The following is a 457,688-nucleotide window of genomic DNA, read 5'->3' as shown; positions in this document are numbered from 1 at the left end:
CGGCATCATCTGTCTGATTTTGCAGATCACGCTGATCGGCTGGATTCCGGCCGCGATCTGGTCGGTGTACGCGCTGAGCCAGTACAACACCGACAGGAAAATCGCCCGGGCAATGGGTAACGGGCGTTAAGGCTTGCGCTGAGCCGCGTGCGTGCGCCGTAAGTGCGCCCCTGAGCCACGAAGGCGCCGCACTTCACATGGTCGGCGGCAGTTCGAGCGCATCTGGTACCGCGATCACCACGTCGGATTCCGCGATCGCCACGCACGGCAGAATATAGCCCTCCTGTTTTTCTTCGCGGCTGAGACCCGGCCACTCGATCGAGTAGCGCACGCGTCCCGCAGTCATCCTGCAGATACACGTACGGCACGTTCCATTACGGCACGAGCGCGGCAAGCGCAGATTCGCGAAGTCGGCGGCTTCGAGAATGGTGAGCGAATCGGGCGCCTCGAAGCTCCGGCCAAGTGGTTCGACGCGAACGAGAGGCGGGCGGATAGAGTCGGACATCGTGCAGGTCTGTGACGGGATTGCGCCACACTTTACACGGTGCCGCCTCAATGCGTCGTGCCGCCGCGTCGCAAATAGCGGTACACCGTATTGCGCGCCAATCCCAGCTCGCGCGCCGCCGCCGACACATTGCCGTCGAGTCGCTCGAGCGTCTGCGCAATCAGCGAGGCCTGCCACGCTTCCATCTTGCCGGACGGCGGTTGTTGACCTTGCCCCTGGGTTTGCGCAGCGGCGCGGGCCTCGTCGTCCACGCCTGAACCCGCACGCGCCAGCGGTGATTGCACGCTTTGCTCCGCCGCCGCGTCGACGCAATCCTGCAGAAAGTCGTCGGGCAGATCGTCGAGTTCGATCTGCTGCGCACCTTCGGCCATGATGCTCGCGGTGCGCAACACGTTGGCCAGTTGCCGCAGATTGCCCGGCCAGCGGCATTGCGCAAATCGTTCGAGCACCTCGGCCGACACGCGGCGCGGCAGCCGCTCGCCGTCGGGCTGCAAGGCCAGCATGCGCGTGACGAGCGCATGCAGATCGGTACGCTCGCGCAGCGCAGGCAGCGTCACCACGAGTCCATTGATCCGGTAATAGAGGTCTTCGCGGAAGGTGCCGTCTTCGATCATCGCGCGCAGGTTGCGGTGGGTCGCGCAGACAATGCGCAGATCCACCGGAATCGCCCGGGTTGCGCCGAGCGGCACGACGGTGCGCTCCTGCAGAACGCGCATCAAACGCACCTGCTGGGCGAGTGGCATGTCGCCGATTTCGTCGAGGAACAGCGTGCCGCCGTCGGCCTGCACGATCTTGCCGACGCTGCCGCGCTTTTTCGCGCCGGTGAACGCGCCGTCTTCGTAACCGAACAACTCCGCTTCGATCAGCGTATCGGGCAACGACGCGCAATTCAGCGCGACGAAAGGCGCGGCCCGTCGCGGCGAATCGTGATGGATGGCGCGCGCGAGCCACTCCTTGCCGGTGCCCGTCTTGCCGAGCACGAGAATCGGAATATCGCGGCCGCGCAGTTTGGCGACACGCCGCAGGATCGCGGCGACCTGCGCGTCGCCGGTGTCGAGCGTTTCAAGCGTGGCGAGCGGCGCAGGCTCGGCGGGGCGCGGCGTTTGACGCGCCCCGCCCGGGAGCGGTGCGCGCGAGGTGTCGAGGCTTTCGGCCGGTCCGACATATCGGGGCGCGGTGTGTTCGCCGCGCGCCACCACGCGCACGCCGCTTGGCAGCGTCAGCAGAATGGTTTCGCCGGGCGCGCGCGTGATCTGCTGCAACACCCTGGAGAAGGCGATCCCGAACAGTGCATCGAAGGGTTGCCGTTGCAGTTCGGCCAGCGGCTGCCCGAATTGAAACAGCGCGCTGCGGTTGGCCGACAGAAACGTGCCGTCCGGCGCGAATGCCGCGAGCCCTTCGAACAGCGTGCCGATGAACTCCGCGCGCGCGTGAAAGTGAACGCGAATCGCATCGACGAATTGATTGGAGAACAGATGATTTTCGATCATCTGCGCTGACATTCTGACGAGCGCGAGCGTGTGCTTGTGAAAGCCGCGCGTATCGCCGCTCACGTCGAGCGCGCCGATGGTGCGCCCGAACGGATCCGCAATCGGCGCGCACGAGCAGGTGAGAATACGGTTGGCGTGCAGGAAGTGTTCACCCGCGTGCACGACGGTCGGCTGCCCGTCCACGAGCGCGGTGCCGATCGCGTTGGTGCCGCGATCCGCCTCGGCCCACGAAACGCCCGGACACAGCGCGACGCGATTGGCTTTTTCGACGAAGTCGCTGTCGCCGAGACTGTGCAGGATCACGCCGTGATTGTCGGTGAGCAGCACCATGCTTTGCGTATCGACGATCTGCGCATGCAGCGTTTCCATGACCGGAAGCGCGTGCGTATAAAGCGACTGATTGCGATCGACGAGCTCACGCAGCGCGGGCCGGCGCAGCGGATGAAAGTCCGGCATTTCCGACGCGCGCAGACCGAGCTCGAGCGAGCGGGCGTGAGCCTGCGCGATGACATCGGGCCGACCGACGGCGGGCGGGTTGGCAGAACGTTGGGTCAAGGCATGTCTCCGGTGAAACGGACACGGCGGGTACGTTGCCCTCCGCTCGATGCCGCGGCGCAACATGCGCGCGCACGGTCGAACACCGATATTACAGGACGAAACGCCCGGCGCGCGGCAGGGAAAAAACGGAGACGGCGCATGCGCAGTGCCTCAAAAAACCGCGCGGGGCACCAAAATCAGGCAAACCGGAAGGAAAACTTGCGCCGCGCCCGAACTCGTCTAAAGTGAATCAAATCACCTCCGCGGGCTGCGAACCAAAGCGTTGCCGCCGCGAGGTGACGAGCCCGCGTCGTCAGCATTGGACAAGGAGGTTGGCGCCAGAGACGCGACCAGACGCAACCGGCGTGCGCATTACCAGGCAGCACCATGCGCCGCACCTACCTTCCAGGTGAACTCCCATGCAGATCCTTTTCCCGAATGAAACCCCTGAATATTCAGGTCGCGAACTTACCTTGGCGTTCCCGGCGATGGTCGATGGGCAAAGGGTGGAGTGCATGATCACGGCGGAGGCGCTGGAAGACCACTTCGGCGCCGCGTCGCCGCGTCTGGAGGACATGGTGGGCGCATTCGATACGCATCGCGCCCGGATCGAAGCCGCCACGCGGCGTTTGCTATCGGAGACGCGGGCGCAATGTCTCGTGCTCAGAAGCGGCTATGTGCGCTTCTACGAGGCGAACTGGCGCAATTGACCGTGGGCGGGTCCGGCGTTAGCCAACGCCGGAGCAGGAAGCAGCAGGACCGCCGCGCAAGAATCAGAAACTGAGGAAGCCCACGCGCGGCATCAATCGATCATTCAGACTGTCCGCGGCCATGCGTGCCGCCGTGCAGAAACGCAAAACGCAGAAACGCAGAAACGCAGAAACGCAAAGCGCGCGTATGCAGGCGCGCTCAAATCATCCGCTGCAGCGTCCGGTCCTTGAAGACCACGTGATGCGCGAGCGCCGCCAGCGCGTGCAGGCCGATCACCCAATAGAACGCATTGCCGAGCCATTCATGCGCGCTCTTGAGCAATGGCCGCGCCACAGGATCGGCGCCGACCAGCGTGTACTGGATGTTGGCCCACGCGAGCGTGACCGGATGGCCGCCGGTGTTGATCGTCAGGATGCCGAGCAACGGCTGCGCGAAGATGAAAACGTATAGGGCGAGATGCGCGGCGCGCGCGAGGAAGGCGAGCAGCCGGTTGCCTTCGACTTCGGCGGGCGCGCCCGCCCACAATCGCCACAGCAGACGCAAACAGGCCAGCCCCAGCACCAGCGTGCCGCACCAGAAATGCACGCTGCTCCACAACGCGCGGCTGTCGCTGCCTTTGGGCCCGCGAATTTCGATCGCCAGATAAGCGAGCGCGACCAGCAGAAAAATGGCCCAGTGGAAGAAAATGGCGGGCGGCGTGTAGCGCTCCGAGGCGCGGCTGTAAGACATAGAGTGGGTTCCCGTGACCTGGTCGATCGTTTTTATCAATCATCAGATGATAAACGGTGCTCGACCCGAATGGGCACCCTCGATAAAATCGGGATTGATCCAGGGCCAGGCGCGTCCCATGAGCACCCGGCGCGGTGCCTCGCTGTGCCCTATTCGCTGCCGAGATAGAAATAGCGGAAGAGGAAAATCGCCGCGATGATCCACACCACCAGCTTCACCTTGCGTGCCTGGCCGGTGAGCAGTTTCAGCCCCGCATACGAGATGAAGCCGAACGCGACGCCATTGGCAATCGAATAGGTGAAGGGCATCAGCAGCGCCGTGAGCGCGGCCGGCACGACTTCGGTGGCGTCGTCCCACGGCAGGTCGAGCATTTCGCGCAGCATCAGGCACGACACATACAGCAGCGCCGGTGCCGTCGCGTAGCCGGGCACCACGCCCGCGAGCGGCGCGAAAAAGAGCGCCGCGAGGAACAGCACGGCCACGGTGATGGCGGTCACGCCCGTGCGACCGCCTGCCTGCACGCCCGACGCGCTCTCGATATACGCGGTGGTCGACGAGGTCCCCAGCATCGAGCCGGCCAGAATGGCCGTGCTGTCGGCGAGCAGCGCGCGGTTCAGCCGGTGCATCTTGCCTTCCACCAGCAGTCCGGCGCGATTGGCCACGCCCATCAGCGTGCCGGTCGCGTCGAACAGTTCGACGAGGAAGAAAACGAGGATCACGTTCAGCACGCCACCCGACAGCGCGCCGCGAATGTCGAGCTGGAACAGTGTCGGCGCGATGGAGGGCGGCGCCGAGACGATGCCGTGAAACTGATTGCCGCCGAAGAAAAAGCTCAGCACCGTCACGCCGACAATGCCGATCAGGATCGCCCCTCGCACCCGCAAATGGTCCAGCGTGACGATCGCGAAGAAGCCGATCACCGCGAGAACCACATGCGGGTTGTGCAGGTCGCCGAGCGTCACGAGCGTGGCCGGATTGCCGACCACCACGCCGGCCGACTTCAGCGAAATGATTGCGAGAAAAAGGCCGATACCGCCGGTGATGGCAATGCGTATCGAATGCGGAATGCCGTTGACGATCACTTCGCGCACGCGGAACAGCGTGACGATCAGAAACAGGCAGCCGGAGATGAACACGGCGCCGAGCGCGGCCTGCCAGGTGAAGCCCATGCCCTTGACGACGGTGTACGCGAAGTACGCGTTCAGGCCCATGCCCGGCGCGAGCGCGATCGGATAGTTCGCGTACAGGCCCATGATCAGCGAGGCCAGCGCGGCCACGATGCAGGTCGCGACGAACACCGCGTCCTTCGGCATGCCGGCGTCGCCCAGAATCGCCGGGTTGACGAAGATGATGTAAGCCATCGTCAGGAAGGTGGTCACCCCGGCGAGCACTTCGGTGCGCAGGTTGGTGCCGGCGGCTTCGAAGCCGAAGTAGCGTTTTATGGAGTCCATGAGGCGGGTCTCTCGTCGTTCAGAAAGCGTTTTTTGTGGTTGGAGCGGTGCATGCGCCGCGTCGCCGGCGCTACGGGCGGATTGTAGTCAGGATTGGCGGCGGCGTGCCGCATTGTGTGGGCGAGCCGCTGCATCAACCTCATGCGACGGGCGATTCGCCGGGAGACTGTGGCGCCGGCGCATCAGACGGCGGCCGTTGCCGCGCAGAAACGGATTGGCGACCAGCAGCGCCGGCGTCATGCCGGTGCGGCGCGCGGCACGGTACGGCATGTCCTCGATCACGACCGGACAGGCATTGGCGTCGACCCGGATTGGCATGGTTCGGATTCCGGCGGCGGGTTTATCGAAGGGGCGAGATGATACCTTGCCAGCGCACGCGGTGGCGCGGCAAGCGAATTACGATGTGGCGGCAAAGCGGCAAAGCGGCAAAGCGGCAAAGCGGCAAAGCGGGAAAGGCATGCGGGGCCAAGTTCGCCCGCGACCGTTGCAGTCGCGGGCGGCGCCGCATGCCGCGCGGCGGCTCGCGCTTACTGTGTCAGCGTGGCGCCCGGTTGCTGCGCCCGCCGTGCCGCGACGATGCGGCCCGCATGTTGCGCATTGACCGGATAGTTGATCCAGTCGAGCGGATCATAGCCGGCGGCACGCCATTCGGCCAGATCGGCCCTCACTTCGGCACGCGTTTTCGGCGCCGACGAGTCGTAAGGCCGCGCCGAAGTTTGCGCAAACGCGGTGCTCATGCTCACGGCGGCCAACAGCGCGCCGAGTCCAACTCTGGAAATGATTTTCATGACTGGCTCCTATGGAGCGGTTAAAAACGACCCCGGCATTCTAGATTTCATATGCATTTCGAGTAAGGCGATTGAAGGCAATGCACCGTTTCGTCCGGTGAACCAAACTGAACCGGACGCCCTTCGGCTCAGGGCGCCGACGGCTTGCTGAAGCGCTCCAGCACGGCGCTCAGCAGGTCGATCGGTAGTGGGAAGACGATCGTCGAGTTCTTGTCGGCGGCGATCGTCGTGAGAGTCTGCAGGTAGCGCAACTGCATGGCCTGCGGCTGGCGCGACAGCGTCTGCGCCGCTTCCAGCAAATGCTGCGAGGCCTGCAATTCGCCCTCGGCGTGAATCACCTTGGCGCGCCGTTCGCGCTCGGCTTCGGCCTGGCGGGCAATCGCGCGGATCATCGTTTCGTTGATATCCACATGCTTGATTTCCACGATCGACACCTTGATGCCCCACGCGTCGGTTTGCGCGTCCAGCACTTTCTGGATATCGGCGTTCAGCTGCTCGCGATCCGCCAGCAGTTCGTCGAGCTCGTGTTTGCCGAGCACCGCGCGCAAGGTCGTCTGCGAAAGCTGGCTGGTCGCCTCGAAATAGCGCGCCACCTGGATCACCGCTTTCTCCGGATCGACCACGCGGAAATACACCACGGCGTTGACCTTCACCGAGACGTTGTCGCGCGTGATCACGTCCTGCGGCGGCACGTCGAACACGACGGTGCGCAGATCCATGCGCACGGCCTGCTGCACGATCGGAATGATCAGCACGAGGCCGGGACCCTTGACCTTCCAGAAGCGGCCGAGCATGAACACGACGCCGCGTTCGTATTCCCGGAAAATCCGTATCGACGAAGCAATCAGCGCGGCCACCAGCAGAATCAGAATGCTGGTGAAGCCGAATGTGAAACCGATCATGAGCTTTCTCCTTGTTGTCGTGCTTCCGTGGGCACCACGGTCAACGTCAGGCCGCGCCGCGCGGTGACGCGCACCGCATGGCCGGCTGCGACCGGGGCCGTGCTGGACACCCGCCAGCGTTCGCCGTGCACGCGCGCCCAGCCGGCCAGCGCGCCGTCTGCCGTGACGTCAGAGGCGGCGTCAGAGGCGGCGTTCTCAGGCAGCAGGCCGCCGTCGAGCACCACGCCGACACTGCCGATCAGCGCTTCCGAGCCCGTTACCACTGGCTGGCGCCGCGCGCGCAGCGCGAGTCGCGACACGCCCAGCACGAACAGTACGCTGAAGACGGCCACGGCGGCGATCATCGGCAGGGGGATGCCGTAGCCGGGCACGTCGGTGTCGATCAGCATCAGCGCGCCGATCACGAACGCGGCCACGCCGCCGAAGCCGAGCGAGCCGAAGCTCGGCAGAAACGCCTCGCCGATCAGAAACGCAATGCCGAGAAAGATCAGGCCGAGGCCGACGTAGTTGATGGGCATCATCTGCATGGCGAAGAGTCCGAGCAGCAGGCTGATCGCGCCGACCACGCCCGGCAGCACGAAGCCCGGATTGGCGAATTCGAAGAACAGGCCGTACATGCCGATCATCAGCAGGATCAGCGCGACGTTGGGATCGGTGATCACGGCGAGGAAATGGCTGCGCCAGTCGGCTTCGAGTGTGACGACCGGCACGTTTGCCGTCCTGAGGGTGACGTTGCCGGCGCTCGTGACGAGCGTGCGGCCGTCCAGCTGGCGCAGCAGATCGGGCACGTCGCGCGCATTCAGATCGACGACGTGCTGCGCGAGCGCGTCCGCCGCCGGCAGGCTCACGGCTTCGCGCACCGCGCGCTCGGCCCAGTCGGCGTTGCGCCCGCGCATCTGCGCGAGGCCGCGGATATAGGCGGCCGCGTCGTGGACCTGCTTGCGCGTTTCGGTCGATTGGGTGTCGAGCGGCAACGCCCTGGCGGAACCGGAGGGCGCGGAGGCTGTCGAGGCCGCGGGTTTGACCGGGCTATTGCCGTCGCCGTCGCCGCTGCCGCTGCCACCGCTGCCACCGCTGCCACCGCCGCCGCCAATACCCGGCAAGCCCGGCGCGCCGCCGCCCGCCGGCGGTTCGGCGCCGATGCCCATCTGGATCGGCGTTGCCGCGCCGAGATTGGTGCCGGGCGCCATCGCCGCGATGTGGCTTGCATAGACGATATACGTGCCGGCGCTTGCCGCGCGCGCGCCGCTGGGGGCGATGAAAGCGGCGACCGGCACCGGCGAGGCGAGAATCGCCTTGATGATCTGCCGCATCGACGTATCGAGCCCGCCTGGCGTGTCGAGTTGCAGCACGGCGAGTTGCGCGCGCTCGTCGGCGGCACGCTGAAGACTGCGCACGATGAAGTCGGCACTCGCCGGACTGATTGCGCCATTTACCGGAATCACCACCACGCTGTTGGGCGCGACGGCGGCGCGAAGCGGGACATCCACCACAGTGGATTCGCACGACGCGAAGCCGAACGCCAAAAGCACGCCGAGCACGGTGATGCCGCGCATCAACCGGCCCACGACGCCGCCACGGATAAGCGACATGCGCGAGCCAGACTGCCGGAACGGGAGACGCGGATACGTGCTCATCGCTGACGGCTGCCGCGCCCGTCGACGCTTATCGACGCGTATCGACCGGCGCGGGCCGATACCCCACAAGAAGGCTGGCCTGCTCCTTACAGCTTAGTCCGATTCCGTCCGGCGCGTGAAATCCGCGCGCGCCGGCCGGTAGTCGGTCGGCCGCATGCCGGTCCACTTGCGAAACGCGCGATGAAACGCACTCGGCTCGGCAAACCCCACTGAGGTGGCGATGTCGGCAATGGTGCGGTTGGTATCCTGCAGTTCGCCGATCGCGATGTCGCGCCGCAGGTCGTCCTTGATCGACTGGTACGTATAGCCTTCCTGTTTCAAACGCCGCCGCATGGTGGCTTCCGCCACGTGCAGCCGTTCGGCCATCTGATCGGCGGCGGGCCAGCCGGCCATCGGCAGGGCGCGCAGCATCTTGCGCACGCGCGCGGCGAGCGAGCCGGGATTGCGGTACTTGACGATGAAGCTGCCGGGCGCATCGCGCAGGAACGGTTTGACCGATTTCGTGGTCTGGACCACGGGAAGGTCGAGAAACGCCGCTGCGAGATCGACGTACGACTCGGCCTGGCCGAAGCTCATGTGATCGCAGAACATCAGGCGGTATTCGTGCGCGGCGGGCGGCTCGGCGCAGCGAAAGCGCGCTTCGAGCAACGGAATGCGCCGCCCGACCAGCCAGCACAGCAGCCCGTACACGAGGATGAAGTAAGTTGCATACGCAAACATGGCCGGCGGCGGCGCGTTGGGGTTTTCCACGAAGCGCAGCCTCACGTGCTGCGTGTCCGCTCGCGTGTCCGCTCGCGTGTCCGTTTCGATCTGCACGCCGAGATCGTCCAGCACCAGCCGCATGAAGCCGACCGCGCGCGCCAGCGCCTGCGCGCCGTTGCGCGCGGTCAGCGCGGTTTGCGTCATGGCGATGAAGCTGCCGCTTTTCATGCGATGCGAATCCTGGCCGAAGAACTCGTCGTCGAGCGCGCGCGCAATCGCGGCCCACAGCGCGCCGTATTGCGCGGACGACACCCGGCTTTTCGGCGACGCCAGCATGGGCGCCGCGATGCCGGCGGCTTCGGCGAGCGGCAGCGCGTCCAGGCCGCGCGAGCGCGCCAGCGCGAGCGCTTCCTCGACCATGCTGACGGAAATCGTGCCTTTATCGTTCTTCATGTTCTTCATGCGTGTCGGGCAGATTGGCTCAAGCTGGCAAAAGCGCTCAGCATTTTGCCGGTGGTGATTCGCCAAGTCCTTGAAATTGCGGATGGAGTTGGCCTCGCGTCTTACCGGTATGGCAAATGCGCTCAGTCAGAATGATCGGGCTGAGCATCGAACCTGTCCAGTGGCTTGCCTACACTGGGTCCGAACCGATCGCGCGCAGCTTGCGTTGGGAGACCCATCGCGAGGCGGCAAATCAGCCGCGATCAGACGTACAGAACAGGACCGGGCACTATGGACAGCTTCTACACCGACGAACAACGAATGATCCGCGACGCCGCGCGCGACTTTGCCACCGAGCGCCTCGCGCCGTACGCGGGTCAGTGGGACCGCGACGCGCAACTGCCCGCCGAGGTCGTCACGCAAATGGGCGAACTCGGCTTTCTCGGCATGATCGTGCCGGCGGAATGGGGCGGCTCCTATACGGACTACGTGGCCTATGCGCTCGCGCTCGAAGAGATCGCCGCGGGCTGCGCCTCGTGCGCCACGCTGATGAGCGTGCATAACTCGGTCGGCTGCGGGCCGATCCTCAACTTCGGCAGCGCAGCGCAAAAAGACCGCTATCTGCACGACCTCGCGACCGGCCGCCGCATCGGCGCGTTCTGCCTGACTGAGCCGCAGGCCGGCTCCGAGGCGAACAATCTGCGCACCCGCGCCGTGCTGCGCGACGGCAAGTGGATTCTCAACGGCAGCAAGCAGTTCGTGACCAACGGCGCTCGCGCCCATGTCGCAATCGTGTTCGCCGTCACCGATCCCGATCGCGGCAAGCGCGGTCTGTCGGCCTTCATCGTGCCTACCGATACGCCGGGCTTCAACGTCGGCAAGCCGGAACACAAGCTCGGCATTCGCGCGTCCGACACCTGCCCGATCTCGCTCGACGACTGCGCCGTGCCCGAAGCCAATCTGCTCGGCGAGCCGGGCGAGGGCTTGCGCATCGCGCTGTCGAATCTCGAAGGCGGGCGCATCGGCATTGCCGCGCAGGCGCTCGGCATCGCGCGGGCCGCGTTCGATGCCGCGCGTCTCTATGCGAGCGAACGCATCCAGTTCGGCAAGGCGTTGAAGGAGCATCAGACCATCGCCAACATGCTCGCCGACATGGCCACGCGTTTGAATGCTGCGCGCCTGCTCGTGCATCACGCGGCGCGGCTGCGCACGGAAGGCAAGCCGTGTTTGTCGGAGGCTTCGCAGGCGAAGCTGTTCGCCTCGGAGCTGGCCGAGGAAATCTGCTCGAACGCGATTCAGATTCACGGCGGCTATGGTTATCTGGAGGACTACGCGGTGGAGCGCCACTACCGCGATGCACGCATCACGCAGATTTACGAAGGAACCAGCGAAGTGCAACGCATGGTGATAGCGCGCCATGTGTAAATGCAAGCGAGGCTGCATTTGAGCGCAGAATAGCTTGCCGGGCGAGCAGAAAAGCAGTGCCGCAACGGACAAAAGAGCGGAGTACATACCGCGCCATAAGGAGACGACGATGACAGCAGCAAAGGCTTTTTTCGACGCGCGCGACCTGCTATTGCGCCATCGAACCGACTACGACCGCGCGTACCGCGAATTCGCGTGGCCGGCACTGGGCGAGTTCAACTGGGCGCTCGACTACTTCGACGTGATCGCGCGCAATAACGACAATCCCGCGCTGTGGATCGTCGACGACCCCGCCGGCGACGGCCTGCGCCTGTCGTACGCGCAGATGTCGGAGCGTTCGGCGCGCATGGCGAATTTCCTGCGCGGTGTGGGCGTGGGCCGCGGCGACCGTCTGCTGCTGATGCTGCCGAACCGCGTCGAACTCTGGGACGTGATGCTCGCGGCCATGAAGCTCGGCGCGATCGTGCTGCCCGCCACTACCCAGCTTTCCGCCGACGACGTACGCGACCGCGTGCAGATCGGCGGCGCGAAGTTCGTCGTGGTGGATAGCGCGGAGCTGGCCAAATTCGATACGCTGGAGACGCCGCTCACGCGCCTGTCGGTCGGCGCGCCGCGCGAGGGTTGGATCGATCTGTCCGCAGCCTACGACGCATCGCCGCAATTCACGCCGCAAGGCGTCACGCACGCCACCGACCCGATGCTGCTGTACTTCACGTCGGGCACCACCTCGAAGCCCAAACTCGTCGAACACACCCATCAAAGCTACCCGGTCGGCCATCTGTCGACCATGTACTGGATCGGCCTGCAACCGAACGACATCCATTGGAATATCAGCTCGCCGGGTTGGGCCAAGCACGCGTGGAGCTGCTTTTTCGCGCCGTGGAATGCACAGGCCTGCGTGTTCGTCTTCAACTTCCCGCGCTTCGTGGCGAAAGACACGTTGAACGTGCTGGTGCGTTTCAACGTCACCACGCTGTGCGCGCCGCCTACGGTGTGGCGCATGCTCGTGCAGGAGCATCTGACCGACTACCCGGTCAGGCTGCGCGAGATCGTCGGCGCCGGCGAGCCGTTGAATCCGGAGATCATCGAACGGGTGAAGCACGCGTGGGGCATTACGATTCGCGACGGCTTCGGCCAGACCGAAACCACCTGCCAGATCGGCAACTCGCCGGGCCAGCCAGTCGTGCCCGGTTCGATGGGACGTCCGCTGCCCGGCTACAGAATCGAGTTGCTCGATGCCGACGATCAGCCCGTCACCGAAGGCGAAATCGCGCTGCCGCTGGCCGAGCGGCCGCTCGGCCTGATGACCGGCTATGCGAACAATGCCAACGCCACCGCGCAGGCCATGCGCAACGGTTTCTATCGCACGTCCGACGTCGCGCTGCGCCGTGACGATGGCTATTACGTCTACGTCGGCCGCGCGGACGACGTGTTCAAGTCGTCCGACTACCGCCTGAGTCCGTTCGAACTCGAAAGCGTGCTGATCGAACACGAGGCGATCGGCGAAGCCGCCGTGGTGCCGAGCGCCGACGCGCTGCGTCTGTCGGTGCCCAAGGCGTTCGTCACCGTGCGCCAGGGCTACGAAGCCGGGCCCGAACTCGCGCGCGCCGTGTTCGCGTTTTCGCGCGAAAAACTCGCACCGTACAAGCGGATTCGCCGCCTGCAATTCAGCGAACTGCCCAAGACCATCTCCGGCAAGATCCGCCGCGTCGAGTTGCGGCGCCGCGAAATGGAGCGCGCGGCCGAACCCGCGCGCCTGCCCGGCGAGTATTGGGAAGAGGATTTCCCGGATCTGCGTTGATTCTTTTCATTACCCGTCACTGCCCGGCCGCCTCGCGGCCACTGCACAGGAGTTTCAGCATGAGCGCAACTGCGGCCATTGCCACTGTCAAACTGTTGATCAACGGTGAATTCGTCGAATCGAAGACCACCGAATGGCGCGATATCGTCAACCCCGCCACGCAGCAAGTCCTGGCGCGCGTACCGTTCGCCACCACCGACGAGGTGAACGAAGCGATCCGTTCCGCGCACGCCGCCTTCAAAACCTGGAAGGACACACCGATCGGCGCGCGCATGCGCATCATGCTGAAGTACCAAGCGCTGATTCGCGAGCATATGCCGCGGATCGCGAAGACCTTGAGCGCCGAGCAGGGCAAGACGATTCCCGACGCCGAAGGCGATATTTTCCGCGGCCTCGAAGTGGTCGAGCATGCGTGTTCGATCGGCACGCTGCAGCAGGGCGAATTCGCGGAGAACGTGGCGGGCGGCGTGGACACGTACACGTTGCGTCAACCGATCGGCGTGTGCGCCGGCATCACGCCGTTCAACTTCCCGGCGATGATCCCGCTGTGGATGTTCCCGATGGCGATCGTGTGCGGCAATACGTTCGTGCTCAAGCCGTCCGAGCAGGATCCGCTTTCGACCATGCAACTGGTCGAACTCGCGCTCGAAGCCGGCGTGCCCAAGGGCGTGCTGAACGTGGTGCATGGCGGTAAAGAAGTGGTGGACGCGCTGTGCACGCACGAACTCGTCAAGGCCATATCGTTCGTGGGCTCGACGGCGGTCGGCACGCATGTGTACCGCCTCGGCAGCGAACACGGCAAGCGCGTTCAATCGATGATGGGCGCAAAGAATCACGCGGTGGTGTTGCCCGATGCGAACCGCGAGCAGACGTTGAACGCACTGGCCGGCGCGGGTTTTGGTGCGGCGGGCCAACGCTGCATGGCGACTTCGGTGGTCGTGCTGGTGGGCGCCGCGCAGCAATGGTTGCCGGAGTTGGTGGCGAAGGCGAAGACGCTCAAGGTCAACGCGGGCAACGAACCGAACACGGATATCGGCCCGGTCGTGTCGCGCGCGGCGAAGCAGCGCATTCTCGGTTTGATCGAAACAGGCGTGAAAGAAGGCGCCACGCTGGCGCTGGACGGCCGCGACGTGAAGGTGCCGGGCTACGAGCAGGGCAACTTCATCGGCCCCACGCTCTTTACCGACGTCACCACTGAAATGGAAATCTATCGCCAGGAAATTTTCGGGCCCGTGCTGGTGGTGTTGAGCGTCGCCACGCTCGACGACGCGATCGAACTCGTCAACCGCAATCCGTTCGGCAATGGCGTGGGCCTCTTCACGCAGAGCGGCGCGGCGGCGCGCAAGTTCCAGAGCGAGATCGATATCGGCCAGGTCGGCATCAACATTCCGATTCCGGTGCCGGTGCCGTTCTTCAGCTTCACCGGCTCGCGCGGCTCGAAACTCGGCGACCTCGGCCCGTACGGCAAACAGGTCGTGCAGTTCTACACGCAGACCAAGACCGTTACCGCCCGCTGGTTCGACGACGACACCGTGAACGACGGTGTGAACACGACTATCAGCCTGCGCTGAGCGCGTGGCGAGCGAGCGGACACACGGAGACGACATCATGAAAATAGGCTTTATCGGACTCGGCAACATGGGTGCGCCAATGGCGCACAACCTGCTCAAGGCAGGTCACGCGGTCAACGTGTTCGACCTCAACGCGCAAGCCGTGCAGGCGCTCGTCGACGCCGGCGCGAAAGCCGCCGCGTCGCCGAAAGCGGCGGTGACCGACGTGGAATGCGTGATCACCATGCTGCCCGCCGCGGCGCACGTGCGCAGCGTGCTGACGGCGGACGACGGCATCTTCGCCGGCATCGCCAGGGGCGTGACCATCATCGACTCGAGCACGATAGATCCCGTGAGCGTCAAGGCGTTCGCCGAACTCGCGCAGCAGCACGGCAACAGTTTTGTCGATGCGCCCGTGTCGGGCGGAACGGGCGGCGCCGCGGCGGGCACGCTGACCTTCATGGTCGGCGGCAGCGCGAGCGTGTATGAGCAGGTCAAGCCGGTGCTCTCGGCAATGGGCAAGAACATCGTGCACTGCGGCGATACCGGCACGGGCCAGGTCGCGAAGATCTGCAACAACCTCGTGCTCGGTATCACGATGGCGGGCGTGGCGGAGGCCATGTCGCTCGGCGAGGCGCTCGGCATCGACGCGAAAGTGCTGGGTGGGATCATCAATACATCGACCGGACGGTGCTGGAGTTCGGATACCTACAACCCGATGCCCGGCGTGATCGAGACGGCGCCCTCCACGCGCGGTTACACGGGCGGCTTCGGCACGGATCTGATGCTCAAGGACCTCGGCCTCGCCACCGACGCCGCGAAAGCCGCGCGGCAACCAGTGTATCTCGGCGCGCTCGCGCAACAGCTTTATCAGACGATGAGCACGAAAGGCGCGGGACGTCTCGACTTTTCGGCGGTCATCAAGCTTTATCGTCAGGACGGCAAGGACGGAGGAGCGTCATGATCGAACTCGACTATGCGCACGACGGCGCCGTTGCGCAACTCACGCTCAAGCGGCCGCCGGCCAATGCGTTTACGCCGGAGGGCTTGCTGCAATTGCAGCAGTCCGTCGAGCGCCTGAACGGCGAGGCGCGTGTGCGGGCGATCGTGATTGCCGGCGACGGCCCCAGGTTTTTCAGCGCGGGCGCCGACCTGAACACGTTCGCCGACGGCAACCGCGAAGTCGCGCGCACGGCCGCGGCGCGCTTCGGCGCGGCGTTCGAAACCTTGCAGAACGCGCGGCCCGTGGTGATCGCGGCGATCAACGGCTATGCGATGGGCGGCGGACTCGAATGCGCGCTGGCGTGCGATATCCGCATCGCGGAACAGCATGCTTTGCTGGCGTTGCCCGAGACGGCGGTCGGCCTGCTGCCCTGTGGTTGCGGCACACAGACGCTGCCGTGGCTGGTCGGCGAAGGCTGGGCCAAGCGGATGATTCTCACCGGCGAGCGCGTCGACGCAGCGACGGCGCTGCGTATCGGTCTGGTCGAAGAAGTGGTGGAGAAGGGCGCGGCGCGCGAGGCCGCGCTGACGATGGCCGCGCGTGTCGCTACGTTGAGCCCGCAGGCGGTCGGCTTCAGCAAGACGCTGATCCATCAGGCCCGCAACGGCGTGCCGCGCGCGGCGGCATTGGCGCTGGAACGCGAGCGTTTCGTCGATCTGTTCGACGGCGCCGATCAGCGTGAAGGCGTCAACGCGTTCCTCGAGAAACGCGCGCCGCGCTGGCAGGTGACACAGGCCGCGCCCGCGGACGGGGAGACGCATTGATGAGCGCCTTGCAAAGCGCCGTACCCGACACGAGTCTCGAAGCGGAACGCGAGATTCTGTTTCGCATCGTCAACCGTGTGGCGATCATCACGCTGAACCGGCCGGCCGCGCTCAATGCGCTCTCGCACGCTATGGTGCGCGAGCTTGCCGTGCTGGTCGAACATTGCCGCACCGACGACGGCATCGTCGCGCTCGTGCTGAAAGGCGCGGGCACCAAGGGTTTCTGCGCCGGCGGCGATGTGCGCGAAGTGCAGCGGCTCGCAAAGAACGGCGACAGCCGGTGGCTCGCATTCTTCGCCGACGAATACCGGCTCGACTACGCACTGCATACGTTTCCGAAACCGGTGGTCGCGCTGCTGGACGGCATTACGATGGGCGGCGGCATGGGGCTCGGGCAGGCCGCGCGGCTGCGCATCGTCACCGAGCGCAGCAAGATTGCCATGCCAGAGACGCGTATCGGCTTTCTGCCGGATGTCGGCGCGACGCGCTTTCTGAGCGTGATGCCTGCGGAGGTGGCGCTGTACGTCGGGCTGACCGGCGCGACCTTGTCCGGCGCCGATGCGTTGCGCCTGCAACTGGCGGATCTGTGCGTGCCGGCCGAATGGCTCGCCAGTTTCGAGGAGCGTTTGCAGCGCATGTCGTCCGAAGGCGATCTGATGGCTGCGTTGCGCGGCGTGTTCGAGCCGCCGTGCAATATCGTTCCGCACGCGGCGCTGGAGCCGTTTACACAACTGATCTTGCGGCATTTCGACCGGCGCTCCAGTGTCGAGCGGATGGTCGCGACCGTGCGGCAGGAGCTGGAGCGCGAGCCGCCGCGCGAAGTGAAGCAATGGTTGCAGTCCACGTACGACGCGCTGACCGGCCATTCGCCCACCATGCTTTACGTTACGCGCGAGGCGCTTTTGCGCGGCCGGCAGATGAGTCTCGCGGAATGCTTCCGCATGGAGCTGGGCATCGTCAAACGGGTGATCGAAGAGGGCGACTTCTGCGAAGGCGTGCGGGCCCAGTTGATCGACAAGGATCGCAAAGCCAGGTGGGCGCCTGCCAGGCTGGCCGAGGTGCGGCCCGAACGCGTCAGGCATTTCCTTGCTTCGCCGTGGAAGCGGGAGGCACATCCGCTGGCCGCGTTGGGCTCGGGGCAGGAATGATGAGGCGGAGGTGGTGAAGCATCCGCGCTCCGCACGGCACCGCCATGCAAGCCAGCGCCGCGCGCGACACGCAATCAACTTTCGCCGAACGCCTCGCCATGCAGCATGCCCGCCGCAGGCGCACCGCCTTGCGCGCCGCGTACCCGGGACACCCAGAACACGCCGGCCAGCCCGACAGCAACCGAAACCCAGCCGACAGTCCCATACCCCAGAATCTGTCCACCAGGCGACGTGCTGAGCATCAAGCCGCCGATCCACGCGCCGCATCCCGTGCCCAACGCCTGCAGCGCACTATTCGCGCTGAGAAAAGCGCCGCGTCGGGCAGGCTCGGGGACTGTGGTCAGCAACGCCTGCATCGGTACCATGCGCGCCGACATCAGGACCATGAAGAACGGAAAAAACATCACCAGCGCGTAGAACGGCAGATCCGGCAGATGCGTGACGAACAGCACGGGCAGAAACGCGAGCACGGCCGCGATCCGGAACACGCGCCGCGTGCCGAACCGGTCCGCGAGCGCGCCCACGCGGCGCGATGTGAAGAACGTCGCCGCGCCGCCGGCCATATAGAGCCAGGATAGCTGCTCGGGCGCCACGCCGTGATTGGCGACCAGCACGGGCGAAATGAACGGAATCACCACCATGTGCGCGACCATCATCATGAAGGTCAGCGCAAACGCATTCAGATGCCGCGGGTTGCTGAGGAGCCGCCACAAATCCGGCAGCACTTCCGCGAGCGGCGGCTGATGGCGGCTCAAATGTTCGGTCAGCGACGGCACCAGCCGCCAGCCCGCCGACCACACGAGCAGCGAGAGCGCCACCAGCAGGAAGAACGGCGCGGCCCAGCCGAAGTGCGCACCCAGCATCACGCCGGCCGGCACGCCCGCAATCGCCGCGAGGGAAAAGGCGGTCATGATCGTGCCGGTGGCGGCGCCGCGGCGTTGCACGGGGATCACATCGCCGACGATCGCCATGATCACCGAGCCCAACACGCCGCCCGTGATGCCCGCGAACGCACGCGCGGCCAGCAGCAGCGCAAAGCTGCTCGCCAGCGCGCACGCCAGGTTCGAGAGCGCGAACAGCGCATACATGGTCAGCAACAGACGGCGCCGGTCGAAGCGGTCGATATAGGTCGCCGCAAAGAGTCCCGACAGCCCCGAGCACCACGAGTACGCCGACACCGCCGTGGCGAATGCCGCCGGTGTGATGGCGAACGCATGCATGATCTGCGGGCCGAGCGGCATCATCACCATGAAGTCCATGATGAGGGTGAACTGCGTCAGCGCGAGCAGCCACAGCAGGCGGCGTTCGTGCTTTGCGCTTATTGGGTACATCGATCGATTCCTGTTGTGATTGTCGGCACGGTGCACGGGGCACGCGTGGCCGGCGCCGCATGATCCCATGCGCCGGTGTAGCGCGCGATGCCGCCAACGGCGCACGCTCAATCGTCGAGCGATTCGTGCACCGCCTCGGCGCCCTGTTTCCAGTAGCTGGCCGCGCGAATGCGCGATTTGTCGACGCCGCGCTCCGTACACAGGTGATAGCGCACCGCGCGCATGGTCGCCGATTCGCCGGCGGCCCACACGTAGCCTTCGCCGTCTTCCGGCAGGTAGAGATCGCGGACTGCTTGCAGCAAGGCTTCGCCGCGCATCCCACCGTCGTTGCGATAGCGCCAGACGAGATGCAGTTCGGCTTGCGTCGTGAATTCGATCCGCGCCGACGGCTCGGCGACTTCGATCACCGTCGCGACGCGCGTGCCGGCCGGCAATTCTTCCAGGCGGCGGGCGATGGCGGGCAGCGCGGTGTCGTCGCCGATCAGCAGATGCCAGTCGAAACCCTTGGGTATCACGAGCGAACCGCGCGGGCCGCCGATACCGAGGTACTGGCCCACTTTGGCTTGCGCGGCCCATGTCGCCGCGGGGCCTGCTTCGTGCATGGCGAATTCGATGTCGAGCTCGCGCGCTTCGCGATCGAAGCGGCGCGGCGTGAAGTCGCGCGCGACCGGGCGCGGCTGGCCGGCGGGAAACACCGGGCCGTCCGGGCCCGCTTCCGGCAGCACCGGTTTGTCCGCGCCGGGTTCGGGGAAGAACACCTTGATGTGGTCGTCGAACGAAGCGGAGACGAAGTCGTGCAGGTCTTCGCCCGTGAAGGTGACGCGGATCAGATGCGGCGTCAGCGCGCGCACCTGCCTGACCTGCAGCAGACGGAACTTCAGCGGATGCCGTACGCGCTGCACTGCCAGATCGGTTGGTTTGTCTTTCATCAGCATAGGGTGCCACTCCTGTTGGTTCGATGGACGTGCTCACGCGCCGCATGCGCCGGCGTGCAGGCGCATGCGTGGCAACGGCGGCCTGCGCTCAAACAGCCGCTTCGCCGCCGTTGCCGTTCTCGCCGTTGTCCGGTTTGACTTTGCTTTCAATTTCTTTGGCCGCGCGCATCAGGATTTCGGCGATGCGGCGCTGCTCGGCCGCTGGTGCGTTGTCGCGCAGCAGCAGCGCATGCTTCAACGTGCGGCGCGCTTCACTCAACTCGGGCAGCCAGCCGCCCTCGCTGATGTCGGCAGGCTCTTCGCCGGCAAACGCGCGGCGCACCGAATCCATCTTGCGGGCGATGTGGCTCAGCCTGGCGAGCATCAATTCGACGCGCTCGCGGTTGGCGGCCAGATAGTCGCGGCCCGTTTGCGATAGTTCGTAGCGCTTACGGTTGCCTTCGAGTTGCACCGTCACGTAGCCGAGTTCTTCCAGATACGTGAGCGCCGGGTAGACCATGCCGGGGCTCGGGCTGTAGAAGCCGTTCGAGCGCGTTTCCAGGGCCTTGATCAGCTCGTAGCCGTGGCTCGGCTGCGTGCCGATCATGGACAGGAGCAGCAGTTGCAGGTCGTCGGAACTGAATTTGCGGCCGCGCGGAAAACCGTCGCCGTCGCCGCCGAAGCCACCGGGGCCGCCGCCGAAGCGTCCGCCGCGACCACCGCCGCGATGCTCGTGATGGCGGCCAATGGCGTGCCACAGCGCGTGCAGCGGGAAGCGGCCGTAGCCGTGGCCGCCGTGGTCGCCCTGGCCGCGCGCGTCGCCGCGCCCGTCACGTTCGCCGCGATTGTGGTGATTGCCGCGATGGTCGCGATACTCGTGATGGCGTGCGAATGCATGCCATAGCGCATGCAGCGATGTGGGTTCGTGGCCGAGGGAGAAATTGTCGTCCGCCACGTGCGGACGGGAAAAACGGTGATGGTGACGCATCTTGGGTACTCCCGTTTGTGTCTTAAGATGTGTCGTAAGATATATATCTAAAGATATTTTGTCAAACTACTTTTTTGCGGAAACCGGTGGACAACGAAGTCTGCGGGAAGTGGAAGAGGGCCGTTCAGAGACAACAAAAGTCTGCGCCAACACGAATTTTCTTCGTGCGACGCACAATTTTTGGGGAGTGATTGGTTTGTAGTGCCCGCGGCGGCGCAAGCTATACAACTTGGCAGTCAGTTGTCGAAGCGGGCACCATATCTTCGAATCCCTTTGCCCAGGAAGCAGCTTGGACAGCTTGTTATCACGAGGCAGCAGTCGGGGAGGGTCAACGGGTACCCCATACACCATTATCCTGTTCGCCAACGATGAACGTCGTGCCGGACGGCCAACGCGCTCGGGGCAACTGGCAATCCGCTATTGGGTTGGAGTACCGGATGGAACACGCGTCCGACGTGTCACAATTGCCGCTATCGAAAGGTGCCTGCCTGCGACTTCCACATACTCAGTTTGACTAACTGATTGACTATTGTTGCTAGATTCATCGCTGGCTTCAGTCTCAAAGTTCGTAGGCCCGCGCCAGTGCAAGCGTGTCGATGTACTCCCGGATGCTGGTCACTTTGCTCTTTCGAACGGTAATGGCGAAGACCCAATCGTCCTCGAACGTCCTGTTCGTGGATTTGACTCTGCCCGTGGCGAAGCCGACGACCAGAACCCGCTCTCCCTGTGCTACGAATTCCGGGGGCTCCGGGTATGAAATTTCCACCATTTCGGAAGCCTTCTGAAGCAAAGCCGCCAATGCCGCATGCCCACGGTGCGTGCCGGCCAGCGGCCATTCGCCCGGAATGATCCACTCGATATCCTCGGCAGAAACCGCAAGCAGTCCTTTCTTATCGCCGCGGCCCATTGCTGCAAAAAAATCCTTCACAATCTGGACATTCTCTTGCGTGCTCATCGAAAACTCTCCATTTCTGTTGCGTCAGATTGTGTCCGACCTGGTCGGATACGATCGAAATAAATCCGCGACTGGAGCAAGGAAGGGAAGGACCGCGCCCGCGGGGCAGGATCGCATCAAAAATTTGCGATCACGACTCATCAGTCGAACTTGACCAGGTCCTTAAAGATCAGTTGACCCCAGCTATTTCCGCGCGCCTGCACAAGCAGTCCACCTTCCGAGAGCCCGCCAAGTTTGATCGGCGAGAAACCGAGATTTTCCGCAAGCGCACCAATCTCCGCTGCGGCGCCGTCATCGTCGCTCGCCAGGAACACGACTCTTCTGCCACCATGTACGGCCGGATCCTGGTCGAGAACGGCAGCGGCCAGATGATTGAAGCCTTTAACCAGTCTTGCACCCGTGAAGGCCTGCGCGACGACCCTGGAAGAAGCTTGTCCTCCCAGTTCTTCAGGAGGCACGCCGTAGGCGTTGGTCACATCGACGATAGTTTTCCCCTGCCAGGTGGACAGCGCCTTCGCGACATCCTGATGCGACTCGAAACGGACAGCCAGAAAGACGACGTCCGCCTTGACTGCTTCCGCCAGTTTTTTGGGAATGATCGTGGGTCCGATCGCAGCCGCGGCGGATGCAAAGCTTTCAGGTTCGCGAGTGGTTGCAACGGACACTTCGATGCCGCTTCGGGCAAACGCCCTGGCCAGCGCCTGGCCGATCTTGCCGAAGCCGATAATTGCGTAGCTCATATATTTTCCTTCAGTTTGCCGAGCCTTACGGCGCTCCGGATAATCGAATGGAGCGCCGCAGGGCGTAGCGTCAGAGTTGCGCCAGGCCACCGTCGACGGCGACCTCGCTGGCGGTCATGAAGCTGCTGTCCGACGACGCGAGAAAGGCGGCCACGGCCCCGATCTCCGACGGATCGGCCATGCGCTGGAGCGGAGTCATAGCCGCGTAGACCTTCTGGCCTTCTTCGCCGAGCGCTGCCTTCGCGAGTTCGGTCGCCGTCGCCCCGGGCGACAACACGTTCACCCGGATGCCGGTGCCCTTCAGGTCCTCGGCCCAGGTCCGCGCGAGGTTGCGCACTGCCGCCTTGCTCGCGCTGTAGGCGCTCATTCCCGGGGCGCCCGTGGTGCCGGCGCTCGATCCGGTCAGGATTATCGAACCGCCCTGGCCCATTAGCGGCAGCGCCTTCTGGACCGTGAAAATCGTACCCTTCACATTGGTGTCGAAGGTTTCGTCAATGTGCTGGGCGGTGATCTTGCCGAGCGCAAGCGGGCTTCCCGCCCCCGCATTGGCGAAGACGATGTCGAGGGTTCCGCGTTCGGCTTTCACCGCCGCGTAGAGTCGGTCGAGGTCGGCCTCATCCGAGACCGAGCCCTTCACTGCGCGGGCATTGGGGCCGAGCTCGGCCACAGCGGCATCGAGCGCTTCCTGTCGGCGGCCGTAGATGAAGACGAAGGCGCCCTCCTCGATGAAGCGCCTGGCCGCGGCGCGGCCGATGCCGGTAGCGCCACCTGTGATCACAGCGGTCTTTCCATTCAGTCTGGTCATGTCGTGCATCCTTCCTTGAAGTAGTACGGAAGCAGGGAACTGCTTACTTGAGACCAGTATGCGGTTCTGATAACCTGAGGACAAGTATGCACCTTTTGGTAACTGTGAAAATGACCGACTGTTCTCAGAATTGCGGTGGCCGCTACTCCTACGGGCTCGCCGCCACACTCAGCATCATCTCGGGCAAGTGGAAACCGCTGATCCTGTACTTCCTGCTCGACGGCCCGAAGCGCTACGGCGAACTCAAGCGCAATGTCCACGGCGTCAGCGCCAAGGTGCTGATCCAGCAATTGAAGGAGCTGGAGGCCGATCGCGTGCTGGCGCGGACCGACTACAAAGAGGTGCCGCCGCGTGTGGACTACGCGCTGACCCCGCTTGGCCGCAGTCTGGCCGACAGGATTGTCCCGCTGTGCACCTGGGGAACCGAGAACATGGCCGAAATGGTGAGTGTGCTCGCCGAGCGCGACCGTTCGCTTTAGCGGGACGGCCGAAAAGCCGGGTTGGTTGATGAGAACGACGTGACAGACGTGTCGTTCCCAGTGGTGTTGTGGACCCGCCGGTGAGGACGAGGTGTCGGTGATTCAGCCGACATCGACGTTCAAGGCGATGTCGAAGGTGCCGGCGCCGTTTTTGGCCAGGCCGATGAGCATCAGCCCGAGCGACTCGAGCGTCTGGGCCATATGCAGGCCGCCGACATCGAACGGACGCAGCCCGAGACTCTCGATGAAGGTCGAGACGCGCGCCTTGGCCTGCGGATCGTCGGCTGCGATGAACGCGTCGAGGCGTCCACCCCGCGCAAGTACGGGTCCGAAGAGGGTGTTGAACGCCTTCACGACATGCGCGCCGGCGGGGGCGCCCCTGGCGATCTCCTGCGCGGCAGAACTGCCGGCGGGGGTGACGAGGCCCGTGGCGTCGGCAGAGATCGGGTTGGTGATGTCGATGATCACCTTGCCGTCGAGCGCGTTCCCGTACTCGGCCACCACCGCCGCCGCACCGGTGTACGGCACGGCGAGGATGACGATGTCGCCCGCTGGCGCGGCGCCGTACGTCCCTGTCGTCGCTCCGGCTGCGAGCTGGTCGGCCAGCGCCCGCGCCTTGGCCGGGTCGCGGCTGATTACCTCGACGGTGTACCCAGCCCTGGCGGCACGGCCACCGATCGCCGCGGCCATGCCTCCTGAGCCGATGATGCTGATAGTGCGGATAGTGTTCATTTGCAGATTCCTCGTGAGTTGGGGTCTTGCTTCGTAGTCTTTAACCGGGGGCATCCCCGGCTAATATTTCGTGTGTGGCGAGCCGCGTGCGTCATCCCTCATGACATCTCCGGGTCGACAGAGTGGTTGGCCGAACGGATCACGGCATCGCTGTCCGCCGGGTTTGTTGCGACCCGGCTCCCTGCCTCAGCTCGACTCAGCCGGCAGGGAAGTAATGGCCGTTGTCCAGATCGGCGAGCAGCCTGGGCTGGGCGGGTTCCCAGCCGAGGGCCTGGCGGGTTATGAGGTTGGACGCCGGGAGGTCCAGCGTGACCAGATTCGCGAGGAATCCAAAGTATCCCGGCAGCATCAGTACGTCCGCGGGAATGCTCACGGCCGGCAGGCCCAAACGGCTGCCAATGGCCTCGGCGATTTCGCGGAACTGGACGCCCTCGCCCTCAATCCCGTGCCAGCTTTTGCCAGCCGGACCCTTCTCCAGCGCCAGGCGGAACAAGGAGGCGAGGTCGCGGCTGTGCACGGCCGGCCACACGTTCGCGCCATCGCCGGGGTAGGCGACGGTGCCCTTCTCCTTCGCGAGCCCGATCAGCAGCGGCAGGAAGCCGGCATTGTCGGTGGTGCTGTGCGCGATAGTCGGAATCCGCACGATCGAGGACCGCACGCCCCGCTCCGCAAGGCCGACTACGGTGAGCTCCACGACGTTACGAACCCGCAGGGAACCCTTGTACGCATCGCCGCCGGGAAGGGCCGGGTCCTCTTCGGTCGCCGGTCGGTCCAGGAAGCGGGCCCCGGGCGCCGCCCAGCCCAGGTTCGTGGGCGAGCCAATGCTCCCCGAAACGACCAGTGGTTTTCCGGTTCCGGCCAATGCCTCGCCGTACGCGAGCATGATCTGGAGTTCCGCTGCGGCCACGGCGTCGATCCCGCCGACGGGAAGCAGGTCTTGCCTATGCGCGACGTGGATGACGCCATCGGATTCCGCCGCTGCCGCCTTGAGCCCGTCGAGGTCGGAAACATCCCCGCGACGCACCTTGGCCCCGAGCGCGGACACTGCCGCTGCGGATTTATCCGATCTGGCCAGGCCAGTTACCTCGTGGCCGGCGGCGATGAGCTCGGGGATGATGTACGAACCGATATGGCCGGTCCCGCCAGTGACGAGAACGTGCATGTTATTGCTCCTTGTAGGCGATGTGATGCGAGAAGTGGTGGTGGCGGTGCACTCAGCCAAGAAGGCCGACGCCGATTGAGAAGTTGGTGTGCTTGACGGAGCGGGGGCTCACAAAGCTCGTGAGGTCGGAGGCGACGGGATTGGTGATGTCACAAGAACCCGCCAGCTCTTCGCCGTAGCGCCTCACCACGTGAGAATGGCGGAGTAGGGAACCGCCTGGATGACAATGTTCCCGGCCGGGGCGGCGCCGAGCGTTCCTGTCGTCGCGCCGGCTCCGACCTGCCCGGCGAGCGCGCGCGCCTTGGCGGGGTCGCGACTCATCACCTCGACGGTGTGTCCGGCCCCGGCGGCCATGCCACCTGTGCCGATGATGCTGATAGTGCTCATGTGCTGTCTCCGGGTGAGTTGGGTGGCGCTCGTAACCACTAGCAACCATCCTATTCGCATCACTTGCAAAAAACAAGTAAAAACGGAATTTTACTTGCGCCATGCAAGCGATGTTAATATCCAGCCATGAAGACGACATCTAAGAAAGACGTTCGGTCCCATTGCGCAGTGAACTACGGCGTGGAGATCTTCGGCGACCGGTGGTCGCTCCTGATCATTCGCGACATCGTTTTTGCCGGCAAGAAGACGTATGGTGAGTTCCTGAAATCGGAAGAGGGGATCGCGACCAATGTCCTTGCTGCCCGCCTTGCGTTTCTTGAGGAGAACGGAATTCTCTCTAGCGCACCCAGCCCCGACGATAGGCGGAAGGACTTCTACACGCTGACCGAGAAGGGCCTGGACCTCATTCCCGTCGTGCTTAACATAGTCCTTTGGAGCGCGAAGTACGATTCGAAGTCGTACGTGCGGCGCAGCAAAGAGTTCGCTGCTCGATTGCGTGAAAACCCGATGCAGGTGAGCGAAGAGGTGAAGGCGTTGGTCCGCAATGGCGGATGTATGTTTCCTGACAGCAAGGAATGAGCAGGACGGCAAGCGCGCCCTGTCACGTCGCACGAACGATATGCACACACCACCGGCTACGAGGTGCAGCGAATAGCGGGGCCGATGTCCGAAACGGTCATGGAAGCCGCCATTAATGTTTCACCAACCCCAGCGGCTGCTCAGAGCCCAGTGTGTTTTCGTGCTCCCATCTTTATGTCCCGGCCGCTGAAATAACCCTGGTCAGCAAGGCTACCGTTGCGCATTCCGGTGCGAGCAGTCGGCAATGGAAGGATACCGCTCGCGAGGCCCGCCGCACGGCAAACCATATCGAGTCGTTTACGCAGCGGCCGGCAAGCTTTTTACCAGCCGAACTGGAACCATCAGTAGTCGTTCTCGTCGATCCACCGAATGGCCCAGGATTCGCCGCGGCTCGCCGCCTCGCCTTGTGTAGCGTAATGTCCGAGGTCGGAGAAAATGAAGTTTTCGCCCTGGGTCTCGCCTTCGCCCGCTTCGCGCTGAACCCACACGCTAGCCGAAAAGCCTTCGGGCAGTGTATCCGGCGTCATATCGACGATCCAGTCCCGATGTATCGATGTCAACTTGATCAAGCGTGCTCCAGACTTGTTGTGTGATTGGCGCACCGTTAATAAAACGGCGCTTCGCCAGGCGGCCGGGTCTTGAAGCGCTTATGGACCCAGTAATATTGTTCGGGCATCAGGCGGATCTGCTCTTCCAGATAAGCGTTCATCCTGCGCGCGTCGACCGCGTCATCGCCGGTCGGATAGTTCTGCCACGGCCTGAATACCTTCAACCTGTAACCTCGGTAGTTCGGCAACACCTCGCCAATAAACGGCAGCACTTGCGCCTGCCCGGTTTTAGCAAGCCGTCCGACCGCGGTCAGCGTGCAGGTTTCAATGCCGAAGAAAGGGACGAAAGTCGAATTGCGAAGCCCGTAATCCATATCCGCGCCGAGCATGACGGGCTTTTTATCGCGCAGCCATCGCAACACGATACGCGCGCTGTCGGCGCGGCTGGCCATTTCGGAACCGAACCGGCCGCGCTGGGTTCGGGCAACGGCATCCAGCATCTTGTTGGACATGGGCTGATACAACGCGCCGCAAGGCCTGCCCAGCGCATAATTGATGAAGACCGAGCCCGCTTCGATGCCAACAAAGTGTGCGCCGAGCAGCAGTGTGGGCGGCATGTCCGGGTCCGACAAATCGACCTCGCTGTCTACGACCACCAGTTTCTTCAGCTTTTCCGCCGAACCGAACCATTGGACGCTGCGCTCCACGTAGCTGCGGATCACATGGCGGAAATGCTGCTGCGCGACGCTTTCGACGCGTTCGGTGCTCCAGTCGGGAAAGCAGCGCTCCAGATTGATATGGACGATGCGCTTACGCCGGCTAGGCAACTGGTAGAGCAGCCAGCCCAGACCATCGCCGAAACGAGCAGTTATGCCATAGGGAAGGATTGCGAGGAATTTCAGCAATGCCAGGGCGGCCGCGACGCCGATGCGGCCTAGCAACAGACCGCCAGCAGGAGGCGGTTTTCAATGAGAACAGCGGCTGGAGAAATTAAAGTCAAGCGGTCCGAACCTTTATCGAATAGAACGGCACGGTAAAGCGCTTACCGCAAGACGTGGATAGACGACTCGCATGCTATTCGCCAAAAGCGCCAGGAGAGGTGAACGTTGCAACGCCTCATTGCTCTCTGCGAGCACGCGCGACCATCAATTGCGACTGACGATCATCCATGTGCCTATGGTATCCCGCCAGCCGGGTCGAGTCGAGTCCACATTTCAAATGGCCGATGATGACCGGACGTTGCTGGCTGGCCGTCGATGCTTCACGAGCTATTTCGACCGTTGGCGCCGGGTGCGCGTCGTACATCAGCCATCGAAAACGGCAAAGCCAATATCGAACGCCAAGGTTCCGATATCCAACGCCGCCGCAAATTCTTCCATGTATCGTTCCGGCAATAGTCGCGCACCCATGCGGGTCCATCACTTGCCTGAAACACCTCATGAATCAATCAGCAGAATTCGATCCGTCCTCGCTCAAATCGCGTCTTGGTGTCGACATTGGCGGCACCTTCACGGACTTCGTGCTCGAAGCCGGCGCGCGCCGCTATACGCATAAACGCCTCACCACGCCCGACGCACCGGAGCGCGCAGTGTTCGAAGGCATCGCGCATCTGCTGCGCGAGACCGGCATGGCGGCCGGCAAGCTCGACGCGATCATCCACGGCACCACGCTTGCCACCAACGCGGTCATCGAGCGGCGCGGCGCGCGCACTGCGCTGCTTACCACCGAAGGTTTTCGCGATGTCATCGAAACCGGCTTCGAGGCGCGCGCCGATCACTACGATCTGCGCGTGCGGCAACCCGCACCGCTAATCGAGCGCGATTTGCGGTTCACGGTGGCGGGCCGCATGAGCGCGCAAGGCGAAGAATTGCAGCCACTCGATCTGGATGCGCTCGACAACATTGCGCGGTCGCTCGATGCTCGCGAGATAGAAAGCCTTGCGATCGGCTTCATGCATAGTTATCGCAATCCGCGTCACGAGCAGCAGGCCGCGCAGTGGCTCGCCGCGCGGCTGCCGCGCCTGTCGATCAGTCTGTCGTCCGATGTTTCGCCTGAAGTGCGGGAATTCGAGCGCTTCTCGACGACCGCCGTGAACGCCTACGTGCGTCCGCTGATGCACTCCTATCTGACGCGCCTCGCCGCCGCGCTAGCGAGCATGTCCATTCGCGCGCCGTTGCTGCTGATGACTTCCGACGGCAGTCTGTGCGATGTCGACACGGCGTGCCGGCTGCCGGTGCGCCTGCTCGAATCGGGGCCGGCGGGCGGCGCGTTGATGGCCGCGCACGTCAGCGAGTCGCTGGGTCTTTCGCAGGTGTTGTCGCTCGATATTGGCGGCACGACGGCAAAGCTGTGCTTCATCGACGAAGGCCGTCCGCACATGTCGCGCTCGCTCGAGGTGGCGCGGCTCTATCGCTTCAAACCGGGCAGTGGTATCCCGCTGCGTATCCCGGTGGTGGAACTGTGCGAGATAGGCGCGGGCGGCGGCTCGATTGCGCGCGTCGATACGCTGGGGCGCGTGCAGGTCGGCCCCGTTAGCGCCGGCTCGGTGCCGGGACCCGCATGCTATGGCCAGGGCGGCGAACGCGCCACGCTGACCGACGCGCACCTTTTCGCGGGCCGTCTCGATCCCGCCTGGTTCGCCGCGGGCACGCTTGTGCTCGATGCCGACGCCGCGCGCCGTGCACTCGAACTGGACATCGCCACGCCGCTAAAAGTGGACGCCGATGCCGCCGCCTACGCCGTTGCCGAAATCGCCGATGAGGCGATGGCCTGCGCCGCGCGCGAACATGCGATCGAACTGGGTAAATCCGTGGCCGGACGCACGCTGATCGCGTTCGGCGGTTCGGCGCCGCTACATGCGGCGCGGCTCGCCGAAAAGCTCGGCATCGACCGCGTCGTGATTCCCACTGCGGCGGGCGTGGGTTCGGCGTTTGGTTTTCTGCTCGCGCCGGTTGCTTTCGACGCGGTTCGCAGCCGTATCGAACCGCTCATGCAAGTCGATGTCGAGGCAGTGAATGCGCTGCTCGCCGCGCTGGAAGACGAGGCCGCGCTCATCGTCGGTAAGGTCGTGCCGCGGCATTCGTGTCGCGTCGAAGTAACGGTATCCATGCGCTATCGCGGGCAAGGCCACGAATTGCAGGTCGCGCTGCCCGCCGCGCGGCTCGATGGCGACGCGCACGCGATTCTGCGCGAGCGCTTCGAGGCCGCGTATCTGGCGCGTTTCGGACGCCTCGTGCCGCGTGCGCCGATCGAAATGCTCGGCTGGAGCGTGCGTCTGAGCGCGCCGCAGCGTGACGGGCGCGCGGCGTCGATCGACCACATCGCCGCGGCACCCGCTATCGCCGCCGAACCTATCGCGACCGCCGAACGCCTGGTGCTCGACCAGTCGCGACGTGAGCGCGTGACTTCGCGTTTCTATCGTCGCGACCATCTCGCGACCGGCGCGTTCGTGCGCGGCCCGGCTGTCATCGTCGATCGCGAGACAACCGTGATCGTGCCGCCCAATTTCGACGCGCGCGTGGATACGGGCGGCCATTTGCTGCTGGAGCGCCGCGCCACATTGAAGGAGAACGTATGAACGCACCGCACGATATCGGGCACGACACGCTCGATCCGATCCGTTTGCAGGTTGTCTGGAACCGGCTGATCGCCGTCGTGGAAGAACAGGCGCGGCTTCTGATGCGCACCGCGTTCAGTCCGACCGTGCGCGAAGCGGGTGATCTTTCTGCCGGCGTGTTCGACGCGCGCGCGCGTCTTGTCGCGCAGGCCGTGACAGGCACGCCAGGGCACGTCAATTCGATGGCGGCGGCGGTCGGGCATTTTCTGCAGGTGTTTCCGCTCGCCACGATGCGTCCCGGCGACCACTTCATCACCAACGATCCGTGGCTGGCGTCGGGCCATCTGCATGACGTGACGGTCGTCTCGCCGGTGTTTCGCGGCGAGCGCGTGATCGGTTTTTTCGCGTGCACCTGCCACCAGGTCGATATCGGCGGGATCGGGCAGGGGCCGGACGGGCGCTCGGTATTCGAGGAAGGTCTGTGCATTCCGCGTCTGCCGCTCGCGCGCGCGGGGGTGATCAATAGCGATCTCATCGAGATCATTCGCGCCAACGTACGCACGCCCGACGAAGTGGAAGGCGACATCCTGTCCTATGTCAGCGCGAACGAGGCGAGCGGTGCGCGGCTCGTGGCAATGCTCGACGAGTTCGGCGAGTCCGACATGGTGCGCGTGTCCGACGCGATCATCGAATGCTCGCGCGCGGCGATGCAACAGGCCATCGCGAAACTGCCCGAAGGACGCTATCCCTACGCCATGCGGATCGACGGCTTCGATACGCCGATCGATCTCGTCGCAACGCTCGACGTGCGCGGCGGCCGGGTTGGCGTCGACTTCGCGGGGACGTCGCCCGCCAGCCATCGCGGTATCAACGTGGTGCTGAACTACACGCGGGCGTATGCGGCTTTCGGGGTGCGCGCGGCGGTTGCGCCGGAAGTGCCGAACAACGCAGGTTCGCTCGAACCGCTCGACATCAGCGCGCCAGAAGGGTCGATCCTCAATGTGCAGCGGCCGTGGCCGGTGTGCGCGCGGCACATCATCGGCCAGTTCCTGCCGGACGTGGTATTCGGTGCGCTCGCCGGCGTGCTGCCGGACCGTGTGCCGGCCGAAGGCGCGTCGTGCGTCTGGGGCGCGCAACTGCGCGGCGGCGCGGCAGCGTGGATGGCGGCGGGCGAGGCGTTGCCGGATGCCGGCGCGCAAGACCAGCCGCGTGCGTTCGAAACGCTGTTTTTCAACAGCGGCGGGTCGGGTGCGCGGGCTGGCGACGACGGCATGTCGGGCACCGCGTTTCCCAGCGGCGTGCGGGCAATTGCCTGCGAGATCGTCGAATCGCTGTATCCGGTCGTGATCTGGCGCAAGGAGTTGCGCCCGGACAGCGGCGGTCCCGGACGCTGGCGCGGCGGCCTCGGGCAGCGCCTTGAAATCGCAAGCGTCGACGGCGCGCCGTTCCAGTTCTTCGGCATGTACGACCGCATCGTGCACGCGGCGCGCGGCCGGGATGGCGGCGGCGCCGGCGCGCCGGGCGCCGTCACGCTGGACGACGGCACGCCGATGGCCGCGATGGGGCTGCAGACCGTGCCGCGCGGGCGTCGCCTGTGCCTCGATCTGCCGGGCGGCGCAGGCATTGGAGCGGCGCACGAGCGCGAGCGCGAGGATGTCGCGCGCGATGTTCGGCTCGGCTACGTCAGCGAGTTCATCGCCGCCCACGCTTACGGCTTGGGCTGATACCCGGGGCCGATACCGCGCGCTGATACAGCGTGCCGAAAAATGCGCCGACGCGTTCAGTCGCGAGGACGCCTGGCAATCGGATGCTTAACGTAGGAAATCCGCTCTTTGTCGTATCGACGGGTGCGGTATGTCTCGCCCGCGCGTCGGACGAATATTGGCGGCGCGTGGCATGTGACTAGAATCGTCCGTACCTGTACGACGATGGAACCGCGCCGCGCGGCCGCTTTCATGGACCGATTCCCCACGCTTTCTGCGCCTTCGCTATCATCTGCTGTCACGCCCGTGCAAACGTCAGACGCATTAACCGAAGACGCGCGCAATGGACTGTTCCGCACCGCGCTCGCGCATGCGGGTGCGTCATTGAGCGAAGCATACCGCCGCCTGCGCGACGATCCGCGCAGTATCAGTGCGCCGGCAATGGGCCTGTATGGCCGCCGCGTGCCTGTGCCGGGCGACGCCGACGAAGGCGCGTGGAAGATGATCTCCATTCGCGACGAAATCTTCGTGGCGGTTTCCGAGTGCGAATACGCTCGCGCACGCACCGAATGCGTGCCGCCCGAGGGTTTCGTCGAGTTTCACTATCTGGTGGCCGGGCCCGCTCATGTGGGCGTGGATGGCGGTGACGACGCCGATTCCGTGCAGGTCGAGGCGCCTAACTTCATCCTCTGCTATCAGGGCGCGGGATTGCGCTATCAGATCACCTGTCCGCAGGGCCCACGCCGCGCGCTGGGTCTGTACGTGTCGTCGCGCTATTTCGCGCGGCTCATCGAGGCGCTCGGCGCGGAAGGCGAAGCGATTCGCGCGCGCCTTGCCGCCGTGCAGGACGACGAACTCTACAACCTCCAGATGCGCCTGACGATGGACGCGGTGCAGGCCATCGGACAACTGCTCGCGAGCCCGTACGAAGGCGTGCGCGAACTGCTGTTCGTCGAGGCCAAATGCACGGAGATTCTGTATGCGAGCGTGGGTGTGTGGATCGACAGTTTGCGGCATGGCGTGCAGGACGGTATTCTCTCGTCGCGCGATCTGATGCTGATGGAACGCGCGCGCATGATGATCGACGCCGATCTCCAGAAGAGCATGACCATTCCCGATCTCGCGCGTGCGGTCGGCACCAACGCGTCGAAACTCAAGCGCGCGTTCAAGTTCCTGCATGGTGTGACCGTGTTCGAATACAGCTTGCGCCGGCGCATGCAGGAGGCGCTGCGACTGCTGGTGGACGAACGGCAATCAGTGGGGCAGGTGGCGGCGGCAGTGGGTTATCAGCATCAGACGAGTTTCACGACCTCATTTCGCGACTTCTACGGCTTCGCGCCGAAAGACGCGCGGCAGTTACGCGGCGCGGACCGCGCTAACGCAGCCGGATAGTGTGCGACGGCGACTCGCCAAAGCGCTCCTTGTAGCTCTGCGCAAAACGTCCAAAGTGGGTAAAGCCGCAATCGAGCGCGATGGTCGCGATACGCACGCCGGCAGGCGTGGCGAGAATCGTTTCGCGGGCGCGTTCCAGCCGGATCTGCCGCAGATAATGCATCGGGCTGGTCTGACGGAAACGCATGAAGCCGTCGCATAACGTGCGTACCGGCACGCCAACCGCTTCGGCAAGATCGGCTAGCTGCAATGGCGAACCGAGCCGCGCGATCATTACGTCTTCAGCGCGGCGGACGAAACCCGGCGTGACGCCCGGGCGCGGCATGGAGATAGTGGGAGTGTCACGCTCGGCGGAACCCGCCGCGAGCAGATTGACCAGCAGTGATTCGACATGCGCACCCACGCGGGCATTGCCGCACGCGCTGGCGAGCAGATCCGGCGAACTGGCGATCAATTTCAACTGGTCTTGCCATGCGCGCATCGCGCCGCTCGTGAAGCGCACGAGCGCGCCGCCCGGTTCCGCGCCGAGCGTCGTCTTTTCCGGCAACGCGGCGGGATCGATACGCAACACGAGTTGCTCGCAATGGGGCGACAGTTTTGCGCTGAACGATTCGCCGGGCGCGCGAACCACGCCTTGCCGGTCGTTGACTTCAATGGTGCGGCCCGCCGCTTTCACTTCCGCACTGCCGGCAATGCAAAACATCAGCAGGTAATAGCCGTCCACCGCTTCGACATCGACATGCATGCCGCTGCCGAAGCCGATCGTGCCGATGCCGAGCCGGCCAATCTTGACGAAATCCATATGCGAGCGCCCGCTGCCGTCGCCGAACGGCGCGAGCGAATGAGGCTGCATCACGCGCGAAATGAGTTCGCGCGTCTCGTCCAGGTCTTTCGACTCGAACAGACGGTGATCGCGCAGCGCACGTGGACGGAAATCGGAGCGGGTCATGACGGCGAAAGGATAAAGCGCTGCGTTCCCGCCGCAACGGGTTTCGTTCAGAAAGCCGCCTGAATCGGACAGGCGGCGCGTGGACTGCCAGAAACGGATAGCGCCACTATTCTGGTTCTCCAAAAATAAGCCTGCAGCCGTCAAAAAAGCTGTGTGCAAACGACGGTCCCCTCAAACAGGCAGCACCCCAGCAATCTAGCGGAGTCATCAGCATGGAAATGGCCGAAACGCCCGTCCGCATTATCAGGAACATGGAGTCGGATCAGGTTGTGTTTCCGCACGACGATGGTTCGCGTGTCCCCTACAAGGTGTTCAGCTCGCAAGCGGTGTACGAGCGCGAGCAGGAGCGCATTTATCGCGGTCCGACGTGGAATTTCGTTGCGCTCGAAGCGGAAATTCCAAAGCCGGGCGACTTCAAGAGCACTTTCGTGGGCGATACGCCGGTGGTCGTTACACGCGTGGAAGACGGATCGATCGCGGCGTGGGTGAACCGCTGCGCGCATCGTGGCGCTTCCGTATGCCGCAAGGCACGCGGCAACGCCACCTCGCATACCTGCGTGTATCACCAGTGGAGCTTCGACAACAGCGGAAATCTGCTCGGTGTGCCTTTCCGCCGCGGACAGAAAGGCATGAGCGGTATGCCCGCCGACTTCGATCCGAAGAATCACAGCCTGCGCAAACTGCGGGTGGACAGCTATCGTGGGGTGGTGTTCGCGACCTTCAGCGAAGAGGTCGCGCCGTTGCCCGACTATCTCGGCGCGGAAATGCGCCCGTGGATCGACCGTATTTTTCACAAGCCGATCGAATATCTCGGCTGCACGCGGCAGTATTCGAAATCGAACTGGAAGCTGTACTTCGAGAACGTGAAGGACCCGTATCACGCGAGCATGCTGCATCTGTTCCATACGACCTTCAACATTTTCCGCGTCGGCATGAAGGCGCGTTCGATTCCGGACGCCACGCATGGCCTGCATAGCATCATCACGGTCACGAAAACGGACGAAGACACCTCGGCGGCATACAAGCAGCAGAATATCCGGTCGATGGACGAAGGCTTCTCGCTCGAAGACGATACCGTGCTCGGTCATATCCCGGAGTACGAGGAAAACACGACCAATCACATTCAACCGATTTTTCCGCAGCTCGTGATCCAGCAGATTCACAACACACTGGTCGCGCGCCAGTTGTTGCCGAAGGGACCGAACAATTTCGAACTGATCTTCCATTTTTTCGGCTACACGGACGACACGCCGGAGCTGCGCGCGCTACGCATCAAGCAGGCGAATCTCGTGGGACCGGCAGGCTATATCTCGATGGAAGACACAGAGGCGACCGAGCTGGTCCAGCGCGGAACGATTCGCGACGGCGACGCGAGCTCGGTAATTGAAATGTCGCGCGGCAATCCGGACCAGCAGGACACGGTGATTACCGAAAGCCTGATTCGCCGCTTCTGGGTCGGTTATCAGCAATTGATGGGCTATTGATCAGGGGACGCACATGGAAGCGATGAAGCTGTGGTTCGAATTGCACATGCTGCAGAACCAGTACATCGGCAATCTCGACAACGGCCGGCTCGAAGCATGGCCGACCTTGTTCACCGAAGACTGCACGTACGAAATCGTGCCGAAGGAAAACGCCGACATGGGTTTGCCTATCGGCATCATTCACTGCACGAACCAGCGCATGCTGCGCGACCGCGTGGTGTCGCTGCGTAATGCGAATATCTTCGAGGAGCATACGTATCGTCACATGACCTCGGGCCTGACGATCGTGGGCGAGAAAGACGGTGTGATCGAAACGGAAAGCAGCTACGTCGTCGTGCAAACGCGCGCCAATGGCGAGTCCGATGTGTACCAGGCGGGCAAGTATTACGACCGTGTCGTGCGTACGCCGGACGGTCTGCGTTATCGGAGCAAGCGCGTGGTGTACGACACGTTGCGTGTGCAGACGCTGCTCGCCACGCCGATCTGAAAGAGGGCCTATGGAACAGACACTCGATAACTGGCAACCCATCGGCACGCTCGACGATTTCGCCGAGGGCGAACCCGCAGCCATTATCGCCGGCGACCGGAAAATCGCGGTTTTCCGGCTCGGCGACGAAGTATTTGCGCTGAACGATCTATGTTCGCACGGCCATGCGCGACTCTCGGATGGCTACGTGGAAGACGGCTGTGTGGAATGTCCGCTGCATCAGGGGTTGATCGACATTCGCACCGGCGCGCCCCGTTGCGCGCCTGTTACGGAGCCGGTACGTGCTTTCCCGATTCGCATTGTCGATTCGCGGGTTGAGATTCATGTCGACTGACCGGCATGTGATCGTCGGCGCGGGCCACGCCGCGCGGCGCGCCGCCGAAACGCTGCGCGAGCGCGATCCGGGCGCGCGGATCGTGATGATCGGCGCGGAACCCCACGCGCCTTACGATCGTCCGGTGCTTTCGAAAGACGCCCTGCTCGCGGAAGGCGGCGAACAGAAGGCGTTCATTCGCGGGCTTGAATGGTACGCTGCGCACGGCATCGAATTGCGGCTCGGAACTACCGTCGAGTCGATCGACCGTACGCGTAACCAAGTACGTTTGCATGACGGCAGTTCGATCGGCTATGACAGGCTGTTGCTCGCAACCGGGTCGCGCGTGCGTGAGTTTGCCGGTCCGATGGACGAGCGAGTGCGGCTTTACTACGTGCGTACGCTGGCCGATTCGCTGGCGTTGCGCGCCGCGCTCGCGCCCGGCAGAAAGGTCGCGATTCTGGGCGGCGGTTTCATTGGACTGGAAGTGGCCGCGGCGGTCACTCAGGTGGGTTGCGAAGCAACGGTGATCGAGCCCGCGGCCACGTTGCTGCAGCGCTCGCTGCCGCCGGCGGCTTCACGCTTCGTGGCATCGCTTCATGCGCGGCGCGGCGTAACGCTCAGACTCGGCGAAACGCCGTTGCGTATCGGTTACGAGAATCGCCGTGCGCTGATCGAAACGGATCGCGGAACACTCGCCGCGGATCTCGTCGTCGTGGGGATTGGCGTGTTGCCCAATGTCGAACTGGCGCGCGAAGCGGGCTTGCAGGTGGATAACGGCATCGTGGTCGACGCGCAGTGCCGCACATCCGACCCGCGCATTTTCGCGGCAGGTGAAGTGACGATGCATTTCAATCCGCTGCTGGGTCGTCAGGCACGTATCGAATCGTGGCAGGTCGCCGAAAATCAGCCGGTGATCGCGGCAGCCAACATGCTCGGCGATACCCAGGAATACGCCGAGTGGCCGTGGCTTTGGTCCGATCAGTTCGATTGCAATATCCAGTCGCTTGGCATGATCGACGCGTCGCACACGTTGATCGAGCGCGGCGATGCGCATAACGGCCCGTTTTGTGTGCTCGCGCTCGACGCGGGCCGGCGCCTGCGCGCGGTTGTCGCGATCAACGCGGGTCGGGAGATGGGCGCCTGCAAGCGGCTCGTGGCATCTGGCAAGGTACTCGACCCCGCGCTGCTTGCCGATACCGCCGTAGCACTGCGATCGTTGCTCTGATGCAGGCAGTGCGAGTCGCGCTTGCACTGCTTTAACGCCTGTCTACGAGGCGGCCTGGAACCGCCGCGGCCTCAAACCCGATTGAAACCATTCGATCATCGTCACGATATCGAACACCGGCACACCGAACCGTTCGCTGATCAATGCCGAGTAGGGCGCGAAATTGCTGCATTCGCTGACAATGGCGCCCGTTTCCGGATGCGCCCGCAACAGGCGCCCGGCGCATTCGAGGAGATCCTCGGCCTGCTCGTCGAAATCCACCAGTGGCGCATTCTCCAGATTGTTGCGGAAGAAACGGCTGTCTTCGCGTAACCCGGCTATGGGCAGATCAGTCGGCGCGTTCGCGGCCAGCAGATGACGCGGCGTGAGCGAAGCGGCACGCGCCGTGAGGATGCCCACGCGTTGGCGTCGCGGCAGCAGCAACGCAACCGACGCAATCTGTAATAACGCGGAAGTGGCCACCGGCACGGCGCAGCGCTCGGTCAACGCCTGCTGGAATGCCACGAGAAAGCCACAACTCGTCGTGACGCCGTCCACGCCGAGATCGACGAGTTGCTGCGCCGCTTCGACAAAGCGTTCGATGAGCGGCACCGCGGCCTTCGCATCGCCGCTCGTGGCCGCCATGACCTGTGGACCGGTCACGCCTGTCATGAGACCGTATTGCACGGGGAACGGCCACGTTGCACCGTGTCCGATGTCGCCCGGCAAGCGCTGAAAGCCGGTGTCGAGCATCAGGATGCCGATGCTCACGCCGTGGATCGTGCGGCGGCGCGCACGCAACGCCCGTGCTTCGGAGCCGGCCGGTACATCGGGGAGCGAGTGTGCGGTCATGATCAATTGACGAAGCAATTGCACGCGTCGAGCGAGGCGGGAACCGGCAGGCCGAGAGACGCCATCTTGCGGCGATTGATCAGTTCCTTGTAGTCGGCGGGTACGGCGCGATATACGGGCATTGCCGACGGCTTCACGCCCTTGAGCATCTGCAATGCCATGTCGGCGGCGTGCGCGCCCTGCGATTCGTAAGAAGGGGCATACGCGACGGCGATGATGTCGCCTTTGCGGATCAGTTCGTGTTCTGCGCTGAGAATCGGTACATGCATGTGGTCGGTAACCGAGGCGACCGCCGGCAGCGACGACTGGATCAGGCTGGAGCCGATTGCATAGAAGAAATCGATGCCTTGCAGCGTGCCGGCGCGTTGCGGCACATCGACGGTGGAATCGGCGGAGGTCGCGATCATTTCGAGGCCGGACTTCGCGGCGGCTTCTTTCAGGCTCGCGATGGCGGCGACGTCGTTGACTTCGCCCGCGTTATACAGCACGCCGAATTTTCTGGCCTTGGGGAACACCTTCTTTGCGAAGTCGAGCACGGCGTTGTAATCAGTGATGCTCGACGTGCCGTTGATGCGGCTGCTGCCGTGCTGCCAGTCAGGCACGATGCCGGCCTTGACCGGGTCCGTGACCTGCGAGAACACGAGCGGTGTGTCGAGATTGCCGACGTTGCGCACAGCGGCCTGGGCAACCGGTGTCGTGACGGTCAGGATTACCGAAGGATGCTGCGCGACGATCTGCGCAAGCGTCTGCGGGATCAGGCTGGGTGTGAAGTTGGCGTCGCTATAGACGTAGCGCACGTTTTTGTTTTCGACGTAGCCGTTAGCCTGCATTTCGTCCTTGAAGCCCTGGATCGTACGCGAGAGCGCAGGGTGCGGCCCGAAGTTCGCGATGCCCACGACGATCGGCGCGGGGGACGCAGCCTGCGCGTGACTCGTCGCGGGCATGAGGTTGCCAAAGCCGATCGCCGCCGATAGCAACGCGGCCGTCATACTGCGGCGTCCGCTGATCTGTCGAACACACGCGCTGAGCAGTTTCATAACGTATTTGCCTGAGAAAAAGTGGGAGAAGAGAAATGGGCAAGCCAGTGATGCCGTTGCGCCGTCATGACAGGCTCATTCTGGTCGAGCCGTTTTTCGCCGCCCACACCGCCAAAATAAACAGTTCCGAAAGCCTAACAATTCAAGCCTCTGGCGACGTCCAGCCACCCGCAACGCCGTGTGATGATCATAAAGACGCCATGTTGCTGCGGCGCCGCACAAGCGCACAAGCGGGCGCGTTGACAACGTTTTATGAGGCCGCGCTCTAGTGAAGCGATTCAGAATTGAAGGAAAACGGGTCTAACTATTTTGAGGTCATTGTCACTGGTTTGTGCCGTTCCTAGTCTTCGCTCTGGCAACCGCGTTGCCGTACCGACGCGTTCAACATGCTACGAACGGATATTCCCGCAAACCAACGATCCCTCTACGGACCTTCGAGATGAAACGTATCTGCACTACGGCGCTGCTTTTTTCCCTTGCGGCTGCCGCACACGCGCAAAGTTCGCCGGGCTCAGGCGTCACGCTGTATGGCGTGGTGATGTCAGGCCTGATTTACTCCAACAATTCGCTCAAAGGTGCGTCGATCGGCACCGCGAACGGACCCAGCCGCTGGGGCTTCAAGGGCGTCGAGGACCTGGGCGGCGGCACGAAGACGGTCTTCGTGCTCGAAGGCGGCTTCAACCCGAACACCGGCACTGCGGCGCAGGGCAGCCGCGAGTTCGGGCGCCAGGCCTTCGTGGGGCTGACCGACGGCCGTTACGGCACGCTGACCTTCGGCCGCCAGTACGACCTTACGCAGGACTGGCTCGCGCAGTATTCTTCGCCGCTGATGTGGAACGGCTACACGGCGACCGTCGGCGACAACAACAACTTCAACTATCAGTTCCGCACCAATAACGCGGTGAAGTACTTGTCGCCCTCGTATCGCGGCTTGCAGGCCGGGTTGATGTACAGCTTTGGCGGCGTAGCCGGCAGCTTCGGCAACCAGAGTGCAGTGGGCTTCGGCGTGAACTACGCACAAGGCCCGCTCAAGCTTTCGGCCGCATACATGCGTATGAATCACCCGGCTTCGGCCGCCAGCGAAGGCTTGTGGACCACGGCCTCGTTCGCGTCGATCTCGCCCAATTCGCCGGCGGTCTCGTATGCGATCGCGCCTTCGAGCATGGAAATCTACGGCGCGGGTGGCCAGTATGCCTTCACCAAAGACACGTTCGCGGGCATCGTCGTCACGCATAGCCGGTACGACGATCTCGGCGTCGCGCAACTGGGTCTCGCGCACGGCCGCGCCAGTTACACCAACGTCGAAGCGAACGTGAGCCATTATTTCGCGCCCGATTATCAGGCTGCGATCGACTACACCTACACCACCGGCTCGATCCAGCCGACCGACTTCAAGCCGCAATATCACCAGGTCTCGCTGATCAACAACTACTTCCTGTCGAAGCGGACGGCGCTGTACCTGGACGGTATCTTTCAACTGGCGGCCGGCGACGCGCAACACGCCAATATTGAATATGCAAGCGGTTCGGGCGGTGCTTCGTCGACCAAGCGCCAGGTGTCGATTACCGCTGGTATTTATCATCGGTTCTAATGTCGGTGAGTGGCGGCAGCGGGTCATCGTGTCAGGTGATGCCGCTGCGCGCAGGCAGCACGCACGAAAAAAGCAGGCATCACGCGAAGCGGGCGCGCGCTGTGTCACGAAAAAGGAGTTGCATTTCATATGAGTCGCGAGCACACAGCAGGTGCAGTGGATCCATCAGCAGCAACAAGGGCCGGCGCGAGCGCGGACGGTAATGTCGACCGGGTCAGCGGCGCCCGGATCGTTGCGGAAGTGCTTGGCGCCTACGGTGTGCTCGCGGTTACGTTCATTCCGGGTGAAGGCATTCTCGAAATCGTCGATGCACTTGCGGTCCACGCGCCGCAGATCGCGCTCGCCAGTTTTCGACACGAGGCGGGCATGACTTACGCGGCCCAGGCGATCGGCCAGTTGAGCGGCCAACCGGGAGTCTGTCTGGCCGCGCGCGCGCCGGGCGCGCTGAATACGGCGCTGGCGGTCCACACGGCTTTTACGGATAGCGCGCCGATGATCCTGATCGTCGGCCAGGCGAGCCAGGCAATCTCCGGCCGCGAGGCGATGCTCAATGTCGACGACTACCAACGCGTGTTCGGTCCGCTCGCCAAGTGGGTCGGCGTGATCGACGCGCCCGGGCGCATCGGCGAGATGTTCGCGCGCGCATGGCACGTAGCGATGAGCGGGCGGCGCGGACCGGTCGTGCTGGTCATGCCGGAGGACGTTGCACAGGCTCACGCGCGGCTCTCCATTCCCGCGCTGCCGCAGTTGCCCGCGCCGTCCATCGCGCGCACCGACCTCGACCGTTTGCGCGGCATGCTGCAGGCGGCGCGTCGCCCGATGATCATTGCGGGCGGCACCGGTTGGCAGCGTGCTTCGCTGGAAGCGCTCGCCGCGCTTGCTCGCCAGCATGTCGTGCCGGTGGCGACGACCTACCGTCGTCGCGATCTGATCGATCACGACGATGCCGTGTTCGTCGGTGAAATCGGCATTGGGATCGATCCTTCGCTGGGGAAACGCGTGGGCGAAGCCGATCTGCTGATCGTGCTGAACGGCCGGCTCGGCGAACTCAACACGCTGGGTGAAGGATTCAAGGGTTATGCGCTGATCGAACCCGACGCGACGCAGCGCGGCAACGCTCAGCGTCTCGTACACATCCACGCCGACGCGAGCGAACTGAACGCGGTCTATCAGGCAGACCTTGCATTGCTCGCGCAAGCCAATGCGGCGGTCGACGCGTGGCAGGAGGCAAGCGCAACAGGCGCAACGTGGGCTGACGCCGAAGCGCTCGATGCACGTCGCCAGTGGATGAGCGTGCTGCGCGCCGAGCGTCTTGCATTCGTGACGGGCGGACGCTGTGAAGGCCCGCTCGATCTGCGCGCCGTCTACGCCACGCTCGACGCCGCGCTGGAGGACGACGCCGTCGTGACCTCGGGCGCGGGCGCTTATGCGATCTGGCCGCAACGCTATCTGACGCACCGTCGGCCGGGTACGCAACTGGGTCCGAAAAGCGGCGCGATGGGCTATGGGCTTGCTGCCGCGATCGGCGCAGCGTTGGTGCTGGAGCCGGGCCGGCAGATCGTCGCCATTGCCGGCGACGGCTGCCTGATGATGCACGCGGAAGAACTCGAAACGGCGGTGCGGCTGGGCACCTCGCTGCTCGTGCTGGTAGTGAACAACCGCGCGTATGGTGCAATCGATGGAGCGCAGCGCCGGCTTTTCGGGCGTACGGTGGGCACCGAGCTGGGCAACATCGATTTCGCTGCGTTTGCCAGTGCGTTCGGCGTGAAGAGCTGGGTGGTCGATGAAACGGCGGCTTTCGCACCCGCGCTGGATCAGGCGCTTGCGGCGTCCGGGGTCAGGCTGATTGAATTGCGTGTTCCGCGCTCGGTGGGTAAGCCGCTCGCGTGAGGCACCGCCGCGAGCTGAGGTCGATAAGCGCCGTTCGAAACGGCTTTTTAAAGTATTTTCCCTGGCAGTCCCATGAAAGCAATGGAAATATCTGTATCGGACCGCGGTGCGTCTGGCGCTTCGGCGCCGTTGCGCAATCGAGGCGCATGGCAAAGCGCGCGGAACGACACAACGGACTCATCCCGCAGAAAAGAAAGCGTGATCGTCGTTGGCTCCGGCATTGCCGGTTTGACGGCGGCCTACCGCCTGCATCAGGCCGGCATACAGGTGACCGTGCTCGAAGCGAGTGACGTGGTGGGCGGACGCATGGGCGACCGGCGCGTGGGCGATATTGCGTTCAATAGCGGCGCGCGTCTCGTGTATCCGTTCGGCGGCGCATTTAACCGGCTGATCGCGGACCTTTCGCTTCACGACGCGCTGATTCCGCTGCGTCATCTGACGGCTCAGTGCGTTTCGCCTGGCGGCAGCCACACCATCGAACTCATGCCTTCGTTCCGCTCGTTGGCCACGCCCGGTCTGCCGATGCGCGAGCGCTTCGCGCTGGTGGGCCATGCGCTCAGAATGCGAGCGCAGCGCAGCCGTGTCGATCCGGATTGGGCGATGAGTGCCATCGCCGACGACCCTGCCGCCGATCAGCAAACTCTCGCGGAATACGTGCGCGATGCAATCGGACCGCAGGCGCTCTCGAGCATGGTCGAACCGGTGTTCCGCTCGACCCGCAGCTTCAATCCCGAAACCCTGTCCGCCCTGTTCTACCGGTCAACCGTGCCGCATCTGATCGGCGAAGATACCGTATTCACGTTGAAGGGCGGCATGGGCTGCGTGTGTGAGGCGCTGGCCGCGCAGCTCGATGTGCGTACGAATGCGCTCGTGGCATCGATCGAGGCCACGCAGGGTGCCGAGGCTGATGAGCGCCTCGACGCGACGCGCGGCCAGCGATTTGCGGTGACGCTGCGCGACGGCGCGGTGCTGACGGCGGACCACGTCGTGTGTGCGACGGAAGGCTCGCTCGCTGGCACGCTCGTCCGCAATCCGCAGCGCGAGGAGCGTGAGATGCTCCAGGCGGTGCGCTACAACGCGCTCGGTGTCGTCCACTATGGTTTTTCGCGGCCGCTCCCGCCGACGTTGCAGTTTGCGTCGCGTGGCGCGTCCAGCCGGATTTCGACGTTCCAGCAGTTGCCCGCCGCGCCCGCCAGCGGGCGACCGCTTACGCAGATCTACTGTCAACTGACGCCCGAAGCCGCGCAGGAGGCCGAACGGCGCGGGCTGACCGACAACCTCGATGCGCTGCTGCGCGACGAACTGCGCGCGCGGATTCCCGATTTCGACCGCCATGTGAGCGCGGTCGTGAATCAGTGGATTCCCCGCAAGCTGCCGGTGTTCGCGCCGGGCTATGGCGAGCGGCTACAGGCGTTCTGGCGCTGGCAGGAGGGCGCCGTGCGCGACGCGGACCGCCCGGTCGTCTACTGCGGCGACTGGACTTCTCAGGCGCTGCTGACGGGCGCTTGCGCGAGCGGCGAGCGCGCGGCCCGGATCGTACTGTCGCGCATCCGGAATTAGGCAAAACGGACCAACTTTTAGCGAAACGGCATAAGCGGAGCGCGAAATAAATTCGCCCGCGGGTTCAATGCTACAAATTCGCTACCTCATTTACGCTACGGAAATCTGCAATGAAGGGTTCAACCAGTACCGCCCGACGCCAGCCGGTAGCCCAGCGCGCCATTCTTGCCGCGATCGCCGGTATTGCCGGTATTGCCGCGCTGGCCAGCCTTGTCGCCGCACCGGCCGCATTGGCCGCATTGGCCGCGGCGACCTCCACGCTTGCGCAGCCGGGCACGCCGACGACTATCGGCATTGCCAATCTCGGGCCGCACCCGTCGCTTGCCATGACGATTCAGGGCTTCAAGGACGAAATGGCCCACGAAGGCTACGTGGAAGGCAGGAACGTGAATTACGCCTACAGCGATGCCAACTTCACGCAGGCGCTGATGCCGCAAATGTTCTCGCAAATCCTGACGAAGAATCCAGCGCTGATCCTTACCGTGACCACCTCGGTTTCCCAGGTGGCGCGCTCGGCGGTGAGCAACCCGGCCATTCCGCTCGTCTTCACCGAAGTCACCGATCCCGTTGCCGCCGGCCTGACGCCTGACTGGCAGCACGGCAGCGACCGCTTCAACGGCTCGTCGGATTTGCAGGACTTCGACGCCGTGCTGGCTTTCGCGAAGAAACTGCTGCCCGGCGTCAAATCGTTCGGCACGCTATACAACCCCGGCGAAGCGAACGACGTGGTCACGACGCACGCGCTTGCAGCCGCCGCGAAGCGCGCCGGCCTCGAATTCAAGCCGGTCAGCGTGGACAGCGTGAACGACATCACGCAACGCGCGCAGATGCTCAGCGGCGTGGGCTTCGTCTACATCACCGGATCGAATCTCGTGCAGTCGGCGATTCCGGCCGTGGCCGCCAGCATGCAGCGCATGAAGGTGCCCGTGATCAGTTCGGAAACCGAAGCGATCAAGAAGGGTATGGCAACGGCTTCGTACGCGGTCTCGCTGCAATCGGTGGGTGCGAATGCGGCACGCGTGGCCGTGCGCGTGCTGAAGGGCGAAAAGACCAGCGCGATGCCGGTGATGCTGCCCGGCAGGAGCGATTACGTCACGCAGATCAGCCGCAGCCAGTTTGCGAAAATCGGCCTGACGGTGCCCAGATCTTTTGAGGATTGCAAATGCTTCATCGACTGAAAGACCATCCGCCAGCCAAGGTGACGACCATGCGCGAGAAGCACATACCGATGCTGTCGGTGGAACAGATCAGCAAGACCTTTCATCCGGGCACCGTGGACGAGCGAATCGCGTTGACCGATGTTTCGCTCAAGCTCCAGGGCGGCGATTTCGCCGTGGTCGTGGGCGGCAATGGCGCGGGGAAATCCACCTTTCTCAACATGCTTGCCGGTGAAGTGATACCCGACTCCGGCGTGATCGCCATCGACGGCAAGGAGATTACGACGCTGCCCACGCACCAGCGCGCGAAGTACATTTCGCGTGTGTTTCAGGATCCGTCCATTGGCACGGCCACCGCGCTGAGTCTCGAGGAAAATCTGGCGGTCGCCAATCTGCGCGGGCTCAAACGCGGCTTCGGGCGCGGTCTGACGCGAGTTCAGTCCGAAGCATTCCGCGAGCGGATGGCGTCATTCGACCTGGGCCTGGAAAAGCGCATGAAGGCCAAGGCGTCGCTGCTCTCGGGCGGACAGCGCCAGGCGCTCTCGCTGCTGATGGCAGTGCTTCAGCGTCCGCAATTGCTGCTGCTCGACGAGCACACGGCGGCGCTCGATCCGCGCACGGCGGCCATCGTGATGCGCGTTACCGAACAGGTGGTGCGCGAAGCCGGACTCACCACGTTGATGGTGACGCACAACATGCAGCACGCGCTCGACTACGGCAACCGCCTCGTGATGATGCGCGACGGGCGCATTGTCGGCGATCTGACGGGCGACGCGAAACGCGCCATGACTATGGAAAAGCTCATGGCAACCTTCAACGAAGAGCCAGCAATGGCACGCACGGTGAACGCATGAATCTGATCAGTGGTTTTATCGGCCTGGTACCGGTCGGCATGATGCAGGGATTGACGTATGCGTTGATCGCCGTGGCGATCATGATTCCGTTCCGCATTCTCAACTTCTCGGACATGACCGGCGAAGGCGCGTTTCCGTTCGGCGCCTGCGTATGCGCGAAGCTGCTCATGGTCGGCTTCAATCCGGTGATGGCGCTGCTTGGCGGCGCGTTAGCGGGTTTTGTCGCGGGTGTGCTCACGGGCTACATTCACGAGAAGGCCAGGATCAATACGCTGCTGTGCGGCATTCTGGTGTTGTCGATGCTGTATTCGGTCAATATCCGCGTGATGGGTCAACCGAACTCGGCGCTGTTCGCTTATTCCAGCGTGTTTTCATGGCTGCCCGAAGCCGGTGGCGGTTATTTGCCGCGCATTCTCATGCTGACGGTGATCGACGCGGTGATCGGCGTGGGCGTTTTGTGGTTCCTCGGCACGCAGCACGGTCTCGCCATGCGGGCAATCGGATCCAGTCCTTCGATGGCTAAAGCCCAGGGCATCAACGTGAAGGTGTACACGTTGGTTGGTCTGGGTCTCGCCAACCTGTTCGCCGCGCTCGGTGGCGCGATGCTCGCACAAAATCAGGGTTTCGCCGACGTGAATATGGGCTTTGGCGTGCTCGTCAACGGACTCGCCGCGCTGCTGCTCGGCGAAGCAGTGGTCGGCAACCGTTCGATGCTGCGCCAGGTGCTCGCGCCGATTCTCGGCTCGATCATCTACTTTCAGCTCATCTCGATCGTGCTCGCCATCGGCTTCCAGCCGTCGGACCTGAAACTCGTCACGGCGCTTTTCGTGCTCGTCACGCTGCTTTCCATGGCCGCTCGCAAGAAGCGCGGCGGCAACAACAGGAAGGCTTCGACGGTTGCCGCGAGGGCCTAGTTTTATGGGCGGGATTCGTCACGCTTTCACGACGTAATGCAAAAGGCCCGGAACCTGGTTCCGGGCCTTTTGCATAGATGCCCGGCTTGGGCACGAGTGCATGCTTTTACCCCTCACCGTGATTCGAGCGACGCCGCAAGCCCCTGCCAGCGTGCATACGGTTTGTCCGACGCAATGCCCAACTGATCGAGCACCCGCATCACCGTGTACCCGACCATTGCGTCGATGCTGTCGGGCCTCGCGTAGAACGCGGGCATCGGCGGCATGACGAGCGCGCCCATCTCGGTCGCAAGCGTCATGTTGCGTAGATGCGCGAGCGTCAGCGGCGTTTCGCGTGCGAGCAGCACGAGCTTGCGGCGCTCCTTTAACGTGACACTCGCCGCGCGCGCGACGAGGTTGTCGTCGAAGCCATGCGCGACAGCTGCCAGGGTTTTCATCGAACACGGTGCGATCACCATGCCGTCGTGCTGGAACGAACCGCTTGCAATGCTTGCGCCCACTTCGTTCTGATCGTGGTAAACGTCGGCAGCGTCGCGCAGCGCGGCACGGTCGACATGCGTTTCGTCGGCGAGGGTCATCCATCCCGCACGCGATACCACCAGATGCGTGATCACGCCGCCTTCGCGCAGCGCCTGCAGAAGCCGCACGCCGTAGATCGCGCCGGTCGCACCTGTGATCGCGACGACGACGCGGCGCTGCCGTTCGCCCCTATCGCCGTCATGAGCGGCCATGCGCGCGTTCATGGCGCGGTCCGCGAAAAATGCGGCAGATAGTCGTCGAGTACGATCTGCTGCACGCCGGGAATCGACTTGCGCTCGAATTCGGCTTCACGTCCCCACGGCTTGGTTGCGTCGAGTGCGAGGCGGCCCCAATGGTCCTTGTGCGCGTCGCGGTAGAAACCCGGCACGTCGTGCAGCACCATCGTGCGGGTGTCGGCGCGGCCTCGCGTGAGAAAAGCCCAGATGACCTCGTCCATGTTGTAGATATCGACGTCTTTATCCACCACGATGACGAGTTTGTTGTAATCGAGGTGCGAGCCAAGCGCGGCGAGCAACGCATGCTGCGCATGTCCTTCGTATTGCTTGTCGAGCTTGATGACCGTGTTCATCACCGTAGGGCGGCAACTCACGTCGAGCACGCCGCGCACCTGGCCCGAAATCGCCTTGTAGATGCGCGCTGCGGTGGCCGCTTCGAGCGGACGCAGATCTTCGTCGGAGCCGCAAATCAGGCCCTGATAGACGGCGCCTTCGCGCCAGCCGACGTGCGTGACTTCGAACACGTGATTGTCGCCGACCTCGACGTAATAGCCCATGAATTCACCGAACGGTCCTTCCGGACGCTTCACGTCAGGCAGGATGCGGCCTTCGATGACGATCTCCGCCGACACGGGCACATCGATATCGACCGTGAAAGCAGGGCGCACGGCAATGGGGCCGCCGCGCATCGTTGCGGCCAGCGCCAGTTCGTCGGCGTCTGGCGGCAGCGACACGCAGGCGCTCATGAATATCTCGGGATCGGCGCCGAGCAGAATGACGGCTTCCAGTGCCTCGCCGCGTGCTTCCGCGCGCAACTGGAATTGCGCAAGGTCGTGGCTGCTGCCAAGACGGATGCGCAACTCGTCGTCCGAGACCACCATCGAGCGATGGAACGACAGGTTGCTGCGCCCGGTATCGGGATCTTTCGCGAGAAAGACGCCCGCGGTGATGTACGGCGCGCCATCGCGCTCATGATGGGTCAGGATCGGCAGGTCGGAGAGTTTGCCGGTGATCCAGTCCTCACGCGGTGCGACGCGTTCAACGGGCGTATCGATCTGGGCCGCGAGCGAAATCTCGCGCGTGAGACGCGCGCAGAACGTTTCGTCCTCTTCACAGCGAATGATTTCGCGCAGACGGTCGTGATCGGTATAGAGGTTGAGCAGCACGGGCAAGCGGCTGCCGCGGACGTTTTCGAACAGCACAGGCCGCGTTGTCTCCTGTTGCAGGCGGCGCGCAACGGCGGTGACTTCGTGGCGCGGATCGACTTCGCGAGTCACGGTCAGTAGTTCGCCGCGTGCGCGCAGCCGGGAAAGGTAATGTCTCATGGTTGGGCGGATCTCATCGGTGATAGCACGTCGCGGCCAATGCCGCATGTCGGCTGCATGTCGGCTACTTATACCGTCACCAAATGAGGGGCACGTGAGCGATCGGGACGTCGATCTAGGCAAAACGGTTTTTATGTGCGCGTCGTCTCATTGCGCGTCCGACGTGGGGAACGCACCAGGGGCGGGCTTTTTTTTGTGGGGCAATAATAGGGCGGTCTGCGATGCGGTTGATCGCGTAGTCAGTTAGCCAGCTTCCCTGCTTCTGGAGTCCGATATGTCGACGCTTTCAGGAACGCCCGCGGGTGTGCCCCCAGGTCTTTTTCGTACTTCGCTTGCTGGCCCGCAATCGCGACTCACCGAAGCGTTCGACGCGCTACGTATGCGTCCGGACTGCATCAGCGTGCGGGAGTTCGGCCTCTACGGCGCGGTGGTGCCGGTGCCGGGTGACGCGGAAGAGGGCGTTTGGCGCATGGCGAGCATTCGTGACGAGATCTTCATTGTGGTCTCGGATTGCAACTATGCGCATAGCCGCTCGGAAAGCGTGCTGCCCGAGTCGTTTGTCGAGTTTCACTTTTCGCTATCCGGCCCGGCGAGCGTCGATTTCTCCGACACCGGCAATCTCCAGGTGAACTCGCCGAATCTGCTGGTGTGCCGGCAAGGCGCCGACGTGCGCTATCAGGTCACGTGCGGGCCGGGTCCGTGGCAGTCGGTCGGACTTTACGTGACGCAGCGATACTTCGACCGGCTGCTGCGTTCGCTTGGCGGCGAAGCGGATCGCATCCGTGCGGAGCTGGCTGCAATCGGCTTCGATCAGATCTATAACCGCCAGATGCCGTTCAGCGTCGAAGCGCTGCATATTGCCGAGCAGTTGCTTGCGTCGCCGTATCGCGGTGCCCGGCAGATGCTGTATCTCGAAGGCAAGTGCACGGAAATCCTGTGCGCGTGCATCGAAATGTGGCTCGCGCATCTGAACGCCGACAAACCCGGCGAGACGCTTTCGGCGCGCGACCTGCGGCTCATCGAGAAGGCGCGCGAAATGATCGTCGGGGATTTGCGGCACGCGCCCACCATTCCGGAACTGGCTCGCATCGTGGGCACGAATGCGTCGAAGCTCAAGCGCGGTTTCAAGTTTCTCTACGGCATGACGATCTTCGATTATGGGCATCGCTGCCGGATGAATCATGCGCTGCATCTGCTGGTGGACGAGCGCCAGCCGGTAGGGCAGGTGGCGCTGGCGGTGGGTTATCAGCATCAGACGAGTTTTACCGCGGCGTTTCGCGACTACTTCGGTTTTGCACCCAAAGACGCGCGCCGTCTTGCAAGCCCGCTTGCTCATAGTGCGGCCGCCGCGACGAATACCATTGCACAAGGCGGCAGTGAGCGTGTGCGCGAACTGGCGCGGCAAGCCGCTGGCCAACCTGCGGACCAACCCGCCAACGAAATCGCGGACAAAGCGGCGCCCGAGCAACGTTGAGGCGCGATCTGCATTTGCGTGACGCACTTTGATTTAGGAATTCGGCCGGATCGCCAGCCGCATGGTATTCGCTGTGTTTTTGCGTTGCTAGCATCGGTCATCGTCAAACAGGTCGTGTGTTCGAAGCACGGCTTGCGATGCCCGAATGACCCGCTTCTCGCGGGCAATACCACGCAACGAAAGGAAACACGATGACGTCTATCGCAGTTCGCAATCCTCGCACCGGCGAGCTTGACTATCAAATCGACGACATGGACGCAGCGCACATCGGCGCCTTCGTGTCCGCTGCTCGCGAAGCACAACACGCCTGGGCGCAAGGCGGTCTCGCGCATCGCACGAAGGCGCTGCTCGCGTGGGCCGACGAACTGGAAAAGAATGGTGCGGAGGTTGTCGCGGCGCTATCGGTCGATACGGCACGGCACCGCATTTCGGCGGAAGAACTGGGCGCGGTGATTCACTTCATCCACGGTTTCTGCGAGCATGCGCCCACTGTGCTGGCCACGCCGTTCCGGAAGCTGGAAGCGCACCCGGACGTCGTGTTCAAGGTCACGTATGCGGCCTATCCGGTGGTCGGCGTGATCAGCCCGTGGAATTTCCCGCTGGTGCTGTCGTTCATCGACGCCATTCCTGCGCTCGTCGCCGGAGCCGCCGTCATCATCAAGCCCAGCGAAGTGACGCCGCGCTTCATCGAGCCGCTTCGCCGCACCATCGAAGCCGTGCCCGCGCTCGCGAACATCATCACGCTGGTGACGGGCGGAGCGCAGACGGGCGCCGCGATCGTGGCGCAATCGGACGCCGTGGTGTTTACAGGCAGCGTGCCGACCGGCCAGAAAATCGCGACAGCGGCGGCGCAGGCTTTCATTCCGGCATTCCTGGAACTGGGCGGCAAGGACGCGGCGGTCGTGCTCGCGGGTGCCGATGTCGTGCGCGCAGCCACCAGCATCTTGCGCAGCGCGCTTTATAACTCGGGGCAGGTCTGCTATGCGATCGAACGCGTGTATGCGCACGATTCGCTCCATGACGCGCTTGTCGAGGAACTGCGCACCCAGGCGGCCGCATTGAAGCGCAGCAACGCTGCGGGCGACGGCGGCCACTACGGCCCGATGATTTTCGAAAGGCAGGCGGCCATCATAGACGCCCAACTGGACGATGCGGTGAGCAAGGGGGCGTCGATCGTGCTCGGTGGCAAGAGCGAACGAATTAACGGGGCTGTTTGGATCGACCCGACTGTCGTAACGAACGTCGACCACACGATGACGCTCATGACAGAAGAGACATTTGGTCCGATCGTGCCCGTCATGCGCTTTAATGACGACGCTGAAGCCGAACGCTTGATGAACGACTCCATGTTCGGATTGAGCGGCGCGGTGTTTGGTCCTGACACACACACCGCCGGCGACTTCGCGACGAAGATGGAGGCGGGTGGCGTCAGCATCAACGACACGGAATTGCCACGCGTGATGATGTTCGACGGTGAGAAAACCGCGTTCAAGAAGTCGGGCATGGGTGGGTCGCGTTATGGCGCCACCAGCATCATGCGGTATGTTCGCAAGCGTGCATTGCTGGCGAACGAGGGCGCGGTCGCTTCGCTGGAAAAGCTCGCCGAAAGCGAAATCTGAACTTGTGCCCTCTGGTTCCGCGCTTTCTCCAGTGTTTGGGCACTTGCTGCGAAGGCGGGGCGTTGTGTCTCCGGGCAGGCTCTACGCGCTACACCCACCGCAGTCCGGGTGTCCGACTAAACGCAACGCGCACACGCCGCACACGTTCGAAATCAGGCAGTTGCGAAGTACGGCAGAGCGCTTGCGAGCGCCCTGCCGTTGCGCCGCAGGCTAGAAACGGTGCCGCAAACCCAACGCGGCGACGAACTGGTTTGCCCCGGATGCGCGCGAGAAGTTCGAGATCTGCGCGCCCTGAATCCCGGTTCCGCCCAACTGGTTGGCGCGTTGATAGATGGCTTCCGCGTAGACGTCGGTGCGCGGCGACAGGAAGTAGGTGTTGACGATGCCGGCCTGATGCCACTTCGGATAGCGCACGCCAGTCGGCGTGGCGAAGCGGCCGAGCGTAAACGTATAGCCTGCCGAAATATCCCACCGCGGAGTCACGGCGTAGCGCACGTTGACTTCGACGTTGTCGAAGCGCACGTCGTCGCCAGGGAGGCTGATGGCGGTATCGGCCACGTTGTTGATCGACGTAGCCTTGTCCAGCCGCGTTTCGCTCAGTATGAGCCCGACCGCCACCTGGGCGAGGTGATAAAGGCCGCCCGCCGCCCAGGTGCGCTGCCGCGCCGCGTTGAACGGCGCGCCGGCCGGCTCGGCGCCGTTCGTATTGGCCGTCGCGAGGTTCGATGCGTTATTGAACTGGAAGTAGCCCGCGCCGAGGTCCAGATTGTTGTACTGATAGCCGAGACCGAAACTGTAGCCCCGGTTGTCCGCGAAGCCGCCGCCTTCATTCGAGAAGCCGTACAGCGCCCCGAACTTCAGTCCGCCCAGCAGCGTCGGGCTTGTGTATTTGACTGAATTGTTCGTGCGTGTGTAGTTGTCGAGGTTGTCGTTGTCGAAAACGTGCGCGAAGGCTGTCCCGCCGTAGCGTGTTCCGCCCAGTGCGAACGGTTCGACAAACTGAACGACCTCGTCGAACTGGCGACCGAATGTGAGCGTACCTGTCGACTGCGAAGCAAGTCCCATCCACGACTGAAAACCAAACAGGCGGCCTTGCTGCGCGGCGGTGCCGTTCATCACGCTGAAGCCGTTGGTCAGCGTGAAGACCGCGCTGAGATCGTTGGAGATCTGCTCGTTGCCGGACAAGGCCCATCGGCTGATGTTGATGTCGCCGTTCTTCGCCTGCCAGGCACTTTGATGACCACTGGCATTGCCGATGTCGCTGACATAGGCGACGCCCGCGTCGATCGAACCTGACAGGCGCACCGAGCTTTGCGCGTACAGAGCCGGACTGACGAGCGCAAGCAGAACGCCCGTTACCCGAATGTCCATTTTCATCTTCAACTTTTTTTTATTCATGTATTAATACGAGAATTTTCGAGGGGTTGCGATATGTTTCGATGTGACCGCACTAAATGACTATTGCGAACATTCGATTTTATGGATTGCATTTTCTGTTTCCTGAAAATGCTTTCGTATATTTGGCTGCGGGATGAATTTCGTGAGGTCTGGTCGTATAAGTGGCTGGTTGTCGGAATTGGAGACGTCCACGTTCGGGGCAACGCGTGACGTGGGCATATAGTCGACGTAGGCGCCAGGCCCGATAAAGCCTGTTTTCAGGAATAGTCTGTTATGGATTCTTCAACGCTGAGGTACGCGCCCGGCCGTAGGGAAGATCGGTCTATCGCGATAATCGCGATTACCAAATCGATATTTATTGGTTGACTGGTTTTTGCCGGATTGATGTTGGAAGAACCGCGTGCCACGCAGAGTAAGCTGTCGCGGAATAACCGGCGATCCGATCGCGATTGGGACAGGCTTTCGATATCGGCGGACGGCGCCGCATGTCATGCCTCGACCAGCGCAATTGCCGAGGCAAATGCACAGCATCGGTGCGCACGAAAATGGCGCATAAAATTACCAATTTATTGGTCTTTTTGTCCTTAAGAATGCGTTCGGAATGCCGATAATCCGGATTAACTCTCTGAACCGGCATGGGAGCCACGAGCTCCCATGCCACGCATGCAACTGGGATACATAAGATGTCCGTAGAGCAGGCCAAACCACGTCAATCGTCAGAAGGCGCGATCATCGCCGAACTGACCCGCGAAGTGCGCAAGATATCGAGGGATAAGATCGCCGATATCGACATGATCAACCGCGAGGCAACCTATCTGGCCATCAACGCCTTGATCGAAGCTGCTCGCGCCGGAGAAGCCGGGCGCGGCTTTGCGGTCGTCGCCAACCAGGTCAAGAACGTGTCCGGCCGGATCGGACAACTCACCGGCGAACTGGGCAAGGAATTGGCCGGCCTCAGCGAACGCATGGTGACGGAACTCGAGCGACAGCAGGGTCAGCGGCTGACCGACCTTGCGCTGAACATGATCGATGTGATCGACCGCAACCTCTACGAACGCTCATGCGACGTGCGCTGGTGGGCCACTGATGCGGCGGTGGTCGATTGCATGACAAGCGGAGCGGAATCGGCTGCCGCGCATGCGGCAAAGCGGCTGTCGGTCATTCTGGATAGTTATACGGTCTACCTCGACATCTGGGTGCTGGATACCGAGGGGCGTGTTGTTGCGAACGGAAGACCTTCGCTGTTTCCCGTCGTCGACACAGTGAACGCGGCCCAGCATGACTGGTTCGCCGCGGCGCTCGCCACGCGCTCCGGCGATGATTACGCAACAGCCAACGTGGACATCGCCGCGGAATTGAACGGCGCGCAGGTCGCCACTTACGCGACGGCGGTTCGGGAGGGCGGTGCGAGTGACGGAAAGGTCGTCGGCGTTCTGGCGGTGTTCTTCGATTGGGCCAAGCAGGCGTCGACTGTCGTCAATAGTGTCCGGTTGACCGCTGGCGAGCGGGACCGGACGCGCTGCATGATCATCGACGCAAGCGGTCGGGTGATCGCTGCCTCCGCAACAGCGGGCCGCGAAAATATGCGCTTCGACCTGCCGCCGAATACCGCCGATATCGGAACCTACCGTACGGCTGCGGGATCGCTTGTTGGATATGCTCTGACGCCCGGCTATGAGACGTATCGCGGGATGGGCTGGTTCGGGGTAATCGAACAACGGCCGGATCAAACACTGTGAGCGTGTCGCTGGCGTGAACATGGGCGACAGGTCTCGATATCCCTGCCGCTTGAAGAGATTAACCGGCGAAGTCACCCGCATCGGCGGCGGTCAAAAAATGGACTGCCCCGTGCAGGTGGTCAACCACTCCAACGCCAGCACACCCGCCAGCGAATTACCATTGCTGTCCAGCCCCGGCGACCACACGCATACCGCCATCTCGCCGGGCAGCACGGCAACGATCCCGCCGCCCACGCCGCTCTTCGCCGGCAAGCCGACGCGGTAGACGAAATCGCCCGCGGCGTCATACGTGCCGCAGGTCAGCATCAACGCGGAAAGACGCTTGGCCGAACTCGTGTCCAGAATCCGTTCTCCGGTGGCCGGCACCACGCCGTGATTGGTCAGGAACAGCGCCGCTTTCGCCAACTCGACGCAACTCATCGAGATCGCGCATTGACGGCAATAAGCGTCGACCACCACTTCCGGCGGCATCTCCATGTTGCCGAAGCTCGCCATGAAATGCGCCATCGCGCGGTTGCGGTGGGCGTGCTGCAATTCCGATTGCGCGACGCGCGAGTCGTAGTCGATGCCCGCTTCGCCCGTGAGCCGTCGCATGAATTCGACCAGCGCCGTCTCCGCCTGCACGAAACGGCGGCACAGCACGTCGGTGACCACCAGCGCGCCCGCGTTGATGAACGGATTGCGCGGCTTGCCCTGTTCCGCTTCGAGCTGAACCAGCGAGTTGAAGGCATTGCCGGACGGCTCGCGCCCCACGCGCTGCCACAACGCGTCGCCGAGCAGGCGGAACGCCATCGTGCAGGCGAACAGCTTGGAAATGCTCTGAATGGAGAAGCGCGTGTCGGCCTCGCCGGTGCGGAACACTTCGCCCGATGCCGTGACGATCGCCATGCCGAAACTGTCGGCGGGCACTCTGGCGAGCTCGGGAATGTAATCGGCGACCTTGCCGGAGCCCAGATAAGGCTGCAGATCACCGTGGATCTGTTCGAGGATGGATGCGTAGTTCATTGAGAGGCGCGGTCCGTTGAAGCCGGGATTTTAGCGGCAAGCCGAAGCGATTTGTTTATGCGCCACGTCGCAACGCGGCGTGTTCCTGCACGATCCGGCACCCGGCCTGCGCCTCGTTCCGGTTATGCTAATCTTGCTGCCTTTCCGGCAGCAACCGGGCAAAGCGGACACCATGATGGACACTGTCGATCCAGACGGCGTCGAGCAACCAGCCTTCGTGATCGGTGAGCACCACGAGACGCTGGACGAACCTTTGGGCGCCTTTCGTCGCGCACGGCTGATCCACGCGAGCGCCGGCGTGCTGATTGTGCGCACGGAAACCGGGCGCTGGGTCGTGCCGCCGGGGCACGCGCTGTGGATACCCGCGGGCGTGCTGCACCGCTTGTCCGCAACCGGCCCCGTTCGGTTCTGCTCGCTTTATGCCGGCGCGGATGCCGTGCCGCTCCCGTTCCACAGCATCGCCGTCGTGCCGGATCGACTGGTGGCAGCTTTGCTGAGCGCCGCCGCCGATCTGCCGCACGACAAACCGTTCGACGAACCGGCCGCGCGTCTCGTGCAGGTACTGCTGGACCGCCTGCCGGGTCTGCCTGTCGCGCCGCTAGGGCTGAACTGGCCACGCGATCCGCGTGCCCTGCGCATTGCCGATGCACTCAGCTCGAACCCGGCGGACTCCGCGGTACTCGAAGACCTGGCTGCGGCCGCCGGCGTGACGGCTCGCACGGCGGCGCGCCTGTTCGTCAAGGAAACGGGGCAAACCTTCGGGCAGTGGCGTCAGCAGCTTCGCCTGCTGGCCGCGGTGGAGCACCTCGGCGCCGGCGCGAGCGTCACGCAGGTAGCGCCCGAGGTGGGATACAGCGACGTGTCTTCCTTTATCGCGGTGTTTCGGGATGCATTCGGCGACACGCCGGCCCGTTATTTCCGCTAACGCCATGCCGTTGCCGCCGCCGCTGTCAATGCGCGCCCGCTGCGTCCGGGCCGCCGCCGCCTTTGGCCGGCCGCGTGATCCAGATAAGCGGAATGATCAATATGAAGATGACCGCCGAGATAAAGAAAATATCGTTCAGGCCCATCATGGCTGCCTGCGTGTTCACGGTGAAATCGAATAGCGCATGCGCCGATTGCGGATTCAGATGTAGCAGCGACTGGGTCGAATCGATTTGTTGATTGAACGCGGGGTTGTTGATGGAGGCCTGCTCGGTGAGCCGTTCGTGATGCAGCACCGTGCGGTTGTTCCACTCGTTGCCGGCGATCGAGGTGCCCACCGCGCCGCAGAACACGCGGGCAAAATTGGACAGGCCCGCCGCCGCGGGAATCTTGCTCGGCGGCTGGCCGGACAGAATGATCGAAGTCAGCGGCACGAAGAACAGCGCCATCGGAATGCCTTGCAGCAGCGTGGGTAGCACCAGGTGCCACGTATCGATTTCGATCACGTATTTCGAACGCATGTAGAACACGATCGCAAAGCCGATGAACGCGAGCGTGGCGATCACGCGCGCATCCGAGCGCGGCAGCACGCGGCCCATGACCGGTGCGAGCAGCACCGCGAACACGCCGAGCGGCGCGGTCACGAGACCGGCATCGACGGAACGGTAGTTCAGGTACTCCTGCATCCATTGCGGCAGAAGCACGAGATTGCCGAAAAACACGCCATACGCGACCGAAATCGCAATCGTGCCGCCGAGAAAGTTGCGCTGCTGGAAGAGCCGCAAGTCGACGATCGGATGTTCCTCCGTCAATTCCCACACGAGAAAGAACGAGAAGCTCACGAGCGCGGTGATGCCGAGAATCACGATCACCGGCGAGGCGAACCAGTCGAGGTCTTTGCCCTTGTCGAGCATGATCTGCAGCGAGGCGACCCACGTGATCAGCAGGCCGAGCCCGACCACGTCGATGGGCGGTTTGCGGGTCGGCGACTCGCGGGTGCGGTAGATCATCCACGTGACGCCGGCCGCGAAAATGCCGACTGGAATGTTGATGTAGAAGATCCACGACCAGCTGTAACTGTCGGTGATCCAGCCGCCGAGCGCCGGGCCCGCAATCGGGCCGACGGTTGCGGTCATCGCCCATAAGGCGAGCGCGGTGGAGGATTTTTCCTTCGGATACGAGCCGAGCAGAATGGCTTGCGACAGCGGAATCAGCGGACCGGCCACGGCGCCCTGGAAGATCCGCGCAACCAGCAGGATCGGCAGCGTCGGCGCGATGCCGCATAACCAGGATGCCAGCACGAACATCAGAATCGCGCCGACAAAAAGCTTGACCTGGCCGATGCGTTGCGTGAGCCAGCCGGTGAGCGGAATCGACACGGCATTGGCCGCCGCGAATACCGTGATGACCCACGTGCCTTCGTCGACCGAAACGCCGAGGTTGCCCGAAATGGTTGGGATCGCAACGTTCGCGATCGACGTGTCGAGCACGTTCATGAAAGTGGCGAGCGCGACGGCAATCGTGGCCAGAACCAGTTGGCCGCCCTTCAGCGGCGGCGGTGGTGCGGGCGGCGCCGGGGCGGGCGCGGAGGTGGGCTGGCTCAAACGGTTCTCCGGATCGGTGTGCTGCGCACATGCTGCGTGGATGTTTTATTCGCGCCCGCGCGATGCGTGCGGCCGCAGGTCCGATGAATGCTCGCAAAAGCATACCTGTATTCACGTTTGGGCGTCATCGGCACGGCCAGGCCGCGAGGCGAAAACAGATCCGGCAGCGTATGCTCGCGACTGAGGCCGCACGCGGGCGGAAATATCCACTACGAATCAGCAAAGAGAAGGAAACGATATGGGTTGGGAGCAATTCGAACACGGCTGGCGGCGCGCACCGGCGGCTGCGCCTGCCAAAGGTCTGGTAGTGCTGATGCACGGCGTGGGCAGCAATGCGCGCGATCTGATGCCGCTCGCGGACATCTGGAGCGAGAGCCTGCCGGACGTGGCGTTCACCTCGCTCGACGGCACCGATGAGTTCGACGGCGGTTTCGGCGGACGCCAGTGGTTCAGCCTGCGCGACGTCAACGAGGGCAATCGCGAGGCACGCGTGGCCGCGGCCTATCCGGCGTTGCGGCGCATGCTCGAAGCCGAGCTCGCGTACTGGCAGGTGCCTTTCGGGCGCCTTGCGCTGGTCGGTTTCTCACAAGGTTCGATCATGGCGCTGCACCATGTGGCGGCCAGTGCGGAAGGCGCGGCCGGCGTGGTCGCGTACTCAGGGCGGCTTGCCTCGGTGATCGTCGCGCAGAACGGCACGCCGCTCACGCTGATCCACGGCGAGGACGACGAAGTGATTCCGGTGCAGGAACTCGAATACGCCGCCGACGCGTTCAGCAACGCGGGCTATACCGTGGACGCCTACGCATTGCCCGGCATTGGACACACGATCAACGCCGACGGCGTCGCGCTCGGCCAGGAGGCACTGGAACACGCGCTGGGCGCTTTGTCGCGCGGCTGACACGGCCCTGATTGAAAGGCGGCCCTAAAGATTCTGATCCGCTTGCCGTTAACTGCTCATTAGCATGAAAATCACCCCCGCCGCGCGGACCGCGCAATGCCCAGCAGGGCGTCCCCTCCCAAGGGGGCTGCCTGCGGGCGTTCCAGGCGGCTCGGGTGACCGGGGGCGCATTTTCCAGACTGCCCGGTACGGGCGGATAACGACACATCAGAGCCTTCCTATGGCCAGACCGACGCCGTATTACCCGTTTTTCGACCGCCTGTTCCGCCAATCCGTGACGGTGGACCTCGGCACGGCCAATACGCTTATCTATACCGACGACGGCGGCATCGTGCTGAACCAGCCGTCCGTGGTGTGTTTCCAGAAAGAGGCCGCCGACCGGCCGAAGCGCGTCGCGGCCGTGGGCACCCAGGCGCGCCAGCTTCTGGGCCGTGAGCCGGCCAACCTCGAAGCCGTGCGGCCCATGCGCCACGGCGTGATCGCCAACTTCTCCGCCGCCGAGCACATGATCCGGCAATTTGTCGACATGGCGCGCCCGCGGCCGTTCTTCAGCCGCCGCGCGGCGTTCACGTTGTGCGTGCCGGCGGGCGCGACCCAGGTCGAGCGTCGCGCGATCAGGGAAGCGGCCGCGGCGGCCGGCGCGTGGAAGGTGAGCCTGATCGGCGAGTCGCTGGCCTCGGCGGTCGGCGCGGGTCTGCCGGTGTCCGAGGCGACCGGTTCGATGGTGGTGGATATCGGCGGAGGCACGACGGAGGTCGGCGTGATCGCGCTCGGCGGCATGGCGTACAACGGTTCGATCCGCGTGGGCGGCGACAGCTTCGACATGGCGATCGTGAGCTACGTGCGCAATCTGTACGGCGTGCTGCTCGGCGAACAGACCGCCGAACACGTCAAGAAGAATATCGGCTCGGCCGTGCGCGACGTGCCGCGCGAGCATATGAACGCGACCGGCCGCAGCGTGGACGACGGTTTGCCGCGCACGGTTCAACTGAGCAACCACGATATCGCCGATGCGATCGAAGGGCCGCTGCGCCAGGTGATCGGCGCGGTGAAACGCGGGCTCGAGACGGCGCCGGCCGAACTGGTCACCGACATCGCCAATAACGGCATCGTGCTGACGGGCGGCGGTGCGCTGCTCGGCAACCTGAGCCGTCGCCTGACGAGCGAGATCGGCCTCGAAGTGCGCATTGCCGACGAACCGCTTACGTGCGCGGTGCGCGGCGCCGGCATGGCGGCCGCAGCCGGCCTGCTGGACGAACTCGCCTACGAATGATCCCGCGCGGGATCTGTGGCGCCGGTGCCGCGCCGGTGCCTCGGCATGGTGCCCGTCCAGCCGTTGAACCGGGCCGCCACGCGGATCGGGCGGCTGTGTGACAATACGCGTCGCGTCCCAATCTTGGGGACGCTTAAGCACCTGTTTTCCCCATTTCATTTCGAGCCGGCGCCGCTGCATTCACGCGTTGCCGCGCTGCCCGTGAACCATCCGTGAATCGATCCGTTGCCGTTTCGTCGCCGCCTTCATCGTCGCGTTTCATCGAATTGCGAAGCGGTTTGCACATGCCCTACGTGGAAGCCGGCGAGGGCGAGCTGTTGCTGTTCGTGCATGGCTCGCTGTGCGACTACCGCTATTGGCAACCGCAACTCACGGGTTTGTCGAAGCATTACCGTTGTGTCGCCGTGAGTCTCACGCATTACTGGCCGGCGGCCGATACGGACCCCGGCTTGCCGTTCAGCTGGAGCGAGCATGCAGACGAAGTGGCTGAGTTCATCGAGCGATTCGGCGCGGGACCGGCGCATGTAGTGGGGCACTCGCGCGGCGGTTGCGTGGCGTTTCATTTTGCGCGCCGCCATGCGCAGCACGTGCGCACGTTGACGCTCGCCGATCCGGGCGGCCCGTTGCAGATTGCCGGCCGTCCGCCCGCCAGTTTGCCGGAGACGGTCAACGCGTTGCGCTCGAAAGCGGCGCAACTGATTGAAAGCGGCGAGGTGGAGGCCGGCCTGCAACTGTTCGTCGATTCCGTCAGCCGGCCCGGCTTCTGGGCAATGAGCACGCCGGGCTTTCGCAGAATGGCGACCGACAACGCGCACACGCTCGCGCGCCAGTTCCGCGATCCGTTGCCCGCGTATGTTCCCGAGGAAGCCGCTGAGGTGCGTTGCCCAGTTCTGCTGATCGACGGCGAAAAGAGTCCTGACATGTTCCGCCGCACCATAGCCGCGCTGCAAACATGGCTGCCCGATGCGCGCCGCGAAACCGTGCGCGGCGCGTCGCACGGAATGAATCTCGCGCATCCGTCGGCGTTCAATCGCTACGTGGACGAGTTCATCCGCTCCGTGCGGGCGTAATGAGCGCGTAATGATCGTGCAATGACTGCACGATGAGTCCGTGCCCGGCGCCACGCGCTCGCGGCGATCTCCGCACGCTGGCCCGGCACCCGCAACGATTCACAACGATTCAAACGTTCAATCTCACGACTTGCGATGCGCGTCTTTGTCGAGCGCGTGTTCCGCCGCTTCGCCGACGAGGCCGTGGTAATACAGATGCACGCCGATCGCGAGCGAGTCGTTGCGAATTTCGTGGAAGGCTTTCCACGCTTTCACGGGGTCTTTGAACAGCAGATAGTGCGCTTCCTGCGCGATCAGATCCGCAACTTCATGCAGGCCGTGGCCGTGCAGCACGTTCACGAGCGTATCGAGGCTGCGGTGAGTGCGTGCGTCGGTACGCGGGTAGAGCATGTGCAGGACCGCCACGTCCTGTGTTTTCAGCGCCGCCGACAGCGCGACGACGATATCCTGGTGATTCAACGCGGTGACGATGCTTTCGTCACTGTGGACGTGATCCGGAAATAGCGTTTCGAGAGAAGCGTTCATCAGGTCCTTCCGTTCTTCTGACTGATTAAAAAAGCCCGCCGCAGAGCGACGGGCCAAAGACAGCGATGTGTTAGCGGGGAAGCAAAACACGGATTCAGTATCGCAGATGCACCCACGACTTCGCAGCCCGGCTGCCGCAAAACATTGTTGCAGTAAGCGCTCCAGCTTTCATTTGGCTGGCGGGCTGCAAGCGGCATGCGGCACATCGACTCGTACGATGTTTGTGTGTGTTTTGTGGCAACTTCTACCGCGTTCAAAGGGAAATCAGGCAACGAATGTTGCGTTGGTCGAGATGGATTGTTGCGGTCAATCGTCGCAATGGCGGGCCCTCTGGACTTTAAAATGCGGATCGGAGCCTGAGCATGCCACTACGTTCAATGACGATCGAGCATGCCGGCACGTGTGCGATGTGAAAGTAAAAGGAACAGTTAGATGAACTCGAAGACACACGCAACGCTGAGCTTTTCCGACAGCGACCAGACTATTGATCTGCCGATTTATCAGGGCGCGCTCGGACCGGATGTGATCGACATCCGCAAGCTGTACGGCCAGACCGGCAAGTTCACGTACGACCCGGGCTTCATGTCCACGGCGGCATGCAATTCGGCGATCACCTACATTGACGGCGATAAGGGCGAACTGCTGTATCGCGGTTATCCGATCGACAACCTCGCGCAGAACGCCGACTTCCTCGAAACCTGCTATCTGCTGCTCAAGGGTGAACTGCCGAACGCGCAGCAGAAGGAAGAGTTCGTCAAAACGGTCACGCAACACACGATGGTGCACGACCAGATGCACTTCTTCTTCCGCGGTTTCCGTCGCGACGCGCACCCGATGGCGATTCTGGTTGCCGCTGTCGGCGCATTGTCGGCCTTCTATCATGACTCGCTCGACATCAGCAATCCGGAGCACCGCGAAATTTCCGCGATCCGCATGATCGCGAAGCTGCCGACGCTGGTGGCGATGGCGTACAAGTACACCGTGGGTCAGCCGTTCGTTTATCCGAAGAACGACCTGTCGTACAGCGCGAATTTCATGCGCATGATGTTCGCCAATCCGGCGGAAGAGTACAAGGTCAACGACGTGCTGGTGCGCGCGCTCGACCGTATCCTGATCCTGCACGCCGACCACGAACAGAATGCGTCGACCTCGACCGTGCGTCTCGCCGGCTCGTCGGGTGCGAATCCGTTCGCGTGTATCGCAGCCGGTATTGCGTGTCTGTGGGGCCCGGCGCACGGTGGCGCGAACGAAGCCGCGCTGAACATGCTGGAAGAAATCGGTTCGGTCGACAACATTCCCGAGTTCATCGCGCAGGTGAAGGACAAGAATTCGGGCGTGAAGCTGATGGGCTTCGGTCACCGCGTCTACAAGAACTACGATCCGCGTGCGAAGCTGATGCGCGAAACCTGCCACGAAGTGCTGGAAGAACTGGGCCTGCACGACGACCCGCTGTTCAAGCTGGCAATGGCGCTGGAAAAGATCGCACTGGAAGACGATTATTTCGTGTCGCGCAAACTGTACCCGAACGTCGACTTCTACTCGGGTATCGTGCAGCGCGCACTCGGCATTCCGACGGCCATGTTCACGTGTATCTTCGCGATGGCGCGTACGGTCGGCTGGATCGCACAGTGGAACGAAATGATCGCGGATCCGGAACAGAAGATTGGCCGTCCGCGTCAGCTCTTCGTGGGCGAGACGCAACGCGAAGCGAAGCCGCTCGCGAAGCGGTAAAGCGTCGCGGCTGACAGCCGTCTGACGCTCGCGCGGCGCTCTCACGAGGAGCGCCGCGCATTCTCCCTCTGCACGTCCTGTGCCACCGAAATAACTGAAACTCCCATGTGATAAGTTCGTCTGACGCGGACAGACCCTCTACAATCGGAAGCGACCGGGCAGCACCCGTCACGACCGGATGTGACACTGAACGCAGAAGCGAACCCATAGGAGTGACACTGATGCAGCAGCCAGAAGCCCTCGGCGGCCTTTCGGGCGGAATCGACCACCGCGAACCCGAGCCGGACGGCGTATTCATCCCCACGGAAAATCTCAACGTCGCGAGCGCTACCCAGCACGTGCTGAAGTCGGGCGATACTTTTATCGTCAACGATCCGCTCGGCGATATCACCGGCCACGACGACGGCCTGTTCGTCAACGACACCCGTGTTCTCTCGCAACTGCGCCTCACCTTCGGCGGACGCGCGCCGTCGCTCCTGTCGGGCAGCGTCAGCAGCGACAACACCTCGTTCACCGCGCATCTGACCAACCGCCCGTTGCCGCCGCTCGGCGGCGACAGCACGCCCGAAGGCGTGATCCACGTCGAGCGCGTGCGGGTGCTGTCGGGCACCGTGCTCAACGAGGCCATCGAACTCACCAACTACGGCACGAGCGACGCCGTGGTGCCGCTCTCCATCTCGTTCGCGAGCGACTTTCGCGACATGTTCGAAGTGCGCGGCCTGAAGCGCGACAAGCAGGGCCGTATCCAACCGGCGCGCGTCGAAAATCGGGAAGTGCTGCTCGGCTATGTGGGCCTCGACGACGTGTCGCGCAATGTGCAGATCGCCTTCGCGCCGGAACCGGACAAACTCTTCGCCGACCGCGCCGACTACACCGTCAAGCTGCCGGCGCAGGCGTGCGTGTCGATTTATCTGTCGGTGTCCGTAAAAGTGATCGCGCGCGCGGACAATCCCGGCGCCGGTGTCTCGCAGCCCACGCATGCGTTGAGCGAAGCGCACCTGTCGCAGATCGACGCGGAGCGCCCGCGCGTCGGCCGCGCTGCCGTGCGCGCCGCGCTCGTCGACGCCCACCTGGTCATGCGCGAGCGCCGCCGCGCCACCGCGCGCGTGCGTTCGAGCAATCCGCTTTTCAATGCATGGATCGACCGCTCGCTCGCGGATCTGGGCCTGCTGACCACGGACCTCGTGACCGGCCCTTATCCGTACGCCGGCATTCCGTGGTTCTCCACGCCATTCGGCCGCGACGCGGTCATCACATCGCTGCAAACGCTGTGGTTGCAGCCGCAACTGGCGGCGGGCGTGTTGCGTTTTCTCGCCGAACATCAGGCGCGTGAGAACTCGCCGTTTCGCGACGCCGCGCCCGGCAAGATCATGCATGAGATGCGCAAGGGCGAAATGGCCGCCACCGGCGAAGTGCCGTTCGCGCTGTACTACGGCGGCGTCGACACTACGCCGCTGTTCATCGTGCTGGCCGGCGCGTATGCGGCCCGCACGGGCGACAGCGCATTGATCGACGAATTGTGGCCGGCGCTCGAGCGCGCGGCGCAGTGGGTTGCGGGCGTGTGCGACAAGAACCGCTACGGCCTGCTGGACTATCAGCGCGAGTCGGACGGCGGGCTGGCGAATCAAGGCTGGAAGGACAGCCACGATTCCGTATTTCATGCTGATGGCCGTTTCCCCGACGGCCCGATCGCGCTCGTCGAAGTGCAGGCCTATGCGAGCGCCGCTTTCGACACGATGGCTCACTTCGCGAAGATGCGCGGCCTGCACGATCCGGCCGCGAAATACAGCGATCGTGCGAAGAAGATTCGCCAATGCGTCGAAGAAAAATACTGGATGCCCGAGTCCGGCTTCTACGGCATTGCGCTCGATGGCCACGGCGAGCTGTGCCGCGTGATGGCTTCGAATGCCGGCCATCTGCTGGCGTTCGGCTTGCCTGCGCGCGAGCGCGGCGAATCGGTGGTGCGCGCGCTCGACTCCACGCTGTTCCACACCGGCTGGGGCGTGCGCACGCTGGCCGCGAGCCAGGCGCGCTTCAATCCGATGGCGTATCACAACGGCTCGGTCTGGCCGCACGACAACGCGCTGTGCGCGCGCGGCCTGTCGCGCTACGACGGCAAGGCGGCGGCGGTGCGGCTGCTGCAGGCGCTGTTCCAGGCGGCGGTCAACTTCGACATGCGTTTGCCTGAACTCTTCTGCGGGTTCCCGCGGCGGCGCGGCGAGCCGCCTACCGCCTATCCGGTCGCCTGTTTGCCGCAGGCGTGGGCAGCGGGGTCGCCGTTCATGATGCTCGAAGCATGTCTTGGCATCACGATCGACGCCGAGCGGCGCGAAGTGCTGATCGAACAGCCGATGCTGCCCGAAGGCATCGACTGGCTCGAAGTGGGCGATATCCGGGTGGGAGACGCTTCGGTGTCGATCACGTTTCGCCGGATCGGCGAGAAGGTGGTCGCTTCGGCGGAGCAGGGCGACGTGCGGGTGGTCGCGCTGCTTTGAGCATGCGGTAGCGCGGCTGCTTCGCAAACGAAATCTGTCTTGTGAATGGCAATCGCTAGTCTGCTGGGGACCAGACGGAAATAAGTGTTCGATACGCCAGGCCCATTGGCGAGCAAGTCGATGAGCGCCTGGCCATCTTCGAGAATGATGGCGGCTTCGGCCGCCATCCGGACCGTCAACACGCCTTCATCCACCTCTCGCAGCGCGTTGCGAGCACGCTCGAGAAAGGCTTCACCGGTGAGCGTCATTGTCACTTTCCGCGCCCCCCGGTCGAACAGTGGTGTGCCAAGTTCGTCTTCGAGCTGCCGTATCTGATGGGAAAGCGTCGCCTGCATTTTGCCTGTTGCGCCCTGGTGTCAGCGGCCGGCGCGGTTTTGCCGGGCGCATCACACTCATCGTTTGGTCCCGCCATCGCAGGACTGGCGCTGGTCGCCATCGGTTACCTGACGTGCACGGCCATTTTCTGGACGATTCCCGCCACCTTCCTGTCGGGGACCGCATCAGCAGGTTCAATCGCGCTCATATCGAGCATTGGCCAACTCGGTAGCCTTACCGCACCGACCGCAATTGGCTCGCTAATCGCAGTTACCCACTCGATAAGCGCGGGCTCCTATCTGGCTGCGTTTGTTCTGGCATGTGGTGCGACCGTTATCACTCTGGCAATGCGCAATCGCCTTGTCAAATAACAAGACTGTTCGGAGACCAAACCTATGTCGCTCATCGTCATGGCGAAGCGGGCATTGATTGCAGCCGCGGTAGCGGTTTGCACGCATCCGGTCATCGCTCAGTCCATCGATCTAGATAAGCCGCTGATCATCGCGAAGCAGGGGAGTTTTTTTGCAGGCGGTCGGGATATCGAGTCGGATACGCTATCGACCCTACCGCAGGCCGAGCCTAAGGGAACGGTTACGGTCGAGCAGATGTACGTCCAGTACCAGGTGCCTGTGCATGCAAACAGCGCATCCGTTGTCTTTATCCACGGATGCTGTCTGACAGGCGCCGAATGGGAAACGACGCCCGATGGACGGACAGGCTGGGCAGAATACTTCAGATCGTCGAAACGCCCCAGCTCGGGATGCACGGAAATTCGCATATGCTGATGCAGGACCGGAATAATCTGCAAATTGCCGACGTTGTGACCAGCTGGATTGCACAGCGTGTACGGTAGTGACGATTGCAGATGCGGCTTCTCCGCTTCAGGCGCGGTTCCGCGGCGATGCTGGCCTGGGAAGCCGGGAGGCCGCCAATGGCGGCCTCCCTTGCTGCTAAACGTTAGCCACCTGTCCTCATGGTCAGGCCGATGCCGGAAAAGTTTCGCCTACCATCTGTTCGCTCTTGCGCCAAAGCGCCTCTGCGTTCGCCAGGTCGAGTGCATAGCGTCGAACACCTTCGCTGACGGGAGTAATCACGGTATCGTCGGGAACAACTTCGCTTACGTGACAGTTCTCGCAATATCGGCCCCCGATTTCCTCAGCAGACGCGACCGCAGCGGTCCACACAGACGTTGCCGCGCCTTGCGGAACGGTCTTGAACTGGAAAGGCGGTTTTCCTTCAGATGCGAGTTGTTTGTTAATCGTCTCGACCATGGTTGCCAGCTGTTCTTCGCCCATGTGTCGGCCCAACTCGGTCTGGATTCCACCAGGATGCACTGCTGCCGCTCGCACACCTCGGGCTCGATGTCGCTGGTCGAACGCGACCGCGAAGAGAATGTTCGCTGTTTTCGACCGGCCGTAGGCAACGAACGGGTCGTAGGGCGTGCGCTCGAAACCCGGGTCGTCGAGGTCCACATTTGCGAATCGGTGACCTGAGGACGCGAGCATGACCACACGTCCTCCGTCGTGGAGCAGGCGCGCGAGCCGGTTCACCAATACAAAGTGTCCGAGGTGATTGGTCCCAAACTGCGTCTCAAACCCGTCCGCCGTCTTTCCCTGTGGTGTAGCCATGACGCCTGCATTGGCGATGACGATGTCAAACGGCTTGCCTTCGGCAAGTAGTTTGTCGCTACAGGCTCGAACACTTGCGAGGCTCGCGAGGTCCAGTTCAATGAGTTCGATACTGCCGCCGCCCGCGACGGCTTCCTGTCGTGCACTGGTGATTGCCCGTTCCGCTTTCTCCAGGTCTCTTGCCGCACCAACGACGGTTGCACCGTGCGACGCAAGCGCACGCGCTGTTTCCACGCCGAGTCCGGCTGACACGCCTGTTACCAGAATCCGCTTTCCATCGAGCCGTTTGCCCGACAGAACGTCGTCAGTCGTAGATGTCGCCCCAAACTGTTTAGCCATGCCACGTCTCCATCACTGTAAGATTGACGCTGCCTTTATAATCCATTAAAGCGGAGGGAATCTCCGTTTTATAAATACTAAGCGGAGCATCCCTCCGTTTGCAAGCGCAATTTGCTCTATGACTGACTCCACGCTAAAAGAAAAGAAACCGCGAGCCGACGCGCAACGCAACCGGGAGCGCATTCTGGAAGAGGCAAAGAAAGCCTTCACGCTTGGAGGAGCTGACATCAGCCTCGAGGAGGTTGCACGTCAGGCAGGCGTTGGCCCGGGGACGCTCTATCGTCATTTCGCTACGCGTGAAGCTTTGCTCGAGAGCGTCTACCGTGCAGAGGTCGAAAGGCTCGCGGGGGAGGAGCGGCGGCTTACTGAGGAATTGCCGGCGCACGAGGCGCTGAGGAAATGGATGCTCCTGTTCGTCGACTACATTGCGACCAAGAAGATTATTGCGCCGGCGCTGAACTCAATCGTGGGTGGGGCAACGAACGAACTGTTTGAGTGTTCGGGGGCGCAAATCAAGGCAGCTATCAACACGCTCGTGTCCCGAGCGGTCGAGAGCGGCGACATCCGGGCGGACGTGGAGCCGCTGGATTTGTTACGTGCGCTCGTTGGCGTCTCGAATGTCGCTTCCGCTCCTGACTGGCAGCAAAGTGCCCGGCGGCTGGTAGATATTCTGCTGCTTGGGTCGAAGCCAGGTAACTGAAATGCCGCGCCCGAGGCGCACAGGCCTGAGGCCTGACCGAGGTGGGGCGTATTTGCGCCGCAGCGCCTGCTGAACGCCATGTGCCGGGTGGTAACATTTGTTGTCACCTTTCCGACCGTTCGCCCGGTACATCCGCATGCCAGACAGTTTCGACCAGCTCGCCGCCCTGATTCGGGCGCGCTTCTCAGAACTGAGTCCGCAGTTCCAGATGGGGGCGGCCTTCCTGCTCGATCATCCCGACGAGGTCGCGGTCTCATCCATGCGCAAGGTGGCCGAACGGGCGCAGGTGCAACCGGCCTCACTGGTGCGCCTGTCGCAGCAACTCGGTTTCCCTGGCTGGAACGAGTTGCGCAACCTCTTCGTCGCGCGCGTTCGCACGCGGCCCGAACCGCTCGCGAGCCGCGCCCGTTCGCTCGTCAAATCGAAAGACGCGCTGGCGAACGACCTGCTGGTCGCGCAACAGCACAATCTCGAGGTGACCGCCGCGCATAACGGCCGCGTGATCGTGGAGGCGGCGCGTCTGTTGCGGCGCGCGCCGCACGTCCATGTGGCCGGTTTCCGCTCCTGTTACGCGGTGGCGTTCGGTCTCGTCTACGGATACCGGCTGTTCCGTTCCTCTGTGTCCTTGCTCAACGGCGAGGCCGGTACGCTGGAGATGCAGTTGCGCACCGTCGAGCGCGACAGCGCGACCATCGTGATCAGTTTCGCGCCGTATTCGGTGGAAGCCGTACGCGTGGCCGAAGCCGCGCTGGAAAAGGGCAGTAAGCTGATCGCGATCACCGACAGCGCCGTGTCGCCGATCGCCTTGAATGCCGACAAGGTACTGATCTTTTCGCACGAAAGTCCTTCGTTTTTCCCTTCGCTGGTGGCGGCGACGGCAATCACCGAGTCGCTGGTCGCGCATCTGCTGGCGCTCGAGGGAGCGGGCGCGGTCGAGCAGCTCGCCATTGCGGAACAGTCGCTGCATGCAAAAGGCGCGTACGTGCCTTGAATATTTCCTTCTGAATCGGGCCGGGGTCTGGTGTGAAGCAGGACCGCTCCCTTTGAATCGGCGTCGCATTGTTTGACAACAATTGTTGTTGAGAAGTATAAATGCATACCGATTGTTGAATGGGTGCGAATGGTGGCGTCGAAGCAGGGGTTGGATCTGTTCCAGGCGAGCGGTGAGCCATATGAAATCGGCTACCGCCTGGGCGAACTCGCCAGACCGGTGTTCGCCGGCTACATGCGTCAGAGCCGCGCATGGCAGGCGGTTCGGCGCTGGCGAGGTGCCCCGTTCGTGCACAAGTTGCGCGAGGCGGCGCACGCGCATTTCCCGGCACTGCTGGTTGAACTCGACGGCATGGCGGCCGGCTTGGGCTGGACGGCGGAAGACATGTTCCTCTGGAACTGCCGCGGTGAACTGATTCACAACGTGCCGGACGGCTGCACCACGTTGGCGGCGCACGTTGGCGACACGCGCTTCATTGCGCACAACGAAGACGGCGATCCGTTTCTGGGCGAGCGTTGCGCGCTGGTGGAAGTTCGGCCGGCCGGCAAGCCGGGCTTCGTGAGCTTCCATTACCCTGGCTCGCTGCCCGGACACACGTTCGCCGCGAGCCGTGCCGGCGTCGTGCAGGCGATCAACAACCTGCGCATCCGCGCACCCGTTGCCGGCGTGCCGCGAATGATCCTCGCGCGAGCCGTACTCGACGCCGCCTCGCTCGACGAAGCGCTGCATATCCTGCGCGACACGCCGGCCGCGAGCGGCTTTCATCACACGCTCGGCTGCGCGGGCGACGCGCGCCTTGTCAGCGTCGAAGTCAGCGCGCGGCGCTGTTCCGTGCAGACGGTGCCGAATCTATACGGCCACGCGAACCACATGATTCATCCGGGCTGCGAAGCCGAAGCACAAATCGTCACGGATTCTTCGCGTGAGCGGCAGGCGCGCGTGAATGCGCTGTTGCCCGCGCTCAGCCGCCCGTTACAACCGGCCGCCCTGCTCGATGTTTTGCAAGATCGCGCGCCATCCGGCCTGCCGATCTATCGCGACGACCCGCTCGATCCCGATGGAGAAAACACGCTTGCCACCGCGCTCTTCGAGATCGGCGGCGCGGGTGTGTCGATGAAGGTTTATCGGCAAGGACAGCGCGCATTCGACGCTTTCATCGCCCGCGCGGCATGCGGACAGACCGGCGCGTGAACGGCTGTCGCAATCAACAGGAAACCTAAATCATGTCCACAGTGTTCCATCGTTTACCGAAGCAATTGCTGCCGGTCGCCGTCGCGGGCGAGGGTATCGAGATCATCGATTCCACGGGCAAGCGCTATATCGATGCATCCGGCGGTGCCGCCGTTTCGTGTCTCGGGCACAGCAACCAGCGCGTGATCGATGCGATCAAACGGCAGTCGCAGCAGCTGCCGTATGCGCATACGTCGTTCTTCACCACCGAGCCCGCCGAAGCGCTCGCCGACCGCCTGGTGGCGAGCGCGCCGCAAGGGCTCGAACATGTGTATTTCGTCTCGGGCGGCTCGGAGGCGATCGAGGCGGCGCTGAAACTCGCGCGCCAGTATTTCGTGGAGAAGGGCGAACCGCGGCGGCGCCATTTCATCGCGCGTCGTCAGAGTTATCACGGCAACACGCTGGGGGCGCTGGCAATCGGCGGCAATGCGTGGCGCCGTGAGCCGTTCCTGCCGATTCTGATCGAAGCGCATCACGTGAGCCCGTGTTACGCGTATCGCGAGCAGCGCGCGGACGAAACCGAAGAGGCCTTCGCGCAGCGTCTCGCCGACGAACTCGAGCGCAAGATTCTCGAACTCGGCGCGGACACGGTCGCCGCTTTCATCGCCGAAACGGTGGTCGGCGCGACGGCCGGCGCCGTGCCGCCGGTGCGCGAGTACTTCCGCAAGATTCGCGCGGTGTGCGACCGCTACGGCGTGCTGCTGATTCTCGACGAGATCATGTCCGGCATGGGCCGCACCGGCTATCTTTATGCCTGCGAGGAAGACGGCGTGGCGCCCGATATCCTGACCATCGCCAAAGGGCTTGGCGCGGGTTATCAGCCGATCGGCGCGACGCTCGTGAGCGAGCGGATTTATCAGGCGATCGTCGGCGGCTCGGGGTTCTTTCAGCATGGCCATACCTATATCGGCCATGCCACCGCCTGCGCCGCGGCGCTGGAAGTGCAACGCGTGATCGAGGAAGACAATCTGCTGCCCAACGTGCTGGCGCGTGGCGAACAGTTGCGCGTCCGGTTGCGCGAGCACTACGCGCAGCATCCGCATATCGGCGACGTGCGCGGACGCGGGTTGTTCGTCGGTGTGGAACTGGTCAGGGACCGCGCCGGCAAAACGCCGTTCGACGCTGCCCTCAAGCTGCACGCTGCAATCCGGCGCGAAGCGTTTGCGCGCGGTTTGATGGTGTATCCGATGGGCGGCACGGTCGACGGCAAGATCGGCGATCATGTGCTGCTGGCGCCGCCTTTCATCTGTACCGCGCGCGACATCGACGAAATTGTCAGCCGGCTTACCGATGCAATTGACGGCGCGCTGGCCGCCGTCTGAAACCTTCAACGCCACCACGACTTGCGAGAACGATGATGACCGAGCGTTTGCCTCACTTCGACCTGTCCGATGCCACGCCCGAACAGAAAGCGGTGCTGGACGAAATTCTGTCGGGCCCGCGCGGCAATCTGAACGGGCCGTTTCTCGGCTGGATTCACAGTCCGGAACTGGCCCAGCAAGCGCAGCGTCTGGGCGCTTTCTGCCGCTACCGGACCGGTTTGCCGCTGCGCCTCTCGGAACTGGCGATTCTGGTAACCGCGGCTCGCTGGCAGGCGCAGGCGGAATGGTATATCCACCATCCGATCGCGCTGGAAGCCGGTGTGCGCGCCGCGGATGCCGAGGCGATTCGCGATGGCCGGCGGCCGGATTTCGCGCAAGCCGACGACGCGTTGATTCACGATTTCGCGAGCGAACTGTACGACACGAAGCGCGTTTCGGATGCGACTTATGCGAAGGCAGTCGAGCGTTTCGGGCATCGGGTGGTGATCAACCTGGTGGGTCTGCTTGGCTACTACGCATTGGTGGCGATGACGCTGAACGTGTTCGACATGCGTGCGGTCGGGCAGGAGAGTTTGCCGTTCGCTGAGTAGCTGAAAAGTTGAGTAGCTGAGTAGCGGCATAGAGGCTACGGCCAAAGTCACCGCGCAATAGAAACGCCCCGGTTGCGAACTTCGCAACCGGGGCGTTTCTTGACTGCTGCTACACCGTCCCCTTCCATGCACTGGCTACAACGGCAGGAACCGCACCGCGCGACCGCGCGGCTTGCCGCGCTTGCCGATTATTGGCCGCGATACGTCGAGAACAGGCGTTGCTGCACCGAGTTCGGCGCGCCTGCATCCGAGGAGCCTACCTTTGCGCCGCCGACGTCCTGCGAGCCCTGCGCAACGGCGGCCACTGCCGTACCGTTTTGCGGCATCGTCTTCGGATAGTCGATGTCGTTCTGATTCAGGAGGCCCGCTTTTTGCGCGGCAACCAGTTCGGCGCGCACCTGCGCGCGCGTCACCGGACCATTCTCCTGCTGGGCGAACGAGACAGCCGGAACGACGAGCGCGGACGCGATGACCACTGCGGAAATAAGCGATTTCATGATGACCTCCAGTATTCGATTGTTGGTGAGATCGGTTGAATGCTGTGTGCCGATCTGTTGAACGCAGTCTATTTCTTGCGAGGTCGGTGAAAAAGCGGCTTTCCGGGGAAAGATTATTACGGTAATTGATACAGTTGTTGGAGACGCTTCTGTTTCGACCGATTGCCGGCATCGTCACGACGCTGGCACACGGAAGCGCCTATGATGAAGTTCGGTTCCCCGCCCGCGCCTGCAGCGCCGTGCGGCAAGCCCCGAAGGAAATTCCCAGGGGCACTCGCGACCGATGCCGAAACCGCAAAACATCCGGGCGGGACCGTTGCGGCGGGCATCAGATCCGGTCGCGGAGCGCGCGAAGCAGGGCACAAACAGGAGAGAGCAATGAAGCGCAAGGCATCAGCAGTCTGGCAAGGCGGCCTGCAGGACGGCAAGGGCTCGATTTCCACCGACAGCGGCGTCCTCAAGGAGACCCAATACTCGTTTTCGACACGCTTCGCGGACGGCATCGGCACGAATCCGGAAGAGCTGATTGCGGCTGCGCATGCGGGATGTTTCTCGATGGCGCTGTCGGCGGAGCTGGGCAAGGCCGGCATCACGCCCGAGCGTATCGGCACCACGGCAACCGTTACGCTCGACAAGGACGGCGGCGGTTTTGCCATCACCGCGGTCCATCTCGACGTGGCCGTGAAGATTCCCGGCGGCGACAAGGCGGCCTTCGAGAAGGCCACCGCCGACGCCAAAGCCGGTTGCCCGGTGTCGAAAGTTCTGAACGCTACGATCACGATGGATGCGAAGCTCGAAACCTGAGTTCGCGTTTTTCTGCGGTCGTGGCAGTCGTTCAGAAGCGATGAAGAAGCCGGCGCCCGGGCAAAAACCGGCGCCCGTTTTTGTTTGGTCCGGCACCCGCTCCCCACCTCACCCACGGAAACTCGCCTTGATTTCTTGAACGGTTAGTCATAATATCCGTTGCATGAAGCAATCTGCCAATCCGAAACATCCCGCCAAGCCGTCCGCGAAAAAAGCTGGCGAGGTGTGCCTGCGAGGCCGGCCGCGCGAATTCGACACGGACACCGTATTGGCGAGCGCGAGCCAGGTGTTCTGGAATCACGGCTACCACGCCACTTCGATCGACGACCTGTGCAAGGCCACCGGCCTGTTGCGCGGCAGTCTCTACGGCGTATTCGGCGACAAGCACGGCATCATGCTGGCCGCGCTCGATCACTACGCGGAAGGTTCGGTCGCGCGGCTCGCCGAGCGGCTCAACGCGCCGGTCCCGCCGGAAGAAGCGCTGCGCAATGCCTTGCTGCACTACGCGCGGGTCGCGTGCGCGCTAACCGGCGAGCGCAGCTGCTTCATCACCAACACCACGCTGGAAATGCAGCCGGGTGACGAGGAGCTGCGCAGCCGCGTCGCCGCGGTTCAGCGCCGCATGGCAACGCTGCTGGCGGCCTCGGTGATTCGCGGCCAGGCGAGCGGCGCATTCAACTCCACGCTCGACGAAAAAGCCGTCGGCGATTTCCTGCTTTGCGTGATGCAAGGCTTGCGCGTGCTGGGGCGGGTCGCCCACAAGGAAGACGCGCTGACAGGAATAGTGGACGTCGCCATGCGCGCGCTCGTCTAATTTTTTTGCTGAATTTTTGAACGATCAGTCATGAAAAGCGAAGCAATCAAGTCCGCTCCGGCGACATTCGTTGGGCCCAACGCCGCGGGCGGCGCGGCTTGCGCGGTGACCTGTCCGGGCGCCGTGGCCGCGAGCGCGGCGGCATCCATCGACAAGGCCCAGCCGCGTTCTGAACGCCAGGGGCTCGCGCTTGCCGTGCTGTTCGTCGGTGCTTTCCTCGCGCCGCTCGACTATTTCATCGTGAATCTCGCGCTGCCCTCGATCCGCACCGGCTTGAACGCCAGCGACGCGCAATTGCAACTCGTGGTCTCCGCCTATGCGTCGGCGTACGCGGTGCTGCTGATCACGGGCGGTCGGCTCGGCGACCTGTTCGGCCGCCGCCGCATGTTCATGACGGGCATGGCGGCGTTCGTGGTCGCTTCGGCGCTGTGCGGTTTTGCCACCAGTGGACACATGCTGGTGATCTCGCGGATCGTGCAAGGCGTCGCTGCCGCCGTCATGGCGCCGCAAGTGCTGGCGACCATTCGCGCGGTGGTGCCGCTGCATCGGCAGACCAAAGTGATGAGCCTGTACGGTTTCGTGTTCGGACTGTCGTCGATCGTCGGGCAGTTGGGCGGCGGTGCGCTGATCACGTATCACCCGTTCGGACTCGACTGGCGCATCATTTTTCTGATCAACATTCCGATCGGCATTGCGGCGTTTGTCGGCACCTGGAAGTTCGTGCCTGAAAATCAGCCGGCCACCCGCACCGGCATCGACGTGAAGGGCGTGGCGCTGCTCTCCGCGGTGCTGCTGCTGGTCATCTACCCGATGACGCACGGCCGCGAAGCGGGCTGGCCGGCGTGGACCTTCGTGATGTTCGCGCTTGCCGCGCCCGCGTTCGCGCTCTTCGTGGCGGCGGAGCGGCGCGTCGAGCGTGGCGGCGGCCATCCGCTGGTGGATCTGCAACTGTTCCGCAACCGCGCCTTCGCGCTGGGTCTTGTGCTCGCGTTCCTGTTCTACTGCAATAGCGCGTTTTTCCTGACCTACGGGATTTTCCTGCAAACCGGTCTGCACTGGACGCCGCTCGCCTCGGGGGTGGCAATCATGCCGTTCGCGGTTGGTTTCGTGGTCGGGCCGCTGACTTCGCCGGCTGTGGTCAGGCGCATTGGCGGCCATGTGCTGACGCTCGGTTTTTCGATGATGACACTCGGCTTCACGGTGACGGGCTGGTCCGCCACCCAGTCGGCGGCGCCGGATCTGCTGTTCTATGGCGGGCTGGTGTGCGCGGGTGTCGGTCATGGCCTGCTGCTGCCGTCGATCATGCGCATCGTGCTACTGGAGGTCGTGCCGGAGAAAGCCGGGCTCGCTTCCGGCGTGGTCTCGTCGACATTGCAGATCGGCTCCGCGTTCGGCACGGCGGCCATCAGCGGCGCGTTCTTCGGCGCGATTGGTGGCCGCGCGACTGCGGGTGCGTACGCGCACGCATTCCAGATCAGCCTCGCCATCAACGCGCTGCTGATGTTCGTGTGCATTGGCTTGAGCGTGCTGCTGGTGCGGCATCAGCAACTCGTACTGCGCCGCGCGGCGCAGCGGGTTTGAAAATCCCGCAGCCGTAACCGTTTTCAACTGAAAGCTGTCAGGAATTATTAGGCACTTTTTTAAACAATCCTATTTTAAGCATGCTGCATTTACCGGTGACGTGACCGTTCACAGGTAATTGTGTTTTGCGCCAGATCAGAATAAACCCTGAAAGTCCCGCAGTGCTTCATTACATATGACAAAACGGCCCCGCATTTTCTACTGGCTGCGCAAACCCGCTGCAGTAACAGTTGCGATCGTGCAGCGCCGCATGGGCTGGCGGCCCGGCGGCACATGGAAGGCACATTGAAGGGTTTTCCCGGTTTCGCTCAGGCATCGATCGGGACTGGAAGCCATTCCACTCCCGCTGAAAACGGTATCAATAAAAAGCGCTTGCAGCGATTAATTTCGATTGTTAATCTTGGTAAACCTTTTAGAGTTTTCCTTCAGCAGGTCTAATGTCGAAAAATCCGGCGCAACGATTTATTGCCGGTCAACGGTTCCGTAGGGGGTAAATATGCTGACCGCTACCATTGACGCATTCCAGACACCGCCAGCCGCGCAGTTCAATGTCGGCGACGTCGTCACGTTGAAGGAAGGGGGCTCGCGCATGACAGTGACATATGCAGGGCCAGTGGCGCTCAATCCGGGCGACTGGCTGATCTGCGAATGGTTCGACGAGCACGGCGAACTGCGCCGCGAGATGTTTGCACCCGCAAGCGTGCGGGCGGAGCCACGCTCCATTCCAGCCGGTTCCGTTCTGTGGAACCGCGTGGGGCGCGCGGCCTGACCCGCCTTCCTGTTTTCCGACTTACCAGGCCGCACCTGACTCACCTGACTCAATTCTCCGAGCGATCCCGCGTCGTGCGACGTTGCACGCGCACCAGCAACGCGGACGAAAACGCTCGCATCCTTACGAGTTTGCGCGTCTCCATCACCTCGCCCGCGATGTTTTTCGGCGGGTTCGGTTGCAGCGCCCAATAGAGCGCAAGCAGCCAGCCGAACACGGTCCAGCCGAGACAGGCATTGAAGAGCGCCAGCGTCAGCACGTCGTTGCGCTTGCGCCGGTCCGCGAGAACGGCCGGCAGAAAATAGAGCGCCAACGCCAGCACCGCGGCGATGGCCTGAACGACGACATTGCCACCCATGACCCGCCTCCCCATACGCGACGTAAGCCTGATTGTCGCGCGATTGTTTTGTCCGCGTAAGCTCGCTGCAAACGGTTTGCGTTGCTAGCGGAACGGCGGGCACGAGCGGCGGCAGTCGTCACGCAGCCGGCACTGAGCGAGCGCGCTGCGCGACGAGGGGTTCAGCCGGCCCCGCATCAGGACTATCATGATCGTTTCGACTGAACAGACCCGCCACGGACAGCCATCATGATCTCCGACGACACGACCCAGCAGGCTCAACGCATCAACCCCGACACGCTGCGTGAATTCGTGGAGCGCAAGTGGAACGACGAGATCGTGCCCGCGCTCACGGACTACATCGCGGTACCGGCCAAGAGTCCGGCGTTCGATCCCGAGTGGGTCAGGCACGGCTATCTGGAGCGCGTGATCACCGACGCCGCGCAATGGGCCGAACAGCAGCCGGTGCGCGGCCTGAAACTCGAAGTGATCCGCTTGCCGGGCCGCACGCCGGTGATCTTCTTCGAAACGCCGGCGACCCGCTCCGGCAGCGAAGAGACCATCGTGCTGTATGGCCACCTCGACAAGCAGCCCGAGTTCGACGGCTGGCGCAACGACCTCGGACCGTGGACGCCCAAGCTCGAGAACGGCAAGCTGTACGGCCGCGGCGGCGCCGACGACGGCTATGCGATCTACGCGAGCATGACCGCACTCGCGGCGCTGGACGCGCAAGGCGTCGAGCGTCCGCGTTGTGTCGGGCTGATCGAAACCTGCGAGGAATCCGGCAGCTACGATCTGCTGCCGTATGTCGACGCGCTGCGCGAGCGGCTCGGCAAGGTCGGTCTCGTCGTGTGCCTGGATTCGGGCGCGGGCAACTACGACCAGTTGTGGCTCACCACGTCGTTGCGCGGACTGGTGGCGGGCGACCTCGAAGTGCAGGTGCTCGACGAAGGCATTCATTCGGGCGGCTACGGCGGGATCGCGCCGTCGAGCTTCCGCGTGATGCGGCAACTGTTCGACCGTCTCGAAGACTCCGCCAACGGCACGCTGCTGCCAAAGGGTTTCCACGTCGAGATTCCGGCGGACCGTTTGCGTGAAGCGGAAGCCACCGCCCAGATTCTCGGCGACGACGTCTGGAAAAAACTGCCGTGGGCGTGCGGCCAGGACGGCCGCCAGGTGCTGCCCACCACCACTGATCCCAAAGAGGCCCTGCTCAATTCGACGTGGCGTCCGTCGCTGTCCGTGACCGGCGCGGCGGGTCTGCCCGCGCTGGCCGATGCCGGCAACGTGCTGCGTCCGCGCACGGCGTTCAAGTTGTCGCTGCGTCTGCCGCCGCTGATCGAGGCGGAACAGGCGGTCGCCGAACTGAAGGCGCTGCTCGAACTGGATCCGCCGTACAACGCCAGGGTGACGTTCAAGCCGGACGCCGGCGCGGCGAGCGGCTGGAGCGCGCCGGATCTCGCCCCGTGGCTTGCCACGGCGCTCAACCACGCATCGCGTCAACACTACGGCGCCGATGTCGCCTACATGGGGCAGGGCGGCACCATTCCGCTCATGAACGTGCTGAAGGCGGGTTTCCCGAAATCGCAGTTCATGGTGTGCGGCGTGCTCGGACCGAAGTCGAACGCGCACGGACCGAACGAATTCCTGCACGTGCCGTACGGCAAGAAGCTTACGGCAGCGGTCGCGGAGGTGATCGCCGCCGCGCCCTGAACGTTCCGGGGCGCAACGCCCGGTACGAACAACGCGGCCATCCATTGCATGAATGCGCGGCAAGCTTGTCGCCATGCCGCGCAACCGCAATAGGACTCTGATAAAAAATGCGCGGCCTGAGTGGCCGCGCGTTTGAATATGCGAAACGGATAATCCGTCTGTTAGCCCGCACACCAGAAAAAATAAATTCGCCGCTGATATTTTCGATTGCATTTTCTAATCGAAGACTATTTCTTTCTCTTTCCGCTCCGGCAAGAAATTCAATCTCTGGCCGTCAGTAAATCGACAGGCGTTCCGTGCTTATTCGTGGGCCATTTTCGCCCATCTTCGGTGCGCAAGCGTTTGCGTCCGCGCCACGCTTCACCGCACCTCCGTCTTTGCCCGAAACGCCTTCTGGTGCGGCTTTGAGCGCGGCTTGCATTCATCTGTTGGTTACCCCGCTCCCATCCGATTCCGGTCTGCTTTAGGCTCGCATTGCAATACCAGGTGTTTAACCTTAAAAGGACCGTTCAAATGAATCTGCATAACCACCACGCCTGCCGTCCGTTCCTCGAAGCCGGCAATCTTTCGCAAATTTCCGCTTACTACGAAGAAGGCCGCAACGTCATGTGGATGATGTTGCGGGCGCAGCCGCGGCCCTGTTTCAATCTCGATCTGGTGCATGACATTCTGGAACTCGCACAGGCAGCGCGAGAGTCGGGATTACCAATCGATTTCTGGGTCACCGGCTCGTTGATTCCGACCATGTACAACGTGGGCGGCGACCTGGATTTCTTCGCGGACGCGATCCGCAACGGCAAGCGTCAGGCGCTGATGGCGTACGCGCGGGCGTGTGTCGATTGCGTGCATGCGGCGTCGCGCGGGTTCGACACCGGGGCGATCTCGATTGCGATGGTGGAGGGCACGGCGCTCGGCGGAGGCTTCGAGGCCGCGCTTGCACATCATTTCCTGCTCGCGCAGAGCGACGCGCGCATGGGCTTCCCGGAGATCGCGTTCAATCTGTTCCCGGGCATGGGCGGTTATTCACTGGTGGCGCGTAAAGTCGGCATGCGGCTCGCGGAGGAACTGATCGGTGTCGGAGAATCGCATACGGCCGAATGGCATTACGGCAAAGGTCTGGTCGATCAACTGTTCGAGCCGGGCGAAGCCTATATGGCGACCCGCACTTTCATCGACACGCTCAAGCCGAAAATGAACGGCATCCGCGCGATGCTGCGGGCTCGCCAGCGCGTGTTGCAACTTTCGCGCGCCGAGTTGATGGAAATCACGGAGGATTGGGTCGAGGCCGCCTTCACGATCGAAGAAAAGGACCTGGCCTTCATGGAGCGGCTCGTGATGCTGCAGAACCGGCGTACGGCGAACCTGCGTCAGACAGCGGCCAGCGCGGCCAATTTCGCCTGAACCGGCCCGGGTTCGAACACCGGCAGCCGCAAGGGGGAGCGGCCCCCAAGGGGAAATCCCGCGGGGCGCACGGGAGCTCAGGCAATCAGTCTGAGCTTCTGTCTATCCTGCAACCAGCGCTCGAATTCAGCCGCCGGCATGGCCTGGCCGTACAGAAAACCCTGCACGTAATCGACGCCCAGACCCCTCATGAACAATTCTTCCGACTCGGTTTCGATCCCTTCGGCAACCACCTTGAAATTCAGCTCCTGCGCGACGACCACCATTGAGCGCACCAGCGCTTGCGCTTTGGGGTCGGCGTTGATCGAGCGAACGAAGCTGCGATCGAGCTTGATCACGTCGAGCGGAATACGGCCGAGTTGCGACAGCGACGAATAACCCGTGCCGAAGTCATCCAGATGAACCTGAGCGCCGAGCTGGCGGAATTGCTTGATCAGATCGATCGCGGCCGTTTCGTCTTCGATCAGGCAACTCTCGGTCAGTTCGAGATCGATCAGACAGGGGTCGAGGTTCGCATGCTGGAGCGCCTCGCTGAAATGGCGGACCACCGCCGTGTCGACGAGTTGCCGCGCCGACACGTTGATCGCGATGCGCAGGTTGTAGCCGTCCGCTTTCCATTTGGCGGCCTGTTTCGCGGCCGTTTCCATGACCCAGCGGCCCAGCACGCCAATCAGACCCGACTCTTCTGCATAACGGATGAACTTGGTGGGCATGATCTGCCCGCGCTCCGGCGAATTCCAGCGCACCAGCGCCTCGGCGCCCTGGACCACGCCGGTGGCGAGCGACAGTTTCGGCTGGTAATGCAGTGTCAGTTGGCCTTCATCGAGGCCGCGCCGCAGGTTGGTGTCGAGCCACATGTACTCGGCGACCTTGCGGTTCATCTCCGGCGAGAACACGCGGTGCGTACGCTTGCCTTCGTCTTTGGCGACGTACATGGCGGTGTCCGCTGAACGGATCAGCGATTCGAGGCTGTCGCCGTGTTCCGGATACCGCGCGATGCCGATCGAGCAGCCCGTGTAGACCTCCACGAGCCCGAGGCTGAAGGGTGTGCGCATGCGTTCGAGAATGCGCTGCGCGGTGACTTCGAGTTCATGCGCCGTGCCCCTGGCCGCGAGCACGATGAATTCGTCGCCGCCGAGTCGCGCGAGCGTATCGCCTTCGTTCAGACAGAGGCTGATGGCCGACGATACGTCGCGAATCAGGCGGTCGCCGAAGACGTGGCCGTAGTGATCGTTGACCTTCTTGAAGTTGTCGAGGTCGAGGAACAGCACGCCGACCGCTTCGCCCGGCGTGGCGTCTTCAATGGCGGCGCGGATCCTGTCCTGGATCGCGTTGCGGTTCGCGAGGCCGGTGAGCGAGTCGGTGTTCGCGAGTTCGGTGAGGCGTTCCTGCGCGAGCCGTTCTTCGGTGATGTCCGTGCCTGAGCAGATCAGGAACTGTTCTTCGACGCCGCTGCCGCTGTGAACGAACTTGTTGCGAAACAGAAAGAGCCGTTCGCCGTGCACCGTTTTGATGCGCCGCTCGACTTCGTACGACACGCCGCGATTGAAGAAGCCCGCAATGTTCTGACTGGACGCCGCGCCATCTTCAGTAGACATGAACAGCGCCCACACGTTGCGGCCGATGATGTTCTCTTCCTTGACGCCGGTGAGTTCTTCCGCGAGCCGGTTGAAGCGCTGTATCCGGCCGTGCCGGTCGAGGATCACGACGACCGAATTCACTTCGGAGACAACCTGTTCGGCGAACGAAAGACCGTGGACCAGATCGCGCGCGACGGACTCGGTGTCGTCATAGGCCGAGGCGGTGCCGGCCCAGGAGTTGCTGGTGAGCTTTTTACCCACCAGGTGCAGACGCAACGGTTCGCCGAATAGCCGCACGTCGAGCACGAGATGCGAGGTGACGCCGGTGAGGCAGCGGATTTGCGAGGCTTGTTGAGGATTCAGCGGAATGGCGACATTGGCGGGCACGTCGCCGGTCACGGGCGTGAGTTCGAGCGCGTTGCTGTCGTTCGACAGACGCCAGCATGGGCTGCTTGTGCCGAACTGCGCAAAAAGCACCTGGTCGTGTTGGTCGTCGTTCATGAGATCCCCGGGCGGTGTGTGCCGTTGGCCCCCTGAAGGCGGAGTCGGCAAACAGTCTTCATCATACTTAAGACTGTCCCCATTGTAGCGAAGCGGCTGGCGTTCGGGCTTAGAAAGATTAACGGTCAGCGCGACTGTCGCCTTTAGCGCTTTTTTGCATTGAAGTTGCTGCGATTTTCCAACAGTCCGCACGCACTTCGGGCCTCAAAACCGCCGCGCGAGCCAGGCACGTGCCTGTTCTCTCGCGGAAGGAACCGCTTCCAGAGCAGGACCGAACCAGAAAGTCCCCGCTACGAGCGTGGCAACCACGATGCCGTCGCGATAGAGAATGCGGTTGCCGGCCACCGCGGGCACGCGTTCGCCGACCAGCAAAGTACCGGCGAGATTCAACGGATCAGTACCGGCGACACAAACAAAAGCACCATCGTTCGCATGTCGCCGCACTTCTCGCAAGACCGGAATCGCTTCGGGCAGCGCGAACTGTTCACCCGCGAGTCCGTTCACAAAGCGCCCGCCGCGAATCACGCCGCGCGCTTCGAGACGCTGGAACACACGTAGAAGATCTCGCCACGGCGGCAGCCAATCTGCCTCGCGTTCGAGCAGACGCCAGAACACCACGCCATAACGGCGCAGGAGTGTCATCGCGACATGTTCCAGCACGTCGGGCGGCAATTGCCGGCGGCGCTCCGGCGCAACTTCGGCTGCCGCAGTGGCGGGCCGGCTGACGAGTGCCCAGCGTCCCGCGTCGTCCATGCCGCCGATCAACGCACTCGAACGCGCGCGCCGGCTGCCCGAAAACGCATTGCGCTTTGCAACCGGTTTCAGCAACGCACGCAAGCCCGCGAAACTGTCGGAATTCACGAGACCCGCGGCCACCAGTTCGCCTAGCGCGCTCTCCAACTCCATACGCAATACGCGAACCTCGGTCAGCAATTCGTCGAAGAACATCGCGCCGTGCTGTGCCAGCACGTCATACACGCTTTGCGCGCGCGCCGACAACTCCGGTTGTTTCGACGGATCGAGCAATGCGCTCCACACCCGTACCCGTGCGCGCGGCAGCAGCACGATCGGCGTGCTGCGGACCGGCCCCGCGGTGCCGCGTGCTCGCTCGGTCAGACGGGTCCAGACTATCTTGCCGGCCCGGCATAGTTCGTCGAGCGAAGTATTCGCGTACGCCTTCACGCGTGCGGGCAGGATGTCTTCCTCCCACGCGCCCGCCGCGGCCTGGAAGCCTTCGAGTTGTTCGAGCACCGCGGCCAGTGCGTCGCGCCCTTCGCTGCGGGTGTCCGGCGTCAAGTGTTGCCACTCGAACAGAAAGCGCATGAAGTCGTGCCGTTCCACCGGCTCGATTTCGCGTCGCAAGCGTTTCACCGTGTAACGGTGTATGCGGGCGAGCAGGTGGCGTTCGCACCATTCTTCTTCCGCGGCTTGCGGCGTGAAGCGCCCGCGCATCACATAGCCTTCGGCTTCGAGGCGCATGAGACTCTGTTCGACCGATGCCGCCGGTAATTTCAGCGCCGCCGCAATCGCGCTGGCCGGCAGCGGGCCGAAGCCCGTCAGGCGCGCACGGAGCACGTCGAGCAAGGCGTCGTCGGCATTCCAGCTATCCGTGTAGCCTTTTGGCGCGGCGAGCGGGGGTGAGAATCGGGCCTCGGGATAGAGCGACTCGAAGCAGGTGAGGCGCTCGATGGGCAGCCACACGCCGGCGTCATCAGCAATCTGCAAGCGGGTGGCGCGGCCGGATTCGGCCAGCGAAGCGAGCCATGCCGGCCAGCCTTCGTGGTGGCGCGCTTCGGTATCGGTGATGCAGGCGAGGCCCGTCAGCGCTTCGTGCATTTCGTCGGCATTGCGTGCCTGCGGCCATGCGTCGTCGCGCACGCTTTCAATGGCGCCCGCATCCAGCGCGCCGAGATCGTCGGCACTCGACGGGTCCGTCCAGCGGCGATTCAGCACGGCTTGTGTGCGGCGTTCCTCGATGGGCGCGTCGTCGAGATACGCGTATGGCTTTGCATTGAGGATTTCGGCGGCGAGCGGCGAGGGCGCCGGCAAATCGCGCGCGACCAGTTGCACCTCGCCCTGTTCGATACGACGCAGCAGCGCGAGCCAGCGTTCGCTGTCCATCGCCTCGTGCAGACAGTCGTCGACAGTTTGGTCCACTAACGGATGATGCGGCAGCTCGCGTTCGCCGACCACGTTCTCCAGACACGCGGCCTGTTCGGGAAACACGCTCGCCAGCAGATCCTCGCTGCGCATGCGCTGCAATTGCGGCGCGGTCTTGCGCCCGCCGGTGTAACGCGGCAAGCCGAGCGCGGTGGTCGCGTTCCAGCGCCAGCGCACGCCGAACAGCGGCGCGTCGAGCAGCGCCTGAATCAGGAGATGCTCCGCGCTGTTCGAATGCAGATAGCGCCACACCTCGTCGAGCACGAAGGAGTGGCTGCCGGTCAGCGACAGCACGATCGCGTCCTCGGTGGCGGCGGCTTGCAGTTCGAAGTTGAAGGTGCGGCAAAACCGCTTGCGCAGCGCGAGGCCCCAGGCGCGATTCACGCGGCTGCCGAACGGCGCGTGAATCACGAGCTGCGTGCCGCCGGATTCGTCGAAGAAACGCTCCATGACGAGGGTGTTCTGCGTGGGCAGCACGCTGAGCGCGGCACGCGCGCGGGCGAGATAGTCGACGATCTGGCGCGCGGCGGCTTCGTCGAGACCGAGGTTGTCGGTGAGCCACTGGGTCGCGTGGTCGAGGCGGACGGGGAGCGTTGTTATCTCCTCGGCTTGAACCTCGGTTCCGGTTGCGTTCGCAACGGTAGCCGGCATTGCCGGATCCTTGCCGTCGAGAAGGCGCCCGATCTGCTCGCGCAAACGCGCGACGCCGAACGACAGTTCGTCGCTGCGTCCCGGCGCTTCTCCGAGCCAGAAAGGAATATTCGGCGGCTGGCCCTGCGCGTCCTCGACCCGCACGCGCCCGCTTTCGATCCGCAGAATCCGATATGAGGCATTGCCGAGCTGAAACACGTCGCCGGCCAGACTTTCGACGGCGAAATCCTCGTTCACGGTGCCGATATTGATCGCCTGCGGTTCGAGCACCACGGCATAGTCGGCGTTCTCGGGAATGGTGCCGCCCGAGGTGACGGCCACCAGCTTGCCGCCGCGCCGGCCGCGCAGCGTGCCGCTCAACACGTCGCGGTGAAGATAGGCGCCGCGCGGACCGTTGCGGCTCGTATAGCCTTCAACGAGCATGCGCAGCACGGCGTCGTACTGTTCGCGCGTCAGGTCCGCGTATGGCGCGGCGCGCCGCATCATGTCGAACAGCGCGTCTTCGCTCCACTCGGCGCTCGACACCTCCGCGACGATCTGCTGGGCAAGCACGTCGAGCGGCGCGCGCGGAATGCGCAGCGCGTCGAGTTCGCCGCGCCGCACGCAGTCGAGCAGCGCGGCGCATTCGATCAGATCGTCGCGCGAAGCCGGAAAAAGCCGGCCCTTGGGCATGCCCCCGACATGATGCCCCGAGCGTCCGACGCGTTGCAGGAACGGTGCGATCGCGCGCGGCGAACCCATCTGGCAGACCAGATCGACGTCGCCGATATCGATGCCGAGTTCCAGCGAAGCGGTGGCGATCAGCACGCGCAGTTCGCCGCGTTTCAGGCGCTGTTCGGCGTCGAACCGGTGTTCCCTGGCGAGGCTGCCGTGGTGCGCGGCAACCGCCTCCTTGCCCAGCCGCTCGGTCAGATGACGCGCGGCGCGCTCGGCCATGCGGCGCGTGTTGACGAAGATCAGGGTGGTGCGGTGCATGGCCACGAGTTCGGCGAGACGGTCGTAGACGCGTTCCCACACCTCGTTGGGCATCACCGCTTCGAGCGGCACGGGCGGAATTTCCAGCGCGAGATCGCGTTCGCGCACATGACCGACGTCGACAATCGCGCAATCGGCGGGAATGCCGCTGTCGATGCTCGCGCCACCCACCAGAAAGCGCGCGACCGCGCTCACCGGTTTTTGCGTCGCGGACAAGCCGATTCGCGGCAAGCGCCGCTGACACAGCGCGTCCAGCCGCTCCAGGCTGAGCGCGAGATGACTGCCGCGCTTGCTGCCGGCGAGCGCGTGAATTTCGTCGACGATCACGGTGCGCACGGTCGAGAGCATGCGGCGGCCGGAGTCCGAACCGAGCAGCACGTAAAGCGATTCCGGCGTGGTCACGAGAATATGCGGCGCCCGCTTTTTCAACGCGTTGCGCTCCTGCTGCGTGGTGTCGCCGGTGCGCACGGCGGTGCGGATGTCCAGCGCCGGCAAGCCGCGCGCTTCGAGTTCCGCGGCGATGCCTTGCAACGGCAGTTGCAGATTGAGGCGAATGTCGTTGGACAGCGCCTTTAACGGCGAAACGTAGACCACCAGCGTTTCGTCGGGCAGTGCGCCGCCGGCGGCGAGCCCTTGCTGAACCAGATCGTCGAGCGCGGACAGGAACGCGGTGAGCGTTTTGCCCGACCCCGTCGGCGCGGCCACCAGCGTAGAGCGGCCACGGCGAATCTGCGGCCACGCGGCGGCTTGGGCGTCGGTGGGCGCGGGGAACGTCTTCAGGAACCAGCTTGCGACCGCGGGATGGAAATCATCCAGCGCGTGTGCGGTGGATCGCCCCGTCGCGGGCGTCGCGACAGGGCCGGATGCGTTGCCGGAAGCCGCGCCGGGGGCAGCGGCGGGGAGAGCGGGGGCCGAAGTCATGCTTGCATAGATGGGGACGTGACGTGCCATATCCAGAGGGCGACGAAATCGCGCCAGCTGCAAGGATCAGGAGTCAGTCTGGCAGGTTTGCGCGGGCTTTGCCGAACCTGACTTGCCGGCGGTAACGTTGCAATCGAAGCGCCCGTTCCACGGCAATTTTTGCCGTCCTGACGATGCGCTACGGCCAGGCGCGCAGCCGAATGGATCGTAAGGAGTTTGGAATATACATCGACCCGCTGGCCGGCAGGCGCACGCGCGTTTCACGCTCTGCCGGATTTTTCTAATTGCAGTACTCTCTACGCCTCACCCATCCACGAATCCATGATGGAGTCTCGGCAATGCGATACAACCAGTTGGGCCGTACCGGTGTGTTTGTTTCAGAATTATGTCTGGGCACGATGACCTTCGGCGGTGGCGAAGGCATGTGGAAGCAGATCGGCGATCTGCAGCAGGGCGACGCGGAGCGGCTGGTCGGCCGGGCGCTCGACGCGGGCATCAATTTCATCGACACGGCCGACGTCTATGCGGAAGGTCTCTCCGAACAGATCACGGGCCAGGCGCTGAAAAACCTCAAGGTGCCGCGCGACAAAGTGGTGGTGGCCACCAAAGTCTTCGGCCAGACGGGCGAGTTTCCCAATGCGCGCGGCGCCTCGCGCTACCACATCATCGACGGCGTGAAGGCGAGTCTGAAGCGCCTGCAACTCGATCACGTCGACCTGTATCAGATTCACGGCTTCGATGCGGCCACGCCGATCGAAGAAACCCTGCGCGCGCTCGATACGCTGGTGCAGCACGGCCATGTGCGCTACGTCGGCGTGTCGAACTGGGCGGCGTGGCAGATCGCCAAAGCGCTCGGCATCTCGGAGCGCCTGGGGCTCGCGCGCTTCGAAACGCTGCAGGCGTATTACACGCTGGCGGGCCGCGATCTCGAACGCGAACTTGCGCCGATGCTGCGCAGCGAGGGTCTCGGTCTGATGGTGTGGAGTCCGCTCGCGGGCGGCTTGCTGAGCGGCAAATATGGACGCGAGCAGCAGGGCGAAGCGGGCAGCCGCCGCACAACCTTCGATTTTCCGCCGGTCAATCGCGAACGTGCGTACGACTGCATCGACGTGATGCGCGATATCGCCGGGACGAAGAAGGTGTCGGTGGCGCAGATCGCGCTGGCCTGGCTGCTGCATCAGCGCGTGGTGACCTCGGTGATCGTCGGCGCAAAGAAGGTCGAGCAACTGGACGACAACATCGCGGCCACCGCCGTCTCGCTGACTGCGGACGAACTCGCGAAGCTCGATCAGGTCAGCGCGCTGCCGGCGGAGTACCCGGGCTGGATGCTGGACCGTCAGGGCGAGCCGCGCCGCAAGCAGTTGGAGGAGGTGCGGCATCCGGCGTAGTGCCGGACGTAAGAAGCCAGCCGAGCGCAGGGCGGACGCCGCGCGAAGCGTGAGGTGAGCACAGCGTGCGAATGCTGTGCTCATTCTGTCCGCTCAGTCGGCGTACTCATTCAGCGCACTCCGTCAGCGAGCCGGGTCAATGTGCTCAACCAGCGGCCTGGCCTGCGTCCGCCGCTTCAGCCGCATAAGCGGCGGCGGCATCCATCGTGCGAGCCGAATACACCATCGCGGCCCCCGCGTTGATCGCGACCGCCACGCCCAGCGCTTCGGCGATTTCATCACGCGTCGCGCCATGCTTGAGCGCTTCGGCCGTGTGCACGGTGATACAGCCGTCACAGCGCAGGCTGACCGCCACGGCGAGCGCAATCAGCTCGCGTGTTCTGGCGCCGAGCAGGTCTTTCTTCTGGCCGGCGCCCGATATCGCCTGATAGCCCCTGACGGTATCCGGCGACAGTTTGGCGATCTCGCCGATACGGCCGAACAGTTCTTGGCGGTAGTCGATCCAGTTCAACATGGCAGTGCTCCTTGGTCTGTTGCGCGCCGGCAGGTGCCGGCGTCGTGAGACAAGTATTGCGCTGCGCCGGGATATCCTGAATACTCGATTCGCTCAACTTTTAGCGCGTGCGTCTCATGGATACGCTCAGCCGACTGCTCGACCTCGCCCGGCCGCAAGCCAGTCTCGATCTGCGTTGCCTGCTTTCGGGCGCCTTCGACCTCGATCATGACCCGATGGAAGCCGGCATCGCACCGTTCCACCTGGTGCTGGACGGCGCGTGCATCGTCGAAACCGCCAACGGTAAGCAGCACGCTCTCGGCGCGGGTGATTTCATACTGTTTCCTCGCGGCGCGGCGCATCGCGTGCGCGACGTGAAGCGGTTGGCGGCCACCGCGCCGTTGACGCTCGGCCATGACGGCATGCTGCCGTTGCGGCGCAATGACGGCCACGATAACGCGCACGTTTCTGCCGACGTCGATCTTCTGTGCGGCCGTTTCCTCTATGCACCGGGATCATCTGCGCTGCTGCTGAACGCATTGCCCGATCCGTTCCATGTTTCGCTGAGCGGCATGCAAGCGCTGGGCTCGCTGCAAACGGTAATCGCGCTGATGCGGACCGAGGCCGAACGGCGCCAGGCGGGCGCTCTGGCAATCGTCACCGCATTGAGCCAGGCGCTCTTTGCGATGGCGTTGCGCGCGCACGGCGAGCAGAACGCATCGAGGTCGGGCGTGCTCGCGCTACTTGCCGACGCGCGCCTCGGCGCTTCCGTGCAAGGCATGCTGGACGCCCCCGAGCGGGCGTGGTCCATTGCGGAACTCGGCGAGCTCGCCGCCATGTCGCGCGCCACCTATGCACGCCATTTCAACGAGCGTGCGGGCATGACGGTGATGGACTTTCTCACGCAGATCCGTATGACCATAGCGTGCGATCTGCTGCGGCGCACGCAGCGCAGCGCGGCCGAGATCGGCGAAGCGGTGGGTTATCAATCGGAGGCCGCCTTCGGCAAGGCGTTTCAGCAAAGCGTGGGCGTGACGCCGGGACGTTACCGGCGTCTTCCGCAGGAGAGCGATGCGGCGCAAAGCTAGGTCTTGTGCGGCTTGCCGAACCAGCGTTCCTCGATCCACGACATGAGAAAGGCAACCAGCAACGCGCAGACCGTGCCGAGCGTCACTTCGCCGAGGCGCAGCAGGGCTTTGTCCCACGCCGGACCCATGCCCGGCACCAGCAGCATGATCGTCGCGGTAATGCCGCCCAGACGCGCCGCACTGCCGACGTTCAGAATCCAGCACATGATGATCGCCACCCCGACCGTAGCCGCATAGGCCGCGAAATAGCCGGCGCCCAGCGTCGTGCCCACGAGCCCGCACAAGCCGCCGACCATCGCGCCGATGAACTGGTCGCGCGACAGGTTGCGCGTGTCGATATAGCTATGCTGGCTGACCGCGATCGCGGTGATGCAGGCCCAGAACGCCTGCTCGGTATGCAGCGCGCGGCCGATGGCGAAAGCGAGGCTCGCGCCCGCCACCGCCTGCACGGCCATGAAACCGCCTTCGATCAGGCGCTCGCCGGGCGGCAACGACTTGAGAAAGGCAAACAGCGAATTGGCGGCGCTCGCCCGCGCCGTACGTATCGGATCGTCGCGTAAGGTCATTGAATGTGAGAAGCCTTGTTGCAGCAGGAGGGTTCCGTATTCTAGCGACTTCAATTTACGGCGGGCAGAGGCGGGCTCGCCGGCTCGTGCGAATCTGTGCGAACCCGTGCAAATCAAAAAGCGCTGCGTATCCACGCGCCTGACCACTCATGACTAACCTTCACGACTGCGCAGCCGGTGATACCAGTTCATCAACGGCGTCGCCGAGACACCGTGCACCACGACTGACGCCGCAATCACCGCCAGCGTGAGCGGCACGAGCGGGGCGACGTTGGCCGCGCTGCCGTTTTCGAGTGCGAATGCGAGGTAATAAAACGAACCGATGCCGCGTATGCCGAACCAGCTCATGAGGCGCCGTTGCGTCGGCGTCGCGCTGGAGCCGAGCAGCGACAACTCCACCGACACGGGCCGCACCAGGACAAACAGCGTGACGGTGAGTGCGACGGTCTGCCAGGTGAAGAGCGGCGCTTGCATCGTGGCGAGCACGTTGCCGACCATCGCCATGACGGCGACCTCGGCAATGCGTTCGAGCTCGATCGTGAAGCCGAGTACCGACTCCGTCATGAACGCATGTGCCTTGCTCGGGTTTGCCGCGGTCGCTTCCACGTCTTCGGAGTCGACGGTGCCGATTGCCTTGCGAGCCGACATGCCGCCGCTCGCGCGGTGCTCGACGCGGCGCATCGCGACACCGGCCGCGAACACGGCCAGAAAACCGTAGGTCTGCGCGAGCTGCGCGGCGCCGAAACAGAGTTCGATCAGGCCGAGCGCGAAGAAACCTTCGAGCCCGAGCGCCTGCGCGTGGCGCGTACGCAGCCATGCCACCGCGTGCGTCGTGGCCCAGCCGAGGCCGCCGCCGATAGCGAGCGCGCCCGCCACGCCCCATACGATGCTGCCCGCGAGCTTCAGGTTCAGCAGATCGCCCGCCGCGGCGGCGGGCGCGGCGCACAACGTCAAGCCGAGCACCGCGAAGGGCAGTGCGATACCGTCGTTCAGACCGCCTTCGCCGGAGAGCGCGAAGCGCAGCAGGTCGTGGTCCCCCGGGTTGTGCACTTGCACATCGTGGGCGAGCACCGGGTCGGTGGGCGCGAGAATCGCCGCCAGCAGCAATGCCGGCCCCCAGCCGAGATTCAGCGCATAGACGCCAAACAGCGTCAGCAGCGGAATGGTCGCCAGCATGGCAAGGAAGCCGAGCCGCAGCGGCACGGTCCAGAGTTTCTCCAGCATGCCTAACCGCAGGCGCAGGCCGATGGCAAACAGCGAGACGAGTAGCGCGACTTCGGTGATGACGCGCAGCAGGTGCGCGTCGGCGATCATGTCGAGGCGCAGCAGGCCGATGCCGGGCGGCCCGAGGGCATAGCCGATCGCGAGGTAGAACATGGCGGCGCTGACGGGCAGCCGCCGCAGAGTCGTTGCCGCGAGGCCCATGAAAACGAGCACGCCGCCAACGATGAGAAACCACAAAGTTTCGTGCATGAGCATCCGGTGAGGGCTCGCATGCGCGTGCCGCATGCATGGCCGGTTGAAGAATGCGCGGACGCGTCAGTCACTGACGCGCCATTTCAAGGCGCGCGTCCGAATGCTTCGCGCAGCTTGCGCTTGGCCTGTTGCAAGGTATCACGGCGCGCTTTCGGCAGGTTCCTTCCCGCGCGATTGATATAGAAGTTCAGCATCGACATGGCCGACTGGAACGGCGTGCCCTTGCGGCGGCGGCTTTTCGTCGACGACTGCTTGAGCGAGTGCGCGATCGATTCGGCGCTGCCGGTTTTGAAAATGTCGTGCTGGATGTCCATCGCGTCACTGGTTTCCATCACGTGATGCGACCATTTTTTCGGACTCTTCGCGCGATGGGCGGCCTGTGCCTGCGCGTGCCGCTGGCGCGGCGGCCGTCCGGACTTGCCGCGCGCCACAGGGCGTTTCGATCGGGTGGTGGACTTTCGGGTGGGCATGGTGCCGGCTCCTTATCGGAATGTGCCCGCGCGCGCGGGCGCGGTTGTGATGTCTTGCAACGTCTTGCAACTCCCGCTCAAAGTGAAATGCGCCGGCTGCCGCGATGGCGGCATGCCGGCGCATCGGCTCAGGGCGCGGCAACTGGGGTGGCCGCATGTGCCCGCCGTGAGCGCGCTTTACAACTTCAATCCGCCAGCCTCGGGTGCGTCCGACGATCCCGGCGGAATGTCGCCTACGCCGTAGTCGTCGCGTCGATCGTACGGATCGCGGCCCCAGTACGGTTCGCTGCCGTAGTACTGATGCACGGAAGTCGCCCATGTCTGATCCGCCATCGCCGGCCAATGGTCCTTATCGAAGCCCGGTGCATTCTTCACGCGTTCCGCGGTCATGTTCAGCACGAAGCATTTCTGCTCCGTATCGAGCGTCAACGCGTGCCACGGAATCGCAAGCAGCTTGTCGCCGATGCCGAGAAAGCCTCCGCTCGAGAGCACGGCGTACGCGACGCGTCCCGAATTGACGTCGAGCATGATGTCCTTGATCTTGCCGATATCTTCGCCGTCGCTGCTGAGCACCTTGTTGCCGTCCAGCGTGGCGGCCGCCATCACGTCGGGACCGGGACCGTCGGCGGTGGCGCTGCCTTTGCCGACGATACGGGCGCCTTCGCCCTCGCGCATGCCGGCTTGCGTCTGTGTCTGGTTGAGCATGATGTGACTCCTCTACAGGTGGGTATGTGGAAGCTTGAGCAACCGGCGTTCCTTCTGTTCCGGGAGGTAGACACGCGGTGCAGCGGTCGCAAGCGGAGCTCATACGGGCCGTGTTCAGGTGTGTGCGTTGGCGTTGGACACTTGCGGTGGGCCGTACCGCACGCGTAAAGCGTGCTGGCATGTTTGAAATTATTTCGCTCGCGGTCCGCATGGGTGAGTGTGGCCGGCACGAACGCCGTCCTGCGGCATAGCCCTTGCTCGTTGTTTCTGCAACAGCGCATGCAGGAACCCACGCTGCTAACTACCCAGGGAGAGAACTCGATGAAAACTTCACAAGCATGGTTGGTATCGGCACTCGTCGTCGTGTCGGGCGCAGCGTTCGCGCAAGCGGGCGGCGGCAACGGTAATGGCGGCAACGGTGGCACCGGTGGCTCGGGCAACGCGCACGGCGCCGCGACGGCGGCACCGACCACGAACGGACAACCCGCGTCGGGCGCGATGAGTTCGAGCGGCTCGAAGTCGCATCACATGTCGAAGGCGAAGAAGCCGAAGACTGATTCGACCAATATGCCCGGCGCAGATGCGAGCAGCGACACGAAAGGGCAGTGAGAGCGGATTGGCCAGGGCGGGCCGTCCTTTGAGGCGGGCCCGCCTTCTTCCGGCCAACTGCCTGGCAAAGTGCATGGGCGGGAGCCGATTCACCTCGCGATCCGTCTCGGGAGATACAAGTCTGGCGAGTCAGGATTCCTGAATTGCGATCGGGTGACTTAAGCCACGGCAAAGCTAGACATGCGCTGCAGCGCGGGCGGTTTGCGCGCCGGCCTTTATATCAGCCTTCGCAGCCGCCGCCTTACCTACCTTCCGCGATTTTTTCAGCAAGCTCGTGACCGACGTATCGATGCTTTCCGTCACCGCCGACTCACGCGCCTTGCGGCCTTTCGCCCCTGCCTGCCGCGCGAGCCTTGCCGCGCGCTTCTCGGCGTGAGCAAGCAACGCGGCAAACGCCACTTCGTCCACTCGCAGTCCACGGCGCGACTGGCCCGGCGCCAGACTCTGCAATTCGTCCGCTTCGAATGCGCTGATCACCGCTGGGTGAATGTAGCAGCGCTTGCACACGGCCGGGGTATTGCGCAATAGCGCAGCCACGTCCTTGACAGTCGCGACGATGTGGCGGCGCGCTTCCGCCGCGCTGCTGCAAATCAGCCGTCGCAGCGCGGCCAGCGCATAGACGCTGCCGGCCCACGTCCGGTAGTCCTTGGCGGTGAAATCCGCGCCGCTCGCACGGCGCAGGTAGTCGTTGATGTCGGCGGAGCCGACGGTGCGGCGCGTGCCGTCTTCGTCGAGATACTGGAACAGGTCGTGGCCCGGCAGTTCGGCGCAACGCCGCACAATGCGCCTGATGCGCGGATTGTTCACCGTCACGTCGTGTTCAATGCCGCTCTTGCCGCGAAACCTGAAACGCAGCCGGCCCGCTTCGATCTTCACGTGCTTCTTGCGCAGCGTAGTCAATCCGTACGACTGATTATCGCGCGCGTATTCGACGCTGCCGATCCGGATCAACGTCGTGTCAAGCAACTGCACGATCGCGGCGATGACCTTGTCGCGTTGCATGCCCGGCAGATTCAGATCGCGCGCAACACGCGCGCGGATCTTCGGCAATGCGCGGCCGAACTCGGCCATGCGCTCGTATTTGTCGGCGTCGCGTGTCTCGCGCCAGCGCGGGTGATAGCGGTATTGCTTGCGTCCGCGCGCGTCGCGTCCGGTCGCCTGGATATGGCCGCGGGCGTCCGGGCAGATCCATACATTTTCATAGGCGGGCGGAATGGCGAGCGCGTTGATGCGCCTGATTTCGTCTTCGTCGTCGATGCGTTTGCCCGCCACGTCGAAATAGACGAATTCGCCGTTTTCACGCTTGCGCGTGAAGCCCGGTTTCGTGTCGTCGGCATGGCGCAAACCGGGCGGCATGACGGCAGGAGCGGCGGGTTTCGCGCGGTCGTCTTCCGTACGTTCGGGGCGGCGTTGAGTCGGAGTCGTTGTGGCAGCCATCGTCGCAGGTAGAAGTTTCAAGCATGAGGCGCGCTTTGCGCCGATAGCTGGCGTCAAGCAAAGGCAGTGCCCGGCACCGGGCGCGGTTTCCCGCGTGCCGCGCGGCCGCTGCTTTGCGGGCTGCTTTGCGCGTTGTCTTGCGGACCAGCGGAACAGTCCTTGCGGACACTCGTTACGGGTAATCGATGAAACGAACGAACCAAGGAGAGCGTCATGAGCAGCACTCTTAATCCCGACGACGAGCCGCAACAGGTCGTCAAGCAAACCTCCGGCACGACGGGTGCACTCGGTCCGAGCGATTCGTCCGACAGCGGCAGCGATGTGGCCGGTGCGAAGCGCCACGAATTCGACGTGGACTCGGAACTGGACAACCACGCGCTCGAAACCGGCGATTCCGAACTCGGCAGCGACACGGATCGGGCCGGCACGGGCGAGCGTGCCGCCGCGGACGGCGATTCGACGCTCGTACCGGACAGCGATATCGAACCCGACCACGTTATCGACCCGCTAGTCGACGACGACGACGGGCTCGACGATGATCCACAAGGGCTCTAACCAATTTCAGCCGGCACGCAATGGCGGAGTGAAGCGGACTGACGAACGTCGCAAAGAACATCGCAAAGTAAGCGCCACAACGTGGGCGAGGCGGCGCTCGCGCCGCATGGGCACATCTTTTGCTGATTGAGCATTGACGACGACTAGCGACGATTAACGACGGGATCGACCGCGCAGCACGCGCGGCTCGGGCACTTACAGGAAGGAGAGGACGCATGGCAAGCACATTGAATGGTCACAAGGTGGCGATACTCGCAGTGGACGGTTTCGAGCAGGCCGAACTGATCGAGCCGAAACGCGCGCTTACTGAAGCAGGCGCGACAGTGCAGGTCATCTCAGCCAGACCCGGCACGATCCAGGGTTTCAAGCACGTGGACAAAGGCGACACCGTCGAAGTCGATCTGACTTTCGACAAGGCAAGCGCGAACGATTTCGACGCGGTGGTGCTGCCAGGCGGCGTGGTGAACGGCGACGCCATGCGTTTGCTGCCACAGGCGCAAGCTTTCGTGAAGGCGGCCGACAGCGCAAAGAAGCCGATCGCGGTGATCTGTCATGGCGGGTGGCTGCTGGTGTCGGCGGGAATCGTCAACGGCCGCACGTTGACGAGCTGGCCGAGCCTGCAGGACGACATTCGCAACGCGGGCGGCACGTGGGTGGACAAGGAAGTGGTCGAAGACGGCAATCTGATCAGCAGCCGCAAGCCCGACGATCTGCCGGCCTTCAACAAGGCGCTGATCGGCCAATTGTCCAGAGCCAACGCGGCTTGAACGGCATGACGAACGAGGCTCGGAGATTGAATGAGTGCCGCGCCCCGTGCTGCCGCTGCCGTTTCGCTGCATCCATCGAACAGGGAGAAAATGCATGAAATTCCGGTATCCCCTACAAGCGATGACAGTCGCGCTGAGCTTGAGCGCGGCGTCCATCGGCGCGGTGTATGCGCAAGCCAGCGACGCACCCGCCAGTGAGGCGCCCGTCGGCGGCACGAAGCTCTCACCCGCGGACCAGCAATTCGTGCAGGACGCCTCGAAGTCCGACGCGACCGAGATTGCGGCCAGCAAGGTTGCGCTGAAGAATTCGAGCGATCCGCACGTGAAGAAATTCGCGGCGCAGATGATCGCCGATCACACCAGACTCTCGCACGGCATGGCGGCACTCGTGTCGAAGAAGGGCTTCACCGTGACGCCGTCGGCGGATTCCGCGCTGGTCGGCAAGCTGCAAACGCTCAAGGGCAAGGAATTCGATCAGGCCTATGTGGAGCAGGTCGGCGTGGAAGCGCATCAACGCGCGGTGGATCTGTTCCAGCAGGAGAGCACGAGCGGCACCGACGCGCAACTCAAGGCGGCGGCGACGCACGCGTTGCCGACCATCAAACATCATCTGGCGATGGCGCAGCAACTCGCCGGCGCAATGAAGGGTTCGTCATGAACGCGATCCTGCCGCGGCCGGCCTATGAGGATTCCCTTATGCAGATCACTTTTTCCGACGACAAGCCGGACTTCGACGGAGCGAATCTGACCGTGCGTTTCATGGCGCGGGTGGACGGCGAAGCGGTTGTGTGCGCGATTACCGCTGAGGCGCTCGAAGATCATTTCGGCGCCGATTCCGCGCTCGAAGCAACGCTCATGTCGGCCTTCGAGAAAGGCCGTCACCGCATCCGTTCCGTCTGCGCGGAAGCGCTCGACCAGAACAACGGAGAAGGCGTAGTGTTGCATAGCGGACTGTTCAGAGTGGAAGGCATGGAACCGGATCGCGGCGCCGCGGCGTAGTCCCGCGGCGCGCCGCCGCCCGAACGCGCCGAATGGCACGGCGACATGCGGCGGCACAGTCCGCAAGCGCCGTTCAACGATGCAAGGAGGCCTTATGTCACTCATCGTCGCAGCACGTTTTACGACTTTTCCCGCCGCTGAAGAGGCGGCGCAAAAGCTCTTCAATGCAGGGTTCGTCGAAGAAGACGTGACGCTGTTTTTCGTCAACCCGCGCGGGCAGCATGCGCGTTTTCCGATCGGCGGCGATACCAGTACGGACGCCGGCGCAAAGGATGCACCCAAAGGCGCCGGCATGGGCGTCACCATCGGCGCGGTGGCTGGCGCCGTGGTGGGCGTCGCGATCTTTGCGGCGTTCGCGGCGCCGGTTATCGTGTCGCTGATCGCAGCGGGCGTGGGGGCTTATGTCGGCTCGCTGGTCGGCGCGATGTCGCGCACTCGCGAGGGCGGCAAGGCGGGCCACCGAACGCCTTTTCACGAGGAAACGCGTGATTCCGGCGTGCTGGTCGCCGTGCACGTTTCACCGGACAATCAGTTCGACGCCGCGCGTGTGTTGCGTGAAGCAGGCGGCGTGGCGATCGAGCGGGCGAGCGGCCGCTGGCAGCAGGGACGCTGGGCTGACTTCGACCCTTTGAAGAAACCGGTGCCGCTCAACGAGTTCAGCGAAAATCGCGCGTAAGCGCAAGGGCTTTTACGTCCAGTCATTCGATGTGAAAGTTCGAAGCGGTGGCAAGAAGGGAGCGGCCCGACCTATCGTCGGGCCGTTTTTTTCGTGTCCGGCTTGCAGTGTTCGGCGGCCGCGCAGGCGGTCTGAGCCGCCCCAAGGCGCGTCATGCTCAAACCCAGATCTGTGGCGCGCTGCGTTGGCGCGGCATTGCGGGTTCCTGATGATCGTCGCGAGTCGGCTCGCACGCGGCCGGTACCAGTCCGTCGCGCGTCATGCGGCACGCCGGGGACTCGGTTTGCGCGCTCGCGGACGTCGCTTCGTGCGCCGGCATATGCTCGCGAATCTGCAGCACCGTTGCCGAGGTGATGATCGCGACGGCGGCCAGAAATTCCGTGCTCCTGATTTTCATGGTGAATGCTCCCTGTCGTTGTTGCCTGCCCATTGTTTTCAATTCATCGGCACGTCTTGCAGCGTGTTGTTGCGTTGCACGGCATGCGGTGGGGCGAGCATGTAAAGCAACCGGCGTGCCATTCGGCGCAGCCGCGCCAGTCGGTCTTCGCCGCACGCTAGGTGACATCGCGAAGGGAAAAATCTACGTGCATTGGCAAGATTGAAAGCCGCGCTGGAAGCCAGCTGCGACATGCGCGCGGCGCTGCACGGCGGGCACGCATCATGCGGATAGACCGGAGACTCCGCAGCGGGATGTCCAGCGCCGGCAAAGCCGCGACGCACGTAGCTGCGGATTCCATCATTGACGAAACCCCTGGAGGTATTGAATGGCTACGAACGTTGTTTCCGTGCTGAACGATCTGGTCGAGACGTCGAAGGACGGCGAGAAGGGCTTTCGCAAAGCGGCCGAAGATGCCCACGACGCACAACTGAAAACGCTGTTTCTGTCGCGGGCCGAAGACTGCGCGCGCGGCGCGCGCGAGTTGCAGGATGCCGTTACGGCGCTCGGCGGCAAACCCGAAACGGGCGGCAGCATGAGCGGTGCGCTGCATCGCGGCTGGGTCGACGTGAAGTCGGCGGTGACCGATCGCAGCGACCGCGAGATCCTGGCCGAGTGCGAGAAGGGCGAGGACGTCGCCAAGAAGCGCTATCACGACGCGCTGGAAAAGGAGTTGCCGGCCGACGTGCGGGCCATCGTCGAGCGGCAATATCAGGGCGTGTTGCAGAACCATGACCGTGTGCGTGATCTGCGCGATCAATACGCGGCTGCCCGGCATTAAGTGCAGGTGAGTGACCGGCGCTCTCTATTCGGGAGCGCCGGTTTTTTGCGTGTCGGCTGACGGTTCGCTGGCGTGCGTGCGCAAACCGGATTCAGGCCACCCGGCGCTCCCAGCGCTCGCGCACTAAAAAAGCCGTCGCATTCGCGGACGGCTTTCATGTGTCTCCGGGCACAAGCGCCGGGAAGCACCGGCCGCAGCCGGCGCTTCCCGTCAGGATCACCCGCTTATTGGGCGGCGATCTTCAGATGGTTCTTCACGCTCGATACACCCTTCACGGCTTGCACGACTTCTTCAGCCGCCGACTTGTCGTCAGCCGAAGGCACTGTACCCGTGAGCCACACCACGCCCTTGCGCGTCTTCACGTGAATGTGCGTCGACTTGACGTTCTTCGCGGCCAGCAGGTCGGCCTTGGCCTTGGTGGTTATGGTGCCGTCGTCGACGTGCTCGCCGATGGTTTCGGACGAAGCCGACGGAGCCGAGGCACTGGTCTGCGCCGTAGCGTTCAGTGCGAATGCGAGACAGGCAATGCTACCTGCGGTCTTCAGGAATTGGATCGTCTTCATGGTTTCTCCTTCGGGTGTTGATGAAAATTGCGGTCTTGTTGCCTGCGGTCGATCGCGGTCGAAACCGCCGATGACACGCGTGGGGTCGTTGCCGCTACGGTTCCGTCAGGGCCCGTTATCGACACCGGGCGACAGCCTGTGCATGCGATTTCGCTGTTGCGTTGCGCGTGCAAAGACCACCGTCCGTCCACATAGTGCCCAGACGCAAGCGGTGTGCCCGGCGGCGGGAGAAAGGGCGCGGCCGGCAGGAAAGCCGTTGCGGCACATGGCTTAAGGCTGAAGAATGCGGCGCGGCGAGGCGCTGGCGCGCGGCCCGGCCGGGTTTGGCCGCTGCTGCGAGCGGGAACCGGAATTTGCCGGGTACTTGTAAAAATGGCGCCCGCCGGCCTGCGCAAGTGGCGGGCCTGAAAATGCAATACATTGAAAAAACAGGACGTTGCGCGAGCTGGTACGGCAGTTGCTCTAAAGAGGTCACTCACCATTTTCGGCTATTAAAGGGACCTCACTACAATGCCTTCAATTGAACTACGCACAAGGCAGTCTCTCGCACTCACGCCGCGTCTGCAGCAGTCGGTGCGTCTGTTGCAGTTGTCGTCTCTGGAGTTCCAGCAGGAGTTGCGCACGGCGCTCGACACCAATCCGTTCCTCGAGTACGACTCGACGGATACGGAAGACGTCGCACTCGCCACGACCGCGTCCGGTGAAGAGGCTGGCGCGCTGCCGGCCGCCGACACGGTGAGCGCAGCGGAACCCGACGCGATGTCATCCGACATGCAGTCCGAGTCAGGCGGCAACGACACGCTGGAAAGCTCGGGCCAGGATGACATGCCGGGCGACTTCTCGGGCGATTACAGCAGCCGCAGTTCGACGCGCCAGAACGGCGACTCGGACGGTAGCGATCCCGCCGAGTGGGCCCGTTCCCAACCCACGTTGCGCGAGCAACTGCACGACTCGCTGCGCCTCTATCGCCTCGACGACCGGGATCGCGCCGTAGCGCGCTTCATCATCGAGGCGCTCGATGACGACGGCTATCTGCGCCAGGATCTCGCCGACCTCGCGGACAGTGTCGATCTCGAACCCGAATTGACCGAAGACGAGTTGCTGGTGGCGCTGCGTCTCGTGCAATCGCTCGATCGTCCGGGTCTGGGCGCGCGCACGCTGTCCGAGTGCCTGTCGCTGCAGGTCAACGCGTTGCCGGCCGACACGCCGGGGCGCGAGGTGGCGCGGCAGATCGTCGAACATCATCTGGAACGGCTCGCACGCCGCGAACAGGCCGAATTGCAGAAGCAGATCGGCTGCAGCGCGGAAGAACTGCGGGTTGCCTGCGCTCTCGTGCGCAAGCTCGATCCGAAGCCGGGCAACTGCTATGGCCGCACCGAAGACAATTACGTGGTGCCGGACGTGATCGTGCGCCAGGTGCGCAACAAGTGGGTCGTGGCGATCAACCCGGCGGTGCAGCCGCGCGCGCGAATCCATCGCATGTATGCGGAGCTGTTCGCGCAGTCGGCCGGCGCGAGCCGTTCGCCGCTCGCGCAGCAGTTGCAGGAAGCGCGCTGGCTGATCCGCAACGCGCAACAACGCTTCGATACGATCCAGCGCGTGGCCGAGTGCATCGTCGCGCATCAGAAGGCCTTCTTCCAGTACGGCGAAATCGCGCTCAAGCCAATGGTGTTGCGCGATGTCGCCGACGAACTCGGCCTGCACGAATCCACCATCTCGCGCGCCACGGGCAACAAATATATGGCCACGCCGCGCGGCATTTTCGAATTCAAGCATTTCTTCCCGCGCGAGCTCGGCACCGAAAGCGGTGGCACGTGTTCCGCCGCCGCGGTGCGCGCGCTGCTCAAGGAAATGATCGCCGCGGAAAACACGCGCGATCCGCTCTCTGACGTGACGCTCGCGAAGATGCTCGCCGATCAGGGCGTGCTGGTGGCGCGTCGCACGGTAGCGAAGTACCGGCATCTGATGAAGGTGCCGCCGGCGGAATTGCGCCGCCAGGTTTGAAGGAGCTCCGCAGCCCGGCGCAATGGGCTGCCTTGAAGCGCCACGCGAGACTGTCCGCCCGCGTGGCGCTTTTTCGTATCTGGACGTTTCGAGCGTGCCCCTTTACATTGGCGAGTCCATGAGCAACGGGGTGGTTCAATGAAGTACTCGAATCTGGTCGAGCGCCTGCAGGGCCGGCGCACGTCCGCGTGGGAAATCCATCGCGTCGCGCAACAGGCGGCGGCCAACGGTGAAGACGTGATCGTGCTGAGCGTCGGCGATCCCGATTTCGCCACGCCCGCGCCGATCGTCGAACGCGCGGTCGAGGCCTTGCGCGGCGGCGACACGCACTACAGCGCGGTGTCCGGTCGTGAGCCGGTGCGCGCCGCGATTGCCGAAGAGCATGCGCGCACCACAGGCTGTGCCGTGAGCGCCGCCAATGTGATCCTGACCGCGGGCGCGCAGAACGGCGTATTCGCTTCGTCGCTATGCCTGCTGGAGGCGGGCGACGAGGTGATCGTCCCCGAGCCCATGTACCTAACCTACGAGGCCTGCGTGCGCGCGGCGGGCGCCACGCTCGTGGCGGTGCCGGTCGATCGGGCGCGGGCGTTTCACGTCGATTGCGAGGCGCTCGAAGCAGCGGTCACTTCGCGCACGAAGGCCATTTTCTTCGCTACGCCGTGTAATCCGACCGGCGTGGTCATGCCGCGCGCCGATCTCGAACGGATCGCGCGGATCGCGTGCGAGCATGATCTGTGGGTGCTGTCCGACGAGGTCTACGCCGAGCTCACATTCGAGCGCGGACACCTGAGCATTGCAGCATTGCCCGGCATGGCGGAGCGCACCGTGACGCTCGGCAGTCTGTCGAAATCCCATGCTATGGCCGGTTGGCGCGTGGGTTGGGCGATCGGGCCCGCGGAGCTGATCGAACATATGGGGCGGCTCGCCCTTGCGATGCTGTACGGCTTGCCCGGCTTCATCCAGCAGGCCGCATTGACCGCTTTGCAGAACAAGGCACAGATCGCCGCCGGGATGCGCGAGATTTACCGCCGCCGGCGCGACGTGGTGTTCGAGCGTTTGCAGCGCGTGCCGGGGCTGCGGTGCGTGTTGCCCGAAGCCGGCATGTTCATGATGGTCGACGTGAGCGGCACGGGTCTCGATACGGTCGACTTCACCTGGCAGCTATTTCGCGCGCAGGGTGTGTCGCTGCTCGACGCGAGCGCCTTCGGCGAGACGGCGAATGGTTTCGTGCGGCTGGGTTTCGTGGTCGAGGAAGCGCGACTGATCGACGCGTGCGAGCGGATTGCCGCATTTGTCCGCGCATTGCCGGCTCGCTGAGCTTTACTTTAGCGTTTCGCTTGCTTTGCGATTCGCGTAATGAAGCGATGCGTGGCGGGAGGAATGCGTGTTCTCGCCAGTTTTCGATTGACGCAGCCAGGGCTTGCGTCAAAAATCGAGCGCCGAGCCGCGTCTTTAAGCATGGCCATTGCGGACGCCGGCGCATATCGACACTCACGGTCGGGAACTCCATGACCCTTCGCTTCGCCCTCTCGTTGCGCCGATCGCTGATGGCAGGATCGATGGCGGCCGCCCTCGCGGCAATGGCGCTCATCCTTGCCTTGCTTGCCGCGTTCAGCACGGCGTGCGCGGCTGCTGAACCGGACGACTCACCGGAAGCCGCCGCCAACGCGGAAGCGGCGGCTTCCGCACCGGACGCGCCGCGCGTTGCGAGCGGCAAGCCCGGTCAGCGCGCGGAGCCGAATGCCCCACCCGGCGAAGATCCGCACGCGGCTTCAGTTCGCCCGCCGCGCCAGCCTGCCGCGCCGCCGATCGACGCGTCGGGCAGCACGGCGCAGCGCAACGCGAAACCGGAATCGGCGGCTATCCCTGTGCCGCCGGAAACGTCGTCGGTGACGCAGCATTCCATCCGGCTCGACGGCCACAAGATCGACTACACGGCCACTGCCGGCAACCTGCTGCTACGCGACAGGATAGGTCAGGCCAACGCAAGCGTTTTTTATGTCGCCTACACCGTTGCCAGCAAAACGCCGGCAACGCGGCCCGTCACGTTTCTCTTCAACGGTGGCCCGGGCGCCGGCAGCGTATTCCTGATGATCGGCTCGTTCGGGCCGAAGCGGGCGCGCACGGCGAGTCCCGGCATTACGCCGCCCGCGCCATACACGCTCGCCGACAATCCCGACAGCCTGCTCGATACCACCGACCTGGTATTCATCGATGCGGTCGGCGCGGGTTTGTCGAGAGTAGTGGGCCACGGCACGGGCAAGGAGTTCTGGGGCGTCGATCAGGATCTCAATGCTTTCTCGCAGTTTATCGACCGCTACCTGAGCGTGAACCAGCGCTGGAATTCGCCGAAGTATCTGCTCGGCGAATCGTATGGAACCGCGCGCGCCGCGATGCTCGCATACCAGTTGGGGCAGGACAATATCGCGCTCAATGGTGTGATCCTGATGTCGTCGGTGCTCGATTCCGCCGCGTTCTCGGCGGGCTCGGATTTCAAAAGCGAAAGCTATCTGCCGAGCTTCGCGGCCATTGCGTGGTATCACGACAGGATCGTGCCGAGGCCGGCCAGCCTGCCGGCCTTTCTCGACGACGCCCGGGCGTTCGCGCGCGGACCGTATGCACAGGCGCTCGCCCAGGGCGACGCGCTGCCCGACGCCGAACGCGACGCGATCGCCGCGCGGGTCGCGCAGTTCACCGGGCTCGACGTCGGCTATGTGAAGCGCAGCCGCCTGCGTCTTTATCCGTCGCGTTATCGCAGCGAGTTGCTGCGCGATCAGGCGCGCAGCGTCGGCCGTTACGATGCGCGCTTCGAAGGGATCGACTTTGACAGCGTGTCCGAGCGTCCCGATTACGACGCCTCGGTGAGCAGCGTGTCGAGTGCTTTCGACGCGGCCTTGCACCAGCATTTTGCTCAGGACCTGCACTTTACGCCGGCCGACCGCTACCGCGTCTTCAACGACGAAGCGTTGACGCAATGGGACTGGAAGCATCGCGCGTGGTGGGGCGAACGTCTGCCCGTGCCGTATGCGGCGGGCGATCTGGCCGAGGCGATGCGGCAGAATCCGCAGTTGCGCGTGATGTCGTTGAACGGCTATTTCGATCTGGCCACGCCGTTCTACGCAACCGAGTACGCGCTTGCGCATCTGGGCGTGGACGCTCCGCTGCGCGCCAACGTGCGGATCACCTACTATCCGACCGGTCACATGATCTATCTCGACGACGCGGCGTTGCATACGCTCAAGGGCGATCTGGCGAGTTTCTATGCAGCGGGAGCGCGCTAGGGTTCAGATGAGCGCGCCGGGCGGTCCGCAGCCGGGTGCCGCGTCTCGCAACCGGATCGGGCCTGAGCGGTTGAACGGTATAATTCGTTCGGCGTCGCGCGGTGCTTCAAGGTCGCGCCGAACCGCGCTCAGGCGCCTGTCCGCCACCTGAAAACCCGCTTTATCAACCGGCTTTTTTTCCCGCTGCCCATGCCATTTCACCCGATCCAGTCCTTCACGCGCAAACGGCTGTCCGACGTGGTGTCCGACCAGATCAAGCAACTGATTTCGGACGGCACGCTGATGCCCGGCGACCGGCTGCCGGCCGAACGCGACCTGGCTACGCAGCTCGGCGTGTCGCGGCCTTCGCTGCGCGAGGCGCTGATCAGGCTGGAAGCGGACGGCTATATCGAAACCTCGGGGCGGGGCGGTTTTACGGTGGTCGACGTCACGGCGCCGATCATCTCCAAGCCGCTGGCGGAGTTGCTGCTGCAGAATCCGCGCACCAGTGCCGATATTCTGGAGCTGCGCCAAGGGCTCGAATCGATTTCGACGGTCTATGCCGCGCAGCGCGCCACGGCCGCGGACCTGAAGAAGATCAGCGCGGCATTCGAGGCATTGAAAGCCGGCTCGCAGTCGCAGGACCGTGTGAACCTCGCCGAACTGGACGCCGCGTTCCACCTCGCGATCGCGGACTCCACGCACAACATTGCACTCGCGCATGTGATGCACGGCATCCATACGCTGATTCGCGAGGGTATGCGCCAGTACCATCGTTTGATCGATTACGACGACGCGATGGAAAAGCAGTTGATGGGCCAGCACCAGGCCATTTACGACGCCGTGATGTCGCGTGACGCGCAAAAGGCACGCAAGGCCGCCGAGCGTCATTTGACCTATGTGCGCGAGATGTACAAGGAAGACGCGGCCAGGCCTTCGTCGAGTACGGTTTCGTAAATTCCCGCGATTGACACCTTCCCGCAACTTCCTTATATTCTTGGTCAGACCAACCATACCAGTCTTACTGGAGTGCTGGAATTTCTCGCTGCTTCGTGCCAATTGCGTGCCGGCAGCCGCGATAACGCACTGGTTCACCGCCGCCATTCCGCAGTAGAGTAGGTGAATCGCCGACTGCCGCTTTTTCCCCAATGAGCTTATGAAAGTCGCCCTGTTTATCCCGTGCTTCATCGACGCGTTCTATCCCGAAGTGGGGATCGCCACGCTCGAATTGCTCGAACGCTTCGGCATCGAGGTCGACTATCCGCAGGAACAAACCTGCTGCGGCCAGCCTATGGCCAACAGCGGCGCGCATGCCGAGGCCGCCGGCGCCGAGCGGGTGTTCGCGCGCAACTTTGCCGGCTACGACTACATCGTCGGGCCGTCGGCGAGCTGCATTCACCACGTGCGCGAGCATCTCACCGCGCTGGAGCAGACCGACGAAGTGAAGAAGGTCCGCGCGAACGCCTACGAACTCGTCGAGTTTCTGCACGACGTGGTCGGCGCGCGTGAATTTCCGTGGGCCGAGTTTCCGCACCGCGTGGGCTTGCACAACAGTTGCAGCGCATTGCGGCATCTGAAGGAAGCGTCGATTTCGGAAGTGGCCGGCACGCCGTTTTCGAAGCCGCGCACCTTGCTCGAAGGCGTGAAGGGCATCGAATTCGTCAAGCCGGCACGGCCCGACGAATGCTGCGGCTTCGGCGGCACGTTCTCGGTCACTGAAGAGCCGGTGTCGGTTCGCATGGGACAGGACAAGGTGCGCGATCATCTGAACGCGGGCGCCGAGTACATCGTATCGGGCGACATGTCCTGCCTGATGCATCAGCAAGGCTGCGCGGAACGCATGAAAGCCGACGCGCGCTTCATTCATATCGCGCAGGTCCTCAACGGAGCACGCGCATGAGCAACCGCATCGATCACGCGAAAGCCGCGGGCGCTTTCATCAGCAAGACAGAGCACGTCGCGTTTCACGACAGGCGCCTGTGGGATCTGCGCGAGAAGCGCGATGCGCAGGCGCACGGCATTGCCGAGTGGGAGACGATGCGCGAGCTGGCCTCGGGCATCAAGGAACACACGCTGTCGAATCTGTCCACGTATCTGGAACAGTTCGCGGCGGCCGCCGAGGCGAACGGCGTCACGGTGCACTGGGCCGCCACTGCCGAAGAGCACAACGCGCTCGTGCACCAGCTCATGTCGGAGCGCGGCATGACCACGCTCGTCAAAAGCAAGTCGATGCTCACCGACGAATGCAAGATGCGCGAGTATCTCGAACCGCGCGGCATTACGGTGATGGAAACGGATCTGGGCGAACGTATCCAGCAACTCGACCATCAGGACCCGAGCCACATGGTGGTGCCCGCGGTCCACAAGCTGCGTGCCGACGTTGCCGAACTGTTCGGCCGCACCATCGGCACCGATCCGAAGAACAGCGACATTCATTACCTGGCGGAAAGCCAGCGGATGAACACGCGGCCATACTTCGTGCGCGAGAAAACGGCCGGCATGACCGGCTGCAATTTCGCGGTCGCGGAAACGGGCACGGTCGTAGTGTGTACTAACGAAGGCAATGCGGATCTGTCAGCGAATGTGCCGCCGTTGCATATCGCGTCGATCGGTATCGAGAAGCTGATTCCGAAGGTCTCGGATCTCGGTGTGTTTATCCGCATGTTGTCGCGCAGCGCGCTCGGCTCGCCGATCACGCAATACACCTCGCATTTCCGCGCGCCACGCAAAGGCACGGAGATGCATTTCATTCTCGTCGATCACGGCCGCTCGGAGCGGCTCGCAATGGAGGACTTCTGGTATTCGCTCAAGTGCATTCGCTGCGGCGCCTGCATGAATACGTGTCCTGTTTACCGGCGCAGCGGCGGGCTGTCGTATGGCGGCACCTACTCGGGGCCGATCGGCGCGATCATCAATCCGACTTTCGATCTGAAACGCTACAGTGCGCTGCCGTTCGCATCGACGCTCAATGGAAGTTGCACGAACGTGTGTCCGGTGAAGATCAATATTCACGAACAGATCTACAAATGGCGCACGGTAATTGCCGGGCATCACGAGGTGCCGTTCGTGAAACAGGAGGTGTTGAAGATGGCAGGGCGGCTGCTTGCGAGCCCGACCTTGTATCGCGCGACGGTTTCGTCGATGGGCAGCGCGTTGCGGCGGCTGCCGAATTTCGTGCTGTACAACCCGCTCAATATCTGGGGCAAGCAGCGCGAGTTGCCGGAGGCGCCAAAGCTGACCTTCCATGCGTGGTACAAAAAAAATCGTGGAGCCGATCATGACAACGCGTGAAGCTTTTCTGGAGAAGGTGCGGCAGGCGCAGCCGCCGGCGCGGCCACGGCCCGACGTGCCGCTGTTCGCGGCGGCGGGTGGCGATCTGCGTGCGCGTTTTACGGCGGCGCTGCAGGCAATGGGCGGCACGTGCGTCGAAGTTAGGGCTGCGAGCGACGTGGGCGGGCTGATTCGCGAGCGGTTCGGCGCTGAGGCGTCCATCGCTTCGGCAACCGGAGAAGTGCCGGGCACGCGCGTGCTCACCGCCGAAACGGCACCCGCGTCGCTGCAGGATATCGAGGTCGGCGTGGTGCGGGCTCGCTTCGGCGTGGCCGAGACCGGCTCGGTGTGGTTCAGCGAACGTGAGTACGTGGTCAACGCGCTGGGGTACATCGTGCAGCATCTGGTCGTGCTGCTCGATCCGGCGCACTTGCTCGACGGCTTGCAGGACGTGTACCGGCGCGATGATTTCCGTGAAGCCCGTTATGCGGCGCTCGTCACCGGACCGTCGGCGACGGCCGATATCGAGGGTGTGCTGATTCGCGGCGCGCAAGGCGTGCGTTCGTTGACGGTGGTGTGGCTGGCGGCGGATTAGAAACCTCGCGTCGCGCTATTCGGGCGGCCACCACGTCTTGCCGCGCTGGGCCGGCATTGCCACGGACTTTGCTATCATCACTGTATATACATACAGGTTTCGTGAACGTGCCGTGGCAACCCCCGCTTCTCCCTACGCTCTCTACTATCTGCTGAACTTCGAGCGCGCCCTCGCGTGGCTCGCGCAGCGTTACCACGACCTGTTCGACACGCACGAACAGGCGTTTCTGCGCGAATTCGCCGCGTTGCCGCAGGCGTCGCGCGCACTGCTGGTTCGCATGCTGATGCGCAAAGGCACGCTATTTCGCGCAAGCCGCCTGTCTTACGAAGAGATTGGCTGCCCGCTGCAGGCGGCCGCGCCGATCGCGGCGCTCGGCTGGGTCGACACCCAACCCGCGCTGACGTTAGACGATCTGTTCGCGCTCACCACGCGTGCCGACTTGATGGAGATTTTCGCGGATGCTCTCGCGTTGATTCCTGGCGCGAAGAGCTTGCGCAAACCGGAGCTGCTGGAAACTCTGCGTCCGTTTTATGTCGGCGAGCCCGCAGAAGAAGGCGTTGCGCGTCCGCTCCGCGCATGGCACGGTCAATCCACGGACTGCGTGCTGCACGTTGCCATCGCGCCGCTGTGCGAACGTCTGCGTCTGATGTTCTTCGGCAATTTGCAGCAGGCGTGGTCGGAGTTCGTGCTCGCCGACCTCGGTGTGTTCCAGTACGAGAAGGTGGCGTTCGCGCCTTCGTCGCGCGCGTTTCAGGCGCGTGCGGACGTGGACGTTTATCTTGCCTTGCACGCGTGCCGTGAAGCGCTCGAACGGCTACCCGGTGGCGAGGCGGAAGCGGCGGCGATCGATAATCTGGTCGCCACGGTCGGTGAAATCGAAACCTCGAATCCCTGGCTCGAAACGCGGCGCGCGAAACTGCTGTTTCGTATCGGCCATCTGTGCGAGCGTCGGGAGAACTGGCCGGCCGCGCTCGCCGTGTATGAGCGTTGCGCGTGGCCCGGTGCGCGTCATCGGCGCATGCGTGTGCTCGAACGCAGCGAACGTTTCGACGAGGCGTTCGCGCTCGCCTCGCAAGCCGCCGCGGCGCCCGAGAGCGAAGAAGAAGCGCAACGCATCGGCCGCATGCTCGCACGGTTGCAGCGCAAGCGCGGCATGCCGGTCGCACGGGCGAGCGCGGCGCGTTGCGTCGAGCGCGGCACGCTGGTGGTGCTGCGGCCCGAGGAGCCGATGCCGGTCGAGTACGTGGTTCGCGATCATCTGACGTGCGAGACCGCGCCGGTTCATTACGTCGAGAACGCGCTGATCAATTCGCTGTTCGGGCTGCTGTGCTGGGAGCCCGTCTTCGCGGCGTTGCCAGGCGCGTTTTTTCATCCGTTCCAGCGTGGCCCGGCCGATCTGCACGCGCCGGATTTTCATGCGCGCCGCGCCGAGCAGTTTGCCGCGTGCCTTGCGCAACTCGACAGCGGAGCTTATCGCGAGACGATCTGGCGGCATCTGGCTAGCAAGGCGGGGCTGCAATCGCCTTTCGTATTCTGGGGGCAGCTCTCGCCGGAACTCGTCGCATTGGCGCTCGACTGTCTGCCGGCCGCGCATCTGAAACTGTGGTTCGAGCGCTTGCTGCGAGATATTCGCGGCAATCGTTCCGGGCTGCCGGATCTGATCCGCTTCTGGCCGGCCGAACGGCGTTACGAGTTGATCGAAGTTAAAGGTCCCGGCGACCGTTTGCAGGACAACCAGATCCGCTGGCTCGCGTACTGCGCGCAGCACGGCATGCCGGTGCGCGTGCTCGACGTGCGTTGGGCCGACGGGGTGCTCGCCGTGAATGGCGGCGCGGTTGAAGCTGCTGCCGAGGCCGCCACGGCGGTTGGACGCGAGACCGCCACGCAGGCCGGAACCGCGGGTGCGATAGCTGCCACCGCGGAGGCCAAACCGGAACCCGCCACCGAACCCGCCACCGAACCCACCATCGAGGCCGCCGCATGACCTACGTGGTCGCCGTACGGGCGATGTGCGAGTTCACCGCGAGGCGCGGCGATCTCGACCTGCGCTTCACGCCCGCGCCGACCTCGCTCGAAGGCATGGCGGGCCACGTCACGGTCGCCGGCCGGCGCGTGAGCGGGTACGAAACCGAAATCACGCTGACGGGCACGCACCGCGGCCTGACCGTGCGTGGACGCGCCGACGGCTACGACCCGGCGGCCAACCGGCTGGAAGAGGTCAAGACGCATCGCGGCGATCTCGAACGCATGCCCGCGAATCACCGCACGTTGCATTGGGCGCAGGCGCTCGTCTACGGTCATCTGCTGTGCCGCGCGCGGGAGCTGGCCGGGTTGACCGTGGCGTTGGTGTACTTCGATATCGGTACCCAGAAAGAGGTGCTGCTGACGCAAACGCATACCGCGCGCGACCTGGAGATTTTCTTCGTCGAGCAATGCGAGCGCTTTCTCGATTGGGCCGTGCAGGAAGAGGCGCATCGGGCCGCGCGCAACGCGGCGCTCGGCGAGTTGCAGTTTCCGCATGGGCAGTTTCGCAGCGGCCAACGCGAACTGGCGGTGTCGGTTTATCGCTCGGCGCGCGACGGCAAGCCTTTGATGGCCCAGGCGCCGACCGGCATCGGCAAGACGCTGGCGACGATCTTTCCTTTGCTCAAGGCGTGCGCGTCGGATCAGATCGACCGGGTGTTCTTCCTGACCGCCAAGACGCCGGGCCGCGCGCTGGCGCTGGATGCGATCGAAACGCTGCATAGGGTCGACGCGCGCCTGCCGTTGAGAACCCTCGAACTGGTCGCACGCGATAAGGCCTGCGAGCATCCCGACAAAGCCTGCAACGGCGAGTCCTGCCCGCTTGCGCGCGGCTTCTACGACCGCCTCGACGCGGCCCGCAGCGCGGCGCTCGCGGGCCCGCGCCTGGACCGGGCGGCGGTGCGCGAAGCGGCGCTTGCGCACGACATCTGTCCATATTATCTGGCGCAGGAACTGGCGCGCTGGGCCGACGTGGTGGTCGGCGATTACAACTACTACTACGACAGCAGCGCCATGCTGTACGCGCTCACGCAGATCAACCAGTGGCGCGTGGGCGTGCTGGTGGACGAGGCGCACAATCTGCTCGACCGGGCGCGCCGCATGTACACCGCCTCGCTCGATCAGGCGGCGTTCCGGCTCGCGCGCAAAACGGCGCCGGCCACGCTGCGCAAGCCGCTTGAACGCCTGCAACGCGAGTGGAACGCGGTCAAACGTGCGCAGACCGCGAGCTATCAGGTCTACACCGAGGTCCCCGGCAAACTGCTCTGCGCCGCGCAAAATCTGATCAGTGCCGTCACGGATCAACTGGCGGAAGCGCCGCTTTCCATCGACGAGGCATCGCTGCGCTTCTTCTTCGACGCCATGCATTTCGTCGCGCTGGCCGAGCAGTTCGGCGAGCATTCGATTTTCGATATCACGCTCGCCGCGGATCGATACGCGCCACGCGACAAAACCAGTGCCGCGCTCTGCGTGCGCAACGTGATTCCCGCGCCGTTTCTCGCGCCGCGCTACGCGGCCGCGCGCACCACGGTGATGTTCTCCGGCACGCTCAACCCGCATCATTTCTATCGCGACACGCTGGGATTGCCCGAAGCGACCCAATGGCTCGATGTCGAAGGCCCGTTTCGCGCGGAGCAGTTGCAGGTGCGCGTGGCCGGCAACGTGTCGACGCGGTGGCGTGACCGCGAGCGTTCGCTGATTCCGATCGTCGATCTGATCGCCCGGCAATACGCGGCGCAGCCGGGAAATTACCTGGGTTTCCTGAGCAGCTTCGAGTACTTGCAGCGTGTGGTCGCGTTGATGCGCGAGCGGCACCCGGATTTGCCGGTCTGGGCGCAGGAGCCAGGCATGGACGAAGCCGCTCGCGACGCGTTTCTCGCGCGCTTCCGGACCATGAACGAGGGCGTGGGCTTCGCGGTGCTAGGCGGCGCGTTTTCGGAAGGCGTGGACCTGGTCGGTCAGCAGTTGATCGGCGCGTTCATCGCCACGCTCGGCTTGCCGCAGATGAACGAGATCAACGAACAGATGCGCCGCACGATGGAAGTGAAGTTCGGCAACGGATACGACTACATGTATCTGTATCCGGGTCTACAGAAGGTGGTGCAGGCGGCAGGGCGTGTGATCCGCACGGAGCGGGACCAGGGCGTGGTGCATCTGATCGACGACCGGTATCGGCGGCCCGAAGTGCGGCGTTTGCTGCCGCGCTGGTGGCACGTGCAGTAGCGCGTGCCACCAGCCGTCGGGGCCGGCACGAAGGCGCGGGCCACCGCGCTTGCTTCAGTCATTTGCTTCACTCATTTACCTCACTCATTTACCTCACTCATGCGGCGAGGTTGCACCCGGATTTGCCGGCGTTCCTGGACCGCCGGCCGGCTTGGGGTCGACAGGCAACTGGTCTTCCACCGGCGCATCGCCTTGCCGGGCTGCGGCGGAAGGTGGCGCATCGGCGCGCGGCTCCTCGCTGGGCGGCTCTTCAGGCGCCGTGCCCGGCGCTTCATCGGCCTCGATCCGCGCCGGCGCGCTTTGCGGATCCCACGTCAACAGATTGCGCTGCGGGTTCGCGATCTCGATGCCGCGCTCGCGGAACTGGTCGAGAATGCGGCGGTTGAATTCGCGCTGCACGCCCCAGCGCGCGCTGTCGCGGCACTGGATCTGGCCGGTCAGCGTAATGGCCGAGCCGTCCAGCGCATCCACGCCCCAGAAGCTGAAGTCCGACAGGATGCCGTCCTTGAAACTATCGTCCTCGCGCAAGGCGGCGCCGATTTCCTTCAGTGTGCCGATGGCGAGATCGACGTCCTGGCCGAACACGATATTGACCTTCACCGCGGCATTGCCGATACCACGGTTCGTGTTGTTCACCGTCGATACCGAACTGAACGGCACGGTGTAGAGCGAACCGTCGCCGCCGCGCAGCCGCACGGTGCGGATCGACAGATACTCGACGGTGCCGGACACGCCCGCGAGCGTGACCCAGTCGCCCACCTGCATCGCGTTTTCCATCAACAGGAAAATGCCGGTGATGAAATCCTGCACCAGCTTCTGCGAGCCGAAACCGAGCGCCACGCCGAAGATACTCGCTCCCGCCAGTAGCGGCCCGATATTCACGCCGAGCTCGCTCAGGCCGGTGAGCACCACCACCAGCGCGATGGCGCAAAAGAGCGCGCTGCGCAGCATGGGCAGCAGGGTGCGCAAGCGCGCGGCGCGCACCAGATCGCCGCTCGTGGTCCAGCGGTCCAGCCGCTGTTCGACCGATACGTTCACGCTTTCCCACACCAGCAGCGCAATGACGGCCGCCACGCCGATCGTGACGATTGCCGACGCGAGCCGGTGCCCGATCGTGCCGGCGCGAAACAGGTCGGCCACGTGCACGCCCCACACCTGCAACAGCGCGAGCGCGGTCACGATGCCGATGATCCACGCCACCACGCGGCGCACCAGCGGGTAATAGCGGTACGCGTGCTGATGCACGAGCGATTTCGCCACGTCGTCCTGCACGTGGAAGAGCCGGGCCAGCGCGCCGAACAGCACGATCGACACGACCCGCGCGCCCACCAGCACCGCCAGCGAAATACCGCCGAGGTGCAGCAGCGTCTGATAGCCGTTGCGCACGTCGAGCGCCCAGACAAACCACAGCGCCATCACGACGAACACCGCGAACCATGCCCACACTTCGGCGAAGACATTGCCGGCCATCTCCAGCGATTTGCGCGCAGCCACCCGCTTGCGGATCAGTTCGCCGACCGGGTTCGCGCATTGCAACAGCAGGATCGAGATCATGACGTGGCCGGCGAGCGCGACCACCTTCATCAGCGCGAGATGCGCCGCGTCGCTCAGACCGAGCGACTGGGCGATCTCCGCGACCGCCGAACCGGCGCCCACCACGCTGACGATCCGCACCATCCAGCGCTGCACGAAGGCGGCCCACGCGTCGCTCATGCGCAGCAGGCGCAGGCGCGGCGCGGCCGGTTGCAGGAAAAAGCCGCTGACGATCACGATCACCCGGCACAGCACGTAGATGTCGATGAGCGAGTCGAGTGCGCGGTCTTGCGGCGTGCCGTCGTCGGTGAAGATCGACATCAGCGCGCTCGCCGCGCCGACGAATACCACGAGCGGCAGCAGCCGCAGCACGAGGCTCAGGAGCGCGCGCGGCAGGCGCTGCAGGAGCGTCCAGTGATGCCGGGCGTTCTGCTTGCCTTTGGCTTCGATGACCTTGCCGCTGGCCGACGTGGCCGCGCTCGTGCCGGGCGGCACAGCCGCCGCCTTTGCCTGCGCCGCGGTCAGCGGCGAGGCCGGCGACACGGGCAGCGGCGGCGCGGCGTTCGGCGCGTCGGCGGGTTGGGGCGCGACGTCCACCGGCAGATCGGCTTGCGGTGCGCTGTCCTGATCGCCGGCTTCGCGGCGCGCGGCCACCGCCTTGTAGGCACGGCGCAGCAGGCGGCGCGCGAGCCATTCCAACGCGAGAGCGGGGATCAGCGCGGCCAGCAGCGACCACGCGACCTGGCCCAGCACGGCGCGCGCTTGCGGGTTGGTCGATTGCCAATGCCACCAGGCGCGCACCGAGGAGACGTCGAGCAGCGCGCCGACCGAGCCGCGCAGAGACTTGCCGAGGCGCACGGCCCAATGCGCGCCCTGACGGGCCAGCTGCGAGGCGAGACCATTCGACTTGAACGCCGCCGGCACGAGGGCGGCGGCGCCACTCGCCGCGGCGGGCGCCGACGCGGCTGTGGGCGCGGAAGCGGGCGGCGCGCTGAGCGCGCCGGCAGCGGCAATGGCCTGCAAGGTGTCGGCCACTTGCGCCCGGCGCTTGGGGTCATTGAGGACGGCGAGCGCCTGGCGAGCCTGTTCGGGGGTCAGCGTCACCCCAGGACTGGAGGCCGCAGAGGCAGATGCGGCGGGTGCGGCCGCGGCAAAGACCGGCGAGACGCCGAGAGCGAGAAGAACGAAACAGCAGGCCTGGAATAATTTGCGCATAGGTATAAGGCGGGCTACGGAGGCGGACGGCTATGCCGAAACGCGTGGACGGGCTCGGCGGCGTGAACCTGAACCGACACCTATCTGGTCGTACAAGTTCCTCGAACGGCCGTTGCGCGTGACGCGGCGGAGTCGGGCAGCCCGGCGCCACGACACTCTCCAATAGCAAAAAACCGGCCCGTCGGTCAATGTCCGACCGCCGCATGGCGGCTACCGTGCGCAGGAATTGCGGTAGCCGCCGCCTTGCGACCGCTATTGCGCCGCCGCTTCCGTGCGGACTGGCGGCACGCCGAACGTGCCTGCCACGACTTCGGTGAAGGTGCGTTCCTCGCGCAGAATGAAGCGCCTGGCGCGGGCCAGCTCGAAATTGCCGCGCGCTTCGGCATCGGCGCGCAGGCGCGCGCGATACGCTTCGTAAGCCGCGAGGCTGTCGAAAGCGATCAAGCCCCAGGCGATGTCGCTGGTTCCTTCGTGCGGCAGGAAGTAGCCGACCAGATGACCGCCGCAGCGCGGAATAATGCGCCCCCAGTTGCGGGCGTATTCGTCGAAGGCATCGCGCTGGAAAGGGTCGATCTGGTAACGGATGAAGCAGGTTATCGCCATGAGCGGGCTCCCGGTCGGTCGAGGATCATGGTGCTTGAGCAGCCATGCCTGGAGTATGGCGGGCGCCGGCCGGCGATGTTTCAGCGTGGCCTGAAGTGTCGGTGGAGGTTCGTGCGCGATCCGTCAGCGGGCTCGGCACGCCGAAAGCGGAGGGAAAGCGGCGGGAAAGCGGAGCTTGCGCGCGGCGTGACCCCAGCCGGATCAGACACGGCTGACCGGAGCAGAGGCGACGTGGAACTTACCCGCTCACACCAGCGAAGACTTGCCCGCTCACACCAGCGAAGGCGCCTTCCGCTCCGCCTCGCCATCGGCGTCCGCGCCGCCGCCGCTGGCGTTCGAGGCGCGTCCGGCCGCCACGTCCTGATGCAGCCGGTTGGCGTGCATCAGCCGATACAGCGTGGCCCTGGAAATGCCGAGCTCGGCCGCCGCCTCGGACAGCTTGTAGCCGTGCCGCTGCAAAGCCTGCTCGATGGCATTCTTTTCGGCCCGGCTGCGGATCTCCGCCAGCGTCACGGCCGGCCCGTTCTCGGTTTCCGGCAGGCCCAGATCGCCGGCGGTGATGAAACGGCCCTCGCTCATCACCACGGCACGCCGCACGCAGTTGATCAGTTCGCGCACATTGCCCGGCCACGGATAGTTCGACATGGCGACGATCGCGTCGCTCGACAGGCCGCGCAGCTTGCGCGCGCCGTCCTGCTTGTACATGCTGAGCGCATAGTTGGCGAGCAGCTTGATGTCGCCGCCGCGCTCGCGCAACGGCGGCTCGACGAGGCGCAGCACGCACAAGCGGTGATACAGGTCGGAGCGGAAGCGCCCGTCTTCGACGGCTTTGTCCAGATCGACGTGGGTCGCCGAAATGACCCGCACGTCGACGTTGATCGGCCCGTTGCCGCCCAGCCGCTCGATCGTGCCTTCCTGAAGGAAGCGCAACAGGACCGCCTGGCATTCATGCGGCATATCGCCGATTTCGTCGAGAAAGAGGGTGCCCTCGTGAGCGCTCTCGATCCGCCCGATCTTGCGCTGGAGCGCGCCGGTAAAGGCGCCGCGTTCGTGGCCGAACAATTCGGCCTGCAGCAGGCTAGGCGGAATCGCCGCGCAATTGATCGCGACGAAGGTGCGGCCGGCGCGCGGCGAACGTTCGTGAATCGCCTTGGCGGTCAGTTCCTTGCCGGTGCCCGACTCGCCCGCGACGAATACCGGCGCGTTCGTCACGCCGCATTTGTCGATGCGCCGGTACAACTGCTGCATGGCCTCGCATTGCCCGACCATGCCGTGGCGGCCGAGCGACGGCTCCGGCGCGACCTCCACCTGCCGCAGGCTCGACAGGCCATGCGCGTGGCCGAGCGCGAACACGAGCCGCTCGTTCAGCCACGGCCGGGTGACGAAATCGAAGCAATAGTCGAGGATGAAACGGCTGACCAGTTCGTTCGCCGCCTGACCCGGCGCGATCTGGGCGACCCAGTTGGTTTCGACGCGCCGCATGCAGGACGCCAGCGCGGACAGATGTTGGGATGTGCAGTCGCCCGGCAGTTCGACGAGGCCGACCTTGATGTTGCCGCGCTCGATCATGCGTTCGGCGACAGCCGTGCTTTTGGCATGCACCGCTTGCCAGCCAGAAGCCGCCAGAAAAGCGGCGAGTTTCTGATCCGGCGAATTCGACACATAGAGAACGGTGCGTTCCGTGTCGACAGGCGTGCAAGTCGTGTTCATGTTACCCCCGTTGATGCTGCTCTCAGGACTCTTCTGCGACGTACTCGACAGACCGGCAAGGTGCCGGGTTCCGGCCAACTGAGCCAGCCGGTCCGCTTGCGCGGGCCCGGCCGGGGAGTGCGCCACTGCCAGGGGGTTCTGCTGCTCGCAGCCCGGCGGTGACGGATTCACGGTAGCGGCAATCTCGGGGGCATGGAGCAGGCGGCGAGCCGCAGGGTGCTACACATTGGACGGATGATGCAGTGGTGTTCACCGTTGCAACCGCCCGAGGATCCTTTCCCCGAATTACACCGACCGTTTGTTACCTCGTCGGCCTGATACAGGCGCTCTATGTGGCGCATGGCTCAACGATAAGCGAAACCGCTTTGCAGCGCCATACAAACAAGTCTGGATTAAGAAACGTTTTTCGCGTCACACCGTCTGTCATGGCGGTTCAGAAACGCACGGTCAAGTCCCGCTATGCGAGGTATCCCACACAGCATTGCGATCCGCGCCGCGGCAAATGTTAAATCGCACCGTCGTTCGGGATCTGCCTTGTCTCATGCTTGCGACACATCGGGCAATGCGCCCTGGCGTAACCGTAGGGTTCCGAAGCATCGGGATATTTGACCGGCATGTGACGCAACCCTCGGCCCTATGCGGCGGGCGTGGGGCGCCGGCTTGCCCGCCGGCCGGCGCGACTGTTCATGACGTGCGGTTGGCCGCGAGGATCATGTGTCGGATTCGAATCAATGCGCGACACGAAGGGTGCGCGGCCCCGTTGCGCCGCAGCAGGAATCGCGCTGGCACAAGGGTTTGAAGGAGGCTGAAGGCGCCTGGCATAGGCGTTGCAATAAGCACTTCACAGCGATACACAGCGAATGCGTTGCCGCCCGTTTGCAGTATGAAGTCAGGGGAGAAGGAAGGCGGGCGGCAAACACAGAACCTTGGTAGACGCGGCCGGGGAAGCCAATGCGTTTTACGAGGGTGCGGCGGGGCCACCGAAAAAAGATTGTCAAATAAGAACGGAGCGAATGCTCGGTACACCTTACCGGCACTCGCTAGCGGACAAAGTAAAACGTTGCTCTCGCCACTTTTCCGCTGGTCCTTCGGCGGACGTGAAGGAGATGGAAAAAAACAACAGATACCGCCGTCGTGAGTTCGGCGAGCGATACCCATGACAGCAATACATGAGCGACGGGGCAGCGCACGGTCGAGGACCAACCGGGCGCGACGAGGCGGGGAGGAAAGGCCGGAGTCTCCACAGAGAGGCGTATGTTACGAGGTGGACCGGGCGCCGTGTCCGCGAATTGGCGGACACGGCTCACCTGGACAGGGCCTTGAAAAAGGGCACATCTTTCGGGGGTTTTGTCATGACCAGACATTTCAAGCCGGCCGGTGCAGCACAGCCGGAACGTCAAACCACCGTGCGTTCAGTCGGTACCGACTATCAACGGCATGTCGCCGTGCCGCGCGCATTGTTTACCGCGCCACCGCCTGATCTGCTGACGCTGGTGATCGCCGAGGCGATCAAACGTAAAGCGCAGGCGGAGATCCAGCGCGAGGCATTGCGCGAAGCGATGTATGAAATGCCGGTCTCGCCGGAACGAAATCACGATCGCGGGGCGGACATTCGACCTGTCGATTCCTACGAATAACCCGAACATAGACCGCTATCGCGATGGCGCCGGCGCGGCGGAGAGCCGACATGATCGAGATCTTCCTGATTACATCCGGCATGGAGCGTGCGCCGCACATCGTCGCGCGTCTCGATGCAAGCGGCGTGGCTTACCGGCTACGCACGGCTTACGGCACGGCCCGGCAACTGCGTGCGCACAGCCGTGCGATCCGCAGCACGGAGTTGCTGATCGTCGACGACGTCGATCTGAGCGCGCGCGATCTGGATGGCATCGAGGAGGCGCTGGCCTGCACGCCGGCGCTGCATTGCGTGCTGACAACGCCGGCGCCTTCCACTGCCTTGCTGGGCGCGGCGATGCGAGTGGGCGTGCGGCACGTGTTGTCGTGGCCGCTCGACGCCGACGAGATCACCACCATTCTGATCCAGGCCGAAACGCGCAAAAACGCGAGTGGGCGCCGTGCCGGACGCGTTGTCTCGCTGGCTTCGAGCAAGGGCGGCAGCGGCACGACGCTGATCGCCGTGAATCTCGCGTATTCGCTCGCGGCGCTGAGCAACCGGCGTGTGCTCCTGATCGACCTGAGCCAGCAATTCGGCGACGCCAGCCTGCTCATGGCCGACAAACCGCCGCCCACCACGCTTGCCGATCTCTGCTCCCAGGTGGAGCGCCTCGACGCCGCGCTACTCGAATCATGCGTGATGCACGTTCACGCAAATCTCGATGTGCTGGCGGGTGCGGGCGATCCGCTCAAAGCAGCCGAATTGCTGCCGGCCCAGCTGGAGCGCATTCTCGCGCTGGTGCGCGAGCGTTACGACGCGGTGTTGATCGACATTGGCCAGAGCCTCAATCCGCTCACCATCCACGCGCTCGATCGCAGCGACGTGATCTGCATGGTGGTGCGCCAGAACCTGCTTTACCTGCACGGCGGGCGCCGCATGCTCGATATTTTCAGGGAACTGGGTTATCCGGCGAGCAAGGTGCGGGTGGTGGTGAATCAATACGACAAGAACGCGCAGATCAACCTCCCGAAGCTCGAACAGACGCTCGGCGTGAAGGTGGCGCATCAGCTTCCGCGCGACGAAAAGCACGCCAACGACGCGCTCAGCCGCGGCGTGCCGCTGGTGACGTCGGCGCGAGACAGTACGCTTGCGCAAGGCATCAGCCTGCTGGCGGACATGCTGTGGCCGTCCAGCGCCGAGCGCCGCAAAGGCGTGCTCGGCCGGCTGTTCGCGGCGCGGCCGAACGTGCCGCCGGAACTCAAGCCGGGGCATTGAACTCAGCCGTTCGGGCGGGATCTGCGACGTGTTAGTCGGGAATCCGCACGCTCGTGGCATGATCTGGGTGAAAGTCCAACCCGCCCGATCACTTTCGAGAGCGCTCCGTCTGCGCCGCATCGCCCATGCAAAACGAGTCCAACGGTCTCAACGATATCGCGTCGATCCTCTCCAATCCGATTCTCAACACGGATTCGTACAAAGCGTCGCACTATCTGCAATATCCGCCCGAAGCATCGGCGATGTTCTCGTACATCGAATCGCGCGGCGGGCGCTACGATCGCACGCTGTTCTTCGGCTTGCAGATGCTGATCAAGGAGTATCTGTGCCGTCCGGTCACGCCGGCCATGATCGGGCAGGCCAAAGCATTTTTCACGGCGCACGGCGAGCCGTTCAACGAAGCCGGCTGGCGCCACGTCGTCGAGCAGTACGGCGGCTATCTGCCGGTGCGCATTCGCGCGGTGCCGGAAGGCTCGGTCGTGCCGACGCACAACGTGCTGGTCACGGTCGAATGCGACGATCCGCAGGTGTTCTGGCTGGCTTCGTATCTGGAAACCATGTTGCTGCGCGTGTGGTATCCGATTACGGTGGCGACGCAAAGCTGGCATCTACGCAAGACGATCCGCGGCTATCTGCTGAAGAGCAGTGACGACCTCGCGCAATTGCCGTTCAAGCTGCATGACTTCGGCGCGCGCGGAGTGTCGAGCGCGGAGTCGGCGGCGATCGGCGGCGCGGCGCACCTCGTCAGTTTCATGGGCTCGGATACCGTGCTCGGCGTGGTCGCGGCGAACCACTACTACAACGAAACGATGGCGGCGTTTTCCGTGCCGGCAGCGGAGCACAGCACGATCACCTCATGGGGCCGCGAGCGCGAAACCGACGCGTTCCGCAACATGATTGCGCAGTTCGGCAAGCCTGGCGCGATCGTCTCAGTGGTGTCCGATTCCTACGATCTGTTCGCCGCGCTCCGCGTCTGGGGCACGGAGTTGAAACAGGCGGTGCTCGATTCCGGCGGCATGCTCGTGATCCGGCCCGACTCCGGCGATCCGCGGACGATAGTACTGCAAACCATGCGGGCGCTGGAGGCGTCGTTCGGATCGGCGGTGAACGGCAAAGGGCGGCGCGTGCTCAACAACGTGCGCGTGATCCAGGGTGACGGCGTGAATCCCGATTCGATCGAAGCGATCCTCGCCGCTCTGGACCAGGCCGGTTTCGCGGCGGATAACATCGTGTTCGGCATGGGCGGCGCGCTGTTGCAGCAGATCAACCGCGACACGCAGCGCTTCGCGATGAAATGCTCGGCGATCCGTTTAGGCGACGAGTGGCACGACGTGCTCAAAGACCCGATTACGGACACCGCAAAGCGCTCGATGAAAGGGCGGCTGACGTTGCTGGTGAACCGGCACACCGGCGAGTATCGAACCACCACGCTGCCCGTTGCGTGGAACGCACACATGGTCGAGGGTGATTGGGAAGAGGCGCTGGTGACGGTCTTCGATTCCGGCAAGCTGCTGGTGGATGTATCGCTGGCGGAGATCAGGCGCCGCGCTCACGCGCACGAAGCCTGATGAGGCGCGCCCGCTTGCCAGACGGTCACGCCTGAAGCGCGGATATCGACCAGGCACGGCGCGCCTTCACGCAGCCGGGTATCTTCATTGGCAATGTCGAACCGCACTCCGGCAATATTCACCCGGACATAGCGCTCGCCCCGCCGCAATTCGACCGCGTCGACTACGCCGGCATGCATGCCGCCCTCCGACACGACAACCGCATGCGACGAGACGCGCCACATGACCCGCTGGCCGGCGTCGGGAGCGAGCCCGCTGTCGCCCGTGCCGATCACGAGGCCCTGCGCGATCTCCACGTGTCCCGAAGCGCGCATCACACCTTCGCCGACGTTGTGCAAGCCGAGCAGCCCGGCCACGCGCATTGAAGCGGGCCGCTCGAATACGGTGTCGATCAGGCCCGCCTGCAGCATGCGGCCCTGTTCGACGACCAGCACTTCGTCGGCCAGCAAGGCGGCTTCATCCGGATCGTGCGTGACGATGATCGTCACCGCCGCGATCTCGCGCTGCAAGGTCCGCAGCGACTGCTGCAAGCGGCGGCGGCGCGGCGTATCCAATGCGGCGAACGGCTCGTCGAACAGCAGCAGTTCGCTGTGCCGTGTTAGCGCTCGCGCGAGCGCCACCCGTTGGCGCTGGCCGAACGACAATTGATGCGGCAGGCGCGCGACCAGTTGCGCAAGGCCCAGATGGTCGAGCCAGTAGCGCGCGCTGGCGGGATCGGCATCGACGGGGAAGGCCAATTGCTGTGCCACCGTCATATGCGGAAACAGGCCGTAGTCCTGCGGCATATAGCCGATCTGCCTGCGCTCGGGCGGCAGCGTGTCCAAACGCGTCGCACCGAGCGTCACGCTGCTCGACGCGTTGGATTCGAGCCCCGCAATCAGGCGCAGCGCCAGCGACTTGCCCGAACCCGACGGCCCGATGATCGCAAGGCGCCGCGTGGCGGGCGTCCATGCGATGTCGAGATCGAACGCGCCGAGCCGGCGCTGCAAATGGAAGGCGAGGCGAAGCTCCGCGGTTTCGCTGCGGCTCGCCGTCAGGTCCGCGCCGGGCTCAAGCGTGTCGTCGCCGTTTTCGGTCTGTTCGAGCGCGCTCTTTCGCCGAAGGCTGTAGATCGACAGCGCCGCGCAGACGATCGCGATAGCGAGCGTAGGCAGGAGCAACGGCATCATCGCCGGAAGCCCCTGGCCGCCGAATACCACATACGTGTAGACCGGCAACGAATACGGGTGATAGGCCACCATCACGGTCGCGCCGAATTCGCCGAACGCGCGCAGCCAGGCAAGCGCGAGTCCGGCGCGAATTGCCGGCCATGCAACCGGCAACATGACCCGGAAGAAGCGGCTGCCGGCGTGATGGCCGAGCGTTGCGGCTACGTCGTCGAGCACCGGGTCGACGGCGGTGAACGCGGATTTGGCGGCGATGATCAGGAACGGCGCGGCGACGAACACTTCCGCGAGCACGATGCCGGCGAACGAGTCCGTCAGCATGCCGCGAGTCAGCCGACCGACCCAGCTATACGGGCCGAGCAGAAACAGCAGCAGCACGCCGCTCGTGAGCGGCGGCAGCGCCAGCGGCAACTGCACGAAAAAGCCGAGCAGCGCCACTTTGCGCGAGGTCGAACGCGCCAGAAAATAGCCGAGCGGCACGCCGCCCAGCAGAATCGCGAGCGAAGCCACGCTGGCGCTGGCCGCCGAGACGCCGACCGCCGACCACGTCGCGCGCCAATCCACATTCGCCCAGTCCGCGGCGCCGAGCTGCGGCACGCTCGCGACAAACGGCGCGCACAGATAGACGGCCAGCAGCGCCGCCAGCCACAAGAGCGGGCGCGCAGCGGTGCGTTTCACCGCGCTTACTGCGTGGCGGCGTCGATCACGGCTTGCAGCGAAGGCGGCATGGCTTGCACGTTGCCGCTCACGGTCGGCTTGACGACGTCCACGCCGTGCTGCTTGAGCAGTTCGCGGCCTTTCGCGCTCAACAGGAAGTCGGCGAAGCTGCTCGCGCCTTGGCGGTTCGGCGCGTCGCTGAGAATCGTCAGCGTGTAGCTGGCCTTGGCCTGCAACTCGGGCGCCGGACGGATCGCCGGAATCTTCAGGTCGGACGTTTCGGTGGAATAGAAGAAGCCGGCGTCGAGCTGGCCGGATTGCAGGCGGCCAACCAGCGTTTCCTCGGGCAGCACCTGCTCGGGATTGTCCGCCGCGCCAAGCGTCTTCTCGACGAGATCCGGCTGATGGTAGAGCGCCGCCGCCTTGTTCATCATCTCGACGGTGAACGCGCCCTTCGGGTCGAGCTTCGGATCGGTCCGGCCAATCCGGATGCCCGGCTGCTGCAGCACCTGGTCCCAGCGCTTGCTTCTGAACTGCGCGGCGAATCTGCTTTGCGGGTTATAGCCGATCATCAATGGCGATTCGGCGAAATTCACATACCACGTGACGTGGTCGCCGTTCGCCGCGCCCATCAGGCTGTCGTTCACCTTGGGGCTCGCGCTGATGAACACGTCGCCGCGGCGCAGCTTGCCTTTGATCTCGTTGGCGATCTTGTTCGAGCCTGCCGCGTAGCCGCGGAAATGCTCGCCGGTAGCTTTCTCGAATGCCGGGCCGATGCTGCGCTCCATCAGATTGACGAGCGAGCCGGCATAGAGCACGTTGACCGTGTTGTCCTGCGCCAGGGCGGGCGCGGCCGTCACCATGCCGGTCACGGCCACGAGCGGAGCAACGAGAGAAGCGAGCAGCTTGCGAATCATGCGATAACCCCCGATACGTTATTAAGAGCGCTATATTACGACGTCACCGTATTACGGTGTGTGACGGCGTTGCCTGGCGGATCAATTGAGTGGGAATGTCCGCACGTAGCTGGTGCCGCTCGCGCCGGCGGCGCGGTCGATCGCGTACAGCCGGCCGCGTGGTGCGTCGACGGCCACGCCGCGGGCGTCCTGAAAGTCGTTTGCAAGCACGCTGATCGTGCCGTCCGGCGCGATCCGGCACAGGCCGGTGGCATTGCATTTGGTGTACAGCGTGCCGTTTGCGTCGACGGCCATCAGGTCCGGGCTGTTGATCTGCACGAACGTGCCGCTTGGTACCACGGCCTGCGATCCGCCGAGCAGCGCGCTGAGACTCGCCTTGACGATGTCGTTGTTGGCCTGGTCCGAGACATAGAGCGCGTCGCCCGATACGGCGATCCCCACCGGCTTGCCCAAGCCGCTCAGCAGATCGCGTTCGGCCGCCGTATGGGCGGTGGGATCGTAGGTTATGAGGCTGAGGCCGCCTTGCGGAGGATTGCTGCCGTTCTTGATGAACCACGTCGAGAGCAGGCGGTTCGAGCCGATCGAGATCAGACCGAGGCGGCGTCGCGCCGGATCCGGGCCGCTGAGTGCCGCGATCGTATCGGCGCCGGTGATGCTGAACACCGCGCTTGCGGTGCCGAAACCGAAGCGTTCGATCATCAGCGTGGATGCGTCGGCGAAGCTCAACTGGCTCAGGCTGTTCGACTGGCCGGCCACCACCGGCACGCTCGCGTAGTGCGCGAACGTGCGGCCGTCGGGCGAGGAGAGCACGCTGCTGGTCTGGTCGTCGGTGATGAAGACGGCGCCGTCCGCCGCGCGTACCGCAATGCCGTTCGGCGACGCGCCAACGGCGATCTTTTGCGGCACGACAGTGACCTCGTCGCCGCCGCAACCGGCGAGCGCGGCGAGCAGGCCGAGGCTGACGAAAGCGAGGCGCGTGGTGCGTTGCCAGGCAGGTGATAAGCGCATGTGATCTCCTGAGCGGCCCGGCCGCACACTGGCCGCATGCCAGCGCGCTCACGCGTTCCGTAACTGTGATGAATGGGATGAAGCCGGCCGGTCTGCCGATATGTCCGGCGATATAGTGCGTATCGATGCGGTTTTACGCGCAGGCAGCCATCGAAGCGTAATATACACACGGACATAACGTGTGAACAGGCCGCTCAGGCGTCGATGCTGGAGATAACCGCGTATGGATAATGTGAATGTGATTGCCGCGCCCGCCGTTGCAGGCGCGCTCGTCCTGAGCGGACGATTCCAGCGGCCGCTTTCGTTCGGCCTCGATCAGCTCAGGCGCTACGAAAGCGTGGTGGCCTCGCCGTTCGATCTGCGTTGCTATACGACGAATCGCTTTATCCGCAGCGTCGAGCCGTATCGCGGCGTGCGTCTGACCACGCTGATCACCGAAGCGGGTCTGCCGGATAGCGTGCCGGGCGAATTCAAGCGCACGGTGTTCGTCGCGGTGGGACATGACGGTTATGTCGTGACGTTTTCGTGGCATGAACTCTTCAACACGCCCGTCGGCGAGAACGTGATGGTCGCCTACGAATGCGGCGGCCGCGCGCTCGACGCTGAAGACGGCGCGCCGATTCTGTTCTCCGGATCGGACATCCTGCCCGCGCCGCGCCATGTCAAACGGCTCGCGCGAATCGAGGCTCACGTGTTGGCGTCTTTGACGTAGGTGGACGCGCGCCGTGGGTGGTGCCCGTAACGTGGTCCATCGCTTTCCCGGCCTTCGCTGATGGCGGTTCGGCCAGGTGGCAGCGCGAAGCGGTTCGTGTATGCTTTCGCGCATGGCTGACACCCCAAAAACCAAACCCGCACCCGCGGCAAAAAAAGCCGCTAAGGCGCGCCCCGAGGTGCGCTTCAGAATGCGCATCCGTAGCGGAGACGCAGTCGCTTTAGGGCCGGGCAAAGTCGAATTGCTCGAAGCCGTGCGCGAATTCGGTTCCATCTCGGCGGCGGCGCGCAGCCTCGACATGTCGTACCGGCGCGCGTGGCTCCTGATCGACGAACTGAACCGCTCGCTCAAGTCGCCTGCCACGCATTCGGAGCAGGGCGGGCAAAGCGGCGGCGGTTGCACACTTACGCCGATTGGCGAAACCATCATTCGCCTGTATCGCGCTGTCGAAGCCGAAGCGCAGCGAAGTTGCGCCAAACAGATCGCAGAACTCACCAGGCTGATCCGCTCCTGAGCGGATAGTTTCTGGAAAGGGCGGTTCTAGCCGTGCCGCAGGCAAAATGCCGAAGTCGGCGGATTGCCGAGTTGCGCAAGGTTCCCGGGGTGCAGGCGGGCCATCAATTCGACAAAGCTCGCCACGCTCGCCGTGCGCAGCGGGTGATAGTCGATCTGCTGCCGCTCGCACACACGTTTGAGCGTATTCATCGAATCGTGGTCCACGCAGTCGACCGGAAACACCACGAGATCCGCACCCGGCAACGCCGCGGCAAGCAGGCCTTTGCGATCTTCCACGCCGCCGTCGTGCACGACCAGCTCGCCGCCGGCCGCTTCCACGAGGCGCTTGAGCGCGGCGTTGGAGCCCGGCCTGCCGCCCACATACACGATCCGTTTGCCCCGCACACTGTCGAGGCTGGAGCGGCGCGGGCCCGCGCCGCTCGCCGCATCCGCGGCATGCAGCGTCGCGTGTTCGAGGGCATCGCATTCGCTTTGCACCAGCTTGAGCAGCGTCAGCGTCTGGTCGTAGCTCTTGCGTAGCGCAAGTGCCGCGTCCTGTTCCTGAAGCACGCGCTGCTCCGCGGCCTCGCGGCGGCTGGTATGCAGCGCGACGCGCTGATCGGCATCGGCCAGTTTGTCGCGTAGCCGTTGCACCTCGGCTTCGAGACTGGTGGCGTCGGCCGGTGTCTGGCGGGTTGTCTGCGCCGTCAATTGGGCGCTCTGTTGTTCGAGCGCGGCGATCGACGCGTCGCGTTGCAGGCTGAGTTCCTGCAAACGGCTCTGCTGCCTTTCGATTTTCTCTTTCAGTACGGCATTTTCCTCTTCAAGCGCGACCAGCCGGCGAATGTCCGCGCGATTGGCCGCGCCCACCAGATGCGACAGCATGTGCAATTCGCCGAACGCTTTCTGGCGCACGGGCATGGTCGCACAGGGATGCGTCATCAAGGCCCAGTAGGCGGGCGGGATGTCGCCGCTTTTCAGCGCCTCGTCCCAGAGTTTGAGCAGATCGGCGTCGTCGGCGGCTTTGTCGAAGCGGCGGATCGCGCCGGCATAGCGTTCGTCGAGCAGCTTGTTTAGCGCTTTGGCGGCCGCGCCGCCTTCGATCGCGAGTTCGACTGCCGAGTGATGAATCTCCAGGTCGCTCGCGTCGTGCCGATCGAGTCCCGTGAATTTGGGCACCAGCTTGCGCAATTCGTGCGTGCCGAGACACGTGCCGATGATCGAGCAATGCAGATGGCTGTCCAGTTCGGCGAGGCGCGCGCGCCGTCTGGCGTTCGGGAACGACACCCTGGCGGGCGTGCAGCACGGATCGGCGGCACGAATGCCGGTCACGGCAAGCTCGTCGCCGGACAGTTTCAGACGCGTGGGCTGGGCGAGACGGAACGGGGGCGTATGCATGGGAATCTCGAATCCGGTTCGGTGTCAGGCGGAACGAAAGTGCGAGCGGCGCACGCCGCGCACCTCTGCCGCGCGAGCGGGGTCGGCGATATATTCGGAAAGATATAACGGTGGGCGAGAGAAAGCGTTCATTTGCGGCGGTCGTGAATCAGTCGTTGGAGCGGGCGAGGGCGGGCTCGGCGACGCGCGTCTTGCGCCGGGCCGCAGTGGCGTCCGTTCTGCTCGAAGCGTTGGCACGTTTGCCGCCGGCCGGCCGCGTTTCGTCCGCCGCCCGCGCGTGCTGTTCGAGCACGTGGCCGACGCACAGGCCCACAAAGGCCGCATCGAGCCGTTCGAGTTCGGTGACCACCTTGCGCAGCGCCGCCAGATCGTTGCTGAACAGGTCCGAAAAAATCGCGTCGCGCAGCTGTTCGGCTGAGCGTGCTTCCTCGATCGCCGCTTTCAGATCGCGCAGACGCACGAAAGCGGCGCCTCTTGCGTGCTCGGCGAGGATCGACAGCAACTGGTTCAGCGAGTGCGATCCGGACGTGCCCACCGAGGCGAAATTCAACTGGTCGTCGGTCAGCATCAGCACGAAACGCTGCACGCTGCCGTAAAGGCGCCGGTAGGCGTCGACCACATCGCGGATCGATTCGGCGCGGCCGCGCTCGGACGCCGACTTCACCGCGACGATGGTCGACGAAAGCTCGTTCGGCAAGCGCCCGAGGCGTCCTGCCGGACGGGTTGAACTGGATCGGCTGCGCACCGCTAGTGGCTCCTGCTTGCTAGTTGTGCCTCGTCGCGCGCGGCTGACAGACCGGCTGAACGTTCGCCCGAAGACGCACGGCCACGCACCACGAAGGCTACCGTGATATTCGGCAGGATATAACGAAACGCGGCCGGTGTGTTGAACAGAAGCCGTTTGCCGGCGCATTGCGCCGGTTTCAGACCAGCATCACTTGCGCCGGGCGAAGTCGAGAAACGCCTTCACGGCCGGGGCCCGTTCGTACTTCCGGAAGGCGATTGCGATCTCCGACGCGATAGGTTGACCGGCGATACCGCGGTACACCACACCCGGCAACGCGATGCATTCGGCCAGCGTATGCGGCACGACGGCGACGTAGCCGCCCAGCGAAACACAGGCGAGCACCGACGCGAGCGTGCCGGGCCGCGGTCCGAGCCGCGCGGAGAAGCGGCCGCGCCGTGCCACTTCGAACGTGCCGGCTTCCTGTTCCGGCAGCACGAAGCACTGGTCGCGCAGTTGCGCTGGTTTGACGCTTGCCGAGGCCGCCAGCGCGCAGTCGGCCGGCAGCGCGAGGACGAACTGGTCGCGATGCACGGTCGCGGCCTGAATGCCGTCGGCGAGCGGCATGGGCGGGCGCACGTAGGCCGCATCGAGCAGGCCGTCGCGCAGCATGGCGGCGACGTTGTCCATTGGCACCTCGCGGATCGAAATGTCGACGCCCGGATGCGTGCCTCGAAATCCGCCCACGTCCCGCTGCAACACGCCCGCATAAGCCGCGGACGCCACGTAGCCGACTTCGATCTGCCCGAGTTCGCCGCGCTCGGCCAGCACCGCGCGCTCTTCGCCGCGCGCGAGATGATCGAGCGCGACGAGCGCCTCGGCGAGATACGCGCTGCCTGCCGCGCTCAGCGTGACCGAGCGCTTGGTGCGATGAAAGAGCCGCACGCCGAGCAGCCGTTCGGCTTCCTGAATCAGCTTGGTCAGCGACGGCGCGGTGATCCCTAATTCTTCGGCGGCGCGCGAGAAATGAAGCTGTTTCGCGACGCGGACGAAAGCACGGATATGGCGGAGTTCGAGTTGCCGCATGATTTTTATGTATTTCCAATAGACTAATTATTTTGTGATTTTATGCCAATGACAGGAAACAGAGGTCTCGCTACTATCAGGTGACTTTCCACCCGTCATAGTGGTCCGTATGCCGCCTCTCTTCGCACGCCGCGCAGTGCCGCCTTCATCGCCACCATCGGCGCCGGCCACGCGACCCGTCAACCCCGGCTTCGTGCTGGTCACCGCATCGGCCACCTGTGCGCTGATCGTGCTGGACACCAATGTCGTGGCGGTCTCGCTGCCTTCGATCGCGCGCTCGTTCCACGCGAGTTTCGCCGCGGTCGAATGGGTCGTCAGCGCGTATATGGTCGCGTTTGCGTCGTGCCTGCTGCCCGCGGGCGGTCTCGCCGACCGCGTCGGCCGCAAGAAAATGCTGCTGCTCGGGCTCGCGGTGTTTTTTCTGGCGTCGCTCGGTTGCGGCGTGGCGCCGACGGCAGCGGTGCTGAACGTCGCGCGCGCGATCAAAGGCGTCGGCGCCGCGATGCTGCTCACCGCCGCGCTCGCCGTGATCGCGAACACGTTTCACGAGGGCCCGGCTCGCGTGCGCGCGTGGGCCGTGTGGGGCACCTGCATGGGCCTCGCCACCACGGTCGCGCCGCTGGTGGGCGGCGTCATCACGCAATGGCTTGGCTGGCGCTGGATCTTTCTGCTGAATCTGCCCGTGTGCGCAGTGCTCGCATGGTGCGCCTCACGCGCGATCGGCGAGTCGCGCAATCCGAACCCCGGTCCGCTCGATATTGCCGGCAGCCTGCTGTTCGGCATTGCGCTGGCTCTCGGCATCTGGGCGTTGATCGAAGTGCCCGCCGACGGCCTCGCGAGCTGGCCCACCGCCACGCGGTTCGCGGCCTGCGCGCTGCTGTTCGGCGCCTTTGTCCAGGTGCAGCGGCTGCGCGCCCATGCGATGGTCGATCTCACGCTGTTCCGGCAGCCGCGCTTTGTCGCCGCGGTGCTCGCCATGTTCGGCTACGCCGCCTGCGCACAGGTGATGATGACGTTCCTGCCGCTGTATTTGCAGAACGCGTTCGGTCTGTCGGCCGTGGCGGCGGGTGTCGGCATGCTGCCGTTCGCGCTTTCGATGGTGCTCGGACCGTACATCGGCGCCGCGCTCGGCAAGCGTATGTCGAGCATGAGCTTGCTGTCCACGGGACTGCTGCTGATCGCGCTCGGCAATCTGCTGACCGCGCTGACTGCGGGCGGCGAGCGCTATCTGCTGGTCGCGTTCGGCATGATCGTGACGGGGCTCGGCGCGGGGATTCTGAACGGCGACACGCAGAAGGCGATCATGGCTTGTGTGCCGCCGGATCGGACCGGCATGGCCTCCGGTATCAGCACGACGACGCGCTTCACGGCCATCGTCACGTCGGTCGGGGTGCTCGGCGCAGTGCTCGCGGCGCGTACCCACGCGGCGTTCGTCGCGGCCGTGCCGCTTACCGCGGAGGTGAAGGGCGCGCTCGATGCCGGCTTCATGTCGCGCGTGCTGGCCGGCGATGCCGCGCAGGCCACCGCGACGCTGCCGCCCGCGATGCGGACCATGCTGCTGGCGGCGGCGCACGCGAGCTTTGCGAGCGGCTTTGCCGCCGCGTTGGGGCTGGCGGCGGCCGTCGCGGTGTCGATCGCGGGCGGTGTCTGGCTGCTGGCCGGCAGGGGCGAAGCCGCGCGGGCGCGTGGCGTGGCGTCGAACGGATAGGATACCGCATCACCCCGTGAGCGCGGTTTTCCGCTATCGTGTGCTGCGTGTCCGCCGTCTATTGTCTGGCGGGCCGCTTTCCGGATCGCCTTCTTAACCGGGCAACGCACGATATCAAAACAATGAGCCATCCCAACACCGAACTGATCCAGCGTTTCTACACGGCGTTTCAGCAACGCGACGCCGAAAGCATGGTGGCCTGTTATGCCGACGACGTCGTCTTCAGCGACCCGGCGTTCGGCGAGTTGCACGGCGACGAAGCGCGCGACATGTGGCGCATGCTGGTGGCGCGCGCGCAGAATTTTTCGCTGACGTTCGAGGGCGTCGAAGCGGACGACCGCAGCGGCCGCGCCCGCTGGATCGCCAGTTATCTCTTCGGTCAGACGGGGCGCGCGGTGGTCAACCGCATCGACGCGCGCTTCGTGTTCCGCGACGGCCGCATCGTCGAACATCGCGACAGCTTTGACTTATGGAGTTGGACGCGTCAGGCATTGGGCCTCAAAGGAACGCTGCTCGGCTGGTCACCGCTCGTGCAGCGCGCCATCCGCGCGCAGGCGCGAAAGGGCCTCGACGTCTACCGGCGCCGGCAACCGCGCGCCTGAGGCTTGGGCCAAGAGCCAGGAGCCAGGAGCCAGGAGCCAGGAGCCAGGAGCCAAGAGCCAAGAGCCGCGCCCCGCAGCGCACGCTTGCTATCATTCTGCGAAGTGATGCTGTATTTCTTCAAGCGGATGAGCGAGGAAGTTATGCCAGTAGTAGATGCCGCATGGGAAGAGTGGCTGAGCAGCAACGTGGCGCGCGGCTGCAGTCCGGATTCGATGATCGACGCGATGGTGCAGGCCGGTTTCGCCACCGACGCCGCGCGCGTCGCCGTGCATAAAACCTTCGGCCAGAACCCGGCGAATCCCGCCTTTGCCGCGGCCGCCGCGACCGAAGCGGCGCTTGCCAAAGCCGCGCCGCAAACCTATCAGTACGACGATCCGCCGGTTGCGCGCGGCAATCTGATCCGGGCGTACGATCGCGACGTGCGTGTGGTGATGCGCTGCGAGCGGCCGCAAGTGATCGTGTTCGCGGACGTGCTGTCACCCGACGAATGCGCGGAGATGATCGAACGCTCGCGGCATCGGTTGAAACGCTCCACCACGGTGAATCCGGCCACCGGCAAGGAGGACGTGATCCGCAACCGCACCAGCGAGGGAATCTGGTATCAACGCGGCGAAGATCCGTTCATCGAGCGGATGGACCGGCGCATTTCGAGTCTGATGAACTGGCCGGTCGAAAACGGCGAAGGCTTGCAGATTCTGCACTACGGCACGACCGGCGAATACCGCCCGCATTTCGACTACTTCCCGCCCGATCAACCCGGCAGTGCGGTGCATACCGCGCAGGGCGGCCAGCGCGTGGCCACGCTCGTGATCTATCTGAACGACGTGCCCGACGGCGGTGAAACGATTTTCCCGGAAGCGGGCATGTCGGTCGCGGCAAGTCAGGGTGGTGCGGTGTATTTCCGCTATATGAACGACCGGCGTCAACTCGATCCGTTGACCTTGCACGGCGGTGCGCCGGTGCTCGCCGGCGACAAATGGATCATGACGAAGTGGATGCGCGAACGCGCTTACGGCTGACGCGAGTCCGTTCCAGCTTCTATTCAGCCGCCTGGCCGGCGGGCGTGTTGCCCGGCGCGCCGGCGAACAGTTGTTTCAACGCGCTCCGGCCGCTGGTGTAGCCCATGCGCATGATCATCAGACCGATCGCCGCGCCGGCAATGTGATCCAGCATCGGCATGCCGGCCAGACTGCCGGCGAGGCCCAGCGTTGCGACCAACGCCGACACCGCGTCCACACGCGCATGCCACGCGCTTGCCAGCAGAATCGCAGAACCGGTGCGCGCGCCTTCGGCCCGCAGATAGCGAAACAGGGCTTCCTTTGCGAGCATCACGAAACCGCTGATGGCAAGCGCGCCGATATGCAGCGCGGTGCCGCCGCTCAGCGTGGAGGTTTGCGCGATGCTGGTCCAGAGCATATCGACGGCGGTGATCGTCAGCACGGCGGCGATGAACAGCGCGGCCAGTGCCTGCTCGATGCCGCGGTCGCCGCTGTTGCCGGCCATGCGCGGCTTCGCGCGCCGGTGTCTGGTGGTGAGGTACAGCACGATCAGCACCACGCTGTCGGCCGCGAGGTCGCTCAGGGTGTGGACGCCGTCGGCAAAGAGGCCGTCCGAATCCGCCATCAGGCCAATGGCGATCTGCATCGCGGAAAGGAAAGCATTGAGCAGCGCGCTGGCGGAAGCAGCCTTAAACAAGGCAGCCGCCGTTGAGGGAATCGCTGCGGCTGTCGCGCGCGGAATGCTGTGGCATGGGCTGGGGACGGTTCTTCTGCGGTTGCTGTTCTGGCAGCAAATTAACCGTCCAACGTGGCACACCGATGACAGCACAGCGGGTACACCCGCATTACGCTCAGGCCGCCTTGTAGACGTCCGGGTTATGCAACTCCATATAACGCTCCGGATTCGCGAGCCCCGTGAAGCCGTGCGGCTCGTACACGTGATGCGCGTCTGTCGTCACCAGCACGATTCTTCGCAAACCCTGGAGCGACGGACTGGCGAACACGTGCTTCATCAACCTGGACGCGTATCCCTTGCCGCGATAATCCGGCAGCACGAATACATCGCACAGGTACGCGAAGGTCGCGCCGTCCGTGATCAGGCGCGCGAACGCGACCTGCCGGCCTTCGATATAGCCGCCGAAACATAGCGAGCCCGCGACGGCCCGCTCGAACGTCTCGCGCGGCATGCCCTTGGCCCACGCGGTCTCTTGCGACAGGAAGGTGTAGACCGTCTCCATCTCAAGATCGGCCTTGTTGCTCGAAATCGTCAACTCGTGTGTTTGCACCGCGTATCTCCGTCTGCTCTGTCAAAGCGCGCGCCGACGTCAACCCTTCGCCGGATCCTCGCTGCCGCGCGACCCGCCGCCTATGCTCTGTCCGGCATCGCGTGCGAGGCCCATATAACCCGTCACGGATACCAGCGTCACCACGCCCGCGAACAGAAACGCGAGGCGGAAATCGTCGAGCGTGAAAATGCGGCCTGTGGTTTCGCCGTTGAAGAAGGCCGCCGCGCGCAGCGACACCGCGCCAAATGCAATGCCGAGACCGATCGTCATCTGCGCCGCCGCGCTCCACAGCGTGCTGGCCGCGCTCATCTGCGGTTGCGCGACATCGGCGTAGGCCAGCGTGGCGAGCGTGGAGAATTGCATCGAACGCGCCACGCCGTAGACGAATACGACGAACAGCACCAGCACGAGCGGCACGTTCGGCGTGAGCAGTCCGCACGCAATGATGAACACGCCCGCCACCGTCACGTCGACGATCGACACCATGCGGAAACCGTAGCGCTGCAGGATGCGCGTGGTCAGCGCCTTCATGCCGAGGTTGCCGAGCGCGCTCGCGAGCAGCAACAGCCCCGACTTGAACGCCGACAGGCCAAAACCTACCTGAAACAGCAGCGGCATCAGATAAGGCACCGCGCCGATGCCGATGCGCGTAAACGAACCCGTCACCACCGTCACGGAGAAGGTCGGGATCTTCAGCGTCGACACATCGACGAGCGGATGCGGATGACGCTTCGCATGCTGGAAGGCCACCACGCCCATCAGCAAGCCGCCGAGAACGATCGCGCCGGCCACCCACGGATTTTCGCCGGGCTGGCTCGCCAGTTCGGCGCCGTACAGAATCGCCGTCAGGGTCGCGCCGCTCAGCAGCAGGCCGACCACGTCGAGCGGCTTGCGTTCGGTGCCGCGCAGGTTCGGCACCAGCGCGAGCGCAACGGCCATTGCCGCGAGGCCGAACGGCACGTTGAGCAGGAAGATCCAGCGCCACGACGCGTAAGTCGTGATGAAACCGCCGATCGGCGGACCGACCACGGGCGCGGCAATCGCCGGCCACGTAATGGTGGAGATGGCCTGCATCATGCGGCTTTTTTCGGTGCTGCGGACCACGATCAGGCGGCCCACCGGCACCATCATCGCGCCGCCCATGCCTTGCAGCAGACGGGCCGCGGTGAACTCCGCGACGTTCTGCGAGAGACCGCACAACACGGAGGCCACGGTGAACACGCCGATCGCGCTGAAGAACACCGTGCGCGAGCCAAAGCGGTCGGCGACCCAGCCGCTTGCCGGAATGAAGATCGCCAGCGCCAGCATGTAGGCCGTCATGCCGAGACTGAGACTGTTCGGGCCGACGCCGAACGAATGCGCCATCTGCGGCAATGCGGTGGCGATCACGGTGGTGTCGAGGTACTCCATGAAGAAGGTGGCCGCGACGATATACGGCAGCCAGCCGACATGGGCGTTGCGTGTATCGGTGCCGCTCATTGCGCGGTTCCCGCCGCGCTGCGTGCAGCGTCGTGTGATCCCGTGTGAGCGCCGGTGCCGTGGGCGTGCCGGCGCATGGGGCGCGGTGGTTTGGCCTTCATGTTCTTGCGACTACCTTTCGAAAACGTGTTTCCGGCATCCGGACGAGGTGGGCGACACGGACGAGCGACCCGATCGCGCCCGCGGTTGACGCGCTGGCGAAGCCATCGAGCCTGGCACGCGAGCGCTAGCCCTGAATCCTATCGCAATAAATGGCGCCATACCGCTGACGGAGATCATCATCGCCGTCGCTGGCAAGGCGGCGGCCGCGCGGGGCGAGCCTGCAAGCCGGCTTGCCCGTGCGCTCCTTTACCGGAAATACTGTCTTCTATGCGCCGCTCAGTCTTTCGCGGCGTACTCGCGGTCGAGCTTGTCGTACAGCGGCTTGTTGACGAGGCGCTGGCGTTCGCTGAACGGCGCGACGAGCGTGGCGTCTTCGTCGAGGCGGCCATTGCTCTTCAGCGTGCCGAGCGCGCGCTGCATGCCGAGCACCGCGCCTTGCAGCGCCGCGTTCGCGTACAGCACGATGCCGTAGCCGAGTTTGGCGAGCGCTTCGCGCGATTGCACCGGCGTCTTGCCGCCGATCACGATATTGATCAGTTGCGGCTTGTCGAACAGGCCCGGCAGACGTTCGATGTCCGCCAGCGATTCGGTCGCTTCGATAAACAGAATGTCGGCGCCGGCTTCGATAAACCGGTGGCCGCGCTCGATCGCGTCCTCGATGCCGTGGACCGCTGCCGCGTCGGTGCGCGCCATGATCTGCAGATTGCCGTCTTCGCGGGCATCCACGGCCGCGCGGATCTTGCCGACCATTTCGCTCGCGCTCACCACTTCCTTGCCGGAGAAGTGGCCGCATTTCTTCGGCATGATCTGGTCTTCGAACTGGATCACGTCGGCGCCGCTGCGCTCGAGCACGCGCACCGTCTGGCGCACGTTCAGCGCGTTGCCGAAGCCGGTGTCGGCGTCGACGATCAGCGGCAGCGCAACCGCGTCGCGAATCCGCGCCGTGTGCTCAGCCACTTCGGCAAGGCCGATGAACCCGAGGTCGGGCAGGCCGAGCGACATGTTGGTGACGCCGGCGCCGGTGATGTAGATCGCCTCGAAGCCGGCGTCCTCGATCACGCGCGCGCTCATCGCGTTGAAGGCGCCGGGCACGAGCAGGCCCTGGCGTTCGTTGACTTTGGCGCGGAAGGCGGCGCGGCGGGTAGCGGAAGTGCTCATGACGGTGTGTCTCCAGAAGAAAAGGGCGGATATACGCAGGCGTGATTTTGCAGGAAGCGTGCCATTTGGCGGCGTCGGCGATTTGTTTCGATCAATCAACAGGTTAGGCGGGAAGCGGCGGTGCGGCGCTTCGTGGCACAATAGACGCCATGTTCCTTGGAACGTTTCATGGAACGTTCCAATGTAGAGCGGAGGGACGCCGTGTCCACTTTCACGTCATCGTTTACGAATCCCGATTCGGGCCGCCCGGGCGTCGCACTGGTGAGTATCAGCCGGTTGCGGTCGCTTTGCGAGACCGTCGCGCCACGCTACGCCGGGCGCGCGAAATTCTTTTCGGTCCGGGAAGGCTACGGCGCCGCCGTCACCGCCTTGCAGGCGTACGTGGAGGCCGGTTCGGTGGACGTGGTGCTGGCCGCCGGATCGAACGGCGCCTACTTGCGCGACCACCTGAACGTGCCGGTGGTGATGGTCAAGGTGAACGGCTTCGACGTGCTGGGCGCGATCACCCGGGCCACGACCACATGGCCCAATGCGCAGATCGGCCTCGTGCTGCACGAAACGATCTCGCACGAGCTGAGCGACCTGAGCGCCTGGCTGAAAGTCAGCCTGAAACAGCGCGCGTACCGCTCGATCGACGAAGTGCGGCTCGCGGTCGACAACCTCGCCGCCGAAGGCTGCGGCGTCATCATCGGGCCCGGCATGGCCTGCGATTTTGCCCAGCAGGCGGGCCTCGCGAGCGTTTTCCTGTACTCGCTCGGCGCGGTCGAAGAAGCGTTCGAGCGCTCGGTCGAACTGGCGCGCGTGAGCCGCCAGAAGGAATCGAAGCGCGTGCGCCTGAATACGATCGTGGCGCATCTGCGCGACGGCGTCGCCGCCTTCGACGAAGCCGGCCAGGTCGAAGCCGTCAATCCGGCCATGCTCGATCTGCTGGGCCTTGACCGCGAGCGGGACGTGGCCGGGCAGGTGGAGCGTGCCGTCGGGCCGTTGCTGCGCGAGACGCTGGAGCACGATATGCCGATCGAAGAACGGATCGAGCAGATCGGCGGCCGCGCGCTGATCGTCAACTGCCTGCCGATCGTGGAGCAGGGCGTGCGCTCCGGCTCGGTCGTGACACTGCAGGACGCGCTGGTCGCACAGCGGATCGACCGCTCGCTGCGGACCAGCCAGCGGCCGAAGCATCTGGTCGCGCGGCATCGACTGGACGATCTGATCGGCAACTCGGCGGCGCTCGAACGGGTGCGGCGGCTCGCGCGCGCCGGCGCGGCGCACGACGCCACCGTGCTCCTCAGCGGTGAAAGCGGAACCGGCAAGGAACTGGTCGCGCAAGGCATCCACAACGCGAGCTCGCGGCGCGGCAATCCGTTCGTTGCGTTCAATTGCGCGGCGCTGCCCGAGGGGCTGATCGAAAGTGAACTGTTCGGCCACGAAGAAGGCGCGTTCACCGGCGCGCGGCGTGGCGGCAAGCCGGGGCTCTTCGAAATCGCCCACACAGGAACGATTTTCCTCGACGAAATCGGCGAGATGCCGGCGGCGCTGCAAAGCCGTCTGCTACGGGTTCTGCAGGAGCGCGAGGTGATGAAGCTCGGCTCGGGGCGTGCCACGCCGGTCGACGTGCGGGTAATCGCCGCCACCCACCGCGACCTGCATGCACTGGTCGAGCAGGGCGCGTTTCGTGCGGATTTGTATTTTCGTCTGAATCTGCTTCAGATAGAATTGCCGCCGCTACGCGAACGGCGTGAAGATGTTCCGCAACTGGCGCGGCACTTGTTAAGCCGCAGCGCGCTCCAATATGGGCTGTCGGAGGTTGCGATCGAGCGGGTGCTGGCGTTCCTCGCGCCGCTGTTCGCGCACTACGCGTGGCCCGGCAATGTGCGGGAGCTGGAAAATCTGTTGACGCGCGCCGCGATCTATCCCGGCGGCGAAGCCGGCCTGGATTGGCAGGCGGTGTTTCCGGAGTTCGGGCGCATGGAGCAGCGGCCGGCCGGCGGCGCAAGCGGCGCAGGCGGTCCAAGTGGGGCGAACGGGTCGAGCGGCTCACATGCCACCGCCCAAACCACCCCGGCGCGCGTAAGCCCGACCCGTGAGGACGTTCTTCACGCCCTCGAAAAGGCCGGCGGCAACCGCGCCGCGGCAAGCCGGGCGCTGGGAATCGGCCGGACGACCTTGTGGCGGCTCATGAAAGACCCTTCCAGCGAATGACCGCAAGCGGGAATCTCCGGATAGCGTCAGACTATCGCTATGATTAAAACAATCCGCTTTACCTATTAAGCGTCGTCTGACATACTGACTCCACTTTCCAACCACTCCGAAAGAGGACTCAGCAAATGCCGATCATCAATAGTCAAGTCAAACCGTTCAAAGCACAGGCTTATCACAACGGCGAATTCGTGACCGTCACTGAAGAAAGCCTGAAGGGCAAGTGGTCGGTTTTCGTTTTCTATCCGGCCGACTTCACGTTTGTCTGCCCGACCGAACTGGGTGACCTGGCCGATCGCTACGCCGAATTCCAGAAGCTCGGCGTTGAAATCTACAGCGTGTCGACGGATACGCACTTCACCCACAAGGCATGGCACGACACCTCGGACACGATCCAGAAGATCAAGTACCCGATGGTCGCCGACCCGACGCTCGCCATCTCGCGCAACTTCGACGTGCTGATCGAAGAAGAAGGCCTGGCGCTGCGCGGCACGTTCGTGATCAACCCGGAAGGCGAGATCAAGGTGGCCGAAATTCACGACAACGGCATCGGCCGTGACGCGGGCGAACTGCTGCGCAAGGTGCAGGCGGCGCAATACATCGCGGCTCACCCGGGTGAAGTGTGCCCCGCCAAGTGGACGCCGGGCGCTGAAACGCTGACCCCGTCGCTGGACCTGATCGGCAAGATCTAAGGTCTCACGACCCGACGCAACAGGCGCCTCGCGGCGCATCACCGTGCGGACCGCTTCTTACAGTGGTTCGCACGTCCCCGGACCGCACCTGTTCTATCCGGACGCGTGCGGCGCCGGGAACCCAACACCCATCGTCACGGAATCGAATAGCCATGCTTGATGCCAATCTCAAGACTCAGTTGAAAACGTACCTCGAAAAGGTTAGCAGGCCTATCGAGATCGTCGCGTCGGTGGACGACAGCGCAAAATCGCAAGAGCTGCTGGCATTGCTGAACGATATCGCGACGTTGTCGGAGCGCGTCAACGTGATCGAGCGTCGTGGCGACGCCGAGCGCAAGCCGTCGTTTTCGATTGGCGAGCCGGGCAAGGAAACGGGCATCCGTTTCGCCGGTATTCCAATGGGTCATGAATTCACGTCGCTCGTCCTCGCGCTGTTGCAGGTGGGCGGCCATCCGCTCAAACTCGAAGACGCCGTGATCGAACAGATCCGCAATCTCGACGGCGACTATCAATTCGAAACGTATTTTTCGCTGTCATGCCAGAACTGCCCGGAAGTCGTCCAGGCACTGAACGTGATGGCGCTGATCAACCCGCGCATCCGCCACGTGGCGATCGACGGCGCCCTGTTCCAGAATGAAGTCGAAGCGCGCCAGATCATGGCGGTACCGACCATGTTCCTGAACGGCGAAGTGTTCGGCCAGGGCCGCAGCGGCGTGAAGGAAATTCTCGCGAAGCTCGATACGAACGCCGGTGCGCGTGCCGCGAAGGAACTGGAAAAGAAGCCGGTGTTCGATACGCTGATCGTCGGCGGCGGCCCCGCGGGCGCGGCTGCGGCGATTTATTCGGCGCGCAAGGGTATCGCGACGGGCGTCGTGGCCGAGCGCTTCGGCGGTCAGGTGCTCGATACGCTGGCCATCGAGAACTTCGTCTCCGTGACGGAAACCGAAGGGCCGAAGTTCGCCACGGCGCTCGAACAGCACGTGAAGAGCTACGAAGTCGACATCATGGACGTGCAGCGCGCTGAAGCGCTGATTCCGGGCCGCATCAACGAAGTGCGTCTTGCGAACGGCGCCGTGCTGAAGGCGAAGACGATCATTCTGGCAACGGGCGCGCGCTGGCGCGAAATCAACGTGCCGGGCGAGCGCGAGTACCGCAATCACGGCGTGGCGTACTGCCCGCACTGTGATGGTCCGCTGTTCAAAGGCAAGCGCGTGGCGGTGATCGGCGGCGGCAATTCGGGCGTCGAAGCGGCCATCGACCTCGCGGGTATCGTGCGTGAAGTGACGCTGTTCGAGTTCGGCGCTACGCTGCGTGCCGACGAAGTGCTGCAACGCAAGTTGCGCAGTCTGGCTAACGTGACGGTCGTCACGCAGGCGCAGACCACGGAAATCACCGGCGACGGCAAGAAGGTCAACGGTCTGGTCTACAAGGATCTGCGCTCGGGTGAAGTGAAGCAGGTCGAACTGGAAGGCGTATTCGTGCAGATCGGTCTCGTGCCGAACACCGAGTGGCTCAAGGGCACGGTCGAGTTGTCGAAGCACGGCGAGATCGTCGTCGATGCGCGTGGCGCGACGTCGGTGCCGGGTGTATTCGCCGCCGGCGATGTGACCACGGTGCCGTTCAAGCAGATCGTGATCGCCGTGGGCGAGGGGGCGAAGGCATCGCTCTCGGCATTCGATTACCTGATCCGTAATAGCGAAGAAGTGGAAGTAGTCAGCGAAGCCGAGGCTGAAGTAGCGGTTTGATCTAGTGGTGGTGGGAAAAGCGGACGGCGGCCTTTGGGCCGCCGTTTTTGTTTGAGATCGAGATACAGACCTGTTGCGCAACGACCTTTGTTTTTCGCTGCCATGCTGTTCTTTGACAGAGCGATTTGTCCTATACCATTTGGCAGAGTCATTCTGTATAACGAACGAGATTGGTGGACGTAGAATGTGGCTGGTCCAGGTATTGTCGTTCGTCTATGTCGAAATTTGAAATACAAGTACTTGATTCAGTCGAACACACAGCACACCGCTTTCGATCAATCGATTACCACGGCTCCGCCGTGGGACCTGAGCCATCTGGACTGTTTCGCTTTCAAATGTGATCTAGGCGCCAGTTGTCAGGTGACCGTGGTCGTGATGTTCTCCTGACATTGCTTTTCGCGCAGCTTAGCCCGCGACGGAAGAGCGCGTGCGGAAATCCCAGACGCCGAGATATACGATGATGGTCGCGAACGGCGAGTACTTGACCCGGCTCGCTATATGTTGTCAAAGCGTCTGCTGAGGAGTCTGGTCATGACGCTGGCCGATCGTCCTATTGTCGTCGCCGATGAGCGGCAACCCGATTTTATGACCATGCAACAGATGAATGCCGATGGCACGACATCGCTATACGCGGTTTTCTTCGAGGTAGAAAAGGACAAGGCGAGACGGCAGCGTCTCATCTTGAGGATTCAATCCGCCTATCTTCTCGAACGGACACTGACCAGACGCCAGCGCGAGGCCAGGAGGGTGGCCCTGAAGACGTTACTGCGGGCGACGTACGAAGGCCGGAAGGTCCGTCCGTAGAAGCGGGAAGCATCGCAAAAAAACCAACGGCCGCCTTGCGGCAGCCGTTGTATGCGGGATTCTCTATCTGCTTTCAGGGCAAAATTTCCACTCCAGGTGGAACCCGGTTTCCCGGGCGGCGCTACGTTTTTCGCACCCGCTCGTACGTAGTTTTGAAAGCTGATTATATGGATTTGCCCGGGAAGGGTCAAGCGCCTTCCACGAGGTGAGCAGAGCGTCCAATACCCGTTTCATTCACCCTCTCGCCCCCCAACTCCGCGCGCCTTTTCCGCACCTCTTCTGTTTGGAGCCCCGCACCTGGGCCAATTCCCTGGCTATCGCGCTCACCAGGCCATATAAATCTGGGAGTCGGCAAAAATCCCGCCGACCCGTGCGCGGCCCTGTCGCGATACGCGGACACCGGGTCACATAAAACAAGGAGGGAGACAATGGCAACATCGCAAGCGGCGCCCGCGCGGTGGGTCGACGGCAAGCGTTATTGGTGGCTGCTCGGCGCGCTCACGATCACCTTGCCGCTGCACGCCGCGAATCTGGCGCTGCACACCGGCTGGCATATCTTCTGGTGGTTCGGGCCGATTTTCGTGTTCGGCATCATTCCGGTACTCGACTATCTGATCGGCGACGACTCCGGCAATCCGCCGGAAGACATCGTCCCCACACTCGAAAAAGAGCGCTATTACCGCCGCGTCGTTTATCTCGCCACGTTCATCGAGTACGTGTCGTTTTTCGGCGCGTTATGGATCGTGGGCACGCATGCGCTCGCATGGTATGACTACCTCGGCTTTGCGCTCTCGCTCGGTGCGGCAACCGGCGTGTCGATCAACACGGCGCACGAACTCGGTCACAAGACCGATCGCTTCGAGCGATGGCTCGCCAGAATCACGCTGGCACCGGTCGCTTATGGCCACTTCTTCGTCGAACACAATCGCGGGCACCATGTGCGTGTGGCGACACCGCCCGACCCGGCCAGCGCGCGCTACGGCGAATCGTTCTGGGCCTTTCTGCCGCGCACGGTTCTGGGCAGCATCGCATCCGCGTGGCGGCTCGAAAAACATCGCCTCGCGCGCCTCGGCAAGTCGCCGTGGACATGGCGCAACGAAGTCCTGCATTCATGGGCAATGACGGTCGTACTGTGGGGCGCGATGATTGCGCTATTCGGCAAAACGGTGATTCCGTTTCTGCTGATCCAGGCAGTGTACGGTGCGTCGCTGCTCGAAGTGGTCAACTATCTGGAGCACTACGGACTCGGCCGCAAGCAGCTCGCGAGCGGCCGTTACGAGCGTTGCCAGCCGCAGCATTCCTGGAACAGCAATCGTATCGTGACGAATCTGTTTCTGTATCAGTTGCAGCGTCACGCCGATCATCACGCGAATCCGACGCGCTCGTATCAGGCGCTGCGTCATTTCGACGGCGCGCCGCAATTGCCGTCGGGGTACGCCACGATGATCATGCTCGCGTACGTGCCGCCGCTGTGGTTCCGCGTGATGAATCCACGCGTCGTCGCGCATTATCGCGGCGACATGGCGCAGTCGAATATCCGCCCGGCCATTCGCGAGCGCGTCCTCGCGCGGTTTGCGGGCTAGCGCCAACGGTTCGGCGCTAGCAGAAAGCCGCCCGGCTTCGACCGGGCGGCTTTCTTTCCAACATTCCGGACTCCGTATGGCATCAACGCCGGTCGATCGAATATTTCCCGGCGCCGGTCACGCACAACAGCAGCAATCCGCCGATGATGCTGATGTTCTTATAGAAGTGAATCATATTGTCGTACTGCATCGCGCCGGTCATGTTCCAGTAATGGTGGCCGATGATCGCCGTACCGAACGTATAGACCGCCAGCAGCAACGCAAGCGGCCGGGTATAAAAACCGACCAGCAACGCAATGCCAACCGCGAATTCCATCACAACGGCGATCACCGCCGACAACTCGGGCACCGGCGCGCCGCTCGAAGTCATATAAGCGACAGTGCCGGAAAAGCCGGTCAGCTTCGACCAGCCGAACATGATGAACAGCACCATCAACAGAATGCGGGCAGCGAGGATGACCGCGTCTTTCTGATTGTCCAGCAGCGTATAGCGCATGATTTTCTCTCATAGGATAGGAAGAGAGCGGTCCGCCGGAATTGACCGGCGAGTCCCGCCCGGGTTCTGGACCGCCGGCCTTCAGATGGTCAGGCCACTCGGGTCACTTGATTTACCTGATTCACTCAGGCCGCTCAGGCCCACAACTCCGACATCTCGATGTCGCGCAGGTCGAACACCAACACTTCTGCGTCGTGACCTTGCGTGAAGCTCAGCGCTTCTTCACCGCGTACACGTGCACCGTCGCCTTCGTTGAACTGGACGCCGTTCACGCTCACGCTGCCGCGTGCCACGTGTACATAAGCATAGCGATTGCTGGCCAGTTCGAGCCGCGCTGTCTCGTCGCCGTTGAACAGGCCAGCATAGACGCGCGCGTCCTGTTGCAGCACGAGCGAATCGTTCGCGCCGTCCGGCGAGAGCACGAGGCGCAACACGCCGCGCTTCTGCTCCGCGCCGAAGTGGCGCTGCTGATAACGCGGCGCCGTACCCTTTTGCCCCGGCGCGATCCAGATTTGCAGGAAGTGCACCGGTTCGCTCTTCGAATGGTTGTATTCGCTGTGCGCGACGCCGGTTCCCGCGCTCATCAACTGGATGTCGCCGGGCACGATCACCGAGCCCGTGCCCATCGTGTCCTTGTGTTCCAGCGCGCCTTCCAGCACGTACGAAAAGATTTCCATGTCGCGGTGCGGGTGCTTGCCGAAACCCTGGGCCGGCGCGACACGGTCGTCGTTGATGACGAGCAGGTCGGAAAAGCCGTTCTGCTTCGGGTCGTGATAGTTCGCGAAGGAAAACGTATGACGCGAACTGAGCCAGCCGTGCTCCGCGCGGCCGCGTTGATTGGCGAGTCTGATTTCAAGCATCGTGTTTCTCCTTGGGTTGTGCGATCCGGCCAGATGTTTGTCCGCGATCCATGAACGAAAGTGTAGGTCAATCCGGATGGTTATAATCGCTCCATAAACGGAAACACTGTCAATGTGGAGTGGACAATACAATGCAACTCGACGACATGCGGATTTTCGTCGCCACGGTCGACGCGCGTAACTTCACGGCGGCGGCCAACCGGCTGTCGCTGTCCAAGCAGTTCGTCAGCCGGCGGGTCATGGCGCTGGAAGAGACGCTCGGCGTGCAATTGCTGATCCGCAACACGCGCAAGCTGGCGGTGACCGACCTCGGGCAGGAGTTTTACGAGCGCGCCAAACGCATTCTCGGCGAGGTCGAAGACGCCGAGCAGGCCATGTCTCTGCGGCGCGCCGGGCCGCGCGGGTTGTTACGCGTGAGTGCGCCGATGTCGTTCGGCATGGCGCATCTGTCGCCGCTCGTGGCGATGTTCCTGCGCGAGCACGGCGACGTGCGCTTCGAGATGGAATTGAGCGACCGCACCGTGGACGTGGTGGGCGAGGGCTTCGACATGGCGATCCGGATCGGCGCGTTGCCCGATTCCACGCTGATCGCGCAGAAGCTGGTGGACATCAGGGTGGTGGCATGCTGCAGCCCGGGCTACGTGCGGCGCCGTGGCGCGCCCGCGGTGCCGGCGGATCTGGAGCGGCATGCGTGTCTGCTGTATGGTCATGGCGGGGCGGTAAGCTGGGACTTCGTGGTCGACGGCGTGACGAAGGGTGTCGATGTACACGGTCCGTTGCGCGCGAACAATGGCGAGCTGGTGCGCGATGCGGCCGTTGCGGGTTTGGGGATTGTTCGGCTTCCTGATTTTATCGTCGCGGACGCGCTCAGAAGCGGTCAGCTCGTGCCGGTGCTCGAAGACTTCCTGCCCACTGTCACGAGCGTCTACGCGGTTTATCCGCAGCACAGGCAAAGCTCCCTCACGATCCGGGCATTCGTGGAATTCCTGAGGGAGCACTTGAGGAAGCGCATGAAGGCGTGAAGCCCTGTTTGCCGCGCGAGAGTTTTTCAGCGGGGCGGCGATACCACGATTGAAGCGGCGGCCGGCTTGACGGACGCCGGCCGCTGCCTTGTCATTCGTTGCTGCCGCCGGTGCGGCCATTTAGCCGTTGCGGAAAATGAAGCTGTAGCCGTTCAACGCCGGCACGCCGCCGAGGTGCGCATACAGCACGCGCGAACCTTCCGGAAATTCGCCGTTGCGCACCATCTCGATCATGCCGTGCATGGATTTGCCTTCGTAGACGGGATCGGTCAGCACGCCCTCCATGCGGGCGCACAAGCGGATTGCTTCCAGCGTGCCGTCATTCGGCAGGCCGTATTCCGGACCGGCGAAGCGCTCGTCGAGCACCACGTCTTCGCTCGTGATATCGCGGCCCAGGCCGACTTTTTCCGCCGTTTGCCGGGCGATTCGCGTGATCTGCTCGCGCGTCTGCGCGGGCTTTGCCGATGCGTCGATGCCGATCACGCGATCAGCGCGGCCGTCGGCGGCAAAACCCACCACCATGCCGGCTTGCGTGCTGCCGGTTACGGAACACACCACGACGTAGTCGAACTTGAAGCCCAATTCGGCTTCCTGCTGACGCACCTCTTCCGCGAAGCCGACGAAACCGAGGCCGCCGAGCGGATGGTCCGAGCAGCCGGCCGGAATCGCATACGGTTTGCCGCCGGCGGCGCGCACGCTTTCGAGCGCCTCCTCCCAGCTCTTGCGAAAGCCGATGTCGAAGCCGTCGGGCACGAGGCGCACATCGGCGCCGAGAATACGCGACATCTGGATGTTGCCGACCCGGTCGTAGACCGCGTCCGAGTAGTTGACCCAGTTCTCCTGTACCAGCACGCATTTCATGCCCAGATGCGCTGCCACGGCCGCCACCTGGCGCGTCTGGTTCGACTGGATGCCGCCGATCGACACGAGCGTGTCGCAACCCTGCGCAAGCACTTCAGGGATCAGATATTCGAGTTTGCGTGTCTTGTTGCCGCCGAAGGCAAGACCGCTGTTGCAGTCCTCGCGTTTCGCATACAGATGCACTTTGCCGCCGAGATGCTTGCTCAGACGCGCTAGCGGTTGGATCGGCGTCGGCCCGAAAGTCAGCGGGTAACGAGGAAATCGTTGCAGATTCATGGCAGCTCCGTGTTGATAAGTTTGACGCGATCAGTATCCCGTCGCGTTCAACAAATGGTAGGGAAGACAGCCGGAAATGTGCTTGTGAAAAAACCCGGTTTTTCTTACTTTAAGAAATCAACAGGTCACATCGAACTAATAAAAACTATCCAGATGACGCCATTGACGCAATAAAAATTCGTGAGATCTCCGGCGCGGTCGTTGCCGCTTCCACCGTCCGGCAACGCGCTCGCGGGATAGCCGCTGCGCGGCTGAGAGGCGGGCCATGCACAAGCGCGCCGCATTCCGCACGGCGCGCCGGTGCCCGAACGCATTCCGTCCTTGTCGCCGCCGTTCCGAATCCGCTCTCCAGCGACCAGGCCCGCATTTTGCAATGCTGCGTCCATCGGCAAATCTTTCGTATCGGTCTGCTTAGACAAATGTCTGCTTTACGGGCTGTCGATTGCGGGCGAGTGGTGCGGTTTGCCGGGAGTGCGTGTCGTTGGCTGAAAAAATTACGTGCCGCACGTAGCAACGCGGCGGACGCCCGGTGCTTTTATCCATTGCGGACCTTGGGCGAAAACATAACCTTCTTCGCGATACGCGAGATCGGAGATATCTGGTGTTTAACAGCCGTAGAAAGCGGGGCGGCCGGCTCCGCAATAAACAAACAGGCATCGCGGCAGTGTCTTTCGCCGCCGCGACTATCGGTGGTGTCGCCGTGCTACCGGCGCCGGTCTCGGCACAGACGCCTTCACCGCTCGGCGAATGGCAATATTCGGTGGGTATTCCGCTGCAGAAGATGTGGCAGCCGAATATCCCGGACTGGCAGGTGCGCCTCGGCCTCGCGACATCGTTCCAGCCGCGCTACGAAGGCTCCGACCGCTATCACCTGATGGCCGGCCCGAGCATCGACGTGCGCTACAAAGACCTGTTCTTCCTGTCGAGCGGCGAGGGTTTCGGCGTCAACTTCGCTCAAGGCCAGAACTGGCGCGCCAGTCTCGCGGCCGTCTACGACCTCGGGCGGCGCGGCCATGACGATCCGCAGGAACTGAACGGCCTCGGCAACATCAATCCGGCGCCGGGCATCAAACTGGCGGGTGAATACGTAGTATCGAAAGATTTCCCGCTGGTGCTGCGTGCCGACGTCAGGCGCTACTTCGGCGGCTCGAATGGCTGGACCGGCGACTTTGGCGCGTATATGCCGATGCCGGGCAGCACGAAGCAATTCTTCTGGTTCGCCGGTCCGAACGTAACGCTCGCCGATTCCACTTACATGAACAGCTGGTTCGGCGTGAATCAGAGTCAGGCGGCGCATTCGCAGTTTTCGCAGTACCACGCCAGTGCGGGCTTCAAGTCGGTCGGCTTTGGCATCAGCGCGGTGTGGCTGTTCAACAAGCACTGGTTCGCCACCGCGGACGGCGCATTCGAACAGTTGGTCGGCAGCGCGGGCAATAGTCCCGTCACGCACCGTAAAGCCAATGGCGTGGCCGATATTTCCATCAACTACCGCTTCTGATGCAGCGCTCCTGCGAGCGAGTGTCGTGGACAGCGGCGCGCAAATACGGCGCGCCGCATTGCCAGTCATCGGCGAACCCGGCGCACCCGGCGAACGGCAGGTGCGACCGGGCTCCTTGCGGGTACATGGTTTGCTGCTTTCATTCGGTGCGTTAGACCGGATTTCCCCCGCCGGCACGCCCCGAACGCAAGGAGCAGATTCTCATGGCAGGTAAAACGAATACACAGAAGCCCGCGGCGAAGAACGCGCAGGCGAGCGGTCCGCAGTCGGATCCGAAAGCGAAGGATCTCGAACAGTTTCGAGTCAGCCCAGAAGGTGAGGCGCTGAGAACCAATCAGGGCGTCAAGATCTCTGACAATCAGAACACGCTGCGCGCGGGCCCGCGCGGCCCTTCGCTGCTGGAAGATTTCATCATGCGTGAGAAGATCACGCACTTCGACCATGAGCGGATTCCCGAGCGCATCGTGCATGCGCGCGGCTCGGCGGCGCACGGCGTGTTTCAGGTGTACGAATCGATGCAGGAATACACCAAGGCTGCGTTTCTGCAGGACCCCGCCGTGCAGACGCCGGTGTATGTGCGCTTTTCCACGGTACAGGGTCCGCGCGGTTCCGCCGATACGGTGCGCGACGTGCGCGGCTTTGCAGTGAAGTTCTACACGCAGGAAGGCAATTACGATCTGGTCGGCAACAACATGCCGGTGTTCTTCATTCAGGACGCCATCAAATTTCCCGACTTCGTGCACGCGGTCAAACCGGAAGCGCCGAACGAAATGCCGACGGGCGGTTCCGCGCACGACACCTTCTGGGACTTCGTCTCGCTGGTGCCCGAGTCCGCGCATATGGTGCTGTGGACCATGTCGGACCGCGCGATCCCGCGCAGCCTGCGCACGATGGAGGGCTTCGGCATTCACACGTTCCGTTTCGTGAATGCGCAAGGCAAGGGACGCTTCGTCAAGTTTCACTGGCGCCCGGTGCTGGGCTCGTACTCGCTGCTGTGGGACGAAGCGCAGAAGCTGGCTGGCAAAGACCCGGATTTTCATCGGCGCGATCTATGGGAGTCGATCGAACGGGGGGACTTTCCCGAGTTCGAGCTCGGCGTGCAGATCATCGAGGAAGCGGACGAACACAAGTTCGACTTCGACCTGCTCGATCCGACCAAACTGATTCCGGAAGAACAGGTGCCGGTGAAGATCATCGGCAAGATGACGCTCAATCGCAATCCGGACAACTTCTTCGCCGAGACCGAGCAGGTCGCGTTTCATCCGGGCCATGTGGTGCCGGGTATCGACTTCTCCAACGATCCGCTTCTGCAAGGTCGTCTGTTCTCGTACACGGATACGCAGATCAGCCGCCTGGGCGGCCCGAACTTTCACGAGATTCCGATCAACCGGCCCGTGTGCCCGTTCAACAACAACCAGCGCGACGCCATGCACCGGCAGACCATCAACGTCGGCCAGGCCTCGTACGAGCCCAATTCGCTGAGCGGCGGCTGGCCGAAGGAAACTGATCCGGCGCCCTCCGACGGCGGCTTCGAGACCTATCAGGAGCGCGTGGAAGGCACCAAGATTCGCGTACGCAGCGAATCGTTCGCCGATCATTTCTCGCAGGCCGCGCTGTTTTACAACAGCATGTCCCCGCCGGAGAAAGACCATATTGCCGCGGCTTATCAGTTCGAACTCGGTAAGGTGACGAAGCCGGAAATTCGTGCGCGCGTCGTGAACGAGATTCTCGCCAACTTCGATGCGGGGCTCGCGGCACAGGTGGCTGAAGGGCTGGGTTTGCCGGCGCCGAAGAAAGGCACGGCGAAGCTGACCGGTCCCAAGGAATCGCCGGCGCTGAGCCTGCTCAACCGCGTGAAGCCGGGCATCAAGACCCGCAAGATCGCGCTGCTGGCCGCGCCCGGTTCCGATGGCGCCGCGATCAAAAAGCTGCAGCAGGCGCTGCAAGGCGAGGGCGCCACGCCGATGCTGATCGCCCCGACGCTTGCCGCGATCGACGGCATGGCGCCGGACGCCACGATTGCCGGCTTGCCGTCGATCATGTTCGACGCGGTGATCGTGGTGGGCGGTGATCAGGGCGCGAAGGCGCTGGCGCAATCGGGCGACGCACGGCATTTCGTGCTTGAGGCGTTCAAGCATCTGAAGGCGATCGCGGCAATCGGCGCGGGGCGTGACGTGCTCGCCGCCGCGCACTTGCCGCACAATGCCGACGGCGTCGCAACCGGCGACGACAAGCAGGCCGCTGAAGTGCTGAAGGCGTTCATCGAGGCAGCCGGGCAGCACCGCGTGTGGTCGCGCGCGCAGCAGGCTGAGACCGTGCCGGCGTAAGCGTCTGTCGAACCGGTTCGGAAGGAGCCTGGCCGGTGCAAACCCGCCAGGTTTTTTCCTGTTACGGAGCCACCCGCGTGAGATGGTTCGCGCGAGCGCCGGTGCGCTGCAACGGCGCAAGCCGATCACCGCCGGCCAGTGCCACGGCGCCCAGCCGTCAGGCGCATCCCATCGCTGACCGCTCGCCACTGGCGTGAGCCTGCGGCAGCCCCGCCCAGCAAGCCTGAAAGCGCATCCGGGCATCTCAGAATAAGACCCCATCCTGTATGATTACGCCCGTCGCACCGCGACAAAATGCATCACCCGAAACATCCGAAAAATATTCCGAATCGATCCGATTCGCCAAGCCGAAGACAGAAAAAATGACCGCATCGCAGGCCGTCGACCAGAATCGTTTTCGCAGCATCATTCGGCGCAACATCGCGTTGCCTCTGGGTGTCGGCCTCGTGACGATGGCTGTCTTCGTCGGACTGATTGCTTATCTGGTCTCGACCATGAACTGGGCCGAGCACTCCGAGCGCGTGATCGGCCAGGCCAATGAAATGCTGCGTCTCGCGGTCGATCGCGAATCCTCGATGCGAGGCTTCCTGATCACGGGCGACGAGAGTTTCCTCACGCCTTATGAAGAGGGCGGCCCGCGCTTCAAGACCCAGATCGAAGCCTTGCAGGAACTGGTCTCCGACAACCCGCCGCAAGTCGAAAAGCTCAAGCAGATCGAGGCGATCCAGCAGCGCTGGAGTGTCTACGCCGAGCAGATGATCGACGCGCGCCGGCGCAATCAGGACTTCGAAAGCGCCGTGGCGAGCGGTCGCGGCAAGATCGAATTCGACGAAACGCGCCGTGAATTCGGCGATTTTCTCGATGTCGAACTGCGCCTGCGCCAGGAACGCGCGGAGGCCACGCGCCGTGTCACCACCACGCTGGTGAGCGTGTTTCTGCTCTTCAGCCTGAGCGTGAGCGGACTGCTCGCGTGGATGGGGCGGCGTGAACTGATGAGCCTGTCGTCCACTTATGACAACGCGCTGCGGCAGCAGGCCGAACAGACCGAGATGTTGCAGGAGCAGGTGTGGCTTCGCTCGGGGCAACGCCTGCTTGCCGAAAAGGTGGTTGGTCAAGCCACCCCGCCGCTGGTGGGGCGCGCGATGCTCGACTTCCTCGCGCAGTATCTGGATGCCGCCGTGGCCGCGCTCTATGTGCGCGACAAACGGCATGGCACGCTGCGCCGCATCGCGACGTACGGTTTCAGCCGTGAGAGCGAACAGGCCACCGCGCGCAATTTCGAAGAAGGCGAGACGTTGATCGGCCAGGCAGCCGCCGCGCGCCGCACGCTGGTCCTGCGTGATGTGCCGGAAAATTACGTGCAGGTGGTGTCGGCGACCGGCAAGAGCGCGCCGAAGAACCTGCTCATCATGCCGATCGAAAACGACGGCGAGGTCAACGGCGTGGTCGAACTGGGCTTTGTGCGCGAACTGACGCCGCGCGATCAGGAGTTCATGGAACTGATCGCGAGCAGTATGGGCGATTTCGTCGAAGCAGCGCTATATCGCGAGCGGTTGCAGGATGCGCTGGCCGAAACGCAGCAATTGAACGAAGAGTTGCAGGTTCAGCAGGAAGAGTTGCGCGTGTCCAATGAAGGACTCGAAGAGCGCGGCCGCGCGCTGATGGAATCGCAAACGCGGCTGGAGGCGCAACAGGCCGAACTCGAACAGACCAACGTGCAACTGGAAGAGTACGCGCAGCGTCTCGAACGGCAGAAGTCCGATCTGCTGCGCGCGCAGGACGACCTCGCGGCCAACGCGGCGCGCCTCGAACAGTCGAGCCGCTACAAGTCCGAATTCCTCGCCAACATGTCGCACGAACTGCGCACGCCGCTGAACAGTTCGCTGATTCTCGCCAAGCTGCTGCAGCAGAACCGCGCCGGCAACCTGACTGAAGAGCAGGTGCGCTACGCGGAGACGATTCACGCCTCCAACAGCGACCTGCTGGTGCTGATCAACGACATTCTCGATCTGTCGAAAGTCGAAGCCGGCCAGGTGACGGTCGAGCTCGAAACGGTGTCGATCGACGCGACCTTGCAGGCGCTCGAGGAAATGTTCAAGCCGATGGCGGCCGCGCGGCAATTGCGGCTCGCCTTCGAGCGCTTGCCGGGCACGCCGGATACGTTCATCAGCGACGGCCAGCGCGTCACGCAGATTCTGCGTAACCTGCTCTCGAACGCGGTGAAATTCACCGAGCACGGCGAGGTGGCGCTCTCGGTTGCACCGGCCGAAGGCGGCATGCTGCGTATCGACGTGCGCGACTCGGGCATCGGCATCGCGCCCGACAAGCTGGATATGATCTTCGAAGCGTTCCAGCAGGCGGATGGTTCGACCAGTCGTCAATACGGCGGCAGCGGTCTGGGTCTGTCGATTTCGCGCGAGTTTTCGCGTTTGCTGGGCGGCCGGATCACCGTGGCGAGCGAAGTCGGCAAGGGCAGCGTGTTTACGCTGTGGCTGCCGCTCGACGCCGAAGCGGCCTTGAGCGCGAGCGAAGGCGCGGCCGCGCCGACGCCGCCGTCCGCACCGGTGCCGGCGCAGGCAAGTGCGCGCGGCGCGGCGGGATCGATGGCGGAACCGCTGCTGACGCGTCCGTCTTCGAGCGGCGGCGCGGCCACGGTGATTACGCCTGCCAACGGACTGACGAGCGGACCGACCAGCGGCCTCACCACGGGCAACGCGTCCGAAACCCCGATTGGCCCGATTGCCGACGACCGTGACAACCGCACACGTGCCGGCCGTCTGATCGTGGCCGTGGAAGACGATGTGGCCTTCGCCGAAATCCTGCGCGATCTGACGCATGAACTGGACTTCGATTTCGTTCACGCCAGCGACGCCGCGAGTGGTCTCGCGCTGGTGCGCGACATGCGCCCGGCGGCGGTGCTGCTGGACGTCGGCTTGCCGGACCGTTCCGGCCTGACCGTGCTGGAGTGGCTGAAGAACGATCCGCTCACGCGGCATATTCCGATTCATATCGTTTCGGCCACCGATCACGCCGACAAGGCGCTGCACCTCGGCGCGATCGGCTATACGCTCAAGCCGACCGCGCGCAGCACGATGGAAGCCGCGATCCGCCGCCTCGAAGCGCGTTTGCAACAGCGCCTCAAACGCGTGCTGGTGATCGAGGACGACACGCCGATGCGCGAAAGCATCCGCGCGCTGCTGCAAAGCGAGAATACGGAAATCGTTGCGGTCGCAACCTTGGCCGAAGCGCTGGACTATCTGGCGAAGGTCACGTTCGATTGCGTGGTCACCGATCTCGCGCTGCCCGACGGCACCGGCTACGATCTGCTGGAGCGGCTCGCGGCGAATACCGCGCATGTCTCGCTGCCGGTGATCGTCTACACCGGCCGCATGCTCTCCGACGAGGAAGAACACCGCCTGCGCCGCTATTCGAAGTCGATCATCATCAAGGGCGCGAAGTCGCCCGAGCGTCTGCTCGACGAAGTCACGCTGTTCCTGCACAGCGTCGAGTCCTCGCTCGCGCCCGAGCAGCAGCGCATGCTGCGCACCGTGCGTCAGCGCGACAATGCCTTCGAGGGCCGCACGATCCTGCTGGCCGAAGACGACGTGCGCAATATTTTTGCGCTCTCGCACGTGCTGGAGCCGCTCGGTGCGAAACTGCAGATTGCGCGCAACGGCCGCGAAGCGCTCGACGCGCTGGAAAACGGTCCCGAAGTGCATCTGATCCTGATGGATATCATGATGCCGGAAATGGACGGCCTGACCGCAATGGGCGAGATTCGCCGCAATCCGCGTTTTGCGCATCTGCCGATCATCGCGCTGACCGCCAAGGCAATGGCGAACGACCGCACCCGCTGCCTCGAAGCCGGCGCGGACGATTACGTCTCCAAGCCGATCGACGTGGACAAGCTGGTCGCGCTGTGCCGCGTGTGGTTGCGGCAACGCTAGAGGGGAACGGGAACACGTGAGCGGGTACGAATGAGCGAGTACGAATGAGCCAGTCTGATTCTGACGCGCCGCAGCGCATCAGCGATTTCGACATCGAGTTGAAACTGCTGCTGGAGGCGATTTATCTCAAGTATCAGCACGACTTCCGCCACTATGCGATGTCGTCGCTGCGCCGCCGCCTGTCGCAAGCGCTCGACGAGTTCGGGCTCAAGACGCTGTCGCAGTTGCAGGACCGCATCATGCGCCACGGCGACGAGTTCTCGCGGCTGTTCCAGTACCTCACGGTGCAGGTGAGCGACATGTTTCGCGACCCGGCGTATTTCCTTGCGCTGCGCGAACATGTGCTGCCGCGTCTGCGCACCTATCCGTCGATCAAGGTGTGGGTGGCGGGATGCAGCACGGGCGAGGAACTCTGGTCGCTGAAAATCCTTTTCGACGAGGAGGGGCTGACCGAGCGCACGCTGTTCTACGCGACGGACATCAGTCCGGACGCGCTGGCGCGGGCCGAGTCCGGCATCTACGCGCTCGAACGGATTCAGGGCTTCACGCAGAACTATCTGGCCTCGGGCGGCAAGCGTTCGCTGTCCGACTACTATCACGCCGCATACGGCGGCGCACGCTTTGCAGGCTCGCTGAAAGGGCGTGTAGTGTTCGCCGACCACAGCCTCTCCACCGACGAAGTCTTTCTAGAAGCCCATCTGGTATCGTGCCGCAACGTGCTGATCTATTTCGATCGCGGTTTGCAGGATCGCGCGCTGGGTCTGTTTGAAAACGCCCTCGTGCGGCGCGGTTTTCTGGGTTTGGGCAGCAAGGAAAGCTTGCGTTTTTCCCGTCATTACGAAGCGTTCGACGAATTCCGCCCAGGCGAACGCATTTATCAGAAGCGCTAGCACGTCGATCATGCCACGCTCAACTCCCCAGCCGGCCGCCGATCCTCAACCGCGCGCAAAAGCGGCGCGCGGCTACGAGCTCGTCGTGATCGGCGGTTCGGCGGGCGGCATAGAAGTGCTGAACGTGCTGCTCGGCGCGCTGCCCGCGGGCTTTGCGCCGGCCGTGATGATCGTCACACACCTGCCGCCCGATTCGCCGAGCTACCTGGTGGACGCGTTCGCGCACCGCTGCGCGTTGCCGGTGATCGAGCCCGACGCGGGCGAGCGCATCATGCCGGGCCGCGTGCACATTGCGCCGCCGGGGTATCACATGCTGGTGGAGGTGGATCGCACCGTCGCGCTGTCCACTGGTGCCGCCGTGCGCTTTTCGCGGCCCTCGATCGACGTGCTGTTCGACTCGGCGGCCGCCGTGTATGGCGAGCGCCTGCTGGCGATCCTGCTGTCCGGCGCCAACGACGACGGCGTGCAAGGCTTGAAGCGGGTGCGCGCGCTGGGTGGCACCACCTGGGTGCAGGCGCCAGACACCGCCGGTTCCCCCGAAATGCCGCGTTCCGCGATCGAGCGCGGGGCCGCGGATTTTATTTACACTCCCGAAACCTTGGCCCGGCGGCTTGCCGCATTGCCGGCCTCTTTCTGATCCGATGCCATGACGAATTCACCCGTGAACATTCTGATCGTCGACGACATCGTCCACAACATCACGGCGCTCGAGGCCTTGCTGGCGCGGCCGGATCTTGCCGTGCTGGTGGCCGATTCGGGCACCGCGGCGCTCGACCTGCTGCTCAAGCACGAAGTCGCGCTGGCGATTCTCGACGTCAACATGCCGGGCATGAACGGCTTCGAACTGGCCGCGTTGATGCGTGGCAGCCCGCGCACCTCGCACGTGCCGATCATTTTTCTGACCGCGACCGCGCAGGACGCGTCGCGCACGTTTCGCGGCTACGAGGCCGGCGCGGTCGACTTCCTGTACAAGCCGTTCGATCCGCGCATCCTGCAATCCAAGGTGGATGTGTTCGTGCAGCTCGAACAGCAGAAGCGCCAGCTCGCGGCGCAGCTCGTCACCACGCGGCAGATGCTGGAAGCCAACGAGATGCTGATGGCGGTGCTGAGTCATGATCTGCGCACGCCGCTGGGCGCCGTGCTGGCGTCGGCGGAATACCTGATGCGTACGGCGGCCGACGAACAATCGGTCACCGTGGCCGCACGCGTGAAGAACAGTTCGCTGCGCATGGCGCGCATGGTCGATCAGTTGCTCAATCTCGCCCGCTTGCAGGGCGGCCGCCTGCCGTTGCAGCCGCGCTCGATCGAGTTGGCCACGCTGTGCCGTTCGGTGATCGACGAATTTGCGTCGCGGGAGAACGGCAAGCAGATCGTGTTCGCGAGCCGCGGCAATACCACGGGCGCGTGGGACACGGATCTCGTCTGGCAAGCCGTGTCGAACCTGGTGAGCAATGCGCTGCATCATGGCGCACCGGGCGGCGATATCGGCGTCGAAGTGGATGGCGAAGCGGTGGATTCAGTGCGCCTGAAGGTCGCCAATCGCGGGACCATTCCACCGGAGGTGTTTCCGCATCTGTTCAAGGCCTTTGGGCCCAATAACAGCGGCGCCCGCTCGCGTGAAGGGCTGGGGCTCGGCCTGCATATCGTGCAGGAGATCGCGCGCATGCATGGCGGCAGCGTCGGCGTGCATTCCGAGGAAGCCACGGGCACGGTCTTTACGATCGAGCTGCCGAGAATGGTGACGTTTCAGCGCGGGTCGTTTACTCGGAAGTGAGCGCGCCTGTCCTGGGCGCCTGTCTGACGCGCCTAACTGACGCGTTATGCGACGCGCTGAACCGGCGGCAAAAAACCGGCCCCGCGTTCCGCTGTGCTACGCTTGCCCGAACTCACCCCAAGCACGGCGAACCGATTCCCATCATGCGTTCCTGGCGCATTTCTCCACCGCACCGCGGCGAACAGATCAGCACCTTGCGTGCGGCCGAACTCGTCATGTCGATCTCGCATGCGGATGCCGACGCGCTTGCCGCAAGCATGCTGAAAACGGTCGGTGACACGCTGCCGGTTTCGCAATGCACCATCTTCGCCTATGAGTTCGACGCGAGGCCGCGCACGGTTTCCGCCGCCGATCATCGCGGCGGCCGTTTTCTGCGCGACGTCGCCGATCGCTATGCCACGCATTTCTATGCGCTCGACGGCAACCGCGCGATTATCGGCCGCTCGCACGAAAGGCCGGCTCGCGACGCGTTGGTGCTGCACCAGCAGCAAAGCGACGAGATCGAAAACGAAGCCTATCGCGCGGCCTGCTACGCGCAGCCGAACGTGTCCGACCGGTTGTCGCTGCTCGTGCAGCCCGTGGATAGCGTCTGGCTGTCGATCAATCTGTATCGCGACCGCGCCTATGGGGTGTTTCAGCCCGGCGAACTGGAGCGCGTGGAAAGCCTCGCGCACCTGTTCGCGCACGCGGCCAGGGGGCATTACGCGCTCAACGGACAGCATCAGCAAGGTTCGGCCGCCGCGATGCTGGCGCGCGTCAGACGCGCTTGCCCGGCCCTCACGCCGCGCGAACTCGACGTGCTGCGCGGCACGCTGGAAGGCGCGAGCGCCGCTGAGATCGCGCAGCGTATGGGCGTCAAGCCTGCCAGCGTAGTCACCTATCAGAAGCGTGCTTACGCGCGCCTTGGGATATCGAGCCAGCGCCAGTTGTTCGCGTTGTGCATGGCGCCCGAGCGGACCTGAGCCGCCCGTCAGGCACGCCTTGACCGCGCCTCGGCCTGCGTCTCGCGATCCCAGCGTTTCAGCCACGGCATGATGAAATCCGCGAAACCGTCGGCGGGCGGCGACAGCGCGCGCTCGGTGGAGCGATACAAGCACACTTCGCGGATCGTTTCGGGGTCGACAATACGCTTCATGACCAGCCCGAAGCTGCGCGCCAATGGCGCCACGTAAGCGGGCGCGAGCGTGACGGCGAGGCCCTGCGCGGCGAGGCCGAACGCCGTGGTCACGTTGTCCACCACGTCCACCGGAATGATGCGTGCCTCCACCGGCAGGTTGGCCAGCATTTGCCCGACTGCGCGCTCGTGGTCGCGCCCGGTGGCGATGATCGGCACGCCGCGCAAGTGCGGCCATTGCACACGGCGCCGCGCGCTCAACGGATGGCCCGGCGCGCACCACATCACCCAGGGGCTCGCGAATGCCGGGTCGCAACGCACGCGCGTGCCGCTCTGGCGGTCGGGGCCGATGGCGAGGTCCACGTCGCCGCTTTCCACGCGCTCCACCAGTTGCTCGACCACGGTGTCGCAAATGCGGACCACGACCTTGGGCTTGTCGCGCGCATAGTCGGCGATGGCCGCGGGCAGCGCGGTCGCCGCCAGCACCAGCGGCGCGCCGATCCGTACGATGCCGGCGGCGCGGTTGCGGATGTCGTCGGCGGATTGCGCGGCGGCGCGCACGTGGCGCAACACCGATTCCGCCGACGACAGAAAATCCTGGCCCGCGCTCGACAGGTTCACGCGGCGCGTGGTCCGGTCGAACAGGCGAAAGCCGAGTTCCGTTTCGAGGTCGCCCAGCAACTGGCTGACCGCCGACGAAGTCAGCCCGAGCCGTTCCGCCGCCGCGCCGATGCTATGCAAATCGACGATGGCGAGAAACGCTTCGAACTGACGGATGGTAACGCGTGTGAGTGGCATCAGGCGATTCTAAAGAAAAACTTACGAATCGTGAAAAATCGATTGATTGTGCGCCGTAAGCCATTCGGGGAGACTTGTCCCAATCGACGCGCCCGGCCAAACCCGCTTAGACTTCCGTCTCGCCCTGTCGCGAGCAGGCCGGCGCGTCAGCCGGAACACGCGGGGCCACCGTTGCACAACACCAGCGCCAACCGGGGCCGAAGCGAAGCCGCCGCGACGCCGTATTCAAGGATTGACCATGTTCGACCACATTCCCGCTTATCCAGGCGACCCGATTCTGGGCCTGAACGAAGACTTTCAACTCGACCCGCGCACCAACAAGGTCAATCTGAGCATCGGCATCTATTTCGACGACGCCGGCAAGCTGCCGGTCATGAACGCGGTGCGCCGGGCCGAAACCGCGCTGCTCGATTCGATCGGCCCGCGCTCCTATCTGCCGATGGCCGGCCTGCCGCTCTATCGCGATGCGGCGCAGGCGCTCGTATTCGGCGCGGACAGCGAGGCGCGCAAGGCGGGCCGGATCGCGACGTTGCAAACCATCGGCGGATCGGGCGCACTCAAGGTCGGCGCCGATTTCCTGAAGCGCTATTTCCCGGGCTCGCAGGTCTGGATCAGCGACCCGAGCTGGGAAAACCACCGCGTCGTATTCGAAGGCGCGGGGCTCACGGTCAACACCTATCCATATTACGACGCCCAGACCGGCGGCCTGCGTTTCGCCGAGATGCTCGACGCCATTGGCCGCCTGCCGGAACAGAGCGTGGTGCTGCTGCACGCGTGCTGCCACAACCCGACCGGCGTCGATCTGAGCCCTGCGCAATGGGCCGGACTGGTGCCGGTATTGCAGCGCCGCAAGCTGATCGCGTTCGTCGATATGGCTTACCAGGGTTTTGGCGCGGGTCTGGAAGAGGACGCCGCCTGCGTGCGCCTGCTGGCCGACGCGGGCATTCCATTGATCGCCGCGAATTCGTTCTCGAAGAATTTTTCGCTGTACGGCGAGCGTGTCGGCGCATTGAGCGTCGTTTGCAAAAGCGCGGAAGAGGCCGGGCGCGTGCTCGGTCAATTGATGTCGACGGTGCGCGCGAACTACAGCAATCCGCCCACGCACGGCGCGCGGCTCGTCGCCAACGTGCTGGCGGATGCGTCGCTGCGCGCTTCATGGGAAGCGGAACTCGCCACCATGCGCGAACGCATTCTCGCCATGCGCGGCACGATCCACGCCGGACTCGCCGGCCGTGTGGACGAAGTGATGCGCGCACGCTACGTCGCGCAGCGCGGCATGTTCACCTACACCGGCCTGAGCGAAAGCCAGGTGGAGCGGCTGCGCAGCGAACACGCGGTGTACGTGCTGCGCTCCGGGCGCATGTGCGTGGCCGGGCTGAACGCGCGCAACGCGGAGTATGTGGCGGCCTCGATCGCGGCGGTGGTGTCGGGCGCCTGAGCACGTTTTTTTTGGATCGGCAGAACGATAACAGGAGACGCAAATGACCACCCTCGAAGTGCAGGCGCCGAGCGCGCCGAAGGCCCCCGCGATGCATCCGGACGAATGGCATGCGCGCATGCAGCTCGCCGCCTGCTATCGCATTTTCGACATGCTCGGCTGGACCGAGATGATCTATAACCACATCACGCTGCGCGTTCCCGCCAGCGTGAGCGGCGGCGAGCGGCACTTCCTGATCAATCCGTTCGGGCTGCACTATAGCGAGGTGACGGCGAGCAACCTCGTGAAGATCGATGCACGGGGACGCGTGCTCGATCACTCGCCGTATCCGGTGAACCCGGCGGGTTTCGTCGTGCATGCGGCGATTCACGAGGGCTTGCCGGACGCGCACTGCGTGATGCACACGCACACCACGGCGGGCGTCGCCGTGGCCTGTCTGGAAGACGGTTTGCAGCAGACCAACTTCTACAGCGCGCAATTGCACGACCGCATTGCGTATCACGACTTCGAGGGCATCACGGTGCACGCGGAAGAAGGTCCGCGCCTGCTCGCGCATATCGGCGACAAACAGGCGGTGATCCTGCGCAATCATGGCCTGCTTGCGTGGGGCCACACCTTGCCGCAAACTTTCGCGGTCCTGTGGACGCTCAACCGCGCCTGCGAAATCCAGATGGCGACGTTCGCGATGGGCCGCGCGCGGCCGGTGCCGGAAGACGTTGCGATCCGCTGCTCGCGCGACGCGCTGCAGTTCGATCCGCGTCACGGCGCGGGGCAGGACGTGTTCGACGCGCTGGTGCGGCGAGTGGACCGCATCGACGCCAGTTACAGGGATTGAAACGATGAAAGTAGCTATCTACGGCGCGGGCGCAATCGGCGGCTGGGTGGGGGTGAAGCTCGCGCAGGCCGGCCATGACGTGAGCGTGGTGGCGCGCGGCGAAACGCTCGCCGCGCTGCGCGAGCACGGCTTGCGTCTGATCGAAGGCGGCGTGACGCATGGCGTGAAGGTGAACGCGAGCGACAAACCCGCGGATCTCGGCGTGCAGGATCTCGTCGTGGTCGCCGTGAAGGGACCGGCAATGGCGTCCGTGGCCGCGCAGATCGCGCCGCTGCTGAACCCGCAGACCATCGTGCTGACCGCGATGAACGGCGTGCCCTGGTGGTTTTGCGACGGGCTCGGGCGGGACTTTGCCGGCAAGCGCCTGAAGTCGATCGATCCCGACGGCGCAATCGCCGCCGCGATTCCGACGGCGCAAACGGTGGGCTGCGTGGTGCACGCCAGTTGCCTCGTCGAAGCGCCGGGCGTGATCCGGCATCATCAGGGCAATGGGCTGATTATCGGCGAGGCGTCGGGGCAGTCGGGCGAGCGTGCCGCGGCGCTCACGGCCACGCTTGCGGCGGCCGGCTTCAATGCATCGACGTCGGCGCAGATTCAGCGCGACGTCTGGTACAAGCTGTGGGGCAACATGACGATGAATCCGATCAGCGCCATCACCGGCGCGACTACCGACCGGATTCTCAGCGACGAGCTGGCGCGCAACTTCGTGACGAGCATCATGCTGGAGGCCAAGGAGATCGGCGCGCGCTTTGGCATTCCGATCGAACAGGAACCGGCGGACCGCCACGCGGTCACGCTCAAGCTCGGCGCGATGAAAACCTCGATGCTGCAGGACGTGCAGGCGGGCAAGGCGGTCGAACTCGACGCGCTGGTGGGCGCGGTGCGTGAGCTGGGACAACTGACGGGCGTTGCCACGCCGTACACGGATGCGTTGCTCGGCCTCGCGCGGCTGCATGCGAGCACGCTGGGTTTGTATCCGAAGCAGTGATGCCTGTGTCTGAAGGAAAAGCCGCCGCGCCCATGCCAGGCGCGGCGGCTTTTTTGCGCTTTATGCGCTCACCGCGGTCGAAGCCGGCAGCCGCGCTGCTTCGATCAACGACAAGGCCCGCTGCGGGTCGTCGAGTTCGGTGAGGCACAGCATCGCGAGGCGGGCCAGATAGAGCGGCGCCTGTGGTTCGCCCTGGTTCGTGAGGGTCTTGCAGAGGGTCGTGTAGACCAGATCGAGATCGCTGTCGGTCATGATGTGAGTCTCCGTGAATCAGATCGTCAGCGCCGCGCCGATGGCGCGCTGCGTGGCTGCTGCGCTGCCGTTGCGCCAGCGGGCGAGTACGTGGCCGTCCGGCCGGATCAGATAGACCGTGCCGGGCGTGGCGTCGAACCTCTCGTGCAGGCTGCCGGCGTGGTCGATCACCGTCGGGCTGGTGGCATACACGGTCTCATCCGTGACGAGTGTGACGGCTTTGAAGGCAATCCCTTGCCCGGCCAGCGTGCGCTGCAATTCCTGCCATGCGTGCTCTTGCGCCGAATCGCTGCTCGCGCCGAAGCGCAGCGCCGTGAAGCAAGACGCGAGCAGATCGGTGAGATGGATATCGGCGCTCACGCCGCCCTCCATGCGTTTGAGCCGGCATTCGGGCAGCACGCTGCCGGGCGCCGGGCCTCGGCTGAATGCGCCCGGCGTGTTGGCGGCGGCCTCGTTGAGCGGCGACTGCGTATAGGCGATTGCATGCGTCTGCCGCGGATTGATCAGCGGACGCACGGCAGCGTGCCGCTCGGCGAGACCGAGCACGGCCTCGCGCATCAGATTGAACGCGAACGAAGGCGGCGCCATGAATTCCGTGCTCTTCATGCCGTAGCTCAGATTCTCGCGCGCCGCGAACACGCGCTCGTCGCTGTAGGTGTCGAGCAGTCGCGGCGAAGCCGAGCCGTTCACCACGCAAGCCAGTTTCCAGCCGAGGTTGTCTGCGTCGTCGATGCCGGAATTGGCGCCGCGCACGCCGAAGATCGGCACCAGATGCGCGGCGTCGCCCGCGAACAGCACCGGGCCGTGGCGGTAGCGTTCGAGCGTCAGCGCGTTGGCTTTGTAGACGGTGATCCAGATCGGCGACCATGCGCCGGTTTCGCCCATCGAGTCGAGCACGCTCTGTACGCGTGGCAAAACGTTCGCGGGCTTCACGGCGGCTTCCGGGTCTTCGTCGTCGCGCAGCTGGTAGTCGATGCGCCAGACGTTGTCGGGCTGCTTGTGCACCAGGACCGTCGAGCCGGGGTTGGAGGGTGGATCGAAGTAGGCGAGGCGCTCGGTAGCACGCCTGCTGTCCAGTTCGATATCCACGATCACGTAGCGGCCTTCGTACGTGGTGCCGGTGAGCTTGAGGCCGAGCGCCTCGCGAATCGTGCTGCGGCCGCCGTCGCAGGCCACGACCCAGTCGGCGTGCATTTGCCACCCGGTGTCGCCGGTGCGCAGCGTGAGCGTTGCGCCGGACGTGCTGTCCGGCCCGGCGCGGCTGTCTTTCGCCGGCTCCGGTTCGATGCCGGTCACGCGGGTCTGCCAGTGGATCCCGATCAGGTCGGCGTGCCGTTCCACTTCGTCCAGCAGCAACTGTTCGATCTGGTATTGCGCGATGTTGATCATCGGCGGCAGCGATTGTTCGTCGTCGTGATGCATGGCGAAGCGGAACACTTCGGTGTCGCGGTAGAAGCTGCGGCCGCCAGCCCACGGCAGGCCCTTTTGCAGGAAGCCCTGTACGACGCCGAGGCGCTTGAAAATCTCCAGACTGCGGCGCGAAATGCAGATTGCGCGGCTGCCGATGCATACGCTGTCGTCGGCTTCGATCAGCACCGAGCGCACGCCGTGGCGAGCCAGCGCGAGCGCGAGCGTCATGCCGACCGGGCCGCCGCCGACGATCGCCACCGGCCGCCTGAGCGGGTCGCGCCCGTCGACCAGCGGCGGCGCCACGCCCTCATGATGGCGCGGCGAAAACGGATAGGGTTTGAAGGGGCGGTTCATGCGCGTCTCCTGGATCTTCATACCGGATGGATTGCCCGCCGGGGCTGGTTGGCTCTTCACAGGCGGTGCGAATCGGTAATGAAGTATGCAGGAGGGCGCACGCGGCGCTGTCCTCATTTTGGGTACAGAAGCCGGGTTCCGAAGAAGCGCAGGATAGCGCCACGCCAGTGAGCCGTCCACGCCGCCGCATGCGAGGAGGGCAGACCAGGACGCGGCCTGTGTTGCCGCGGGCTTACCGCGTGACAGGCATCGGGGAGGAGGTCAGACGCTCCGCGTTGGCGCGGAACCATTCAACCGAAAAGTCGACGAACGACCGCGTCTTCGCGGAAATGTGGCGGCGATCCGCGTACACCAGCGTCAACTCCTTGTCGGCATTGGTGATGCGGAAGTCCGTCAGAACCTGCATGAGCGTGCCGCCGCGCAAGTCGGTCAGCACATGGTTCTCAGGCAGTACCGCGATCCCCATGCCCGCGAGCGCGGCTTGCCGCAGCATCAACGCGTTGTTCACCATCAGCGCCGCGTCGAGCGTCACGCGTTTCTCGCGCCGGTCCGGCGCAGCGAAGATCCAGTCGCCGTCGTGCGAGGCGGCAGTGAGCGCGAGAAAGGTGTGCGAGGTCAGATCCGCGGGCCGTGACGGGACCCCCTTGATGGCGAGATAGCTCGGGGATGCGACGGCAATGGGACGCACGCTCAGCAGCGAGCGTTTGATCAACGTTGTGCCGCTGATCTGCTTGGGCAACACGATGCCGACGTCGAAGCCTTCCTTGACGAAATCGACGTGCTGGTGCAGCAGCGTGACCGAGAGCCTGACATTCGGATACTGCCGCAGATACTCCTGCAGCAGCGGAGTGAGGCTGGACAGTGAGAACGATGCACCGGCCGCGATTCTCAGCGTGCCGGACGGTTCGGTCGTGCCGCGTATCGCGATGGTTTCGATCTCCTCGATTTCGTCGAGCACGTTGCGGCAGCCCTTTGAGTAGATCTCCCCCTCTTCGGTCAGGGAGAGGCTGCGTGTATTCCGATTGACAAGTCTTGTGTTCAGGTGAGCTTCGAGTTGCTCAAGGTAGCGCGTGGCCATTGCATTCGAAATGCCGAGATTGGCCGCCGCCTGTCCGAATGACATGGTGTCTGCGATGTTGATAAATACTCGCATTGCCTGAAGCTGATTCATGATATCACCAACGCTGTAACAGATATGTGCAGGAAAATTGAGATATTCTTTTTTAACAGATAATCAATGGTCTCCCTGCCTATGATATATAGACGGGTTAAATGTGATTTAATTTTGATTTACGGTATCGGTATTTCTTTCTCAAAAAAAGACGGGGTTTTGTTTTGTTGGACTTCAGCAACGGTCAGGCCGGGCAGCCGATAGCGTGATTATGGTCGAGAATTATACGTATCCGGCGCTGCATCGGGTTTTCCTGTTGTTTTCGAGATTATCTCAAATATAAGTCAAAAATACTTTTGCATTGTTTTGATCGATTGCCTTCGGGGTAGACGTCTAGAATTCAAATTGCACGCAGAGTCTGTCTTCAATGCGCTTTCAAATGAGATTGGAGATGGGTGCATCCTGGTTGCGGCAGGTTTAATCTCATGCCGGCAACCGAGTTTTAAGATAAAACGCCAAGGTATTCGAAATGAAAAAAATCATTACTGCGACCGCCGTCTCCGCCACTTTTGCGTGCGCGGCGCACGCCCAGAGCAGCGTCACGCTATACGGCATTGTCGATGCCGGCCTGACGTACGTGAGCAATGAAGTCAGCAAGGATTCCACCGTAACGTCAGACGGGCGTGTCACCGGCGGCAAGGCCATGTTCGGCATGACCGGCGGCAACATCCAGCCGAGCCGCTGGGGCCTGCGCGGTGTCGAGGATCTGGGTGGCGGACTGAAAACGGTCTTCAACCTGGAAAGCGGGTTCAACATTGCGAACGGCAATCAGGCCGTGTCCAACAAGCTGTTCAACCGCCAGGCGTATGTCGGCCTGTCCAATGAGTACGGTACGGTTTCGTTCGGCCGCCAGTACGACTCCGTGGTCGACTATCTCGCGCCGCTGACAGCGGCCGGCAGCTGGGGCGGCACGTATTTCGCGCATCCGGGCGACAACGACAACGCCAACTCGTCGATCAGCGTCAACAATTCGGTCAAGTTCCAGAGCGCGAACTACGCCGGCTTCTCAATGAGCGGCCTGTATGGCTTCTCGAACAATGCGGGCTTCGCCGACAACCGCGCATACAGCGTCGGCGCGGGTTACCGCAATGGTGGCTTGCAACTGGGTGCGGCCTATCTCCAGTACCAGGGCATGGACCTGAATCAGAGCAATGGCGCGGTCAGCGGCGGCACCTTCGCGGCATCCGCGGTCAGCGGCGTTCAGAATCAGCGCACCTGGGGTCTCGGCGGCAGCTACGCGTTCGGTCCGTTCATTCTCGGCACCGTCTTTACGCAGAGCCGCTTCCAGGACAAGTTCTCGGATATCTCGGTTCGCTACAACAACTACGAGGTCAATGCGCGCTACAACCTGACGCCGGAACTGGGTCTGGGTGCGGCCTACACGTATACGCAGGCACTGCGCGCGGCGCCGGGCACCAGCGACACGAACACCGGCGCGGCCCACTGGAATCAGTTCGGACTGCAGGCTGACTACTCGCTGTCGAGGCGTACCGACATTTACGCAGAAGCGGTCACGCAGCTCGGCGCGAACAATGGTCGCGGGCTGAATGCGGTGCAAATCAACGGTACCTCCGCACCGTCCACGGCGAGCAACCAGTTTCTCGTGACGACGGGCATCCGTCACCGGTTCTGATGTCACTGCTGTTTCCGTTTGCCGGGCTGACGCGGCCGATCCTCCTTTAGAGGGTTGGCCGGTTTCCAGCCAGCGCAATTCATTCGCGAACAACTGCCGGCCGCGCCTTCCGGCGCGGCCGTACGCAATCAATTGCTTTGGCGCGGATGCCCGGCTGTTGAACCATTTTTCACGGAACGTTCATGCCTGTTTTGCTGTTGGGACGCCTGGCGGGAAGCCTGGTGGGAAGCCTGATCCACTCGTTGAATGCACCGGAGCGCCGGCGCGGCGAGGTGTGGAGGCGGCCGGCGCTCGTGTTGAGTCTGCTTGCTTTGCTGACCGCATGCGGCAAGCCCGCCGCTCCCGAATCGTCCCAGCCGGTCGACGTCACCGTCATGACCGTGACGCCGCGCGATACGCCCGTGGACTTCGAGTTTGTCGCCCAGACGCAAAGCTCGCGCGCCGTGGAAATCCGCGCGCGGGTAGACGGCTTTCTGGACAAGCGGACCTACACGGAGGGCCAGATGGTTCGCCAGGGGCAAACGCTCTTTCTGATGGACCCCAAGCCGTTCCAGGCCGCATTGCAATCGGCGCAGGGTGCGCTGGCCCAGCAGCAGGCAAGGCTTGGCGTCGCAAAAGCCAATCTCGCGCGCGTCGTGCCGCTCGCCGCGCAGAACGCGTTGAGCAAGAAGGATCTCGATGATGCAACCGGCAGCGAGCGCGAGGCCGAAGCCGCTGTCATCGCTGCAAAAGGCCAGGTGCAGGCCGCGCAGCTGAACCTCGGCTACACCACGATCAAGTCGCCGCTTGCCGGCTTGTCGAGTTACGCGAGACAACAGGAAGGCAGCTATGTCACGCCGGCCCAGTCCGGCCTGTTGACGTATGTCTACCAGATGGACCCCATGTGGGTCGAGTTCAGCATCTCCGAGAACGAGATGCTGCGGTATCGCGATCAGATCGCAAAAGGCCAGTTGCGCTTTCCCGCCAACAACCAGTTCGAAATCACGCTGCTGCTGGCCGACGGCTCGACATTCCCCGCGCGTGGACATATCGACTTCGCCAATCCCGTATTCAGCGCGGAAACCGGCACCTTCCTCGTGCGCGCCGTATTTGCCAATGAAAAAGGCACGCTGCGTCCTGGTCAGTTCGTGCGCGCGAGGGTGGCCGGCGCCGTGCGGCCGCATGCCGTGCTGCTTCCGCAGCGAGCCGTGCAGCAAGGCGCAAAAAGCCATTTCGTGTGGATCGTCGACAAAGATAACAAGCCCCACCAACGGTTCGTCGAGATGGGCGAATGGCAGGGCGATGACTGCTTCATCAACGACGGCCTGCGCGCCGGCGAAAGAGTTGTTGTGGACGGGGCGGTGAGGCTGTCGCCCAACGCGACGATCAGCATAACGGGGAACGGTTCTTCCGCGGAGCATCGCGCAAAACTCACGGCGCCCGTGCAGTCCGTCGCGCAATCGGAATCCGAACAAAACTCCGCGCATTAATTCTGCGCACCAGGCGGCAAACGGATGAAGCTCTCCCATTTCTGTATCGACAGGCCGATCTTCGCGTCGGTCATCTCCATCGTCATCGCGCTTGGCGGCGTGCTGGCCATGTTCGCGTTGCCGGTCGCCCAGTACCCGGACATCACGCCGCCGCAGATCACGATCACCGCCAGCTACCCGGGCGCGAGCGCCGACGTGGTGGCGAATAACGTCGCGGCGCCCATCGAACAGCAGGTCAACGGCGCGGACAACATGATCTACATGACCTCGTCGAGTTCGTCGACCGGCAGTCTGACGATCAACGTGTTCTTCCGCAACGGCACCAATCCGGATCTGGCCCAGGTGGACGTGCAGAACCGCGTCAACCTCGCATTGCCGCAACTGCCGCAGTCCGTGCAGTCGCAGGGCGTGCAGGTACAGAAAAAGTCGTCTGCGTTCATGATGGTCGTCGCGGTGTACTCACCTGACAACCGGTTCGATTCGACCTACGTCGCCAACTACGCGAACGTGTACGTGCTCGATGCGCTCAAACGGATTCCGGGCGCGAACCAGGCCAGCATCTTCGGCACGCCGGACTATGCGATGCGTATCTGGTTGCGCCCGGACCGCATGGCGCAGCTCGGCATTACGGCTACCGACGTGCAGAACGCGGTGGCGAACCAGAATCAGCAGTTCGCGGTGGGGCGCCTCGGCCAGGCGCCAACCGGCTCGCCGGTTGAGCAGTCGTTCGCGGTGACGACGAGCGGGCGTCTTTCGAATCCCGCCGAATTCGACAACATCATTATTCGCGCCGCCGGCAACGGCGCGGCGATCGTCCGTTTGAAAGACATCGGCCGTGCCGAGCTCGGGCAAAAAGACTATTCGATACGCAGCCGGTTCCAGGGCAAGCCCGCTACGGTGATCGCCATCTACCAGCAGCCCGGCGCCAACGCGCTGGATGTCTCGAAGCAGGTGCGCGCAACGCTGGCGGACATGAAACGCTCGTTCCCGGAGGGTATCGATTACAACATCGCAATGGATACCACCGACTTCACGCGTGCCTCCATTGCGGACGTGGTGAAGACGTTTTTCGAAGCCGTGTTGCTGGTGGTGATTGTCGTATTCATGTTCCTGCAGAGCTTGCGCGCAACGCTGATTCCGGTGCTGGCGGTGCCGGTCTCCATCCTGGGGACATTCATGGGCATGGCCGCTCTGGGTTTTTCGATCAACATGCTGACCATGTTCGGTATGGTGCTGGCAATCGGCATCGTGGTGGACGATGCGATTGTCGTGATCGAGAACGTCGAGCGCAACATGCGTGAGTTCGGCCTCTCGCCGAACGCGGCGGCCAAGCGGGCTATGGATGAAGTGTCGGGCCCGGTCGTCACGATCGTGCTGGTCATGTGCGCGGTGTTCGTGCCGGTTGCATTTCTGGGCGGCATTACAGGGCAGATGTACAAGCAGTTTGCCATCACCATTGCGATTTCGGTGGTCCTGTCGGGTATCGTGGCCTTGACGTTGTCGCCGGCGCTGGCGGCTGTATTGCTGAAACCGCAGGCGCATGCAAAGCATCGTTTTTTCCAGTGGTTCGATAACGCCTTCGCGCGCGTCACGGCGGGGTACGGCCGCGCCGTGACGCTCACAATCAGGCGGTTTGGCATCGCGCTGCTGCTGTTCGCCGGCATGGTCCTGCTGGCAGTCACGATGATGCGGTCCATTCCGCACGCTTTCCTGCCGCCTGAAGATCAGGGTTACCTGCTCGGCGCGATCATCATGCCCGATTCGGCGAGTCTCGATCGTACGGGCCGGGTGTCGTCGCGCGTGACCGAGTACTTCGGCAAGCAGGCCGGCGTAGGCAGCATAACGGTGGTCGACGGTTACAGCCTGCTCGACAATCAGACAATGAACAACGCCGCAACGTTCTTTGTCGGACTGAAGGGATTCGACGAGCGGTATTCATGGGCGAACATTCGCACGCAAAATGCGCATGCATTGCTGCTTGGCGCCTACCGGGCACTGTCGCGGATCAAGGAAGGCATTGTCGTACCGGTCAACCCGCCGTCCATCCCCGGGCTTGGCACGACGGGCGGCACCGAGATGTGGATTCAGAGCAAAGGCGACGGCACCACGGCACAACTTGCGCAGGTCGTGCAGGACTTTATTGCCAAGGCGAAGGCGCGGCCCGAACTGGCGGGCGTCACGTCGACCTTCAATGCTTCTTCACAGCAGTTGCGTGTCGATGTCGATCGCGACAGGGCGGCCACACTCGGCGTGCCGATCGACGAGGTCTACAGCACGATGCAGACCATGTTCGGCTCGCTGTACGTGTCACAGTTCAACCAGTCGAGCCGTCTGTGGCAGGTGATCCTTCAGGCCGAGCCGTCGTACCGGTTAAAGCCCACGGACCTCGAACAGGTATTCGTGCGCAGCGCCACGGGCACGATGGTGCCGCTCAAATCGGTCGTGACCTATCAGTACGTAACCGGCCCGTCCCTGATGACGCGCTTCAACGATTTTCCGGCCGTGCTGATTACCGCGAACGCGGCACCGGGCCATAGTTCGGGCGAAGTCATCGCCGTGCTGGAGGAGCTGGCGCGAACCATGCCCGCGGGATATGGCGCGGGGTGGAGCGGAGAAGCGTACGAAGCCCGTCAGTCAGGTAACACGTCCGGCCTCGTTTTCGTGTTCGGTCTGGTGATGGTGTTCCTGATTCTCGCCGCGCAATACGAACGCTGGAGCCTGCCGGTCGGCGTTCTGATGGCCGTGCCGTTTGCACTGTTCGGCGCTTTGCTGGCGATCCTGTTGAGAGGCCTGAACAACGACGTCTATTTTCAGATCGGTCTCACCATGCTGGTCGCACTCGCGGCGAAAAATGCGATTCTCATTTTCGAGTTTGCGGTGTTGAATCGCGCACAAGGCGCATCCCCGTTCGACGCTGCGTTGACCGCCGCGCGGGACCGGTTGCGGCCAATCGTCATGACGTCGTTCGCCTTTATTCTCGGCTGCGTTCCGCTGGCCATCGCAACCGGCGCGTCGCAGAACAGCCGGCATTCCATCGGCACCGGGGTGATCGGCGGCATGTTGGGGGCAACCGGCGTCGCCGTCTTCTTCATTCCAATGTTCTTCTTCCTGCTCGAATCGGCGAACGAGCGGCGCGCCGGCAAGAAGAACGGAGATGCCGTGCCAAAGGAGCAAGGTGAACCGGCGCTGTCCGGTTCGCGCTCAGTGACTAACAGTTCGACCGGTATGCATCCCGGCACGAAGCGGGATAATTGACATGCGTCCAGTCGGTTCGAGTTTTTTCTGGGTGTCGGCAGTTGGGCTTTGCCTGTGTCTGAGCGGCTGCCTGATGGGTCCAGACTATGTGAGACCGTCTGTCGAAACACCGGCCACGTTTCGCTTTTCAGATAGTACCCAGGCGCAGATCGTCGATACGGCGTGGTGGGCGCAATTCGGCGACCCCGTGCTGAACGAACTCATTTCGACCGCGCTCGCGCAGAACAGGGACCTGAAAATCGCCGCGGCCCGAGTCGACGAGTTTCGCGGACAGTTCGTCACCACGCGTTCGCAACTATTTCCGCAGATCAGTGCGGGTTTCAACGCCGGTCGCCAGCGTGTCTCGCCGCTTGCCCAAAGTTCGTTGCCGGCCGGTATCGGGACGGACTACACCTCGTTCAATGCCACGCTGCCCATCTCATGGGAAATCGACGTGTTCGGCCGCGTGCGGCGTCAGACCGAAGCCGCGCGCGCGAACCTGCTCGCCAGCGAGGAAGGGCAGCGGGCCACGCTGCTTACGCTCGTCGCATCGGTTGCCACGTCCTATATCAATCTGCGCAGTCTCGATCAGCAACTCGAGATTGCCAGGGCAACCGCGGCCAGCCGCGCCAGTTCCGTGAAGGTCTTCGAACTGCGCTTCAAGGGCGGGCAGATCTCACAGGTCGAACTGGCCCAGAGTCAGTCGGAATACGAGGCATCGCTCGCGGATATTCCCGCCATTGAAGCGCAGATCGGGCAGCAGGAAGACGCGTTGTCGGTATTGCTCGGCCGCAACCCCGGTCCCATTCTTCGCGGCCGCACGCTCGACGAACTCCAGGCTCCCGGTGTGCCGGCGGGCTTGCCTTCGGAGTTGCTCGCGCGCCGTCCGGACGTGCTGCAGGCCGAACAGAACCTGGTTGCCGCCAACGCATTGATCGGCGCCGCGCGTGCGCTTTATTTTCCACAGATTTCGCTCACGGGATTGCTCGGCTCGTCGAGCACGCAGTTAAGCCGGCTCTTTAGCGGCCCGGCGAACACCTGGGCGTTTGCCGGAGCACTGACGCAACCCATTTTCTCGGCCGGCAACATTGCCGGACAGGTCGAGCAGGCCAAGGCACGCCAGCAACAAGCGCTCTACGCGTATCAGAAGGCCGTTCAGTCCGCATTCCAGGAAGTCAGCGACGCACTTCTCGGGGTCGGGAAGTCACGCGAACGGCTGGCCGCGCAGGAGCGCCAGGTCGATGCGCTGAGCACCTACGCAAAACTCGCGCGACAACGCTACGAAGGCGGCTACACGAGCTACATGGAAGTTCTCGACGCCGAGCGCAGTCTGTTCAGCGCGCAACTGGCTTATACGCAAACTCGCGGCAATGAATACACGTCTCTCGTCACGCTTTACAAAGCGCTGGGCGGCGGCTGGGGCACGGACGCACTCGCAGGCTTGGAGCAAGGCGGGACCGGCGCGCAAGCCGAAACACGATAGCGCACGAGCGACCCGGTATGCGCGGCCAATCGTGAAACAAAGGTGGTGCGTGGCGCGATGGATAGGGCGGTAGAACGTGAAAAAACAGGGAGAATGAAACGATGTCCAGAATAAGCAAAAGGCTGACCTTGCTGTTTGCTACGACCTGCCTCGCCTGCTGGGGCATGCAGGTGGAGGCAGCGAATCCTCCCCGCGCGGCCGCGCCGTCGGTTTGGCCTCGCAGTTTCGATGCCGACAGGCAGCACGTCGAACTTTATCAGCCGCAGATCGAGACATGGGAAGGCAACCGCATAGCGGGCCGTGCCGCGGTAGCCGTTGGCGCGAGCGACGGTACGCCCACCTACGGCGTGGCGCACTTTTCCGCGATCGTCGAGATCGACAGGGTGTCGGGACTCGCGCAACTCACTCATATCGAGATTGCGAGCGTGGATGTGCCGACCAACCCGGGCGTCGCGGATCAAACCAGGCAGGTGTTGCTGACGCATCTGCCGTCGGCCGGACTGACCACGTCGCTGGACGAACTGCAGACGAGCTACTCCGCCTCGAAGCAACTCGCGGCCACGCAGCGCATGGCCGTCCAGAACGAGGCTCCGCGAATCGTCTTCGCGACGAGGCCGACCGTGCTGGTCCTCGTGGACGGTGCGCCGGTCTGGCGGCCGGTGAACGGGACGGGCTATCAACGGGCGCTCAACAGCCGCGCGTTGCTGCTGCAGGATGGGAGCGGCACGCTGTATCTGCATGCGGCGGGTTACTGGTATTCGGCCGCGTCGGCAGGTGGTCAATGGGGCGTGCGGACGGCGCCGCCGCAGGCCCTGCTGGCGGCGGCGCAACTTGCCGAGGAGAGCGGCAAGGCCGATCCTCTGATGCCGGCCAATGGCCAGCGCCCGGCGCGAGCGCCGGTCGTGCTGTTCGCTACGGAGCCGACGGAACTGATCGTGACCGACGGCCAGATGAAACTGGCGCCGGTCGAAGGCGTCAGTCTGCTGACGGTCGCCAATAGCGACCATGCTGTCTTCGTGGACCCGGCCACGAATCAGTACTACGTCCTGCTCTCCGGCCGATGGTTCCGCGCCGCATCGGAAGGCGGCCCCTGGCAGTATGTGTCGGGCAGCGAACTTCCCGCGGATTTCGCGAAGATTTCGCCGCGCGATCCCAAAGCCAACGTCCTGGTCTCCATTCCGGGCACGCCCCAGGCGAAGGAGGCCGCCATTGCGGCCACCATAGCGCAGACGGCCACGGTCTCGCGCGCGAGCGCCACGCTGACCGTTGCATACGACGGCGCGCCGCGCTTCACACCGATCGCCGGCACGGCGCTGAGTTATGCGGTCAATACCGGCACACCGGTGATCGCGGTGGATTCCACTCACTATTACGCCGTGTCGAACGGCATCTGGTTCACCGCGGCGGCGCCGGATGGCACATGGCGCGTGGCGACCGAAGTGCCTGGCGCGATCTACGCGATTCCGGCCAGTTCCCCCCTGCATTACGTGGTGTACGTACGGATCTACTCCGTGACGCCGGAAACCGTGGTCGTGGGCTATACGCCGGGTTACATGGGCGTCGTGGTGAATGCGGAGGGCACCGTGGTCTACGGCACAGGCTATGTCTATCCGCCGTACGTCGGCGCGGTCTACTACGGTTATCCGCCGACCTACGGCTACGACGCGGGCTTTGCCCTCAATGCGGCAGCAGGGTTCGCGTTCGGCTTCGCGGCGGGGGCGATCTGGGGCGCTGCCGAGCCTTACTGGGGCCCATACTGGGGCGGCGGCGGGTGGAACAACGTCAACGTGAACCAGGCGAATTTCTATGGGCGCTGGGGACAAGGCACGGTGACGCACGCCTCGGGCTGGAACCCGTGGACCGGTACGCAAGGGCGCGGCTCGGCGGTGGCCGGCTACAACCCGGCGACCGGGGCGCACTTCCAGGGTAGCCGGGGCGCCGCGTTCAATCCCTACTCGGGGAATTACGCGGCCGGGCGGCAAGGCTCGTTTGTGAATCCGTCGACCGGGCGGGAAGGCGCGGCGCGCGGCGGCATTGCCGGCAATCAGTACAACGGCAACTTTGCGGGCGGGCGCCAGGTGGCCGGGTATAACGCGCAGACAGGCCGCGCAGGCGCGGCCGAGTTCGGTGTGGCCGGCAACACGCAAACGGGCCAGTACACGAGCGCCGGCAAGGGCATCGTGACCAATCAGTCGAAAGGCAACGCCGTGGCATGGAACAACGGCGACGTCTATGCCGGCCACGACGGCAACGTCTATCAGCACACCCAGGGCGGCGGTTGGCAACAGCACACGGCCAACGGCTGGCAATCAGTCCAGCCGAAAGCGGACGTGGGCGGCGATCTGGAACAGCAGCGCGAGGCGCGCGATGTCGGCCAGCAAAGGTTCGATCACTCGGCGAATCAATGGGGCGACGGCAGAGGGTCGCGAGGAGCAGGACGTTTCGGTGGCGAGGGCGGCTTTGCCGGCGGGGGCATGCGGCGAGGAGGATTTCGCCGCTAATCGTTCTGGCGGCCCGGCTGTCCTCGCCGGTCCGCAAGCAGATTGCGAGAAAGGCTGGGCGGGCACATGTACCGACCTACTCACCTTTCTCGTCGCGCGAGCCGTTACAGCGGCGCGCTCAGTCCGCTCCGCCCGCATGCGAAGGCTGGCGCGCATGCTGCACGCTCGAGGCCGCGAGGCACTCCTCGATCATCGCGCGGAAGGTCGGGGCCGCGTGCGCAGCGCCGGTTGCGCCCATCTCCGGGCCGCCTTCCGGTGCGCCGCCCACGCCGACCACGAGCGTCGCTCGCGGTCGCCATTCCCGCGTTCGGCGCAGCATGTTGCGCAGATACGGCGGCGAATCCGGCGCGTCGAGCGAGACGATGCAGATGATCGACGCGTCCTTGAAACCCGGTTCATCGGCGCGCGCGCTGCGGTAGCCCGAGTGCGTGGCCATCATCGGCGCGAGACCCTGGCGGCCGAGCAGTTGCACGGCGATCGCGGTCGTGACTTCGTCGAACGAACCGCGTCCGGGCACGCAGAGCACCGACGCTTTTTCGGCGGCGTCGCGCAGCCGCGGGCGCGCCGAAATATGGCTGTCGTGTCGCTCGGAAAGATCGGCCGAGGCGGAAGCCAGCAGCGCGCTCGCGGAGTCGGCGGGGTCCATGCGCGACAGGCCGTCCGGCAGGCCGTCCGCGATCTCCAGGTTTTCGACAATGTCCACCAGCGCGTCGTTGATACGCTGCAGCTGATCCGGCATCAGCACGCCGCGCATGGCGTCGTTGCGGGCGAGCTTGAGGCCTTCGAGGGCGACCTTGTCGTAGTAGTCGACCAGCGACATTTCGCGCAGCAGCCGTTCCGCCTGCACGATCGCCTCGTGCGGATCGTCCGCGAGCAGCCGCTGATAGAAAGTCTGCGCGGGCGTGAGCGCAGGCTGATCGCCGAGCAGCACGGTGAGAAAGTTCAGCCGGTCGGCGTAGCGCCCGAGCGTGACCACGCACAGCGTGAGCGGCGTCGACAGAACGAGGCCGATCGGCCCCCACAGCCAGCTCCAGAAAATCGCCGCGACCACCACCGCGAGCGGCGACAGGCCGGAACGGTGACCATATAGCAGCGGCTCGGCGATCTGTCCGGCCACCAGGTCGACCACGATGAACAGGATCAGCGTATAGACCGCCATCGTCCATTGCGGCTGGATCGCGGCGGCAAGAAAGACCGCGAGAATCGCGGCGATCCAGATGCCGATATATGGCACGAAGCGCAGCAGGGCGGCGATCACGCCGAACAGCAGCGCTCCCGGCACGCCGATGATGGCGAGCCCGATCGCGATCACGCCGCCCGCGCTGAGGTTCACGCCCAGTTGCGCGACGAAGTAGCGGCTCAGACGCACGGCGGCGTCGTTGATCGCGGTTGTGGTGCGGTGAAGATCGCGCGAGCCGAACAGGCTGATCAAACGGTCGCGCAAATCCTCGCGCTGTAGCAAGATGAAAATCGTCACGACCAGCACGATAAAGGTCGTTTCGATCGGCGCAATGGCTGGCGACAACGCACGCTGCGCAAGCTGCAACGGCGTGGGCGAGGGCTCGTGCACTTCGACCGGCTGCGGCACGGCGGGCGCGTTGCGCGCCGCGCGTCCGGTGGCGCGCGGCGGGTTCGGCCTGGACGGCGCCACCCGCTGCAAGGCGACGGCGGCGCGGCTCATCAGCGAATCAGCGCGGCCGACGGTCTTTTCCTGAACGGTTTCGATCTTCTGTTCGATCGCCACCTGATACTGCGGCAGGTCGCCCGCGAGCTGCACCAGTTGCGCGCCGATCAGCGCGCCGATCGCAAGCAGGCTTGCCAGCGCGAACAGCACGGCAATGAAAATGGACGGCAATTGCCCCATATGCAAACGCCGCAACATCTGCACGAGCGGCGCGAGCAGGAAGCTGAGCAGCACCGACAGCGTGATCGGTATCAATACCGCGCGGCCGAAGTACAAGCCGCACACCACCACCACGCCGGTAATGACCGACGCGAGGCCGTGCAGACTGGGCGTGCCCGGTGGATAAACGCGGTTCGGCCGCCCATGCGGCGGTAACGATATTTTCATGAGCACACATTCCGAATGAGAAGCGCTGTCGTTCTTATGCTGGCCGCTCGCGAACAGAGAGAGAGTGTCCGGGCAATGCGCTTGAGCAAGTCATATGCCCGGATTGTAGGCGCTTTGATTGAGGGCGGGGCTATCGCTTATCCCATGTATCCCATGTGCAGCCGCAGCAACTCGAACAGTTGCGAGCTCGCATACAGCAGCAGGCCGATAAAGCCGCCCACGATCGTCCCGTTGATGCGGATGTATTGCAGATCCTTGCCGATGTTCAGCTCGATCTGCCGTGACATGTCGCGCGAGTCCCAGTTCTTGACGGTGTCGCTGATATGCCGCGTGAGGAACTGCGCAAAGTCCGGCGCCAGCGCGCGTGCCGCTTCTTCGAGATGGTCGTTGAGCGACTGGCGCAAGGCCGGATCGTTCGCGAGTTCGCGGCCGACCCATTCGCCCATCGCCACCACGCGCGCATGCAGGGCCGAGTCGCTGCTTTGCAGATCGCGCTTGAGCCACGCGCGCAATTCGCCCCACATGTCTTTCACATACGAACTGAGCGCGTCTCCTTCCACCAGATAGCGCTTCAGTTCTTCGCCTTTTTGCAGGAAGGCCGGATCGGTCTTGAGCTTGACGATCAGCTTGTGCGCGGCGTCGTCGAATTTCTGGCGAAGCTGATGCGTGGGGTTTTCGCTGACCTGTTCGAGCATGCGGTTCACCGCGTTGGCGAGCGCTTCGGCGCCTTTCTCGCCGAGCCATACCGAAGGCAGAATTTTTTCCATCTTCGGATATTCGCTCTTTACCCAATCGACAATGCGCTCGGCGATAAACTCGCGCGCCTGCGGTTCGCGCAGCAGCGCGATGACCTGTTCGATACCGGCGTCGAGCAGTTCCTGATGGCGGCCGTCTTTGGTGAGCGTGTCGAGAATCGCGCCCATCGATTGCGACAGATCCACCTTGGCCAGCACGTCGCGCAGCGCTCCCTTGATGAAGCTCTGAATGCGCACGTCGTCGGTCAATTCCAGAATGCCGCTGGTGAGCTTGACGACGTAGTCGCCCAGCCTCGCGGTGTTGGCCGGTTGCGTCAGCCAGCCGGTGATGCTCTGCGCCGGGTTGTGTTTCTGGATCAGGCCGACCAGCGAAGGCACATCCAGAAACTTGTCCTGCACGAAAACCGCCAGGTTGTCGGCGATCTTGTGCTTGTTCCTCGGAATGATCGCAGTGTGCGCGGAAACGAGCGGGATCGGCACGCGGCGAAACAGGGCGGCCACGGCGAACCAGTCGGCCAGCGCGCCCACCATCGCGGCTTCGGCGATCGCCTTGATGCCGTCCACCCAGATGCCGCGCGGCATGAACGCGGTCACCACGAAAACGCCGGCGGCGGCCAGCAACAGCAGTAACGGCGTGCGCTTGGCCTTCTTCAGTTCGATTGCTTTGTTCATTGGCGGCGAGGCAGTGGGTCCAGGTCGATTGAAATGATGCGGCGCGCTCGATGCGCGTGCGGAAAACGCGAGTGTAGCGCCGCCCGCCCGCCATTGTGGCAACCGCCCGGGACTATCTTTGCCGCGCCGGCACGGTAACATCTGCGGTTAGACTGCGCGGGCTTGCCCGCCGAGGCAGATTGCAACTGAACGGAATGGAGGCACAGTGATCAGGTTTCTGCACACCGCGGACTGGCAGATAGGCACGCAATTCGGCCAGTTCGAACCGGACGAGGCGGCGCACCTTGCCGAAGCGCGCTTCGAGACCGTGCGCCGGATCGCCGGAGAAGCCGCCGCACGCAAGGTCGACGCCGTGCTCGTGGCCGGCGACGTATTCGATCTGCAAACCGTCTCGGACACGGTAATCCGCCGTCTGTTCGGTGCGCTGCAAGGCTTCACCGGGCCGTGGATCATGTTGCCGGGCAATCACGACGCCGCGCTCGTCGAGAGCGTCTGGACGCGTGCCCAGCGCCTGAACTGCATCGCGCCGAATGTGCGCGTGGTGCTCGAACCCGGCGTGGTGCTGCTCGACGCCTGCCGTTGCGCGCTGCTGTGCGCGCCGCTTACGCAGCGCATCACGTATGACGACACCACCGGGTTCTTCGATACCACGGAGACGCCGGCCGGCTATCACCGCGTCGGACTCGCGCACGGCAGTGTGAGCGGCATTCTGCAGGAAGGCATCGACTCGTCCAATCCGATCGCGCCCACGCGTGCCGCGAGCGCGCGGCTGGACTATCTGGCGCTCGGCGACTGGCACGGCCATCTGCGCGTCGACGAGCGCACCTGGTACGCCGGCACTCATGAGCAGGACCGTTTCCGCGCCAACGATCCGGGCTTCATGCTCGACGTCACGCTGCGGGAGCCGGGCGCGCCGCCGGAGGTCGAGCCGGTGCGGGTCGGGCAATATCAATGGCATCGCTGGGACGAAACCATTGCCGTGCCGACCGATGTGGATTCGCTCAAGGCGCGTCTTGCCAAGTTGGGTAGCCACGACGTGCTGCGCGTCACCGTCGGCGGTACGGCGGCGCTCGCCGACGCGGAAGCGATCCACGTCGCGGTGGAAGAAGCCCGCGCCCGTGTGCGGGCCTTGCGCGTCGACCTGAGCGGCCTGCAAGTGCTGCCCACCGCCGACGATCTCGCCGAACTCGGCGCGCAAAGCGGTTATCTCGCGAAAGTGGTGGCGCGTCTGCGCGGCTTGCAGGAAGATCCGCAGTCCGACCCGCAGGCGGTCAGGCGCGCGGCGGAGGCGTTGTTGCTGCTGGCGCGTTTTCAACGTGAATTGCCGCGCGAAGCGAGGTCCGCATGAAGCTGCAAAGTATCGCCATCCAGGAGTTCAAACAGTTCACCGGACGGCTCGTCATCGACGATCTGCAGCCCGGTCTCAATCTTTTCGTCGGTCCGAACGAGGCCGGCAAAAGTACCATTGCCGAAGCCGTGCGCGCCGTGTTTCTCGAACGCTACAAGGCCTCGCATCTGAAAGACCTGCTGCCGTGGGGCAAGGCGAGCGGGCAGCCGTCGGTCGAAGTGAGCTTCGATCTGGACGGCACGCCGTGCCGCCTGTCGAAGCAGTTCGTCACGCGCCAGCGCTGCGAGTTGAAGATCGGCCAGAGCGTCTTCGGCGAAGATGAAGCCGAAGACAAGCTCGCGTCATTGCTCGGTTTTTCGCGCGCCGCGCGTGGGCCGTTGAAGGCCGAGAACGCGGGCGTTCCCGGCTTGTTGTGGGTGCAGCAAGGCGGCACGCAGGAAATGCGCGACTCCACCGGCCACGCGGCGCAGTATCTGCGCGATGCGTTGACGCAACTTTCGGGCGGCAGCGAATCGGCTGGTGAAGACGCGCTGATCGCGGCCGTGCAGCGCGAACTGCGGCAACTGCTCACCGCGCGCACGCAGAAGTCTACCGGGCCGCTTGCCGAAGCCGAACAGACACTCGCGCGGCTGATCGAAGAGCGCGATGAACTGGAACAGCAGCGTCGGCAGTTCGAGGAGAACATTGCGCGTCTCGCCGCGCAGCAGGAAGCATTCGACGACACGCAGCGCAAGCGCCCCTGGGAGCTTCACGAGCAGAAGGCCTTGCAGGCGCAATTACGCGCCGATGCCGCAGCGGAGCTCGAACGCAGCCTGCAAGGGCTTGCGCAAGCGCTGAAGGCGAGCGAAGCCGAACTGGCGCTGCCATTGCAGCAGGAGCAGAACGCGCTCGAACTGGAAGCGGCCGTCGCGCGCGAGCGGCAGCAACTCGACGCGCTGCGGGCGAGCGTCGCGGCGGTGCAGGCCGAGCATGCGCAGGCCGCGGCCAGTGTGGCGCAATTCGAGCAGGCTTTCGCCGATGCGAACCGCGCGCTCGAACTGGCCAACGCGGCGGTGACCGCGGCCGATCTGCGCAGCCAGATTGGGCTCTATCGCGCCGAGAGCGAGCGGCTCGAAGCGTCGATCGCGGCGGCCGGCACGGCGAACGACGCCATGCTCGAAGCCGCGCGCGAGGCGGCCACGCTCGAAATCGACGAGGCGAAACTGAAACGGCTTGCCGCGCTCAGCGGCGAATTGAGCGTGCTGCGCGCGCGCACCGAAGCCGCGATGACGCGCATCGAATACCGCCTGAACGGCGCGATGACCGTCGACGATGAAACGGTGAGCGGCGAAGGCGTGCTGCGTCTGGATGGCGAGAAGCGGATCGGCCTCGGCACGCTCGGCGAATTGCGGGTGGTGCCGGGCGTCTCCGATCTGCCGGCGCGACTGTCCGAACTCGCGTCGCTCGAAGCCCGGCATGCGCAGTTGTTGCAGGCGCTCGGCGTGGCGTCGCTCGGCGAGGGCGAGTCGAGGCACGAGCAGTGGAAGGCGCTGGTCGCCCAGCAGAAAAGCCAGGCGAAGATTCTCGAAGTGCATGCGCCGCAGGGCATCGAGGCGTTGCGCGCGGCGTCGGCCACGGCGGCGGCGCGCATGCAGGCGGCCAATGAGCGGCTCGCGGGGCTGCCCGACGTATCCACTGCCGCGCCGCTCGACGACGCGCGCCGCAACGCGGAGATCGCACGCGATGCGTTGGAGGCTGCGCGAAAAGTATTGACGCAGGCGGCCGATAAAAAATCCACCGGCATGGCGAATGAGGAAGCGCTCGCGGCTCAGTTGCAGCGCAAGGAAGCGCAATTGAGCGACGAAGCATTCTGCCGGAACCGCGCGCTGTGGCAGACGAAAATCGTCGAGCAACGCGTGCAGGTCGAGGCGTTGCGCAAACAGCGCGAAGGACGCGAACGCGAACTGGAAGCGGCCCGCCTCGACGATCCGGCGGCCGAGGCGAAGCGCTATCGCGCGTCCGCGGAACTCGCGCGCAGCGAGCAGAACGAACGGCAGGTGCGGATCGCGGGATTGCGCAGTCAACTGGAGACGGTCGGCGCGTCGGGGCTCGGCGAGCGTCTCGCGGCGCTCGAAGCCAGGGTCGAGCAGGCCACGCGGCGCAAGGACGAACTCAGCTTGCGCGCGAGCGCACTGAGCCTGCTCGACGAAGTGCTGGTCGACGAACGCGACGCCGCGGTGGCGCAGTTGCGCGCGCCTTTGACCGAACGGCTCGGCCATTATCTGAAGCGGATTTTCCCGCAGTCGACAATCGCGCTCGGCGACGATTTGAGTCCCGCTACGCTGGATCGCTATGGCCGCGCGGACACGCTCGACGCGCTGAGCTTCGGCACGCGCGAACAACTCGGCATCCTGACGCGGCTTGCGTACGCGGATCTGCTGAAGGCGTCGGGCCGGCCGACCTTGCTCATGCTCGACGACGCGGCCGTGCATACCGATGCCGCGCGGCGCGATGCGATCAAGCGCGCATTGATCGATGCGGCCACGCGGCATCAGATCCTGGTGTTCACCTGCCACCCGGAACTGTGGGACGACCTCGGCGTGAGGCAGCGGGCGATCGAGGATCTGAAGGTGGCCGCTTAGGCGCCGGGCCGCGTGAGCGCACTGTCAGGGATGCATGAGCCAGAGGCCGCATGAATCGAATTCCGACATGCGGCCGATGAATCTACGCAATTTCACGCGAATTTGCGGAAATATCGCATCTCCAACGATCGATATTTCCCCGAGACTAGCGATTCGAGTCTTTGCCGCGGTCATGGCCTTCTATCGAAAGTAGTTCACTCTGCTCGTATCGAATGCCTGTGCATGCCCGCGTGACGACCATCTGAACAGAGTCGCAAACGTCACGGGGATGGTTAATGGTGCAGGACACTTTTATCAAGATTGGCGGTATCGACGGCGAGTCGCAGGACGTTTCGCACCTGAACGAAATCGATGTAATCGGTTGGCGCTGGAAGGTGTCGCAGCAAGCAGCCATGATGTCGGGTTCCGGTGGTGGGGCCGGCAAGGCTACGGTTTCGGATCTGGAATTCACGCATCAGTTGGATCGTGCCAGTCCGAATCTGACCAGATATTGCTTCACGGGCAAGCATATCGACCAGGCGAAGCTGACCGTGCGCAAAGCCGGGGGACTGCCATTCGAATACCTGAAGATCACGATGTACGACGTGGTCATTACTCAGGTCGAACCGATCGGGGGCGGCGAGGTGTGCCACGAAGAGGTGTGTCTTTCTTTTTCGACGATGAAGCAAGAGTACTTCGTGCAGAACGCGCTGGGGGGAAGCGGCGGTGCGGTGACCGCCACGCTGTATATCAAGAACAACACTACAAATTGACAGGGCAGGGGCAGAGGAAATGCCGGTCAAGTGTACTTTTGTTCTTAATAGGGAGGTCACCTCTTTTTTCATTTGCGACGGAACGGTGTCGGTCGCTGCGTTTTCTGGAACCGATCGGGGCCGGGATAATCCCGATGATACGGCTGTCGAAAATGTTGGGCCGATCCCGAAAGGGACCTATTATCTTGTCGATCGTCAGTCAGGCGGTTACATGGGTTTGATATACGACTGGTGGAATGCACAAGGCGTTAGCTCTACCGACCGCCGAAAGTGGTTCATGCTCTGGAATCCTGCAACGGGGGATACGACCAACATCAATGGCATCAAGCGCGGTAACTTCCGGCTGCATCCAGTCGGGCGCATTGGGCTGAGTCACGGATGTATCACGGTTGCGAACCCTAAAGAATTCGAACTACTTGAAAAATACATTCGTTCGCGAGGACAGACCTTACCCGTACCGGGGTCAACTTTGCGAGCCTATGGAACCGTTGACGTGAAATGAACAAGCGCCTCGTCATCAGCATTTCGACCTACACCGCTTTGATAGTGATATCCGTGATTGCTGGTTTGCGGACCACGTATCTTGTCGACATGCTCCCAATGGAAATGCCGGAGAGCGTGGAAGCATTTATCCGATTCTGGCTGTCATGCACCGGCACTGAATATCTGGGAAATCCCGACGATATGGAAGTGCTTGCGTTACTACTCTATTGGGCGGTCGCCACATTGCTGATTGCGGTGGCATTAATTGGATTCAAACGGTGGCTGCCTGGTTATCTCGTTGCCAGAAAAAGTGGTGAAGCGATACCCAGGATGCCTTTGTCCGTAACGCTCGTAGCATCTTTATTTGCGCTTCTCGTCATTAGCAATATCGGTTGGCAACTGGCGAGCCCGCTTACGAGATACCCACTTCATATACCGGGTCCAGTCAAGGCGGTAGTCAGATTCTACCTATCGGCTACAGGTCGAGGCGCCCGTTCAGATCTCGATGAGAATCTGATTTTGTACGTCATGGACCTTTATTGGGCGATCGCTACTCTGTGCATCGGCGTACCTGTCGTTCTTTGCTGTCTGGCGATACGTCGGTTCATGCGCAGAAAAATCAATCAGCCTTGAGAGGCGATGGAACCGTTGACGTGAAATGAACAAGCGCCTGATCATCAGCATCTCGATTTACACCGCTTTGATCGTGGTATCGGCGATTGAAGGTTGGCGCTCGACGTATCTTATCGACATGCTCCCAATGGGAATGCCAGAGAACGTGGAAGCCTTTATCCGATTCTGGCTATCCTGCACCGGTACTGAATATCTGGACAATCCTGACGATATGGCAGTGCTTGCGTTGCTGCTCTACTGGTTGATCGTCACCCTGATTTTTGCGCTCGCACTGCTTGGATTCAAACGGTGGCTGTCTCGCTATCTCAGCGCAAGGACAACCGGTGAACCGAGTCCGAGGTTACCTGTGTTGGTAACGCTTGTTATGTCGTTACTTGCATTTGTCGTCAGTTGTGATCTTGGCTGGTACCTTTCGCTTCTGTTCGCGAGATATACAGTTGATATCCCCATGCCTGTCAAAGCCGTCATTAGATCCTATCGGTCAGTCACAGACCAAGGCGGCGGATCAGGTCTCGATGACGACATGACGTATTTCGCTATCGAACTTTATTGGGTCATAACAACGCTGTTTGTCGCCACGCTTATCTTTTTAGCTTGCGTTGCCGTGCGCAGGTCGCTGCGGAAGAAAACCTCATAGCCCACACTACTCATTCATGCCAGCACGGCGGATAAACCCACTTACCTCGGCGGCGCGGACGAAGTGAAATGATAAGAAAATACGCGCTGACGGCATTTTGCATCGTTGTGCATCTTGTAGGCTCCCTGGTTGGCGGATGGTATATAACGTGTCTCTTCACGCTATTGCCTATGGAAATGCCGCTTTCTGTCGAAAGATCCATTCGGTTTGCACTGTCAACTACGGGCAACAATGATCTGGCAAATCCTGACGATATGGAAATGCTTGCATTGGTGCTCTACTGGGCGATTGCCACGTTGCTGACTGCGGTAGTACTGATTGGGTTCAAACGATGGATCTCCCGCCTCATCATTGCGAGGAAGAGCGCTGAGGCGATTCCCAAACTGCCTTGGCCTGTCACACTTGCTGCGTCTCTGCTTGCGCTTGTCGTTATTAGCTTTCTCGGTTGGCAACTGGCGAGCCCGCTTACGAGATACCCACTTCATATACCGGGTCCAGTCAAGGCGGTAGTCAGATTCTACCTATCGGCTACAGGTCGAGGCGCCCGTTCAGATCTCGATGAGAATCTGATCTTGTACGTCATGGACCTTTATTGGGCGATCGCCACTCTGTGCATCGGCGTACCTGTCGTTCTTTGCTGCCTGGCGATACGTCGGTTTATGCGCAGAAAAACCTCATAGTCCACACCCACTCACTCATACCACCGCGGCGTATAAACCCACTCACCCCCTTCATCCCCATTGCCGAACCGCCGCGTCGTGGACGACCCCACGATCACCATCGTGCGCATATCCACATCGGACGAGCGCAATTCGCCTAGCGTGATCGTCCGCAGCGTGCTGCCGGGTCGACCAATGTCCCGGCCCAGCACCACCTGCGTCTGCGCACCCCGATATTCCCGCACAATGTCCAACGCTTTATCCAGTTGCCAGGGCCGCGCGCGCGAAATCGGGTTATAGAACGCCATCACCAGGTCCGCTTCGGCCGCATGCATAAGGCGCTTTTCGATGATCGCCCAAGGCTTCAGATTGTCGGATAGCGACAGCATGCAAAAATCATGACCCAACGGCGCACCCGCTCGCGCCGCCGTCGCCATCGCCGCCGATACGCCGGGCAAGATTTCCAGTTCAACCGCTGCCCAGTCCGTGTTCTGCGATGCCTCTAACACTTCGAGCACCGCCGACGCCATCGCGAAAACGCCGGGATCGCCTGAGGACACCATCACCACGGCGCGTCCTTCGCTCGCCAGTTCGAACGCGTGCCGCGCGCGCTGCAGTTCCTCGCGATTGTCCGTGCCGTGCACGCGCTGGTCGGCGCGCAACGGGCCGGCCATTTTCACGTAGGTGTCGTAGCCGAGGATATCGGTGGCGAGGTTCAGCGCCGTGCGCGCGGCAGGCACCATCAGATCGGCGCTGCCGGGGCCGAGGCCGATCACGGTCAGACGTCCGCGCGCACGGCCGATCGTGTCCGGATCGACGGCGAGCGGTGCCAATGCCAGCGCGACGCCAGCCGTCGCATCGTTATGCAGCGTCTCGTATGGAATGCGTAGCGCGGCATGCAGCAGATTAGCCGGCGGTTCGCCATCTTCGGGACGCGTCGGCGCGAAGCGTAGCGGCACGTTCAGATTCGCGGCGGCTTCGGCAAGCGCCGGATCGGTCATGTGTTCAGAGGAAGCGAGCAATGCCGCGAGCGAAAGCGGCGCGAGACCATGCGCGTCCAGTGCGTCACGCACGCGGGCCACAATCTGCGCACCGGCACCGGCACCGGCACCGGCACCCGCACCCGCACCCGCACCCGCACCCGCACCCGCACCCGCACCCGCACCCGCACCCGCACCCGCACCCGCACCCGCACCCGCACCCGTCACCGCTGCCACCACGCTGCGTGGATGAATCACCAGCTCATCCTCGCGTCCGTCCCACACACGCGGCGTCACGCGAATCGCCAGACGCGCCGACGCGGAGCGCGGCAGTTGCGCGCCGTCGAGCCACGGCGCTTCGCCTTCGACACGTGTGCTTTCACCAGCCAGCAAATCCGACACGAAGCGTTTGCCTTGCCCGATATCGGCGAGCGTATAACCATCGGGTGGATTGAGCACGCAGGTGCCGAAACGCAATTCGCCGCTCGTGGTGATGGCGGCCGGCACGGCTAGCATTGCGGCAATCTCGCGCGCCATCACGTTGACGCCGGCAAGACCGCCGAGCAGCGGCACGACTGCGCTGCCGTCTTCGGCGACGGCCAGCACCGGCGGCTCGACGCCCTTGTTCGACAACGACGGCGCGACACAGCGAATCACGATGCCCGTCGCGCACAACGCCACGATCGGCGTGCCGCGCGCATACAGCTCCCGCAAATGCGCCCCGAGTTCGCGGTACGGCACATCTGCCTCGACGCGTCCCTGCAACCCATGCACCTGGCTATCCGCATACAGCGCCTGAATGCGACGCGCCGTCGCCAACGCGCCTGCGCCGAGAATCACAATCGCGGGCGCGGTCATCCTTGCCATTTTTGCCCCGGCACGACGAGCAACGAAAAATACGGCGACGCCATCGGATCCACGTCGGCGAGCGGCACGATGCGCTGATTGCCCATCGTCGCGCGTTCGACATAGAGCGCGCGCTCCGCGAGGCCGAGCTCGCCCAGCACGCGCCGCACCTTGTCGAAGTTGCGGCCGAGCTTCATCACCACGGCGGCGTCGGCATCGGCCAGACGCCGGCGCAATTCGTCTTCGGGCAGCACGCCCGAGAGCACCGACAGACTCTGATTGCGATACACGAGCGGCGAACCGAGCACCGCCGCGCCGCCGAGCATCGCGCACACGCCGGGCACGACTTCGCTCTCGTAGCGCGCCGCAAGCCGGTCGTGCAGATACATGTACGAGCCGTAGAAGAACGGATCGCCTTCGCAGATCACGGCGACGTCGCGGCCCGCGTCGAGATGAGCGGCGACGACTTCCGCGGCGGTGTCATAGAAATCGGCGATGATCGCTTCGTATGACAGCGGCGGTTCGAGCGCTTCGGTGGTGACGGGATAGACGAGCGGCAGATGCTGCTGCGCGTCGTGCAAATGCGCCTCGATAATGCTGAACGCGTTGCCTTTCTTGCCCTTCGCGACGAAGTACGCGACTACCGCTGCCGACTTCAGCAAACGCAGCGCTTTCAGCGTGATGAGTTCCGGATCGCCGGGGCCGACGCCGAGTCCGAACAAACGTCCTTGCGCCGTCATTTATTCGACCTCCGTTGCGAGCGCGTTCACGGCGGCCGCCGCCATCGCGCTGCCGCCGCGCCGGCCATGCACCACCACGTAGGGCACGCCGCGACTGTCTTCGGCAAGCATGGCTTTCGATTCGGCGGCGCCGACAAAGCCCACGGGAAAGCCGAGTATGAGCGCCGGTTTGGGCGCGCCGGCGTCGAGCATATCGAGCAGATGAAACAGTGCGGTTGGTGCATTGCCGATCACGACGACGCTGCCCGCCAGATGCGGCCGCCACAATTCGAGCGCGGCCGCGGAGCGCGTATTGCCGAGTTCGCGCGCGAGCGGCGGCACGTCCGGATGCGCGAGCGTGCAGATGACTTCGTTGTTCGCCGGCAGCCGGGTACGCGTGATGCCCTGCGCGACCATGCCGGCATCGCACAGAATCGGCGCGCCTCGCGCGAGCGCCGAGCGGCCGGCCGGGCCGGCGCCTTCGGAGAACCGCAGATCGTCGATCACATCGACCATGCCGCACGCGTGGATCACGCGCACCGCGAGTTTTTCGAGGTCGGCGGGAATGCGCGACAAGTCGGCTTCCGCGCGGATCGTCGCGAAGGATTGGCGATAGATCTCCTGACCGTCGCGAATGTAATCAAGCATTGGTGTTACTCCGGGCCAGGCGGTCGAGCATGTCGGCAGCCTGGTCGATCGTCAGTTGGCGCGCGACGCATTCGCCGAAGCCGGGCCGGCCGTCGTGTCGATCGCGTCGATAAAGGTCGTAGAGGCCGGGCGCCGCGGCCAGCAGCGTGTACGGCGCGCAATGGGCGGCGGCGCACGAACGCGGGCAGCCGCTCAGATGCGCTTCGACGCCGGCCGGCAGGCGCCGGGCGAGGCGCAGCGCGTCGGTCTTGGTGTCGGCGAGGCTTTTCGCGCAGCCGCTCGATCCCGCGCACGCGATCAGACGGGTGATGGCTTGCGCGGGATCGCAGGCGAGATCGAGCGCGTTCAGGCCGGACAGCACAGGCGGGACGGCGTGCGTTGCGATATCGGGCAGCAGCACGCTTTGCCACGGTGTGACGCGCAGCGTGCCGTCGCCGTGCTGTTGCGAAAGCGCGGCGAGGGCGTGCAGGGTGTCGGCGTCGAGGCGGCCTGAAGCGGGTTGGCCGCCTACGTGCCAGGTTCCCGGTTGACGTTGAGCGTGAGCGCCGAGGCGCAGGCCGGCGTCGGCTGGCGTGCTGCGATGCCAGTCGGCTGGCGACACGTTTCGTGTCAGCGGGAAATCGACATACTGTTGAGCGTGATGCAATAGCGCGTGGGCGGAATGCAGGGTTAGCAGATGACGCATGCGTGTGGTGTCGGCTGCGGCGAGGTCGAGGAACGTGAGCAGCAGTGCGCGTACCAGTGCCGACGCTTGCGAGGGGAGTATCGCGGCTAACGGGCCTGTGCCGTTTGCGTGGGACTGTTCCGTCGTGATGTGGTCGCTTTGCGTTGGCGAGCCGGAAAACGCAGCCGCACTCGCATTCGCAGCCGCACTCGCACTCGCACTCGCAGGCGGACAACCTGCCAGGCCGAATACGAAGCGCACGCCGTCCGTCTCTCGCGACGCCGCCAGCCAGACATCGTGCGGATGATCCACTCTCGCGAGCCGTTCGCCTCCGTCCAGCAGCAGCGCGAATTTCGGCGACAGCGCCGCGAAACGCGCTTCGCTTTGCAGCATCGCAAGCAGAGCGGCGCACAGCGGGCGGGTGTCGAGCAGGGCCGATGGATCGCGTCCGGCGGCGGGGCTGATCATCACGTTGCGCACGTCGTCGGCTGCGATCGACGTCGGCCCAAGACCGGCACCGACGAGCGCCGCGATCAACACCGCTTCCTCGCCACGCTTCACCCCGCGCACCTGCACGTTCGCACGATTGGTCAGCTCGATCACCCCGGCCGCATGCCGCGCGCTGGCCTCGGCGATCGCCCGCGCCTGCGCCGCGCTCAACTCACCGCCGGGCAGCTTGATGCGGCAAATCCCGCCGTCGCGCGCGGCGACGATGCGCAGTAGCCCCGGACACGCCGAAGGCCGCGGCGTCGGGGCCGCGTCGGACAAAACGGGGGAAGGCGTTGCTTGATTCAAGACGGACACCGGTTTAGCGTCGCGCGACGGCCCGAGCATGCGGTGAGGCGGGCATGGCTGCGGCATCGGTACACCCCGCCCGATGTAGGCTGGCACGAACAGTCTCGCCGGCAGGTCTCCTGGCTGGCAGGTCATGGTCCGCTGCGGCCTTCCCGGTCGAACCAGTGGCGTGAAGCGCAGGCGGACTCGCTGCATACAGTTGCGGGGGCAGCCACAGTGGCACTGTGTTCCCTCTTCGGCCCCGAAGGGCAACCGGCGGCTGTATTATGCCTTTTTTCGAACAGCACAACGAGGCTGGGCGCTTTGATCGGCGCGGCACAGCGCATTATTTGAAGACACAGAATGAGGATGGATGCATGCCGGCCTGGCTGACGGTGGTGGGCATTGGCGACGACGGCTTCGCCGGTTTGGGGCGTGCCGCGCGGCGTGCTTTGCTGGAAGCGTCGGTGGTCTACGGCGGCGAACGCCATCTGGCCATGTTGCCCGCGCGGCTCGCCGCGCGCCGTGCCGCGTGGCCGCGTCCGTTCGATCTTGCGCCTTTGCTGGCCGAGCGCAGCGGCGCGGTGTGCGTGCTGGCGAGCGGCGACCCGATGCTGTTCGGCGTGGGCGCGACGCTCGCGCGGCAGTTGCCGGCGGGCGAGTTGCGGGTGCTGCCCGCGCCGTCGTCGTTGTCGCTGGCGGCCGCGCGCCTCGGCTGGCCGTTGCAGGACGTCGCGACGGTGTCGCTGGTGGGCCGCCCGTTGCCCACGCTGAACGCGCATCTGCACGACGGCGCGCGCGTCTTCGTGCTGAGCGCGGACGGGCGCACGCCCGCGGCGCTCGCGGAATTGCTGAACGCACGCGGATTCGGGGCGACCCGCATGAGCGTGCTGGAACATCTGGGCGGCGAGTTGGAGCGGCGCATCGACGGCCGCGCGGATCAGTGGTCCGGGGGTGAGGTGGCCGCGCTGAATCTGGTCGCGCTCGATTGCCGCGCCACCGAAGGCGCGCCACGTCTGCCGCTGACCTGCGGTTTGCCCGACGACGCGTTTCGCCACGACGGCCAGCTGACCAAACGCGATGTGCGCGCCATCACGCTCGCGCGCCTCGCGCCGGCGCCCGGCGAACTGCTGTGGGACGTGGGCGCGGGCAGCGGCTCGATCGGCATCGAATGGATGCGCGCGCATCCAACCTGCCGTGCGATCGCTATTGAAGGACATGCCGAGCGTCAGCGTTTCATCGAACACAATCGCGATGCGTTGGGTGTGCCGGGCCTGCAACTCGTCGCGGGCCGCGCGCCGGCTGCGCTGCGGGGGTTGCCGGTGCCGGATGCCGTGTTCATCGGCGGCGGCGCGACGGTGCCGGGCGTGCTGGAGGCGTGCTGGGCGAGTCTGCGCGAAGGCGGGCGACTGGTTGCCAACGCGGTCACGCTGCAGGGCGAAGCGGCGCTGGCCGCATGGCGCGAACGGCACGGCGGTACGTTGACGCGGATCGCGCTCGCCGATGCACAACCGCTCGGCGGTTTCGACACGTGGCGGCAGGCGTTGCCGATCACGCTGCTGGATGTGACGAAGCCGGCCGGCGGGGGTGCCATGAACGCCGCTAACATCATTGACACGATCGACGGCACGAACAGCGTGAGCAGCACGAACCCCGCGAACGCCACGAACGCCACCAACGCCACCAACGCCACCAACGCCACGAGTGTCAGGAATCCCGCGAACGCCGCCAGTGTCACGAACCCCGCCGTTGCCGACTCACAGCACGAACCCTGATGCGCGAAGAAACGCCCGAACAACCCGCGCCGCTGCGTAGCGGTTACACGACCGGCAGTTGCGCCACCGCGACGTCGCTGGCGGCGGCGCGTCTGTTGCTCACGGGCGTGGCCAGCGACGTCGCGGAGATCGTGTTGCCCAAGGGCCAGCACGTGCCGATGCCGCTGGTGTTCTGCCGCCTGATCGACAACGGCAACGACAACGACAATAGCAGCGACGCCGGCGCAGAAGCCGGCACCATCAAGGACGCCGGCGACGATCCCGACGTCACGCACGGCGCGGTGGTATTCGCCCGCGTGCGCCTCGTCGCCGCGCCGGGCGTGACGTTTCGCGCGGGGCCGGGTGTCGGCACGGTGACACGCGCGGGACTGACGCTGGCGGTTGGCGAACCGGCGATCAACCCGGTACCGCGCAAAATGATGACCGACCACCTGGCCGAACTCGCGGCCGAGCAGGCATATGGCGGCGGCTTCGAAGTGACCATCGGCGTGGAAGGCGGCGAAGCGCTCGCGCTGAAAACCATGAACCCGCGCCTGGGCATTCTCGGCGGCCTGTCGATTCTCGGCACCACCGGCATCGTGCGGCCGTTCTCGTGCTCGGCGTATATCGCGTCGATCCATCAGGGTATCGACGTCGCGCGCGCGAACGGCTACACGCATCTGGCGGCCTGCACCGGCAACGCCAGTGAAGATGCGATGCGCGCGCATTACGGCCTGCCGGACATCGCGCTGATCGAAATGGGCGACTTCGTCGGCGCGGTGCTCAAGCATATGAAGCGCGCGCCGGTCGAGCGCCTGAGCATATGCGGCGGTTTCGGCAAACTCAGCAAGCTGGCGGCGGGGCATCTCGACCTGCATAGCCGCAATTCGAGCATCGATCTCGAACAGCTCGCGCAATGGGCGGCTGAATACGGCGCCGACACCGCGCTTCAGGCGGCGATCCGCGCGGCCAATACGAGTCAGCAGGCGGTTGCATTGGCGCGCGCGCAACAGGTGCCGCTCGGCGATATCGTCTGCCGGCATGCGCTGGCGGTGGCGCGCGCTATCGTGCCGCCGCAGGTGAACGTGGAAATGTTCGCGACCGACCGCCAGGGCAATCTGATTGGAGCCGCGCAATGAAAATGAAGCGGATTCTGCTGCTCGGCGGCACTGGCGACGCGTTGCGGATCGCGCGGCAACTCGGTGCCGGGCACGTGTACAGTCTCGCCGGTCTCGGCAAGGTGCCGGACGATCTGCCGTGCACGGTGCGAGTGGGCGGCTTTGGCGGCAGCGAGGGCATGGCGCGTTACATCGAAAGCGAAGGCATTGGCCTCGTGATCGACGCGACGCATCCGTATGCCGCGCAAATCAGCGCGAATGCAGCGCGGGCGAGCCGCGCGGCGCGTGTGCCGTATTGGGCGCTGCGCCGCCCGGCCTGGCAGCCGCAAGCCTGCGACGATTGGCGCAAGGTCGGCGACTGGACCGAGCTCACGGATGCGCTTGCGCCGTTCAGAAAGCCGCTTTTCACGCTCGGCCGCGAACCGCTCGCGCATCTCGACGAGATTCCGCCGCATCAGTTCTGGACCGTGCGTTGTCTCGATGCCCACGAAGACACGCCGCGCGCACGGATACTCGCGGCGCGCGGCCCGTTCACGCTCGAAGGCGAGCGCGCGCTGTTCGCGCTGCAAGCCTTCGACGTGGTGGTCAGTAAAAACAGCGGCGGCAACGCGACCGAAGCAAAACTCGAAGTCGCGCGTGAACGCCGTTTGCCGGTCGTGATGCTGCGCCGTCCTGAGCTGCCAGCGGCGGATCGGGAATTCGAAGGCGTCGCCGACCTGCTCGAGGCGCTGCAAGCGGCAGATTGAGCGTGCGCCCGCGTCGCACATGCGGGCCATGTCGACCCAACGAATCATGGAGTAGTGAATGACGGTGTTTTTTATCGGCGCGGGTCCTGGCGACCCGGAACTGATCACGGTGAAAGGGCAGCGGCTCGTGCGCAGTTGTCCGGTGATCCTGTACGCGGGCTCCCTCGTGCCGGCCGCGGTGCTCGAAGGTCATGCAGCCGTGCAGGTGGTGAACACCGCCGAACTCGACCTCGATCAGATCATCGCGTTGCTCGAAGCCGCGCACCTCAAAGGGCAGGACGTGGCGCGCGTGCATTCGGGCGATCCGTCCTTGTATGGCGCGATCGGCGAGCAGATCCGCAGACTGCGCGAGCTGAAGATTCCCTACGAGATCGTGCCGGGCGTTACCGCCACGGCGGCCTGCGCGGCGGCGCTGGGTTGCGAACTCACGCTGCCCGATATCTCGCAGACGCTGATTCTCACGCGCTTCGCGAGCAAGACCAGCATGCCCGAAGGCGAACAGCTCGCCGACCTCGCGCGTCATCGCGCGACGATGGCGATTCACCTCGGCGTGCGGCATCTTGCGCGTATTGTCGATGAATTGCGGCCGCATTACGGCGGCGCCTGTCCGATCGCGGTGATCTATCGCGCGAGCTGGCCGGACGAGGAGAAGCTCACCGGCACGCTCGATGATATCGTCGGCAAGGTGCAGTCCAGTTCCATCGAGCGGACCGCGCTGATTCTGGTCGGCCAGGTGCTCGCCGCGGAAGGTTTCGCGGATTCGACGCTGTACGCGAAAGATTGAACCCGCCTGCATGAAAAAGCCCCTTCGCGCGGCACGATATGGCGCGTTAAGGGGCTTTCGACGCTGGTTCAATGGCCGATCACATTACGCGGTCAACTCGTCCGCCTGTCTCGCCGCCAGCTTCGCGCGCAATGCCTTGGCAGCCCGCACCATGTTCGCGAGCGCTGCCTCCGTTTCCGGCCAGCCGCGCGTCTTCAACCCGCAATCCGGATTGACCCACAGGCGCTCGGCCGGAATCACTTCGCACGCGCGTTCCAGCAGACGCTGCATCGCGTCCGCGCCCGGCACGCGCGGCGAGTGGATATCGTAGACGCCCGGGCCGATTTCGTTCGGATACGCGAAGGCGCCGAAGCCGTCGAGCAGTTCCATCGCCGAGCGCGAGGTCTCGATGGTGATTACGTCGGCATCCATCGCGGCGATCGACGGCAGAATGTCGTTGAACTCCGAATAACACATGTGCGTATGAATCTGCGTTTGATCGGCGACGCCCGCTGCCGAAATGCGGAACGCGCGCGTGGCCCATTCCAGATACGCGGCCCAGTCCGCGCGACGCAGCGGCAAGCCTTCGCGGAAAGCCGGCTCGTCGATCTGGATGATGCGAATGCCGGCCTTTTCCAGATCCACGACCTCGTCGCGGATCGCGAGCGCGAGTTGCAGCGCGGTGGTCGAGCGCGGCTGGTCGTCGCGCACGAACGACCATTGCAGCATCGTCACCGGGCCGGTCAGCATGCCTTTCATCAGGCGCTGCGTGAGCGATTGCGCGTAACGCGTGGTCTCGACCGTCATCGGTTCGGGCCGGTAGACATCGCCGTAGATGATCGGCGGTTTCACGCAGCGCGAGCCGTAACTCTGCACCCAGCCGTTTTCCGTGAACGCATAGCCCCACAACTGTTCGCCGAAATATTCGACCATGTCGTTGCGCTCGGCTTCGCCATGCACCAGCACGTCGAGCCCGAGCTCTTCCTGTTTGCGCACGGCGATTTCGATCTCGGTGCGCATGCGCTGCAGATAGTCGAGTGCGCGCAGTTCACCACGTTTGTAGGCGGCGCGCGCCTGGCGGATCGCCGCCGTTTGCGGGAACGAGCCGATCGTGGTGGTCGGCAGGAGCGGCAGGCCGAGCGCTTCGCGCTGCAGACGGTTGCGTTCGGCAAACGGGCTTTGCCGTTCCGCCATCGCGCTGCTCACTGCAGCTACGCGTTTTTGCACGAGCGCGTTGACTACCGCGCTGGAGCGGCGGCGTGCTTCGAGCGCGCGGTCGGTGGCGGCGAGCGCCGGTTCGGCCGCGGCGGGATCGCGCAACGCGAGGGCGAGCGTGGCGACTTCAGCGAGTTTTTCGGTGGCGAACGCGAGCCAGGATTTCAGATCGGCGTCGAGTTTTTTCTCGGCGTCGAGCGAGACCGGCACGTGCAGCAGCGAGCACGACGGTGCGATCCACAAGCGCTCGCCGAATTCCGCCTGCAAGCTCTGCAGCGACTCGACGATCTCGCCGAGATCCGCGCGCCAGATATTGCGGCCGTCGATCACACCGGCCGACAGCACCGCGTGCGCAGGCAACGCCGCGCGCCATGCGTCGAGCTGCTGCGGGGCACGCACGAGGTCGAGATGCACACCGGCAACGGGCAGCGCGGCTACACGCGGCGCGTGCTCCGCCGCGCTTTCGAAATACGTGGCGAGCAGCACCTTCACGCCCGACGTGCCGAGCACCTCATACGCGGCGGAAAACGCGTCGAGCCATTCCGCGGGCAAATCCACGCACAAGGCCGGCTCGTCGAGCTGCACCCATTCGATGCCGCTCTGCCTGAGCTTGTCGAGCAGACGGGCGTAGCGGATCACGAGCTTCGGCAGCAGCGACAAACGGTCGAACCCGGCAACATGGCTCTTGGACAGCCACAGATAAGTGATCGGCCCGATCAGCACCGGCTTGACCGGCAGATTCAGCGCGAGCGCTTCGTCGATCTCCTCGAACAACCACTCCACGCCGCCGTCGAAACTCGTCTGCGGTCCCAGTTCGGGGACGAGGTAGTGATAGTTCGTGTCGAACCATTTGGTCATTTCCATGGCCGGCTGCGCCGCGTTGCCGCGCGCAAGCTCGTAGTACTCGGCGAGCGACAGCGTCTTCGGTTCGAAGCCGAAACGCTGCGGCAAGGCGCCGAGCAGCGCGCTCAGATTGAGCATCTGGTCGTAGTAGGCGAAATCGCCGACGGTGACGAAATCCAGTCCGGCGTCCTGTTGCAATTGCCAGTGACGCGCGCGCAATTCGCGCGCGACGCCACGCAGATGCGGCTCGCCGGATTCGCCGCGCCAGAACGATTCCTGCGCGAATTTCAGTTCGCGCTGCGCGCCGATGCGGGGAAAGCCGGGAATGTGCGTGCGGGCCATGTGAAGTCCTGTTGTGCGTTGTATGAATTGGCGCCCAGTGTGAAAGTCGCGCTATGATTCATCAAGCGACATGTTTTCACCAATGTATGAGCCAGATTCATATCTACACTTTTCCGTTCAACGCTAGGCCATTCCATGCTTGAGCTTCGCCACCTGCGTTCGCTGATCGCCATTGCCGATTCGGGCAAGCTGGTGGCCGCCGCAGAGCGCGTGCATCTGAGCCAGTCCGCGCTGTCGCACCAGATCCGCGATATCGAGGCGCACTACGAGGTGTCGCTCTTCGAGCGCACCAGACAGGGTCTGCGTTTCACGGCCGCCGGCGAGCGGCTGCTGGCGCTCGGCCGCGAGACGATCGCGGCGGTGAGCGCGGCGGAGCGCGACCTCGTGCGGCTGAAGGGCGACACGCGCGGCGAGTTGCGCATCGTGCTGGAATGCCATACCTGTTTCGACTGGCTGATGCCGGTCATGGACGAGTTCCGCCGCCGCTGGCCGGAAGTCGAAGTGGATCTCGTCGCCGGTTTCCACGCGGACCCGCTGCGTCTGCTGAGCGACGGCAAGGCGGACGTGGTGATCGGCTCGCAACCGGCCAGGCGGCGCAACCTGCATGTCGCACCGCTGTTCCGCTTCGAGATTCTGGTGGTGATGGCCAACGAGCACCGGCTGCGCAACAAGCGCCGCGTGGTGGCGGACGATCTGCGCGACGAGACGCTGATCACCTATCCGGTGCCCGAGGCGCGCATCGATCTGATCCGCGAAGTGCTGGAGCCGGCCGGCATCAAGCTCGAGCGGCGCACGGCGGAACTGACCATCGCCGTCATGCAACTGGTGGCGAGCCGCCGCGGGATCGCGGCGCTGCCGAACTGGGGCGTGAAGAACTACGTCGATCACGATTACGTGCTGGCCAAACGGGTCGGCACGCAGGGGCTGTGGAGCGAGTTGTACGCGGTGGCCGCCAAGGGTTTTGCGAGCCGGCCTTATTTCGACGATTTCGTCACGATCGTGCGCGATACCTGCGCGGCGCAACTGGATGGCATCGAGTTGCTGACGGCGCAAGGCGAGGCGGGCTGACGACTGCCTGCCCGCTTCGGCGCCGGGTTACCCATCCGATCCGGACGGGAATGCGCTGGAGCCGTGAGCCGCCGCCCGCCGCGCCGTCAGTCCTCGATCGGCGACAGCGTTTCGAGCGGTATTGTCTTTCCGGTCCCGAGGCTGATCGCGGGCACGAGCGCCATGAGCACGACCGTGAAGATGCCGATGACGAAGATCGAGAGAAACGTCAGGTGCAGCGACTGATGCAGCACCATGCGGATCACGTCGCCGTCGCCGGGACTGGTGGCCTGATTCTGCAGCAACGCCCTCAACTGATCCGACGTGACCACGGCGACGCCCTTCGAGTGGCTGAGTCCGAAATTGAGCACCGCGCCGAACAGTGTCGCGCCCAGCGTGCTGCCGAGATTGCGCGAGAAAAGATTCGACGCGGTGGCGCTGCCGCGTTCGTCCATTCTGACGATCTCCTGAATCAGCACCAGCGAACTGACGCTCGACGTGCCCATGCCGAAGCCCATGATGAGCGAACCGAACGCGGCGACGAGCGGCGAGCCGCCGGGCGACAGAAACAGCAACAGCACCGCGCCGATGGGAATGAACGCGCTGCCGCCAATCAGAATGCGCCGCAAGCCGAAGCGGTGGAACGACTTCGCCGCGAACGTGGCGCCGGCCGGCCAGCCCACCATCATCATGGTCAGCGCCAGGCCGGCGATCACCGGCGAGCGATGCAGCACGCCCTGCACGTACATGGGCAGAAACGTGGTGGCGCCCATCAGGATCATGCCGGCAAGCAGGGTCGCGCCATTGCATGCGGCAATCGGCCGGCGGCCCCACAGCGCGAAGGAGATCATCGGCTCGGCCGCGCGGCGCTCCTGCCAGACGAACGCCACCATGCACAACACGAAGGCGCCGCTCGCGAGCGACGCACGCGCGACCTCGTCGTCGCCCGCATAGGTCAGCGCCATCATGAGCGCGGCGATCGCCGCCATGAAGAGCGTTGCGCCGCCGAAATCGATCGACGGGCGCGCATGCCGTTCCGATTCGCGCAGGAACGCGATGAAGCCCGCCGCGGAGGCGAGCCCGATCGGCACGTTCATCCAGAAGATCCATGCCCACGACATGTTGTGAATGATGAAGCCGCCGACCATCGGACCCACCACCGCCGAAATGGCCCATACGCTCGCGAGGTAGCCTTGCACCTTGCCGCGTTCGTGTGCGGGATAGAGATCGGCGACGATGGTCAGCGTGACCGGCTGGATCGCACCCGCGCCGACGCCCTGAATCAGGCGGAACGCGATCATTGCCGGCATCGACCAGGCGAAGCCGGCCAGCACCGAGCCGATCAGAAAGATCGCGATGCCGGCCAGCATGACCGGCTTGCGGCCATACAGATCGGCGAGCTTGCCGAAGACCACGGTCATCGCGGTCTGCGTGAGCAGGAACGACGAGAAGACCCAGCTGTACAGATGCAGGTCGCCGAGTTGCGCGACGATCTGGGGCATGGCGGTGGAAACGATGGTGGCTTCGATGGCGACCATCGCCATAGACGCCATGACGGCGGCAATGACCAGAGGACGCGACGATTGCGGGTTGCGGGACATGAGCGGGGAGTGGGTATCAGGATATAAGGCACGTCGGGCAGCGTGGCCGTTGGCGGCCATGTGCGACGCATCGGCACGGCCGTACGAGGGCGGCCGGTGTCGAGTATGCACCCTGCCGGGAATGTGCGCTGAAGGCCGGCGGCCCGCGCACGCCTCGCCGCCTTGGCACAGCGCTTGCGCGTTCGAAGCTTTCTTTCGACAAATGGAGGGTCATCATGAGGATCGAATTCACCGGACGCCGCGAAGTGGTCGCGGCGGCACGCGTCGCCTTCGAAGCCAATGTCGACGGGGCAGACGTCTGGTGCAGCGTGTCGCTGGACGCGCTGAACGACCATTTCGGCAACGACGGTCCGTCGGCCCACAACCTTGTCAATACCTTCGAGGCGAATCGCGCGCGGATTGAAAACGCTACGCGGCGAGTGCTCGAAAAAAACGGCGGCCAGTCCGTGGAACTCGAAAGCGGCGATTTCAACTGACAACTGCGGTCTTGCAGGTCGGGTTCCTGATCTGATTGACGGCGAGTCCGGCGCAACCGCCGGGCTCGCAAGCCGGATACACGGGCGGCAAAAATCGCTCCCTCGCCATCCACGGGATGGACCGGCGAGCTTCAAATGCCTGTTGTTCACATGCAACCCTTTTATCCGGCGCATTCCCGCCTTGCGCGCGTTTTTACCTTTCCAACACCTCGTCCAGGCGCACCGCATCGCGATTGCTGCGTTTAGATGACGGATTCTTCCGGATTTCGGAAAGGTCTGCTCCAAAGTTCGAATGTCAGGTTTTGGCGTCGGCGTTTCTATACTCGCGTCGCTGTTCAACATGACATTCCAGCTACGCAGGAGCATAGACGTGAAAAAGATTTCCGCCGCAGTCGCGGCATTCGTAGCCCTCGCTGCCGCCTCGGCACATGCGCAAAGTTCGGTCACGCTGTACGGCCTCATCGACGCCGGCCTGATGTACACCAACAACGTGAAGAAGGGCGGCTCGGAAGGCGCGCTGGTTCAGGCCACGAGCGGCAATATCAACGGCAGCCGCTTCGGCTTGCGCGGCGCCGAAGATCTCGGCGGCGGCCTGCAGGCGATCTTCGTGCTCGAGAACGGCTATAACGTGCAGAACGGCAAGCTCGGCCAGAACGGCCGTCTGTTCGGCCGCCAGGCGTTTGTCGGCTTGAGCAACAAGGAGTACGGCGCGGTCACGCTCGGCCGGCAGTACGACTCGCTGGTCGACTTCGTCGCGCCGCTGTCGGGCACGGCGGGCACGTTCGGCGATACCGGTTTTGCGCACCCGTTCGATAACGACAATCTGAACCACTCGGTGCGGATGAGCAATTCGGTGAAGTTCATGAGCTCCAACTATGCCGGCCTGAAGTTCGGCGGCTTGTACGCGTTCTCGAACAACACGGATTTCTCGATCAATCGTGCGTATAGCGCGGGCGTGAGCTATGCCAACGGTCCGTTCAAGGCGGCCGCGGGCTACCTGCAGATCAACGGTTCGAACTCGACCACCAACACGGGCGGCGCGGTCGATCTCGGCGAATCCACGGCCAACGGCACGGGCGGCTTCCAGCTCGGCGCCGATGTGCAGCGTACGGCCGGCGCCGGCTTGAGCTACGCGTTCGGCCCGGTGACGGCAGGCTTCGTCTACACGCACAGCCAGTTCCAGAACACCACTTCGTTCGGCGCCACGCACGGCTCGATGCGCTTCGATAACTACGAACTGAACGGCAAGTACGCCCTCACGCCGGCGGTGACGCTCGGTGCGGCTTACACGTACACGGACGCGCATGTGGGCGGCACGTCGACCTACGGTTCCGATTCGAAATGGAATCAGGTGAACCTGCAGGCCGTCTATGCGCTGTCGCTGCGCACCGACGTCTACGCCGAAGCGATGTACCAGCACGTGACCGGCAAGGGCTACACCGCGTTCATCAACACGGCTGGCGGCGCGTCTTCGACGGGCAATCAGGTGGTGGGCGCCGTGGGTATCCGCACGCGCTTCTGAGCGTGACAATCGTCCGTCCGTGCACTGCGTGATATCGGCTGATATCGCGCGGCGCGCGGCCGGCGACTTCTCCAGATTCAACAACAATCCCTTCGATGAGCGGCCGTTATTCTATGAGGATTCGGCTCCTATATTGAGTTCAGCGCTTGCGCGGAGAGTGATTCGAAGCGCCGCTTATCATCAATTATCGGAGGTAGTTTCATCATGAAGTCCCTGATCAAGGCCGCAGTTATCGTTGCTTCGCTGGCTGCTTCGGCCACGGTTTTTGCCCAATCGAATTCCGGCATCACACGCGCACAGGTGCGCGCCGAACTGGTTCAACTCGAACAGGCCGGCTATCACGTCGGCGACGGCGACCAGGCCCATTACCCGGATGCGATCCAGGCCGCCGAAGCACGCGTTGCCGCCCGCAACGGCGGCACCAGCGGTTACGGCGGCAGCGTGGCGGGTTCGTTGGAAAACGGCCGCCCAGCCGTGTCCCCGAGCGACTGGAACGCGATGTATAGCCGTTAATCCGGCGGGTTCAATGCGGTAAGGTGCAACGAGGCGCGATGCGGCTGGCTGTGTTGCGCTGATGCGTTGTCGAGTGGCGGGATGCGCGCGAGTCTGCCTGTGAGTCCGTGCATCAGCGCAACGCAGCGCGCGTCGCGTGCGGTTGGAAAGGACTCTTCCAGCGTGGCGTATATATCCGCTTCGTCGGCACCGGTAAAGTAGTCATGCACGCACGGTTCCCGGTGTGCGAGCGAGAGAGTTTGCCCCGGCTGGAGACAGCTGGGGCTTTTTTATTTGCGGTGGCAGATGACGACGGCATGAGGATGACGGCGCCGCCTCGGCGTGCGCGCATGTATGGTCGCCGGGTCCGCGGCTGCGGTATAGTCGCGCGAATAGACCGCATGCATGCCCCGGACTCTCGCCGCGGGCGCTGCAGGCTCATTCTTCGAATCTGGAGAACACCGTGCAGGAAATTATCGAAGGTTTTATCCGCTTTCAACGTGAAGTCTTCCCGCAGCAAAGCGGCTTGTTCAAGCGTCTGTCAACGGCGCAGAGCCCCAGCACGCTGTTCGTGACGTGCTCGGACAGCCGCGTCGTGCCGGAGTTGCTCACGCAGACCGAACCCGGTTCGCTGTTCGTGATCCGCAATGCCGGCAACATCGTGCCGTCTTATGGTCCGGAGCCGGGCGGCGTGTCGGCAACCGTCGAGTATGCGGTGGCCGTGTTGCGCGTGCGCGATATCGTGATTTGCGGCCATTCGAATTGCGGCGCAATGACGGCGATCTCCACCTGCATGAACCTGGATCATCTGCCGGCGGTGGCGGGCTGGCTGCGCCACGCGGATGCGGCCAAGGCCATCAACGCATCGCGCACCTATCATTCGGACGCGGAGTGTCTCGAGGCGCTGGTCAAGGACAACGTGATCGCGCAGCTCGCGAACATTCGCACGCATCCTTCGGTGGCAGTCGGGCTCGCGAACAAAACGCTCCAGCTGCACGGCTGGATCTTCGACATTGAAAGCGGCGTGATGCTCGCGCTCGACGGGCGCACGGGCAAGTTCCTGCCCCTGGTGGACAACCCCGACATCTACGCCGTCTAGCTTGATGTTTGAACGTGCGAGGCGCACGATGGGACGCTGCCCTTGCGTGGGCGGGCTCTCTCCGGTTGAGCTGAACCGGATGGCACCGCGGGGAGCATTGCTCATGACATGGGAGGCGAGCCATGTGCGACCGTCATCTGTCTCATCTGTGTTCCCCTGCGCGGCGGAATCTGCTGCTGGCCGGCGCGTCGTCGATCACGCTGGCGGGCTTGTCCCGGCATGATGCAATGGCGGCGGAGCCGGCCGCCGCCAACGCGCCGAATTCGATTCCACCCGCCGAAGCGCTCGGCAGGCTGATGCAAGGCAATGCCCGTTATGCCGCGAACACCTCGTTGAACAAGGACTATTCCGCCGGACGCGCCGCGCGCGTCTCGGCGCAATATCCGATTGCCGCGATTGTCGGCTGCGCGGACTCGCGTGTCGCACCGGAGCTGGCTTTCGATCAGGGGCCGGGCGACCTGTTCGTGGTGCGCGTGGCGGGCAATTTCGTCAACGACGATATTCTCGCGAGCCTCGAATATGGCGTCGAGTTCCTCGGCGTGCCGCTCATCATGGTGCTCGGACATACGCAATGCGGCGCGGTGAGCGCCACGGTCAAGGTGCTTCACGACAGCGTGCGTTTGCCCGGCCATCTTCCCGAACTGGTGCGCGCGATCGAGCCGGCCGTACGCATGGCGAACGCGGAGCACGGCGCCGATCTGGCTGCGCAAGCCACGATCGACAACGTCAGGTTGAACACCAACCGGCTGACGGTGTCCAAACCGCTCATCGGGCAATATGTGAAGAGCGGGAAGGTCAAGGTTGTCGGCGGGATTTACGATCTGGCAACCGGCAGGATCGCACTGATCTGACACGCCTGACACGCCGCGGTCCGTATCCTGCTGTCTCTGCGCACGCTGCCTGTCGATTTGCCTACGTCTGGCAAGCCAATTCCGGCGCCCATTGCACGAAAGCCTTGCAAAGATGCCAGGCTGCCTTGCAATGCTTTGTCTCTTCTTTCAGGGAATGCCATGTCAACTGATTCCGCGCGTATAGATAGTTACCTGTTCGAACCCGTCGAGCTGGGACCGCTGCAATTGCCCAATCGCATCGTGATGGCGCCGCTCACGCGCAGCCGCGCGAAAGAGGGCGATGTGCCGGGCGAGCTGGCCATTGAGTACTACGCGCAGCGTGCGTCGGCGGGTCTCATCATTGCTGAGGCGACGCAGATTTCGCCGCAGGGCAAAGGCTATGTGTTCACGCCCGGCATTTACAACGACGCCCAGGTGCAGGCGTGGAAGCGCATTACCGGCGCCGTGCACGAGAAGGGCGGGCGCATCTTTCTGCAACTGTGGCATGTGGGCCGCATTTCGCACCCGTCGCTGCAGCCGGGCAACGCGCTGCCGGTCGCGCCCTCGGCGATCAAGCCCGAAGGCCAGGCTTATACGAACGAAGGCTTTGTGCCGCTCGTCACACCTCGCGCGCTCGAAACTTCGGAGATAGCTGGCATTGTCGAGCAATACCGCGTTGCTGCGCAAAACGCGAAGGCAGCGGGTTTCGACGGCGTGGAGATTCATGCGGCCAATGGCTACCTGCTCGACCAGTTCCTGCGCGACAAGACCAATCGGCGCACCGATCAATATGGCGGCTCGATCGGGAATCGCGCGCGCCTGCTGCTCGAAGTGGCCGATGCCGTGACCGGCGTATGGGGCAGCGACCGGGTGGGCGTGCGGATTTCGCCGCTCAGCAGTTTTGGCGATATTGCCGATAGCAATCCCGAGCCGCTGTTCACGTATGTCGTGCAGCAACTGAGCGCGCGCAAGCTGGTGTATCTGCATGTGATCGAAGGCGACACGGGCGGCCCGCGCGACGTGCCGGGCGGCTTCGACCTGCAGGTTCTGCGCGAGGCGTTCGACGGCCTGTTCATGGCCAACAACGGCTACGACATGGAACTCGCGCAACGAACGCTCAAGGCGAAGCGGGCTGATCTGATCGCCTTCGGCCGGCCCTTCATTTCCAACCCCGATCTGGTGGCGCGGCTCAGGAGCGGTGCACCGCTGAACGAGCCGGATAAAGACACGATGTACGGCGGCGGCGCCGAAGGGTATATCGATTACCCGACTATGGAGCAGGAGGCGAAGCGCTGAGCTTCGGCGCTCCGCTTGCCCGGCCGCTGATCATTAGCCTTGGCCGCTGAAGCAGCGAAACGCGAGGCTGATGCGCGGCCCGCTCACGTCCCCAAGTTTGGGAATGCCATGCTCATGAGTGAATTGCGACGCATAGCTCATGACAAGGCAACTGCCGGGTTCCAGTTCGATATGCACGATTCGCCCGGAGCCCGCTTTCGGGCGGATCGACATGCGGCGGCTCGCGCCGAGCGAGACGATCGCGATCGGTTGAGCGGGCACGAGCTTGTCCGTCTTGTCGCTGTGAAGCGCAACGCTGTCATTGCCGTCGCGATAGAGATTGAGGCCGACGCGATTGAACGGCGCGCCCGCCAGCGCGCGAGCCGCCTCGAACGCCTCGCCCAATGGCGCGGGCAGGTCGCCGGCTTCGCGCGCGAAGGTGGCGATAAGCCGTGGTACGGCAACCTCGCGGTCGTACATCATGCGCTGCCGACTGAGCCAGCCGGTATTTCTCAGCGACTCCTCGAACCACTGCTGCGCGGTGGCAGCCGGAATCGACTCGGGCAAATAGCGGATTCCGCCTTCTTCGTCGTGGAGAAGGGTGACGGGCTCGGGCGCGAATAGGGCTTGCTGGGACACCATGTTTCCGGCATAGGCTGGTAGCCGCCCAGTAAGCAGAAGGGCGGTTCGGGCAGGTCATTATACTGTGTTTTTATACAGTGCTCCAGCCTGGTGCAACCGCGTCAGCGGACGTTCGTCATCGTCATCAATTCCCGATAGGACCGGCGCCGGGAAGTCGTCAACCGTCGATCCTTTCCGCGCCCGCAGGCATAATTCGCTTTCCATCGAAGCGGGCCGCGCAGCCGGCACGCCAAAGCAGCGATGTGTCGTTGCGCGCTTCCCAGGAAACTTCATGCCGCCCATCACCGCTGTCCGCACCACCGCCGTGCCAATGCGCAGCGTCGCGCTGATCCTCGTGTCGATGTTCTGTTTCGCGCTGGTCGATGCGCTCGCCAAATCCGTGGCGCTCGCGTATCCGGCCAACGAAGTGACATTCTTTCGCATGCTGTTCGGCCTGGTGCCGGCCGTGGCGATGTGCCTGCACGGCAAGCCGATCGTCGAGCGGATCAGGCACATGGACGTGCGCGGCCAGACCCTTCGCGCGCTGACGCTGCTCGGCGCCTCGGGCCTGTTCTTCGCCGGGTTGCCCTACATGCCGCTTGGCGAGGCGGTGGCGATCGTGTACTCGGAAACGTTGCTGGTGATCGTTCTCGCGCCGCTGTTGCTGAAGGAGACCCTCAAGCTGCGCGATGCGCTCGCCGCAGCGGCCGGTTTTGCCGGCGTACTGCTCGTGGTGCGCCCGGACGGCTCGCATTCGAACTGGCTCGGTCCGGTGCTGCTGATCGCGAGCGCCTTTTTCGGCGCGCTATCGATCATTCAGATCAAGCGCATTCGCGCGACCGACGATTCGCGCACCACCGTGCTCTATTTCACGGCGGTCGGCACGATCGTAACCGGGGCTTCGCTGTGCTTCGCGTGGCGCACGCCTTCGCTGCAGGCGCTGGCGGTGATGGCGCTGCTGGGCGGCTTCGGCACGGCCGGCCAATTGCTGATGACTATGGCGTTCCGCCAGGCCGATGCCGGCGCGCTGGCGCCTTACAACTACACGAGCATCGTGTGGGCGGCACTGTTCGGCTATGTGGTGTGGGGCGAGACGATCGGCGGCATGGCGCTGCTCGGCATTGCGTTGATTGTCGGCAGTTCGATTGCCGTTGCGATGCGCGGGAAGCAGCAGGAGGGGCCGCTCGTGTAGCGGCGGCTCGCTGTTCCGGCGAACGTTCGGCAAGCGGCGGTCCGGAAAACGCGTGCGCGGGTGCGCGCGGAGATCGTGCGCGCCGGCAAGATCCGTCGTCTTCCGTCTTCCGTCTTCCGTCTTTCGGCAATCGCGGTGCGGCGAAGCACCGAGCCGCACCGCGGCCACCTCCCGCCGCACTTTGGATTCGTAGGCAGACATCGCAGCAAACTCCGTTCGATCAGCAGGGGGAAGCGTCATTATCCAGCCTGCCGCTAAAGCGGCGGCGCGAGCGCCACCGTCGCGGGACCGGGCCAAAAGCGAACCGCGTACCTTCGAAGTGGATCGCGTACCGCGGTCTGCGGACGCAGCATGACAAAGCCGGATAGCAGCAGCATGCCGATCGCGGGGGCTGGCACCGGTATGTGGAACACGTACGAAACACCTTCGCCGAGGCATTGAAAGGTGAGCAGGGCAGCGAGCGCTCCAGACATGGCAGTCTCCAGGAGGCAAAACAGAAAATGCGCCATTGTGTACCATGCAATTTGCTCTGTGCCTGCTCGCTGACTCAATGGCCCGGTCTGGCGTTTCATTCAATGGCCCGAGTCAATGGCCCGATTCAGCGGCCTCACTGAACGACGCGCTGACGTCGCTGCCGAGCGAGGGCACGCCCGTCAACCATCCGTTACGCCGGACGAGTCGCCATGCAGATAGAACCGTTCCAGATTGCAATCGCCGATCATGACATCGACGATCTTCGCCAGCGTATTCGCGCGACCCGCTGGGCGCCGGCGACGCCGTCGCCAGTCTGGCAGCAGGGCGTCGATGCCGCGTGGCTGCGTGAACTGACCGCGTATTGGGCCGGGCATTTCGACTGGCGCGCGGCCGAGCGCGGCCTGAACCGGCAGCCGCAATTTCTCGCCGATGTCGAGGGGCAGCGCGTGCATTTCGTCCATCGGCGCGGCGTGGGTCCGGCGCCCTATCCGCTGGTGATCACGCATGGCTGGCCCGGATCGTTTTTCGAGTTCCACGCGTTGCTCGACCGATTGTGCGACCCGGCCGCCTTCGGTGGCGATTCCGCCGATGCCTTCCATGTCGTCGTGCCTTCGCTGCCCGGCTTCACGTTTTCGCAGGCGCCCGCGCAAGCCGGCATGTCCGCGTTTCAGGTGGCGGACCTGTGGGCGCCGCTGATGCGCGGCCTCGGTTACGAGCGCTTCGGCGCTCAAGGCGGCGATCTCGGCGCGGGGGTGTCGATCGCGCTCGCGGCACGGCATCCGCAAGCGGTGGGCGGCATTCATCTCAACTTCCTGCCGAGTTCGTATGAGCCTGCCATCGGCGCGGCGCAGAAACCGCTCACGCCCGCAGAGGAAAAATTCCTGCGCGAAAAAAACGAATGGGCCGCGCTCGAAGGCGGCTATGCGCATATGCATGCCACCAAACCGCTGACGCTCGCGGCTTCGCTCAACGATTCGCCGGTGGGACTGGCGGCATGGATCGGCGAGAAGTTTCGCGCATGGAGCGATTGCGAGGGCGACGTCGAGCGTGTGTTTTCGAAAGACGACCTGCTCACCAACATTTCGCTCTACTGGCACACCCAGTGCATCGGACCGGCAATCCAGATGTACTGGGAAAACCGCCTGCAGCCCATGCGTTTCGCGGACGGCCAACGCGTTCTGCCGCCCGTTGGCTTTGCGCACTTTCCGAAGGAGATCAATCATCCGCCGCGCAGTTGGCTCGAAAGAACTTTCAATGTTCTGCAATGGACCGACATGCCGGGCGGCGGACATTTCGCGGCGATGGAAAAACCCGATCTGCTCGCCGCCGACATTCGCCAGTTTTTCCGGCCGCTGCGGCAGCAGTAGCGCCAATTCGACTGCGGCTGCTTTGCGGCCGTCGCTCAGGTGCGCGTCGAACTTCGACACTCGTCGTCGACCGCGTGTGCCGGCCCGCGAGTTGTCCGGACGAGAATTGCCTCGCGAACCATCGACATCCTCATTTATATCGCCGGCAAATCAGGCGCTCGCGTGATCGGAAGGCATAACGGAATCGCTAACAAGTAAGTTATTCACAAGCGCTCAATAAAGCATCCGCAATTATTGCGCGAAGCCGATGAGCCGCCTGAAGTTCGACGCGATCCGCGTCGCGTCTCTCTGCGTTTTGGCGGAAAGGCAATGCAAGGACGTGAAACGATAGACCAAACGTGATACCTGCGCCCCGGTTCATCCGACTCCATCGCCGCAGATCAGCGTACCCCGGTTCGAATGTGACGCCGTGATGGCACGAACTGCGGTTTCCCATGCCGCGCACCTTGCGGGGGCTTCTTTGCCCCCGCCTGGAACATGTGGATCAACCTCCGATAGTAACGACAGCATGCTGAAAGGCGATCTGTCGCGCACGCGTGGAGAGGAGCGATGTGAATCTTTTTCCTTGCACTCTTGTTTATGTGGATGTCGACGCGAAGCCGGGCCCCAACTCGACGAATCGCGATCCGCTCTCGTACGTGAGCCAGGCGGTCTGCCTGAATAACAGCTTGCGGCGCGTGGGCATGCCGACATTGACCATCGTGACGAACGCACCGGCCCTCGTCGCGCGTCGGCTTGAAAGCATGCCGACAGCAAACCGGCCGGCAGTGACGACACTCGCCGCGACGATCGAACTGCCGAAGAACACGCCGTTCTACGCCGCGCATTTCAAGCTCGACCTGATGGACCAGATGGCGGAGACGTTGCCGGCCGACACGATGATGCTGTTGCTCGACGCCGACGTAGTGGCGCTGCTCCCGCTCGACCAGGACCTGATCGAGCGATGCGCGCAAGCGGGTCTCGGCGTATTCGATATTTCGGATCAGGTCTTTCCGGCATACGGCAGCGAACACGTGGTCGCGGATCTGGAAATCGTCGCGGACCGGCGGCTCAGGAATCCTCGCTGGTATGGCGGCGAGTTTCTGCTTGCGACGCCCGCTTCGTTGCGACGGCTCGTGCCGCGCGCGCGGGCCAGTTATGCACGCTATCTCAGCGAAAGCGCGCGTCTGAGGCATCACGGCGACGAAGCGTTCATTTCGGCCGCGCTCAATGCACTCAGCGACGAAGGGCAGGTGCTGATCGAAGTCGGCGCATATCAGGCCATAGGCCGGCATTGGCCCGGCAACAACTATCGCGACCTGCGGTGGTTTCGCTGCTGTTCGTTCGTCCATTTGCCGGGCGGCAAGGCGTTGCTCGAAAAAGAAGCGCGTTTCGACGATTTCGCGCCGGACCGTTTCTGGCGCCACATGCGCACGGCGCATCTGCGTGGCCGCGTGCGGCACGCGGTGAAGCGGATCGCGAGAATGCTGAGCGCGGAGCGGCTCGCCACGCTGTCCGCGTATGCGCTGCGCGGCGTGAAGAGCTAGCCGCGCGCGTCACGCAAGCGGCGCGGCGAACCATTGCGCCGCCCGTCACATTTTCACGTCGATGCGTCCATAGATTCCATCCGCTTCGTCATTTGGCCCGGCGGCGAAAAACAGCGTGTTGGCCGGCAGATTGCTGAGCCCGTTGCCGAACGCGATGCCCCACAAACCGTGCTGGACGAACGGCGTGCCGTCAGGCAAAGTCCGTCGTGCCGTTGAACACGATACCGGTCGGATTCGCGGGACCAATGGTTCCATTCGGAATGCTGACCACTAGCGACTATAGTGTGCCGTTGCCGTCGTAGAGCGACGCAGGCGAAGTGGCGTTGTCCGCCACGCAGACGAAGCCTTTCGGATTGAACGCAACGCCCCACGCATTTTTCAGGTTGAGGTCGGTGGGTGACGCGGCGACGGCGCCCAATGCCTTAAGCACAGATTTCATGGCCGCACCTCTCTGTCATGCACGATGGTCACTGCGCCTATTGAACGCGTGGCGTTGCGGCTTTATTCCTTTGGCGGGAAAGTTTTTTGATCGGCATGTAGCAGTCGCGGCCCGTTGCAGGCAAGCGCGGTTTTGTCGAGGCACAATAGAAAGAGGCGGCCGTTCGGCGTCATCCTGCCATGCGGTTTTCTCCATTCCTGAGGGCTCCTCACGCGAGGTCGACAGCATGACTGCATCCATCACGCTGGTTCTGTTCGACATGGAAGGTGTTCTGTCCCACTACGACCGCGCCATGCGGACCGAGCGTCTGGCCGCGCTCACGGGTTGCGCGCCGGAAGCCGTGCGTCACGCGATCTGGGGATCGGGTCTCGAAGCACGCGCGGACGCCGGGGAGATCGGCGACGACGAATATCTGCATGAGTTGGCCATTCTGCTGAACGCGCCGATCAGCCGCGACGACTGGCTGGCTGCCCGCCACGCGTCGATTACGCCGAACGGGGAAGCGCTCGCGCTTGCCGCGAGAGTCGCCAAGTCCCACCGTATTGCGGTGCTGACGAACAATTGCCGGTTGTTTACCGATCACATCGGTTATCTGAATCCGTCTGTCGCGCGGCTGTTCGGCTCGCATGTCTATTCATCGGCATCGTACGGGGCCGCGAAGCCCGCGGCGCAGACTTATCTGCGTTGCCTGGAACAACTCGGCGTGCCTGCGGCCGAAACGCTTTTCGTCGACGACACGGCCGCCAATGTGAGCGGTGCGATCGATGCAGGGCTGCAAGCGCACAGGTTTGTCAGTGTCGACGCTTTGTCGCACGAATTGCAATCTCGCGGATTGATCTAGTGCGATCCAGTGCGCACGAAATGGGGTACGTCATGGCACTTTCGTCGCAAAACGCCGCAAAGCTTTCCGGCAGACGCCGTTTTCTGCGCACAACGGGCGGTAGCGCCATCGGTCTGTCGGCCGCGCTCGCTTTTCCCCGGCTGGCATCGTCTCAAACGCCGGGTCCGTCACGAACCGAGTCCACCACGCCGCTGCCGCGCATGGCGCAACGCGTGATTCCCGCTACGGGCGAGCGGCTGCCCGTGGTCGGCTGCGGCACGTGGCGCACTTTCGATGTCGGCGACGATCCCGCCGCTCGCGCGCAACTCGCCGAAGTTCTGCGCATCCTGTTCGAAGCCGGCGGTTCGGTTATCGATTCGTCGCCGATGTACGGTTCGTCGGAAGCGGTGGCCGGTGCGTTGCTCACGCAACTCGGCGCGCACGGGAAAGCCTTCGTCGCCACCAAAGTCTGGACCGAAGGACGCGAGGCGGGCATCGCGCAGATGGAAGAGTCGCTGCGCCGCTTTCAGCAACCGCGCATCGACCTGATGCAGGTGCATAACCTGCTCGACTGGCGCACGCAACTCGCCACGCTGCGCGACTGGAAAGCGCGCGGGCGGATCCGCTATATCGGCATTACGCACTACACGTCGAGCGCATTCGACGAAGTCGCGGCCGTTATGCGCAGCGACAAGCCCGACTTCGTGCAGATCAATTACGCAGCGGACGACCGCGCGGCCGAAGCGCGCATCCTGCCGCTCGCGGCGCAATTGGGTATTGGCGTCGTGATCAATCAGCCCTTCGGCGGCGGCGGGCTGCTTGCGCGCGTCGGTAAAACGCCGCTGCCTGGGTGGGCGGCGGAAATCGGCTGCGCGAGTTGGGCGCAGGTTCTTCTGAAGTTCGTGCTCGCGCAGCCAGCCGTGACAGTGGTGATTCCCGGCACGGGGCGCCCGCAGTACATGGCGGACAATGTCCGGGCCGGCTCCGGCCCATTACCCGACAAGGCGATGTGCGCACGGATCGCCGAGGCGGTGAACGGGCGTGCCTGATTTCGCTCGACACAATGCGATCTGACGACCAGTCGGACCGTGGCCAAGCTGAAACAGTCGCCGTTTCCGAACCAGAACTGGTATCCGGACACGCAGTGGACCATTCCGCTGACGCTCGCATACGGTGACGGACTGGTTGCGGGCAAGACAGTCGCGATGAAAGAGACGCAAACCCGGTTGCGTCCGACCGTCCGCCATCAAGACAGGTTCCAGCTGAAACAGCAGGCGCGGCAGGAGCGATACCCGGCAGCGCAGCAGCCCGCATCGTGATGCAGCGGTGCGGGCCGCTGTTGCAATGCACTTCACATGCCGCTGCGAATCAGGCCGCCGCACTCGGCCGCGACGATACCGTGTCGTACCAGCGCTTGAGCGATTCCAGATCGGCCGGCACTTGCAGGTCGATTGCTTTCGCGGCGAAATCGATCGTGACCAGAGCGGTAATGTCGGCGACCGAATAGCGTTCACCCGCCACGAACGCGGAGTCTTTCAGGCGATCGTCGAGATCGGCCAGAAAATTGGCGGCGCGTTGCCGGCTGCGCTCGGCAAGTGCGGGAATCTGTTCGTAGTCGTGCGGCCCGGCAATCGCGCGGCCCTTCAAACCCGGCGCGATGTTGCGGATCGCTTCCATCACCGAGGCAAAGCCCTCCTGTTCCGCGCGCCGTTCCCACATCGTGATCAGCGCCTTGTCTTTCGGTGTGGTGCCGAATAGCGGTGCGTCGGGATGAGTCTCTTCGACGTAGCGCTGGATTGCCGGCACTTCGCCGATCGACGTGCCGTCTTCGAGCACCAGCGTCGGCACGACGCGCCGTGGATTGATCGCGCGATAGGTATCGCCGTGTTGCTCGCCTTTGCCGAGGTCGACTGCGACGAGCGTCACCGGAACGCCCTTTTCAGCCAGAAAGATGCGCACGCGCCGTGAGTTCGGCGACGAAGCGGAGTGGTACAGCTTCAATGTTTCGGTAGTCATGTCCATGTTCCTTTGAATGATGCTGAAGAACGCACGCTATGCGGCGGCGTGTTCCGGGAGAGAGGGAAAGTCGATATAGCCGCGCTCGTCGCCGCCCCAGAATGCTTCGCGGTTGTAGGGCGCAAGCGCGTGGCCGAGCCGGAAACGTTCGGGCAGATCGGGGTTTGACGAGAACCAGCGGCCGAACGCCACCAGATCGGCGTCGCCGCGTTGCAGGATCTGCTCCGCGCCGTCGCGATCGAAGCCGCCCGCCGCGATGATCGGTCCCGTGAAAACTTTGCGCAGGAATGCGGAAGCCACCGGCGCTTCGCCTTCGGTCAACGTTTCGGTGCCCATCACGCGCGGTTCGATGACATGCAGATAGGCGAGGCCATACTCGTTCAGACGTTGCGCGAAATAGCCGAACGTCGCTTCGGGATGGTTGTCCGAAATGGCGCCCCAACGGCCGCTCGGCGAAACCCGTACGCCGACGCGATCCGCGCCCCACACGGAGGCGAACGCCTCCACGGCTTCCAGTGAAAAGCGCGCGCGTTTCTCGACACTGCCGCCGTAGGCATCGGTACGCTTGTTGGTGCCGTCCTGAAGGAAGGTGTCGGCGAGATAACCGTTGGCGTTATGCAGTTCGACGCCATCGAAGCCCGAGTCTTTGGCGCGTGCCGCCGCGTCGCGAAACGAGCGGATGAGTGCCGGGATTTCGTCGAGTTCGAGCGCGCGGTGCGGTGAGTTGGGCACCCAGCCGTTTTGTGTGAACACCGTTGTTTCGTACGGAACGACCGAAGGCGCGACCGGTGCATTGCCCCAGCTCAGATCGACGTGCGACTGCCGGCCGTCGTGGGCGATCTGCATGAAGATGCGCGCGCCGCGTGCATGGACCGCGTCGGTGATCTTGCGCCATGCTTCGACATGCGCGTTCGTGTAGATGCCCGGCGCGCCGATATAGCCGCGGCTGTCGTAGGACGGATGCGCGCTTTCGGTAATCAGCAGGCCGCCCTGGGACGCGCGCTGGCGGTAATACTCCACCATCATCGCGCTGGGGCTGTCGTCGGCGTCCGAGCGCAGTCGTGTCATCGGCGCGAGCACGACGCGATGCGCCAGCGACAACGGTCCCACCCTGGCCGGCGACAACAGTTTCAGTTCAGAAGAAGCGTTCATTTTCTGCAAGACCTCGTTGATGAGTTGTCAGGCTCGGCGCGGGTTGCCATCGAACAACCGGCTAGCGTCCGCGCCGGGCACTGCAAAGCGTCGTGGGATCAGCCCGCGGTCTTGCCGCCGTCGACAGTCACGATCTGCCCCGTGACGAACGACGCGGCATCCGACGCCAGGAACACGATGGCGCGCGCCACGTCGTCCGGCTTGCCGATACGGCCGAGCGGCACCTGCGCGGCGAGCGCGGCCTTGTTCTCCGGTGTGCCGGTAAAGCGGTCGAGCATGCCGGTGTCGGTCGGTCCCGGTGCAACGGCGTTGACCCGCACGCCGGTGGACGCCACTTCGAGCGCGGCCGACCTGGTCATGCCTTCCACCGCATGCTTGCTGCCGGCGTACACGGAAGCGAAGGCCGCGCCTTCATGGCCGTAAGTGGACGAAACGTTGACGACGCTGCCGCTCTTCTGCGCCGACATCACGCGCAGTTCGTGCTTCATGCTGAGCAGCGTGCCGAGCACGTTGGTATCGAACGTCGCGCTGTAGCTCTCGACGGTCTGGCTGGTGATCGCGCCGGGCTGACCTTCGGTGCCGGCGTTGTTCACGGCGGCGTCGATACGGCCGAAGCGGGCAACCGTCTGATCGACGAGGCTCGCGACTTCTTCATCGCGGCGCACGTCGGCCTGGATGAAGTGGGCGTCCGCGCCGAGCTCGCGCAGTTCTTTTTCGAACGCCTTGCCTTCGGCTTCACGACGGCCCGAGACGACGAGGCGGGCGCCGATTTCAGCAAACGCGATAGCGGTGGCGCGACCGATGCCGGTGAGTGCGCCGGTGATCAGAATGACGGGATGGCTCATTTTCAACTCCTGGAAGGTATGTATTTGCGGTATGCCTTGAAGCAGATCGTGTTCGGAGTGACCTGTCATGTTTCGCTTCAAGTCATTGCCTTGAGTGCAATTTAATGGCTTACCGGGCGGAATGAAAAGACTTTATAAGCTGGACGGCATGCCTGCCAGGCATGGCGACGGACCGGGGGTCGAACAATTCGCAAGGCCGGCGTGGCGACTCTGGAATAAAAGCGGTCACTCGCCAGTCATGCCTGACGAACCGATTCGCGAGGGCCGCCGGATGATCCGCGGTCCGTCCGCGACTCTTTATCGTGAGGTCAACATGTCGTCACATCGTCCGTTCGACGCGTCGCGGCGCGGCGCACTGAAATGTCTTGCATTCGGTGGTTTGGGCACCGTGTTCGTTCTGTCGGGAGGCATTCTCACGCCGGTGGAACTGGCGCTCGCCGCCGACGAAAAATCGTCCGCGGCAACGGCGGGCGTGCCGCTTTTCCTGCAGATCAGCGACTCGCACATCGGCTTTAACAAGGAAGCGAACCCGGACGTGGCGGGCACGCTGAAGCAGACCATCGAGTACGTCAACGCAATGCCGGTCAAGCCCGCGCTGACCATTCACACCGGCGACATCACGCACCTTTCCAAACCCGCGGAGTTCGATCTCGCGGCGCAGTTGATGTCCGGCCTGAAGATCACCGAGCTGCACACCGTGCCCGGCGAGCATGACGTGACCGACGGCCCCGGAACGGAATACTTCAGCCGTTTCGGCAAGGCTTCGGACAACAAGGGCTATTACAGCTTCGATCATCAGGGCGTGCATTTCGTCGGCCTTGTCAACGTGATGCACTTCAAGCCGAACGGTCTGGGCGGTCTCGGCGATGAACAGCTCGAATGGCTCGAAAACGATCTGAAAGGGCGCTCGTCCAGCACGCCGATCGTGGTGTTCGCGCATATGCCGATGTGGACGATCTACGAGCCGTGGGGCTGGGGCACCGGCGATGCCGGCCAGGCCATGAGCTATCTGAAACGCTTCGGCTCGGTGACCGTGCTGAACGGCCACATTCATCAGATCGTGTCGAAAGTGGAGGGCAACATTACCTTCCACACGGCGCGCTCCACGGCCTACCCGCAGCCGACCGCCGGCAACGGCACCGGCCCCGGCCCGTTGACGGTGGCCGCCGGTCAACTGCCGAAAATGCTCGGTATCACCAGCGTCAGGATCGCGCGGCATCCGCTCAAGGCGACGCTGGACGACACGACACTGGTTTGACAATTATTTTTTTAACGCAGGAGATCAGTTATGCAAACTAAAAAGATTCGTCGCGTCTTGCTCATGGCGGCCGCAGGTTCGGCATTGATTGCCGCATTGTTCGGGACGTCCGTGGCGCGCGCGGAAGCGCCGAACGCGGTCGTCATCAAGAACTTCATGTTTTCGCCGATGGAACTCACGGTCAAAGCCGGCTCGACCGTGACCTGGAAAAATCTCGACGGCGAACCGCATACCGTCGTCAACGACGCGGGCATGTTTCGCTCTGCCGCGCTCGATCAGAACGATACGTATCAGTTCAGGTTCGACAAGCCGGGTGTCTACAAGGTGTTTTGCGGCATCCATCCGAATATGAAGGAGACCATTACCGTGCAGTGAGCGCGGTAAGCGCGGTGCGAGACGCATCTACGGACTGCGGACGGGGCGCTCACGGCGCATGCAGTTTTGCTGCGTGCCCACACGCACCCTCACGCCGACGGAAGCCGGCAACAGCTTCTATCAGCCTGCGACACGCGCTGTCGAGGAAACCGACGAAGCCGCTCCCGCTTCACGCACTGCTGCCGTGTCGACGTTCGAATCCGCAAGGCCCGCCTGGACCGTCACGACGATCTTGCCGAACTGGCCGTTGGTCTCCAGATAGCGGTGAGCCTCCACCATATCGTCGAACGTGAAGGTGCGGTCGATCACCGGCTTGAGCGCGCCGCTCTCCAAACCTTTGAGCACGTAATCCACGGCGGCTTTCCGGCGCGCGGCATCGCCGCTTGTCAGCCAGATGTTGTGCGCCTTCACGGTCAGCATCCTGGCGATCATCTCCAGTACCGGCAGCGGCGTGGCTTCTTCGCTGAGTGCGCCGTAGATATACGCAATGCCCTGAAACGACAGCGCCGCAAGCAGCTTCGTGAAAGTCGGGCCGCCGACCGGATCGAACGCCACGCGCGCGCCTTTGCCGTCCGTGATGCGCATGACTTCGGCTACCAGATCGGTTTCCGCGGTGGCGATCACATGCGCGGCGCCGGCATCGAGCAGTTGCTGGCGTTTCGCCGACGTGCGCGTAAGCGCAATCGAAGTCGCGCCGGCGTAGTTGGCGATCTGGATGGCCGCAAGCCCCACGCTGCTCGACGCCGCGGGCACGAGGACGAAATCGCCCTCGGTCACCTTTGCGTCTTCGATCAGCGCGCCATAGGCCGTCACGAACATCATCCAGACCGACGCCGCCTCGGCGAACGAAAGTGACTCGGGATGCTTCACGACGGCGTAGTCCGGCGCAAGAATGACTTCCCCATACGTGAAGTACTGATTCATCGAGAACGACGGCATGACGTTGACCTTGTCGCCGGGCGCGATGCCCGTGACTTCGGCGCCGACCGCATCGACGACGCCCGCGGCTTCGTAGCCCAAACCCGCGGGAAAGCTGACCGGCTCGATATAGGCGTCGTTGCGCCACATCGATTCGGCGCGATTCAGACCGATCGCCTCGACCTTGATGCGAACTTCGTGCGGGCCAGGCGCGGCCACCGGCGTCTCGATGAATTCGAGCACTTCGGGGCCACCGGCCTTTGCAAACTTGATGGTGCGTGACATGACAGTCTCCGGGTTCGGTAAGGGCGAAGTGAGCAGAACCGCCGCAGGCGAGGTGAGGGTGAGGGCACCTCGGCTCATGCGGTTTTGCCGGTTTCTTCAGCGGTTTCTACAGTAGGCGAATATGCGGTGAAATCCGAGTAATGGCGAGATGCGCACGCCGACCCGCTCCGCGCCCCACACGGCAATCAGCGCTTCGACCGTTTCGCGTAGAAAGCGTACGCGATTTTCGATCGGGCCACCGTAGGCGTCGGTGCGCCGGGAAGTCGCGCCGCGGTATAGGAATCTTTCCAGGCGGGGATCAATGACTGCGCACTGCTTGTCGAAGAGGAGGACAGAGGCACGTGACGGCATGCGCGGCGCGTGTCGCTGCAAGTAGCTATGCGCCGCCGAAATCGAGCTTCCGGACGCCAGCGTGAATAAGTGGGAATCGGCCAGCGATACGGCGTTCACCGTTCGTGATTGCGGACCTTCGATAGCTGTTGGCCGGGCCGATAAAGACAGGCCATCCGCCGCAATCCAATGCGGCATTCGCCCGGCACGCGCCTGTCATCGAACCGCGGCAGTATCAGCTACAGTCGCCGGCCGGCGAGCGGGAATGACCCTTGCGTTTCACCTTGCGTTTCAGGCACGCGTCGTAAAGCACGGGCAAGCCATTGCGCCTGAGGGTGGCTGCCGCATCACACATAGCCGTCCGCCTGATGCCCGCTGCGCTGCCTGTACGGCTTGCGTGCGCGCCTCGCGAAGTTTCACGACGCAGCGCGTGACTACCCGCGCCGTAGAATTTTTACCTGTTATTTCGACGCAACCCCGCCTCGCCAAGACGCCGTTTAAAGCGCAGCATTGCCGTGTTGTTCTCGTGCAATGAGGGGGTTGAATTCGTCGAGCGGCTTGCCATCGATCTGCAAAATCGTGTGAATAAAGTCCGCCGACACACCAGACGTAAGGATTCCGGAGTGTATTGCGATGTTTAACGATCCCAACTTGCGAAAGTCCGTGGCCGGCGGCCCGGATGCCTGCGCTCAGATGAACGGTTCGTCACGTTCCGGCGCCGCCGCGCCGCCGAGGTTCGGACGTCTGGCCATGTGCGTGGCAGTGGCCGGCGCGCTCGCCATCGGCGTGCTTGGTACGGTAGCGTACGGTGTCTGGTTCAATCAGGATCAACAGGCGTACGCCCAGGCTATGGCGGGCGCGCGGCAAGCGCTCGGCAACGGCGCGCCCGCGAACGCGGCCGTGATCGCGAAGCCCGCGAGCGTGACGTCATCGACGTCGGTGGCATCCGTGGCAACAACAGCGGCGACAACCGGCTCAACCGTGACGGCATCGCCAACCGGCGGCGATCCGGAGGCGGGCGGCCGGCTGGCCTCCTGGTCCGGTGAAGTCACGCGGCATTCGGGATCCGGGCTGCCGGCAACCTTCGTGGCTGAGGCCGATCCGGCTGCCGCACCCGTGCCTCCCGCGACATCCTCCACTCGCCGTTCGGCCGGCGTCGGCAATCCACCGGCGCAGCAACTGGTCTCGACGCGACCCGCCAAAGATAGCCGCGCCACGCCGCAGGAGCGCCGTGCGACTCCCACCAGCGCGAGACACAAAGACAATCCGTTCGCTCGTCTGGAGCTCTTTTTTCGTCGTGTGAGTTATCGGCAGCATGGCAACGCAAATCAGCAAGACATCTATTCCCATCCGTGAGCGACGCCGTGGTGGGCGCGTCGATCCGGCGGGTGCCGCCGTGGTCCGCTTCAGGCGGTTGCCCGCGGTGTTGGCCGGCGCTTCCCTGATCTGCCTGCTGGTCGGCCTCCTCTATCTCGCCTGGCAAATCAGAACGATCTTCTCCGATCAGTTGAAGCAGGAATACGCCGGGCTCGTACTCGAAGCGGCAGGCCGGGCGGACGGCGCGCGCGCAATGGTCGACGTATGGCGGCAACGCCCGGGTGAGCGTGACGCGCAAGCGCAGGCTGACCGGCAGGCACGCACGGAACTCGCCGATCGCCTCGGCGCGCTCGCGGCATTGGTGAACGCCAGTCCGGCGGCCGCGCCGCATGTGCCCGCCTCGGCGCTGATGCCCGATGCCAGTCTGAACGCGACCGACGCGCTGCTTGCCACGGTCTCGGCGTATTGGCGAGCGCAGCGCGACGCCGATGGCGCGGACGTACGCTTGCGGATTGCGCATGTCGCGAATGTATTGATCGCGCTGGCCGCGTTGCTGTTCTCTTTGTTGCTCAGCGCGCTCGGCATGTACGCCAAACGTAATCGGCAACTCGCCGGCGAGTCGTACGAATTCGAGTACGCCGCGTTGCACGATCCGATGACCGGCCTGCCGAACCGGCGCAAGCTGTTCGCCGCGCTCGACGAGGCCGCCGCGAAGCTGCAAGCCGGATCGGCGCACCGGAAAATCGCCGTGCTGTATGTGGATCTGGACGGCTTCAAACAGGTCAACGATTCGCTCGGCCACCATGCCGGCGATGAATTCCTGATCGCGGTATCGCGGCGCTTTCGCGAGTCGGTGCGCAAAGCGGATGTGGTCACGCGCATTGGCGGCGACGAATTCGCGATACTGATTCGCGCATTTTCGACGGCCGACGAACTGGCCGAGATTGCCCGACGGCTCATTGCGTGTGTGGTCGCGACCGACAGACAGATGGGAATCGGACTGGTTCGCGCAAGCATCGGCATTGCCAGCTTTCCCGATCTCGTCGACGATTACCAGCGCCTCGTCGCCGCGGCGGACGACGCGATGTACCGCGTCAAGCGCGGCGGCAAGAACGGCTACGCGTTCGCGGCTCAGGCCAACTGAGCGCACGTTCGGCAGGTTGACTCCACGTATCTTGCGTCGCGTGTATCGCTTCACGCATTCAACTCCGCTTTCCGGTCCGACCTTTCATTGACGGCCACGCGATGAGCGTCGCGCACGCCGGGTTTTGTTTCGTGTTACAAAACCGAAGCTCGCTGGCGCGTGCTGATCCGCGCATCGGCACGAGCGCGGTCAATGTGAGTTCATTCCCAGCGGAAAGGTCCATGTCCAGATATTCGTTGATGCGCGCCGCGCGGCGCCTGAGCCAGCCTGAGTGGGTTGTGGCGGGTCTGGTGGCGGTGCTGGCTGCTTGCGCACCGGTGCCGCGGGTTGCGAGTCAACCCGATGCGCAGACTGCGGTGGTTCAGCCCGCGGTGGTTCAGCCTGCTACTCAGCGCGCCGCTCAGTCCTCTGTTCAAACCGCGGCCCAGACCGGCACACGAGCCGCTGCCCACTCCGCCGACGGACCGCTTCCGGTTCCCCCGAACCTCGTCGCACTGACGCAGCCGTCCGGTCAGAAGCGCTTGACGGGCTCCGCATCCAACCAGTCGTACTGGCCGCTCTCGCAGTACTTCGAGACCCAGCGTAACGAAGCCTATTGCTCCGTTGCGACGTCGGTGATGGCGCTCAACGCGTTGGGCATCCGCCGGCCCGAGTCGACGCAATACCCCGATTTCCCGTTCTTTTCGCAGGATGATTTCTTTCGCGGGATCGACCCGCAAGTGGCGAACGCCGCGCAGGTATCGAGAGAGGGCATGACGCTCGACCAGCTCGGCACGGCCCTCCAGGCATTTCCAATCGACGTAAGGAAATATCACGCCTCGGATCTGTCGCTCCACCAGTTCCGCGATCTCGTGCGCACGACCACGGGACACGACGACCGCTTCGTGCTGCTGAATTTCAGGCGCATTGAAATTGGCGAGACGGGCGGCGGGCATTGGTCGCCGCTCGCCGCTTACGACGCAACCAGCGACAGCGCGTTGCTGCTCGACGTGGCGCGCTACAAGTATCCCGCTGTCTGGGTGCCGGTCGCGCAGTTGTACGCGGCGGCGCTGGCGGTGGACAGCGTGAGCGGACTTTCACGGGGGATTGTGATTGTCGGCAAGCGGGTGAATTAGGAATGTGGTGGCGAGGTGTCGAGACGCCCGGCTAGCACGCCCTGAATCCGAACCCCTCTCCTCGAAGAAGTCAGACCGGCCGCGAGGTCGAGCACCTCAAAACCCTCACGCGCTGCGCGCCATCTTCCCGAGTCCCGCATTGAACTCTTCCCTGCGGCTACCCGCAGCGGCGGCACCACGCGCCCGCACCGGCGTCTTGCGGACCCGCGTATCGCGCTGCGCCGGACGCGCATCCACCAGCTCCGCATACAGCGAGAGATAGTTCGAAGTCGACGTTGCCCAGCCGAAGTCGCGGCTCATCGCATTACGCTGCAACACATGCCACGACGACGGCTCCACGAACGCGTCCAGCGCGCGGCCGAGTGCATGCATCACGTCATCCGGAGTTTCGCCGTCGAACAGAAAGCCGGTCGCCTTTCTGTCGCCGCGCGGGTCGTGCGGCAGATAGTCGACGATCGTATCGGCCAGGCCGCCCACGCGCGAGGCCACCGGAATCGTGCCGTAGCGCATTGCGTAGAGCTGCGTGAGTCCGCAGGGTTCGAAGCGGCTGCCGTGCAGCAGAATGTCCGCACCCGCGTGCAGCATGTGCGCCCGCCGCTCGTCATAACCGATCTGTACGCCGACGCGTCCCGGCCACGCGGCCGCGATGCCCTGCAGCGCCTGTTCGATGCCTTGCTCGCCCTGGCCGAGAATCGCGAACTGCAGGCGCGGATGCCGTTCGAGCAGCGCCGGCAGCGTATGCACGACGACGTCGGCGAGCTTCTGTTCGGTCAGACGGCTGCCGATGGCGACGAGCGGTGCGAACGGATCGCGCGTCAGCCCGAAGGCCTGCTGCAAATCGCGCTTGCAGGCCTGCTTGCCGGCCGTATCGTCGACGGAATAGGGGCGCGCGATATGTTTGTCGGTAGCCGGATTCCATACCGCGCTGTCGATGCCGTTCACGATGCCCGACAGCTTGGCCGCCTGCGCCTGCAACACGCCTTCCATGCCGTGCCCGAAACGCGGCGTCAGGATTTCGCGCGCATAGCGCCGGCTCACGGTCGTGACCCGATCCGCATGGACGATGCCGGCTTTCATCATGCTGAGCGAGCCATAGAACTCGATGCTGCGTTCGTCGGAAAGCGCGGGCGCCAGCAATTCGGGCGGCACGCCGATCCAGCCGCCCATAGCGAGCGGATGGTTGCCCTGGAACGCCAGGTTGTGAATCGTGAAGACGCTTCTGGCGGCAACGCCCGCAAGCCGCAGATACAGCGGCGTGAGTCCTGCATGCCAATCGTGCGCGTGCACGATGTCGGGGCGCTTCACGTTGCGCACGCCGCGCGCCACTCGCGCGGCCGCTGCAGCGAGCGATGCGAAACGCGTGAGGTTGTCCAGATAGTCGCGTCCTTGCGGATCGCGGTAGAGGCCTTCGCGCGCGAACAGGTGATCCATCTGCAGAAGCAGCACCGGCACGCCGGTGTCGGGCATGTGGCCGCGCAGGAGCCGGGCGTCGCCGCCGGGCAGGCCGGTCATGCGCGCGACGGGCGTGACGTCGACGGCGCGTTCGAGCGCGGCCGGATACGCGGGCATCAGGATCGAGACATCGACGCCGGCATCGCGCAGAGCGGCGGCGTATGCGCTGACCATGTCGCCGAGGCCGCCGGATTTGGCGAGCGGCAGGGCTTCGGAAGCGACGAGAAGAACGTTGAGCGGCAAAGCGGCCCCCAAGGACGGGATTTGTGCACTCGCACAGTGCGGTGGGATGGGTAGACGCGTCTGTTCAGCAAGGGGTGTGCCTGATATTCGAATTTTGGTTTGGCTCAGGCAGAGGGTTTCTGTTGCGGTGCGGGTGGACGAATTTCTGGCGTGAACGGCCGATTTATTTGTGTTGACGGCTTGTTGTCTGAAAGGCGTTTTTTCATTCGTATGTAGATTTGACATTCACGCGCAAAGTTAGGACACAACGCCTTGTGCGCGCCAATCGTTGCACATCTTGACAATTCATCCGATGAATATCGGTTAGCCTTGTTTTTCTTTCCCGGGGCACGCGGTGCGGGCTGGAAAGGTGAGCAAGCTAGCCGTACCGAGAGGGCTGCCCGGCGTCGATCCGTGCAGAGACGCTCACGGAATCTGTCGCGGCGAAACGCTGGTGCGCACCTTCTCCCGCACTTAACGAAACGGAGCCAAAGTGGACCCTCGACTGCTGGAGTACTACACGAGTGAGCTGGTCTACATGCGTGAACTGGCGGGTGAGTTCGCGCAGGCCCATCCCAAGATTGCCCGGCGCCTGGGCATGCAGGCGGGCGAGATTGGCGACCCGTACGTCGAGCGTCTGATCGAATCGTTCTGTTTCCTGTCCGCACGCATGCAGTTGCGGCTCGACGCCGAATTTCCCCGCCTGACGGAACGGCTGCTCGAAATCATCTATCCGAACTATGCGGCGCCCACGCCGTCAATCGCGGTTGCGCGGCTGTTTCCCTGCGCCACGGAGGGCAATCTCGCCGAAGGCGCGCACATCGCGCGCGGTGCGGCGTTCATGAGCGGCACGCTCGTCAACGAGAGTACGCGCTGCCAGTTCCGCAGCAGCCAGGACGTCACGCTATACCCGCTGGAGATCAGCAGCGCGAAGCTGACCGGCATCCCGCCCGACATTCCCGCGCTCGACCGCTACGTGCGCTACGGCGCCGAGGTCCGGGGCGCGTTGCGGCTGCGCCTGCGCACCACGAACGGTGTCGCCATCGAGAGCCTCCGGGGACTGCACCGGCTGCCGGTGTATCTGGCCGGCGACGAGCGGACGGCTTCCCACCTGTTCGAATTGCTGCACGCGGCCGGTATCGCGTCGATCATCGGCGAGCCGGGACGGTTCGGCACGCCGGGCGCTCCGTTTCATGCGGTGAGTGAGGAGGCGGTGGTTCATGAGGGGTTGGAACCTGGACAGGGGCTGCTCCCGCTCGTTTCGCAGAAGCTTCACGGGCACAATCTGCTGCACGAGTTCGCGGCATGCCCGTCGCGCTTCTACTTTTTCACGCTGACCGGGCTCGCGGCCGGCCTGCGCCAGGTGTGCAGCCGGGAAGCGGAGATCGTCGTACTGCTCGACCGGCCGCCCGGCGCGCTGGCCGACCGGGTGGATGCGTCGCAGTTCGCGCTGTTCTGTACGCCGGTCATCAATCTGTTCAAAAGCCGGTCCGATCCGGCGGAAGCGTATGGCACGGGCGCCGAGTTCCAACTCGTTCCCGACCCGCTTGCGCCGCGCGATTACGAGGTGTTTTCAGTCCAGGGTTTGTATGGTCAGGTCAGCAAGAATTCGGAGTCACTCGAATTCCGTCCGCTGTACCAGACGCTGACCAACGACGAAGGCAATCACGGGCGGTTTTTCACGCTGCGTCGTGAGCGCAAGCTGGCGTCGGACTCGCTGCGCCGCTACGGCACGCGCACGCCGTACATCGGCACGGAGGCTTTCGTGTCATTGGTCGATCAGGACGAACGGCCCTATGAACAGCACATGCGCTACCTCTCGATCGACGCATGGCTGACCAACCGCGACCTGCCCAACCTGATCCCGTGCAATGGCGTCAGCGATCTCACGCTGCTGCAATCATCACCGGTTCAACAGGTGGGGTTGATCCGCACGCCCAGTGTTCCGCGCGCACCCTATGCGGAGCGCGAGGCGGCATGGCGGCTGATCCGCCAGTTGAACTTCAACTACCTCACGCTGCAGGCGCGAGCTGGCGAGGCGTCGGGCGCGAGCCTGCGTGATCTGCTGCAACTGTTCGTTGCCGCGGACAACACGGCTTACCGTCAGCAGATCGGGAGTCTGGTGAAAGTCGGCAGCCGGACGGTGACACGCAAGCTTCCGCGTTCCGGCGATCTTGCCCTCGGACGTGGTATCGCGTGCACGCTGACCGTTGACGAGTCGGGTCTCGGCGGCGTCAGCACCTATCTGCTCGGCCTGATTCTCGAACACTACCTGGCGCGGCATGTATCGGCTCATTCGTTTACACAGACCGAGCTGCATTCGGTGCAGCGCGGCCGCGTGGTGGTGTGGCCGGTGCGCATGGGCACACGTGGCGTGGCCTGAACAATCGTAGCAGTGCAGGGTTGGGCCAGTGAGAAGTGGTGTGTGAGAAGCGGTGTCTTAGTTTTAATCAGAATAATTAGGATGGCTATAGGAATGGAAGGATTAAAGATAGGGCATTTGGTGATACACGGTAAGCGCGACGCGTCCAGCGACACCTGCGGAAAGCCGGTTGCACGGCATGGGTACGGCATATGCTGAACTTCGTAACGCGACGCACCCTGACGGTCAGCGGCGCGATGCTGCCGACCTTGCCCGACGGCGAGCCGGCATTGCAGCTACGCGCCATCGCAGGGGAGGAAACCCTGTCGACGATCTACGAATACGAGCTGAGCCTCGTCACGCCCGTCGATTCGCTGCTGCCGGACAGCACGGCCGCCAACTTCGACCTGAAGGAGATGATCGGCGGGGAACTGACGGTCACCATCCAGCTCGACGGCATGGGGACGTTCGTGCCGGGTATGGCCGGCGCCAGTGGCGCGGCGAATTTCGGCGCCGGCATGCGTGAGATCAGCGGCATTGTGACCGCGGCGAGTCTGGTGAGCCAGTTGAACCGCCAGTATCTCTACCGGTTGAAGATGCAGCCGTGGATCGTGCTTGCCGAGCGGCGCACCGACTACCGGATCTTCCAGAACAAAACAGTCGTCGAGATCATCGACGAGGTGCTCAAGAGCAATTATCTCTACTCCTACGTCAAGCGTCTGGGCGGCAGGTATTCGAACCTGGTCTATCAGGTTCAGTACGGCGAGTCGGACTTCGCTTTCATCCAGCGCCTGATGGCCGAACACGGCATCTACTGGTTCTTTGAGCACAGCAGGAGTTTTCACCGCATGGTGCTGGTCGACAATCTCGGTGCGCACAAACCCGTGGAGAGTCTCGCGTACCAGACGCTGTGGTACTACCCGCCGGGACACAAGATCGACCGCGAGTACATCGAGGAATTCCAGACGACCGATTGCATCCAGTCGGGCGTCTGGACGACCGACGACTTCGACTTCACGCAACCGGGCGCGGATCTGGCGGTAAAGAACGCGCTGCCGCAGAAGACAGCGCATAACCGGCTGAGCGTCTACGAATGGCCGGGCGACTATACGGACGCGAAAGACGGCGCGCAGTTCGCGCGCGTGCGCATGGAGGAAATCCGCGCGCGGGGCGAGCGTGCCACGGGCAGGGGGCATCTGCGCAACGTGGTGTGCGGCACGACCTTTACGCTCGCGGGCTATCCGCAGGAGGCGGCAAACCGGGAATACCTCGTGATCGGCGCGAAGCTGCTGGCGGAAGAAACCGGCGAGCAAACGGGCGCGGGCCAATACCGCATCGACACGACGTTCGAGTTGCAGCCGGCCACCACGATGTTCCGCGCACCCCGCACGGTGGCGAAGCCGCGCACCACCGGACCGCAAACCGCGATCGTGACGGGGCCGCCCGGCCAGGAAATCTGGACCGACAGATACGGCAGGGTGAAGCTGAAGTTTCACTGGGACCATTCACCCGTGAACGACCAGAACTCATCGTGCTGGGTGCGGGTGTCGTATCCGTGGGCGGGCAGCAACTTCGGCGGCGTGAACATACCGCGCGTGGGTCAGGAGGTGATCGTCGATTTCGAGAATGGCGATCCCGACCGGCCCATCGTGACGGGGCGCGTGTTCAATGCCGCCTCCATGCCGCCGTGGGAGTTGCCGGGCAACGCGACGCAAAGCGGCATGCTGTCCCGTTCGATGAAAGGCCACTATGGCACAGCCAACGCGATCCGCTTTGAAGATAAGGAAGGCGCGGAGGAACTATGGCTGCAGGCCGAGCGCGACATGCGTACCGAGGTCGAGAATGATGCGTTGCATACGGTCGGTAACGACCGCGTCAGAACGGTTGCGCGAAACGAGCTCGTGACGATCGGCGACACGCGCCAGCGGTGTGTCAAGGCCGATGACGGGACACTCGTCGGCAAAGACCGGGTGGTCGAGGTTCTGAACAATCTGCTATGCGCAGCGGGCGACAGCATCACGCTTTCCTGCGGCGACAGCATCATCGAGCTCAAGAGCAACGGGGAGATCAATGTCACCTGCAACAACTTCAACATTACCGCGAAGCAGAGCGGAAAGATCAATGCGCAGGCAGGAAACCTCGACCTGAATATGGGTGGCAAACAGGAAGGCGTGGCGCCTCACGGTTCCGGTGAGAAAGCATCCATCCAGTCGCACGTCGACGCCGTCTTTCCGAAAAAGTAGTTATCCCCCGACTCCATCCACGACCATTCATCTTGATGCAACAAGCCCGTTATTACACCAATGAGGCGGCGTTCACGCTGCCCGACGACAGCTATGTCGATAGCAGTTTCAATGTGATCCGGCTGCCGCAATTGAACGCGAACCTCGTTATCAGCCGCGGTGCGTTGAAAGACGGCGAAACGCTCGAAAGCAGTCTCGACGAGCAGATGCGCCGGCTGGCCGATCAGGTGGCCGAACTGCATTACAGCGCGAAGCAGCCTGTCACGATCGGCCCGCAGCAGGACGTGGCCGGCTTCGAGATGCAGAACCGCTTCATGCGCGGCAAGGAGCCGGTATATCAGTATCAGCTGGCGTGGCTGCTGCCCGGCACGCGCACGATGATGGCGCTGAGCTACACACGCGCCACCGCGCTGACCGACACCGACGCGGCACACTGGAGCGCCATCAAGGCGAGTATCGATTTTCGCAGTGCCACGCGCGGCTGACGGGGGACGTCATGGGAGAGGCGTTCTGGGCCGCCCGCGAGGGCGACGCGCTGCTGCATACGTCGCTGATGGCCGATATCGCGGGCGGCGTGCTCGACGTGGCAATCAATGCGGCCATCATGCTTGCGGTGGATCTCGCCGTGGGAGCCGCCATTGCCGCTGCTCCATTCACGTTCGGTGCCAGCGCATGTCTCGCGGTGGGACTGGTCGTCGGTGTGGGCGTCGGTATCGGCATGTCGGCGTCGGGCCTGAGCGAAGGCATATCTTCGTTCTGTTCCGATGTCGGTAACGCGATATTTCCCCCGACCGTTCAGGGACATATTTCGAGCGGATCGGCTGACACGTACGTCAACGGCAAACGTGCGGCGCGCGCGGCCGGCATTCTGCTGACCCAGGAGGAGATCGATGCGCAGGTGAAGGCCGCCGCGGAAGCACCGCCCAGGCAGCAGTCGATCATCGATATCGCGGGCGAGGCATTGCAGTGGGGACAAGCTTTCATTTCGCAGATGTGGCGCCCGGCAGTGGCCGCGCCGGAGCCCGCGAATCCCTGTCCGGACGACAAGGTGCATTGCGAGAAACACCCCAGTTCCATCACGGCGATGGCCGAGGACGTTGCCAATGCGTCTGCCGGCACGGTGTTTTTCAATGCCGTATCCGGCATGGGTGCGCTGGATGCCGGGCTGAAAGCGGTCAGCGCGATCAACGGCGCATCGGAATACATCGCCGAGGGCGTGAAGCACGTCACCATCAACGGCCAGCCCGCCGCCCGCAGCGGCGCCCGTACCACCTGCGAAGCAAAGGTGGTGGACGAGCCCGCCAGCGGCGCCGATGTTTCACCCGATGTCAGGATCGGCGGACCGCTTGCCGTCGTGCGTGAAATTCGCAGCGGCAAATCGCCCATTGCGCTAATGATTGCGGTGGTTCTTGCTTTCATGGGCAAGGGCAGCGCGACCTCGAAGTTTGGCTGTTTCCTGTTTGGCACCGGTGTAAGCGTCCTCACGCAGAAAGCCGGCGACGCACTGCGCGGTCTGTACCACCGCGCCAGCAATGCCGTATTGCAACCGGTGAATGCCGCAACGGGCGCCAAATATCTCGCCGGCGAGGAGGACCTCGACTTCAGTCTGCCGGGACCCTTTGCGCTGGACTGGCAACGTATTTACAACAGCCGCGACGAGCGTCACGGCGGTATGTTCGGCACCGGCTGGAGCGTGCCGTTCGAAGTGGCGATGGAGGCGACACCGGGCGCGGAAGATACCGACTGCTGGACCTTCATCGACGAAACCGGGCGGCGGGTGAATCTGCAGGCGGTGCGGCCGGGCCAGGGATTCCGCAGCCCGGGTGAAGGCCTGAGCGTTCGCCGCAGTGCTGCGGGCCACTGGCTGGTGGAAAGCGACGAAGGTCTTTACCGCGTGTTCGAGCCCGATCCGCACAATGCCGAACGTCAGCGCCTGTTGCAGTTGAGCGATCGCAATCGCAATGCATTGCGGCTGCACTACAACGATGCCGGCCGGCTCGAGGCGATCGCCGACAGCACGGGTCATCAGTGTGTGCGGCTTCACTATGAGGAGCCGGTACATCCATACCGCGTGAGCCGGTTGGAGCGGCTCTACGGCGAAGATCTGCAACAGCGCGACGTGCTCGTGCGCTATCGCTATGACGCTGACGGCAATCTGGCCGAGGTGCGCAACCGTGACGATACGATTCTGCGTCAGTTTGCGTACGATGCCGGCCATCGCATGGTGATGCACCGGCTGCCGGCGGGCATGGAATGCCACTATGGCTGGGGGCGCTTCGACGGCCCTGATGGCGAAGAGTGGCGCGTCGTCGAACACTGGACCGATACCGGCGAGCACTACTGGCTGGACTATCAGATCGAGGCGCGCACCCTGCGGGTACGCGACAGCCTGGGGCGCAGCACGTTCCGGCAATGGGACGAGCTGTATCAGATCACCTGCTTCGAAGACGAACTCGGGCACGTGTCGCGCTTCGAGTGGAGTCGCGAGCGGCAATTGCTGGCCGTGACGGATGCGAAGGGCGGCGTATGGCGTTGGGATTACGACGAAGCCGGCCGCGTGAGCGCGGTCACCGATCCGCTCGGCCGGGTGGAGCAGACGCAATGGCATCCGGTGTGGGCGCTTCCCACGCTCGAAGCGGACACGGGCGGCAATACGTGGCGGCATTTCTACGACGAGCGCGGCAACCGCATCGTCACGATAGACCCGTTGATGCAACGTACGCTCTATCACCGCGACGCACACGGACAGGTCATGATGATCACCGACGCGCGCGGCGGCGAGCGCCATCTGCGTTGGAATGAAGATGGCCAGTTGAGCAGTCATACCGATTGTTCAGGTTCGGTGACGGCGTTCTATTACGACGCGCGCGGCGCACTCGAATGCGTGACCAATGCCGAAGGCGACTGCACCCGCTATCGGCGCGATGCGTTGGGGCGACTCGTCACGATGGTGCATCCCGATGGCAGGGAAGAGCGTTTCACCGTGGACGCGGCCGGACGGCTGCTGACACATACCGATGCCAGCGGACGCACTACCCGTTATCAGCGTGATCGGCGCGGCCTGGTGCAGGCGCGCATCGACGGTGCGGGGCATCGCGTGGGCTTCGAGTACGACAGCTACGGACGGCTGTTGGCGCTAGTCAACGAGAACGGCGAACGCTACGGCTTTGCCTACGACGCGAAAAACCGCCTGACGCGGCAGACGGATCTGGATGGCCGGCGTCAGGAGACGGATTACGACGCGCTGGATCAGGTGGCGGCGGTGCGATACGCCGCCGGCGGCGACGCACAGATCGAGCATACGTTCGGTCGTGACGCGCTCGGCCGCCTGATTGGCCGGTACACGCCCGATGCGATCACTTTCCACGACTACGATGCCAGCGGCAACCTGCTGACGATCTCACGCAAGCGGCACGACGCGCCGCGTAAGCGGGACGTGGAGGTGATCGCATTCCGTTACGACCGTCTGGGGCGACTGCTGGAGGAAGCGACGTCGCAGGGGAAACTGCGTCACGAATACGATGTGCTGGGCAACCGGATCGCAACGACTCTGCCCGATGGACGCACGATCAATCATCTGTATTACGGCAGCGGCCACCTGCATCAGATCAATGTGGACGGCGAAACGGTCAGCGACTTCCAGCGCGACCGTTTGCATCGTGAAGTGCTACGCAGTCAGGGCAAGCTGGACACGCGCAGCCTGTACGACGTGAACGGGCGGCTGGCGCGCCGGCAGAGTTATCGCGGCATGAATGGCGTGGTGCCGGACAGGGTGATCGACCGCGGCTACCACTACGATGCGCTGGACCGCCTGGTGAGCAAGCGCCACAGCTTGCAGCAGCAAACCGTGTATCGCTATGACGATAGCGGGCGCATCAGCGGATGCCATAACGAGGCGTACTGGGACACGCTGCAGTACGACGCGGCCGCGAATCTCGTGGAAGTGCGGGAGCGTGCACGCGTGAAAGGCGAACCGGCTCCGGTTGAGCGGGAAGGCAACGTGGTGCGTTTCAACCGGGTGCTGCGGTTTCGGGATCGACGCTACGAATACGATGCCCACGGACGCACGGCGAGCCGGCTGACAGCGGCGGGGCTGCAACGCTATCGATATGACGCGGAACACCGGTTGGTGGAAGTGAGTATCGAGCAGACCGGTGGCCCGGTTCGGCGCTACGGTTACGCGTACGACGCGGTGGGGCGGCGTGTTGCGAAGTTTGCGATGGACGGGGATGGACAGCCTTTCGGGCGGACCCGTTTTCTGTGGGACGGTATGCGGATGGTGCAGGAGGTGCGGGCGGACGGCGCCGATAGCTTGTACCTGTACAACGGCGAAGGCAGTTACGAGCCGGTGGCCCGGATTGATGGCCGCAACGGGCTCGGGCATAGCATTTATTACTATCACACGGATATCAATGGCGCACCGGAGGAACTGACCAGCGCGGACGGGCGGATCGTGTGGCAGGCGATGTATCAGCTGTGGGGCAACACCGTGCGCGAGAGCGAGCCGGAGAGCTATGCGGTGCGCCAGAATTTGCGGTACCAGGGGCAGTATCTGGACCGGGAAACGGGGCTGCATTACAACACGCTGCGGTATTATGATCCGGATATTGGGAGGTTTACTACGCCTGATCCGATTGGGTTGGCGGGTGGGGTGAATCTGTATCGGTATGCGCCGAACCCCATGTCGTGGATTGATCCGATGGGATTGAGTTGCACCAGCAACTTAAAAGATATTGAAAACCAACTTTCGCGTGGAAAAGGTGCAACGGTAACAGTTAGCTCTAAAGCAGAGGCGGAAGAGTTGCTCAGGGCTTATACAAGTGGGCCAGCTGGAAGGCGAGGAGCGTTTAGAAATACAACGGGGCAGGAATTTCCGAGGGATCTATTTGATCCAGAAAAAGTGGTGGGGCCGGGCTCAATTCCACATAATGCGTCGGATTGGCTTCCGGCTGGACGTGGTGCTTTCCAGAGAGAGGGAACATACCATTGGGATGCCGCCAATGCGGGAGCCAATCCAGGAGATCATGCCTTGCTTGGAGATCACCTGCAAATTCACAATTTTGATGGGTCAATCATTCGGATATTCTACTGACAGAATTGGAGGTGGATTATGTTTATGAATCGGCATGCGCCTTTCCCTTCGAGTATGCGCGGTGATAAAGATGGCGCTTATTGCGAAGTTATGATTGACGGTGGTGATGCTTCTCGATTTTTAATAATAAGGCCAATTGAATACATGAGGGAGAGGGATCGTGATTTGATAGGGCGCGGCATTTTTGAAATCAAAGATCTCTATCCGGAAGTGGAGCGTCTTGGTCATATTCCTTGCGAAGAAGTGGTCTGGTTGTACAAGTTGGAGGTTTTCGTTGTTGAAAAAATATTTCACGGAAATAGTGAGCTATTTTTTGAAAATACAATGAATTTTGACTATTTTGTATTTGATGATTATGGATGTTTATTAAGATTTTGCGAAGAAAAATACGGGGTAAAAGAATCTGATTTTTCAAAGAGTTGGGAGACTGGCTACCCGCAGTCCTGATTTTTGAGAATATGCGTATGCGCCCAATCCACTGAAGTGAATTGATCCGCTTGGGCTATCGTGTGATGCCACATTTAATCCTCAGAAAAAATTCCAGTACAAAGAAAGGGAAATGTCGGTTATGAAGCTTGTATTGAGTGGACATGCAAAGGATGCTATCTCAAATAGGGACGAGCAAGTTTGGTACGAATAGCCTGAAGATGATAACCAAGTATATGGAAGAGGTTATTGAAAATAGCTCTGTGTCAGCAAATGGCAAGGATTTGATATATCAGTTTTCCAGAAATATTGGGGAAAATGTTGATGGTGTTGCAACCAATACAATAAAATTATTTTTTGATTCGAAAGGACGGGTGAGAACAGCTTTCCCATTGTGAAAAAATTCTGGAAAAAGGATGATGGAACATCATGCATTGGCAGCTTTGAAGGAGTCTATTGCGGGCAGCAATAGAATTGCGAAAATAATTTTCGACAATTTTGAAGCGAGGGAAATGCAAGAAATAAGATTGAATTTGATTTGCCTGACATATGATTTTGCTTTAGGAAAAGTGTTATTGCAATATTATGCGAAGGATGGCGATTATCCAGATGTTGAGGTGAGTTTTAGCGAAATGAATGCTCTTGTTTGCAGTTAAGATTTGCATCTAGGTGTGAAGCCAGCATGCTCGATCCACCCTTCGGCGAGCTCCATCCGTAGATAAAGCGGCGCGATGGTGGAGCTTCGTCGGTTGCGCCAGTCGCTTGTTTCAGCGTCCCGTGATTTGCGCGCGCCATACGCTGCGCAACTGGTCACTCTGGGCCTTGAGTTCAATGGACCGTGCTGCGCGCTCTGGCGGTATCATCGTATTCGGGGGCACCGTGAGGCGGTGGCGGGTACAGTCAATGGAGACATGGAAGCGCTGGCCGGCCTTGAAGAATGACTTCGCGCCTAACCACCTGTCGATGTGTTCCCAAGGCATGAAGGGCTGCCGCGGGCGCGGTGGTGTGTCCAGTATCAATATGCGCCCAATCCGGTTGGGTGGATTGATCCGTGGGGGTTGAGTTGTGAAACGACCGACCCCAAGACAGAATCATTTGAAAGCTGGGTTGCCAGAAGTCGTGGTGAAGCAGACGTATATCTGAGGAACGTAGGGAAGAATGATCCTAACTATGTCGGAATATCGAAAAATCCATGGCAACGATATGCCGACAGCCTTGGTTATAAGCTCGACTTACTTACCAATGAAACCGGACAACTGCTAAGAAACGAAGCGAGATCGGTTGAGCAGGCTATAACTGATGCCAAGCGTGGAATATTTAAGAACGTTGAAAATAGTATCGATCCTGGTCGTGCTTTGTACAAAGATGCGGTTTCGTGGGGTAGAAATTGGTTCATGGATAATGGGTGGGGGCATTTACTCGAATGAAAAAAGTGCAAATGAGAGATGTAATTGGTCTTCTGGAAGGAGGAAAAAAAGAAAAGCCTAAGAAAGGAGACCTCTTTGTCATGTATATGAGGGGAATAGGATTTATTCCTGGATTAGTTGTAAAAGATGATTTCAGGTACGGTAAGGAAAAGCTCTGTGTAATCTATCTTTACAGTGAATTTGGAAATGATGAAAATTTTAATTTCCTTAGAAATAAGGAAAGATTGATCGTACCGCCCGCTCTTGTTACGGAAATGGACTGGAGAGGTGGTGGAGGTTTTCGAAATACAGGTCATCTAAATGACTTTGATATGAATGTATTTTCAAGCCATTGTTTTTATGATCGACTAAAAAATCGTTATATTGATGATAGTGGCGAGGTTTGTGAAAAAAGCGAGCCATGTGGACTTTATGCAATTTCAAATATCGGCGCAGAGGCTATAGGGATTTATGAGAAATTAAATCCCGACGTTGAGGTTGTCGATTAAATGTTCGGGGAGTGCCAAAGGGCCGCAGACGCGGCCCTTTGTTCATCTACTTGGCGGTAACGATGGCGAATCAACACTCAGGGTAAAAAGTTTATCAATTTGCGCCCAACACATTGGAGTGGATTGATCCACTGGGGCTAACTTGCATTTCCACTGAAATTCATGAGGGAGCCCAAGGGAAACATATCCCAGGACATAACAACTATACTCAAGGGAAAAGCATACTGAATTCGGATGCTCAAGCGCTATTGGACCGCTATCATGCTGGAAGCGTGGTGACATCAAGACCAATAAATGACAATAAAGTCAGGGTTAATTTTGGCGATGAAATTGGTACCCATATAGATCCGAGTGGCGTTAGTACCCGACATCTTGGGGCGTAATCCATAGTGGCAAAAATGGTGCCCACATTGTACCTGCGCTGCCTGACACCATACCTTGATGCGGATTAATAAAGATGAGCGAAGCAGATTTGAAGTTAATTATTCTCACATCTTTTTTGGGGGCAATAAAAGAAGGTGTGCGAGCGATTGCATACGATTATTCTGGTGATCTTATATCCATATATGGATATTTTTCTAGAGACCCGAATGATGACGATTATGATGCAATAGATGTGGCTGTTACGGAAATAATGGCATCGTGCCCTCAGTTCCAGCGGTAGCAAATAGAGCTTGTACGAACGAAGGAGCCGATTGGGAGGCTGGACTCATACAAAGGATGGATCTTTGTCCGTTGTGAAGACTGAAGTCTTAGTTTGTGTACCTTCAAGCCGGGCCGCGAACCAGCGCGGACGGGCGGATCGTGTGGCAGGCGAAGTACCAACTGTGGGACAACACCGTGTGCGAGAGCGAGCCGGAGAGCTATGCGGTGCGCCAGAATTGCGGTACCAGGGGCAGTATCTGGACCGGGAAACGGGCTGCATTACAACACGCTGCGGTATTATGATCCGGATATTGGGAGGTTTACTACGCCTGATCCGATTGGGTTGGCGGGCGGGGTGAATCTGTATCAATATGCGCCCAATCCACTCGGCTGGCTTGATCCGTGGGGGCTTCGATGCACGCCAGGCGAAGCCGCAGGGCGTGGGCAGAATGTTACGCAGGGTTGATGGTTACGTGGTACGCATGGGAACGCGGGCGTTTTCCCTCGATCAATAGCGGATCAATAGCGGATCAATAGCGGATCAATAGCGGATCAATAGCGGATCAATTGAGAGGACAGAAGTTTAGGGATTTCGATCATTTCAGATCAGGATTTTGGAAGGCAGTGCCTAAAGATACAGACCTGATCAGTCAGTTTTCGAAGTTAAACGTTTCGAGAATGAGCGATGGGCTGGCACCAAAAAGCTTCAGTGACGCAAGGTGTAGGAAAAAACACGTCTTACGTTTTGCATCATATAGAGCCAATTCAGCATGGAGGTCGAGTCTATGACACGGATAATTTGCTTATCGTGACGCCACGCTATCACGCGGAAATTCTTGATTCTTCTTACCATTATTAGAGGTGGTCATGGAAAGAAATGATTTGATTGCATTGGTGAATAGAATAAAGGAATCAACGTATTCCTCCGAGGAAGAGGCGGATCTCGATATTGATATGCTGACAAAAAATACAATTGATCCATACGCAATGGAATACATCTTTCAGAAGGAATATGAGGATTTATCTTCAGAGGAGATTGTGGATAAGATACTTTCTTATAAATCTATACAATTATAGATTTACATAGAACGAAGGGCCGCGTGAGCGGCCTTCGTTCGTCTACTCGGCAGTAATAGTCAGCCGCCCGTGTTCATCGGTGATTCTCACGTGCTGCCCCCGGTGTGAAGCCAGCATGCTCGATCCACCCTTCGGCGAGTCCCATCCGTAGATAAAGCCGCGGGATGGCGGAGCTTCGCCGGTTGCGCCAGTCGCTTGTTTCAGCGTCCCGTGATTTGAGCGCGCCATACGTTGCGCAACTGGTCACTCTGGGCCTTGAGTTCAACGGTCCGTTCTGCGCGCGTTCGAGCGCTCTGGCGGGGTCACCGTACCGTGACCCCCCCCTCCAACCCGCTCCCCCCTCAATGCACCGGCGCATGCGTCTGCTCGACCGGCCGCGGCTGCGTCACCGCGCTCACCGCCGCGAAGACGATGATATTCACCGCCAGCGCCAGGAACCCGATATTGACGTCCTTCAACGCGTCGGGCAGGAACGGCATCAACTGGCCGATGCTCAGATGCATGGTCGTCGTCACGGCCACTACCGCCACGCCCGCCACAATCCCGCAAAATGCGCCTTGTTTGGTCGCGCGATTATGCGGACGCAGGCTGCAGATCACCGCGGGAAAAAGCTGGGTCACAAAGCTGTAACCCATCAGCAGCAGCGCGACAATGGTTTCGCCGCCTTGCAGCGTGAAGGCGACGGCCACCAGCGCCACCACCGGCACGAGGACACGCGCGAGCATCGCCACCGTGGCGTCCGAAGCGTTGCGGCTCACCATGCCGCGATACACGTCGTTGGCGAGCAGCGTGGAAGCGGACGTGAGGATCATCGAGCCCGGCACCAGCGCGGTCAGAATCCCGGCCGCGCCGATCACGCCGACGAACCACGGGTCGAAGGTCTGCAACGAGAGGCGGAACAGCGACAGGTCGATGTCGCCACCCTTCAGACCCGGCACCTTCAACGTCGCGGCAAAGCCCACAAAGAACACGAACAGCAGGATCAACTGATACAGCGGCAGCACCATCGCGTTACGGCGAAAAATGCGTTCGTCCTTCGCGGTGAAAATCGAACCGAACGTATGCGGCCACATGAAAAAGCCGAGCGCCGTCAGAAGCACCGTCGACTGGAACCAGGTCACGCTCGAACCCTTGGCCGGGAAGGTCAGGAAGCCGGGGCGGGCGGCGTCGATTGCGCGGAACATGTCGCTGAAGCCGCCGTAGTAGTGCAGCGGCAAATAGATGCCGAGGAACAGCACGATCGCCAGAATCAGCAGATCCTTCACCACCGAATTCCACGCCGAACCGCGCACGCCGGAGACGATCACATAAGCCGTCACCACACACGCGCCGATCCACACGGCCGCCGTCGACGAAATCGCGCCGTACGAGGCCGTTGCCACGATAATGCCGAGCCCCTTCAGTTGCAGCACGAGGTACGGAATCAGCGCGGCCACGCCGACCAGTGCGACGAGCGTACCCAGCGCGGGGCTTTCGTATTTGCGCGTGAAGAAGTGCGGCTGCGAGACGAGCCGGTGTTTCTTCGCGTAACGCCAGATGGGCGGCAGCATCCAGTACGAGAGAATGTAGGCAAGCGTGCCGTACGCGAGAATGTAGTAAACCGGCGCGCCCTTGCCGTAAGCAAAGCCGCTGCCGCCGAGGAACGTGAAGGTCGTATAGATTTCACCGGCCATCAGCAGGAACACGAAGGCAGTGCCGAAACTGCGTCCACCCACGGTCCATTGTTCGAGACTCATGTCGTGGCCGCGCCTCGCGCGCACGCCCAGGTAAAGCGCAAACAGCGTAATCGCCGCAATGATGATGAGTGCGCTCATGAACTGGCCTCCTCGCCGTCCACGGCAAGCTGACGGTTGGATGGATCCATACGGTAGATGATCGCCATGATGATCGAACTGAGCACCACCCACATGACGATCCAGGCAAGCACGAACGGCATGCCGAGCACGAGCGGCTCGACACGATTCACAAACGGGACGCCGAGCAGAATGCCGATAAATGGCAGCGCGGCAAGGACACGAAGCAACATGGGGGCAACTCCTCGAACCGGTAAGTACGTCTCGTTGAAAGTGCGGCTTCGCTGGGGACTGTATGCCTGATGCTTTGGTCGCGTAAAGCAGGTCAAAAAAGTGTAGGCTTTCTGAAAGTTGTGGGCGCATCTTTACGGCGCCGGTTGCTGCGCTGCAAGGCGTGGCGCGCTGCGGCAAGCCCGGCGGAATGTGGCTTTTTTACGGTTGCGGCTGGCGCGCCGCGATATCATCTCGCCACGCAACGCGAGCATCACCTGAATCACCTGAATCACCTGAATCACCTGAATCGCCGGAGAGAGTCCGGTCTTATCAACATGGCGCGGCGTGCCGGGTGCGCAGACGAACTACCCGAGCCGCCGCTCGACACGGAAACGCATATGGTCGAAAGTCTGATCCCGGACATTCTGTTTGGCTTCACCGGGCTGATCAGCATCATCAATCCAATCGGCATTGCTTTTGTCTTCCTTGACCGGACGGCTTCGCTGAGCAAGGAAGAACGCACGCAGCTGGCTCGTAAAATCGCCATCAACGTGTTGTGCGTGCTGCTGGTGGCGTTTTTTATCGGCACGCCGATTCTGCATTTCTTCGGCATTTCCATGCAGGCGCTGCGCATCGGCGGTGGTCTCGCCGTCGCGGTGGGTGGCTGGCAGATGCTCAACGCACCGGACACGCAGCCGGGCGAGCAGCCGGCGGTCAAACGGGTGGATGCGGATAATGCGATGTCCAAGGCGTTTTTCCCTTTCACCATTCCGTTGACCACCGGGCCGGGCTCGATCGCCACCGCCATTGCGCTGACCGCGAACCGCACGCACAAGCTCTCGGCGTTCGTGATTTCGAGCATCGCGTCGGTGGTGATCTCGGTGGCGGTGGCCGTCACGGTCTATCTGGTGTACAGCCGCGCGGTGATTTTCGCCAGGTATCTCGGCGTGGAAGGAACCAAGGTCGCCATGCGTGTATCTTCCTTTCTGCTGCTGTGCATCGGCGTGCAGATCATGCTGACCGGCTTCTCCGAATTCCTGATTCCGATTGCGACCATGCAACCGGTGGTCAAATAGACGCATACCCGGCGGCCCATCGCACCATCCGGCGCTGGGGGCGCTCACGCACCCGACAGGAGAACACTTCATGTGCCGTTGGCTCGCATACACGGGCAACCCGCTCCAGCTCGAGACGGTGCTGTTCAACGCCAGACATTCCCTGATCGACCAGAGCCTGCATTCGCGGCTCGGCTACACCACGACCAACGGCGACGGCTTCGGCATCGGCTGGTACGGCGAGCCGACCGATATCCCGTTTCGCTACCGCTGCATCCAGCCGGCGTGGAGCGACCGCAATCTGCGCGAAGCGGCGCGGGCGATTCGCGCGCCGCTGTTCGTCGCGCATGTCCGTTCGGCGACGGATACGCCCTCGCAGGAAACCAACTGTCATCCGTTTCGCCACGGCCGCTGGCTCTTCGCGCATAACGGCCTGATCCGCAACTATCCGGCGGTGCGCCGCGATCTGATGGTGATGATCGACCCCGATCTGTTTCCGTCCATCGAGGGTTCGACGGATTCCGAGGTGATGTTTTTTCTCGCGCTGACCTTCGGCCTGGAACTGGCGCCGGTCACCGCGCTGGAGCGGATGGTGGCATTCGTCGAGGAAACCGGCCGCAAGCACGGCGTGGATGAACCGCTGAACATGACGGTATGCGTGACCGACGGCGAGCAGATCGTAGCAGTGCGCTATTCGAGCGAAGGGCAGTCGCGCTCGCTGTTTCACAGCACCTCGTTTCATCATCTGCACGAGTTGTATCCCGACGATCCGCGCATCGCGGCGGCCGGCGAGAATGCGTTTCTGGTGTTGTCCGAGCCGCTCGCGGACCTGCCGGGCTGGTGGGAAGAGATTCCCGAGAGCACGGTGGTGGTGGCGCGCGGCGGCCAGATCGAACAGTATCCGTTCAGGCCGCAATCGGCGTAAGCGGGGGAGCCGACCATGACGCCTCAGATCGAAGCGTTTTACGATGACACCACCGGTACCTTCACGTACGTCGTCTATGCGGCCCAAGGTTCGCTGTGCGCGGTGATCGATCCGGTGCTCGACTATGATCCGAAGTCGGGCCGCACGTCGACGGAATCGGCGCAGCGGGTCGTCGCGTTCGTCAACGCGCATGGCTTGCGCGTGCAATGGCTGCTGGAGACGCATGCGCACGCCGATCACGTGTCGGCCGCGCAGTACCTGAAGGACACCCTGGGCGGCAAGATCGCGATCGGCGAGAGCATTCGTATCGTGCAGAGCACCTTCAGGCGCATCTTCAATCTCGGCGAGGACATGCGCACCGACGGCCGCCAGTTCGACCATCTGTTCGCGCCCGGCGAGACTTTCAGCATTGGCGAGTTGAGCGGCGAGGCGTGGCATGTGCCCGGCCACACGCCGGCGGACATGGCGTACCGGATCGGCGACGCGGTGTTCGTCGGCGATACGCTGTTCATGCCGGACGTCGGCTCGGCGCGCTGCGATTTTCCCGGCGGCGACGCGCATACCCTGTACGACTCCGTGCGCACGCTGCTCGCGCTGCCGCCCGGCACGCGGCTGTGCATGTGCCACGACTACCCGCCGCCTTCGCGCGGGCCGCAATGGCAAACCACGGTGGCCGAACAGCGGCGCGGCAATATTCATCTGCACGACGGCGTGAGCGCGGCGGAGTTCGTGGCGATGCGCACCGCGCGCGATCGCACGCTCGGCATGCCGACATTGATTCTGCCGGCCATTCAGATCAACATCCGCGCGGGCAGGTTTCCGGAGCCGGAAGACAACGGCGTGCGTTACCTGAAGATTCCGCTGAATGCGTTTTGAGCCGCGCGAGCGGTGGTGTCAGCGTGCGAGCAACATTGCGCTCAATACGGAGAACACCGTCGCCGGCAGTTCGGCGAGGCGGCTCACTACCACGTTGTGCGGATAGAAGTCCTCCACCGCGTCGGTCAGCACGCCGATTCCCACCAGTTCGATACCGCGCTTGCCGATCGCCGCAATGCGCTCGCGCAGATCGCTGCGCAGCACCTGCGGATCGCCGTCGCCGGTGGACGGGTAGCCGTCGGAAAACATCATCAGAATGCGGCGTTCGGCCGGGTGATCGGCGAGCCGCGTCGCGGCCCAGGCCAGCGCCTCGCCGTCCGGATTCTCGTGTCCGCAGTCGATTGCGGCGATCCCGCTCAGATCGGTCGCGCCAAAGCGTTTGTAGACCTTCAGATCGAGTCGTTCGACGAAGCGGTTATAGCGCCGCAAATCCGCACCGGCGGCGAGTTGCCGTGCGTAGAGCTGCTGCATGGGCGGGGATTCGACCGAACAATAGCCGAGCACTTCGCAATCGAACGACAACTGCGTGAGCGCATCGCACAGGGCGGCCGCGCACTGGCGCGCGAGTTCGATCTTGCGGCCGGCCATCGAGCCGCTGCGGTCGATCAGCAGGGTCACGGCCACGTCGCGTCCTTTGGCGGCCCGCTGCGTGCGAAACGGCGTGCGATAGCCGGGCGAAGTCGCGAGTTTGGCCAGCGCGGTGCGATCGATCTCGCCGCGCTCCTGCTCGCGGCGCCAGCGGGTGCGCTCGTCCGCGCTCAGCGCGCGTTCGAGCTTTTCCTTGAGCGGCGCGGTGTCCGCGCGAGCCTGCGCCCGCAGTTCGCGCCACGCGGCGCTGTCGCCCTGGCCCGTGAGATCGCGGATGTCGTCGAACTCGGTGGCGAGCGGAATCGACAGCCGGGCTCGCCATGCATCCGCTGGGAAGCCGGCTGCGTTGCCTTCGGAACGCTCTGACGGCTGTTGCGCGTCCGCCGGCGATCGACCCATGCCGACCGCGTTGTCTGCCTGCGCGCCGCCGCTTCGATCGGACGGCGGCGAGTTCGCGCTGGCCTGATCGGGCAGCACGGTGTCGCCGTCATCGAGCGGCGCGGACGATGACGCGGCCGTTTCGGTATCGATGTCGTCGAGCGCATCCGCGGTGAACGCCATGCTGTTCACTTCGCCCGCCGACAGCGCGCGTACGCGCGCCACGAGCGCCTGCGCCGACGCGATGCTCTGCGCGGTCGAACGGCTCGCGCGGGCGTCGTGCAGCAGGTCCTGCGCGGCATGCAAGGCGGCGAGCAGCGAATGGCTTGCTTCGGTGCTGGTGGGCGTTTCGTCCCACAACGCGCGCTCCACCAGCCAGACCAGCCTGTCGCGCCAATGCAGCTTCGGCCAGCGCTGCCGCACGCGCTCGGCGGCATGCAGGCGCAACCTGCCGATGAACCAGCGCGCGCCCGGATATTCGTCGAGCAATTGCCCGCACACGCGGCGGTCTTCGATCACCTGCGCGAGATTCGCGGCGACGCCCGAGGGCAGCGCGTCGAGTTGCGCGAGCGAAGCATGCCTGGCGCGCGCGACCAGCAGATCCAGATAGCCGATCAGCACATCGCGCTCGACCCCGCCATTCAACTCGTAGTCGGGAATCACAATGCGCCCGGGCTCGACGCGCGGACCGTCCGGACTGAACGCGACCGTCACGCCGTATTGCCCGGTCAGCACGCGGGCGACCTTGCTGAGCGTGGATTCGAACGCGAAGCCGCGCGTGTCACGCATATCGCGCGTGGCGTGCATGGCGTTCACGCGCCGGGAGCCGGCGCGATGTGATGGCGGATGATGCCGCGAATCAACGCAGCGTCTTCCGGGCTCACCTTCGCGTAGATGGCGGGGGCGGCGGCGCGTTCGGGGTCGCCGGTGCGCAGCATCAGTTCGGCCCAGTCGAGCAGGCGCCGGGTGGAGAATGCGCTGGAGAGGTCTTCGCGGGCGAACGCCGCGCGGCAGTCGGCGGCGATCGCGGCGAGCGTGGTGGCGAGCGTGCGCGTCATGTGCGGGGCCAGCGTGGCCATCAGCACGTCGGCTTCTTCAGCGGGTGTCAGATAGTCGAGCAGATACACGCGCCAGCGATCCAGAAACGCCTCGTTCATCAGATTGGCGCCCTGATACAGATGCCGGAACTGACTCATCGCACCGACCGCGTTCGCCGTGGCGAACAGCCGGAAATCCGGATGCGGCGCCACGATCTCGTTGCCTTTCTCTTTCAGCACGAGGCGGCCGTGCGGTTCGAGCACGGCGGTGAGGGCGGCGAGAATCGACGGCTCGGCAAAATCGATCTCGTCGACGATCAGCCACAGACCTTCGCGCATGGCCGTGGGCAGCACGCCGTCCACCCAGATCGTCTCACCGCCCTTGACCGTCCAGAAGCCGACAAAATCGCCGACGGTGGTCTGCCCATTCATGTTCGAGCGCAGCACGCCGTGACGCGAACGTGCCGCGACCTGTTCGATCAGGCTGGTCTTGCCGGCGCCGGTGTGACCGATCAGCATCACGCGCCGGTTTTCGACGATGTCCTCGACAATGTCGTTAAAGCGGTCGGAGAACAGATAGGCGCGGTTCAAACGCGGCACGAGCGGATGGTCGGCGCCGCAGCGCATCTCCACATGACCGATGCGCACGGTTTCGCCCGTGCCTTCCGCCTGCCGGTGTTTCGCCGCCGTAGCCCGCGCCGCGGCGCGCTGCAGTTCCGGCATGAAGGCGACGCGGCCGGCCGCGGACTGCTCGCCGGCGGCGCCGTCCGTGTCGATCGCGAAGCCTTCGCGGCGCCATTTCTTGAGCTTCGCGCGCAGATTTTCCGCGTCCACCACGAGATCGATATCGACCGCGCCGGGTCCGCCGCCGTTGTCTACGCCATGTTCGAGGCGATAGTTTTCCGGGCGGTCGGCCACACTCACGCGCCACCATTCCGCGCCGTTTTCCGTTGCGCGCTGGTAAAGGCCAAGGTTTTCGTCTTCGGTCAGTTCGGGCGCGTTCATGGCAAAGGTCGAATAGTCGATAACGAGTAATGCGTTGCGATTTGGCTGATGCCGGATGACCGACTATCTTATCTTGAGCGGCTTTCGATCGCCCGTTGCGGATCTTTGCCGTGCGTGTCGAGTGCATGGGCCGCAAGAGTTAATTGCGCGAAGCGGATAGGCGGGCACGCGCGTATCGCCTATAGTTCGACGAACCGGCGATGTAGTTTTGCAACATCTCTCTCGCAATTCAGGCTGAATCTCGCATCACGCTTGCCTTGTAGCGGTCCATAGCTCGTGTTTTATCGGAACTCGGGACGGCGCGCTGAAGTAGTTTTGAAACATTCGCAGTCTGCTTTGCCCTGCATCGCCACATAAAAAACTCACGGCAAAACAATGAGACTACGTACAAAATTAATGGCTGCTCTCGCAGTGGCAAGTCCGCTCGCATATAGTCAAACGAGCGTGACGTTATATGGCCGCCTCGACGCCGGCCTGGAATATCTGAATCACGTCAACAACGGCGCGGGCGGCAGTTCAAGCCGTTGGAGCGCCGAGGGCGGCGATTGGGGCACCAGTATGCTGGGCCTCAAAGGCAATGAAGATCTGGGCGGCGGCCTCAATGCCATCTTCAACCTCGAAACCGGTTTGCAGGTCATGAACGGCACGACGAGCGGCGGGCGGCTCTGGTCGCGGCGCGCGTTCGCCGGGTAGAAGAGCGAGCAGTGGGGCACGTTGCAGGCCGGCCGTAATCTGTTTATCGACAGCGACGGCGTGTGGGAATTCGACCCGTTCGTGCAGCAGGCGTTTTCGTCGGCCTCGCTCGTGCGCGGGCGCAACTGGCAGCAGACCAGCAACAACGTCGAGTATCACAGCCCGGTGTTCTGGGGTTTCGACGTGCAGGCGCAATATGCGTTCGGCAATCAGCCCGGTGCCTTCAACAGCGGCGCGGCCGGCGAGTTCGGCCGCTCGGACGGCATCATGCTGACGTATCACTCGCCGCTCTTCGACGTGCGCGGCATCTACGACGAACTGCGCGATGCCAATGGCCGCTTCAGCAATATCTTCCAGGCGTCACGCGAATATTTCGTGGGCGCCAATGTGCGTCTGAACGCGGTGAAGATCCAGGGCGCCTATACGCATTACTCGGCGCCCGATTCGCCGGCCGGCGTGGCCGACACCGCCGATCACTACTGGCTCGGCGCCACCTACAGCTTCCTGCCGAGCTGGGCCGTGACGGCGGGCGGTTACTACGTGAAGGTGGGCGACGGCTCGGGCGATGCCGCGCATGACCCGTCGGGCCACGCGATGATGTACGTGCTCGGCACCACCTACAACCTGTCGAAGCGTACCTTCCTGTACGGCACGGTGGGCTATGTGCACAACGGCAGCAACTCGAACTTCTCGCTCGAAGCATCGCCGCGCGATGCGGCCGGCAACACGAGTCCGCTTGTCGGCGAATCGCAGACCGGTGCTTACGTCGGCATGCTGCATCAGTTCTGACTTGCGCTTTTGCGCATCCTCAGGCGGCAGCCTGCTCGACCGCCGCCGATTTGCGCAGCCGCACCGGAACCGACTTCGAGGCCGGCACCTGACTCGCTTTCGCGTGATGTGAGAGCGGAATCAACCGGTTGCATTCCGGGTAATAGCCCATGATGCAGCCAGGCGGAATGTCGAACGCGTGAACACGCATGCCGTCGACCTCGCGCGGGACGCCGTCGTTCGAATCGGTGGAGACGCATACCGCGTCGCCTTCCGCCAGGCCGAGCCGGGTCATGTCGTCCTGATGCATGAGCAGCACGTCACGTGTGCCGTGCACGCCGCGGAAGCGGTCGTCGAGACCGTAGACGGTGGTGTTGAACTGGCTGTCGCCGCGAGTCGTCATCAGGCGCAACACGTCGGGGCCGCGCGACGGCATGTCCGCATCTTCGTCCAGCGTATCGGGCACGATGAAATTCGCCTTGCCGCTTTCCGTGTTCCATTTACGCCCGCAAGCGGCGAGCGGCCGGTGAAACCCGCCCGGCTGCCTGAAGCGCTGGTTGAAGTCCTTGAACTGATCCGGATAGGTGCGCTCGATCGCCTCGCGCACCAGCGCATAGTCGTTCACCCAAGCATCCCAGTCCACGTCGGGATTGCGCGGCAACAGCGCCTTCGCGATGCCCGCGACAATGGCCGGCTCGGACAGCAGCATATCGCCGGCCGGCTCGGCGAGTCCATGCGAACCGTGCACGCACGCCGTGCTGTCCTCCACGCTGACCCATTGCTCGCCGCTTGCCTGGCGGTCGATCTCGATCCGCCCGAGGCACGGCAGCAGGTAGGCGACTTCGCCGTGCAACAGATGGCTGCGGTTGAGCTTGGTGGCGATCTGCACCGTGAGCCGCAGCCGCCGCCACGCCGGATCCATCACATGATGATCGGGAATCGCCACCTGAAAATTGCCGCCCAGGCCGATGAACGCTTTGACCTTGCCGTCGAGCACGCCGCGGCAGGCTTCGACTGTGGTCATGCCTTTGTCGCGCGGCGGCTCGAAGCCATACAGTTCCTTCAGCTTGTCGAGCGGTGCGAGTTCAGGCTTCTCCGTGATGCCGACCGTGCGCTGTCCCTGCACGTTCGAATGGCCGCGAATCGGGCAGATACCCGCGCCCGGCCGGCCGATATTGCCGCGCAGAAGCAGCAGGTTCGACAGCATCTGCACGTTATGCACGCCGTTGCGATGCTGCGTGATGCCCATGCCGTACAACACCATTGCGGCGTTCGCATTGGCGTAGACGCGCGCCGCGTTTTCCAGCGCGGCGCGGCCGAGTTGCGAGCGTTCCTCGATTTCTTCCCATGAGGTAGCGCGCATGGCGTCGGCGAAGGCTTCGAAGCCGTGCGTATGTTCGGCGATGAACGCTGCATCCAGCACCCGCGGCGTCCCGTTGCGCTGCGCCTCGTCGTCCCATTCGATCAGCAGCTTGCAGAGTCCGGCAATCGCCGCCGCGTCGCCGCCGATCTTCACCTGATGGTATTGCGTGCTGATCTGCGTCTCAGAGGGGGTGAGCATGTCGAGCGGCGATTGCGGGTTCGCAAAGCTGACCAGTCCGCGTTCCTTGAGCGGATTGAAAGTGATGATCTCCACTCCGCGTTTGCGCGCGTCCTGCAACTGATGCAGCATGCGCGGCGCGTTGGTGCCGGTGTTGTGGCCGAAGAACAGCATGCAGTCGGTGTGCGTGAAGTCTTCGAGCTGCACGGTCCCGACCGGCACGCCGATCGATTTTGGTAAGCCAACCGAAGTACTCTCGTGACACATGTTCGAACTGTCGGGCAGGTTGTTGGTGCCATACAGCCGGGCGAGCAGCGCATACATGTACGACGTTTCGAGCGACGCGCGGCCGGACGCATAGAACACCGCCTCGTTTGGGTCGATTGCCTGGAGTTCTTTCGCGATCCCGGCAAACGCATGTTCCCAGGTGGTCTGCACGTAACGGTCGGTCGTGGCATCCCAGCGCATCGGCGCGGTCAGACGGCCGCGCGATTCGAGCTCGAAGCCGCTCCACGAGCGCAATTCGCTCAGGGTGTGCGCGGCGAAAAAGTCGGCATCGATGCGTTTGTTGGTGATTTCCCAGGCGGTCGCCTTCGCGCCGTTTTCGCAGAACTCGAAAAGGTGCGGGTCTGCGGGCTTGGCCCATGAGCAACTCACGCACGCAAAGCCGTCAGCCTTGTTCTGCTGTGACAGGATGCGGCTGCCGTTGAACGTGACGTGTTCCTGCACGAGTATCGACGCGACCGCTTTCACCGACCCCCAACCGCCCGCCGCGTTGCGATATTCCTTGAGCGGCGCGCTGTCGGATGGGGTGTCTGTCGTGCCGCCGGTCGCTGTTCCGGTGATCTGATCCGTGCTCATTGTTCGCTCCTCGCGGGTTGGCCGGTGCCTGAACGAATGCCGGCTCGTACGAAGAGGAGTCCGCAATTACCGGACCACTGGATTAATTTGCGCTTACAACCTTCGCAGCGTTCGACAGCAAGCAGCGCTGACGGGCGGCGGTTTGACAGGAGGATCGCCTTCGGGGACATGTGCCGGATCGCTCGGCGGCACGTCGTCGGGTGGCGGCGACGGGTCGGGATCGGTGGTCGGAGGCGGTGTGTCGGGATCGATCTCCGGCGGGGCCGGGGTATGCAGGCGCAGATCCGGCATGCGGAATGTGCTCGTCCTGGTGCTCGTCTTTCTCATTGTGTTCTCCGTGTGATGCGTGCCTGTCGGCGAGTCGGTTTGTCGATTGCAACCGGCATGCCACTCGTCTTTATTTCGCGCGGGTGCCGGTGGCCGCCGCGTGGAACGGCTATTGCTCGGTCACGGCATGCGTGTGGTGCCGAGCGGCGATAGCCCCGCCATATCACTCTGAACATGACGCACTGACGTGCAGGGATAGGGGAAAGACAAATGGCGCGACATAAGGCCGACGTGGCTGACGACGACTTCGAGATTTACGCCAGCTATCACGGGACAGGCGACGGCCGTTACGTAGGTGGACTGAAGGTTGTCAGAAAGGCGGACAGAAAAATTCTGTTCCCATTCGACGGCGCGCCCGAAATCGGGCCGTACGCAACCGCCGACGAGGCACGCCGCGCCGCAATCGAATATGGCCGGGAAATCGTCGCCGCGGATCGCGCGGCTCCTGAGAAATGACGACGGCGGCGCATGCGCGCCGCCACAGCAACGGATGCCGTTACGGCATGCCGCCGAGCGACGGAGAAATCGTACTGCCGCGGCCCGGGTCGTCCGGATGTTCGTCAGGCACCGTCGGCCGTACCGCCAGCGGCGGATAGGTGCGGTAACAACTATCGATCGAGGTATCGGCCAGGCAACGCTGGAATGCGTCCGCGTCGTTCTTGTGCGCGAACAGGTACAGGGTCCGCTCAACCTGCACTTCGGTATCGGATACGCGAATCGTCGTCATCGTCATGATGTTCTCCTTTTTACAAACGTTGAACCAGACCTCCATCCCCGGCTGCCGCAATGGGCGTGCCCACGTCCCCGCGCGCGCGGCGTTCGCACGATTGACGGAGAGGGACCGGATGTTGCTGCGGTGAAGACATACCCGACACCCGAAGGAGGTCGACATGCCAGATGACCAGCTCAAGCAAAGCCCGGACGAACAGACAGCGGAGGCGGTAAAGCAGCGCAACAGGCCGAGCGGCACGCACTACGTGGAACCCAGCCCGCTTGGTATCGAGCCCGTGGAACAGACCGGCGTGGACCGGCAGACCAATCCGCCGCGTTCGGACGAGCGCCCGGCGCAAACGGCCGAAGTGCCGCTCGGCACCGGCGCGCATGCGGAGCCGCCAGGAGGCGGCGGACGCGAGTCGCAGCGCAAGGACTGAGACGGCTGTGCTGAACGGCACGCACCCAAACCAACGGAGAGACGCATGCAACATGACGACGAACCGCTGAATCCCGGCGACGAAGCTTCGCCCGACGCACCCGGCGTCGGCGAAGATGTATGCCGTGCGTGCCACGGCACCGGCACGGTCGAAGGCGTGCAGTGCACGCTATGCGGCGGCACGGGAAAAGTGCTGCAAGGCATAGGCGGCTAAGCCAACGAGGCTGCGCAGCGATTGCGCCGCGATTACGCGACCTGCGATCGCGCCGGCCGGCGCCGCGCACATGCGGCAGACACGGAGCATTAACTTCATATGTTTGCAAAATTCGTCCAACGACACGGCGCTGCGCGTAAAGCGGCCGATAAGACCATACGCGCACAGGCAGGCGCGCTTTATGCGGCGCTGAAAGACCCCCCTGGCCCGCCGCATGCGCCGGCTTCGGCAGAGCACCGCGAGCATCAGGAGCAGGACGCAAAGGAGCAAACCATGTACAACGATTCGAAGCATGGATTCGACGTCGCTCAGACCGAGTACGAAGCCTTCATGCTGGAGCCGCACGACTGGGTGCCGAATAACCGCAAACTGCCGGTGGTGATTTACCGGCGCGCGCTCATGCCGGCCAGCGGCGATCTGGCGGCGGCGTTCGAGATCCTGTTCGAGCGCAACGCGTGGCCGCCGCAATGGCGCGACGGCATCTTCGACTACCATCATTTCCACGCCACCGCGCACGAAATACTCGGCGTGACGGACGGTTCCGCGCAGGTGATCGTGGGCGGGCCGGGTGGCAGGGTGGTGACGCTGTGCGCCGGCGACGCGCTCCTGCTGCCGGCCGGCACCGGCCATTGTCTGCAATCGTTCGCGCGGCATTTTCAGGTGGTGGCCGGGTATCCGGAGGGCCAGCAGTGGGATATCCGCCGCGAAGCGCTCACGCCGGACGAACTCGCTTCGATGGAGGCGTTGCCTTTCCCATCGCTGGATCCGATCGACGGCAAGCATGGGCCGCTGGTCGAACACTGGCTGCACGCCGCCTGAAGCGCGCCTGCAGCGCTTTTCGCTGAAGCCCGCGCTGAGCGGGTTGGCACCGCAAGCCCTCTGAAAGAAGGTTCGCTTCCAGCAGCGAACCGTCTCGTGCCGCATGACACGCACCGTGCAGGTTTGCGCGCATCGGCGCATCATCGTCGGGCCTCGCAGCGGTTCCTCATGCGTTCTGCCCCGTCAACACGGTTCGCCGGGTGCGCCGAGGCACGCAGCGCGTCCCGGCCGTCTCTTCAACGCCGAACAAGGAGTGTCCCATGCAAAACGATCCCGCCCTCGACCAGCTGTGTATCAACACGATCCGCACGCTGTCGATGGACGCTGTGCAAAAGGCCAATTCCGGTCACCCCGGTACGCCGATGGCACTGGCACCCGTTGCCTATCACCTGTGGCAAAACCATCTGCGCTACGACCCCGACGAGCCGCTCTGGCCTGATCGCGACCGCTTCGTCTTATCCGTGGGACACGCGTCGATGCTGCTGTATTCGCTGTTGCACCTTGCAAACGTGAAAGCCGTGGACGACGACGGCAACCCGACCGACGGACCCGCAGTTTCGCTCGACGATATCGAACATTTCCGCCAGATGGGCAGCAAGACACCGGGCCACCCGGAGTACCGCATGACCACCGGCGTCGAGACCACCACGGGCCCGCTTGGGCAAGGGCTCGGCAATAGCGTTGGCATGGCGATGGCGGCGCGCTGGTACGAGAGCCATTTCAACAAGCCCGATGCGCCGCTGTTCGACTATCGGGTCTACGCGTTGTGCGGCGACGGCGACATGATGGAAGGCATCTCGCACGAGGCGGCTTCGCTCGCCGGCCACCTGAAGCTGTCCAATCTGATCTGGATCTACGACAGCAACCGCGTGACGATTGAAGGCCACACCGACCTCGCTTATAGCGACGACGTGGAAACCCGCTTTCGCGGGTACAACTGGCACACGCTGCATGTGAGCGATGCAAACGACGCCGCCGCGCTGGAAGCGGCATTCGTCGAAGCGAAAAGCATTACCGACAGGCCGACGCTGATCGTGGTGCACAGCATCATCGGCTGGGGGGCGCCGCATAAGCAGGACACCTCGGCGGCGCACGGCGAGCCGCTCGGCGTAGAAGAAGTGGCGCTCGCCAAGAAAGCGTACGGCTGGCCCGAGGATAAATTCTTCTATGTGCCGGACGGTGTGCACGAACGCTTCGCGGCGGGCATCGGCGCGCGCGGCAAGGCGGCGCGCGAGGAATGGCAGGCGAAGTACGACGCCTACAGCAGAAAGTACCCCGAACTCGCGCGTGAATTCGCGCAGATCGAAGCGCACGAATTGCCGGCCGGTTGGGACAGCGACATTCCCACCTTCGACGCGGACCCGAAAGGCGTTGCGTCACGCGAATCGTCGGGCAAGGTGCTCAATGCGATTGCCGCGCGCGTTCCGTGGATGATCGGCGGCGCGGCCGACCTTTCGCCGTCCACCAAAACGAATCTGAAATTCGAGGGCGCGGGCAGCTTCGAATACGACAACTACGGCGGCTGCAATCTGCATTTCGGCATTCGCGAACACGCAATGGGCGCGGCGGTGAATGGCCTCGCGCTGTCGAATCTGCGGCCGTTCGGCTCGACCTTCCTGATTTTCAGCGACTATATGAAGCCGCCGATCCGCCTCTCGGCGATCATGGAAGTGCCGGCCATCTACGTGTTCACGCACGATTCGATCGGCGTCGGCGAAGACGGTCCGACCCATCAGCCAATCGAGCAGCTGGCCTCGCTGCGCGGCGTGCCGGGGCTGACCGTGCTGCGTCCGGGCGACGCCAACGAAGTGGCCGAGGCGTGGCGCGTGGCGCTTGCCGATCCGCGGCGGCCGTCGTGCATCGTGGTGTCGCGCCAGCCGTTGCCCACGCTGGACCGCAGCCGCTATGCGGCCGCGAAGGGCACGCAGAAGGGCGCCTATGTGCTCGCCGATGCAGCCGACGGGCAAAAGCCGCAGGTGATCCTGATAGCCACGGGCAGCGAACTCTCGGTCTGCGTCGACGTGTATGAGAAGCTCACGAGCGAAGGTATTGCGGCGCGCGTGGTGTCGATGCCGTCGTGGGATATCTTCGAGCGCCAGGACGAGGCCTATCAGGACTCGGTGCTGCCACCGGATGTGGACGCGCGCGTGGCGGTCGAGCAGGCGGCCTCGCTTGGCTGGGACCGTTATGTGGGGCGTCTCGGCGCGCAGGTGGTGATGCATACGTTCGGCGCGTCCGCGCCGCTTGCCGAACTGAAGAAGAAGTTCGGCTTCACGCCGGAGCATGTGTACGAAGCGGCAAAGCAGCAGATTGCGCGGGTGCAAGGCAAGCGCAGCCAGGAGTAGGGCGGTAGCGCGCGCATAGCGTGTTTGGCAAAAATCCGGCGGGCGTCATGAAATGGCCCCGCCGGATTTTTATTGGCAGCCTGGATTCGTGCGCCGTCAACGCTGCGGAATTGAATGCGGCCTCACTGAGCCAAAGACTGGCGACCAAGAGCGTGCGACAAAACCGCGATATCAATTCGCCGGAATCGTCACCACTGGCGCCTTGCTGCTGGTATCGGCCTCGGCAAGCGCCATCAGATTCTGCACTACCGTGAATGCGTATTTCGAGTCGAAGTCGTTGCGATCGACCCAATACGTCGACGGACCGTACGCGATCATCACATACGCGTTATCGGGCGGAGTCTTGCCCGAGTGCACGATGATGGTCGGCCGCGTCTCGCCGCCGATCAGCCCGACGGTCGGCTTGGTCGAGCCATCGCTGATACGCTCGACAGGCACCTGCACCTGGGCGCCGAGGTCGGACAGGATGCCGAGCACGGAACGCGTGACCATCGGAATCCTGTCGCCCTTCTGCGAGGCCGACGACGGTCCGTAGACGATTTCATAAGTCCGCGTGCTCGAAGACAGATGCAGCAGCTTGCGCACGCGCGCGAGATCGGCCGCCGTGGTTGCCGACTCGCCGCTCGTGGTGGCGCCCATGACCAGATACACACCCATTGCGCCGTTCTTCCCGTCCGCCTGGCGCGACTCGACGTTCAGCTCGCCCGCCAGTTGCAGGCGTCGCAACGCTTGCAGCAGTTCGAAGAAACCCGGCGCGCCCGCGCTATTTTCGCCGCCGAGCGCATTGCCGTTCTGCAGGCCGCCCACCGATTGCGCGGTGATGCGCAACAGGAGATCGATCGGAATGCCGCCTTCGGCAAGCGGCAACACCAGCGACGGCGCAAGCGGGCGGATATACGCGGAGGCGAATGCTTCGCCGGTGGTCGGCGTGAAGGTGAAGGTCGGATGATTCGAATAGGACACGCTACCTGTCGCGAGCGCATAGCTCGGCTGGCTGCCTGAGCCGGCATTGGCGGTCGCGCCGCCGGTGGCGTCGAACGTATAGGCGGCGATGATGCTGCTGACCGTCAGGAAGGCCGGCGCATCGCCGTAACGCAGGCCGACCACGGCGGCGAGAATCTCGCGTTTCTTTGCATCGCCGAGGGCGCGCGCATAGTCCACCTGGTCGGCTTTCAGGCGGGACGGTCCAATGTGTACGCAGGCGGAAGTGAGGCAGGCCGCGCACAATGCCGCGGCAACAGAAGCGGTTCTGATCATAACGGCGGGAAGAGCGGAAGACTATCCGCTGAAGAATGGGTCCGCAACGGCGGTAGCAGAACCTATTCCCGAATGCGCGCGTAAAGACGTCGGCGCCCTTTCGTCCTATGAATCGGCGCTGTATTCGCCCGGATGTAACGGTGGCGGCAACGCGCAGGAATTGCTATTGCATTGCAATATTTGCAGGAACGCAGGGGTTACGCGTCGATTCTGGACACCTGTCGGCTGAATTACGCTGAAACGGCTTCGTCGAACATGGGCCGCCGTGCCGGTGCAAATGCGTGCGGCAGGGAATGCCGGAGCGATGTGGGTGAGCATCAACGCACGAGTGGCGGATATCGCGTCGGTTCGACACGCCGCGCTCGCTGCTCATACCTGCTGCCGGCACAACACCCGTTGCAACTCGCGTGGATCGACCGGCTTGGTGAAGTGATGATCGAAGCCGGCGGCCACGGCGGTTTGCTTGTCCTGCTGTTGGCCCCAACCGGTGACGGCGATCAGCAGAATGCCCGCGTTCGGGTAATCGTGGCGAATCCGCCGCGCCACTTCGTAGCCGTTCAGGCCCGGCAAGCCGATATCGAGAATCACCGCCTGAGGCGCAAATGTGTCGACCAGCGCGAGGCCGGCAATGCCGTCGCCGGCGGTGCGAACTTCATGGCCCTCGAGTTCGAGCACCATCGCGAGGCTTTCGGCGGCGTCCGCGTTATCGTCGACGACCAGCACGCGCAGGCCGGCCGCGTGCGGCGCCTCGGGCGGCGCGCTGTCGGAGGGCTGCAAGGCGGTGGCGGTCAGCGGCAGCCGGATCATGAACTCGCTGCCTTTGCCCGGACCCTCGCTGAACGCCGCGACCGTGCCGCCATGCAGTTCAGCGAGGCCGCGCACGAGCGCGAGACCAATACCGAGGCCGCCCTGCGAGCGGTCGAGCGCCGGCGCGAGTTGCGAGAACATTTCGAACACGCTGTCCAGATGCTCACCCGGAATGCCGATGCCGGAATCGCGCACCACGATCACCGCTTCGTCGCCTTCGCGCTCAGCCGCCAGCGAGATGCTGCCGCCAGGCGGCGTGTACTTGGCGGCGTTGTTCAGCAGATTCAGGATCATCTGCGACAGGCGCGTGGGGTCTGCAATCAGATACAGCGGCTCGCGCGGCAACGTCACGCTCAGATGGTGCGACGAGGCCTGCACGGTCGGCCGCGCCGCTTCCATTGCCGATTGCATCGCGCGGGCCAGTTCGAGCCGCTGCTTGCGCAACTCCAGTTTGCCCTGGGTGATGCGCGAGACTTCCAGCAGATCGTCGACGAGGTGCGTCATGTGTTGCAGTTGCCGGTCGAACACATCGCGCGACCAGCTCAATTGCGGATCGGCAAACTCCTTCAAACGCAGAATCTCCAGCACGTTGCGCATCGGCGCAAGCGGATTGCGCAGTTCGTGCGCGAGCGTGGCGAGGAATTCGTCCTTGCGGCGGTCGGCTTTGGAGAGTTCGAGGTTCAGCCGCGTGAGCTGCTGTTCGGCGCGCCTGCGCTCGGTAATGTCGCGATTGATGCTGACCGCGCCGTAGATGTCGCCACGCGCGTTCGCAAGCGGCTTGACCACGGTTTCGCAGACCCCGCGCGAACCGTCGTGCCGCACGAACGGCAACTCGCCGCGCCATGTGCCTTCGGCGGCGAGCGCCGCCAGCGCTTCCCGGCGAATGCCCGGCGCCTGTTCCGGCGGCAGGAACATTGCGACCGGCTTGCCGAGAATCTCGCGCATGCGATAACCGAGCATGCGTTCGCCGCCCACGTTGAAGTCGGTGATATTGCCGCGCAGATCGGTGATCACGATCGCGTCGCTCAGGTGCTCGAAGATCGCGGCCTGGCGCAGCAGCACCGTCTGCGCTTCCTTGCGTTCGGTGATGTCGATGCCGAGGCCGTAGATCATCAGCGGCACGCCGTGGTGGTCGTAGGCGGCGCGCCCGCGGCCTTCCATCCAGCACCAGTCGCCGCTCGCATGCAGGAAGCGGAATTCGGCCACATAGTCGTCACCGGTTTCCACCGCGTGGTCCACCGCCTCGTTGAGCGCGATCAGATCGCCCGGATGTATCAGTTCGAAAAAACCGCCGGGCGTGCTCGCAAAGCGTCCTTCGGCGTAGCCCGCGAGCGCTTCCAGTTCGCGGCTCCACCAGAACCTGCCGGACTTCGGTTCGTGCGACCACGCGCCCATGCGCGCGCCGCGCATGGCGAGACTCAGCACGTCGCGGCTTTCCTGCAACTCCTTTTGCGCAAGCTGATGCGCGGCCACGGACGCCTCCGCATTGCGCCGCGCGAGCAGCAGTTCCTGCTCGTACTTATGGCGATCGGCGACGATCAGCACGGCCACTTCGAGGTAGGCGACCTCGCCATGACGGCGGCGCGCGGCATTGAGCAGCATCGGCAGCATGTGGCCGTCGCGATGCAGCATGTTCAGCTTGACCTCGGCCACCGAACCCTGCATTTGCAGAAGCGGCGCCCAATGCGTCTGATAGAACACCTTGCCGCCCGCGCTCAGCAGGTCCTGGATGTGCCGTGCGCCGGCGAGCTCCGCCGCCTCATAGCCGAGCCAGCCGCAGAAGGTCGCGTTCACGCGCAGGATGCGGCCGTTGGTATCGGTGACGAGCAGGCCGCAGGCGGCATGCTCGAACAACGCATCGGCGGAGGGCAGCGGGTAGTCCGTGCTGTGCATCGCGTTACGGGCTCATCGGCCCGAGAAAGGCGCTCATGGCAGCCGCGCTTGCACCGGGCGAACTCAGGTGCGGACAATGGCCGACGTTTTCGATCAGATGCAGCGTGCTGCCGGGCATCATGCGGTGCATGTATTCGCCGACCACGCGCGGCGCGATGATGTCGTCGCTACATTGCAGGATCAGCGTGGGCGTGGTGGCGCGCGACAGAATGGCGCGATGGTCGGAGAGAAACGTGACGCGCGCGAATTGCCGCGCAATCTCGGGATCGGTGCGGCAGAAGCTGTTGGTCAGTTCGACGCCCAGTTCCGGCTGTTCCGGCGCACCCATGATGGCCGGCGCCATCGTGCTCGACCAGCCGAGGTAGTTGCTTTCGAGGGTGCGCAGCAGGTCGTCGATATCTTCGCGCGAGAAGCCGCCGGTGTAGTCGCCGTCATTCACATAGCAAGGTGACGGGCCGACCATGATGTGCGCGCGGAAAAGCGCGGGTTCATCGAGGCTCGCTATGAGACCGATCATTGCGCTCACGGAGTGGCCGACGAATACCACGGGCCCCTCGGCCACTTCGCGGATGATCTCGATCAGGTCGTCGGCGTAGCCTTGCAGCGAGTCGTACTTGTCGGTGTCGTAGGCGCTCAGGTCCGACGAGCCGCTGCCCACGTGATCGAACAGCACCGTGCGGTACTCGCCGTGAAACGACGGCGCGAGGTAGCGCCACATGCTCTGATCGCAACCGAAGCCGTGCGCCAGCACCATAGTGCGCTTGCCGCTGCCGGAAATCCGTATGTTGTTGCGCTGGGTGATGCTCATTGTTGGATCCTGAAGCCTGCCGGGTCGGAGCGGCGATTACGCGAGGCATGCGCGCCGGCCGGTATTCAGCAGAATGTTACCGCAGTCCTGCCGCCAGGCCGAGCAGCCGCGTGTGGCCGCGTGTGGCCTGGGTGTGGCCTGGGTGGCGCGGAGCGAGGGGTTTCGCGTCTGACGGCGCCTGCGCCGTTTGGTTCCGGATCTCATGCGATTCGTAAGCAGCCCGCCTGTGTGATGCAATCGGCATCGACCCTCGGAGTGAGGAGGTTCGTGGACTTTCAGGCACGGGCGGCTCACCGTTCGATTCGCCTCAACCGGTCTCTATCTTCGGCTGCGGCGCCTGACGCGGCTCGGTTCCGAATCGTTCGTATTGCGAAATCACCTGGGCGCCGAATAGCAGCAACGTGGCGAGCCATTCCAGGCTGAACAGGATCACGATCGCCATAGTCAGCGACCCGTACACCACGCTGACTTGCGAGAGGGTCGCGAAATACCACACCAGCACGTGGCGGGTAATCTCCCACAGCACGGCGGCAACCACGCCGCCGAACAGCGCATGTTTGAGCGAAGGGCGCCCGACCGGCATCACCAGATAGATCGAGGTCAGCACGAAGACCTCGCCGGCCAGGCCGAGCAGATACAGCACGGCGCGCGAAAGGCCTTGCAACGAAACGTGCAGGCCGAACAGGTCCATGCCTTCGGCGCCGATCGCCTCCAGGCCGCTCGACACGAAGGTGACGATCAGCAGGCCGACGCCGAGAAAGAGAATGTAGCAATACGGCAGCATGGCCGAGAGCAGGAAGTGGCGCCGCCGCACCACCACGCGGTGAACGAAAATGATCGACATGGCGTTCTCGAGCACGGTGAAGGCGAGCGAGCTGAAGAAGATCATGGTCAGCAACAAGACCCAGCCGATGACAGCGCGATGCGCGAGAAAATTGGCCAGCTCGCGCACCAGCGCATTGGATTGCCCAGGCACCAGCCATTGCAACAGATGCGCGAGCGCCGTCAGCAGGACATGCTGCGGCACGACGCGCGACAGGGCGATCACGATCAGGATCATCAGCGGCACGATGGAGAGCAATGCGTAATACGCCACTGCGCCCGCCAGCAGCAAGCCCTGGTTCGCGCGGAATGCCTTGATGGTTTGCAGCAGGAACGTGCCGGGATGTTTCGCTACATACAACGCGTGATCGTCGATGATGGTTTGCATGGGATCTCACAGCGCGCGTGGCGGAGTCTGCGGGAATGCAGGTTGTGTCGACGCGCTTGCCTTGTCACTTAAGCAAGTATGCAGCCATACTGGATCACCTTGCCGTTTCAGCGCGTCGAACTGTTAAACGCGCGCCGGGAATGCGGTTTGCTCGGCGGCTGTGGCGACGTTGCATCAACCTGATTCAGGACCCTACTTGAATATAGCCTCCGACCAGGCGGATCTCGCGGACCTCGTGGTCGCACGGCCTGAGGGTTTGTATTGCCCACCCGGCGACTTCTTTATCGATCCGTGGCGCCCGGTCGAACGGGCCGTGATTACGCATGCGCATTCCGATCACGCACGCTTCGGGCATCGGCACTATCTTGCGTCGCGAGCGGGGGCGAACGTGCTGCTGTCGCGTCTGCCCGGCATTTCGCTGCAAACTCTGGCGTATGGCGAGCGGCTCGCTCTCGACGGTACGACCGTGTCGCTGCATCCCGCCGGCCACGTGCTGGGCTCGGCGCAATTGCGGATCGAACACCGCGGGCGCGTATGGGTTGCGTCGGGCGACTACAAGCTCGACCCCGACCCGACCTGCGACGCTTTCGAACCGGTGCGCTGCGATACCTTCATTACCGAGTCGACCTTCGGCTTGCCCATCTATCGATGGGACGCGCCGCAAACCGTGTTCGACGGCGTCGATTCCTGGTGGCGTCATAACGCTGCGCAAGGGCGCGCGTCGGTGCTGTTCTGCTATTCGTTCGGCAAGGCGCAGCGCGTGCTGGCCAGTGTCGATGCGGGCATAGGGCCGATCTTCTGTCACGGCGCCGTGGAGCCGCTCAATCGCGCGTATCGGGAAGCCGGCGTGCGCTTGCCGCCGGTGCGTCTCGTGAGCGAGATACCGGCGAAGGACAAGGCGGTGTTCCGGCAGGCCTTGATCGTCGCGCCGCCTTCCGCGCAGGGCAGCGCGTGGCTCAAGCGCTTCGGCGACTATAGCGACGCGTTCGCGTCGGGCTGGATGCGTCTGCGCGGCGCACGCCGCCGACGCGGCGTCGATCGCGGCTTCGTGCTGTCGGACCATGCGGATTGGCCGAGTCTGCAAACGGCCATTCACGCGACAGGCGCCGAGCGCGTGATCGTCACCCACGGATCGGTCGAGCCGATGGTGCGCTGGTTGCGCGAGCAGGGCCTCGAAGCGGGCGCGTTCGAAACGCAATACGGCGACGATACGGTCGAAGCCGACGCCGCCGGTGCGGATGAAACGGCCACCACGGGTAGCGTATCGGCAGAGCTTGAGCAAACAGGCGAGCAGAACCAGTCCGCCGACAGCGACGTCAACCCGGTCAACCCGGCGAGCAGCGCATGAAACGCTTCGCCGCCCTCTACACCGCGCTCGACGCCACCACGTCCACGCACGACAAACTCGAAGCGCTCACCAGCTATTTCGCGGTGGCCGAGCCGGAAGACGCCGCCTGGGCGTCGTATTTTCTTGCCGGCGGCAAGCCGCGCCAATCGGTGCCCACGCGCCTTTTAAGCGAGATCGCCCGCGAGCGCGCCGGTCTGCCGGCGTGGCTGTTCGAGGAGTCGTATCACGCGGTGGGCGATCTGGCCGAGACCATCGCGCATATCCTGCCGCCCGCGCAGCGCAACTCCGAACTGGGTCTCACGCAGTGGATCGAGCACCGCGTATTGACGTTGCGCGGTGCGGCGCCGGAAGAGTTGCGCACGCGTCTCATCAGCTATTGGGACGAACTCGATTGGGGTGGCCGTTTTCTGCTGACGAAACTGATTGGCGGCGGGTTCCGCGTGGGCGTAGCACGGCAACTGGTGGTGCGGGCGCTGGCGGAAGTGGCAGGCGTCGATCATAAGCGGATCGCGCAACGCATGGTCGGCTGGACCGACTCGCAACAGAAGCCCGACGCGGCGCGCTACCTGCGTTTGATCGCACCTGAGGCGACCAGCGACGATGCGCAGTCCGGTGCGCCCCAGCATGACAGCGATCTCGGACTGCCGTATCCGTTCTTTCTCGCGCATCCGTTGCAAGCCGATCCGGCGACGCTCGGCGATCCGTCGCAATGGCAGATCGAATGGAAATGGGACGGCATTCGCGCACAGCTCGTCAAGCGTGGCGGACGGGTGTGGCTGTGGTCGCGCGGCGAGGACCTGATCACGGACCGGTTTCCCGAAGTCGCGGCGCTAGGGGAAGCCTTGCCGGAAGGCTTCGTGATCGACGGCGAGATTCTCGCGTGGGAACCCGGCGCGAGCGCGCCATTGCCGTTCGCACGTTTGCAGCCGCGTATCGCGCGCAAAACGTTGACGAAAAAAATCCTCGCCGATTCGCCCGCCACGCTGCTTGCCTACGATCTGCTCGAAGCGCACGGCAAGGATCTGCGCATGACGCCGCTCGCCGAACGGCGCGCGCAACTGGATGCATTGGCAACTACCGTGGACAGCACGCTCGCACGCGATCTGCTGCGCGTATCGCCGCTGGTGAGTGCGCCCGATTGGCAAGCCCTCGCGGCGCTGCGCGACGAGAGCCGGGCGCGCGGCGTGGAAGGCCTGATGGTCAAGGAGCGCGAGTCGATGTACGGCGTGGGCCGCACCAAGGCCTCCGGCACGTGGTGGAAATGGAAGATCGATCCGTATGCGGTGGATGCGGTGCTGGTTTACGCGCAACGCGGCCACGGCCGCCGTGCGAGTCTCTACACCGATTTCACATTTGCCGTGTGGGACGAAGCAGACGGCGTGCGCACGCTGGTGCCGTTCGCCAAGGCTTATTCCGGTCTCACTGACGAAGAAATGCGCCAGGTGGATGCAATCGTGCGCAAGACCACGATCGAAAAGTTCGGCCCCGTGCGCAGCGTAACGCCCACGCTGGTATTCGAAATCGGTTTCGAAGGCATTCAGGCGAGCCCGCGTCATAAGTCCGGCGTGGCGGTGCGGTTTCCGCGCATGCTGCGTTGGCGCACCGACAAACATATCGACGACGCCGACACACTGCCAATGCTCAAAGGCTTCATCGACGACCGTGCGGGATAACCCGCTGAGTAGAAATCCCTAAAAGCATCGAATGCGGGCTGCCCGATGCACACGGCAAGCGCGATCTGCACAGCAGTTGTGCGTTTCACCGGCGCGCGAACACTCGTCTCCACGCGCGAAAACCACGAGCGATGATTTATGACGTGAGCTATGGTAGCGAGGTAAAGCCGATGCGGTGGCGCGCTGGGCGCGGCCGACGCAATCCGCAACGCAAACCGAAGCCTTCGTCCGGTGCGGGATGAGTTTTGTCCGCACGTCGGGAGCGAATCTTGCGCGCGTGTTCCAAGGTGCCCGTGAGTGGCGCGCGTAAGAAAAGCCAGGGAGAAGAGGGTGACGTTCTACGACCAGATGGATGATAACGACGACGTCGTAGTATGGCGGCCAATCCACTATGCGATGGCGTCGCACCGGCGCGTGCTCGTGGTGGACGATTACCGGGAAGCGGCAGATGCATTGCAGATATTGCTGAGCGCCGACGGCTTCGAGTGCCGCGCGCTCGAAGATCCGCTTGCGGTGTGCGAAATGGCGCGCGAATGGCAACCGTTCGCAGTGGTACTGGACATCAAGATGCCGGGGCTCGACGGCCTCGAACTGGCGCGCCGCCTGCGCTCGCATGCTTCGACTTCCCATATGTTGCTGGTGGCGTGCACAGCGTTCGCCTCGCGTGACGACCGGCTGCGCGCCAGAGCCGCAGGGTTCGACGCGCATTGCGCGAAGCCGCTGACGCCCGAGCGCCTGTTGCGCGTACTCGAATCGGCGGCGGCGCTGAACGTGGCCGGACCGCCGTAAAGGCTGCGTGCGCTTTGAAAAAAATTCCCCATACTGGCGACCCCGATAATCACGGCGGATTGAAGCAGGTGCATCAGATTCATTCAACCTCCGGGTTCTCCTTATACAGCGTGACGAAGTTTTTCGGCCTGCGATAAACGCGGGTCCACGGGTTGCTGAAGACGTTGGCATGCGGTGTGTCTTTCGCACGCCGCGCATGTCTATCGCACTCGGGAGATTCGTCATGAGCGACACGCAGCGTCCCACACCGCCGTTTCCGAAGCAGCAGCAAAATCACACGCCTGGGCACACGGCAGAAATGCAACCTCAACCCGATCACGGCGAGCGCTCCTATCGAGGCTCGGGACGGCTCGCGGGCAAAGCGGCGATCGTCACGGGCGGAGATAGCGGAATTGGCCGCGCCGTTGCCATTGCGTTCGCTCGCGAAGGCGCGGACGTGCTGATTTCGTATCTTGACGAGGACGACGACGCGCGCGAGACCGCGCGCTGGATCGAGGAGGCCGGCCGCAAGGCTGTCCTGCTGCCTGGCGATATCACGAACCCCGCGCACTGCAAGGCGATCGTCGAAAGAGCTATCGAGGCGTTCGGCCGGCTCGACGTGCTGGTCAACAATGCCGCCTATCAGATGAGCTATCCCTCGCTCGACGCGATCAGCGACCAGGAGTGGGACAAGACTTTCGATACGAACATTGGCGCGATGTTCAGGATCACCCGGGCCGCGGTCAAGCATATGAAACCAGGCGCCGCGATCGTGAACACGACGTCGATCAATGCGGATCATCCGAATCCCGGTCTGATTGCCTACGCGGCGACCAAGGGTGCGATTCAGAACTTCACCGGTGGCCTTGCGCAGTTGCTCGCGGAGAAAGGTATCCGTGCGAACTGCGTGGCGCCGGGGCCGATCTGGACGCCGCTGATTCCGTCCACCATGCCGCCGGAGAAAGTCGAGCAATTCGGCGCCCAGGTGCCGATGAAGCGCCCCGGCCAGCCCGCCGAACTGGCGGCTGCCTACGTGATGCTGGCATCCGACGAAGCCAGCTATATTTCCGGCGCGACCATAGCGGTCACGGGCGGCTCGCCGATCATTTAGGTTTGTTGAATATCGGCCGACTCTGCCTGTCCGGCGCCACCCGTTTTTTACCTGCTGTTCGACGCTGTAGCCGCTTGCACGCTATCGCAGCCCCAGCGCGCAGCGGTGTGTGCTGCGGTGGCACGTCGCTTGCGCATTTTCGCTGTATCGCGCCGCGGCCATTGTCAGGCATTGTCAGGCATTGTCAGGAGAAGGAGAACACCCATGAATACCCCCACCATAGAGACTCCGCTCGATCTCGCGCCGGGCGAAGTCGAGCGCGTGTCCGTGACATTCGGAGTCAACGGAAAAACACGGCATTTCGAAGTGGAAGCGTGGACCACGCTGCTCGACCTGCTGCGTGAACACTGTCATCTGAGCGGCACCAAAAAAGGCTGCGATCATGGACAGTGCGGCGCGTGCACGGCAATCGTGGACGGCCAGCGGATCAACACATGCCTCGCACTGGCAGCGGTACACGACGGCGCCTCGATCACGACGATCGAAGGCCTCGCCGACGGCGCCACGCTGCATGCCATGCAGCAGGCGTTTATCGACCACGATGCATTCCAATGCGGTTACTGCACGCCGGGCCAGATCTGCTCCGCTGTCGCCATGCTCGACGAAGGCCACGTGAAGTGCGCCGACGACGTGCGCGAACTGATGAGCGGCAACCTGTGCCGCTGCGGCGCCTACACGAACATCGTGGCCGCGATTCTGGATGCCGCGGATCTGCCCGGCCAGCAGCACGGCAACGAGGGAGCGCGCTGATGAACCGCTTCTCCTATACCCGTGCGACTGCCGTGCCTCAGGCAATCGATCAGCATCGCGCCAATGCGACTGCGGCGTTTATCGCGGGCGGCACGAATCTCGTGGACCTGTTGCGCGAGGACGTAACGCATCCGGCGGTGCTCGTCGATATCAACCGTTTGCCGCTGAGGCGGATCGAGGCGACCGATGCAGGCGGCCTGAAGATCGGAGCGCTGGTGACCAACAGCGCGCTCGCCTATGACGACACGGTGGCCGCGCGCTATCCGTTGCTCGCCAAAGCGATTCTGGCTGGCGCGTCCGCGCAGATTCGCAATGTGGCGACGGTGGGCGGGAATCTGCTGCAACGCACCCGTTGCCATTATTTCTACGACGCCGGTACGCCTTGCAACAAGCGCGAGCCGGGCACGGGCTGCCCGGCGCTGGCAGGGGTCAACCGCATTCACGCGATACTCGGCGCGAGCGAGCAGTGCATCGCCGTGCATCCGTCGGATATGTGCGTGGCGCTGGCTGCGCTCGATGCCACGGTTCATGTCGCCGGCAGCGGGAATGGCACGCGCACGCTGCCGTTTGCGGACTTTCACCGCTTGCCCGGCGATACGCCGCATATCGACTCGAATCTGCGCGACGACGAATTGATCACGGCGATCGAATTGCCGGAAGAGGGTTTTGCCGCGCATCACGCTTACGTGAAAGTGCGCGACAGGGCCTCGTATGCGTTCGCGCTGGTGTCGGCGGCGGTGGGTCTGGAACTGGACGGCGACACGATCGTGAACGCGCATTGCGCGCTCGGCGGCGTCGCGCATAAACCGTGGCGCGATCCTGAAGCCGAAGCCGTGTTGCGCGGCAAGCGCCTCGAAGCGGCCGTTGTTCGTGATTTCGCGGCCATGCTATTGCGCGGCGCTCAGGCTCGTCGCGATAACGCCTTCAAGATCGAACTGGCGGCACGCGTGATCGCGCGCGCGTTCGAACTGGCGGCGCAACGTTCGTTTGAGGAGGCCGCATCATGAACCGCGCCGAAATGTTGCCGGCCGCGCGTGCTACCGGCGTGCCGCATAACCGCGTGGACGGCAGGCAGAAAGTGACGGGCGCCGCGCATTATTCCGCCGATTTCGCGGCCGAGGGGCTCACTTATGGGTTCGTCGTATCGAGCACGATTGCAACCGGCCGTATCGTCTCGATCGATTCGTCCGCCGCGCTCGAACTGCCTGGCGTGCTGCTCGTGCTGACGCATCGGAATCGCCCGGAATTGCCGCTCGATGACAAGCCGTACAAGGACATGGTCGCGCCCGGCGGAAGCCCATTCAGGCCGCTATGGGACGACCGCGTCTGGTATAGCGGACAACCGGTCGCGCTGGTGGTGGCCGAATCGCTGGAATTGGCGCGCCATGCAGCATCGCTCGTAAAGGTCCGCTACGAGGCCACACCGCACCAGACCGATCTGAGCGAAGCGGTAATGAGCGCCGTGCCGCCTTCCACGGAAAAAGGCGGCTTCGAACCGCCGCCGCCCGCGCGTGGCGATGCGGATATGGCGCTGGCGAGCGCGGTTGCGCGCGTCGACACTTTCTACAGCACGCCCGCGGAATATCACAATCCGATGGAAATGCATGGATGCACCGTGGTGCCGGACGCGCAAGGGCGTCTGACCGTGTATGAAAAGACCCAGGGCGTCGGCAATACCAAGTCGTATCTCACCGGCGTATTCGGCTTGCAGGACGACGAGGTGCAGGTGATCGCGCCGTTTGTCGGCGGGGCATTCGGCTCGGGCTTGCGGCCGCACTACCATCTCGCGCTTGCCGTCATGGCCGCGCGCGAGCTGAAACGGCCCGTGCGGCTCACGTTGACACGGCAGCAGATGTTCACGTTTGCCCACCGCCCGCAATCTATCCAGCGCGTTGCACTGGGCGCGGGCGCCGACGGCAGATTGCAGGCGGTGATTCATGAGGCGGTGTCCGAGACCTCGCAATACGAGGATTACTGCGACGTGGTGGTCAATTGGGCGGGCCAGCTGTACCGCTGCGACAACGTCACGATGGGCTACAAGGTCGCGCGAATCGACGTGCCGACGCCTGCGGACACGCGCGCGCCGGGCGCCGCGCAAGGCCTCTTTCCGCTCGAAATGGCGATGGACGAACTTGCCGAAGCCTTGCAGATGGATCCGCTCGATCTGCGCCTGATCAATTACGCCGAGCGCGACGCCAACAAGAACCTGCCTTTCTCGAGCAAGGCTTTACGCGAGTGCTATCGCGAAGGTGCCGCGCGCTTTGGCTGGGAGAAGCGGCCGCTTGCGCCGCGTGCCCGGCGTGAAGGTCATGAGTTGATCGGCTGGGGCATGGCAACGGGCGCGTGGGATGCCATGCAGAACGAAGCCGCTGCGCGTGCGGTGATGACGCGTGACGGGCGGGTGAAAGTGTCGAGCTCTACCGCCGATATCGGCACCGGCACCTACACCGCGATGAGCCAGATCGCTGCCGATGCGCTCGGCGTATCGATTCACGACGTGACTTTCGAGCTCGGCGATACACGCTTGCCGAAGGCGCCGATCGAGGGCGGCTCATGGACCGTATCGTCCGTAGGCAGCGCCGTGGATGTCGTCTGCAAGCGGCTGCACAACCGGCTCGTCGATCTGGCGCTGCAATATGGCGGTGAACGCTTTACAACCGCCGCGCGCGATAGCATCCGACGCTCGGGCGATCGGCTCATTTGCGGCACGAGCGCGGACGACGCGATCAGTATCGACGCGCTGTTCAACCGCGCCGGGATCGATGAACTCGACGAGCAGGCCAGTGTGAAGCCCCATGAAAAACAGCAGGCGTATTCAATGGGCACGCATTCGGCCGTATTCGTTGAGGTTCGCGTGGACGAAACGCTCGGCACCGTGCGGGTGACGCGCGTGGTCAGCGCAATCGCCGCGGGCCGTATCGTCAACCCGAAGACAGCGGCGAACCAGATCGCGGGCGGCGTGGTGTGGGGCATCAGCATGGCGCTGCACGAGCACGGCCAGTTCGATCATGCGCTCGGGCGGCAGATGAATCACAACTTCTCTGAATACCATGTGCCGGTGAATGCTGACATCCATGATATCGACGTGCTGTTCGTCGACGAGCACGACGACATCGTCAATCCGTTGGGTGCCAAAGGCGTGGGCGAGATCGGTGTGGTGGGCGTGGCCGCCGCAGTGAGCAACGCGGTATGGCATGCAACCGGCAAGCGGGTGAGGGCGCTGCCGATCACATTGGACAAGCTGCTCGGCTGAGGCGCGGCACGTCTGGCGTTTTTGTCGCTCGGGAACGCGCCGCGATCCGTATCCTCAATCCGGCGCGTACTTGAACTCGGGCAGCGCTTCGAGCGATTTTTTCGTGGCATCGGGCAGCACCACGCGACGGTTGTTGATCTGCAGGTCGTTGAACGGAACGGCGACAAGGTGTTTGCCCATACCCAGGAAACCGCCCACCGAAAGGATCGCGTATGTACCGCGGTCTGCAGCCGGCGACACGATCAGATCGTCCAGCGTGCCGATCGTGTCCTTGTTCTTGTTGTAGACATCGGCGCCACTCAGCTTGGACGCGCGATAGCCGCTGGCGAGCTGAACCACGTCCGTGCGTTTTTCGGTGATCGCCTGAGGAGCGCCTTGTGCGTAGGCATTGCCATACGAGGCGAGCGTAACGAGCAGCAAGGCGGTGGCGGCCAGCGGTTTGACGGGTATTCTTTTCATGACGACATTCTCCCTGATATGGACATGGCGCTTTTCGCTGCGCGCCACGTCAGCTTTGATTGGGCAGCTTCCCTTCACGGCTGCAAAAGTCGTGCCGCGCTCACCGACAGCCGCGCCAATTCCGTCAGGTCTGGAATTTGCTATGTCTGCGAGCCAGCAATTCACTGCTTCAAACACGCGCGTCAGCGCCTCTTGCTTCCACAGGAACCACTATGTCATCCCAGGTCAATTACTCGACGCGCATCGCGGAAGGCACGCCTTTTCCGCTCGGCGCGACATGGAACGGAAGCGGCGTCAACTTCGCGCTATTCTCGGCGCACGCTACCAAGGTCGAACTGTGTCTGTTCGATGAAACCGGTGAAAACGAAATCGAACGCATCGAACTGCCGGAATACACCGACGAGGTGTGGCACGTGTTCGTGCCGAATCTCAAACCGGGCGCGGTCTACGGGTATCGCGTGCACGGACCTTACGAGCCGGAGAAAGGGCACCGCTTCAATCCGAACAAGCTTCTGCTCGACCCGTATGCAAAAGCGCACATCGGCGAGCTCAAATGGGCGCCGGAGATTTTCGGCTATACGCTGGATTCCGAAGAGGGCGACCTGTCTTTCGATGAACGCGACAGCGCGCCCTTCGTGCCGAAATGCAAGGTGGTCGATGCCAATTTCTCGTGGAGTCACCCCGAGCGCAATGCATTGCCGTGGGAACGCGTGATTTTTTATGAAGCCCATGTGCGCGGATTTACCAAACGGCATCCGGAAGTACCGGAAAATCTGCGCGGCACCTTCGCCGGACTGGGGCAGCAGGTCGTGCTCGACTACATCAAGAACCTTGGCGTGACCTCGGTGGAATTGATGCCGATCCAGACCTTCGTCAACGACAGTTATCTGCTCGATAAAGGACTCACGAACTACTGGGGCTACAACACCATCGGTTTTTTCGCGGCCGATCCGCGTTTCTTCGCGTCGTCGATCGATTCGGTGGGCGAGTTCAAGGAGATGGTGGACCGCTTTCACAACGCCAATCTCGAAGTCATTCTCGACGTGGTCTACAACCATACGGCCGAAGGCAACGAGCGCGGGCCGACCATCTCGTTCAAAGGTATCGACAACGCGTCGTACTACCGGCTGATGCCTGACGAGCCGCGCTACTACATCAACGACACCGGCACCGGCAACACGCTGAACCTGTCGCATCCGCGCGTATTGCAGATGGTGACCGACAGCCTGCGCTACTGGGTGACGGAAATGAAAGTGGACGGTTTCCGTTTCGACCTCGCCACGATTCTCGGCCGCGAACTGCACGGTTTCGACGAAGGAGGCGGTTTTCTCGACAGTTGCCGGCAGGACCCCGTGCTGTCCAGCGTGCGGCTGGTGGCCGAGCCGTGGGATTGCGGTCCCGGCGGTTATCAGGTGGGCGGCTTTCCGCCCGGCTGGGCGGAGTGGAACGACCGCTTTCGCGATACCGTGCGCGAATACTGGAAGGGCGACGAAGGCAAGGTCCCGGATCTCGCCACGCGTCTCACCGGTTCGGGCGACAAGTTCAACCATCGCGGCCGCCGCCCGTGGGCCAGCGTGAACTTCATCGCCGCGCACGACGGCTTCACGCTCAACGATCTGGTTTCGTACAACGACAAACACAACGAAGCCAACGGCGAGGACAACAAGGACGGCCATTCCGACAACAAATCCTGGAACATGGGCGTGGAAGGCCCGACCGACGATCCGGACATTCGTCAGCAACGCGAGCGACAGAAGCGCAATCTGCTCGCCACGCTGCTGTTGTCGCAAGGCACGCCGATGATTCTCGCGGGCGACGAATTCGGCCGCACGCAGAAGGGCAACAACAACGCCTATTGTCAGGACAACGAGATCAGCTGGGTCGATTGGGAAGCGATCGACGACGACGGCCGCGCGCTGATCGAGTTCGTCAGGAATCTGACCACGCTGCGCCACCGTCTGCCGGTGCTGCGGCGCGGCCGCTTTCTGACCGGCGAATACAACGAGGCGCTGGACGTGACCGACGCGCGCTGGATCTCGCCGGACGGCAAGGATCTCTCGCAGGAGCAATGGGACGATGCGTCCATGCGCTGCTTTGGTCTCGTGATCGACGGCCGCGCGCAGGCGAGCGGCATTCGCCGTCCGGCTTCGGACGCGACTTTGCTGCTGGTGCTGAATGCGCATCACGACGTCGTCAATTTCACGCTGCCCGACATTCCCGAAGGCCAGCGCTGGACCTGCCTGCTCGACACCAACATGCCGGTGCGCTCCGAGTTGCCTCACTTCGCGGCCGGCGACGCGTATCAGGTGACCGCCCGCTCGCTGCTGCTGCTTGCGCTGGAAGCGCCGAGCCGCGCCACGCAGCGCGTGTTCGACCGCCTCGAAGAACAGCTGACCACCGAGGATAGCGAACCGCCCGCGCAAGCTTGACGGACCGGCACGAAAACCGTCGTCAAGCAGGCGCTGCCGGGTATAGCGCTTGCTCGACTGCGAATGACTGCGCGCCGGCTGCATCCAGCGGCGGGCGCGCAGTGAGGACGATAGCGGTTTTCGCCAGGTCTAACCAAGGGTGATCAAATGGAACAGGAACAAACCTCGCTAGAGGAACAGATTCGCACGCGCGCTTACTACCTGTGGGAGCAGGCAGGCGAGCAGAAAGGCACGCCTGACGAGTATTGGGAGCAGGCACGCGCCGAGATAGAAAAGGAGGCGCCGCCGACGGAAAGCGGACTGGTGGGTAAAACTCCCGCCGAATAGGTGCGCTGTCCCGGCAAACGCCGGGCTATGGCCGCATCGAATGAAAGTGAACAGAAGGTTGAACACGAAGTGAGTTGCAGCAGCGAGTTGCAACGTCGGCGCCCGCGCTGCACGCAGCCGCGACCCCGCCGACGTGCGCAACCCGTGTGACCTGTCACGCCTGACAGGAACGGGAACCGAACAGAACCGGACAGATCATTCGCCAATGAAGGACATACCCGACCCGCGTGGCGCGAGGCCCGCCGCCCGCATTCAGGCACCGCCCGCGGCGTTCGGTGTCGACGGTCTGATTGCGCTTGCCGTGGGCGTCACGGTGGTCGCGTGTCTGTACTTTGCGAGCGCCGTGCTGATTCCGATGACGCTCGCCATTCTGCTCAGTTTCCTCGTCGCACCGCTCGCCGATGCATTGACCCGCCTGCGGCTCGGCCACGTGGCGTCCGTCTTCGCAGCGGTGGTGATGTCGGTGTCTGTGATCGGCATGCTCGGCGCGGTGATCGCCACCCAGCTGACCGATCTGGCCGCCGGTATGCCGCGTTATCAGGCGACCATCGAGCGCAAGATGGAAACCGCGCACAACCTGACCATCGGCAAGCTGAACCGTTTTGCCGACGCGGCCGGCCAGGCATTGCAGCGCGCGACGATCGAGCCGCCGCAGCCCACGCCGCAACGCGATTCCGCGTCGGCAGGCAGCGCCCATTCAGCGGCCAATCCACCCGCCGCCGTGCCGGTCGAGGTGCGCGAACCGGTGCCGACTCCGTTCGAACTCGCGAGGCGGGTGTTGTCGCCGGCCATCAGTCCGCTCGAAACGGCGTTCATCGTATTCGTCGTCATGGTGGTGATCCTGTTGCAACGCGACGACCTGCGCGATCGCGCGATCCGCCTGTTCGGCTCGCGCGATCTGCACCGCACCACCACGGTGATGGACGAAGCCGCGCGGCGTCTGAGCCGCTATTTCGTTTCGCAACTCGGGCTGAATGCGGGCGTGGGCGTGGTGATCGGCACGGGGCTTTTTCTGATCGGCGTACCGAGTCCGATTCTGTGGGGCATTCTCGCGGCGCTGCTGCGGCTCGTGCCGTACGTCGGCATCTGGATCTCCGCGACGCTGGCCACCGCGCTCGCCGCCGCCGTCAGTCCGGGCTGGAGTATGGCGATCTGGTCGCTGGCGCTGTTCGTCACCGTCGAGTTGCTGGTGGGACAGGTCGTGGAACCGCTGCTGTATGGGCGCAGCACCGGTCTCTCGCCGTTCTCCGTGGTGGTCGCCGCGATTTTCTGGAGCTGGATCTGGGGGCCGATAGGACTGATTCTGTCGACACCGTTGACGCTATGTCTGCTCGTGCTCGGACGGCATGTCCGCCGTCTGGAATTTCTCGACGTGCTGCTGGGCGACCAGCCGGCGTTGACGCCGATCGAGAACTTCTACCAGCGAGCGTTGGCCGGCGACCCCGATGAAGCGATCGAGCAGGCCGAGGCGCTGCTGCGTGACCGTTCATTGTCGACCTACTACGACGAGGTCGCGATCAAAGGCCTGCAACTCGCGGCGACCGACGTGGTGCGCGGCAGCGTGACCGCCGCACAGCTTGCACGAATCGAGGCCACGACCAACGACCTCGTGGATGGCCTCGACGGCTATGAGGATCGCGAACCGCCAACGCCCGCGGCAGAGGAAAACTGGAGCGCGGTAGGGCCGATCGCGCCTTCCGCTTCCGATGATGCGCAAGCCGAATCCGCGACTACGCGGACCGTTTCGCCAGCCTCTTCAGGCCGCGCGGAAGAAAGTACGTTAAACGAACAACAGCCGCCGCGCGCAGCCAGCAACCGGGTGCTGTGCATTTCCGGCCGCGGCCCGCTCGACCCGCTGGCGACGACGATCCTGCTGCAATTGCTGGGCAAGCACGGGTTCACTTCGCGAGCGCTGCCGCATGAGGCCGCGTCGCGCGCATCGATCGACAGTCTCGACGCGGACGATGTCGGCATCGTCTGCATCCTGTACTTGCAGATCGACGGTATTCCGTCGCATTTGCGCTATCTGGTCAGACGCATTCACGCGCGGCTCCCCAAGGTGTCGATCGTGGTCGGACTGTGGGATGCGCAGGATACGGAGAAGTGGAGCACCGATCTGCAAACCGCGCTCGGAGCGGAGTGTTACGCCACGTCTTTGCAGGAGATCGTGGCGGCCTGCAAACGCGTCGAGGCGGGCACCACGGCCCAGCCCGAGGAAGCGGCGCTGCCCGTGGTCGTCAACGGTTAGCACGGCGCCGCTTCGCCTTGGGCGTTATCCTCCCTGACGCGCGCGAGGCGCTGCCGATGCATCCGCGTCACTCTGCCAGCCGCCGCCAAGCGCCTTGTATAAAGACACCAGGTCGGTGCTCACCTGCATGGTTCCCTGCGCATATTGCTGGCGGGCCTGCGCCAATTGCCGCTCTGCATCCAGCACATTGATGAAGCTCGTAATCCCCTTGCGGTAACTGTCGCGTGCGAGATCGAACGCCGCCTGTTCCGCAGCGACGCTCTCGCCGAGCGAGTCGCGCCGCGCCTGATCGGTGCGGTACACCGTGAGCGCGTTATCCACGTCGCGCAGCGCCATCAATACCGTCTTCCGGTAGTCGAGCGCTGCTTCGGCTTCCTGCGCTTTCGACAGGCGCAAATTGGACACCAGCGCGCCGCCCTGAAAAATGGGCAACGAAATGCTCGGTCCGAACGAATAGAACAGATGCGACCAGCGCGACAGATCGCTCGCATTGGTGGCCCGCGTTCCCACCTGGCCAGTCAGGGACACGTCGGGATAGAACTGCGCCACGGCCACGCCGACATTGGCCGTGGCCGAATGCAGGCTCGCCTCCGCGCGGCGAATGTCGGGACGCCGGCGCGCCAGCGTGGACGGCAAACCCACCGGCACGACAGGCGGCACGGGCGGCACGGCGGCCGGCGCGGCGAGTTCGACTTCCAGTGCGCCGGGCGCTTCGCCCACCAGATACGCGAGACCGTTCAACGCCTGGGCAATCTGCTGCTCGTACTGCGGCAACTGTGCCTGGGTTTGCGCCAGTTGCGCCGTCGCGCTCTTCACGTCGAGTTCGCTCGTCAGGCCGACTTTCGCCTGGCTTTGCGTCAACGTGACGATCTCGCGCTGTTCGTCGACGAGACTCGCCGTAATGGCGTGCAATGCCTGTGCGCCGCGCAATTGCATATACGTCTGCGCGACTTCGGCTTCGAGCGAGAGCAGCGCGTCGTTGCGGCTTTCCACGGCGGCTTCGGTTTGCGCATTGGCAGCCTCCACCGAGCGGCGCACGCGGCCGAACAGATCCAGTTCCCACGAGGCGTCGAAGCCGGCCTGCCAGAGATTGACCGGCGCGGTCAATTGATTCAGCAGGTTGTTCGCGCCGTTTTGCAACGTAGCACCCGCACCCGGTGCGATAGCGTTGACCGGCGAGTTCGGCGCGCCGAGCTGATCGACCTTGCCGTATACGCCGTCGGATTCGAGGAAGCCTTTCACGCCGAGCTGTTCGCGCTGGTAACTGCCGGTTGCCCGCACGTTCGGCAGACCTTGGGACGCGGCGCTTTGTACCTGAGTGCGCGCTTCGACAATGCGCAGCACCGCCTCCTGCAAATCCAGGTTGCCGCGCGCGGCACGCCCGATCAGCGCGTCCAGCGTCGGGTCGTTGAAATTGCGCCACCAGCGGGGATCGGGATCGGTATCGAGCGTGGGGACTGAGGCGACGTTCGCGGCGGATGCGCCCGTGGCAATCGCCGCGCTGCGTTGCGGGTCGCGCCATTGGTCAGGCACGTCCGCTTTCGGCGCGTGAAAGTCGGGGCCGACCGCGCACGCGGCGAGCAGCATCGCAACGGACAGCGTGGATAGTGTGGACAGCGGAGAAAAGCGGGCAGTCAACCACGGCGAATTCACAAGCGGGCGTCTCATATCAATGTCCTCCCGCGCCGCCGGCCGCTTTGGCTGGAGAAAAGAACAACGTCATCGGAATGCAGAGTGCGCAAAAGACGGCGAGGATCGCAAAAACGTCGACGTAGGCCAGAATCGTCGACTGGGAAATGAAGGTGGTGTACATGCGCCCCGTGGCGGTTTGCAGCGCCTGCGCAAACGGCACGCCGGTCATCTCGGCGATGGTTTGCGCGCTGCGCTGCACGGCGTCGTTGTAGTTTTGCGAAAGCGTGGACATGTGTTCGGACAGATGAGCCATGCGAGCCTGGGTGCGCTCGCGGATCAGCGCGGTCGAAAGCGAAATGCCGATCGACCCCGCCACGTTGCGGAACATCGTGAAGAGGGCGGACGCGTCGTCGTTCAGGCGCGGCGGCACGGTGAGGTAAGCCAGCGTCGTGATCGGCACGAACAGGAAGCCGATGGCGAGCGATTGCGCGCTGCGCATCTTCACCAGCGTCGCATAATCGATATCCGGTACGAGCAGATGCGAATAGGCGAGCGCGCAGGCCAGCAGCGCAAAGCCGGCCGCCACCAGAAACCGCGTCTGCACATACGGCATCAGCTTGCTGATGATCGGAATCTCCAGGGTGATGAGCACCGCGCCGGGCGACAGCACGAGCCCGGCGAGCATCGCCGTATAACCGAGTTGCTGCTGGGCGAGTTGCGGCACCAGCACCGCGCTGCCGTAGAGCACCGTTGCGAATGCACCGATCGTCAGGCAACCGAGCGCGAAATTGCGGTCTTTCAGGCAGCGCAGATCGACCACCGGCTTTCTGGTGTAAAGCAGCCACATGGTCGCGCCGACTATGCCCGCCACCGCCAGCACCGCGAACAGGCGGATAAAGTTCGACGAGAACCAGTCGTCGTCTTCGCCGCGATCGAGCATCACTTGCAGGCAGCCCAGCCCGATTGCGATCAGCGTGATGCCGATGTAGTCGATCGATACTTTCGTGTCGCCTGTCTTTTTCCACGGCGGATCTTCCACCAGTTGCATCACGGCGAGCGTGGTCAGCACGCCGACCGGCACGTTGAGCAGAAACACCCAGCGCCACGAGAAGTTGTCGGTGATCCAGCCGCCGAGCGTCGGTCCGAGCACCGGCGCGACCACGATCGCTACCGCCGAAATCGAGAACGCGCGGCCGCGCTGTTCGGGCGGGAAGGTGTCGAGAATGATCGACTGCTGGTTCGGCTGCAGCCCGCCGCCGAAAAAGCCCTGCAGAATGCGGAAAATGATCAGCTGCCAGAGATCCGTTGCAATCCCGCACAGGAACGAGCAGACGGTGAACGCGACGATGCACACCAGAAAGTAGCGCTTGCGGCCCAGCAGGCGGCCGAGAAAACCGGAGATCGGCAACACGATACCGTTGGCCACCAGATACGACGTGAGCGTCCAGGTCGCTTCGTCGTAACTGGCCGACATGGTGCCGGCAATGTGGGGCAGCGCGACGTTCACGATGGTCGTGTCGAGCACTTCCATGAACGCCGCGAGGGTCACCACAATGGCGATCAGCCACGGGTTCGCCGCCGGTTTCCAGTCCGACTGACTGCCGTTCGCGGTGTTGGCTGAACTCATGCCCGCACCGCTCAGAAGATGGCGCGCGGCAAGGCGCGGGAAACCGTCGCGGTCATGGTGTGCGCGATCATTTCAGATACACCTTGGGCGTGACGGACAAGCCGAGCCCCAGCGGTTGATCGCGCGGCAAGCCGTCGTCGATGACGATCTTCACCGGCACACGCTGCACGATTTTCACGAAGTTGCCGGTGGCGTTTTCCGCCGGGAAGGCCGAGAAGCGCGAACCGCTGCCCAGTTGAACGCTGTCCACGTGGCCGCGCAAATCGAGCTTGGGATACGCGTCCACTTCGACTTTCACCTTGTCGCCGGGGCGCATGCGTTCGAGTTGCGATTCCTTGAAGTTCGCCGTCACCCACACCTGCGGCGTGACGATCGCAAAGAGCGAGACGCCCGCCTGCAGGAAGGTGCCGAGTTGCACGTTACGCCGCGTGATCCAGCCGTCCGAAGGCGAGCGCACTTCGCAGTAGGAGAGGTTCAGTTGCGCCTGTTCGAGCTGCGCTTCGGCTTGCTGCACCTGTTGGCGGCGCTCCTCGACGGTGGCTTCGGTCTGGCGGATCTGCTGCGGCACGAGGCTCGCGGTCTGCTGCTGCGCGCGCGCCTGTTCGACGCTCGCGCTGGCCGACTGCCGCTGGGCGTCGGCGGTATCGATGTTTTGCTGCGAGGTGGCGCGCTGATCCACAGCATGCTGACGCAGATAGGCGGCTTCGGCCTGGCGGAAGTTCGCCTCGGCCGACGACGTCTGCGCTTTCGCCTGGCGGTATTGCGCCGGGTACTGGATGCGCGCGATGTCGAGTTGAACCAGCGCGGCATTCAACTGCGCCTTGGCGAGACCGACCTGCGCTTCGGCCTGATCGACCTGCGCCTGATAGTCGCGCTTGTCGATCACAACGAGAAGGTCGCCCTTGTGCACGTACACGTTGTCGTTGACCGCCAGTTGCACGACGTAGCCGGAGACCTTCGGCGCCATCGTGATGGCGTTGCCGTCGGTGTAGGCGTCGTCGGTCGTGATTTCGTTGCGCGTGGCAAACCACCAGACGAAAGCGACGATCGCGAGCAGGATCACCACCACCGCGAGAATGATCAGCGGCTTCCTGCCTGGCTTCTTGCGCGGCTTGTCGTCGCCGTTGTTCGCGTTTTTCTGTTTGCCTTCGTCCTTATGGTTCTTTTTATCGTCGGACTGCCCGTCTTTGGTGTCCCTGCGGTCGTCCTGATCTTGCTCGTCGCGAGCGGAGCCGGTCTCGTCTGACATGGCGGTTCGTTCCCGTCGTCCAGAAGGGTTAGCGTTGCGTAGGGAGAGAAAAACCGCCCGAACGTAGTGCGTCCGGGCGATTCACATGCGCTTCAGCGCAGCCTAATGGCCGGCTGGTTTTCTGGTCGCCGGCTTGTCTTGCGAAGCGGCGTCCTTGTCCGGAACGATCTTCGTGGTGCCGCCGGTGGAAGGCGGGTCGCTTGCGGGGAAGCTGTCTTCGACCTCACGGTCGATCTGCTTTTCGCTCTTGTTCGAGTGCGGGTGCTTTTCCTTGTTATCTGTCATAGCGTTTCTCCTTCAGGTCGTTGAGTCGTCATCGAGTCGGCGTGGGGAACCACGCCGGGCGATCCGGGTGTTTCTTGCATGGGTGCCGCAGTTCTGCGCGGTTTCTTGCCACGCGTCTCTTGCGCTCATTTCGATCATTGCGCGAGGCACGACGCGCCGTTGATGATCGCGAGCGCGTCCGCGCGCGACACGCCACGGCTCATCGCATCGATCAGGCGCGCGGTCTGCGCCTCGCGTTCGCAGGCGAGTACGGCGACCACCTTGTCGTCCTTGAGATAAAGCGCGACGAATTGCTGGCGATCCAGTTCGCCGTCCATCACGATCTCGTCCCACTCGCTCGCATGGCCGAGGTATTCGAAGCGTTTGCCGAAGTGATAGGTCCAGAAATAGGGCACGCCGCCGTAGCGATGACGTGCGCCGCACATGTTTTCCGCGGCAACGCGCGCATGTTGTTGCGCGACGCGCCAGTGCTCGATACGCAACGGTTCCTGATCCTCGTGCAAGGTAAATGCCGCGATGTCGCCCGCCGCATAGAGACCCGGCGCGGCCTGCATGCCCGCGTTGACGATCACGCCACCGTCCTTCTGCAGCGGCAGTCCCTCCACAAAGCCGGTGGCCGGCGCGACCCCCGTGCCCAATAGAACGAGGTCGGCCTCGACATGCTCGCCGTTTTCGAGCATCACTTCATGCACGTTGCCTTCGTCGCCTTCGAGCGAGGCGACCTTCGCCTCGAAACGGAACATCACGCCATTGGTTTCGTGGAGTTTGCGGAACATGGTGCCGGCGCGCTCGCCGAACTGCTTCGCGAACGGCACTTTTTCCGGCGATATCACGGTTACCGGCGTGCCGCGTTTGCGCAACGCGGAAGCCGTTTCGAGTCCGATGAAACTGCTGCCGAGAATCGCCACGCGGGTTTGCGCGGCATCGTCGCCGATGGCGTCTACGAGGGCGGCGGCGTCGTCGAGGCTGCGCAGCACGTGCACGCCGCCGAGTTCGACGCCCGGAATCGGCGGCTGCTTCGGTATGCTGCCGGTGGCGAGCAACGCGGTGTCGTAAGTCAGTTGGCCGCCGGTTTCGAAATGAATCGTGCGGGCGGGCACATCGAGTCGCGCGACTTTCGCGACGATCCGCTCGACGTCGTGGCGCGCGAGCCAGTCGGGCGCAAGAAGCGGCGGCACATCGGCGGCGGACATTTCACCCGACGGGACGAATTTACTCAGCGCGGTGCGGTCGTAGGGCGCATGCGGTTCCGCGCCGATCAGCGTGAGGCGGCCGCCAAAACCGCATTCGCGCAAGGTCGCGCAAGCCGCCGCGCCTGCCGCGCCCGCGCCGATCACGACGTAATGCGGTTCTTGCGCACTCGCGTTGCGTACCGGCCGGGGCAGTTTTTCCGGCGTGAGCATCACATCGTCGCCCGCGACGACCACGGGATAGCGGTCGAGCGCGACCAGCGCCGGCGGTTCGAGCACGTCGCCGGTGGCGACGTCGAATGTTCCTTTGTGCCACGGGCAGATGATCCGGCCGTGACACAGCGCGCCTTCTTCCAGCGGCGCGCCGGCATGCGGGCAGTCGGCGGAATAGGCGTGCACGGTGTCGCCGTCGCGTATCAGCAGAATCGGTTCACCGTCCACCATCACGCGCTCGGCGCGGTCCGATCGCAGTTGCGACAGCTGGGCGACGCGTCGGGCAAGCGTGGGCATGGCGGGCTCCTCACGGACAATGAAACGTGACGGCGCAGGCGGCGTATCGTGCGCAACGGAGTGCGCGTTCGCAGAACGCCTTTCAACCTGCTGAATTCCCGTGCTGCAGCAATCCACGTGCCCAAACGCAAGCGCCCGCGACGAGCGCGGATCGTCCTGCCGCAGCCTGCCCGCGACGCTATGGAGAAGCGCTGAAGTGCGGTAAATTCCGGGACATGGAAATAGCGCACGACCGCGAGCGACACCTCTCGTGACGTGCCATCCCTGAGAGATGTTGACCTTTCGTGGAGATCTTGACCGTGCAGCGTGCTGAACGAGTCGCAGTCGACGTCCCCATGCCATCGCGCAATTTCGCGGCGACGCGGCGCATGCTTCAGATCGTGCTCGCGGTTTCGATTGTGTTTCCGCTCATCTGTCTGGCGGGCTATGGCTATTTCGACTACCAGCGCCGGATCGCCGATTCGGACGACATGATCGACAGGCTCGCGCGCGTCGCCGAAGAACAGGCCGTCAAGGTGCTGGACCTCAACCAGCAGATGTCGTCGCGCATCGTGGAGTTGCTCGGCAACGAGAGCGACGCGCAGATTCGCGCACGCGAAGCCGCCTTGCATGAGCGTCTGCGCGAAATCGGCGGTGACTTTCCGCAGGTGTCGTCGATCTATCTGCTCGGTGCAAACGGTGACCTGCTGGTGTCGAGCCGCGCGTTTCCCGCGCCGGCCATCTCGATCGATCAGCGCGAAGACTTCGTTTCGGCGAAGGCGATGCGTCCGCAGCCGTATTTTTCGCTGCCCATGTTCGGGCCGCTGTCGCAGACCAATGTGTTCACCACCGCGACAGGGCGCTCGGACGCCAGCGGTCGGTTTCTCGGCGTAGTCTCGGTGGCGCTGCGTCAGGAGTACTTCTCGCGCTTTTATCGCGAACTGACTAACGGCGATTCATCATTGGCGCTGGGCCTGTATCGCCAGGACGGCAACGTGCTGGTGCGCTATCCGCCGTGGCCGCCGGGTGCGAAGCCCAGTGCGCACAGCAAGTTTACTCAGGCGTTGCGTGACAAACAGCTGTTTGGCCACGTCCGCCTGAATTCGACGGTGGATGGCGTGGAGCGCCTGCTGGCGTTTCGCCGCGTCGGCGATTATCCGCTCTACGTGATGAGCGCCTACGCGACCTCGTCGATTGGCGCGGCCTGGCGGCAGCACTTCATGATGATCGCGGCGCTGACGGCCGTACCCTGTATCGCCATCTGGCTGCTGGTGCTCTACTCGCTGCGTCAGCTGGAAGGCGAGCGCCGCGCGTGGGAGCGCTGGCAGGGCGAAGTGGCCATGCGTCTTTCAGCCGAAGCCGCGAGCCGGCAACTGCAGCGCATGGGCGCGCTCGGCAATCTGGTCGCGAATGTCGCGCACGACTTCAACAATCTGCTGATGGTAGTCTCCGCCAACTCGGAGCTCGCGCGGCTCAAGCACTTCAACAACGTGGAGAAGGAAGTGCTCGCGGTGGAGCGCGCCACCGCCACGGCGGAATCGCTTACGCGGCGCCTGCTGAGCGTGGCGCGCAAACAGCCGCTCAAACAGCAGCCGCTCGATCTCGCCACGTGGCTCCCCGCCGCCGCGCCGCTGATCGACGCGGCGCTCGGCGACAACGTGGAACTGGCGCTGAACCTCGTCGACGACGTCTGGCAGGTGCTGGCCGATCCGACCGACCTCGAATTCGCGCTCATGAACCTGGCCGTCAACGCGCGCGACGCGATGCCGCGCGGCGGACACTTCGTGATTCGCTGTCAGAACAACCGGCTGGTCGGCAGCGATACCTTGCTGCCCGACGGCGAATACGTGCTGATTGCCTGTACCGACGACGGCGAAGGCATGCCCGAAGCGGTCGCGCGGCGCGCCTTCGAGCCGCTCTTCACCACCAAGCTGCGCGGCTCGGGCACGGGCCTCGGCCTCGCGCAGGTGCTCTCCATGTGCGAGCAGGCGGGCGGCACGGCAAAGATAGACAGCGTACCCGGCAGCGGCACGACGGTGCGGCTATATTTGCCGCGATATCGCGAACGGCAGAAGGCGTCCGCCGCCGAAGTCGACATGTCGCAAGCGCCTGCACCTGCGCCGAGCGGCGTGGTGCTGCTCGTGGAGGACAACGAGGAAGTGGCCGCGGGCGTCGCGGCGGTGCTGGAAACCTTCGGTTGCGAAGTGCGTCACAAGCCGACCGCCGATGAGGCGCTCGACGTGCTCGCGGCCGGCGCGCGCTTCGAACTCGTGCTCTCCGATATCCAGATGCCCGGCAAGCTCAACGGTATCGATCTCGCGGAGAAAGTGCGCAGCGCGTGGCCCTCGCAGAAGATCGCGCTGATGACCGGCTACGCCGACGAACTCGAACGCGCGCGGCGGCTCGGCGTGGCGATTCTCGCCAAGCCTTTCAATATCGACGAACTGCACGCACTGGTGGTTTGCGAACCGTAAGGCTCGCAGGCCGCGGCGTGCGGTCTCGCATGTTCGAAGTGTTTCATGACTCGCGGCACAGCGCTTGCTGAAAAGAGAACGAGGTATGCGTGTCTGGCTGTTGTTCAGCCGGCGCAACCCGCTTCTTTTTCGAACTGGAGAGAGTCATGAACATCAGAAACAAAACCCGAAACGCACTGCTCATCTCGACCTTGCTCGCCGCTTCCTCGCTCGCGATGGCCCAAGGCGCCGGGGGCGGCGGTGGCGGCCCGGCCGGCAACGATCCGAACGGCGGCACCACGGCCGGCGCGACCCGTGAAGGCGGCGACATGCAGGCGTCGGGCGCAACGGCGCATTCGAAGCCGATGAGAAGGCATCATGTGAAGTCGAAGGCAACCAGGCCTGCAACCGACACCACCAATATGCCGGGCGCCGATGCCAGCAGCGATACGAAGGGACAGTGACGAGAAGGCCTGACGTCGCGCAATATCGGTCGACGTGAGGTGTTTCCGGTTAAAGGCGGTACCCCATCGAAAATCTGCATGAAGCCTGGAGCGTCGTTCCTCCGGGCATTTCCCCTGTCCCGCAGCGCAATGAATGTGTGATCTCACGGCTGTATGAGCGAGACATCGGTTCGCCATTCACTCGTTGATCTTTCGTGAAAGTTAACCTTCCATAACAGTTTCCATTATTTTCATTCCGCGGATGTGCCCGGCGTACCTGCTTCCTTTATTAATCGAGGATTGTTTCCGGCCAACGCGGATTGAATGCTTTCAAGCGCCAGGTAAGAATGCGGCACTGATCGACCGGACCGACATCAGGATTTACATGCGGACACGCAATCCACGCGACGCACAGGCCGTGTCAAAGAGTCCGCCGCGAGAGCAACGCAAAACCGCCGATGGATTCCCGACTGCCCGACTATTACAACCAGGAGTGGGTCTATATGCGCGAAGCAGCAGGCGGGCTCGCATCAACCATCGATAAGACCGGCTTGTCCAGGCCCCGCCGTTATCTGTCCAGCCGGCTTCCCAAACAGTATCTCGCGCGCTGGCCGGTGCGTATGGGCACGGGCGGAGCGGCATGATGGAGCGCGATTCTTCCGGAGCGGTGACTGCTGGCACGAGTCATTCGCTGTCGCCGGCGTTGGTCGAACGGTTGCAGGACGAGCCGTGGCGCTATGGGTTCCTTGCACTGCTGCGCCGCATCGGCGCGGATAGGCGGATCGATCGCATTGGAACGGCAACGCGCCCTCGGGCGGAACCGTTCCGTCTCGGGCAGCAAGCCAGCCTGTTTTTCGCGCCGAGCGAGATCGCGAACGTACGTGAGGCGGACGGGCGTTTAAAAGTACGCCTGTTCGGCCTCGGCATGCTCGGACCGAACGGCCCGCTGCCGATTCACGTGACCGAAATCGCGCGCGAGCGCGAGCAGAGCCGGCACGACGCCACGCTCGCCGATTTCCTCGACATCTTCCATCACCGCTATCTGACGCTGCTGTATCGGGCCTGGGCATCCGCGCAGGCTGCCGCCGGACTCGACCGGCCGGACGACGAGCGTTTTTCGTTTTACGTGGCGAGCCTTGCCGGCCTCGATATCAGCGAGATCGGCCACGGCCCCTTGCCGCCGCACGCACGGCTATCCGCTTCGGCGCACCTCGTGCGGGAGGCGCGTAATCCCGACGGCTTGCGCATGACGCTCGAGCATTACTTCGGCGTGCCGGTCGCAATCGACGAATACGTCTTCAACTGGATCGACGTCGATGTGGATGAGCACAGTTATCTGGGCAAGCCGGGCGCCGCTTCGACCATGACGGTGGGTGCGCTGCTCGGCGAACAGGTGGCCGACCGCCAGCACACCTTTCGCGTCGTAGTCGGTCCGCTCGATATCGACGCGTACCTGCGCTTCACGCCGCAAGGCGCGGACCTGCCGCGGCTGGTGGAGTGGGTGAGGACGTTCATGGGCCATGAGTTCGAGTGGGAGCTGGAGTTGCGCCTCAAACCACGGAGCGCGCCGCCGGCCGTTCTGGGCGGCGCGCAGCGACTCGGCTGGTCGGGTTGGCTCGGCCGCGCGCCGCACGACGGTCAGATCACCGGCGTGCGTTTCAAGCCGGAGCGCTACGCGGCGCGATTCCCTTGCGATTGGGCAAGCGCGGCGGTATCGCACGCGTAATCCGTAATCCGCCCAGCGCATCCACCTTGATCCGACGTGTTGCCGCTTCGCCCGCTGGCATGCGGCCGTTCGACGGGTATAGCGCTTGCTCGACTCCGACGGCATGCACGGTCGTCGGGCGGGCACTTCAAAAGCTTCGATGGAGCCGTGAATTCTTCCATCAGGAGCTTTGCCATGACACTCGGTGACACTATCAAAGGCATGGTCGGCATGGACCCCACGGGTCACGCCGATCCCGACATGAAAGCCGTGCTCGACGCGCTCAGGAGCCTCGACCCGAAGCCCATCGAGGACTGCACCGTGGCCGAAGCAAGACAGCAGCCGACTCCCGCCGACGCCGTCAGGAAACTGATGAGCGATCCCGCGTTCAGCGCGCGTCCTTCGCTGGAGCTGGAGGCGGTGCGCACCGAAGACATCATGATTCCCGGCGCGACGGGCAGCAATCCTGCGCGCGTGTATACGCCGCAAGGCGAGGGACCCTTTCCGCTGATCCTGTATTTTCACGGCGGCGGCTGGGTGCTCGCCGATCTCGACACCTACGACGCCACACCGCGTTCCATCGCCGCGCAGAGCCGGGCGATCGTGGTCTCCGCGCACTACCGGCAGGCGCCCGAGCACAGGTTGCCGGCAGCGCACGAAGACGCGTTTGCGGCATGGCGCTGGGTGGTCGAGCAGGCGCCGAAACTCTGTGGCGACGCCGGCAAGATCGCGGTGATGGGCGAGAGCGCCGGCGCCAATCTGGCGATCAACGTGGCGATCCACGCGCGGGACACGGGCGTGCGCATGCCGATGCATCAGGCGCTGATCTATCCGGTGGCGAGCAACAACATCGTGTCGATCTCTTATGAAGAGAATCGCAATGCGCGGCCCTTGAACAAGCCGATGATGCTGTGGTTCCTGCATAACGTGATCAACAGCGAGAGCGACCTCACCAGTTCGTTGATCGACGTGGTGAGCGCCGATCTGTCACGCTTGCCGCCGGCTGTCGTGGTGACGGCGGGCATCGATCCGCTACGCTCGGACGGTGAGAAGCTCGCGCAGAAATTGCACAGCGCGGGTGTGCCCGTCGAGCATCGCAACTACCGTGGCGCCACGCACGAGTTCTTCGGCATGGCGGCCGTGGTGCAGGCGGCGCGCGACGCGCAGGCCTTCGTGTCGCTCGCGCAGCGCCAGGCGTTCGGCGGCGCGCCGCTCTGATTCGGTTGACCGGTCCGCTGCGCTCGCTCGGTCTCGAGACGCAACGGACCGTGCCGCACCAGCGCTAGCTCTTTTCCTGCGCCGCCTCGTACTTGCCCAGTGCCGCGGCGCTATTCAGACGCGCCCGCTTGAGCAGCGCCTGCTGGGCCTGCTCGACGTGGCTCCGCTCGCCTTTCCATGCTTGCAGCGGCGGTTCCTGCAACGCGCGTCCATATGAAAAGCTCAGATTCCACGGCAACGCGCCGAGACGGTTCATGGCGTCGAGATTCGCGGTCGCCTCTTCAGGCGATTGGCCGCCGGACAGAAACACGATGCCCGGCACCGCCGAGGGCACCGTGCGCTTGAGCACCCGCACGGTATAAGCGGCAATGTCGGCAGTCGACGACTGCTGCGCGTGTTCGGAGCCGGCGATCACCATGCTCGGCTTCAGCAGAATATGTTCGAGCACGACGCGATGCCGGTGCAGCGCATGGAACACCGCGTGGAGCACGGCCTCGGTGACCTCGGCGCTGCGCTCGATGGTGTGCTCGCCGTCCATCAGCACTTCGGGTTCGACGATCGGCACGATGCCCGCTTCCTGTGAGATCGCGGCGTAGCGCGCGAGTGAATCGGCATTCGCCTCGATCGCGAGACGGCTCGGCAGGCTCGCCGTGATGTTGTAGACCGCGCGCCATTTGGCGAAGCGCGCGCCTTGCCGCTTGTAATCGACGAAACGGCGGGCGAGTCCGTCGAGACCTTCGGTGATCTCGTCGCCCGGCGCGAGCGCGAGCGCAATCTTGCCGAGATCCACCTTGATGCCGGGCACGATGCCGTTTTTCGCGGCGAGCTGCGGGAACGGCGTGCCGTCGTCCGCTTTCTGGCCCAGCGTTTCTTCGTAGAGAATCACGCCGCTCACGAATTCGCCGAGTCCGGGCGTGGTGAGCAGCAGGTTGCGATAGGCGCGGCGGTTTTCCTCGCTCGATTCGAGGCCGATCGTCTTGAAGCGTTTGGCGATGGTCGGGCCGCTTTCGTCGGCGGCGAGAAGACCCTTGCCGGGTTGAACCATTGCCTTGATGGTGGCTTGCAGCTCGCTACGGGTGTCCATGAGGTGTGCTCCCTTTAATCCGGTTTGCGGATGAAATCTTGCAGCGAATTTCTGTCGACAACGTAATTCGAAACGTACCCGGCGGCCGCGCACCGCGCCGTCATTCTCCGAGCAGATGTAGCACGATATCCCGCTGCTGTGTATGACGGCGGTGTTCGAACAGATACAGGCCTTGCCAGGTGCCGAGCACCATTTTTCCGTGTTCGACCGGCACCGACAACTGCACCTGCGTGAGTGCGGTGCGCAAATGGGCCGGCATGTCGTCCGGGCCTTCGGCGTCGTGTTCGTAGCGCTCGGCGTCTTCCGGCGCGAGGCTCGCGAAGTAGCGTTCCAGATCGCGCTGCACGGAAGGATCGGCGTTTTCCTGAATCAGCAACGACGCGGACGTATGGCGGCAGAACAGCGTCAGCAGGCCGGTTTCGATGGCTTGCGCGGCGACGAAGCGGCGCACGTCGTTGGTGAATTCGACCAGCCCGCGGGTGCGGGCCTTGACGCTCAGGTGGTGGAGGGCTTGTCGCATCATGGGTGTCGGGTGGGTCTTGCCTGCTCCGGTGTGGGGGCGGTGCGGCGGTGCGTATGCGGCGCCGCATGCAATTTGAAATCAGCGCGACATCGGCGCGACGTCAAAGCGACGTCAGAGCGATGCGAAAGCCTCCGTGATCTGCGTCGCGTTGGCCGGGCGCACCACGCGCGCGACTTCGGCGCCGTCGCGCATCAGGATCAGCGTTGGCCACAGCTTGACCTTGAACGAGCGGCCGAGCGGCCGGCCCGGGCCGTCTTCGATTTTCAGGTGCCTGAGGTGCGCATGCGGTTCGAGCGCTTTGGCAATCGATGCTTGCGCACCCTGGCAGTAGCCGCACCAGTCCGTGCCGAATTCGACGATGGTGGCGCCCGGCAGGGCGTCGAGCTCGGCTCGCGAGGGGGCGGTGGAAGAATAGGCGGTCTGCGTGGCCATGCGTGCTCCGAAGCGGTTAACCTGTGCGGGCAGGGGTGGCGCTGCGCTCGCGTCCCCTGCGCGCGGATTTGCCAAGAGTATCAGCTATGCCCGCGATCGTCAGGCAGCGCCGCGCCGGCCGATGTGCGGCAAAGCACGCGGCGGCGCGAATTTCACGCGAACGCATACTTCTGACCGGATGGCGTGTTAAACATGGTCGGGTGCCGCGAGGCGGCGAATCATTGTGTTCAGGAAGGGAAATGGGCGAAAGGATTTATCTGCGCTGTCCGGGCAAGGACGAAACCGTCGCAGTGGCCACGGGCTTCAGTTGGGGCGCGCTGCTGCTGGGCTTTGTCTGGGCTTTATCGAAGAAGATGTGGTTTGCCGCGTTCGTCATGCTGGCGGTCAACCTGCTGCTGTTCTGCTCGGGCCTGTGGGGCGAAACCGCCGACGTGATCGGCCTGGTGCTCTCGGTGCTGTTCGGCATGGCCTGCGGCATGTACGGCAATCAGTGGCACCGCTGGACGCTGGAAAAACGCGGCTACGTCGTGGTGTGAGCGATGCGGCCACGTGCGGCACGCGGCGGCCGCGCGGGAGCGAATATTGCTGGCCACAGGCCGCGCTTACGCGCGCCGAAGCGAATCGAACGCAGCGCGCCGTTGAATGCGCCGTCGAAGATCGTCCATAACGCGTCATGGAGGCATGCCATGCCAGATGCAGTCGCCGCACGCAGTCCAGCCACGTTTTTTCAGCATTGTCAGCTTCGCCGCTGTTTGCGCTCTGTGCTTGCCGCGGTGCTGGCCGTGTCGCTCGGCATTGCGCCGCTTGCATATGGTGCGGACCCGAGCGCCAACGCAGGCACTAACTCAGGCACGAGCCCAGGCACGAGCCCGGGCACGAACGCGGCCACTGCGCCGGACCCGGCCACGACCCGCGCGCCAGGTGCAGCGGCGGCCACCGCCGCGACACCGGCCACATCGCCCGACGACACGTTCCTCCTCACCATCTTCCTGCGTCACGACGAATCCAGACCGCTGCCGAAAATCAACGACCAGTTGCGCGCGCAAGGGTTCTTCAAGACCTTTCCGCCACCGGGCATCGAAGTCGTGTCGTGGTACGTGATGATGGGCATCGGCCAGGTGGTCACGCTGCGCGTGCCGGCGAGCCGTCTGCGCGAAGTCAACCGGGCGATCGAAACGACCGCGTGGGGCGGCTATCGCACCGAGTTCTATCCGACCTACGACTACAAGGCGCAAGCGCAGCAAATGCGCGCAACCGACGGCAAGTAGCGCGGTGCGTGCCGGCCGTTGCCAGCCAACGCCGCGCCTCACAATTTTGGGACGCGATGCCGCGGGTTTACGCGCCCGCAAGCTAAGCCGATAATGCCCCGGTCGTTCCGGCCACGAAGTTTGCGGTGCGCATTGCGCGTCACAGGCTGGCTTTTCCTGACCCACCGCCGCCCGTGTTGAAAACCTCACGTTTTTTCGATCTCCTGCGCATTCCCGGCTTCAAGCCGCTCGCCGCCGCAACCCTGATGCTCGGTGTGGCAATGTCGTTCACCGCTCCCTATCTTTCGCTGTTCGGCGTCGAGCGCGCCGGCATGACGCCGTTCAGGCTCGGCGTCTTCATGACGCTGATCGCGGCGAGCGGGGTGCTCGCCAGCACCTTCGCGGGCCGTTGGAGCGACGCGAGCGGACGGCATCGGCCGTTGCTGCTGGCAGCGCTGGTGGCGGCGGCGCTCGGCTATCTGTGTTTATGCGTGGTGCGTGACTACCGGTTGCTGCTGGTGGTCGGGATCGTCTTTATCGGCGCGGGCGGCTCGGCCATTTCAATGGTGTTCTCGTTCAGCCGCGCGGCGTTGCCGGTCGCCGACCCGGCGGAGCGCGTGTTCGCCAGCGCGACTTTGCGCACCATCCTGTCGGCCGCCTGGGTGTTCGGGCCGTCGGTGGGCGCGCTGGTGCTCGCCGCCAGCAGCTTCTACGGACTCTTTCTGTTCGCCGCCGCCAGTTTCGGCGCGTGCGCGACCATTGTCTGGCGCATGCGGGAGCCGCAGGGTCACCTGGGCGATCACACGGTGGAAGACACGGCGGCCGAGCCGTCGGCTTCGATCACCGTGCCGCCGCTGACCACGCCCGGTGAAGACGCGCACGAGGACTTGCCCGGCGTCGCGTCGGCCAACGACATCGGCCGCGCGGTGGCGGCGCTCACCTTGCTCGGCCTCGCCGCGAACGCGACGATGATCGTGTTGCCGCTCTACATCGTGCATGGCCTGAACGGCACGCATCTGGACGTGTCCGTCATGCTCGGCCTGGGGGCCTTGATGGAAATTCCGATGATGCTCGCGCTAGGCGCGAAGTCGTCGGCGCTGCACAAGCCGAACTGGCTCGGCGCGTGCGCGGCGGTGCATGCGGTGTATTTCGCCGGCATGGCGCTGGCGGGCAATGTGCACGTGCTGATTCCAATGCAGATGCTCAACGCGTTCGTGGTCGCCGTGACCTCGTGTCTCGGCATGACCTATGTGCAGGATCTGATGCCGCATGCGCCGGGCCGCGCCACCGCGCTGTTCTTCAACGCGGCGCGGGTCGGCTCGATTCTCTCGGGCGTGTTGTCGGGCTTGCTGGTGCAGGCGTTCGGCTATCGCGGCACGTTCATGTTCTGCGGCTTGCTGGCGTTGTGCGCGCTGGTGCTGTTCGCCGTGCCGGGCGATCGTTATCCATTGATGTGGCAGGCCGTGAAGCGTTTTGCGCGTTCGCGGTACGGCAAGCTCCAGGCAGGTCGGCGCTAGCGGCATAGTCCTGATTGCGAAACCGAAGGCCAAGGGTCGAAGTGTAAGAAGGCCGTCAGCCGAATCGAAGCCTGCGCGAACGCGATGCCGCGCAATCGCAGATGCCAGGAACTTTACGCCGCGCAAAACCTCTGCAAAGAAGCGTATCGTCTTTCCGTGCAGGCGGCGGTGCCGCTTCGCCGTGTGCTGGGTCCGGAATTGCTGCCGCGCGCGGAGTGCATGCAACGAAAGACGCAGAGAAAGACATAACTGCTGTAAAAGCATGGTGACGCGCGATCCACCACGCAGCCACTGAAACACTCAGCGAAAACGCAAAGATTGCCGCAGTACAACGAAGCAAAATCGAGCAGCGCAACAAGGCACTTTCCGGAGCGAGATATGCAGCTAGGCATGATTGGATTGGGACGCATGGGCGCCGACATGGTGCGGCGTCTGACGAAGGGCGGTCAGCAATGTATCGCGTACGACGTGCAGCCGGCGGCGGTGGAGAAGCTGAAGCAGGACGGTGTCGCGGGCGCGGCGTCGCTGGAAGATCTGGTCGCGCAACTCGACAAGCCGCGCGCCGTGTGGCTGATGGTGCCGGCGGCGGTGGTCGATATGACGCTGGAGAAACTCGTGCCCCTGCTGGAGCCCGGCGATATCGTGATCGACGGCGGCAATTCCTACTATCACGACGACATCCGCCGCGGCGCCGAGCTGGCGAAGCGTCAGCTTCACTATGTGGACGTCGGCACGAGCGGCGGCGTGGCGGGCCGCGAGCGCGGCTACTGTCTGATGATCGGCGGCGAGCCGGAGGTCGTGAAGCGGCTCGAACCGGTCTTCTCGACGCTCGCGCCGGGCGCCGGCACCGCGCCGGCCACGCCGGGGCGCGTCAGCGGCAGCAGCACCGCGGATCAGGGCTTCCTGCACTGCGGGCCGCTGGGCGCGGGGCACTTCGTCAAGATGGTTCACAACGGTATCGAGTACGGCATGATGGCCGCGTATGCCGAAGGGCTGAACATTCTGCGCCACGCCAACGCCGGTAAGCACGCGCGCGAGGCCGACGCCGAGACAACGCCGCTGCGCCGCCCCGAGTTGTACCAGTACGAGCTGAATCTCGCCGACGTCACCGAGGTCTGGCGGCGCGGCAGCGTAATCGGATCGTGGCTGCTCGATCTGATTGCCGGTTCGCTCGTCAGCGACGCCGATCTGAAGAACTACGCGGGGCGCGTATCCGATTCGGGCGAGGGGCGCTGGACCGTGGCCGCCGCCATCGACGAAGGCGTGCCCACGCCGGTGCTGAGCGCCGCGCTGTTCGCCCGCTTCAGTTCGCGCGGCGAAGCGGATTTTGCGAACCGGGTGCTCTCGGCCATGCGGCACGATTTCGGCGGCCACGTCGAAAAAGCGGCCACGCCGGCCGATGGACCGAAAGGCTGATTCAGGAGGCAGCGATGCAAGCCACTACCGCCACGCCGCATGACATCGTGTTTCTGTTCGACTGCGACAACACCTTGCTGGACAACGACCATGTACTCGCGGATCTGCGCGCGCACATGATGCGCGAGTTCGGCGCGCAGAACAGCGCGCGGTATTGGGAAATCTTCGAGACCCTGCGCACGGAGCTCGGCTACGCCGATTACCTGGGCGCGTTGCAGCGGTATCGGCTGGAGCAGCCGCGCGATACGCGGCTGCTGCTGATGTCGTCGTTCCTGATCGATTATCCGTTTGCGAGCCGCGTGTATCCGGGCGCGCTGAATGCGTTGCGGCATCTGGGCGCGCGCGGTCCCACGGTCATCCTCTCGGACGGCGACGTGGTGTTCCAGCCGCGCAAGATTGCCCGCTCGGGGCTATGGGATGAAGTCGAAGGGCGGGTGCTGATCTACATCCACAAGGAGCTGATGCTCGATCAGGTGATGGAGTGCTACCCCGCCCGCCATTATGTGATGGTGGACGACAAGCTGCGGATTCTTGCCGCCATGAAAAAAGCCTGGGGCGCCAGACTGACCACGGTGTTTCCCCGCCAGGGCCACTACGCGTTCGATCCGAAGGAGATCTCCAGCCACCCGCCGGCGGATGTGACCGTCGAGCGAATCGGCGATCTGGTGGAGATGGATGCCGAGTGGCTGTTGGCGGAGAAACGCTAGGGTTGCCGGCGGCGCGCCGCGCTCCGGTTCAGGAGCCGAGCTCCTTCAGGCGCGCTTGCGCGTCGCCGGCGCCCATGCGGCCGGCTGCATCCATTGCTGTCACGCCGTTCGCATCGCGGGCCTTCGGGTTCGCGCCGTGCGCGATCAGCAGTTCCATGATCGCCGTGCGATTGAACATGGCGGCGATCATCAACGCGGTGCGCCCGTCCGGCGACGCGCCTTCCACATCCGCACCATGCGCCAGCAAGGTTTCGATCACGCTATCGAAGCCCTTGAAGGCCGCACCTGCAATCGGCGTCTGTCCGTTGTCGTTGCGCAGATCAGGATCGGCGCCGCGTTCGAGCAGTGTGCGCACGGCGTCCACGTGGCCGTGGTAGCTGGCCAGCATGACGAGACTGTCGCCCTTGTCGTTGCGCAGATTCGGCGGCACGCCTTTTTCTATGACCGCCGCGAGCATGGCGGCATCGCCGCGCCGCGCGAGGTCGAAAACCTGCTGCGCGAGTTCGAGCAGCTCCGGATCGATCGGCTGGCCGGAGGGCGGGGAAGTATCAGCGTGGTCCGTCAATGGAATCTCCTTGCAATCAACCCGTGCGCCTCACGTCTCGCAAAGGCGGGAGAATATCCGCGAGGGCGCCGGCAGGATTGCTCAGGATACACAGTTTGCGCCGGGCATGCCCGCCCGGCGGTGCTCAGCCGTGGCCGAACAGCTTGACCAGCAAGCCGAACACGCCGATCAGAACGGCGACACCCGCGAACAGCAGCACGAATGTGATGACAAGGATCAACGGTGCTTTGAAGCGGCTGGGTGTCGGCATGATGGAATGGTCAGGGAAGGAGGCGGGCAGCGCGTGATATGCCGGATGCGGTCCGCCGTCGCGCATGCAGCGTGACGAGCTTAAACGCATTCACTTGATATGCGCATAAGTCTAGCGTATGCGGCGCGAAGTCGAGTGCCCGTGATCCGGCGGACACGGGGTTAGCTCAAGCTCTGGACGATTGCGTCGAACCATGCGGCACGCTTCCTGTCACACTGTGTGACGAGCGCCGGGTAGCGGCGCGAAATCCTGCTGTAACGGGCCTTTTGCCGCTACGCTTTCGTGATGTCATCCGCATGACAGGATGGCCGGCCGCGCTGATTTTTTTCGCGCGAGCGGTATCACGAACCACTGCCGCCGTACCCGCCAACCTTCCTGACAGTCCTTTCCAAGGAGTGACGTCATGGCTGAAGCAAGCTCCCGTCCCACACCGCCGCAAGTCCTGGATGCCGACACGTTGCGCAACATGGATCGCTACTGGCGCGCCTGCAACTACCTCTCGGCCGGGATGATCTATCTGCGCGACAATCCGCTGCTGCGCGAGCCGCTGAAACCCGAGCACATCAAGAACCGTCTGCTGGGCCATTGGGGCTCGGACCCGGGGCAGAGTTTCCTGCTCGTGCATCTGAACCGGCTGATCAGGAAGCTCGATCTGAACGTCATCTACGTGGCCGGTCCGGGTCATGGCGCGCCTGCCACGCTCGCGCATTGCTATCTGGAAGGACATTACTCGGAAATCTATCCCGACCGCAGCGAAGACGAAGCCGGCATGCAGCGCTTCTTCCGGCAGTTCTCGTTTCCGGGCGGCATCGGTTCGCATTGCACGCCCGAGACGCCGGGCTCGATTCATGAAGGCGGCGAACTCGGCTATAGCCTCTCGCATGGTTACGGCGCCGCGTTCGACAACCCGGACCTGATCGTCACCGTGATGATCGGCGACGGCGAAGCGGAAACCGGGCCGCTCGCCACCTCGTGGCACTCGAACAAATTCCTCAATCCGGTTCGCGATGGCGCGGTGTTGCCGGTGCTGCACCTGAACGGCTACAAGATCGCCAATCCGACCATTCTCGCGCGCATTCCCCGCGAGGAGCTCGAAGCGTTGCTGACGGGTTACGGCCACAAGCCGTATTTCGTCGAGGGCGACGACCCCGCCGTCATGCATCAACAGATGGCGGCGACGCTCGAACAATGCATCGGCGAAATCCGCGCGATCCAGCAGCATGCGCGCGCAAACAACGACGCGACGCGCCCACGCTGGCCGATGATCGTGCTGCGTTCGCCGAAAGGCTGGACCGGCCCGAAGGAAGTCGACGGCCACAAGGTGGAGGGCTCATGGCGCGCGCACCAGGTGCCGGTGCTCGACCCGGTGACCAATGGCAAGAGCCTGAAGCTGGTGGAAAACTGGATGCGCAGTTACGAGCCCGAGTCGCTGTTCGACGAAGCCGGGCGTCTCGTCGAAGAACTGCGCGAGCTCGCGCCGAAGGGAGCGCGCCGCATCAGCGCCAATCCGCATGCGAACGGCGGCTTGCTGTGCAAGACGCTCGACATGCCGGCGTTTGGCGACTATGCGGTGGCGGTGAAGAAACCGGGCGGCACGTACACGTCGCCGACCGAGGTGCTCGGCAAATTTCTATGCGACGTGATGCGCAGGAACATGACGAACTTCCGCGTGTTCGGTCCTGACGAAACCGCGAGCAACAAGCTCACCGCGATCTATGAAGCGTCGGAAAAAACCTGGCTCGCGCAAACCGAGCCGAGCGACGCGGACGGCGGCGATCTCGCGGTGGACGGCCGCGTGATGGAAATGCTGAGCGAACATACGCTCGAAGGCTGGTTCGAAGGCTACGTGCTGACCGGCCGCCACGGCCTGTTCGCCACGTACGAAGCGTTCGTCCACGTGATCGATTCCATGTTCAACCAGCACGCCAAGTGGCTGGAGAAAGCCAAACGCGATCTCGGCTGGCGGCAGCCGGTGCCGTCGATCAATCTGCTGATTACCTCGCTCGTGTGGCGCCAGGATCACAACGGTTTCACGCACCAGGACCCCGGCTTTCTCGACGTGGTCACGAATAAAAGCCCGGACGTGGTGCGCATTTATCTGCCGCCCGATGCGAACTGCCTGCTGAGTGTTGCCGATCATTGTTTGCGCTCGCGCGACTACGTCAACGTGATCGTTGCCGACAAGCAGCCGCATCTGCAGTATCTCGACATGGACGCGGCGGTCATCCATTGCACCAAGGGCATCGGCATCTGGGACTGGGCGTCCACGGATCAGGGCGTCGAACCGGACGTGGTGATCGCCAGCGCGGGCGACATCGCCACAATGGAGGCGCTCGCCGCCGTGCAGATTCTGAAGGAGCGGTTCGCCGACCTGAAGATCCGCTTTGTCAACGTGGTCGACCTGTTCCGGCTGATGCCCGAGCATGCGCATCCGCACGGGCTGTCCAACCGCGATTTCGATTCGTTGTTTACCGCGACCAAGCCGGTGATCTTCAATTTCCACTCGTATGCGTCGCTGGTTCACAAGCTCACCTATAACCGCACCAACCACGACAACCTGCACGTGCACGGCTATCACGAGAAGGGCAATATCAACACGCCGCTCGAACTGGCCATCATCAATCAGGTCGACCGCTTCTCGCTGGCGATCGACGTGATTGATCGCGTGCCGAAACTGCGCGGTGTCGGCGACCATGCGAAGGAATGGCTGCGCGGCCAGGTTATCGAGCACCTGGCTTATGCGCACGCCGAGGGCATCGACCGGGAAGAAATTCGCAACTGGACGTGGAAAGGCTGAGCGAGGCATGACCATGCGCACTCAAGACGGTGCAGAGGATCAAACGATCCTGGTGCTGAACAGCGGTTCGTCCTCGCTGAAGTTCGGGCTCTTCAGGCGTACGGGCGGCGACGAATCCCTTCTGCTGGAAGGCAGCGCGGAAGGCATTGGACGCAGCGACGGCAGCTTGCGGATCAAGTCGCCCGATGGCCGCGTGCTGGTGCAGCAGGAGCACGAGCTGGAATCGCAGACCGATGCATTGCAAAAGCTCGCGCGGGTTCTCGCGCAACAGCGTCACGCGCGGCCTTCGGCGGTCGGGCACCGGGTGGTGCATGGCGGACCGCATCTGCGCGCGCATCAGCGGATTACTCCGGAAGTGCGCCGTCAGTTGCAGGACGCCGTGCATTTTGCGCCGCTGCATATTCCTCCGGCGCTTGCGCTGATCGACGAGGCAGAGACCATTTTCGCCGACGCGCCGCATTTTGCCTGCTTCGATACGGCGTTTCATGCCACGCTGCCGCCGCGCGCGGCGCAGCTCGCGTTGCCGCGCCGTTATGTGGAGGCCGGCGTGATGCGCTACGGTTTTCACGGGCTCTCGTATGAATCGCTGGTGACGCGGCTCGGCGCCGGCTTGCCGGCGCGCGCGGTGTTCGCGCACCTCGGCAACGGGTCGAGCGTGTGCGCGTTACGCAACGGCCAATCGGTCGATACGTCGATGGGACTGACACCGACCGGCGGCGTGCCGATGGGCACGCGCAGCGGCGATCTGGACCCCGGTGTGCTGCTGTACCTGATGCGCGTGGAGAAGCTCGACGCGGGCGCGCTGGAGACGCTGCTCAATCGCGAGAGCGGCCTTGCCGGCTACGCGGGTGGCGAGAGCGATATGCAGGCGCTCGAAAAACGCGCCGCGGCGGGCGATACAAATGCGTCGCTCGCGCTCGATGCATTTGCCACTGCGGTGCGCAAGACGATCGGCGGCTATGCGGCGTTGCTGGGCGGAATCGATTTGCTGGTGTTTACCGGTGGCATCGGCGAGCACAGCGAGGAGATCCGGCGGCGCGTGTGCGACGGGCTCGCTTTCATGGGCCTAACGGAAAACGATCCGGCGGGCAAGGTGAGGGCGATTCACACGGAAGAGGAAAAGCAGATCGCGAGGCATTGCCGCACGCTGTTGCGGCAAACGGATGCAGCCTGAGCTCATTTGGGCTTGACGACGGTGTGATCCGAAACGCCGGTTACGCCGAACAGGCGGGTCACGTCTTCGAGTGCGGCGGTGCGTTGCTGATCGCGCTGCAGTTCGCCGCGCAGCGTGATGCGACCGCGCGAGACGTGAACCTTGACGGCGTGTTCAGGGACCGCGGAGTCCCAGGCGAGACGCCGCGTCGCCTCCGCGGCGATTTGTGCATCGCTCAGGCGTGCGCTGTCCGCCTGGTGTTTCGCGGCGCGAGCGTGTGGCATGTGTTCTCCACGGAAGCGAGACGGATGGGAGAACACTAGCAGAAGTGCGGGATTTTGCTCGCGTCGGATGACGGCGGTGATGTCGATCCAATCCGCCGCGCCGTCGGCAAAAAAATCCCGCCGCAAGCCTACTGGATCGCGCCCGCCAGCGCCTGCGCCGTTGCGGCCGACAAGGTCCAGCCCAGATGCCCATGCCCGGTGTTGTAGAACACGCCACGCCGTTTTCCTCGGCCTACCTTGGGCAACATGCTCGGCAGCATCGGCCGCAAGCCCGCCCAGGGAATCACGCGCGAGGTCGATACCTCGGGGAAATAGCGCCGGGTCCAGTCCACCAGCGGCGCGATCCGGTCCGAGCGGATATCGCGGTTGAAGCCGTTGATCTCGGCCGTGCCGGCCACGCGAAAACGATCCGCGCCCAGCCGGCTCGTGACGATCTTCGCGCTATCGTCGAGCAGACTCACCCAGGGGGCGCGCTGCTGGCTGATTTCGTCGTCGAGACAGACGGTGATCGAATAGCCTTTCACCGGGTAGATGTTCACGTGGTCGCCCAGCATGGCCGCAAAATCGCGGCTCTTCACACCGGCGCACACCACGATCCGCTCGAACGCAAACCGCTGCGATTCGCCGTCGAGATTGACCGCCAGCGAAAAGCGGCCCTCGCCAGGCTGCTCGATCGACGTGATCTCCGCGTCGTAATGAAACTCGACGCCATGCCGCACGCACGCCTCGGCGAGACCGCGCGTGAACTTGTGAATATCGCCGGTCGAATCGGACGGCGTGAAAAATCCGCCGTAGAAATCGCCATGCAGCGTGGGTTCGATGCCATGCAACTCGCTTGCCGTGACCGGACTGCGGTCGAGGCCGCCTTCGCGCAGCAGTTGGTTCACCTTGCTCGCGGCGTCGAATTCCTTGCGGGTCTTGTAGATGTGCAGAATGCCGCGCCGCTCCAGATCGAAGTCGATGCCCTCGGTCTCGGCAATCGAAAACAGATGCTCGCGCGCGGCAATCGCGAGCCGCACGGTTTCGACCGTGTTCGCCCGGTAGTGCGGAATCTGCCGCAGGAATTCGCCCATCCATGAGTATTTGTGCCAGGTGGGCGTGGGATTGAGCAGCAGCGGGGCGTCGCGCGTGAGCATCCAGCGCAGGCCCTTCATGACGGTGGCGGCGCTGTTCCAGACTTCGGCATTGCTGGCGGACAACTGGCCGCCGTTGGCGAACGAGGTCTCCATTGCCGCATAGCGATGGCGTTCGAAGACAGTGACGTGGTGGCCGCGCCGGGCGAGGGCGTGAGCGGTCGTGACGCCGGTAATGCCGGCGCCGATAATGGCGATTCGTGACATGACATGGTCCAGAGTAGTTGAGCATCACCGGTGTCGATTTCGTGTCGAAACCGGCGCTGATGCCCCATCTGTCCATGTACCTGAGAGTTTCTTCTCCGCGGCGGCCGGCCCGATGCGAGCCGTGTGCGGGGAATCCCCTTCGGTGGGCGCACAAGCTGTGCCGATGCGCCGCTCTCCAGATGTTCCTGCTGCACGGTCCTTTTGCCTGAGAGTTTCCGGGGCGGTTGCTCCGTCGGCGTCGTCACGAACATCTGACGATCTCTCCCGCGCTGCATTGCAGAACGGCTCGACAATACCGGTCAAAATAATTCGCCGCAAGTGTTTCCTGCCATGCATCGAACAAGTAGCGGTCTGAACGGCGTGTCTGAAGATGCATGCCGCTCATACTGCGATGCGAATCTTTCAGGCCGCCCGCGAGACTGAAACCGCCGGCATCGGCTATATTTGGCGGCACTATCCGACTTTCATTCGCAGAGGAGAATGCCGTGCCCGCCCTCACAACGCTGCTCGCCTTCGGTCTGGTCTCGCTCGGCATGGTGCTCACGCCCGGGCCGAACATGATCTATCTGATCTCGCGCTCGCTCTGCCAGGGGCGCCGCGCTGGCCTCGTTTCGCTCGGCGGCGTCGCGCTCGGCTACGTGTTCTACATGTTCTGCGCCGCATTCGGCATTACCGCGCTGCTGTTGACGGTGCCGTACGCGTACGACGCCTTGCGTTTCTGCGGCGCGCTCTATCTGCTGTATCTGGCATGGCAAGCGGTCAAACCGGGCGGCCGCTCGCCGTTCCAGGTGCGCGACCTGCCGCACGACAGCCGCCGCAAGCTCTTCACGATGGGGCTCGTCACCAATCTCGCGAATCCGAAAATCGCGGTGATGTACCTGTCGCTGTTGCCGCAATTCATTTCACCGGGACACGGCAGCGTGCTTTCGCAATCGATCGCGCTGGGCTGTGTGCAGATCGTTATCAGCGTGACCGTCAATGCGCTGATCGCGAGCATGGCGGGCTCGATTGCCGTGTTTCTCGCCGGGCGGCCGGTGTGGCTGCTGGTGCAGCGCTGGTTGATGGGCACCGTGCTCGCCGGACTCGCGGTGCGCATTGCGCTCGATTCGCGCCGCTGATTTTTTGCGGCGCGTTTATCCGCCGCGCGCCGAGCCCGAGCCCGAGCCCGAGCCCGAGCCTCTGAACACCCAGCCGTTGAACAGCGCCCCGCATAGCATCAACGCGCTGGTGATGAGAAACACCGACTGCATGCCGAAGTGCGCGCCGACAAAGCCGCCCGCGAGCGGCCCCGTGACCTGTCCCGTGTAGTTCGCCGAAGTGGCGTAGCCGAGGATATAGCCGGCGGAACGGTCGGGCACGCTGTGGCGGATCACGCTCGTAATGCATGGCAACAGGCCGGCCAGCGCGAGCCCCATCAGAAAGCGCAGCACCACCAGTTGCAGGCCGCTCGTGACGAACGCCTGCGGCACGAGCAGCACCGCGCACACGCTGAGACACGCCACGATCACTTTGGGCGCGCCGATCCGGTCGGCGAGACGGCCCACGCGCGAAGCCGCCAGCACGCTGCCGAGCGCGGAGGCCGACATCACGAAGCCCGACACGAGCGTGACGTGTCTCGCGTCGTGCACCAGCTGGCCGACGTACACGGTGATGATCGGCTCGATCGACATGTTGGCGAACATCAGCAAGCCGGAGGTGAACAGCATGGCCAGCACGGGGCGCAGGTCCGGCACGGTGGCCCAGCCGGTGGCCGCCCGCTCCTCGTGCGATTTGCCGCGTGTGCGGTCCACCGGTTGTTCCTTGACGAGCAGCGTGGTCGCAATGAAAGCGCAGAAGATCATCGCCCCCGCAATGAAAAACGTATTGCGGATGCCGATCAGCGGCGGCAGCGCGCCGCCCACCAGCGGGCCGACGAGACTGCCCGCCATCACGCCCGAGGCCAGCGTGCCGAGCGCCCAGCCGGTGCGTCCACGCGGCGTCTGCGTGGCGATCATGACGGTCGCGCCCGACGCATAGCCGCCGACGAGTCCCGCCAGAAAGCGCAGTCCCACCAGTTGCCAGACATTCTGCGCGAGCCCGAGCAGGGACATCACGACGGCCATGCCGAGGCTCGCGCGAATCAGGATCAGCTTGCGTCCGTAGCGGTCGGCCATGCGCCCCCACAGCGGCGACACCAGCGCGGCGGCGAGGAACGTCGCGCCGAACGCGACGCCCGACCATTGCACGGCGGCCGCGGCCGGATGCACGCCGAGCTGCTGAACATAGAGCGGCAGGAACGGCAGCAACAGGGTCATCGCGACGATGGTCGTGAACGAGCCGAACAGACAGACATAGAGATTGCGCTGCCAGTGGGGCGCGCCGTCGGCGGGAGGGGCTGAACTCATCGAGGCAGGATGGGAAGCGGAACGCACAGGGTCGGGCCGCAGGCGCGGCGAAGAGACGATTGTGCCTGAGTGCGGGCAATCGGGCTGGGGAAGCGGGCGAAGTATGGCTGGCCGTGCTCATTAGGTGCCGTTCGGTGCCGTTCGGTGTCACTCGGTGTCACTCGGTGTCACTCGGTGTCATTCGGTGAATTGCACGCAACGCGGCCGGGCAGACACGCGGCCAGATGTATGTCCGCGCCGGCGAGGGCAGCGCCCGGCCATGAACGCTAGTATGCTGACTGCTCGTCGTTGGGCGCGCGCCCCGCATCTTTCATTCTGAACATCATGAACACAAAGGCATGCTCATGTCCGACTTTCCGATCGACAACCCGTTTCTCGAATCGCTCGGTGTGCGCCTGACGCAATGGCGCGACGGTTACGCAGAACTGGTCATGCCGATCGATGCGAGCAAGCTCAATCGCCAGGGCGTGCTGCAAGGCGGCGCAATCGCGACGCTGCTCGATGCGTCGGCGGGTTATGCGGGAATCTTTGCGCCGGTCGGTGCTCCAGCGCGGCATGCTTTCACGCTGTCTCTGACTACCAACTATCTGGACAAGGGACTCGGTGAACTCGTCACCGCCAAGGGTTTTCTGGAGCGCGCCGGCCGTTCGATTTTCTTCTCGCGCAGCGAAGCGTGGGTGGACGGCAAGCTGCTGATCGCCAGCGCGCAGGGCACGTTCAAGTATTCGAGGACGGCCTGACGTGCAACGGCACAACGGCACAACGGCGCATCCACACCCCACTCATAGCGCCTTGTACATGATGGTGGTCGCATCGAATTTATCGGAATGCGTGTCACGCGCATATCCGGGAATCATGCCCGCCGCGCGATAACCCAGTGCGGCATAAAGCGGCTCGGCGTGGTCGCCGGTTCGCGTGTCGAGCGTGAGCAGTCTGCGCTGCAAGCCCTGCGCATGGCGTTCGAGTTCCGTCATCAGCGCACGCGCAATGCCCTGGCGGCGTAAAGCCGGATGCACCAGCAGTTTGCGCACTTCGGCGCGATGCCGCTGATTCGGCATCGTGTCGTAATCCAGCTGCACGGTGCCCGCAATGGCTTCGCCGTGACGCGCAACCAGCAGCACCAGGCTGCCGGCACGCAACGAAGCCAGCACTTTGCCGCGCCAGAACGCTTCACATTCGTCGATGCCGCATGGCATCACGAAGCCGACGCTGGCGCCCTCGTGCACACAGGCATGCAGCAGTGCGCCGAGTTCGGGAAGCCGACGCACGAGGTCGTCGGCGGAGAAAGCGGTGATGGTGGTCGCGCTCATGCCGGCTCACACAATGAAGAGAATGTAGCGGGCGCCGCTGTGCGCGGGCGTCACGAAAGCGCTCGCGCCGAACAGCTGATAGCGCAGGCAGTCGCCGGGTTGCAGGTCGTGGCTTTGGCCGTCCACGCTGATCCGCAACTCTCCTTCGAGCAGGATCAGATGATGTTCGAGGCCGGGCCGCGGCGACGCGTCGTAGGTGATGCGCACGCCGGCGTCGAGTTCGCATTCCAGCGCTTCGCCGCTCAACGCGCGTGCGGGCGGCGACACGGAGCGCCGCCGGAAGCCGACGCTGGCGTCGGTCCACAGCGGCTGGGCGGCGCGCGGCACGAGCGGCGCGAAGTCTTCTTCGACCATGTGCATGAGCCGCGACATCGGCAGGCCGTATGCCACGCAGAGCTTGCCGAGCACGCTGGCCGTGGGGCTCACGGCGGCGTTTTCGAGGCGAGAGAGCGTCGCGCGGCTGACGCCGCTGAGTCTCGCGAGATCGTCGAGCGACCAGTTGCGCTCGGCGCGCAGCGCCCGCAACCGCTGCGCGATGCGGCGGTCGATGGCGTTGTCGTCGGGGAGTGGGTTTTCCATATTCGGGAAATTATCTCGAATATGGAAAATGGTCAATCAGAAAAAAACGGGGCCGTGCGGCGGGCACGCAATAGCTGGTCGGCGTCTGGCCAGCAGACGCTGCTCACTCGTGCCTCGTCATGCGCAGCATCGAGGTGTCATAACCCAGTGCGCGAACCCGCTCGATCAGCCCGTCTTTGACGCTTGCAGCAGGTATCGCCTCCCGCGTCAGAATCCACAGATAACGTCCGCTCGGCTCGCCCACGATCGACCAGCTATAGTCGTCCGCATGATCCAGCACCCAGTAGTCGCCGAAGAAGAACGGGCCGAAGAACGACACCTTCAGCTTCGCATTGCCCGAACCGGCGACGACTTTCGCGCGGCCCCTGGCCACGTCCGGCGGCCCGTTCACGGAGCCTTTGCGGCAACTGTTGGTGACGTCGATCAGGCCGTCGCCGCGCGCGGCGTAGTCGGCGGTGACGGCTTCGCAATCGCGCTCGAAGCCGTTTTCATAGCGCGCCAGTTCATACCATCGGCCGAGATAGCGGCCCGGATCCACGGGTTTCGCGGGCTCGGGCACGCGCGCGTTGCCGCTTTTGCCGGCCGGGCTGAACGCGCAGGCGCCGAGCAGGCACACTGCGCCGACCACGAGTGAAATGGCGCTCAGGCGCAGGACCGACTGGCGGCGTAAAGGCATCGAACGACTCCATGAGTGAAGGACATCCGCTGGCAGCACGCCACGTGCCAGATGGCTCCGCGCGCGCCATGCCGCCGCGGAGATTCGTCCACCGCGGCGGCCACGGCCGTTTATCATAGTGCCCACAAACCAGAACGCGCCGCCCGGCTGTGCAGCGGTAACGCGCGTCAGCACGTCATTCACGAGACCCGGCGGCTCATACCGCGACATCATCCATGAACTCCACTCCCGACACTTCCTCCCGTCCTTCGATCCGCGCGCTGACCTTGCTTGAAGGGCGCGTGCTCGGCGTGCTCGTCGAAAAGCAGCATACGGTGCCGGACAGCTATCCGCTTTCGCTCAACGCGCTGACCTTGGGCTGCAACCAGAAAACCGGCCGCGCGCCGGTCATGAACGCCACCGAAGCCGAGGTGCTGACCGCCGTCGACGGCTTGAAACGCCTGAGCCTCGTCATGGAAGGCAGCAGCAGCCGCGTGCCGCGCTTCGAGCACAACATGAACCGGGTGCTGGGTTTGCCGAGCCAGTCGGCGGCGCTGCTCACCACCTTGCTGCTGCGCGGCCCGCAAACCGCCGCCGAATTGCGCCTGAACAGCGCGCGTCTGCATGGCTTTGCCGATATCTCGTCGGTCGAGGCGTTTCTCGACGAACTCGCGGCCAACGACCCGCCTCGGGTCGTGAAACTCGCGCGCACGCCGGGCGAGCGCGAGAACCGCTGGACGCATCTGCTGTGCGGCGAGGTGAGTGCGAGCGAGCTGGCGCAGCCGGGCGCCGAAGACGACGCGGTGCCGTTGTCCGCGTTCGAGGCGGTCAAGGCCGAACAGAAGCGCCTCGCCGACGAAGTGAGCCGGCTGCAGACCGTAGTGCGCCGCATGGCGGCGGAGCTGGGTATCGATGCGGGCGATCTTACGGCCGGTGAGGGCGCCTAGGCGTCGCGGCTGCGCGGCGTATCCGCGGACAGCGTCCGCTGGGTGCGATAGAAAACGCGCGGCGGCACGTTGGGCGAATCTTCGGCCAGCCGGTCGAGCTCGTCGCGAATCGCGGTGAGATAGTGGCCGTCACGCGCATCGGCATCGCCCGCAAAGACTGCTTCGAGCCTGCGGCGCACCGCGCCGTAGCGCGCGCCGGCGGCGCGGTGTTTTTCCGCGCGTTCGGCGTAGCGCAGGAAGGTCTGCAGCGCGGTGGAGACCGCGGCCGCCACGCTCACGAAGCCCACGAAGATCCTGAGCTCGGGCGAGACAGCGGTGGCATGCAGGGAGGCGAACACCGCCGTTCCCACGAAGGCGGTCAACGCGGTGGCGAGCCAGCCGACCTGGCGGTCGCGCGCCGATAGCAGGTCCGCCATGTCGTAATGGCTCATCTGGGATTCGCGCGCGCGGCGGATCCACTTCAGCAGAAGCTGGTTCTCGTCGACCGGAGGCTCGTAGGCAGGCAGATTCTTCATGTCGCTCGTCAGGGCTGTTCGGTTGCGCAAGCTTAGCGCATGCGCCTGACGACACTGTGCCACATCAAGGTGGCGGTGAAGGCGGCGGCCCGCACTGCGCGCTCCGCCGCCGGCCTGGCGTCCTTAAGCCGCTGCCGCTTGCGTTGTCGCTTGTGTTGCCGCTTGCGTTGCCGCGGCCACCTCCGTCTGCCGCGCCACCCCGAAACGCTCGCTGTGCGCGCTGCCATTCAGATAGAAGTCGCCGATCGCGGCCTCGCGAATGATCGCCGGATTGTGCGACGCCAGCACGCGCGCATTGCGCCAGTAGCGATCGAAGCGGTGCGTTTCGCTGGTGGCCGACGCGCCGCCGACTTCGAACAGCAGCGTCGCCGCCTGCAACGTCTGCTCGATGACGATCTGCTGCGCCTGGAAAGTCTGGATGTCCAGGTGAATGTAAGTCTGTTCGCCGGTGCGCCCTTCCTCGCGGGCGACGGACACTTCATCGATCGCGCGCGCGAGCGACGTGCTGATGCTTTGCGTCGAATAAGCGAGGCTCGCAAGGCGCCCGACCACGCGATGCACGAGCGGATTGTCGCGCGGACTCGAAGCACCCGGAACGCCGAAGGTCCGGGTTCTGGCTTGCGTGAACGCAACCGCATCGCGCAACGCCGCGCGGCTGATCCCGGCGAGATTCGCGATATGCAGTGCCTGATAGTAGGCCGTGAGCAGACTGTTGCGACGCGGCTCGGCGGCGTTATAGCGGCGGTAGAGGTTATCGGGCGAGACCGGCACCCGCGTGAAGCGCGCCGTGCCGCTGCCCGTGAGCCGTTGCCCGAATCCGTCCCAATCGTCGATCCGTTCGAGGCCCGGCGTGCCGGTTTCGACCAGCACGCGCACGTCGCTCGTGCCGTCGTGCGCGGTGACGTCGACCCAATCCGCGTACAGCGTGCCCGTGGTGTAGTACTTTTCGCCGTCGAGATACCATGCGCCATCCGTTTGCGTGAGACGCACGCTGTTGTTGGTGACGCCGGTGCGCTCGGACACCGCGCCGCCGACGATCTGACCTTGCACGATCTTCGTGAACCAGCGCTCGCGCAGCGATTCGTCGCCGTTTTCCAGCAGTGCCTCGATAAAGCCGCCATGCGCGCGCAGGATTTGCGGCAGATTCGAGTCCGCCTCGCCGAGACGCGTGACCAGCGCGAAGAATTGCGTGAGCGAGATGCCTTCGCCGCCGTATCGTTTGGGTACGCGCAGCCGGGTGTAGCCCGCCTCACGCAGCCATTCCACTGGCTCGTAAGCGAGTTCGCGCCGTTGCTCGCGTTCGAGCGCACCTTCGGCGATCCGGGCGAAAACGGGCGCGAAGCGGCGCGTCAGCGGATCGTCGCCGAAGAGTTGCGCGGCGTCGGCGATGCGGTGTTCTGGGTGGGTTGGCGATTGAACGGCGGACATGGGTTCTCCGAAACGGGGTGCGCGTGACGCGCAATCAGAGAACGGTAAGGGACAGGAACGGCTGCGAGCAACGAAGTATTTGGCCGATTCTTAGCAGCAGGAGTGAAATGCTTGCGCGGAAAGCGCCGCGGCCGCCGCGGCGCCGCGCAACCCCTATTTCAATCCCGCCACCGCGCGCCGGCGCGCCAGCAATCGCACGGCGAGCAGACACACGCCCATCACCGTCAGCGACAACACCGTCGTCATGGTGCCGAGCGCGTAAATCACCGGCGTAGTCACCGACGTGGTGAGTCCCTGAAGTTCGAGCGGCAACGTATTCTGGTCGCCGATTGCCTGCGAGGTGCGGGCAATCTCGTCCCATGAGAGCGTGAAGCCGAACATGGCGACACCCACCACCGAAGGACCGATGATCGGCAGCACCACGTACCGGAAGCTCTGCCACGGCGTTGCGCCCAGATCGCGCGACGCTTCCTCGTAAGCCGGGTTGAAGCGATTGAACACCGCGAACATGACCAGCAAACCGAACGGCAGCGTCCACGTGAGATGCGCGCCGAGCGCGGACGTGAAGAGGCCCATCGAGGTGGTGTAGGTATCGGCGAAAGACTGATGGCCCCACGCGGAGGCGAGGTACTTCACGCCGTTATCCAGCAGGCGGAACGTCAGGCCGATGCCGAGCGAAACGATAATGGACGGCATGATCAGACTCGCAACGCAGACGTAGAACACCGCCGTATCGCCGCGAAACTTTCTGCGAAACGCGAGGCCCGCCGCGACGGAAAACAGCACCGTCAGCACCGTCACGGCCACGGCGAGCCGCACGGAGCGGCCGAACGCGGCCCAGATATCGACGTCGCCCACACCGTCGCGCAGTACCGAGAACCAGTGCAGCGACACGCCGCGCATCGGAAACGTGAGGCCGCCTTCGGGGCCCTGAAACGACAGAATGAAAATGGTGATCACCGGTCCGTACAGAAACAGCACGAACAGGCCGAACAGCAGCGCGAGCCAGTAGAAACTCGCTGGCCGATGCTCGCGATGTTTGACGCGAATGGCCTGCATCTTCATAGCTCCTTGCGAATGTCCACGACGCGCGTCAAACCCCACACGATCATCAGCACCACGGCGAGCAGAATGATCGCATTGGCCGCCGCGGCGGGAAATTGCAGGTAACCGGTTTGCACCTGAATGATCTTGCCCACCGACGCGATCTGCTGGCCGCCCATCACGCCGACCGTCAGGAAGTCGCCCATCACGATCGTGATGACGAAGATCGAGCCGATCACGATGCCGGTTTTCGACAGCGGCAGCACCACGTCGCGCACTACCTGCCAGCCGCTCGCGCCGGCGTCGCGCGCGGCTTCGAGCAGCGACCGGTCGATGCGCATCATCGCGTTGAAGATCGGTACGATCATGAAGAACGTGTAAAGGTGAACGAACGCGAGCACCACCGAAAAGTTCGAGTACAGCAGCCATTCCAGCGGCTGGTCGATCAGGTGCGCGCCGAGCAGCGCCTGATTGACGAGACCGTTGCGCCCGAGCAGCGGCATCCACGAAATCATGCGGATCACGTTCGAAGTCCAGAACGGAATCGTGCAGACGAGGAACAGCACGGTCTGCATGCTCGTGGTGCGCACATGGAACGCGAGGAAATAGGCGATCGAAAAACCCAGCAGCAAAGTCACCGCCCACACGATCGCGCATAACTTGAGCGTCGACCAGTAGGTCTCGAAGGTGACGCAGATGTCTGTCATGGACGAACAGCCGTTGAAGATCGCCGCGTAGTTTTTCAACGTGAACGCGGGGATGATCTGGTATTCGTTGAAATCCCAGAAACTGACGATCAGCGTAATGACCAGCGGCACGATGAAAAACAGCAGGAAGGTCAGCGAGAGCGGCGTCGCCTGCAACCATGCCGGCGCGCGGCGGTGCTTGACGGGCTCGTCCTGCGCGTGCGAGGGAAGGTCGATCGTTGCCATAGGCGGATTTCTAAGGAATGACTTTGCGTTCAGACAGAGGGTGACAGCCGGCGCGCCGGGCGCCGGCTGTCACGTCGAACCGTGGCTTCGACCGCGGCGTTGACCACCGTATCCATCAGGCCGCGATGAACTCGTTCCACTTCTGGACCATGTAGATGTTCTCGTCCATCACCGCGTTCCAGCAGGCAATCGCGCCCATGCGCTGGTTGTACGAGCCGCCGTCGCGCACGGTGCCGGCTTTTTCGAGCAACTGGCCGTCCGGCGCCTTGATGTCCTGCGCGGCCGGCTTGCCTTCGATCCAGTAGTCCCATTCGTAGGGCTGCATGTGCGTCTTCGCGGTGTCGAGCACGCCCGGGTAATAGCCCTGACGCATCAGATACGCGCCCGCCCAGCCGTCCTGGAACCAGTTGACGAACTCATACGCCGCGTCGAGCTTCCTGCCTTGCAGCGAACGCGGGAAACCGAAACCCGATGCCCACGAACGATAGCCTTCCTTGAGCGGCTGGAATTTGCAGGCGATCCCCATTGTGCGGACTTTCGTGACGGCGGGCGACCACATGGACTGGATCACCACTTCGCCCGAGGCCATCAGGTTCACGCTTTCGTTGAAGTCTTTCCAGAACGCGCGGAACTGGCCGGCGCGTTTCGCTTCGATCAGGATCTTGATGGTCTGATCGATCTCGGCCTTGGTCATGTTGCCTTTGTCGCCGTATTTCACGTGGCCCATTGCCTCGATCGCCATCGCCGAATCCATGATGCCGATCGCGGGAATGTTCAGCAGCGCCGCCTTGCCCTTGAACTGCGGATTGAGCAGTTCCGCCCAACTGTCGATGGGCCGCTTGATCAGATCGGGCCGGATGCCGAGCGTATCCGCGTTGTACGTGGTGGGAATCAGCGTCATCCACTCGGTCGGCGTGGCGGAGAATTGCGTGGAGCGCGCACCGGTCAGGAACATCACTTTCTTCGGCGCGGTGCCTTGATCGCCGATCTTCTTGCCGTTGACTTCGCCGCGCGTGAGCACCGGCGTGATCCTGTCGGCGAGCTTGATGCGCTTCACGTCCATGCCTGCCAGCGTGCCGGCCGGAATCAGCTTCTTGAGCGCGAAGTATTCGGTGTCGACAATGTCGAACGAGTTGGGCTGGGTGATGATGCGTTTGGCGACGTCGTCAGTCGTCACCGGCACGTATTGAATCTCGATGCCGGTGTCTTCCTTGAATTTCTTCGCGATGTCGGCGCTCTGATTGACCGCCGTGCCGAGGTAGCGCAACGTGATTTTTTCCTGCGCGTGCACGTACGGAAAACCGGCGATACCGGCTGCCGCGACCGCGCCCTTGATGAACGTGCGGCGCGACAGGCCTTTTTCCTTCCCATCCGCTGCGGCCGGTGCCGGGCTCTCGTTCGCTTCACTCATTGCTTTCTCCTCAGTTGACGTTCGATTGACGTTCGGTTTTTGCTTGCTGGAAGTTTCGTGCGCGGCGATGCGGTGCTGCTTCAATGCGCAAACTTCATCGCAACTCAGGCCGCGAGCGGATGCGCGTCCTGTTCGTTCCACCAGACCACCACGCGAGCTTCGGGGCCGAGCCGTGCGGGGTCGTAGTCACCGTCGCTCACGAGCGAGATCAACTCGGGCGAGCCGTCGAGCGGATCGAGCGTCATGCGCAGATGGGTGCCCTGGTATTCGGCCTCGCGCACCGTGCAAGGCACGCCGCCAATGCGCGTCATACCGTTGTCGCCGCCGGCGTTCTGTACCGGCGTGACGCCATGCGGCACGATGCGCAGATGATCGGCGCGCACGGTAAACAAGCGGCCATTGGTTCTGAATACGTTATGCCCACCGAGAAAGCGCGCCACGAATTCGGTGCGCGGACGGTTGAAGACCTCGTGCGGCGTGCCGCTCTGCTCGATGCGGCCGTGGCTCATCACCACGACGAGATCCGCCAGCGCCATTGCTTCTTCCTGCGAATGCGTGACGTGCACGAAGGTAATGCCGAGTTCCTTCTGCCAGCGCTTGAGTTCGGCGCGCATCTGCACGCGCAGGAACGGGTCGAGCGCGGACAGCGGTTCGTCGAGCAGCAGGCAGCCTGGCTGATTCAGCAACGCGCGCGCGAGCGCGACACGTTGCTGCTGGCCGCCGGAAAGCTGCGCCGGCTTGCGTTCGGCATACGCCGACATGGCGACCAGTTCCAGCAACCCGGCGGCGCGCTTGCGCCGCACATCTTTGGCGATGCCGCGCATCTTCAGGCTGAACGCGACGTTGTCGAGCGCGCTCAGATGCGGGAACAGCGCATAGTTCTGGAACACCATAGCCGTGCCGCGCGCGGCGGGCTCCGCGCGCGTCACGTTGCGGCCGGCGATCAGAATGTCGCCTTCGGTGACGGATTCATGCCCGGCGATCATGCGCAAGGTCGAAGTCTTGCCGCATCCCGACGGCCCGAGCAGACAGCAGTACTGGCCGCCGGCAATGCGCAGATCGATTGCGTCGACGGCAAGCGAGTCGCCATATTGCTTCGACACGTGCACCAGTTCGATGTCGGCGGCTTGGGTTTCGAGCACCGTTGAAACAGGCTGAATCATCAGGAGGCGTCCTCGTGAACGGCGAAGAGCGGGGCGCGCGAAAACTGACGCTGCGTCCGAACGAAACCAAGCAAATGCAAGACATGTGCCATCCGTTGCACCGAACGGTGCGCCGATTGCCGACATACCGTTGTGCTTAACGTCTACGAGTTGGCTCATATTTTGCAAACGATCCGCAGCATCGATCGTTAGCGATTCAGGCGTTTGTTCTTGCGCGATCACGGTGCGTCTTCGGTCCGTCCCGGGGCATGATCCGGCCAATCCGGTTCATCCATGAGGCACTGCGTCGCGTTTCATCACCCACGGCTTTATCAAATGAACGACACACGGAACATGCCCGCAGCAGCGAACCGCGCGCGCCAGTTGCTCGCCACGCACGGCCGCTTTGCGTACCGGCCGATCACCGACAGCGACGCATTCCGCTGGCCGGGCGACGCCGGGCTCGCGGTCTATCTGGGCTTCAACATCGAACACTTTGCTTTCGGCGAAGGGCTGGGCGCCGCGCTCGGCCCGATTTCGCCGCAGCCGGATGTGCTCAACCACAGCTGGCGGGAGTACGGCAATCGGGTCGGCGCGTGGCGCTGCATCGAACTGTTCGATCAACTCGATCTGCCGGCCGGCACGCTGATCAACACCGCGCTCTACGATCACTGTCCCGAACTGATCGAGGCCTGCGTGGCGCGCGGCGACGAACTGATCGGTCACGGCCACACGAATGCGCACCGGCAAAGCGATCTGGACGAAAACGGCGAACGCGAGCTGCTTCTGCACTGCCGCGAGCGGATTGTCGAAGTGTCCGGCACGACACCGCAAGGCTGGCTTTCGCCGTGGATTTCGGAGTCCCATCTGACGCCGGATCTGCTCGCCGAGACCGGCTATCGCTACACGCTGAACTGGTGTCACGACGATCGCCCTGTGCGGATGGCCACGCGCGGCGCGCCGCTGTGGTCGATACCGTATCCCCAAGAACTCAACGATCTGCCGATGATGGTGGGCCGACATATGGATGGCCGCGCCTTCGCCGATATGATCATCGACCAGTTCGACGAGATGCTCGAACAGGCCAATCGCGGCACGCGGCCTCAGGCGCTCGTCATGGGCATCGCGTTGCATCCGTATCTGGTGGGACAGCCGTATCGCCTGCGGCATTTGCGCCGCGCGCTTCAGCATATCGCCGCGGCACGCGCCCGAGGCGACGTGTGGATCACCACGCCGGGCGCTATAGCGAATCATATGGACGAACTGGAGCGGGACGGCATTGTGCGCCCGGCCGTTGCATGAACGCGAAAGCCGGCGCGGCTACCGCAAAAAAAGCCCGCAAAGACGATGCGGATCTCGACGCGCGCATCTATCAGTCCATTTTCGACGGCGTGCTGAATCATCGTCTGACGCCGGGCACGAAGCTGCCGGAGCCTGAGTTATGCCAGCTGTTCGGCGTGGGCCGCGCGGTGGTGCGGCGCGTGCTGGAAAAGCTCGCGTATGACGGCATTGTCGTATTGCGGCCTAACAAGGGTGCGGTGATCGCCGAACCCACGCCCGAGGAAACGCGCGAGATCTTCGAAGCGCGCCGCTCCGTCGAAAGGATGCTGGTGGAGTTGGCCGTGCAGCGCGCGAACGCCACGGATATCAAGGCGTTGCGTCAGCAGCTCGCGAGCGAACATGAAGCGATGCACCGCTTCGACCAGCCTTCGTGGGCGACGCTCGCGAGTGGCTTTCACATGCGCATCGCCGCGCTGGCGGGTAATTCGATTCTGCAAAACTATCTGAAGGAACTGGTCTCGCGTTGTTCGCTGATCGTGGGCGTGTACGAACCGCCGGGGCATGCACCGTGCGAACACGCGGAGCATGCGGCGATTGTCGATTGCATCGAGGCGCGTGACGCGGCCGGCGCGATGGCGCATATGGAAGCGCATTTGCGCGACCTCGAAGAACGGATCGAAACCTCGCGGATGCGCGGCGAAAAGAGTCTGGGCCAATTGCTCGGCATTACCGCATCCGCCACTCCTAACTAGGCAGCCAACATGGAAATCGATTTCGCAGCGATCACCGAATACCAGCGCTACAAGCTGATGGCGAGCCTGATCGTGCCGCGTCCTATCGCGCTCGTCACCACGCTCGGCGCCGACGGCACCATCAACGCGGCACCATTCTCGATGTTCAACATGCTCGGCGAGGAACCGCCGATCGTGATGATCAGCGTCAACCGCGTGGCCGACGGCACGCTGAAGGATACGGCGGTGAATATCATGCGGACCGGCGAATTCGTGGTGCATCTCGCGGACGAAGCTATCGCGGACAAAATGCACCGCTGTGGAGAACGGCTGCCGCCGAACGTGAGCGAACTCGCCGAAGTCGGCTTGACGCCCGTGCCGAGTTCGCACGTTGCGCCACCACGCATTGCGGAAGCGCCGGTCGCGTTCGAGTGCACGACGTGGGAGACGCTGGAGACGACGAGCCGGCAGATTTTCATTGGACGTGTGCACCGGTTGCACGCGCGCGACGAGTTGATCGATACGGAAACGTGGCGCGTGCGCCTGCAACATTATTTTCCGGTGGGGCGCTTCGGCGCGAGCGACTACATAACGACGCGCGACCGGTTCACGCTTGGGTGACGTGGCGGCTCGGATAACCCGGCATCACCGCCCATCAAGCCACAAGCGCACGCCCATCGCTGCGCGGATCGTGCGCGCCCGAAGCCGACCCGTCCGGCTCGATGCGAATCACGCCAGGATGTCCCGCCAACGGACTCTGCGCCGCAATCGCGCTCACTTCATGGCCGCGCGCGGCGAGTGCCGCGAACACGTCGGCGCCGGCGTCCGCTTCGAGCTTCAACGCATCGCGCGTGTCGGAGAAGGTCTTGCCGAGCAGAAAACGCGGGCGGGCGAGGGCGCTCAACGGATCCATGCCGTAGTCGATCAGCCGCGTGAGAATCGCGGCCAGCGTTTGCGGCTGACCGTCCGCGCCTTGCGTGCCGAACAGCAGTTGCGGGTACCCGTTCTTCACATACATGCCGGGGTTCAGCGTATGGAAAGGCCGCTTGCCGGGCTGCACGGCATTGTGATGCGCGGTGCCCGCTCGCCATCTGTCCTCGCCGGTTTGCCGGCAGAGGCTGCCAGTAATCGCTATTGCGCATTCCGGCCAGGCGCAGCACGAGCGAGTGCGGTCGATGCGGCAGCGTGGCGCGCGAAAACGGCGCCGCGCGGCCCCGAATTGGTGAATGCTGCACCATCAGGTTCGCAAACCCTGGCTATTCCAAATGACCGCCGAGACAGGTCGAATACGCCGCTTGGCCTTCTCCAGCATAGACCGGACAAGCTTTTTCGACCACGATGGCGCGTTGGCATAGCTCCTGCTAATTTGAGTCCAAACTTGTATTCAAGATTGCACTCAAGGAAAAACAGGTGCCTATTTCTTCACCCATGACGGTCAAAGGTCTGCTCGCGGCCTATGCTGCGGGCCGCCTCACGCCGACTGAAGCCGTGACGGCGGCGTTGGCGCGGATCGACGCCATCGACCGGCCCGAAGTCTGGATTCTGCGCGTGCCGGCAGCCGACCTGCGTGCCCGCGCAAAAGCGCTCGAAGCGCTATACGAAGCCCAGGGCAGTGCCGTGTTCGAGCAGATGCCGCTGTTCGGCGTGCCGTTCGCCGTCAAGGACAATATCGACGTCGCCGGCTTGCCGACCACGGCCGCTTGCGAGCCGTTCGCCTATACGCCGGACGCGTCTGCGTTCGCCGTGCAGCGGCTTGTCGATGCCGGCGCGATTCTGCTCGGCAAGACCAATCTCGACCAGTTCGCCACCGGCCTCGTCGGCACGCGCTCGCCGTATGGCGCGGTGCGGCATGCCGGGTCGCCGCTGTACGTCTCGGGCGGTTCGAGTTCAGGCTCGGCCGTGGCGGTCGCGGCGGGTTGCGTGGCGTTTTCGCTCGGCACCGACACGGCCGGTTCGGGCCGCGTGCCGGCGGGGTTCAACGGGCTCGTCGGATTGAAGCCGTCGCTGGGACTGGTCAGCAAACGTGGTGTGGTGCCCGCGTGCCGAAGCCTCGACACGATCTCCGTTTTCGCGCACGACGTGGACGACGCATGGCGTGTGCTCAGTGAAATCGCCTGCTTCGATTCGCTGGACGGTTACTCGCGCAAGGTGCCGGCGCTGGGTCTGCTGCGTGCGGCGCCCCGCGTCGGCGTGCCGGAGCAACTGGAGTTTTACGGCGACACGGCGGCGAGCCAGGCGTTTTCATCGGCACTCGACACGCTCACCACGCACCTGCATCTGAGCACACAACCAATCGACTTCGAGCCGCTCCAAGCCGTCTCGGCTCTGCTCTACGACGGCCCGTGGGTCGCTGAACGGCGCGCGGCGCTCGGCACGTTTTTCGAAACCCATCACGAAGCCATCGATCCGGTCGTGGCCAAAGTGATCGGCAAAGCCGAGCAGTTCAACGCCGCCGATGCCTTCAACGGCCAGTACGCGCTGGCCGATCTGAAGCGCCACGCCGAAGCGCTGTTCGAAACGATCGACATCCTGATCGTGCCCACCACGCCAACGCATCCGTTGATCGCCGACGTGAAGGCCAATCCGGTCGAGTTGAACAGTCAGCTCGGCTACTACACCAACTTCGTCAACCTGCTCGACCTGTGCGCGCTGGCCGTGCCGTGTCAGCGGCGCAGCGACGGCTTGCCCGCAGGCGTCACGCTGATCGCGCCGAGCGGCGCGGACCGGCGCCTCGCTGAACTCGGCGCGCGGATTCAGGCGCTGTTCGCGAACGCGACGGAGGCCGCGCGTGCCGGCAATACCAGCGAAGCAGCGAACGCCAGCGCCGCAGCCGCATCGGCCGCCGCACTCATCCAGCCGCTGCCGTTCCAGGAACCGACCCTCACCCTCGCGGTAGTCGGCGCGCATCTGCGCGGACAGCCGTTGAACTGGCAACTCCAGGAAGCGGGCGCGCGTTTCGTCGAAGCCACGCACACCGCGCCCGGCTACAAGCTCTACGCGCTCGCCAACACCCAGCCGCCGAAACCCGGCCTCGTGCGCGCCACGCAGCAGCAAGGCCGGCCGATCGCGATCGAACTGTGGGAAGTGCCGCTGCGCAGCTTCGGCAAATTCGTCGCCGACGTGCCCGCGCCGCTCGGCATCGGCACGTTGGAACTCGCCTCCGGCCACAGCGTGAAGGGCTTCATCTGCGAGCCGTCGGCCGTCAGCGACGACAGCGGCGCGCTCGATATCACGTCGTTCGGCGGCTGGCTCGCGTATCTCGCCAGCCTGAAGGCAAACCCCCAAGCCAACCCGCAGGCCAACGCTCTTTAACCCTCCATCAGGAATTGGACACCATGACAAGCCGCCGCAATTTCATCAAGAGCGCCAGTCTGCTGACGCTCGGCAATATTCTGCCCATCCAGTCGGTGTTCGCCGCGCCGAAGACCACCGTCGGCGTGATCTACGTCGGCGCGCGTGGCGACTACGGCTACAACCAGGCGCAGGCGCAAGCCGCCGCGGTGATCAGGAAGATGCCCGACGTGAAGGTGGTAGAAGAAGAGAACGTGCCCGAGACCATCGCCGTGCAGAAGACGATGGAAGCGATGATCGAACAGGACGGCGCCACGCTCATCTTCGCGACCTCGTTTGGCTACTTCGATCCGCACGTGCTGAAGATGGCGGCGAAGTATCCGAAGGTGCGCTTCGCGCATTGCGGCGGTTTGTGGAAGCAGGGCAACCCGTCGAACATCACCAGCTACTTCGGTTATATCGACGAATGCCAGTACCTGAACGGCGTGGTGGCCGGCCATATGACGAAGAGCAAGAAGCTCGGCTTCGTCGCGGCCAAGCCGATTCCGCAGGTGCTGCGCAATATCAATTCGTTCACGCTCGGCGCGCAGTCGGTCGATCCGTCGATCACCACCCAGGTGATTTTCACAGGCGACTGGTCGATGCCGGTGAAGGAAGCCGAAGCCACCAACAGCCTCGTCGATCAGGGTTGCGACGTGCTGACCTGTCACGTCGACGGTCCGAAGGTCGTGGTCGAGACCGCGGAAAAACGCGGCGCGATGAGCTGTGGCTACCACGCGAGCCAGGCCGCGCTCGCGCCCAAGGGTTATCTGACCGGCGCCGAGTGGGACTGGGCCACGCCGTACAAGCAGTTGGTGACGGGCGCGCAAGCCGGCACGCCGCAGCCCAATGTTTTGCGCGGCGGTCTGAAAGAGGGCTTCGTGAAGATGTCGCCGTACGGCGCGAAAGTCACGGCCGCGGCGAAACAGAACGCCGACTCGATCAAGACCAGCATGGTGGCCGGCAACTTCGTGATCTTCAAAGGCCCGATGAAGGACAACAAGGGCGGCATGGCGATCGCCTCGGGCGCGAGTCACGCTCAGACCGACTACACGCTCGAAAGCATGAACTATCTGGTCGCGGGCGTCGTCGGCCAGATCTGACGACGGCGGTGTTTGCGTGACGATGTTGGTCGTCGATCGAGGAGCCGTGATGCGCCCCAATGCCTCTGTTGCGAGAGTGATGCTCTCGTTCCTGCCCGCGCTGCCGACCGTGCTGGCGGTGCTCGGCACCTTGCTGCTGTTCTCGCTTTTCCTGCTGGTGCAGGGACAGCCCGCGCTCGACGCGATCGTGCTGATTTTCCAAGGCGCGTTCGGCTCCTCGTTCGCGTGGCAAAGCACGCTGCTGCGCGCCGCGCCGTTGATGCTGACCGCGTTGTGCGTGGCGTTGCCCGCGCAGGTCGGGCTGATCGTGATCGGCGGCGAGGGCGCGCTCGCGCTGGGCGGCATGTGCGCCGCCATCGTTCCGCAGATGCTGCCGCATAACACGCCCTGGCTCATCGCCACGCCGCTGATGGCGCTCGCCGGCATGCTGGCGGGCGGCGTCTGGATCGGCGCGGTCGGTGCGTTGCGGCAGTGGCGCGGCGTCAACGAGACCATCAGCAGCCTGTTGATGTCGTATATCGCGATTGCCGTGTTCAAGCATCTGGTGGAAGGGCCGCTGCGCGACCCCGCGAGCCTGAACAAACCGTCGACGCTGCCCGTGCCCGACGCGATGATGATCGGCTCGATCCCCGGACTCGATACGCATTGGGGCCTGTTCTGGGGCGTCGTCGCCTGCGTCGCGGCGTGGGTGTTCGTGAAGTTCAGCACCAAGGGCTTCGCGATGCGCGTGGTGGGCGGCAGTAATCGCGCGGCGCGACTGGTCGGCTTGCCGGTCAATGTGCTTGCGCTCACGGCCTGTGTGCTGGGCGGCGCGGCGGCGGGTCTGGGCGGCATGTTCGAAGTCGCGGCGGTGCAGGGCAGCGCGAATGCGTCGCTGCTCGCGGGCTACGGTTACGCGGGCATTCTCGTCGCGTTCGCGGCGCGCCAGAATCCGCTCGCGATCATTGCGTGCGCGCTGATGATCGGCGGCATCGAGGCGAGCGGCAGTCTGCTGCAACGCCGCCTCGATCTGCCCGACGCCACCACGCTCGTTCTGCAAGGGCTGCTGTTCGCCAACCTGCTCGCGTGGGAAGCGCTCGGCGGCCGCATCGCCGCGTGGCGCGTGAAGCTGCAGGCCGCCGCGCAGACCGATCTTCCCGTGCAACTGGAGCAGACCCATGCCTGATATGCACTCGCCCATCGTGATCCTGTTGCTGTCGCTGTTCGCCGGGGCGATTCGCGTCAGCACGCCTTATCTGTTCGTGAGTCTCGGCGAGTGTCTGACCGAGAAGGGCGGCCGCGTCAATCTCGGGCTGGAGGGCATTCTCGTGTCCGGCGCGATGAGCGGCTATGCCGGCGCCTTTCTGAGCGGCTCGCCGTGGATCGGCGTGCTGGCCGCCGGCGCGGTCGGCCTGCTGCTCGGCTGTCTGCACGGTCTGGTGTGCTCGTTGCCGCGCGTGTCGGATATCGCTTTCGGCATCGCGTTGATGCTGCTCGGCACCGGCCTCGCGTTCTATCTCGGCAAACCCTTTATCGAACCGCAGGCGCCGATGCTGCCGTTCATCGACCTCGGCGGGTGGAGTTCATCGCCGCAACTGCATAACGCGCTGCATCTGAACCTGCTGTTCGTGATCGGCGTGGTGCTCGCCTTCGTTCTGCAATGGGGCTTGCGCAATACGCGCTGGGGCATGGTGCTGCGGCTCGTCGGCGACCACGCGGAAACGGCGCGCGCGATGGGCTATCCGCTGACCCGCGTGCGGATTGCCGCGACGGCGGTGGGCGGCGTGTTCGCGGGCGTCGGCGGTGCGTATCTGTCGCTGGTTTATCCCGGTAGCTGGAACGAAGGGCTCTCCAGCGGCCAGGGGCTGATGGCGGTCGCGCTGGTGATCTTCGCGCGCTGGCAGCCATTGCGCTGTTTGTGGGCCGCGCTGCTGTTCGGCGCGGCGGGCGCGCTCGGGCCGGCGTTGCAGGCAATCGGCGTGACGAGCGGCTATTACCTGTACAACGCCGCGCCGTATGTGCTGACGCTCGTGATCATGATCATCAATTGCCGTCCGGATCGCACGCTGGCGGGCGCGCCCGGCGAGCTGAGCCTGACGCGCTGACATGCTGACGCGCTCGCGCATTCGCGGAGCTTGCCGACTCCGACGCACCCGACGAACCTAACCCAGGATACCCAGACCATGACCCGATTCATCGAAGCCAAACCGTACCCGTGGCCCTACGACGGCAACCTGCGCCCGGAAAACACCGCGCTCGTGATCATCGACATGCAGACGGATTTTTGCGGCCACGGCGGCTACGTCGACAAGATGGGCTACGACCTTTCGCTCACGCGTGCGCCGATCGAGCCGATCAAACGCGTGCTGAAGGCCATGCGCGAGCAGGGCTTCACGATCATCCACACGCGTGAAGGCCACCGGCCCGATCTCTCCGATCTGCCCGCCAACAAGCGCTGGCGCAGCCGCCGTGCCGGCACCGACGGCGTGGGCATCGGCGACGACGGCCCGTGCGGCAGGATCCTCGTGCGCGGCGAGGCGGGCTGGGAGATCATCGACGAACTGAAGCCGCTCGCGGGCGAGATCGTGATCGACAAGCCCGGCAAAGGCTCGTTCTGCGCGACGGATCTCGAACTGATCCTGCGCACGCGCGGCATCGAGAATCTGATTCTGACCGGCATCACGACCGATGTCTGCGTGCACACCACCATGCGCGAAGCCAACGACCGCGGTTTCGAATGCACGGTGCTCGCCGACTGCTGCGGCGCGACCGACAAAGGCAATCACGACGCCGCATTGCACATGATCACGATGCAAGGCGGCGTGTTCGGCACGGTGTCGGACTCCGGCGCCTTGCTGCACACGCTGGGGGGATGATCATGTCGACGACGGTACGGCAGGCGCTCGGTGTGGAAGTGCTGAACGCGAGCAAATCGTTCGGCGCATTTCGCGCGCTGGACGGCGTTTCGATCAAGGTCAAGGCCGGCACGATCCACGCGCTGCTCGGCGAGAACGGCGCGGGCAAGAGCACGCTCGTGAAGGGACTGGTCGGCTACGGCGTGCTCGACGACGGCCAGATCGCCGCCGACGGCCGCGAAGTGCACATCCATTCGCCGCGTGACGCGCAGGCGCTCGGCATCGGCATGGTGTATCAGCATTTCACGCTGGCCGCGGGCCTGTCCGTCGAAGAGAACCTGCTGCTCGCGCGTGGACAAATGCCGTGGAAAATCGACTGGAAAGCGGAGCGCGCCGCGCTCGCCGCGTTCATGCAGCGCATGCCGTTTCGCTTGCCGCTCGACGCGCCGGTCGCGGGACTTGCCGCCGGTGAAAAGCAGAAGCTCGAAATCCTCAAGCAGCTCTATCTACAGCAGCGCTTCCTGATCCTCGACGAACCGACTTCCGTGCTGACACCGCAGGAAGCCGACGAAGTGCTCGGCCTGATGCGCGATCTGACCACGCGCGGCGAGCTGACCGTGCTGATGATCACGCACAAGTTCCGCGAAGTGATGGCCTACGCGGACGACGTCACGGTATTGCGCAAGGGGCGCCAGGTCGGCACGAGCGCGGTTGCGAACACCACGCGCGACGAACTCGCCGCCTGGATGATGGGCACCGTGGCCACCGGCGACGCGCCTGTCATGGCGGCAGTGACCGAAGCGCGCGTGCAGCGCAAGCCGGTCGACGAATCCGCCCAGGTGCGCCTCGCGCTGCGCGATGTGTCCGTGGAAGACGATCGCGGCCACACGGCCGTGAAGCACGCAACGCTGTCCGTGCGCGCGGGCGAAATTCTCGGACTCGCGGGCGTCTCCGGCAACGGTCAGAAGGAACTGGTGGAAGCGCTGGTCGGCCAGCGCCGTGTGAAGACCGGCGACATGCAGGTGGCCGGCAAGCCGTACCATGCAACGCGCGAACAGATGACGCAGCGGCGCGTCTTCGCGATCCCCGAAGAGCCGCTGAAGAACGCCTGCGTCGGCGCCATGAGCGTCGCGCAGAATCTCGCGCTGCGCGACTTCGATCGCGAGCCGTTGCGGCGCGGCGGCTGGTGGCTCGATCGCCGCGCCATGCGCGAGCGCGCCGCGCAGTTGATCGGCGAATTCAACGTGCGCCCGCCCGTGCCGGAACGTGCGATCGGCACGCTCTCGGGCGGCAACGTGCAACGCGCGGTGCTGGCGCGCGAACTCGGGCAGCCGGTGGATGTGCTGATCGTCGCGAATCCGGTGTTCGGGCTCGACTTCGCGTCGGTGGCCGATATCCATGCGCGTCTGATGGCCGCGCGCGATGCCGGCGCGGCCGTGCTGCTGGTGAGCGAAGACCTCGACGAACTGCTCGAACTGGCGGACCGTATCATGGTGATCGCCGAGGGCGAGCTGGTGTTCGAAACACCGGCGGCGCGCGCGGATCGCACCGTGCTCGGCCAGCATATGGCCGGACACGGCGACACCGCCGCGCCACACGCCGCACCGGCCGAAAAACTGAGGGAAACCATCGGATGACATCGACCCATTTGCTGACCATCGACGCCCAACCCGGACCGTTCAGCTTCGACCCCGCAAAAACCGCGCTGGTCGTGATCGACATGCAGCGCGACTTCATCGAACCGGGCGGCTTCGGCGAGTCGCTCGGCAACGACGTCTCGCTGCTCGCCGAGATCGTGCCGACCGTGGCCGCGCTGCTTGCGTTCGCGCGCCAACACCAATGGCTCGTCGTGCATACGCGTGAATCGCATGCGGCGGATCTGTCCGACTGCCCGCCGGCCAAACGTCTGCGCGGCGCGCCGAACGCGCGGATCGGCGACGCGGGGCCGATGGGCCGCATTCTCGTTCGCGGCGAACCCGGCAATGCGATCATCGAGCCGCTTGCGCCGCTGGCCGGCGAACTGGTAATCGACAAACCCGGCAAGGGCGCGTTCTACGCGACCCGGCTCGGCGAGGAACTGGCGATGCGCGGCATCACGCATCTGGTGTTTGCCGGCGTGACCACCGAGGTGTGCGTGCAAACGTCGATGCGCGAGGCCAACGACCGTGGTTATGACAGCCTGCTGATCGAAGACGCCACGGCGAGCTATTTCCCCGCGTTCAAACAGGCAACGCTCGACATGGTGCGCTCGCAAGGCGGCATTGTCGGCTGGACCGCACCTTTGTCTTCACTATTGAAAATCGACGGGACGATCCCAGCATGGAAGTGAATCAACCCGACATCGTGGCACAGGTGCAGGCGGCGTTCGTCGAATACGAACGGGCGCTGGTGGAGAACGACATCGAGGCGATGAACGCGCTTTTCTGGCACACGCCGGAAACGGTGCGCTACGGTATCGCTGAAGTGCAGCACGGCGGCGAAGCGATCCGTGCATGGCGCGAGCGCTGCGAGCCGGTGCCGAAGTCGCGCAAGCTGCATCGAACCGTGGTGACGACCTTCGGCACGGACTTCGCCACGGTCAGCACCGAATTCACGAGCGACGCCACGCCCTTGCTCGGCCGTCAGATGCAAACATGGGCGAGGCTCAGTCCCGCCGATGGCTGGAAAATCGTCGCCGCGCATGTCAGTCTCATCGCCATGCCGTGAAACGCCGATAATAAGAACAAAGGACCAGGCAACATGAACGACGACCCGACCAACCTGCTGGAGACGCCCGCTGCTTCAGGCGTGCAGGATGCGCCCGCGCAGCCTGCCGCGGCCAACCCGCTTGCCGAGCAGGTCTATCAGCAGCTCAAGAACGATATCTTCAGCTTTCGCCTCTTTCCCGGCGACCGTTTTTCGGAGAACGGCATTGCGCAGCACTACGGCGTGTCGCGCACGCCAATGCGCGACGGCCTGTTCCGGCTGCAACGCGAGGGCTATCTGGAAGTCGGCTTCCGGCGCGGCTGGAAAGTCTCGCCGATCAACTTCGATCAACTCGATCAGCTCTACGATTTGCGCATCGTGCTGGAAGTCGCGGCGGTGGAGCGGATAGGCACGGGCGGCGATAGCGCTCACGCCGCCGTGGAGGCATTGAAGGCGGTCTGGTGCGTCGAGCCCGAATTGCGCGAGAGCGACCCGGTGAAAATGTTCGGCATGGACGAAAATTTTCACCGCCAACTGGTTGCCGCCACCGGCAACGCGGAAATGCTGCGCGTGCATAACGAAGTGGCCGAGCGCATCCGCATTGTGCGGCGGCTCGATTTTCTGAAACCGCACCGCACCAGCGCCACGTACGACGAGCATGCCACCATGCTCAATCTGATCGAACGCAACCGTTTGACCGAAGCGATCATCCTGCTGCGCGCGCATGTCACGCAGAGCAAGCTGGAAGTGCGCAAGATCACACTGTCCATGCTTGCCGCGGCGCGCGACAGCAAGCTGCCGTTCGTGTCCTGAGCGGGTTGAGTGGCTTGGGCGGCTTGAGCAGCTTGAGTGGTTCGAGCGTCCGCAGGCGCGCGAGGCTCATTCGTAAGAGAACGCGCCGCCGAATTTGTCGATCCGTTCGAGCGCCATGCCCGAGCCGCGCACCACGCAAGTCAGCGGCGCTTCGGCGACGAACACCGGCAAGCCCGTTTCTTCGGCGAGCAGGCGGTCCAGATCGCGCAGCAGCGCGCCGCCGCCCGCCAGCATGATGCCGCGCTCGGCAATGTCCGCGCCCAGTTCCGGCGGCGTTTGCTCCAGCGCGATCTTCACGGCGGAGACGATCTGATTGAGCGGATCGGTCAGCGCTTCGAGAATCTCGTTGCTGGACACCGTGAAGCTGCGCGGAATCCCTTCGGACATATTGCGGCCCTTGACTTCCATCTCCTTGACCTCGGAGCCCGGAAACGCGGAGCCGATTTCCTTCTTGATGGCTTCGGCCGTTTGCTCGCCGATCAGCATGCCGTAATTGCGGCGAATGTAGTTGACGATCGCGTCGTCGAACTTGTCGCCGCCCACGCGCACCGAGCCTTTATAAACGATGCCGCCGAGCGAGATCACGCCCACTTCGGTGGTGCCGCCGCCAATGTCGACCACCATCGAGCCGGTCGCTTCCGACACCGGCAAGCCCGCGCCGGTGGCCGCGGCCATCGGCTCCTCGATCAGATAGACCTGCGAAGCGCCCGCGCTGTGCGCGGCCTCCTTGATCGCGCGGCGCTCCACCTGGGTGGAGCCGCACGGCACGCAGATGATGATGCGCGGCGACGGCGCGAACATACGCGACTCGTGCGCCATCTGGATGAAGCGCTTGATCATCTGCTGGGTAATGTTGAAGTCGGCGATCACGCCGTCTTTCATCGGGCGGATCGCCTCGATATTGCCCGGCACCTTGCCGAGCATCTGTTTTGCTTCCTTGCCGACGGCCAGAATGATCTTCTTGCCGTTCGGACCGCCTTCCTGGCGAATCGAGACCACCGAAGGTTCGTCCAGCACGATACCCTTGCCACGCATGTAGATGAGCGTGTTCGACGTGCCGAGGTCGATTGCCAGGTCGTTGGAAAAATAGCCGCGCAGAAAACCGAACATGCAAATTCCTGTCTCTCGGAAGTCGGGCGCAGAAGCGCCGCCTGGGAGTTGCCGCCCGGAGGCGGCAGGCGACCTGTTGATGGTCGGGAGAGACGCAAGAATAACAGTTTCGGGTCCGCGGGCTATTTCGGCGTGAGTGCCGGCAGTGCTTCGCGCTGCGCTTACTGCGCGTTGGCGAGCGAGGGGTCGATATAGGCGTTCACGTTTTGCGACTGCTTGTACACGCCGTTGCGCACGTTGAACCTGTCGGCGTTCGCGCTCGAACCGTAGACGGAGTCCAGTCCGTCGCCCTTGGTGAAGGCCTTCTTCGCCGCTGTGGAGTCGAGCAGGTGCGTGCCTTTGAGCAAGGGCAGGTACTGCGCCGGCGTGAGGCCGACCCGCGCGGACATGATCTTGACCGCGTCCGGTTGCGTTTTCGGGTCGTTGATATAGGCCACGCAGCGATACCAGACCTTGATCACCTTGGCCCAGTCGGCCCTGCGCGATTGCAGGCTGACGGGGTTCACCGTGATCGCGTCGTAGATCAGGCCGGGGGCGTCGGCGGACGTGAAGATCGGCCGCGAGCCCGGTACGCGCTTGAGCGCTTCACCCGCGTTCGGCTGCCAGGCGCCGACCGCTGCGACGTCTTTGGAGGAGGCCAGCACTTGCGGCAGTTCGTTGGTTTTTGCGTTGACGAGCGTGATATCCGATTCCTTCAGCGCATGTTTTTCCAGCGCCGTATCGAGCAGCAGGTGATCGACGAGGCCGATTTCAACGCCGACCTTCTTGCCCTTCAATCCTTCCACCGTGCGCACCGGCGGTTTGGCGACGATCATGTCGTTGCCGCTCGAATAGTCGGTCAGCAGGATCATCACGTTCTTGGCGCCGCTTGCGCCTGTCACCAGCGCGTCGCCGTTGGTTGCGCCGACCGCATCGAGTTTGCCGGCGGAAAACGCATCGAGCGAGGCCGAGTAGTCGAACCACTGGAAATTGACGTCCACGCCGGCTTCCTTGAACCAGCCTTTTTCGATCGCGATCTGGAAGGCGACGAAGCCGGGCCAGTCGCTATAGCCGATGGCGAGCGGCGTGGCCGCGTGGGCCGGGGTCGCGGTAAAGCCCGCAGTCAGTCCGATAGTGAGCGCGGCGGCAGCCACGGCGAGCACGCCACGCACGCGAAGGGCCGACGCGAAGCGCGCGGGCGAAGTAAGGGAAAGACGGGAAAGACGGGAAAGACGGGAAAGACGGGAAAGACGGGACGTGCGCAAGGATTCGAAGCGTTTCATCGTTTTCTCCAGGAGACCGGTCAATTGCGATTGTTGAGTTGGATCGCGCGGCGACTGCGCGATGAAACAACATGACCGGCTCCCGCGCGAAAGCGAACGACAAAGCGCGGAAACTGCACGGGACAAATGTGCACGGGATCGATGTGCACAAGACAAACGCCGGCCACGGAGAGGCACGATAGACATTGCTATCGCCAATCTCCCGGGCTTTTGTCCCGCCGTGTAGTGCCACCGGCCGTTCGTGTCCGCAGTGGAACCTGCAAGCGAAGCAATCGAACCTGTCGGCGCACCGGGCTGCTCTCGGACCAGACGTTCTCTCGAACCGGAACCCTAGCATCCCTAAGATGCGACGCTGCCGCACCTCTCGGCCAGTTATCTAGCGAGAAATATGCCAGTGGATTTCGCGCCAGGGTTTATGCGGACGCGGACGCACTGTCAATCCAGCGCCGCGAACCGTTGATGCACGTAAGCCAGAAACTGCTCCAGCCGCTCTCCGATCGGCGCCGTGAGGCTCACCTGCCTGATGCGGCGATCTTCGGCGGAACTCGTCTCGAGCAGCCAGCCGCGGTCGATCAACTCCTGAACGTAGCGCACGGCGGTACGGCGGCTCACGCCCGGCATGAACTCGTAGAGCGCCGTCTTGGCGAAGTAGTCTTCCGGGTCCACCCACATGCGGCAGAACAGATCGCTGTAGTTCAGGTCGTTCAGGCCGAGATCGCCGAAATGCGCCGACCACTGCCAGTCCATGTCGAGAATGGCGCGCGCGACAGCCTGACCTTTGGCGCGGGCAATTTTCTTCTTCATCGATTCACCACGAGGAGGAGGGCTGCACAGTTTAAGTGCTAATCGAGCCGCAAATCGGGCGTGCCCGGATTTTTGCACGGCCATGCAAGGATAGTTTATTGACGCGCGAATTTAATAGGTACTATTACATGCAATTTTGCATGTAAATGGAGAGGCGATGAAATTCGAATTGTTCAAGACGTTCTGGGGATTCGACGGCGGTCCGCGCGATGCCGCGCCGCTGGTGCGGGCCGCGGGCTTCGACGGTATCGAAGCGCCGGTGCCGCCCGGCGGCGCGGCGCGCGACGCTTTTGCGCAGGCCATCGCGGACGAAGGCCTCGGGTTCATCGCGGAGATCACGACGGCGGGCAGCTATGTGCCGGAGCGTTCGGCCACGCCCGCCGATCATCTGCGGGACCTGGAGCAGAAGATCGTCTGGGGCAAGCCGCTCGAACCGCGCTTCTTCAATGTGATGGCCGGTTGCGACGCATGGCCTGCCGCGACGCAAGTGGACTTCTTCACCCGCGCGGTGGAAATCGCCGCGAAGCACGACGTGATCTGCAGTTTCGAAACGCACCGCGGGCGTTCGTTCTTCAACCCGTGGATTACGCGGGATGTCGCGCGCGCCGTGCCCCCGCTCAAGCTGACCTGCGACTTCAGCCATTGGGTGTCCGTCTGCGAGCGGCTGCTCGACAGCGAGTGGGACACGATCCTCGAACTTGCGCCGCATGCGCATCATCTGCATGGCCGTGTCGGCTATCCGCAAGGTCCGCAGGTGCCGCATCCGGCGGCGCCGGAGTACGCGGATTGCCTCGCCTCGCATCAGCGGATCTGGGAAGCGCTGTGGAGCGCGCAGATCGGGCAGGGCTACACGGTCACGACGATGACACCGGAGTTCGGCCCTGACGGTTATCTGCACACGCTGCCGTTTACGAATGCGCCGGTGGCCGATCTATGGGAGATCAATACATGGATGGGCCGCGAGGAACGGCGCCATCTGGCCGCGTTTCTTGCCGGGCGCGGCGCGCAGCAATCGCAATCGCATTTCAACCCGCAGGCCGCCCAGGCGTCACTTCTCTCATGAGCTCAACCCATACCGGTTTTAAGCACTTGCCTATCGTCGATGTCAGCGGCCTCTTCAGCGACGACATAGACCGCCGACTCGCCACCGCCCGCGAACTGGATCGCGCCGCACGCGAGGCCGGGTTCTTTTACGTCACCGGCCATCAGGTGTCGCGCGGACAGCAGGGCGCGCTGATCGAGCAGGCCAAACGCTTCTTTGCCGCCGGGCACGACTGGAAGATGCGCTATTACATCGGCAACTCGAGCGCGCATCGCGGCTATGTGCCCGAAGGCGAGGAAGTCTTCGCGGGCGGCAAGCGCGACAGGAAGGAAGCGTTCGACACAGGCCGCGAACTGCCCGCCGACGACCCCGACGTGATTGCCGGCACACCGATGCTCGGCTCGAATAGCTGGCCCGAACAACCGGGTTTTCGCGAGGCGGTGGGCGGCTACTATGAAGCGTCGTTCGAACTCGGCCGCGCGTTGTTTCGTGGCTTTTCGCTCGCGCTCGGCTTGCCCGAGCAGCACTTCGAGCGCTATCTACGCAAGCCGCCGAGCCAGTTGCGCCTGATCCACTATCCGCTCGATCCGTCAGCCGAAGACCGGCCGGGCATCGGCGCGCATACCGACTACGAGTGCTTCACGATCCTGCTGCCGACCGCGCCCGGTCTCGAAGTGATGAACGGCAGGGGCGAGTGGATCGATGCGCCGCCGGTCGGAAACGCGTTCGTCGTGAACATCGGCGACATGCTGGAAGTGTGGACGGGCGGCACCTATGTCGCGACTTCGCATCGTGTGCGCAAAGTGCGGGAGGAGCGCTATTCGTTCCCGCTCTTTTTCGCCTGCGACTATCACACGGTGGTCGCACCGCTGCCGCAGTTCGCGACACCCGAGGCGGTGGCGAAGTATCCGCCCGTGTCGGCGGGCGACCATCTGTACGCGCAGACGGCACAGAGCTTTACCTATCTGAAGGCGCGTCTCGAACGGGGAGAACTCGTGTTGCCCGACGGATCGAAGGCGCTGGCGAGCTTCGGCCAGCAGGCGCGTTATGCAAGCGCGGAGCAGGATGCTGAAGGCTGAGACAAGACGCGCGCGGAGCGGATGGCAGAGCCTGAATGCGCAGCGTCACGACAACAGCGCCGCTTGGGCTACGAGCGGCGCTGCTGTTTCTGCAATTCGATGAAACGTGCCGACATGAGGGCGTAAAGTGCGCGGCGAATAGCGGCAAGCGTCGGCATGGTCGGGTCGGGAAGGGAGTGGACGTGGCGCGTTGATACGCACACACCATGCCATCGCCCGAAGCCGGCCCGAGCGTGCCGCACGAGAAGATCGAGCCCAATCATGGTGCTCCGCGCATTCAAGTGGTGCGCGTTCACCAGCGGCGCTGGTGCGTGAGCGATCCACCCGCGCTCGGAGCGACGAGGCCGCCTTCATATCCAATCCCTTGCCACGCCGCACTTGCCGCAATCGCGACGGGACACTGGCACACAACTCGCTTAGCGATACACCGAGAGGTGCGAAGTAATTTGCATCATCTTCAGGATCGCTAGGGTTCCGGTCGGACGCTTTCATGCGCACGATGCCTGGTCCGAGAGCAATCCGGTCTTGCCGTTCACCTTCTTTCAAGGCGCCGGCGAGGCTCCACGGAGGGATAAAAGCCCGGGAGGTCGCGATGTCGGTCAATCGCCCTCTCACGCTTATTCCCAACCGATACCTGGAGCCTCCATGTCGACGCAAATCCCAGTCGATCTCGCACCGATCCCGCATGTGGCATGGGAAACGGTGATTCCCGCCGGCACGCACTGGTCCGGCGTGCTGCGCCGTGGCATGGCGTTGCGCGCCGTCGATAGCGAAGGCGGCGCGAATCTGGCCGCCGTGTTCCACCGGCACGACGAACCGCTCGAACGCTACAACATGGCCGATACGCTGAAGGCGCAGCACACCGCGCATCTGACGCGCGGCCACGTGCTCTACTCGGACATGGGGCGCGTGCTGGCGTCGATCACGGCCGATACGCTCGGCTGGCACGATCCGCTCGGCGGCGTCGGCGACGCGCAACTGTTCGCGAGCAAATACGGCGTGGCCCGCTATCAGCAGCATCGCAACGCGATGATCCGCAACGGCCGCGACAGCCTGCTGCTCGAACTGGCGAAGCATGGCCTCGGCGCACGCGATCTCGTCGCCAACATCAACTTCTTCAGCAAACTCGCGATCGGCGAGGACGGCGCGCTCAGCTTCGTAGCAGGCCATTCGCCGGCCGGCGCGGCGTTCGATCTGCGCTTCGAAATGGATACGTTGGTCGCGTTCTCCACCGCGCCGCATCCGCTGAACCCTTCATCCGAATACGAACCGAAGCCCGTCAAGCTGATCGCGTACCGCGCGTATGCAACCGACGCCTGCGTACCGGCCGACGATTTCTGCCGCTCGGCGTGTCCCGAGAACGAGCGCGGCTTCGTCAACACCGACCGTCTGTTCGTTTAAGGAGACCCGCTATGCCTATTATCGAAAGCAAGCTCGAACTCCGTCATGCGGTCTACGACCTGACGCTGCCTTCGGGCGAACCGTGGCTGCATGAAGTCAAGCGCGGACAGGTGTTCCGCATTCTCGACCTGGAAGGCAATCAGGCGGTCGACACGCTGTTCTACAACAGCGCCGATCCGCTCGAACGCTATAGCGCGCAGGACACGATCCGCGCGCAGCGCAATCTTTATCTCTCGGCCGGCAGCGTGCTGATGTCGAACCTCGGCAAGCCGATGCTGACGATCGTGGCCGACACATGCGGCAGGCACGATACGCTCGGCGGCGCGTGCGCGGCCGAAAGCAATACGGTGCGCTATGCACTCGACAAGCGTTACATGCACAACTGCCGCGACAGCTTCCTGCATGCGATCACGCATTGCACCTGCGGCGTGGGCACGCAGCTCGGCAAGCGCGACATTGTGAGCAACATCAACTTCTTCATGAACGTGCCGGTCACGCCGCCCGGCAAACTGACGTTCGAGGACGGTATCTCCGCGCCGGGCAAGTACGTTGAAATGCGCGCCGACGTGGACGTGACAGTGCTGATTTCGAACTGCCCGCAGTTGAACAATCCGTGCAACGGCTACAACCCGACGCCCGTGCGACTGACGATATGGGATGCGCAATGAGATTCCGCAAAGTCCTGATTGCCAATCGCGGCGAGATTGCCTGCCGCGTGATTCGTACGCTCAAGCGTCTGGGCATTGCGTCGGTCGCGGTGTATTCAGAGGCCGATCGCCACGCCATGCATGTGATGCTCGCCGATGACGCGGTGTGCATCGGCCCCGCGCTCGCGGCGCAGAGCTATCTGAACAGCGCGGCGATTCTCGATGCCGCGCGCGCGTGCGGCGCCGACGCCGTGCATCCCGGCTACGGCTTTCTGTCCGAGAACGCCGCTTTCGCGCAGGCTTGCGACGACGCGGGAATCCGTTTCATCGGCCCGACCCCGACGCAGATGCGCGAGTTCGGCCTCAAGCATACGGCGCGTGAACTGGCGCGAGCCAACCACGTTGCGCTGCTGCCGGGCACCGGCTTGCTGCCCGACGTGAGCGCGGCGTTGCGCGAGGCGGAGTCGATCGGCTATCCCGTGATGCTGAAAAGCACCGCGGGCGGCGGCGGTATCGGCATGTCGCTGTGTCGCGACGCGGCGCAACTGGAGAGCGTGTTCGCTTCGGTCGCGCGGCTCGGCGAAGCCAATTTTGCCAACGCCGGCGTCTACCTCGAAAAGTTCGTCGAGAACGCGCGCCATATCGAAGTGCAGATTTTCGGCGACGGCCACGGAGGCGTGATCGCCCTCGGTGAGCGCGACTGCTCGGTGCAGCGGCGCAATCAGAAGGTGATCGAGGAAACGCCCGCGCCCGGTTTGACGCCCGCGGAACGCAGCGCGCTGCATGCGAGCGCGGTGCGCCTCGCGCAAGCCGTGAAGTACAAGTCGGCGGGCACGGTCGAGTTCGTCTTCGATGCCGATACGCGGCAGTTTTATTTCCTCGAAGTGAACACGCGGCTGCAAGTCGAGCATTGCGTGACGGAAGAGGTCACGGGTATCGATCTGGTGGAGTGGATGATTCGCGAGGCCGAGGGCGAACTCGCGCCGCTCGATACGCTCGCGCCCGTGCCGCGTGGTGCAAGCATCCAGGTGCGTCTGTACGCGGAAGACCCGCACAAGCAGTTTCAACCGAGCGCGGGCGTGCTGACGCATGTCGCGTTCGCCGCCGCCGCGCGAGCCGACACCTGGGTCGATGCGGGCACGGAAGTCAGCGCTTTCTACGATCCGTTGCTGGCCAAGCTGATCGTCAAAGGCGGGACGCGCGAGGCCGCGCTTGCGGCACTGCGCGCCGCGCTGGAAGAAACGCAGCTCTACGGCATAGAGACCAATCTCGACTATCTGCGCGCGATTGCCGGCTCGGCGACGTTTGCACGCGGCGAGCAGACCACCGCGTTCCTGTCGCGCTTCATGTTCGCGCCGCACACCATCGACGTGCTCGACGGCGGCGTGCAGACAACCGTGCAGCAGACGCCTGGACGCACCGGCTATTGGGACATCGGCGTGCCGCCATCGGGTCCGATGGACGATCTGTCGTTTCGCCTCGCCAACGAACTGCTCGGCAATCCCGCCGATGCCGCAGGGCTCGAATGCGCGATGGTCGGCGCCACGTTGCGCTTCAATACCGCGACGCTGTTCGTGCTGGGCGGCGCGCCGCTCGCCGCCACGCTGGACGGCGCGCCGGTCGCGCTCTGGCAGGTCACGCGCGCGCCGGCCGGTTCCGTGCTCAAGCTTGGCGGCGTGACGGGCGCCGGCATGCGCGCGTGTCTTGCGTTGAAGGGCGGCCTGCAAGTGCCGGATTATCTGGGCAGTAAGGCGACTTTCACGCTCGGCCAGTTCGGCGGCCATGCGGGGCGTGCGCTGCGCAAAGGCGACGTGCTGCATCTCGCGGACGGTGCGGGCCGCGGCGAAGCGGGCGCGCAACTGGACGCGGCGCGCGTGCCGGAGATGACGCACGACTGGACGCTCGGCGTGCTGGACGGCCCGCACGGCGCGCCCGATTTCTTCACACCCGACGACATCGCGATGCTCTACGGCACGCGCTGGACCGTGCACTACAACTCCAGCCGCACGGGTGTGCGCCTGATCGGCCCGAAGCCGCAATGGGCCCGCACGGACGGCGGCGAGGCTGGACTGCATCCGTCGAACATTCACGACAACGCGTATGCGGTCGGCGCGGTGGATTTCACCGGCGACATGCCGGTGATTCTCGGCCCTGACGGTCCGAGCCTCGGTGGTTTCGTGTGTCCGGTCACCGTAGTGGGCGAAGAGTTGTGGAAGCTCGGGCAATTGCGGCCCGGCGATACGGTGCGCTTCGAACGCATGCCGGTCAAGGCGGCGCTCGCCGCGCCAAAGCATGTGGCTCAGGCCGGCGACAAGGGCCACGATTGCATCCTCTATCGCGATCCCACGGCAGGCGAGGGCACCGGCGTGGTGTATCGCCGCTCCGGCGACCAGAACGTACTGATCGAATACGGCCCGCTCGTGCTCGACCTGAACCTGCGCTTTCGCGTGCATGCGTTGATGAACTGGCTCGACGCACACCGGCTGCCGGGCATCATCGATCTGACGCCCGGCATCCGCTCGCTGCAGGTGCATTTCGACCACCGCGTGCTCTCGCACGACACCTTGCTCGCGCATCTGCGGCAAGCCGAGCGCGAACTGCCCGCCATCGACGAGATGCGCGTGCCGAACCGCATCGTGCATCTGCCGCTCTCGTGGGACGACCCGTCGACGCGCATCGCGATCGAGCGCTACATGCAATCGGTGCGGCCCGACGCGCCGTGGTGTCCGAGCAATATCGAGTTCATTCGCCGCATCAACGGGCTGAACAGCATCGACGACGTGAAGCGTATCGTGTTCGACGCGCGCTACCTCGTCATGGGCCTCGGCGACGTCTATCTCGGCGCGCCGGTCGCGACGCCGCTCGACCCGCGCCACCGGCTCGTCACCACCAAATACAACCCGGCGCGCACGTGGACGCCGGAGAACGCGGTGGGCATTGGCGGCGCGTATCTGTGCGTGTATGGAATGGAAGGGCCGGGCGGCTATCAGTTCGTCGGCCGCACCGTGCAGATGTGGAACCGCTATCGCACCACGCGCGAGTTCGAAGCGGGCAAGCCCTGGCTGCTGCGCTTCTTCGATGAAATCCGCTTCTACGAAGTCAGCGAAGCCGAACTGGCCGAACTGCGCACGGATTTCATCGCGGGCCGCGCGAGCCTGAAGATCGAGGAGTCCGTGTTCGACCTCGGCGCGTACAACCGCTTCCTGAAGGACGAAGCCGGATCCATCTCCGCATTCAAGAGCGCGCAGCAAGCCGCGTTCGACGCGGAGCGCGAGCGCTGGAACGCCGCCGGTCATGCGGAATACGTCGGCGAAACGGGTGGCGAAGCGGATGGCGATGCAGCCGCCGGTGCGGCGGCGAACGACGCGCTCGCAGCCGGTCAGCAAGGCATCGTCGCCGACGTGTCGGGCAGCGTGTGGAAGCTGCTCGTGAGCGAAGGCGAGCGCGTGAGCGACGGCCAGGTGGTTGCGATCGTCGAGTCGATGAAGATGGAAATCTCTGTCACCGCGACTGGCGACGGCGTGATCGAAGCGATCGATTGCGCTCAGGGCGCGGCGGTCGTCGCGGGGCAACGTTTGATGGTGATGCGCGCCGGCATTGCAGCCGACGCCACCGAGGAGGCCACATGCAAATGAAATCACACGACGATCTGTTCCAGTCCATGTCGATCGCCGGACTACACGCGCGCTACCGCGCCGGCAGCCTGACGCCCGCGCAACTGATCGACGCGATCGCCGCGCGCACCTCGGGCGACGACCCGCATCATGCGTGGATCCGTCCTTTGAGCCGCGACGAGATGATGCGTTACGTCGACGCACTGGAAGGCCGCGACATGGGCACGTTGCCGCTGTACGGCATACCGTTCGCCATCAAGGACAACATCGATCTCGCCGGCATTCCGACCACGGCCGCGTGCCCCGCCTATGCGTACACGCCCACGGTCAGCGCGCCGGTAGTCGCGCGCCTGATCGCCGCCGGTGCGATTCCGATTGGCAAGACCAACCTCGATCAGTTCGCCACGGGTCTGTCCGGGCAGCGTTCGCCGCACGGCGCGTGCCGCAACGCGCTCGATCCGCGCTATGCGTCGGGCGGTTCGAGTTCCGGCTCGGCGGTTTCGGTCGCGCTCGGGCTGGCGGCGTTTTCGCTGGGCACCGACACCGCGGGTTCGGGGCGCGTGCCCGCGGCCTTTCACGGCCTGATCGGGTTGAAGCCGACCAAGGGTTTGTTGAGCACGGCAGGCGTGGTGCCCGCGTGTAAATCGCTCGATTGCGTGTCGATCTTCGCGCGCTCGGCGGACGACGCGCAGCGCGTGTTCGACGCCGCGCGGGGCGTCACGGAAGGCGACCCGTATGCGCGGGAATTCCAGCCGCCGCAAGCCGTGACTCAAGCAGTGACACAAGCCGTGACGCAAGCCGTGACGCAAGCCGTGGCGCAACCCGGTGCGCAACGGTCGCTGCGCGGTGTGCGCTTCGGCGTGCCGCGCGCGAACCAGCTCGAATTCTTCGGCGACACATCGTACGCGCACGCTTTCGACGCCGCGCTAACGCGCTTGCGCGCAGCCGGTGCCGAACTGGTCGAGATCGATTTCGAGCCGTTCCTCGCCACCGCGCGGCTGCTCTACGAAGGACCGTGGGTCGCGGAGCGGCTCGCCGCGATCCGCCAGTTCGTCGACACGCAGCCTGACGCGCTGCATCCGGTGATCCGCGAGATCATCGGCGGGGCGGCGCGCTGGAGTGCGGCCGATGCGTTCGCCGCGTTCGACCGCCTCGCGTTCCTGCGCATGCAGGCCGCCGAAGTCTGGCAGCGCATCGACGCGATCGTCACGCCGACCTCGGCGACCACCGCCACCGTCGACGAACTGGAAGCCGACCCGATCCGCGTGAATTCGCGCTTCGGCTACTACACGAACTTCGTGAACCTGCTCGACCTGTCCGCGCTGGCGGTGCCGGCCGGCCTCTGTGCGATCGGCAGACACGCGGGCCTGCCGTTCGGCGTGACGTTCGTCGCGCGCGCGCATGAAGACGCGATGCTGCTCGATCTGGCGCGCGCGTGGCACGGCGAAACGGCCACCGCCTCACCGTCCGCGGATGACGCAACCGAAGTCTGCTCCGGAGAATCACATGGCCGTCATTGACAGAACCGAATGGTTCGCGGTGCGCCGCGAACTTTCCGTGCGCGGCAAATGGCTGTTGGGCGCGGGCTCGTTCCTGTTGCCGCTCCTCGTGTGGTGTCTGGTCAGCTACGTGCCGTTCATCTGGCATCCGCAAATGCTGATCGCGAGTCCCGGCAGCGTCGACTATTTCCAGCCGGGCATGCGCGTCGACAAGGACGTATTCGCCGACGAACTCAGCCACGCGCGCGAAGCCCATACGGCCCTGCCGGTGGGCGAGCCGGTCAACCCGGTGTATCTGCCGGCGCCCCATGAAGTGCTGCGCGCGTTCTACACCGCGTTCACCACGCCGCCCGCGTCGCGCGACGGTGTATGGCTGCATCAAAGCCTATGGCACAGCATTCAGGTGATTTTCTGGGGCTTCGTGCTGTCGTCCGTGATCGGCGTGCCGATCGGCATTGTGTGCGGCACGTATAGCGCGATTGCGCGTTTGCAGGAGCCGTTCTTCGAGTTCTTCCGCTATTTGCCGGCGCCCGCGTTCGGCGCGCTGATGGTGGCGATCCTCGGCATCTACGACGGCCCGAAGATCGCGATCATCGTGATCGGCACGTTGTTCCAGCAGGTGCTGATCGTGGCGAACACCACGCGCAAGCTCGAATACGGCCTGTTCGAAGCCGCCATGACGCTCGGCACGAAAAAGCTCAAGCTGCTCACGCACGTGGTGATTCCCGGCATTCTGCCGGATCTGTATCGCGATCAGCGCATTCTGCTCGGCTGGGCTTGGACCTATCTGATCGTCGCGGAACTGGTCGGCACCAGTTCGGGCATCACCTGGTACATCACGCAACAGGCGCGCTACACGCATTTCGAGAACGTCTACGCGGCGATCATGATGATCGGCATCATCGGTCTGGGCACCGATCTCGTGCTGGCCTGGCTCGGCCGCAAGCTGTTTCCGTGGGACCGCACGCTCAAGGCGTAGCGGACGGTTTCATGACACGGTTTATCGCCTGTACAGCACAGCATTCAAGGGATTCCATCATGTTAAATCCGCAACCGATTCCGTCGTACCTGATCCAGTCCGAAGCGGTGCGCGAACGTTTCGACCGCCTGAAGTCGCGTGAGGTGATTCTGGAGGTGCGCGAACTCGGCAAGCGCTTCGAGACGGCGCAAGGCGAGTGCACCGCGCTCGACGGCATCAGCTTCAAGACGCACCGGCGCGAGTTCGTCTGCGTGATCGGACCGTCGGGCTGCGGCAAGTCCACGTTGATCCGCATTCTCGCCGGACTGGAGCGGCAAACCAGCGGCAGCGTGCTGCTCGACGGCAAACCCGTGCAGGGGCCGGGCGCCGACCGCGGCATGGTGTTCCAGGGCTACACGCTGTTTCCGTGGCTGACGGTCAAGAAGAATGTCATGTTCGGTCTGAAGATGAACGGCCACGCCACCCTGCATGCGGAACGCGAGGCGCTGCAATGGCTGGATCTGGTCGGCCTGACGAAATTCGCCAATGCCTATCCGCATCAATTGTCGGGCGGCATGAAGCAGCGTGTGGCGATTGCCCGCGCGCTCGCCAACCGCCCGCGCATTCTGCTGATGGACGAGCCGTTCGGCGCACTCGACGCGCAAACGCGCGCGAAGATGCAGACGCATCTGCTCGATATCTGGCGCAACATCGACGTGACCGTGCTGTTCATCACGCACGATCTGGACGAGGCGATCTTTCTGGCCGACCGTATTCTGGTGCTGAAGGCGAATCCGGGCGAAGTGCAGGAGTTGATCGAAGTGCCGGTGCCCCGGCCGCGCGATTACTCGCAGGTCACGTCGCCGGAGTTCGTGGCCACCAAGGCACGGCTCGAAGCGTTGATCCATCCGCCCACGGAAAGCCACGACGACGAGGACGACGTGGTCAAGCCGCACATGATCCGTATGACGGATATCGCGGACAACGTCGAGTAGAGCACCACTCACGCCCGCGCACCCGCCGGCGGCGCCGCCACGTGCGCCTTCCGGCGCTGCAATAGCGGAACCGCCGTCACGCCGCATTGCAGCGTACGCCGCCGCACACACCTTAACCATGCGTCGGAGCATGCTCATGTCACCCGCTCCAGTCGGCGCCGGCGGGGTCCGGCGTCCGCGCTTTCCCCACTGACCGGCTCGGGAACAAAAAACACGACACGCTACGGTGTGAGGCGACATGGACGAGACAACCCGGATCACTCGGCGCTACGACGTCATCGGCGACGAAGCTGAATTTCGCGCGCTGCAGCCCGAATGGGACGCGCTATGGTCAAAAGCGCAAGGCTATTGCTATCAGTCGTTCGCGTTTTGCTGGCTGGCATGGAAGCACGTGTCGAAGCCGCATGGCCGCAAGCTGAAATGCATTGTGTGCCGCGAAGACGGAAAGCTGGTGATGATCTGGCCGCTCGAAGCGGTCAAACGCTCGCTGTGGACCTATCTCGTGCCGCTCGGCCCGCAAGGCGGCGACTTCACGAGCGTGCTGGTCGAGGCCGGCGCAGCCGCCGCGGCGCGCGTGGCGGGCGCGTGGGAGACGGCGCGCCGGCGGTGCGGCGCCGACTTCATCCACCTGCCGTACGTGCGTGAGCGGCTCGAACTGCACGCGCTGGTGATGCGGGAACGCAGGATCCTGTTCAGCGAGGCGCACAACGCGTCCGCCGCCCGGTTGCGCGGGCAGGGCAGTTGGGACGCGTACTGCGGGACGCTCGGCACGCTGTTCGGCAAGCGGCCCGGCGGCTTCGCGAAGAAGTTGTCGAAAGAAGGCACGGTCGCCGTGCGCACGCTCGACCCGGCGGAAGAAAGCGAAACGGCATCCATCATCGAGTGGATGTTCAAATGCAAACGGGCGTGGAGCGATCGCGTCGGCAAACGCAGCGTATGGCTCGATTTGCCCGAGTTCGAGCGCTTCCTGGGCAAGCTGATCTATTCGGGCGAGGTGCCCTCGATGGCCCGCCTGATCGTGGTCACACTGGACGAAACACCGGTGGCCGCGATCATCGCGAGCGTGGGCAATCCGTGGGCGAGCGCGATCTTTGCCGGCTTCGACCCGCACTACGGCAAGTTCTGCCCGGGTCTGATCGCTGTGGAGCAATGCGTGAAATGGGCGTTCGACAGCGGCTACGACCTCGATTTCGGCGTCGGCACCGAAGACTTCAAGGCGTACTGGTCGCGCGGCGAAGCGACCACCGCGTGGACCGTGCAGACCATCAATTCGAACTGGGGCCTCGCGGCGATTCGCGCGCGGCGCCTGACCCGTGAACTGATCGGCCGGGCGAAGAAGCTGCGGCACGCCGGTGCCGCGGCGCCGCATGCGGGGGAAGACGGGGCGCCGCTCGCGCCTGCCATGCAGGCCTCTGCGGAAGCGGGCGGCGCGCACCCTGAGTAAGCGCGTGAACATTACCGGATCGTAATCACGCGCCCAAGTGCTTGACGGTATGATTTCACCGTCAACGCAAAGCGGAGCAACCGATGCGAATCCTGGTGATCGAGGACGAGCTGAAAACAGCGGCCTATCTGAAGAAAGGCCTGGAAGAATCCGGCTACGCGGTCGACGTGGCGAACGACGGCCCTCAGGGGCTGATCCTCGCCCTCGAAGAAGAGTACGACGTGATCGTGCTCGACGTGATGCTGCCCGGCATGGACGGCTGGGGCGTCGTCAAGACCTTGCGCACCACGCGCACCACGCCCGTGCTGTTCCTCACCGCGCGCGACGACGTGGACGACCGCGTACGCGGCCTCGAACTCGGCGCGGACGATTACCTCGTCAAACCCTTTGCGTTCGTCGAATTGCTGGCCCGCGTGCGCACGCTGGCGCGCCGCGGGCCGCCGCGCGAAAGCGAACTCATCAAGGTAGGCGACCTGGAAATGGACGTGAACCGCCGGCGCGTGAAGCGCGGCGGTACGCGTATCGACCTCACGCCGCGTGAATTCTCGCTGCTGCAACTGCTCGCGCGGCGTCAGGGCGAGGTGCTGAGCCGCACGCAGATCGCGTCGTACGTGTGGGATATGAATTTCGACAGCGATACCAATGTGGTCGAAGTCGCGATCCGCCGCTTGCGCACCAAGATCGACGACAACTTTTCCGTCAAGCTGATTCACACCGTGCGCGGCGTGGGCTATGTGCTCGAACTGAAGGACACGGCCTGATGCGCGGCCGCTCGCTCGCCGCGACGCTGGCGCTGGCGTTCGGCGCTACGACGCTGGCGGTTTTCGTGCTGGTCGGCAGTTTTCTGTATCTCGCGCTCGAAAAGCAGATCAAGGCGCAGGACAATCTCGACATCGTGCTCGCCGCGCGCCATGCGCGGCGGCTCGCCGAGGAACTGGACACGGCGCAGGGCATTCGCGACCACAGCGAGCGCTTGACCAGTATCGTGCTGGGCAACGAAGCCATGTCGATGGAAGTGTTCGATCCCGACGGCACGCGGGCGATCGAACACAACATCGCCGGCGTGCTCGCGGCGCCGGATGCGGCGAGCGGCGCCGCAACGCTGGCGGCGTTGCCGCCGCTCACGCGAGTGGCCGCGACCGAGCGCATTGCGGAGGCCGATATCGGCGACTGGACCGGCCGCAACGGCGCGCCGATCCGCGGCATTCTCACCGACGCGCGGCTGCGCGACGGCGACACGGCGAGCGTGCTGGTGGCGCGCAACATGAGCGACCGCTGGCTGTTGCTGGACCGTTACCGCGACAAGCTCAACCTGGCGGGCGTGGCCGGCGTGCTGCTGGCCGTGCTGCTCGGCTACCTGCTGATTCGTGCCGCGCTGCGGCCGTTGCGCGATATCGCGGCGAGCGCGAGCCTCGTCACGGTGAATCGCCTGCATACGCGAATCGCGGTGGCGCGCGTGCCGAGCGAACTCGACACGCTGGTGGCGGCGTTGAACGCGATGCTCGAGCGCGTCGAGCACGGTTTTCAGCGTCTGTCGCGTTTCACCGCCGACCTCGCACACGACATGCGCACGCCGCTCAGCAACATGCGCGGCGCCGCTGAAGTCGCGCTGGCGCGGCCGCGTTCCGTCGACGAATACGAATCGGTGCTCGCGTCGAATCTGGAAGAGTGCGACCGGCTCTCGAAGATGATCGAGAACGTGCTGTTTCTGGCGCGTGCCGAGCATCCGCAGTTCGTCAAACATATGCGTGCGTTCGACGCGGGCGAGGAGTTGGCGCATATCGCCGACTACTTCGAAGGGATTGCCGAAGAAGCGAATGTGCGTGTGCGCGTCAGCGGCGCGGCCAGTCTGACGGCGGATCTCGAACTGTTCCGCCGCGCCGTGAGCAATCTGCTCGCCAATGCCATTCGCTATACGCCGCCGGGGGGCGAGATCGCGCTGGACGCTAGCGAGTCGGCCGACGCAGTGCGCGTGAGCGTGGAGAACCAGGGGCAGCCGATTCCCGCCGAGCACATCGAACGGATTTTCGACCGCTTTTACCGGGTCGATCCGTCGCGCAGCGCGCTGCCGTCGGCGGGGTTGTCGCAAGGGTCTTCCGGGTCCACGGGGCTCGGGCTCGCTATCGTGCGCACGATCATGGAACTGCACGGCGGGTCCGTGCACGCCGAGAGCGATGCACGGAGCACACGGTTCGTGTTGACGTTCCCGCGCAGCGCGTGAACGCGCCGGGGCGGCCTTGAGTTGACCTTGAGTTGACCCTGAGTTGACCCTGAGTTGTCACTAAGCCGCACCCGCCGCGCCGCTGCTGCCATTGCCCCACGTCCCGCCCAACGCCTCCAGCAACAGCACACTCGACTCCAGCTGCCGCGCGGCGATCTGATCCGCGATCCGCTGGTTCGAGAGCGCGATCGTCTGCGCCGTGACCACGTCGAGATAGCTGACCGCGCCCGCGTTGAAACGGTTCGTGGTGAGCCGCAACGACAGATCCGCGGCGGTGGTGGCGCGCTGCTGGCTGACGGCTTCGTCGGCGAGGGAATGCAGCGCGGAGAGGTTGTCTTCGACCTGCTGGAACGCCACCAGCACCGACTGACGATAATCCGCCACGGCGCCGTCGTATTGCGCGGTGGCGCCGTGCAGGCTGGCCTTGCGTTTGCCGCCGTCGAACAGCGTGCCGGCCAGTTGCGGACCGAGCGACCAGAACAGGCTCGGCGCGCTCAGCCACGGCGCGAAAAACGAGCTTTCGAGCCCCGCGCTCGCGGACAGCACCAGGTCCGGGAAAAACGCCGCATGCGCGACGCCGATCTGTGCGTTCGCCGACGCCACGCGCCGTTCGGCGGCGGCGATATCGGGGCGCCGTTCCAGCAGTTGCGACGGCAAGCCGGGCGGAATCGCGGGCGGCGTCACGGCCGAGCCGTTCGGCGGCAGCGTGAAGCTCGAAGCAGGCTCGCCGATCAGCGTGGCGATGGCGTGCTGCATCTGCGAGCGTGTCACGTCGATGTCGGTGTCCTGGGTGCGCGTCGCTTCGAGTTGCGTCGTGGCCTGCGCGACGGCGGAGGCGTCGATCGCGCCGTTTTTCAGCTGCTGCTGGAGGAGCTTCAACGCGGCGGCGTAGGCGCTCACGCTGTCGTCGAGCAGCTTCTTTTGCGTGTCGAGCGAGCGCAGCGAGAAATAGTCGATGGCCAGATCCGCGCTCATCGCGAGGCGCACGCCTTCGAGGTCCGCTTCGCTCGCCTGCGCGTCGGCCTGCGCACCGTTCACACTGTCGCGCACCCGACCGAACAGATCCGGCTCCCAGCTCGCCGCCACGCCCGCCGAATAGTCCGGCACGGTCTTGCCCGCGAGCGACTTTCCTGCGACGTTCTGCGAGGTCCGGTAGCGATCCTGCGCGACACCGGCGGTGATCGTCGGGAAGAAGCCGGCGCGCTGATAGTCCACCATCGAGCGCGCCTGCTGAACCTGCGCGACCGCTTTGCGCACGGTCTGGTTCGATACGTCGATGCGCGCTTCGAGCTGGTCGAGCACCGGATCGTTGAAGATCGTCCACCAGGGGCCGCGCGGTGCGGCGTCGCCTGGCGCGGCTTGCGCCCAGCCGGGCGCGGCGCCCGCATAGTGCGCGGGAATCCCGGCGCTCGGGCGCTGATAGGGCGGCAGGGTCGAGCACGCGCTCAGCAGCGCGCCGATCAGCGTGGCCGCCAGCGCGCGGCGCGGCAGCGGTCGTGACAGAGACAGGGAGAACATCGGCGGATCCTTTCTGGAGGCGGTGGAGGCACTCAGCCGTGCATGGCCGGCATGATCTGAACCATCTGGCCGGTGCTCAGCGAATCGCTCGGGTTGTCGATCACGCGGTCGGTGGCGGCGAGTCCCGTCGTGATCTCCACGTGCGTGCCGAAATCGCGGCCGATATGCACGGTCTTCAGCACCGCGCGGCCATTGCTGTCGACCACCGCGACCATCACGCCGTCCGGCCGGAACAGCAGGGCGCTGACGGGCACATCGAGTGCCGGCGTGGCCGATTGCAGTTGCAGATGCACCTGCGTGTAAGCGCCGGGCATCAGCGCGCTGTCCTTGTTGTCGACGTCCACCTCGACGCGCAGCGTGCGGCTCGACGGATCGATCGAGCCGGTGCTGCGCGCCACCTTCGCGGGGATGCGGCGGCCCGGATACTGCTGGGCGCTCAGATAGACGCCGGTGGCCGGCGTGACGTAAGGCGCGTCGTTCTGCGGCACGTCGACGAACACTCGCAGCACGCCGTTCTGCTGGATATGGAATAGCTCGCCCGACATGCCCGCGGCGCCGGGCGTGCCGCCCGCCGTCACCAGTGCGCCGACGTCCACGTTGCGCGCGGTGATCACACCGTCGAACGGCGCGGTGATTTTCTCGTACGAGACCAGTTCGGCGAGATGCGCGACATTGGCCTGCGCCGACGCCAGCATGGCGCGGCGCGCTTCCATGTCGCTGACCTTGGTGTCGGCGTCCTGCTGCGCGACCGACTGGGTCTTCAGCATGTCCTCCCAGCGCTGCGCGGTGGTCTTCGCGTAGTCGAAATTGGCCTGCGCGGTGGCTTCGTCGGCGCGGGCCTGGCGCAGTTGCGCGTCCAGATCGGGCGCTTCGATCGTCGCGAGAACCTGGCCGCTTTTCACCTGCGCGCCGATGTCGGTGTTCCAATGCGCGAGATAGCCGCTCGTGCGCGCGTAGATCGAGGCTTCGGCGAACGGCATCACGGAGCCGGGCAGCAGCAGTTCATTCATGCTCGGCGCGGGGCGCGGCTTGACCACCGAAACGACGAGCATGCTTTGCGCTTGTGTTTGCTCGGTGAGCGCGGCGCTGGCATGAAGGCGCGGCACGATGCCGACGATCAGCAGCGCCACGGCGAGGCCGCCCAGTGCGAACGGCCACAGACGGCGGCGCGGTTTCGCGTGTGGGTCGGGTTCGGGCGCGGGGTGAGCGGCGCTGGCGTGAGCGGTGTGGGTGGTTTTCACGGCCTTGGGTGGCTGCTCACCAAGCCCCGGCTGAAGTGATGAATCGTTCATGGCATAGGTCTCGTCGAAATCAAAGGGTGCGGGCGGGGACGGCGGATCCGGCTTTTTCGCTGCGTGCCGCGCGGCGTTGGTCGAGCCACGCATGCACCATCCCGTAGACGACCGGGACGAACAGCAAGGTCGACATCGTGCCGAGCGCGAGGCCGCCGATCACGGCGCGGCCGAGCGGCGCGTTCTGTTCGCCGCCGTCGCCGAGGCCGAGCGCCATCGGCAGCATGCCGATCAGCATGGCGAGGGCGGTCATCAGCACCGGACGGAAGCGGCTGAAGCCGGCTTCGAGCGCGGCCGCGAGCGGCGGCTGGCCGGCCTGGTGGGCTTCGCGTGCAGTGTTGATGACGAGAATGCTGTTGGCCGTGGCAATGCCGATACACAGAATCGTGCCGGTGAGCGCCGGCACGCTCAGGCGGGTGCCGGTGCTGAACAGCATCCACGCAATCCCCGCGAGCGAGCCCGGCAAGCCGCTGATGATGATGAACGGGTCCAGCCACGACTGGAAATTGACCACCATCAGCAGATAGACGAGGCCGATGGCGAACACGAGGCCGCTTGCGAGGCCGCTGAACGAATCGTGCATGGCCTGCACCTGGCCGCGTACCACGATGGACGCACCCGGCGGCAGTTGCGGCCGGATCTGCTCGACGAGCCGGTTCACGTCCGCCGCCACGCCGCCGAGATCGCGCCCTTGCACCGACGCGAAAATATCGAGCACCGGCTGCACGTTGTAGTGCGAGACGACGGCTTGCTGCGTGCCGCGTGTCAGCGTGCTCAAGGCGCCGAGCAGGTTCTGCGGCGCGGGGCCTGCGCCGCTCGCCGGGAACGAGGCTGCCACCGCGGACGCCGTCGCGCCGCCTTTCTGCTCGACCGGAATATTGGCGAGCGCCTGCAGTGAGTTGATGTCGTACTGCGGCATCATCGCCATGAGCGGATAGCTCACGCCGTTGTGCGGGTCGAGCCAGAAGTTCGGCGAGGTCTGCGAGCTGCCGGATAGCGCGATCAGCAGGTTCTGCGACACGTCGCGTTGCAGCAGGCCGGCCTGAATCGCGCGGGTGCGATCCACGTTGACGTTGATCGCGGGCGCGTCGCCGGGCTGCTGGATGCGCGCGTCGACGAGGCCGCGCACGCCGCGCAGTTGCGCGAGCAGGCGGTTCGCCACCGAGCGGTTGGCGTCGAGCTGGTTGCCGACAATCTGGATGTCGATCGGCGCGGGCAGGCCGAAGTTGAGAATCTGGCTGACGATATCGGCGGGCAGGAAGGCGAACGTCACGCCGGGGAAATCTTTGGTGAGCGTGGTGCGCAGCGTCGCCACGTATAGCGCGGTCGGCTTGTGTTTCGGCGCGAGCGTGATCATCACGTCGGCATCTTCCGGGCCGATCGGGTCCGACGAGTCGTAGGTCAGATTGATGCCGCTCACCGGCACGCCGATGTTGTCCAGAATCGCCGCGAGCTGCTGCTTCGGAATCACGTCGCGCACACGCGCTTCGACCTGGTCGGTGATGCTCGCGGTGTCCTCGATCCGCGTGCCGGTCGGCGCACGCAGATGCAGGCGGATCTCGCCGGTATCCACGGCCGGGAAAAAGTCGCGCCCGGCAAACGGCACTAGCGCGAGCGAGCCGAGGCACAGCAGCAGAAAGATCGCGATAAAGCGCCGCGGACTCGCTATTGCCGCGGCGAGCACGCCGCGATAGCGTTCGCGCAGCAGCTCGAAGCGGTGTTCGAAACCGGCCTGAAAGCGGATCAGGCGCGCAATCGGGCCGTTGCCGGTGACGGGCGCGTTGCCGCGCGCGCGCATCAGGTACATGGCGAGCGTCGGCACCAGCGTGCGCGAGAAGAAGTATGACGCGATCATCGCGAACACCACCGCTTCCGCGAGCGGCACGAACAGATAGCGCGCCACGCCCGAGAGCAGGAACATCGGCACGAACACGATACAGATCGACAGAGTCGAGACGAACGTCGGCACGGCGATCTCGCCCGAGCCGTTCAGGATCGCGTCGTATAGCGGCTCGCCGTTCTCCAGATGGTGCGTGATGTTCTCGATCGCGACCGTGGCGTCGTCGACGAGAATCCCCACCGCGAGCGCGAGGCCGCCGAGCGTCATGATGTTGATGGTCTGGCCGAGCGCGGACAGCGCGATCAGCGAGGTCAGCACGGCGAGCGGAATCGACACCGCGATGATCAGCGTGGCGCGCCAGCTGCCGAGAAAGAGCAGGATCATCACGGCGGTGAGCGCGGCGGCGATCAACGCCTCGCGCGCCACGCCCACCACCGCCGACTTCACGAACACGGACTGGTCCGAGAGCGCGGTGATGTGCAGCGCGCCCGGCAGGCCGGCGGCGATATGCGGCAGCATCGACTTGACCTGCTGGATGATGGTGAGCGTCGACGTGCTACCGGATTTTTCGATGGTCAGGAGCGCGGCCCGTTTGCCGTCGCTGCGCACGATGTTGGTCTGCGGCGCATAGCCGTCGCGCACGTGGGCCACGTCGCGCACATAGACCACGCCGCCGGCCACGGTCTTGATCGGCAGATCGTTGAGCGCCGCCACGGTCTCGGTGCTGCCGTTCATCTGCACGTTGTATTCCTTCGTGCCGATCTTCGCCGTGCCGCCCGGCAGGATCAGATTCTGCGCGTTCACCGCGTTGACCACGTCGAGCGGCGCGAGGCCTTTGGCCTGCAATGCGCGCGGATCGATATCCACCATGATCTGGCGGACCTTGCCGCCGAACGGCAGCGGCACCGACGCGCCTTGCACCGTCGCCAGTTGCGTGCGGATCTGGCTGTTGCCGAGGTCGTAGAGCTGCTGTTCCGAGAGCGTGTTGCTGGACAGGCCCAGTTGCAGGATCGGCACCGTCGACGCGTTATACGTAATGATGTTCGGCGGCAACGTGCCGGGCGGCAGCACGCGCAGGATCGACGCCGAATTGGACGCCGCTTCGGCAATCGCGCGATTGATGTCCGCGCCGGGATGGAAAAAGATCTTCACCACGGAAACGCCGTTCAGCGATTGCGACTCGATATGCTCGATATCGTCCACGTCCGAGGTCAGCGCGCGCTCGTAGTTGGACGTGATGCGATTGGCCATGTCCTGGGCGGAGAAGCCGTTATAGGTCCAGACGATGCTGACCACCGGGATATCGATGTTCGGAAAAATATCGGTCGGTGTACGCAGTATCGCGAGCGGGCCGGCGATAAAAATCAGCACGGCGAGGACCACGAAGGTATAAGGGCGGCGCAGCGCGAGCCTGACGATCCACATGACGGGTTCCTGAGAAGAGGCCGATGGAGGTTCGCGTCGTTGCCATGCGGCGGGACTGCGTGACGCGGGCTTCATGGGTCAGGAGTGTGGCGCGGGGGCGCTGACGGGCTGCCGTCGCCCGGATTACGGTTCTGTTATCCGCGTGGCGAGTCGAAGGGGCGGCGATATGCGCGGCGTCTTGCGGCGTTTCTTCAGGAAGCGATAGATAACAGAACGGTAATCTGAAGGTCAGTGCCCGGACAGGCGAAATGACGACAATGCGAAGCGTGGTCCATGCCACTCATTCATCGCAGCTAACCGGAGAGACATCATGAAATTGCCAGGCGCTATTGCCGTTGCCGCCCTCAGCCTGACGTTCGGCGCCCATGCTTTTGCGCAAACCAGCACGTCAGGGCTGACGCGCGCGCAGGTCATGGCCCAGTTGCAACAGGCGCAGGCCGAAGGCACCGTGCCGACGCACGACGACGACTATCCGCCGACGGCCGCCGAAGTGGCGCGCAATCGCGAACTCTATGCGCTGGAGCACGGCACGCAGGATGCCGGCGCGGTTCGCACGGCGGGGACGCCGGCGCCGGCACCGGCGCTATGAACGGTCGCGGCTGCGAGCCCGTGTCGCGCCGGTGATCACGGCCACGCCGAGCAGAATGACCGCCACGATGGCAATCGTATGTTGAGCGACGTGCATGGCCATCAAGCCCCAGGACACGCCGCCGATCAGAATGATCCAGCCAACCAGATAAATGACCAGGGTCATCGTTTTCTCCTTTTCGAGTCGACTCGGCAGGTCTATCGAGTAGCAGATTTCGCGCCCGATGCCGGCTCGTGCCGCCGGCGTCGGGATGCTGAACGAGAAGAGCGCGATGACGCGGCGCGGCTCGTCGCTGTCAACCGCAAGCCGGCCTGGCTTTCTTGCAGGCATCGGCAAGCTGCGGCGGCGGGTCTTTCTTGAACACCGTCTTATAAGATTCGAGCACGTTCGACTGAACCACCGGCAACGACTGCACGCCGATCCACGCCGGCGGCGTCTGGCCGATCAGCGCTTTCATCATCGCCAGCGCTTCGGCGACGCCCTGGTCGTACGGACGTTGCGAGCCGGTGGCCTTCAGCGGCCCGCCCTTGGCGATCTCGATCGCGGATTGCAGGCCGAGGTCGACCGTCGTCACGGGAATCGTCACGCCTTGCGCGCGCATCGAAGTGAGCGTGTCCAGCGCCGGTTGATCCCATACGGCGAACAGACCCTTCACGTCCGGATTGCCGGTGAGGAAGTCTCCCGCGATCTGCCCGACTTTCGACGGGTCCGTGAAGGCAACCTGCTTGATCTTGATGTCCGGGCGATTCTTCTTCAGCCAGTCGTTGACGGCCTTGGTGCGCTCCGTCGTGCTGAAGTAATCCACGCCGAAGTTCACGAGCCCGACGGTCGCGCCTTGCGGCACGCACGAGGCCAGCACTTTCGCGGCGATCTGGCCGTTGCCTTCGCTGTCCGCCGAGATCATCGCGGCGTATTGTTCGGGATGCTTCAGGCCGGTCGGCACGTTGTCCATGAACACGAGCTTGATGCCGGCCGCGGACACTTTCTTGTAGGTGGCGGCCGTTGCCGTGCCGTCGACCGGAATCGAGATGATGCCGTCCGGATGGCGCTGGATCGTGTTCTCGATGTCGGCGATCTGCTTGTCGACCTGGTATTCAGCCGATGCCGTGCCGATCACTTCCACACCGTACTTCTTCAGCGTGTCGGTAATGCCTTGCACCTGCAGTTGCGACCAGTCGAGGTTCATGGTCTGCATGGAAATGCCGACCTTGAATTTGCCGGCCTTGATTTTGGCGATGTCGGCGTCGCTCAGCTTCACGGCATCCACCGAGGCGGCTTTTTCGCCGTTCGGCCCTTGCCCGACAATCGTCTTCGGACCGATCGATCCCGCCGGCAGGCTGGTCACGCATTGCGCGTAAGCACCCGAAGAAGCCAGGCACGCGGCGGCGGCCGCCGCCATGACACCGGCTAACGCTATTCTCGAACCACGATGCTGTTTCATGTCTCTCCTCCGTTGGTCTTCATCTCTGTGCTTCACGTCTTCAAGTCTTTGCCTCTTCACATCTTCACGTCCACTGCCTTGCTATTTCCTCGTAAAAGCCACCGCCGCGACGATGATCACGCCTTTGATCACCAACTGAAGCGACGAACTGACGCCGAGCAGCACCAGCCCGTTATTGAGCGTGCCGATGATCAGACTGCCGAGCAGCGTCCCCAGCACGAAGCCGCGGCCGCCGAACAGACTGCAGCCGCCGAGCGTGACGGAGGCGATCACGTCCAGCTCCATGCCCTGCACGACGTCGGGCCGCGCCGCATGCGAGCGAGCCGACAGCACGAGCGCGGCGAGCCCGGCCAGCATGCCGGTGAGAATGAAGGCGAGGGTAGTCACGCGCCGCGTGTTGATGCCCGAGTACAGCGCCGCGGTCGGGTTGCCGCCCGCCGCATAGATCTGCCGGCCGAATACGCTGTAGTGCAGCAGCAGAATGCCGGCGATCACGGCGAGCACCGTCCAGATGATCGGCACGGGCACGCCGAAAATATCGCCCTCGCCGAAGATCGCGATGAACGAGTCGTTGTCGATGATCACGGGCTTGGTGGTCGTGACCATCAGCGCGAGTCCGCGCGCGGCGCTCAGTGTGCCGAGCGTGACGAGAAACGAAGGAATGTTCACGCGCGTGGTCACGATCCCGTTGATCGCGCCGACTATCGCGCCGGTGCCGATACCCGCAAGCGCGCCGATGACCCAGTTGTTGCCCAGATACGTCATGGCCAGCGCCGCGGACATGCCCGAGAGCGCCAACGTCGAGCCCACCGAAAGATCGATCTGCCGCGCAATGATCACGAAGGTCATGCCGATCGCGATGATCGAGACGAGCGCGGTTTGCCGGCCGATATTCAGGAAGTTGTCGATGGATAGAAACCACGGCGACGCGAAGCTGAACACCACTAGCAGAATCGCGAACGCGGCATAAAGCGCATAGGGGCGGTCGCCTTGCAGCAAAGCGCGCGCGATGCGCCGCAACCGGCTTTTCTGCGGCGGCGATGCCTGCCGTTCGGACGTCAGCGGCGAGACGGATTCGTTCATATTGCTTGCGCCTCGATGGAAGAGCGGGAAAGCTGGATCAGGTGATGCAGCGCTTCGGCGTTGGCGAGTTCGGCGCGCTCGACGGTCTTGACGATCGAGCCGTCCGCGACAATCGAAATCCGGTCGCACAGGCGCAGGAGTTCATCCAGGTCCGAAGACACGACGAGCACGCCGGTGCCCGCGCGGGCGGCGTCATTGACCACGCCGTAGATTTCCTCGCGCGCGCCGACGTCCACGCCTACAGTCGGTTCGTCGAGCAGAAGAACCCGCGGGCGCGGGTGATTCCACTTCGCGAAGACTACTTTCTGCTGATTGCCGCCGGATAAAAATTTGACCACCGTGGAAGGGCCGGGCGCCTTCACCGACAGTTCCTTCATGGAGCGCCGCGCCTGCTGAACGGCGGCCTGACTGCGCAGCCATCCCCAGCGGGAAAAATGCGGCAGGCGCGGCAGCGTCAGATTGCGTTCGATCGAATGATCGAGCACGAGCCCTTCGAGATGACGGTCCTCAGGCACCAGCGCGACGCCGAGCTGAATGGCCTCGGCGGGCGTGATGCGCGCACGCGCTCGCCCGTCAATCTCCATTGCGCCGGCGTCGACCGAACGAAGGCCAAAGATGGTTTGCAGAATCTCGGTGCGCCCGCTGCCGATCAATCCCGCGAGTCCGTGAATTTCGCCGCGGCGAAGCAGGAGATCGACGTGACGCAGCCGGTCGTTGCTGACGTTCGATAACTTGAGCACGGGCGCAGCCGTGGCATCGGCGGCTGCTTCGGCTATCGCCGACGCGCTTGCCGTTGCTCGGGAAATCGCGCCGTCGCCCACGGCCGTTTTCTGCCGCGCCTGCAGCGCGGCATGACCGGAGCCGACGATCGCCGCCACCAGTTGCTTCATATCCGTTTTTGCTGTGTCGAACGTGCCGGCATTGGCGCCGTCGCGGAATACCGTGACGCGCTGCGAAATGCGGAACACCTCGTTCAACCGGTGCGTCACATAGATCACGCCCACGCCGCGAGCCGTGACCGCGCGAATCGCGTCGAACAGAATCTGCTCTTCGCCGCCGGTCAATGCGGAGGTGGGTTCATCGAGTATCAGCACCCGCACGTCGCCCATCAGGGCCTTGCAGATCTCGGTCATTTGGCGGTACGCGAAGGGCAGCGCGCCGACCGGTGTCTTCGGATCGAGCGGGATGCCATGCGAGCGCAAAAATTCGCCGACCGTGGCCATGAGCAGGCGGTTCTTCACGAAGCCCAGACGCGTGCGCGGCTCGCGTCCCAACATGAGATTGGCGCCGACCGAGAGCGATTCGACAAGGCTCAGGTCCTGGTAGACCACGGCGACACCCGCGTCGCGCGACTGCGCCGGCGAGTCGAACGCGACTTTGTGGCCGGCGATTTCGATCACGCCGTCGTCATATGCATGCACGCCGCTGAGGATCTTGATCAGCGTGGACTTGCCCGCGCCGTTTTCACCGAGCAGCGCATGCACTTCACCGGGAAACACTTCGAGGTCGACGCCGCGCAGCGCCTGCACGCCGCCAAATCGCTTGGTGACGCCCGCAACACGGATCAATGGAACCTGAGGCGATGACGCGGCCGCGACCGCAACCGGCTCACTCATCTGGCATGTCTCCTTCGTCCACGCGACGACATTCTTTTCTTTGTATGACGCTGTCCGGCCGAAACCGTGTTGTGATCTTCGCATCATGAATATGGTGCGTCAATAACATTCACAGGCGTTCAACGGGCTTCTGTACCTGTTGATGTAACGATTGTTCGCAAAGCTTGTTATGATTCTATCAATCGTTGTAGCATAAGTGCGAACAAATCGTCGGCGGCTGTTGTGCGTCGCGTCATATTTCCGGATGTCTTATGCCAGAAGCCCCATTGCAGTCTTCATCGGTCGTCGCGCTGCGCGGCACACCGCTCGTTCATCCGGTGCGCAATCCCGGCATGCCGTTCGAGGCCTCGTGGCTCGATGGCTTGCGCGTCAATCAGTCGGCGGTGGAGCGGCGCACCGCCACGCTCGGCACGCGCCGCAGCGTCAAGAAAGATGCGCAGGCCGCCTGGCTGCTGAAAGCCATTACCTGCATCGACCTCACCACGCTCAATGGCGACGACACGGAAGGCCGCGTGCGCCGCCTTTGCGCAAAGGCGCGTCAACCCGTGCGCACCGATCTGCTCGAAGCGCTCGGCATCGCGCCGCAAGGCATCACGACGGGAGCGGTGTGCGTCTATCACCGCTTCGTCGCGGCGGCGGTCGATGCACTGCACGGCAGCGGCATACCGGTCGCGGCGGTATCCACGGGTTTTCCCGCAGGGCTGATTCCCCATCCGCTGAAGCTGAAAGAGATCGAAGCGTCGGTCGCGGACGGCGCGCAGGAAATCGACATTGTCGTTACGCGTGAATATGTGCTGACCGGCAACTGGCAGGCGCTCTACGACGAAGTGCGCGACTTCCGCGCGGCCTGCGGTCCGGCGCATCTGAAGACCATTCTCGCCACCGGCGATATTCGCACGCTCTCGAACGTGGCGCGCGCCTCGATGGTCTGCATGATGGCCGGCGCCGACTTCATCAAGACATCCACCGGCAAGGAAGGCGTCAACGCGACGCTGGACGTGTCGCTCGTGATGGTGCGCATGATCCGCGAATACCAGGAGCGCACCGGCGTGCTTATCGGCTTCAAGCCGGCGGGCGGCGTGTCGAGTGCGAAGTCGGTGCTGTCGTACCAGATCCTGATGAAGGAAGAACTCGGCCGTGCGTGGCTGGAACCCGAGCTCTTCCGGATCGGCGCGTCGAGCCTGCTGGCCGATATCGAACGCCAGCTCGAACACTACGTGAGCGGCCGTTACTCCGCTTTCAACCGTCACCCCGTAGCCTGAACAGAAGACCGATCCCATGAGCGTAGCCGAGTATTTTTCATCGATGGAGTACGGTCCCGCACCCGAGGACGATCAACCCGCGCGCGCCTGGCTGGCGCAGCACGAGGAGCGTTTCGGGCATTTCATCGGCGGTGCGTGGCATGCGCCCGCGGCCGGCGAGCGCTTTGCCTCGCACGCGCCCGCAACGGGCGAGCGGCTCGCGGATATCGCCCAGGGCGATGCTGCCGATATCGACGCCGCGGTGGCCGCCGCGCGTGCCGCGCAGCCGGGCTGGTTCGCGTTGGGCGGCGCGGGCCGGGCGCGGCATCTGTATGCGCTCGCGCGCATGGTTCAGCGCCATAGCCGGCTCTTCGCCGTGCTCGAAGCGCTCGACAACGGCAAGCCGATCCGCGAGACGCGCGATATCGACGTGCCGCTGGTGGCGCGGCACTTCCTGCATCACGCGGGTTGGGCGCAGTTGCAGGAGAGTGAGTTTGCCGATTACGCGCCGCTCGGCGTGGTCGGTCAGATCGTGCCGTGGAATTTTCCGCTGTTGATGCTCGCGTGGAAGATCGCGCCGGCTATTGCCACGGGCAACTGCGTCGTGCTGAAGCCGGCCGAATATACGCCGCTCACCGCGTTGCTGTTCGCCGAACTCGCGCATCGCGCGGGTCTGCCGGCCGGCGTGCTGAACGTGGTCACAGGCGACGGACGCACCGGCGCCGCTTTGGTCGAGCATCCGCAGGTCGACAAGATCGCCTTCACCGGCTCGACGGAAGTCGGCCGGCTGATCCGCTCGGCCACGGCCGGCTCCGGCAAATCGCTGACGCTCGAACTCGGCGGCAAGTCACCCTTCATCGTGTTCGACGACGCGGATCTGGACGGCGCGGTGGAAGGCGTGGTCGACGCGATCTGGTTCAACCAGGGGCAGGTGTGCTGCGCGGGCTCGCGGCTGCTCGTGCAGGAAGGTGTCGAGGCGCGGTTCATCGCGAAGCTGAAACGGCGCATGGCGACGCTGCGCGTGGGTACGTCGCTCGACAAGAGCATCGACCTCGGCGCGATCGTCGATCCGGTGCAACTCGAACGCATCCAGTCGCTGGTGGAAACCGGCCGGCGCGAAGGCTGCTCGGTCTGGCAATCGCCTGAGACGACCATGCCCAGCGGCGGCTGCTTCTATCCGCCGACACTCGTGACCGGCGTGGCGCCGGCTTCCACGCTGGCGCAGGAAGAAATCTTCGGCCCGGTGCTGGTGACGATGAGCTTTCGTACCCCTGATGAAGCGATCGCGCTCGCCAACAACTCGCGTTACGGACTCGCTGCGAGCGTGTGGAGCGAGACCATCGGCCGCGCGCTCGACGTCGCGCCGCGTCTTGCATGCGGCGTCGTCTGGATCAATGCGACCAATCTGTTCGACGCGGCGGTCGGCTTCGGCGGCTATCGCGAATCGGGTTACGGCCGCGAGGGCGGGCGTGAGGGCATCTACGAATATCTGAAACCGCGGGCGTGGCTCAATCTTGCGGAGCGCCGCACGGCGCGCAGCGCGGGCGGCAGCGCGGCCACGGTCGATGCGTTGTCCAACGTCACGTCGATCGACCGCACCGCGAAGCTCTTTATCGGCGGCAAGCAGGCGCGGCCGGACAGCGGCTATTCGCTGCCGGTTCATGCGCCGGACGGCACGCCCGTCGGCGAGGTGGCCGCGGGCAATCGCAAGGACATCCGCAACGCGGTCGAAGCGGCCCGCGCGGCGCAGAAGTGGTCGCAGGCAAGCACGCATAACCGCGCGCAGGTGCTGTTCTATCTGGCCGAAAACCTGGCCGTGCGCGGGGACGAATTCGTGCGCCAGCTGATGGTGCGAAACGGTGCGGCGCAAGCCGCGGCGCGCGCCGAAGTGGACGCCTCGGTGCAGCGTCTTTTCACGTACGCAGCGTGGGCCGACAAGTTCGACGGCGCCGTGCATACGCCGCCGCTGCGCGGTGTGGCGCTGGCCATGCATGAGCCGCTCGGCGTGATCGGCATTGCCTGTCCGGACGAAGCGCCGCTGCTCGGCTTCATTTCGCTGGCCGCGCCGGCGCTGGCTATGGGCAACCGCGTGGTGGTGCTGCCGAGCGAGGCGTCGCCGCTCACGGTCACCGACTTTTACCAGGTGGCCGAGACCTCGGATGTGCCCGGCGGCGTGCTGAACATCGTCACCGGCGAACGCGGCGCGCTGCTGCCGGCGCTCGCAAAGCACGACGACGTGGACGCAGTCTGGTGCTTTGGCGGCGCGGCGGATTGGACGCTGGTCGAACGCGAATCGGTCGGCAATCTGAAGCGGACGTTCGTCGATCACGGCCGCCAGTTCGACTGGTTCGACCGTTCGAGCGAAGGCCGGCCGTTCCTGCGCCAGGCGGTGCAGGTCAAGAACATCTGGATACCGTACGGCGATTGATCGGCCACTGTACGGAACGTCTGAAAGACACGCACGCCAACCAGAAAATGGAGGAGACAACGTGCTGAAAAATCTGGATCTGCAGTTCAATGCCGAGGTGCCGTGCGCACTTCGGGTTGCGAACGACTTTCCCTTGAACCCGGCTGTTCAGGATCAGGGGGAACGCGCATGAACACGTCTACGCAAGCACGCGCAAAGGGACGCGTCGTCATTCTCGGCATCTACGTCACCGATCTGACGTTTCGCGCCGGTCGCATGCCGCAGATCGGCGAGACCATCGCGGGCTCGGCGTTCGCGATGGGGCCGGGCGGCAAGGGCTCGAATCAGGCGGTGGCGGCCGCGCGCGCCGGCGCCGACGTGGTGTTCTGCACCCGCATCGGCAACGACGCGTTCGGCGCGATTGCGCGCGCCACGTGGGCCGCTGAAGGCATCACGGCGCGCGCGTCGGTGATCGAAGGCGTCTCGACGGGCGCGGCGCATATTTTCGTCGACGACAACACCGGCATGAACGCGATCATCGTCGCCTCCGGCGCGGCCGGGACGATGGAGCCCGCCGATGTCGACGCAATCGAAGCCGACATCGCCGCCGCGCGGGTTTTCGTCACGCAGCTCGAACAGCCGCTCGAGGCCGCGCGCCGCGGGCTCGAAGTGGCGCGCCGGCACGGCGTCATCACAGTGTTCAATCCGGCGCCGGCGTTGCCGCTCGACGACGGCATCTTCCCGCTGTGCGACTACATCACCCCGAATGAAACCGAAGCGACCGCGCTCACCGGCGTGCCGATCGCGAACGCCGACGACGCCCGCCGTGCCGCCGACGTGCTGCTCGCCAAAGGCGTCGGCACGGTCATCGTCACGCTGGGCGAGGGCGGCGCGCTGCTGCATTCGGCGGCGCAATCGATCCTCGTGCCCGCCTATCACTGCGGCCGCGTGGTGGAAACCGCGGGCGCCGGCGACGGCTTCACGGGCGGCTTCGCGGCCGCGCTCGCACGCGGCGACGACGCCATGACCGCATTGCGTTTCGGCTGCGCACTCGCGGGCATTTCCGTGACACGTCCGGGCACGGCGCCTTCCATGCCGACGCTCGACGAAGTGAACCAGGTTCTGAAACAGCCGAACCAGCCGGCGGGCGTGTCCCAGCCGTGCTGACCGATTGCGAAGCTTGAAGGAGCGTGTCCTCACCATGAAGTCTTCGTTCACCGCTGGAAAACTGTTCGGCGACCGGCAACTGAATTTTCTGCTGATCGTCAACGTGCTCGTCGTGCTGGTCGCGACGTGGCTCTCGCATGGCCAGTTCGTCGATATCGACAATCTGCAGTCGATGGGCGGCCAGTTGCCCGAACTCGGCCTGCTCGCGCTCGGCATCATGCTTTCGATGGTGTCGGGCAACGGCGGGATCGATCTGTCCGGCGTCGGGCTCGCCAATCTGTCGGGTATGGTCGCGGCACTGGTCGTGCCGCGCTTCGTCAACGGCGACGATTCGCCCGCGCTCTACACGTCGCTCTTCTGCGTGATTGTGGTGGCGATGGGCTTGCTCGGCGGCCTGCTGAACGGCGTGGTGATCGCGCGCCTCAGACTCACGCCGATTCTCTGCACGCTCGGCACGCAGTTGCTGTTCACCGGCTTCGCGGTGGTGCTCAGCAATGGCGCTTCCGTGCATGTCGATTACGTGGACCCGTTGTCGAATATCGGTAACGGTACGGTGTTTCAGGTGCCGATCGCCTTCTGCATCTTTATCGCAGCCGTGATCGTGCTGGGGTGGCTGCTCAAACGCAGTCCATTCGGCCTGCGCCTCTATCTGATGGGCACCAATCCGAAGGCGGCGTTCTACGCCGGCATTCCGCGCGCGCGCATGCTGATCACGACGTATGCGATGTGCGGCGTACTCGCTTCGCTGGCCGGCTTGATCAGCGCGACGCATACGTCCAGCGCGAAATGGGACTACGGCAACTCCTATCTGCTGATCGCGATCCTGATCGCGGTGATGGGCGGCGTGAATCCCGCGGGCGGGCATGGCCGCATCATCTGCGTGTTTTTCGCCGCGACGGTGCTGCAGTTTCTCTCCAGCCTGTTCAATCTGATGGGCGTGTCGCAGTTTTTCGGCGATTGCGCGTGGGGTTTTCTGTTGCTGCTGTCGCTCGCGTTTGCGGGCGGTGAACGGGTGCGCGCGATTTTCGGCTTCGGCGGCGGGGCAGGCGGCAGTCGTTCGGGCGCGGCGCCTGGAAGTTAGCCGGCACGCGACAAGGTTTTAGTACACGGCGTTTTAGTACACGGCGGACAACGAGCCCTGGCTGTCCGTGACGGTGAAATGGGCGACATCGAACCAAAAAGGAGACATCGCATGAAATTGACTCGACTGGGTGCCGCGCTCGCAGCAGGCGCGCTGACGATTGGCGTGATCGCCGCCGCGCAGGCCGCCACGAACGAAACGATCGTCACGGTCGTGAAGGTGACCGGCATCAACTGGTTCAACCGGATGGACGACGGCGTCAAGCAGTTCGCGAAAGACAATCCCGGCGTCACCGCGTATCAGACCGGCCCCGGCCGCGCGGATGCGGCTCAGCAACTGAAGATCATCGAAGACCTGATCGCCAAAAAGGTCACCGCGATTGCCGTGGTGCCCTACGATCCGCCGACGCTCGAACCGGCGCTAAAAAAGGCGATGGATCGCGGCATCAAGGTCGTCACGCATGAGGCCGACAACGAGAAGAACACGATGGTCGACATCGAAGCGTTCGACAACACCGCCTACGGCGCCGGCCTGAACGAACGGCTCGCCTCGTGCATGCACGACGACGGCAAGTGGGCCGTGCTGGTCGGCTCGCTCGGCAGCCGCTCGCAGGTGCAATGGGCGGACGGCGGCATCGGCAACGCCAAGGCCAAATATCCGAAGATGAACCTGGTCGAGCCGAAGCTCGAAACCAACAACGACGGCGAACGCGCCTATGAAGTCGCGAAAGAAGTGCTGCGCAAGCATCCGGATCTGAAGGGCTTCCAGGGCTCGTCTTCGCTCGACGTGATCGGCATTGGCCGCGCGGTCGAAGAGGCCGGCATGCAGGGCAAGATCTGCGTGTACGGCACGGGTCTGCCGACCGAAGCCGGCAAGTTCCTCGAAAGCGGCGCCATCAACGGCATTGCGTTCTGGGATCCGAAACTCGCGGGCATTGCGATGAACAAGATCGCGCAAATGCTGATCGACGGCAAGACGGTGGAGAACGGCGCCGACCTCGGCATTCCCGGTTACACGAAGGTCACGGTTGCGAAAGGGCCGGGCAAGGGCATCATCGTGCGCGGGCAGGGCTGGGTGAACGTCGACAAGACGAACTACAAGCAGTATCCGTTCTGATTGCCCGCCGCTTGCGGTTTTGGTTTCATGTTGTTTCATGTTGTTTCATGCATCACGGCGTCCCCACGGGGACGCCTCAACTTGCGACTCGCCACCATGAATCAGGACGCAATTTCACCGGCTTTGCCGAATTCACCGCAGTCCGAAGCGTCTCTGCCGTTCCTGCAGGTTGTCGGCGTGCACAAGCGCTTCACCGGCGTGCATGCGCTGCGCGGCGTGAGTCTGTCATTCGAACGCGGCCAGATCTATCACCTGCTCGGCGAAAACGGTTGCGGCAAGAGCACGCTCATCAAGATCATCTCCGGCGCGCAGCCGCCCGACGAAGGCGAACTCGTGATCGAAGGCGTGCGGCATGCGCGGCTCTCCGCGCTCGAATCGCTCGCCGCGGGCATTGAAACCGTTTATCAGGATCTCTCGCTGCTGCCCAACATGAACGTGGCCGAAAACGTCGCGCTCACGTCCGAGCTGGCCACGCACGCGGGCAAGCTGGTCCGCACCTTCGACCGGCGCGAGCTGGCGCGCACGGCCGCGCGCGCGCTCGAAGCGGTCGGCCTGCCCGGCACTGCGGAGTTTCAGGCGACGCTGATCGAGCAATTGCCGCTCGCCACGCGGCAACTCGTGGCGATTGCCCGCGCGATTGCCAGCGAGGCGAAGTTCGTCATCATGGATGAGCCCACCACGTCGCTCACGCAGAAGGAAGTCGACAATCTGATTGCCGTGCTCGCCAATCTGCGCGCTCAGGGTGTCACCGTGCTGTTCGTGAGCCACAAGCTCGACGAGTGCTACGCGATCGGCGGCGAGGTGATCGTGCTGCGCGACGGACAGAAAATGGCGCAAGGACCGATCGCGCAATTCACCAAAGCGCAGATCAGCGAACTGATGACGGGCAGGCATCTGTCGAACGAGCGCTATCGCGAGGGCGCATGCGAGCAGAACGTCGTGCTCGATGTGCGGGGTTATACGCGCGCCGGCCAGTTCAGCGATGTGTCGTTCGCGCTGCACGGCGGGGAGATTCTGGGCATTACAGGGCTGCTCGATTCGGGGCGCAACGAACTCGCGCGTGCGCTTGCCGGTGTCGCGCCCGCGCAATCCGGGCAGGTGCTGCTCGACGGCAAGGCCGTTTCTCTGCGCACACCTTCGGACGCGAAGGAGCACCGCATCGGCTATGTCCCGGAAGACCGCCTGAACGAAGGGCTTTTTCTCGACAAGTCGATTCGCGACAACGTGATCACCGCGATGATCTCCAGTTTGCGCGACCGCTTCGGCCAGGTGGATCGCAGCCGTGCACAGGCGCTCGCGGAGCAGACGGTGAAGGATCTGCAGATCGCCACGCCGGGTGTGGACAAACCCGTGCAATCGCTTTCGGGCGGCAACCAGCAGCGCGTGCTGATTGGACGCTGGCTCGCGATCGACCCGCGCGTGCTGATTCTGCATGGACCGACGGTGGGCGTGGACGTGGGCTCGAAGGACATCATTTACCGCATCATGCAGCGCCTGTCGCAACGCGGCATCGGCATCATTCTGATCAGCGACGACTTGCCCGAACTGCTGCAGAACTGCGACCGCATCCTGATGATGAAGAAAGGGCGCGTGGCCGGAGAATACCAGGCCGCCACGTTGAGCGAAGCCGATCTGTATCACGCGCTGCTTTCGGAAGCCGCATAAAGGACGTATCCACTCATGAACTCGCGCATCGATTCGCGCCTGAACCAGACCATGACCACCCCGACCATCGTCGAAGTCGCTCCCGAGGTCAAGCCGCCGGGCTTGCGGGCCAGGCTCGCGCGCAATCCCGAATGGTTTACCGTCGCGTTGATCGCGGTGACGTGCCTGATTGTCGGCGCGATCAATCCGCGGTTTTTCCAGCTCGCGACGCTATTCGACCTGTTGCACTCGGCCACCACGATGTCGCTTTTTGCGCTGGGCACGCTCGTGGTGCTGGCGTCCGGCGGGATCGACGTATCATTCACCGCGATTGCCGCGCTGACGATGTACGGCATCACCAAGGCCGTGTTCGCCTGGTGGCCGGATGCGCCGTTTGCGTTGATCCTGCTCACGGGTGCGCTCGGCGGCGTCGTGCTCGGTGTTGTCAACGGGCTGCTGGTGCATCGGCTGAAGGCGCCTTCGCTGATCGTGACGATCGGCACGCAGTATCTGTATCGCGGGTTGCTGCTGACGTTTATCGGCACGACGTTCTTCATGAACATTCCGCGCAGCATGGATCATTTCGGCCGCATTCCGCTGTTTTTCTATCACACCGCCGACGGCCTGCGCGCCGTTCTGCCGGTGTCGGTGGTGGCGCTGGTGGCGGCCGCGGTGCTCACCTGGTGGCTGTTGAACCGCACGATGATGGGCCGCGGCGTCTATGCAATGGGCGGCAGCCTCGCAATCGCCGAGCGGCTCGGCTACAACCTGCGCGCGATCCATCTGTTCGTGTTCGGCTATACCGGCATGCTCGCCGGCATTGCGGGCATTCTGCACGTCTCGAACAACCGGCTCGCGAATCCGTTCGATCTGGTGGGCTCGGAGCTCGATGTGATCGCCGCGGTGATTCTGGGCGGAGCGCGCATTACGGGCGGCACGGGCACGGTGGCCGGCACATTGCTCGGCGTGGCGCTGGTCACGCTGATCAATAGCGTGCTGATTCTGGTGGATGTGCCGAGCACCTGGCAGAAAGTGATTATCGGCGCGTTCATTCTGATTGCGGGTACGCTGTTCGCGTTGCAGCGCAAGAGTTGAAGATGCGACGCGCGGCTTCTACAATGCAGGCCGCGCGCGATGCAGAAGGCGGCAAGCAAGGCCGCAAGCACGCTTACCGGCGCTTGCGGAGCTGCTGGCCTTTCTCGGTGATGATGGAGTCGAAGTCGTCGACTTGCGAGAAACGCACCGCTTTGACTACGCCGAACTTGCTCTGGTCCACAACCAGATGCCGTTCTACCGCGCTCGCCATCGCCGCCTGCTTCAGTGCGACTTCATGAAAATTCCAGCACGTCACGCCGCGCGCGGTATCCACGCCGCCCGCTGAAATGAACGCCTTGTTGATCCCCATGCGGCGCAACATCTCCAGACTTTCTTCGCCGGCGAACGAATCCGACGAGGGCACGTAGACGCCGCCGAGCAGAATCATTCGCACATTCGGTTTGCGCCGCAGAATTTCGGCGACGTTCAACGAATAGCACACCACCGTGACATGCCGCTCGAGCGGAATCAGCCGGGCCAGCGTGGTGAGCGTGGTGCCGCAATCGATGAACAGCGTTTCGTTGTTGCCGATGAGTCCCGCCGCGACCGCCGACGCTTCGGCCTTGGCCTGCGCGAAGTGGTCTTTTTCTTCTTCGAGTGAATAGCCGGCGTTATTGGGTACGTCGGTGGCGCTGACGATATAGCCGCCGAGATACGTGAACCGTTCGGGGCTGCCCGCAATGTCGCGCCGGACAGTCATTTCCGAAACGCCGAGCAGGCCGGCGGCGTCGCGCAGGCGCATCACGTTTTGCCTTGTCAATGCTTCGGCAAGGGCGCGGAGGCGGTCGGGTTTCAGCATGGAGGTCCTGGCGCGCAGTGTGTGGATGGGCGTTATGTTTTGTTCGATTTGATGAAAGAATTATAACAAGAGGTGGTGCGCGCGGCGAGCGCGATATGAGTCGTCTGGTCGGGCGGGTGACACAGGTCTGCTGGTTCTGGCGCCGACTAGAACCGGTAGCCGATGCCGCCGAGAATCACGTCGGTGTCGCGGCTGTAGCGTGTGACCACGCGGTTCCACGTTACGCGCGCCGCCCAGTGCCGCGTGACCCGATACGAAGCCGACACCGAAACGAGGCCGGACAGTATGCCGTCGCCCGTGTCGCGATTGTCGTTCGAATCGCCGTGATGAATGGCGGCATACGCGCCCGCGCCGATACCGAGTGTCAGGCGGTCGTCGAAAAAGGCGCGCGTGAGCCAGAGTTGTGCGGTCGCGCCGTCGCGCCGCGCGGTCAAGCCATTGCCTTCGTGCAGGTAGCCCAGCGTCGCGTCGAGATAGTGGGTCAGCCCGCGCCGGTATTCGATTGCCTCCGCCGCCGATGATTGCGACTCGAGGCTGTTCAGAATGGTCGTGCCGGCCATGAAGGTCACTTCGTTGTTCGTGACTTTTTGCGTGCGCGGCAGGGCAAAATCACGCGGGCCGGGCGTCTCGGGCGCATCCAGTTGATAGCCGATGCCGAGCATGACCGCCGTGGTCGACGGCCCGTTCGTCACCTGTACGTGATTGAGTTGCAGATTGGCTGTCCAGCGCCGGGACGAATACCACGTGGCGCGCGCACTGTAGACAACGCCCCAGCCATGCGTATTCGAATAGCCTTTGCCTTCTTCCGCCGCTTCGGTGTCGAAGTAACGGTACGGGCCAACGCCGAGCGCGACGACGAAACGCCGCTGTGCAAGCGGCAGCCGGCCCCACACCTGGACGAGCTGGCCGTCGCGGTGATGATCGGGAATATGTCCTTCATTGAGCCACGTAATGCTGCCCGCAAGGTACTGCCCGAATCCTTCCGTATAGTCCATCGACCAAGCGTAGGAATGCGCATGCTCGCCCGTCAACGGTCCCGTGTATAGCGCGAATTCCTGAGCGGATGCGGGGCAGGCCCATAGACATATCGCCCCTGAGGCAACGGCAAGAGTCCAGTTAACTTTCATCGTTCATGAAGTATCCGGTCGTGACGGAAAGCACGCCAGCCTGCCGATTCTGCATTCCGGCGATGGTTCGCAGGTATTGTGGCAGCATTTCGCGGAAAACCACCTTCCACGAACGAGCGGGTTTATTTCGACAGGTTACGACGGCTGGCTAACCAGAAGCGCGATTTAACGATTTGCCGCGTGGCCATGCTGGATGCGCCAAGGTTCACCCGGTGCGTATGCCGGCGGCCGGATATGACCGCCTCACGCAATTGGACACATTTTCTGGACAATCCATCCAGCGCACGGCGGCTTATTCCGTGCCGGATGCTGCGTAGACTTGAATTCCCCGAACATTGAGGACATTCGCATGGCAGACCATTCCATCAAGGGCAAGGTTGCGCTCATAGCCGGTGGCGCGAAAAACCTGGGCGGCCTGATCGCCCGCGATCTCGCCGCCCAGGGCGCGAGAGCCATTGCAATTCACTACAACAGTGCCGGCAGCCGGGCGCAAGCCGATGCCACGGTCGAAGCAATCCGCGCCGCGGGCGCCGAAGCGGTGGCGTTTCAGGCGGACCTGACCCGCGCGGGCGCGGTCGAGAAACTGTTCGCCGATGCGGCGGCCGCGATCGGCAAGCCTGACATTGCCATCAACACAGTCGGCAAGGTGCTGAAAAAACCGTTTGTCGAGATCAGCGAGGCCGAGTATGACGAGATGACCGCGGTCAATTCGAAGACCGCTTTCTTCTTTCTCAAGGAAGCGGGCAAGCACGTCAACGACAACGGCAAGATCGTCACGCTCGTCACGTCTCTGCTCGGTGCATTCACGCCGTTCTACGCCGCGTACGCCGGCACCAAGGCGCCTGTCGAGCACTACACGCGCGCGGCCGCAAGGGAATATGGCACGCGCGGCATTTCGGTCACCGCCGTAGGCCCGGGACCGATGGACACGCCGTTTTTTTATCCTGCCGAAGGCGAAGACGCGGTCGCTTACCATAAGACCGCCGCGGCGCTATCATCGTTTTCCAGAACGGGCCTGACCGACATTCAGGACGTGGTACCGTTTATCCGCCATCTGGTCAGCGACGGATGGTGGATCACCGGCCAGACCATCCTCGTCAATGGCGGCTATACGACGAAGTGATGGTGCTTGCGTGGCCGGCGGCATGCCGCCGGCCGGCCCTGCAATCACCGCCATGCAGTGCCTGCAATGAAGCACGAAAATCGAAAGCGGCACATCAAGGTCATAACGTTCAATGGATAAACTTGATCAATACCGTGTGTTCATCCAGGTGGCCGATATGGGCAGCTTCATCAAAGCCGCGCACGCGCTGGAATTGCCGCGTGCGTCGGTGTCGGCGGCCGTCCAGCAACTGGAGGCGAGCGTCGGCGTGCGGCTATTGCATCGCACTACCCGCCGCGTGCAACTCACGGCCGATGGTGCGCAATTGCGGGAACGGGTCCGCGCGCTGCTGACCGATGTAGAGGAGATCGATCAGTTATTTCAGATCAGGCAACGGCAGGTCTCCGGACAGTTGAAAGTCGACATGCCGAGCCGTATTGCTCGCCGTCTCGTCGTGCCGGCGTTGCCGGGTTTGCTGCGCAACCACCCCGCGTTGCGGCTGGCGTTGAACTCGACCGATCGCGCGGTCGATCTCGTGCAGGAGGGCGTGGACTGCGCCGTTCGCGTGGGCACGCTGTACGACAGCAATCTGGTTGCGCAATCGCTCGGCAACATCGCCATGATCAACTGCGCGAGTCCGGGCTATCTGCGCGAATATGGCGTGCCCGAACGCCCCGACGATCTGCTCGACGGGCATCTGTGCGTCGGCTATGCATCGCCGACGACAGGCCGCGAACTGCCGTGGGATTACCTCGCCGCTGGTCGCGAGGCGCAGATTCCGGTGGTCAGCCGGGTGATCGTCAATAACGCGGAGAATTACATTTCCTGCTGCTGCGAAGGAATTGGACTGATCCAGATTCCGCGTTTCGACGTGCAGCATCTGTTGAACGCCGGCACGCTGGTGGAAGTGATGCCTGAATTCAGGGCGGCGCCAATGGCGGTCTCGGCGCTCTATCCGCACAGGAGGCAACGCTCGCGCCGGCTCGTCGCTTTCATCGAATGGTTCAAAGCGTTGATGCAGCCGCACTTCGAGCCGTGACAGAGCCGTTCATCACGAACGACTGCAATACGTCCGCACCCGCCACCGGTTTGCCGAAGAAGTACCCTTGCATGACGGTACAGCCCAGTCCCCGCAGAACGCTAACCTGCGATGCGGTTTCGACGCCCTCTACAACACAGGTGAGGCCGAGGTTCCTGCACAGGTCCACGATGCTCTTGACGACGGCACGGGCGGCCGCATCGTCCACGATATCCGCAATGAAACTGCGGTCGACCTTCAGCTTGTCGATAGGAAGCCGGTGAACATAGCTCAGGCTGGAGTATCCAGTACCGAAGTCGTCGAGAGAAATTTCCGCTCCGAGTTTTTTCAGGGCGCCAAGTGTTTCGCACGCACTCGAAACATTCTTGATGAGCGCCGTTTCAGTCACTTCGAAATTGATCCGTTCAGGGGCCACGCCGCTAGCTAGCGCGGTACGGATCACGCCGTCGATTGCCTCGGGGGAACTGACGTCGCGAGCCGAAAGATTAAACGCTATGCGCATCTGCGGCGGCCACGTCGCCGCGGCCTCCAGGGCTTTGCGCAGCAAAACATGCGTCATTGAATGGATCATGTCGGTTTTCTCTGCCGCTGCGAGAAAGTCCACGGGCGGTATCGTGCCGAGTGAAGGACTTGTCCATCGCGCGAGTGCTTCAAAAGCCACTATTCCTTTGGAGGAGATGTCGAAAATGGGTTGGAAGAATACGGAGATCTCGCGCTCGAAGTCCGCCAGTTTCAGGGCCTGTTCGATTTCATTGCACCGCCTGATCTGCGTTTCGTGTTCACGGGAAAATATCGCCGTTGCGCCACGGCGATGATTTTTCGCAAAAGACAGCGCATAGTCCGCCCGCTCAGACAACTCTACCGCTGTGGTGCCCGCCTCGGGGAAAACCGCGATGCCGAGCGATGCAGTCAAACGCGCGGTGACGTCCGTCAGTTCATAGGGCCGCTGCAGCGTAGCGCAGATTGCGGCGCCCAGTTCGCGCAGCCTCGCCTGACTGACGTCGCCGCCAAACAGGAGCCCAAATTCGTCGCCGCCTACGCGGGCGGCAATCAGGCCAGGCGACGAAAGCGATGCAAGACGGCGCCCGACTTCTTCGAGCAACCGGTCGCCGAAATGGTGGCCGTAGAGATCGTTTATCGGTTTGAACCCGTCGAGGTCGAGCACACCGACGGCCATGCCCGTGCGGGTCGCGCTGGCGGTCACAAGCAGTTTGTCGAGGTCGGAGAAGAAACGGCGGCGATTGGGTAGTCCCGTCAGCCCGTCGAGATTGGCGAGCCGGAGGTTCTCCATGCTGAGACGCTCGGTCTCCGCCTGCTTGATCAGAAGCTTGCGCTGCGATTCCACAAGATTCGCGAAATCGCGGTAGTAAATCAGCAGGATGACGATCATCACGGCGGAAACGAGCACCATGTTGATCGAGATGGCGATCAGCACGGCATGCTGGCTCATCAGGAAAAACACCGCAAAAGGCGCGACCACGATGCATGTCATCAGTAGCGCGGCGGCGCGCATATGCATCAGGCAGAAGATGCAGCCGATCACCGTGATCGACATATAGAACACCACATGGCATTGAGCGTAGGCGTCGCCGTACGGAAACAGCAAAAGACCCCAGACGGTGAACGCGGCGCCGAATAAAGCCGTAAGCCGCAAGGTATTGCGCAGGCGCTGGGCGATCACCTCGTCGGGCGGTTCAGCTTTGCGGGCCCGCAGCCACAGCACGATCCGTCCGGCGCAGGCCGCGCACAGGGCAAGCGGTAAATAAACCGCGAGCCAGCGCGGCGCTACCCGGAAATGGGTGAAGACCACCGCTGCCGTATTGACGACAAGAAGCACATATAAAAGCGGAACCTGGCGCGAAAATGCTTTGTATTGGGACCGCCTTAACTTCGCACTGGCAGGGGTGGCGATGATCGACCGGATCGTCTGAACGACTGCCCACGGCTTATCTTCCAGTAATTTTTTCATCTGCGTTCCCGTATCAACCGGCGATACAGCTAGCTCGACACCCGATGTGAAGCTCCTGGCAGCATGAGGCTCGTCGACATCGCCCGACCGGGTCGCGTGAAGATTCGACGCGGGACGGACCGGATTGCATTTGACGCTGCGATCTTCCGATCTTCGCACTCCGGTGCCGTCATCGACACAGCGCAGGAAGCATGCCTACAGTTTCTTGACGAACTGTGTGTTTGATCGGGCGGCCCTGTTTCGGCAACGCGGCCGGCCTGACTCCGCGAAAATGCTTGACCAATTATATTGGATCCAAGATATTGTCTGCGAATTCGGACCGTGCCGTTTCCCGTTGACGGCCGGGGAGGATCTGTGAATCGGCAAACGAAACATGCAGGCGCTGGCTCGACGCTGCCTCGTGCGCGGATCGTTGCCGTTGGTCACAACCGGAGCGTTGCGTGATTGGGGCAGGGCGCCCATCGCGATTCGTGACGCTACCCGCGCGCGCCCGCCGACAACCGGTCCGATTGATTCCCCATCCATAAACTCAGTATGACGAATTAATTAAAAAGGAGATTCACGATGAAGAAGCAGCTTCTTGGTATGACCGCATTGATGGCGGCGACGCTATCGTGCCATGCACAAAGTTCGGTCACGCTTTATGGCGCGCTGGACGACGGCCTGACCTTCACCAACAATCAGGGTGGCCATCACAACTACCAGGCGTCGAACGGCGCGCTGGGCAGCAGCAAGTGGGGCTTCCTGATCAACGAGGATCTGGGCGGCGGCTACAGTGCGATTGCACGCCTCGAAAACGGGTTCGACATCAATACCGGCAAATTCAATAACGGCGGACGCCTGTTCGGCCGGCAATCCTACGTGGGTTTGGGCTCGCCGTACGGGACGCTGCTGATGGGGCGCCAATACGATCTCGTCCTCGATTCGCTGCTGCCGCTCTCGGCGTCGAGCCGCTTTGGCGGCATTCTGGCCGCGCACGCCGCGGACGTGGACAACGTCTGGGGCGATTACTCGCTGAGCAACTCCATCAAATACCTCTCGCCGACTTATGCCGGTTTCAAACTGTCCGCACTGTTCAGCTTCGGTGGCGTGGCCGGCGACTTTTCCAACAGCAAGAAGGAGTCGGTCAGCCTCGTCTATACGAACAGTGCGTTGAGCGCGAGCGCGGTGTTCTCGCGAATCAATAACCCGGCAACATCGATCTACGACGCGACCGCCAATCCCGTTGCGGGAACGGCGTTCGCCAATCCGATCACGAATCCGACCTTTAGCGGCTACACGTCGGCGCACACGTTGCAGGTGGCCGGCGCGGGCGTCAATTACCGCATCGGTGCCGCATTGCTGGGTTTCACTTACACCAACACCCGTTTCGAGGACGTGGTCCGGACTTCGTCGACGCCATTTTCCGGAACGGCGACGTTCAACAATTTCGAAGCACTGGCCACGTATAACGTTACGCCGGCGTTGCTCCTCGGCGCGTCGTACGACTACACCAAGGCGGAATCCGCTAAATATGGGCAGCTCAATCTGGGCACTCAGTATTCGCTCTCCAAACGAACGCTCGTATATGCGACCACCTCGTGGGAGCACGCAACGGGGACCGACTCCACAGGCAAACAGGCCGTGGCCGCGCTTTCTTTCCTGACGCCTTCTTCGACCGGAAATCAGGTCGCCGTACGGGTGGGTGTACGCCACAGTTTCTGACTCGCCTCGCCGCCACCGTTCCTTCCGATCTCCGTCGACCGGCCTTCGCTACAGTCGGCTAGCACGCATTAAAAAAGGGTAAACCCTGTTCAAGAATCGGCCGTCAGGGAAATTCTTCGTTGACACCGTATTTTGGATACAGGATATTGGTATCATAGATGCGGGATGTGGTCGAACGCCGCTTCCGCGTCACTTCTCTCCCAATGGAGGCTTACATGTCACCGATCGCAGCACGGCTCGAGCGCTTGCCGTTCAGCCGCTTCCATTTCAAGCTGCTCATCATGGGCGGACTCGGCTTCATGTTCGAAGCCATCGATGCGGCAATCATCGCCTTCATCCTGCCGGTGGTCCGTACGAAATGGCATCTGACCAGCTTCGAGACCGGCCTGCTCGGCAGCAGTACTTATGTGGGCTTCCTGGTCGGCGCACTTTTTGCCGGGTTGCTCGGCGACCGGTTCGGCCGCCGCGTCGTGATGATGTGGGCACTGACGTTCTTCTGCGTGCTCACATTCGTGAACGCGTTTGTGAATGACTGGCACACGTTCGCATTGTTGCGTGCGATTGCCGGCATCGGCATGGGTGCGGAAGGGGCGATCATTGCGCCGTTCCTCGTCGAGTTCGTCAGCAATCGCTATCGCGGTGCTTTTACCGGTGCGCTCGCCGGCTTCTTCTCGTTCGGCTTCGTCGCGGCCGCGCTGATCGGCTACTTTGTCATTCCGCTGAACCCGGAAGGCTGGCGTATCGCGCTGGTGATCGTGTCGCTGCCGGTGATCGTTCTGCTCTGGTGGCGGCGCTCGCTTCACGAGTCGCCCCGCTGGCTCGAAACACGTGGGCGTCACGAAGAGGCTGCCGCGGTAGTAACGGACATCGAGCGGCAGATCGAGCGCTCGGGGGTGACGCTTCCGCCCGTGGTGCCCGTCGCGGGCGACGCGACCCTTCACGAATATTCGGGTTCGTTCTTCGGCAATCTGAAGCTTCTTTGGAAGCCGCCTCTTGCGAAAACGACGCTGATGACGTGGTGCCTTTGGCTCTCGGTGACTTTCTGTTCATACGCGTTCTTCGTCTGGATTCCAGGCCTGCTCGTGCAGCACGGCATGACGATTACGAAGAGCTTCTCCGTTTCGATCGCGATTTATCTCGCGCAGATTCCGGGTTACTACTCGTCGGCTTACTTCTGCGAAAAGCTCGGGCGCAAAACGACGATCGTCACCTACATGGGACTCGCCTGCGCTTCGGGAATCTGGCTTGCGTTTGCCGGTAGTGACCTGACAATCGTGCTCGCTTCGATTGCCATGTCGTTCTCGATGAACGGTGTCAACGCCGGCGAATACGCTTACACGCCCGAAGTATTTCCCACGCATCTGCGTGCGACGGGTATGGGCACGGCGTCGGCGTTTGGCCGTATAGGCGCGATCTGTTCGCCAATGCTCGTGGGCTACGTTTATCCGATCTGGGGCTTTGCCGGCGTATTCGGCATGACGACGGTCATCCTGCTTGTTGGCGCGCTTGCGGTGCTCATACTCGGCGTGTCCACCAGCGGAAAAACGCTGGAGCAAATCACGGCGGACGAGTACAGCCTCGCCGATGATCTGCCGGGCGCTTCCCTGAAAACAGCCAAATAGTTCACGGAACCACCATGTCGAATAGTAATCCGAACGTTATCCTGCCCGCGCTGGCGAGCGTCGCCAGTGCATTGCAGGAAGGACAGCCGGCGGAGGTCGTTTGGGAAACGATCGAGCAGGCGCTGACCCAGGTTTATGGCCAGCGCCTGTTCACGGTACTCGCATATGACGAACAGTCCAGCCGGCTTGGGCGCCTGCATAGCAACCGGCCTGACATCAATCCGGTCGGCGGCTTCAAGCGCGTAACCCGGAGCATGTGGGCGGATCACGTGCTGCACCGGGGCGACATGTTCATTGGTTCGACCCGTGAAGATATCAAGGCAGTGTTCTCCGAGTACGAAGTGTTGTGGTCGATCGGTTGCGAGAGCGTCCTCAACATACCGGTGCGCAAGAACGGTGTGACGATCGGCACCATGAACCTGCTGGCCGGCGCGGGCCAGTACGACCACGCGGACGTGCGTCTGGCACTCGTATTTGCCCAGCTTGCCGTCGTGCCGCTCGAAGCCAGCCTTGACCGGTTGCGCGAGCTCGGCGAGCCGGATCATATGGAGCAGGTGTAAGACCCGAGGGTGGGGCGGGTAGATGTTTCCGCCTCGTGTCATTGTTTGAAAGTTATCTGGCAGGCCGGCCTGGCGGCGGTAAGTGTGACGGACACTACGCCGCCGGGTCAAAGACTGACGACTTCATCAAGATCGTCTGCACATGTAAGAAGGGGCAGTGGAAGCCATTCGCGGTGCCTGGGTCGAAGTCATTCCCGGCCTGCCGCGGGCCTCTGACGGATAGCCCGCGACGATTCAATCTTGAAGAACTGGAAATGCAAATTAACACTCATGCCTCACGAGCGACACCTGACGTTGTGGTTATCGGCGGTGGCATCGTGGGTCTTGCCTGCGCGTGGTCGATACTGAAAGACGGCGCCACCGTGGCGATAGTCGATCCGGATTTCGAAGGGGATCGCACGTCGCATGGAAATGCGGGCGGAATTGCGGTAACTGAAAGCACGCCGATTTCAGTGCATGGGCTGTTTTTCAAGGCGGCAAAGTGGCTGGTCGATCCGCTCGGTCCGCTTTCGTTGGACTGGAAGCATGTTCCGGCCGCATTGCCCTGGTTCATCGAGTTCCAGAAAACGGGCAACCAGGATCGGTTCCGTTCCATTTCCCATGCCCTCGCGAAACTCAATAACCGCGTATATGACGACCTCGTGCCGATGTTCGAGGACATCGGGGCGATGGATACGTTCTATCGCCGCGGTGCACTGACTGTCTACGAAACCGATGAAGCGTTCAAGGCCGACGCCGCTGAATGGGCGTTCAAGCGGGAACTGGGCGTGCGCTGGAAGACGATGAGCGCCGCCGAAGTTCGCGATTGCGAGCCTTCGCTCGCGCCGGTTTTCAAACACGGCGTGTTTCTCGAAGACTGGTCGCATATTGGCGATCCGAAGCAACTCGTCACTCAATTGCGCAATCGTGTTCGCGAGCTGGGTGCGCAGTTCATCGCCGGGCGCGTGACTGCGCTCGACCCTTCCAATGCTTTATTGCCCGCAGCGGTACTGGAGAACGGTGAACGGGTGAGTGGCCGGCGCCTCGTCGTTGCCACGGGCGCATGGTCTGCCGGTCTGGCGAATTCCATTGGTGATCGCGTGCTGCTCGATAGCGAGCGTGGCTACAACACTACGTTGCCCGAGCATGGAATCAGCCTTTCGCGCGAAGTGATCTTTGCCGAGCGCAAGTTCGTGGCCACGCCACTCGACATCGGTTTGCGTATTGGCGGCGCGGCCGAGTTTGCCGGACTGAAAGCACCGCCGAACTATCGGCGCAGCGACGCGCTTCTCACGCTCGGCAAGCGATTCCTGCCCGGCATCGACGATCAGGGCGCGGTGAGGTGGATGGGGCACCGTCCGGCCACGCCCGATTCGCTGCCGGTTATCGGCCGGTCGCCCCGCGTGCCTTCCATTATTTACGCGTTTGGTCACGGGCATCTCGGCCTGACGCAATGTGCGACCACCGGCGCGCTCGTTGCCGATCTGCTCGCCAATCGTACGCCCGGAATCTCTCTCGACGCTTACTCGATAGGACGGTTCAGGAAATAGCGAGGCCCCCGCGACCTCGATTTAAACCGCGGGACTGCCCGCTTGTGTTTCAATTTTCTTTTAAAGGTGTAGCCATGCAAGTCAACTGGAAAGGTGTTTTCCCCGCTGTCACGACCAAACTGAAGGATGACGGTTCGCTCGATCACGAAGCGATCAAAAGCGGTTTGAACCGCCTGATCGAGAACGGTGTCGGCGGTGTGGTGATGATGGGCATGGTCGGTGAAAATGCCCAACTCACCGCGGACGAGAAGCGTACGGTGCTGAAACTGGCCGTTGAGACCGTTGCTGGCCGCGTGCCCGTGATCTCGGGTCTCGCAGAAACGAGCACCGCGCTGGCTGTCCAGTTTGTTCAGGACGCCGAGGCAATCGGCGTGCAGGGTCTCATGGTGTTTCCCGGCTTGACGTACCGCTCGGATGACCGCGAAACCGTCGAGTTCTATCGCACGATCGCACGGTCCACCAGGCTTGGCCTGATGATCTACAACAATCCGCGCGGCTACGGTGTGGACATGCGCCCCGATCTGATGGACCAGCTCAAAGACGAAGCGAACGTGGTCGCGATCAAGGAAGAAACGTACGACACCACCCGCGTGACGGACCTGTTGAAGCGTTTCGGCGATCGCTTCGCGGTGTTCTGCGGCGTTGACGACCTCGTGCTGGAATCGGCGGCACTGGGTGTAACGGGCTGGGTCTCGGGCATGGCGAACGCCATGCCGAAGGAATCGGTCGAGTTGCTGAACCTGGCCGTGGCGGGTGATTTCGTCAAGGCGCGCGAGCTTTATCGCGCGCTGATCGACCTGTTCCACCTGGATGTGCATGTGAAGCTGGTTCAGTACATCAAGCTGGCGGAAAACATGACGGCCGGCTACCCGGAAAACGTCAAGGCGCCCCGCCTGAAGCTCGAAGGCGAGGAGCGTCAGAAAGTCGTGGCGATCGTCGAACAGGCCATCGCCAACGTACGCGCGCTGTCCAACTGATCTGAGGTACCCGCTAATCGTGCCGTGAGGCGCGGTTGCGGTGGGAACCTCAGCAGAGACGGTCAATCCATTCTGCTGGCAGCGCGAATCCGCGGATTCGCGCTGCCAGCATCACTTGCAAACTCAGCGACGGGGGCATTGCGTGCCGGTCCATCGGAAAGCCGCTTCTCGCTGAGGGAAACCAGTATGTCGCAATATCGCAGCTTCATTAACGGAGAATGGCTTGGTACGACGAGCACATTGCCGAACCTCAACCCGTCGGATCTGTCCGACGTCGTGGGCGAGGCCCTGCTCGCCGATGATGCGCTGGTCGCCGACGCGATCGCCGCGGCGCGTCACGCATTCCGCTCGTGGTCGCTGACGACTCCACAACAGCGAGCCGACATTCTCGACGCCGCGGGAACCCGAATCCTTCAGCGCAAAGAAGAGTTAGGGACGTTGCTCGCGCGCGAGGAGGGCAAGCGTCTTCCCGAGGCGATCGGGGAAGTGGGCCGCGCGGGCAACATCTTCAAGTTTTTTGCCGGCGAAGCGCTGCGCATTGGTGGCGAGGTGGTGTCGTCGGTGCGGCCGGGTATGACGGTCGAAGTGACACGGGAACCGCTCGGTGTGATCGGCATGATTACACCGTGGAATTTCCCGATCGCCATTCCCGCATGGAAGATCGCGCCCGCGCTTGCTTATGGAAATACCGTTGTTATCAAGCCGGCCGAGGCAGTGCCTGCGTGCGCCACCGAACTGGTGAAGATTCTCGAAGAATCGGGTTTGCCGGCCGGCGTGGTCAATCTTTTGCTCGGACCGGGGCGCGTGGTCGGCGAAGCGTTGGTCGCGTCACCGGACATCGACGCAATCAGCTTCACAGGGTCCGAGAGCACGGGGCGGGCGATCGCGGTGAAGTGCGTGACGAGCGGCAAGAAAGTGCAGCTTGAAATGGGCGGCAAGAATCCACTGGTGGTCATCGATGACGCGGACCTCGACGTTGCGGTAGAGGCGGCCCTTGACGGCTCGTTCTTCTCGACAGGCCAGCGATGCACGGCGTCGTCGCGTCTGATCGTCACGTCGGCCATTCACGGGCAATTTGTCGCCGCGCTGCAGCGCAAGGCGTCCGAACTGGTGGTGGGACATGCGCTGGACAAGGCGACGCAGATCGGACCGGTGCTGGATGATCGTCAACTGCAACAGAACCTGAAGTATCTGAAGATTGCCGCAGAAGAGGGCGGCCAGGTGCTGGGCGGTGAACGGGTCGAGCGTCCGACGCGGGGCTACTTCATGCGCCCGGCGCTCGTCATCGGGACCGACAATACGATGCGTATCAACCGGGAAGAAGTATTCGGCCCGGTCGCATCGGTCATCAAGGTCGCAGACTACGAAGAAGCGCTCGCAGTGTCCAACGATACGCCGTACGGGCTTGCCGCCGGCATCTGCACGACGTCGCTCAAATACGCGAGCCATTTCAGGCGGCATGCGGAAGCGGGAATGGTGATGGTCAATGCGCCGACCGCGGGTGTCGATTATCACGTGCCGTTCGGCGGTCGCAAGCGATCGAGCTACGGTCCGCGAGAGCAGGGCACGTATGCGCGGGAGTTCTACACCGTCGTCAAAACCGCGTACGTGAAGGCGTGATGAGCCCCACCCGATGTGTGCAACAGACCAGGTGGCGGGCTCGTCCACCGGAAGCCGGAAAACATCATTCTGGAGCAACACCATGAAATCGACTTTCTTCTGTATCGACGGCCACACATGCGGCAATCCGGTGCGTGTCGTCGCGGGCGGCGCGCCCCTGCTCGAAGGCGCGAACATGATCGAGAAGCGCGCTCACTTCGAGAGAGAGTTCGACTGGATCCGCACTTCCCTGATGTTCGAGCCGCGCGGGCACGAGGTGATGTCCGGCAGCATCCTTTATCCGCCGACCCGGCCCGACTGCGACGTGGCGATCCTGTTCATCGAGGTGAGCGGGTGTTTGCCAATGTGCGGCCACGGAACCATCGGCACGGTGACGACGGCGATAGAAAACGGTCTGGTACGTCCCAGGGAACCCGGCGTTCTGCGACTGGACACACCGGCAGGTCTGGTGCTTGCCAGATACAGGCTGGAGGGTGAGCACGTCGATTCGGTCCAACTCGTCAATGTGCCGTCATTCCTTCATTCAACTGATCTGTCCGTCGAAGTCGAAGGACTGGGTGAGATTCGTTTTGACGTCGCTTATGGTGGAAATTTCTACGCCATCATCGAGCCGCAAGCCAACTACTCGGGCATGCATGCGCTGAGGCCGTCGGACATACAGCGGCTGAGTCCAATACTGCGGCAGAAGGCCAATCAGAAATACGATTTCACGCATCCGGAAAAAGCGGAGATTTGCGGCCTCAGCCATGTCATGTGGACCGGTGAACCGACCGTTGCGGGCGCAACCGCCCGCAACGCAGTGTTCTACGGAGACAAGGCGATCGACCGGTCGCCTTGCGGCACCGGAACCTCCGCTCGCATGGCGCAGCTTGTGGCCAGGGGCAAGCTTGCGATCGGCGAACGCTTCGTCCACGAAAGCATTATCGGCACGCTGTTCGTGGGCATGCCGGAAGAGGCGACTCGCGTCGGCAAGCTGGACGCGATCATTCCGAGTATCGAAGGCTGGGCTCGCGTCACCGGCCATAACACTATTTTTGTCGACGACCGGGATCCGCTTGCGAAGGGCTTCCTGTTGAAATGAAGTTGCGAGCGAGGTCTCACGCAGCGAATGACTTCAATCTGAAGAGGGAATCATGCTTATTCTGAAGAACGCCCGTGTTCTGGATGTCAATCATGAGCACGACGACGCACGCTATTCGATCGTGATCGAGAACGACACGATCCGCGAGGTGTCGCGCGAACCCGTCTCGATCAACGGTGCCGACGTGATCGATGTCGACGGTAAAACGGTGATGCCCGGTATGGTCGACTGCCACGCGCATGTGATCGCGTCGGTTGCGCATCTGGGTAACAACGGGCGCTTGCCCAACACTTTCGCGGTGCTGCGCGCCGTACCGATTCTCGCCGGCATGCTGCATCGCGGCTTCACGACCGTGCGCGATGCAGGCGGCGCCGACTATGCGTTGTCGCGAGCTATCGAAGAAGGCGTGATTGCGGGCCCGCGCCTCTTCGTTGCCGGCAAGGCGCTGTCGCAAACCGGCGGTCATGGCGATTTTCGCGAGCGCTTCGACAACTCGGATCCTGATCCGTGCGGCTGTCACCGGAACCTCGGTGCAATCGGCCGCATTGTCGACGGCGTGGACGAGATCCGCAAGGCAGTCCGCGAAGAGATGCGTTCCGGCGCGCACCACATCAAGATCATGGCGTCGGGCGGCGTTGCATCGCCGACCGATCCGATCGGCAATCTGCAGTTTTCAGTCGACGAGATTAAAGCCGTCGTGGAAGAAGCCGCGTCGCATCAAACCTATGTGATGGCCCACGCCTATACCGGCAAGGCGATCGCCCGAGTGGTCGAACTCGGCGTGCGCACGATCGAGCACGGCAACCTGATCGACGATGAAGCCGCCGCCGTCATGGCAAAACACGGCGCGTTTGCCGTGCCTACGCTGGTGACCTACGACGCGATGAGCAAGGTGGGCACCAGGTCCGGGGTCGGAGAGAGCGCGCTCGCCAAGAACGAATCGGTCCGTATTCAGGGGCTGAAGGCACTGGAAATCCTGAAGCGTCACGGCGTGAAGATGGGTTTGGGAACCGATCTGCTCGGCGACATGCATCAGTATCAAAGCGATGAACTGTCGATTCGTGCGGACATTCTGGGCGCATTCGAGACGATCTGTCAGGCCACTGCGATCGGTGCTGAAATCGTCGGCATGCAGGGGCGCCTCGGGGTGATTGCGGCAGACGCTTTCGCGGATCTTCTCGTGGTCGACGGCGATCCTTCGAGAGACATCCGCCTGCTGGGCGGCCAGGGCGAGCGGATTTCCGCGGTCATGAAAAATGGCGCCTGGGTTCGTCAAGCCCTGTCGTAGACGGCGCGCGGATTATTGGATTTTGGATCCTAAAGCCGACATCGTGCTACGATGTCGGTAACGTCCTCACCGTATAGATCCGTTGCCATGCCCCCGGTTGCCGCCAAACAACGTCGCTCCGAAACATCCACGCCAGGCGAGGCTTCTGCCGCCGCGAACGTGACGAGGAAAATCGTTCGTCCCACCACGGTGGATCTCGTGTTGACCGCGATCCGCCAACGGATTCTGAGCGGCGAACTCGCGCCAGGCGAGGTGCTGCGACAGGAAGCGCTGGCCGAGGAACTGGGCGTGAGCCGCGTGCCGATTCGAGAAGCCATCACGCGCTTGACCGGCGAGGGTTTGCTGACGAGTGTGCCGCACAAGGGCGCTTATGTGGCGGAACTCTCGGTGGAAGAAGTGCAGGAAACGTTCGATATCCGCCTGCGTCTGGAACCGTGGCTTTTCTCCGAAGCGATCGTGCGCATTACGGATGCCGAGATCAACAAGGCGGAGCGCCTCGTCAAGGAAATGGACAAGGCTTCAGAGGGGCAGTGGGGACAACTGAACTGGCGATTTCACGAAACGCTTTATCTGCCGGCGCAGCGGGATATCACGCTGCAGATGCTGAGGGTGCTGCACGACCGGAGTGACCGGTATTTCCGCTTTCAGGTCGTACAGGTGCCGATTCGCGAGCAGTCGCACGAAGAGCATATGGGCCTCGTCGAAGCATGCCGCCAGCGTGATCCGAAACTCGGAGCGAAGCTTCTGGAGCAGCACGTCAAGACGGCGGCCAAGCAGATCGTCAGCGTGGTCGAGGCGGTGATTTCTCGGTGAATCGCGCAATGGCGCTATTGGCCCTCTTCATTTGATTCGTTATTCATTGCGTTGAGAAACTGTTCCGCCGATCCGGTGTAGAACCTGATCGAACGCGTCATCGAAAGCATTGAACACTCGATGAGCGCCGAGCGCGTCCAGTACCTGTTCGTTCAAACCGCCCGCCGTCGTGAACTCCTTGGAAAGCTCGTCGAAGCGGGTCTGCGTTTTTCGCGCGACGCTGGCAAGACCGAAGTGCAGGCTTGCAAGATAGTCGCGCGCTTCGCTGTAGGTGGAGCCATGCTGCTCGAGCCAGCGAGCCTGGTTGTGCAACAGCGCGAAGTAGCTGCCCATCGTTGCTGTTGCTGAGAACAGGACGTCGAACGCTTCCTCGCTGCCGACCTCGATTGCACCACCCAGCTGTGTAAAAAGACTTCGGGCGATATCGTCTGCGGGAAACACGAGTGTGTTGCACAGGTGTTCCGCGACGGTTGGAAGCGGCGCTGCGCGGACCAGGGTTTTTGCCGGCGCAATGAGCGTTCTCAGTTTGTCGAGCCCATATGTCGCTATGAAGCTGATTACGTGGTGCCGACCGGAAAACCGCAGGGCTTGCAATACACTTTCGGCGACCTGTGGTCGCACGGCGAGGCATACCACGTCGCAGCGATCCACCACTTCCTGGTTTTCGCCGGCCACTTGCACCATTGGATATGCCTGCGCGAGCCTGTCCGCAATCTGCGCGTTGCGCGGCGATAGCCACACCTCCGTCGGTACGTCAGCGCATGTCGCCAGCCCGGTGACGATGGCCTCGGTGATGCTCCCCGTGCCGATAAATCCGATTCTCCCGACGCTCATAGCGTGGTTCCAGAGACGATCTCGATGCGGGCCTCGCCGCCTTCATGCGGCGCATCGATCTGAATGGGCTGTGTGCAACGGTATAGCGTGTCGAAGACGTCGTCATCCACCACCACGAGCGGAACACTCACGCCGTAAAGCTCGTTCGCGACAATGACGCCGATGGAGATGATCAGATCCCGCTCGCGAAGCACAATACCGCTCGGGCCCGTGCCATTGCGGATGGCCTCGGCGAGCACGCTGCTGCTTGAACTGGAGCCCTTGGCGCGCGGCATTACCATGATCTTGCCGGCAAGGCTCTGCCCATGAGCCGGGTGAGATTTCTCGATGATCTTTCCGAGTGCGGCGTCGTAGCCGCCCCAGAAACTCAATGGTTCGAGCGCGAGTATGGCGCCGCGTGCGTGCCCGGCGGCCAGCGTGCTGGCGGGTGGCCAGCCGCGCTGATCGATTCCATGATTCGCGTCACCGTGGCTGGTTTCGTTAGCCGACCTATTCATCGAAATGCACCTTGCCTTCGAATGCGGAGCGCACGCATTCCTGCATGCTTCCATACGCCACCGAAACGCCGATATTCGCCGGCGCATAGTGTGCCCATTTGCCGGAGTTCGTCATGACGAGTCCGCTCAGTTTTTTCATCACCGGGGTGATATACGTGCAGGTGTCCACCACGATCTGTACACCGCGTTTGGCGAGCATCTGAGCTATCCCGGTCGCTTCAAGTTGCCAGAGTACGAATCGGCTTGTGTTCACGTAAAAGTCGCATTTCAGAGGTCCGTCATGCAGCGCGAACAGTTCGACGAGTTGCTCGAATTCTTCGACTGAAAAGTGCGGTGTACCGAGGCTAACCGCGATCAGCGGATCGCCGGGGCGGCCCTGGTTCAGCCGCCTCCGGACGGCGGCAAGCTGATCCATTGAAATGGAAATGGTCCGGGCTGGCGCTTGGCTCTGCAATGCGGCGTCGAGCGTTGGCGCCTCCGGCGTGATGCCGACCGCGTGAAAGAGCGCTACCGCGCCACTCGACGCGGCCGCGGCTCCCAGTGCCTTCAATTCGTCTTCGCTGCTATCGGGCGGCAAACCGACGATAGCGGCTACTGTCGCGCCGGCTTGCTCACCCAGCAGAAAACCCAGCACGGCGAAGAATACATCCCGGCCAGGCAGCTTCGCAAAGTCAGGTGCTTCGACGACAATACGCGCGGCCCGATTTTCGGTGATATGAAGCCCGGCATGCGGCGCGCGGCCGGTAATGGCGGCGGCCAGATCGAGGAAGTCGCCATACCGGCTGGTCCGCGCACCCAGTACGGAATTGGCAAAGACAATGGCGTTCGATTCGGCCCAGGCAATCTGATCGCCCGCCTTCGGGCGATGTTTGAGCTGATACGGCGCGCAAGTGAAGCTCGATTCGCAGCCAAGCGCGAGGTGCGCTTTCATCAGGCGTTCCGCCGCGTGCTGTGTGGTCCTGTCGCCGTGATAAAGCTGGGGATGGATCAGGTCGAGCGAGCCGACGTTCAGCGTGGTCGGAACAGCGACCCTCGTGTCGCCCTGAACGAAACGTTCGACGAAATCGAGGCTGGCGGGGCCGTGATAAAGACACCCGTCGATATGCGCCGAGCTGATATCGATAAGCTCGCGCGCGCCCATGACGTTCGCGGTGCGGGTGACGATGCGCATCGCAAGCGCGACGCCGCTTCCGAACGCGCCGTCCAGCATGGCCTGATCCTGTGCGCTCAATACCAGCATGACTGTGATGTTCCTTTGCAGTGTTTCCTTTTATGTATGCAGGATATGGGATCCAAAAGCTCAATGCAAGTCGCGCGTGGTGGAGAATCGTTGAACGCACCCGGTGGTTGATTTCTTCGAGAGTGGGGCGCGCGGTCTCGTACCGCGAGATCATGGATCTCCTGCGCGCCAGCGGCTGCGCTCATTGGCTGTCGAACGTGACGAGCTGTTTGTCTTTCGAATCAGCCACGAAGATGGCCAGCAACTTCGCGGGTTCCGTCGCGCTCGCGTTTTCACTCTCGGTGTGATGAACGCCGGGATTTTCGGTCCAATGTTCACCCGCATGGAAGACCTTTTCCTCGCCGTTGTTCACCTGGCTGCGGATTGCGCCGGACAACACATAACCGACCACGAAAGCCTGGCCGTGCCGATGCGCGGGCGATTTGCCGCCGGGTGCGTATTCGACGATCAAGGCCGTCATCTTCTTGCCCGGAACGTTGGCGATTGCTTCGGCGAAAGCCGGCGTAATCGTTTCGCGCGTGGCAGCCGGTTCTTCGGCGAACAGGTTGTGCGAGACCGCAGTGAGAGAAAGACCGGCGAGTGCGACGGCCGCGATAAGTTTCCTCGTATACATTTCAATACTCTTCAGTTTGGTGAAAATTAGTATGCCGAATTTAAGCCGGCATTGATCGGCTTCTGATCTGGTGGCAATCAGAACGTCATGGCTTCCCGCTGCATGTCCACGGACGTTGCCCATTTTGCCCACGCCGCAGCGACCGTGGACAACTCCGCGCGTGCCCGTTCGAGCGCTTCGGCCCGCGCTTCCTGGTTGGAGAACTGCAGCGGCTGCGCATCGACGAAGGCAGGATCGGCAACGCCGAGGAAGCCGAAGGCCGCTTTTAGCGCAGGCGTCAGCGCGTCCATCGAAGAAAAGGGTGTGCCGGGCCGCAGGTCCGCGCCGCGGCTCGTGATGAACAGAACCTTTTGCCGCCCGAGCTGGCCTTCGATGCGACCGTCGGCGGTGTTCACATAGGTCACGCCGGTTCGCGTGACGCTGTCCACAAACGCCTTGAACGCGGAGGGCATCGACCAGTTGTACATCGGCATGGCGAAGACGAGTGCGTCGGCTTCGAGCAGGCGTCGGCACAACACGTCGGAGTCTGCCAGCGCGGCGCGCATTGCAGCGGTGCGCTCGTGCTCCGGCGTGTAGGTGGCAATGGCGAACGCTTCGCTCACGTGGGGCGGCGTATCCACCGTCACATCCAGATAATCGACGTCGAGCTCCACCCCTTCTTCACGCAGACGCTCGATAAAGAACCGGCTCAACGCGCGGGAATTGGATCGCTCACGCTTGGCGCTCGCATCGACATGCATAATTTTCATCATTACTCTCCGTGCCAGGATGATTCGAAATGGGTTGCGGCTTGCGCCGGCTGGCATCGCTTACGCCGGCAGCTTGCGGAACGCGATCGCGAAGCGGTTCCATGCGTTGATCGCCGAAATCAGCAGGGTCAGGTCGACCAGTTCCGCCTCGCTGAAGTGAGGGCGCACGGCGGTCCACACGGCGTCGGGCACATGGTCGAGCGAGACCAGCGTCAACGCTTCCGTCCATTCGAGCGCCGCGCGTTCGCGGTCGGTAAAGAACGGCGTTTCGCGCCATACCACCACGGTCGCGAGGCGCCGCTCGGTTTCGCCGCCATTGCGAGCGTCGGTGGTGTGCATATCGACGCAGTACGCGCAGCCGTTGATCTGCGAGGCACGCAGGCGGACCAGTTCGGCCAGCGATTTTTCGAGCGCCGACTTGCCGATGCGCTCTTCGACGCCGAGCAGCGCCTTGATGGCGGCGGGGTTGGCTTTATAGAAATCGAGACGTTGTTCCATGATTCACTCCTGAGTTGGATGGGACGCATCCGGTGATGCGTTGAGTGAAGATTAGTCTCAGGATTGGACTCTGGAAATGACCAGTTTTGACCAAATCAAGGTAACCACTTCGAATTCGTGCGGGTGTTCGCGGGCGCGGGCGGACACTGAAGCGTAGCCTCCGGCTGACGAAGCGCTATGGGTCGTGAGCGAGCGACGCCGGAGGCGTGGTGAGAGAGCGTTTTCCGTCCGGACCGGCATGCGGCCGTCGCAGTCAGAGGGTCATGTGCCGACTGCTAACTATCGAAGAATTTGTTCGTTTCGCGCGCTCCACGCTTGCCGTATTGTTCAGATGGGCGCACGGGGAGCAGGCATCTCGTGACGCAAACCGGATCCGGCAGCAACGGAGTGCCTGATGCGCGAAACGCCTTCGCCGAGGCCGAGCCCAACAACCCGCAAGGAATGGTCACGGCAACCGCCGTCACGTGCAGGCCTTGAGTGTCCCTGGCCATCATCGTGCTCCGGAGTCGTGGCCGCGCGGCAATTCATGTCCCCTGCCATTGACATAGGCACTGACGGCGCAAAGCAGTGATCCATCGTTTGCACCCGAAATTTCCCTGTGGATGCAAGCCAGAATGACCGCGACCAGCAGCACGCTGCCCACCCGCTTGAGGGCCTCGTAACGCGAGGCCAACGGCACGGCGGCGTGTTTCGTGGCTTCATCGGAATTGCGATGAGCGAGATATCCGAATTCCTTCATGGTGGCCGGCAGATCGATTGCAACATATCGAGTGTCTGCAATCACGCGGGCGCGTCGAACCAATTTTTTCGCATATCGATAGCAGCGCGGAAACTTGGCGATATTCCGCCACAGTGGAAATTTGCCTGCCGCGAAGCGCGATATGTAATCTTGTGCTTGATCTGGCTTTGCCGCTTAACTTTCCACAATTCGTTATTTCTAAGGTTGGCGACGCTCGCCTACGCTCATGAAATGGATGTAATGGAGAATCCAATGGCCGATGCTGTCCAGAACGACAACGCAACGAACACACGGAATACACGTCTTGCGTGGATTGCCGGGGTAGGCGCGAGCGCGGGACTGGGCGCGGCACTCGCGCGCCGTTTTGCGCGCGAGGGTTTAAACGTCACCGTGACAGGGCGCTCGCGCGAGCGGCTCGATACGGTGGTCGCCGAAATTCAGCACGCCGGCGGGCAGGCCCTGGCTTTACCCGGCGACGTCACGAGCGAGAGCGACCTTGCGGCCATTGCGCGGCAACTCGCGGAACGAGGCACGCTCGAAGTCGCGATCTTCAACGCCGCGGGCGCGACGCGTGCCCCGACGCTCGATCTGAGCGCCGAGCAGTTCGAGGCGGCATGGCGCGTCACGACGCTCGGCGGCTTCCTGTTCGCCCGGGCGGCGTTGCCGCCGTTGCTGGCGGCCGGCCGCGGCTCGCTGCTGTTCACGGGCGCAACGGCTTCGCTGCGCGGCCGCCCGCCGTTTGCCGCGTTCGCTTCCGCGAAGGCCGGCCTGCGCTCGCTCACGCAGAGCCTCGCGCGCGAGTTCGGGCCACAGAATATCCATGTTGCGCATGTGGTGGTGGATGGCGGCATCGACGGTGAGCGCCTGCGCACCTCCGCGCCGCAGCGGGCGGCCGAACGCGGCCCGGACGGACTGCTCAATCCCGACGAGATCGCCGACTCGTACTGGCGTCTCCATCAGCAGGGGCGCAGCGCATGGTCGCAGGAAATCGACCTGCGGCCGTTCAACGAATCGTTTTAACGTGATGAGGACGCGACCATGAGCGATATCGTCATCGACACACCGGCCTCTGCCGCATCGGTTCAGGCAGAGCTGAATTATCTCGAGTTCACCGGCGAAAAGCCGGTCGCGTATCAATACGAGCCGCCGCCCGGCGTGCCGAAGCGCAGCGGCGTGTACCGCCTGCATCGGGTGACGGTCTCGAACGCGCGCGTTGCGCCGCCGCCGGGTGCGTTGTCGCTCGACCGGAACGGTTTCGAACTGCATCGGCATGCCAGTGCATTGACCGACTTCTCCGACCCGGCCAAGATCGAATCCGTTTACTACCGGGAAAGCGAACAGCTATTGAAGCAGGCCACGGGCGCCCGCCGCGTCGTCGTGTTCGATCACACGCTGCGCGACGGCAACGCCGGGCGTGCCGAAGGTGTGAGGGAACCGGTCAAGTACATTCATAACGACCAGACCTTCGTGTCGGGGCCGCGGCGCGTGCGCGACCATCTGCCGGCGGGGGAAGCCGAGCAGTTGCTGCTAGGGCGGGTGGCGATCGTCAACCTGTGGCGACCGATCGGCGAAACGGTGCGGTCATCGCCGCTCGCGCTGTGCGATTCGCGCAGTATCGCGCTCAACGATGTGGTGGCTTCGGACCTCGTCTATCCCGACAAGGTGGGCGAGACGTATGCGCTGGTCTTCAATCCGCGTCACCGTTGGTACTATTTCCCCAATATGACGCCCGATGAATTCCTGTTGCTCAAGATCTACGATTCGGCGGGCGACGGCATTGCGCGGCTCACCGCGCACACGGCATTCGACGATCCCACGTCACCGGCCGACGCGCCGCCGCGACGCAGTATCGAATTGCGCACACTGCTGTTTTTCTGAGCGGCCCGGTCTCGCTGCGCGGAGTCGCTTCGCGTGACTGCGTGCCGCCGTTTACCTTACGACTGAAAGTCACGAAGGTGGAACACCGCAGCGGCAAGCAGGCTCGCGAAGATCCCATTAGACTGACGACTCGCGCGACGACCTGGCTTCGCCATTCTCCGTCGAGGGGCCCGCATCGCGCGACTTCATGGGAGTCGTTCGATGAAAGTGTATCGCTTCGATCAAGCCGGCAGTCTCGACCATCTCACGCTTCACGACGAACCTACGCCCGAGCCGCAGCGCGGTGAAGTGCTGATCCGGGTGCGCGCCTCGTCTCTGAACTATCGCGACATCGCGATGGTTCACGGCACCTACCTGCGCGCGCAGCAGGCCGGCCTGATTCCGCTCAGCGACGCGGCCGGCGAGATTGCGGCCGTGGGCGAGGACGTGGTCGACTTCAAGGTCGGCGACCGGGTCATCAATACGTTTCATGCGCGCTGGTATGGCGGCAATCCGCCGGTCACGCTCGGCTCGCAGAGCTATGGCTCGCATCGCGACGGCTGGCTGGCCGAGTACAAGGTTGTCAGCGAGGAGGCGATCGTCGCGGCGCCGCCCCACCTTACCTTCGAAGAGGCGGCCACGCTGCCTTGCGCGGCGCTGACCGCATGGACCTCGCTATCCGGATTGCGCCCGCTGCGTCCCGGACAAACGGTGTTGACCCAAGGCAGCGGCGGCGTCTCCGTATTCGCGGTCCAGCTTGCCAGACTGCTCGGCGCGCGCGTGATCGCCACGACTTCGTCGCCGGAAAAAGCGGCGCGCCTGAAGGCGCTCGGCGCCGACGAGGTCATCAATTACGTCGAGACGCCCGCATGGGGCGACCGCGTGCGCGAGCTGACCGATGGACGTGGTGTCGATCGGGTGCTCGAAGTGGGCGGCGCGGGCACGCTCGAACAGTCGATCAAGGCCGTGGCGAACCGTGGTGAAGTCGCGCTGATCGGCTTTCTCGCGTCCAGCCAGTCCAACCTCGATTTCAACGACCTGTTTCGCAGCGGCGGCGTGTTCTACCGGATCTCGGTCGGCGACCGCTCGGGGCTGCTGGATCTGGTGCGTGCGGTCACGTTATCCGGCCTGAAGCCGGTGATCGACAGCGTGTTCCCGTTCGAGCGCGCCCTCGATGCCTGGCACCACTTCGACGACCGTGCCTTCTTCGGCAAGGTCGTCATCTCTCATTGACGACAGGAGTCGCCTACATGTCACATTCCGCTGTCGCGAGCATTGCGGTGCTCGACGACTATCAGCAGACGGCCCGCTCTTTCGCCGACTGGGCCAGTCTCGCGCCGCGCGCGCAGGCGGTCTTCTTTCACGATCACGTCGCCGATCCCGATTCGCTCGCCGCGCGCCTCGCGCCGTTCGACGTGGTGGTGCTGATGCGCGAGCGCACCCGTCTCGACGCTGCGCTGCTCGCGCGTCTGCCGCGGCTCAAGCTGATCGTCACGGTCGGTATGTGGAACGCGGCGATCGATCTGCTCGCCGCGCGCGAACGGCGGATCGTCGTATCGGGCACGACCGGCGGCGAAGCCGCGGCCACTCCGGCGCTCACCTGGGCATTGATTCTCGCGATCACGCGCAACCTGCATGCGGAGGCGACCTCGCTGCGCGCCGGCGGATGGCAGGTGGGCCTGGGCGTGGATGTGAACGGCAAGACGCTGGGTTTGCTGGGACTTGGCCGTATCGGGCAGGCGGTGGCCCGCCTGGGGCAGGCATTCGGAATGCGCACGATCGCCTGGAGCCAGAACCTGACGGCCGAGCGGGCCGCCGAACACGCTGTGGAACGCGTCGACAAGGATCAGCTGTTTCGCGACGCGGACGTGCTCTCGGTTCATCTGAAGCTGGGCGAGCGCACCTGTGGGATCGTCGGCGAGCGCGAACTGGCGCTGATGAAGCCGAGCGCCTATCTGGTCAACACGTCGCGTGGGCCGATCGTCTCCGAAGCGGCGCTGATCGCGGCACTGCAGGCACGGCGCATTGCCGGCGCGGCACTCGACGTATTCGACGAAGAACCGCTCGCGCCTCATCATCCGTACCGGTTTCTGCCCAACGTGCTGGCAACGCCGCATATCGGCTACGTTACCGAAAATACTTACCGTACCGCCTATCCGCAGATTGTCGAAGGGATTCAGGCCTGGCTCGACGGGACGCCGGTGAGGGAATTGCCGCTCTGAAGTGTCGGGAGGTTAGCGGCGGCTAGTGGCGGAGTTCCCGCCGCCTGCGCAGGAGCCGCGCGGATGCTGCGGCGGCCGGTTCTGGGTGCAGACAAACACATGCCGTTCGGGTCTGGCCATGACGTGTCCCTCAACCGAATTTGAACAGGATGCCGTGACCGCCGCGCGGGTAGTCCCACTCGATGTTCTGGTGGTCGGTACAGAGAATGCGGCAGCTGCCGCATTCGAGGCAACCGTCGGTGATCAGCGTTACCGCGCCGTTGCCTTCGGCCTTGTAGCAGGACGCCGGGCAGACGAAGGTGCAACTCTTCGCGCTGCACTCGCTCAGGCACACGTCGGCGTCCTTGATGCGGATGTGCGGCCGCCCCGCATCCACGCGGTAACGGTTCTGGAACAGCTTTTCCTCTACGTTGACGGGTACGGTGCTCATCGGAAGGCCCTCAGGAGTTTGTAGGCGTCACCCACCATGCCGGCAAGCGAACGGGCTTTGCGGAAGCTCGAAAAAATTTCGCGCTCCTTGCTTTTCTTGTCCTTGCCGTCGACCGTGAGCATCGTGCGCGCGGCGCGTGCCACGAGATCGGGGTAGGTCGTGAAGAACTGCGGATTCTGGTGCAGCACGGCCGGCATGTCGCGGTACTTGTGCAGGTCTTTCATCACGAAGCTCTGGTCGAGCGCGGCCTTGTAGGCCTTGAGCGTGGCCGCGCGATAGCCGAGGCCCGCGGCTTTCGCGTGAATCACCGTTTCGGCGGCGAGGCGCCCGGTGGTCATCGCGAGATTCGAGCCTTCGCGGTGCGCGGCGTTCACGAAACCACCCGAGTCGCCGACGATCATCCAGCCGTTGCCGTAGACGCGCGGGATGGCGTGAAAGCCGCCTTCCGGAATCAGATGCGCGCAATATTCCTTCATCTCGCCGCCCGCGATCAGCGGTGCGATCGACGGGTGCTGCTTCATCTTTTCGAGCAGCACGTAGGGGCTCGTGCGGTTGGGGTTCTTCTTGAAGTCGCCCAGCATGCAGCCCACGCCGATGGTGAGCGATTCCTTGTTGGTATAAAGAAAGCCGGTGCCCGTCATGCCGTCGGTGATCCTGCCGACCATCTCGATCACGACACCGTCGTCCTCGCCGATGTTAAAGCGCTGGCGGATCGTCTCCTCGGGCATGAAGAGAATCTCCTTGACCGCGAGCGCGACGTTGCCGGCTTCGATCTCTCCATGAAAGCCCGCCTTGCGCGCGAGCGTCGAATTCACGCCGTCGGCGAGCACCACCACGTCCGCGTACACGTCGCCATGCTCGCGATCGCACTGCACGCCCACCACCTGATCGCCGTCCATGATGAGTTGCTTGACCGTGGTCTCGCAGATCAGCAAGGCGCCGGCTTCGCGCACTTTCGATGAAAACCACTTGTCGAACTGCGCGCGGATGATCGTGTAGCGGTTATAGGGCGGCTTGTTGTATTCCTCGCTGCGCATGTGCGTGCCGACGAACGAGGTGTCGTCGAGCATCCATATCCGCTGTTCGATGATGTGGCGCTCCAGCGGCGCGTCGTCGCGGAAGTCCGGGATGATTTCTTCGAGCGCCTTCGCGTACAGGATCGCGCCCTGCACGTTCTTGCTGCCGGGATATTCGCCGCGCTCGATCTGCAGCACTTTCAGGCCGGCCCTGGCCATCGTATAGGCGGCGGCGTTGCCGGACGGACCGGCGCCGACCACGATCGCATCGAACTGTGAAGGCTTCTTCATGGTGATTCTCCTCAGGCGGCCTGTTTGCGGCGCCGCGACAGATGCTCCGCAAAAGCCTGCGTCAGCGCGGGCAACACCTGCAGCGCGTTGCCGACAATGCCGTAGTGCGCGAAGTCGAAGATCGGCGCGTTCGGGTCGGTGTTGATCGCCACGATCACGTCCGCGCTTTCCATGCCCACGCGGTGCTGGATCGCGCCGGAAATACCGGCGGCAATGTAGAGCTTGGGCCGTACTGTCTTGCCGGTCTGTCCCACCTGGCGCTCGGCTTCCACCCAGCCGGCCTGCACGCATGGCCGGGTCGCGCCGACTTCGCCGCCGAGCACGTTCGCCAGTTCGAACACCAGCCGGAAGTTCTCCGGATTCTTCATGCCCTTGCCGCCGCTCACGATCACGTCGGCGTATGGCAGGTTGATGCGGTTGCTGCTCGCGTCCGGGATGAAGTCGAGCAGCCTCGTGACGATATCCGTCTCGATCATCCCCAGCGTTCCCTGGACGATGTTGCCGGTGCGCGCGGCGTCGCGCGGCGGCATCTGCATCACGCGCGGGCGCACCGTCGCCATTTGCGGGCGGTACGCGAGCGTCATGATCGTGCACAGCAGCGAGCCGCCGAAGGTGGGGCGCGTCGCCGCCAGCGCGCGCGAGACGGGATCGATATTGAGTTCGGTGCAGTCGGCGGTCAGTCCGGTCAGCAGCGTGGTGGCGACGGAGCCGGCGAGGTCGCGGCCCATCGACGTCGCGCCGAGCAGAAGGATCTCGGGCTGATGCCGGTTGACGAGATCGGTCAGCCCCCTGGTGAACGGCTCGTTGCGATAGCCGTGCAGCACCGGGTCGTGGACGATATAAGCGTCGTCCGCGCCGTAAGTGAAGGCTTCCGCGGCGAACTGTTCGAGCGGCTCGTCCGCGCCGCCGAGCACGGCGACACCCACGCGGCTGCCGAGCGTATCGGCCAGCTTGCGGGCTTCGCCGAGCAGCTCCCACGAGACGCTGTGCACCTGTCCGCGGTCGTGCTCGATGAAGACCCAGACGCCTTTATAGGCCTTCAGATGCTCCGGCAGTTCTAGGTTGCGGCCTGCGCGGCCGGCAGGTTTCTTCACGGGAGCGGCGGGTGTGTTCATGATCCCTCCTTCATCAGCAGGTCGGCTTCCAGGGTGGGATGGCGCGTGAAAATCTTCTGCAGCAGGTTCATCGACACATCGCGCAGACTGGAGGCGTCGAGATCGAGCAGTTCCGCTTTCTCGCTGCGCGGGGTCGGGCCGAACACCTTGCTGACCACCGTCGGCGAACCCTTCAGGCCGATCTTGCTGACGTCTTCGATGCCGGCCTGTTCACGGTTCCATTTGCGCACCGGATAGCCGGCCGCGTGAATCATCGCGGGCAGCGTCGCGAAGCGCAGTTCGTTGGTGTTCTCCAGCATCGTGATCAGGCACGGCAGCGCGGTTCTGAGCACCTGCACGCCGCCCTCGGCGCGCCGCTCGACGGTGATCGTGCGCGCGTCGAGATCCGTCTCGACAATGCGCGACACGTAGGTCAGCAGTTGCAGCCCGAGGCGTTTGGCGATGCCGGGACCGACCTGCGCGGTGTCGCCGTCGATCGTCTGCTTGCCGGTGAAGACGATGTCGACTGCCTGCTCCTTCGCAATCTGCTGGACGCCCGCGGCCAGCGCGTACGAGGTGGCCAGCGTGTCCGCGCCCGCGAACGCGCGGTCGGTGACCAGCACGGCGTCGTCGGCGCCGAAGCTGATGCATTTGCGCAGCGCTTCCTCGGCCTGCGGCGGCCCCATGCACAGCATCGTGACCTTGCCGCCGAAGCGGTCCTTCAGCCGCAGCGCTTCTTCGAGTGAAAACAGGTCGTACGGGTTGACGATCGCCGGGACGCCCTGGCGCATGATCGTGTTGGTCACCGGATGAACGCGGATCTGCGCCGAATCCGGAACCTGTTTGATGCAGACGACGATGTGCATGGTCTTGCTCCACCTGTCAGGCAACGGTGCGCGCGGGCAGCGACGCGCGCAGACTGTCGAGGGAAACGTGCTGCCGCCCGGCGGTGTCCTGGAACACCTTGAAGACTTTTTCCTGGGCTGGCGTCGAGATCACGAAGTCGCCGTAAGCCTTGAGAAGCAGCGCGTGGTACGACGCGAACAGCGCGGCCTCGTCGCCTTCGGGCAGCACGTCCTGTTGCCGGATGTACTGGAAAAAGCGCTTCAGGATATGCAGCCGGCTCACGTTGACGACTTTCTGGTCGAACGGAATGCCGAAGAACTGCAGAAAGTCCTCGGCCGAGGACAGTGCCTTGAGTTGCTGGACAAAGCTTTGCATCGCGTTGACTCCTCGCGGGCGGATGGGGTTGGGCGGAACGCAGGCGGCGCGGTCTGCGCGGTTGGCGCCGCTCACGACAACTCTCCCACGGTGTCGCGCGCTTCGATCAGGAAGCGATACAGGTCGGCGGCGCTGGGCGCCTGCTTGTGATGGGTCGCATGGTGGCGGATGCGCGTGAGCAGCAACGCGACAAGCGTGTCGCTGACCGGCAGGCCGAGCGCGTCATAAGCCTGGCGCACGCTTTGCGAACCCGAATGCTTGCCGAGCACGACCGAGCGCTCGCGGCCGAGTTCGGCGGGGTCGAAGCTCTCGTAAGTCGAGGCATTCTTGGCGAGCCCGTCTGTGTGGATGCCCGACTCGTGCGTGAATACGCCGCCGCCGACAATGCTCTTGTTCAACGCGACCGGGCGTCCCGAAGCCCGTTCGACGAGACGCGAGATGCCCAGCAACGCGGTCGTGTCGACGGCGGTATCGCGGCCCATGATATGGCGCACGCCCATCACGATTTCTTCCAGTGCCGCATTGCCGGCCCGTTCGCCCAGACCGTTGACGGTCGTATTGGCGTGGGTCGCGCCGGCGCGCAGCGCGGCAAGCGTGTTCGCGGTCGCGAGTCCGAGATCGTTGTGCGCGTGGATTTCGATTTCCAGATCCACCGCGTCGCGCAATCGCGCTATCGCTTCATAGGTCGAAAACGGATCGAGAACGCCGAGCGTGTCCGCAAAGCGGATGCGCTGCGCGCCGCACTGTTGCGCGCGCCGCGCCACGTCGGCGAGGAAAGCCGGGTCCGCGCGGGAGGCATCCTCCGCGCCCAGCGAAACCTTGCGCCCGCTCCTGACAGCGGCGCCGATCACGCGATTGATCTGCGCCAATACCCATGAGCGCGGCTGGCGCAGCTTGTGTTGCAGGTGGATATCGGAAACGGGAATCGACAGGTGGACGATGTCGGGATTGCAGCGCAGCGCCGAGGCCAGGTCCGCATCGGTGAGGCGGCCCCAGACCATCAGATCGGCGTCGAGATTCAGCGCGACGATGGTCTGGATGCAATCGATTTCCTCGTCACCCATCGCGGGGATACCGATTTCCAATTCGGGTACGCCGGCGCGTGCGAGCGCCTCGGCAATCGCGCATTTTTCGGCAATCGTGAAGGCGACGCCGGCCGTCTGCTCGCCGTCGCGCAGCGTGGTGTCGTTGATGATCGGATTCGACATGAGAAGTTGTCCTTTTGACCTTTGGTCTCACTGTTTGCAAGTGCTGTGCCATGCAAGGTTGCGTTGCATCGACGCCTGTAGCGGGCGCTTTCCGGCATTCGCGGGTGTCCGGATGAAGCGGTCTCAACGAAAGCCTGTCGCGAATGTCCTGTTTCGGACAGCCAGGTGTAGCGATGGATGCAGCGTTGAGGAAGCAGGTGCGATCTACGATGCGATGCGACGTGCGTGGTCAGCCGCGCGCGAAGTTGCGTGTGTGTGCCGGCAGTTCGATTGTCAGGTCGGCGTCGCGCAGCTTCACGCAGCATGCGAGACGCGATTGCGGGTCAAGACCCCACGCATGGTCGAGCTGGTCGCTCTCCTCGTCGTCGGGAGGTGCCAGCGACGCACCGCCCTCGCGCACGTACACGTGACAGGTGGCGCATGCGGCGACCATCTCGCAAGCGTGCTCGATCGCGACACCGGACGCGAGCAGACTCTCGCACAGCGAAGTGCCGCGCCGCACGTCGAGGTCCTGTCCGTGCGGACAGAGCGCGGGGTGGGGAAGAATACGGATGCGCGGCATGAGGTTGGGCTCCCGGCTCGGGCGAGGTCAAACGAGGTAAGGTCAGGCAAGTTCAGACCAGCGTATCGAGGTTGCGTCCGGCGAGCGCATTGCGGATCGACGCGTTCATGCGCCGCGCGGCGAAGGTTTCGGTCGCGCCCGCGAGATCCGTCGCCGCAGCCTTGAGCAGATCGACGCACGCATCGGTCTCCAGCGCCTCGCCGACCTGGAACATTGCGCGCCGCACGGCCGCCAGCTCGTCGGCGGACAGGAGCGCGGCGTCGCTGTCCAGTGCCGCTTCGGTTGCATCGAGCAGACGGCGTGCGTCGATCTGCGCCTCGCGCAACGTGCGCAACTGCATATCGGGCAGCGACGCGTCGATGGCCTGTTGCAGCATCGCGGCGATCTCGACATCGGTCAGTCCGTAGGACGGCTTGACCTCGACGTGCGTTTCGACGCCGGTGGTCTGCTCGCGCGCGGTGACCGCGAGCAGGCCGTCCGTGTCGATCTGAAAACTCACGCGCACGCGCGCCGCGCCGGCAACCGCCGGCGGGATACCGCGCAACTCCAGGCGGGCGAGCGAACGGCAGTCCGCCACGCTCTCGCGTTCGCCCTGCACGACATGCAGCGACATGGCCGTCTGGCCGTCCTTGAAGGTGGTGAATTCCTGGGCGCGCGCGGTCGGCAGCGTGGAATTGCGCGGGATGATTTTCTCGACCAGCCCGCCCATCGTTTCGATGCCGAGCGACAAAGGGCAGACGTCCAGCAGCAGCCAGCCGTCGCCATTGCGGTTGCCGGCCAGCACATCGGCCTGGATCGCCGCGCCGAGCGCGACCACCTGATCCGGATCGATATCGGCAAGCGGTTCGCGACCGAAAAATTCCTGCACGGCGTGCCGTACCAGCGGCATCCTGGTGGAACCGCCGACCAGTACCACGCCGTCGATATCGCCCGTGCCGAGTTTCGCGTCGCGCAACGCACGCCGCGTGGCCGCGAGAGTTCGTGCGACGAGCGCGGCGCCCAATTCCGCGAACTGCGCACGCGACAGCGCCGCCTGCCAGATGCTGCGGTCGGCGTGCGCAAGCGCGATCACCGCGGACCCGGCGTGCGATAACGTCTCTTTCGCCGCGCGGGCCGCCATCATCAGACTGCGCTGCGCGGAGGGCGCCAGCATGGCGAGGCCTTCGACACCGTGCCCGTTGCAGAACCACTGCGCAATGGCGCGATCGAAGTCGTCGCCGCCCAGGGCCGAGTCGCCGCCGGTGGCCAGCACTTCGAACACGCCTTTAGACAGCCGCAGGATCGAGATATCAAAAGTGCCGCCGCCCAGGTCGTAGATCGCGAAGACGCCTTCGGCAGCGCGGTCGAGGCCGTACGCGATCGCGGCGGCCGTCGGTTCATTGAGCAGCCGCAGCACCGTCAGCCCGGCGAGGTGCGCCGCGTCTCTCGTCGCCTGACGCTGCGCGTCGTCGAAATAGGCGGGCACCGTGATGATAACCCCCGCCAGTTCGCCGCCGAGGGATGCCTCGGCGCGCACGCGCAAGGTCCGCAGAATGTCGGCCGACACCTGCACGGGCGAGCGCTCGCCAGCGGCGGTAGCGAGTCCGACCATGCCTGTCTGGTCGATGAAGCGGTAGGGCAGCGAGGCGGCTTCCGGCAGATCGGCGAGGCGCCGTCCCATGAAGCGCTTGACCGACGCGATCGTGTTGACCGGGTCCTCGGCCTGGCGCGCCTGGGCCGGGCGGCCGACCTCGGGTTCGGCGGCGCGCGTGTAGCGCACCACCGACGGCAGCAGGCAGGCACCGTCCTCGTCGGGTAATGCCCGGGCCACTGCGCTCTGCACCGTGGCAACCAGTGAATTCGTGGTGCCGAGGTCGATTCCCGCCGCCAGCCGGTGCTGGTGCGGAGCGGCGCTCTGGCCGGGTTCGGCGATCTGCAGGAGGGCCATGTGCGCGTCCTTGAGTGGGTGTGTCAGACCGCGAAGCTTTCGCCGCAACCGCAGTTCGCCCTGGCATTCGGATTGTGAAATCTGAAGCCTTCGTTCAGCCCTTCACGCACGAAGTCGAGCTCCGTGCCGTCGAGCATGGTCAGGCTGCGCGGATCGACGACCACGGTCACGCCGTGCGCTTCGAAGCGCTGATCCTCGTCGTTGGCGGTATCGACGAATTCCAGCGCGTACGCGAAGCCCGAGCAGCCGCTCGTCCTGACCGCGACGCGCAGTCCCATGCCGCTGCCGCGTTTGCGCAGCGATTTCTCGACATGCCTCGCGGCGGCGGGCGTCAGTGAGATTGCCATGATTGCCTCACACGGAAAACGAACTGCCGCAACCGCAGGTGCTCTGCGCATTGGGGTTGTGAATGACGAAGCGCGAACCTTCGAGGCCGTCTTCATAATCGACGCGCGCGCCTGGCAGGTATTGCAGGCTCATCGAATCGACCAGCAAGGTGACGCCGTCGGTGACGGTCTGCATGTCGTCGTCCGCCACCTGGTCGTCGAACGCGAAGCCGTACTGGAAACCCGAGCAGCCGCCGCCGGACACGTACAGCCGCAGCTTCAGGTTGGGGTTGCCTTCTTCCTCGATCAGCGAGGCCACTTTCGCGGCGGCTTGACGTGTGAATTCGAGCAGGGCGGGCAGGGCGCCGGAAGTGGCGGCGGCCGGTTGGGCGAGCGTTTGCATGGTGGTTCCTCTCAGGCTTGAATGGACTCAGTTCGGATTGGACGAGCAGACCGGTTGGTCGGCGAGTTGCAGGCTGTCGGCGGCAGTGCCCTGAATCGCCTGGCGTGAACGGAAGTCGGCCACGGCGGCCTTGATCGCGTCTTCGGCGAGAATCGAGCAGTGGATCTTGACCGGCGGCAGCGCCAGTTCCTCGGCGATCTGCGTGTTCCTGATCGCGAGCGCTTCGTCGAGCGTGCGGCCGCGCACCCATTCGGTGACGAGCGAACTGGAGGCGATCGCCGAGCCGCAGCCGTAGGTCTTGAACTTCGCATCTTCGATCACGCCTTCGCGGTTGACGCGAATCTGCAACCGCATCACGTCGCCGCATGCCGGCGCGCCGACCATGCCGGTGCCGACGTTCGCGGCGTCCGGATCGAACGCGCCGACGTTGCGGGGGTTCTCGTAGTGATCGATGACCTTGTCGCTGTATGCCATGAGGTGCTCCGCACAGGTGGTTGAATGCTCGCGTATCCGGGGGTTCGGGGGTTCGGCTGGAACGGGTATGTCAATGCTCTGCCCACTGGATCGTCCGCAGATCGACGCCGGCCTGCACCATGTCCCAGAGCGGGCTCATCGCGCGCAGCCGGGCGACGACCTGGGTGATCAGATCGATCGTGAAGTCGATCTCGTCGGCCGTGGTGAAGCGGCCAATCGAAAAGCGGATCGAACTGTGCGCGAGTTCGTCGTTGCGACCCATTGCCCGCAGCACGTAACTGGGTTCGAGACTCGCGGACGTGCAGGCCGAGCCCGACGAAACTGCAACTTCCTTGATTCCCATCAACAACGATTCGCCTTCGACGTAGTTGAAGCTCGCGTTCAGATAGTGAGGCGCGCGGCGCCCGGCATCGCCGTTGAGTTCCACGGCATCGATCTTTTGCAGGCCGCTCCACAGCCGCTCGCGCAGCGTCTGAATGCGCGTGTTTTCGGACGCCATGTTCTCGCGCGCGAGCCAGAACGCTTCGCCCATGCCGACGATCTGATGCGTGGGCAACGTGCCGGAGCGCATGCCGCGTTCATGGCCGCCGCCGTGCATCTGCGACGCGATCCGCACGCGCGGCCGGCGTCCCACGTACAGCGCGCCGATACCTTTGGGTCCGTATATCTTGTGAGCCGAGAACGACATCAGATCGACCGGCAACGCGGCGAGATCGATCGGCACCTTGCCGGCGGCCTGGGCGGCGTCCACGTGCAACAGGACGCCCCGCTCGCGGCAGAGCGTGCCGAGCGCGGCGATGTCCTGAATCATGCCGGTCTCGTTGTTGACGAGCATGACCGAAGCCAGCACGGTGCCGGGCCTGAGCGCCGCGGCGAACACGGCGAGGTCGACGAGGCCGCTTTCCTGCACCGGCAGCACCGTAACCTCGAAGCCTTCGCGCTCGAGTTCGCGCATCGAGTCGAGCACCGACTTGTGCTCGGTCGCGAGCGTCACCAGGTGATTGCCTTTGCCGCGATGAAAGTGCGCCGCGCCCTTGATCGCGAGATTGTTCGATTCGGTCGCGCCCGAGGTCCAGACAATCTCGCGCGGGTCCGCGTTCACGAGCGAGCTGACCTGCTCGCGAGCCAGTTCGACCGCTTCCTCGGCGACCCAGCCATAAGCGTGCGAGCGGCTGGCGGGATTGCCGTACATCTCGGTCAGATACGGCAGCATGCGTCTGACCACGCGCGGATCGACCGGCGTGGTGGCGGCATGATCCAGGTACACGGGGTGGGCGCCTCGCAGACGGGGACCGGTACTGGCTACGCGTTGGAGATCCGGCATCGCAGGCTCCTGAGGGCTGGTGGGTGATGCGACCTTCAGGGCAACTTCCATGCCATCGGACTTTCGCGCATGAGCGGGCGGTTTCAGCGGGACCCTGGCGCTCTTGCTGTTGTCTTTGTCTCGATGCGAGCGACACGCGAGAATGTCCGCTGTTCTTTTTGTCGGCTTTGTCGTTACGCACGCGAGATCGGCAGGCGCGAAGGATGAATCGCCGGGCGTAGAAATTGCTTGATTTCGGTGTTATGCCTTTGCGTCGATCTTGCGCGTTGCGCTGGTGCATCGAACACGCGGCGCACGAAGGAGAAATCCATGCTGAACATCCAGGCAACCGTCGCCCGGCAAGCGCTGGACAGCGTCTATGAGGTGAGCAAGACGCTGGTTTCGTCGCTCGATGTGGCGAAAACCTTCCGCGAATCCCTGAACTATCTGCTGCACACAATGGAGTGGCGACGCGCCTTTGTGGTGCTGGCCGAACCCGACGGGCAGTTGCGCGGCCTGTGCGCCGCGGGTCTTTCGCGCGACGAACAGCAGCGTTTGCAGTTTCGTCCAGGGGAAGGCATCGTGGGCCGCGCGTTCAAGAGCGGTATCGGCGTGATCGTACCGGACGTGAACGACGAGCCGGTGTTCCTGAATCGCACCGGCGGCGCGGACCAGATGCCGGGGGCGTGCATCGCCATGCTCGCGACGCCGATCCATGCCGACCGGCGCACGCTGGGTGTACTCGCCGTGGATTGCGTGAATCCTGGCGCGAGCCGCCTATTCGCCGACGACCTGCATCTGATGAAGATCGTCGCCACACTGATGGGGCAGGCGTTGCTGCTTCAGCGCAGCGTCAGCGCCGCGCACGACAGCATGCAGGATGAAGTCAGACGTATGCAGAAGGCGATCAAACCGAGCCAGCAGATCGATCAGGTGGTCGGCGTTTCGGCCGCCATGCAGGCGGTGTTCGGCCAGGTGCGCCAGGTCGCGCCGGCGCGGACCACGGTGCTGCTGCGCGGCGAGAGCGGCACCGGCAAGGAAGTGATCGCGCGCGCGATCCACAATCTGTCGCCGCGCAGCGGCGATTCGTTCGTGCGGGTCAATTGCGCGGCGCTGACAGAATCTCTTCTGGAGAGCGAACTGTTCGGTCACGAGAAGGGGGCGTTCACCGGCGCGCAGGGACAGCGCAAGGGCCGCTTCGAACTGGCGCACGGCGGCACGCTGTTTCTCGATGAAATCGGCGACATCTCGCCGTCGTTTCAGGCCAAGCTGTTGCGTGTGCTGCAGGAGCGCGAGTTCGAACGTGTCGGCGGTACGACGCCGGTGAAGGTCGATGTGCGTCTGATTCTCGCCACCAACCGCAACCTCGAACGGATGGTGAAGGCCGGCGAATTTCGCGCGGATCTCTACTACCGCATCAACGTGGTCAGCATCGAATTGCCGCCGCTGCGCGAGCGGCGCGAAGATATTCCGGCGATGGCGCAGCACTTTCTCGCCCGTTTCAACCGCGAGAACGCGCAGTCGATCCGCTTCGACGCCGAAGCAATGCGGGTGCTGACGAACTGCTACTGGCCGGGCAACGTGCGTGAGCTGGAGAACTGCGTCGAGCGCACGGCGACCATGACGCGCGACGGCGTGATCGACCGGTTCAAGTTCCTGTGCCAGGAAGATCGCTGCCTGACGAAGGTGCTGCACTACATCGAGCGCGAAGATGCCGTGCGTCCCGCGCGCCTCGCCGATATTCCGATCGCCGAAGTGTCGTCGTCGCAGCCGCCGTATGGTCATCATGATCTGGATGCGCCGTCGGCGCCGGCTGCCTGGTCCGGCGGCACGGACCCGGACGCCGAGACCGAACTGGATCCGGCGGCCGACGAGCGCGCATTTGCGGCAGCGTCGGCCGGTAAGCCGGAAGGCGAACGCGAGCGTTTGATCTGGGCGATGGAACGTTGCGGCTGGGTGCAGGCGAAGGCGGCGCGGCTGCTGGGCATCACGCCCCGGCAAATGGGCTACGCGCTGCATAAATACGCTATTGAGGTTCGCAGGTTCTGAGCGGAGCGGCAGGCTTCGCCCCACGACTACCGTCTTTTTCCCGCGCGCGGGGATAGATGCGTTTCCATTTCAGTGTGCATCATGCGTCGGCCACCGCAGGCGTTTGCGTTCGTGTGAGATTTGTCGCAACACCGACACGACGCAACGAAATTGTGAGGATTGGTCGTGTGCCCGGATCATACAGAACTGCGAAATATCTCCTGAGGCGTTGAATTCAGGCCTTCTCGCCGAGTGGCATGGATCTGGCTTTACAGGCTTCGCGCGGCCGCCGTCGGTTGCGAGGAGATATCCATGCAAGCGAGTACAAATGCGAGCGACCTGCCCGCAGCGACCTATATCGGCATCGGCCAGATCAAACCCCTCGGTGTGAAGATCGACGTTCCCGCCGCCGGTGGCGGCTGCGGCACGCAAGGCGGCGAGGGCAAGGCCAGTTGCGGCTCGTCGGGTGGGCCCGACGACATGCCGGCGGAGATCTGGGAGAAGGTCAAGAATCATCCGTGCTACTCGGAAGAAGCCCACCATCACTATGCGCGCATGCATGTGGCGGTGGCGCCCGCCTGCAACATCCAGTGCAACTACTGCAACCGCAAATACGACTGTTCCAACGAGTCGCGTCCCGGTGTGGTCTCGCAGAAGCTCACGCCGGAACAGGCGGTCAAGAAAGTCGTTGCGGTCGCAAGCGAAATTCCGCAGATGACCGTGCTCGGCATTGCCGGCCCGGGCGATTCGCTGGCGAGTCCGAAGAAAACCTTCGAGACGTTCCGGATGCTGCAGGAGCAGGCGCCCGACATCAAGCTGTGCCTGTCCACCAACGGCCTCGCGCTGCCCGACCTCGTCGACGAAATCTGCAAGTACAACATCGACCACGTGACGATCACCATCAACATGGTCGACCCGGCGGTGGGCGCGAAAATCTATCCGTGGATTTTCTGGGAGCACAAGCGCGTGACCGGCTACGAGGCGGCCCGCATCCTTCATGAGCGGCAGATGAAGGGGCTCGAGATGCTCACCGCGCGCGGCGTGCTGACCAAGATCAACTCGGTGCTGATTCCCGGCATCAACGACGAGCACCTGTACGAGGTCAACCGCGAGGTCAAGAAGCGCGGCGCGTTCCTGCATAACATCATGCCGCTGATCTCGGAGCCCGAGCACGGTACTCACTTCGGCCTGAGCGGACAGCGCGGACCGACCGCGCAGGAACTCAAGGCCGTGCAGGACGCCTGCATGGGCGGCGCCAATCTGATGCGCCATTGCCGCCAGTGCCGCGCGGACGCGGTCGGCCTGCTGGGCGAAGACCGCAGCGATGAATTCACGCTCGACAAGATCGATCAGATGGAAGTGGTCTACGACCTCGAACGCCGCCGTGAATATCAGCAGCGCGTGGAAGCCGAGCGCCAGGCGCAGCACGATGCGAAGCAGGAAGCGCTGGCGGTCTCGCGCGAGATCGACGTTGCCGACGACATGAAGGTGCTGGTTGCGGTCGCAACGAAAGGCGGCGGCCGCGTCAACGAACACTTCGGCCACGTCACCGAGTTTCAGATCTTTGAAGTCTCGGCTGCCGAAGCGCTGTTCGTCGGCCATCGCCGGGTGGACCTGTATTGCCAGGGCGGCTACGGCGACGACGAGCAACTGCCGTCGGTGGTGCGCGCGATCAACGACTGCCACGCGGTGCTGGTCGCGAAGATCGGCGCGTGCCCGAAGGACGAACTGGCGCAAGCCGGTATCGAACCGGTGGATCAGTACGTCGGCGAATTCATCGAAAAGGCGGCCCTCGCCTGGTTCAACGATTACCGCAGCCGTATCGAGAGCGGCGCCGTCGTGCATCAGGATCGCGGCGATGCATCGATTCGCCAGGGCGCTTACACCTCGTCAGCCTCGGCGGCATGACCCCCCACATTCTTAAAGACAGGACACCAGGAGAATTGTCATGGCCCTCAAGATTATTGCGTCCACCTGTACGGGCTGCTCGGCCTGCGAACCGGAATGTCCCAACGTCGCGATCAGCGAGAAAGGCGGCATCTTCGTGATCGACCCCAAGAAATGCACCGAATGCGAAGGCCATTTCGACGACCCGCAGTGCGTCGCGGTGTGTCCCGTGGACGGCTGCATCGTTCAGGTCTGAGTCCGGCTTCTCGCCGGGCCGGCCATTCATTCTTCAGGAGACTGCGCATCATGCTGTCCAACGTAACTGTCACAAGCGCTGCCGAGAAATTCATGCGCCGTATCGTGCGCTTTTCGGGCCTGCCGGCCGGCGCCGGCTTCCGGCTGGTGGTGAGCGCCGGCGGCTGTTCCGGCTATACCGCGGAATTCACCGTCGAGCCGGCGCTGCAAGCGGGCGAACAGGAACTCGACGTCAACGGTCTGCGGATCTTTCTGCCGGCTGAGAGCCGGTTGATGCTCGAAGGCGTGACGATCGATTTTGCCGATACGCCAACCCAATCCGGCTTGACCTTCTTCAATCCGAATCAGGCGGCTTGCGGTTGCAGCAGCAGTGGGGAGTCCACGCCGCCGGGCGTGGCGACCATCGAGATCGGCGCGATCGGGCGCGGGCGGCCGCCGTTGCCGCGTCAGGTCTCCTGAGGCGGAGCGATGGCAATGGACACCGGCGACCGTGCTCTCGACGATGCCATGACCGCGTTCGCGCAGAGCGCGGTCGGCGGCGGCCTGCCGTCCGGCGTCGATGCATTGATCGCCGAGGCGGGCCGGCTGCGCGAACGCCGCGACGAGGCGCTCGTGTTGTTGCAACGCGCCCGAGCCGCGGCGCCGCGCCATCCGGTGCCGTTGATCGCCCTGTATCGCTTTTACTTCTACGGTCATCAACTGGCGCAGGCGCGTGCAGTCGGCGAAGACGCGCTGGCGATTGCGCGCACCGCGCTGGGCCCCGATTTCGGCGACGAGCCGCTGGCTCCGGCAATCACGCGTTATGACGCGGCCGCGCGCTTTTATCTGTTCACGCTGAAGGGGCTCGCGTACCTCGACATGCGCCTGGGCGACTTCGACGAGGCGCGCATGCTGCTGCGCGAACTGCGCCGCCTCGATCCCGAAGACAGGGTGGGCGGCGCGCTGCTTTCGCAGATTCTGGCGCGTCATGAAAGCGGCGCCGGGTCCGACGACGCAACGGATGCGCTGGGCGCCTATCCGACGCGCGGCTGGACGGGGACCGAGCCATGACCGTACAGAACGTGCGCGCGCCGGGTGGCGACATTGCGCCGCTTCACTGGCAGGGCGGCCTGCTCGATTGCGCCGGTTGCGAGTATGCGCGCTTGCGCGAACTGCAAGCGGAGCAGGGCTGCGAACCCGGTCACGCGTGCATGCAGGATGCTTACGCACGCCGCATCGAGCGCTTCTTTCACTGGCATCCCGATCTGGCCAATCAGCAGCTCGCGCATCCGTACTTCGAGGTACGCGCCATCGCCGCGCGTCACGCCGACGTGTTCCGCCTGCGCGCGTTGCTCGGCGACCCGGACGAGACGGTGCGGCTGCAACTCGCGTTGCGTCTGCCGCTGGCGCAACTGGGACGCCTGATTCACGATCCGCATCGCGAGGTGCGGATTCGCGTCGCGCAGCGCCTCGCGCCCGCCGCGCTCGCGGACATGCGCGCCGATGCCGATTACGGCGTGCGCGAATGGGTCGCGCGGCGTCTGCCGCTGGCGCTGCTGCCGCAGATGATCCGCGATCCCGACCGCACGGTGCGCATGCGCGTCGCCGAGCGCCTCGCGATGCCCGCGCTGTTGCGCCTCGCCGACGACAGCGAAGCCGAAGTGCGCCGCATCGTCGCCGAGCGTCTGCCCGCGCCGCTGCTGTCGCGCCTCGCCTGCGATCCCGACTGGCGGGTGCGCTGGGAAGTCGCGCGGCGCGCGGCGGCGGGCATCGTGGCCTCGCTGGTGAACGACGCGGACGAAGAGGTGCGCGCGCTCGCGCGGCAGCGCCGGCAGTCGGACACGCTCACGTGCCTGACGGCCGGCGCACCGGTGCAACGCTCAGCAGGAGTGGATCATGGCTGACATCAATCGCGACGACGACCTGATCGAGGTCGCGTTTCCTCCGCGCTTCAACTACGGCGAGCGCGTGATCGCGCGCTCGGTGATCCGCAACGACGGCACGTACAACGGCAAGGACATCGGCGAAGTACTGGTGAACAGGGGCGAGATCGGCTACGTCACCAGCATCGACACGTTCCTGCAGCAGTTCTATATCTACGCGGTGGATTTCGTCGAGAGCGGCCACCGTGTCGGCATGCGCGCAAAAGAGCTGTGCACGCTCGACAACCTGCCCGATGACGTGCTGCAAGGTCTGGGCGAGCGCGCCGAAGCGCTGCGCAGGATCGGCACGCGGGTCCAGCCGGATACGTCGCAAGTCAAGGAGCCCTCGCCATGAGCATCGAACCGGTTCAGCCCGCATATCAATGGGGCATGCGCGTGATCGCGCTGGACGACCTGTGCAACGACGGCAGTTTCCCCGAACGCGGCGCGGACGAATGTCTCGCGCAAGCGGGCACGGTCGGCGAAATCGTCAATGTCGGGCAGGTGGTGGAGAGCGGCGAGCCGGTCTACCTGGTGGAGTTCGGCGACTGCGTGGTCGGATGCACCGAAGACGAGATCGCGCCCTTGCCCGCCGGCGTGCTGGCCGAACCGGGCGGCCTGTCATGACGGCGCGGGTGAATGCGCAGGAAGCGGCGCCCCGGCGAGGAAGCTTGCATACGGGCGGCCTCTTCGACCTGACCCTGCGCCAGATCGAGCGGGCGTTGCGCGAGCGCACCCGCTACCGCTATGTGTCGCCGCGCGTGCTGCGCGAGGGGCAGGGGTTTCGTATCGAGAGCCCGTGCTGCTCGCGCAATGTCGACACGACCGGCGGGGTGATCGATATCGCCTGGCTCACGCGCGACGAAGACGGCGTGTGGCGCCTGAGCGCGCGCGATCACGCGCTGCACCGGTGGATGCTCCAGCACGAGAGCACCGATCTGGCCGAACTGCTCGACGCGCTGTGCATCGATCGCGAACGTGTGTTCTGGCCGTGAAGCCAATCAACGGAGCCGGACGATGATTTATCTCGACCACAACGCAACCACGCCGCCGGCCCCCGCCGTCGTGCAGGCGATGCTGTCCGTCCTGACCGATGTATGGGGCAACCCGTCGTCGCAACATGCGCTCGGGCAGCAGGCGAAGGGCGCGCTCGCGGCGGCCCGCGCGAGCATCGCGCGAATGCTCGCCTGCAAGCCGGCGGAACTGGTCTTCACCAGCGGCGCGACCGAAGCCAATCATCTGGCGGTGTGCGGCTTGCACGCGGCGGCGCCGCAGGGCCGGCACCGTGTCGTATTCAGCGCGGTCGAGCATGCCGGGCACCTGAAACTGGCGCGTGCGCTGGCGGCGCGCGGCATTGCGCTCGACTGCATTGCCGTGCGGCCCGACGGCTCGCTGGACCTCGACAGTGCCGCCGCGCTGATCGGACCTGATGTGGCCGTGGTCTCGCTGATGGCGGCCAACAACGAGACCGGCGTGGTGATGCCGGTCGCCGAAGTGCGCGATCTCGCGCATGCGGCCGGCGCGCGCCTGCATGTCGATGCGACGCAGCTCATCGGCAAGCTGCCGTTCGACTTCGCCCGGAGCGGGATCGATGCGGTGTCGCTGTCGGCTCACAAGCTGCGCGGGCCGAAAGGCATCGGCGCGCTGCTGGTGCGCCAGGGCGTGACGCTGACGCCGCAGGTACAGGGCAGCCAGGAGCGGCATCGGCGCGGCGGCACCGAGAATCTGCCGGCCATCGCCGGCTTTGCGGCCGGGCTCGAACGTCTCGGCGACGTGGCGAGCGAAGCGGCGCGCGTAGGCATGCTGCGTGACGCACTGGAGCAAGGGTTGAAGCGCGCGCTGCCGGAGGTCCACGTTTTTTCTGCGCAGGCGGCGCGCCTGCCCGGCACCAGCTACCTGCGCTTCGGACTGCTTCCCGCCGAGGTCGTGTTGCAGCGGCTCGGGCGGCTGGGTGTTGCCGCGTCGTCGGGCTCGGCCTGCTCGTCGGGCGGCAGCGAGCCTTCGCATGTGCTCACGGCCATGCGCGTGCCGCGCGACGAGGCGCTGGCGGCGGTGCGGCTGTCGCTCGGTGAAACCACCACCGCACAGGACATTCAGTATCTGCTCGCCCATTTGCCGCCGCTGTTGCGTCCGTTGCTGGCGCAACCCGCATGTTCCGCCTGAACCTGGTTTGAATCTGTCGTCAATCTCCGGAGTCCGTCACCATGAAAGTCATGATCCGCAAGGACAGCAAGGGCGCGCTGAGCGCTTACGTGCCAAAGAAGGACCTGGAGGAGCCCATCGTCGCGATGGCGCAGCCGGGGATGTGGGGCGGTCTCGTCACGCTCGCCAACGGCTGGCAGCTCGAATTGCCCGCGATGGCGGACGACACGCCGCTGCCCATCACCGTGGAAGCCCGGCGCATTGCCGGCGTGGAGGAGTGAGATGAGCCTGAACGCCGAACAGCTCGACGTCGCGGCCGACCTGCTGCGCACGGCGCCGACGCTGCGCGAGGCCGCGCTGCAATGGCAGCAGCGCTATCCCGAGGTGCGCACCATGCGGGTCAGCGCACTGGAGATGCGCGACGAGACGGCGGCGCTGCGACTCGGCGCGCGCAGCGTCTACTTCCTGATGTCGGACGGGCATTGCATGTCGATCACGCAGCGGCCTGAAGAGGCCGACGCATTGATCCTGACCGAGGACGAACCTCATGGAAATCGATGAGATCGCGCTGAGCGAACCGGCTTGCGCGGCGCGCGAGATCGATTTCGTCAACGCCGTGCTGCAATCGTCGCGCTGGAGCGACGGGCCGATGCTCGACTCGTTCGAGCGCGCGTTCGCCGGCTGGGTGGGCCGCACGCATGCGGTTGCGGTGGCGAGCGGCACGCTCGCCACCTGGATTGCGTTGCGCGCGATGGGGCTCGGCGCGGGCGACGAAGTGATCTGCGCATCCCACACCTGGCACCAGGTGGCGCAGGCGATCACGCTGGCGGGAGCCGTGCCGGTGTTCGCCGACATCGACTACTGGAGCGGATGTCTGAGCGCCGAAAAAGCCGCGCAGAAAATCGGCCCGCGCACGCGCGCGATTCTCGCCGGCAACACGAACGGCCACCCGGCCGCCTGGGGCCCGCTGCGCGACCTGGCCGACGCGTATGGCTTGCGCCTGATCGAAGACAGTACCGAGGCGCTCGGCTCGCGCTACCGCGGCCGCAACACCGGCTGTTTCGGCGACGTCTCGGTGTTCGACTTCTCCGGCCCGTCCGCGCTGAGCACGGGAGCGGGCGGCATGCTCGTCACCGACGATGACGAACTCGTGCACGAACTGCGCTATCTGCGCGAGCGGCGCGTCACGGACCGCGCGTCGGTTTCGGTCGGCTCGTGGGTGCCGCTGCAAGCCGGCATCAGCGATCTGACCGCCGCGCTCGGTCTCGCGCAACTGGCCGAACTCGACACGCGCCTCGCCCAGCGCAAACAGGTCGAGAGCTGGTATCACGAAGAGATGCAGAGCTTCGAGGGAATCAAGCCGCCCTATGTGGCCGAGGACGTCGAGGAAGTGCACTGGATGCTCTATGTCGTCCACCTGGGCAAGCGTTTTACGCAGAGCGCGCGCGCCCAGATGATCGACGACATGAAATCCTGCGGCATCGAGACCGCGCCATACAGCCATCCGCTGCATCAGCAGTTCCATTACATGAACACGGGCGACGCGATCGGCCGCAAGCGCGGTCTGCTGCCCGATACCGAGCGCATCGGCGACCGCGCGCTGGCGCTGCCGCTGCACACGCTGCTCGACGCCGATCAGGTCAGGTACATCGTCAAGACGCTGAAGGACACCGCGACCAACGTGGGCGCCGGTGCCGCCATTTATCTGTGAGGCTCACTCCATGACCGTTTCAGTCCAGACCATCGCCCGCCAGCTCCAGGGCGGCGGCGTGATTCCCTACCTCGGCCCGGCGCTGCTCGCGCTGTGTCCCGATTCGACCGTGCCGGCCACGCCGGGCGCGCTGGCCGAGATCATGACCGCGAAAGTCAGCGTGCCGCACAAGATCCGCAAGCGGCTCACGCAGGCTGCGCAATTCATCGAGAACTTCAAGCATCGCAAGTCGGTGGTGAACCTGATGAACGGCGCGTTCGCCACCACGCCGGTGCCGTCGGCGCTGCACCGCGCGCTCGCGGCCAGCGGCGCGGGGCTGTATGTCGACTGCTGGTACGACGACACGTTTGCCGTCGCCCTAGACGAGGCGCGGCCGCAAGGCGGCTGGGCTCAGGTGCAGGGTTTGTCGCAGTCGGAACATTTCGGCCAGTGGTTTGGCGCGTATGCGCCGGACGGCACGTTCCTGCATGCGGTGCCGGCCTCGGGCGCGCTGCTCTACAAGCCGATTGGCGGCCACGCGCCCGCATCGAACTATCTGGTCTCCGACAGCGACTTCGTCGAAGTGCTGACCGAGATCGACATCCAGACGCCGATTCCGCCCGCGGTGCAGGCATGGCGCAGCGGCCGCAGCTTTCTGTTTCTGGGCTGCCGTTTCGACGACCAGCTCACGCGCAGCTTCGCGCGCCAGATCATGAAACGTTCTTCCGACACGCACTGGGCCGTGCTGCCCGACGAGCCGACGCGGATGGAAGCGCGCTTTCTCGAAGAACAGCGCATCACGCGCATCGCGATGCCGCTGGCCGGATTCGCCGAAGCGTTGGTGGATGCGTTGCAACCCGCGTTGGCCGCGTGACGCGCGGCCGCCTATCCGTTGTTCTTTATCTGTCGCCTTCTATCAAGCTCACCATCATGACTACACTGACCGTATTGCCTTCAGGCAAGACCTATGACGTCGCCGCCGGCGCGACCTTGTTGCAGGCACTGCTCGCTGTGGGCGAGCACATCGCGCACAAGTGCGACGGCAAGGCCGATTGCGGGTCGTGCCATCTGTTCGTGCAGGAAGGGCGCAAGAGCCTGTCGAAGATCCAGCGGCTCGAAAACGAAAAGCTCGATACGCTTGTCGGCATCGGCTCCAAGTCGCGCCTCGCGTGTCAGGCCGTGCTCGGCGAAGAACCGGTGACCGTCGAACTGCTGAGCTTCGTGTGAGCGGCGCGGCCGCCCTGCGTCATCAGGGCGGCCCGGTCAGCTGGTCCATGACCGCTTCTCCGTGCGGCTCAGCGCAGCAGCTTGCCGCGCTCGGCTGGTGAATAATTGCTGAGGTGTCCTTCGCGCGCCGCCTGGCGTCGCGCCGAAGAGACGATCGCGCGGCTCTTGCCGGGCGCGACCGGGGCGCTCACCTGCCTCGCTAGCGCGGTACTGCCGCATTGCGGGCAGACCGGCGGTTGGCCGCCGCGCACCAGCATTTCGAATGTGTGGCCGCAGGCCGTGCAATGGTAGTCGTAGAGGGGCATGGTGCCGGGATTTCCGTTTTAGGTGGAAGGGGTGCAGCGAGTTGTCCGTTGGTCGGTGCGCTGTTCTGTGCGCTGGTCCGCGTGTTGGTCCGTTCCGTGGGCCGCCGTTGCGGCGCAGCCTTCGAGTGGCGAGCCCGGGGCCGGAGGCTGCGCGCCGAGCCCGACCCACGCATGCACTTCGGCTGCATCGAAGCCGACCATGCGGCGCGCGTCGCACTGCATCAGCGGCCGGCGGATCAGCAGCGGCCCGGCTAGCAGCAGCGCCAAGGCGGTATCGGCGTCGAGCGTTTCCGGCACGATCTCGCCCGACTTGATGCGCGGCGCCGCGCGGTTGAACCATTCGCTGACCGGCAGCGGCGCGATGAACGCCAGCAGCGCGTCGGCGCTCCACGGCCAGCTCAGCAGGTCGCGCACGTCGAGCGTGTGACCGGCCGCGCGCAGCAGGGCTTTCTGGCGGCCATTGCCGGCGCAGCCGGGTTTTTCGTAGAAGACGAGGTGGGCCATTGTCAGGCTTCCCGGAGCTGACGCAGCAGTTGCAGGCAGTCGACGCTGGCCGCCATGTCGGCGGCCGTGAAGCCGTCCTCGGAGCGCAGCGCCGGATCGGCGCCCAAGGCGAGCAGCGCGCTCAGCACCTCGGCCTTGCCTGACGATGCCGCGAGCATCAGGCAGGTCGCGCCGTTCGCGTTGGCATGATCCATCGGCACGCCGGCCGCAACGAGACGCGTGACGAGCGACGGATTGCCGTTCACACAGGCGAACCACAACGCGTTGTTGCCGTCCTCGTTGATGGCGTCGAGTGCGACGCCGCATGCGAGCAACTGCTCGACCACGGCCGGCGCGCCGCGCCATGCGGCGTTCATCAGCGGCGTGTTGCCGTGCGCGCCGCGCGCCTGCGTGCCGATGAAGCCTTCGCGCGCGAGCCATGCGGCGAGTTCCGGCGCAAGCGCTTCACTGGACGGGTTCGAGCCGTCGACGCCCGCCGTCCACGCGCGATGGCCGCCGACCAGGTCGCAGACATCGGTAAAGCCGAAGTCAGCGAACATCTGCGCGCAGACCTGGCTGGCGTTGCCCTTGTAGCAATAGATCAGCACGGGCCGCTGCCGATCAGTGCGCAGCAGCAGTGCGTCCTGGTTGTCGGCTGAGAGGCGCACGGCGCCCGGCCAGCCGTCGCGTGCGTAACTGGCGGCGTCGCGCGCGTCGAGCAGCAGCGCGTCCGGCCGTCGTGCGAGCCATGCGCGGACTTCGTCGAACGTGAGGCGGCGGAACACATGTCGGCCTTTCATCGTGCGAGCTCCCGCCGGCGACATCGGCCATACAGGTTTCGCCGGCGCCGCGCGTGTTGGCCGATGGCGCGCATGTCAGACCAGGTCCGGCGTCGCGGCGATACGCTGCGTGCCGGCTTCTTCCGTCTGGTGCATCTGGCCCATCTGGTCCATCTGGCGTGCCGCGCGCAGCAGTTGCAGGCCGAGGTCGGCGGCCATGTCGAGCGCGCTGCGTCCGTCGGGCGCGCACAGTTCAGCGCTTGCGCCCTGCGCAAGCAGCATTCGCAGGACGTCGAGCCGGCCGCTCGCGGCGGCTTGCATCAGGCAGGTGATGTCGTCGTCGTTCGCATGGTCGATGGGCGAGCCGGCTTCGATCAATCGCAGGATCGTCGCAGGGCCGCCGCGCAGGCATGCGAACCACAATGCATGGTTGCCGTCGTCGTCGAGCGCGTCGGCCCGCGCGCCGAATGCGAGCAATGCTTCGACCACCGCGTCTTCGCCATGCCGCGCGGCACGCATCAGCGGAGTCTCGCCGTTCACGCTGCGCGAATGCAGGTCGGGAAAGCCGTGGTACGCGAGCCAGGTGGAAAGCGCGGCGGGCGCGACCGTTTCGAGGGGTGCGTCGGCGCGCCGGGCCACTCGGCGCGGCAGGCGTTCGCGGACAGCGAGGACAGTGTCGGTGTGCATGATCGTGATCCCGTTCGGGTGCAAGGGAACATCGGGGAAGCGGCCGCGCGGTCTGAGGCACGGCTGCCGTCGGCCCCGCGTTTCAGACCGGGCGGTTTTCGTTGGGGTTGCGCACCGGCCCCATCAGTTCGAGCCCTTCGCTGTAGGTGATCGTGTCGAAGGTCACATCGAACTTGATAGCTGCGTCCGCTACCGCGTCGAGCTTGCCGCCTGTGTCTTTCTTCTTCAGTTCGTTCTTTTCGAGGTACAGCAATTCGAGCATTTCGTTGTACACGGTGGATTCGAGAATCGGCAGCACATAGAACATCGCGCCCTTGTACGGCACCTGATAGCGCTTGCTCAGGTCGATGTTGTCGCAGAACAGAAAGTACTTGCCGCCCGCCGACAATGTGTCGCCGAGCACCTCGGCCACATCCTTCAGATACTCGAAACTCAGCAGATACCCGGCGAAAAAGGGCAGGTGCTTTTCGCCGATCGTCGCGCAGGCCATCACCTGATCGCAGGTCAGCTCGGGCGGGCGCGCCTCGTCGGCGAGCTTCGGGGCAAAGCGCAGCGCGAGTTCGCCGCGAAAGCCGACCCGGCCGAACCTGTTCGTCAGTCCCTTGAGCACCGGGTTGAGCAGACGGCCTTCGTGTTCGAGACGGGCGAACGCGGTGTCGTCGATCTCCTTGTGGGCGAGCGTTTCGGTCATCACAGATCCTTGAGTTGAACAGCATTGAAGAGGAATTCACGTCGGCGTGTTGCGCATCCAGTCGGCGGTTTTGAAAAACGCCTGCATCAGTTCGTCGCGCAGTGCCGGATCGACTCCCGTCTCGTCGAGCGCGCCGCGCATGCAGGTGAGCCAGGCATCGCGTTCCGCGAGCCCGATGGCGAAGGCCGCATGACGCATGCGCAAACGTGGATGGCCGCGCTGCGCCGAGTACTGCTTGTCGCCGCCGAGCCATTCGCACAGATACAGCACCAGAACCGCCTTCGTCGACGAGAGGTCCGGGTGATGCATCGCGCGAATGCGCTGCGCGTCGGGCCGCGTATCCATGCGCCGGTAAAACGCGTCGACCAGACGGATGACGGCGGGCTCGCCGCCAAGACGGTCGAAGTGCGTCGCGCGCGGCAGCTGTTGCGAAGACGGGATGGCAGATGGGTTCATGGCGCGATCAATGCAATAACCGAACCAGGCTGAGCCGGGCCGCTCATGAGGCCGCTGCCGGCTGCGCACGCGGCGCCCGGGCCGCGCGCATGGATGCAGACCAACGCGACAGAAACGCCCGACAAACGGCCCGACCAATGACCCGACAAACAATGCGACAAACGCCCCCGAACGGTTTGATTCACGACGAAGTTCGCGAGCTTTGTCGCGAAACCGACAAGACCGCACAGGAGTCCGGAAAGTCGCGAACGTACCGCGCAGCGCGGCAGCACGGACGCGACAGGGCACCGTCGGCGACATGGCACGGAAGCTGCATTTGGGGTCCAGCGCGGACACAGGTCCGGCCGACGCGTGACTCGATATAAGAAGACCCATACAGGCACGACAGGCTGACATGGTCGCGGTTACGCAACCCTGGTTTCAACCCTCCTTCCTGAATGGAGAAATGCAATGTCCAAACTTCGGCAAATCGCGTTCTACGGCAAAGGTGGCATCGGCAAGTCGACCACCTCGCAGAACACCCTGGCAGCCCTGACCGAACTCGGCCAGAAGATCCTGATCGTCGGCTGCGATCCCAAGGCGGACTCGACCCGCCTGATCCTGCACGCCAAGGCGCAGGACACCATCCTGTCGCTGGCCGCCGAAGCCGGCTCGGTGGAAGACCTCGAACTCGAGGACGTGATGAAGATCGGTTACCGCGACATCCGTTGCGTGGAATCCGGCGGTCCGGAACCGGGCGTCGGCTGCGCGGGCCGCGGCGTGATCACGTCGATCAACTTCCTCGAAGAAAACGGCGCCTATGACGGCGTGGACTATGTCTCGTACGACGTGCTCGGCGACGTGGTGTGCGGCGGCTTCGCCATGCCGATTCGCGAAAACAAGGCGCAGGAAATCTACATCGTGATGTCCGGCGAAATGATGGCCATGTACGCGGCCAACAATATTTCGAAAGGCATTCTGAAGTACGCGAACAGCGGCGGTGTGCGCCTGGGCGGCCTGGTGTGCAACGAGCGCCAGACCGACAAGGAGCTCGAACTCGCGGAAGCGCTGGCGAAGATGCTGGGTTCGCGTCTCATCCACTTCGTTCCGCGCGACAACATCGTGCAGCACGCCGAACTGCGCCGCATGACGGTGATCGAATTCGCGCCGGAGTCGAAGCAGGCTGAAGAGTATCGCCAGCTTGCCACCAAGGTGCACAACAACGCGGGCAACGGCACGATCCCGACGCCGATCACGATGGATCAGCTGGAAGACCTGTTGATGGAGCACGGCATCATGAAGTCCATCGACGAATCGCAAGTCGGCAAGACCGCAGCGGAGCTGACCGCCTGAGCGGGCGTTGCCGTGCGCGGCCCGGCGTTGTTCTTCACGCAATGGCCGGGCCGTGCATGCAACTCACCGCGAGGCCTGATATTCACCCAACGGAGCATTCCCATGAGCGTCACTGTTGAAGAGCGCAAGGCCGCGAACAAGGCCCTGATCGATGAAGTGCTGAAGGCCTATCCCGAGAAAATGGCCAAACGGCGCGCCAAGCATTTGGGCACCTTCGAGGACGGCAAGCCCGACTGTGGCGTGAAATCCAACATCAAGTCATTGCCGGGCGTGATGACGATTCGCGGTTGCGCGTACGCCGGCTCGAAGGGCGTCGTGTGGGGGCCGATCAAGGACATGATCCACATCAGCCACGGCCCGGTCGGTTGCGGCCAGTATTCGTGGGCGGCACGCCGCAACTACTACATCGGCACCACCGGCATCGACACCTTCGTGACGATGCAGTTCACTTCGGACTTCCAGGAAAAGGACATCGTTTTCGGCGGCGACAAGAAGCTCGACAAGATCATCGACGAGATTCAGGTGCTGTTCCCGCTAAACAAGGGCATCTCGATCCAGAGCGAATGCCCGATCGGGCTGATCGGCGACGACATCGAGGCCGTCTCGAAGAAAAAGAGTGCGCAGTACGAAGGGCACACCATCGTGCCGGTGCGTTGTGAAGGTTTTCGCGGTGTCAGCCAGTCGCTCGGCCACCATCTTGCCAACGATGCGATCCGCGACTGGGTGTTCGACAAGGCCGATCCCGACAAGCGCCCCGATTTCGTGTCCACGCCGTACGACGTCGCGATTATCGGCGACTACAACATCGGCGGCGATGCCTGGTCGAGCCGGATCCTGCTCGAAGAAATCGGCCTGCGCGTGATCGCACAATGGTCGGGCGACGGCTCGATCGCCGAGCTGGAGAACACGCCGAAGGCCAAGCTCAACGTGTTGCATTGCTATCGCTCGATGAACTACATCAGCCGGCACATGGAAGAGAAGTACGGTATTCCCTGGGTCGAATACAACTTCTTCGGCCCGACGATGATCGAGAAAAGCCTGCGCGAAATCGCCAGCCATTTCGACGACACGATCAAGGCCAATGCGGAGAAGGTCATCGCGAAGTATCGGCCGCTCGTGGACGCGGTGAACGCGAAGTTCAGGCCGCGCCTGCAGGACAAGACGGTGATGCTGTTCGTCGGCGGGCTGCGTCCGCGCCATGTGATCGGCGCTTATGAAGACCTCGGCATGAACGTGGTGGGCACGGGCTACGAGTTCGGCCACAACGACGACTATCAGCGCACCACGCACTACGTGAAAGACGGCACGCTGATTTACGACGACGTGACCGGCTACGAGTTCGAGAAGTTCGTCGAACAGATCCAGCCCGACCTGGTCGGCTCCGGCATCAAGGAAAAGTACGTATTCCAGAAGATGGGCGTGCCATTTCGCCAGATGCACAGCTGGGATTATTCCGGTCCGTACCACGGCTACGACGGCTACGCCATTTTCGCGCGCGACATGGACATGGCCATTTCCAGCCCGGTTTGGGGGCTCGCCAGGGCGCCCTGGAAGAAAACCGCCTAAGCCCCGATGGCCGGCAGGCCATTGAAGCCATCGAACTGAATATCAGGAGCATCCCATGCCCCAATCCGCAGACAGGATTCTCGACCACGAACTGCTGTTCCGTGAGCCCGAGTACCAGGAAATTTTCCGCACAAAAAAGGAAAACTTCGAATTCAACCATCCGGACGAGCAGGTCAGTCAGATCGTCGAATGGACCAAAACCGAGGACTACAAACAGAAGAACTTCGCGCGCGACTCGCTGACCGTCAACCCGGCCAAGGCTTGCCAGCCGCTCGGCGCGGTGTATGTCGCCAACGGCTTTCACAAGACGCTGAGTTTCGTGCATGGCTCGCAGGGCTGCGTCGCCTATTACCGCTCGCACTTTTCGCGCCACTTCAAGGAGCCGACCTCGTGCGTCAGTTCGTCGATGACCGAGGACGCAGCGGTGTTCGGCGGCATGAACAACATGATCGACGGTCTCGCCAACGCGTACAACCTGTACAAGCCCGAGATGATCGCGGTCTCGACGACCTGCATGGCGGAAGTGATCGGCGACGACCTCGACGCGTTCATCAAGAACAGCAAGCAGAAGGGCAGCGTGCCGGAAGACTACGATGTGCCGTTCGCGCACACGCCGGCCTTCGTGGGCAGCCATGTCACCGGCTACGACAACGCGCTTCTCGGCATCCTCAAGCACTTCTGGGACGGCAAGGCCGGTACGGCCGCGCCGCTCGAACGGGTGGCCGATGAGAGCGTCAACTTCATCGGTGGGTTCGACGGCTACGTGGTCGGCAACATGAAGGAAATCCGCCGCATCTTCGATCTGTTCGGCGTGCAGGTGAACATCCTCTGCGATCCGTCCGAAACGTGGAATACGCCGACCGACGGCGAGTTCCGCATGTACGAAGGCGGCACGACCAAGGATGAGGTGGAGCGCGCTTTGAACGCGAAGGCGACCTTCGTGTTCCAGGAATACTGCTGCGAGAAGACCAGCAAGTTCATCGCCGAGCATGGTCAGGAAGTCGTGGTGCTGAACGCGCCGGTCGGCGTGGCGGGCACCGATCAGTTTCTGATGGAAATCTCGCGTGTGGCCGGCAAGCCGATTCCGGCGCAACTGGAGAAGGAGCGCGGCCAGCTCGTCGACGCGATGGCCGATAGCCAGGCGCATCTGCACGGCAAGCGTTTCGCGCTCTATGGCGACCCGGACCAGATGCTCGGCTACACCCAGTTCCTGCTCGAACTCGGGGCCGAACCGGCGCACGTGCTGGCGACCAACGGCGGCGAAACCTGGGCTGCGAAGGTGCAGGCGCTGTTCGACGCGTCGCCGTACGGCGCGGGCTGCAAGGTGTATCCGAAACGCGATCTGTGGCATATGCGCTCGCTGCTGTTCACGGAGCCGGTGGATTTCCTGATCGGCAACACCTACGGCAAATACCTCGAGCGTGATACGAAAACGCCGCTGATACGCATGGTGTTCCCGATCTTCGATCGCCACCACTATCATCGCTTCCCGACGTGGGGCTATGAAGGCGCGTTGCGCGTGCTGGTCACGCTGCTGGACGAATTCTTCGAAGCGCTCGACGCCAACACGATCGTCGCGGCGAAGACCGACTACAGCTACGACATCATCCGCTGACGGGAGCGCACGGCCATGACAGACATAGCAGATGCATCGGGCGTGGCAGATGCGGTTCTGGTCAGGATGACGCAGGACGGCCGTAGGGTCGAGGTCATCGACGGCTGGGTCTGTCTGGCCGGCGTGCGCGAGGCCGACCATCTCGTCGCGCTGGCGGAACACCCGAACCGGCAGATGATCGCCCGCTCGGTGCCGGGGGCCACCCATGTGGCCGGCCGGCTGCCGTTGACGCACGAGGAAACGGCGATTGCCCAGGGGGCGATGTCGGCGGCGCAGCGGCAGTTCGACGCGAGCCCGGCCGGCATCGCGCAGCGGCTGCGCCGCGCGGTATGGGCGAAGATCGCCGCCGAGGGCGTCGAGTAGCCGGTACAGGAACACCGCTGAGGACCGGCCTGCCGCGCTGTGCGGCGCCAGCCGGTCCGACCACTCCCGGTGAAGGAGCACAACGTGATCTATGTTGTCGAGCAATCAGACTCAGCACCGCCGCGCGCGTGGTTCGCCTACGATGACGACGACTTCGCCCGCAAGGTGGCGGCGTCCGACCCGTTGAGCGCTGCCGAGATCTACGACGAAGTCACGCCGCGCGAACTGCTCGCGCTGGTCGATCACCTTCCCGATGCGAGCGGACGGGCGGCGTACCCGTCGATTTGCGCGGTGGGTGACGAGCATGGTTTGGACACCTTGCTTTATCGCGCCGATTATCTGCTCGGCCGGGGCGTGTGCCGGCGCGAGCCGGTGTCTGAACGCGATGCTCAGGCCGCTGCGCTGGCCGCGCGCGGCGGGCGCTGTCTGATCTACTGGAGCGACCGTGACGCGATCGGCGCATTCGAAGGCGCGGACTCGCGTCTCGCGGGTGAATCGAACTGGCCGGTGCGGCGCGCACTCTACGGGCAACTGGTGGCGCTGGAAGTGCTGGCCGACGACAACTGAGCCGCACGAGTCGCGAACGGGTCGCGCAGCGCGAGGCAACCGAGGCCACTGCCAGCACATACCCGCTACGTACTGTTCTCACCCGGCGATGCGGTGAACCCGCGGAGCCGGACGTTATATGTGTCGCAAACCGTCTGTCGCAAACCGTTCAAACCCGCCATGACCACGCGCGAGAGTGTCGTGATCGAAGGCCGATTGAACCGCAATCACGGCATTCCCCGGTGGTATGGAACTTGCCACTAGAGAAACATCCATCCATCAGGAGCCTGTCATGTCCGCTTCGCTCAACGCCAGAATCGCCGAGGTATTCGACGAACCGGGTTGCGACAAGAATCAGGGCAAGAGCGAGAAGGAGCGCAAGAAGGGCTGCACGAAACAGCTTTCGCCGGGCGCCGCCGCGGGCGGGTGCGCATTCGACGGCGCGAAGATCGCCTTGCAGCCGGTGGTGGATGTCGCGCACCTCGTGCACGGGCCGATTGCCTGCGAAGGCAACTCGTGGGACAACCGGCACGCCGCTTCGTCCGGCTCGCAACTCTATCGCACCGGTTTCACCACCGACATCAACGAACTCGACGTGGTGTACGGCGGCGAGAAGCGGCTTTTCAGAAGCGTGCGCGAGATCATCGAGAAATACGATCCGCCGGCCGTGTTCGTCTATCAGACCTGCGTGACTGCGCTGATCGGCGACGACATCGAGGCAGTCTGCCAGCGTGCCGCCGAAAAATTCGGCAAGCCGGTGATCCCGGTCAATTCGCCAGGCTTCGCCGGGCCGAAGAACCTGGGCAACAAGCTCGGCGGCGAGGCGCTTCTCGACTACGTGATCGGCACGCGCGAGCCCGAGTACACGACGCCGTACGACATCAACATCATCGGCGAATACAACCTGTCGGGCGAACTGTGGCAGACAAAGCCGCTGCTCGACGCGCTGGGCATCCGCATTCTCTCGTGCATTTCCGGCGACGGGCGCTACAACGAGATTGCGAGCTCGCATCGCGCGCGGGTCAACATGATGGTCTGCTCGAAGTCGATGATCAACATCGCGACGAAGATGCAGCAGCGCTACGGCATTCCCTACTTCGAAGGCTCGTTCTACGGGATCGGCGACATGAGCGATACGCTGCGCCAGATCGCCGGCCTGCTGGTGCAGCAGGGCGCGCCGGACGATCTGCTGGAGCGCACCGAGCGTCTGATCGCCGCAGAGGAAGCCCGCGCCTGGGCGCGCATCGCGCACTACAAGGCGCGCCTCACCGGCAAGCGGGTGCTGCTCATCACCGGCGGCGTGAAGTCGTGGTCGGTGGTGGCCGCGCTTCAGGAAGCCGGGCTTGAAATCGTCGGCACCAGCATCAAGAAGAGCACGAAGGAAGACAAGGACAAGATCAGGGAGATCATGGGCGACGACGCGCACATGATCGACGACATGACGCCGCGCGAGATGTACGCGATGCTCCGGGATGCAAAGGCCGACATCATGCTCTCGGGCGGCCGCTCGCAGTTCGTCGCGCTGAAAGCCCGCATGCCCTGGCTCGACATCAATCAGGAGCGCCACCACCCGTATGGCGGCTATGAAGGCATCGTGGAACTGGTGCATGAGATCGACCGCGCGATCTATAACCCCGTGTGGCAGCAGGTGCGCATCCCGGCGCCGTGGGGCGACGACGGCGAGACGCCCGGCGCCGTGCAAGCTCAAGCGCCGCGCCCTCTGGCGGGGGCCTCGGCGTGGGTGATGGGTCTGGAACCTGGCGTGCCGGGCTGACGCCCGCTCCGGAGGAAATATCATGGCCGACGTCGTCGAATCAAGGAAAGCCTGTGCGGTCAATCCGCTCAAGATGAGCCAGCCGCTGGGCGCGAGCTTCGCGTTCCTCGGGCTCGATGCCTGCATGCCGGTGATGCACGGCTCGCAGGGCTGCACGTCGTTCGGCCTCGTGCTGCTCGTGCGCCACTTCAAGGAGGCGATCCCGCTGCAGACCACTGCGATGAACGAAGTCACCACCGTGCTCGGCGGCTACGAGAACATCGAAGCCGCGCTGCTCAACATCCGCAAGCGTGCCGCGCCGAAGATCATCGCGATCTGTTCGACGGGCCTGACCGAAACCAAGGGCGACGACGTGGAGGGTTATCTCGTCACCGTGCGCAAGCGCAAGCCCGAACTCGACGACACCGAAATCGTCTACGTGTCGACCCCCGACTATGTTGGCGCATTCGAAGACGGCTACCGGCACGCGGTCGCCGGCATCGTCAAGGCGCTCGTCAAGCCGCTGCCCAAGGTGGCCAGTCAGGTCACGCTGCTGCCGGGCAGCCATCTGTCGCCCGGCGACATCGACGAACTGCGCGAGATCATCGAAGCGTTCGGCTTTGACGTGATTGTGCTGCCCGACATTTCCGGTTCGCTCGACGGTCACATCGCGCCGGACTGGCGCGGCACCACGCTGGGCGGCACCACGCTCGCGCAGATCCGCGCCGCCGGCGCGTCGGCGTTCACGATCGGCGTCGGCGAGCAGACGCGTGACGGCGCGCTGGCGCTGCAGGCGATCGCCGGCACACCGTTCGACATCTTCGAGCGACTCACGGGACTCGAACCCAACGACCGCCTGCTGCAATTGCTCTCACAGCGCTCCGGGCGGCCGGTTCCCGCGAAATTCCGGCGGCAGCGCAGCCAGTTGCTCGACGCGATGCTCGACGGGCATTTCCACACCGGCGGCATCAAGGTTGCGATCGGCGCGGAGCCCGATCTGCTGCTTGCGCTCGGTTGCCTGCTGCACGAGATGGGCGCGCAACTGCACTGCTGCATCAGCACCACGCGCTCGCCCGCGCACGCGTTGCTGCCCGCCGAACGGGTCGTGATCGGCGATCTCGAAGACATGGAACGGGCCGCGACGGACTGCGACCTGCTGATCACCCATTCGCACGGCCGCCAGATGGCCGCGCATCTGCAAAAGCCGCTGTTGCGGATCGGCTTTCCCGTGTTCGACCGGGTCGGCAATGCGCATCGCCGCTACGTCGGCTACCGCGGCACGATGAACCTGATCTTCGAGATCGCCAATCTGATGATCGAGCAGATTGCGCATCACCATCCGGGCGACTGGCCGTTGCCGCAGACCTCGATCGATCTGGCCGCGCGCGATCCGGCGCGGGAAGTGAACATTCCTGTCGTCGCGGCCGGCGCCTGATCCACCTCAAGGAGCACACAGCATGAAGATCGCATTCGCCACTCAGGACAGGCAGTACGTCGACGCGCATTTTGGCTGGGCGAAGAGCATCGTCACCTACGACGTCACGCCGGACGGCTACCGGTTCGTCGAGGCGTTCGACTTCGGCGGCAAGCTCGAAGAGGACGGCGACGAGGACAAGCTCGCGCCCAAACTCGAAGCCGTGAAGGATTGCGCGATCCTGTACGTCGCCGCGATCGGCGGTTCCGGCGCGGCCCGCGTGGTCGCGCTGAAGATTCATCCGATCAAGGTGCCGCAGCCGGAGTCGATCGAGGAAATTCTCGGCAAGCTGCAGCAGGTATTGAAGGGCACGCCGCCGCCGTGGCTGCGCAAGGCGCTCGCGAAAGACGGCGAACGCGTATACGACTTTGAAGACGACGAGGTACCTCATGGCTGAAGCCACCGCTGAATCATCCGTAGTTCCGGGCACGGCCAGCGACGAAACGCTGCTGGCGACGCCGTTCGTGCAACATCTGGTCAAGCAGTTGCGTGCGCAGGACACGCACGGCGCGTGGGACGGCAAGTCCGACCTGCAACTGCTCAAGCCGTACATTCACACGGCGGAGGAACGCCGCGCGATTCCGATCATGGGCGACCCCGATCCCGAAACGCTGTGGCGGCTCGAAATTTTCTACAGCGCGATCGCGGTGGCGATCGAGCGTCAGACCGGCCAGATGGTCTCGCCGATGATGAAGATGAGCCACGAGGGCTTTGGCCGCATGGTGTTGATCGCCGGTCGGCTGGTTGTCGTCAACAAGCAGTTGCGCGACGTGCACCGGTTTGGCTTCGCGTCGCTGCAGAAGCTCGCCGAGGCGGGCGGCAAGTTTCTCGACGAAGCGGTCGGGATGATCAGGACGTATCCTGCCGTCGCACAGTACGGCGCCTGAAGTGATCGTGAAGGGAGCATGACGATGAGTACCGATGCCGACGAACTGAAGGCGCGCCTGAAGAAGCTGAACGCGCAAGCGACTCAGGCGAAGATGGATCTGCACGACCTCTCCGAGGAACTGCCGACCAACTGGGAGAACATTCTTGCTGTCGCCCAGCGCTGCCACGACGCGCATGCCGCGCTAATGGCCGCTCGCGCAGCCGCTGCCGCGGCCGCGGCCGCTGCCTGACGCTGCGGAACCACGGAGGCAGATCATGAGCGATACCTTCAGCGTTACGCTGCCGAGCGGCGCCATCTGGACGCCGACCTTCGTCAATACGCTCGATGAAGAAAAATGCATTGGTTGCGGACGCTGCTTTCGCGTCTGCCCACGCGGCGTGCTGGAACTCGTCGGACTCGACGAGGACGGTGCGCATATCGCGCTGGACGGCGACGACGAAGACGACGAGTACGAAAAGAAAGTGATGACGATCGCGCATCGGGAGTTGTGCATCGGCTGCACCGCATGCGCGAAGATCTGCCCGAAAAAGTGCTACACGCATGCGGCGGCCGTACTCTAGGCGATGCCGTCATGGATACCTATGCAACCTTGATGGCGTGCGCGGTGGACGCGGACGATCCGACCGTCCTTGCATTGGCCGGCGTGATCGCGGGTGCGTTCGAGCGCCACGGCCTGGACGCGTTGCCGATGCCCGGACTGGACGCCGACCAGACCCGCCGGATGTTCGCCCGCTGGTTCCCGGGTGCGGGACCGGCGCTCGGCCTCGCGTGGCTCTCGTGGTCCGCGCCGGCGAGCGGGCGCCGCGAGGAACCGCGCGAGGACGAGCTCGACGATCTGGTGGCGCTGCTCAATGACCACGCCGATCCGCACGCGGGCACGCCGGACGAAGCGAACTGCGTCGCGCACGCGCTGGCCTGTGCGAGCCTCGGGCAGAACCACCTTTGGCAGGACCTGCTTCTGCCGTCGCGGCGTGAACTGTCGGCGCTGATCGGCCACTGGTTTCCGCGGCTGGCGGCGAAGAATACGCACGACATGAAGTGGAAGAAGTTCTTCTACAAGCAGTTGTGTGAGCGGGAGGACTTGTTTATCTGCAAAGCGCCGAGCTGCGGTGTCTGTTCAGATCACGCGCTTTGCTTCGGAGCGGAGTAGGGGCAATCGGCGTGAATGGGCACGAATAGGCACGAATAGGTGCGAATAGGTGCGAGTAGTCCGGGTAGTCCGGGTAGTCCGGGCAGGCAGACCACCGGCCACGCACGGAACCCATCGAACATCTGCGTGACGCGGTTCGCCGTGATGGGAGCCTTGAGGGGCTCCGCAGTGAACGAAGGCGCGGGACTTGCTTAAGCATGCCTACCGTTATGTATCCCGGTACACAACCGACAAACCGAACCACCAACCCGACACACCTATGGATCCGCTCCGATCTGCCGCGCCTGCGGCGCCCCGCGCCCGCTGGACACCCTGCACCCGGGCCTGCTATCTCACGCTGCAATGGCCGGTGGTGGACTCGCAGCACGGGCCCCGAGCCCGGGCGCAGCCGCCCGCCTGCGTGCCCGCGCTGCCGCAGCCGCCGCACCGGCTGTTGGCGATCTGCGATGAGGCGGGCTTGCGCGACCTGGTGCTGTGCCATATGCGACGGCTCAGACTCACGCCGCTGTTCGCGCGTGCCGGTCATTGCTTCGATTGCGTCGCTTCTCGCGTGGCTGACTTCGTGGTCGAGTCCTGCGGCGGTCCGCTGTATTACAGCGAGCGGCGTGCGCATCTGCAGGCGGGCTCCGGGCTGCCGTTGCTGCTCGACGAAGAGGGCCGCGAACTCTGGCTGGTACAGCTGTGGCATGCGTTCGACGACGTCGGCTTCCCGCCCGCGCTGCGCGCTGATTTCTGGAGCTGGGCCGAGCCGTTGTCTGTGCATCTGCTCGCGCCGCACGCGCGCCATGCCGGCCTGACGCGCTATCCGTACGACACGGTGCGCAGCTGGTTTCTCGCCCCGGCAGCGGCGGAACCGCTTGCGGACCATGACACGCGGCGCTCGCCATGACAGTCATGCCGCCCGCCGATGCCGCTGCCGCAACCCCAACCGCGCGGCCCGAAGCTCAACCCGTAGTGAGCCGCGGCGCATGCTTTCCCGGGAGTGCGGGGACGCCTCTCGCGCGAACGTGCGCGGGCGCATGTCGCGAGCCTGCCGCGTGAGCGCGGCGTCGCGTTTCTGCCCGCGGCACGGTTGACCACGCGCTCACGAGACGCAGAATGTGGGCGCAAAACTTGCCTTTTACCATGCATCCCCACAAGAGAACCTGCCATGTCGGATTCCGCACAACGCTACGGTCTTTTCCTCAACGTCGAGAATCCCGACGGCGATGCGCGCGACGCGCTGATGCAGACCGTGAGCTATGCCGTCGCCGCCGAAGCCTTCGGCTACCACGACGTGTGGGTCGCGGAACACCACTACAGTTCATACGCGATCGGCAGTGCGCTGACGGTGCTGCTCGCCCACATCGCGGCCCGTACCTCGACGATCCGCCTCGGCACCGGCGCCTCGCTGCTCGCGCTGAACGACCCGCTGCGCGTCGCGGAAGACATAGCCACGCTCGATCTGCTGAGCGGCGGGCGCATTGAATTCGGCGTGGCGCGCGGCGGTCCGTTTCCGGTGCAGTACCGGGCTGCGGGAATCCCGTCGGCGGAAGACGCCCGCGCGCGGATGCACGAGGCGCTCGCGTTGATCCAGCGTTTATGGCGTGAGCCCACCACGAGCTTCGACGGGCGTTTCTATCATTGCAACGACATCGCGCTGCAGCCGCGCCCGCTGCAACAACCGGTGCCGGTCTGGCTGGCGAGCCTCAGCGACGATTCACTGCAACTCGCCGCCGGGCAGGGCTATGGCCTGATGGCGACGCCGTCGGCCGACCTCGCGCGCGTCGCCGGCCAGGTGGCGACGCAGCGTGCGCAGCGCGGCGATTTCCCGTTTGCGATTGCGCGCTTCTTTCACTGCGAGCCTGACCACCGCGACGCGCTCGAACATGGCGTGGCCTGCGTGCGCTCTTATCCCCGGCTGATGCAGGTGCAGTTCGCAGCCGGCGCGTTGCCGCCAATGTTCGCAGCCGACGCGAGCGAGGAGGTGATCCTCGCGAATGCGGTGATCGGCGACCCCGCGCATTGCGCGGCCCAGGTGCGTCTGTTGAACGAGCGGTTGGGACCGCACCGCCTGCTGCTCAAGCCCGCTACACACGATCCCGTCATGGTGCGCTCCGCCCTGGCGCTGTTCGCGCAGGAACTCGGACTGAGCGGCGGGTAAGCCGCGCGCCTCGGCGCCTGGCGCACTGGCTTGTAACTTGCATCCACGGCATTACGTCGTTACGTCGTTCATTTCACAACGAACCGTGTCGCCAATGTCGGATTCCCTACAAAACATGGACTGGTCGCCATTGCTGCTGTCGCTGAAAGTGGCGGGGCTCGCCACCGTGCTCGCGCTTGCCGCGGGCATTGCGCTCGGCTGGATCTTTGCGCGCCGGCGCTTTCCCGGCAGCGCGGTGCTGGAAGCCGTATGCATGTTGCCGCTGGTGCTGCCGCCGACCGTGATCGGCTACGGCCTGCTGGTCGCGGTGGGCCGGCGCAGCGTGGTCGGCGCATGGCTTTACGAACACTTCGACTACACCATCGTATTCAACTGGCACGGCGCGGTTGCGGCGGCAGCCGTGGTGGCGCTGCCGCTGGTGCTGAAGTCGGCCAGCGCTTCGTTCGCCGGCGTGGACCCGACGCTCGAAGCGGCGGCGCGCACGCTTCGGCAGTCGCCGCTGTCGGTGTTCATCCGCATCACGTTGCCGCTCGCGTGGCCCGGCATTCTGGCCGGCACGCTGCTCGCGTTTGCCCGCGCAATGGGCGAGTTCGGCGCGACCCTGATGGTGGCCGGCGACATTCCCAGGCAAACCCAGACCCTTTCGATGGCGATCTACGACGCGATGCAAAGCGGCCAGGATCACACCGCGCTGCTGCTCGTGCTGGTGACGTCCGCGTTGTCCGTCGCGGTGATGCTGGTGTCGAACCGCTTCTTTTCCCTTCGCTGACCTTCGAGGAAATCTTCCGATGCGCTTTGTCCGTTCCCTTGCCGTCGTGCTGCTCGCGGCGCTGCCGCTGCTCGCTTCGGCCCAGCAACTTACCGTCTCCGCGGCCGCGAGCCTGACCGATGCGTTCAACGAGATCGGCGCGAAGTTCGCGGCGGTTCATCCCGGCGTGACCGTGCGCTTCAATTTCGCCGCGTCGGGGGTATTGCTTCAGCAGATCAGGCAAGGCGCACCCGTCGATGTGTTCGCCAGTGCGGACCAGGAAACCGTCGCGCGCGGTATCGATGCCCAACTGCTCGACGCGGGCACGAAGCAGGACTTTGCCGCCAACTCGGTGGTGCTGATCGTACCGGCGGAGGGCGCGCCGCTCGTGAAGACGCTGGCCGATCTGTCGAATCCCGCGGTGAAGCGCATCGCGCTTGGCAAAGCGGCCACCGTGCCCGTTGGGCGCTACACGCAGCAGGCTCTGGAAAGTGCCGGGCAGTGGGACGCGCTGCAGCCGAAGTTCGTGCAGGCGGAGAGCGTACGCCAGGTGCTCGACTACGTGGCGCGCGGCGAGGCCGAGGCCGGCTTCGTCTATCGCACGGACGCCATGCTGGCGCCCGGCAAGGTGCGCATCGCGCTGACCGTGGAAGGCCACGAGCCGGTGACCTATCCGGTGATCGCGGTCAGCGCGAGCCGTGAGCAAGCGCTCGCGAGAGACTTCATCGCCTATCTGTCGACACCGGCAGCGCAGAACGTGCTGGCGCGCTACGGCTTCGTCAAATCCTGACGAGGCGCGCGAATGATCGATATCGATCTGACCGCCACCGTGTCGGATAGCACGCGCCGCTTCACGCTGGCGACGCGCTTCGCATCCGAAGCGCCGGTCGTGGCGCTCTATGGCGCTTCGGGTGCCGGCAAGTCGCTCACGCTGCAGGCGATCGCCGGGCTGTTGCGGCCCGAGCGCGGGCACGTGCGGGTCGGCGGGCGCGTGCTGTTCGATTCGGCGCGCGGTGTCGATCTGCCGCCGGACCGGCGCGGCGTGGGCTATCTGTTCCAGCACTACGCGTTGTTTCCGCATCTGTCGGTGCGCGAGAACGTGGCCTTCGGATTGACCCGCTGGTGGTGGCGCGGATTGTCCGGCGCTCGCGCCGCGCGGGTCGATGCGCTGCTGCACGGTTTTGATCTCACCGAGCTGGCGCGCAGCCGTCCGGCGGGATTGTCGGGCGGACAGCAGCAGCGCGTGGCGCTGGCCCGCGCGCTTGCCTGCGGGCCGGAGCTGTTGCTGCTGGATGAGCCGTTTGCCGCGCTGAACCCGCTGCTGCGCCATGAACTGCGCGGACAACTCGCCGACGTGGTCAGGCGCTGGCAGATGCCCGTCGTCATGATCACGCACGACGTCGACGACGTGCTCGCGCTCGCTGACGTTGCGTTCGTGGTCGAGCACGGTGAGGTGGTCCGCGAGGTGGATCTGCGCAGCGGCGAAGGGCGCGACGTCACGCGCCGGGCGCTGGTGCCGGACCTCGACATCGCGCCGCTTACGGCGCGCGAACGGCGTGTGCGTGCGCTACTCCACGTTCCCGTGGATGGCTGATGCGGACGGGCGATGAATGGCCGATTCATCACTTCTGAGCAGCGAACTGAAGCTGGCCGGCTCGACGCGCGCTTCTTCGCATTGCTTGAGGCAATCGACAACACGGGTTCCATCAATTTCAGGAGAATTGCAATGAAAACGACCGCACGCAACCAGTTTGCCGGCACCATCGACGCGATCGACACGGGGCCGGTCACCACCCAGGTGTCCGTCACGATTGCCGGCGGCCAGCAGATCGTCGCGACGATGACCACCTCCGCGGCCACTCGCCTCAAGCTCGCGGTGGGCAAGGAGGCGATTGCGCTGATCAAGTCATCGGCCGTCGTACTGGTGGTCGATTTTGCGGGTTATGTGTTGTCGGCGCGCAATCAGTTTGCCGGGACCATTTCCCGGCTGGAGCGGGGCGCGGTGTCGTCGCTGGTGGTCCTGGCGCTTCCCGGTGGCGTGAATCTGACGGCCAGCGTGACGAACGACGCAGTCGACGCGCTCGCGCTGGCCGTCGGGCAACAGGCAACGGCGGTATTCAAAGCCTACTCGGTGATGGTGGCTATCGCGGCGGCGTGATGCCGCCGCCTTTATCCGCGCCGGCAACGGCGTGCAGCCGAAGGCAGAGAAAGAGCGGCGACCCGACGATGCCTAGAAGATCACATACACCTTGCGCATCGTTTCCTCGACTTCCCACAGCCCTTCGGTGTTGGCTTCGAAGAACAGCGTGTCGCCGCTCGTGAAATGCACGGTCTCCTCGTTGTCGGGCGTGAAGCGTCCGCGGCCCGCGAGAAAGTGCATCACTTCGGCCTGCTTCACCGAGCGGCGGTAGGTGCCCGCCGTGCATTCGAAAATGCCGGTGTCGACGGATTCGCTGCCCCTGATCACGCGCTGAACGCCCGACACCTGAAGCGGCGTGGCGCCCGGCAGGCCCGCCGTGCCCCAGTCTTCGAGATTCCGCAGCACCACGCTTTGTTTGATCTGTTGCACCTTCATCTTCACGTTACCTTTGGATTATGTGAAGGCCGTTTCATCGGCCACGGGTATTAGTCACGGTCTGCTCGACCTTGCCGAGCCGCACCACGGTCACGCCGGGACGCAACTGCCGCAGCGAAGGCATGACGAGCATGCAGTTGTCGTAAGGCGTGGTGACGGGTTCGCCGTTGGACCAGCCGATCACGGCGCCGGCCTCGGCAAAGATTTCCAGCCCCGTGTACGGCGCCGCGAAGCGAAAATCCATGCTGCTGGCCACCACCGGCTGCGTCACGCGGACGATATGCTGCACGGGCGGCAACGGCGCGATCCAGCCGGCCGGCAGGTCCGCTTCATCGACCACGCCGGCCAGCAGCAGGAAGCGCGCGGTGGTGTCGCGAGCAACCGCAACCGCGCTCTGTTCCCAATGCTGTCCGCATTCGATCAGCAGCGCGTTTTTCGGGCTGCCGGCGTCGCCGAAGCCTTCGTAGTCGCGCATGCGGCGGCCTTCCGGATGGCCTTCGTCGCAGATCACGGTGGCGGGCGTGCCGAGCTGGACGGCTAGATCGATACCTTTTTGCAGCGGCCCCGCCACGATCAGCGGCTGGCTCTTCTCGTGCATGGAATGCAGATCGAGCAGCGCGTCGACGGTGTCGATCACCGGCCGCATCTCGCGGGCACGGGCCAGCTCGCTCGACGTGCGCGAGGTGTCGTCGAGCACCGCGGCAGTCCACACGCGATTGAAATCCTGATCGACGAAGCGCGCCGCATCGGGATTCGCGGGATCGAAGCCGAGATACGCATCCACGTTCGCAAAGGCCAGCGTCAGGCGCCCGCGCCGCGGCCGCAAGCCACGCCGCAGCAACGCGTCGACCACGATCGCGCCGCACACTTCGTTGCCGTGCGTGAGCGCGTTGATCATCACGTGCGGTCCGGGCAGACCCGAGTCGAACGTATGCACATACGCGATACCCGACGACGATTGCTCGTGCGCGGCAATGTCGGGGAATTCGACTTCGATGGGATAGGCGTTCATGTTCGTCTCCACGCTCATTCGAGGTTGCCCTGGCAGAGGTATTTGATCGACAGATAGTCGTCGAGACCGTACTTCGAGCCTTCGCGACCATAGCCCGATTCTTTCACGCCGCCGAAGGGCGCGGCTTCGCTCGCGACCGCGCCTTCGTTGATGCCGACAATGCCCGCTTCCAGCGCGCGCGCCACCCGGTCGATCCGTTTCACGCCTTCACTGTAGAAATACGCGGCGAGGCCGAATGGCGTGTCGTTAGCGGCGTTGACCGCTTCGGCTTCGTCTTCGAAACGGAACAGCGGCACGATCGGGCCGAAGGTCTCTTCGCTATTCAACTGCATCGCGGCGGTGGCGTCGGCGAGAACCGTGGGCGCGTAATAGTGCGGGCCCAGTTCGGCAAGGCGCTTGCCGCCGGTCAGCACGCGCGCGCCGTGCGCCACGGCGTCGTCCACATGGCGGGCGATCTTGTCGAGCGCGCGGCTGTTGATCATCGGGCCGATCTGCGCGGCCGGGTCGGTGGCGGGCGCCACTTTCAGCGCGCCGACCCGCTCGGCCAGCAGCGCGCCGAACCGTTCGTAGACGCCGGCTTGCACATATACGCGGTTCGGGCACACGCAGGTCTGCCCGCCGTTGCGGAATTTCGCTGCCATGAGACCGGCGACGGCGGCTTCGAGGTCGGCGTCGTCGAATACGATGAAGGGCGCGTTGCCGCCCAATTCCAGCGACAGTTTCTTGAGCGTTTCCGCCGACTCGCGCGCCAGATATTTGCCGACCGGCGTGGAGCCGGTGAAGGTGATCTTGCGCACGCGCGCGTCGTGCAGCCACTCGGCGACGGCGGCGACCGCATGATCGCGCGAGGCCGTGATCAGGTTCAGCACGCCCGGCGGCACGCCGGCTTCGTGCGCGAGCAGGACCAGCGCCGAGGCGGTGAGCGGCGTATCTTCCGCCGGTTTGGCCACCACCGTGCAACCGGCGGCGAGCGCCGGCGCGATCTTGCGCGCGATCATGGCGAGCGGGAAATTCCACGGCGTGATCGCGGCGACGACGCCGACCGGTTCCTTCACGGCCGTCATGCGCTTGCCGCGCTGCTGCTGCGGAATCAGATCGCCGTAGATGCGCGTGGCTTCTTCCGCGAACCACGCGACATACGAGGCACCGTAGGCGACCTCGCCTTTGCCTTCGGCGAGCGGCTTGCCCTGTTCGAGCGAGATCAGCGCGCCGAGCGCATCCAGATTCGCCATGATCAGCGCATGCCAGCGGTGCAGCACGGCCGCGCGTTCCTTCGGCAGGCGCGCGCGCCAAGCGGGCAGGGCGCGGGCGGCGGCGTCGGTGGCGGCGCGGGCGTCGGCGGGGCTGCTGTCCGCCACTTCAGCGATGATCTCGCCGCTCGCGGGATTGGTGACGGCAAAGCGCAGGTTGTCTTGCGCGGGCGTCCATGCGCCGTCGATGAAATTGTCGGAGCGGATCAACTCACCCAGTTCGAATGTGCGTGTCATGTGCGGAAATCCTTTGCTTCAAGCGAGTTTCTTTGCGATTGCCTGGCCGACCTCGGTCGTGTTCGCCTTGCCGCCCAGGTCGCCGGTATGCGGGCCTTCGATCAGCGTTGCTTCGATCGCGGCGAGAATCGCGTCGTGCGCCTCGCGCTCCTTGCCGGCGTGATTGCCGAGGAAGTCGAGCATCATCGCGGCGGACCAGATCATCGCGATCGGATTGGCGATGTTCTTGCCCGCGATGTCAGGCGCCGAGCCGTGCACCGGTTCGAACAGCGACGGAAACTTGCGGTCGGGATTCAGATTGCCCGACGGCGCGAGGCCGATCGTGCCGGTGCAGGCGGGGCCGAGATCGGACAGGATGTCGCCGAACAGGTTGGTGGCCACCACCACGTCGAAGCGATCCGGGTTCAGCACGAAGCGCGCGCAGAGAATGTCGATGTGCTGCTTGTCCCACGTCACGTCCGGATACTGCGCGGCGATGCCGGCCGCGACCTTGTCCCACCACGGCATGCTGATCGCGATGCCGTTGCTCTTGGTGGCCACCGTGATCTTCTTGCGCGCGCGCCGCTGGGCGAGATCGAAGGCGAACTTCAGCACGCGCTCGCTGCCGTGCCGCGTGAAAACGGATTCCTGCAGCACGAATTCGCGCTCCGTGCCTTCGAACATCACGCCGCCCACCGACGAGTATTCGCCCTCGGTGTTCTCGCGCACGATCCAGAAATCGATGTCGCCGGCCTTGCGGCCCGCGAGCGGCGAAGGCACGCCGGCAAAGAGGCGGGCGGGGCGCAGGTTGATGTACTGGTCGAATTCGCGGCGGAACTTCAGCAGCGACCCCCACAGCGAAATATGGTCGGGCACGGTGTCGGGCCAGCCCACCGCGCCGAACAGGATCGCGTCGGCGGAGAGCAGTTGGGCTTTCCAGTCGTCGGGCATCATCTTGCCGTGCTTTGCGTAGTACTCGCAGCTCGCCCATTCGATGTGCTGATACTCCAGCTCGATGCCGAAGCGCGCTTTCACCGCTTCGAGCACGCGAATGGCTTCCGGCATGACTTCGACACCGATGCCGTCGCCGGGAATGACCGCGATCCGATATTTCTTCGACATGTTGTGCTCCTCCGTGGGGGCTTCTGGATAGTTCGGTAGCGGTTATTTTATTCCTGCTGTTTGAGACTAAAATGGTCGCTTTGGTTAAGCCACTGTGCACGATTCGTGTACAAAGAATCGATCTATGAACGCTCTCCCGTCACCGGATCTCGGCGATTTACGCGTGTTTTGCGAAGTAGCGCGCAAATCGAGTTTCAGCGCGGCTGCGGAGGCCTTGTCGGTATCCGCGGCGTATGTCAGCAAACGCATCAATGTGCTCGAGACTACGCTGGGTACGCGTTTATTGCACCGTTCCACGCGGCGCGTCGCGATCACGGAGGCGGGCGAGCGCGTCTACACGTGGGCCGAAAAGATTCTCGACGACGTCGATCAACTGGTGGAAGACGTGTCCACCACGCGCCGCATTCCCGGCGGCAAGCTGCGCATTTCCAGCAGCTTCGGCTTCGGCCGCCGTTTCGTCGCGCCGGCGCTGGCGCGTTTTTCCGGGCGCTATCCGCAATTGAGCGTGCGGCTCGATCTGTTCGACCGGCTTGTGGATGTAGCGGGCGAAGGCTTCGACCTGGATGTGCGCATCGGCGACGAGATCGCGCCGCATCTGATCGCGCGGCGGCTCGCGTCGAATCATCGCGTGCTGTGCGCGTCGCCGGGCTATCTTGAGCGGCATGGCGCGCCACGCCAGCTTGCCGATCTGTCCTCGCATGCGTGTCTCGCGATCAAGGAGCGCGACCATCCGTTCGGCCTGTGGCGTTTGACGGTGCGCGGCGAGACGGCCTCGATCAAGGTCACGGGACCATTGTCGACCAATCACGGCGAAGTGGCGGTGGAGTGGGCGCTGGCCGGACGCGGCATCGTGCTGCGTTCCATGTGGGACGTGCGGCCGCTGCTCGAAAGCGGGCAGTTGCAGCAGGTGCTGCCCGAGGTCACGCAACCGGCGAATCTGTGGGCGGTGTATCCGGCACGGCTCGCGCAATCGGCGAAGGTGCGGGTGTGCGTGGACTTTCTGAGCGAGGAGTTTGCGCAAGGGAGTCCGCCGGCCGATGGTGCGGCCGGGGGGGATATGGGGTGACCTGGCGTGTGTTACTCATCGCCCGGAGCTTTACGCTTACTTTTCGCGGATAGCGCGCACGATGATCCCGTCCCATCCGGACACGATTTTGTAGTCGCTCATTCCAAAGACTGCGAAGCAGTTTTTGCTATGCTGTCGCGGCCATGCAAGGTCCCTGAGACGGCCTAGTGATGATTCTGCGAGAACAGCGTTTCGAGCGGGTAGTGGCTCTTCACGAACGGGGACTTGATGATCACATAGCTGAAGTACTTCTCGATACCGATATCGCGTTCGAGCAGACCTTCCACGATGCTCTGGTAATGGCTCACGCTGCGCGTGACGAATTTCAGCAGATAGTCGTAGCCGCCGCTCGCCAGATGGCACTCGACAATCTCGTCGACGTCGCGGATCGCATTCACGAACTTGATGAAGTCTTCCCGCCGATGATCGGCGAGCGTGACTTCGGTAAACACGATCTGCACGTCGCCGAGCTTTTCGAGCTGGATCTGCGCACCGTAGCCGATGATGTAGCCCGCTTTCTCCAGACGCTTGACGCGGATCAGGCACGGGCTCGGCGACAGGCCGACCGCGTCGGCAAGCTCGACGTTGGTTATGCGGCCTTTCTTCTGCAACTGGGAAAGTATACGCAGGTCAATCCGGTCTAGCTTGCAGTCGCTGCTCATCGTAACGTTGTCGCTCCGGCGGTTGGGGCAAGGGGCTGGGGGTGCCCTCTACTCTAGCATGCAGCGGCGTGCGTTCTGAGCTTCAACGCGGCGCGCACATCGGCTTGCGCGAGAACGTCGTCGAGGGTCTTTTCGAGCCGCTCGAACATCAGATCGAACTCGCCCTCGGTGTACGAAAGCGCCGGTGCGAAGCCGAGAATGTTGTCGCCGAAGGCCCGGAAAATCAGGCGGTTTTCATAGGCGGCCGCGGCGATCCGGTCGGACAGTTTCAACGCCGGGTCGAAGCCCGCCTTGCTGTCCTTGTCGGCGACGAGTTCGAGCGCGCCGAGCAGACCGCGGTGCCGCGAATCGCCCACCAGCGGATGCGCGAGCAGCGCGTCGAGGCCGCGCGCGAAACGCGGCGCACGCGCCACGCCGTTCGCCAGCAGCCCGCCTTCGTGATAGAGGCGCAGCACTTCGAGGCCAATGGCCGCGCTCACCGGGTGCGCAGAATACGTGTGGCCGTGACCGACCACCGCTTCGGCGTCGCCGTCCGCAATGCCCTGATAGATTTCGTCCGACATCAGCACGGCGCCCATCGGCGCATAGCCCGCGGTCAGGCCCTTCGCCACCGTCATCAGATCCGGTTCGACGTTTTCGCCCTGGCAGGCGAACAGCGGACCGGTGCGGCCGAATCCGGTAATAACCTCGTCGGCGACGAACAGGATGCCCAGCTTACGGCAACTTTCACGCATCGCCTTGAGCCAGCCGGCCGGCGGTACGATCACACCGCCCGAGCCCTGGATCGGTTCGCAGAAAAACGCGGCGACGTTGTTAGCGCCGAGTTCGGCCACCTTCGCTTCGAGCGCGGCCACCGAGGCGGCGATCAGCGCGGCGTCGTCGGGGAAATGGCTGCGGTATGCGTACGGCGAGGGCAGATGATGCTGGTTCGGCAGCGGCAGATCGAAGTTGCGGTGAAACGCGGGCAACGCGGTAATGCCGGCACCGGTCGACGACGAGCCGTGATAGCCGCGTTGCAGCGCGATCACGTGCTTTTTCGACGGCCGGCCCGTGGCGTTGAAGTAATGCGTGATGAACCGCAGTGCCGAGTCCACCGCGTCGGAACCGCCGAGCGTGAAGTACACGTGTTGCAGGGAAGCAGGCGACACCTCGACCAGCTTTTGCGCGAGTTCGATGGCCGGCTCCGAGCCGAAATGGAAATAACCGGTCGCGTAGGGCAGTTTCTGCATCTGTGCGGTGGCGGCCTCGACAATGCTCTGCTGACCGTAGCCGACGTTCACGCACCAGAGTCCGGAAAACGCGTCGAGCAGTTCGTTGCCGGCCGCGTCGCGCAGAAACGCGCCGCTGGCGGATTCGAGAACGGTGACGCCGCGCGCTTCGTGCACGCGGTAGTTGATGACCGGGTGAATCAGATGCTTGCGGTCGGCTTCGATGAGCGATTGAATCGGCATGATGGTTTCTCGTCGCGGGAAGGGGCTGTTGACCGTCCCATACTACTGATCAGCGGCAATCGCCTGCTTACCTAAACAATTGCCCGAAAAGCGCGCGCGACGCGTTTTGATGCACCGTCTTGGCATTTTCTGCTGCGGGCTCCGAAAAGCGCCGCCACACGGGCTTTCTGGTTCGGCGCCACGCTCAATACGCTCAATAGCCCTGGGCGCGGTCGATCTGGCCGAGCATCGGCAAGCCTGCGCAATGGCGGCGCAGATTCTCCAGCACCACGTCGACGGCGGTTTCTGGCCGCGTTGCACTGGCGATATGCGGCGTGATGCGCACCCGCGGATGCGTCCACAACGCATGACCAGCGGGCAGCGGCTCGGGATCGGTGACGTCGAGAATGGCGTTCTGCAATTGACCGCTTTCCAGCGCCGCGAGCAGATCCTGCTGATTCAGATGTGGCCCACGGCCCGTTTGAATCAGCGACGCGCCGCGCGGCAGCTTCGCGAACAACTGCGCGTCGAGCAGCCCACGCGTGGCGGGCGTGAGGGGCAGCAGGCAGATCAGGATGTCGGTGCGCGCGAGAAACGCATCTAGCGCGCCTTCACCCGCGTAGCAGTCCACGCCTTCGATCTCGCGAGCCGAACGGCTCCATCCCGCACAATCAAAGCCGAACAGGCGCAGCCTTTCCAGCACCGCCGTGCCCAATACGCCGAGCCCAAGCACGCCGACGCGGCGCTGGCTGGCGGGCTTGAGCGGCAACTCGCGCCAGACCTGCTGCTGTTGCTGAAGCGCGTAATCGAACAGATCGCGATGAATGGTCAGCACGGCCTGCGTGACGTATTCGACCATTCCTTCGACAATCCCCGGCTCGATCATGCGCACCACGGGCACGTGGTCCGGCACACCCGACAGATCGAACTGATCGATGCCGGCGCCGACCGAGAACACGATTTCCAGATTGGGGAAGGTACGCGTCGGATCTTCAGGCGGCTGCCAGGCGGCGAGATAGCGGATCGCGGCCGGGTCGCCGAGGTCGGGCCAGATATGAAATGGCAACTCCGGCGCTTTCTGCGCGAAGAGTTTCGCCCACTGGGCGCCGCGCGCCGGGTCGGCTTTGTAGAGGAAGGCCATGATGGTCAGCAGATTGCCTGGTTGATGATGCCGTATTGCAGGTAGTGCGGATCCTGTGCGCCGCTCACGGGTTCGCCCGGCGCGGCGGGGCGCACCATTTTGACGACCGTGTCCACGCGCGGCAACCCCAACTGTTCCAGCCACTCGGTGAGACCGCTTTCGCCGGGTGTATCGATACGCACGAACACGCCTTCGTTCAGCGCCAGCCAATGGCTGATGAGCGCCTTGGCGCGGCTCGAATCCTCCGACTCGGGGGCGACCACCGGACCGATCGCAAAGCCGCGTCCGAAGCGGCGAAACAGCGCGAAGCCGATCAACTCGCCGTCGCGGTCGAGCGCGATGCCGTCGGCGGTGTCCAGCAGCGCGGGCAACACGTCGCCGCGATCCAGACCGCTGGCGCGCGACGCCAGTTCGACCAGCCGCGCGGTATCGCTCGAACCGAGCGGACGCAAACGCTCGCCGGGCGGCAAGGACACGAGCGGCGGCTGGAATACCGCGCCCTGATGCTGGTCGAGCGTGCCGGCCGCGCGAAAGCCGAGCTTTTCATAGAGCGGCTGGCCCGCGGTGGTGGCGTGCAGGAACGTGACCCGGCCGCCCAGTTCTTCGAGCACCAGCTCCATCAACTTTCTGCCGATGCCGCGCCCTTGTTGCGCCGGCGAGACGATCACCATGCCGAGCGAGGCGCGCCCGTCGCCGTATTTCCAGCACAGCGCGGTGCCGATCACGCCGCTTGCGTCTTCCGCGACGAAACCTTCGCCCAGAAGCGCCACGAATCTCCAGTCGTCCGTGCGATGCGGCCATTTGAGTTCGACCGTCAACGCGTGCGCGGCGGCGATGTCGTCGAGGGTGAAGCGTCTATAGGTAATCGAATCGGACACACCGTACTCCCTGATTGACTGAAGGCTTACGCCGTCACTGTGTCATCCGGTGCGCGGTGTGACTAGGACGATCTTTTTATCGTGGGCCCGGGAAAGGGCCGCATCGAAATTCGATGCAAAACGCCAGGTCTGGGCGCGCATTACAGGTGAGTTCTGCTGCGCGGCGATTTTTGTCGGCGACATATGCCACGGCCACCGCTCTACGATTTTGTCATGGCGGCGGCGTTGCCGAAACGCGCCGCATGCGACCACCAGCCAGTCACACAGGACACTCTTCTCATGGACAGCTTCAATCCGGACGACGTCGCGATTCGCAGCGGCCATTACATCGGCGGTGAATACGTGGAGGCGGGCGGGCGCCGCATCGAGGTCGCGCGTCCCTCGGACGGCGTGGTATATGCCACGGTGCCGCTTGCCGATGCCGGCATGGTGGACCGCGCGGTCGAAAACGCATGGCAGGCCTTCAGACACAGTGGCTGGGCGCGCATGGCGCCGCGTGAACGCGCGAAGATCCTGCGCCGTTTCGCCGAACTGGTCGAAGCCGATGCGCCCACGCTCGGCCGGCTCGAAGCGTTGGGATCGACACGTCCGATCGCTCAGGCGATCGGCTGGGACGTGCCGTTCACCGCCGAGGGTATCCGCTTCTACGCCGAGTTCGCCGACAAACTGGGCGGCGACGTGGCGGCCACGGATCACGATCATCTCGGCATGACGATCGCCGAGCCGTACGGCGTGATCGGTGCGATCGCGCCGTGGAATTTCCCGCTGGTGATGGCTTCGTGGAAGATCGCCCCGGCATTGGCAGCGGGCAATGCGGTGGTGCTCAAACCTTCGGAGATGACGCCGTTCTCGGTCTTGCGGCTTGCCGAACTGGCCGTGCAGGCGGGCGTGCCCGCGGGCATCTTCAACGTGATCCAGGGCGATGGCAGGGTGACCGGCGACGAACTGGTGCGTCATCCGAAGATCAGCAAGGTGACCTTCACGGGCTCCACGCGCACGGGCGCGTCGATCATGGCCGCCTGCGCGAATAGCGGCACCAGGCCGGTCACGCTCGAACTGGGCGGCAAGAGCCCGCAAATCGTGTTCGCCGACGCGCCGCGTCTGGATGACGTGGCACGCCGTATCGCCGGCGCTATTACAGGTAATGCCGGGCAGGTGTGCGTGGCGGGCTCGCGTCTGCTGGTCGAGCGAAGCCTCGCTGAACCGCTCGCCGAGCGCATCGGCAAGATCTTCGCGGAGTTGAAGCCCGGCGCGACGTGGGCCGCCGGCACGACACTGTCGCCGATCATCTCGGCGCCGCAGGCGGCGCGCATAGAGGGCATCGTGGGGCGCACGCTGGAAGCCGGTGCGACGCTGCGCTACGGCGGCGTCAGGGCCGATGTCGGCTCCAACGGCGCGTTCTACACGCCCACCTTGCTGACGAACGTCACCGCTCATTCCGAAGCAGTGCGCGAGGAAATCTTCGGGCCGGTGCTGACGCTGCAAACCTTCGATACCGAAGAAGAAGCGCTCGCGCTCGCGCAGCACCCCGAATACGGCCTCGCGGCCGGTGTGCATACCGCCGACCTCGGCCGGGCGCTGCGTTTCGTGCGCGGGCTCGAAGCGGGCACGGTGTGGGTGAACCGCTATGGCCGCACCTCGGACTTCATGATTCCCACCGGCGGCTACAAGCGTTCCGGTATCGGCAAGGACCTTGGGCGGCAGGCCTATGAGGCGAACCTGCGTTTCAAGAGCGTGTTGATCGACCTGCGGCCCTGAGCACGCGCCGGCCGCTGCGCAAGAACGGCCGCAAAGCCAGCCGGGATAAGGGTTGCGCCTGATAGCCGCATTCTGTGCTGTCAGCGGCCTCAAAAACGCATGGTTTGTGTCACCGGCAGCGCCCTAATCAGGAACATCTGTGTTTTTGCGCTGATTAAATCTTTTACAGGAATGAGCTTCTCCTGCCGATCTGAGTGGATGCAAAGCACTTGCTCCGATCCCAAACACGATAGTTGCCGTTTTCGCCAATGAGCTCCGATAGCGGAGCTCACCATCACGATAGGACTGCACCATGATCGAATTCGAACCGAAATACATCACCTTCGACTGCTACGGCACGCTGACCAAGTTTCATATGGCCGACATGACCCGCGAACAGTACGGCCACCTGCTGAACGGCGAAGAGCTGGAAAAGCTCGTCGCGTTTTACTCGGGCTATCGTCGCGATGAAGTGCTCGGTGCATGGAAGCCGTATCGCGATGTCGTGGTCAACGCGCTGCGCCGCGCCTGCAAGCGTATGAACGTCGAATTCAACGAAGCGGGCGCGCAGAGCATCTATGAAGCCGTGCCGACCTGGGGTCCGCATCCGGACGTGCCGGAAGGCGTCGCTCGTCTGGCGAAGAAGTACAAGCTGGTGATTCTCTCGAACGCGTCGAACAACCAGATCCAGAGCAACGTCGACAAGCTCGGCGCGCCGTTCTACAAGGTCTTCACGGCCGAGCAGGCGCAATCGTACAAGCCGCGCATGCAGGGCTTCGAATACATGTTCGACCAGTTGAACTGCAATCCGGAAGACGTGCTGCACGTGTCGTCGAGCCTGCGCTACGACCTGATGACCGCGCACGACATGGGCATCAGGCACAAGGCGTTCGTCAAGCGCGGCCATGAACCGTCGACGCCGTACTACCAGTACTACGAAGTCAACGACATTCCGCATCTGGCTTCGGAACTCGGCCTGTAAGCGCCGTTTTCCTGCCCGTTCAGGATAGGCCGCCGCCTCGCTCATTGCCCATCTCAAGGACAGACCGGATGAAGCTCGATTCCTACTGGCTCGACACCGCGCCGCCATTGCTCTCGGCGTGCGAGGGTCCGGTCGACGGCCCGACCGATGTGGTGGTGATCGGCGCCGGCTTCACGGGACTGTCGGCGGCGCAGGCGCTGGGCAAGCGCGGCGCCGCGGTGACCGTGCTCGACGCGGGCCGCATCGGCGGCGGCGCGTCCGGGCGCAACGGCGGGCAGGTCAATACCGGCGTCGCGCAGGATTTCGTCGCGCTGGTCGCGCAACTCGGTGTGGAACGTGCGAGCGCCTGTTACCGCGCGTTTTCGGATGCGGTCGACACGGTCGAGCGTTTGATCCGCGAGGAAAGCATCGACTGCAACTACATCGCGACCGGCAAGCTGAAGCTGGCGTCCAGGCCGCATCATCTAGCGTATCTGGAGAAGACGGCGGAAGCGATTCGCCGTGAAGTCGATACGGATATCGAACTGATCGACCGCAGCCGTATTCGCAGCGAAATCCAGTCCGACAGCTTCTACGGTGGACTGCTGCAACGGCATGGCGGCCAGATGCACATGGGCAAGTTCGCGGTCGGTCTGGCCGAGGCAGCAGTGCGCCGCGGCGCGAAGCTGTATGAGAACGCGGCAGTCACCGCCATCGCGAAAGACGGCGGCGGCTTTCGTATCACCAGTGCGCGCGGCGAAGTGCGCGCAAAGCAGGTGTTGATCGCGACCGGCCCGTCACGGCATGGACCGTTCGGCTGGTATCGCAGGCGTCTTGCCCCGGTCGGTTCGTTCATCGTCGTGACGGAGCCCGTGGCGCCGGAACTGCTGGCGCAAGTGTTTCCGAACCGGCGCGCGTACACCACCACGCGTTTGATGCACAACTACTTTCGCGTGACGCCCGATTCGCGCTTGCTGTTCGGCGGCCGCGCGCGTTTCACGGCGTCGGAGCGTCCGTCCGATGCGAAGAGCGGACGCATCCTGCAGGAAGGCCTGGCCGCGATGTTCCCGATGCTCGCGAACGCGCGCATCGACTATTGCTGGGGCGGTCTGGTGGACATGAGCGCCGACCGTTTACCGCATGCCGGCCAGCACGACGGCATCTATTTTTCGCTGGGCTATAGCGGTCACGGCACGCAGATGTCGACGCACATGGGCCAGGTGATGGCCGACGTGATGGACGGCCACGAAGACCAGAATCCGTGGCGCGAATCGGAATGGCCCGCGATTCCCGGCCATACCGGCAAACCCTGGTTCCTGCCGCTGGTGGGCACGTACTACCGCATCAAAGACATTTTCTATTGATCGTTCGTTGTTCGACTGGCAGTCAAAACTACGCAGCCACGCCTGCTCAATCCCATTGCTCACCTTCGCGGAGAAGTTCGATGAATAAGGAAAACTCGCAACATGGCGCTCTTGGACTCGGAAGCGAGTTGGAGCGGCTGACGGCCAAAGGTGCCTCGCGGCGCGGCGTGCTGCGCGCGATGGCCGCAGCCGGGATGATGTCGGTGACGGGCGCCGGTCTTCTGACCGCTAGCGGTGAGGCCCTGGCGCAAGCCAGGCCGAAGCAGGGCGGCAAGATCCGTGTGGCGACACAGTCCGCTTCCGCGGCCGACACGCTCGATCCCGCGAAAGGCGCGCTCGGCACCGACTACGTTCGTGGCTTCATGTTCTACAACTGCCTGACCGAACTCGATTCGCATCTCGGCGCGAAGATGTCGCTCGCCACCTCGCTCGACACGAAAGACGCCACCGTGTGGGTCGTCAAGCTGCGCAACGGCGTGCAGTTCCACGACGGCAAAGCCCTTGCGCCCGCCGACGTGGTGTACTCGATCATGCGCCACAAAGACCCGGCCACCGCCTCGAAAGCGAAGACGCTGGCCGATCAGATCAAGGAAGTGAAGGCCACCGGCCCGAACGAAGTGACGATCACGCTGGAAGGCCCGAATGCCGATCTGCCCGTGATCCTCGCCACCTCGCATTTCCAGATCATCAAGGACGGCACCAAAGATTTCAAAACGGCGATCGGCACCGGCCCGTTCAAGCTCAAGGAATTCTCGCCGGGCGTGCGCACGGTCGGTGTGAGAAACGAGAAGTACTGGAAGCCGGGCATGCCGCACCTCGACGAAATCGAACTGATCGGCATCGGCGACGAATCGGCGCGCGTGAACGCGCTGCTTTCGGGCGACGTGCAGTTGATCAACGCGGTAAGCCCGCGTTCGACGACCCAGATCAAGGGCGCCGGCGGTTTCTCCGTGCTGGAGACGAAGACCGGTCTGTACACCGACCTGGTGGTGCGCGACGAAGGCGGCATTACCGGCAACGACGATTTTCGCCGCGGCATGATGTACCTGCAGGACCGCGAGCAGATGCGCCGCGCGATCTTCCAGGGTTACGGCACGATCGGCAACGACCAGCCTATCGACCCGACCAACAAGTACTACCTGGCCGGCTTGCCGCAGCGTACCTTCGATCCGGACAAGGCGAAGTTCCATTTCCAGAAGGCGAAGGTCGGCAGCGCGCCGATCCAGATTTTCGCCTCGCCGGCGGCCGAAGGCTCCGTTGAAATGGCCATGTTCCTGCAGCAGGTCGCGCCGCAAGCCGGTCTGAATCTGCAGGTCTCGCGCGTGCCGGCCGACGGCTACTGGTCGAACCACTGGATGAAGCATCCGCTGGGCTTCGGCAACGTCAACGCGCGTCCGAGCGCCGACGTGATCTTCACGCAGTTCTTCAAGTCGGACGCACCGTGGAACGAAGCGAACTGGAAAAGCCCGAAGTTCGACCAGTTGCTGCTTCAGGCGCGCGGCGAACCGGACGACGCCAAACGCAAGAAGATCTACGGCGACATGCAGGTGCTGGTGCATGAAACCGGCGGTGTCGGCATTCCTCTCTTTCAGAGTTCGCTCGACGCGTATACGGACAAGCTCAAGGGCCTCGGCTCGATTCCGCTCGCCGGGCTGATGGGCTTCATGTTCGCGGAAAACGTCTGGCTCGAAACCTGAACCGGATTCACGCCGCACCCCGCAATACGCGCACCGCTGCTCAGGCGGTGCGCGGCTTCAACCGCAACTGCGTTGCATGGAGGGGAATCTCGATGAAAGCACATGCGCAACGTCTCATCGCCGCGCGACTCGGCCTCGCGCTGCTCACGCTGCTGCTGGTGTCGGCGGTGGTGTTCGCCGTCACCGGTCTGCTTCCCGGCGACGCGGCCCAGCAGGCGCTCGGCCAGGCGGCGACGCCGGAAGCCGTCGCCGCACTGCGGCATCAGTTCGGGCTCGACCAGCCCGCGCTGCAACGCTACTTCGTGTGGCTCCTTCATGTGGTCAGCGGCAACTTCGGCACCTCGTTGTCGAACAATCTGCCGGTCAGCCAGCTGATTGCGACGCGTCTGCCGAACTCGCTGGTGCTGGCCGGACTCACGGCGGTGGTCTCGGTGCCGGTCGCGCTGCTGATCGGCATTTCGTCGGCGATGTTTCGCGGCTCGCTGCTCGACCGCACGCTCAATGTGCTCACGCTCTCCACGGTCGCCGTGCCCGAGTTCCTCATCGCGACGATCGCCGTGCTGATCTTCGCCGTGAAGCTGCGCTGGCTGCCGGCGCTGTCGTATCTGTCGGAAGTGCATTCGTTCGGCGCGCTGCTGCGCATCTACGCGATGCCGGTCATGACGCTGTGCTGCGTGCTCGTCGCGCAGATGGCGCGCATGACGCGCGCCGCGGTGCTCGATCAGCTCAATTCGTCGTACGTGGAAATGGCCTTGCTCAAGGGCGCTTCGCCGGTGCGCGTGGTGTGGCGGCATGTGCTGCCGAACACCATCGGGCCGATTGCCAACGCCGTGGCGCTGAGCCTCTCGTATCTGTTCGGCGGCGTGGTGATCGTCGAGTCGATCTTCAACTATCCAGGACTCGCGAGCCTGATGGTGGACGCGGTGACCAACCGCGACATGCCGCTCGTGCAGGGCTGCGTCATGGTGTTCTGCGCGGCGTATCTCGCGCTCGTGCTGATCGCCGACCTGTGTCAGATCGTATCCAACCCGAGGCTGCGTCGATGATGAGCCAACCAACCAATCCCCACCATGTTCCTCACGCCGGCACGGAGCTATACGACGTGCGCCGTGACGAAGTGGTCGTCGAACCCGCGCCTCCCGAAGCGGCGGCGCTGAAACACGGCATGTTCAAACGCCTCGTGCACCGCTTCTCCGTACTCGGTCTGATCGGACTGTTGATGGTGGCGTTCTGGCTGCTGGTCGCGTTCATCGGACCGCTGGTCGCGCCGTACAAAGGCGGCGCGCTGACCTCGACGGAAATTTTCGGGCGCTATAGCGCGGCGTATCCGCTCGGCACCGACTACCTCGGCCGCGACATGCTGAGCCGGATTCTCTACGGCGCGCGCTATACGGTCGGCCTCGCGCTCGCCGCGGCGGTGCTCGCCAGCGTGATCGGCACGTTCTTCGGCCTGCTCGCGGCGGTGTCGGGCCGCTGGGTCGATGAAATCCTGAGCCGTCTGTTCGACGCGCTCATTTCGATTCCGAGCAAGGTGCTCGCGCTCGTCGTGATCGCCGCGTTCGGCTCGTCGATTCCGATGCTGACGACGGTCGCCGCCGTAGCCTACATTCCCGGCGCGTTCCGCATTTCACGCTCGCTCGCGGTGAACCTGATGGGCCTCGAATACGTGCAGGTGGCGAGAGCGCGCGGCGAAGGCATCTTCTATATCGCGCGAGTCGAAGTGCTGCCCAACATGATCCATCCGATGCTCGCCGACTTCGGCCTGCGCTTCGTGTTCATCGTGCTGCTGCTGAGCGGGCTGAGTTTCCTCGGCCTCGGCGTGCAGCCGCCGAACGCAGATTGGGGCTCGCTCGTGCGCGAAAACATCGGCGGGCTGTCGGAAGGCGCGCCTGCCGTGCTGATGCCGGCCGTCGCGATTGCGACGCTGACCATCGGCATGAATCTGCTGATCGACAACCTGCGGCGTCGCAGCCGTAGCCACGGAGGTGCGTGATGGCTGATCGCGACATGATCGAAGTGAAGGGTCTGCGAGTCGTGGCGGGTGCGGCGCCAGGGCTGGTGACCGAGATCGTCAAGGGTGTCGATTTTTCGGTGAAGAAGGGCGAAGTGCTCGCGCTGATCGGCGAATCCGGTTCGGGCAAGACCACCATCGCGCTGTCGCTGCTCGGCTACGCGCGAGCCGGTTGTGCGATCAGCGGCGGGTCCGTGCGCATCGGCGAAGTCGAGGTGTTGTCGCTCGATGCGAAGGGACGCCGCGCATTGCGCGCACGGACCGTCGCGTATGTCGCGCAGAGCGCGTCGGCCGGCTTCAATCCGGCGCGCACGATCATGGATCAGGTCACCGAGCCGGCGCTGCTGCATCACCTGATGACAAAAGAGGCGGCACGCGCCAAAGCGATCGGGCTGTTCCGCTCGCTCGCGCTGCCCGCGCCGGAAACGATCGGCGAGCGCTATCCGCACCAGGCGTCCGGCGGCCAGTTGCAGCGTTTGATGGCGGCGATGGCGTTGATCACCGATCCGGCCGTCGTCGTGTTCGACGAGCCGACCACCGCGCTCGACGTCACCACGCAGATCGAAGTGCTCGCGGCGTTCAAGAAGGTGATTCGCGAACTCGGCACGACGGCCGTGTACGTGTCGCACGATCTGGCGGTGGTCGCGCAGATGGCGGACCGCATTGTCGTGTTGAACGGCGGCGCGGTGAAGGAGAACGGCGCAGTCGCGCAAGTGCTCGACGCGCCCGTGGATGTATACACGCGCCAGTTGCTGGCGGCCACGCGCCGGCCGGAAGCGGAGCTGACGTTGCCGCCGAAGCTCGGCAAACACGTGCCGCCGTTGCTGGAGATCCGCGGATTGTCCGCGGGCTACGGTCGCATCGACCGCCACGGCGCGCCCGCCGTGCGCGTGCTGGACGACGTCAGTCTGTCGATCCCGCGCGGCAGCACGCTCGGCGTGATCGGCGAATCCGGCTCGGGCAAGACGACGCTCGCGCGCGTGGTGGCGGGTCTCGTCGACCGGGCGCGCGGCGAGGTGCTGTTCAACGGCGAGCCGCTGCCGGCGCAGATCTCGCGCCGCACACCGGAACAGTATCGGCAGATCCAGATCGTGTTTCAGAACGCCGATACGGCGCTCAACCCGAGTCATTCGATTGCCGATATCCTTGCCCGGCCGCTTGCGTTCTATCACCATCTGCGTGGCTCGGCAGCAAAGAAGCGCATGCTGGAACTGCTCGATCTGGTGAAGCTGCCGGCCGCCATCGCCACGCGCGCACCGGCCGGGCTCTCCGGCGGCCAGAAACAGCGCGTGAATCTGGCGCGCGCACTTGCCGCTAATCCCGCGCTGATTCTGTGCGACGAAGTCACCTCCGCGCTCGACACGGTGGTCGGCGCGGCAATCCTCGATCTGCTCGCTGAATTGCGGCGTGAACTGGGCGTGTCGTACATGTTCATCAGCCACGATATTTCGACGGTGCGCGCGATCTGCGACGAGGTGATCGTGCTGTATGCGGGGCATCGCGTGGAAGCGGGGCAGCGCGACGTGCTGGCCGCGCCGCCGTATCACCCGTACACGGGCTTGCTGGTGGATTCGGTGCCGGCATTGAAACCCGGCTGGCTCGACGCGCGCCGCGAGATCGTCGCGACCGCCTTGCCGGTAATGGGCGAGAGCGCCGACATCGCCGAGTTGTGCCCGTTCCGCGCGCGCTGTCCGGTGCGTATCGACGGCAAGTGCAACGTGACGCCGCCTTCCATGAAGAAGCTGCCTTCGGGCGCGGAGATTCTGTGCCACCATCCGGCCGCCGAACTGAACCGTTTGCAGACTGTGGAGGCAACCCCGGCATGAGCGGACGATTTGTGCGCCTTGCGGAAACCGGCCGCAAGACCTTTCCGATCACAGTGGACGGCGTCATGCGCGAAGCCGCCGAAGGCGACACGCTCATGGTCGCGCTGCTCACCAGCACGGCCACGCTGCGCGATTCCGAATTCGGCGACGGCGGGCGCGCCGGTTTCTGTCTGATGGGCGCCTGCCAGGACTGCTGGGTGTGGACCGCGCAAGGCGAGCGCGTGCGCGCGTGCAGCACGCCGGCGACACCCGGCATGTCGATCGTCACGAAACTGGCGGATGCCGCGGAGGGTGTATGGCCCCGCGCATAGTCATCATCGGTGCCGGGCCGGCGGGCGTGCGCGCGGCCCAGGCGCTGGTCGAAGCGGGGCTGCGGCCGGTCGTTATCGACGAAGGGCGGCGCGACGGCGGGCAGATTTATCGTCGGCAGCCGGACGGGTTTTCGCGCAGCTATGAGACGCTTTATGGCAGCGAGGCCGAGCGTGCGGCGTCGTTGCATCGGAGTTTCGATGCGTTGAAAAGCAGGATCGACTATCTGCCGGAGACGCTGGTCTGGAATATCTCGCCGAACACCGTGCATCTGGTGAGCGGCACGCGGTATCACTCGCTCGCCTTCGACGCGTTGATCGTTTGCAGCGGCGCGACGGATCGGCTGATGCCGGTCAAGGGCTGGCACCAGGCCGGCGCTTATAGCCTCGGCGGCGCGCAGGTCGCGCTGAAGTCGCAAGGCTGCGCGATCGGCTCGCGTATCGTGATGATGGGCAGCGGGCCGCTGCTGTATCTCGTTGCCGCGCAGTACGTGAAGGCGGGCGCGCAGGTCGCCGCGGTGCTCGACACTTCCACGTTCGTGCAGCGCGTGGCCGCGTTGCCGCGCCTGCTGGCGATTCCCGCCGCGCTCGGAAAAGGCATTGCGTTGACGCGTGTGCTGGCCGATGCGCGCGTGCCGGTTCATCGCGGCGTGGAGCCGCTCGAAATCAAAGGCTCGCCGCAAGACGGCGTGCGTGGCGTCGAGGTCGCCTTGCCCGGTGGCAAGCGCCTCGAATTCAAATGCGATGCAGTCGCGCTCGGTTATCACCTGCGGCCCGAGACGCAACTCGCGGACCTCGCGGGCTGCCGCTTTTTGTTCGATGAGAGCGCGCAACAGTGGCTGCCGCAGATCGACACCGACGGCCGCAGCAGCATCAAGGGCGTCTATCTGGCAGGCGACGGCGCACGGGTGCGCGGCGCGGACGCAGCGGAACGCTCGGGCCGCCTCGCGGCGCTGGCCGCCATGCAGGATCACGGCATGACGGTCAACGGCGTGGAGCGCTTGCGCGCCGAACTCGCGCGCTTCACGCGGTTTGCCGCGGGCTTGCGTGAGGCCTTTCCGTGGCCCGCGAAGTTCGCCGCGTCGCTGCCGGACGAAACGATTGTCTGCCGTTGCGAAGCGATCACCGCCGGCGAACTGCGCCGTGTGGTGGGCGCGACCGGCGCCAGAGAAGCCAATCGCGCGAAGGCGTTTTCGCGCGTCGGCATGGGCCGCTGCCAGGGGCGTTATTGCGGCCATGCGGGTGCGGAGATCATCGCGGCCGCGGCGTGCGTGCCTTTGTCGTCGGTGGGACGGCTGCGCGGCCAGGCGCCGGTCAAACCGCTGCCGGTGGCGCTGACCGAAGATACAAGCGACGCGGCGAATGAGAAGGCGAGCGAGAAGGCAAACGAGAAGGCGAGCCGCGAGGTGACAGAATGAGCGCGACGACCCGC

417 protein-coding genes, 7 pseudogenes and 4 riboswitches (2 of these 428 only partly in view) are annotated in these 457,688 nt (G+C 63.9%); of the genes and pseudogenes, 261 read left to right on the top strand and 163 right to left on the bottom strand.

Annotated features, from left to right (window positions below):
- A protein-coding gene (locus BXE_RS31610; RefSeq protein ID WP_007177605.1) for a YqaE/Pmp3 family membrane protein crosses the window boundary here: on the top strand, positions 1-130 show its 3' portion. Its footprint begins 65 nt before the window's first position; only the last 130 of its 195 coding nucleotides appear in the window; its start codon lies off the left edge, out of view; the stop codon is at positions 128-130.
- Positions 131-193: 63 nt separating this feature from the next.
- Here the strand turns inward: BXE_RS31610 and BXE_RS31605 are convergent, their stop codons facing one another.
- Together BXE_RS31605 and BXE_RS31600 are read right to left on the bottom strand one after the other, a co-directional pair.
- Positions 194-505 carry a 2Fe-2S iron-sulfur cluster-binding protein gene (locus BXE_RS31605; protein ID WP_040124603.1) on the bottom strand — a complete coding sequence of 104 codons (312 nt, stop codon included), beginning with the start codon at positions 503-505 and terminating at the stop codon, positions 194-196.
- Between the two features lie 47 nt (positions 506-552).
- On the bottom strand, positions 553-2,550 hold the full coding sequence (locus BXE_RS31600) for a sigma-54-dependent Fis family transcriptional regulator (RefSeq protein ID WP_040124606.1): 1,998 nt from the start codon (positions 2,548-2,550) through the stop codon (positions 553-555).
- 401 nt (positions 2,551-2,951) lie between these two features.
- Between BXE_RS31600 and BXE_RS31595 the strand changes: the two genes are divergently transcribed.
- A complete protein-coding gene (locus tag BXE_RS31595) occupies positions 2,952-3,242 on the top strand; it encodes a DUF1488 domain-containing protein (RefSeq protein ID WP_007177602.1) in 291 nt (96 codons plus the stop codon).
- A 199-nt stretch (positions 3,243-3,441) separates the two neighbouring features.
- Here BXE_RS31595 and BXE_RS31590 read toward each other — a convergent pair whose 3' ends face one another.
- The 7 genes from BXE_RS31590 to BXE_RS31560 form a co-directional block, all read right to left on the bottom strand.
- Complete coding sequence (locus BXE_RS31590; protein ID WP_011492192.1) at positions 3,442-3,972, bottom strand: cytochrome b; 531 nt, start codon at positions 3,970-3,972, stop codon at positions 3,442-3,444.
- A gap of 149 nt (positions 3,973-4,121) precedes the next feature.
- Positions 4,122-5,423 carry an NCS2 family permease gene (locus BXE_RS31585; protein ID WP_011492191.1) on the bottom strand — a complete coding sequence of 434 codons (1,302 nt, stop codon included), beginning with the start codon at positions 5,421-5,423 and terminating at the stop codon, positions 4,122-4,124.
- A gap of 87 nt (positions 5,424-5,510) precedes the next feature.
- Positions 5,511-5,741, bottom strand: coding sequence for a hypothetical protein (locus BXE_RS48275; protein ID WP_011492190.1), 231 nt, complete (start codon positions 5,739-5,741; stop codon positions 5,511-5,513).
- A 209-nt stretch (positions 5,742-5,950) separates the two neighbouring features.
- Positions 5,951-6,211, bottom strand: a complete 261-nt coding sequence (locus BXE_RS31575) for a DUF4148 domain-containing protein (RefSeq protein WP_011492189.1) — start codon at positions 6,209-6,211, stop codon at positions 5,951-5,953.
- Positions 6,212-6,339: 128 nt separating this feature from the next.
- The gene (locus tag BXE_RS31570; protein ID WP_011492188.1) at positions 6,340-7,113 is read right to left on the bottom strand and encodes a slipin family protein; all 774 of its coding nucleotides are present in this window, start codon (positions 7,111-7,113) and stop codon (positions 6,340-6,342) included.
- A complete protein-coding gene (locus BXE_RS31565) occupies positions 7,110-8,750 on the bottom strand; it encodes an NfeD family protein (RefSeq protein ID WP_011492187.1) in 1,641 nt (546 codons plus the stop codon). Before BXE_RS31565 ends, BXE_RS31570 begins: the two co-directional genes overlap by 4 nt.
- A 93-nt stretch (positions 8,751-8,843) precedes the next feature.
- Complete coding sequence (locus BXE_RS31560; RefSeq protein WP_040125274.1) at positions 8,844-9,905, bottom strand: AraC family transcriptional regulator; 1,062 nt, start codon at positions 9,903-9,905, stop codon at positions 8,844-8,846.
- Positions 9,906-10,184: 279 nt separating this feature from the next.
- Here BXE_RS31560 and BXE_RS31555 point away from each other — a divergent pair, with 279 nt between their 5' ends.
- The 6 genes from BXE_RS31555 to BXE_RS31530 all read left to right on the top strand — a co-directional run bounded on the left by BXE_RS31555 (position 10,185) and on the right by BXE_RS31530 (position 17,584).
- On the top strand, positions 10,185-11,318 hold the full coding sequence (locus tag BXE_RS31555; protein ID WP_011492185.1) for an acyl-CoA dehydrogenase: 1,134 nt from the start codon (positions 10,185-10,187) through the stop codon (positions 11,316-11,318).
- A gap of 109 nt (positions 11,319-11,427) precedes the next feature.
- The gene (locus BXE_RS31550) at positions 11,428-13,119 is read left to right on the top strand and encodes an AMP-binding protein (RefSeq protein WP_011492184.1); all 1,692 of its coding nucleotides are present in this window, start codon (positions 11,428-11,430) and stop codon (positions 13,117-13,119) included.
- A 59-nt stretch (positions 13,120-13,178) separates the two neighbouring features.
- The gene (locus tag BXE_RS31545; protein WP_011492183.1) at positions 13,179-14,690 is read left to right on the top strand and encodes a CoA-acylating methylmalonate-semialdehyde dehydrogenase; all 1,512 of its coding nucleotides are present in this window, start codon (positions 13,179-13,181) and stop codon (positions 14,688-14,690) included.
- Between the two features lie 37 nt (positions 14,691-14,727).
- Positions 14,728-15,633 (top strand): 3-hydroxyisobutyrate dehydrogenase, encoded by a 906-nt coding sequence (gene mmsB / locus BXE_RS31540; RefSeq protein WP_011492182.1) that lies wholly within the window; start codon positions 14,728-14,730, stop codon positions 15,631-15,633.
- Positions 15,630-16,436, top strand: coding sequence for an enoyl-CoA hydratase (locus tag BXE_RS31535; protein WP_011492181.1), 807 nt, complete (start codon positions 15,630-15,632; stop codon positions 16,434-16,436). Before mmsB ends, BXE_RS31535 begins: the two co-directional genes overlap by 4 nt.
- Positions 16,436-17,584 carry an enoyl-CoA hydratase/isomerase family protein gene (locus tag BXE_RS31530; protein WP_011492180.1) on the top strand — a complete coding sequence of 383 codons (1,149 nt, stop codon included), beginning with the start codon at positions 16,436-16,438 and terminating at the stop codon, positions 17,582-17,584. Before BXE_RS31535 ends, BXE_RS31530 begins: the two co-directional genes overlap by 1 nt.
- A gap of 74 nt (positions 17,585-17,658) precedes the next feature.
- Here BXE_RS31530 and BXE_RS31525 read toward each other — a convergent pair whose 3' ends face one another.
- From BXE_RS31525 to BXE_RS31500, 6 genes are all read right to left on the bottom strand, one after another.
- Positions 17,659-18,915: an MFS transporter gene (locus BXE_RS31525; protein WP_011492179.1), complete on the bottom strand. Its 1,257-nt coding sequence runs from the start codon at positions 18,913-18,915 to the stop codon at positions 17,659-17,661.
- 107 nt (positions 18,916-19,022) lie between these two features.
- On the bottom strand, positions 19,023-19,850 hold the full coding sequence (locus BXE_RS31520; RefSeq protein ID WP_011492178.1) for a siderophore-interacting protein: 828 nt from the start codon (positions 19,848-19,850) through the stop codon (positions 19,023-19,025).
- Positions 19,851-19,938: 88 nt separating this feature from the next.
- On the bottom strand, positions 19,939-20,817 hold the full coding sequence (locus BXE_RS31515) for a PadR family transcriptional regulator (protein ID WP_040124610.1): 879 nt from the start codon (positions 20,815-20,817) through the stop codon (positions 19,939-19,941).
- 559 nt (positions 20,818-21,376) lie between these two features.
- Entirely contained in the window at positions 21,377-21,772 is a 396-nt protein-coding gene (locus BXE_RS31510) for a nuclear transport factor 2 family protein (protein WP_011492175.1), read from the bottom strand.
- Between the two features lie 140 nt (positions 21,773-21,912).
- A complete protein-coding gene (locus BXE_RS31505; protein WP_011492174.1) occupies positions 21,913-22,512 on the bottom strand; it encodes an NADPH-dependent F420 reductase in 600 nt (199 codons plus the stop codon).
- 70 nt (positions 22,513-22,582) lie between these two features.
- Positions 22,583-23,317 carry an SDR family NAD(P)-dependent oxidoreductase gene (locus BXE_RS31500; RefSeq protein ID WP_011492173.1) on the bottom strand — a complete coding sequence of 245 codons (735 nt, stop codon included), beginning with the start codon at positions 23,315-23,317 and terminating at the stop codon, positions 22,583-22,585.
- Positions 23,318-23,427: 110 nt separating this feature from the next.
- Between BXE_RS31500 and BXE_RS31495 the strand changes: the two genes are divergently transcribed.
- Entirely contained in the window at positions 23,428-23,796 is a 369-nt protein-coding gene (locus tag BXE_RS31495) for a winged helix-turn-helix transcriptional regulator (RefSeq protein ID WP_040124613.1), read from the top strand.
- A gap of 102 nt (positions 23,797-23,898) precedes the next feature.
- Here the strand turns inward: BXE_RS31495 and BXE_RS31490 are convergent, their stop codons facing one another.
- The 3 genes from BXE_RS31490 to BXE_RS31480 all read right to left on the bottom strand — a co-directional run bounded on the left by BXE_RS31490 (position 23,899) and on the right by BXE_RS31480 (position 26,077).
- The gene (locus BXE_RS31490) at positions 23,899-24,519 is read right to left on the bottom strand and encodes an NADPH-dependent F420 reductase (RefSeq protein WP_040125277.1); all 621 of its coding nucleotides are present in this window, start codon (positions 24,517-24,519) and stop codon (positions 23,899-23,901) included.
- A 205-nt stretch (positions 24,520-24,724) separates the two neighbouring features.
- Complete coding sequence (locus tag BXE_RS31485) at positions 24,725-25,690, bottom strand: SDR family oxidoreductase (protein ID WP_011492170.1); 966 nt, start codon at positions 25,688-25,690, stop codon at positions 24,725-24,727.
- Between the two features lie 183 nt (positions 25,691-25,873).
- Positions 25,874-26,077, bottom strand: coding sequence for an NAD(P)-binding domain-containing protein (locus BXE_RS31480; RefSeq protein WP_011492169.1), 204 nt, complete (start codon positions 26,075-26,077; stop codon positions 25,874-25,876).
- A gap of 126 nt (positions 26,078-26,203) precedes the next feature.
- Between BXE_RS31480 and BXE_RS31475 the strand changes: the two genes are divergently transcribed.
- Positions 26,204-26,656 carry a winged helix-turn-helix transcriptional regulator gene (locus BXE_RS31475; RefSeq protein ID WP_011492168.1) on the top strand — a complete coding sequence of 151 codons (453 nt, stop codon included), beginning with the start codon at positions 26,204-26,206 and terminating at the stop codon, positions 26,654-26,656.
- A 341-nt stretch (positions 26,657-26,997) separates the two neighbouring features.
- On the opposite strand, the gene BXE_RS31470 is transcribed toward BXE_RS31475, so the two are convergent.
- Both BXE_RS31470 and BXE_RS31465 read right to left on the bottom strand, forming a co-directional pair.
- Positions 26,998-27,225, bottom strand: a complete 228-nt coding sequence (locus BXE_RS31470) for a hypothetical protein (protein WP_011492167.1) — start codon at positions 27,223-27,225, stop codon at positions 26,998-27,000.
- Positions 27,226-27,260: 35 nt separating this feature from the next.
- Positions 27,261-28,145 (bottom strand): lipid A biosynthesis lauroyl acyltransferase, encoded by an 885-nt coding sequence (locus tag BXE_RS31465; protein WP_011492166.1) that lies wholly within the window; start codon positions 28,143-28,145, stop codon positions 27,261-27,263.
- 497 nt (positions 28,146-28,642) lie between these two features.
- Here BXE_RS31465 and BXE_RS31460 point away from each other — a divergent pair, with 497 nt between their 5' ends.
- The 3 genes from BXE_RS31460 (at position 28,643) to BXE_RS31450 (ending at position 33,855) form a co-directional block, all read left to right on the top strand.
- Positions 28,643-30,781: a hydantoinase/oxoprolinase family protein gene (locus tag BXE_RS31460; RefSeq protein ID WP_011492165.1), complete on the top strand. Its 2,139-nt coding sequence runs from the start codon at positions 28,643-28,645 to the stop codon at positions 30,779-30,781.
- A complete protein-coding gene (locus tag BXE_RS31455; RefSeq protein ID WP_011492164.1) occupies positions 30,778-32,484 on the top strand; it encodes a hydantoinase B/oxoprolinase family protein in 1,707 nt (568 codons plus the stop codon). The genes BXE_RS31460 and BXE_RS31455 overlap by 4 nt, the downstream gene beginning before the upstream one ends.
- A 285-nt stretch (positions 32,485-32,769) precedes the next feature.
- Positions 32,770-33,855 carry a helix-turn-helix transcriptional regulator gene (locus BXE_RS31450; protein WP_040125279.1) on the top strand — a complete coding sequence of 362 codons (1,086 nt, stop codon included), beginning with the start codon at positions 32,770-32,772 and terminating at the stop codon, positions 33,853-33,855.
- Here the strand turns inward: BXE_RS31450 and andR are convergent.
- Positions 33,839-34,804 carry an anthranilate 1,2-dioxygenase regulatory protein AndR gene (andR, locus tag BXE_RS31445; protein WP_011492162.1) on the bottom strand — a complete coding sequence of 322 codons (966 nt, stop codon included), beginning with the start codon at positions 34,802-34,804 and terminating at the stop codon, positions 33,839-33,841. The genes BXE_RS31450 and andR overlap by 17 nt on opposite strands.
- A 212-nt stretch (positions 34,805-35,016) precedes the next feature.
- On the opposite strand from andR, the gene andAc reads away from it, so the two are divergent.
- From andAc to andAa, 4 genes are read left to right on the top strand one after another with little or no spacing between them, the layout of a single operon-like run.
- Positions 35,017-36,288: an anthranilate 1,2-dioxygenase large subunit AndAc gene (gene andAc / locus BXE_RS31440; RefSeq protein ID WP_011492161.1), complete on the top strand. Its 1,272-nt coding sequence runs from the start codon at positions 35,017-35,019 to the stop codon at positions 36,286-36,288.
- Positions 36,289-36,301: 13 nt separating this feature from the next.
- Positions 36,302-36,775 (top strand): anthranilate 1,2-dioxygenase small subunit AndAd, encoded by a 474-nt coding sequence (gene andAd / locus BXE_RS31435; RefSeq protein ID WP_011492160.1) that lies wholly within the window; start codon positions 36,302-36,304, stop codon positions 36,773-36,775.
- A 10-nt stretch (positions 36,776-36,785) separates the two neighbouring features.
- Entirely contained in the window at positions 36,786-37,109 is a 324-nt protein-coding gene (andAb, locus tag BXE_RS31430) for an anthranilate 1,2-dioxygenase ferredoxin subunit AndAb (RefSeq protein ID WP_011492159.1), read from the top strand.
- Positions 37,099-38,316, top strand: coding sequence for an anthranilate 1,2-dioxygenase system ferredoxin--NAD(+) reductase (gene andAa / locus BXE_RS31425; protein ID WP_011492158.1), 1,218 nt, complete (start codon positions 37,099-37,101; stop codon positions 38,314-38,316). Before andAb ends, andAa begins: the two co-directional genes overlap by 11 nt.
- A gap of 42 nt (positions 38,317-38,358) precedes the next feature.
- Here the strand turns inward: andAa and BXE_RS31420 are convergent, their stop codons facing one another.
- Both BXE_RS31420 and BXE_RS31415 read right to left on the bottom strand, forming a co-directional pair.
- Positions 38,359-39,147 carry an aspartate/glutamate racemase family protein gene (locus BXE_RS31420; protein WP_011492157.1) on the bottom strand — a complete coding sequence of 263 codons (789 nt, stop codon included), beginning with the start codon at positions 39,145-39,147 and terminating at the stop codon, positions 38,359-38,361.
- Between the two features lie 2 nt (positions 39,148-39,149).
- Positions 39,150-40,184, bottom strand: coding sequence for an ABC transporter substrate-binding protein (locus tag BXE_RS31415; protein ID WP_011492156.1), 1,035 nt, complete (start codon positions 40,182-40,184; stop codon positions 39,150-39,152).
- A 35-nt stretch (positions 40,185-40,219) separates the two neighbouring features.
- Between BXE_RS31415 and BXE_RS31410 the strand changes: the two genes are divergently transcribed.
- The 7 genes from BXE_RS31410 (at position 40,220) to BXE_RS31380 (ending at position 48,150) form a co-directional block, all read left to right on the top strand.
- Entirely contained in the window at positions 40,220-40,453 is a 234-nt protein-coding gene (locus BXE_RS31410; protein WP_040124616.1) for a hypothetical protein, read from the top strand.
- Positions 40,454-40,623: 170 nt separating this feature from the next.
- Positions 40,624-41,775 carry a porin gene (locus tag BXE_RS31405; protein ID WP_011492155.1) on the top strand — a complete coding sequence of 384 codons (1,152 nt, stop codon included), beginning with the start codon at positions 40,624-40,626 and terminating at the stop codon, positions 41,773-41,775.
- A 129-nt stretch (positions 41,776-41,904) separates the two neighbouring features.
- Positions 41,905-43,665: a thiamine pyrophosphate-dependent enzyme gene (locus BXE_RS31400; RefSeq protein WP_011492154.1), complete on the top strand. Its 1,761-nt coding sequence runs from the start codon at positions 41,905-41,907 to the stop codon at positions 43,663-43,665.
- A 198-nt stretch (positions 43,666-43,863) separates the two neighbouring features.
- On the top strand, positions 43,864-45,225 hold the full coding sequence (locus BXE_RS31395) for a protoporphyrinogen/coproporphyrinogen oxidase (RefSeq protein ID WP_233518948.1): 1,362 nt from the start codon (positions 43,864-43,866) through the stop codon (positions 45,223-45,225).
- Positions 45,226-45,335: 110 nt separating this feature from the next.
- Positions 45,336-46,403: an ABC transporter substrate-binding protein gene (locus BXE_RS31390; protein WP_011492152.1), complete on the top strand. Its 1,068-nt coding sequence runs from the start codon at positions 45,336-45,338 to the stop codon at positions 46,401-46,403.
- Between the two features lie 50 nt (positions 46,404-46,453).
- Complete coding sequence (locus tag BXE_RS31385) at positions 46,454-47,236, top strand: ABC transporter ATP-binding protein (protein ID WP_040125286.1); 783 nt, start codon at positions 46,454-46,456, stop codon at positions 47,234-47,236.
- Positions 47,233-48,150, top strand: a complete 918-nt coding sequence (locus BXE_RS31380) for an ABC transporter permease (RefSeq protein ID WP_011492150.1) — start codon at positions 47,233-47,235, stop codon at positions 48,148-48,150. The genes BXE_RS31385 and BXE_RS31380 overlap by 4 nt, the downstream gene beginning before the upstream one ends.
- Positions 48,151-48,263: 113 nt before the next feature.
- Here the strand turns inward: BXE_RS31380 and BXE_RS31375 are convergent, their stop codons facing one another.
- Both BXE_RS31375 and BXE_RS31370 read right to left on the bottom strand, forming a co-directional pair.
- Entirely contained in the window at positions 48,264-48,893 is a 630-nt protein-coding gene (locus tag BXE_RS31375; protein ID WP_011492149.1) for a UbiX family flavin prenyltransferase, read from the bottom strand.
- The gene (locus tag BXE_RS31370) at positions 48,890-50,230 is read right to left on the bottom strand and encodes a UbiD family decarboxylase (protein ID WP_040124620.1); all 1,341 of its coding nucleotides are present in this window, start codon (positions 50,228-50,230) and stop codon (positions 48,890-48,892) included. Before BXE_RS31370 ends, BXE_RS31375 begins: the two co-directional genes overlap by 4 nt.
- A 274-nt stretch (positions 50,231-50,504) precedes the next feature.
- Here BXE_RS31370 and BXE_RS31365 point away from each other — a divergent pair, with 274 nt between their 5' ends.
- Positions 50,505-51,704, top strand: coding sequence for a helix-turn-helix transcriptional regulator (locus BXE_RS31365; RefSeq protein ID WP_011492147.1), 1,200 nt, complete (start codon positions 50,505-50,507; stop codon positions 51,702-51,704).
- A 191-nt stretch (positions 51,705-51,895) separates the two neighbouring features.
- On the top strand, positions 51,896-53,323 hold the full coding sequence (locus BXE_RS31360) for an aldehyde dehydrogenase family protein (protein ID WP_011492146.1): 1,428 nt from the start codon (positions 51,896-51,898) through the stop codon (positions 53,321-53,323).
- 210 nt (positions 53,324-53,533) lie between these two features.
- On the opposite strand, the gene BXE_RS31355 is transcribed toward BXE_RS31360, so the two are convergent.
- The gene (locus BXE_RS31355) at positions 53,534-54,694 is read right to left on the bottom strand and encodes a porin (RefSeq protein ID WP_233518949.1); all 1,161 of its coding nucleotides are present in this window, start codon (positions 54,692-54,694) and stop codon (positions 53,534-53,536) included.
- Positions 54,695-55,404: 710 nt separating this feature from the next.
- Here BXE_RS31355 and BXE_RS47940 point away from each other — a divergent pair.
- Entirely contained in the window at positions 55,405-56,460 is a 1,056-nt protein-coding gene (locus tag BXE_RS47940; RefSeq protein WP_011492143.1) for a cache domain-containing protein, read from the top strand.
- A 90-nt stretch (positions 56,461-56,550) separates the two neighbouring features.
- Here the strand turns inward: BXE_RS47940 and BXE_RS31345 are convergent, their stop codons facing one another.
- A complete protein-coding gene (locus BXE_RS31345) occupies positions 56,551-57,465 on the bottom strand; it encodes a glutaminase (protein ID WP_011492142.1) in 915 nt (304 codons plus the stop codon).
- Between the two features lie 172 nt (positions 57,466-57,637).
- Between BXE_RS31345 and BXE_RS31340 the strand changes: the two genes are divergently transcribed.
- A complete protein-coding gene (locus tag BXE_RS31340) occupies positions 57,638-58,390 on the top strand; it encodes an AraC family transcriptional regulator (protein ID WP_040125288.1) in 753 nt (250 codons plus the stop codon).
- Positions 58,391-58,415: 25 nt separating this feature from the next.
- Here BXE_RS31340 and BXE_RS31335 read toward each other — a convergent pair whose 3' ends face one another.
- A complete protein-coding gene (locus BXE_RS31335; RefSeq protein ID WP_011492140.1) occupies positions 58,416-59,993 on the bottom strand; it encodes a DHA2 family efflux MFS transporter permease subunit in 1,578 nt (525 codons plus the stop codon).
- A gap of 238 nt (positions 59,994-60,231) precedes the next feature.
- On the opposite strand from BXE_RS31335, the gene BXE_RS31330 reads away from it, so the two are divergent.
- The 3 genes from BXE_RS31330 to BXE_RS31320 all read left to right on the top strand — a co-directional run bounded on the left by BXE_RS31330 (position 60,232) and on the right by BXE_RS31320 (position 63,234).
- A complete protein-coding gene (locus tag BXE_RS31330) occupies positions 60,232-60,891 on the top strand; it encodes an alpha/beta hydrolase (RefSeq protein WP_011492139.1) in 660 nt (219 codons plus the stop codon).
- A gap of 220 nt (positions 60,892-61,111) precedes the next feature.
- A complete protein-coding gene (locus BXE_RS31325; RefSeq protein WP_011492138.1) occupies positions 61,112-62,164 on the top strand; it encodes a rod shape-determining protein in 1,053 nt (350 codons plus the stop codon).
- 284 nt (positions 62,165-62,448) lie between these two features.
- Positions 62,449-63,234 carry an alpha/beta fold hydrolase gene (locus tag BXE_RS31320; RefSeq protein WP_040124623.1) on the top strand — a complete coding sequence of 262 codons (786 nt, stop codon included), beginning with the start codon at positions 62,449-62,451 and terminating at the stop codon, positions 63,232-63,234.
- Between the two features lie 123 nt (positions 63,235-63,357).
- On the opposite strand, the gene BXE_RS31315 is transcribed toward BXE_RS31320, so the two are convergent.
- A complete protein-coding gene (locus tag BXE_RS31315; RefSeq protein WP_007177543.1) occupies positions 63,358-63,759 on the bottom strand; it encodes a hypothetical protein in 402 nt (133 codons plus the stop codon).
- A gap of 432 nt (positions 63,760-64,191) precedes the next feature.
- On the opposite strand from BXE_RS31315, the gene gltA reads away from it, so the two are divergent.
- Together gltA and BXE_RS31305 are read left to right on the top strand one after the other, a co-directional pair.
- The gene (gene gltA, locus BXE_RS31310) at positions 64,192-65,490 is read left to right on the top strand and encodes a citrate synthase (RefSeq protein ID WP_011492136.1); all 1,299 of its coding nucleotides are present in this window, start codon (positions 64,192-64,194) and stop codon (positions 65,488-65,490) included.
- A 221-nt stretch (positions 65,491-65,711) separates the two neighbouring features.
- Positions 65,712-67,985, top strand: coding sequence for an amylo-alpha-1,6-glucosidase (locus BXE_RS31305; RefSeq protein ID WP_011492135.1), 2,274 nt, complete (start codon positions 65,712-65,714; stop codon positions 67,983-67,985).
- 278 nt (positions 67,986-68,263) lie between these two features.
- Here the strand turns inward: BXE_RS31305 and BXE_RS47410 are convergent.
- Positions 68,264-68,320 (bottom strand): annotated as a pseudogene (locus tag BXE_RS47410) (hypothetical protein); the annotation flags it as partial.
- Here BXE_RS47410 and BXE_RS44690 point away from each other — a divergent pair.
- A complete protein-coding gene (locus tag BXE_RS44690) occupies positions 68,300-68,671 on the top strand; it encodes a hypothetical protein (RefSeq protein ID WP_233518950.1) in 372 nt (123 codons plus the stop codon). The pseudogene BXE_RS47410 and the gene BXE_RS44690 overlap by 21 nt on opposite strands.
- Positions 68,672-68,695: 24 nt before the next feature.
- Complete coding sequence (locus BXE_RS31300; protein WP_011492134.1) at positions 68,696-69,085, top strand: hypothetical protein; 390 nt, start codon at positions 68,696-68,698, stop codon at positions 69,083-69,085.
- Positions 69,086-69,277: 192 nt separating this feature from the next.
- On the opposite strand, the gene BXE_RS31295 is transcribed toward BXE_RS31300, so the two are convergent.
- Positions 69,278-70,267 carry an SDR family NAD(P)-dependent oxidoreductase gene (locus BXE_RS31295; protein ID WP_011492133.1) on the bottom strand — a complete coding sequence of 330 codons (990 nt, stop codon included), beginning with the start codon at positions 70,265-70,267 and terminating at the stop codon, positions 69,278-69,280.
- Positions 70,268-70,385: 118 nt separating this feature from the next.
- Here BXE_RS31295 and BXE_RS31290 point away from each other — a divergent pair, with 118 nt between their 5' ends.
- The 5 genes from BXE_RS31290 (at position 70,386) to BXE_RS31270 (ending at position 75,100) form a co-directional block, all read left to right on the top strand.
- Positions 70,386-70,967, top strand: coding sequence for a TetR/AcrR family transcriptional regulator (locus BXE_RS31290; RefSeq protein WP_011492132.1), 582 nt, complete (start codon positions 70,386-70,388; stop codon positions 70,965-70,967).
- A gap of 136 nt (positions 70,968-71,103) precedes the next feature.
- Entirely contained in the window at positions 71,104-71,958 is an 855-nt protein-coding gene (locus BXE_RS31285; RefSeq protein ID WP_011492131.1) for a MurR/RpiR family transcriptional regulator, read from the top strand.
- A gap of 129 nt (positions 71,959-72,087) precedes the next feature.
- The gene (locus tag BXE_RS31280) at positions 72,088-73,149 is read left to right on the top strand and encodes a C45 family autoproteolytic acyltransferase/hydolase (RefSeq protein ID WP_011492130.1); all 1,062 of its coding nucleotides are present in this window, start codon (positions 72,088-72,090) and stop codon (positions 73,147-73,149) included.
- Positions 73,150-73,181: 32 nt separating this feature from the next.
- Entirely contained in the window at positions 73,182-74,510 is a 1,329-nt protein-coding gene (locus BXE_RS31275; protein ID WP_011492129.1) for an aspartate aminotransferase family protein, read from the top strand.
- A gap of 35 nt (positions 74,511-74,545) precedes the next feature.
- Positions 74,546-75,100, top strand: coding sequence for a carboxymuconolactone decarboxylase family protein (locus BXE_RS31270; protein WP_040125292.1), 555 nt, complete (start codon positions 74,546-74,548; stop codon positions 75,098-75,100).
- A 188-nt stretch (positions 75,101-75,288) separates the two neighbouring features.
- Here the strand turns inward: BXE_RS31270 and BXE_RS31265 are convergent, their stop codons facing one another.
- Positions 75,289-75,597, bottom strand: a complete 309-nt coding sequence (locus tag BXE_RS31265; protein WP_011492127.1) for a DUF4148 domain-containing protein — start codon at positions 75,595-75,597, stop codon at positions 75,289-75,291.
- A 378-nt stretch (positions 75,598-75,975) separates the two neighbouring features.
- Here BXE_RS31265 and BXE_RS31260 point away from each other — a divergent pair, with 378 nt between their 5' ends.
- From BXE_RS31260 to BXE_RS31245, 4 genes are all read left to right on the top strand, one after another.
- The gene (locus BXE_RS31260) at positions 75,976-76,401 is read left to right on the top strand and encodes an OsmC family protein (RefSeq protein ID WP_011492126.1); all 426 of its coding nucleotides are present in this window, start codon (positions 75,976-75,978) and stop codon (positions 76,399-76,401) included.
- A 163-nt stretch (positions 76,402-76,564) separates the two neighbouring features.
- Positions 76,565-77,215 (top strand): TetR/AcrR family transcriptional regulator, encoded by a 651-nt coding sequence (locus tag BXE_RS31255; RefSeq protein ID WP_011492125.1) that lies wholly within the window; start codon positions 76,565-76,567, stop codon positions 77,213-77,215.
- A gap of 30 nt (positions 77,216-77,245) precedes the next feature.
- Positions 77,246-78,796: an MFS transporter gene (locus BXE_RS31250; RefSeq protein WP_011492124.1), complete on the top strand. Its 1,551-nt coding sequence runs from the start codon at positions 77,246-77,248 to the stop codon at positions 78,794-78,796.
- A 496-nt stretch (positions 78,797-79,292) separates the two neighbouring features.
- On the top strand, positions 79,293-79,565 hold the full coding sequence (locus BXE_RS31245; protein ID WP_007177533.1) for a YodC family protein: 273 nt from the start codon (positions 79,293-79,295) through the stop codon (positions 79,563-79,565).
- A gap of 49 nt (positions 79,566-79,614) precedes the next feature.
- Here the strand turns inward: BXE_RS31245 and BXE_RS31240 are convergent, their stop codons facing one another.
- Positions 79,615-79,923, bottom strand: coding sequence for a superinfection immunity protein (locus tag BXE_RS31240; protein ID WP_011492123.1), 309 nt, complete (start codon positions 79,921-79,923; stop codon positions 79,615-79,617).
- Positions 79,924-80,151: 228 nt separating this feature from the next.
- Between BXE_RS31240 and BXE_RS31235 the strand changes: the two genes are divergently transcribed.
- Positions 80,152-81,615: a M20 family metallopeptidase gene (locus tag BXE_RS31235; RefSeq protein WP_011492122.1), complete on the top strand. Its 1,464-nt coding sequence runs from the start codon at positions 80,152-80,154 to the stop codon at positions 81,613-81,615.
- A 513-nt stretch (positions 81,616-82,128) separates the two neighbouring features.
- A complete protein-coding gene (locus BXE_RS31230) occupies positions 82,129-83,016 on the top strand; it encodes a crotonase/enoyl-CoA hydratase family protein (protein WP_011492121.1) in 888 nt (295 codons plus the stop codon).
- 77 nt (positions 83,017-83,093) lie between these two features.
- Here BXE_RS31230 and pdeR read toward each other — a convergent pair whose 3' ends face one another.
- Together pdeR and BXE_RS31220 are read right to left on the bottom strand one after the other, a co-directional pair.
- A complete protein-coding gene (gene pdeR / locus BXE_RS31225; protein ID WP_011492120.1) occupies positions 83,094-85,097 on the bottom strand; it encodes a cyclic di-GMP phosphodiesterase in 2,004 nt (667 codons plus the stop codon).
- 204 nt (positions 85,098-85,301) lie between these two features.
- Positions 85,302-89,804 (bottom strand): DEAD/DEAH box helicase, encoded by a 4,503-nt coding sequence (locus BXE_RS31220; RefSeq protein ID WP_040124627.1) that lies wholly within the window; start codon positions 89,802-89,804, stop codon positions 85,302-85,304.
- Between the two features lie 338 nt (positions 89,805-90,142).
- Here BXE_RS31220 and BXE_RS31215 point away from each other — a divergent pair, with 338 nt between their 5' ends.
- Positions 90,143-91,192, top strand: a complete 1,050-nt coding sequence (locus tag BXE_RS31215; RefSeq protein WP_011492118.1) for an aldo/keto reductase — start codon at positions 90,143-90,145, stop codon at positions 91,190-91,192.
- 145 nt (positions 91,193-91,337) lie between these two features.
- Here BXE_RS31215 and BXE_RS31210 read toward each other — a convergent pair whose 3' ends face one another.
- The gene (locus BXE_RS31210) at positions 91,338-91,706 is read right to left on the bottom strand and encodes a carboxymuconolactone decarboxylase family protein (RefSeq protein ID WP_011492117.1); all 369 of its coding nucleotides are present in this window, start codon (positions 91,704-91,706) and stop codon (positions 91,338-91,340) included.
- A gap of 116 nt (positions 91,707-91,822) precedes the next feature.
- On the opposite strand from BXE_RS31210, the gene BXE_RS31205 reads away from it, so the two are divergent.
- Complete coding sequence (locus BXE_RS31205) at positions 91,823-92,773, top strand: AraC family transcriptional regulator (RefSeq protein ID WP_011492116.1); 951 nt, start codon at positions 91,823-91,825, stop codon at positions 92,771-92,773.
- On the opposite strand, the gene BXE_RS31200 is transcribed toward BXE_RS31205, so the two are convergent.
- The 4 genes from BXE_RS31200 to BXE_RS31185 form a co-directional block, all read right to left on the bottom strand.
- Positions 92,770-93,339: an FUSC family protein gene (locus BXE_RS31200; RefSeq protein WP_040124630.1), complete on the bottom strand. Its 570-nt coding sequence runs from the start codon at positions 93,337-93,339 to the stop codon at positions 92,770-92,772. The two genes, BXE_RS31205 and BXE_RS31200, sit on opposite strands and share 4 nt — an antisense overlap.
- A gap of 153 nt (positions 93,340-93,492) precedes the next feature.
- Positions 93,493-94,812 carry a cation:proton antiporter gene (locus BXE_RS31195; protein WP_040125294.1) on the bottom strand — a complete coding sequence of 440 codons (1,320 nt, stop codon included), beginning with the start codon at positions 94,810-94,812 and terminating at the stop codon, positions 93,493-93,495.
- 86 nt (positions 94,813-94,898) lie between these two features.
- Positions 94,899-95,285 carry a DUF3175 domain-containing protein gene (locus BXE_RS31190; protein WP_011492113.1) on the bottom strand — a complete coding sequence of 129 codons (387 nt, stop codon included), beginning with the start codon at positions 95,283-95,285 and terminating at the stop codon, positions 94,899-94,901.
- Between the two features lie 177 nt (positions 95,286-95,462).
- Positions 95,463-95,990: a PRC-barrel domain-containing protein gene (locus BXE_RS31185; RefSeq protein WP_011492112.1), complete on the bottom strand. Its 528-nt coding sequence runs from the start codon at positions 95,988-95,990 to the stop codon at positions 95,463-95,465.
- A 321-nt stretch (positions 95,991-96,311) separates the two neighbouring features.
- Here BXE_RS31185 and BXE_RS31180 point away from each other — a divergent pair, with 321 nt between their 5' ends.
- Positions 96,312-96,599, top strand: coding sequence for a hypothetical protein (locus tag BXE_RS31180; protein ID WP_040124632.1), 288 nt, complete (start codon positions 96,312-96,314; stop codon positions 96,597-96,599).
- 174 nt (positions 96,600-96,773) lie between these two features.
- Here the strand turns inward: BXE_RS31180 and BXE_RS31175 are convergent, their stop codons facing one another.
- Entirely contained in the window at positions 96,774-98,036 is a 1,263-nt protein-coding gene (locus BXE_RS31175; RefSeq protein WP_011492110.1) for a DNA topoisomerase IB, read from the bottom strand.
- 213 nt (positions 98,037-98,249) lie between these two features.
- On the opposite strand from BXE_RS31175, the gene BXE_RS46710 reads away from it, so the two are divergent.
- The 5 genes from BXE_RS46710 (at position 98,250) to BXE_RS31150 (ending at position 101,033) form a co-directional block, all read left to right on the top strand.
- Complete coding sequence (locus BXE_RS46710; protein WP_011492109.1) at positions 98,250-98,591, top strand: hypothetical protein; 342 nt, start codon at positions 98,250-98,252, stop codon at positions 98,589-98,591.
- A 215-nt stretch (positions 98,592-98,806) separates the two neighbouring features.
- Complete coding sequence (locus BXE_RS31165) at positions 98,807-99,358, top strand: type 1 glutamine amidotransferase domain-containing protein (protein WP_011492108.1); 552 nt, start codon at positions 98,807-98,809, stop codon at positions 99,356-99,358.
- A 94-nt stretch (positions 99,359-99,452) separates the two neighbouring features.
- Entirely contained in the window at positions 99,453-100,016 is a 564-nt protein-coding gene (locus BXE_RS31160; protein WP_011492107.1) for a DUF4142 domain-containing protein, read from the top strand.
- Positions 100,013-100,357, top strand: a complete 345-nt coding sequence (locus BXE_RS31155; RefSeq protein WP_011492106.1) for a DUF1488 domain-containing protein — start codon at positions 100,013-100,015, stop codon at positions 100,355-100,357. Before BXE_RS31160 ends, BXE_RS31155 begins: the two co-directional genes overlap by 4 nt.
- A gap of 94 nt (positions 100,358-100,451) precedes the next feature.
- Positions 100,452-101,033 carry a glycine zipper domain-containing protein gene (locus BXE_RS31150; RefSeq protein ID WP_011492105.1) on the top strand — a complete coding sequence of 194 codons (582 nt, stop codon included), beginning with the start codon at positions 100,452-100,454 and terminating at the stop codon, positions 101,031-101,033.
- Positions 101,034-101,190: 157 nt separating this feature from the next.
- Here BXE_RS31150 and BXE_RS31145 read toward each other — a convergent pair whose 3' ends face one another.
- Complete coding sequence (locus BXE_RS31145; protein WP_040124635.1) at positions 101,191-101,430, bottom strand: hypothetical protein; 240 nt, start codon at positions 101,428-101,430, stop codon at positions 101,191-101,193.
- Positions 101,431-101,797: 367 nt separating this feature from the next.
- On the opposite strand from BXE_RS31145, the gene BXE_RS31140 reads away from it, so the two are divergent.
- Positions 101,798-102,250 (top strand): PA2169 family four-helix-bundle protein, encoded by a 453-nt coding sequence (locus BXE_RS31140; RefSeq protein WP_011492103.1) that lies wholly within the window; start codon positions 101,798-101,800, stop codon positions 102,248-102,250.
- 224 nt (positions 102,251-102,474) lie between these two features.
- Here BXE_RS31140 and BXE_RS31135 read toward each other — a convergent pair whose 3' ends face one another.
- On the bottom strand, positions 102,475-102,813 hold the full coding sequence (locus BXE_RS31135) for a BON domain-containing protein (RefSeq protein ID WP_011492102.1): 339 nt from the start codon (positions 102,811-102,813) through the stop codon (positions 102,475-102,477).
- Positions 102,814-103,323: 510 nt separating this feature from the next.
- On the opposite strand from BXE_RS31135, the gene BXE_RS31130 reads away from it, so the two are divergent.
- The 9 genes from BXE_RS31130 to BXE_RS31090 all read left to right on the top strand — a co-directional run bounded on the left by BXE_RS31130 (position 103,324) and on the right by BXE_RS31090 (position 116,187).
- Entirely contained in the window at positions 103,324-104,817 is a 1,494-nt protein-coding gene (locus BXE_RS31130) for an RNA polymerase factor sigma-54 (RefSeq protein ID WP_011492100.1), read from the top strand.
- 138 nt (positions 104,818-104,955) lie between these two features.
- Positions 104,956-106,134, top strand: coding sequence for a pyridoxal phosphate-dependent aminotransferase (locus BXE_RS31125; RefSeq protein WP_011492099.1), 1,179 nt, complete (start codon positions 104,956-104,958; stop codon positions 106,132-106,134).
- Between the two features lie 191 nt (positions 106,135-106,325).
- Positions 106,326-108,098, top strand: a complete 1,773-nt coding sequence (locus BXE_RS31120; protein WP_040124638.1) for a S10 family peptidase — start codon at positions 106,326-106,328, stop codon at positions 108,096-108,098.
- 189 nt (positions 108,099-108,287) lie between these two features.
- Positions 108,288-109,034 carry a FadR/GntR family transcriptional regulator gene (locus BXE_RS31115; protein ID WP_007177506.1) on the top strand — a complete coding sequence of 249 codons (747 nt, stop codon included), beginning with the start codon at positions 108,288-108,290 and terminating at the stop codon, positions 109,032-109,034.
- A 199-nt stretch (positions 109,035-109,233) separates the two neighbouring features.
- Complete coding sequence (locus BXE_RS31110) at positions 109,234-109,977, top strand: (Fe-S)-binding protein (protein WP_011492097.1); 744 nt, start codon at positions 109,234-109,236, stop codon at positions 109,975-109,977.
- The gene (locus BXE_RS31105; RefSeq protein WP_011492096.1) at positions 109,974-111,368 is read left to right on the top strand and encodes a lactate utilization protein B; all 1,395 of its coding nucleotides are present in this window, start codon (positions 109,974-109,976) and stop codon (positions 111,366-111,368) included. Before BXE_RS31110 ends, BXE_RS31105 begins: the two co-directional genes overlap by 4 nt.
- Positions 111,355-111,942 carry a LutC/YkgG family protein gene (locus tag BXE_RS31100; protein ID WP_011492095.1) on the top strand — a complete coding sequence of 196 codons (588 nt, stop codon included), beginning with the start codon at positions 111,355-111,357 and terminating at the stop codon, positions 111,940-111,942. The genes BXE_RS31105 and BXE_RS31100 overlap by 14 nt, the downstream gene beginning before the upstream one ends.
- A gap of 112 nt (positions 111,943-112,054) precedes the next feature.
- Positions 112,055-113,926, top strand: coding sequence for a VRR-NUC domain-containing protein (locus BXE_RS31095; RefSeq protein ID WP_011492094.1), 1,872 nt, complete (start codon positions 112,055-112,057; stop codon positions 113,924-113,926).
- Positions 113,923-116,187, top strand: a complete 2,265-nt coding sequence (locus BXE_RS31090) for an ATP-dependent DNA helicase (protein ID WP_011492093.1) — start codon at positions 113,923-113,925, stop codon at positions 116,185-116,187. The genes BXE_RS31095 and BXE_RS31090 overlap by 4 nt, the downstream gene beginning before the upstream one ends.
- Positions 116,188-116,280: 93 nt before the next feature.
- Here BXE_RS31090 and BXE_RS31085 read toward each other — a convergent pair whose 3' ends face one another.
- The 3 genes from BXE_RS31085 to BXE_RS31075 all read right to left on the bottom strand — a co-directional run bounded on the left by BXE_RS31085 (position 116,281) and on the right by BXE_RS31075 (position 121,248).
- Positions 116,281-118,935, bottom strand: coding sequence for a mechanosensitive ion channel family protein (locus BXE_RS31085; RefSeq protein ID WP_011492092.1), 2,655 nt, complete (start codon positions 118,933-118,935; stop codon positions 116,281-116,283).
- Positions 118,936-119,187: 252 nt separating this feature from the next.
- Positions 119,188-119,538 carry an NIPSNAP family protein gene (locus BXE_RS31080; RefSeq protein WP_011492091.1) on the bottom strand — a complete coding sequence of 117 codons (351 nt, stop codon included), beginning with the start codon at positions 119,536-119,538 and terminating at the stop codon, positions 119,188-119,190.
- 270 nt (positions 119,539-119,808) lie between these two features.
- Positions 119,809-121,248: a sigma-54-dependent transcriptional regulator gene (locus BXE_RS31075; protein ID WP_011492090.1), complete on the bottom strand. Its 1,440-nt coding sequence runs from the start codon at positions 121,246-121,248 to the stop codon at positions 119,809-119,811.
- A gap of 1,352 nt (positions 121,249-122,600) precedes the next feature.
- On the opposite strand from BXE_RS31075, the gene BXE_RS31070 reads away from it, so the two are divergent.
- The 3 genes from BXE_RS31070 (at position 122,601) to BXE_RS31060 (ending at position 125,706) form a co-directional block, all read left to right on the top strand.
- Positions 122,601-122,885, top strand: a complete 285-nt coding sequence (locus BXE_RS31070) for a hypothetical protein (RefSeq protein ID WP_011492087.1) — start codon at positions 122,601-122,603, stop codon at positions 122,883-122,885.
- Between the two features lie 50 nt (positions 122,886-122,935).
- A complete protein-coding gene (locus BXE_RS31065; RefSeq protein WP_011492086.1) occupies positions 122,936-124,138 on the top strand; it encodes an AAA family ATPase in 1,203 nt (400 codons plus the stop codon).
- A 125-nt stretch (positions 124,139-124,263) separates the two neighbouring features.
- Complete coding sequence (locus tag BXE_RS31060; protein WP_011492085.1) at positions 124,264-125,706, top strand: nicotinate phosphoribosyltransferase; 1,443 nt, start codon at positions 124,264-124,266, stop codon at positions 125,704-125,706.
- On the opposite strand, the gene BXE_RS31055 is transcribed toward BXE_RS31060, so the two are convergent.
- The 3 genes from BXE_RS31055 to BXE_RS31045 all read right to left on the bottom strand — a co-directional run bounded on the left by BXE_RS31055 (position 125,688) and on the right by BXE_RS31045 (position 129,454).
- Entirely contained in the window at positions 125,688-127,550 is a 1,863-nt protein-coding gene (locus BXE_RS31055; RefSeq protein WP_011492084.1) for an ABC transporter ATP-binding protein/permease, read from the bottom strand. The genes BXE_RS31060 and BXE_RS31055 overlap by 19 nt on opposite strands.
- A gap of 5 nt (positions 127,551-127,555) precedes the next feature.
- Complete coding sequence (locus BXE_RS31050) at positions 127,556-128,446, bottom strand: extracellular solute-binding protein (protein ID WP_011492083.1); 891 nt, start codon at positions 128,444-128,446, stop codon at positions 127,556-127,558.
- 81 nt (positions 128,447-128,527) lie between these two features.
- On the bottom strand, positions 128,528-129,454 hold the full coding sequence (locus BXE_RS31045; protein WP_011492082.1) for a hypothetical protein: 927 nt from the start codon (positions 129,452-129,454) through the stop codon (positions 128,528-128,530).
- Between the two features lie 223 nt (positions 129,455-129,677).
- On the opposite strand from BXE_RS31045, the gene BXE_RS31040 reads away from it, so the two are divergent.
- Together BXE_RS31040 and BXE_RS31035 are read left to right on the top strand one after the other, a co-directional pair.
- A complete protein-coding gene (locus BXE_RS31040; RefSeq protein WP_011492081.1) occupies positions 129,678-130,166 on the top strand; it encodes a molybdopterin-dependent oxidoreductase in 489 nt (162 codons plus the stop codon).
- A gap of 112 nt (positions 130,167-130,278) precedes the next feature.
- Entirely contained in the window at positions 130,279-130,680 is a 402-nt protein-coding gene (locus BXE_RS31035; RefSeq protein ID WP_233518952.1) for a winged helix-turn-helix domain-containing protein, read from the top strand.
- Positions 130,681-130,706: 26 nt separating this feature from the next.
- Here the strand turns inward: BXE_RS31035 and BXE_RS31030 are convergent, their stop codons facing one another.
- From BXE_RS31030 to BXE_RS31020, 3 genes are all read right to left on the bottom strand, one after another.
- A complete protein-coding gene (locus BXE_RS31030; protein ID WP_011492079.1) occupies positions 130,707-132,059 on the bottom strand; it encodes a DUF2325 domain-containing protein in 1,353 nt (450 codons plus the stop codon).
- A 148-nt stretch (positions 132,060-132,207) separates the two neighbouring features.
- Positions 132,208-132,804 carry a hypothetical protein gene (locus tag BXE_RS31025; protein WP_011492078.1) on the bottom strand — a complete coding sequence of 199 codons (597 nt, stop codon included), beginning with the start codon at positions 132,802-132,804 and terminating at the stop codon, positions 132,208-132,210.
- 189 nt (positions 132,805-132,993) lie between these two features.
- The gene (locus BXE_RS31020) at positions 132,994-133,869 is read right to left on the bottom strand and encodes a LysR family transcriptional regulator (protein ID WP_011492077.1); all 876 of its coding nucleotides are present in this window, start codon (positions 133,867-133,869) and stop codon (positions 132,994-132,996) included.
- A 109-nt stretch (positions 133,870-133,978) separates the two neighbouring features.
- On the opposite strand from BXE_RS31020, the gene BXE_RS31015 reads away from it, so the two are divergent.
- The 3 genes from BXE_RS31015 (at position 133,979) to BXE_RS31005 (ending at position 137,199) form a co-directional block, all read left to right on the top strand.
- Positions 133,979-135,577: an MFS transporter gene (locus BXE_RS31015; protein ID WP_011492076.1), complete on the top strand. Its 1,599-nt coding sequence runs from the start codon at positions 133,979-133,981 to the stop codon at positions 135,575-135,577.
- 122 nt (positions 135,578-135,699) lie between these two features.
- Positions 135,700-136,179 (top strand): nuclear transport factor 2 family protein, encoded by a 480-nt coding sequence (locus tag BXE_RS31010; protein ID WP_011492075.1) that lies wholly within the window; start codon positions 135,700-135,702, stop codon positions 136,177-136,179.
- 141 nt (positions 136,180-136,320) lie between these two features.
- Positions 136,321-137,199 carry a 2OG-Fe(II) oxygenase gene (locus BXE_RS31005; protein WP_011492074.1) on the top strand — a complete coding sequence of 293 codons (879 nt, stop codon included), beginning with the start codon at positions 136,321-136,323 and terminating at the stop codon, positions 137,197-137,199.
- Between the two features lie 19 nt (positions 137,200-137,218).
- Here BXE_RS31005 and BXE_RS31000 read toward each other — a convergent pair whose 3' ends face one another.
- From BXE_RS31000 to BXE_RS30985, 4 genes are all read right to left on the bottom strand, one after another.
- Positions 137,219-137,875 (bottom strand): cation diffusion facilitator family transporter, encoded by a 657-nt coding sequence (locus BXE_RS31000; RefSeq protein ID WP_040124644.1) that lies wholly within the window; start codon positions 137,873-137,875, stop codon positions 137,219-137,221.
- 154 nt (positions 137,876-138,029) lie between these two features.
- A complete protein-coding gene (locus tag BXE_RS30995) occupies positions 138,030-138,464 on the bottom strand; it encodes a GNAT family N-acetyltransferase (RefSeq protein WP_011492072.1) in 435 nt (144 codons plus the stop codon).
- 39 nt (positions 138,465-138,503) lie between these two features.
- Entirely contained in the window at positions 138,504-139,943 is a 1,440-nt protein-coding gene (locus tag BXE_RS30990) for an MFS transporter (protein ID WP_011492071.1), read from the bottom strand.
- Positions 139,944-140,321: 378 nt separating this feature from the next.
- Positions 140,322-141,203, bottom strand: coding sequence for an isocitrate lyase/PEP mutase family protein (locus BXE_RS30985; RefSeq protein ID WP_007177481.1), 882 nt, complete (start codon positions 141,201-141,203; stop codon positions 140,322-140,324).
- A gap of 168 nt (positions 141,204-141,371) precedes the next feature.
- On the opposite strand from BXE_RS30985, the gene prpR reads away from it, so the two are divergent.
- From prpR to BXE_RS30960, 5 genes are all read left to right on the top strand, one after another.
- Complete coding sequence (gene prpR, locus BXE_RS30980; RefSeq protein WP_011492070.1) at positions 141,372-143,402, top strand: propionate catabolism operon regulatory protein PrpR; 2,031 nt, start codon at positions 141,372-141,374, stop codon at positions 143,400-143,402.
- Positions 143,403-143,527: 125 nt separating this feature from the next.
- Positions 143,528-144,091 carry an alkyl hydroperoxide reductase subunit C gene (ahpC, locus tag BXE_RS30975; RefSeq protein ID WP_007177479.1) on the top strand — a complete coding sequence of 188 codons (564 nt, stop codon included), beginning with the start codon at positions 143,528-143,530 and terminating at the stop codon, positions 144,089-144,091.
- A gap of 152 nt (positions 144,092-144,243) precedes the next feature.
- The gene (ahpF, locus tag BXE_RS30970) at positions 144,244-145,836 is read left to right on the top strand and encodes an alkyl hydroperoxide reductase subunit F (RefSeq protein ID WP_011492069.1); all 1,593 of its coding nucleotides are present in this window, start codon (positions 144,244-144,246) and stop codon (positions 145,834-145,836) included.
- A gap of 531 nt (positions 145,837-146,367) precedes the next feature.
- Positions 146,368-146,640 carry a hypothetical protein gene (locus tag BXE_RS47405; RefSeq protein ID WP_233518953.1) on the top strand — a complete coding sequence of 91 codons (273 nt, stop codon included), beginning with the start codon at positions 146,368-146,370 and terminating at the stop codon, positions 146,638-146,640.
- A gap of 428 nt (positions 146,641-147,068) precedes the next feature.
- The gene (locus BXE_RS30960; RefSeq protein ID WP_011492067.1) at positions 147,069-148,223 is read left to right on the top strand and encodes an alkane 1-monooxygenase; all 1,155 of its coding nucleotides are present in this window, start codon (positions 147,069-147,071) and stop codon (positions 148,221-148,223) included.
- Positions 148,224-148,305: 82 nt separating this feature from the next.
- On the opposite strand, the gene BXE_RS30955 is transcribed toward BXE_RS30960, so the two are convergent.
- Together BXE_RS30955 and BXE_RS30950 are read right to left on the bottom strand one after the other, a co-directional pair.
- Positions 148,306-148,719 carry a DoxX family protein gene (locus BXE_RS30955; RefSeq protein ID WP_011492066.1) on the bottom strand — a complete coding sequence of 138 codons (414 nt, stop codon included), beginning with the start codon at positions 148,717-148,719 and terminating at the stop codon, positions 148,306-148,308.
- Between the two features lie 134 nt (positions 148,720-148,853).
- A complete protein-coding gene (locus BXE_RS30950) occupies positions 148,854-149,579 on the bottom strand; it encodes a pirin family protein (protein WP_011492065.1) in 726 nt (241 codons plus the stop codon).
- 131 nt (positions 149,580-149,710) lie between these two features.
- Between BXE_RS30950 and BXE_RS30945 the strand changes: the two genes are divergently transcribed.
- Positions 149,711-150,601, top strand: coding sequence for a LysR family transcriptional regulator (locus BXE_RS30945; protein ID WP_011492064.1), 891 nt, complete (start codon positions 149,711-149,713; stop codon positions 150,599-150,601).
- Positions 150,602-150,721: 120 nt separating this feature from the next.
- On the opposite strand, the gene BXE_RS30940 is transcribed toward BXE_RS30945, so the two are convergent.
- The gene (locus tag BXE_RS30940; protein ID WP_011492063.1) at positions 150,722-151,738 is read right to left on the bottom strand and encodes a 1-aminocyclopropane-1-carboxylate deaminase; all 1,017 of its coding nucleotides are present in this window, start codon (positions 151,736-151,738) and stop codon (positions 150,722-150,724) included.
- A 601-nt stretch (positions 151,739-152,339) separates the two neighbouring features.
- On the opposite strand from BXE_RS30940, the gene BXE_RS30930 reads away from it, so the two are divergent.
- Together BXE_RS30930 and katE are read left to right on the top strand one after the other, a co-directional pair.
- A complete protein-coding gene (locus tag BXE_RS30930; protein ID WP_011492061.1) occupies positions 152,340-153,236 on the top strand; it encodes a MipA/OmpV family protein in 897 nt (298 codons plus the stop codon).
- Between the two features lie 203 nt (positions 153,237-153,439).
- Positions 153,440-155,563 (top strand): catalase HPII, encoded by a 2,124-nt coding sequence (gene katE, locus BXE_RS30925; RefSeq protein ID WP_011492060.1) that lies wholly within the window; start codon positions 153,440-153,442, stop codon positions 155,561-155,563.
- Between the two features lie 66 nt (positions 155,564-155,629).
- Here katE and BXE_RS46070 read toward each other — a convergent pair.
- A pseudogene (locus tag BXE_RS46070) lies at positions 155,630-155,806 on the bottom strand (trehalase family glycosidase); the annotation flags it as partial.
- 119 nt (positions 155,807-155,925) lie between these two features.
- On the opposite strand from BXE_RS46070, the gene BXE_RS30920 reads away from it, so the two are divergent.
- The 5 genes from BXE_RS30920 (at position 155,926) to BXE_RS30900 (ending at position 163,136) form a co-directional block, all read left to right on the top strand.
- On the top strand, positions 155,926-159,510 hold the full coding sequence (locus BXE_RS30920; RefSeq protein WP_011492059.1) for a response regulator: 3,585 nt from the start codon (positions 155,926-155,928) through the stop codon (positions 159,508-159,510).
- A 44-nt stretch (positions 159,511-159,554) separates the two neighbouring features.
- The gene (locus tag BXE_RS30915; RefSeq protein WP_011492058.1) at positions 159,555-160,400 is read left to right on the top strand and encodes a CheR family methyltransferase; all 846 of its coding nucleotides are present in this window, start codon (positions 159,555-159,557) and stop codon (positions 160,398-160,400) included.
- Positions 160,401-160,410: 10 nt separating this feature from the next.
- Entirely contained in the window at positions 160,411-161,037 is a 627-nt protein-coding gene (locus BXE_RS30910; protein WP_011492057.1) for a chemotaxis protein CheB, read from the top strand.
- A 9-nt stretch (positions 161,038-161,046) separates the two neighbouring features.
- Positions 161,047-162,174, top strand: a complete 1,128-nt coding sequence (locus BXE_RS30905; protein ID WP_011492056.1) for a hybrid sensor histidine kinase/response regulator — start codon at positions 161,047-161,049, stop codon at positions 162,172-162,174.
- 143 nt (positions 162,175-162,317) lie between these two features.
- A complete protein-coding gene (locus BXE_RS30900) occupies positions 162,318-163,136 on the top strand; it encodes a helix-turn-helix transcriptional regulator (protein ID WP_011492055.1) in 819 nt (272 codons plus the stop codon).
- An 8-nt stretch (positions 163,137-163,144) separates the two neighbouring features.
- Here BXE_RS30900 and BXE_RS30895 read toward each other — a convergent pair whose 3' ends face one another.
- Positions 163,145-164,086 (bottom strand): LysR family transcriptional regulator, encoded by a 942-nt coding sequence (locus BXE_RS30895; RefSeq protein ID WP_011492054.1) that lies wholly within the window; start codon positions 164,084-164,086, stop codon positions 163,145-163,147.
- Between the two features lie 238 nt (positions 164,087-164,324).
- Between BXE_RS30895 and BXE_RS30890 the strand changes: the two genes are divergently transcribed.
- From BXE_RS30890 to BXE_RS30880, 3 genes are read left to right on the top strand one after another with little or no spacing between them, the layout of a single operon-like run.
- A complete protein-coding gene (locus BXE_RS30890; RefSeq protein ID WP_011492053.1) occupies positions 164,325-165,524 on the top strand; it encodes an aromatic amino acid transaminase in 1,200 nt (399 codons plus the stop codon).
- 43 nt (positions 165,525-165,567) lie between these two features.
- On the top strand, positions 165,568-166,359 hold the full coding sequence (locus BXE_RS30885; protein WP_011492052.1) for a class II aldolase/adducin family protein: 792 nt from the start codon (positions 165,568-165,570) through the stop codon (positions 166,357-166,359).
- 4 nt (positions 166,360-166,363) lie between these two features.
- Positions 166,364-167,347, top strand: a complete 984-nt coding sequence (locus BXE_RS30880; RefSeq protein ID WP_011492051.1) for a 2-dehydropantoate 2-reductase — start codon at positions 166,364-166,366, stop codon at positions 167,345-167,347.
- 60 nt (positions 167,348-167,407) lie between these two features.
- Here BXE_RS30880 and BXE_RS30875 read toward each other — a convergent pair whose 3' ends face one another.
- The 3 genes from BXE_RS30875 to BXE_RS30865 all read right to left on the bottom strand — a co-directional run bounded on the left by BXE_RS30875 (position 167,408) and on the right by BXE_RS30865 (position 170,534).
- Entirely contained in the window at positions 167,408-167,599 is a 192-nt protein-coding gene (locus BXE_RS30875; protein ID WP_011492050.1) for a hypothetical protein, read from the bottom strand.
- A gap of 18 nt (positions 167,600-167,617) precedes the next feature.
- Positions 167,618-169,363 carry an FAD-dependent oxidoreductase gene (locus tag BXE_RS30870; protein WP_040124653.1) on the bottom strand — a complete coding sequence of 582 codons (1,746 nt, stop codon included), beginning with the start codon at positions 169,361-169,363 and terminating at the stop codon, positions 167,618-167,620.
- Between the two features lie 232 nt (positions 169,364-169,595).
- Positions 169,596-170,534 (bottom strand): LysR family transcriptional regulator, encoded by a 939-nt coding sequence (locus BXE_RS30865; RefSeq protein ID WP_011492048.1) that lies wholly within the window; start codon positions 170,532-170,534, stop codon positions 169,596-169,598.
- A gap of 469 nt (positions 170,535-171,003) precedes the next feature.
- On the opposite strand from BXE_RS30865, the gene BXE_RS30860 reads away from it, so the two are divergent.
- The 5 genes from BXE_RS30860 (at position 171,004) to BXE_RS30840 (ending at position 180,854) form a co-directional block, all read left to right on the top strand.
- A complete protein-coding gene (locus BXE_RS30860; protein WP_011492047.1) occupies positions 171,004-172,167 on the top strand; it encodes a porin in 1,164 nt (387 codons plus the stop codon).
- A gap of 182 nt (positions 172,168-172,349) precedes the next feature.
- Entirely contained in the window at positions 172,350-173,636 is a 1,287-nt protein-coding gene (locus BXE_RS30855) for an efflux RND transporter periplasmic adaptor subunit (protein WP_011492046.1), read from the top strand.
- 24 nt (positions 173,637-173,660) lie between these two features.
- Complete coding sequence (locus BXE_RS30850; protein WP_011492045.1) at positions 173,661-176,891, top strand: efflux RND transporter permease subunit; 3,231 nt, start codon at positions 173,661-173,663, stop codon at positions 176,889-176,891.
- A 1-nt stretch (position 176,892) separates the two neighbouring features.
- Positions 176,893-178,353, top strand: a complete 1,461-nt coding sequence (locus BXE_RS30845; RefSeq protein WP_011492044.1) for an efflux transporter outer membrane subunit — start codon at positions 176,893-176,895, stop codon at positions 178,351-178,353.
- Positions 178,354-178,454: 101 nt separating this feature from the next.
- Positions 178,455-180,854 (top strand): hypothetical protein, encoded by a 2,400-nt coding sequence (locus tag BXE_RS30840; protein ID WP_011492043.1) that lies wholly within the window; start codon positions 178,455-178,457, stop codon positions 180,852-180,854.
- 118 nt (positions 180,855-180,972) lie between these two features.
- On the opposite strand, the gene BXE_RS30835 is transcribed toward BXE_RS30840, so the two are convergent.
- Together BXE_RS30835 and BXE_RS30830 are read right to left on the bottom strand one after the other, a co-directional pair.
- Positions 180,973-182,925 carry an AI-2E family transporter gene (locus BXE_RS30835; RefSeq protein ID WP_011492042.1) on the bottom strand — a complete coding sequence of 651 codons (1,953 nt, stop codon included), beginning with the start codon at positions 182,923-182,925 and terminating at the stop codon, positions 180,973-180,975.
- Between the two features lie 137 nt (positions 182,926-183,062).
- Complete coding sequence (locus BXE_RS30830) at positions 183,063-184,352, bottom strand: DUF445 domain-containing protein (RefSeq protein ID WP_011492041.1); 1,290 nt, start codon at positions 184,350-184,352, stop codon at positions 183,063-183,065.
- Positions 184,353-184,557: 205 nt separating this feature from the next.
- Between BXE_RS30830 and BXE_RS30825 the strand changes: the two genes are divergently transcribed.
- The 7 genes from BXE_RS30825 to BXE_RS30800 all read left to right on the top strand — a co-directional run bounded on the left by BXE_RS30825 (position 184,558) and on the right by BXE_RS30800 (position 191,506).
- Complete coding sequence (locus BXE_RS30825; protein ID WP_011492040.1) at positions 184,558-185,700, top strand: metallophosphoesterase family protein; 1,143 nt, start codon at positions 184,558-184,560, stop codon at positions 185,698-185,700.
- A complete protein-coding gene (locus BXE_RS30820; RefSeq protein ID WP_011492039.1) occupies positions 185,697-188,321 on the top strand; it encodes an AAA family ATPase in 2,625 nt (874 codons plus the stop codon). The genes BXE_RS30825 and BXE_RS30820 overlap by 4 nt, the downstream gene beginning before the upstream one ends.
- Before the next feature lie 275 nt (positions 188,322-188,596).
- The gene (locus BXE_RS30815) at positions 188,597-189,073 is read left to right on the top strand and encodes an Hcp family type VI secretion system effector (protein ID WP_011492038.1); all 477 of its coding nucleotides are present in this window, start codon (positions 188,597-188,599) and stop codon (positions 189,071-189,073) included.
- Between the two features lie 19 nt (positions 189,074-189,092).
- Positions 189,093-189,575, top strand: coding sequence for a DUF2778 domain-containing protein (locus tag BXE_RS44685; protein WP_007177446.1), 483 nt, complete (start codon positions 189,093-189,095; stop codon positions 189,573-189,575).
- Positions 189,572-190,189, top strand: a complete 618-nt coding sequence (locus tag BXE_RS30810) for a hypothetical protein (RefSeq protein WP_011492036.1) — start codon at positions 189,572-189,574, stop codon at positions 190,187-190,189. Before BXE_RS44685 ends, BXE_RS30810 begins: the two co-directional genes overlap by 4 nt.
- A gap of 25 nt (positions 190,190-190,214) precedes the next feature.
- Positions 190,215-190,826, top strand: coding sequence for a hypothetical protein (locus BXE_RS30805; protein WP_011492035.1), 612 nt, complete (start codon positions 190,215-190,217; stop codon positions 190,824-190,826).
- Between the two features lie 68 nt (positions 190,827-190,894).
- On the top strand, positions 190,895-191,506 hold the full coding sequence (locus BXE_RS30800) for a hypothetical protein (RefSeq protein ID WP_011492034.1): 612 nt from the start codon (positions 190,895-190,897) through the stop codon (positions 191,504-191,506).
- An 11-nt stretch (positions 191,507-191,517) separates the two neighbouring features.
- Here the strand turns inward: BXE_RS30800 and cobJ are convergent, their stop codons facing one another.
- The 4 genes from cobJ to BXE_RS30780 are packed head-to-tail and all read right to left on the bottom strand — an operon-like array spanning position 191,518 to position 196,176.
- On the bottom strand, positions 191,518-193,323 hold the full coding sequence (gene cobJ / locus BXE_RS30795; RefSeq protein WP_040124656.1) for a precorrin-3B C(17)-methyltransferase: 1,806 nt from the start codon (positions 193,321-193,323) through the stop codon (positions 191,518-191,520).
- The gene (locus tag BXE_RS30790) at positions 193,320-194,051 is read right to left on the bottom strand and encodes a precorrin-2 C(20)-methyltransferase (protein ID WP_007177442.1); all 732 of its coding nucleotides are present in this window, start codon (positions 194,049-194,051) and stop codon (positions 193,320-193,322) included. The genes cobJ and BXE_RS30790 overlap by 4 nt, the downstream gene beginning before the upstream one ends.
- The gene (locus BXE_RS30785; protein ID WP_011492032.1) at positions 194,052-194,678 is read right to left on the bottom strand and encodes a precorrin-8X methylmutase; all 627 of its coding nucleotides are present in this window, start codon (positions 194,676-194,678) and stop codon (positions 194,052-194,054) included.
- Entirely contained in the window at positions 194,671-196,176 is a 1,506-nt protein-coding gene (locus tag BXE_RS30780) for an oxidoreductase (protein WP_407668644.1), read from the bottom strand. Before BXE_RS30780 ends, BXE_RS30785 begins: the two co-directional genes overlap by 8 nt.
- A gap of 52 nt (positions 196,177-196,228) precedes the next feature.
- Positions 196,229-196,409: riboswitch (cobalamin riboswitch) on the bottom strand.
- Positions 196,410-196,493: 84 nt separating this feature from the next.
- Here BXE_RS30780 and BXE_RS30775 point away from each other — a divergent pair.
- Genes BXE_RS30775 through cobM form a run of 4 tightly spaced genes read left to right on the top strand, consistent with a single transcriptional unit; the run spans position 196,494 to position 200,518 of the window.
- A complete protein-coding gene (locus tag BXE_RS30775; RefSeq protein WP_011492030.1) occupies positions 196,494-197,891 on the top strand; it encodes a bifunctional cobalt-precorrin-7 (C(5))-methyltransferase/cobalt-precorrin-6B (C(15))-methyltransferase in 1,398 nt (465 codons plus the stop codon).
- A complete protein-coding gene (locus tag BXE_RS30770) occupies positions 197,891-199,009 on the top strand; it encodes a cobalt-precorrin-5B (C(1))-methyltransferase (protein ID WP_011492029.1) in 1,119 nt (372 codons plus the stop codon). Before BXE_RS30775 ends, BXE_RS30770 begins: the two co-directional genes overlap by 1 nt.
- Before the next feature lie 2 nt (positions 199,010-199,011).
- Positions 199,012-199,734, top strand: coding sequence for a cobalt-precorrin-6A reductase (locus BXE_RS30765; protein ID WP_040125305.1), 723 nt, complete (start codon positions 199,012-199,014; stop codon positions 199,732-199,734).
- A 58-nt stretch (positions 199,735-199,792) separates the two neighbouring features.
- Positions 199,793-200,518, top strand: a complete 726-nt coding sequence (gene cobM / locus BXE_RS30760; protein ID WP_011492027.1) for a precorrin-4 C(11)-methyltransferase — start codon at positions 199,793-199,795, stop codon at positions 200,516-200,518.
- Between the two features lie 84 nt (positions 200,519-200,602).
- Here the strand turns inward: cobM and metE are convergent, their stop codons facing one another.
- A complete protein-coding gene (gene metE / locus BXE_RS30755) occupies positions 200,603-202,897 on the bottom strand; it encodes a 5-methyltetrahydropteroyltriglutamate--homocysteine S-methyltransferase (RefSeq protein ID WP_011492026.1) in 2,295 nt (764 codons plus the stop codon).
- A gap of 135 nt (positions 202,898-203,032) precedes the next feature.
- On the opposite strand from metE, the gene BXE_RS30750 reads away from it, so the two are divergent.
- Entirely contained in the window at positions 203,033-203,965 is a 933-nt protein-coding gene (locus BXE_RS30750; RefSeq protein ID WP_011492025.1) for a LysR family transcriptional regulator, read from the top strand.
- Between the two features lie 86 nt (positions 203,966-204,051).
- Here BXE_RS30750 and BXE_RS30745 read toward each other — a convergent pair whose 3' ends face one another.
- Positions 204,052-205,545, bottom strand: a complete 1,494-nt coding sequence (locus BXE_RS30745) for an MDR family MFS transporter (RefSeq protein ID WP_040124659.1) — start codon at positions 205,543-205,545, stop codon at positions 204,052-204,054.
- Between the two features lie 215 nt (positions 205,546-205,760).
- Here BXE_RS30745 and BXE_RS30740 point away from each other — a divergent pair, with 215 nt between their 5' ends.
- The 6 genes from BXE_RS30740 to BXE_RS30710 all read left to right on the top strand — a co-directional run bounded on the left by BXE_RS30740 (position 205,761) and on the right by BXE_RS30710 (position 211,260).
- On the top strand, positions 205,761-206,021 hold the full coding sequence (locus BXE_RS30740) for a DUF1488 domain-containing protein (RefSeq protein WP_011492023.1): 261 nt from the start codon (positions 205,761-205,763) through the stop codon (positions 206,019-206,021).
- Between the two features lie 370 nt (positions 206,022-206,391).
- Positions 206,392-207,543, top strand: a complete 1,152-nt coding sequence (locus BXE_RS30735; protein WP_040124661.1) for a porin — start codon at positions 206,392-206,394, stop codon at positions 207,541-207,543.
- 204 nt (positions 207,544-207,747) lie between these two features.
- Entirely contained in the window at positions 207,748-208,056 is a 309-nt protein-coding gene (locus BXE_RS30730; RefSeq protein ID WP_011492021.1) for a DUF4148 domain-containing protein, read from the top strand.
- 442 nt (positions 208,057-208,498) lie between these two features.
- Positions 208,499-209,134: a carbonic anhydrase gene (locus tag BXE_RS30720; protein ID WP_011492020.1), complete on the top strand. Its 636-nt coding sequence runs from the start codon at positions 208,499-208,501 to the stop codon at positions 209,132-209,134.
- A gap of 122 nt (positions 209,135-209,256) precedes the next feature.
- Positions 209,257-209,985, top strand: a complete 729-nt coding sequence (locus BXE_RS30715) for a carbonic anhydrase (RefSeq protein WP_011492019.1) — start codon at positions 209,257-209,259, stop codon at positions 209,983-209,985.
- A 159-nt stretch (positions 209,986-210,144) separates the two neighbouring features.
- Positions 210,145-211,260 carry an alkene reductase gene (locus BXE_RS30710; protein WP_011492018.1) on the top strand — a complete coding sequence of 372 codons (1,116 nt, stop codon included), beginning with the start codon at positions 210,145-210,147 and terminating at the stop codon, positions 211,258-211,260.
- A 33-nt stretch (positions 211,261-211,293) separates the two neighbouring features.
- On the opposite strand, the gene BXE_RS30705 is transcribed toward BXE_RS30710, so the two are convergent.
- Positions 211,294-211,881 (bottom strand): alpha-ketoglutarate-dependent dioxygenase AlkB family protein, encoded by a 588-nt coding sequence (locus BXE_RS30705; RefSeq protein ID WP_011492017.1) that lies wholly within the window; start codon positions 211,879-211,881, stop codon positions 211,294-211,296.
- 271 nt (positions 211,882-212,152) lie between these two features.
- On the opposite strand from BXE_RS30705, the gene BXE_RS30700 reads away from it, so the two are divergent.
- The gene (locus tag BXE_RS30700; protein ID WP_011492016.1) at positions 212,153-213,052 is read left to right on the top strand and encodes a DMT family transporter; all 900 of its coding nucleotides are present in this window, start codon (positions 212,153-212,155) and stop codon (positions 213,050-213,052) included.
- 332 nt (positions 213,053-213,384) lie between these two features.
- Here BXE_RS30700 and BXE_RS30695 read toward each other — a convergent pair.
- Positions 213,385-213,525, bottom strand: a pseudogene (locus BXE_RS30695) (CidA/LrgA family protein); the annotation flags it as partial.
- 210 nt (positions 213,526-213,735) lie between these two features.
- Here BXE_RS30695 and BXE_RS30690 point away from each other — a divergent pair.
- Entirely contained in the window at positions 213,736-214,893 is a 1,158-nt protein-coding gene (locus BXE_RS30690) for an epoxide hydrolase family protein (RefSeq protein WP_011492014.1), read from the top strand.
- Between the two features lie 551 nt (positions 214,894-215,444).
- On the top strand, positions 215,445-216,419 hold the full coding sequence (locus BXE_RS30685) for a hypothetical protein (protein ID WP_011492013.1): 975 nt from the start codon (positions 215,445-215,447) through the stop codon (positions 216,417-216,419).
- Positions 216,420-216,464: 45 nt separating this feature from the next.
- Here the strand turns inward: BXE_RS30685 and BXE_RS47400 are convergent, their stop codons facing one another.
- Together BXE_RS47400 and BXE_RS47395 are read right to left on the bottom strand one after the other, a co-directional pair.
- Positions 216,465-216,617, bottom strand: coding sequence for a hypothetical protein (locus BXE_RS47400; RefSeq protein WP_233518954.1), 153 nt, complete (start codon positions 216,615-216,617; stop codon positions 216,465-216,467).
- Positions 216,616-216,834 (bottom strand): annotated as a pseudogene (locus tag BXE_RS47395) (TIGR03118 family protein); the annotation flags it as partial. The pseudogene BXE_RS47395 and the gene BXE_RS47400, both read right to left, overlap by 2 nt.
- A 250-nt stretch (positions 216,835-217,084) precedes the next feature.
- Here BXE_RS47395 and BXE_RS30680 point away from each other — a divergent pair.
- The 3 genes from BXE_RS30680 to BXE_RS30670 are packed head-to-tail and all read left to right on the top strand — an operon-like array spanning position 217,085 to position 218,997.
- A complete protein-coding gene (locus BXE_RS30680) occupies positions 217,085-217,699 on the top strand; it encodes an HAD family hydrolase (RefSeq protein WP_011492012.1) in 615 nt (204 codons plus the stop codon).
- 32 nt (positions 217,700-217,731) lie between these two features.
- Positions 217,732-218,727 (top strand): aldo/keto reductase, encoded by a 996-nt coding sequence (locus tag BXE_RS30675; RefSeq protein WP_011492011.1) that lies wholly within the window; start codon positions 217,732-217,734, stop codon positions 218,725-218,727.
- Between the two features lie 39 nt (positions 218,728-218,766).
- A complete protein-coding gene (locus BXE_RS30670) occupies positions 218,767-218,997 on the top strand; it encodes a hypothetical protein (RefSeq protein ID WP_040124668.1) in 231 nt (76 codons plus the stop codon).
- Between the two features lie 49 nt (positions 218,998-219,046).
- Here BXE_RS30670 and BXE_RS30665 read toward each other — a convergent pair whose 3' ends face one another.
- From BXE_RS30665 to BXE_RS30655, 3 genes are all read right to left on the bottom strand, one after another.
- Positions 219,047-219,694: a glutathione S-transferase family protein gene (locus BXE_RS30665; protein ID WP_011492010.1), complete on the bottom strand. Its 648-nt coding sequence runs from the start codon at positions 219,692-219,694 to the stop codon at positions 219,047-219,049.
- Between the two features lie 36 nt (positions 219,695-219,730).
- On the bottom strand, positions 219,731-220,846 hold the full coding sequence (locus BXE_RS30660; protein ID WP_011492009.1) for an alkene reductase: 1,116 nt from the start codon (positions 220,844-220,846) through the stop codon (positions 219,731-219,733).
- Positions 220,847-220,944: 98 nt separating this feature from the next.
- Complete coding sequence (locus tag BXE_RS30655) at positions 220,945-221,691, bottom strand: SDR family NAD(P)-dependent oxidoreductase (RefSeq protein WP_011492008.1); 747 nt, start codon at positions 221,689-221,691, stop codon at positions 220,945-220,947.
- Between the two features lie 313 nt (positions 221,692-222,004).
- Between BXE_RS30655 and BXE_RS30650 the strand changes: the two genes are divergently transcribed.
- Positions 222,005-222,949 carry a metallophosphoesterase family protein gene (locus tag BXE_RS30650; protein ID WP_011492007.1) on the top strand — a complete coding sequence of 315 codons (945 nt, stop codon included), beginning with the start codon at positions 222,005-222,007 and terminating at the stop codon, positions 222,947-222,949.
- A gap of 30 nt (positions 222,950-222,979) precedes the next feature.
- Entirely contained in the window at positions 222,980-223,324 is a 345-nt protein-coding gene (locus tag BXE_RS30645; protein WP_011492006.1) for a cupredoxin domain-containing protein, read from the top strand.
- A 120-nt stretch (positions 223,325-223,444) separates the two neighbouring features.
- On the opposite strand, the gene BXE_RS30640 is transcribed toward BXE_RS30645, so the two are convergent.
- Positions 223,445-224,527, bottom strand: coding sequence for a zinc-dependent alcohol dehydrogenase family protein (locus tag BXE_RS30640; protein WP_011492005.1), 1,083 nt, complete (start codon positions 224,525-224,527; stop codon positions 223,445-223,447).
- A 96-nt stretch (positions 224,528-224,623) separates the two neighbouring features.
- Complete coding sequence (locus BXE_RS48270) at positions 224,624-225,055, bottom strand: hypothetical protein (protein ID WP_081435591.1); 432 nt, start codon at positions 225,053-225,055, stop codon at positions 224,624-224,626.
- 495 nt (positions 225,056-225,550) lie between these two features.
- Between BXE_RS48270 and BXE_RS30630 the strand changes: the two genes are divergently transcribed.
- The 3 genes from BXE_RS30630 to BXE_RS30620 all read left to right on the top strand — a co-directional run bounded on the left by BXE_RS30630 (position 225,551) and on the right by BXE_RS30620 (position 228,433).
- Positions 225,551-226,213 (top strand): hypothetical protein, encoded by a 663-nt coding sequence (locus tag BXE_RS30630; protein ID WP_233518955.1) that lies wholly within the window; start codon positions 225,551-225,553, stop codon positions 226,211-226,213.
- Positions 226,173-227,318 (top strand): GGDEF domain-containing protein, encoded by a 1,146-nt coding sequence (locus BXE_RS30625; RefSeq protein ID WP_233518956.1) that lies wholly within the window; start codon positions 226,173-226,175, stop codon positions 227,316-227,318. Before BXE_RS30630 ends, BXE_RS30625 begins: the two co-directional genes overlap by 41 nt.
- 221 nt (positions 227,319-227,539) lie before the next feature.
- Positions 227,540-228,433 carry a phytochelatin synthase family protein gene (locus tag BXE_RS30620; protein ID WP_040125311.1) on the top strand — a complete coding sequence of 298 codons (894 nt, stop codon included), beginning with the start codon at positions 227,540-227,542 and terminating at the stop codon, positions 228,431-228,433.
- A gap of 105 nt (positions 228,434-228,538) precedes the next feature.
- On the opposite strand, the gene glgA is transcribed toward BXE_RS30620, so the two are convergent.
- Positions 228,539-230,128 carry a glycogen synthase GlgA gene (gene glgA, locus BXE_RS30615; protein ID WP_011492000.1) on the bottom strand — a complete coding sequence of 530 codons (1,590 nt, stop codon included), beginning with the start codon at positions 230,126-230,128 and terminating at the stop codon, positions 228,539-228,541.
- Between the two features lie 472 nt (positions 230,129-230,600).
- Here glgA and tssF point away from each other — a divergent pair, with 472 nt between their 5' ends.
- The 3 genes from tssF (at position 230,601) to BXE_RS30600 (ending at position 235,197) form a co-directional block, all read left to right on the top strand.
- Positions 230,601-232,490, top strand: a complete 1,890-nt coding sequence (gene tssF / locus BXE_RS30610) for a type VI secretion system baseplate subunit TssF (protein WP_011491999.1) — start codon at positions 230,601-230,603, stop codon at positions 232,488-232,490.
- Between the two features lie 191 nt (positions 232,491-232,681).
- Positions 232,682-234,712: a type VI secretion system Vgr family protein gene (locus BXE_RS30605; RefSeq protein ID WP_011491998.1), complete on the top strand. Its 2,031-nt coding sequence runs from the start codon at positions 232,682-232,684 to the stop codon at positions 234,710-234,712.
- A 35-nt stretch (positions 234,713-234,747) separates the two neighbouring features.
- Positions 234,748-235,197, top strand: coding sequence for a DUF1795 domain-containing protein (locus BXE_RS30600; RefSeq protein WP_011491997.1), 450 nt, complete (start codon positions 234,748-234,750; stop codon positions 235,195-235,197).
- Between the two features lie 310 nt (positions 235,198-235,507).
- Here BXE_RS30600 and BXE_RS46995 read toward each other — a convergent pair whose 3' ends face one another.
- Positions 235,508-235,843: a hypothetical protein gene (locus BXE_RS46995; RefSeq protein ID WP_202798771.1), complete on the bottom strand. Its 336-nt coding sequence runs from the start codon at positions 235,841-235,843 to the stop codon at positions 235,508-235,510.
- Between the two features lie 13 nt (positions 235,844-235,856).
- Here BXE_RS46995 and BXE_RS30595 point away from each other — a divergent pair, with 13 nt between their 5' ends.
- The 12 genes and pseudogenes from BXE_RS30595 (at position 235,857) to BXE_RS30580 (ending at position 243,867) form a co-directional block, all read left to right on the top strand.
- Positions 235,857-239,804, top strand: coding sequence for an RHS repeat-associated core domain-containing protein (locus BXE_RS30595; RefSeq protein ID WP_202798770.1), 3,948 nt, complete (start codon positions 235,857-235,859; stop codon positions 239,802-239,804).
- 24 nt (positions 239,805-239,828) lie between these two features.
- Positions 239,829-240,251 carry a hypothetical protein gene (locus tag BXE_RS46060; RefSeq protein WP_148223027.1) on the top strand — a complete coding sequence of 141 codons (423 nt, stop codon included), beginning with the start codon at positions 239,829-239,831 and terminating at the stop codon, positions 240,249-240,251.
- A 215-nt stretch (positions 240,252-240,466) separates the two neighbouring features.
- Positions 240,467-240,628, top strand: a complete 162-nt coding sequence (locus BXE_RS46990; protein WP_199577123.1) for a hypothetical protein — start codon at positions 240,467-240,469, stop codon at positions 240,626-240,628.
- 18 nt (positions 240,629-240,646) lie between these two features.
- On the top strand, positions 240,647-240,886 hold the full coding sequence (locus BXE_RS30590; RefSeq protein WP_011491993.1) for a hypothetical protein: 240 nt from the start codon (positions 240,647-240,649) through the stop codon (positions 240,884-240,886).
- 782 nt (positions 240,887-241,668) lie between these two features.
- Positions 241,669-242,145: a hypothetical protein gene (locus BXE_RS46055; protein WP_148223026.1), complete on the top strand. Its 477-nt coding sequence runs from the start codon at positions 241,669-241,671 to the stop codon at positions 242,143-242,145.
- A gap of 113 nt (positions 242,146-242,258) precedes the next feature.
- Entirely contained in the window at positions 242,259-242,528 is a 270-nt protein-coding gene (locus BXE_RS48265; RefSeq protein WP_011491989.1) for a polymorphic toxin type 50 domain-containing protein, read from the top strand.
- Positions 242,510-242,587: pseudogene (locus BXE_RS48260) on the top strand (polymorphic toxin type 50 domain-containing protein); the annotation flags it as partial. The gene BXE_RS48265 and the pseudogene BXE_RS48260, both read left to right, overlap by 19 nt.
- A 15-nt stretch (positions 242,588-242,602) precedes the next feature.
- The gene (locus BXE_RS44660; protein ID WP_011491988.1) at positions 242,603-242,809 is read left to right on the top strand and encodes a hypothetical protein; all 207 of its coding nucleotides are present in this window, start codon (positions 242,603-242,605) and stop codon (positions 242,807-242,809) included.
- A gap of 201 nt (positions 242,810-243,010) precedes the next feature.
- Positions 243,011-243,256 (top strand): RHS repeat-associated core domain-containing protein, encoded by a 246-nt coding sequence (locus BXE_RS47935; RefSeq protein ID WP_167540890.1) that lies wholly within the window; start codon positions 243,011-243,013, stop codon positions 243,254-243,256.
- 74 nt (positions 243,257-243,330) lie between these two features.
- Complete coding sequence (locus BXE_RS48255; RefSeq protein WP_407668643.1) at positions 243,331-243,579, top strand: hypothetical protein; 249 nt, start codon at positions 243,331-243,333, stop codon at positions 243,577-243,579.
- Positions 243,536-243,649, top strand: a complete 114-nt coding sequence (locus tag BXE_RS48250; RefSeq protein ID WP_407668642.1) for a hypothetical protein — start codon at positions 243,536-243,538, stop codon at positions 243,647-243,649. The genes BXE_RS48255 and BXE_RS48250 overlap by 44 nt, the downstream gene beginning before the upstream one ends.
- An 8-nt stretch (positions 243,650-243,657) precedes the next feature.
- On the top strand, positions 243,658-243,867 hold the full coding sequence (locus BXE_RS30580) for a hypothetical protein (protein WP_011491986.1): 210 nt from the start codon (positions 243,658-243,660) through the stop codon (positions 243,865-243,867).
- Positions 243,868-244,208: 341 nt separating this feature from the next.
- On the opposite strand, the gene BXE_RS30575 is transcribed toward BXE_RS30580, so the two are convergent.
- On the bottom strand, positions 244,209-245,681 hold the full coding sequence (locus BXE_RS30575; RefSeq protein ID WP_011491985.1) for a sodium:solute symporter family protein: 1,473 nt from the start codon (positions 245,679-245,681) through the stop codon (positions 244,209-244,211).
- Positions 245,678-245,893 (bottom strand): DUF3311 domain-containing protein, encoded by a 216-nt coding sequence (locus BXE_RS30570; protein WP_011491984.1) that lies wholly within the window; start codon positions 245,891-245,893, stop codon positions 245,678-245,680. Before BXE_RS30570 ends, BXE_RS30575 begins: the two co-directional genes overlap by 4 nt.
- Before the next feature lie 378 nt (positions 245,894-246,271).
- Here BXE_RS30570 and BXE_RS30565 point away from each other — a divergent pair, with 378 nt between their 5' ends.
- The 3 genes from BXE_RS30565 (at position 246,272) to BXE_RS30555 (ending at position 248,729) form a co-directional block, all read left to right on the top strand.
- Entirely contained in the window at positions 246,272-246,949 is a 678-nt protein-coding gene (locus BXE_RS30565; protein WP_011491983.1) for a MarC family protein, read from the top strand.
- Positions 246,950-247,019: 70 nt separating this feature from the next.
- Positions 247,020-247,853 (top strand): class II glutamine amidotransferase, encoded by an 834-nt coding sequence (locus BXE_RS30560; protein ID WP_011491982.1) that lies wholly within the window; start codon positions 247,020-247,022, stop codon positions 247,851-247,853.
- Positions 247,854-247,868: 15 nt separating this feature from the next.
- Positions 247,869-248,729 carry an MBL fold metallo-hydrolase gene (locus BXE_RS30555; protein WP_011491981.1) on the top strand — a complete coding sequence of 287 codons (861 nt, stop codon included), beginning with the start codon at positions 247,869-247,871 and terminating at the stop codon, positions 248,727-248,729.
- An 18-nt stretch (positions 248,730-248,747) separates the two neighbouring features.
- Here BXE_RS30555 and BXE_RS30550 read toward each other — a convergent pair whose 3' ends face one another.
- Positions 248,748-250,502, bottom strand: a complete 1,755-nt coding sequence (locus BXE_RS30550) for a cobaltochelatase CobT-related protein (RefSeq protein ID WP_011491980.1) — start codon at positions 250,500-250,502, stop codon at positions 248,748-248,750.
- 5 nt (positions 250,503-250,507) lie between these two features.
- The gene (locus tag BXE_RS30545) at positions 250,508-251,737 is read right to left on the bottom strand and encodes an AAA family ATPase (protein ID WP_040124677.1); all 1,230 of its coding nucleotides are present in this window, start codon (positions 251,735-251,737) and stop codon (positions 250,508-250,510) included.
- Positions 251,738-252,112: 375 nt separating this feature from the next.
- On the opposite strand from BXE_RS30545, the pseudogene BXE_RS30540 reads away from it, so the two are divergent.
- A pseudogene (locus tag BXE_RS30540) lies at positions 252,113-253,219 on the top strand (porin).
- Between the two features lie 19 nt (positions 253,220-253,238).
- Here the strand turns inward: BXE_RS30540 and BXE_RS30535 are convergent.
- Entirely contained in the window at positions 253,239-255,599 is a 2,361-nt protein-coding gene (locus BXE_RS30535) for an FdhF/YdeP family oxidoreductase (RefSeq protein WP_011491978.1), read from the bottom strand.
- Positions 255,600-256,136: 537 nt separating this feature from the next.
- Here BXE_RS30535 and BXE_RS30530 point away from each other — a divergent pair.
- Positions 256,137-256,382 carry a DUF6723 family protein gene (locus BXE_RS30530; protein WP_007177397.1) on the top strand — a complete coding sequence of 82 codons (246 nt, stop codon included), beginning with the start codon at positions 256,137-256,139 and terminating at the stop codon, positions 256,380-256,382.
- 40 nt (positions 256,383-256,422) lie between these two features.
- Here BXE_RS30530 and BXE_RS30525 read toward each other — a convergent pair whose 3' ends face one another.
- Positions 256,423-256,659: a hypothetical protein gene (locus BXE_RS30525; protein WP_011491977.1), complete on the bottom strand. Its 237-nt coding sequence runs from the start codon at positions 256,657-256,659 to the stop codon at positions 256,423-256,425.
- A 157-nt stretch (positions 256,660-256,816) separates the two neighbouring features.
- On the opposite strand from BXE_RS30525, the gene BXE_RS30520 reads away from it, so the two are divergent.
- The 4 genes from BXE_RS30520 to tkt all read left to right on the top strand — a co-directional run bounded on the left by BXE_RS30520 (position 256,817) and on the right by tkt (position 260,454).
- Entirely contained in the window at positions 256,817-257,077 is a 261-nt protein-coding gene (locus tag BXE_RS30520; RefSeq protein WP_011491976.1) for a hypothetical protein, read from the top strand.
- Positions 257,078-257,122: 45 nt separating this feature from the next.
- The gene (locus BXE_RS46705; RefSeq protein WP_167540889.1) at positions 257,123-257,290 is read left to right on the top strand and encodes a hypothetical protein; all 168 of its coding nucleotides are present in this window, start codon (positions 257,123-257,125) and stop codon (positions 257,288-257,290) included.
- A gap of 273 nt (positions 257,291-257,563) precedes the next feature.
- Complete coding sequence (locus BXE_RS30515) at positions 257,564-258,109, top strand: cupin domain-containing protein (protein WP_011491975.1); 546 nt, start codon at positions 257,564-257,566, stop codon at positions 258,107-258,109.
- A gap of 260 nt (positions 258,110-258,369) precedes the next feature.
- A complete protein-coding gene (gene tkt / locus BXE_RS30510) occupies positions 258,370-260,454 on the top strand; it encodes a transketolase (protein ID WP_011491974.1) in 2,085 nt (694 codons plus the stop codon).
- Positions 260,455-260,625: 171 nt separating this feature from the next.
- Here the strand turns inward: tkt and BXE_RS30505 are convergent, their stop codons facing one another.
- From BXE_RS30505 to BXE_RS30490, 4 genes are all read right to left on the bottom strand, one after another.
- On the bottom strand, positions 260,626-261,711 hold the full coding sequence (locus BXE_RS30505; protein WP_040124680.1) for a hypothetical protein: 1,086 nt from the start codon (positions 261,709-261,711) through the stop codon (positions 260,626-260,628).
- A 369-nt stretch (positions 261,712-262,080) separates the two neighbouring features.
- Entirely contained in the window at positions 262,081-264,411 is a 2,331-nt protein-coding gene (locus tag BXE_RS30500) for a hybrid sensor histidine kinase/response regulator (protein ID WP_011491972.1), read from the bottom strand.
- A 4-nt stretch (positions 264,412-264,415) separates the two neighbouring features.
- On the bottom strand, positions 264,416-265,219 hold the full coding sequence (locus tag BXE_RS30495; protein ID WP_011491971.1) for an alpha/beta fold hydrolase: 804 nt from the start codon (positions 265,217-265,219) through the stop codon (positions 264,416-264,418).
- Positions 265,220-265,526: 307 nt separating this feature from the next.
- Positions 265,527-266,429, bottom strand: coding sequence for a YihY/virulence factor BrkB family protein (locus BXE_RS30490; RefSeq protein ID WP_011491970.1), 903 nt, complete (start codon positions 266,427-266,429; stop codon positions 265,527-265,529).
- A 196-nt stretch (positions 266,430-266,625) separates the two neighbouring features.
- Here BXE_RS30490 and BXE_RS30485 point away from each other — a divergent pair, with 196 nt between their 5' ends.
- The 7 genes from BXE_RS30485 to BXE_RS30455 all read left to right on the top strand — a co-directional run bounded on the left by BXE_RS30485 (position 266,626) and on the right by BXE_RS30455 (position 275,332).
- Positions 266,626-267,777, top strand: coding sequence for a ligase-associated DNA damage response exonuclease (locus tag BXE_RS30485; protein WP_011491969.1), 1,152 nt, complete (start codon positions 266,626-266,628; stop codon positions 267,775-267,777).
- Positions 267,774-269,450: an ATP-dependent DNA ligase gene (locus BXE_RS30480; RefSeq protein WP_011491968.1), complete on the top strand. Its 1,677-nt coding sequence runs from the start codon at positions 267,774-267,776 to the stop codon at positions 269,448-269,450. The genes BXE_RS30485 and BXE_RS30480 overlap by 4 nt, the downstream gene beginning before the upstream one ends.
- A gap of 348 nt (positions 269,451-269,798) precedes the next feature.
- Positions 269,799-270,239: a response regulator gene (locus BXE_RS30475; protein ID WP_407668641.1), complete on the top strand. Its 441-nt coding sequence runs from the start codon at positions 269,799-269,801 to the stop codon at positions 270,237-270,239.
- Between the two features lie 223 nt (positions 270,240-270,462).
- Positions 270,463-271,329: an SDR family oxidoreductase gene (locus BXE_RS30470; RefSeq protein WP_011491966.1), complete on the top strand. Its 867-nt coding sequence runs from the start codon at positions 270,463-270,465 to the stop codon at positions 271,327-271,329.
- A gap of 204 nt (positions 271,330-271,533) precedes the next feature.
- Positions 271,534-272,079: a (2Fe-2S)-binding protein gene (locus tag BXE_RS30465; protein WP_011491965.1), complete on the top strand. Its 546-nt coding sequence runs from the start codon at positions 271,534-271,536 to the stop codon at positions 272,077-272,079.
- Positions 272,079-273,086, top strand: coding sequence for an FAD binding domain-containing protein (locus tag BXE_RS30460; protein WP_011491964.1), 1,008 nt, complete (start codon positions 272,079-272,081; stop codon positions 273,084-273,086). Before BXE_RS30465 ends, BXE_RS30460 begins: the two co-directional genes overlap by 1 nt.
- Positions 273,083-275,332: a xanthine dehydrogenase family protein molybdopterin-binding subunit gene (locus BXE_RS30455; RefSeq protein ID WP_011491963.1), complete on the top strand. Its 2,250-nt coding sequence runs from the start codon at positions 273,083-273,085 to the stop codon at positions 275,330-275,332. Before BXE_RS30460 ends, BXE_RS30455 begins: the two co-directional genes overlap by 4 nt.
- Positions 275,333-275,386: 54 nt before the next feature.
- Here the strand turns inward: BXE_RS30455 and BXE_RS30450 are convergent, their stop codons facing one another.
- The gene (locus BXE_RS30450) at positions 275,387-275,791 is read right to left on the bottom strand and encodes a PRC-barrel domain-containing protein (protein WP_011491962.1); all 405 of its coding nucleotides are present in this window, start codon (positions 275,789-275,791) and stop codon (positions 275,387-275,389) included.
- Between the two features lie 212 nt (positions 275,792-276,003).
- On the opposite strand from BXE_RS30450, the gene glgX reads away from it, so the two are divergent.
- The 3 genes from glgX to BXE_RS30435 all read left to right on the top strand — a co-directional run bounded on the left by glgX (position 276,004) and on the right by BXE_RS30435 (position 280,795).
- Positions 276,004-278,220, top strand: a complete 2,217-nt coding sequence (glgX, locus tag BXE_RS30445; RefSeq protein ID WP_011491961.1) for a glycogen debranching protein GlgX — start codon at positions 276,004-276,006, stop codon at positions 278,218-278,220.
- Positions 278,221-278,367: 147 nt separating this feature from the next.
- Entirely contained in the window at positions 278,368-278,547 is a 180-nt protein-coding gene (locus BXE_RS30440) for a DUF2934 domain-containing protein (RefSeq protein WP_040124684.1), read from the top strand.
- A gap of 205 nt (positions 278,548-278,752) precedes the next feature.
- Positions 278,753-280,795: an AI-2E family transporter gene (locus BXE_RS30435; RefSeq protein ID WP_011491959.1), complete on the top strand. Its 2,043-nt coding sequence runs from the start codon at positions 278,753-278,755 to the stop codon at positions 280,793-280,795.
- A 24-nt stretch (positions 280,796-280,819) separates the two neighbouring features.
- Here the strand turns inward: BXE_RS30435 and BXE_RS30430 are convergent, their stop codons facing one another.
- The 5 genes from BXE_RS30430 to BXE_RS30410 all read right to left on the bottom strand — a co-directional run bounded on the left by BXE_RS30430 (position 280,820) and on the right by BXE_RS30410 (position 287,288).
- Positions 280,820-282,382, bottom strand: a complete 1,563-nt coding sequence (locus BXE_RS30430) for an efflux transporter outer membrane subunit (RefSeq protein WP_233519014.1) — start codon at positions 282,380-282,382, stop codon at positions 280,820-280,822.
- 82 nt (positions 282,383-282,464) lie between these two features.
- The gene (locus tag BXE_RS30425) at positions 282,465-284,054 is read right to left on the bottom strand and encodes a DHA2 family efflux MFS transporter permease subunit (protein WP_011491957.1); all 1,590 of its coding nucleotides are present in this window, start codon (positions 284,052-284,054) and stop codon (positions 282,465-282,467) included.
- Positions 284,055-284,121: 67 nt separating this feature from the next.
- Positions 284,122-285,303: an HlyD family secretion protein gene (locus tag BXE_RS30420; protein WP_011491956.1), complete on the bottom strand. Its 1,182-nt coding sequence runs from the start codon at positions 285,301-285,303 to the stop codon at positions 284,122-284,124.
- A 102-nt stretch (positions 285,304-285,405) separates the two neighbouring features.
- Positions 285,406-285,588 carry a hypothetical protein gene (locus tag BXE_RS30415; protein ID WP_011491955.1) on the bottom strand — a complete coding sequence of 61 codons (183 nt, stop codon included), beginning with the start codon at positions 285,586-285,588 and terminating at the stop codon, positions 285,406-285,408.
- A 134-nt stretch (positions 285,589-285,722) separates the two neighbouring features.
- Complete coding sequence (locus BXE_RS30410) at positions 285,723-287,288, bottom strand: FAD-dependent oxidoreductase (protein ID WP_011491954.1); 1,566 nt, start codon at positions 287,286-287,288, stop codon at positions 285,723-285,725.
- A 299-nt stretch (positions 287,289-287,587) separates the two neighbouring features.
- Here BXE_RS30410 and BXE_RS30405 point away from each other — a divergent pair, with 299 nt between their 5' ends.
- From BXE_RS30405 to BXE_RS30385, 5 genes are all read left to right on the top strand, one after another.
- Entirely contained in the window at positions 287,588-289,741 is a 2,154-nt protein-coding gene (locus BXE_RS30405; RefSeq protein WP_011491953.1) for a hybrid sensor histidine kinase/response regulator, read from the top strand.
- Positions 289,742-289,887: 146 nt separating this feature from the next.
- On the top strand, positions 289,888-290,184 hold the full coding sequence (locus BXE_RS30400; RefSeq protein ID WP_011491952.1) for a hypothetical protein: 297 nt from the start codon (positions 289,888-289,890) through the stop codon (positions 290,182-290,184).
- Between the two features lie 437 nt (positions 290,185-290,621).
- Positions 290,622-290,807, top strand: a complete 186-nt coding sequence (locus tag BXE_RS30395) for a hypothetical protein (protein WP_040124688.1) — start codon at positions 290,622-290,624, stop codon at positions 290,805-290,807.
- Complete coding sequence (tssG, locus tag BXE_RS30390) at positions 290,804-291,889, top strand: type VI secretion system baseplate subunit TssG (protein ID WP_011491951.1); 1,086 nt, start codon at positions 290,804-290,806, stop codon at positions 291,887-291,889. The genes BXE_RS30395 and tssG overlap by 4 nt, the downstream gene beginning before the upstream one ends.
- Before the next feature lie 174 nt (positions 291,890-292,063).
- Positions 292,064-293,086: an alpha/beta hydrolase gene (locus BXE_RS30385; RefSeq protein WP_040124691.1), complete on the top strand. Its 1,023-nt coding sequence runs from the start codon at positions 292,064-292,066 to the stop codon at positions 293,084-293,086.
- A 64-nt stretch (positions 293,087-293,150) separates the two neighbouring features.
- On the opposite strand, the gene BXE_RS30380 is transcribed toward BXE_RS30385, so the two are convergent.
- The 3 genes from BXE_RS30380 to BXE_RS30370 all read right to left on the bottom strand — a co-directional run bounded on the left by BXE_RS30380 (position 293,151) and on the right by BXE_RS30370 (position 295,125).
- A complete protein-coding gene (locus BXE_RS30380; RefSeq protein ID WP_011491949.1) occupies positions 293,151-294,170 on the bottom strand; it encodes a class I fructose-bisphosphate aldolase in 1,020 nt (339 codons plus the stop codon).
- A 100-nt stretch (positions 294,171-294,270) separates the two neighbouring features.
- A complete protein-coding gene (locus BXE_RS30375) occupies positions 294,271-294,690 on the bottom strand; it encodes a secondary thiamine-phosphate synthase enzyme YjbQ (protein WP_040125323.1) in 420 nt (139 codons plus the stop codon).
- A gap of 114 nt (positions 294,691-294,804) precedes the next feature.
- Positions 294,805-295,125: a thioredoxin family protein gene (locus BXE_RS30370; RefSeq protein WP_011491947.1), complete on the bottom strand. Its 321-nt coding sequence runs from the start codon at positions 295,123-295,125 to the stop codon at positions 294,805-294,807.
- 239 nt (positions 295,126-295,364) lie between these two features.
- Here BXE_RS30370 and BXE_RS30365 point away from each other — a divergent pair, with 239 nt between their 5' ends.
- The 5 genes from BXE_RS30365 (at position 295,365) to BXE_RS30345 (ending at position 300,012) form a co-directional block, all read left to right on the top strand.
- Positions 295,365-295,661: a DUF2628 domain-containing protein gene (locus BXE_RS30365; RefSeq protein WP_011491946.1), complete on the top strand. Its 297-nt coding sequence runs from the start codon at positions 295,365-295,367 to the stop codon at positions 295,659-295,661.
- Positions 295,662-295,877: 216 nt separating this feature from the next.
- Positions 295,878-296,393 (top strand): hypothetical protein, encoded by a 516-nt coding sequence (locus BXE_RS30360; RefSeq protein ID WP_011491945.1) that lies wholly within the window; start codon positions 295,878-295,880, stop codon positions 296,391-296,393.
- Between the two features lie 173 nt (positions 296,394-296,566).
- On the top strand, positions 296,567-297,889 hold the full coding sequence (locus BXE_RS30355; RefSeq protein ID WP_040125325.1) for a sugar efflux transporter: 1,323 nt from the start codon (positions 296,567-296,569) through the stop codon (positions 297,887-297,889).
- 318 nt (positions 297,890-298,207) lie between these two features.
- Positions 298,208-299,305 (top strand): phosphogluconate dehydrogenase (NAD(+)-dependent, decarboxylating), encoded by a 1,098-nt coding sequence (gene gnd, locus BXE_RS30350; protein ID WP_267886388.1) that lies wholly within the window; start codon positions 298,208-298,210, stop codon positions 299,303-299,305.
- A gap of 14 nt (positions 299,306-299,319) precedes the next feature.
- Positions 299,320-300,012 (top strand): HAD family hydrolase, encoded by a 693-nt coding sequence (locus BXE_RS30345; protein WP_011491941.1) that lies wholly within the window; start codon positions 299,320-299,322, stop codon positions 300,010-300,012.
- 28 nt (positions 300,013-300,040) lie between these two features.
- On the opposite strand, the gene BXE_RS30340 is transcribed toward BXE_RS30345, so the two are convergent.
- Positions 300,041-300,577, bottom strand: a complete 537-nt coding sequence (locus BXE_RS30340) for an ankyrin repeat domain-containing protein (protein ID WP_011491940.1) — start codon at positions 300,575-300,577, stop codon at positions 300,041-300,043.
- Positions 300,578-300,701: 124 nt separating this feature from the next.
- Positions 300,702-300,893 (bottom strand): hypothetical protein, encoded by a 192-nt coding sequence (locus BXE_RS46700; protein ID WP_040124693.1) that lies wholly within the window; start codon positions 300,891-300,893, stop codon positions 300,702-300,704.
- A 337-nt stretch (positions 300,894-301,230) separates the two neighbouring features.
- Between BXE_RS46700 and BXE_RS30330 the strand changes: the two genes are divergently transcribed.
- Together BXE_RS30330 and BXE_RS30325 are read left to right on the top strand one after the other, a co-directional pair.
- On the top strand, positions 301,231-303,624 hold the full coding sequence (locus BXE_RS30330) for a phosphoketolase family protein (protein WP_011491938.1): 2,394 nt from the start codon (positions 301,231-301,233) through the stop codon (positions 303,622-303,624).
- 13 nt (positions 303,625-303,637) lie between these two features.
- Positions 303,638-304,798 carry an acetate/propionate family kinase gene (locus tag BXE_RS30325; RefSeq protein WP_040125327.1) on the top strand — a complete coding sequence of 387 codons (1,161 nt, stop codon included), beginning with the start codon at positions 303,638-303,640 and terminating at the stop codon, positions 304,796-304,798.
- Between the two features lie 2 nt (positions 304,799-304,800).
- On the opposite strand, the gene BXE_RS30320 is transcribed toward BXE_RS30325, so the two are convergent.
- Together BXE_RS30320 and BXE_RS30315 are read right to left on the bottom strand one after the other, a co-directional pair.
- The gene (locus tag BXE_RS30320) at positions 304,801-305,061 is read right to left on the bottom strand and encodes a BON domain-containing protein (protein ID WP_040125329.1); all 261 of its coding nucleotides are present in this window, start codon (positions 305,059-305,061) and stop codon (positions 304,801-304,803) included.
- A 128-nt stretch (positions 305,062-305,189) separates the two neighbouring features.
- Positions 305,190-306,401: a D-amino acid dehydrogenase gene (locus BXE_RS30315; protein WP_011491936.1), complete on the bottom strand. Its 1,212-nt coding sequence runs from the start codon at positions 306,399-306,401 to the stop codon at positions 305,190-305,192.
- 183 nt (positions 306,402-306,584) lie between these two features.
- Positions 306,585-306,678: riboswitch (glycine riboswitch) on the bottom strand.
- A 208-nt stretch (positions 306,679-306,886) separates the two neighbouring features.
- Between BXE_RS30315 and BXE_RS30310 the strand changes: the two genes are divergently transcribed.
- Positions 306,887-307,519 (top strand): LysE family translocator, encoded by a 633-nt coding sequence (locus BXE_RS30310; RefSeq protein WP_007177352.1) that lies wholly within the window; start codon positions 306,887-306,889, stop codon positions 307,517-307,519.
- 15 nt (positions 307,520-307,534) lie between these two features.
- Here the strand turns inward: BXE_RS30310 and BXE_RS30305 are convergent, their stop codons facing one another.
- Positions 307,535-308,785, bottom strand: coding sequence for an MFS transporter (locus BXE_RS30305; RefSeq protein WP_011491934.1), 1,251 nt, complete (start codon positions 308,783-308,785; stop codon positions 307,535-307,537).
- Between the two features lie 344 nt (positions 308,786-309,129).
- Between BXE_RS30305 and BXE_RS30300 the strand changes: the two genes are divergently transcribed.
- On the top strand, positions 309,130-309,525 hold the full coding sequence (locus BXE_RS30300; RefSeq protein WP_040125331.1) for a PaaI family thioesterase: 396 nt from the start codon (positions 309,130-309,132) through the stop codon (positions 309,523-309,525).
- 42 nt (positions 309,526-309,567) lie between these two features.
- On the opposite strand, the gene BXE_RS30295 is transcribed toward BXE_RS30300, so the two are convergent.
- The 3 genes from BXE_RS30295 to BXE_RS30285 all read right to left on the bottom strand — a co-directional run bounded on the left by BXE_RS30295 (position 309,568) and on the right by BXE_RS30285 (position 311,350).
- On the bottom strand, positions 309,568-310,095 hold the full coding sequence (locus BXE_RS30295) for a GNAT family N-acetyltransferase (RefSeq protein ID WP_011491932.1): 528 nt from the start codon (positions 310,093-310,095) through the stop codon (positions 309,568-309,570).
- A 6-nt stretch (positions 310,096-310,101) separates the two neighbouring features.
- Positions 310,102-310,674 (bottom strand): helix-turn-helix domain-containing protein, encoded by a 573-nt coding sequence (locus BXE_RS30290; RefSeq protein ID WP_011491931.1) that lies wholly within the window; start codon positions 310,672-310,674, stop codon positions 310,102-310,104.
- Between the two features lie 103 nt (positions 310,675-310,777).
- On the bottom strand, positions 310,778-311,350 hold the full coding sequence (locus BXE_RS30285) for a lipocalin family protein (protein WP_011491930.1): 573 nt from the start codon (positions 311,348-311,350) through the stop codon (positions 310,778-310,780).
- A gap of 215 nt (positions 311,351-311,565) precedes the next feature.
- On the opposite strand from BXE_RS30285, the gene BXE_RS30280 reads away from it, so the two are divergent.
- Positions 311,566-312,276 carry a YceH family protein gene (locus BXE_RS30280; RefSeq protein WP_011491929.1) on the top strand — a complete coding sequence of 237 codons (711 nt, stop codon included), beginning with the start codon at positions 311,566-311,568 and terminating at the stop codon, positions 312,274-312,276.
- Here BXE_RS30280 and BXE_RS30275 read toward each other — a convergent pair.
- From BXE_RS30275 to BXE_RS30250, 6 genes are all read right to left on the bottom strand, one after another.
- The gene (locus tag BXE_RS30275) at positions 312,273-312,791 is read right to left on the bottom strand and encodes an SLATT domain-containing protein (protein WP_011491928.1); all 519 of its coding nucleotides are present in this window, start codon (positions 312,789-312,791) and stop codon (positions 312,273-312,275) included. The genes BXE_RS30280 and BXE_RS30275 overlap by 4 nt on opposite strands.
- 123 nt (positions 312,792-312,914) lie before the next feature.
- A complete protein-coding gene (locus BXE_RS30270) occupies positions 312,915-314,219 on the bottom strand; it encodes an acyl-CoA dehydrogenase family protein (RefSeq protein ID WP_011491927.1) in 1,305 nt (434 codons plus the stop codon).
- Between the two features lie 153 nt (positions 314,220-314,372).
- Positions 314,373-315,278, bottom strand: a complete 906-nt coding sequence (locus BXE_RS30265; RefSeq protein WP_011491926.1) for an ABC transporter permease — start codon at positions 315,276-315,278, stop codon at positions 314,373-314,375.
- A 2-nt stretch (positions 315,279-315,280) separates the two neighbouring features.
- Positions 315,281-316,195, bottom strand: a complete 915-nt coding sequence (locus tag BXE_RS30260; protein ID WP_011491925.1) for an ABC transporter permease — start codon at positions 316,193-316,195, stop codon at positions 315,281-315,283.
- A gap of 115 nt (positions 316,196-316,310) precedes the next feature.
- Positions 316,311-317,606 (bottom strand): ABC transporter substrate-binding protein, encoded by a 1,296-nt coding sequence (locus BXE_RS30255; protein WP_011491924.1) that lies wholly within the window; start codon positions 317,604-317,606, stop codon positions 316,311-316,313.
- A gap of 104 nt (positions 317,607-317,710) precedes the next feature.
- Complete coding sequence (locus BXE_RS30250) at positions 317,711-318,769, bottom strand: ABC transporter ATP-binding protein (RefSeq protein ID WP_011491923.1); 1,059 nt, start codon at positions 318,767-318,769, stop codon at positions 317,711-317,713.
- 315 nt (positions 318,770-319,084) lie between these two features.
- On the opposite strand from BXE_RS30250, the gene BXE_RS30245 reads away from it, so the two are divergent.
- The 3 genes from BXE_RS30245 to BXE_RS30235 are packed head-to-tail and all read left to right on the top strand — an operon-like array spanning position 319,085 to position 321,381.
- Positions 319,085-320,050 (top strand): polysaccharide deacetylase family protein, encoded by a 966-nt coding sequence (locus BXE_RS30245; RefSeq protein ID WP_011491922.1) that lies wholly within the window; start codon positions 319,085-319,087, stop codon positions 320,048-320,050.
- Positions 320,047-320,781, top strand: coding sequence for a GntR family transcriptional regulator (locus tag BXE_RS30240; RefSeq protein WP_011491921.1), 735 nt, complete (start codon positions 320,047-320,049; stop codon positions 320,779-320,781). The genes BXE_RS30245 and BXE_RS30240 overlap by 4 nt, the downstream gene beginning before the upstream one ends.
- A 9-nt stretch (positions 320,782-320,790) precedes the next feature.
- Positions 320,791-321,381 (top strand): flavin reductase family protein, encoded by a 591-nt coding sequence (locus BXE_RS30235; RefSeq protein ID WP_011491920.1) that lies wholly within the window; start codon positions 320,791-320,793, stop codon positions 321,379-321,381.
- Between the two features lie 34 nt (positions 321,382-321,415).
- On the opposite strand, the pseudogene BXE_RS30230 reads toward BXE_RS30235, so the two are convergent.
- Positions 321,416-321,838 (bottom strand): annotated as a pseudogene (locus BXE_RS30230) (gamma-glutamyltransferase); the annotation flags it as partial.
- A 350-nt stretch (positions 321,839-322,188) separates the two neighbouring features.
- Here BXE_RS30230 and atzF point away from each other — a divergent pair.
- The 9 genes from atzF to BXE_RS30185 all read left to right on the top strand — a co-directional run bounded on the left by atzF (position 322,189) and on the right by BXE_RS30185 (position 331,525).
- The gene (atzF, locus tag BXE_RS30225; RefSeq protein WP_040124698.1) at positions 322,189-324,072 is read left to right on the top strand and encodes an allophanate hydrolase; all 1,884 of its coding nucleotides are present in this window, start codon (positions 322,189-322,191) and stop codon (positions 324,070-324,072) included.
- Positions 324,073-324,095: 23 nt separating this feature from the next.
- The gene (locus BXE_RS30220) at positions 324,096-325,193 is read left to right on the top strand and encodes a BMP family ABC transporter substrate-binding protein (RefSeq protein WP_011491918.1); all 1,098 of its coding nucleotides are present in this window, start codon (positions 324,096-324,098) and stop codon (positions 325,191-325,193) included.
- Between the two features lie 49 nt (positions 325,194-325,242).
- Positions 325,243-326,358, top strand: coding sequence for an ABC transporter permease (locus BXE_RS30215; RefSeq protein WP_011491917.1), 1,116 nt, complete (start codon positions 325,243-325,245; stop codon positions 326,356-326,358).
- Complete coding sequence (locus BXE_RS30210; RefSeq protein WP_011491916.1) at positions 326,351-327,277, top strand: ABC transporter permease; 927 nt, start codon at positions 326,351-326,353, stop codon at positions 327,275-327,277. Before BXE_RS30215 ends, BXE_RS30210 begins: the two co-directional genes overlap by 8 nt.
- Positions 327,278-327,355: 78 nt before the next feature.
- Positions 327,356-328,048 carry a biuret amidohydrolase gene (locus tag BXE_RS30205; protein WP_007177325.1) on the top strand — a complete coding sequence of 231 codons (693 nt, stop codon included), beginning with the start codon at positions 327,356-327,358 and terminating at the stop codon, positions 328,046-328,048.
- Positions 328,049-328,050: 2 nt separating this feature from the next.
- Positions 328,051-329,664, top strand: coding sequence for an ABC transporter ATP-binding protein (locus BXE_RS30200; RefSeq protein ID WP_011491915.1), 1,614 nt, complete (start codon positions 328,051-328,053; stop codon positions 329,662-329,664).
- Positions 329,661-330,356 carry a cysteine hydrolase family protein gene (locus BXE_RS30195; RefSeq protein WP_011491914.1) on the top strand — a complete coding sequence of 232 codons (696 nt, stop codon included), beginning with the start codon at positions 329,661-329,663 and terminating at the stop codon, positions 330,354-330,356. Before BXE_RS30200 ends, BXE_RS30195 begins: the two co-directional genes overlap by 4 nt.
- Positions 330,347-330,733: an oxalurate catabolism protein HpxZ gene (hpxZ, locus tag BXE_RS30190; RefSeq protein WP_011491913.1), complete on the top strand. Its 387-nt coding sequence runs from the start codon at positions 330,347-330,349 to the stop codon at positions 330,731-330,733. Before BXE_RS30195 ends, hpxZ begins: the two co-directional genes overlap by 10 nt.
- Before the next feature lie 33 nt (positions 330,734-330,766).
- On the top strand, positions 330,767-331,525 hold the full coding sequence (locus BXE_RS30185; RefSeq protein ID WP_011491912.1) for a GntR family transcriptional regulator: 759 nt from the start codon (positions 330,767-330,769) through the stop codon (positions 331,523-331,525).
- A gap of 66 nt (positions 331,526-331,591) precedes the next feature.
- Here BXE_RS30185 and BXE_RS30180 read toward each other — a convergent pair whose 3' ends face one another.
- The 3 genes from BXE_RS30180 to BXE_RS30170 form a co-directional block, all read right to left on the bottom strand.
- Complete coding sequence (locus BXE_RS30180) at positions 331,592-332,635, bottom strand: rod shape-determining protein (RefSeq protein WP_007177320.1); 1,044 nt, start codon at positions 332,633-332,635, stop codon at positions 331,592-331,594.
- 161 nt (positions 332,636-332,796) lie between these two features.
- A complete protein-coding gene (locus BXE_RS30175; protein WP_040124702.1) occupies positions 332,797-333,897 on the bottom strand; it encodes an ABC transporter substrate-binding protein in 1,101 nt (366 codons plus the stop codon).
- Positions 333,898-334,094: 197 nt separating this feature from the next.
- Positions 334,095-334,242: riboswitch (guanidine-I (ykkC/yxkD leader) on the bottom strand.
- Between the two features lie 90 nt (positions 334,243-334,332).
- A complete protein-coding gene (locus BXE_RS30170) occupies positions 334,333-334,701 on the bottom strand; it encodes a MarR family transcriptional regulator (protein ID WP_011491910.1) in 369 nt (122 codons plus the stop codon).
- Between the two features lie 157 nt (positions 334,702-334,858).
- Between BXE_RS30170 and BXE_RS30165 the strand changes: the two genes are divergently transcribed.
- From BXE_RS30165 to BXE_RS30115, 11 genes are all read left to right on the top strand, one after another.
- Positions 334,859-335,764, top strand: a complete 906-nt coding sequence (locus tag BXE_RS30165; RefSeq protein WP_011491909.1) for a sugar phosphate isomerase/epimerase family protein — start codon at positions 334,859-334,861, stop codon at positions 335,762-335,764.
- Positions 335,761-336,822: an isopenicillin N synthase family dioxygenase gene (locus BXE_RS30160; protein WP_011491908.1), complete on the top strand. Its 1,062-nt coding sequence runs from the start codon at positions 335,761-335,763 to the stop codon at positions 336,820-336,822. The genes BXE_RS30165 and BXE_RS30160 overlap by 4 nt, the downstream gene beginning before the upstream one ends.
- Before the next feature lie 455 nt (positions 336,823-337,277).
- Positions 337,278-337,410: riboswitch (guanidine-I (ykkC/yxkD leader) on the top strand.
- Positions 337,411-337,467: 57 nt separating this feature from the next.
- Positions 337,468-338,223: an urea amidolyase associated protein UAAP1 gene (locus BXE_RS30155; RefSeq protein WP_011491906.1), complete on the top strand. Its 756-nt coding sequence runs from the start codon at positions 337,468-337,470 to the stop codon at positions 338,221-338,223.
- Positions 338,224-338,234: 11 nt separating this feature from the next.
- A complete protein-coding gene (locus BXE_RS30150) occupies positions 338,235-338,891 on the top strand; it encodes an urea amidolyase associated protein UAAP2 (protein ID WP_011491905.1) in 657 nt (218 codons plus the stop codon).
- Entirely contained in the window at positions 338,888-342,505 is a 3,618-nt protein-coding gene (gene uca, locus BXE_RS30145; RefSeq protein ID WP_011491904.1) for an urea carboxylase, read from the top strand. The genes BXE_RS30150 and uca overlap by 4 nt, the downstream gene beginning before the upstream one ends.
- A complete protein-coding gene (locus BXE_RS30140) occupies positions 342,496-344,004 on the top strand; it encodes an allophanate hydrolase (protein ID WP_011491903.1) in 1,509 nt (502 codons plus the stop codon). The genes uca and BXE_RS30140 overlap by 10 nt, the downstream gene beginning before the upstream one ends.
- The gene (locus BXE_RS30135; RefSeq protein WP_011491902.1) at positions 343,991-344,962 is read left to right on the top strand and encodes an ABC transporter permease; all 972 of its coding nucleotides are present in this window, start codon (positions 343,991-343,993) and stop codon (positions 344,960-344,962) included. The genes BXE_RS30140 and BXE_RS30135 overlap by 14 nt, the downstream gene beginning before the upstream one ends.
- Before the next feature lie 59 nt (positions 344,963-345,021).
- Positions 345,022-345,936: an ABC transporter ATP-binding protein gene (locus tag BXE_RS30130; RefSeq protein WP_011491901.1), complete on the top strand. Its 915-nt coding sequence runs from the start codon at positions 345,022-345,024 to the stop codon at positions 345,934-345,936.
- Positions 345,937-346,174: 238 nt separating this feature from the next.
- Positions 346,175-347,380: a GNAT family N-acetyltransferase gene (locus BXE_RS30125; protein WP_011491900.1), complete on the top strand. Its 1,206-nt coding sequence runs from the start codon at positions 346,175-346,177 to the stop codon at positions 347,378-347,380.
- A gap of 83 nt (positions 347,381-347,463) precedes the next feature.
- A complete protein-coding gene (locus BXE_RS30120) occupies positions 347,464-348,141 on the top strand; it encodes a heavy metal response regulator transcription factor (protein ID WP_011491899.1) in 678 nt (225 codons plus the stop codon).
- Positions 348,141-349,601, top strand: a complete 1,461-nt coding sequence (locus BXE_RS30115; protein WP_011491898.1) for a heavy metal sensor histidine kinase — start codon at positions 348,141-348,143, stop codon at positions 349,599-349,601. Before BXE_RS30120 ends, BXE_RS30115 begins: the two co-directional genes overlap by 1 nt.
- 60 nt (positions 349,602-349,661) lie before the next feature.
- Here BXE_RS30115 and BXE_RS30110 read toward each other — a convergent pair whose 3' ends face one another.
- The 3 genes from BXE_RS30110 to BXE_RS30100 are packed head-to-tail and all read right to left on the bottom strand — an operon-like array spanning position 349,662 to position 355,676.
- A complete protein-coding gene (locus BXE_RS30110; protein WP_011491897.1) occupies positions 349,662-351,119 on the bottom strand; it encodes an efflux transporter outer membrane subunit in 1,458 nt (485 codons plus the stop codon).
- A 32-nt stretch (positions 351,120-351,151) separates the two neighbouring features.
- Positions 351,152-352,411 carry an efflux RND transporter periplasmic adaptor subunit gene (locus tag BXE_RS30105; protein ID WP_011491896.1) on the bottom strand — a complete coding sequence of 420 codons (1,260 nt, stop codon included), beginning with the start codon at positions 352,409-352,411 and terminating at the stop codon, positions 351,152-351,154.
- A 19-nt stretch (positions 352,412-352,430) separates the two neighbouring features.
- The gene (locus BXE_RS30100; protein WP_011491895.1) at positions 352,431-355,676 is read right to left on the bottom strand and encodes an efflux RND transporter permease subunit; all 3,246 of its coding nucleotides are present in this window, start codon (positions 355,674-355,676) and stop codon (positions 352,431-352,433) included.
- Between the two features lie 310 nt (positions 355,677-355,986).
- On the opposite strand from BXE_RS30100, the gene BXE_RS30095 reads away from it, so the two are divergent.
- Positions 355,987-356,265: a DUF4148 domain-containing protein gene (locus BXE_RS30095; protein ID WP_011491894.1), complete on the top strand. Its 279-nt coding sequence runs from the start codon at positions 355,987-355,989 to the stop codon at positions 356,263-356,265.
- Here BXE_RS30095 and BXE_RS46695 read toward each other — a convergent pair.
- From BXE_RS46695 to BXE_RS30075, 4 genes are all read right to left on the bottom strand, one after another.
- A complete protein-coding gene (locus tag BXE_RS46695; RefSeq protein ID WP_007177302.1) occupies positions 356,260-356,430 on the bottom strand; it encodes a hypothetical protein in 171 nt (56 codons plus the stop codon). The two genes, BXE_RS30095 and BXE_RS46695, sit on opposite strands and share 6 nt — an antisense overlap.
- 130 nt (positions 356,431-356,560) lie before the next feature.
- Positions 356,561-357,706 carry a substrate-binding domain-containing protein gene (locus BXE_RS30085; protein ID WP_040124705.1) on the bottom strand — a complete coding sequence of 382 codons (1,146 nt, stop codon included), beginning with the start codon at positions 357,704-357,706 and terminating at the stop codon, positions 356,561-356,563.
- Between the two features lie 81 nt (positions 357,707-357,787).
- Complete coding sequence (locus BXE_RS30080; protein WP_011491891.1) at positions 357,788-358,789, bottom strand: ABC transporter permease; 1,002 nt, start codon at positions 358,787-358,789, stop codon at positions 357,788-357,790.
- Positions 358,786-360,405: a sugar ABC transporter ATP-binding protein gene (locus BXE_RS30075; RefSeq protein WP_011491890.1), complete on the bottom strand. Its 1,620-nt coding sequence runs from the start codon at positions 360,403-360,405 to the stop codon at positions 358,786-358,788. Before BXE_RS30075 ends, BXE_RS30080 begins: the two co-directional genes overlap by 4 nt.
- Positions 360,406-360,656: 251 nt before the next feature.
- Here BXE_RS30075 and deoC point away from each other — a divergent pair, with 251 nt between their 5' ends.
- The 7 genes from deoC (at position 360,657) to BXE_RS30040 (ending at position 370,156) form a co-directional block, all read left to right on the top strand.
- Positions 360,657-361,667, top strand: coding sequence for a deoxyribose-phosphate aldolase (gene deoC / locus BXE_RS30070; protein ID WP_011491889.1), 1,011 nt, complete (start codon positions 360,657-360,659; stop codon positions 361,665-361,667).
- 16 nt (positions 361,668-361,683) lie between these two features.
- On the top strand, positions 361,684-364,074 hold the full coding sequence (locus BXE_RS30065) for an aldehyde dehydrogenase family protein (protein ID WP_011491888.1): 2,391 nt from the start codon (positions 361,684-361,686) through the stop codon (positions 364,072-364,074).
- Between the two features lie 168 nt (positions 364,075-364,242).
- Complete coding sequence (gene rbsK, locus BXE_RS30060) at positions 364,243-365,220, top strand: ribokinase (RefSeq protein WP_011491887.1); 978 nt, start codon at positions 364,243-364,245, stop codon at positions 365,218-365,220.
- Between the two features lie 34 nt (positions 365,221-365,254).
- Entirely contained in the window at positions 365,255-366,301 is a 1,047-nt protein-coding gene (locus BXE_RS30055; protein WP_011491886.1) for an ABC transporter permease, read from the top strand.
- Between the two features lie 111 nt (positions 366,302-366,412).
- The gene (locus BXE_RS30050) at positions 366,413-367,417 is read left to right on the top strand and encodes an autoinducer 2 ABC transporter substrate-binding protein (RefSeq protein ID WP_011491885.1); all 1,005 of its coding nucleotides are present in this window, start codon (positions 366,413-366,415) and stop codon (positions 367,415-367,417) included.
- A gap of 96 nt (positions 367,418-367,513) precedes the next feature.
- Entirely contained in the window at positions 367,514-369,082 is a 1,569-nt protein-coding gene (locus BXE_RS30045) for a sugar ABC transporter ATP-binding protein (protein ID WP_049782289.1), read from the top strand.
- 15 nt (positions 369,083-369,097) lie between these two features.
- Entirely contained in the window at positions 369,098-370,156 is a 1,059-nt protein-coding gene (locus BXE_RS30040; RefSeq protein ID WP_011491883.1) for an ABC transporter permease, read from the top strand.
- Between the two features lie 73 nt (positions 370,157-370,229).
- Here the strand turns inward: BXE_RS30040 and BXE_RS30035 are convergent, their stop codons facing one another.
- Positions 370,230-370,955 (bottom strand): DeoR/GlpR family DNA-binding transcription regulator, encoded by a 726-nt coding sequence (locus tag BXE_RS30035; protein WP_011491882.1) that lies wholly within the window; start codon positions 370,953-370,955, stop codon positions 370,230-370,232.
- A gap of 146 nt (positions 370,956-371,101) precedes the next feature.
- Positions 371,102-372,082 carry a hypothetical protein gene (locus BXE_RS30030; RefSeq protein ID WP_011491881.1) on the bottom strand — a complete coding sequence of 327 codons (981 nt, stop codon included), beginning with the start codon at positions 372,080-372,082 and terminating at the stop codon, positions 371,102-371,104.
- Positions 372,083-372,431: 349 nt separating this feature from the next.
- On the opposite strand from BXE_RS30030, the gene BXE_RS30025 reads away from it, so the two are divergent.
- Both BXE_RS30025 and BXE_RS30020 read left to right on the top strand, forming a co-directional pair.
- On the top strand, positions 372,432-373,205 hold the full coding sequence (locus BXE_RS30025) for an SDR family oxidoreductase (RefSeq protein WP_011491879.1): 774 nt from the start codon (positions 372,432-372,434) through the stop codon (positions 373,203-373,205).
- Between the two features lie 112 nt (positions 373,206-373,317).
- Entirely contained in the window at positions 373,318-374,223 is a 906-nt protein-coding gene (locus BXE_RS30020) for a LysR substrate-binding domain-containing protein (protein WP_011491878.1), read from the top strand.
- On the opposite strand, the gene BXE_RS30015 is transcribed toward BXE_RS30020, so the two are convergent.
- Positions 374,189-376,192, bottom strand: a complete 2,004-nt coding sequence (locus BXE_RS30015; RefSeq protein WP_011491877.1) for a putative bifunctional diguanylate cyclase/phosphodiesterase — start codon at positions 376,190-376,192, stop codon at positions 374,189-374,191. The genes BXE_RS30020 and BXE_RS30015 overlap by 35 nt on opposite strands.
- A gap of 564 nt (positions 376,193-376,756) precedes the next feature.
- Here BXE_RS30015 and BXE_RS30010 point away from each other — a divergent pair.
- From BXE_RS30010 to BXE_RS29970, 9 genes are all read left to right on the top strand, one after another.
- Positions 376,757-377,896 (top strand): porin, encoded by a 1,140-nt coding sequence (locus BXE_RS30010; protein WP_011491875.1) that lies wholly within the window; start codon positions 376,757-376,759, stop codon positions 377,894-377,896.
- 215 nt (positions 377,897-378,111) lie between these two features.
- Positions 378,112-379,518, top strand: a complete 1,407-nt coding sequence (locus tag BXE_RS30005) for an MFS transporter (protein WP_011491874.1) — start codon at positions 378,112-378,114, stop codon at positions 379,516-379,518.
- A 14-nt stretch (positions 379,519-379,532) separates the two neighbouring features.
- Complete coding sequence (locus BXE_RS30000; protein WP_011491873.1) at positions 379,533-380,078, top strand: GAF domain-containing protein; 546 nt, start codon at positions 379,533-379,535, stop codon at positions 380,076-380,078.
- 260 nt (positions 380,079-380,338) lie between these two features.
- Positions 380,339-381,607: an NAD(P)/FAD-dependent oxidoreductase gene (locus BXE_RS29995; RefSeq protein ID WP_407668640.1), complete on the top strand. Its 1,269-nt coding sequence runs from the start codon at positions 380,339-380,341 to the stop codon at positions 381,605-381,607.
- A gap of 74 nt (positions 381,608-381,681) precedes the next feature.
- Positions 381,682-382,584 (top strand): dihydrodipicolinate synthase family protein, encoded by a 903-nt coding sequence (locus tag BXE_RS29990; RefSeq protein ID WP_011491871.1) that lies wholly within the window; start codon positions 381,682-381,684, stop codon positions 382,582-382,584.
- Positions 382,585-382,770: 186 nt separating this feature from the next.
- Positions 382,771-384,204, top strand: a complete 1,434-nt coding sequence (locus BXE_RS29985) for an aldehyde dehydrogenase family protein (protein WP_011491870.1) — start codon at positions 382,771-382,773, stop codon at positions 384,202-384,204.
- Between the two features lie 82 nt (positions 384,205-384,286).
- Complete coding sequence (locus BXE_RS29980) at positions 384,287-385,285, top strand: 4-hydroxyproline epimerase (RefSeq protein WP_011491869.1); 999 nt, start codon at positions 384,287-384,289, stop codon at positions 385,283-385,285.
- A 52-nt stretch (positions 385,286-385,337) separates the two neighbouring features.
- Positions 385,338-386,573 (top strand): metal-dependent hydrolase family protein, encoded by a 1,236-nt coding sequence (locus BXE_RS29975; RefSeq protein WP_011491868.1) that lies wholly within the window; start codon positions 385,338-385,340, stop codon positions 386,571-386,573.
- Positions 386,574-386,660: 87 nt separating this feature from the next.
- A complete protein-coding gene (locus BXE_RS29970) occupies positions 386,661-387,386 on the top strand; it encodes a GntR family transcriptional regulator (protein WP_040124708.1) in 726 nt (241 codons plus the stop codon).
- Positions 387,387-387,425: 39 nt separating this feature from the next.
- On the opposite strand, the gene BXE_RS29965 is transcribed toward BXE_RS29970, so the two are convergent.
- The 7 genes from BXE_RS29965 to BXE_RS29935 all read right to left on the bottom strand — a co-directional run bounded on the left by BXE_RS29965 (position 387,426) and on the right by BXE_RS29935 (position 392,556).
- Positions 387,426-388,220, bottom strand: a complete 795-nt coding sequence (locus BXE_RS29965) for a pyrroline-5-carboxylate reductase (protein ID WP_011491866.1) — start codon at positions 388,218-388,220, stop codon at positions 387,426-387,428.
- Complete coding sequence (locus BXE_RS29960; RefSeq protein WP_011491865.1) at positions 388,217-388,717, bottom strand: aconitase X swivel domain-containing protein; 501 nt, start codon at positions 388,715-388,717, stop codon at positions 388,217-388,219. The genes BXE_RS29965 and BXE_RS29960 overlap by 4 nt, the downstream gene beginning before the upstream one ends.
- Positions 388,710-389,957 carry an aconitase X gene (locus tag BXE_RS29955; RefSeq protein WP_011491864.1) on the bottom strand — a complete coding sequence of 416 codons (1,248 nt, stop codon included), beginning with the start codon at positions 389,955-389,957 and terminating at the stop codon, positions 388,710-388,712. Before BXE_RS29955 ends, BXE_RS29960 begins: the two co-directional genes overlap by 8 nt.
- Positions 389,958-390,138: 181 nt before the next feature.
- Positions 390,139-390,570 carry a cupin domain-containing protein gene (locus BXE_RS29950; protein WP_011491863.1) on the bottom strand — a complete coding sequence of 144 codons (432 nt, stop codon included), beginning with the start codon at positions 390,568-390,570 and terminating at the stop codon, positions 390,139-390,141.
- 77 nt (positions 390,571-390,647) lie between these two features.
- Positions 390,648-391,319 (bottom strand): FMN-dependent NADH-azoreductase, encoded by a 672-nt coding sequence (locus BXE_RS29945; RefSeq protein WP_040124710.1) that lies wholly within the window; start codon positions 391,317-391,319, stop codon positions 390,648-390,650.
- A 60-nt stretch (positions 391,320-391,379) separates the two neighbouring features.
- Positions 391,380-391,817, bottom strand: a complete 438-nt coding sequence (locus tag BXE_RS29940) for a carboxymuconolactone decarboxylase family protein (RefSeq protein WP_011491861.1) — start codon at positions 391,815-391,817, stop codon at positions 391,380-391,382.
- A 490-nt stretch (positions 391,818-392,307) separates the two neighbouring features.
- Positions 392,308-392,556 (bottom strand): hypothetical protein, encoded by a 249-nt coding sequence (locus BXE_RS29935; RefSeq protein ID WP_040124712.1) that lies wholly within the window; start codon positions 392,554-392,556, stop codon positions 392,308-392,310.
- 252 nt (positions 392,557-392,808) lie between these two features.
- Here BXE_RS29935 and BXE_RS29930 point away from each other — a divergent pair, with 252 nt between their 5' ends.
- The 4 genes from BXE_RS29930 to BXE_RS29915 all read left to right on the top strand — a co-directional run bounded on the left by BXE_RS29930 (position 392,809) and on the right by BXE_RS29915 (position 396,635).
- Positions 392,809-393,576, top strand: a complete 768-nt coding sequence (locus BXE_RS29930; protein WP_011491859.1) for an SDR family NAD(P)-dependent oxidoreductase — start codon at positions 392,809-392,811, stop codon at positions 393,574-393,576.
- 18 nt (positions 393,577-393,594) lie between these two features.
- A complete protein-coding gene (locus tag BXE_RS29925) occupies positions 393,595-394,434 on the top strand; it encodes a CmcJ/NvfI family oxidoreductase (protein WP_011491858.1) in 840 nt (279 codons plus the stop codon).
- A 201-nt stretch (positions 394,435-394,635) separates the two neighbouring features.
- Positions 394,636-395,646, top strand: a complete 1,011-nt coding sequence (locus BXE_RS29920) for a zinc-dependent alcohol dehydrogenase family protein (RefSeq protein WP_011491857.1) — start codon at positions 394,636-394,638, stop codon at positions 395,644-395,646.
- 17 nt (positions 395,647-395,663) lie between these two features.
- Complete coding sequence (locus BXE_RS29915) at positions 395,664-396,635, top strand: D-2-hydroxyacid dehydrogenase family protein (protein WP_011491856.1); 972 nt, start codon at positions 395,664-395,666, stop codon at positions 396,633-396,635.
- Positions 396,636-396,765: 130 nt separating this feature from the next.
- Here BXE_RS29915 and BXE_RS29910 read toward each other — a convergent pair whose 3' ends face one another.
- From BXE_RS29910 to BXE_RS29855, 12 genes are all read right to left on the bottom strand, one after another.
- Positions 396,766-397,065: a ferredoxin family protein gene (locus BXE_RS29910; protein ID WP_011491855.1), complete on the bottom strand. Its 300-nt coding sequence runs from the start codon at positions 397,063-397,065 to the stop codon at positions 396,766-396,768.
- Complete coding sequence (locus BXE_RS29905) at positions 397,062-398,372, bottom strand: FAD-dependent monooxygenase (RefSeq protein WP_011491854.1); 1,311 nt, start codon at positions 398,370-398,372, stop codon at positions 397,062-397,064. The genes BXE_RS29910 and BXE_RS29905 overlap by 4 nt, the downstream gene beginning before the upstream one ends.
- Positions 398,373-398,383: 11 nt before the next feature.
- Positions 398,384-399,487: an electron transfer flavoprotein subunit alpha/FixB family protein gene (locus BXE_RS29900; protein WP_011491853.1), complete on the bottom strand. Its 1,104-nt coding sequence runs from the start codon at positions 399,485-399,487 to the stop codon at positions 398,384-398,386.
- Positions 399,484-400,332 (bottom strand): electron transfer flavoprotein subunit beta/FixA family protein, encoded by an 849-nt coding sequence (locus BXE_RS29895; protein WP_011491852.1) that lies wholly within the window; start codon positions 400,330-400,332, stop codon positions 399,484-399,486. Before BXE_RS29895 ends, BXE_RS29900 begins: the two co-directional genes overlap by 4 nt.
- A 16-nt stretch (positions 400,333-400,348) precedes the next feature.
- Positions 400,349-400,687 carry a nitrogenase stabilizing/protective protein NifW gene (gene nifW / locus BXE_RS29890; protein ID WP_011491851.1) on the bottom strand — a complete coding sequence of 113 codons (339 nt, stop codon included), beginning with the start codon at positions 400,685-400,687 and terminating at the stop codon, positions 400,349-400,351.
- 71 nt (positions 400,688-400,758) lie between these two features.
- Positions 400,759-401,895 carry a homocitrate synthase gene (gene nifV / locus BXE_RS29885; protein WP_011491850.1) on the bottom strand — a complete coding sequence of 379 codons (1,137 nt, stop codon included), beginning with the start codon at positions 401,893-401,895 and terminating at the stop codon, positions 400,759-400,761.
- Positions 401,896-402,124: 229 nt separating this feature from the next.
- A complete protein-coding gene (locus BXE_RS29880) occupies positions 402,125-402,457 on the bottom strand; it encodes a 2Fe-2S iron-sulfur cluster-binding protein (protein WP_011491849.1) in 333 nt (110 codons plus the stop codon).
- 52 nt (positions 402,458-402,509) lie between these two features.
- A complete protein-coding gene (gene hscA / locus BXE_RS29875; protein WP_011491848.1) occupies positions 402,510-404,384 on the bottom strand; it encodes a Fe-S protein assembly chaperone HscA in 1,875 nt (624 codons plus the stop codon).
- A gap of 23 nt (positions 404,385-404,407) precedes the next feature.
- Positions 404,408-404,731 carry an iron-sulfur cluster assembly protein IscA gene (gene iscA / locus BXE_RS29870; RefSeq protein WP_011491847.1) on the bottom strand — a complete coding sequence of 108 codons (324 nt, stop codon included), beginning with the start codon at positions 404,729-404,731 and terminating at the stop codon, positions 404,408-404,410.
- Between the two features lie 7 nt (positions 404,732-404,738).
- A complete protein-coding gene (erpA, locus tag BXE_RS29865; RefSeq protein ID WP_011491846.1) occupies positions 404,739-405,113 on the bottom strand; it encodes an iron-sulfur cluster insertion protein ErpA in 375 nt (124 codons plus the stop codon).
- A 27-nt stretch (positions 405,114-405,140) separates the two neighbouring features.
- On the bottom strand, positions 405,141-405,587 hold the full coding sequence (iscU, locus tag BXE_RS29860; RefSeq protein ID WP_011491845.1) for a Fe-S cluster assembly scaffold IscU: 447 nt from the start codon (positions 405,585-405,587) through the stop codon (positions 405,141-405,143).
- 70 nt (positions 405,588-405,657) lie between these two features.
- Complete coding sequence (locus BXE_RS29855; RefSeq protein ID WP_011491844.1) at positions 405,658-406,911, bottom strand: IscS subfamily cysteine desulfurase; 1,254 nt, start codon at positions 406,909-406,911, stop codon at positions 405,658-405,660.
- A gap of 309 nt (positions 406,912-407,220) precedes the next feature.
- Between BXE_RS29855 and nifA the strand changes: the two genes are divergently transcribed.
- From nifA to BXE_RS29780, 15 genes are all read left to right on the top strand, one after another.
- Positions 407,221-408,939 (top strand): nif-specific transcriptional activator NifA, encoded by a 1,719-nt coding sequence (gene nifA, locus BXE_RS29850; protein WP_011491843.1) that lies wholly within the window; start codon positions 407,221-407,223, stop codon positions 408,937-408,939.
- Between the two features lie 291 nt (positions 408,940-409,230).
- Entirely contained in the window at positions 409,231-410,826 is a 1,596-nt protein-coding gene (nifB, locus tag BXE_RS29845; RefSeq protein ID WP_011491842.1) for a nitrogenase cofactor biosynthesis protein NifB, read from the top strand.
- A 40-nt stretch (positions 410,827-410,866) separates the two neighbouring features.
- Positions 410,867-411,061, top strand: a complete 195-nt coding sequence (locus BXE_RS29840; protein WP_007177249.1) for a 4Fe-4S binding protein — start codon at positions 410,867-410,869, stop codon at positions 411,059-411,061.
- A gap of 50 nt (positions 411,062-411,111) precedes the next feature.
- On the top strand, positions 411,112-411,519 hold the full coding sequence (locus tag BXE_RS29835) for a HesB/IscA family protein (RefSeq protein ID WP_011491841.1): 408 nt from the start codon (positions 411,112-411,114) through the stop codon (positions 411,517-411,519).
- A 15-nt stretch (positions 411,520-411,534) separates the two neighbouring features.
- Complete coding sequence (locus BXE_RS29830; RefSeq protein WP_011491840.1) at positions 411,535-412,110, top strand: hypothetical protein; 576 nt, start codon at positions 411,535-411,537, stop codon at positions 412,108-412,110.
- Positions 412,107-412,943 carry a 4Fe4S-binding leucine-rich repeat protein gene (locus tag BXE_RS29825; protein WP_011491839.1) on the top strand — a complete coding sequence of 279 codons (837 nt, stop codon included), beginning with the start codon at positions 412,107-412,109 and terminating at the stop codon, positions 412,941-412,943. Before BXE_RS29830 ends, BXE_RS29825 begins: the two co-directional genes overlap by 4 nt.
- Positions 412,936-413,316 (top strand): nitrogen fixation protein NifZ, encoded by a 381-nt coding sequence (locus tag BXE_RS29820; protein ID WP_011491838.1) that lies wholly within the window; start codon positions 412,936-412,938, stop codon positions 413,314-413,316. Before BXE_RS29825 ends, BXE_RS29820 begins: the two co-directional genes overlap by 8 nt.
- Positions 413,313-413,588, top strand: coding sequence for a nitrogen fixation protein NifZ (locus BXE_RS29815; protein ID WP_011491837.1), 276 nt, complete (start codon positions 413,313-413,315; stop codon positions 413,586-413,588). The genes BXE_RS29820 and BXE_RS29815 overlap by 4 nt, the downstream gene beginning before the upstream one ends.
- Entirely contained in the window at positions 413,585-413,956 is a 372-nt protein-coding gene (locus BXE_RS29810; RefSeq protein ID WP_011491836.1) for a hypothetical protein, read from the top strand. The genes BXE_RS29815 and BXE_RS29810 overlap by 4 nt, the downstream gene beginning before the upstream one ends.
- 22 nt (positions 413,957-413,978) lie before the next feature.
- Complete coding sequence (locus tag BXE_RS29805) at positions 413,979-415,124, top strand: cysteine desulfurase family protein (protein WP_011491835.1); 1,146 nt, start codon at positions 413,979-413,981, stop codon at positions 415,122-415,124.
- A 41-nt stretch (positions 415,125-415,165) separates the two neighbouring features.
- A complete protein-coding gene (gene nifT, locus BXE_RS29800; protein ID WP_007177241.1) occupies positions 415,166-415,384 on the top strand; it encodes a putative nitrogen fixation protein NifT in 219 nt (72 codons plus the stop codon).
- A 1-nt stretch (position 415,385) separates the two neighbouring features.
- A complete protein-coding gene (locus BXE_RS29795) occupies positions 415,386-415,664 on the top strand; it encodes a hypothetical protein (protein ID WP_011491834.1) in 279 nt (92 codons plus the stop codon).
- A complete protein-coding gene (locus tag BXE_RS29790; RefSeq protein WP_011491833.1) occupies positions 415,651-416,814 on the top strand; it encodes a DegT/DnrJ/EryC1/StrS family aminotransferase in 1,164 nt (387 codons plus the stop codon). Before BXE_RS29795 ends, BXE_RS29790 begins: the two co-directional genes overlap by 14 nt.
- 10 nt (positions 416,815-416,824) lie before the next feature.
- Positions 416,825-417,667 carry an SIR2 family protein gene (locus tag BXE_RS29785; protein WP_011491832.1) on the top strand — a complete coding sequence of 281 codons (843 nt, stop codon included), beginning with the start codon at positions 416,825-416,827 and terminating at the stop codon, positions 417,665-417,667.
- 56 nt (positions 417,668-417,723) lie between these two features.
- Positions 417,724-418,020, top strand: coding sequence for a 2Fe-2S iron-sulfur cluster-binding protein (locus BXE_RS29780; RefSeq protein WP_040125348.1), 297 nt, complete (start codon positions 417,724-417,726; stop codon positions 418,018-418,020).
- Positions 418,021-418,088: 68 nt separating this feature from the next.
- On the opposite strand, the gene BXE_RS29775 is transcribed toward BXE_RS29780, so the two are convergent.
- From BXE_RS29775 to BXE_RS29750, 6 genes are all read right to left on the bottom strand, one after another.
- Complete coding sequence (locus tag BXE_RS29775; RefSeq protein ID WP_011491830.1) at positions 418,089-418,325, bottom strand: FmdB family zinc ribbon protein; 237 nt, start codon at positions 418,323-418,325, stop codon at positions 418,089-418,091.
- A gap of 18 nt (positions 418,326-418,343) precedes the next feature.
- Positions 418,344-418,829 carry an ArsC/Spx/MgsR family protein gene (locus BXE_RS29770; RefSeq protein WP_011491829.1) on the bottom strand — a complete coding sequence of 162 codons (486 nt, stop codon included), beginning with the start codon at positions 418,827-418,829 and terminating at the stop codon, positions 418,344-418,346.
- 2 nt (positions 418,830-418,831) lie between these two features.
- Positions 418,832-419,608, bottom strand: coding sequence for an ankyrin repeat domain-containing protein (locus BXE_RS29765; RefSeq protein WP_011491828.1), 777 nt, complete (start codon positions 419,606-419,608; stop codon positions 418,832-418,834).
- A gap of 75 nt (positions 419,609-419,683) precedes the next feature.
- The gene (locus tag BXE_RS29760) at positions 419,684-420,274 is read right to left on the bottom strand and encodes an ankyrin repeat domain-containing protein (RefSeq protein WP_011491827.1); all 591 of its coding nucleotides are present in this window, start codon (positions 420,272-420,274) and stop codon (positions 419,684-419,686) included.
- Positions 420,275-420,356: 82 nt separating this feature from the next.
- Positions 420,357-420,965, bottom strand: coding sequence for a hypothetical protein (locus tag BXE_RS29755; RefSeq protein WP_011491826.1), 609 nt, complete (start codon positions 420,963-420,965; stop codon positions 420,357-420,359).
- A 36-nt stretch (positions 420,966-421,001) separates the two neighbouring features.
- The gene (locus BXE_RS29750; RefSeq protein ID WP_011491825.1) at positions 421,002-421,421 is read right to left on the bottom strand and encodes a group II truncated hemoglobin; all 420 of its coding nucleotides are present in this window, start codon (positions 421,419-421,421) and stop codon (positions 421,002-421,004) included.
- Positions 421,422-421,871: 450 nt separating this feature from the next.
- On the opposite strand from BXE_RS29750, the gene nifH reads away from it, so the two are divergent.
- The 18 genes from nifH to BXE_RS29660 all read left to right on the top strand — a co-directional run bounded on the left by nifH (position 421,872) and on the right by BXE_RS29660 (position 437,158).
- Positions 421,872-422,753, top strand: a complete 882-nt coding sequence (gene nifH / locus BXE_RS29745) for a nitrogenase iron protein (protein ID WP_011491824.1) — start codon at positions 421,872-421,874, stop codon at positions 422,751-422,753.
- A 102-nt stretch (positions 422,754-422,855) separates the two neighbouring features.
- Positions 422,856-424,319, top strand: a complete 1,464-nt coding sequence (gene nifD, locus BXE_RS29740; RefSeq protein ID WP_011491823.1) for a nitrogenase molybdenum-iron protein alpha chain — start codon at positions 422,856-422,858, stop codon at positions 424,317-424,319.
- Between the two features lie 55 nt (positions 424,320-424,374).
- Positions 424,375-425,934, top strand: a complete 1,560-nt coding sequence (gene nifK, locus BXE_RS29735) for a nitrogenase molybdenum-iron protein subunit beta (protein ID WP_011491822.1) — start codon at positions 424,375-424,377, stop codon at positions 425,932-425,934.
- A gap of 15 nt (positions 425,935-425,949) precedes the next feature.
- Positions 425,950-426,297 (top strand): hypothetical protein, encoded by a 348-nt coding sequence (locus tag BXE_RS29730; RefSeq protein ID WP_011491821.1) that lies wholly within the window; start codon positions 425,950-425,952, stop codon positions 426,295-426,297.
- An 84-nt stretch (positions 426,298-426,381) separates the two neighbouring features.
- Positions 426,382-426,864 carry a hypothetical protein gene (locus tag BXE_RS29725; protein ID WP_011491820.1) on the top strand — a complete coding sequence of 161 codons (483 nt, stop codon included), beginning with the start codon at positions 426,382-426,384 and terminating at the stop codon, positions 426,862-426,864.
- Between the two features lie 271 nt (positions 426,865-427,135).
- A complete protein-coding gene (gene nifE / locus BXE_RS29720) occupies positions 427,136-428,617 on the top strand; it encodes a nitrogenase iron-molybdenum cofactor biosynthesis protein NifE (protein ID WP_011491819.1) in 1,482 nt (493 codons plus the stop codon).
- A gap of 22 nt (positions 428,618-428,639) precedes the next feature.
- Entirely contained in the window at positions 428,640-430,031 is a 1,392-nt protein-coding gene (nifN, locus tag BXE_RS29715; RefSeq protein WP_011491818.1) for a nitrogenase iron-molybdenum cofactor biosynthesis protein NifN, read from the top strand.
- Between the two features lie 22 nt (positions 430,032-430,053).
- The gene (gene nifX, locus BXE_RS29710) at positions 430,054-430,467 is read left to right on the top strand and encodes a nitrogen fixation protein NifX (RefSeq protein ID WP_007177223.1); all 414 of its coding nucleotides are present in this window, start codon (positions 430,054-430,056) and stop codon (positions 430,465-430,467) included.
- A complete protein-coding gene (locus BXE_RS29705; protein WP_011491817.1) occupies positions 430,460-430,957 on the top strand; it encodes a NifX-associated nitrogen fixation protein in 498 nt (165 codons plus the stop codon). Before nifX ends, BXE_RS29705 begins: the two co-directional genes overlap by 8 nt.
- Before the next feature lie 24 nt (positions 430,958-430,981).
- Complete coding sequence (locus BXE_RS29700) at positions 430,982-431,188, top strand: CCE_0567 family metalloprotein (RefSeq protein WP_011491816.1); 207 nt, start codon at positions 430,982-430,984, stop codon at positions 431,186-431,188.
- Between the two features lie 25 nt (positions 431,189-431,213).
- Positions 431,214-431,519 carry a ferredoxin III, nif-specific gene (gene fdxB, locus BXE_RS29695; protein WP_011491815.1) on the top strand — a complete coding sequence of 102 codons (306 nt, stop codon included), beginning with the start codon at positions 431,214-431,216 and terminating at the stop codon, positions 431,517-431,519.
- A gap of 11 nt (positions 431,520-431,530) precedes the next feature.
- Positions 431,531-432,109 (top strand): nitrogen fixation protein NifQ, encoded by a 579-nt coding sequence (locus tag BXE_RS29690; protein ID WP_011491814.1) that lies wholly within the window; start codon positions 431,531-431,533, stop codon positions 432,107-432,109.
- Positions 432,110-432,368: 259 nt separating this feature from the next.
- The gene (locus BXE_RS29685) at positions 432,369-432,998 is read left to right on the top strand and encodes a hypothetical protein (RefSeq protein ID WP_011491813.1); all 630 of its coding nucleotides are present in this window, start codon (positions 432,369-432,371) and stop codon (positions 432,996-432,998) included.
- 261 nt (positions 432,999-433,259) lie between these two features.
- Entirely contained in the window at positions 433,260-434,252 is a 993-nt protein-coding gene (locus BXE_RS29680) for an LLM class flavin-dependent oxidoreductase (RefSeq protein WP_011491812.1), read from the top strand.
- 94 nt (positions 434,253-434,346) lie between these two features.
- Complete coding sequence (gene modB, locus BXE_RS29675) at positions 434,347-435,021, top strand: molybdate ABC transporter permease subunit (protein WP_011491811.1); 675 nt, start codon at positions 434,347-434,349, stop codon at positions 435,019-435,021.
- 19 nt (positions 435,022-435,040) lie between these two features.
- Complete coding sequence (gene modA, locus BXE_RS29670; protein ID WP_011491810.1) at positions 435,041-435,790, top strand: molybdate ABC transporter substrate-binding protein; 750 nt, start codon at positions 435,041-435,043, stop codon at positions 435,788-435,790.
- A gap of 12 nt (positions 435,791-435,802) precedes the next feature.
- Positions 435,803-436,594, top strand: coding sequence for an ATP-binding cassette domain-containing protein (locus tag BXE_RS29665; RefSeq protein ID WP_011491809.1), 792 nt, complete (start codon positions 435,803-435,805; stop codon positions 436,592-436,594).
- Between the two features lie 132 nt (positions 436,595-436,726).
- On the top strand, positions 436,727-437,158 hold the full coding sequence (locus tag BXE_RS29660) for a TOBE domain-containing protein (protein ID WP_011491808.1): 432 nt from the start codon (positions 436,727-436,729) through the stop codon (positions 437,156-437,158).
- A 72-nt stretch (positions 437,159-437,230) separates the two neighbouring features.
- On the opposite strand, the gene BXE_RS29655 is transcribed toward BXE_RS29660, so the two are convergent.
- The 4 genes from BXE_RS29655 to BXE_RS29640 are packed head-to-tail and all read right to left on the bottom strand — an operon-like array spanning position 437,231 to position 441,175.
- Complete coding sequence (locus tag BXE_RS29655) at positions 437,231-437,575, bottom strand: cupin domain-containing protein (RefSeq protein ID WP_011491807.1); 345 nt, start codon at positions 437,573-437,575, stop codon at positions 437,231-437,233.
- Between the two features lie 34 nt (positions 437,576-437,609).
- Complete coding sequence (locus tag BXE_RS29650) at positions 437,610-438,587, bottom strand: succinylglutamate desuccinylase/aspartoacylase domain-containing protein (RefSeq protein ID WP_011491806.1); 978 nt, start codon at positions 438,585-438,587, stop codon at positions 437,610-437,612.
- Positions 438,588-438,601: 14 nt separating this feature from the next.
- A complete protein-coding gene (locus BXE_RS29645; protein ID WP_011491805.1) occupies positions 438,602-440,074 on the bottom strand; it encodes an NAD-dependent succinate-semialdehyde dehydrogenase in 1,473 nt (490 codons plus the stop codon).
- 18 nt (positions 440,075-440,092) lie between these two features.
- Positions 440,093-441,175, bottom strand: coding sequence for a tartrate dehydrogenase (locus BXE_RS29640; protein ID WP_011491804.1), 1,083 nt, complete (start codon positions 441,173-441,175; stop codon positions 440,093-440,095).
- A gap of 124 nt (positions 441,176-441,299) precedes the next feature.
- Between BXE_RS29640 and BXE_RS29635 the strand changes: the two genes are divergently transcribed.
- Positions 441,300-442,241 carry a LysR substrate-binding domain-containing protein gene (locus tag BXE_RS29635; protein WP_011491803.1) on the top strand — a complete coding sequence of 314 codons (942 nt, stop codon included), beginning with the start codon at positions 441,300-441,302 and terminating at the stop codon, positions 442,239-442,241.
- Between the two features lie 164 nt (positions 442,242-442,405).
- Here BXE_RS29635 and BXE_RS29630 read toward each other — a convergent pair whose 3' ends face one another.
- From BXE_RS29630 to BXE_RS29615, 4 genes are all read right to left on the bottom strand, one after another.
- Positions 442,406-442,903, bottom strand: a complete 498-nt coding sequence (locus BXE_RS29630) for an Lrp/AsnC family transcriptional regulator (RefSeq protein ID WP_011491802.1) — start codon at positions 442,901-442,903, stop codon at positions 442,406-442,408.
- A 53-nt stretch (positions 442,904-442,956) separates the two neighbouring features.
- Positions 442,957-444,354 carry an aspartate aminotransferase family protein gene (locus BXE_RS29625; RefSeq protein WP_011491801.1) on the bottom strand — a complete coding sequence of 466 codons (1,398 nt, stop codon included), beginning with the start codon at positions 444,352-444,354 and terminating at the stop codon, positions 442,957-442,959.
- Positions 444,355-444,547: 193 nt separating this feature from the next.
- Entirely contained in the window at positions 444,548-445,474 is a 927-nt protein-coding gene (locus BXE_RS29620) for a 2-hydroxyacid dehydrogenase (protein ID WP_011491800.1), read from the bottom strand.
- Between the two features lie 5 nt (positions 445,475-445,479).
- The gene (locus tag BXE_RS29615; protein WP_011491799.1) at positions 445,480-446,352 is read right to left on the bottom strand and encodes a GNAT family N-acetyltransferase; all 873 of its coding nucleotides are present in this window, start codon (positions 446,350-446,352) and stop codon (positions 445,480-445,482) included.
- A gap of 279 nt (positions 446,353-446,631) precedes the next feature.
- Between BXE_RS29615 and BXE_RS29610 the strand changes: the two genes are divergently transcribed.
- From BXE_RS29610 to BXE_RS29565, 10 genes are all read left to right on the top strand, one after another.
- Positions 446,632-448,110, top strand: a complete 1,479-nt coding sequence (locus BXE_RS29610) for an aldehyde dehydrogenase family protein (RefSeq protein ID WP_011491798.1) — start codon at positions 446,632-446,634, stop codon at positions 448,108-448,110.
- Positions 448,111-448,402: 292 nt separating this feature from the next.
- A complete protein-coding gene (locus BXE_RS29605) occupies positions 448,403-449,071 on the top strand; it encodes a haloacid dehalogenase type II (RefSeq protein WP_011491797.1) in 669 nt (222 codons plus the stop codon).
- 68 nt (positions 449,072-449,139) lie between these two features.
- Positions 449,140-450,414, top strand: coding sequence for an NAD(P)/FAD-dependent oxidoreductase (locus tag BXE_RS29600; protein WP_011491796.1), 1,275 nt, complete (start codon positions 449,140-449,142; stop codon positions 450,412-450,414).
- Between the two features lie 80 nt (positions 450,415-450,494).
- Entirely contained in the window at positions 450,495-452,111 is a 1,617-nt protein-coding gene (locus tag BXE_RS29595; RefSeq protein ID WP_011491795.1) for an ABC transporter substrate-binding protein, read from the top strand.
- A 92-nt stretch (positions 452,112-452,203) separates the two neighbouring features.
- Positions 452,204-453,157 carry an ABC transporter permease gene (locus tag BXE_RS29590; protein WP_011491794.1) on the top strand — a complete coding sequence of 318 codons (954 nt, stop codon included), beginning with the start codon at positions 452,204-452,206 and terminating at the stop codon, positions 453,155-453,157.
- Entirely contained in the window at positions 453,154-454,104 is a 951-nt protein-coding gene (locus tag BXE_RS29585) for an ABC transporter permease (protein ID WP_011491793.1), read from the top strand. The genes BXE_RS29590 and BXE_RS29585 overlap by 4 nt, the downstream gene beginning before the upstream one ends.
- The gene (locus BXE_RS29580; RefSeq protein ID WP_011491792.1) at positions 454,104-455,948 is read left to right on the top strand and encodes an ABC transporter ATP-binding protein; all 1,845 of its coding nucleotides are present in this window, start codon (positions 454,104-454,106) and stop codon (positions 455,946-455,948) included. Before BXE_RS29585 ends, BXE_RS29580 begins: the two co-directional genes overlap by 1 nt.
- Complete coding sequence (locus tag BXE_RS29575) at positions 455,945-456,259, top strand: (2Fe-2S)-binding protein (RefSeq protein ID WP_011491791.1); 315 nt, start codon at positions 455,945-455,947, stop codon at positions 456,257-456,259. Before BXE_RS29580 ends, BXE_RS29575 begins: the two co-directional genes overlap by 4 nt.
- Positions 456,244-457,674: an NAD(P)/FAD-dependent oxidoreductase gene (locus tag BXE_RS29570; RefSeq protein ID WP_011491790.1), complete on the top strand. Its 1,431-nt coding sequence runs from the start codon at positions 456,244-456,246 to the stop codon at positions 457,672-457,674. The genes BXE_RS29575 and BXE_RS29570 overlap by 16 nt, the downstream gene beginning before the upstream one ends.
- Positions 457,671-457,688, top strand: partial view of an NAD(P)/FAD-dependent oxidoreductase gene (locus BXE_RS29565; RefSeq protein WP_011491789.1) — the 5' portion only. It continues 1,152 nt past the right edge of the window; only the first 18 of its 1,170 coding nucleotides appear in the window; it begins with the start codon at positions 457,671-457,673; its stop codon lies off the right edge, out of view. Before BXE_RS29570 ends, BXE_RS29565 begins: the two co-directional genes overlap by 4 nt.

The sequence above is a fragment of the Paraburkholderia xenovorans LB400 genome (assembly GCF_000013645.1).
In the GTDB taxonomy this organism is placed as follows: domain Bacteria; phylum Pseudomonadota; class Gammaproteobacteria; order Burkholderiales; family Burkholderiaceae; genus Paraburkholderia; species Paraburkholderia xenovorans.
This window is presented reverse-complemented; position numbering and strand designations above follow the sequence as displayed.

Excerpts from the sequence above, each read along its gene's own strand:
- BXE_RS44660 (WP_011491988.1), top strand. The coding sequence starts at position 242,603 with ATGAGCGAAGCAGATTTGAAGTTAATTATTCTCACATCTTTTTTGGGG.
- BXE_RS30805 (WP_011492035.1), top strand. The coding sequence starts at position 190,215 with ATGAACAAGCGCCTGATCATCAGCATCTCGATTTACACCGCTTTGATC.
- BXE_RS30425 (WP_011491957.1), bottom strand. The coding sequence starts at position 284,054 with ATGAGTTCAGCCAACACCGCGAACGGCAGTCAGTCGGACTGGAAACCG.
- BXE_RS30745 (WP_040124659.1), bottom strand. The coding sequence starts at position 205,545 with ATGTCCCGCAACCCGCAATCGTCGCGTCCTCTGGTCATTGCCGCCGTC.
- BXE_RS31260 (WP_011492126.1), top strand. The coding sequence starts at position 75,976 with ATGAAGCGCAAGGCATCAGCAGTCTGGCAAGGCGGCCTGCAGGACGGC.
- BXE_RS30120 (WP_011491899.1), top strand. The coding sequence starts at position 347,464 with ATGCGAATCCTGGTGATCGAGGACGAGCTGAAAACAGCGGCCTATCTG.
- modB (WP_011491811.1), top strand. The coding sequence starts at position 434,347 with ATGTCGGATTCCCTACAAAACATGGACTGGTCGCCATTGCTGCTGTCG.
- BXE_RS30580 (WP_011491986.1), top strand. The coding sequence starts at position 243,658 with ATGGAAAGAAATGATTTGATTGCATTGGTGAATAGAATAAAGGAATCA.
- BXE_RS31145 (WP_040124635.1), bottom strand. The coding sequence starts at position 101,430 with ATGAAAATCAGGAGCACGGAATTTCTGGCCGCCGTCGCGATCATCACC.
- BXE_RS30195 (WP_011491914.1), top strand. The coding sequence starts at position 329,661 with ATGACATCGACCCATTTGCTGACCATCGACGCCCAACCCGGACCGTTC.
- BXE_RS30940 (WP_011492063.1), bottom strand. The coding sequence starts at position 151,738 with ATGAATCTGCAACGATTTCCTCGTTACCCGCTGACTTTCGGGCCGACG.
- nifT (WP_007177241.1), top strand. The coding sequence starts at position 415,166 with ATGAAAGTCATGATCCGCAAGGACAGCAAGGGCGCGCTGAGCGCTTAC.
- BXE_RS31325 (WP_011492138.1), top strand. The coding sequence starts at position 61,112 with ATGGCCAGACCGACGCCGTATTACCCGTTTTTCGACCGCCTGTTCCGC.
- BXE_RS30515 (WP_011491975.1), top strand. The coding sequence starts at position 257,564 with ATGTACAACGATTCGAAGCATGGATTCGACGTCGCTCAGACCGAGTAC.
- BXE_RS31515 (WP_040124610.1), bottom strand. The coding sequence starts at position 20,817 with ATGCGTCACCATCACCGTTTTTCCCGTCCGCACGTGGCGGACGACAAT.
- BXE_RS31190 (WP_011492113.1), bottom strand. The coding sequence starts at position 95,285 with ATGCCCACCCGAAAGTCCACCACCCGATCGAAACGCCCTGTGGCGCGC.
- BXE_RS29985 (WP_011491870.1), top strand. The coding sequence starts at position 382,771 with ATGTCGCAATATCGCAGCTTCATTAACGGAGAATGGCTTGGTACGACG.
- BXE_RS29575 (WP_011491791.1), top strand. The coding sequence starts at position 455,945 with ATGAGCGGACGATTTGTGCGCCTTGCGGAAACCGGCCGCAAGACCTTT.
- BXE_RS29650 (WP_011491806.1), bottom strand. The coding sequence starts at position 438,587 with ATGAACGCCTATCCCATCGAAGTCGAATTCCCCGACATTGCCGCGCAC.
- BXE_RS30220 (WP_011491918.1), top strand. The coding sequence starts at position 324,096 with ATGACAAGCCGCCGCAATTTCATCAAGAGCGCCAGTCTGCTGACGCTC.
- BXE_RS30775 (WP_011492030.1), top strand. The coding sequence starts at position 196,494 with ATGCCGGCCTGGCTGACGGTGGTGGGCATTGGCGACGACGGCTTCGCC.
- BXE_RS31295 (WP_011492133.1), bottom strand. The coding sequence starts at position 70,267 with ATGGCTAAACAGTTTGGGGCGACATCTACGACTGACGACGTTCTGTCG.
- nifW (WP_011491851.1), bottom strand. The coding sequence starts at position 400,687 with ATGCAAAGCTTTGTCCAGCAACTCAAGGCACTGTCCTCGGCCGAGGAC.
- BXE_RS31305 (WP_011492135.1), top strand. The coding sequence starts at position 65,712 with ATGCAGCAGCCAGAAGCCCTCGGCGGCCTTTCGGGCGGAATCGACCAC.
- BXE_RS30920 (WP_011492059.1), top strand. The coding sequence starts at position 155,926 with ATGACCGCATCGCAGGCCGTCGACCAGAATCGTTTTCGCAGCATCATT.
- BXE_RS30275 (WP_011491928.1), bottom strand. The coding sequence starts at position 312,791 with ATGAAGAATCTGCCTGCCTACGAGCCTCCGGTCGACGAGAACCAGCTT.
- BXE_RS30400 (WP_011491952.1), top strand. The coding sequence starts at position 289,888 with ATGAACATCAGAAACAAAACCCGAAACGCACTGCTCATCTCGACCTTG.
- BXE_RS29905 (WP_011491854.1), bottom strand. The coding sequence starts at position 398,372 with ATGAAGAAGCCTTCACAGTTCGATGCGATCGTGGTCGGCGCCGGTCCG.
- BXE_RS31120 (WP_040124638.1), top strand. The coding sequence starts at position 106,326 with ATGACCCTTCGCTTCGCCCTCTCGTTGCGCCGATCGCTGATGGCAGGA.
- BXE_RS30780 (WP_407668644.1), bottom strand. The coding sequence starts at position 196,176 with ATGCTCGGGCCGTCGCGCGACGCTAAACCGGTGTCCGTCTTGAATCAA.
- ahpF (WP_011492069.1), top strand. The coding sequence starts at position 144,244 with ATGCTTGATGCCAATCTCAAGACTCAGTTGAAAACGTACCTCGAAAAG.
- BXE_RS30840 (WP_011492043.1), top strand. The coding sequence starts at position 178,455 with ATGTCCAGAATAAGCAAAAGGCTGACCTTGCTGTTTGCTACGACCTGC.
- BXE_RS29605 (WP_011491797.1), top strand. The coding sequence starts at position 448,403 with ATGATCGAATTCGAACCGAAATACATCACCTTCGACTGCTACGGCACG.
- BXE_RS31200 (WP_040124630.1), bottom strand. The coding sequence starts at position 93,339 with ATGACCTTACGCGACGATCCGATACGTACGGCGCGGGCGAGCGCCGCC.
- BXE_RS29780 (WP_040125348.1), top strand. The coding sequence starts at position 417,724 with ATGACTACACTGACCGTATTGCCTTCAGGCAAGACCTATGACGTCGCC.
- BXE_RS31160 (WP_011492107.1), top strand. The coding sequence starts at position 99,453 with ATGAAATTCCGGTATCCCCTACAAGCGATGACAGTCGCGCTGAGCTTG.
- BXE_RS29590 (WP_011491794.1), top strand. The coding sequence starts at position 452,204 with ATGAAAGCACATGCGCAACGTCTCATCGCCGCGCGACTCGGCCTCGCG.
- BXE_RS30095 (WP_011491894.1), top strand. The coding sequence starts at position 355,987 with ATGAAATTGCCAGGCGCTATTGCCGTTGCCGCCCTCAGCCTGACGTTC.
- mmsB (WP_011492182.1), top strand. The coding sequence starts at position 14,728 with ATGAAAATAGGCTTTATCGGACTCGGCAACATGGGTGCGCCAATGGCG.
- cobM (WP_011492027.1), top strand. The coding sequence starts at position 199,793 with ATGACGGTGTTTTTTATCGGCGCGGGTCCTGGCGACCCGGAACTGATC.
- BXE_RS29810 (WP_011491836.1), top strand. The coding sequence starts at position 413,585 with ATGACGGCGCGGGTGAATGCGCAGGAAGCGGCGCCCCGGCGAGGAAGC.
- BXE_RS30415 (WP_011491955.1), bottom strand. The coding sequence starts at position 285,588 with ATGACAGATAACAAGGAAAAGCACCCGCACTCGAACAAGAGCGAAAAG.
- BXE_RS31115 (WP_007177506.1), top strand. The coding sequence starts at position 108,288 with ATGCCATTTCACCCGATCCAGTCCTTCACGCGCAAACGGCTGTCCGAC.
- BXE_RS31105 (WP_011492096.1), top strand. The coding sequence starts at position 109,974 with ATGAGCAACCGCATCGATCACGCGAAAGCCGCGGGCGCTTTCATCAGC.
- BXE_RS29755 (WP_011491826.1), bottom strand. The coding sequence starts at position 420,965 with ATGACCGAAACGCTCGCCCACAAGGAGATCGACGACACCGCGTTCGCC.
- BXE_RS31355 (WP_233518949.1), bottom strand. The coding sequence starts at position 54,694 with ATGGACATTCGGGTAACGGGCGTTCTGCTTGCGCTCGTCAGTCCGGCT.
- BXE_RS29645 (WP_011491805.1), bottom strand. The coding sequence starts at position 440,074 with ATGACACGCACATTCGAACTGGGTGAGTTGATCCGCTCCGACAATTTC.
- BXE_RS30800 (WP_011492034.1), top strand. The coding sequence starts at position 190,895 with ATGATAAGAAAATACGCGCTGACGGCATTTTGCATCGTTGTGCATCTT.
- BXE_RS30010 (WP_011491875.1), top strand. The coding sequence starts at position 376,757 with ATGAAGAAGCAGCTTCTTGGTATGACCGCATTGATGGCGGCGACGCTA.
- BXE_RS29855 (WP_011491844.1), bottom strand. The coding sequence starts at position 406,911 with ATGCCGGATCTCCAACGCGTAGCCAGTACCGGTCCCCGTCTGCGAGGC.
- BXE_RS31415 (WP_011492156.1), bottom strand. The coding sequence starts at position 40,184 with ATGAAACTGCTCAGCGCGTGTGTTCGACAGATCAGCGGACGCCGCAGT.
- BXE_RS31150 (WP_011492105.1), top strand. The coding sequence starts at position 100,452 with ATGTCACTCATCGTCGCAGCACGTTTTACGACTTTTCCCGCCGCTGAA.
- BXE_RS30410 (WP_011491954.1), bottom strand. The coding sequence starts at position 287,288 with ATGCCCACGCTTGCCCGACGCGTCGCCCAGCTGTCGCAACTGCGATCG.
- BXE_RS30860 (WP_011492047.1), top strand. The coding sequence starts at position 171,004 with ATGAAAAAAATCATTACTGCGACCGCCGTCTCCGCCACTTTTGCGTGC.
- BXE_RS31360 (WP_011492146.1), top strand. The coding sequence starts at position 51,896 with ATGACGTCTATCGCAGTTCGCAATCCTCGCACCGGCGAGCTTGACTAT.
- BXE_RS31045 (WP_011492082.1), bottom strand. The coding sequence starts at position 129,454 with ATGCGCTTATCACCTGCCTGGCAACGCACCACGCGCCTCGCTTTCGTC.
- BXE_RS31585 (WP_011492191.1), bottom strand. The coding sequence starts at position 5,423 with ATGGACTCCATAAAACGCTACTTCGGCTTCGAAGCCGCCGGCACCAAC.
- BXE_RS30835 (WP_011492042.1), bottom strand. The coding sequence starts at position 182,925 with ATGAAAATATCGTTACCGCCGCATGGGCGGCCGAACCGCGTTTATCCA.
- BXE_RS30570 (WP_011491984.1), bottom strand. The coding sequence starts at position 245,893 with ATGTTGCTTCGTGTCCTTGCCGCGCTGCCATTTATCGGCATTCTGCTC.
- BXE_RS46710 (WP_011492109.1), top strand. The coding sequence starts at position 98,250 with ATGAGCAGCACTCTTAATCCCGACGACGAGCCGCAACAGGTCGTCAAG.
- BXE_RS31020 (WP_011492077.1), bottom strand. The coding sequence starts at position 133,869 with ATGCGGCAACTCGAACTCCGCCATATCCGTGCTTTCGTCCGCGTCGCG.
- BXE_RS29945 (WP_040124710.1), bottom strand. The coding sequence starts at position 391,319 with ATGAAAATTATGCATGTCGATGCGAGCGCCAAGCGTGAGCGATCCAAT.
- atzF (WP_040124698.1), top strand. The coding sequence starts at position 322,189 with ATGACGGTCAAAGGTCTGCTCGCGGCCTATGCTGCGGGCCGCCTCACG.
- iscU (WP_011491845.1), bottom strand. The coding sequence starts at position 405,587 with ATGGCATACAGCGACAAGGTCATCGATCACTACGAGAACCCCCGCAAC.
- cobJ (WP_040124656.1), bottom strand. The coding sequence starts at position 193,323 with ATGACCGCGCCCGCGATTGTGATTCTCGGCGCAGGCGCGTTGGCGACG.
- BXE_RS30465 (WP_011491965.1), top strand. The coding sequence starts at position 271,534 with ATGAATACCCCCACCATAGAGACTCCGCTCGATCTCGCGCCGGGCGAA.
- BXE_RS30305 (WP_011491934.1), bottom strand. The coding sequence starts at position 308,785 with ATGAGTTCAGCCCCTCCCGCCGACGGCGCGCCCCACTGGCAGCGCAAT.
- BXE_RS30885 (WP_011492052.1), top strand. The coding sequence starts at position 165,568 with ATGACCACCCTCGAAGTGCAGGCGCCGAGCGCGCCGAAGGCCCCCGCG.
- BXE_RS29930 (WP_011491859.1), top strand. The coding sequence starts at position 392,809 with ATGGCCGATGCTGTCCAGAACGACAACGCAACGAACACACGGAATACA.
- BXE_RS31240 (WP_011492123.1), bottom strand. The coding sequence starts at position 79,923 with ATGGGTGGCAATGTCGTCGTTCAGGCCATCGCCGCGGTGCTGGCGTTG.
- BXE_RS30575 (WP_011491985.1), bottom strand. The coding sequence starts at position 245,681 with ATGAGCGCACTCATCATCATTGCGGCGATTACGCTGTTTGCGCTTTAC.
- BXE_RS31065 (WP_011492086.1), top strand. The coding sequence starts at position 122,936 with ATGATCGAGATCTTCCTGATTACATCCGGCATGGAGCGTGCGCCGCAC.
- BXE_RS31215 (WP_011492118.1), top strand. The coding sequence starts at position 90,143 with ATGCGATACAACCAGTTGGGCCGTACCGGTGTGTTTGTTTCAGAATTA.
- BXE_RS30655 (WP_011492008.1), bottom strand. The coding sequence starts at position 221,691 with ATGAGCCATCCCGTCATTCTGATCACCGGCGCACTCACCGGCATCGGT.
- BXE_RS31220 (WP_040124627.1), bottom strand. The coding sequence starts at position 89,804 with ATGACTTCGGCCCCCGCTCTCCCCGCCGCTGCCCCCGGCGCGGCTTCC.
- BXE_RS29655 (WP_011491807.1), bottom strand. The coding sequence starts at position 437,575 with ATGAAGGTGCAACAGATCAAACAAAGCGTGGTGCTGCGGAATCTCGAA.
- BXE_RS29960 (WP_011491865.1), bottom strand. The coding sequence starts at position 388,717 with ATGAATAGGTCGGCTAACGAAACCAGCCACGGTGACGCGAATCATGGA.
- BXE_RS29900 (WP_011491853.1), bottom strand. The coding sequence starts at position 399,487 with ATGAACACACCCGCCGCTCCCGTGAAGAAACCTGCCGGCCGCGCAGGC.
- BXE_RS31235 (WP_011492122.1), top strand. The coding sequence starts at position 80,152 with ATGATCTCCGACGACACGACCCAGCAGGCTCAACGCATCAACCCCGAC.
- BXE_RS29610 (WP_011491798.1), top strand. The coding sequence starts at position 446,632 with ATGGACAGCTTCAATCCGGACGACGTCGCGATTCGCAGCGGCCATTAC.
- BXE_RS30770 (WP_011492029.1), top strand. The coding sequence starts at position 197,891 with ATGCGCGAAGAAACGCCCGAACAACCCGCGCCGCTGCGTAGCGGTTAC.
- BXE_RS31140 (WP_011492103.1), top strand. The coding sequence starts at position 101,798 with ATGGCTACGAACGTTGTTTCCGTGCTGAACGATCTGGTCGAGACGTCG.
- BXE_RS31405 (WP_011492155.1), top strand. The coding sequence starts at position 40,624 with ATGAAACGTATCTGCACTACGGCGCTGCTTTTTTCCCTTGCGGCTGCC.
- tkt (WP_011491974.1), top strand. The coding sequence starts at position 258,370 with ATGCAAAACGATCCCGCCCTCGACCAGCTGTGTATCAACACGATCCGC.
- BXE_RS30430 (WP_233519014.1), bottom strand. The coding sequence starts at position 282,382 with ATGCTGCTCGCCGCGTGCGCGGTCGGCCCCGACTTTCACGCGCCGAAA.
- BXE_RS31420 (WP_011492157.1), bottom strand. The coding sequence starts at position 39,147 with ATGACCGCACACTCGCTCCCCGATGTACCGGCCGGCTCCGAAGCACGG.
- BXE_RS31380 (WP_011492150.1), top strand. The coding sequence starts at position 47,233 with ATGAATCTGATCAGTGGTTTTATCGGCCTGGTACCGGTCGGCATGATG.
- BXE_RS30320 (WP_040125329.1), bottom strand. The coding sequence starts at position 305,061 with ATGCCACACGCTCGCGCCGCGAAACACCAGGCGGACAGCGCACGCCTG.
- BXE_RS30085 (WP_040124705.1), bottom strand. The coding sequence starts at position 357,706 with ATGAAACAGCATCGTGGTTCGAGAATAGCGTTAGCCGGTGTCATGGCG.
- tssG (WP_011491951.1), top strand. The coding sequence starts at position 290,804 with ATGATGGAGCGCGATTCTTCCGGAGCGGTGACTGCTGGCACGAGTCAT.
- BXE_RS31010 (WP_011492075.1), top strand. The coding sequence starts at position 135,700 with ATGAGCCATCCCAACACCGAACTGATCCAGCGTTTCTACACGGCGTTT.
- BXE_RS31560 (WP_040125274.1), bottom strand. The coding sequence starts at position 9,905 with ATGAAGAACGATAAAGGCACGATTTCCGTCAGCATGGTCGAGGAAGCG.
- BXE_RS30455 (WP_011491963.1), top strand. The coding sequence starts at position 273,083 with ATGAACCGCGCCGAAATGTTGCCGGCCGCGCGTGCTACCGGCGTGCCG.
- BXE_RS31175 (WP_011492110.1), bottom strand. The coding sequence starts at position 98,036 with ATGGCTGCCACAACGACTCCGACTCAACGCCGCCCCGAACGTACGGAA.
- BXE_RS31265 (WP_011492127.1), bottom strand. The coding sequence starts at position 75,597 with ATGAAATCGCTTATTTCCGCAGTGGTCATCGCGTCCGCGCTCGTCGTT.
- BXE_RS30895 (WP_011492054.1), bottom strand. The coding sequence starts at position 164,086 with ATGCCACTCACACGCGTTACCATCCGTCAGTTCGAAGCGTTTCTCGCC.
- BXE_RS30815 (WP_011492038.1), top strand. The coding sequence starts at position 188,597 with ATGGTGCAGGACACTTTTATCAAGATTGGCGGTATCGACGGCGAGTCG.
- BXE_RS29990 (WP_011491871.1), top strand. The coding sequence starts at position 381,682 with ATGCAAGTCAACTGGAAAGGTGTTTTCCCCGCTGTCACGACCAAACTG.
- metE (WP_011492026.1), bottom strand. The coding sequence starts at position 202,897 with ATGGCCCGCACGCACATTCCCGGCTTTCCCCGCATCGGCGCGCAGCGC.
- BXE_RS30105 (WP_011491896.1), bottom strand. The coding sequence starts at position 352,411 with ATGAACGATTCATCACTTCAGCCGGGGCTTGGTGAGCAGCCACCCAAG.
- BXE_RS30240 (WP_011491921.1), top strand. The coding sequence starts at position 320,047 with ATGAACGCGAAAGCCGGCGCGGCTACCGCAAAAAAAGCCCGCAAAGAC.
- BXE_RS30165 (WP_011491909.1), top strand. The coding sequence starts at position 334,859 with ATGAAATTCGAATTGTTCAAGACGTTCTGGGGATTCGACGGCGGTCCG.
- uca (WP_011491904.1), top strand. The coding sequence starts at position 338,888 with ATGAGATTCCGCAAAGTCCTGATTGCCAATCGCGGCGAGATTGCCTGC.
- andAa (WP_011492158.1), top strand. The coding sequence starts at position 37,099 with ATGTCGACTGACCGGCATGTGATCGTCGGCGCGGGCCACGCCGCGCGG.
- BXE_RS48270 (WP_081435591.1), bottom strand. The coding sequence starts at position 225,055 with ATGCCGCATTGGATTGCGGCGGATGGCCTGTCTTTATCGGCCCGGCCA.
- BXE_RS30265 (WP_011491926.1), bottom strand. The coding sequence starts at position 315,278 with ATGCAGGCCATTCGCGTCAAACATCGCGAGCATCGGCCAGCGAGTTTC.
- BXE_RS29730 (WP_011491821.1), top strand. The coding sequence starts at position 425,950 with ATGACAGACATAGCAGATGCATCGGGCGTGGCAGATGCGGTTCTGGTC.
- andAb (WP_011492159.1), top strand. The coding sequence starts at position 36,786 with ATGGAACAGACACTCGATAACTGGCAACCCATCGGCACGCTCGACGAT.
- BXE_RS30480 (WP_011491968.1), top strand. The coding sequence starts at position 267,774 with ATGAAACGCTTCGCCGCCCTCTACACCGCGCTCGACGCCACCACGTCC.
- BXE_RS30620 (WP_040125311.1), top strand. The coding sequence starts at position 227,540 with ATGTCCAGATATTCGTTGATGCGCGCCGCGCGGCGCCTGAGCCAGCCT.
- BXE_RS29790 (WP_011491833.1), top strand. The coding sequence starts at position 415,651 with ATGGAAATCGATGAGATCGCGCTGAGCGAACCGGCTTGCGCGGCGCGC.
- BXE_RS30555 (WP_011491981.1), top strand. The coding sequence starts at position 247,869 with ATGACGCCTCAGATCGAAGCGTTTTACGATGACACCACCGGTACCTTC.
- BXE_RS30495 (WP_011491971.1), bottom strand. The coding sequence starts at position 265,219 with ATGAGCATCACCCAGCGCAACAACATACGGATTTCCGGCAGCGGCAAG.
- erpA (WP_011491846.1), bottom strand. The coding sequence starts at position 405,113 with ATGCAAACGCTCGCCCAACCGGCCGCCGCCACTTCCGGCGCCCTGCCC.
- BXE_RS30740 (WP_011492023.1), top strand. The coding sequence starts at position 205,761 with ATGAGGATCGAATTCACCGGACGCCGCGAAGTGGTCGCGGCGGCACGC.
- BXE_RS30845 (WP_011492044.1), top strand. The coding sequence starts at position 176,893 with ATGCGTCCAGTCGGTTCGAGTTTTTTCTGGGTGTCGGCAGTTGGGCTT.
- BXE_RS29600 (WP_011491796.1), top strand. The coding sequence starts at position 449,140 with ATGAAGCTCGATTCCTACTGGCTCGACACCGCGCCGCCATTGCTCTCG.
- BXE_RS31330 (WP_011492139.1), top strand. The coding sequence starts at position 60,232 with ATGGGTTGGGAGCAATTCGAACACGGCTGGCGGCGCGCACCGGCGGCT.
- BXE_RS31110 (WP_011492097.1), top strand. The coding sequence starts at position 109,234 with ATGAAAGTCGCCCTGTTTATCCCGTGCTTCATCGACGCGTTCTATCCC.
- BXE_RS30110 (WP_011491897.1), bottom strand. The coding sequence starts at position 351,119 with ATGTTCTCCCTGTCTCTGTCACGACCGCTGCCGCGCCGCGCGCTGGCG.
- BXE_RS30475 (WP_407668641.1), top strand. The coding sequence starts at position 269,799 with ATGGATGATAACGACGACGTCGTAGTATGGCGGCCAATCCACTATGCG.
- BXE_RS30440 (WP_040124684.1), top strand. The coding sequence starts at position 278,368 with ATGGAACAGGAACAAACCTCGCTAGAGGAACAGATTCGCACGCGCGCT.
- BXE_RS30140 (WP_011491903.1), top strand. The coding sequence starts at position 342,496 with ATGCAAATGAAATCACACGACGATCTGTTCCAGTCCATGTCGATCGCC.
- BXE_RS30545 (WP_040124677.1), bottom strand. The coding sequence starts at position 251,737 with ATGAACGCGCCCGAACTGACCGAAGACGAAAACCTTGGCCTTTACCAG.
- BXE_RS31455 (WP_011492164.1), top strand. The coding sequence starts at position 30,778 with ATGAACGCACCGCACGATATCGGGCACGACACGCTCGATCCGATCCGT.
- BXE_RS29685 (WP_011491813.1), top strand. The coding sequence starts at position 432,369 with ATGGATCCGCTCCGATCTGCCGCGCCTGCGGCGCCCCGCGCCCGCTGG.
- BXE_RS30035 (WP_011491882.1), bottom strand. The coding sequence starts at position 370,955 with ATGCTGAAACCCGACCGCCTCCGCGCCCTTGCCGAAGCATTGACAAGG.
- BXE_RS29955 (WP_011491864.1), bottom strand. The coding sequence starts at position 389,957 with ATGCTGGTATTGAGCGCACAGGATCAGGCCATGCTGGACGGCGCGTTC.
- BXE_RS31460 (WP_011492165.1), top strand. The coding sequence starts at position 28,643 with ATGAATCAATCAGCAGAATTCGATCCGTCCTCGCTCAAATCGCGTCTT.
- BXE_RS29840 (WP_007177249.1), top strand. The coding sequence starts at position 410,867 with ATGGCCCTCAAGATTATTGCGTCCACCTGTACGGGCTGCTCGGCCTGC.
- BXE_RS30055 (WP_011491886.1), top strand. The coding sequence starts at position 365,255 with ATGAAGTCTTCGTTCACCGCTGGAAAACTGTTCGGCGACCGGCAACTG.
- BXE_RS29920 (WP_011491857.1), top strand. The coding sequence starts at position 394,636 with ATGAAAGTGTATCGCTTCGATCAAGCCGGCAGTCTCGACCATCTCACG.
- BXE_RS31125 (WP_011492099.1), top strand. The coding sequence starts at position 104,956 with ATGAAGTACTCGAATCTGGTCGAGCGCCTGCAGGGCCGGCGCACGTCC.
- BXE_RS31575 (WP_011492189.1), bottom strand. The coding sequence starts at position 6,211 with ATGAAAATCATTTCCAGAGTTGGACTCGGCGCGCTGTTGGCCGCCGTG.
- hpxZ (WP_011491913.1), top strand. The coding sequence starts at position 330,347 with ATGGAAGTGAATCAACCCGACATCGTGGCACAGGTGCAGGCGGCGTTC.
- BXE_RS31135 (WP_011492102.1), bottom strand. The coding sequence starts at position 102,813 with ATGAAGACGATCCAATTCCTGAAGACCGCAGGTAGCATTGCCTGTCTC.
- BXE_RS30915 (WP_011492058.1), top strand. The coding sequence starts at position 159,555 with ATGAGCCAGTCTGATTCTGACGCGCCGCAGCGCATCAGCGATTTCGAC.
- BXE_RS29910 (WP_011491855.1), bottom strand. The coding sequence starts at position 397,065 with ATGAGCACCGTACCCGTCAACGTAGAGGAAAAGCTGTTCCAGAACCGT.
- BXE_RS31475 (WP_011492168.1), top strand. The coding sequence starts at position 26,204 with ATGAAGACGACATCTAAGAAAGACGTTCGGTCCCATTGCGCAGTGAAC.
- BXE_RS30700 (WP_011492016.1), top strand. The coding sequence starts at position 212,153 with ATGCCGCCCATCACCGCTGTCCGCACCACCGCCGTGCCAATGCGCAGC.
- BXE_RS46060 (WP_148223027.1), top strand. The coding sequence starts at position 239,829 with ATGAATCGGCATGCGCCTTTCCCTTCGAGTATGCGCGGTGATAAAGAT.
- BXE_RS30180 (WP_007177320.1), bottom strand. The coding sequence starts at position 332,635 with ATGTTCGGTTTTCTGCGCGGCTATTTTTCCAACGACCTGGCAATCGAC.
- BXE_RS31270 (WP_040125292.1), top strand. The coding sequence starts at position 74,546 with ATGACCGAGCGTTTGCCTCACTTCGACCTGTCCGATGCCACGCCCGAA.
- deoC (WP_011491889.1), top strand. The coding sequence starts at position 360,657 with ATGCCAGAAGCCCCATTGCAGTCTTCATCGGTCGTCGCGCTGCGCGGC.
- BXE_RS30280 (WP_011491929.1), top strand. The coding sequence starts at position 311,566 with ATGAACTCCACTCCCGACACTTCCTCCCGTCCTTCGATCCGCGCGCTG.
- BXE_RS29635 (WP_011491803.1), top strand. The coding sequence starts at position 441,300 with ATGAACGCTCTCCCGTCACCGGATCTCGGCGATTTACGCGTGTTTTGC.
- BXE_RS30135 (WP_011491902.1), top strand. The coding sequence starts at position 343,991 with ATGGCCGTCATTGACAGAACCGAATGGTTCGCGGTGCGCCGCGAACTT.
- hscA (WP_011491848.1), bottom strand. The coding sequence starts at position 404,384 with ATGGCCCTCCTGCAGATCGCCGAACCCGGCCAGAGCGCCGCTCCGCAC.
- BXE_RS30820 (WP_011492039.1), top strand. The coding sequence starts at position 185,697 with ATGAAGCTGCAAAGTATCGCCATCCAGGAGTTCAAACAGTTCACCGGA.
- BXE_RS29585 (WP_011491793.1), top strand. The coding sequence starts at position 453,154 with ATGATGAGCCAACCAACCAATCCCCACCATGTTCCTCACGCCGGCACG.
- BXE_RS31590 (WP_011492192.1), bottom strand. The coding sequence starts at position 3,972 with ATGTCTTACAGCCGCGCCTCGGAGCGCTACACGCCGCCCGCCATTTTC.
- BXE_RS31570 (WP_011492188.1), bottom strand. The coding sequence starts at position 7,113 with ATGATCGGTTTCACATTCGGCTTCACCAGCATTCTGATTCTGCTGGTG.
- BXE_RS29770 (WP_011491829.1), bottom strand. The coding sequence starts at position 418,829 with ATGGCCCACCTCGTCTTCTACGAAAAACCCGGCTGCGCCGGCAATGGC.
- BXE_RS29805 (WP_011491835.1), top strand. The coding sequence starts at position 413,979 with ATGATTTATCTCGACCACAACGCAACCACGCCGCCGGCCCCCGCCGTC.
- BXE_RS30245 (WP_011491922.1), top strand. The coding sequence starts at position 319,085 with ATGAACGACACACGGAACATGCCCGCAGCAGCGAACCGCGCGCGCCAG.
- glgX (WP_011491961.1), top strand. The coding sequence starts at position 276,004 with ATGTCATCCCAGGTCAATTACTCGACGCGCATCGCGGAAGGCACGCCT.
- BXE_RS29625 (WP_011491801.1), bottom strand. The coding sequence starts at position 444,354 with ATGCCGATTCAATCGCTCATCGAAGCCGACCGCAAGCATCTGATTCAC.
- BXE_RS29775 (WP_011491830.1), bottom strand. The coding sequence starts at position 418,325 with ATGCCCCTCTACGACTACCATTGCACGGCCTGCGGCCACACATTCGAA.
- BXE_RS30900 (WP_011492055.1), top strand. The coding sequence starts at position 162,318 with ATGCGTTCCTGGCGCATTTCTCCACCGCACCGCGGCGAACAGATCAGC.
- BXE_RS30765 (WP_040125305.1), top strand. The coding sequence starts at position 199,012 with ATGAAGCGGATTCTGCTGCTCGGCGGCACTGGCGACGCGTTGCGGATC.
- BXE_RS30100 (WP_011491895.1), bottom strand. The coding sequence starts at position 355,676 with ATGTGGATCGTCAGGCTCGCGCTGCGCCGCCCTTATACCTTCGTGGTC.
- BXE_RS30660 (WP_011492009.1), bottom strand. The coding sequence starts at position 220,846 with ATGAACGCTTCTTCTGAACTGAAACTGTTGTCGCCGGCCAGGGTGGGA.
- BXE_RS30260 (WP_011491925.1), bottom strand. The coding sequence starts at position 316,195 with ATGGCAACGATCGACCTTCCCTCGCACGCGCAGGACGAGCCCGTCAAG.
- BXE_RS31520 (WP_011492178.1), bottom strand. The coding sequence starts at position 19,850 with ATGCTGATGAAAGACAAACCAACCGATCTGGCAGTGCAGCGCGTACGG.
- BXE_RS31555 (WP_011492185.1), top strand. The coding sequence starts at position 10,185 with ATGGACAGCTTCTACACCGACGAACAACGAATGATCCGCGACGCCGCG.
- BXE_RS30315 (WP_011491936.1), bottom strand. The coding sequence starts at position 306,401 with ATGTCACGAATCGCCATTATCGGCGCCGGCATTACCGGCGTCACGACC.
- nifX (WP_007177223.1), top strand. The coding sequence starts at position 430,054 with ATGAAGATCGCATTCGCCACTCAGGACAGGCAGTACGTCGACGCGCAT.
- nifE (WP_011491819.1), top strand. The coding sequence starts at position 427,136 with ATGTCCGCTTCGCTCAACGCCAGAATCGCCGAGGTATTCGACGAACCG.
- BXE_RS30710 (WP_011492018.1), top strand. The coding sequence starts at position 210,145 with ATGTCAACTGATTCCGCGCGTATAGATAGTTACCTGTTCGAACCCGTC.
- BXE_RS30625 (WP_233518956.1), top strand. The coding sequence starts at position 226,173 with ATGGCAACGCAAATCAGCAAGACATCTATTCCCATCCGTGAGCGACGC.
- BXE_RS30560 (WP_011491982.1), top strand. The coding sequence starts at position 247,020 with ATGTGCCGTTGGCTCGCATACACGGGCAACCCGCTCCAGCTCGAGACG.
- BXE_RS31545 (WP_011492183.1), top strand. The coding sequence starts at position 13,179 with ATGAGCGCAACTGCGGCCATTGCCACTGTCAAACTGTTGATCAACGGT.
- BXE_RS31245 (WP_007177533.1), top strand. The coding sequence starts at position 79,293 with ATGCTGACCGCTACCATTGACGCATTCCAGACACCGCCAGCCGCGCAG.
- BXE_RS30630 (WP_233518955.1), top strand. The coding sequence starts at position 225,551 with ATGAACGGTTCGTCACGTTCCGGCGCCGCCGCGCCGCCGAGGTTCGGA.
- BXE_RS30505 (WP_040124680.1), bottom strand. The coding sequence starts at position 261,711 with ATGATCAGAACCGCTTCTGTTGCCGCGGCATTGTGCGCGGCCTGCCTC.
- BXE_RS47940 (WP_011492143.1), top strand. The coding sequence starts at position 55,405 with ATGTCCGTAGAGCAGGCCAAACCACGTCAATCGTCAGAAGGCGCGATC.
- BXE_RS30345 (WP_011491941.1), top strand. The coding sequence starts at position 299,320 with ATGCAAGCCACTACCGCCACGCCGCATGACATCGTGTTTCTGTTCGAC.
- BXE_RS30175 (WP_040124702.1), bottom strand. The coding sequence starts at position 333,897 with ATGAAACGCTTCGAATCCTTGCGCACGTCCCGTCTTTCCCGTCTTTCC.
- BXE_RS30285 (WP_011491930.1), bottom strand. The coding sequence starts at position 311,350 with ATGCCTTTACGCCGCCAGTCGGTCCTGCGCCTGAGCGCCATTTCACTC.
- BXE_RS31365 (WP_011492147.1), top strand. The coding sequence starts at position 50,505 with ATGTCGACGCTTTCAGGAACGCCCGCGGGTGTGCCCCCAGGTCTTTTT.
- BXE_RS31075 (WP_011492090.1), bottom strand. The coding sequence starts at position 121,248 with ATGAACACGACTTGCACGCCTGTCGACACGGAACGCACCGTTCTCTAT.
- BXE_RS29915 (WP_011491856.1), top strand. The coding sequence starts at position 395,664 with ATGTCACATTCCGCTGTCGCGAGCATTGCGGTGCTCGACGACTATCAG.
- BXE_RS30050 (WP_011491885.1), top strand. The coding sequence starts at position 366,413 with ATGAAATTGACTCGACTGGGTGCCGCGCTCGCAGCAGGCGCGCTGACG.
- BXE_RS30715 (WP_011492019.1), top strand. The coding sequence starts at position 209,257 with ATGTGCGACCGTCATCTGTCTCATCTGTGTTCCCCTGCGCGGCGGAAT.
- BXE_RS29680 (WP_011491812.1), top strand. The coding sequence starts at position 433,260 with ATGTCGGATTCCGCACAACGCTACGGTCTTTTCCTCAACGTCGAGAAT.
- BXE_RS29570 (WP_011491790.1), top strand. The coding sequence starts at position 456,244 with ATGGCCCCGCGCATAGTCATCATCGGTGCCGGGCCGGCGGGCGTGCGC.
- nifH (WP_011491824.1), top strand. The coding sequence starts at position 421,872 with ATGTCCAAACTTCGGCAAATCGCGTTCTACGGCAAAGGTGGCATCGGC.
- katE (WP_011492060.1), top strand. The coding sequence starts at position 153,440 with ATGGCAGGTAAAACGAATACACAGAAGCCCGCGGCGAAGAACGCGCAG.
- BXE_RS30600 (WP_011491997.1), top strand. The coding sequence starts at position 234,748 with ATGCAACAAGCCCGTTATTACACCAATGAGGCGGCGTTCACGCTGCCC.
- BXE_RS31250 (WP_011492124.1), top strand. The coding sequence starts at position 77,246 with ATGAAAAGCGAAGCAATCAAGTCCGCTCCGGCGACATTCGTTGGGCCC.
- BXE_RS30470 (WP_011491966.1), top strand. The coding sequence starts at position 270,463 with ATGAGCGACACGCAGCGTCCCACACCGCCGTTTCCGAAGCAGCAGCAA.
- BXE_RS29795 (WP_011491834.1), top strand. The coding sequence starts at position 415,386 with ATGAGCCTGAACGCCGAACAGCTCGACGTCGCGGCCGACCTGCTGCGC.
- BXE_RS30040 (WP_011491883.1), top strand. The coding sequence starts at position 369,098 with ATGAACTCGCGCATCGATTCGCGCCTGAACCAGACCATGACCACCCCG.
- BXE_RS30645 (WP_011492006.1), top strand. The coding sequence starts at position 222,980 with ATGCAAACTAAAAAGATTCGTCGCGTCTTGCTCATGGCGGCCGCAGGT.
- BXE_RS30000 (WP_011491873.1), top strand. The coding sequence starts at position 379,533 with ATGTCGAATAGTAATCCGAACGTTATCCTGCCCGCGCTGGCGAGCGTC.
- BXE_RS30300 (WP_040125331.1), top strand. The coding sequence starts at position 309,130 with ATGTCCGACTTTCCGATCGACAACCCGTTTCTCGAATCGCTCGGTGTG.
- nifB (WP_011491842.1), top strand. The coding sequence starts at position 409,231 with ATGCAAGCGAGTACAAATGCGAGCGACCTGCCCGCAGCGACCTATATC.
- BXE_RS29785 (WP_011491832.1), top strand. The coding sequence starts at position 416,825 with ATGACCGTTTCAGTCCAGACCATCGCCCGCCAGCTCCAGGGCGGCGGC.
- BXE_RS29950 (WP_011491863.1), bottom strand. The coding sequence starts at position 390,570 with ATGTATACGAGGAAACTTATCGCGGCCGTCGCACTCGCCGGTCTTTCT.
- BXE_RS30215 (WP_011491917.1), top strand. The coding sequence starts at position 325,243 with ATGCGCCCCAATGCCTCTGTTGCGAGAGTGATGCTCTCGTTCCTGCCC.
- BXE_RS30490 (WP_011491970.1), bottom strand. The coding sequence starts at position 266,429 with ATGCAAACCATCATCGACGATCACGCGTTGTATGTAGCGAAACATCCC.
- BXE_RS29700 (WP_011491816.1), top strand. The coding sequence starts at position 430,982 with ATGAGTACCGATGCCGACGAACTGAAGGCGCGCCTGAAGAAGCTGAAC.
- BXE_RS44685 (WP_007177446.1), top strand. The coding sequence starts at position 189,093 with ATGCCGGTCAAGTGTACTTTTGTTCTTAATAGGGAGGTCACCTCTTTT.
- BXE_RS30160 (WP_011491908.1), top strand. The coding sequence starts at position 335,761 with ATGAGCTCAACCCATACCGGTTTTAAGCACTTGCCTATCGTCGATGTC.
- BXE_RS30520 (WP_011491976.1), top strand. The coding sequence starts at position 256,817 with ATGCCAGATGACCAGCTCAAGCAAAGCCCGGACGAACAGACAGCGGAG.
- BXE_RS30015 (WP_011491877.1), bottom strand. The coding sequence starts at position 376,192 with ATGAAAAAATTACTGGAAGATAAGCCGTGGGCAGTCGTTCAGACGATC.
- BXE_RS29630 (WP_011491802.1), bottom strand. The coding sequence starts at position 442,903 with ATGAGCAGCGACTGCAAGCTAGACCGGATTGACCTGCGTATACTTTCC.
- BXE_RS30130 (WP_011491901.1), top strand. The coding sequence starts at position 345,022 with ATGTTAAATCCGCAACCGATTCCGTCGTACCTGATCCAGTCCGAAGCG.
- BXE_RS31205 (WP_011492116.1), top strand. The coding sequence starts at position 91,823 with ATGGATACGCTCAGCCGACTGCTCGACCTCGCCCGGCCGCAAGCCAGT.
- BXE_RS46990 (WP_199577123.1), top strand. The coding sequence starts at position 240,467 with ATGGAAGAGGTTATTGAAAATAGCTCTGTGTCAGCAAATGGCAAGGAT.
- BXE_RS31285 (WP_011492131.1), top strand. The coding sequence starts at position 71,104 with ATGCCAGACAGTTTCGACCAGCTCGCCGCCCTGATTCGGGCGCGCTTC.
- BXE_RS31185 (WP_011492112.1), bottom strand. The coding sequence starts at position 95,990 with ATGCTCAACCAGACACAGACGCAAGCCGGCATGCGCGAGGGCGAAGGC.
- BXE_RS31255 (WP_011492125.1), top strand. The coding sequence starts at position 76,565 with ATGAAGCAATCTGCCAATCCGAAACATCCCGCCAAGCCGTCCGCGAAA.
- BXE_RS29965 (WP_011491866.1), bottom strand. The coding sequence starts at position 388,220 with ATGAGCGTCGGGAGAATCGGATTTATCGGCACGGGGAGCATCACCGAG.
- BXE_RS30890 (WP_011492053.1), top strand. The coding sequence starts at position 164,325 with ATGTTCGACCACATTCCCGCTTATCCAGGCGACCCGATTCTGGGCCTG.
- BXE_RS30045 (WP_049782289.1), top strand. The coding sequence starts at position 367,514 with ATGAATCAGGACGCAATTTCACCGGCTTTGCCGAATTCACCGCAGTCC.
- BXE_RS30690 (WP_011492014.1), top strand. The coding sequence starts at position 213,736 with ATGCAGATAGAACCGTTCCAGATTGCAATCGCCGATCATGACATCGAC.
- BXE_RS30080 (WP_011491891.1), bottom strand. The coding sequence starts at position 358,789 with ATGAACGAATCCGTCTCGCCGCTGACGTCCGAACGGCAGGCATCGCCG.
- BXE_RS30990 (WP_011492071.1), bottom strand. The coding sequence starts at position 139,943 with ATGAGCGGCACCGATACACGCAACGCCCATGTCGGCTGGCTGCCGTAT.
- BXE_RS47935 (WP_167540890.1), top strand. The coding sequence starts at position 243,011 with ATGCGGTGCGCCAGAATTGCGGTACCAGGGGCAGTATCTGGACCGGGA.
- BXE_RS30910 (WP_011492057.1), top strand. The coding sequence starts at position 160,411 with ATGCCACGCTCAACTCCCCAGCCGGCCGCCGATCCTCAACCGCGCGCA.
- BXE_RS29970 (WP_040124708.1), top strand. The coding sequence starts at position 386,661 with ATGCCCCCGGTTGCCGCCAAACAACGTCGCTCCGAAACATCCACGCCA.
- BXE_RS31510 (WP_011492175.1), bottom strand. The coding sequence starts at position 21,772 with ATGAGCACGCAAGAGAATGTCCAGATTGTGAAGGATTTTTTTGCAGCA.
- BXE_RS30830 (WP_011492041.1), bottom strand. The coding sequence starts at position 184,352 with ATGAACAAAGCAATCGAACTGAAGAAGGCCAAGCGCACGCCGTTACTG.
- BXE_RS31300 (WP_011492134.1), top strand. The coding sequence starts at position 68,696 with ATGTCGCTCATCGTCATGGCGAAGCGGGCATTGATTGCAGCCGCGGTA.
- BXE_RS30590 (WP_011491993.1), top strand. The coding sequence starts at position 240,647 with ATGATGGAACATCATGCATTGGCAGCTTTGAAGGAGTCTATTGCGGGC.
- BXE_RS30955 (WP_011492066.1), bottom strand. The coding sequence starts at position 148,719 with ATGCGCTATACGCTGCTGGACAATCAGAAAGACGCGGTCATCCTCGCT.
- BXE_RS29620 (WP_011491800.1), bottom strand. The coding sequence starts at position 445,474 with ATGGCCTTCCTCTACAAAGCCGACCCGGCGCGCGGCGCCCAGTGGGCG.
- BXE_RS29925 (WP_011491858.1), top strand. The coding sequence starts at position 393,595 with ATGAGCGATATCGTCATCGACACACCGGCCTCTGCCGCATCGGTTCAG.
- BXE_RS31550 (WP_011492184.1), top strand. The coding sequence starts at position 11,428 with ATGACAGCAGCAAAGGCTTTTTTCGACGCGCGCGACCTGCTATTGCGC.
- BXE_RS31195 (WP_040125294.1), bottom strand. The coding sequence starts at position 94,812 with ATGCACGAAACTTTGTGGTTTCTCATCGTTGGCGGCGTGCTCGTTTTC.
- BXE_RS30950 (WP_011492065.1), bottom strand. The coding sequence starts at position 149,579 with ATGCTTGAAATCAGACTCGCCAATCAACGCGGCCGCGCGGAGCACGGC.
- BXE_RS29815 (WP_011491837.1), top strand. The coding sequence starts at position 413,313 with ATGAGCATCGAACCGGTTCAGCCCGCATATCAATGGGGCATGCGCGTG.
- BXE_RS31340 (WP_040125288.1), top strand. The coding sequence starts at position 57,638 with ATGATGGACACTGTCGATCCAGACGGCGTCGAGCAACCAGCCTTCGTG.
- BXE_RS30030 (WP_011491881.1), bottom strand. The coding sequence starts at position 372,082 with ATGAAAGTTAACTGGACTCTTGCCGTTGCCTCAGGGGCGATATGTCTA.
- BXE_RS29640 (WP_011491804.1), bottom strand. The coding sequence starts at position 441,175 with ATGTCGAAGAAATATCGGATCGCGGTCATTCCCGGCGACGGCATCGGT.
- BXE_RS31275 (WP_011492129.1), top strand. The coding sequence starts at position 73,182 with ATGTCCACAGTGTTCCATCGTTTACCGAAGCAATTGCTGCCGGTCGCC.
- andAc (WP_011492161.1), top strand. The coding sequence starts at position 35,017 with ATGGAAATGGCCGAAACGCCCGTCCGCATTATCAGGAACATGGAGTCG.
- BXE_RS30205 (WP_007177325.1), top strand. The coding sequence starts at position 327,356 with ATGACCCGATTCATCGAAGCCAAACCGTACCCGTGGCCCTACGACGGC.
- BXE_RS31375 (WP_011492149.1), bottom strand. The coding sequence starts at position 48,893 with ATGAACGCGCGCATGGCCGCTCATGACGGCGATAGGGGCGAACGGCAG.
- BXE_RS31535 (WP_011492181.1), top strand. The coding sequence starts at position 15,630 with ATGATCGAACTCGACTATGCGCACGACGGCGCCGTTGCGCAACTCACG.
- BXE_RS31165 (WP_011492108.1), top strand. The coding sequence starts at position 98,807 with ATGGCAAGCACATTGAATGGTCACAAGGTGGCGATACTCGCAGTGGAC.
- BXE_RS30420 (WP_011491956.1), bottom strand. The coding sequence starts at position 285,303 with ATGTCAGACGAGACCGGCTCCGCTCGCGACGAGCAAGATCAGGACGAC.
- BXE_RS31480 (WP_011492169.1), bottom strand. The coding sequence starts at position 26,077 with ATGAGCACTATCAGCATCATCGGCACAGGTGGCATGGCCGCCGGGGCC.
- BXE_RS29705 (WP_011491817.1), top strand. The coding sequence starts at position 430,460 with ATGGCTGAAGCCACCGCTGAATCATCCGTAGTTCCGGGCACGGCCAGC.
- BXE_RS31030 (WP_011492079.1), bottom strand. The coding sequence starts at position 132,059 with ATGCATACGCCCCCGTTCCGTCTCGCCCAGCCCACGCGTCTGAAACTG.
- BXE_RS29665 (WP_011491809.1), top strand. The coding sequence starts at position 435,803 with ATGATCGATATCGATCTGACCGCCACCGTGTCGGATAGCACGCGCCGC.
- BXE_RS30905 (WP_011492056.1), top strand. The coding sequence starts at position 161,047 with ATGACGAATTCACCCGTGAACATTCTGATCGTCGACGACATCGTCCAC.
- ahpC (WP_007177479.1), top strand. The coding sequence starts at position 143,528 with ATGCCGATCATCAATAGTCAAGTCAAACCGTTCAAAGCACAGGCTTAT.
- BXE_RS31320 (WP_040124623.1), top strand. The coding sequence starts at position 62,449 with ATGCCCTACGTGGAAGCCGGCGAGGGCGAGCTGTTGCTGTTCGTGCAT.
- BXE_RS48275 (WP_011492190.1), bottom strand. The coding sequence starts at position 5,741 with ATGCCAATCCGGGTCGACGCCAATGCCTGTCCGGTCGTGATCGAGGAC.
- BXE_RS30945 (WP_011492064.1), top strand. The coding sequence starts at position 149,711 with ATGCAACTCGACGACATGCGGATTTTCGTCGCCACGGTCGACGCGCGT.
- BXE_RS30565 (WP_011491983.1), top strand. The coding sequence starts at position 246,272 with ATGGTCGAAAGTCTGATCCCGGACATTCTGTTTGGCTTCACCGGGCTG.
- BXE_RS31005 (WP_011492074.1), top strand. The coding sequence starts at position 136,321 with ATGCCAGTAGTAGATGCCGCATGGGAAGAGTGGCTGAGCAGCAACGTG.
- BXE_RS31050 (WP_011492083.1), bottom strand. The coding sequence starts at position 128,446 with ATGATTCGCAAGCTGCTCGCTTCTCTCGTTGCTCCGCTCGTGGCCGTG.
- BXE_RS30985 (WP_007177481.1), bottom strand. The coding sequence starts at position 141,203 with ATGAGCACTTCCGCTACCCGCCGCGCCGCCTTCCGCGCCAAAGTCAAC.
- BXE_RS29935 (WP_040124712.1), bottom strand. The coding sequence starts at position 392,556 with ATGAAGGAATTCGGATATCTCGCTCATCGCAATTCCGATGAAGCCACG.
- BXE_RS30200 (WP_011491915.1), top strand. The coding sequence starts at position 328,051 with ATGTCGACGACGGTACGGCAGGCGCTCGGTGTGGAAGTGCTGAACGCG.
- BXE_RS29880 (WP_011491849.1), bottom strand. The coding sequence starts at position 402,457 with ATGCCGCGCATCCGTATTCTTCCCCACCCCGCGCTCTGTCCGCACGGA.
- BXE_RS31085 (WP_011492092.1), bottom strand. The coding sequence starts at position 118,935 with ATGCGCAAATTATTCCAGGCCTGCTGTTTCGTTCTTCTCGCTCTCGGC.
- pdeR (WP_011492120.1), bottom strand. The coding sequence starts at position 85,097 with ATGAACGACGACCAACACGACCAGGTGCTTTTTGCGCAGTTCGGCACA.
- BXE_RS31100 (WP_011492095.1), top strand. The coding sequence starts at position 111,355 with ATGACAACGCGTGAAGCTTTTCTGGAGAAGGTGCGGCAGGCGCAGCCG.
- BXE_RS29975 (WP_011491868.1), top strand. The coding sequence starts at position 385,338 with ATGCTTATTCTGAAGAACGCCCGTGTTCTGGATGTCAATCATGAGCAC.
- BXE_RS47405 (WP_233518953.1), top strand. The coding sequence starts at position 146,368 with ATGACGCTGGCCGATCGTCCTATTGTCGTCGCCGATGAGCGGCAACCC.
- BXE_RS30170 (WP_011491910.1), bottom strand. The coding sequence starts at position 334,701 with ATGAAGAAGAAAATTGCCCGCGCCAAAGGTCAGGCTGTCGCGCGCGCC.
- BXE_RS46055 (WP_148223026.1), top strand. The coding sequence starts at position 241,669 with ATGAGAGATGTAATTGGTCTTCTGGAAGGAGGAAAAAAAGAAAAGCCT.
- BXE_RS30115 (WP_011491898.1), top strand. The coding sequence starts at position 348,141 with ATGCGCGGCCGCTCGCTCGCCGCGACGCTGGCGCTGGCGTTCGGCGCT.
- BXE_RS30960 (WP_011492067.1), top strand. The coding sequence starts at position 147,069 with ATGGCAACATCGCAAGCGGCGCCCGCGCGGTGGGTCGACGGCAAGCGT.
- BXE_RS31370 (WP_040124620.1), bottom strand. The coding sequence starts at position 50,230 with ATGAGACATTACCTTTCCCGGCTGCGCGCACGCGGCGAACTACTGACC.
- BXE_RS46695 (WP_007177302.1), bottom strand. The coding sequence starts at position 356,430 with ATGACCCTGGTCATTTATCTGGTTGGCTGGATCATTCTGATCGGCGGC.
- BXE_RS30865 (WP_011492048.1), bottom strand. The coding sequence starts at position 170,534 with ATGAATCAGCTTCAGGCAATGCGAGTATTTATCAACATCGCAGACACC.
- BXE_RS46705 (WP_167540889.1), top strand. The coding sequence starts at position 257,123 with ATGCAACATGACGACGAACCGCTGAATCCCGGCGACGAAGCTTCGCCC.
- BXE_RS30370 (WP_011491947.1), bottom strand. The coding sequence starts at position 295,125 with ATGGCCACGCAGACCGCCTATTCTTCCACCGCCCCCTCGCGAGCCGAG.
- BXE_RS29940 (WP_011491861.1), bottom strand. The coding sequence starts at position 391,817 with ATGGAACAACGTCTCGATTTCTATAAAGCCAACCCCGCCGCCATCAAG.
- BXE_RS30855 (WP_011492046.1), top strand. The coding sequence starts at position 172,350 with ATGCCTGTTTTGCTGTTGGGACGCCTGGCGGGAAGCCTGGTGGGAAGC.
- BXE_RS30295 (WP_011491932.1), bottom strand. The coding sequence starts at position 310,095 with ATGAGCGCGACCACCATCACCGCTTTCTCCGCCGACGACCTCGTGCGT.
- BXE_RS30375 (WP_040125323.1), bottom strand. The coding sequence starts at position 294,690 with ATGCGACAAGCCCTCCACCACCTGAGCGTCAAGGCCCGCACCCGCGGG.
- BXE_RS31385 (WP_040125286.1), top strand. The coding sequence starts at position 46,454 with ATGCTGTCGGTGGAACAGATCAGCAAGACCTTTCATCCGGGCACCGTG.
- BXE_RS30395 (WP_040124688.1), top strand. The coding sequence starts at position 290,622 with ATGGATTCCCGACTGCCCGACTATTACAACCAGGAGTGGGTCTATATG.
- BXE_RS30880 (WP_011492051.1), top strand. The coding sequence starts at position 166,364 with ATGAAAGTAGCTATCTACGGCGCGGGCGCAATCGGCGGCTGGGTGGGG.
- BXE_RS31605 (WP_040124603.1), bottom strand. The coding sequence starts at position 505 with ATGTCCGACTCTATCCGCCCGCCTCTCGTTCGCGTCGAACCACTTGGC.
- BXE_RS31130 (WP_011492100.1), top strand. The coding sequence starts at position 103,324 with ATGCCTTCAATTGAACTACGCACAAGGCAGTCTCTCGCACTCACGCCG.
- BXE_RS30535 (WP_011491978.1), bottom strand. The coding sequence starts at position 255,599 with ATGAGCACGGATCAGATCACCGGAACAGCGACCGGCGGCACGACAGAC.
- BXE_RS30460 (WP_011491964.1), top strand. The coding sequence starts at position 272,079 with ATGAACCGCTTCTCCTATACCCGTGCGACTGCCGTGCCTCAGGCAATC.
- BXE_RS29835 (WP_011491841.1), top strand. The coding sequence starts at position 411,112 with ATGCTGTCCAACGTAACTGTCACAAGCGCTGCCGAGAAATTCATGCGC.
- BXE_RS29595 (WP_011491795.1), top strand. The coding sequence starts at position 450,495 with ATGAATAAGGAAAACTCGCAACATGGCGCTCTTGGACTCGGAAGCGAG.
- BXE_RS30525 (WP_011491977.1), bottom strand. The coding sequence starts at position 256,659 with ATGACGATGACGACGATTCGCGTATCCGATACCGAAGTGCAGGTTGAG.
- BXE_RS29830 (WP_011491840.1), top strand. The coding sequence starts at position 411,535 with ATGGACACCGGCGACCGTGCTCTCGACGATGCCATGACCGCGTTCGCG.
- BXE_RS31525 (WP_011492179.1), bottom strand. The coding sequence starts at position 18,915 with ATGTACCCAATAAGCGCAAAGCACGAACGCCGCCTGCTGTGGCTGCTC.
- BXE_RS30665 (WP_011492010.1), bottom strand. The coding sequence starts at position 219,694 with ATGACTACCGAAACATTGAAGCTGTACCACTCCGCTTCGTCGCCGAAC.
- BXE_RS30250 (WP_011491923.1), bottom strand. The coding sequence starts at position 318,769 with ATGATTCAGCCTGTTTCAACGGTGCTCGAAACCCAAGCCGCCGACATC.
- BXE_RS30650 (WP_011492007.1), top strand. The coding sequence starts at position 222,005 with ATGTCGTCACATCGTCCGTTCGACGCGTCGCGGCGCGGCGCACTGAAA.
- BXE_RS31495 (WP_040124613.1), top strand. The coding sequence starts at position 23,428 with ATGACCGACTGTTCTCAGAATTGCGGTGGCCGCTACTCCTACGGGCTC.
- BXE_RS30595 (WP_202798770.1), top strand. The coding sequence starts at position 235,857 with ATGGGTGCGCTGGATGCCGGGCTGAAAGCGGTCAGCGCGATCAACGGC.
- BXE_RS31410 (WP_040124616.1), top strand. The coding sequence starts at position 40,220 with ATGGGCAAGCCAGTGATGCCGTTGCGCCGTCATGACAGGCTCATTCTG.
- BXE_RS30365 (WP_011491946.1), top strand. The coding sequence starts at position 295,365 with ATGGGCGAAAGGATTTATCTGCGCTGTCCGGGCAAGGACGAAACCGTC.
- BXE_RS30290 (WP_011491931.1), bottom strand. The coding sequence starts at position 310,674 with ATGGAAAACCCACTCCCCGACGACAACGCCATCGACCGCCGCATCGCG.
- BXE_RS29980 (WP_011491869.1), top strand. The coding sequence starts at position 384,287 with ATGAAATCGACTTTCTTCTGTATCGACGGCCACACATGCGGCAATCCG.
- BXE_RS29760 (WP_011491827.1), bottom strand. The coding sequence starts at position 420,274 with ATGCACACCGACACTGTCCTCGCTGTCCGCGAACGCCTGCCGCGCCGA.
- BXE_RS30450 (WP_011491962.1), bottom strand. The coding sequence starts at position 275,791 with ATGAAAAGAATACCCGTCAAACCGCTGGCCGCCACCGCCTTGCTGCTC.
- nifA (WP_011491843.1), top strand. The coding sequence starts at position 407,221 with ATGCTGAACATCCAGGCAACCGTCGCCCGGCAAGCGCTGGACAGCGTC.
- andR (WP_011492162.1), bottom strand. The coding sequence starts at position 34,804 with ATGACCCGCTCCGATTTCCGTCCACGTGCGCTGCGCGATCACCGTCTG.
- BXE_RS31290 (WP_011492132.1), top strand. The coding sequence starts at position 70,386 with ATGACTGACTCCACGCTAAAAGAAAAGAAACCGCGAGCCGACGCGCAA.
- BXE_RS31315 (WP_007177543.1), bottom strand. The coding sequence starts at position 63,759 with ATGAACGCTTCTCTCGAAACGCTATTTCCGGATCACGTCCACAGTGAC.
- BXE_RS30705 (WP_011492017.1), bottom strand. The coding sequence starts at position 211,881 with ATGGTGTCCCAGCAAGCCCTATTCGCGCCCGAGCCCGTCACCCTTCTC.
- BXE_RS30730 (WP_011492021.1), top strand. The coding sequence starts at position 207,748 with ATGAAGTCCCTGATCAAGGCCGCAGTTATCGTTGCTTCGCTGGCTGCT.
- BXE_RS31500 (WP_011492173.1), bottom strand. The coding sequence starts at position 23,317 with ATGACCAGACTGAATGGAAAGACCGCTGTGATCACAGGTGGCGCTACC.
- BXE_RS29895 (WP_011491852.1), bottom strand. The coding sequence starts at position 400,332 with ATGCACATCGTCGTCTGCATCAAACAGGTTCCGGATTCGGCGCAGATC.
- BXE_RS30680 (WP_011492012.1), top strand. The coding sequence starts at position 217,085 with ATGACTGCATCCATCACGCTGGTTCTGTTCGACATGGAAGGTGTTCTG.
- BXE_RS30020 (WP_011491878.1), top strand. The coding sequence starts at position 373,318 with ATGGATAAACTTGATCAATACCGTGTGTTCATCCAGGTGGCCGATATG.
- BXE_RS29580 (WP_011491792.1), top strand. The coding sequence starts at position 454,104 with ATGGCTGATCGCGACATGATCGAAGTGAAGGGTCTGCGAGTCGTGGCG.
- BXE_RS30025 (WP_011491879.1), top strand. The coding sequence starts at position 372,432 with ATGGCAGACCATTCCATCAAGGGCAAGGTTGCGCTCATAGCCGGTGGC.
- BXE_RS30605 (WP_011491998.1), top strand. The coding sequence starts at position 232,682 with ATGCTGAACTTCGTAACGCGACGCACCCTGACGGTCAGCGGCGCGATG.
- BXE_RS31040 (WP_011492081.1), top strand. The coding sequence starts at position 129,678 with ATGGATAATGTGAATGTGATTGCCGCGCCCGCCGTTGCAGGCGCGCTC.
- BXE_RS30875 (WP_011492050.1), bottom strand. The coding sequence starts at position 167,599 with ATGACCGACAGCGATCTCGATCTGGTCTACACGACCCTCTGCAAGACC.
- BXE_RS31155 (WP_011492106.1), top strand. The coding sequence starts at position 100,013 with ATGAACGCGATCCTGCCGCGGCCGGCCTATGAGGATTCCCTTATGCAG.
- BXE_RS29825 (WP_011491839.1), top strand. The coding sequence starts at position 412,107 with ATGACCGTACAGAACGTGCGCGCGCCGGGTGGCGACATTGCGCCGCTT.
- iscA (WP_011491847.1), bottom strand. The coding sequence starts at position 404,731 with ATGGCAATCTCACTGACGCCCGCCGCCGCGAGGCATGTCGAGAAATCG.
- BXE_RS31345 (WP_011492142.1), bottom strand. The coding sequence starts at position 57,465 with ATGAACTACGCATCCATCCTCGAACAGATCCACGGTGATCTGCAGCCT.
- BXE_RS30785 (WP_011492032.1), bottom strand. The coding sequence starts at position 194,678 with ATGCTTGATTACATTCGCGACGGTCAGGAGATCTATCGCCAATCCTTC.
- BXE_RS31180 (WP_040124632.1), top strand. The coding sequence starts at position 96,312 with ATGAAAACTTCACAAGCATGGTTGGTATCGGCACTCGTCGTCGTGTCG.
- BXE_RS30185 (WP_011491912.1), top strand. The coding sequence starts at position 330,767 with ATGAACGACGACCCGACCAACCTGCTGGAGACGCCCGCTGCTTCAGGC.
- BXE_RS31595 (WP_007177602.1), top strand. The coding sequence starts at position 2,952 with ATGCAGATCCTTTTCCCGAATGAAACCCCTGAATATTCAGGTCGCGAA.
- BXE_RS30870 (WP_040124653.1), bottom strand. The coding sequence starts at position 169,363 with ATGAACCGCCCCTTCAAACCCTATCCGTTTTCGCCGCGCCATCATGAG.
- BXE_RS30675 (WP_011492011.1), top strand. The coding sequence starts at position 217,732 with ATGGCACTTTCGTCGCAAAACGCCGCAAAGCTTTCCGGCAGACGCCGT.
- fdxB (WP_011491815.1), top strand. The coding sequence starts at position 431,214 with ATGAGCGATACCTTCAGCGTTACGCTGCCGAGCGGCGCCATCTGGACG.
- BXE_RS30810 (WP_011492036.1), top strand. The coding sequence starts at position 189,572 with ATGAACAAGCGCCTCGTCATCAGCATTTCGACCTACACCGCTTTGATA.
- BXE_RS30550 (WP_011491980.1), bottom strand. The coding sequence starts at position 250,502 with ATGCACGCCACGCGCGATATGCGTGACACGCGCGGCTTCGCGTTCGAA.
- BXE_RS30435 (WP_011491959.1), top strand. The coding sequence starts at position 278,753 with ATGAAGGACATACCCGACCCGCGTGGCGCGAGGCCCGCCGCCCGCATT.
- BXE_RS29690 (WP_011491814.1), top strand. The coding sequence starts at position 431,531 with ATGGATACCTATGCAACCTTGATGGCGTGCGCGGTGGACGCGGACGAT.
- BXE_RS31035 (WP_233518952.1), top strand. The coding sequence starts at position 130,279 with ATGGCTGACACCCCAAAAACCAAACCCGCACCCGCGGCAAAAAAAGCC.
- BXE_RS30850 (WP_011492045.1), top strand. The coding sequence starts at position 173,661 with ATGAAGCTCTCCCATTTCTGTATCGACAGGCCGATCTTCGCGTCGGTC.
- nifV (WP_011491850.1), bottom strand. The coding sequence starts at position 401,895 with ATGTCGAATCCGATCATCAACGACACCACGCTGCGCGACGGCGAGCAG.
- gltA (WP_011492136.1), top strand. The coding sequence starts at position 64,192 with ATGAACTCGAAGACACACGCAACGCTGAGCTTTTCCGACAGCGACCAG.
- BXE_RS31070 (WP_011492087.1), top strand. The coding sequence starts at position 122,601 with ATGACCAGACATTTCAAGCCGGCCGGTGCAGCACAGCCGGAACGTCAA.
- BXE_RS29765 (WP_011491828.1), bottom strand. The coding sequence starts at position 419,608 with ATGAAAGGCCGACATGTGTTCCGCCGCCTCACGTTCGACGAAGTCCGC.
- BXE_RS29660 (WP_011491808.1), top strand. The coding sequence starts at position 436,727 with ATGAAAACGACCGCACGCAACCAGTTTGCCGGCACCATCGACGCGATC.
- nifK (WP_011491822.1), top strand. The coding sequence starts at position 424,375 with ATGCCCCAATCCGCAGACAGGATTCTCGACCACGAACTGCTGTTCCGT.
- BXE_RS31060 (WP_011492085.1), top strand. The coding sequence starts at position 124,264 with ATGCAAAACGAGTCCAACGGTCTCAACGATATCGCGTCGATCCTCTCC.
- BXE_RS31530 (WP_011492180.1), top strand. The coding sequence starts at position 16,436 with ATGAGCGCCTTGCAAAGCGCCGTACCCGACACGAGTCTCGAAGCGGAA.
- BXE_RS30530 (WP_007177397.1), top strand. The coding sequence starts at position 256,137 with ATGGCGCGACATAAGGCCGACGTGGCTGACGACGACTTCGAGATTTAC.
- BXE_RS31210 (WP_011492117.1), bottom strand. The coding sequence starts at position 91,706 with ATGTTGAACTGGATCGACTACCGCCAAGAACTGTTCGGCCGTATCGGC.
- BXE_RS29750 (WP_011491825.1), bottom strand. The coding sequence starts at position 421,421 with ATGAACCCATCTGCCATCCCGTCTTCGCAACAGCTGCCGCGCGCGACG.
- BXE_RS31080 (WP_011492091.1), bottom strand. The coding sequence starts at position 119,538 with ATGGCGATAACCTGCTTCATCCGTTACCAGATCGACCCTTTCCAGCGC.
- BXE_RS30750 (WP_011492025.1), top strand. The coding sequence starts at position 203,033 with ATGCTTGAGCTTCGCCACCTGCGTTCGCTGATCGCCATTGCCGATTCG.
- BXE_RS44690 (WP_233518950.1), top strand. The coding sequence starts at position 68,300 with ATGGGAAAGCGTCGCCTGCATTTTGCCTGTTGCGCCCTGGTGTCAGCG.
- BXE_RS30380 (WP_011491949.1), bottom strand. The coding sequence starts at position 294,170 with ATGGACACCCGTAGCGAGCTGCAAGCCACCATCAAGGCAATGGTTCAA.
- BXE_RS30210 (WP_011491916.1), top strand. The coding sequence starts at position 326,351 with ATGCCTGATATGCACTCGCCCATCGTGATCCTGTTGCTGTCGCTGTTC.
- BXE_RS30640 (WP_011492005.1), bottom strand. The coding sequence starts at position 224,527 with ATGTCACGCACCATCAAGTTTGCAAAGGCCGGTGGCCCCGAAGTGCTC.
- BXE_RS30075 (WP_011491890.1), bottom strand. The coding sequence starts at position 360,405 with ATGAGTGAGCCGGTTGCGGTCGCGGCCGCGTCATCGCCTCAGGTTCCA.
- rbsK (WP_011491887.1), top strand. The coding sequence starts at position 364,243 with ATGAACACGTCTACGCAAGCACGCGCAAAGGGACGCGTCGTCATTCTC.
- BXE_RS30255 (WP_011491924.1), bottom strand. The coding sequence starts at position 317,606 with ATGAGTGAAGCGAACGAGAGCCCGGCACCGGCCGCAGCGGATGGGAAG.
- BXE_RS31015 (WP_011492076.1), top strand. The coding sequence starts at position 133,979 with ATGCCGCCTCTCTTCGCACGCCGCGCAGTGCCGCCTTCATCGCCACCA.
- modA (WP_011491810.1), top strand. The coding sequence starts at position 435,041 with ATGCGCTTTGTCCGTTCCCTTGCCGTCGTGCTGCTCGCGGCGCTGCCG.
- BXE_RS30125 (WP_011491900.1), top strand. The coding sequence starts at position 346,175 with ATGGACGAGACAACCCGGATCACTCGGCGCTACGACGTCATCGGCGAC.
- andAd (WP_011492160.1), top strand. The coding sequence starts at position 36,302 with ATGGAAGCGATGAAGCTGTGGTTCGAATTGCACATGCTGCAGAACCAG.
- BXE_RS31505 (WP_011492174.1), bottom strand. The coding sequence starts at position 22,512 with ATGAGCTACGCAATTATCGGCTTCGGCAAGATCGGCCAGGCGCTGGCC.
- BXE_RS46700 (WP_040124693.1), bottom strand. The coding sequence starts at position 300,893 with ATGCGCGACGGCGGACCGCATCCGGCATATCACGCGCTGCCCGCCTCC.
- BXE_RS30235 (WP_011491920.1), top strand. The coding sequence starts at position 320,791 with ATGGAAATCGATTTCGCAGCGATCACCGAATACCAGCGCTACAAGCTG.
- BXE_RS30155 (WP_011491906.1), top strand. The coding sequence starts at position 337,468 with ATGTCGACGCAAATCCCAGTCGATCTCGCACCGATCCCGCATGTGGCA.
- BXE_RS31485 (WP_011492170.1), bottom strand. The coding sequence starts at position 25,690 with ATGCACGTTCTCGTCACTGGCGGGACCGGCCATATCGGTTCGTACATC.
- BXE_RS30330 (WP_011491938.1), top strand. The coding sequence starts at position 301,231 with ATGGCTGAAGCAAGCTCCCGTCCCACACCGCCGCAAGTCCTGGATGCC.
- BXE_RS30270 (WP_011491927.1), bottom strand. The coding sequence starts at position 314,219 with ATGTCCGCCGTTCAATCGCCAACCCACCCAGAACACCGCATCGCCGAC.
- BXE_RS30500 (WP_011491972.1), bottom strand. The coding sequence starts at position 264,411 with ATGCACAGCACGGACTACCCGCTGCCCTCCGCCGATGCGTTGTTCGAG.
- prpR (WP_011492070.1), top strand. The coding sequence starts at position 141,372 with ATGGAACGTTCCAATGTAGAGCGGAGGGACGCCGTGTCCACTTTCACG.
- BXE_RS31230 (WP_011492121.1), top strand. The coding sequence starts at position 82,129 with ATGAATCTGCATAACCACCACGCCTGCCGTCCGTTCCTCGAAGCCGGC.
- BXE_RS30325 (WP_040125327.1), top strand. The coding sequence starts at position 303,638 with ATGCGCACTCAAGACGGTGCAGAGGATCAAACGATCCTGGTGCTGAAC.
- BXE_RS31280 (WP_011492130.1), top strand. The coding sequence starts at position 72,088 with ATGGTGGCGTCGAAGCAGGGGTTGGATCTGTTCCAGGCGAGCGGTGAG.
- BXE_RS31565 (WP_011492187.1), bottom strand. The coding sequence starts at position 8,750 with ATGAGCACGTATCCGCGTCTCCCGTTCCGGCAGTCTGGCTCGCGCATG.
- BXE_RS30385 (WP_040124691.1), top strand. The coding sequence starts at position 292,064 with ATGACACTCGGTGACACTATCAAAGGCATGGTCGGCATGGACCCCACG.
- BXE_RS29820 (WP_011491838.1), top strand. The coding sequence starts at position 412,936 with ATGGCTGACATCAATCGCGACGACGACCTGATCGAGGTCGCGTTTCCT.
- BXE_RS30065 (WP_011491888.1), top strand. The coding sequence starts at position 361,684 with ATGAGCGTAGCCGAGTATTTTTCATCGATGGAGTACGGTCCCGCACCC.
- BXE_RS30150 (WP_011491905.1), top strand. The coding sequence starts at position 338,235 with ATGCCTATTATCGAAAGCAAGCTCGAACTCCGTCATGCGGTCTACGAC.
- BXE_RS31390 (WP_011492152.1), top strand. The coding sequence starts at position 45,336 with ATGAAGGGTTCAACCAGTACCGCCCGACGCCAGCCGGTAGCCCAGCGC.
- nifD (WP_011491823.1), top strand. The coding sequence starts at position 422,856 with ATGAGCGTCACTGTTGAAGAGCGCAAGGCCGCGAACAAGGCCCTGATC.
- BXE_RS31090 (WP_011492093.1), top strand. The coding sequence starts at position 113,923 with ATGACCTACGTGGTCGCCGTACGGGCGATGTGCGAGTTCACCGCGAGG.
- BXE_RS30005 (WP_011491874.1), top strand. The coding sequence starts at position 378,112 with ATGTCACCGATCGCAGCACGGCTCGAGCGCTTGCCGTTCAGCCGCTTC.
- BXE_RS30790 (WP_007177442.1), bottom strand. The coding sequence starts at position 194,051 with ATGACGGCGCAAGGACGTTTGTTCGGACTCGGCGTCGGCCCCGGCGAT.
- nifN (WP_011491818.1), top strand. The coding sequence starts at position 428,640 with ATGGCCGACGTCGTCGAATCAAGGAAAGCCTGTGCGGTCAATCCGCTC.
- BXE_RS31400 (WP_011492154.1), top strand. The coding sequence starts at position 41,905 with ATGAGTCGCGAGCACACAGCAGGTGCAGTGGATCCATCAGCAGCAACA.